This is a genomic window from Actinoplanes sp. 13 (genome assembly GCF_056134165.1).
On record NZ_JBVYOQ010000004.1, the window covers coordinates 111,369 to 473,601 of the forward strand.

302 protein-coding genes, 1 tRNA gene and 3 pseudogenes (1 of these 306 running past the window's edge) are annotated in these 362,233 nt (G+C 72.1%); 147 read left to right on the top strand and 159 right to left on the bottom strand.

Annotation, left to right across the window (positions count from 1 at the left end):
• Positions 1–864: the 5' portion of a PP2C family protein-serine/threonine phosphatase gene (locus AC0NH5_RS10975; protein WP_474402502.1), read on the bottom strand. It extends 393 nt beyond the left edge of the window; only the first 864 of its 1,257 coding nucleotides appear in the window; it begins with the start codon at positions 862–864; its stop codon lies beyond the left edge, outside the window.
• A gap of 99 nt (positions 865–963) precedes the next feature.
• Here AC0NH5_RS10975 and AC0NH5_RS10980 point away from each other — a divergent pair, with 99 nt between their 5' ends.
• The 3 genes from AC0NH5_RS10980 (at position 964) to AC0NH5_RS10990 (ending at position 3,641) form a co-directional block, all read left to right on the top strand.
• Positions 964–1,191 (top strand): hypothetical protein, encoded by a 228-nt coding sequence (locus AC0NH5_RS10980; RefSeq protein WP_474402503.1) that lies wholly within the window; start codon positions 964–966, stop codon positions 1,189–1,191.
• Between the two features lie 117 nt (positions 1,192–1,308).
• The gene (locus AC0NH5_RS10985) at positions 1,309–2,061 is read left to right on the top strand and encodes an ATP-binding protein (protein WP_474402504.1); all 753 of its coding nucleotides are present in this window, start codon (positions 1,309–1,311) and stop codon (positions 2,059–2,061) included.
• A 104-nt stretch (positions 2,062–2,165) separates the two neighbouring features.
• Positions 2,166–3,641, top strand: coding sequence for a diguanylate cyclase domain-containing protein (locus AC0NH5_RS10990; RefSeq protein WP_474402941.1), 1,476 nt, complete (start codon positions 2,166–2,168; stop codon positions 3,639–3,641).
• Positions 3,642–3,668: 27 nt separating this feature from the next.
• On the opposite strand, the gene AC0NH5_RS10995 is transcribed toward AC0NH5_RS10990, so the two are convergent.
• The 4 genes from AC0NH5_RS10995 to AC0NH5_RS11010 form a co-directional block, all read right to left on the bottom strand.
• The gene (locus AC0NH5_RS10995; RefSeq protein WP_474402505.1) at positions 3,669–3,824 is read right to left on the bottom strand and encodes a hypothetical protein; all 156 of its coding nucleotides are present in this window, start codon (positions 3,822–3,824) and stop codon (positions 3,669–3,671) included.
• Between the two features lie 19 nt (positions 3,825–3,843).
• Positions 3,844–5,100, bottom strand: a complete 1,257-nt coding sequence (locus AC0NH5_RS11000; RefSeq protein ID WP_474402943.1) for a helix-turn-helix domain-containing protein — start codon at positions 5,098–5,100, stop codon at positions 3,844–3,846.
• Between the two features lie 773 nt (positions 5,101–5,873).
• On the bottom strand, positions 5,874–6,101 hold the full coding sequence (locus AC0NH5_RS11005) for a hypothetical protein (protein ID WP_474402506.1): 228 nt from the start codon (positions 6,099–6,101) through the stop codon (positions 5,874–5,876).
• Between the two features lie 243 nt (positions 6,102–6,344).
• The gene (locus AC0NH5_RS11010) at positions 6,345–6,959 is read right to left on the bottom strand and encodes a hypothetical protein (RefSeq protein WP_474402507.1); all 615 of its coding nucleotides are present in this window, start codon (positions 6,957–6,959) and stop codon (positions 6,345–6,347) included.
• Positions 6,960–7,289: 330 nt separating this feature from the next.
• Here AC0NH5_RS11010 and AC0NH5_RS11015 point away from each other — a divergent pair, with 330 nt between their 5' ends.
• From AC0NH5_RS11015 to AC0NH5_RS11030, 4 genes are read left to right on the top strand one after another with little or no spacing between them, the layout of a single operon-like run.
• Positions 7,290–8,399: a multicopper oxidase domain-containing protein gene (locus tag AC0NH5_RS11015; RefSeq protein WP_474402508.1), complete on the top strand. Its 1,110-nt coding sequence runs from the start codon at positions 7,290–7,292 to the stop codon at positions 8,397–8,399.
• Positions 8,396–12,256 carry a ThuA domain-containing protein gene (locus AC0NH5_RS11020; RefSeq protein ID WP_474402509.1) on the top strand — a complete coding sequence of 1,287 codons (3,861 nt, stop codon included), beginning with the start codon at positions 8,396–8,398 and terminating at the stop codon, positions 12,254–12,256. The genes AC0NH5_RS11015 and AC0NH5_RS11020 overlap by 4 nt, the downstream gene beginning before the upstream one ends.
• Positions 12,253–13,680, top strand: a complete 1,428-nt coding sequence (locus tag AC0NH5_RS11025) for an OmpL47-type beta-barrel domain-containing protein (protein ID WP_474402510.1) — start codon at positions 12,253–12,255, stop codon at positions 13,678–13,680. Before AC0NH5_RS11020 ends, AC0NH5_RS11025 begins: the two co-directional genes overlap by 4 nt.
• A gap of 11 nt (positions 13,681–13,691) precedes the next feature.
• Positions 13,692–14,654 carry a hypothetical protein gene (locus AC0NH5_RS11030; RefSeq protein ID WP_474402511.1) on the top strand — a complete coding sequence of 321 codons (963 nt, stop codon included), beginning with the start codon at positions 13,692–13,694 and terminating at the stop codon, positions 14,652–14,654.
• A gap of 46 nt (positions 14,655–14,700) precedes the next feature.
• Here the strand turns inward: AC0NH5_RS11030 and AC0NH5_RS11035 are convergent, their stop codons facing one another.
• Positions 14,701–16,920 (bottom strand): putative bifunctional diguanylate cyclase/phosphodiesterase, encoded by a 2,220-nt coding sequence (locus tag AC0NH5_RS11035; RefSeq protein ID WP_474402512.1) that lies wholly within the window; start codon positions 16,918–16,920, stop codon positions 14,701–14,703.
• A gap of 205 nt (positions 16,921–17,125) precedes the next feature.
• On the opposite strand from AC0NH5_RS11035, the gene AC0NH5_RS11040 reads away from it, so the two are divergent.
• From AC0NH5_RS11040 to AC0NH5_RS11060, 5 genes are all read left to right on the top strand, one after another.
• On the top strand, positions 17,126–26,923 hold the full coding sequence (locus tag AC0NH5_RS11040; protein ID WP_474402514.1) for a LamG-like jellyroll fold domain-containing protein: 9,798 nt from the start codon (positions 17,126–17,128) through the stop codon (positions 26,921–26,923).
• A gap of 704 nt (positions 26,924–27,627) precedes the next feature.
• Entirely contained in the window at positions 27,628–29,607 is a 1,980-nt protein-coding gene (locus tag AC0NH5_RS11045) for a tachylectin-related carbohydrate-binding protein (RefSeq protein WP_474402515.1), read from the top strand.
• Positions 29,608–29,719: 112 nt separating this feature from the next.
• Positions 29,720–30,739, top strand: coding sequence for a LuxR C-terminal-related transcriptional regulator (locus AC0NH5_RS11050; RefSeq protein WP_474402516.1), 1,020 nt, complete (start codon positions 29,720–29,722; stop codon positions 30,737–30,739).
• 20 nt (positions 30,740–30,759) lie between these two features.
• Positions 30,760–31,350: a hypothetical protein gene (locus AC0NH5_RS11055; RefSeq protein ID WP_474402517.1), complete on the top strand. Its 591-nt coding sequence runs from the start codon at positions 30,760–30,762 to the stop codon at positions 31,348–31,350.
• A 148-nt stretch (positions 31,351–31,498) separates the two neighbouring features.
• Positions 31,499–34,921, top strand: coding sequence for a toll/interleukin-1 receptor domain-containing protein (locus tag AC0NH5_RS11060; RefSeq protein ID WP_474402518.1), 3,423 nt, complete (start codon positions 31,499–31,501; stop codon positions 34,919–34,921).
• 9 nt (positions 34,922–34,930) lie between these two features.
• Here the strand turns inward: AC0NH5_RS11060 and AC0NH5_RS11065 are convergent, their stop codons facing one another.
• On the bottom strand, positions 34,931–36,271 hold the full coding sequence (locus AC0NH5_RS11065; protein ID WP_474402519.1) for a hypothetical protein: 1,341 nt from the start codon (positions 36,269–36,271) through the stop codon (positions 34,931–34,933).
• A gap of 74 nt (positions 36,272–36,345) precedes the next feature.
• Here AC0NH5_RS11065 and pdxY point away from each other — a divergent pair, with 74 nt between their 5' ends.
• Entirely contained in the window at positions 36,346–37,197 is an 852-nt protein-coding gene (gene pdxY / locus AC0NH5_RS11070) for a pyridoxal kinase PdxY (protein ID WP_474402520.1), read from the top strand.
• Between the two features lie 94 nt (positions 37,198–37,291).
• Here the strand turns inward: pdxY and AC0NH5_RS11075 are convergent, their stop codons facing one another.
• Positions 37,292–39,661, bottom strand: coding sequence for a sulfatase-like hydrolase/transferase (locus AC0NH5_RS11075; RefSeq protein ID WP_474402521.1), 2,370 nt, complete (start codon positions 39,659–39,661; stop codon positions 37,292–37,294).
• A gap of 171 nt (positions 39,662–39,832) precedes the next feature.
• Here AC0NH5_RS11075 and AC0NH5_RS11080 point away from each other — a divergent pair, with 171 nt between their 5' ends.
• The 8 genes from AC0NH5_RS11080 to AC0NH5_RS11115 all read left to right on the top strand — a co-directional run bounded on the left by AC0NH5_RS11080 (position 39,833) and on the right by AC0NH5_RS11115 (position 46,773).
• Positions 39,833–40,681 carry a formylglycine-generating enzyme family protein gene (locus AC0NH5_RS11080; protein ID WP_474402523.1) on the top strand — a complete coding sequence of 283 codons (849 nt, stop codon included), beginning with the start codon at positions 39,833–39,835 and terminating at the stop codon, positions 40,679–40,681.
• Positions 40,682–40,721: 40 nt separating this feature from the next.
• Positions 40,722–41,993: a cation:proton antiporter domain-containing protein gene (locus AC0NH5_RS11085; RefSeq protein ID WP_474402524.1), complete on the top strand. Its 1,272-nt coding sequence runs from the start codon at positions 40,722–40,724 to the stop codon at positions 41,991–41,993.
• Positions 41,994–42,131: 138 nt separating this feature from the next.
• Complete coding sequence (locus tag AC0NH5_RS11090; RefSeq protein ID WP_474402525.1) at positions 42,132–43,205, top strand: sensor histidine kinase; 1,074 nt, start codon at positions 42,132–42,134, stop codon at positions 43,203–43,205.
• A gap of 12 nt (positions 43,206–43,217) precedes the next feature.
• A complete protein-coding gene (locus tag AC0NH5_RS11095) occupies positions 43,218–43,661 on the top strand; it encodes a roadblock/LC7 domain-containing protein (protein ID WP_474402526.1) in 444 nt (147 codons plus the stop codon).
• Positions 43,658–44,020 carry a DUF742 domain-containing protein gene (locus AC0NH5_RS11100; RefSeq protein WP_474402527.1) on the top strand — a complete coding sequence of 121 codons (363 nt, stop codon included), beginning with the start codon at positions 43,658–43,660 and terminating at the stop codon, positions 44,018–44,020. The genes AC0NH5_RS11095 and AC0NH5_RS11100 overlap by 4 nt, the downstream gene beginning before the upstream one ends.
• Positions 43,995–44,621 carry a GTP-binding protein gene (locus AC0NH5_RS11105; protein WP_474402528.1) on the top strand — a complete coding sequence of 209 codons (627 nt, stop codon included), beginning with the start codon at positions 43,995–43,997 and terminating at the stop codon, positions 44,619–44,621. The genes AC0NH5_RS11100 and AC0NH5_RS11105 overlap by 26 nt, the downstream gene beginning before the upstream one ends.
• A 17-nt stretch (positions 44,622–44,638) precedes the next feature.
• Positions 44,639–45,883, top strand: coding sequence for a styrene monooxygenase/indole monooxygenase family protein (locus AC0NH5_RS11110; RefSeq protein WP_474402529.1), 1,245 nt, complete (start codon positions 44,639–44,641; stop codon positions 45,881–45,883).
• A 326-nt stretch (positions 45,884–46,209) separates the two neighbouring features.
• Entirely contained in the window at positions 46,210–46,773 is a 564-nt protein-coding gene (locus AC0NH5_RS11115) for a hypothetical protein (protein ID WP_474402530.1), read from the top strand.
• Between the two features lie 69 nt (positions 46,774–46,842).
• Here the strand turns inward: AC0NH5_RS11115 and AC0NH5_RS11120 are convergent, their stop codons facing one another.
• Both AC0NH5_RS11120 and AC0NH5_RS11125 read right to left on the bottom strand, forming a co-directional pair.
• Entirely contained in the window at positions 46,843–47,625 is a 783-nt protein-coding gene (locus AC0NH5_RS11120) for a CAP domain-containing protein (protein ID WP_474402531.1), read from the bottom strand.
• A gap of 224 nt (positions 47,626–47,849) precedes the next feature.
• The gene (locus AC0NH5_RS11125) at positions 47,850–48,980 is read right to left on the bottom strand and encodes a CinY protein (protein ID WP_474402532.1); all 1,131 of its coding nucleotides are present in this window, start codon (positions 48,978–48,980) and stop codon (positions 47,850–47,852) included.
• 141 nt (positions 48,981–49,121) lie between these two features.
• Between AC0NH5_RS11125 and AC0NH5_RS11130 the strand changes: the two genes are divergently transcribed.
• Entirely contained in the window at positions 49,122–49,412 is a 291-nt protein-coding gene (locus AC0NH5_RS11130; protein ID WP_474402533.1) for a hypothetical protein, read from the top strand.
• A 1-nt stretch (position 49,413) separates the two neighbouring features.
• Here AC0NH5_RS11130 and AC0NH5_RS11135 read toward each other — a convergent pair whose 3' ends face one another.
• On the bottom strand, positions 49,414–51,354 hold the full coding sequence (locus AC0NH5_RS11135; protein ID WP_474402534.1) for a galactose oxidase-like domain-containing protein: 1,941 nt from the start codon (positions 51,352–51,354) through the stop codon (positions 49,414–49,416).
• 509 nt (positions 51,355–51,863) lie between these two features.
• Between AC0NH5_RS11135 and AC0NH5_RS11140 the strand changes: the two genes are divergently transcribed.
• The gene (locus AC0NH5_RS11140; RefSeq protein ID WP_474402535.1) at positions 51,864–53,219 is read left to right on the top strand and encodes a family 43 glycosylhydrolase; all 1,356 of its coding nucleotides are present in this window, start codon (positions 51,864–51,866) and stop codon (positions 53,217–53,219) included.
• Between the two features lie 55 nt (positions 53,220–53,274).
• Here AC0NH5_RS11140 and AC0NH5_RS11145 read toward each other — a convergent pair whose 3' ends face one another.
• On the bottom strand, positions 53,275–54,720 hold the full coding sequence (locus AC0NH5_RS11145) for a family 43 glycosylhydrolase (protein WP_474402536.1): 1,446 nt from the start codon (positions 54,718–54,720) through the stop codon (positions 53,275–53,277).
• Between the two features lie 194 nt (positions 54,721–54,914).
• Here AC0NH5_RS11145 and AC0NH5_RS11150 point away from each other — a divergent pair, with 194 nt between their 5' ends.
• From AC0NH5_RS11150 to AC0NH5_RS11170, 5 genes are all read left to right on the top strand, one after another.
• Positions 54,915–56,402, top strand: coding sequence for a family 43 glycosylhydrolase (locus tag AC0NH5_RS11150; RefSeq protein WP_474402537.1), 1,488 nt, complete (start codon positions 54,915–54,917; stop codon positions 56,400–56,402).
• A gap of 128 nt (positions 56,403–56,530) precedes the next feature.
• Complete coding sequence (locus AC0NH5_RS11155; protein WP_474402538.1) at positions 56,531–56,878, top strand: hypothetical protein; 348 nt, start codon at positions 56,531–56,533, stop codon at positions 56,876–56,878.
• Between the two features lie 495 nt (positions 56,879–57,373).
• Positions 57,374–57,859: a helix-turn-helix transcriptional regulator gene (locus AC0NH5_RS11160; protein ID WP_474402539.1), complete on the top strand. Its 486-nt coding sequence runs from the start codon at positions 57,374–57,376 to the stop codon at positions 57,857–57,859.
• Between the two features lie 69 nt (positions 57,860–57,928).
• Entirely contained in the window at positions 57,929–58,612 is a 684-nt protein-coding gene (locus AC0NH5_RS11165) for a hypothetical protein (RefSeq protein ID WP_474402540.1), read from the top strand.
• 199 nt (positions 58,613–58,811) lie between these two features.
• Positions 58,812–59,219, top strand: a complete 408-nt coding sequence (locus AC0NH5_RS11170) for an NADAR family protein (protein ID WP_474402542.1) — start codon at positions 58,812–58,814, stop codon at positions 59,217–59,219.
• Positions 59,220–59,578: 359 nt separating this feature from the next.
• On the opposite strand, the gene AC0NH5_RS11175 is transcribed toward AC0NH5_RS11170, so the two are convergent.
• Complete coding sequence (locus AC0NH5_RS11175; protein ID WP_474402543.1) at positions 59,579–60,238, bottom strand: TetR/AcrR family transcriptional regulator; 660 nt, start codon at positions 60,236–60,238, stop codon at positions 59,579–59,581.
• Positions 60,239–60,317: 79 nt separating this feature from the next.
• Between AC0NH5_RS11175 and AC0NH5_RS11180 the strand changes: the two genes are divergently transcribed.
• The 3 genes from AC0NH5_RS11180 to AC0NH5_RS11190 all read left to right on the top strand — a co-directional run bounded on the left by AC0NH5_RS11180 (position 60,318) and on the right by AC0NH5_RS11190 (position 63,115).
• Positions 60,318–61,214, top strand: a complete 897-nt coding sequence (locus tag AC0NH5_RS11180; protein WP_474402544.1) for an alpha/beta fold hydrolase — start codon at positions 60,318–60,320, stop codon at positions 61,212–61,214.
• 171 nt (positions 61,215–61,385) lie between these two features.
• Positions 61,386–62,333, top strand: coding sequence for an ABC transporter ATP-binding protein (locus AC0NH5_RS11185; RefSeq protein WP_474402545.1), 948 nt, complete (start codon positions 61,386–61,388; stop codon positions 62,331–62,333).
• Entirely contained in the window at positions 62,330–63,115 is a 786-nt protein-coding gene (locus tag AC0NH5_RS11190; RefSeq protein WP_474402546.1) for an ABC transporter permease, read from the top strand. Before AC0NH5_RS11185 ends, AC0NH5_RS11190 begins: the two co-directional genes overlap by 4 nt.
• Positions 63,116–63,606: 491 nt before the next feature.
• Here the strand turns inward: AC0NH5_RS11190 and AC0NH5_RS11195 are convergent, their stop codons facing one another.
• The 3 genes from AC0NH5_RS11195 to AC0NH5_RS11205 all read right to left on the bottom strand — a co-directional run bounded on the left by AC0NH5_RS11195 (position 63,607) and on the right by AC0NH5_RS11205 (position 67,211).
• Positions 63,607–64,410: an MBL fold metallo-hydrolase gene (locus tag AC0NH5_RS11195; RefSeq protein ID WP_474402547.1), complete on the bottom strand. Its 804-nt coding sequence runs from the start codon at positions 64,408–64,410 to the stop codon at positions 63,607–63,609.
• 186 nt (positions 64,411–64,596) lie between these two features.
• Positions 64,597–65,892 (bottom strand): epoxide hydrolase family protein, encoded by a 1,296-nt coding sequence (locus AC0NH5_RS11200; protein WP_474402946.1) that lies wholly within the window; start codon positions 65,890–65,892, stop codon positions 64,597–64,599.
• Positions 65,893–66,017: 125 nt separating this feature from the next.
• A complete protein-coding gene (locus AC0NH5_RS11205; RefSeq protein ID WP_474402948.1) occupies positions 66,018–67,211 on the bottom strand; it encodes an epoxide hydrolase family protein in 1,194 nt (397 codons plus the stop codon).
• 411 nt (positions 67,212–67,622) lie between these two features.
• Between AC0NH5_RS11205 and AC0NH5_RS11210 the strand changes: the two genes are divergently transcribed.
• The gene (locus AC0NH5_RS11210) at positions 67,623–68,462 is read left to right on the top strand and encodes an enoyl-CoA hydratase/isomerase family protein (protein ID WP_474402548.1); all 840 of its coding nucleotides are present in this window, start codon (positions 67,623–67,625) and stop codon (positions 68,460–68,462) included.
• 23 nt (positions 68,463–68,485) lie between these two features.
• Positions 68,486–69,514: an MBL fold metallo-hydrolase gene (locus AC0NH5_RS11215; RefSeq protein ID WP_474402551.1), complete on the top strand. Its 1,029-nt coding sequence runs from the start codon at positions 68,486–68,488 to the stop codon at positions 69,512–69,514.
• 126 nt (positions 69,515–69,640) lie between these two features.
• Here the strand turns inward: AC0NH5_RS11215 and AC0NH5_RS11220 are convergent, their stop codons facing one another.
• From AC0NH5_RS11220 to AC0NH5_RS11235, 4 genes are all read right to left on the bottom strand, one after another.
• A complete protein-coding gene (locus AC0NH5_RS11220) occupies positions 69,641–70,957 on the bottom strand; it encodes a dihydrolipoyl dehydrogenase family protein (RefSeq protein WP_474402553.1) in 1,317 nt (438 codons plus the stop codon).
• A gap of 195 nt (positions 70,958–71,152) precedes the next feature.
• Positions 71,153–71,845 carry an SDR family NAD(P)-dependent oxidoreductase gene (locus AC0NH5_RS11225; RefSeq protein WP_474402949.1) on the bottom strand — a complete coding sequence of 231 codons (693 nt, stop codon included), beginning with the start codon at positions 71,843–71,845 and terminating at the stop codon, positions 71,153–71,155.
• Positions 71,846–71,860: 15 nt separating this feature from the next.
• Positions 71,861–72,883, bottom strand: a complete 1,023-nt coding sequence (locus AC0NH5_RS11230; RefSeq protein WP_474402555.1) for an alcohol dehydrogenase catalytic domain-containing protein — start codon at positions 72,881–72,883, stop codon at positions 71,861–71,863.
• Positions 72,880–73,497 carry a VOC family protein gene (locus AC0NH5_RS11235; protein ID WP_474402557.1) on the bottom strand — a complete coding sequence of 206 codons (618 nt, stop codon included), beginning with the start codon at positions 73,495–73,497 and terminating at the stop codon, positions 72,880–72,882. The genes AC0NH5_RS11230 and AC0NH5_RS11235 overlap by 4 nt, the downstream gene beginning before the upstream one ends.
• A 169-nt stretch (positions 73,498–73,666) precedes the next feature.
• Between AC0NH5_RS11235 and AC0NH5_RS11240 the strand changes: the two genes are divergently transcribed.
• From AC0NH5_RS11240 to AC0NH5_RS11250, 3 genes are read left to right on the top strand one after another with little or no spacing between them, the layout of a single operon-like run.
• Positions 73,667–74,281 carry a muconolactone Delta-isomerase family protein gene (locus AC0NH5_RS11240; RefSeq protein WP_474402559.1) on the top strand — a complete coding sequence of 205 codons (615 nt, stop codon included), beginning with the start codon at positions 73,667–73,669 and terminating at the stop codon, positions 74,279–74,281.
• Positions 74,282–74,327: 46 nt separating this feature from the next.
• Positions 74,328–75,044, top strand: coding sequence for an SDR family oxidoreductase (locus AC0NH5_RS11245; protein WP_474402561.1), 717 nt, complete (start codon positions 74,328–74,330; stop codon positions 75,042–75,044).
• A gap of 18 nt (positions 75,045–75,062) precedes the next feature.
• Positions 75,063–75,194, top strand: coding sequence for a hypothetical protein (locus AC0NH5_RS11250; protein WP_474402563.1), 132 nt, complete (start codon positions 75,063–75,065; stop codon positions 75,192–75,194).
• Here AC0NH5_RS11250 and AC0NH5_RS11255 read toward each other — a convergent pair.
• From AC0NH5_RS11255 to AC0NH5_RS11275, 5 genes are all read right to left on the bottom strand, one after another.
• Complete coding sequence (locus AC0NH5_RS11255; RefSeq protein WP_474402564.1) at positions 75,191–77,905, bottom strand: ATP-binding protein; 2,715 nt, start codon at positions 77,903–77,905, stop codon at positions 75,191–75,193. The two genes, AC0NH5_RS11250 and AC0NH5_RS11255, sit on opposite strands and share 4 nt — an antisense overlap.
• Entirely contained in the window at positions 77,902–80,661 is a 2,760-nt protein-coding gene (locus tag AC0NH5_RS11260; RefSeq protein ID WP_474402565.1) for an AAA family ATPase, read from the bottom strand. Before AC0NH5_RS11260 ends, AC0NH5_RS11255 begins: the two co-directional genes overlap by 4 nt.
• A 16-nt stretch (positions 80,662–80,677) precedes the next feature.
• Entirely contained in the window at positions 80,678–83,434 is a 2,757-nt protein-coding gene (locus tag AC0NH5_RS11265; protein ID WP_474402567.1) for a helix-turn-helix transcriptional regulator, read from the bottom strand.
• A gap of 700 nt (positions 83,435–84,134) precedes the next feature.
• Positions 84,135–84,953, bottom strand: a complete 819-nt coding sequence (locus AC0NH5_RS11270; protein WP_474402569.1) for a hypothetical protein — start codon at positions 84,951–84,953, stop codon at positions 84,135–84,137.
• Positions 84,954–85,696: 743 nt separating this feature from the next.
• Complete coding sequence (locus tag AC0NH5_RS11275; RefSeq protein ID WP_474402571.1) at positions 85,697–86,101, bottom strand: RidA family protein; 405 nt, start codon at positions 86,099–86,101, stop codon at positions 85,697–85,699.
• Between the two features lie 118 nt (positions 86,102–86,219).
• Here AC0NH5_RS11275 and AC0NH5_RS11280 point away from each other — a divergent pair, with 118 nt between their 5' ends.
• Positions 86,220–87,590 (top strand): FAD-dependent oxidoreductase, encoded by a 1,371-nt coding sequence (locus AC0NH5_RS11280; RefSeq protein WP_474402572.1) that lies wholly within the window; start codon positions 86,220–86,222, stop codon positions 87,588–87,590.
• Here the strand turns inward: AC0NH5_RS11280 and AC0NH5_RS11285 are convergent.
• The 3 genes from AC0NH5_RS11285 to AC0NH5_RS11295 form a co-directional block, all read right to left on the bottom strand.
• On the bottom strand, positions 87,565–88,224 hold the full coding sequence (locus AC0NH5_RS11285) for a response regulator transcription factor (RefSeq protein ID WP_474402573.1): 660 nt from the start codon (positions 88,222–88,224) through the stop codon (positions 87,565–87,567). The genes AC0NH5_RS11280 and AC0NH5_RS11285 overlap by 26 nt on opposite strands.
• Positions 88,209–89,465, bottom strand: coding sequence for a sensor histidine kinase (locus AC0NH5_RS11290; protein ID WP_474402575.1), 1,257 nt, complete (start codon positions 89,463–89,465; stop codon positions 88,209–88,211). Before AC0NH5_RS11290 ends, AC0NH5_RS11285 begins: the two co-directional genes overlap by 16 nt.
• A gap of 140 nt (positions 89,466–89,605) precedes the next feature.
• A complete protein-coding gene (locus AC0NH5_RS11295; RefSeq protein WP_474402577.1) occupies positions 89,606–90,280 on the bottom strand; it encodes a hypothetical protein in 675 nt (224 codons plus the stop codon).
• Between the two features lie 183 nt (positions 90,281–90,463).
• On the opposite strand from AC0NH5_RS11295, the gene AC0NH5_RS11300 reads away from it, so the two are divergent.
• Positions 90,464–90,988 carry a transglycosylase SLT domain-containing protein gene (locus AC0NH5_RS11300; protein WP_474402579.1) on the top strand — a complete coding sequence of 175 codons (525 nt, stop codon included), beginning with the start codon at positions 90,464–90,466 and terminating at the stop codon, positions 90,986–90,988.
• A gap of 6 nt (positions 90,989–90,994) precedes the next feature.
• Here AC0NH5_RS11300 and AC0NH5_RS11305 read toward each other — a convergent pair whose 3' ends face one another.
• The 7 genes from AC0NH5_RS11305 to AC0NH5_RS11335 all read right to left on the bottom strand — a co-directional run bounded on the left by AC0NH5_RS11305 (position 90,995) and on the right by AC0NH5_RS11335 (position 97,539).
• A complete protein-coding gene (locus tag AC0NH5_RS11305) occupies positions 90,995–92,044 on the bottom strand; it encodes a zinc-binding dehydrogenase (RefSeq protein WP_474402580.1) in 1,050 nt (349 codons plus the stop codon).
• A 19-nt stretch (positions 92,045–92,063) separates the two neighbouring features.
• Positions 92,064–93,323, bottom strand: coding sequence for a glycosyltransferase family 39 protein (locus AC0NH5_RS11310; protein ID WP_474402581.1), 1,260 nt, complete (start codon positions 93,321–93,323; stop codon positions 92,064–92,066).
• 235 nt (positions 93,324–93,558) lie between these two features.
• On the bottom strand, positions 93,559–94,005 hold the full coding sequence (locus AC0NH5_RS11315; protein ID WP_474402582.1) for a DUF6069 family protein: 447 nt from the start codon (positions 94,003–94,005) through the stop codon (positions 93,559–93,561).
• Positions 93,998–94,456, bottom strand: coding sequence for an SRPBCC family protein (locus AC0NH5_RS11320; protein ID WP_474402584.1), 459 nt, complete (start codon positions 94,454–94,456; stop codon positions 93,998–94,000). The genes AC0NH5_RS11315 and AC0NH5_RS11320 overlap by 8 nt, the downstream gene beginning before the upstream one ends.
• Positions 94,453–94,794, bottom strand: coding sequence for an ArsR/SmtB family transcription factor (locus tag AC0NH5_RS11325; RefSeq protein WP_474402586.1), 342 nt, complete (start codon positions 94,792–94,794; stop codon positions 94,453–94,455). Before AC0NH5_RS11325 ends, AC0NH5_RS11320 begins: the two co-directional genes overlap by 4 nt.
• Before the next feature lie 142 nt (positions 94,795–94,936).
• Positions 94,937–96,760 (bottom strand): hypothetical protein, encoded by a 1,824-nt coding sequence (locus AC0NH5_RS11330; RefSeq protein ID WP_474402587.1) that lies wholly within the window; start codon positions 96,758–96,760, stop codon positions 94,937–94,939.
• A gap of 5 nt (positions 96,761–96,765) precedes the next feature.
• Positions 96,766–97,539, bottom strand: a complete 774-nt coding sequence (locus AC0NH5_RS11335; protein WP_474402589.1) for an ABC transporter ATP-binding protein — start codon at positions 97,537–97,539, stop codon at positions 96,766–96,768.
• A gap of 81 nt (positions 97,540–97,620) precedes the next feature.
• Between AC0NH5_RS11335 and AC0NH5_RS11340 the strand changes: the two genes are divergently transcribed.
• A complete protein-coding gene (locus AC0NH5_RS11340; RefSeq protein ID WP_474402591.1) occupies positions 97,621–98,439 on the top strand; it encodes an alpha/beta hydrolase in 819 nt (272 codons plus the stop codon).
• Complete coding sequence (locus tag AC0NH5_RS11345; RefSeq protein ID WP_474402592.1) at positions 98,436–99,326, top strand: RNA polymerase subunit sigma-70; 891 nt, start codon at positions 98,436–98,438, stop codon at positions 99,324–99,326. Before AC0NH5_RS11340 ends, AC0NH5_RS11345 begins: the two co-directional genes overlap by 4 nt.
• Positions 99,327–99,546: 220 nt before the next feature.
• Here AC0NH5_RS11345 and AC0NH5_RS11350 read toward each other — a convergent pair whose 3' ends face one another.
• From AC0NH5_RS11350 to AC0NH5_RS11370, 5 genes are read right to left on the bottom strand one after another with little or no spacing between them, the layout of a single operon-like run.
• On the bottom strand, positions 99,547–100,431 hold the full coding sequence (locus AC0NH5_RS11350; protein ID WP_474402594.1) for a cellulose binding domain-containing protein: 885 nt from the start codon (positions 100,429–100,431) through the stop codon (positions 99,547–99,549).
• Between the two features lie 17 nt (positions 100,432–100,448).
• Positions 100,449–100,817 carry a DUF742 domain-containing protein gene (locus tag AC0NH5_RS11355; protein WP_474402596.1) on the bottom strand — a complete coding sequence of 123 codons (369 nt, stop codon included), beginning with the start codon at positions 100,815–100,817 and terminating at the stop codon, positions 100,449–100,451.
• 27 nt (positions 100,818–100,844) lie between these two features.
• Positions 100,845–102,521, bottom strand: a complete 1,677-nt coding sequence (locus tag AC0NH5_RS11360; RefSeq protein ID WP_474402597.1) for a sensor histidine kinase — start codon at positions 102,519–102,521, stop codon at positions 100,845–100,847.
• Positions 102,499–105,216, bottom strand: coding sequence for a helix-turn-helix transcriptional regulator (locus AC0NH5_RS11365; protein ID WP_474402598.1), 2,718 nt, complete (start codon positions 105,214–105,216; stop codon positions 102,499–102,501). Before AC0NH5_RS11365 ends, AC0NH5_RS11360 begins: the two co-directional genes overlap by 23 nt.
• A complete protein-coding gene (locus AC0NH5_RS11370) occupies positions 105,213–106,301 on the bottom strand; it encodes a hypothetical protein (protein WP_474402599.1) in 1,089 nt (362 codons plus the stop codon). Before AC0NH5_RS11370 ends, AC0NH5_RS11365 begins: the two co-directional genes overlap by 4 nt.
• 221 nt (positions 106,302–106,522) lie before the next feature.
• On the opposite strand from AC0NH5_RS11370, the gene AC0NH5_RS11375 reads away from it, so the two are divergent.
• The 4 genes from AC0NH5_RS11375 to AC0NH5_RS11390 are packed head-to-tail and all read left to right on the top strand — an operon-like array spanning position 106,523 to position 111,832.
• On the top strand, positions 106,523–107,443 hold the full coding sequence (locus tag AC0NH5_RS11375; RefSeq protein ID WP_474402600.1) for an IniB N-terminal domain-containing protein: 921 nt from the start codon (positions 106,523–106,525) through the stop codon (positions 107,441–107,443).
• A 59-nt stretch (positions 107,444–107,502) separates the two neighbouring features.
• Positions 107,503–109,446 carry a dynamin family protein gene (locus tag AC0NH5_RS11380; protein WP_474402601.1) on the top strand — a complete coding sequence of 648 codons (1,944 nt, stop codon included), beginning with the start codon at positions 107,503–107,505 and terminating at the stop codon, positions 109,444–109,446.
• The gene (locus AC0NH5_RS11385) at positions 109,443–110,840 is read left to right on the top strand and encodes a hypothetical protein (RefSeq protein WP_474402603.1); all 1,398 of its coding nucleotides are present in this window, start codon (positions 109,443–109,445) and stop codon (positions 110,838–110,840) included. Before AC0NH5_RS11380 ends, AC0NH5_RS11385 begins: the two co-directional genes overlap by 4 nt.
• Before the next feature lie 38 nt (positions 110,841–110,878).
• Positions 110,879–111,832 (top strand): dipeptidase, encoded by a 954-nt coding sequence (locus AC0NH5_RS11390; protein ID WP_474402604.1) that lies wholly within the window; start codon positions 110,879–110,881, stop codon positions 111,830–111,832.
• Positions 111,833–111,891: 59 nt separating this feature from the next.
• Here the strand turns inward: AC0NH5_RS11390 and AC0NH5_RS11395 are convergent, their stop codons facing one another.
• Entirely contained in the window at positions 111,892–112,536 is a 645-nt protein-coding gene (locus AC0NH5_RS11395; protein ID WP_474402951.1) for a response regulator, read from the bottom strand.
• Complete coding sequence (locus tag AC0NH5_RS11400) at positions 112,536–114,809, bottom strand: sensor histidine kinase (protein WP_474402606.1); 2,274 nt, start codon at positions 114,807–114,809, stop codon at positions 112,536–112,538. The genes AC0NH5_RS11395 and AC0NH5_RS11400 overlap by 1 nt, the downstream gene beginning before the upstream one ends.
• Before the next feature lie 113 nt (positions 114,810–114,922).
• On the opposite strand from AC0NH5_RS11400, the gene AC0NH5_RS11405 reads away from it, so the two are divergent.
• The 3 genes from AC0NH5_RS11405 (at position 114,923) to AC0NH5_RS11415 (ending at position 117,149) form a co-directional block, all read left to right on the top strand.
• Positions 114,923–115,867 carry a lysostaphin resistance A-like protein gene (locus AC0NH5_RS11405; RefSeq protein WP_474402608.1) on the top strand — a complete coding sequence of 315 codons (945 nt, stop codon included), beginning with the start codon at positions 114,923–114,925 and terminating at the stop codon, positions 115,865–115,867.
• Between the two features lie 184 nt (positions 115,868–116,051).
• A complete protein-coding gene (locus AC0NH5_RS11410) occupies positions 116,052–116,444 on the top strand; it encodes a hypothetical protein (RefSeq protein WP_474402609.1) in 393 nt (130 codons plus the stop codon).
• Between the two features lie 441 nt (positions 116,445–116,885).
• A complete protein-coding gene (locus AC0NH5_RS11415) occupies positions 116,886–117,149 on the top strand; it encodes a hypothetical protein (RefSeq protein WP_474402610.1) in 264 nt (87 codons plus the stop codon).
• 429 nt (positions 117,150–117,578) lie between these two features.
• On the opposite strand, the gene AC0NH5_RS11420 is transcribed toward AC0NH5_RS11415, so the two are convergent.
• Both AC0NH5_RS11420 and AC0NH5_RS11425 read right to left on the bottom strand, forming a co-directional pair.
• Positions 117,579–119,201, bottom strand: a complete 1,623-nt coding sequence (locus tag AC0NH5_RS11420; RefSeq protein WP_474402612.1) for a cellulose binding domain-containing protein — start codon at positions 119,199–119,201, stop codon at positions 117,579–117,581.
• 523 nt (positions 119,202–119,724) lie between these two features.
• A complete protein-coding gene (locus AC0NH5_RS11425) occupies positions 119,725–119,892 on the bottom strand; it encodes a DUF4259 domain-containing protein (RefSeq protein WP_474402613.1) in 168 nt (55 codons plus the stop codon).
• Between the two features lie 278 nt (positions 119,893–120,170).
• On the opposite strand from AC0NH5_RS11425, the pseudogene AC0NH5_RS11430 reads away from it, so the two are divergent.
• Positions 120,171–120,608, top strand: a pseudogene (locus AC0NH5_RS11430) (NF041680 family putative transposase); the annotation flags it as partial.
• A gap of 9 nt (positions 120,609–120,617) precedes the next feature.
• Here the strand turns inward: AC0NH5_RS11430 and AC0NH5_RS11435 are convergent.
• Entirely contained in the window at positions 120,618–121,223 is a 606-nt protein-coding gene (locus AC0NH5_RS11435) for a TetR/AcrR family transcriptional regulator (protein WP_474402615.1), read from the bottom strand.
• 13 nt (positions 121,224–121,236) lie between these two features.
• Positions 121,237–122,172, bottom strand: a complete 936-nt coding sequence (locus AC0NH5_RS11440; protein WP_474402616.1) for an alpha/beta fold hydrolase — start codon at positions 122,170–122,172, stop codon at positions 121,237–121,239.
• 140 nt (positions 122,173–122,312) lie between these two features.
• On the opposite strand from AC0NH5_RS11440, the gene AC0NH5_RS11445 reads away from it, so the two are divergent.
• Positions 122,313–122,720, top strand: coding sequence for a PepSY domain-containing protein (locus tag AC0NH5_RS11445; RefSeq protein ID WP_474402618.1), 408 nt, complete (start codon positions 122,313–122,315; stop codon positions 122,718–122,720).
• A 70-nt stretch (positions 122,721–122,790) separates the two neighbouring features.
• On the opposite strand, the gene AC0NH5_RS11450 is transcribed toward AC0NH5_RS11445, so the two are convergent.
• On the bottom strand, positions 122,791–124,068 hold the full coding sequence (locus AC0NH5_RS11450; protein WP_474402620.1) for a sensor histidine kinase: 1,278 nt from the start codon (positions 124,066–124,068) through the stop codon (positions 122,791–122,793).
• A complete protein-coding gene (locus AC0NH5_RS11455; protein ID WP_474402622.1) occupies positions 124,065–124,748 on the bottom strand; it encodes a response regulator transcription factor in 684 nt (227 codons plus the stop codon). The genes AC0NH5_RS11450 and AC0NH5_RS11455 overlap by 4 nt, the downstream gene beginning before the upstream one ends.
• Positions 124,749–124,858: 110 nt before the next feature.
• On the opposite strand from AC0NH5_RS11455, the gene AC0NH5_RS11460 reads away from it, so the two are divergent.
• The 5 genes from AC0NH5_RS11460 (at position 124,859) to AC0NH5_RS11480 (ending at position 129,147) form a co-directional block, all read left to right on the top strand.
• Positions 124,859–125,287 carry a hypothetical protein gene (locus AC0NH5_RS11460; RefSeq protein WP_474402624.1) on the top strand — a complete coding sequence of 143 codons (429 nt, stop codon included), beginning with the start codon at positions 124,859–124,861 and terminating at the stop codon, positions 125,285–125,287.
• A 64-nt stretch (positions 125,288–125,351) separates the two neighbouring features.
• Positions 125,352–126,362: an ABC transporter substrate-binding protein gene (locus AC0NH5_RS11465; RefSeq protein WP_474402626.1), complete on the top strand. Its 1,011-nt coding sequence runs from the start codon at positions 125,352–125,354 to the stop codon at positions 126,360–126,362.
• 1 nt (position 126,363) lies between these two features.
• On the top strand, positions 126,364–127,338 hold the full coding sequence (locus AC0NH5_RS11470; protein ID WP_474402629.1) for a FecCD family ABC transporter permease: 975 nt from the start codon (positions 126,364–126,366) through the stop codon (positions 127,336–127,338).
• Between the two features lies 1 nt (position 127,339).
• Positions 127,340–128,371 carry a FecCD family ABC transporter permease gene (locus AC0NH5_RS11475; RefSeq protein ID WP_474402631.1) on the top strand — a complete coding sequence of 344 codons (1,032 nt, stop codon included), beginning with the start codon at positions 127,340–127,342 and terminating at the stop codon, positions 128,369–128,371.
• Positions 128,368–129,147 (top strand): ABC transporter ATP-binding protein, encoded by a 780-nt coding sequence (locus tag AC0NH5_RS11480; RefSeq protein WP_474402633.1) that lies wholly within the window; start codon positions 128,368–128,370, stop codon positions 129,145–129,147. The genes AC0NH5_RS11475 and AC0NH5_RS11480 overlap by 4 nt, the downstream gene beginning before the upstream one ends.
• Before the next feature lie 53 nt (positions 129,148–129,200).
• Here the strand turns inward: AC0NH5_RS11480 and AC0NH5_RS11485 are convergent, their stop codons facing one another.
• The gene (locus AC0NH5_RS11485) at positions 129,201–129,743 is read right to left on the bottom strand and encodes an RICIN domain-containing protein (RefSeq protein ID WP_474402634.1); all 543 of its coding nucleotides are present in this window, start codon (positions 129,741–129,743) and stop codon (positions 129,201–129,203) included.
• A 143-nt stretch (positions 129,744–129,886) separates the two neighbouring features.
• On the opposite strand from AC0NH5_RS11485, the gene AC0NH5_RS11490 reads away from it, so the two are divergent.
• Entirely contained in the window at positions 129,887–130,375 is a 489-nt protein-coding gene (locus AC0NH5_RS11490) for a hypothetical protein (RefSeq protein ID WP_474402636.1), read from the top strand.
• A gap of 49 nt (positions 130,376–130,424) precedes the next feature.
• On the opposite strand, the gene AC0NH5_RS11495 is transcribed toward AC0NH5_RS11490, so the two are convergent.
• The 6 genes from AC0NH5_RS11495 to AC0NH5_RS11520 form a co-directional block, all read right to left on the bottom strand.
• Positions 130,425–131,258 (bottom strand): ABC transporter permease, encoded by an 834-nt coding sequence (locus AC0NH5_RS11495; RefSeq protein WP_474402638.1) that lies wholly within the window; start codon positions 131,256–131,258, stop codon positions 130,425–130,427.
• Entirely contained in the window at positions 131,255–132,142 is an 888-nt protein-coding gene (locus AC0NH5_RS11500; RefSeq protein ID WP_474402640.1) for an ABC transporter permease, read from the bottom strand. Before AC0NH5_RS11500 ends, AC0NH5_RS11495 begins: the two co-directional genes overlap by 4 nt.
• The gene (locus AC0NH5_RS11505; RefSeq protein WP_474402642.1) at positions 132,139–133,185 is read right to left on the bottom strand and encodes an ABC transporter ATP-binding protein; all 1,047 of its coding nucleotides are present in this window, start codon (positions 133,183–133,185) and stop codon (positions 132,139–132,141) included. Before AC0NH5_RS11505 ends, AC0NH5_RS11500 begins: the two co-directional genes overlap by 4 nt.
• A complete protein-coding gene (locus AC0NH5_RS11510) occupies positions 133,182–134,366 on the bottom strand; it encodes an extracellular solute-binding protein (protein ID WP_474402645.1) in 1,185 nt (394 codons plus the stop codon). The genes AC0NH5_RS11505 and AC0NH5_RS11510 overlap by 4 nt, the downstream gene beginning before the upstream one ends.
• 17 nt (positions 134,367–134,383) lie before the next feature.
• Positions 134,384–135,373 carry a LacI family DNA-binding transcriptional regulator gene (locus AC0NH5_RS11515; protein ID WP_474402647.1) on the bottom strand — a complete coding sequence of 330 codons (990 nt, stop codon included), beginning with the start codon at positions 135,371–135,373 and terminating at the stop codon, positions 134,384–134,386.
• A 460-nt stretch (positions 135,374–135,833) separates the two neighbouring features.
• Complete coding sequence (locus AC0NH5_RS11520) at positions 135,834–136,229, bottom strand: nuclear transport factor 2 family protein (protein ID WP_474402649.1); 396 nt, start codon at positions 136,227–136,229, stop codon at positions 135,834–135,836.
• 72 nt (positions 136,230–136,301) lie between these two features.
• On the opposite strand from AC0NH5_RS11520, the gene AC0NH5_RS11525 reads away from it, so the two are divergent.
• On the top strand, positions 136,302–136,904 hold the full coding sequence (locus AC0NH5_RS11525) for a TetR/AcrR family transcriptional regulator (protein WP_474402651.1): 603 nt from the start codon (positions 136,302–136,304) through the stop codon (positions 136,902–136,904).
• Here the strand turns inward: AC0NH5_RS11525 and AC0NH5_RS11530 are convergent.
• Together AC0NH5_RS11530 and AC0NH5_RS11535 are read right to left on the bottom strand one after the other, a co-directional pair.
• Positions 136,874–137,644: a 2-phosphosulfolactate phosphatase gene (locus tag AC0NH5_RS11530; RefSeq protein ID WP_474402653.1), complete on the bottom strand. Its 771-nt coding sequence runs from the start codon at positions 137,642–137,644 to the stop codon at positions 136,874–136,876. The two genes, AC0NH5_RS11525 and AC0NH5_RS11530, sit on opposite strands and share 31 nt — an antisense overlap.
• A 235-nt stretch (positions 137,645–137,879) precedes the next feature.
• Complete coding sequence (locus AC0NH5_RS11535) at positions 137,880–138,869, bottom strand: helix-turn-helix transcriptional regulator (protein ID WP_474402654.1); 990 nt, start codon at positions 138,867–138,869, stop codon at positions 137,880–137,882.
• Between the two features lie 91 nt (positions 138,870–138,960).
• Between AC0NH5_RS11535 and AC0NH5_RS11540 the strand changes: the two genes are divergently transcribed.
• Positions 138,961–139,329 (top strand): VOC family protein, encoded by a 369-nt coding sequence (locus AC0NH5_RS11540; RefSeq protein WP_474402656.1) that lies wholly within the window; start codon positions 138,961–138,963, stop codon positions 139,327–139,329.
• Positions 139,330–139,389: 60 nt separating this feature from the next.
• Here AC0NH5_RS11540 and AC0NH5_RS11545 read toward each other — a convergent pair whose 3' ends face one another.
• From AC0NH5_RS11545 to AC0NH5_RS11560, 4 genes are read right to left on the bottom strand one after another with little or no spacing between them, the layout of a single operon-like run.
• Entirely contained in the window at positions 139,390–142,107 is a 2,718-nt protein-coding gene (locus AC0NH5_RS11545) for an FtsX-like permease family protein (RefSeq protein WP_474402658.1), read from the bottom strand.
• On the bottom strand, positions 142,104–145,238 hold the full coding sequence (locus AC0NH5_RS11550; protein WP_474402660.1) for an FtsX-like permease family protein: 3,135 nt from the start codon (positions 145,236–145,238) through the stop codon (positions 142,104–142,106). The genes AC0NH5_RS11545 and AC0NH5_RS11550 overlap by 4 nt, the downstream gene beginning before the upstream one ends.
• Positions 145,238–145,903: an ABC transporter ATP-binding protein gene (locus AC0NH5_RS11555; RefSeq protein WP_474402662.1), complete on the bottom strand. Its 666-nt coding sequence runs from the start codon at positions 145,901–145,903 to the stop codon at positions 145,238–145,240. Before AC0NH5_RS11555 ends, AC0NH5_RS11550 begins: the two co-directional genes overlap by 1 nt.
• Positions 145,900–146,820: an ABC transporter ATP-binding protein gene (locus tag AC0NH5_RS11560; RefSeq protein WP_474402664.1), complete on the bottom strand. Its 921-nt coding sequence runs from the start codon at positions 146,818–146,820 to the stop codon at positions 145,900–145,902. Before AC0NH5_RS11560 ends, AC0NH5_RS11555 begins: the two co-directional genes overlap by 4 nt.
• Positions 146,821–146,928: 108 nt before the next feature.
• On the opposite strand from AC0NH5_RS11560, the gene AC0NH5_RS11565 reads away from it, so the two are divergent.
• Positions 146,929–147,345, top strand: a complete 417-nt coding sequence (locus AC0NH5_RS11565; protein WP_474402665.1) for a VOC family protein — start codon at positions 146,929–146,931, stop codon at positions 147,343–147,345.
• Positions 147,346–147,365: 20 nt separating this feature from the next.
• Here the strand turns inward: AC0NH5_RS11565 and AC0NH5_RS11570 are convergent, their stop codons facing one another.
• Genes AC0NH5_RS11570 through AC0NH5_RS11585 form a run of 4 tightly spaced genes read right to left on the bottom strand, consistent with a single transcriptional unit; the run spans position 147,366 to position 149,691 of the window.
• Entirely contained in the window at positions 147,366–147,776 is a 411-nt protein-coding gene (locus AC0NH5_RS11570) for an arsenate reductase ArsC (protein ID WP_474402666.1), read from the bottom strand.
• On the bottom strand, positions 147,773–148,546 hold the full coding sequence (locus tag AC0NH5_RS11575; RefSeq protein ID WP_474402667.1) for an aquaporin: 774 nt from the start codon (positions 148,544–148,546) through the stop codon (positions 147,773–147,775). Before AC0NH5_RS11575 ends, AC0NH5_RS11570 begins: the two co-directional genes overlap by 4 nt.
• A 40-nt stretch (positions 148,547–148,586) precedes the next feature.
• Positions 148,587–149,282 (bottom strand): arsenate reductase/protein-tyrosine-phosphatase family protein, encoded by a 696-nt coding sequence (locus AC0NH5_RS11580; protein ID WP_474402668.1) that lies wholly within the window; start codon positions 149,280–149,282, stop codon positions 148,587–148,589.
• Positions 149,283–149,328: 46 nt separating this feature from the next.
• On the bottom strand, positions 149,329–149,691 hold the full coding sequence (locus tag AC0NH5_RS11585) for an ArsR/SmtB family transcription factor (protein WP_474402669.1): 363 nt from the start codon (positions 149,689–149,691) through the stop codon (positions 149,329–149,331).
• A gap of 94 nt (positions 149,692–149,785) precedes the next feature.
• On the opposite strand from AC0NH5_RS11585, the gene AC0NH5_RS11590 reads away from it, so the two are divergent.
• The 3 genes from AC0NH5_RS11590 to AC0NH5_RS11600 are packed head-to-tail and all read left to right on the top strand — an operon-like array spanning position 149,786 to position 152,703.
• Positions 149,786–149,935, top strand: coding sequence for a hypothetical protein (locus AC0NH5_RS11590; protein ID WP_474402671.1), 150 nt, complete (start codon positions 149,786–149,788; stop codon positions 149,933–149,935).
• A 49-nt stretch (positions 149,936–149,984) separates the two neighbouring features.
• Positions 149,985–151,394, top strand: coding sequence for an NAD(P)-binding domain-containing protein (locus AC0NH5_RS11595; protein ID WP_474402673.1), 1,410 nt, complete (start codon positions 149,985–149,987; stop codon positions 151,392–151,394).
• 13 nt (positions 151,395–151,407) lie between these two features.
• The gene (locus tag AC0NH5_RS11600; RefSeq protein WP_474402675.1) at positions 151,408–152,703 is read left to right on the top strand and encodes an MFS transporter; all 1,296 of its coding nucleotides are present in this window, start codon (positions 151,408–151,410) and stop codon (positions 152,701–152,703) included.
• Here the strand turns inward: AC0NH5_RS11600 and AC0NH5_RS11605 are convergent.
• From AC0NH5_RS11605 to AC0NH5_RS11615, 3 genes are read right to left on the bottom strand one after another with little or no spacing between them, the layout of a single operon-like run.
• Positions 152,700–153,539, bottom strand: coding sequence for a patatin-like phospholipase family protein (locus AC0NH5_RS11605; RefSeq protein WP_474402676.1), 840 nt, complete (start codon positions 153,537–153,539; stop codon positions 152,700–152,702). The genes AC0NH5_RS11600 and AC0NH5_RS11605 overlap by 4 nt on opposite strands.
• Before the next feature lie 29 nt (positions 153,540–153,568).
• On the bottom strand, positions 153,569–154,195 hold the full coding sequence (locus AC0NH5_RS11610; protein ID WP_474402677.1) for a hypothetical protein: 627 nt from the start codon (positions 154,193–154,195) through the stop codon (positions 153,569–153,571).
• Complete coding sequence (locus tag AC0NH5_RS11615) at positions 154,192–154,725, bottom strand: RNA polymerase sigma factor (RefSeq protein ID WP_474402679.1); 534 nt, start codon at positions 154,723–154,725, stop codon at positions 154,192–154,194. Before AC0NH5_RS11615 ends, AC0NH5_RS11610 begins: the two co-directional genes overlap by 4 nt.
• Before the next feature lie 94 nt (positions 154,726–154,819).
• On the opposite strand from AC0NH5_RS11615, the gene AC0NH5_RS11620 reads away from it, so the two are divergent.
• Positions 154,820–155,980, top strand: coding sequence for an alpha/beta hydrolase family protein (locus AC0NH5_RS11620; protein ID WP_474402682.1), 1,161 nt, complete (start codon positions 154,820–154,822; stop codon positions 155,978–155,980).
• Positions 155,981–156,078: 98 nt separating this feature from the next.
• Here the strand turns inward: AC0NH5_RS11620 and AC0NH5_RS11625 are convergent, their stop codons facing one another.
• Positions 156,079–156,417, bottom strand: a complete 339-nt coding sequence (locus AC0NH5_RS11625; RefSeq protein ID WP_474402683.1) for a YnfA family protein — start codon at positions 156,415–156,417, stop codon at positions 156,079–156,081.
• A 223-nt stretch (positions 156,418–156,640) separates the two neighbouring features.
• On the opposite strand from AC0NH5_RS11625, the gene AC0NH5_RS11630 reads away from it, so the two are divergent.
• Positions 156,641–158,230: a lysyl oxidase family protein gene (locus AC0NH5_RS11630; protein ID WP_474402684.1), complete on the top strand. Its 1,590-nt coding sequence runs from the start codon at positions 156,641–156,643 to the stop codon at positions 158,228–158,230.
• 104 nt (positions 158,231–158,334) lie between these two features.
• Here the strand turns inward: AC0NH5_RS11630 and AC0NH5_RS11635 are convergent, their stop codons facing one another.
• The 5 genes from AC0NH5_RS11635 to rfbA form a co-directional block, all read right to left on the bottom strand.
• On the bottom strand, positions 158,335–159,174 hold the full coding sequence (locus AC0NH5_RS11635; protein ID WP_474402685.1) for a GTP pyrophosphokinase: 840 nt from the start codon (positions 159,172–159,174) through the stop codon (positions 158,335–158,337).
• A gap of 446 nt (positions 159,175–159,620) precedes the next feature.
• Positions 159,621–160,943 (bottom strand): UDP-glucose dehydrogenase family protein, encoded by a 1,323-nt coding sequence (locus AC0NH5_RS11640; RefSeq protein ID WP_474402686.1) that lies wholly within the window; start codon positions 160,941–160,943, stop codon positions 159,621–159,623.
• Entirely contained in the window at positions 160,943–162,418 is a 1,476-nt protein-coding gene (locus AC0NH5_RS11645; RefSeq protein WP_474402687.1) for a sugar transferase, read from the bottom strand. The genes AC0NH5_RS11640 and AC0NH5_RS11645 overlap by 1 nt, the downstream gene beginning before the upstream one ends.
• A gap of 326 nt (positions 162,419–162,744) precedes the next feature.
• Positions 162,745–163,344, bottom strand: coding sequence for a dTDP-4-dehydrorhamnose 3,5-epimerase family protein (locus AC0NH5_RS11650; RefSeq protein ID WP_474402688.1), 600 nt, complete (start codon positions 163,342–163,344; stop codon positions 162,745–162,747).
• Complete coding sequence (gene rfbA, locus AC0NH5_RS11655; RefSeq protein ID WP_474402689.1) at positions 163,341–164,213, bottom strand: glucose-1-phosphate thymidylyltransferase RfbA; 873 nt, start codon at positions 164,211–164,213, stop codon at positions 163,341–163,343. The genes AC0NH5_RS11650 and rfbA overlap by 4 nt, the downstream gene beginning before the upstream one ends.
• A 45-nt stretch (positions 164,214–164,258) precedes the next feature.
• On the opposite strand from rfbA, the gene rfbB reads away from it, so the two are divergent.
• Both rfbB and rfbD read left to right on the top strand, forming a co-directional pair.
• A complete protein-coding gene (gene rfbB, locus AC0NH5_RS11660; RefSeq protein ID WP_474402953.1) occupies positions 164,259–165,236 on the top strand; it encodes a dTDP-glucose 4,6-dehydratase in 978 nt (325 codons plus the stop codon).
• On the top strand, positions 165,236–166,072 hold the full coding sequence (rfbD, locus tag AC0NH5_RS11665; RefSeq protein WP_474402690.1) for a dTDP-4-dehydrorhamnose reductase: 837 nt from the start codon (positions 165,236–165,238) through the stop codon (positions 166,070–166,072). Before rfbB ends, rfbD begins: the two co-directional genes overlap by 1 nt.
• A 63-nt stretch (positions 166,073–166,135) precedes the next feature.
• Here rfbD and AC0NH5_RS11670 read toward each other — a convergent pair whose 3' ends face one another.
• From AC0NH5_RS11670 to AC0NH5_RS11685, 4 genes are all read right to left on the bottom strand, one after another.
• Positions 166,136–167,098, bottom strand: coding sequence for a glycosyltransferase family 2 protein (locus tag AC0NH5_RS11670; protein ID WP_474402691.1), 963 nt, complete (start codon positions 167,096–167,098; stop codon positions 166,136–166,138).
• 94 nt (positions 167,099–167,192) lie between these two features.
• The gene (locus AC0NH5_RS11675) at positions 167,193–167,861 is read right to left on the bottom strand and encodes a polysaccharide deacetylase family protein (RefSeq protein WP_474402692.1); all 669 of its coding nucleotides are present in this window, start codon (positions 167,859–167,861) and stop codon (positions 167,193–167,195) included.
• A 6-nt stretch (positions 167,862–167,867) separates the two neighbouring features.
• Positions 167,868–168,716 carry a glycosyltransferase family 2 protein gene (locus AC0NH5_RS11680; RefSeq protein ID WP_474402693.1) on the bottom strand — a complete coding sequence of 283 codons (849 nt, stop codon included), beginning with the start codon at positions 168,714–168,716 and terminating at the stop codon, positions 167,868–167,870.
• Positions 168,713–169,990 carry a glycosyltransferase family 4 protein gene (locus AC0NH5_RS11685; protein WP_474402694.1) on the bottom strand — a complete coding sequence of 426 codons (1,278 nt, stop codon included), beginning with the start codon at positions 169,988–169,990 and terminating at the stop codon, positions 168,713–168,715. The genes AC0NH5_RS11680 and AC0NH5_RS11685 overlap by 4 nt, the downstream gene beginning before the upstream one ends.
• A 380-nt stretch (positions 169,991–170,370) precedes the next feature.
• Here AC0NH5_RS11685 and AC0NH5_RS11690 point away from each other — a divergent pair, with 380 nt between their 5' ends.
• Both AC0NH5_RS11690 and AC0NH5_RS11695 read left to right on the top strand, forming a co-directional pair.
• Positions 170,371–171,315 (top strand): hypothetical protein, encoded by a 945-nt coding sequence (locus tag AC0NH5_RS11690; protein WP_474402695.1) that lies wholly within the window; start codon positions 170,371–170,373, stop codon positions 171,313–171,315.
• Between the two features lie 23 nt (positions 171,316–171,338).
• A complete protein-coding gene (locus tag AC0NH5_RS11695; protein ID WP_474402696.1) occupies positions 171,339–172,721 on the top strand; it encodes an O-antigen ligase family protein in 1,383 nt (460 codons plus the stop codon).
• Between the two features lie 3 nt (positions 172,722–172,724).
• On the opposite strand, the gene AC0NH5_RS11700 is transcribed toward AC0NH5_RS11695, so the two are convergent.
• The gene (locus AC0NH5_RS11700; protein ID WP_474402697.1) at positions 172,725–173,900 is read right to left on the bottom strand and encodes a right-handed parallel beta-helix repeat-containing protein; all 1,176 of its coding nucleotides are present in this window, start codon (positions 173,898–173,900) and stop codon (positions 172,725–172,727) included.
• A gap of 376 nt (positions 173,901–174,276) precedes the next feature.
• Here AC0NH5_RS11700 and AC0NH5_RS11705 point away from each other — a divergent pair, with 376 nt between their 5' ends.
• From AC0NH5_RS11705 to AC0NH5_RS11745, 9 genes are all read left to right on the top strand, one after another.
• Positions 174,277–175,137 (top strand): hypothetical protein, encoded by an 861-nt coding sequence (locus AC0NH5_RS11705; protein WP_474402698.1) that lies wholly within the window; start codon positions 174,277–174,279, stop codon positions 175,135–175,137.
• Positions 175,138–175,172: 35 nt separating this feature from the next.
• Positions 175,173–176,720, top strand: a complete 1,548-nt coding sequence (locus AC0NH5_RS11710) for an acyl-CoA ligase (AMP-forming), exosortase A system-associated (RefSeq protein WP_474402699.1) — start codon at positions 175,173–175,175, stop codon at positions 176,718–176,720.
• Positions 176,717–177,943, top strand: a complete 1,227-nt coding sequence (locus AC0NH5_RS11715; protein ID WP_474402700.1) for a pyridoxal-dependent decarboxylase, exosortase A system-associated — start codon at positions 176,717–176,719, stop codon at positions 177,941–177,943. Before AC0NH5_RS11710 ends, AC0NH5_RS11715 begins: the two co-directional genes overlap by 4 nt.
• Before the next feature lie 21 nt (positions 177,944–177,964).
• Complete coding sequence (locus AC0NH5_RS11720) at positions 177,965–178,228, top strand: acyl carrier protein (RefSeq protein ID WP_474402701.1); 264 nt, start codon at positions 177,965–177,967, stop codon at positions 178,226–178,228.
• A gap of 282 nt (positions 178,229–178,510) precedes the next feature.
• Positions 178,511–182,185 carry a DUF4082 domain-containing protein gene (locus AC0NH5_RS11725; protein ID WP_474402702.1) on the top strand — a complete coding sequence of 1,225 codons (3,675 nt, stop codon included), beginning with the start codon at positions 178,511–178,513 and terminating at the stop codon, positions 182,183–182,185.
• A 127-nt stretch (positions 182,186–182,312) separates the two neighbouring features.
• Positions 182,313–183,413, top strand: coding sequence for a glycosyltransferase family 2 protein (locus tag AC0NH5_RS11730; RefSeq protein ID WP_474402703.1), 1,101 nt, complete (start codon positions 182,313–182,315; stop codon positions 183,411–183,413).
• Entirely contained in the window at positions 183,410–184,420 is a 1,011-nt protein-coding gene (locus tag AC0NH5_RS11735) for an ABC transporter ATP-binding protein (protein WP_474402704.1), read from the top strand. The genes AC0NH5_RS11730 and AC0NH5_RS11735 overlap by 4 nt, the downstream gene beginning before the upstream one ends.
• The gene (locus AC0NH5_RS11740) at positions 184,417–185,247 is read left to right on the top strand and encodes an ABC transporter permease (RefSeq protein WP_474402705.1); all 831 of its coding nucleotides are present in this window, start codon (positions 184,417–184,419) and stop codon (positions 185,245–185,247) included. The genes AC0NH5_RS11735 and AC0NH5_RS11740 overlap by 4 nt, the downstream gene beginning before the upstream one ends.
• A complete protein-coding gene (locus tag AC0NH5_RS11745; protein ID WP_474402706.1) occupies positions 185,247–186,470 on the top strand; it encodes a rhamnosyltransferase WsaF family glycosyltransferase in 1,224 nt (407 codons plus the stop codon). The genes AC0NH5_RS11740 and AC0NH5_RS11745 overlap by 1 nt, the downstream gene beginning before the upstream one ends.
• Before the next feature lie 24 nt (positions 186,471–186,494).
• Here the strand turns inward: AC0NH5_RS11745 and AC0NH5_RS11750 are convergent, their stop codons facing one another.
• The 8 genes from AC0NH5_RS11750 to AC0NH5_RS11785 are packed head-to-tail and all read right to left on the bottom strand — an operon-like array spanning position 186,495 to position 194,778.
• Positions 186,495–187,544, bottom strand: a complete 1,050-nt coding sequence (locus tag AC0NH5_RS11750; RefSeq protein WP_474402707.1) for a glycosyltransferase family 4 protein — start codon at positions 187,542–187,544, stop codon at positions 186,495–186,497.
• A gap of 16 nt (positions 187,545–187,560) precedes the next feature.
• The gene (locus AC0NH5_RS11755) at positions 187,561–188,583 is read right to left on the bottom strand and encodes a TolB family protein (protein ID WP_474402708.1); all 1,023 of its coding nucleotides are present in this window, start codon (positions 188,581–188,583) and stop codon (positions 187,561–187,563) included.
• Positions 188,580–189,827, bottom strand: coding sequence for an MFS transporter (locus AC0NH5_RS11760; protein ID WP_474402709.1), 1,248 nt, complete (start codon positions 189,825–189,827; stop codon positions 188,580–188,582). Before AC0NH5_RS11760 ends, AC0NH5_RS11755 begins: the two co-directional genes overlap by 4 nt.
• A gap of 14 nt (positions 189,828–189,841) precedes the next feature.
• Positions 189,842–190,936: a DegT/DnrJ/EryC1/StrS family aminotransferase gene (locus tag AC0NH5_RS11765; protein ID WP_474402711.1), complete on the bottom strand. Its 1,095-nt coding sequence runs from the start codon at positions 190,934–190,936 to the stop codon at positions 189,842–189,844.
• 8 nt (positions 190,937–190,944) lie between these two features.
• The gene (locus AC0NH5_RS11770) at positions 190,945–191,574 is read right to left on the bottom strand and encodes an acetyltransferase (protein WP_474402712.1); all 630 of its coding nucleotides are present in this window, start codon (positions 191,572–191,574) and stop codon (positions 190,945–190,947) included.
• Positions 191,571–192,683, bottom strand: coding sequence for a DegT/DnrJ/EryC1/StrS family aminotransferase (locus AC0NH5_RS11775; protein ID WP_474402714.1), 1,113 nt, complete (start codon positions 192,681–192,683; stop codon positions 191,571–191,573). The genes AC0NH5_RS11770 and AC0NH5_RS11775 overlap by 4 nt, the downstream gene beginning before the upstream one ends.
• An 8-nt stretch (positions 192,684–192,691) precedes the next feature.
• On the bottom strand, positions 192,692–193,657 hold the full coding sequence (locus AC0NH5_RS11780) for an NAD-dependent epimerase/dehydratase family protein (protein WP_474402715.1): 966 nt from the start codon (positions 193,655–193,657) through the stop codon (positions 192,692–192,694).
• On the bottom strand, positions 193,654–194,778 hold the full coding sequence (locus AC0NH5_RS11785; RefSeq protein ID WP_474402716.1) for a Gfo/Idh/MocA family protein: 1,125 nt from the start codon (positions 194,776–194,778) through the stop codon (positions 193,654–193,656). The genes AC0NH5_RS11780 and AC0NH5_RS11785 overlap by 4 nt, the downstream gene beginning before the upstream one ends.
• A 334-nt stretch (positions 194,779–195,112) precedes the next feature.
• Here AC0NH5_RS11785 and AC0NH5_RS11790 point away from each other — a divergent pair, with 334 nt between their 5' ends.
• Entirely contained in the window at positions 195,113–195,727 is a 615-nt protein-coding gene (locus tag AC0NH5_RS11790) for an acyltransferase (RefSeq protein WP_474402717.1), read from the top strand.
• A gap of 466 nt (positions 195,728–196,193) precedes the next feature.
• On the opposite strand, the gene AC0NH5_RS11795 is transcribed toward AC0NH5_RS11790, so the two are convergent.
• The 4 genes from AC0NH5_RS11795 to AC0NH5_RS11810 all read right to left on the bottom strand — a co-directional run bounded on the left by AC0NH5_RS11795 (position 196,194) and on the right by AC0NH5_RS11810 (position 198,814).
• Positions 196,194–196,592: a roadblock/LC7 domain-containing protein gene (locus AC0NH5_RS11795; protein WP_474402718.1), complete on the bottom strand. Its 399-nt coding sequence runs from the start codon at positions 196,590–196,592 to the stop codon at positions 196,194–196,196.
• Positions 196,589–196,930 (bottom strand): hypothetical protein, encoded by a 342-nt coding sequence (locus AC0NH5_RS11800; protein ID WP_474402955.1) that lies wholly within the window; start codon positions 196,928–196,930, stop codon positions 196,589–196,591. Before AC0NH5_RS11800 ends, AC0NH5_RS11795 begins: the two co-directional genes overlap by 4 nt.
• A 239-nt stretch (positions 196,931–197,169) precedes the next feature.
• Positions 197,170–197,859 (bottom strand): alpha/beta hydrolase, encoded by a 690-nt coding sequence (locus AC0NH5_RS11805; RefSeq protein WP_474402719.1) that lies wholly within the window; start codon positions 197,857–197,859, stop codon positions 197,170–197,172.
• Between the two features lie 31 nt (positions 197,860–197,890).
• Positions 197,891–198,814 (bottom strand): NAD(P)H-dependent flavin oxidoreductase, encoded by a 924-nt coding sequence (locus AC0NH5_RS11810; RefSeq protein ID WP_474402720.1) that lies wholly within the window; start codon positions 198,812–198,814, stop codon positions 197,891–197,893.
• A gap of 72 nt (positions 198,815–198,886) precedes the next feature.
• Here AC0NH5_RS11810 and AC0NH5_RS11815 point away from each other — a divergent pair, with 72 nt between their 5' ends.
• The 3 genes and pseudogenes from AC0NH5_RS11815 to AC0NH5_RS11825 all read left to right on the top strand — a co-directional run.
• The gene (locus tag AC0NH5_RS11815) at positions 198,887–200,698 is read left to right on the top strand and encodes a thiamine pyrophosphate-requiring protein (RefSeq protein WP_474402721.1); all 1,812 of its coding nucleotides are present in this window, start codon (positions 198,887–198,889) and stop codon (positions 200,696–200,698) included.
• 54 nt (positions 200,699–200,752) lie between these two features.
• On the top strand, positions 200,753–201,439 hold the full coding sequence (locus tag AC0NH5_RS11820; protein WP_474402722.1) for a response regulator transcription factor: 687 nt from the start codon (positions 200,753–200,755) through the stop codon (positions 201,437–201,439).
• 677 nt (positions 201,440–202,116) lie between these two features.
• Positions 202,117–203,001 (top strand): annotated as a pseudogene (locus tag AC0NH5_RS11825) (ATP-binding protein); the annotation flags it as partial.
• Here the strand turns inward: AC0NH5_RS11825 and AC0NH5_RS11830 are convergent.
• A complete protein-coding gene (locus AC0NH5_RS11830; protein ID WP_474402723.1) occupies positions 202,989–204,119 on the bottom strand; it encodes an acyltransferase family protein in 1,131 nt (376 codons plus the stop codon). The pseudogene AC0NH5_RS11825 and the gene AC0NH5_RS11830 overlap by 13 nt on opposite strands.
• A gap of 116 nt (positions 204,120–204,235) precedes the next feature.
• Between AC0NH5_RS11830 and AC0NH5_RS11835 the strand changes: the two genes are divergently transcribed.
• From AC0NH5_RS11835 to AC0NH5_RS11845, 3 genes are read left to right on the top strand one after another with little or no spacing between them, the layout of a single operon-like run.
• Positions 204,236–207,013 (top strand): AfsR/SARP family transcriptional regulator, encoded by a 2,778-nt coding sequence (locus AC0NH5_RS11835; RefSeq protein WP_474402724.1) that lies wholly within the window; start codon positions 204,236–204,238, stop codon positions 207,011–207,013.
• 23 nt (positions 207,014–207,036) lie between these two features.
• Positions 207,037–207,795 (top strand): ABC transporter ATP-binding protein, encoded by a 759-nt coding sequence (locus AC0NH5_RS11840; RefSeq protein WP_474402725.1) that lies wholly within the window; start codon positions 207,037–207,039, stop codon positions 207,793–207,795.
• Positions 207,780–209,801, top strand: coding sequence for a hypothetical protein (locus AC0NH5_RS11845; protein ID WP_474402726.1), 2,022 nt, complete (start codon positions 207,780–207,782; stop codon positions 209,799–209,801). The genes AC0NH5_RS11840 and AC0NH5_RS11845 overlap by 16 nt, the downstream gene beginning before the upstream one ends.
• 70 nt (positions 209,802–209,871) lie before the next feature.
• On the opposite strand, the gene AC0NH5_RS11850 is transcribed toward AC0NH5_RS11845, so the two are convergent.
• Positions 209,872–210,180: an AzlD domain-containing protein gene (locus AC0NH5_RS11850; protein WP_474402727.1), complete on the bottom strand. Its 309-nt coding sequence runs from the start codon at positions 210,178–210,180 to the stop codon at positions 209,872–209,874.
• Complete coding sequence (locus AC0NH5_RS11855) at positions 210,177–210,905, bottom strand: AzlC family ABC transporter permease (RefSeq protein WP_474402728.1); 729 nt, start codon at positions 210,903–210,905, stop codon at positions 210,177–210,179. The genes AC0NH5_RS11850 and AC0NH5_RS11855 overlap by 4 nt, the downstream gene beginning before the upstream one ends.
• A 443-nt stretch (positions 210,906–211,348) precedes the next feature.
• Between AC0NH5_RS11855 and AC0NH5_RS11860 the strand changes: the two genes are divergently transcribed.
• Positions 211,349–212,773 carry a Dyp-type peroxidase gene (locus AC0NH5_RS11860; protein WP_474402729.1) on the top strand — a complete coding sequence of 475 codons (1,425 nt, stop codon included), beginning with the start codon at positions 211,349–211,351 and terminating at the stop codon, positions 212,771–212,773.
• A 4-nt stretch (positions 212,774–212,777) separates the two neighbouring features.
• Here AC0NH5_RS11860 and AC0NH5_RS11865 read toward each other — a convergent pair whose 3' ends face one another.
• Positions 212,778–216,767 (bottom strand): tetratricopeptide repeat protein, encoded by a 3,990-nt coding sequence (locus AC0NH5_RS11865; protein ID WP_474402730.1) that lies wholly within the window; start codon positions 216,765–216,767, stop codon positions 212,778–212,780.
• Between the two features lie 88 nt (positions 216,768–216,855).
• On the opposite strand from AC0NH5_RS11865, the gene AC0NH5_RS11870 reads away from it, so the two are divergent.
• On the top strand, positions 216,856–217,452 hold the full coding sequence (locus AC0NH5_RS11870) for a hypothetical protein (protein ID WP_474402731.1): 597 nt from the start codon (positions 216,856–216,858) through the stop codon (positions 217,450–217,452).
• Positions 217,453–217,556: 104 nt separating this feature from the next.
• Positions 217,557–219,032, top strand: a complete 1,476-nt coding sequence (gene mptB, locus AC0NH5_RS11875; protein WP_474402732.1) for a polyprenol phosphomannose-dependent alpha 1,6 mannosyltransferase MptB — start codon at positions 217,557–217,559, stop codon at positions 219,030–219,032.
• Here the strand turns inward: mptB and AC0NH5_RS11880 are convergent.
• The 4 genes from AC0NH5_RS11880 to AC0NH5_RS11895 all read right to left on the bottom strand — a co-directional run bounded on the left by AC0NH5_RS11880 (position 219,022) and on the right by AC0NH5_RS11895 (position 223,973).
• Entirely contained in the window at positions 219,022–220,161 is a 1,140-nt protein-coding gene (locus tag AC0NH5_RS11880) for an FAD-dependent monooxygenase (protein WP_474402733.1), read from the bottom strand. The two genes, mptB and AC0NH5_RS11880, sit on opposite strands and share 11 nt — an antisense overlap.
• Positions 220,152–220,709, bottom strand: a complete 558-nt coding sequence (locus AC0NH5_RS11885) for a TetR/AcrR family transcriptional regulator (RefSeq protein WP_474402734.1) — start codon at positions 220,707–220,709, stop codon at positions 220,152–220,154. The genes AC0NH5_RS11880 and AC0NH5_RS11885 overlap by 10 nt, the downstream gene beginning before the upstream one ends.
• A 164-nt stretch (positions 220,710–220,873) precedes the next feature.
• Entirely contained in the window at positions 220,874–222,139 is a 1,266-nt protein-coding gene (locus AC0NH5_RS11890) for a hypothetical protein (protein ID WP_474402735.1), read from the bottom strand.
• Positions 222,140–222,335: 196 nt separating this feature from the next.
• Complete coding sequence (locus AC0NH5_RS11895; protein WP_474402736.1) at positions 222,336–223,973, bottom strand: glucuronyl esterase domain-containing protein; 1,638 nt, start codon at positions 223,971–223,973, stop codon at positions 222,336–222,338.
• Between the two features lie 257 nt (positions 223,974–224,230).
• Here AC0NH5_RS11895 and AC0NH5_RS11900 point away from each other — a divergent pair, with 257 nt between their 5' ends.
• From AC0NH5_RS11900 to AC0NH5_RS11925, 6 genes are all read left to right on the top strand, one after another.
• Positions 224,231–225,196, top strand: coding sequence for a S1 family peptidase (locus AC0NH5_RS11900; RefSeq protein WP_474402738.1), 966 nt, complete (start codon positions 224,231–224,233; stop codon positions 225,194–225,196).
• Between the two features lie 48 nt (positions 225,197–225,244).
• Positions 225,245–225,889: a TetR/AcrR family transcriptional regulator gene (locus tag AC0NH5_RS11905; RefSeq protein WP_474402739.1), complete on the top strand. Its 645-nt coding sequence runs from the start codon at positions 225,245–225,247 to the stop codon at positions 225,887–225,889.
• Entirely contained in the window at positions 225,886–226,332 is a 447-nt protein-coding gene (locus AC0NH5_RS11910; protein WP_474402740.1) for an acyl-CoA thioesterase, read from the top strand. Before AC0NH5_RS11905 ends, AC0NH5_RS11910 begins: the two co-directional genes overlap by 4 nt.
• Positions 226,333–226,490: 158 nt before the next feature.
• Positions 226,491–228,293, top strand: coding sequence for a DUF6055 domain-containing protein (locus AC0NH5_RS11915; protein WP_474402741.1), 1,803 nt, complete (start codon positions 226,491–226,493; stop codon positions 228,291–228,293).
• A gap of 202 nt (positions 228,294–228,495) precedes the next feature.
• Entirely contained in the window at positions 228,496–231,303 is a 2,808-nt protein-coding gene (locus AC0NH5_RS11920; RefSeq protein ID WP_474402743.1) for a PQQ-dependent sugar dehydrogenase, read from the top strand.
• Complete coding sequence (locus tag AC0NH5_RS11925; RefSeq protein WP_474402744.1) at positions 231,300–232,982, top strand: ThuA domain-containing protein; 1,683 nt, start codon at positions 231,300–231,302, stop codon at positions 232,980–232,982. Before AC0NH5_RS11920 ends, AC0NH5_RS11925 begins: the two co-directional genes overlap by 4 nt.
• 125 nt (positions 232,983–233,107) lie before the next feature.
• On the opposite strand, the gene AC0NH5_RS11930 is transcribed toward AC0NH5_RS11925, so the two are convergent.
• On the bottom strand, positions 233,108–233,431 hold the full coding sequence (locus AC0NH5_RS11930; RefSeq protein WP_474402745.1) for a winged helix-turn-helix transcriptional regulator: 324 nt from the start codon (positions 233,429–233,431) through the stop codon (positions 233,108–233,110).
• Between the two features lie 55 nt (positions 233,432–233,486).
• On the opposite strand from AC0NH5_RS11930, the gene AC0NH5_RS11935 reads away from it, so the two are divergent.
• Complete coding sequence (locus AC0NH5_RS11935) at positions 233,487–233,945, top strand: group II truncated hemoglobin (protein ID WP_474402746.1); 459 nt, start codon at positions 233,487–233,489, stop codon at positions 233,943–233,945.
• A 16-nt stretch (positions 233,946–233,961) separates the two neighbouring features.
• Here the strand turns inward: AC0NH5_RS11935 and AC0NH5_RS11940 are convergent, their stop codons facing one another.
• The 3 genes from AC0NH5_RS11940 to AC0NH5_RS11950 form a co-directional block, all read right to left on the bottom strand.
• Positions 233,962–234,762, bottom strand: coding sequence for a DUF4253 domain-containing protein (locus tag AC0NH5_RS11940; protein WP_474402747.1), 801 nt, complete (start codon positions 234,760–234,762; stop codon positions 233,962–233,964).
• A gap of 158 nt (positions 234,763–234,920) precedes the next feature.
• Positions 234,921–235,916, bottom strand: a complete 996-nt coding sequence (locus AC0NH5_RS11945) for an endonuclease/exonuclease/phosphatase family protein (RefSeq protein ID WP_474402748.1) — start codon at positions 235,914–235,916, stop codon at positions 234,921–234,923.
• Positions 235,917–235,997: 81 nt separating this feature from the next.
• A complete protein-coding gene (locus tag AC0NH5_RS11950) occupies positions 235,998–236,501 on the bottom strand; it encodes a carboxymuconolactone decarboxylase family protein (RefSeq protein WP_474402749.1) in 504 nt (167 codons plus the stop codon).
• A gap of 64 nt (positions 236,502–236,565) precedes the next feature.
• On the opposite strand from AC0NH5_RS11950, the gene AC0NH5_RS11955 reads away from it, so the two are divergent.
• Positions 236,566–237,033 carry a MarR family winged helix-turn-helix transcriptional regulator gene (locus AC0NH5_RS11955; protein ID WP_474402750.1) on the top strand — a complete coding sequence of 156 codons (468 nt, stop codon included), beginning with the start codon at positions 236,566–236,568 and terminating at the stop codon, positions 237,031–237,033.
• Positions 237,034–237,292: 259 nt separating this feature from the next.
• Here the strand turns inward: AC0NH5_RS11955 and AC0NH5_RS11960 are convergent, their stop codons facing one another.
• On the bottom strand, positions 237,293–238,657 hold the full coding sequence (locus tag AC0NH5_RS11960; protein ID WP_474402751.1) for an MFS transporter: 1,365 nt from the start codon (positions 238,655–238,657) through the stop codon (positions 237,293–237,295).
• 321 nt (positions 238,658–238,978) lie between these two features.
• Between AC0NH5_RS11960 and AC0NH5_RS11965 the strand changes: the two genes are divergently transcribed.
• Together AC0NH5_RS11965 and AC0NH5_RS11970 are read left to right on the top strand one after the other, a co-directional pair.
• Positions 238,979–243,148, top strand: coding sequence for a SpoIIE family protein phosphatase (locus tag AC0NH5_RS11965; RefSeq protein ID WP_474402752.1), 4,170 nt, complete (start codon positions 238,979–238,981; stop codon positions 243,146–243,148).
• Positions 243,145–243,441, top strand: coding sequence for an STAS domain-containing protein (locus AC0NH5_RS11970; RefSeq protein WP_474402754.1), 297 nt, complete (start codon positions 243,145–243,147; stop codon positions 243,439–243,441). The genes AC0NH5_RS11965 and AC0NH5_RS11970 overlap by 4 nt, the downstream gene beginning before the upstream one ends.
• Before the next feature lie 160 nt (positions 243,442–243,601).
• Here AC0NH5_RS11970 and selB read toward each other — a convergent pair whose 3' ends face one another.
• From selB to AC0NH5_RS11985, 3 genes are all read right to left on the bottom strand, one after another.
• A complete protein-coding gene (gene selB / locus AC0NH5_RS11975) occupies positions 243,602–245,353 on the bottom strand; it encodes a selenocysteine-specific translation elongation factor (RefSeq protein ID WP_474402755.1) in 1,752 nt (583 codons plus the stop codon).
• 1 nt (position 245,354) lies between these two features.
• Positions 245,355–246,716, bottom strand: a complete 1,362-nt coding sequence (gene selA, locus AC0NH5_RS11980) for an L-seryl-tRNA(Sec) selenium transferase (RefSeq protein ID WP_474402756.1) — start codon at positions 246,714–246,716, stop codon at positions 245,355–245,357.
• Positions 246,717–246,740: 24 nt separating this feature from the next.
• A tRNA-Sec gene (locus AC0NH5_RS11985) sits at positions 246,741–246,836 on the bottom strand.
• A 56-nt stretch (positions 246,837–246,892) separates the two neighbouring features.
• On the opposite strand from AC0NH5_RS11985, the gene AC0NH5_RS11990 reads away from it, so the two are divergent.
• Together AC0NH5_RS11990 and AC0NH5_RS11995 are read left to right on the top strand one after the other, a co-directional pair.
• Positions 246,893–247,252, top strand: coding sequence for a nuclear transport factor 2 family protein (locus AC0NH5_RS11990; RefSeq protein ID WP_474402757.1), 360 nt, complete (start codon positions 246,893–246,895; stop codon positions 247,250–247,252).
• Positions 247,207–248,229, top strand: coding sequence for a threonine ammonia-lyase (locus tag AC0NH5_RS11995; protein ID WP_474402758.1), 1,023 nt, complete (start codon positions 247,207–247,209; stop codon positions 248,227–248,229). Before AC0NH5_RS11990 ends, AC0NH5_RS11995 begins: the two co-directional genes overlap by 46 nt.
• Before the next feature lie 3 nt (positions 248,230–248,232).
• On the opposite strand, the gene AC0NH5_RS12000 is transcribed toward AC0NH5_RS11995, so the two are convergent.
• Positions 248,233–248,817 carry a GIY-YIG nuclease family protein gene (locus tag AC0NH5_RS12000; protein WP_474402759.1) on the bottom strand — a complete coding sequence of 195 codons (585 nt, stop codon included), beginning with the start codon at positions 248,815–248,817 and terminating at the stop codon, positions 248,233–248,235.
• Between the two features lie 84 nt (positions 248,818–248,901).
• Positions 248,902–249,264 (bottom strand): winged helix-turn-helix transcriptional regulator, encoded by a 363-nt coding sequence (locus AC0NH5_RS12005; RefSeq protein WP_474402761.1) that lies wholly within the window; start codon positions 249,262–249,264, stop codon positions 248,902–248,904.
• Positions 249,265–249,373: 109 nt separating this feature from the next.
• Here AC0NH5_RS12005 and AC0NH5_RS12010 point away from each other — a divergent pair, with 109 nt between their 5' ends.
• The 3 genes from AC0NH5_RS12010 (at position 249,374) to AC0NH5_RS12020 (ending at position 252,092) form a co-directional block, all read left to right on the top strand.
• On the top strand, positions 249,374–250,213 hold the full coding sequence (locus tag AC0NH5_RS12010; protein WP_474402762.1) for an NAD(P)H-binding protein: 840 nt from the start codon (positions 249,374–249,376) through the stop codon (positions 250,211–250,213).
• A 206-nt stretch (positions 250,214–250,419) separates the two neighbouring features.
• Positions 250,420–251,067, top strand: coding sequence for a HEAT repeat domain-containing protein (locus AC0NH5_RS12015; RefSeq protein WP_474402763.1), 648 nt, complete (start codon positions 250,420–250,422; stop codon positions 251,065–251,067).
• A gap of 17 nt (positions 251,068–251,084) precedes the next feature.
• Positions 251,085–252,092, top strand: coding sequence for a MerR family transcriptional regulator (locus tag AC0NH5_RS12020; protein ID WP_474402764.1), 1,008 nt, complete (start codon positions 251,085–251,087; stop codon positions 252,090–252,092).
• Here the strand turns inward: AC0NH5_RS12020 and AC0NH5_RS12025 are convergent.
• Positions 252,064–254,358 (bottom strand): SDR family NAD(P)-dependent oxidoreductase, encoded by a 2,295-nt coding sequence (locus AC0NH5_RS12025; RefSeq protein WP_474402765.1) that lies wholly within the window; start codon positions 254,356–254,358, stop codon positions 252,064–252,066. The genes AC0NH5_RS12020 and AC0NH5_RS12025 overlap by 29 nt on opposite strands.
• Positions 254,359–254,683: 325 nt before the next feature.
• Between AC0NH5_RS12025 and AC0NH5_RS12030 the strand changes: the two genes are divergently transcribed.
• Both AC0NH5_RS12030 and selD read left to right on the top strand, forming a co-directional pair.
• Positions 254,684–255,235 carry a DUF1062 domain-containing protein gene (locus AC0NH5_RS12030; protein ID WP_474402766.1) on the top strand — a complete coding sequence of 184 codons (552 nt, stop codon included), beginning with the start codon at positions 254,684–254,686 and terminating at the stop codon, positions 255,233–255,235.
• A 75-nt stretch (positions 255,236–255,310) separates the two neighbouring features.
• Positions 255,311–256,321 carry a selenide, water dikinase SelD gene (selD, locus tag AC0NH5_RS12035; protein WP_474402767.1) on the top strand — a complete coding sequence of 337 codons (1,011 nt, stop codon included), beginning with the start codon at positions 255,311–255,313 and terminating at the stop codon, positions 256,319–256,321.
• A gap of 43 nt (positions 256,322–256,364) precedes the next feature.
• On the opposite strand, the gene nrfD is transcribed toward selD, so the two are convergent.
• From nrfD to AC0NH5_RS12055, 4 genes and pseudogenes are all read right to left on the bottom strand, one after another.
• Entirely contained in the window at positions 256,365–257,429 is a 1,065-nt protein-coding gene (gene nrfD, locus AC0NH5_RS12040; protein ID WP_474402769.1) for an NrfD/PsrC family molybdoenzyme membrane anchor subunit, read from the bottom strand.
• Positions 257,426–258,508 (bottom strand): 4Fe-4S dicluster domain-containing protein, encoded by a 1,083-nt coding sequence (locus AC0NH5_RS12045; RefSeq protein WP_474402770.1) that lies wholly within the window; start codon positions 258,506–258,508, stop codon positions 257,426–257,428. The genes nrfD and AC0NH5_RS12045 overlap by 4 nt, the downstream gene beginning before the upstream one ends.
• 7 nt (positions 258,509–258,515) lie before the next feature.
• Positions 258,516–261,710, bottom strand: a pseudogene (gene fdh / locus AC0NH5_RS12050) (formate dehydrogenase); the annotation flags it as partial.
• 9 nt (positions 261,711–261,719) lie between these two features.
• Entirely contained in the window at positions 261,720–262,097 is a 378-nt protein-coding gene (locus AC0NH5_RS12055) for an STAS domain-containing protein (RefSeq protein WP_474402771.1), read from the bottom strand.
• Between the two features lie 61 nt (positions 262,098–262,158).
• On the opposite strand from AC0NH5_RS12055, the gene AC0NH5_RS12060 reads away from it, so the two are divergent.
• Complete coding sequence (locus AC0NH5_RS12060) at positions 262,159–263,130, top strand: nitronate monooxygenase (protein ID WP_474402772.1); 972 nt, start codon at positions 262,159–262,161, stop codon at positions 263,128–263,130.
• On the opposite strand, the gene AC0NH5_RS12065 is transcribed toward AC0NH5_RS12060, so the two are convergent.
• The gene (locus AC0NH5_RS12065) at positions 263,117–263,989 is read right to left on the bottom strand and encodes a hypothetical protein (protein WP_474402773.1); all 873 of its coding nucleotides are present in this window, start codon (positions 263,987–263,989) and stop codon (positions 263,117–263,119) included. The genes AC0NH5_RS12060 and AC0NH5_RS12065 overlap by 14 nt on opposite strands.
• Before the next feature lie 237 nt (positions 263,990–264,226).
• Here AC0NH5_RS12065 and AC0NH5_RS12070 point away from each other — a divergent pair, with 237 nt between their 5' ends.
• A complete protein-coding gene (locus AC0NH5_RS12070; RefSeq protein WP_474402774.1) occupies positions 264,227–265,978 on the top strand; it encodes an HEXXH motif domain-containing protein in 1,752 nt (583 codons plus the stop codon).
• A gap of 5 nt (positions 265,979–265,983) precedes the next feature.
• Here the strand turns inward: AC0NH5_RS12070 and AC0NH5_RS12075 are convergent, their stop codons facing one another.
• Entirely contained in the window at positions 265,984–267,111 is a 1,128-nt protein-coding gene (locus AC0NH5_RS12075; RefSeq protein ID WP_474402775.1) for an effector-associated domain 2-containing protein, read from the bottom strand.
• A 202-nt stretch (positions 267,112–267,313) separates the two neighbouring features.
• On the opposite strand from AC0NH5_RS12075, the gene AC0NH5_RS12080 reads away from it, so the two are divergent.
• The gene (locus tag AC0NH5_RS12080; RefSeq protein WP_474402776.1) at positions 267,314–267,493 is read left to right on the top strand and encodes a hypothetical protein; all 180 of its coding nucleotides are present in this window, start codon (positions 267,314–267,316) and stop codon (positions 267,491–267,493) included.
• A 52-nt stretch (positions 267,494–267,545) separates the two neighbouring features.
• Here AC0NH5_RS12080 and fxsT read toward each other — a convergent pair whose 3' ends face one another.
• The 7 genes from fxsT to AC0NH5_RS12115 all read right to left on the bottom strand — a co-directional run bounded on the left by fxsT (position 267,546) and on the right by AC0NH5_RS12115 (position 275,186).
• Positions 267,546–270,968: an FxSxx-COOH system tetratricopeptide repeat protein gene (gene fxsT / locus AC0NH5_RS12085; protein ID WP_474402777.1), complete on the bottom strand. Its 3,423-nt coding sequence runs from the start codon at positions 270,966–270,968 to the stop codon at positions 267,546–267,548.
• A gap of 421 nt (positions 270,969–271,389) precedes the next feature.
• On the bottom strand, positions 271,390–271,989 hold the full coding sequence (locus AC0NH5_RS12090) for an N-acetyltransferase family protein (protein WP_474402778.1): 600 nt from the start codon (positions 271,987–271,989) through the stop codon (positions 271,390–271,392).
• A 53-nt stretch (positions 271,990–272,042) separates the two neighbouring features.
• The gene (locus tag AC0NH5_RS12095; protein WP_474402779.1) at positions 272,043–273,107 is read right to left on the bottom strand and encodes a DUF2293 domain-containing protein; all 1,065 of its coding nucleotides are present in this window, start codon (positions 273,105–273,107) and stop codon (positions 272,043–272,045) included.
• Between the two features lie 125 nt (positions 273,108–273,232).
• Positions 273,233–274,105, bottom strand: coding sequence for a hypothetical protein (locus AC0NH5_RS12100; RefSeq protein ID WP_474402780.1), 873 nt, complete (start codon positions 274,103–274,105; stop codon positions 273,233–273,235).
• Positions 274,105–274,458, bottom strand: coding sequence for a PadR family transcriptional regulator (locus AC0NH5_RS12105; protein ID WP_474402781.1), 354 nt, complete (start codon positions 274,456–274,458; stop codon positions 274,105–274,107). Before AC0NH5_RS12105 ends, AC0NH5_RS12100 begins: the two co-directional genes overlap by 1 nt.
• Before the next feature lie 27 nt (positions 274,459–274,485).
• Positions 274,486–274,737 (bottom strand): DUF3817 domain-containing protein, encoded by a 252-nt coding sequence (locus AC0NH5_RS12110; RefSeq protein WP_474402782.1) that lies wholly within the window; start codon positions 274,735–274,737, stop codon positions 274,486–274,488.
• Complete coding sequence (locus tag AC0NH5_RS12115; RefSeq protein ID WP_474402783.1) at positions 274,737–275,186, bottom strand: hypothetical protein; 450 nt, start codon at positions 275,184–275,186, stop codon at positions 274,737–274,739. The genes AC0NH5_RS12110 and AC0NH5_RS12115 overlap by 1 nt, the downstream gene beginning before the upstream one ends.
• Positions 275,187–275,319: 133 nt before the next feature.
• On the opposite strand from AC0NH5_RS12115, the gene AC0NH5_RS12120 reads away from it, so the two are divergent.
• Positions 275,320–277,833 carry an Hsp70 family protein gene (locus tag AC0NH5_RS12120; RefSeq protein WP_474402784.1) on the top strand — a complete coding sequence of 838 codons (2,514 nt, stop codon included), beginning with the start codon at positions 275,320–275,322 and terminating at the stop codon, positions 277,831–277,833.
• A 99-nt stretch (positions 277,834–277,932) separates the two neighbouring features.
• Positions 277,933–278,367 carry a DUF6188 family protein gene (locus tag AC0NH5_RS12125; RefSeq protein ID WP_474402785.1) on the top strand — a complete coding sequence of 145 codons (435 nt, stop codon included), beginning with the start codon at positions 277,933–277,935 and terminating at the stop codon, positions 278,365–278,367.
• Here the strand turns inward: AC0NH5_RS12125 and AC0NH5_RS12130 are convergent.
• From AC0NH5_RS12130 to AC0NH5_RS12145, 4 genes are all read right to left on the bottom strand, one after another.
• Entirely contained in the window at positions 278,349–279,899 is a 1,551-nt protein-coding gene (locus AC0NH5_RS12130) for a diguanylate cyclase domain-containing protein (RefSeq protein WP_474402786.1), read from the bottom strand. The genes AC0NH5_RS12125 and AC0NH5_RS12130 overlap by 19 nt on opposite strands.
• 71 nt (positions 279,900–279,970) lie before the next feature.
• Positions 279,971–280,885 carry an NAD(P)/FAD-dependent oxidoreductase gene (locus AC0NH5_RS12135; protein ID WP_474402788.1) on the bottom strand — a complete coding sequence of 305 codons (915 nt, stop codon included), beginning with the start codon at positions 280,883–280,885 and terminating at the stop codon, positions 279,971–279,973.
• A gap of 23 nt (positions 280,886–280,908) precedes the next feature.
• On the bottom strand, positions 280,909–282,681 hold the full coding sequence (locus AC0NH5_RS12140; protein ID WP_474402789.1) for a serine/threonine-protein kinase: 1,773 nt from the start codon (positions 282,679–282,681) through the stop codon (positions 280,909–280,911).
• Between the two features lie 252 nt (positions 282,682–282,933).
• Positions 282,934–284,052: a carboxylate-amine ligase gene (locus AC0NH5_RS12145; RefSeq protein WP_474402790.1), complete on the bottom strand. Its 1,119-nt coding sequence runs from the start codon at positions 284,050–284,052 to the stop codon at positions 282,934–282,936.
• A gap of 173 nt (positions 284,053–284,225) precedes the next feature.
• Between AC0NH5_RS12145 and AC0NH5_RS12150 the strand changes: the two genes are divergently transcribed.
• Entirely contained in the window at positions 284,226–285,389 is a 1,164-nt protein-coding gene (locus AC0NH5_RS12150; protein WP_474402792.1) for a sigma-70 family RNA polymerase sigma factor, read from the top strand.
• Positions 285,390–285,475: 86 nt separating this feature from the next.
• Positions 285,476–286,354 (top strand): DUF1295 domain-containing protein, encoded by an 879-nt coding sequence (locus AC0NH5_RS12155; RefSeq protein WP_474402793.1) that lies wholly within the window; start codon positions 285,476–285,478, stop codon positions 286,352–286,354.
• 1 nt (position 286,355) lies between these two features.
• Here the strand turns inward: AC0NH5_RS12155 and AC0NH5_RS12160 are convergent, their stop codons facing one another.
• Together AC0NH5_RS12160 and AC0NH5_RS12165 are read right to left on the bottom strand one after the other, a co-directional pair.
• Positions 286,356–287,339, bottom strand: coding sequence for a LacI family DNA-binding transcriptional regulator (locus tag AC0NH5_RS12160; RefSeq protein ID WP_474402794.1), 984 nt, complete (start codon positions 287,337–287,339; stop codon positions 286,356–286,358).
• A 120-nt stretch (positions 287,340–287,459) separates the two neighbouring features.
• Positions 287,460–289,652: a ricin-type beta-trefoil lectin domain protein gene (locus tag AC0NH5_RS12165; RefSeq protein ID WP_474402795.1), complete on the bottom strand. Its 2,193-nt coding sequence runs from the start codon at positions 289,650–289,652 to the stop codon at positions 287,460–287,462.
• Between the two features lie 244 nt (positions 289,653–289,896).
• Here AC0NH5_RS12165 and AC0NH5_RS12170 point away from each other — a divergent pair, with 244 nt between their 5' ends.
• Positions 289,897–291,798 (top strand): ricin-type beta-trefoil lectin domain protein, encoded by a 1,902-nt coding sequence (locus tag AC0NH5_RS12170; RefSeq protein ID WP_474402796.1) that lies wholly within the window; start codon positions 289,897–289,899, stop codon positions 291,796–291,798.
• 47 nt (positions 291,799–291,845) lie between these two features.
• On the opposite strand, the gene AC0NH5_RS12175 is transcribed toward AC0NH5_RS12170, so the two are convergent.
• On the bottom strand, positions 291,846–292,838 hold the full coding sequence (locus tag AC0NH5_RS12175) for a diacylglycerol/lipid kinase family protein (RefSeq protein ID WP_474402798.1): 993 nt from the start codon (positions 292,836–292,838) through the stop codon (positions 291,846–291,848).
• Positions 292,839–293,565: 727 nt separating this feature from the next.
• On the opposite strand from AC0NH5_RS12175, the gene AC0NH5_RS12180 reads away from it, so the two are divergent.
• Complete coding sequence (locus tag AC0NH5_RS12180) at positions 293,566–293,991, top strand: DUF5994 family protein (protein ID WP_474402800.1); 426 nt, start codon at positions 293,566–293,568, stop codon at positions 293,989–293,991.
• A gap of 98 nt (positions 293,992–294,089) precedes the next feature.
• Positions 294,090–295,319 (top strand): cellulose binding domain-containing protein, encoded by a 1,230-nt coding sequence (locus AC0NH5_RS12185; protein ID WP_474402802.1) that lies wholly within the window; start codon positions 294,090–294,092, stop codon positions 295,317–295,319.
• 3 nt (positions 295,320–295,322) lie between these two features.
• Here the strand turns inward: AC0NH5_RS12185 and AC0NH5_RS12190 are convergent, their stop codons facing one another.
• From AC0NH5_RS12190 to AC0NH5_RS12205, 4 genes are all read right to left on the bottom strand, one after another.
• Positions 295,323–296,171, bottom strand: a complete 849-nt coding sequence (locus tag AC0NH5_RS12190; protein ID WP_474402805.1) for an amidohydrolase family protein — start codon at positions 296,169–296,171, stop codon at positions 295,323–295,325.
• Entirely contained in the window at positions 296,168–297,517 is a 1,350-nt protein-coding gene (locus AC0NH5_RS12195; protein WP_474402807.1) for an MFS transporter, read from the bottom strand. Before AC0NH5_RS12195 ends, AC0NH5_RS12190 begins: the two co-directional genes overlap by 4 nt.
• A 352-nt stretch (positions 297,518–297,869) precedes the next feature.
• A complete protein-coding gene (locus AC0NH5_RS12200) occupies positions 297,870–299,210 on the bottom strand; it encodes an outer membrane protein assembly factor BamB family protein (protein WP_474402809.1) in 1,341 nt (446 codons plus the stop codon).
• Between the two features lie 159 nt (positions 299,211–299,369).
• Positions 299,370–299,780 carry an SRPBCC family protein gene (locus AC0NH5_RS12205; protein WP_474402811.1) on the bottom strand — a complete coding sequence of 137 codons (411 nt, stop codon included), beginning with the start codon at positions 299,778–299,780 and terminating at the stop codon, positions 299,370–299,372.
• Here AC0NH5_RS12205 and AC0NH5_RS12210 point away from each other — a divergent pair.
• Positions 299,773–301,302 carry a GGDEF domain-containing protein gene (locus AC0NH5_RS12210; protein WP_474402813.1) on the top strand — a complete coding sequence of 510 codons (1,530 nt, stop codon included), beginning with the start codon at positions 299,773–299,775 and terminating at the stop codon, positions 301,300–301,302. The genes AC0NH5_RS12205 and AC0NH5_RS12210 overlap by 8 nt on opposite strands.
• Positions 301,303–301,353: 51 nt before the next feature.
• Here AC0NH5_RS12210 and AC0NH5_RS12215 read toward each other — a convergent pair whose 3' ends face one another.
• Positions 301,354–302,463 (bottom strand): polyprenyl synthetase family protein, encoded by a 1,110-nt coding sequence (locus tag AC0NH5_RS12215; RefSeq protein WP_474402815.1) that lies wholly within the window; start codon positions 302,461–302,463, stop codon positions 301,354–301,356.
• A gap of 176 nt (positions 302,464–302,639) precedes the next feature.
• Here AC0NH5_RS12215 and AC0NH5_RS12220 point away from each other — a divergent pair, with 176 nt between their 5' ends.
• Positions 302,640–303,155, top strand: a complete 516-nt coding sequence (locus AC0NH5_RS12220) for a MarR family winged helix-turn-helix transcriptional regulator (RefSeq protein WP_474402957.1) — start codon at positions 302,640–302,642, stop codon at positions 303,153–303,155.
• On the opposite strand, the gene AC0NH5_RS12225 is transcribed toward AC0NH5_RS12220, so the two are convergent.
• Positions 303,145–303,948: an anti-sigma factor gene (locus AC0NH5_RS12225; protein ID WP_474402816.1), complete on the bottom strand. Its 804-nt coding sequence runs from the start codon at positions 303,946–303,948 to the stop codon at positions 303,145–303,147. The genes AC0NH5_RS12220 and AC0NH5_RS12225 overlap by 11 nt on opposite strands.
• A 241-nt stretch (positions 303,949–304,189) precedes the next feature.
• On the opposite strand from AC0NH5_RS12225, the gene AC0NH5_RS12230 reads away from it, so the two are divergent.
• Together AC0NH5_RS12230 and AC0NH5_RS12235 are read left to right on the top strand one after the other, a co-directional pair.
• Positions 304,190–305,014, top strand: a complete 825-nt coding sequence (locus tag AC0NH5_RS12230) for a DUF4397 domain-containing protein (protein WP_474402818.1) — start codon at positions 304,190–304,192, stop codon at positions 305,012–305,014.
• Positions 305,011–305,691 carry a class F sortase gene (locus AC0NH5_RS12235; protein ID WP_474402820.1) on the top strand — a complete coding sequence of 227 codons (681 nt, stop codon included), beginning with the start codon at positions 305,011–305,013 and terminating at the stop codon, positions 305,689–305,691. Before AC0NH5_RS12230 ends, AC0NH5_RS12235 begins: the two co-directional genes overlap by 4 nt.
• A 41-nt stretch (positions 305,692–305,732) precedes the next feature.
• Here AC0NH5_RS12235 and AC0NH5_RS12240 read toward each other — a convergent pair whose 3' ends face one another.
• The 3 genes from AC0NH5_RS12240 to AC0NH5_RS12250 all read right to left on the bottom strand — a co-directional run bounded on the left by AC0NH5_RS12240 (position 305,733) and on the right by AC0NH5_RS12250 (position 308,199).
• On the bottom strand, positions 305,733–306,881 hold the full coding sequence (locus AC0NH5_RS12240) for a serine hydrolase domain-containing protein (RefSeq protein ID WP_474402822.1): 1,149 nt from the start codon (positions 306,879–306,881) through the stop codon (positions 305,733–305,735).
• A 118-nt stretch (positions 306,882–306,999) separates the two neighbouring features.
• A complete protein-coding gene (locus tag AC0NH5_RS12245) occupies positions 307,000–307,998 on the bottom strand; it encodes an MEDS domain-containing protein (protein WP_474402824.1) in 999 nt (332 codons plus the stop codon).
• A gap of 36 nt (positions 307,999–308,034) precedes the next feature.
• Entirely contained in the window at positions 308,035–308,199 is a 165-nt protein-coding gene (locus tag AC0NH5_RS12250; protein WP_474402826.1) for a hypothetical protein, read from the bottom strand.
• A gap of 157 nt (positions 308,200–308,356) precedes the next feature.
• Here AC0NH5_RS12250 and AC0NH5_RS12255 point away from each other — a divergent pair, with 157 nt between their 5' ends.
• From AC0NH5_RS12255 to AC0NH5_RS12275, 5 genes are all read left to right on the top strand, one after another.
• Positions 308,357–309,343, top strand: a complete 987-nt coding sequence (locus AC0NH5_RS12255; RefSeq protein ID WP_474402828.1) for a YihY/virulence factor BrkB family protein — start codon at positions 308,357–308,359, stop codon at positions 309,341–309,343.
• A gap of 107 nt (positions 309,344–309,450) precedes the next feature.
• The gene (locus AC0NH5_RS12260; RefSeq protein WP_474402959.1) at positions 309,451–310,923 is read left to right on the top strand and encodes a methyl-accepting chemotaxis protein; all 1,473 of its coding nucleotides are present in this window, start codon (positions 309,451–309,453) and stop codon (positions 310,921–310,923) included.
• 71 nt (positions 310,924–310,994) lie between these two features.
• Entirely contained in the window at positions 310,995–311,630 is a 636-nt protein-coding gene (locus AC0NH5_RS12265) for a fasciclin domain-containing protein (RefSeq protein WP_474402830.1), read from the top strand.
• Positions 311,631–311,660: 30 nt separating this feature from the next.
• Complete coding sequence (locus AC0NH5_RS12270; RefSeq protein ID WP_474402832.1) at positions 311,661–313,172, top strand: molybdopterin-dependent oxidoreductase; 1,512 nt, start codon at positions 311,661–311,663, stop codon at positions 313,170–313,172.
• Positions 313,173–313,226: 54 nt separating this feature from the next.
• Positions 313,227–315,557, top strand: coding sequence for a transketolase-like TK C-terminal-containing protein (locus AC0NH5_RS12275; RefSeq protein WP_474402833.1), 2,331 nt, complete (start codon positions 313,227–313,229; stop codon positions 315,555–315,557).
• Positions 315,558–315,938: 381 nt separating this feature from the next.
• Here AC0NH5_RS12275 and AC0NH5_RS12280 read toward each other — a convergent pair whose 3' ends face one another.
• Positions 315,939–316,142 carry a cold-shock protein gene (locus AC0NH5_RS12280; RefSeq protein WP_474402835.1) on the bottom strand — a complete coding sequence of 68 codons (204 nt, stop codon included), beginning with the start codon at positions 316,140–316,142 and terminating at the stop codon, positions 315,939–315,941.
• 316 nt (positions 316,143–316,458) lie between these two features.
• Here AC0NH5_RS12280 and AC0NH5_RS12285 point away from each other — a divergent pair, with 316 nt between their 5' ends.
• Complete coding sequence (locus AC0NH5_RS12285; protein WP_474402837.1) at positions 316,459–316,776, top strand: hypothetical protein; 318 nt, start codon at positions 316,459–316,461, stop codon at positions 316,774–316,776.
• A gap of 74 nt (positions 316,777–316,850) precedes the next feature.
• Here AC0NH5_RS12285 and AC0NH5_RS12290 read toward each other — a convergent pair whose 3' ends face one another.
• Positions 316,851–317,225, bottom strand: a complete 375-nt coding sequence (locus tag AC0NH5_RS12290; protein WP_474402839.1) for a hypothetical protein — start codon at positions 317,223–317,225, stop codon at positions 316,851–316,853.
• Between the two features lie 171 nt (positions 317,226–317,396).
• On the opposite strand from AC0NH5_RS12290, the gene AC0NH5_RS12295 reads away from it, so the two are divergent.
• From AC0NH5_RS12295 to AC0NH5_RS12315, 5 genes are all read left to right on the top strand, one after another.
• A complete protein-coding gene (locus AC0NH5_RS12295) occupies positions 317,397–318,065 on the top strand; it encodes a response regulator (protein WP_474402841.1) in 669 nt (222 codons plus the stop codon).
• Positions 318,062–319,849 carry a sensor histidine kinase gene (locus tag AC0NH5_RS12300; protein WP_474402843.1) on the top strand — a complete coding sequence of 596 codons (1,788 nt, stop codon included), beginning with the start codon at positions 318,062–318,064 and terminating at the stop codon, positions 319,847–319,849. Before AC0NH5_RS12295 ends, AC0NH5_RS12300 begins: the two co-directional genes overlap by 4 nt.
• Positions 319,850–319,931: 82 nt before the next feature.
• A complete protein-coding gene (locus AC0NH5_RS12305) occupies positions 319,932–320,759 on the top strand; it encodes a formate/nitrite transporter family protein (RefSeq protein ID WP_474402844.1) in 828 nt (275 codons plus the stop codon).
• A gap of 46 nt (positions 320,760–320,805) precedes the next feature.
• The gene (locus tag AC0NH5_RS12310) at positions 320,806–321,141 is read left to right on the top strand and encodes a hypothetical protein (protein WP_474402846.1); all 336 of its coding nucleotides are present in this window, start codon (positions 320,806–320,808) and stop codon (positions 321,139–321,141) included.
• A gap of 21 nt (positions 321,142–321,162) precedes the next feature.
• Positions 321,163–322,407: a metal-dependent hydrolase gene (locus tag AC0NH5_RS12315; protein ID WP_474402848.1), complete on the top strand. Its 1,245-nt coding sequence runs from the start codon at positions 321,163–321,165 to the stop codon at positions 322,405–322,407.
• Positions 322,408–322,424: 17 nt separating this feature from the next.
• Here the strand turns inward: AC0NH5_RS12315 and AC0NH5_RS12320 are convergent, their stop codons facing one another.
• On the bottom strand, positions 322,425–322,907 hold the full coding sequence (locus tag AC0NH5_RS12320) for a MarR family winged helix-turn-helix transcriptional regulator (protein ID WP_474402850.1): 483 nt from the start codon (positions 322,905–322,907) through the stop codon (positions 322,425–322,427).
• A 92-nt stretch (positions 322,908–322,999) separates the two neighbouring features.
• Between AC0NH5_RS12320 and AC0NH5_RS12325 the strand changes: the two genes are divergently transcribed.
• From AC0NH5_RS12325 to AC0NH5_RS12340, 4 genes are all read left to right on the top strand, one after another.
• Positions 323,000–324,211 (top strand): FAD-dependent monooxygenase, encoded by a 1,212-nt coding sequence (locus tag AC0NH5_RS12325; RefSeq protein ID WP_474402853.1) that lies wholly within the window; start codon positions 323,000–323,002, stop codon positions 324,209–324,211.
• A gap of 205 nt (positions 324,212–324,416) precedes the next feature.
• Positions 324,417–324,995, top strand: coding sequence for an RNA polymerase sigma factor (locus tag AC0NH5_RS12330; protein ID WP_474402855.1), 579 nt, complete (start codon positions 324,417–324,419; stop codon positions 324,993–324,995).
• On the top strand, positions 324,949–325,686 hold the full coding sequence (locus AC0NH5_RS12335; RefSeq protein ID WP_474402857.1) for an anti-sigma factor: 738 nt from the start codon (positions 324,949–324,951) through the stop codon (positions 325,684–325,686). Before AC0NH5_RS12330 ends, AC0NH5_RS12335 begins: the two co-directional genes overlap by 47 nt.
• Positions 325,687–325,974: 288 nt before the next feature.
• A complete protein-coding gene (locus AC0NH5_RS12340) occupies positions 325,975–326,655 on the top strand; it encodes a lytic polysaccharide monooxygenase auxiliary activity family 9 protein (protein WP_474402859.1) in 681 nt (226 codons plus the stop codon).
• Positions 326,656–326,714: 59 nt separating this feature from the next.
• Here the strand turns inward: AC0NH5_RS12340 and AC0NH5_RS12345 are convergent, their stop codons facing one another.
• Complete coding sequence (locus AC0NH5_RS12345; protein WP_474402861.1) at positions 326,715–327,320, bottom strand: LuxR C-terminal-related transcriptional regulator; 606 nt, start codon at positions 327,318–327,320, stop codon at positions 326,715–326,717.
• A gap of 127 nt (positions 327,321–327,447) precedes the next feature.
• Positions 327,448–328,578, bottom strand: a complete 1,131-nt coding sequence (locus AC0NH5_RS12350) for a hypothetical protein (RefSeq protein WP_474402863.1) — start codon at positions 328,576–328,578, stop codon at positions 327,448–327,450.
• A 216-nt stretch (positions 328,579–328,794) separates the two neighbouring features.
• Here AC0NH5_RS12350 and lanKC point away from each other — a divergent pair, with 216 nt between their 5' ends.
• The 5 genes from lanKC to AC0NH5_RS12375 all read left to right on the top strand — a co-directional run bounded on the left by lanKC (position 328,795) and on the right by AC0NH5_RS12375 (position 335,286).
• Complete coding sequence (gene lanKC, locus AC0NH5_RS12355; RefSeq protein WP_474402865.1) at positions 328,795–331,365, top strand: class III lanthionine synthetase LanKC; 2,571 nt, start codon at positions 328,795–328,797, stop codon at positions 331,363–331,365.
• 6 nt (positions 331,366–331,371) lie between these two features.
• Positions 331,372–331,491, top strand: coding sequence for a SapB/AmfS family lanthipeptide (locus AC0NH5_RS12360; RefSeq protein ID WP_360202882.1), 120 nt, complete (start codon positions 331,372–331,374; stop codon positions 331,489–331,491).
• 43 nt (positions 331,492–331,534) lie between these two features.
• Entirely contained in the window at positions 331,535–331,654 is a 120-nt protein-coding gene (locus tag AC0NH5_RS12365; protein ID WP_378029011.1) for a SapB/AmfS family lanthipeptide, read from the top strand.
• A gap of 102 nt (positions 331,655–331,756) precedes the next feature.
• Positions 331,757–333,439, top strand: a complete 1,683-nt coding sequence (locus AC0NH5_RS12370) for an ATP-binding cassette domain-containing protein (protein WP_474402868.1) — start codon at positions 331,757–331,759, stop codon at positions 333,437–333,439.
• Complete coding sequence (locus AC0NH5_RS12375) at positions 333,436–335,286, top strand: ATP-binding cassette domain-containing protein (protein WP_474402870.1); 1,851 nt, start codon at positions 333,436–333,438, stop codon at positions 335,284–335,286. Before AC0NH5_RS12370 ends, AC0NH5_RS12375 begins: the two co-directional genes overlap by 4 nt.
• Here AC0NH5_RS12375 and AC0NH5_RS12380 read toward each other — a convergent pair.
• Together AC0NH5_RS12380 and AC0NH5_RS12385 are read right to left on the bottom strand one after the other, a co-directional pair.
• Entirely contained in the window at positions 335,182–335,790 is a 609-nt protein-coding gene (locus tag AC0NH5_RS12380; protein ID WP_474402873.1) for a response regulator transcription factor, read from the bottom strand. The two genes, AC0NH5_RS12375 and AC0NH5_RS12380, sit on opposite strands and share 105 nt — an antisense overlap.
• A 123-nt stretch (positions 335,791–335,913) precedes the next feature.
• On the bottom strand, positions 335,914–336,315 hold the full coding sequence (locus AC0NH5_RS12385) for a RidA family protein (RefSeq protein WP_474402875.1): 402 nt from the start codon (positions 336,313–336,315) through the stop codon (positions 335,914–335,916).
• A gap of 261 nt (positions 336,316–336,576) precedes the next feature.
• On the opposite strand from AC0NH5_RS12385, the gene AC0NH5_RS12390 reads away from it, so the two are divergent.
• A complete protein-coding gene (locus tag AC0NH5_RS12390) occupies positions 336,577–337,605 on the top strand; it encodes a LacI family DNA-binding transcriptional regulator (protein WP_474402877.1) in 1,029 nt (342 codons plus the stop codon).
• Positions 337,606–337,658: 53 nt separating this feature from the next.
• Here AC0NH5_RS12390 and AC0NH5_RS12395 read toward each other — a convergent pair whose 3' ends face one another.
• Both AC0NH5_RS12395 and AC0NH5_RS12400 read right to left on the bottom strand, forming a co-directional pair.
• Positions 337,659–338,027, bottom strand: a complete 369-nt coding sequence (locus tag AC0NH5_RS12395; RefSeq protein WP_474402879.1) for a GntR family transcriptional regulator — start codon at positions 338,025–338,027, stop codon at positions 337,659–337,661.
• Positions 338,024–338,809 carry a hypothetical protein gene (locus AC0NH5_RS12400; protein ID WP_474402882.1) on the bottom strand — a complete coding sequence of 262 codons (786 nt, stop codon included), beginning with the start codon at positions 338,807–338,809 and terminating at the stop codon, positions 338,024–338,026. Before AC0NH5_RS12400 ends, AC0NH5_RS12395 begins: the two co-directional genes overlap by 4 nt.
• A gap of 129 nt (positions 338,810–338,938) precedes the next feature.
• Here AC0NH5_RS12400 and AC0NH5_RS12405 point away from each other — a divergent pair, with 129 nt between their 5' ends.
• Entirely contained in the window at positions 338,939–341,842 is a 2,904-nt protein-coding gene (locus AC0NH5_RS12405) for a GH92 family glycosyl hydrolase (protein WP_474402885.1), read from the top strand.
• A 57-nt stretch (positions 341,843–341,899) separates the two neighbouring features.
• Here AC0NH5_RS12405 and AC0NH5_RS12410 read toward each other — a convergent pair whose 3' ends face one another.
• The 7 genes from AC0NH5_RS12410 to AC0NH5_RS12440 form a co-directional block, all read right to left on the bottom strand.
• Positions 341,900–342,727, bottom strand: a complete 828-nt coding sequence (locus AC0NH5_RS12410) for a S1 family peptidase (RefSeq protein WP_474402888.1) — start codon at positions 342,725–342,727, stop codon at positions 341,900–341,902.
• Positions 342,728–342,947: 220 nt separating this feature from the next.
• A complete protein-coding gene (locus AC0NH5_RS12415) occupies positions 342,948–343,271 on the bottom strand; it encodes a hypothetical protein (RefSeq protein WP_474402891.1) in 324 nt (107 codons plus the stop codon).
• Positions 343,272–343,329: 58 nt separating this feature from the next.
• Entirely contained in the window at positions 343,330–345,831 is a 2,502-nt protein-coding gene (locus tag AC0NH5_RS12420) for an ABC transporter permease (protein WP_474402893.1), read from the bottom strand.
• Entirely contained in the window at positions 345,828–346,505 is a 678-nt protein-coding gene (locus AC0NH5_RS12425; protein ID WP_474402895.1) for an ABC transporter ATP-binding protein, read from the bottom strand. Before AC0NH5_RS12425 ends, AC0NH5_RS12420 begins: the two co-directional genes overlap by 4 nt.
• A complete protein-coding gene (locus AC0NH5_RS12430; RefSeq protein WP_474402897.1) occupies positions 346,505–346,930 on the bottom strand; it encodes a hypothetical protein in 426 nt (141 codons plus the stop codon). The genes AC0NH5_RS12425 and AC0NH5_RS12430 overlap by 1 nt, the downstream gene beginning before the upstream one ends.
• Before the next feature lie 93 nt (positions 346,931–347,023).
• A complete protein-coding gene (locus AC0NH5_RS12435; RefSeq protein WP_474402899.1) occupies positions 347,024–347,683 on the bottom strand; it encodes a response regulator in 660 nt (219 codons plus the stop codon).
• Positions 347,680–348,858, bottom strand: coding sequence for a sensor histidine kinase (locus AC0NH5_RS12440; RefSeq protein WP_474402900.1), 1,179 nt, complete (start codon positions 348,856–348,858; stop codon positions 347,680–347,682). Before AC0NH5_RS12440 ends, AC0NH5_RS12435 begins: the two co-directional genes overlap by 4 nt.
• Positions 348,859–349,001: 143 nt before the next feature.
• On the opposite strand from AC0NH5_RS12440, the gene AC0NH5_RS12445 reads away from it, so the two are divergent.
• From AC0NH5_RS12445 to AC0NH5_RS12460, 4 genes are all read left to right on the top strand, one after another.
• The gene (locus tag AC0NH5_RS12445) at positions 349,002–349,352 is read left to right on the top strand and encodes a YciI family protein (protein WP_474402903.1); all 351 of its coding nucleotides are present in this window, start codon (positions 349,002–349,004) and stop codon (positions 349,350–349,352) included.
• 81 nt (positions 349,353–349,433) lie between these two features.
• A complete protein-coding gene (locus AC0NH5_RS12450; RefSeq protein ID WP_474402906.1) occupies positions 349,434–350,315 on the top strand; it encodes an SCO6745 family protein in 882 nt (293 codons plus the stop codon).
• 58 nt (positions 350,316–350,373) lie between these two features.
• Positions 350,374–351,090 (top strand): VanZ family protein, encoded by a 717-nt coding sequence (locus AC0NH5_RS12455; protein WP_474402908.1) that lies wholly within the window; start codon positions 350,374–350,376, stop codon positions 351,088–351,090.
• A 27-nt stretch (positions 351,091–351,117) separates the two neighbouring features.
• Entirely contained in the window at positions 351,118–351,861 is a 744-nt protein-coding gene (locus AC0NH5_RS12460) for an SIMPL domain-containing protein (protein WP_474402911.1), read from the top strand.
• Between the two features lie 15 nt (positions 351,862–351,876).
• Here the strand turns inward: AC0NH5_RS12460 and AC0NH5_RS12465 are convergent, their stop codons facing one another.
• On the bottom strand, positions 351,877–352,458 hold the full coding sequence (locus tag AC0NH5_RS12465; protein ID WP_474402913.1) for a dihydrofolate reductase family protein: 582 nt from the start codon (positions 352,456–352,458) through the stop codon (positions 351,877–351,879).
• 153 nt (positions 352,459–352,611) lie between these two features.
• On the opposite strand from AC0NH5_RS12465, the gene AC0NH5_RS12470 reads away from it, so the two are divergent.
• The 3 genes from AC0NH5_RS12470 (at position 352,612) to AC0NH5_RS12480 (ending at position 356,738) form a co-directional block, all read left to right on the top strand.
• Positions 352,612–353,682, top strand: a complete 1,071-nt coding sequence (locus tag AC0NH5_RS12470; RefSeq protein ID WP_474402915.1) for a hypothetical protein — start codon at positions 352,612–352,614, stop codon at positions 353,680–353,682.
• Between the two features lie 54 nt (positions 353,683–353,736).
• Entirely contained in the window at positions 353,737–354,615 is an 879-nt protein-coding gene (locus AC0NH5_RS12475; protein ID WP_474402918.1) for a bile acid:sodium symporter family protein, read from the top strand.
• Positions 354,616–354,773: 158 nt separating this feature from the next.
• Positions 354,774–356,738 carry a right-handed parallel beta-helix repeat-containing protein gene (locus AC0NH5_RS12480; protein ID WP_474402920.1) on the top strand — a complete coding sequence of 655 codons (1,965 nt, stop codon included), beginning with the start codon at positions 354,774–354,776 and terminating at the stop codon, positions 356,736–356,738.
• A 15-nt stretch (positions 356,739–356,753) separates the two neighbouring features.
• On the opposite strand, the gene AC0NH5_RS12485 is transcribed toward AC0NH5_RS12480, so the two are convergent.
• Both AC0NH5_RS12485 and AC0NH5_RS12490 read right to left on the bottom strand, forming a co-directional pair.
• Complete coding sequence (locus tag AC0NH5_RS12485) at positions 356,754–357,701, bottom strand: DUF1152 domain-containing protein (RefSeq protein ID WP_474402922.1); 948 nt, start codon at positions 357,699–357,701, stop codon at positions 356,754–356,756.
• A 44-nt stretch (positions 357,702–357,745) separates the two neighbouring features.
• A complete protein-coding gene (locus tag AC0NH5_RS12490; RefSeq protein WP_474402924.1) occupies positions 357,746–358,924 on the bottom strand; it encodes a DUF1996 domain-containing protein in 1,179 nt (392 codons plus the stop codon).
• Positions 358,925–359,149: 225 nt separating this feature from the next.
• Here AC0NH5_RS12490 and AC0NH5_RS12495 point away from each other — a divergent pair, with 225 nt between their 5' ends.
• A complete protein-coding gene (locus tag AC0NH5_RS12495) occupies positions 359,150–359,926 on the top strand; it encodes an inositol monophosphatase family protein (RefSeq protein ID WP_474402926.1) in 777 nt (258 codons plus the stop codon).
• Positions 359,927–360,066: 140 nt separating this feature from the next.
• On the opposite strand, the gene AC0NH5_RS12500 is transcribed toward AC0NH5_RS12495, so the two are convergent.
• The gene (locus AC0NH5_RS12500; protein WP_474402929.1) at positions 360,067–361,716 is read right to left on the bottom strand and encodes a carbamoyltransferase family protein; all 1,650 of its coding nucleotides are present in this window, start codon (positions 361,714–361,716) and stop codon (positions 360,067–360,069) included.
• Positions 361,717–362,233: the final 517 nt, after the last annotated feature.

Below are 362,233 nucleotides of genomic sequence, written 5' to 3' on the forward strand. Positions count from 1 at the left end.
GTTGATCAGATCGCACGTCCCGCTGTGCAGGTCCAGGCGTCCGAGGATCGCGGTGACGAAGGCACCCCGTGCGGGGGAGTGCTGAGCGATGGCGGCGCCGGCCCGGTCGGCCTGCTCGGTCAGGCTGTGCCCGGCCCGGCGGGAGTTGCGCAGGCTTCCCACGCCCAGGGTGGCGATCAGCGCGCTGGTCACGCCGTGCCCCATGGCGTCGGTGATGCTGAGGTGCAGGGTGTCGCGGGCCAGACTGTAGTCGAAGGTGTCCCCGCCGATGCTCGCCGCCGGCTCGAGCCAGCCGGACAGGGTGAACGAGCCGCCCTCGCAGGTGAAGGCGGTGGGCAGCAGCCGGCGCTGGATCTCGGCGGACAGGCTGAACGGGGTGGTCCGCTGTCCCCACTCGAACAGGTCGGTGTGGCGGCGGCTGGCGATCACCACGAACGCCAGCGCATGCGCGGTCCGGGCGATCTCCGCGATCGCCTGCGGGGACGGCTCGGTGCCGAGGCCGATCTCCAGCAGGCCGATCGCCTCACCGCGTTCGGTGACCGGTGCCAGGACCGTCCATCCCTCGTCGTCGTGGACCACCTGCACTGCCTGGGTGCGCAGCGTGTCTTCCTGAGGGCCGCCGTCGAAGGGCAGCAGGGTCGCGACGTCCGTGCCGTCACGGCGGCCGTTCGCCGTCGTTGCGAGCGGGACGTGCGCCAGCCGGACCAGTGCCCGGCCGCTGAGGTCGGCGATGAGGAAGGAGACCGTCCGGGCGTGCAACGCCGCCCCGAGCTCCCGGGTGACCGCCTCGACAGCTTGCACCGGGGTGGCGTCCTCCGCAGCTGCCAGCATCCCGGACAGCGCCGCCTCGACCGACGGATCCATGAACGCAGCATACGCGGACCACACGCGGCAGCAGCGCCGGCGACAGGCCCACGCCCGACAAACGGCATAGTGATCCGTTGCGCCGGGTATGTGCCTGCAGTGACTACACACGAGGAGACGACGCACGCCGACCGTACCGCTGCGGCCATGCACCGCACTGCCCAGCAACTCGAGGTGGCGGAGGACATTCTGCACTCCAGCGCCGAGCAGGCCCCGAACACCGACACCGCCACGCGGCTGCACGCGCTCGGTGATCAGGTCACCCAGCAGGCGCACGACATCGACCGGCGCGCCGACCGGCTGACCGACAGCCGTGACCGGGCATAGGTTCCTGGACCCGGTGGCGCTGCCGGCATCAGGGCGGGATTAAGGCGGCTGAACGCGGGGATGCAGCCGAACGGAATCGAGTCACCGATGGGCGCGGCCTTACCATCGAGGCGCCCGGTGCAGGAGTTGACGCCCGTGTCCCATCCCATGACCTGGCAGGTCGAATCCCGTGCCGGCCTGACCATCGTCACGGTCAACGGCACAGTCGACACCCGCTCCGGTACCACCCTGCACCACACCCTGACGCAATGCCTGAGACACGAACCCGGCGCCGTGGTGGTCGATCTCTCGGCGGCCAGCGTGACGGACCCGACGGCAGCCGGAACACTCGCGACAATCCTCGACGAGGCACAATCCTGGCCCGGCACACCGGTGCTGCTCTGTACGCCCGAGACAGCCACTGCCGACATGATCGCCGCGGCAGCCGCCGAGCCGCCGCCGCTGTATCCCACCGTCGCCGATGCGCTGTCCGCACTGACCGAACACAGCGGCCTCGTGAGCGAACTCCTGCTCCCGGTCTCGGGCGCTGCCCGCCGGGCCCGCGACGTCGTCACCGAGGCGTGCGTGCGATGGGACCTCCCGCATCTCATCGCTCCCGCGACCCTCGTCGCGAGCGAGCTGATCTCCAACGCCGTGATGCACGCCCACACCATGATGACGGTGCAGGTCACGCTACGACCTCGCTACCTGTACCTCGCCGTGACCGACGGTTGCCCCGCCGAACCGGTACCCCGAAGCGAACCTCACACGGACGCCGCGGGCGGCCGCGGCCTGCAGCTGGTCACCATGGCCGCCGACCGATGGGGTCACCAACAGCACCGAGGTGGCAAAGTCGTCTGGGCCAGCTTCGCTCGCCTACCGAGCACGTGAGCATCCGCAAGATCCGCGCCGGGCCACCGGGTCGATGATGCCGGAAACCCTCATCAGGTCGTCGTCGGCGCCGATGGTGCTGCCGACGGCGGGAGGCGGACGTGATGGGATCGACGGCGGCACGGTGGCGTGCTTCCGTTGTCTACCTGGTCGCCGGCGTAGGCACGATAGTTCTGTTCCTCGTCGGTACGGCCAGGACGCAGACGCTCGCCCAGGCCGCGGCGGCGGGCCTCGCGATGACCGCCGCGCTGATCGGCGTCCGCCGCTGGCAGCGCGACCGCCGATTCGGGATCACCGTGGCCGCCGGCATGGGGCTGATGGCGGTGGAGATGATCCGCCGGCTCCTCGTGCAGATGAGCCACGCCAGCAATGGCGACCACGTGAGCGTGGTGTTCGTGGCCCTGACCTACGTGTGCCTTCTCGGCACCGGGATCATGATCGTTTCCCGGCACGCTCCGCACGATCGCGGGGGCATCATCGACGCCACCCTGATCGGCATCGCGGGGGCCGGCCCGGTGTGGGAGATCCTGGTGCGCCCGGTCCTGAGGCCCGGCGACGCCCCGGCCGGCGGACTCGTCTTCCTCGTGGAGGTCGTCGCGCTGCTGGCGTACGCGGGGGCACTCATGCACATATCCGCCCGGACACGGGCAGCCCGGTTTCCCCTGTGGTCCCTCTATGTCGCCCTGTGCGCGGCTCTGACCGCGTTCATCGCCTCGGTGTGCACCACCGACTCGGCGACCGGCGAGCGGGCCGGCTGGATCACGCTGGTCTGGATCCTCTGCTACCTCAGCCTCGGCGCCGCCGTCCTGCACCCGACGTCGGACCGGCTTCTCGTGCCGGAGCGTTTCCGGGAGCCGACGCTGTCGTACCGGAAGCTCACCGCGCTCGGCGCCGTGCTGACTGTCGTGCCGATCGCGGGAACCGTGCCGCAACTGCTGGGCGGCACCGCCGACGGTGTCCTGATCATCGTCGGCACCCTCGTGGCCGTACCCCTCGTGGTGCTGCGGATCGGGATGCTGGTGGCCCAGCGGGCCGCTGATCAGCGCACGCTGGCCCGGCTCGCCGCACACGACGACCTGACCGGCCTGCCCAACCGGCGCACCCTGATGGCGGAACTCGAGGCGGCGCTGGCCGACCCGTCCGCCGCGCCGGTCACCCTGCTCTACTGCGACCTGGACGGCTTCAAACCGGTCAACGACACCTTCGGCCATCACGCCGGTGACGAGGTGCTGCGCGTCGTGGCGGGGCGGCTGCAGGGTTGCGTGGCACCGGGCGACACGGTCGCGCGGCTCGGTGGCGACGAGTTCGCGATCATCTGCGCCGACCGGGGCGGCGCGGAGGTGGAAGCCCTACGGCACCGCATCGAGCATGCTGTCGCGGAGCCGATCCTCTGGGCCGGCCAGGAGATCACCGCCGGCGTCACGGTGGGATCGGCCACCGCCGCGGCCGGCACCGATCTCGCCACCCTTCTCGTCGAGGCGGACCAGCGCATGTACGCCCGTAAGCGCAGGCCGGCCATGGCTCAGACGGACGGTGCCGGCACGGAGCTGACCGCGGCCCGAGGGCGACCGGGCCGGTGATGCCGGCCTCGGGCCTCCGGTCGCCCGTCAGCGTCGCCGCGCGGCGGGCTGCAGCGACGGGCTGACCCAGCCGTTCTCCGCCGGATTGATCGTCAGGCCCGGCGGCACGATCTCGTCGATGCGGTCGAGGACGTCGCCGCTGAGGACCACGTCCGCGGCCGGCTGGGCAGCAGCAACTGCCACCCAGCGGACTGACGGAGACCTAGACCGATACCTCCATCTGTTCGGCCAACTCCGCGATGGGTGCCGGCGGTGTTCCCCGGGTGCGCCGCAGCACGTCGGAAAGGACCTCGTGGGCCAGCGGGCGGCACCGGATCTCCGACGGGGCGAGCCGGTCACCTTCCAGCAGCATCTCGCCGGCCTTCTCGACGTCACCGACCTGGGTGTGTCCGCGGGCGATGTTCAAGTAGTGGTGGGCCCGGCGCTCCGGCAGCATGGCCGCGAAGCTCTCCTGGTCGAGCCGTTCGTGGCAGTCCACGGCGGCACGCCCGTCGCCGAGCTCGACCGCTGCGGCCGCCTGGTGCAACTGCACGTTGGTCGAGCCGAAGCTGGTCCAGTAATGATTTCGACTGCCGTTCAGCTCCTGGGCGGCCTCCTCCGCCCCGGCGATCAGGTCCCGGACGGTGGTGCTGTCGCCCATCCGGGCCGCCGCCATGGCGCCGTTGACCAGGAGCATCCCGTACACGCTGAGCCGTTCCCGGCGGCGATCCTGATTGCCCGAGGCCAGCCGGTCAGCGACGTTGACGTTGACCTCTAGCGGCGGGCGCACCCGGCCGAGGGAGAGCAGCGCGCTGCCGACCCGGTAGCTGGCCAGCCCGGCCAGCAACTGGTCACCGGCGCGCTGAGAGACCGCGATCGAACGGTCTGCGGCCAGCCAGGAGAGTTCGTGCTCGCCGACCTTGCGCAGCGTCGACGAGGCGATCTGGTAAACCTGCCCGAGCAGGTGGGCGGCCGCGCCGGCCTCCTTGCCGTTGGCGTGCGCGCGGTCGGCCGCCTGGGCGTCGCGCAGCAGTTGCGGCAGCATCCGGGCCAGCACGCCGTACTTCGCGTGCTGGTAGGTCAACCACGCCCGGCTGACGGCCCTGCGAAGGTCCGGCAACGGCGGCGAGGGCGAAGACTCCTGGAAGAACGCGCTCATCTGGTCGTAGCGCTCCAGGACGGCCCGGATCTCCTCGATCTCGACCTGGTCGATGCGGTGCTGGACCTCCGGTCGCCGCTCCACGTCCTTGCCCAGGAGCAAGGTGACGTCGACCTGAAGAACGTCGGCGATGTCATAGACGATGGAGAACTTGTCGAGCTGGCGAACGCCCCGTTCCACCTTGTCGACCCAGCTCTTGGACTTGCCGAGGCGGTCGGCGAAGACCTGTTGTGACATCTTGCGCCGGCCGCGCCAGTAGGCGATGCGGCGACCGATCGGCAACTCAGTGAATCCGCCGTAGGAGCGGGTGGACCGCGTCATGGTGACGGCACCGGCGACACCTGTGCTGACGGGACGTCGTCCGGGGCCGGCCGGCGAGGCGAGATGGAGCGTGTCCAGGACAGGCCCCGGAACTCCGAGATAAGGGTCGGCCAACAGGTCGGCCAAATCCGCGGGTGGCGGCAGTGGTGGAGCCGATCTTCCCTGCGACAGGTGGGCGTACGAGTTCACCAGCCAGTGGAAGTGATCTCTACGGGTGAACAGGATGAGGCGGCGCAGCAGCGCGCTGAGCATCGAGCGGTAGGCAGCGGCCGGTGCCGTCCCTGCCGTGGCGTCAAGAGTCGTCACGGCAGCCGTCTCCTGGACACGACCGGGCGCAAGGGCCCCCTGAAGATCAGCCCACGAGCAGGTCAGATCGACCTCGGCCGCGACGCCGTGCGCGGTCATCGACAGATGGCGGCCACTCCGGCGCTGAAGCGCGATGGCGTCGGCCGCCTGCCGTGCAGCGGCAAAACCCTGTCCCGCCGTCAGCGACCTGGCGAACGTCGGCTCCGCACCAGCCGGGATCAGAAGTGTCAGCCCTGTTGGTGACGGCTGAACCGCCCCAACGCCGAAGACCGTTGTGGGAGCCATCGCGAACGGGTGCCGAGCCCAGCCGTGCAGCATGCGGTGCAGGAGGACCGCCTCGATCCACTGCTGGTCGCTGTCGGCGGCGTCCGGGATCAACCGTCTCCCGGCCTCGAGCCGCTCGATCGCGGCGAATGCCTGCTGGTACGACTCACCGGTGAAATCGCGCCGCCGACGGATGGACCGGCTCACCGCTGCCGCATCCTGCCAGTCGCACCGATCACGTCACGGCTCCACGTGCGCAGTTCGCGCACCAGTTTCAAGCTCAACTTGCCGTGCGTCGAAGGATGTACGGCCGCCATCATCCACACCGGGCTCGTGGACAGCGCGACCAACAGAATGGGAATGTGGGCGATCGCCACGATCAACGGGCGAAGCGCCGCACGGAACAGCTTTACCAGGCCGAACGAGGGCATGACCATCTCCGCTCCGCTTTACCCGGTCAGCGGCTTTGAGATCTGCCAGAAGTCGACCATCAGTGCGCCATCACACCGCGGAGGGATGTCAACCCTTCGGCTGCCATGGAGGAACCATATCCGGGAGCTCCCGACAGCCAGGCCGCCGCAACAGCCATGCGGACAGAGTACTGATGTCGTCAACCCACGCGGCGATCAGCGCCACCATCGAGGTACTCCGTGCGGCCCGGCCGGATCTGCGCCTCAGGCGAGTTCGGGTAAGGCTGCTACGACAGCGTCGAAAGCGGCAACGTCGCTTCGGCGTTTGTTAGAGGGCAGCATCCCCGCAGGTAATCCAGCAGTTGGCAGTTCCCACAGAACGGGGGCGGCGCCGACGCGATCCACGGCCTGGTACCACTCCTGCAGCGGTTCCATCAGCCGGACATGGAGGTCGAAGTTGCGACGCCGACGCCCGAGATCTGCCTCGCGGCGCCGGTGAAGCTCCTCCGCCGGAGGCACCGAGACGAGAATCAGATCGGCGAACCCGAGCCTGCCTGCCGCGACGGCAAGCCGATGAACCTCGACCTCGGCCTGCCAATGGCGCCGAGACAGCGCCCCTATGCGGGCGAGCGACCAGCTGTAGTGCAGCTTGAGCGGATCGTCGTCGCAGACGGCCAGTCCACGGAGGCGTTCGCGGTGCAACGCCTGCATCCACCGCCGCGAGTTCATGTCGCACCAGAAAACCGCTTGTTCGTCGGGATCCGGCCCAGGGACTTCTTCGTCGGCCGGAACGTGCTCGGGCACGGTGTCCGCCGGGCAGTGCCGGTTGCACCACGTCGTCTTTCCTGCCGCACTGGGTCCGGTCACCGCAACGATCACGTTTGTCTTTCTACCGATGCCGGGCCACCGTCGCTAGCGGACGACTCACAGAGTCACGGAACGTCCGCCGGTCCTCATCGATACATCGGCAGCGTCGACGTCGTTGCCAGTTGGCTGGAGCGGCTGCCTTCAGCTGGTGCGTGTTCACCTGCGTCAATGCTTCGAGGCGGAAATGGGCGCGCTCCCACGGGTGGTAGTCCATTAAGAAACCTTTACTTCCATCGATGAGGGTCATAGATTCGTCGCAACAGACCGAACTTTTGACTTAGCCGTAAAAAGTTGGTGATCTAGCCCGGCGGCCGCTGTGCCGGCCGGGCGTGGATGGGGCCGTTGCCGTGGGCCGGCTCCGCCGAAAAGCCGCATGCATTGATCTCACGACAGTTGGCGTCCCGGCATAAGCCGGGAGGCCGGAGGACGCGCATGGACGACAACGTTGTCATCGGGCACCAGCAGCAAGTTCGCAGGAGATCTCTGCTTGCCGCGACGAGTGCGCTCGGGTTGACCGGCGGCGCGGTCGCGCTCACCCGGAGCGAGCCCGCACGGGCCGCCGCGGGCGTCACCAAGAAGGTCACCGTCTATGCCGAGGCGCTGCCGGGCGGCCTGATCGGCTACGGGCTGACGCGCGGCGGCGCGACCGTTCCCGGGCCGGTGCTGGAGATGTACGAAGGGGACACGCTCGAGGTCACGCTGGTCAACACGACCACGCAGCGGCTGTCGATCCACCCGCACGGCGTCGATTACCGCACCGATTCGGACGGCTCGCCGTTCAACGACAGCTTCAACCGGCCGGGCGAGACGAGGACGTACGTCTGGCGGTCGCACGAGATGACGGCGGCCGGCGGGCGCCGGTTCATGCCGGGTAGTGCCGGCTACTGGCATTACCACGATCATGCTCTCGGGACCGAGCACGGCACGGGTGGGCTCGCGAAAGGCCTTTACGGAGCTCTGGTCGTACGGCGGCGTGGTGATCTGTTGCCGGAGAAGCAGTTCACTGTCGTGTTCAACGACATGCTGATCAATAACCGGAGCGCGCCGGATACGCCGATGTTCGAGGCGAATCTCGGCCAGCGGGTGGAATGGATCGCGATCGGGCACGGCAATCTGTTCCACACCTTTCACCTGCACGCGCACCGGTGGGCGGACAACCGCACCGGAATGCTCGAAGGGCCGTCCGACCCCAGTCAGGTGATCGACAACAAGGACCTCAATCCGGGCAGTTCGTTCGGCTTCCAGGTGCTCGCCGGGGAGGCCGTCGGGCCGGGCGCGTGGATGTACCACTGCCACGTGCAGATGCATTCGGACACCGGCATGGCCGGGATCTTCCTCGTCCGTGACGCGGACGGGAGCATGCCGGCCGGCGCCCAGGAGGCGATCGACCGGTTCCACGGCCACCAGCACCGGGCGGCACAAGCGCACACCCACGGAGGGACTGGCTCATGAGGATGCGAAGCATGGCGGCCGGGCTGGCCGCGCTCCTGATCGCAAGTATCTCAGTGCCCCGGGAAGCCACGGCGGCGCCTGCCGAAGAGAAGCCCGGCGTGCTGGTCTTCTCCGGCGCGGCCGCCGCGCAGCAGGACCCGGTCACCCGTGCCGCCGCCACCATCAAGGAACTGGCCGCCGATCGGGGCCTGGCTACCACTACCAGCACCGACCCGGCTGTCTTCGCGACGGGCACGCTCAGGTCGTACCGCGCCATCGTCTTTCTCTCGGCCGAGGGTGTCACGCTGACCGCGACCCAGGAGGCCGCGCTGAAGGCGCACGTCAACGCCGGCGGCGGCTTCCTCGGCATCGGCGACGCGGCGCGCGCCCAGCTGGACTCGAGCTGGTTCACCGGCCTGATCGGCACCCGGCCGGCCGGCGCGATCCCGGTGGCGCACCCGGTCGCGACGGTCACCGCGAGCGGCGAGAACCCGCCGAACGAGACGCGGGCCAAGCTCACCGACGGCGACGCGGCCACGAAATGGCTGGTCCGCGCGACCACCGCCTGGGTCGGGTACGAGCTGGCGGCCCCCGCGAAGATCACCGGGTACGCCCTGACGTCCGCCAACGACTCGCCCGGCCGTGACCCGAAGGATTGGACGCTGCAGGGCTCCGCGGACGGGCAGACCTGGTCGGACCTGGACCGCCGCACCGCGCAGACGTTCTCCGACCGGTTCCAGATCCGCCGTTTCGCCGTCGCGAACCCGGCGGACTTCAAGCACTACCGGTTGTCCGTCACGGCGAACGCCGGTGAGCCGCTGATCCAGCTGGCCGACCTGCGGTTGTTCACCGGCAGCATCGAGGCGCCCGCGCCGCCCGCCGTGAAGCGGGCCGTGGTCGACGTCCTCGACCGGCAGCACCCGGCCACCAAGGAGCTGCCGCTGACGGTCGCGCGCGAGGACCGCTGGTACGGCTGGGATCCGAACCCGATCGGCACCGTGCACACGCTCGCGCAGGTCGAGGGGCAGACCAGCCCGTTCCATCCGATCTCGTGGTGCCGCGACTACGACGGCGGCCGCTCCTTCTACACCGGCATGGGCCACACGGAGGCGGGTTACGCCGAGGAGGCGTTCCGCGAGCACCTGTCCGGCGCGCTCGGCTGGACCAGTGGCGTCGTGCGCGGCGACTGTCAGGCCACGATCGCCGCGAACTATCGCGTGGAGCGGCTGACCGCGGCGAACAGGACCGGCGAGCTCGACCAGATCGGCGAGCCGCACGGGCTGACGATCACACCCGACGGCACGGTCTTCTACGTCGGCAAGGCGGCCTGCCCGACCGGGCCGGTGGTCAGCTGGGACGACCCGAACGTCGGCCTCGGCTGCGGCACCATCCATGCCTGGGATCCGGGCAGCAAGCAGGTCAAGCTGCTCACCACGCTGCCGGTGATGGGCAACCGGGGCAGCGGCACCGAGCTGGTCAAGAACGAGGAGGGCCTGCTCGGCATCGTCCCGGACCCGAAGTTCGGCGACAACGGCTGGCTCTACGTCTATTGGATGCCGCACGCGTCGATCGACCGGGAGAAACGGATCGGTCAACGAACGATCTCCAGGTTCACGTACGACCGGACGACGCGCACGATCGACCAGGGCACCCGCAAGGATCTGCTGCAGTGGCCGGTGCAGATCCACAGCTGCTGCCACGCGGGCGGCGGCATGGCCTTCGACGCCAAGGGCAATCTGTACGTCGGCTCGGGGGACAGCAACTCGTCGCAGGGGTCGAGCGGCTACTCCGGCAACAACTGGACCGCCGAGTACGCCGGTCTGTCGTTCCAGGACGCGCGGCGCACCGCCGGGAACACCAACGACCTCAACGGCAAGATCATCCGCATTCACCCGGAGCCGGACGGCACGTACACCGTCCCGCCCGGCAACCTGTTCCCGCCGGGCACCGCGAAGACCCGGCCGGAGATCTACGTGATGGGTGTCCGCAACATCTCCCGCCTGCAGATCGACCCTAAGACGCAGTGGCTGACCGCGGCCTGGGTGGGCCCGGACGCGGCCGCGCCGAGCCCGGAGCTGGGGCCGGCCAAGTACGAGACCGCCACGATCATCACCGAGGCCGGTAACCACGGCTGGCCGTACTGCATGGGCAACCGGCAGCCGTACCGGGACCGCAGCAGCACCGACGCCACGGTGCTCACCGGCTGGTACGACTGCGACAACCCGAAGAACGAGTCACCGCGCAACACCGGCCTGGTGGACCTGCCGCCGATCAAGGACAACATGATCTGGTACTCGCCGGACGGCGGCGGACCGGTCTTCCCGAAACGGCCGGACAGCGACATCCCGACGTACAAGGCCGCCGACGCCACGTACACCCAGCCGTACCTGCGCGGCGGCGGGCAGGCCGTGATGTCCGGCCCGACGTACCACCGCGACCTGGTGGACCCGGCCAGCACGGTCGCCTGGCCGGCGTACTGGAACGACAAGTGGTTCCTCGGCGACCAGTCGAACGCGGCCAACCGGGTCGCGGTCACCGTCGGCCGGCCGGGCCGGCCGCCGGCCTTCGGCGAATCGCTGCGCGCGATCATCCCGGCCGGTGGCGGCGCGACGCAGCTGCAATCCTGGATGGACGCCAAGTTCGGGCCGGACGGCGCGCTCTATCTGCTCGACTACGCCGGTGGCTTCTTCAGCCTGCACGCCAACCAGAAGCTGATCCGGATCACCTATGCCGGTGGGGCGCCGACGCCCGCCCCGGCCGCGGCAGCAACCGCGGTGCAGAACAAGCCGCTCACGGTCGCCTTCACCGGGTCCCGCTCCGGCGGCGTGGCGTGGCAGTGGAACTTCGGCGACGGCGCGACGTCGACCGAGGCCGACCCGCGGCACACGTACGCGAAGGTGGGCACCTACACGGCCACGCTGACGGTGCGCTACGCCGACGGAACGACGGCCGTCACCCGCACGACGGTCACCGCCGGCTGCGTCGTGGCTGATCCGGCGACGACGGTACGCCTGGACGGCTCCGGCACCGGGGTCGCCAACCGGGTCGTAGGGCAGGGCTGCACGATCGACGACCTGATCGACGACGAGAGCACGTGGGCCTCCCACGACGCGTTCGTCCGGCACGTCGACCTCGTCGCGGGCCGGCTGCTCAAGGACGGCGTGATCAGCGGCCGGGAGGCGGGCACGCTGACCCGCGTCGCCGCGTCCTCGCCGATCGGCCGGCCCGGCCACACCGGATACGAGCCGCTGTTCAACGGCACCCCGGAGTCGCTGAGCGACTGGGTGCAGGCGCCTTCCGGGCAGTTCACCCTGCAGCCGGACGGATCGCTGCGACCCGCCGGCGGCCTGGGCATGCTCTACCACCCGAAACCCGTCAAGGACTTCTCGCTCACGCTGCAGTTCCGCGACGTCGCGCCGGGCGCCACCCGGGGCAACAGCGGGGTCTTCACCCGCTTCCCCGACCCGCGGATCCCGCTCGATCAGCGGCCCGAGGGGTGCAGCACCACCGGCTCGGCCCGCACGTCGCAGGCCTGGGTGGCGATCTACTGCGGCCACGAGATCCAGATCTACGACGGTACGACCGGAGAGCCGCAGAAGACCGGCTCCGTCTACAACTTCGACCCGGTCACCACGGCCGCCGGCACCGAGAAGAACGTCTGGAACACGTACGAGATCCGGGTGGTCGGCCAGCACTACACGATCATCCGCAACGGCACGGTGATCAACGAGTTCGACAACACCCCCGGCAAACAGTCCTCCCGGGCCGGGGATCCGCCCACCGACCTGCGGCAGTTCGCCGAGGGCCTGATCGGCCTGCAGAACCACGGCGACGCCGACCTGGTCGAGTTCCGCGACATCAGGGTGCGTGCGCTGTGAGAAGACTGCTGCTGATCCTGGCCGCCCTGCTGCTGGTGGCGCCCGCCGCGCCGGCGGCCGCGGCCCAGACCCTCACCTGGACCGCCGACAACGACGTGACCCGGTACAAGTCGGCGCCGGCCACGGCCGCTGCCGGGGCCACCACCATCGTGTTCGAGAACAGCGAGGCGACCGGCAACACCACCGGCATGCCGCACACGCTGACGTTCGACACCTCGACCCCGGGCTACAACCACGACGTCACGCTGAACATCCTGGCCAACCCCTTCGACGCCACCGGCGGCCGGCACCAGGCCACCGTCACGCTGACCCCGGGCAGGTACCGCTACTTCTGCGCGATCCCGGGGCACGGCACGATGGTCGGCGAGTTCACCGTCACCGGTGGCGGCGAAGAACCGGACACCACCCCGCCGGTGGTGAGCGCCCAGGTGAGCGGTGATGGCACCGGCACGGCGACGGTCACGGTGAGCTCCTCCGAGCCCGGCGTCATCGAGTACGCACTGGACGACGGCGCCTTCCAGCCGTACACCGCGCCGGTCGTGGTGACCGCTGTCGGCGAGCACACCGTCCGCTATCGGGCCACCGACGAGGCGGGCAACACCTCGGCGGTGGGCTCGCTGGCCTTCGAGGTGGTCGAGTCCGGTCCGCCGGAGGACACCACGCCGCCTGAGACGGGGATTCAGCTCGCGGGCGAACGGGACGAATCGGGGGCGTACGCCGGGTCGGTCACCGCGTCCGTCACCGCCACCGACAGCGGGTCCGGGGTGGCCCGGATCGAGTACCAGCTCGACGGCGGCGCCTGGAGGTCGTACACGAATCCGGTCGTGATCGATGCTCCGGGCCCGCACATGCTGCACCACCGGGCGACCGACAACGCCGGGAACACGTCCGCCGAGCAGATGTCGCACTTCACCGTGGTCGCGGCGGACACCACCCCGCCGGTCACCGCCGCCCAGGTGAGCGGCGAGGGCACCGCGACGGCGACGGTCACCGTGACCTCCTCCGAACCCGGCGTCGTCGAGTACGCCCTGGACGCCGGCGCCTGGACCCGGTACAGCGCGCCGGTCGCGGTCACCGCCCCGGGCGCGCACACCCTCCGCTACCGGGCGACCGACGCCGCCGGCAACGTCGCGCCCGAGAAGGCGGTGACCTTCACGGTGGCCGGCTCCGGCGCGGACGCCTGCCCGGGATCGGACACCCGCCCCACGGTGATCATCGACGGGTACGACACGGGCGTCCCCAACACCGACACCGGCGACGGCTGCACCGTCAACGACCTGGTCGCCGAGAACGCCGCCTATCCGAACCACGCCGCGTTCGTCCGGCACGTCGAGACCGTCACCGCCGCGCTGGTCACCCGCGGCGCGCTCACCAAACGGCAGCAGGGCGCGATCGTCCGCGCGGCCGCCCGATCCTCACTCTAGGGAGTCCCGCCATGCGCAAACGGACCGCCGTCCTGGCCGCCCTCTCCTTCGCCGGCTTCGTCGTCACCGCGCCGGCCGCCCACGCCGCGCTCGTCACCCACTGCATCGGCACCGGCGGCGCGGTGACCGTGCCCAACGACCTGCACGTGCCGGCCGGCGAGTCGTGCGCGCTCACCGGCACGACCGTCACCGGCAACGTCAGCGTCGCCGCCGGCGGCAACCTCGTGGTCACCGGCGGCACGTTCGCGGGCGATGTCCGGATTGCCGGCAACGGCTACTTCGACGCCTCCGGCACCGACGTCGCCGGGGCGGTCGTGCTCGCCGCCGGCGGATACGGCGTCTTCCTCAAGGACGCCACCAGCGGTGCGGTGACGGTACGGCCGAAGGGCACCACCACCGTCGACAGCTTCCTGTACGCCGAGGACAGCACGATCGCCGGCGCGGTGACCGTCCAGGCCGGCGAGGTGCAGGTGGACCGCACCTCGGTCGAGGGCAACCTCAGCAGCACCGGCACCTACTACACCGACGTGCACGACTCCTTCGTCGACGGCATGCTCTCGGTGCTCAACAGCGCCACCGGCAGCGTCGTCTGCGGCAGCTCGGTGCGCGGCAAGGCCACCTTCGCCGGCAACCTGGGCGGGGTGCAGCTCGGCCCGAACGGCGCGCTGGACTCCTGCGCGTCCGGCGGGTTCTGGGGCCGCGACGTCAGCGTCACCAGCACCAGCGGCGGCGTCACCGTCGACGACAACATCATCGACGGCGTGCTGACCGCCACCGGCAACACGCCGGCCGCCCGGATCGCCGACACCAACCGGGTCCGCCGGGGCGTCGTCGCCGACCCGGCCCCGGCCGCGGCCGCCGCCCGTGCGGCGGCCCGCCCGCAGGTCGCCCGCGACGACGACACCGCCAAGGCCGGCACCCGTCGCGCCGAGGCCGTGCGGGAGGCCGGGGCCGCCGGTCCCGCGGACCTCTGAGTCCGCGCCGGCCCACCGCCTGCGCGGTGGGCCGGCCTCGTCCGGGTCAGGCTGCCGCCCGCGACCGCTGCGCGGCCAGCAGGTCGTGCAGAACCCCGATCGGGGCCGGCCGGGCGAAGTGATAGCCCTGCGCGAGATGGCAGCCCAACTCACGCAGCCGCTCCGCCTGGGCCGGTGTCTCCACCGCCTCCGCCAGAGTGAGCAGGGCCAGGCTGCGTCCCAGATCCACGATCGTCCGGACGAAGGCGATCTCCTGCGGCCCGCCGTTCTCGATCTGCTGCGAGGTGAACGAGCCGTCCATCTTCAGGATGTCCACCGGCAGCTCACGCAGGTACGCCAGCGACGAATACCCCGTGCCGAAGTCGTCGATGGCGATCCGCACGCCGTGGGCCCGCAGCTCCTGCAACTGCCTGATGGTGCCGGCGGCATCGGTCACCGTGGTCATCAGCACCGTCTCGGTGATCTCGACGATCAGGGCCGCACCGGGCAGACCGGTGCGGTCCAGCAGGCTCAGCACGCGGGCGGTGAACAGCGGGTCGCGCAGCTGATGCGCCGACACGTTCACCGTGACGGGCAGCCGATGAGCGTTCCACAGCTCGTCCAGGTCGGCGCAGACCCGGGCGATCACCCAGTCACCGATGGCGGCGATCTCGCCGCTCTGCTCCGCGAGCGGGATGAACTGGCCCGGGGACACCGACGTGCCGTCGGCGCGGGTCCAGCGCAGCAGGGCCTCGGCGGCCACGACGGCGCCGGTGCCGAGGTCGACGATGGGCTGGTAGTGCACGCTGAACTCGCCGGCCGCGGCGGCCTGCTGCAGGCCGGCGACCATGTCGCGGTTGGCCTTCCACTGCGCGTAGGCGCCGGCGTCGAACAAAGCCGACCGGGTGCCCTCGCCGCGGGCGTCGTCGAGCGCCAGATCAGCGTCGCGCAGCGCGGTGGTGCCGTCGCCGTCGGCGGTGATCACCACGCCGCCGATGACGGCTCCCACCCGGCGGCTGGTCAGCCCGGTCGTCGGATAAGGCTCGGCGATCGCCTGCAGCAGCTGCTCGGCGAGGGCGCCGAAGGCCGTCTCACCGCCGTGGGTCAGCACGGCGAAGGCGTCGGCGTCGAGCCGGGCCACCACGGCATCGCTGGGTGCCGCCGCGCGCAGGCGGTGACCGGTCTCGACCAGCACGGCGTCGCCGGTCTGGTGGCCGAAGGCGGCGTTGATCTCACGGAAGCCGTCGAGGTCCACCACGACCAGCACCCGCTCGCGGGTGGCGCGGCGGTGCAGGTGGGTCTGCAGGGCGGCGCGGTTGCCCAGCCCGGTCAGCGGATCCACGTAGACGCGCCGGTTGAGGGCCCCGCCCAGGTGCGCCAGCCGGGCGGTCAACAGTACCGACGTGGTGCAGGCGATGCCCAGCATCACCGTCAGCTGCACCGCCTGATCACCCGGGCGCGCGTTCTCGAACGCGTAGACGCTCAGCCCGGCGATGAGCATGGTGAGCGAGACGTAAGCGGCCAGCCGGGTCCGCGAGATGAGGGTGGCGTTGCGCGGCATGCTTCCGGTGCTTCGAGCCATGGACGGGTGCAGTGCGGCGGCGCCGACCAGCACGTACGCCGTCAGCCAGCCCACGATCGTCAGGTGGGCGGGTCGGGGTGTGCCGCCGAACAACGCGGCGTAGTACACCGTGTCGGTCACCACCCACAGGGTCGAGGCGGCGACCATCAACCGGTACGCCACCGTCCGCACCCGCGAGATCACTGCCACCCGGACCGTGAACGCCAGGATCAGCAGGTCCAGCCCGACGTGCAGCAGATGGCCGCCCAGCCGCAACCCGGTGGCCCGGCCGTCGAACAGCAGCGGAGTCAGGACGAACACCCAGACGACCGCGCCGCCGCCGGTCAGCGCGATGGCCGCGTCGATCACCCCGCCGCGGTACCGGCCCGGCCGGATCCACCAGTAGACGCTGGCGGTCAGCAGAATCATCGACACCGTGAAGCACATATCGCCCATCGACGGGTAGCGCGGCACGCCGCGGGAGGCCGCCGCCAGCGCCCACCCGACGTTGGCGCCCATCGACACACCGACCGTGGCCATCACCAGCCACCAAGGCCGCGACCAGACCGGCCGGTGCCGGCGTATCCCCGCGATCACGGCGATCACCACCGACAGGGCGAGGATCAGGATCAGCCCCCGCTGGACCAGCGGGGGTACGGCCAGCACACCGGCCAGGAGCAGCCCGCCGAAGCCGAGGTACCACCGATACGCGGACTCGGAGCCCATGGCCCGCCCCGCTGTTCGCCTGCCCCGTTCCGTCACCGGTCAAGCGCACCAGGCCACCGGTGCGGCAACGGTGCAGACGTGGTGTCTGCGCGTTGCCGCTGCCGGCGGCCCCGTTGCGCAGATGAGCACTCCACCTGTTCCCATCGAACGATGCCGATTAGCGTCCGGCACCGACAGCGGTGCGACCGACCTGGGGGAGGTCCGGATGGCGCGCAGGGATGCATGGTCCCGGGAAATGCGGTGGCTCGCGGCCGCGGTGGCGGCCGCGGTGCTGCTCTCCGGCGGGTGTGACGCTGTCGACCGGCCACCGGCCGCGGCCCCGGGGTCAGCCGGCCAGGCCGCGCCGGGATCCGCACCGGATCAGCACTGGGGCTCGGCCGATGGCGGCAGTCACCTGTCCGGCAAGCCGGGCAACCGCACCGTCCCGATCTCGGAACGTGGCCGATATCCGCACACGAAGCTGCGCACGGCACCGCCGGCCGTCCGGAACAAGGCCAGGGTGGCGAAGCCGCCGGCCGGTGGCCGGGACGGCTCCGGCCGGGCCGGCTTCGATCGTGGGACCAGCCGTGAGCTGCCCGGCGGTCGCGCCGCGTTCGAACGGCGCTTCCAGAACACGGACGGCACCCAGACCACGGAGTTCTCCGCCACCCCGGTGAACTACCGGCGCGCCGACGGCACCTGGGCGCCGATCGACAGCACGCTGGCCGCGCGGGACGGCGGATGGCACAACCGCGCCGACGCCGTCGGCCTGCGCCTGGCGGACCGGGCGGACGCGCCCGAGCTGGCCCGCTTCACGATCGACGCGGAGCACGCGCTCGCCTACGGGCTGGCCGGTGCGGCGCCGGTGACCGGCCGGGCCGAGGGCGACGGGGTGCTCTACCCCGGTGTGCTGCCGGCAGTGGATCTGCGGCTGGAGTCCAAGCCCGGCGCGTTGAAGGAGACCCTGGTCCTGCACTCCGCCGACGCACCCACCACGTTCACGTTCCCGCTGCGGCTGACCGGTCTGTCCGCGGCCGTGGTGTCCGGTTCGGTGGTGCTGTCCGATGCGGCGGGGCGGGCACGGGCGGTGATCCCGCCCGGCTTCATGGCGGACTCCGCGGCGCAGCCGGCGACCTCCGACGGCGTCTCGTACCGGCTCGTCACCGAGGGCGACGCCACCGCGCTGCGGGTCACCGTGGACGCCGGCTGGTTGACGGACCCGGCCCGGCGCTTCCCCGTGCTGGTGGACCCGACCGTCGGCCCGCCGGTCGACGCGGCCACCGCCGACGCGATGATGACCGTCCGCGGCAACGGCTCCACCGCCGGGGGTTCGGAGCTCACCGTCGGGCGGATCGGCGGCGACAACACCGCCACCTACCTCAAGTTCGGCAACTTGGCCGACCGCCTGCGCAACCACACCGTGTACGGCGCCGCCGTCGTGGTGACCAACTTCGACGCGCCGTCCTGCCGCGCCCGGCCGGTGACCGTGCACCCGGTGACGAGTGCGTGGGCACCGGGCACCGGGCACCGCTATCCGGGACCCGCGGTGGGACCGGCGCTGGCCGGCCATCCGTTCGCCTACGGGTACGTCGGGTTCGGCCAGTCCCAGTCGGCGTGCCCGGCGGCGCCCGAGATGATCGACCTCGGTGCGGCCGGCAGCGCGCTGGTGCAGCGGTGGGCGAACGGGCAGCAGGCCAACCACGGGCTGTCGCTGCGGGCGTCCACGTCGGACTCGCTGGCGTGGAAGAAGCTGGCCGGCGCGGGCGCCAACCCGCCGAAGCTGTACGTGACGCACACCCCGTACAACGCCGGCTACGCCATCCCGAAGCCGACGCCGGAGCCCGCGGTCACCCGCACCCAGGCCGGCAAGGTGCAGGTGACGGTCACCAACCTGGGCGCCGAGGCGTGGACGCCGGCCGGGTACTACCTGGCCTACCGGGCGTACGACGCGCGGACCGGCGAAGCGGTGACCCAGCAGCGGGCGGCGAGCCTGCCCGGCACCGTCGAGCGTGGCGCGCAGGTCACCCTGGACGCGACGATCAAGGCACTGGAGCCGGGCGACTACTTCCTCGATTTCACCATGGTGGCCACCGGCGGTCAGGTGTTCACCGACCATCAGGTGCCGCCGGGCCGGATCGTGCTGCAGGTCTTCGACGTGCCGCCGGTCGTGCAGGAGATCTACCCGCCCAACGGGTACCAGACGCCGACGCTGACCCCGCTGCTGTGGGCCCGCGCGGTGGACACCGACGCACCGCCCGGCGCGACGCTGCAGTACCGGTTCGAGGTGTGCGACCGGGGCGCCGGTGGCACCACGACCGGCTGCACCGGCTCCGGGTACCAGGCGAAGCCGTCCTGGCCGGTGCCGGCCGGGCGGCTGTCCTGGAGCAAGGACTACCTGTGGCGGGCGTACGTCAAGGACGGCGCCAACGAGGTCACCTCGCCGGACCTGGCACTGCTGGCGGCCGTGCCGCAGCCGGAGGTCACCTCCCGGATCGCGAACGCCCCGTACGCCTCGCAGGACACCGAGTTCGACGCCCAGGTCGGCAACTACCGCACCGCCGCCCTGGACGCGGCCGTGGCGACCACCGGCCCGGAGCTCAACCTGACGCGCACCTACAACAGCCTGGACCCCCGCACCGACGCGGCGTTCGGTGCCGGCTGGAGCTCCCGGTACGACATGCGGGTGATGCCGGACGACGACGGCTCCGGCAACGTGGTGATCACCTATCCGGACGGGCAGGCGGTCCGGTTCGGCCGCAACCCGGACGGCAGCTTCGCCGCGCCGCCCGGCCGCACCGCCCGGCTGACCGTGGACAGCACCGGCTGGACGCTGCGCGACCGCTCCGGGTCCCGGTACCGGTTCGCGCTCGCCGCCGCGGGCCGGCCGGCCCCGCTGTCGAACATCACCGACAACGCCGGCCGGTCGGTGACGCTGACCTACACGGACGGCCGGGTCACCCGGGTCCAGGCCGGCACCGCCGGGCGGTCGCTGCGGTTCACCTGGGCCGGTAATCACATCGCCACGGTCGCCACCGACCCGGTCGACGGGACCCCACTGACCTGGAAGTACACGTACACCGGCGACCTGCTGACGAAGGTGTGCCCGCCGGCCGGCGACACCGCCTGCACGGTGTACGAATACGCCGAGGGCTCGCACTACCGCAGCACCGTGCTCGACGCGAAACCCGAGTCGTACTGGCGGCTCGGTGACAAGACCGCCACCGGTGCGGCCAGCGCCGTCGCGGTCAACCTCGGCAAGGACGCCGGGACCTACCGCGACGTGACCGTGGGCGTGCCCGGTGCGGTGGCCGGCGCCGGCGACGCGGCGGCGGCCTTCAACGGCGTCTCGTCCCGCGTCGAGCTGCCCAAGGGCACCGTGAAGAAGAGCCGGGACGCGGCCGTCGAGGTGTGGTTCAAGGTCTCCGGCACGCAGACCGGCGGGCCGCTGATCGGCTATCAGAGCAAGGAGCTCGGCGCGGCGCCCGGCGCCGGCGGCCCGGTGCTCTGGACCGGCACCGACGGGCTGCTGCGCGCTCAGTTCGCCACCGGCACGATCAACCCGATCACTTCCGGCGTACGGGTGTGGGACGACAAGTGGCACCACGCCGTGCTGTCGGTGATGGGCACGACGCAGACGCTCTACCTGGACGGGCGCAAGGTCGGCGACAGCACCGGCACCGCGATCGAGCACTCGGAGCTGACGTTCAACCAGATCGGCGCCGCGGTGGCCGCCGCACCCGGCTCCTGGCCCGGCTGGGGTGGCACCGCCCAGCGGTCCTTCCACGGCGCGATCGACGAGGTCGCGGTCTACTCGCACCCGCTGGGGCCGGCGGCGGTCGCCGCGCACCACGCCGCCGGCACCGCGCCGGCCGCACAGATCAGCAAGGTGACGCTGCCCAGCGGGCGGGTCGGTGCGGAGGTCGCCTACGACGTGGCCACCGACCGGGTCCGGGAGTACACCGACGACAACGGCGGCACCTGGAAGATCGGGACGCCGCTGGTGCACGGCAACGACGCCGACCTGCGCCGCAGCATCCAGGTGCTGGACCCGGCCAACCTGCCGCACCTGTACGAGTACGACGCGCTGGCGGGCCGCCTGCTGCGCACCGGCACCCCGCTCGGTCTGGAGGCCCGGCCCGCGCCCACGCCGTCGCCGTCACCCACACCCACGCCGACCTGCGCGCGTCCCGACCCGCAGGATCCGGCGTTCTGCACGATCATCCCGGACGACTCGGGTGGCCCGGTCTTCGTCCGGCACACCCTCGACGGGCTGGCCGTGCGCAGCTTCGAGTACGACGACAAGGGCAACCAGAAACGGATCGTCAACGAGAACGGCGACGCCGTCGAGATGACGTACGACGACCGCGGCAACGTGGTCTCCCGCAAGACCTGCCGGCTGACCGGCCAGTGTCACACCACCTGGTCCACCTACCCGGCGTCGCCGGCCGACCCGTTCGACCCGCGCAGCGACCTGGTCGTGGAGACCCGGGACGGCCGGTCGGCGAGCGCCACCGACAACACCTACCGCACCACGTTCACCTACCACCCCACCGGGCAGCTGGACGTCCAGACCAACCCGGACGGCAGCACCGTCGACCACGAGTACTCCAACGGCACCGAACCCGCGGCCGGCGGCGGGCAGATCCCGGCCGGCCTGCTGCTCAGCACCCGGGACGCGCGGAACAAGGTGACCCGGTACGCGTACCGGGCGAACGGCGACACGGCCCGGGTGACCACACCGTCCGGGCTGGTCACGGAGATGACCTACGACGCGCTCGGCCGCCGGACCGCGGAGAAGGTGATCTCCGACGCCCATCCGGACGGGCTGACCACCACCTACGTCTACGACACCAACAGCAAGATGGTCACGCTGACCCAGCCGGCCACCACGGACGCGGTCACCGGCGCCCAGCACCAGCAACAGGTCCGCACCGAGTACGACGCGGACGGCAACACCACCCGGGTCACCATCGCCGACCTGCTCGGCGGCGACCAGCCCCGGGTCACCACCACCGAGTACGACGAGCACAGCCGCCCCGCGGTGGTCACCGACCCGGAGGGCGGCGAGACGACCTACGCGTACGACCGGTTCGGCAACAAGACGTCGATGGTGGACGCCCGCGGGAACCGGTACGACTACGCGTACACCGCCCGCAACAAGACCGCCGAGATACGCCTGCGCGCCTGGCGCGGCGACCCCGCCGAGGCGCCCGGCGCCGGCGACGACCTGGTGCTGCACTCGTACTCCTACGACTACGCCGGCCGGCTGGCCAGTGACACCGACGCGATGGGCCGCCGGCTGGAGTACCAGTACTACGCCGACGACCTGCTGCGCCGGGTAGTGCTGAAGAAGTTCCGCGACCCGGACGGCGCCACCCGCGATCAGGTGATCGAGGAGAACACCTACGACGGCGCCGGTCATCTGACCAGGCGGGTCGAGGGCAACGGCTCCCGCATCACCACGCACCGGGTGGACCGGGCCGGCAAGGTCACCGAGACCGTGCAGGACCCGGGCGGCCTGAGCCGCACCAGCACGTTCGCCTTCGACGAGAACGGCAACGTCAAGCGCACCACCAGCACCGGGCGCCCCTCGAACGTGCCCGGCATCGGCACCCAGCCGGTCGACCAGGTCGACTACGACTACGACGACGCGGGCAACGTCACCAAGGAGACCGTCACCGCGGGCACCGGCACCCGCATCACCCGATACGGCTACGACCAGCGCGGGCTACGCACCTCGCTGACCGATGCGCGGGACAACACCACCACCTTCGAGTACGACCGGATCGGCCGGCTGATCAAGGTGATCGGACCGGAGGTCACCGTGGACGACGGCACGCCGTCCACGGTCCGCCCGGTCAGCACCGTCGGATACGACACGTTCGGCGCGCAGACCTCGGCCCGGGATCCGCGCGGGCAGGTCACCCGCACCGAGTACGACCGGCTGGGCCGCGCCGTGCGGGTGCACCAGCCGTCGTACGTGGCGCCGGGCACCCAGGAAGCCGTCAGCCCGGTGACCACGACCGAGTACGACGCGCTGGGCAACGTCGTCACGGTGACCACCGCCGGCGGCGCGATCACCCGGTTCGCGTACGACCAGTTGGGCCGGCTGGCCGCCCGCGACGAACCGGGCGACACCAACGATCAGCGCGCGGTCACCCGGTTCACCTACACCAGGACCGGGCAACTGCTGTCCACGACCGGGCCGACCGGGGCGCGCAGCGAGGCCACGTACGACGACCTCGACCGTCCGGTGACCACCACGCAGATCGAGCGGCACCCGCAGCCCGGCGTCCACACCGGCCGGATCGGCTACGACGACGCGGGCAACGCCCGCACGGTCAGCTCGCCCAGCGGCGCCACCACCCGCAACGAGTTCGACACGCTGGGCCGGATCATCCGGAGCACCTCACCGGCCGGGGTGGTCCAGCAGTACGGCTACGACTACGCCGGCCGGCAGGTCCGCGAGGTCGACGGCAAGGGCCGCGCCACCCGGGTCACCTTCAACCAGTTCGGTGACCGGGTCGCCGACAGCGACCTCGCGCCGGGCACCGAGACCGTGCTGCGCACCCAGACGTACGAGCACGACGCGGCCGGCAACCTGATCGCCGCCACCGACCCGGACCAGCACACCACCCGCTACGAGTACGACGCGGCGAACCGGCTCACCAAGCAGGTCGAGCCGGTCTCCGACAGCCACGCGATCACCACCTCGTTCGGCTACGACGCGGCGGGCAACCGGACCCGCTACACCGACGGGCGTGGCAACGAGACGCGGTACACGTACAACAGCCTCGGCCTGACCGAAGCGGTGATCGAGCCGGCGACGGCCGCGCACCCCGCGGCGGCCGACCGCACCTGGACGGTCGCCTACGACCGGGACAGCCGGCCGGCGAAGCTGGCCGCACCCGGCGGGGTGGAGCGCACCCGCGTTTACGACACCGCGGGCCGGCTGCGCACCGAGACCGGCGGCGGCGCGGAGGCCGCGACCGCCGAACGACAGTTGGGGTACGACCTGGCCGGGCGGCTCACCGCGGTCAGCGCACCGGCCGGGACCAGCACCTTCACGTACAACGACCGGGGCGCGATGATCGGTGCCGCCGGCGCCTCCGGCACGGCCGGGTTCACCTACGACGCCGACGGCAACCTCACCGGGCGCACCGACGCCGCGGGCAGCGCGACGTTCGGCTACGACCGGGGACGGCTGAAGACGCTCACCGACGGGCTCACCGGAACGACACAGACACTGGGGTACGACCAGGCGGGCGCCGTGCAGAGCATCGACTACGGGGGTGGGCGCGCCCGCACGTTCACCTACGACGACTACGGGCACCTGGCGACCGACACGCTGCGCGGCCCGGGCGACGCGGTGATCGCGTCGGTCGCCTACGGGTACGACCGCAACGGACACGTGACCAGTAAGAAGACCACCGGCACGGCGGGTGCCGGTGACAACAGCTACCGGTACGACTTCGCCGGGCGGCTGATCTCCTGGACCGGGCCGCAGGGAACCACCGACTACGCCTGGGACGACGCCGGCAACCGGGTGCGCAACGGGACCAAGACCGCGGCGTACGACCAGCGCAACCGGCTGCTGTCCGACGGCGACTACACCTACTCCTACACGGCGCGCGGGACGCTGCGGACGCGGACCAGCTCGGGGCTCGCCGAGCAGTACACGTTCGACGCGTTCGACCGGATGACCGGCGCGGACGGGCAGAGCTACGTCTACGACGGGCTGGACCGGGTGACCGCCCGCAACGGGGTCGGGTTCACGTACGCCGGTGCGGGCGACGACCCGGTGGCGTACGGCAGCGAGCGGTACAGCCGCGGCCCCGGCGGCGAACTGCTCGCCACCGCGGTCGGCGACGTCGAACGGCTGACCATCGCCGACGGGCACGGCGACATCGTGGCCGAGCTCGACCCGGCGGCCGGCGGGCTGGCGGGATCCACCGCGTACGACCCCTTCGGCAAGAAAACCGCCTCGTCGTCGCCGGAGCGTACGGCCGCCATCGGCTTCCAGGGCGACTGGACCGACCCGGACACCGACCAGGTCGACATGGGCGCGCGCTGGTACCAGCCGGGCACCGGCGGGTTCGTCTCCCGGGACAGCGTCAACTACAGCGGCGGCGCCTCGATCCTGGCCAACCGGTACACGTACGGCGCCGGGGCCCCGCTGGACTTCGCCGACCCGGACGGCCACTGGCCCAAGTGGGTACGCAAGGCGGCGAGCGCGGTCTCCTCGGCGGCCGGCAGGGTAGCGAGTTACGCGGTCACAGCGTGGAACTACGGCGTCTCCGCGGTGAAGGCGTTCGGCAGCGCACTGACCCGCGGCGCGGAGTGGCTCTATAACAAGTCCGGCCTGGCGACCGTGGTCAACGCCGTGAAGAACACGGTGAAGGCCGGGGTGAACTGGGCGAAACAGACGGCCGCGAAGGTGGCGGCCCAAGCCAGAGCAGCCAAAGCAGCGGTCACCGCGGCAGCCAAGAAAGCGGTGGCGACGGCGGTGAGATACACGCCGCTGCCGGTGCTGGCCGCGGTGGCGAAGCCGCTGCTGAAATCCATCGGCAAGGTGGTCTCGACGACGGCGAAGCTGGCCGCGTCGGTGGTGGCGCTGACGGCCACCGCGATCACCGACCCGAACAAGTTCGCCACCACGCTCTACCAGGCGGCGGCTGCCCAGGTGGGCGCCGTGATCGAGACCGTGTCGAAGGCGGCCGCGGCGGTCGGCGAGTTCGTGGTCGAACACAAGGACGCGATCCTCGAAGGGCTGGCGGTGGTCGGTGCCATCGCGGCCGGCATGGCCTGCATGGGCGCGAGCCTGGGCAGCGCGACGATCGCCTGCATCGCGGGCACGGCAGCACTGATCAATCTGGCGAAGGACATCGGCCAGGGCGACATCAAGAACTGGAAGGACGCGGCGAAGTCCGCGGGGATCGGCGCGGCCACCGGCCTGCTGGGAGCAGGCGCGGGCGCGGTGGGCGCGCGGGTGGCGGGCGCGGTGGCCGCCAAGGTCGGCGGCGGGCTGGGCGGGCGCGCCCTGGCCGGCGGTGCCGAGGGCGGCGTGAGCGACGCGGCCGAGCAGCTGGCCACGAGCGGCCGGGTGAACGTCGGCCAGCTCGCGATGTCGGTGGGCCTGGGCGCGGCGACACGCGGCGCCCTGGGCGGACGCGGCGGCCGGCGAGGCGGCGGGGATTGCGACAACAGCTTCACGCCCCGCACCCCTGTGCTGATGGCGGACGGCAGCCGGCGGCCGATCGAGGAGGTGCGGGTCGGCGACCGGGTGCGGGCGACCGACCCGACCACCGGGCGAACGCAGAACCGCAAGGTCACCGCGCTGATCGTCGGCGTAGGCCAGAAGAACCTGGTCGAGGTGACTGTCGCCGCGGGCGGCAAGACGTCAACGGTGACCGCCACTGACGAACACCCGTTCTGGGTGGCGAGCCTGGACCGGTGGGTCAACGCGAAGGACCTGCGACCGGGGTATCGCTTCGAGACCGCTGACCACCGTTCAGTCGAAGTAGTCGGGACGCGGGCGTGGACCCAGCATCAGCGGGTCCACAACCTGAGCGTCGACGGCATCCATACCTACTATGTGCTCGCCGGCGTGGGGTCGGCCCTCGTTCACAACTGCGACACGAACTACACGGATGTCGCCCTCGGCATCCGGGCACAGGGACTTCGTGCGGCGGCTGAGGCGAGCGGGCACACTCATTTCCTCGATGACACACTGGAAGATGCGCTGGCGAATGTGCGGGATGTTGCAAACAATCACCCGAACGCCACTATCCATGTGCGCATGGAGGGATTCAGGATGAGCGACGGGCGGGCGAACGCCTCGCCGGCCGAGCTGTTCGAGGACGCCTACCGGGCGGGCGGCAGTAGCAGCTGGTACACCACGCAACGAGAGATGAACATCATCGGCCGTGCGGTGCGGCTCGGGAACCGAGAGTGGGGAACGATCAAGTTCACGCTGGGCGGCGAGGACGTCAGCTTCCCGCGACCCGGGTTCCTCGGAGGTTAGGTATGCGGAGCATCGCGACCTGGGAACGGGAGTTCAGCATCTGGCACTACTCGGTCAGTTACTCGCGCCTGCTTCTGCGGAGCCTCCGCGATCAGGGCCCGTCGCGAGTGGACGTCCTGTTCTCCAACGTCGGGTTCATGCATATGCCGACTCACTTGCGGCGACTGCAGATAGACATGGCGTCAGACCGGCCATGTGGCATGACTGCGCTCCCAGACTCGGCTGTAGGGAATTGGTATGTGATGAACGGTGGAGAGTTCTACGTCTTCGCCACTCACTGCCAGTGGTATGAGGACGACGGGAATTTCATGTCGCGGTCCAGGTTCGGGCCTTTCAACAGGACGGAATAGTCGCTTCTCCGGGGACGCTCGGGGACTCGGCGGGCGGCCCGGCTTCGGCTTTCTCGAGGTCGGGCGGATGCCCCGTGGCTGGCGAGGAGGGCGGATGCCGCAGCAGCTGCGGTTATCCGTGCCGCAACTCGCGGCCCCCGGCGCGCGACCCCGCCCGGCCCCGGCTCGCGGTCCGGGTGGGCGTTGCGCGGTGTGGGTGCGGCTAGCGCGGTGGCTTGGGGCGGCGGAGCAGGGTGACGCCGTCGTGCCGGGTGCCGGAGCGGTGCGCAAATGCGCAGTCGTCGTTGATGGCACTGACCTGCGTCTATAGCGTCGCGCGCAGGGAGAGACACGCGCTCGCACTTCGGGGGAGAAATGCGAAAATCAATCGGAACATCGGCCGCCGCCGCCGCCGCCGTCGTCGTCGCGGCGGCGCCGCTGGTGCTCGTCGTGTCCGGCCCGGCCCGGGCCGCTGACACCTTCACCTGCACCGGCAGCGCCACCATCTTCGGCGCCGAGCCCAACGGCAACCTGCGCCGCTACTCCTACACCTCACCCGGCACCACCAACACCGCCGGCACGGCGCACGGCATCGTCGGCGCCGGCTGGCAGGGGTTCGGCCGCATCCTGGGCGGCCCGGACGGCAAGGTCTACGGCATCAACTCGACCGGCGTGCACCGGTACCGCTGGAACGGTTCCGGCTGGGACAGCATCAACGGCGCCCAGAGCGAGAAGATCAGCGAAGGCTTCACCGAGTTCGCCGGAGCCGCGAGCCGCAACAAGATCACTATCGACAGTCGCGGCGACTTCTACTCCGTGGACAGCGGCGGGAAGCTGCGCTGGTCGCGGTACGACGAAACCACCAAGACGTGGCCGGTGCTCAACCGGGTCCTGGACACCGGCTGGGACCGGTACGACCTGATCGTCGCCGGCGGCCCCGGTGTGCTGTACGGGCGGGCGGCCGGCAACGGGTACCTCTACCGGCACCGTTTCGAGGCGACCAGCCAGCGCTGGATCAGCCAGAACATGCTGATGGGCAACGGCTGGGAGATGTTCGGCAAGGGCATCTTCTCGGTCGGCGGCGACACCCTCTTCGGGATCCAGAACAACGGCGACCTCAACCACTACCGCTGGCGCCCGGAGGAGCCGACCTGGCCGGTCGGCGGCACCCGGTTCGGTGTGGGCTGGCAGGGTTTCGCCAACACATTCGCGATCACGGACACCTGCCGGGTGGCCGAGCATGACGTGCCGCCGCGCACCGGCACCTCGGTGCAGCCGTTCTCGCCGACCGCGGTGGTGCAGGGGCCGGGTACCGGTACGGCGCTCGCGCCGATCGAGTACGTCTACTCCGACAACATCGGCCGGCTGCGGCACGCGCACCAGGACGATCCCACCATCTTCCGGGTGCAGTGGTCCACGATCGGCACCGACGAGGCGTTCACCGGCAAGCCGGCGCTGATGCAGAACGGTCAGGGCAACCTTCAGGTGATGGCGCAGAGCATCGGGAACGACGTCTGGTCGTTCACCCGGCCCGCCACGGCGAACGCCGGGTGGCAGGTTGGGCAGAACCTCGCCGGGATCATGGGCGGACGGCCGGTGACGGCCCGGCTCAGCGACAACACCACGGTCGTGTTCGCCACCGACGACCAGCGTTCCCTGTGGTTCCGCAGCCAGGACGGGCCGGCCGGCGACCTGCTGCCGTGGCGCAGGCTCGTCGGGCCGGCCCTGAACGACCTGGTGGTGGTGCCGGGTGCGGACCGGTCGGCGACACTGTTCGCCAACGACGCGAGCGGGTTGCCGGTGACCGCGAGCTACCGCGACGCCGGACTGTCCAGCTGGTCGCCGTTGGGTGGCATCACGCCGGCCGGGCCGCTCGCCGCGGTCACGCTGCCCGGGCGCCTCCTGCGGGTCTTCGCCCGGACCGCCGACGGCCAGATCCACACCCAGCTGCAGAGCTCGGCCGGCGGCGCCTTCCCGGGCCGGTGGAAGCCGGTGGGCACGTTCGTCGCGGCCGGACCGCCGGCTGCCGTGCTGGACCCGGCCGAGGGCCGGCTCGCGGTGGTGGCGCGGGGCACGGACAACGAGATCTACCGGGTGTTCGAGACGGCTCAGGGCACCGCCGCCTGGGGTGACTGGGCGCGGTTGAACGACGAGGAATCGGATCCGGCCGCCACCGAGCCGACGATCGCCGAGTTCACCGGCGCAAACGTGCAGTCCTACCTGGTCGTCTACCGCAATCAGAACGACGCCACGCGGGTCTACACCCGACGGCCGCCGTCGGGCAGCCTGACGCGGGCCGGTGGCCGCGCGGCGCCGGCCTTCGTCGCGCACACCCTGCCGGCGCCGCCGCGCTAGGCATCGACGTGTCTGATTCCCGATGCTGTTGCGCAGTTGAGCAGTCAATCGCGCGACGCTCTGGCCGAGGAGGGCGCCGGGATGGTTCCCTTCCGCGAGGAGGACGGGGGTCATGGCCACGATGGAATGGGAGACGGGGGCACGTCAGCCGGCGGCCACGCCACCGGCAGGTCGCTGGGGGCTGTCACCGCTGGCTGACGTGATCTATCGGACGCTGGTGCTGCTCGGCCCGGCGGGCAGCGCGCGCCTGTCGTGCGAGCTGGGTGTCGAGCCGGGCCGGATCGGGCGCGGGGTGGACGAGCTGATCGCGCTCGGCGCGCTCCGCCGGGCCGAGCCGGCCGGTGGGGAGACCTGCTGGGCGGCTCGCGAGCACCACGAGATCACCGCGATCGTACGACGCAGGCGCGCCCCGATCGCGCAGGCCGAGCACTGCCGGCGGCACGTCGCGGCAGTGGCCGGCCTGCACCTGGACCGCCTCCCGCCGGGCCGGGTGCGGGTGCTGCTGAGCCGGCAGCAGGCCCGGGAGCGCATCGCCGAGCTGGTGGCCGGCGAACGCGTCGAGCACCTGGCCATCAACACCGAGGACGTGATCAGCGCCGAGGCGGCCAGTGCCGGCGGCCCGCTCGACCGGTCGCTGATCGAGCGTGGGGTGCGCCTGCGGGTCCTCGGGCTGCCGCCCCGTGACGGCTCGCTCGCCACTCCCACGCCCGGCTCCGAGTACCGCGAGGCCCGCTCGCTGCCGTTGAAACTGTTCGTGTTCGACCGCCGGGTCGCGCTGTTCCCACTGGACCCGGACAACTTCAACGCCGGCGCTGTCGAGGTGGCCGACCGGGACGCGGCGGCGCACCTGACCCGGTTGTTCCGCCGGATCTGGCGGACGGCCGACGATCCGACCCGCCGGGAGGTGCCCGCCGTCGTGCTGACGAACCGCGAGAGGGCCATTCTCACGCTGCTGGCGGCCGGTGCCAGCGAGGAGGCAGCCGCCGCCGAGCTCAAGCTGAGCCGGCGGACGGTGGTTTATGCGATGCGCGCCCTGATGGACCGGCTCGGTGTGGAGAACCGGTTCCAGCTGGCGTTGGTGCTCGGCGCCGCCGGTGCGGTGCCGATCCCGGATACAGGAGAGAGAAAGTGACTCATACGGGGGTAGCGAAAGTGACTCGTCCGAGATGGCGCCCGGTCGCGGTGCTGACCGCGATCATCGCCCTGGTGTTCGCGCCGGCGCCGCCAGCGGCGGCCGACCCGCCGTTCGGCGGAGACTCCACGATCCACCCGTGGTTGATGGCGCCGTGCGTCGTGCCCCGGTTCGACGCCCTGGTGATCGACAACCACTTCGACCTGGTGGTGGTGACCGGCTCGGCGACGGAGTGCCCGCCGTCGGTGAACAACGGCGGCTTCCGGCTGGCCGGATATCTGCCGGGCGAGGCGGAGGGCGTGGGCGAGGGGTACAACGTCCGGCTGTTCCCACCGAGGTCGGACGCGCCGGCCGTCGTCCGGCCGTTCGGTGCCGCCGTCGTGCCGGCTGCGCCCGGTGACTACGGGGTCTGCCTGCTCGCCGGTGCTAATGAGAGAAGACTCTGCGCCAAGGTGTCGGTCTGGATCGACGAGGCCAAACAGCGGCGCACCGAGCTCAAGCCGATATCGGTCGACGATCGTCTGGTCGCCAAGAACGTCCGGCTGAAGCCGTACACCGGAAAGGTCTCCCCGCCCAGCGACCTCGGCGGCACGTGCGGATCCTGCTACTGAGAAAAGGCGTACGCCGCGGATCACCGGTCCACCGCCGGGTGCGGCGGACCGGCCCGTCGCGGTCACTGTGGCCGATGCTCTTCTCCTGAGGGCCGTCGGCGTGGAGAATCGGTCGCCGCCGATCATTGCCGACCACGGGGGACGAACCATGCCTTTTGACGGGTTCATCTCGTACAGCCATGCCGCCGACGGGCGGCTCGCGCCCGCGGTGCAGCGTGGCCTGCACCGGCTGGCGCGACCATGGCACCGCCGCCGGGCATTGTGGATCTTCCGGGATCAGACCGGGCTGGCGGTCACGCCGGGTCTGTGGTCGTCGATCCAGACCGCGCTGGACGGCTCTCAGTACTTCGTGCTGCTGGCCTCGCCGGAGGCGGCGCGCTCGCCGTGGGTGAACAAGGAGATCGAGCACTGGGTGGCCACCAAGTCACCGCAGCGGATCCTGCCGGTGCTGACCGACGGCGAGTGGCGGTGGGATGCCGCGGCCGGTGACTTCACCGACGACTCCACGGCGGTGCCGGCCGCCCTGCGCGGCGTCTTCGCCGAGGAGCCGCTCTATCTGGACCTGCGGTGGGCCCGCGACGACCTGCACCTGAGCCTGCGGCACGCGCGTTTCCGGGACGCGATCGCGCAGCTGGGGGCGCCGATGCACGGCGTCAGCAAGGACGAGCTGGAGAGCGAGGACGTACGCCAGCATCGGCGTGCCCGCCGGTTGTGGTCGACGGCGATGGCGACGCTGGTGGTGTTGGCTCTGGTGGCCTCGCTGACCGGGGTGCTGGCGATGCGCAACGCCGGGCTGGCCCAGGCCTCGGCGGTGGAGGCCCGGCGGCAGCAGGCGCACGCCCAGCTGCAGGAGGGGCAGGCGCAGGCAGCCGCGGCGGAGACCCGCCGGCAGGAGCGGCTCGCCGGCGAGCAGCGTGCGCTGGCGGACCAGGCGGCGGCGGACGCGACCCGGCAGCAGGAGAACGCGGGGAAGCAGGAGAAGAACGCCCGGCGCCAGCAGGAGAATGCGCGGCGGCAGCAGGAGAACGCCCGGCGCGCCGAGGAGGATGCCCGCCGTGCCGAGGAGGACGCCCGCCGCGCCGACGAGGATGCGCGCCGCCAGCAGGAGGACGCCCTCCGGCAGAAGGAGAACGCCCGGCGGTACGAGGAGGACGCCCGGCGGCAGAAGGAGGACGCCCGGCTCGCCGAGCAGGACGCGCGGGAGCAGCAGGAGAACGCCCGGCGCCATGAGCGGGACGCCCGGCGGCAGCAGCAGCTCGCGGACCAGGCGGAGGCCCGGGCCCGGCATCAGGAGAAGCTGGCGAAGCAGCATCAGGAACGCGCCGAGCAGGCCACCGAGGAACGGCGGCGGCAGGAGAAGATCGCACGCGAGCAGGAGCAGCTGGCCCGGGAAGCGGCCGAAGAGGCCCGCCGGCAGCGTGCGGAGTCGGCGCTGCAGCGGCGGATCGCGATCAACCAGCGGCTGATGGAACGGGCCCGCGGGATGATCGAATACGATCCGAAGAAGGCCCTCATGCTGGGTGCGGCCGCGCAGAAGCTGCACGCCGACGAGCGGACCCGGGACCAGCTCGGCCAGCTCGTCATGTCGACGCACTACGCCGGCGCCCTCGCCGACGTCGCCGATGTCGCCACCTTGGCGAACAATGTGCTCGTCACCGCGGACGCCGGCGGAACGGTGTCGCTGTGGGACATCTCCCACCCGGCGCGGCCGGTCCGGCTCGGCCGCGTGCCGGCCGGCGGGGCGGCTGCCAAGACGCTGGCGTCCAGCCCGGACGGGCAGACTGTCGCCGTCCTCGACGGGGGAACGGCCGCGGTGCTCTGGAACGTCAGCGACCCGGCCCGCCCGGCCCGGGTGGCGGAGCTCACCGACGCCGCCGGCATCGTCACGGTGGCGTTCAGCCCGGACGGGCGCACCGTCGCCACCGGCAACCGGGACAAGAACACCACGCTGTGGGACGTGCGGGCCGAACCGGGTCCAGCCGTGCTCAGCACGTTGCCGGCGGCGCACTCGCTGACGTTCGGCCCGGCGGGGAAGACCGCGGCCACCAGCGGCGCGACCGCCACCGTATGGAATCTCGCTGATGTGGCCAAGCCCGTCCAGCTCGCCGTCCTCGACAGCCCGCTCAGCACTTTCGTCCCCGACGGAATGGTCGCGTTCAACCCGAAGCACCCCGTGGTTCTCGTCGAGAACACCTACGGGGACCTCAAGCCCTGGGATCTGCGGGACCCGGCCAATCCGACGAGGGGCGTCGAGATCGAAGCGGCGACCGGAGACTCGAAGGTCACCCGGGTCGAGTTCAGCGCGGACGGGTGGACGGTGGCCGTCAGCGACTCGAGCGGAACGACCCGGGTGCGGAACCTCACGCTCGGTTCGCAGGCATGGACGACCGGGATGCAGGGCCGCGTCGCCGAGCTGGTCGGCCGCGACGGCCCGGTGCGGTCGTCGGCCCTGAGCCGGGACGGGAAGCTGCTGATCACCGCCGGTGAACGCCGGATGGCGAAGCTCTGGCGGGTCCGGGGCGCGTTCGCGCGCGATGCGGTCGCCACGATGGTCCGGCCGGCCCCCGCTGACGTCGTCGGGGTGGCGTTCGCCCCCGACGGGCGCTCCGTGCTCGTCGCGGACTCAGATGGATCGGCCGTGTCCTGGGACCTGGCCGATCCGGCGCGCCCCGTCGAGAGCGCCCCCCGGCAGCTGAACACCGGCTGGATCCAGCTGATGGAGCTCAGCAAGGACGGGCGCACCATGGCCGTCGCCGACATCGAGGGGACGGTGACGCTGTTCGACATGACCCGGCCGGCCGAGCCGGCGCGGCTGGCCACCATCACCGACACTGCCGACGTGTACGCGATCACGTTCAGCCCGGACGGGAAGATCCTGGCCGTCGGCCGGGCGGGCGGCAAGACGACCTTGTTCGGCCTGGCCGACCGGACCCGGCCGGCCCCGCTCGGCGAGGTCACCGACCGCGGCATCCTGGGTTCGATCGCATTCAGCGCGGACGGGCGCACCATGTCCGTCAGCGCGGGATACAACGTGACGCTGTGGAACGTGACCGTTCCCTCCGCGCCGGTACGCCACGCGGAGCTCTCCATGGACACCACCTCCTTCACGGCGGCGTTCAACCCGGACGGCAGCATGCTGGCCGTCGCTGCCGGCTTCGACGGGACGGTGACGCTCTGGGACATCGCCGACCTGGACCAGCCGCACCGGCTCGGCACCCTGAAAGGAGCCGAGACCGGGGTGCGATGGGTGGGGTTCAGCCCGGACGGCCGCACGCTGGCGACGGCCGGTCTCAGCGAGGCGCGGCTGTGGGAGGTCACTGATCGCATCACCCCGGTGCGGGTCGCCACGCTGGCGAGCGCCCAGCTCCGATCACGTGATCTGGCCTTCAGCCCGGACGGCCGCACGCTGGCGGCGGCCGGCAGCCGATCCGTCACGCTGTGGGATTACTCGGTGCCGGAGGAACTCCTGACCGACCCGGGCGCACAAGCCTGCATCATCACCGGTCGCGGCCTCACCGCCGAGGAATGGGCGCGCTATGTCCCGGAGCTCGAGCACGAGCCCACCTGTTGACCGGCACCGTCAGCCGGGGAGTTCCATGCGCGGGTCGTAACGTCCGTCGGCCAGCCAGCGGAGCATGTCGCCGGCGAGCCGGCGCAGGCGGCGCGGGTCGAACCGGTCGTCCGGAGCCCCGAACGGCTGGTCCGCGACGGCGAGGACCCGTGACAGCAGGCGGGTCCCGCCCCGGTGCACCATGCCCAGCTCGCCGTCGCCGGTGAGAGCCCACGCCGCCCCCGGCGCCTTCCGGATGACGACCGCACCGAGGTACGCCGTGAGCAGCTCCACCGTCACCCGGTACCACGGCTCGAACAGCACCCGGCCGGCCCGGATGTCCGAGCCCGTCAGCGTGCCGTACCACGCCGTCGGCAGGGCGGGCGTCTCGTCCGCGAAGGCGCTCCGGAACCGGTCGGGCATGCGGCGCATCCGCTTGCACACCTCGTCGAGCGAGTGCCGGGACTCGTCCAGCGGCACGCCGGTCAGCCGCTGCAATCGCGCGGTCCGTGCCGCCACGCCCGCCTGCCAGGCCTTCAGCATCGCCTCGTCGGCGACGCTGAGCCGCGGGTTGACCCCGGTGGTCAGCGGCGGCACCCCCCACTGCTCGACGAGCCCCAGCAGGTACGGCCGCTGTTGCGGCTGGGTGCGCTCGTAGGCGTGCTGATAGACCACATGCGCCTCCGGCAGCTCGCCGCGCGCGACGAGCACCCGGCCGTGCAGCAGGGCCTCACCGCTCGGGTACGGCCGGCGGCCGTCCGCCGCGACGGAGCGGTCCTGCCGCCAGCGGTCCAGCATGGCGTCCACGGACGGCAGCGCGTCCAGCGCCGGCAGCACCCGGCCGGTGATGACCTCCGTCAGCGCCCCGCCGTCGGCCAGATCGACGCTGTGGCGGGCGACCGTGGTGGGCGTATCACCTTCCGGCAGCGCGAGGCGGACTTCGGCCGTGACGGTGGCGGTGTGCCCGCCCGGCTCCCGGCCGAACTGGTGGTCGAGAACGATGGTGTGGGCGAGGTCGGCGTCCAGCACCCGGGTCAGCCGCCGGCCGTCCCGCCGGAATCCCGGTGCGAGACCGCCGACGGTCCGGGCCGCCTGATCCATCTCGGTCATCCAGGACCGCTGCTGCCCGGCCGCCCCGTCCCACCAGCGGCGCAGCACACTGGTCAGGTCCGCACCCGGCACACCGGGCGCGGTGATCTCGACGATCTCCCGCTCGACGTGCTCCACCCCGGTGATCCCGGGCACCGACGGGAGGAACCCGACCGCCTCCGCGACGAGGTCCTCGCGTTCGCTCGCGACGACCTCGTCGAACACCAGCACGTGCGACGCCGGGCCGTTGCTCTGCTCGGCGATGTGCCAGTCCTCATCCACGGCGGTCAGTATGCCGTCCGGCGTCACCGGCCATGACCCCGTGGACGCGCGGCCGGGTCCCCTAGGCTGAGGTCATGAAGGTTCTGTCCATCCAGTCGGTGGTCGCGCACGGCCATGTCGGCAACTCCGCGGCCGTGTTCCCGCTGCAGCGCATCGGTGTCGAGGTCGTCCCGATCCCCACGGTGAACTTCTCCAACCACACGGGCTACGGCGCCTGGCGGGGGCCGCTCATCCCACCGCCGGATGTCGCCGAGATCCTGCTCGGCGTCCAGGAGCGCGGGGTGTTCCCGCAGATCGACGCCGTGCTGTCGGGATATCAGGGCGGGGCGGGCATCGCCGACGTCATCATCGACGCGGTGCGCCGGGTGAAGGCCGCGAACCCCTCGGCCGTCTACGCCTGCGACCCGGTCATGGGCAACGCCAAGTCCGGGTGCTTCGTCGCACCGGAGATCCCGGTGCTGCTGCGGGACCGGGTCGTGCCGGTGGCCGACATCATCACCCCGAACCAGTTCGAGCTGGGGTTCCTGACCGGCACCGAGCCGGCGAGCCTCGAGTCGACGCTGGCCTCGGTCGACCTGGCCCGCGCGATGGGCCCGTCGACCGTGCTGGTCACCAGCGTGGAGCGGCCCGACCGGGCGGAGGGCACCATCGAGATGCTGGTGGCCGACGATGCCGGCGCCTGGCTGGTGAGCACCCCGCACCTGCCGTTCAAGGCGAACGGGTCCGGTGACGTCACGGCCGCCCTGTTCACCGCCCACTACGTCGGGACCGGGGACGCGGCGGTGGCGCTGGAGCGGACAGCCTCCAGCGTCTTCGACCTGATCGAGACGACCTACCGGTCCGGCGAGCGTGAGCTCCAGCTGGTGCCGGCCCAGGAGTTCTACGCCACGCCGCGCATGCAGTTCAGCGCCGAGCGGGTCCGCTGAGCCCAGCCCTGTCCGGGCCGGGCGCATCGACGTACCGGCCGCCCGCCGAAGAGCAACGCGACCGGGTAGTTCTCGCCATGGCGAGGCTGCCCGGTCACTGCCGGGCCATCGCCACCCGCAGACGCTCGTCGGGGTGAACCAGGTGGTCGTGGTCGTCGTCGCCGAGGTCGATACGGACCCAGCTGATGCGGCCGGTGAATCGGCTGCTGTCGGTGGTGTAGTCGGTGGTGACGGTGGTGCCGGACTCGTACCCGATGTCGGTCGTCTCGTCGGCGGAGAAGATCATCGGCTGGGTCGCTCCGACGCGCCCCGCGCCGACGCGATTGCCGTCGTGGTAGAGGGTGACGTCGCCGCCCTTGGCGAGTCCGCCGCCGTCATAGGCGAACTCGGCACGCACCTGATGTGTGCCGGCCGGGACCGGAACGTCGGCCTGGGCAGTGAACCGGTGGATGCCGAGCACGTTGTAGGTGAACGTGAGCCGACTGTCCCGGACGTGGACGGACCACCCGCCGAACCGGCCACCCTGCGCGATGATCACACCGTCGGCGCCGCTCGCCGGCACCTCGACCTCCGCGGTGACGGTGAACGACTTGTTCTTGATGCTGACCACGCTGTTCTCCGACAGGCGTCCCATGCCGGGATAGAGGACCTGGGAGTTCCCGCGGATCAGCGTCGGCCGTCCGGCCATGCCCGCATCGAGCCGCTCGGCCGTGCGGTCGTCGATGGGGAGCACGTTGTACTTCGTCGCCTCGATGAGCCAGAGCCGTTGCAGCTTGGCGAGCATCTCCGGGTGCTTGGCGGCCAGGTTGTGCGCCTGGCTGTAGTCGCCGTCCTCGTAGAGTTCCCACACGTCGTCGTCGAAGGCCGGCAGGTCTCCACCGACCATGACCCAGGGGGTGCGGTGTTTGGTCACCGCGGTCCAGCCCCGGAAGTAGACACCCCGGTTGGCGAACATCTCGAAGTACTGCAGGTCGTGGCGCTCCGCCGCCTCCGCCTCAGCGAAGGTGTACCGCATGCTGGTGCCTTCCATCGGCGACTGCTGCACACCGTTGACGACAGTGGGCTCGGGCAGCCCGGCGGCTTCCAGGACGGTGGGCGCCACGTCGATCACGTGGGTGAACTGCGGGCGCAGACCTCCGCGCTCGGTGATGCCGGCCGGCCAGTGCACGATGGCGCCGTTGCGGGTGCCGCCCCAGTGCGACGCCACCTGCTTGGTCCACTGGAACGGCGCGTTCATCGCCCAGGCCCAGCCCACCGAATAGTGGTTGTACGAGCTCGGGGTGCCGAGCTCGGGCATCTTGCTGACCAGGAACTCCGGTGTCTCCAGCTCCGCCATGCCGTTGAAGTTCGCCATCTCGTTGAAGGCGCCGTTCATGGTGCCTTCGGCGGACGCGCCGTTGTCGCCGACGATGTAATAGATCAGCGTGTTGTCCAGCGCGCCGAGCCCGTCGATCGCGTCGATCAGCCGGCCGACCTGATGATCGGTGTGCTCCAGGAACCCGGCGTAGACCTCCATCTGCCGGGCCAGCACCGGCTTGAGCTGCTCCGGCATGTCGTCCCACGCGGTGATCTCGGCGTGCCTGTCGGTCAGCTCGGCGTCCGGCGGGATCACTCCCAGCTCCTTCTGCCGCGCGAACGTCCGCTCCCGCTGCACGTCCCACCCGTCGTCGAACCGGCCCCGATAGCGGTCGGCCCAGTCCTGCGGCACGTGGTGCGGTGCGTGTGTCGCCCCCGGCGCGAAGTACATGAAGAACGGCTTGTCCGGCATCAACGCCTTCTGCTGGCGGACCCAGTTGCACGCCCGGTCGGCCAGGTCCTCGGTCAGGTGATATCCCCGTTCGGCGGTCGCCGGCGGCTCGACCGGGGTGGTGCCCTCGTACAACGCCGGTTCCCACTGGTTGTTCTCGCCGCCGATGAAGCCGTAGAACGTCTCGAATCCGCCGCCACCCGACGGCCATCCGTCGAACGGGCCCATCGGCGACGACTGCCAGACGGGGACCTCGTGACACTTGCCGAACTGTGCGGTGGAGTACCCGTTCAACTTCAAGGTCATCGCCAGCGGCGCCTTCGTGTTCGGCCGTACCGAACTGTTGCCCGGCGCCGAGGTGGCGGTCTCGGTGATGCTGCCCATGCCCACCGAGTGATGGTTGCGCCCGGTCAGCAGCGCGGCCCGGGTGGGCGCGCAGAGCGCGGTCGTATGGAAGCGGTTGTACCTGAGCCCGCCTCCGGCCAGTCGCTCGGCTGTGGGCGTCCGGCAGGGGCCGCCGAAGACGCTCGACGCGCCGAACCCGACGTCGTCCAGGAGGACGATCAGCACGTTCGGCGCCCCCTCGGGTGGGCGCAGCGGCTCGATCGGCGGGAAGGCGGTGTCCGGGTCCTTGGCGTCATAGGTCGTCAGGCCGGGGGACGGCCGGTCCGGGATCGGCAGCATCGTGCGGGCGTGTCGATCAGGGGCGTTGGCCATCTCGTCCTCCAGCAATTCCGCGCGTCTGGGCCCGATCGTCCGGCAGCCGCCCGGAGCCGCCATCACCCGAGCGGGATGAAGACGGCCGCATTGCTCTGACCAGAGAATCGCTGGGTGCGCCCGGGTCCCGGTCCACATCGGCAAGCGACGGTCGTTGAAGAGGTGTGGCAGATGACCGAGGTGGTCATGCTCGAGGGCGGAACGTTCCGGATGGGCAGCGACGACGGGTACGCCTACCCGGAGGACGGTGAGGGACCGGTCCGGTCAGTACGGGTGGCACCGTTCCGGATCGCGGCCACCTGCGTGTCGAACGCGGAGTTCGGCGACTTCGTCACGGCGACCTCCTACGTCACGACAGCCGAGCGGCACGGGACGTCGTTCGTCTTCGCCGGGCTGCTCCCGGACGACTTTCCGCCCACACGCGCGGTGGGCGCCGCGCCGTGGTGGCGCGAGGTGCCCGGCGCGTCGTGGCGGCGTCCCGAGGGCGGCGACTCGACGGTGGACGACCGGGCCGGCCATCCGGTCGTCCACGTCAGCTGGGACGACGCCCAGGCGTACTGCCGATGGTCGGGCCTGCGACTGCCGACGGAGGCGGAGTGGGAGTACGCCGCCCGTGGCGGCCTCGACGGTATGCGCTTCCCGTGGGGAGACCAGCTGCGACCGGGCGGGGAGCATCGGATGAACGTGTGGCAGGGCGACTTCCCCGTCTGCAACACCCGGGCCGACGGGTACCTCGGCACCGCCCCGGCTGACGCCTACCCGCCGAACGGTTACGGCCTGCACAACATGACCGGCAACGTCTGGGAGTGGACCGCCGACCGGTTCAGCACCACGTGGCATGCCGACACGCAACGGAAGAATCCGGCCGGCCCGGCGACCAGCGATCGACGGGCCCTGCGCGGCGGGTCCTATCTCTGCCACTCCTCCCACTGCCGGCGCTATCGGGTCTCGGCCCGGATGGCCAACACCCCGGACAGCAGCACGGGCAACATCGGTTTCCGGTGCGCCCGCGACGCGTAGCGGCCGGTCCATCTCTGTTGAGCACCGCCAGGAGGCGAGCATGGAAGCGGCCGCGATCGCCCTGGTGATGCTGGCCGTCTTCGGCTGGGGCCTGACCTCGGCCCGGCTCGGCCGCGCCGACCTGAGCGCCCCGATCGTGTTCGTCTCGCTCGGCCTGCTGCTCGCCGAGGGCATGAAGGTGATGGAACCGGAGTTCACCCGGGAGTCGGTCAAGGTGCTCGCCGAGGTCACCCTCGTCTGGGTGCTGTTCGCCGACGCGTCCCGGGTCGGGCCGCGCGAGGTCCGCGCCGACGCGGGGCTGTACACCCGGCTGCTGGCGGTCGGTCTGCCGCTCACCATCGCCGGCGGGGCGCTGCTGGCCATGCTGCTCTTCGACGGCCTCGGCGTCTGGCTCGCGCTGCTGGTCGGCGCCGCGCTCGCGCCGACCGACGCGGCGCTGGGCGCCACGGTGATGACCGACCCGGCCGTGCCGCACCGGATCAGGCGGGTGCTGAACGTGGAGAGCGGCCTCAACGACGGCATCGCCACGCCGGTGGTGACCGTCGCCATTGCCGGCGCCGCTGCCGCGGAGGCCGTGCAGGGGGTGCCGGGTCCGGGTGCCGCCGTCGTCGACCTGGCCGTCGGCGTCGCTGTCGGCCTGCTCGCCGGCCTGCTCGGCGGCCGGGCGATGCGGGGCGCCCGCCGGCGGGGGTGGGCGTCCGGGGAGTTCGCCGGCCCGGCTGTGCTCGCGCTCGCGGCCGGCTCGTACGCCGGCACCCTGTGGCTCGACGGCAACGGCTTCGTCGCCGCGTTCGTCGCCGGCCTCGCCTACGGCCACTTCGCCGGCCGGGGCGGCGCCGCGGAGGTCTTCTACGTCGAGCAGACGGCGGGCTTCGTCTCGCTGATCACCTGGCTGCTCTTCGGTGCCGTCGCCGTGCCGATCGTCCTCGACCGGGCGGATTGGCGGACCGTCGGGTACGCCGTGCTGAGCCTCACCGTGGTCCGCATGGTTCCGGTCGGGCTGGTGCTGCTCCGCTCCGGACTGTCGCTGCCGACCATCGCGTTCGTCGGGTGGTTCGGCCCTCGTGGCCTCGCCTCGATCATTTTTGCCCTGATCGCCGTGGAGGAGCTGCACGAGGGCGCCCACAGCGTGGTGGCGGTCATCGGCATGACCGTGTTGCTCAGCGTCTTCGCCCACGGGCTCAGCGCGAAACCCCTCGCCGGCCGGTACGCGGCGACGATGACTCACGGCGCGGAATCGGCTGGCGGGAACGAAGATCACCACCTTGCGGTACGCGGATTGCACCCCCGCTCGCACGACGGGACGGAGTGAAGTTCCGTAACCCGGGACACGCGATGGCAGACATGGTGTCCGTCGCGGATGTCCGTCCGGTGTGGCGTACTACCCGTGAGGCAATCATTACGTTATGAGGGCGGAGGATTCGATGCTTCCTCCTCTGGAGGATGGATAGTGCCCCTGTTTCGCTGGGGACGGCACCGCCGTCACGAGCCGAGCATCCAGGAGGAGCAGGTCTCCGCAGCGCGGGACGAGGCACCGGAGATGCCACCGCCACCGCCACCGCCCGAACCGTGGCGGCCGGTGGCCAGCGAGTTCGCCGAACGGGTGCTGATGCTCACCTGGGCCGCGGTGTCGCAGCTGGCCGAGGTCGAGAGCACCGAGCAGGACCCCGAGCGCCTGCGCCGGCTCTATCACACCGACCACGCGCTGACCCGCATCCGGCGCATCGCCGAGAACGTCCAGGTTCTCACCGGCGTGCAGATCGAGGACCCCGGACGGCAGATCACCACGGTGCTCGACGTGATCCGGGCGGCCGCCTCCGCGGTCGAGAACTACCAGCGCATCCGGCTCGGCCGCATCGTGGATCTCGCGGTCGCGGAGGTCGCCGCCGACGACGTGATCCGGATCCTCACCGAGCTGGTCGACAACGCGATCCGCTATTCACCGCCGCACGCGCCGGTGACCGTCTCGGCGCATCTCACCGACGCCGGTCACGTGCTGGTCCGGGTCGAAGACAGCGGCATCGGCGTGAACCCGGCCGCGTTGCCGCAGCTCAACGCCATGCTCGACGCCGGAACATACCTGGCCACCGACGCGCCGCAGGCCTCGCACCTCGGGCTGCCGGTGGTGGCCCGGCTGATCCAGCGGCACAGCTCGCTGCGGGTGCAACTGACGCCGCACCAGCCGGCCGGGACGACCGCGATGCTGCTCATCGGCGGCGAGCTGGTGTGTGAGGTGCCACCGGCTGCGGCGCCTGCTCCGGTCGTACCACCGCCGGTGGTGTCTGTGCCGGAAGAGCGACCGCCGGCCGACGCTGATCCGGTTCCCACCGCCGTGCTTCCCGCGCAGCGGCCGGCCGGGACGGCAGCGCCGATGCCCCGGCGGGTGCCGGCCAGCGTCCGCAGTGCCGCGCATCAGGCGCCGTCGCCCGCCGTGCCGCCCGCCCCGCCGGGTTACCGCAGCGCGTGGCACGACGACGCCGCCGACTTCAACGCCGGGGTGGACTCCGCCTCCCCACCGGCCTGACGAGGGAACACTATGACCGACTACCGTCATCCGTCCGGTGAGCTGCCGGACGTCACCTGGTTGCTGCGCCGGCTCGCCGAGGAGGTCCCCGGCGTCACCAGCGTCGTGCTCGTCTCGGCGGACGGCCTGCAACTGGCGTCGGCCGGCACCATCGACCGGACGCTCGCCGACAGCGTCTCGGCGCTGACGTCCGGCCTGCTGGGCATCGTCAAGCAGCTCGGCCGCGAGCTGCGCGTCGGCGACCCGGAGACCTTCACGATCCGCTATCCGCACGGCCATCTCGCCTTCGTGCGCATCGGCGACTCGGCCGGGCTGTTCGCCTCCGCCTCGGTGGACACCGACCTCAAACGCCTGGGGTACGGGATGGGCCGGTTCGTCGAGGGCGTCGGGCACGCGCTGACCCCGCAGATCCGGCACGAGCTGCATCAGCGCACGCTCAGCAGGTCGGCCGGATGATGCCCTCGCCGTGGCGGATGCACTGGAAGGTGCGGCCCTATCTGCTGGCCGGCGGCCGCACCACCACCCGTGATCCGCTGCTCGTGCACACACTCGTGTCGTCCGGCGGCCGGTACGACCCCCTGTTCGCCGCCAGTCTCGCCCCCGAGACGCGCACGCTCTACGAGAAGGCGCAGGCCCGGCAGATGTGCTCGGTGGCCGAGCTGTCGGCCAGCTGCGGGATGCCGTTGGGCCTGACCCGGGTGCTGATCGGCGATCTGCTCAAGGTCGGCCATCTCGTGATCCACGACGACCGCCGGCCCGCCCACGACCCCGACCTGTTGGAGAGACTCCGTGCTGGGCTCCTCAAGCTCGCTTGACGCCGCGATACCGGCGGTCACCTCGGCCAAGATCGTCGTCGCGGGCGGGTTCGGGGTGGGCAAGACCACGGCCGTCGGCGCCATCTCCGAGATCCCGGCGATCAGGACCGAGTCGTGGATGACCGCCGCGACCGCCCAGATCGACCGGCTCGACCCCGGCATCGACAAGACCACCACGACGGTGGCCATGGACTTCGGCCGGATAACCATCGACGAATCCCTGGTGCTGTACCTGTTCGGCACCCCGGGACAACCGCGCTTCTGGCAGATGTGGGACGACCTGTCCCGAGGGGCGGTCGGCGCGCTGGTGCTCGTCGACACCAACCAGCTCGACCTGAGCTTCCCTGCGGTCAACTACTTCGAGCAGGACACCAACCTGCCCTGGGTGGTCTGCGTCAACCTGTTCCACGGCCGTCTCGGCCACGACCTCGCCGACGTCCGGGACGCGCTGACCCTGCCGCCGCACGTCCCGCTGATCTCCGCGGACGTCCGCGAGTCCCGGCACGTCGCCCAGGCCCTGCTGGCCGTGGTGGATCACGCCCGGGCGCGGGCCACGAACGGAGGCCGGCCGGCCGCCCCGTTCGCCGTCGCCGGTGGTTGAAAAGTCTGGAGGCAGAAATGCGCAAGATCCTTGTCGTCGGAGCCGGACAGTCCGGGCTGCAGCTCGCCCTGAGCCTGCTGATCGAGGGATACGAGGTGACGATCATGTCGGCCCGCACCCCGGAGGAGATCCGCGGCGGCTGGCCCACCTCGACACAGGCCATGTTCCATCTGGCGCTGGAGACCGAACGCGCCTATCAGCTCAACTTCTGGGAGCAGCACGCGCCCGCGCTGGGCGGTCTGCACGTGACGCTGTCCGCCCCGCCGGGCACCCAGGCCCTCGACATGATGGCCCCGCTCGACCACAGCGCGTGCTCCGTCGACCAGCGCCTCAAGATGGCCGGCTGGCTGGAACTGGCCGAGCAGCGCGGCGCCGACGTCATCTACAACGCGGTCACCACCGAGGACCTCGACGTGCTGACCCGGATGGGCCGGTACGACCTGACCGTCGTCGCGGCCGGCAAGGGTGAGCTGGTCGCCGCGTTCGACCGCGACCCGGAACGCTCGCTCTACACCACACCGCAACGGGGCCTCGCCGTCGCCTATGTGCACGGGCTCGACCCCGACCCCCGGTGGCCGGAACCGCACATCGGCTTCCACGCCGTCCCCGGGTTCGGCGAGCTGTTCGTCATTCCCGGCCTCACGCTGACCGGCCCGTGCGACATCCTGTTCTGGGAGGCGGTGCCCGGCGGCCCGCTGGACCGGTGGCCGGACGGGCCGACCCGGCTGCACCCCGAGGAGCACCTGCGGATCACCCTCGAGCTGATCAAGCAGTACCTGCCGTGGGTCGCCGAGCGGGCCGGCGACGTGCGCCTCACCGACGCCAAGGCCACCCTGCACGGCCGGTACACCCCGACGGTGCGCCGCCCGGTCGCGCACCTGCCCGGCGGCGGCGCCGTCCTCGGCATGGCCGACGTGGTGGTCGCCAACGACCCGATCACCGGCCAGGGCTCCAACACCGCCGCGAAGTGCGCCGACGCGTACCTCCGGGCCATCCTCGCCCGCGGCGACCGGCCGTTCGACGCGCAGTGGATGACCGAGACGTTCGAGGCCTTCTGGGCCGACCACGGGCGGGCGGTCACCGGATGGACCAACGCGATGCTCCAGCCGCTGCCGGAGCACGTGCAGCAGCTGCTCGGCACCGGCGCGGTCAACCCGGTGGTGGCGCGCCGCTTCGCCAACGGCTTCTCCGACCCCCGCGACTTCGGCGACTGGTTCATGACCCCGGACAAGGCCGCCGCGTACCTCGCTCAGGTGTCCTGAGCCGCAACCGGCCTTCAGACTTTTTGAGGCGCCGCCGGCCAGAACTGGAACAGGAACGCCTCCACCCCGCGCAGCTCTCGATGCCGGCGCGCGGGGTCGCGGCGGCGATGCGGGACCGCCCGGCGCTGTACGCCCGCAACTCGTAACGGCCGGGCGGGCCGATCCGCACCACGTGCGTGTCGGTCGGCTGAACCTCCAGATAACCGCTGTCCAGCCGAACCCGGCCCGCCTTGCCGCCCTACCACCCGCCGGGGCATCGTTCCTCCTTGCGGCGGGACCCGGCGCGTAGGGTTTGGACGGTTCGAGCAGGACGTTACGGTGGTCTGATGTCTACGAGACTGTCACCCGCGGAATGGGCCCGCCGACGCCGGGCCGACCGCGTCGACCGGCGGCTCGAGGTGGCCGGCGCGCGGGCGTTCGGACGACTCGGCCGCCTGGGGGAGAGCTGGCACATCGTCGACTGGTCGCAGACCGGTCTGTCGCGGCGGCACGACGAGCACGACCCGGTGCGCGCCCGGGCCGGGTTCCTGGCGATCGGGCCGGGCGGGGTCTATGCGGTGACCGTCGCCGACCAGGGACTTTTCCGGGTTCTGATCGTCGGCGACGTGGTGCAGATCAACGGCCGGCGGCTGCCGTACGTCGCCGAGGCACGCCGTGCCGCCGGCCGGGCCGCTGCCGCGCTGTCCGCGGCGGCGGGCGTCAACGTGCCGGTCACCCCGGTTCTCGCCTTCACCGGCGTCGGCGTGATCAGCACCCACGGCCTGTCGCCCACCTGCCTGATCACCAACGACCGGGAGCTGGACAAGCTCCTGACCGCCGGTGGCCAGCGCATCAACCCGGGCACCGCGTCCCGGCTCGCCAGGATCGCCCGGGACCGGGCCGCGGAATGATCCGGGGTACGCGTGAACGCCGGCGCCCGTGGCTCGACGAGCCACGGGCGCCGGCGGTGCGATGCGGGGTCAGGCCGGCGTCGCGAACACCTGCGTCCAGTACTGGGTGCCCGACGACGACTTCGCCAGGCCGACGCCGATCTCCTCGAAGCCGCAGTTGAGGATGTTGGCCTTGTGCCCGGGGCTGTTCATCCAGCCGTCCATGACGCTCGCCGCGCTGGTGTAACCGGCGGCGACGTTCTCACCGAGGCCCCGCCACCGGTAACCCTGGGCGGTGACCCGGTCGCCCATGCTGGCCTCGCCGGGCAGCTGGTGCGACATGCTGTTCTGCTCGGCCTGCAGGTCGGAGTGCTTCTGCGCCGCCGCGTCCAGCCGCGACTCGCTGTCCAGGGCGGAGCAGCCGGCCTTCGCCCGTTCGGCGTTGACCAGCCGGAGCACCTCGCCGGCGACCGTGGACGATCCGTTGTCGCCGCCGGACGGCGCCTGGGTGGTCCGGGTCGGCGCCGGCGACTTGGTGCGGGTCCTCGTCGTGGAGGGCCTCGGCCGGGCCTGCGAGCGAACAGTCGCCGACTTGCTCGGCGACGGTGTGGCCGACGCTGACGCCGACGGCGTGGCCGGCTGTGAGGCGCTGGGCCGCGCGGACGGTGACTCGCCCGCCGAGGTCCCCGCGAGCTCGTCCGTCGCCGGGGCGCTAGCCGCCGTGGCAGCGTCCGGAGCGGTCGCGGTCAGCCGGATCTCCCGGTCCCCGGAGGCGGTCCCCGCGACGATGGCGGCCGAACCGGCGCCGATCAACCCGAGCGCTCCGATCGCCGTCAGGGTGTAACGGATGCGCCGGTTGGGTGCGGTGGGCACGGACTTTCACCTCGTCGACTCGTGGAACAGCGGTAGCAGCCGACCTACTATTCATCGCCGTCGCGGCAAAAGATCGTTACTAAGAAAGCCTTAAGGTTGGGCTCATCGAAACGTAACGGTCCACAGGAGCCGGTGCGGGAAGTGACGTAGACGACCGATTTCATCACTGTGTGTGATGGCAGCGATGGCAGCCGTCATCGGCGCGAAATCGGTCCGCCCCCCGGTCAGCCCGCTCCCGTCGCAGCCTCATTCCGCTTCCCGCCGGCCGAGCGGCGGCGGAAACGCCGGATCAGCATGATGGCCACGGCGAGCACCGTGGCGGTGAGGACGACGATGACGGTGACGCGGAACGGAGACGAGTCCTGGCAGTCGTGTGCCGGGTCGTCGTGGGTGAGGGCGCAGACCATCCGGGCGCCGCCGGCCCGGCCGTACCGGGCAGTCAGTTCGGCCCGGAAGTCCCGCCACTGCCGGCGGGTCTCGGCGATCGCCCCGGCCACCGCGTCCGCGAAGTTGTCGGCCACCCGGCCACGTGGCGTGCCCGGATCGGTGGCCCGGCCGTCGACCGGGTCGATCAGGCCGCGGTCCTTGTTGAGCCCGGCGTGGGTGACGCGGGACTCGCAGGCGCCGACGCCGGGCACCCGGTCCTGCAGCACGTAGCAGCCGGTGGTGAAGCCGGCGGGTGGCCCGGCGATCGTCGTGCCGCGCAGGTCGAGCAGGGGGCTGGGGCCGGGCCGGTGCAGTCCGGGCGGGTTGTCGGCGCCGATGGGCCGGGACGGGTCGGCCTGGTCGGCCCAGTTGCTGTGCGCGTAGAAGTCCTGCACCCCGTGCAGCACCCGCCCGAAAGCCGCCAAGGTCGTACATCTGCCGCGGGTCTCGGTCCTTTCCCGGGGGTTGCATTCCGGGCTGACCGTGACCTCTTCCGGGATCACCTCACCCCTGTCGTCGAGCAGGTCCTCGGCGCTGTCGATGCCTTCGCGGAATCGCGTGCGCAGGTGCTCGACACAGTCCGTCAACGTGGCCGCAGCCGTCTCCCGGGTGCGCGGATAGTCGCCGGCCAGGTGGTCGGCGTTGTCGCAGTGCGCGGCCGGGTCCGTCACCTCGTCGCTGTCGGGCGCGCCGACCGCGCCGAACTCCTTGTCGTGACCGGCCAGGTAATCCAGGATCGCCGGCTCGAAACAGGCCGGTTCGCCGCCCGTGCAGGCGAGGGCGGCGCGGGTGATGCGTTCGTGCTCACGGTGCTGGCCACCGCCGTCGATCGTGCCGAACGCGGCAGCCGGCGCCGGGGCCGGGGCCGGGGCCAGCAGGAGGAGAGGCAGAGACAGAGACAGCAGGATCGCGCATCGCTGTCGTCGCACCGCCTCGTCCTCCCGCGTGGCAAACCCGAGTGTCCAGCCTGCGGTGCCGGCCGCTCGCCGTCCTCATCCGGCCGGGATGAGGCCCGTCCGCGGTCCGGCCGCCAACATCAGGGGTCGGAGTGCCTGACCAGGGAGAAGACCATGGGCTGTCTGTTCGCGCTGTTCGCGGGGATCTTCCCGCGCCTGGGCCTGTTCATCGTGTGGATCGCCCGGCCGGCGTTGGTCAACGCCGCCTTCGACACCTGGATCTGGCCGCTGCTCGGCATCTTCTTCTTTCCGTTCGCCACCCTGATGTACGTCATTCTGTACACCCCGGGCATCGGCCTGACCAGCTGGGACTGGTTCTGGGTCGTGGTCGCGGGCCTGCTGGACATGGGGCACTGGGCGGCCAGCGCGACGCAACGGCGGCAGATCCCGGGTTACCCGAGGTGAGTCACCAGGTCCACCTCTGCAGCGGGCCGGCGTCACAGGTCGCCAGCAGGAGTTGGGCGTTGTTCGCGGACGAGGCCGCGGCCAGGCACACCGCGGTGTTGCCGAGCGGCCGGATGGTCGCGTCCGCACCGAACCGCCACGTCTGCGCGGCCGTGCCGTTGCAGGTGTACGCCCAGATCCGCTGGCCCGCCGCGAAGTTCCGGTTCGGCACGTCCAGGCAGTTGCCGAGCACCCGGAGGGAGTTGTCGTTGGGCAGCCGGGTCAGCGCCTGGGCCTTGGTGCTGTTGCAGGTGTACGTCTGCAGATAGGTGCGGACCGCGAGCGTGGACGACGGCACGTCGACGCACCGTCCGGTGCTGTTCCTGACCGCGCTCATCACCGGGCTCGGGCCCTTGGCGACCTGCACGGTCCGCGCGACTGACGGGACGCCGGCGCTGTCGGTGATGAAGAGCATGTAGTGGCCGGGCGGCGCCACGCCACCGTTCGGCGGGCCGGTGACGGTCAGGGTCGTACCGGAGACCGTGAAGGCCAGCGGGATGTACCGCTGACCCTGGTCCACGCCGTGGGTGACATCGCCCAGCCCGACCAGCCCGATCTTGCGGACGGCGGCCGCCTGGGCCGAGGTGAGGGTGAATGTGGTGTTGACACTGATGCTCGCCGGCGCGGTCTCGATGACCGGCCGGTCCGCGAGCTGACCGGAGCCGTCCTTCTTGTACAGGTACGGCGGGGTGAAGTACTCGATGTTCTTCTCCAGATAGCCGGCGGTCGTGCAGACGCCGCAGATCCCGCCGCCGCCGGTCAGGACGCGCGCGTCCGGCAGGAGGGTGGCCGTGGAATGGTACTGCCGGATCCGGGCCGCGCCGGCGAGCGTCGTCCACTGGCCGGTGGCGGGATCCCAGCGTTCCGCCGTGGTGACGGCCTTGTTCAGGTCGACCAGGCTGTTGGTCGCGGTGCTCGACATGCCGCCGGTGACCAGCACCGACCCGTCGGCGAGCAGGGTCGAGTTGTGCTGGCGCCGTCCGGTCGCCATCGACCCGGTCGCGGCTACTGTCGAGGCCGATCCGGCGCCGGCGGTGACGACGACGGCGGTCTTCGTGGGAACCTTGGCGACGCCTCCTTCGGTGATGCTGCCGCCGCCGACGACGAGGGACTTCCCGATGTCATAGGTGGAGAAGCTGCCGTAGTCCCGGTTGATGGTGTCGCGTGCGGCGGTCGCCGTGATGATGCCGTTCCCGGCGGTGTTGAGGGTGTACCCGGTGGTGTACGGGCCGTAGAGCCCGAGCTGGGTGTCCGGGCGTGACCCCATGAACGGATAGGTGCGACCGCCGTACTGGGTGAACCCGGTCAGCGCACGGATGGCCCCGTTCGCCTGGTAGACCTCGGCCGTCGCCGGGCCACCGCCGATGATGACCTCCTCGCCGTTCGCCGTCTGCGCCACCGACGGGTACCAGCGCGCGGCTGCCATGTCGTTGCCGCGGGTCCACGTCTCGGCCTGCCAGTCGAAGACGTACGTCCGGACCGTGCCGTCGAGTTTCGCGCTGGCGTTTCCGCCGGCGATGAGGATGTTGCCGTTCGGCAGATGCGCGAATCCGGCACAGAAGATGTTGGTGCCCTGCAGATCGACCCGTTTATGCGTGTTGTCGACGGGATTCCACACCATTGCGCGGGTAAAACTGTGATCCGGGTACGATTCGGCCGCATTGTCGCCGACCGAGTCCCAGACGAGCACCTTGCCGTTCGGCAGAACCGCCGTGAATACTGGGACGACCGGCGTGCCGACGACCGGGCTCCACGATCCCGACTGGCCCGGATCGGCCGCGACGGCGGCCCTGGTGCGCGACGTCCCGGGGCGCAGGCCGGTCTGGCGCTGGATGCGCGTGGCGCTGGCCGCGGTCTGCTCCTCGATCACCCGCATAGGCGTTCCCACCAGGTCCTGAGCCATGTGCTCGGGGCTGTCGTCGTGTGCGTGCTCATGCGTGTGGACGTGCTCGGCGGTTGCCGTGGGTGTGGCGGCGCCGGCGGGTCGTACCGCCGCCGTGCTCGTCAGTAATAATCCCGACAATAAAATGACATGGATGAGATTGCGGCGCGTGCGCATGTATTTTATTCCCCCGATTAATTCGCACCCCGCCGGGCAATGCCGAGCGCTGGTGTCTTATGTGGCCGGTGCCAGCATCCTAAGCCGCTGTTAAGGCGCACTTCAATGTCCGGCGGCGGCACAGCACGGTGATTAAAGGTTCCGTACGGCTACCCGGCAATGGCCGAAAGGACGGTGCGGCGGCGGAATGCGAAATGCCCGTACGAAAGCTTCCGTAAGCGGAGAAGAGCCTCGATCGGCCGGCCCGACGGCGCCCGGCGCGGTGCGGCGGGTCGCTGAATAACGAACATCTCTTGACAGAAATCCAATGGAAACGACCATGATGTAACACCACCGACCTCAGTGGAGAGCTCATGATCCTGCGCCTCGCGGCTGCCGTCACCACCTCATTGGTCCTGGCCGCCGGCCTGCTCACCGCCACGGCCGGCGCGTCCGCCGCCGTCGCGTCCGGGCCGGTCATCGATCAGAACTTCGCCGACCCGGACGTGATGAAGGTCGGCCGCACCTACTACGCGTACGCCACCAACAGCGACGGCCGGAACATCAAGTGGGCCACCTCCACCGACCTGGTCACCTGGACGGTGCAGAGCAGCGACGCGCTGCCGGCGCTGGGCGCCTGGGCCGACCCGGACTGGTCGTTCCCGCCCGGCGGGCCCGGTGACCACGGCGTCTGGGCGCCGGAGGTGTTTGCCACCGGGCCGAAGAGCTACGTCATGTGGTACACGGCGCACGACCGCGCCTCCGGCAAGCAGTGCATCGGCGCCGCCACCGCCACCGCACCCGGCGGGCCGTTCGTGCCCCGGGACACCGCCCTGGTCTGCACCCCGGAGATCGGTGGCGCGATCGACGCCTCGTCGTACACCGAGAACGGCCGCCGCTACATCCTCTGGAAGAACGACGGCAACTGTTGCGCCCAGGACACCTGGCTGCGACTGCAACAGGTCAGCGCGGACGGGCTGCGCCGCACCGGCGCCGAATCCCAGCTGATCAAGCAGAGCAAGCCGTTCGAGGGCATCCTCGTCGAGGCGCCGACGCTGTGGAAGCGCGGCAGCACCTACGTGCTGTTCTACTCCGCCAACTTCTTCGGCAACGGCAGCTACCTGAGCAGCTACGCCACGTCGGCGCACCTGCGCGGGCCGTACACCAAGGCGGCCGCACCGCTGATGACCACCGACGCGTTCGCCGGCTCGGTGCGCGGCCCCGGCGGCCAGGACATCGTGGTCGGGCCGGACGGCCGGGACCGGATCGTCTTCCACGGCTGGAACGCCGACTTCACCTACCGCGCGATGTATTTGCAGCGGCTCGACTGGCAGGGGAGCCGGCCGATCGTGGCGGGCGCCAAGGTGCGGTACGAGGCCGAGGACGCCTCCTTCACCCGGGCCAACGCCCGGTACGCGCCCGGCGCCAGCAACGGCGCCGTGGTCGGCGGGATCGACTTCGACGACAGCCGGGTCACCTTCACCGTGTACGTCCCCCGGGCCGGCAGCTACCGGCTCTACACCCGGTACGCCAACGGCTCCGACGCCGGTGCGGCCGGCCACGCCCTGACCGTCAACGGCGCCGCTGCCGGCACCGTGGACTATCCGGTCACCGGCTGGGACAACTGGCAGATCACCGAACGCGACGTGACCCTCAAGGCCGGGAACAACACCATCGCGTACGGCAAGGGCGCGAACTTCGCCGAGATCGACGCGATCGACGTCGCCTGAAGTGCCACCGTGGGGCGACGGCGCCACCGTCGCCCCACGCGTCATCCGTTGACGATCAGCCCAGGCGCCACAGCTGGGCGGCACCGCCGTTGCAGGTGTAAAGGGACAGGCGCGCGCCGTTGGCGGCGTTCCACTCGTAGTTGTCCAGGCACATGTTGCCGGCGATGTTGCGCAGCGAGAACCAGCCGTTGCCGCGGTCCTGGACCGTCCACTGCTGGGCGGTCGAACCGTTGCACGGGTTCAGGCCGACGTCGGCGTTCAGTGCGGTGCTGCCGTTGAGGTTGTTCAGGCAGGTGCCGGTGTTGCGGTTGCGGATCTCGTAGTGGGTGGGCGCCTTGTAGGTGAGCTCCCACTGCTGGGCGGTGCCGCCGTTGCAGTCGTAGAGCCGGACCAGGGCGCCCGGCGTGGTGTCCCGGTTGTAGTTGTCGACGCACCGGTTGCTGTGCTGCCCCCGGATCCCAGGGTTGGTGACGGTGCTGGGGATCGGCTGGCCGAAGAACGGGTCGCCGTTCTCCCGGTAGAGCAGCTGCTGCATGCGGGTGTGCCGGTTCGGGTCGGTCAGCGCGTCCGGTGTGGGGGTGGCGTAGTCGCGGGCGTGGTACACCAGCATGTCGGTGGTGTTGTCCTCGGCGACGGTGAAGCTGCCGTGCCCGGGGCCGTAAACGCCGTTGGCGGTCTGGAAGACCGGGTTCGGGTGCTTGTACCAGGACGCCGGGTTGAGCAGGTCGACGTTGTCCCAGGAGGACAGCAGGCCCAGCTTGTAGCGGGAGTCGGTCGCCGAGGCGGAGTACGCGATGTAGACGCGGCCGTTGCGCACCAGCGGTGACGGGCCCTCCACGACGCCGGCGACGCCCTCCTTCTCCCAGTTCACGGTGGGCCGGGCGATCTCGACGGCGGAGCCGGTGATCGCGGTGGGCCCGTTCATCCGGGCGATGTACATGTGGCTGTTGAAGTTCGTCGACGGGCTGTCCTGCGCCCAGGTGAAGTACCGGACGCCGCGGTTGACGAACGACGCCGCGTCGAGCTGGAACGACTCCCAGCCGGTGTTGAACCGCTGCGGCGCGCTCCACGAGCAGGTCATCGGGTTCGCGCAGGTGTTGCGGATCCAGTACAGCCGCTGATCGAAGCGCGCGGTGTTCGGCGACGCCGAGAAGTACATGTACCAGGCGCCGTCGACGTACTGGATGTCCGGGGCCCAGATCCAGCCGCTGAGCGGCCCGCTGGACGGCGCGACGAACGCGTTGGCCGTCGCGGCGGTGCCCAGCCCCTGCAGGGTGGTCGCGCGGCGCAGCTCGACGCGCTTGTAGTCGGGCACCGAGGCGGTCATGTAGTAGTAGCCGTCGGTGTGCTTGTAGATCGCGGTGTCGGCGCGCTGGGTGACGACCGGGTTGCGCACCGAGATGAACTGGGCGGTCGCGGGGACGGCGAAACCGGTCAGCAGCACGACCACCAGGGCCAGCACGACCGCGAGACGGCGACGGATTCGAGCGGGGAGACCCATCGGAAACCTTCTTGGGTACGGGGGATGGTGTGACCGTTAACATGCCCGCCCCGTGGCTCCGCCGTCAAGAAACATCGATGAAATGAATCCGCGGTGAGTGTCCCGGGCGCTTACGTCTTGTTAAGAATCTCGATGTTTCGTAACATGCCGCTCATCTATGTGAGCGTTAACTTCACGTCGCGAGAGGACCGCTCATGCGCCTGCGGACACTGAGCCTGCTGACGGCGGTCGCCCTCGTGGTCACCGTGGGACTCGGCGCGGCCCCCAGCAGCGCCGCCCCCGGCGCGTCGTTCCAGAACCCCGTCGTCGGCGCGCCGAACAGCGCCGACCCGTGGCTGGGCTACCACAACGGCAACTACTACTACACGGCCACGACATGGACCGGCCGCATCTACATCCGGAAGTCCGCCACCCTGGCCGGACTGCGGACCGCGCCGGAGACGACCGTGTTCACGATGTCGCAGCCCAACGCTGTGTCGAACATGTGGGCGCCGAGCATGCACCTTCTCACCGGGCCCAACGGCCCACGCTGGTACCTGTACTACTCGGCCGGCCCGGCTGCCTGCTGCGGCGGGCAACGCCAGCACGTGCTGGAGAGCGCGGGCACCGACCCGATGGGCCCCTACACCTACAAGGGCCCGCTCGTGCTGATGCCGAACAACGGCTGGTCGATCGACGGCAGCGTGATGACCGTCGGCGGGGTCGACTACTTCGTCTTCTCGGCCTTCAACAACAACGTCGGCTTCGAGAACGGCGGCCTGCAGAGCCTCTACATCTCCCGCCTGACCAACCCGTGGACACCCGCGGCGCTGGGCGCCCTGATCTCGGAGCCCACCCTCGCCTGGGAACGGCAGGGCAACCCGGTCAACGAGGGCCCGTACGTGCTGCAGCGCAACGGCCGCACCTTCCTGACCTATTCGGCCAGCTACTGCGGCACACCGGACTACAAGATCGGAGCGCTCGAGTTGACCGGCACCGACCCGCTGCGCCGCGGTTCCTGGACGAAGCTCGCCAACCCGCTCTTCCAGCGCAGCGACGCCAACGGCGTGTTCGGCCCGGCCCACCACACGTTCTTCAAGTCGCCGGACGGCACCGAGGACTGGATCGTCTACCACGCCAACAGCTCGGCCTCGCAGGGATGCGGCACCACCCGGACCAGCCGCGCCCAGCGCATCTCCTGGAACCCCGACGGCACACCCGAGCTGGGCATCCCGATCTCCACCGCGACCGTGCTGGCCGGCCCGTCCGGCGAACTCGGCAACCCCGGCGCGGTCACCGTCCAGCGGCTGCAGTCCTACAACTTCCCCGACCGCTACGTACGCCACCAGAACTACGCCGTCCGTATCGACGCCGGCGTGAGCCCGGCGCTGGACGCCCGGTTCCGGGTGGTGGCCGGCCTGGCCGACAGCAGCGCCGTGTCCTTCGAGGCGGTCAACCGTCCCGGGCACTACCTGCGGCACAACAACTACGTGCTCAGGCTCGAGCCGAACAACGGGTCGGCGACGTTCCGGCAGGACGCCACCTTCCGTCAGGTGGCCGGGCTGGCGGACCCGTCCTGGTCGTCGTTCCAGTCGTACAACTTCCCGGACCGCTACGTCCGGCACAGCGACTACCAACTGCGGATCGACCCGATCACCACCGCCGCGGGCCGCGCCGACGCCACGTTCCGCCGCACGTCCTGAGCCCGGCGCTCACCCTCCCGCACCATCCCAACGGCTCCCCGGACCAGAACGCCTCATCGAGCTGAGGCGTTCTGGTGGGCGACCGACAGGTCGGCGTGGAGCCACCCGGCCGAGGCACAATGTGCGTCGTGCTGAGCCTGTTTGCGCTGATCACCGCAGTTCCGGTTTGGCTGTGCTGGTGGTGGATGTCCCGGATCCCGTCGATCCGGTGGACAGTGACCCTGCTCATGGTGGGCCTGTACGCCGGCGCGGCCGTCGTCACCCGATTCAACCGCACCAACACCTTCCCGGTCTCCCTGCTGACCGTCGCAGTGCTGGTAGGCATGGTGGTCACCGGCCGGGCGATCGAGCACCGCCGCCTCGGACCCGGGTCCACGCGGCACCAAACCGTGCCGCTGTACGTCATGGTCGGCTGGCTGCTGGCGATGGCGTGCGCATTGACCATCGTCATCAACCTGCCGGACCCGTACGAATGATCCCGGGCGGCGGTGCACAGCCGTCGGCGAGGTAACCCGTTCGGAAGACTTGAGTCTCAAGCTCACCGGAATCAACTTCCTCCCGCACCTTCCGAGCCCGTGTACCGCAACAGTCCGCACTCACACGGATCGCGGCAGATGAGTAAACTTACATGCCGTGACGGAGCTCCACTAAGTCGATTACGAATACTGGGAAAGGGAATTCGACAAATTCGACGAGTTTCGAGCACGATTAAAAGCTTGATGCTCACCGGTGTAACGGCGGGCACCTTCGCCGTCGACTGTCCTATATTGCCTCCATGCCCGTGAGGTGAACTTCGAGGACGCTTGGGCCGATCTTGTTCAAAACGGACGATTCTGGGTATCGACGTACTTTGTCGACATGAGAGGCGCAGGTCGTTGTCGACGGCTGTGCGGCCGGTCGGTGGCGACGGAGAGAGACACGCGGGGTCGGCGGTTACGCTCGGCGCGGGGTTCTGATCACTGGAGTTGTCGATGTCTGTCATGGTCACGTTACGGCGGCCGTCTTTCCGTAGGCGCCTGCTGATCGCCGCTGTGCTGGCCGGCTGTTACGTGTGGGCGATGGTCGTCGTCGGGTTGTCGTTCGCGATGGTGGAACGCGGAAGCGGACAATGGTGGGTGATCCCGCTGTTTGGTGCGTTCGTGCTGGCGATCGCGGTAGTAGCTGTCCGCGGGATCCCCGCCCTGCCGTCACGGTCCGACGCGACGCCGGTCGAGATCGCGGCGCAAGGTCAGGCGCCGGTCGCGGTGAAGCGGAAGCTCGCGGAACAGCTCAGCCCCCGTGAGTTGGAGGTACTTCACCAATTGGCGGCCGGCCGCTCGAACGCAGAAATCGCCAGAGCGCTGTACGTCGCGCCGGGCACAGTGAAGGCCCACCTCAACCACATATTCCGTAAGCTTGAAGCGGGGAGCCGTCTGCAGGCCGTGGCCCACGCCCGTCAGGCCGGGCTGCTGGACTAAACCCGGTTAAACCTCTGCTAGAACCTTCGGCAGATGCGTCGCGGGGGGCCCGTCCATAACGTCCGGGCCATGAAGCAACGTATTACCCGGCTCATGCCCTTCGCCCTCGCGGCGGTGTTCACCGTCGTGGTCCAAGGCCTGTCGCTGATGGAGTTCCTGCCCCTGCCGGTGACGCTGCTGGCCGGTGCCGGATGGGCGGTTGTCATCGGCCTCGCTGCCCGCTGGATCGCTGGTAGGCCGATCTTGAGCGCGTGGGCCGAGGACGCTCTGGTCGTACTGGGGTGCATGACCATGGCGGTGTTCGCGTTCGGCGGCGCCATCGGACTCATGATGATGAGCGCTGCATTGGACAGTTCGTCGATTACCGGGGAGACCATCGTGACGATGTTCCTGCCCAGCATCCCCATCGCCATCGCGGTGAACGTGCCCACCGAACTCGTCATCATCCCGGTGCTGCTGATCCTGGGATGGCGTACCGGAGTTCGCCGGATCCTTTTCGTCGCCGCCGCTGCCCTCTACTTCGTGCACCGTATCTGGACCTACCTCGTCTTCGCCCCAGACCGCCTGGACTTCGCCGCCGCCGAGCAGTCCACGACCGCGCTGACCGCTGCAGAGAAACAGCAATTCACTGAAGCGCTGCACCTCGACGACCCACGGTGGATCCTCAACTTGTCCATTTTCGCGATCTTTCTGCTCGCGGCTTTCTTCTCACGACTACGGGAAGTTAAGAATTCCGTAGCAGCCCACGAATGACATGGTTGACACCAGACTCAACGCACTGTCATCGGCACGACAAGGCGCCTAACCGTCACCACCAACCACTGATCGTGACGGCGCGGCCAGCTCGAGCGGGGACAGCGGCAGATCCGGATGGTCGGCAGCGAACTCGCTTGCCGCTCTGTCGATGCCTGTGACACGGTGCGGATCCCTGACCCTCGCTCCGAGGCCCAGAATGACCATCTACTTCTACGGTGCCGACGAGGTTCCGTACGGCCGCTTCTCCAACTTCTCCGGCCACGGCTTCGACCTCGACGGCCACTGGTGGGTGACCTGCGAGCACTATTTCCAGGCTCAGAGATTCCCCGGTACCCGCCACGCCGACCTCATTCGGCAGACGGTGACCCCGTTGCGGGCCGCCGAGCTGGGCCGCGACCGGTCCCGGCCGCTGCGCCGCGACTGGGATCGGGTCAAAGACGACGTGCTGCGCCGGGCCGTGACGGCCAAGTTCACCGCCCACGCCGACATCCGCGCCATCCTGTTGGACACCGGCGACGAGGAGATCGTCGAGGACACCAGCACCGACCACTACTGGGGACGCGGCCGCAGTGGCACCGGCAAGAACATGCTCGGACGATCTTGATGCGCACCCGCACCCAGCTACGCCCCGACCTCACCCAGAATGCCAGCACCCGGGGCCTCAGACAGCGGCGACAGCACTGAGCGCAACCACCGCGAACGCGCTGTCCGCGGCAGATGAGGACGTCGCCCATTCGGCCAGGTGCCTCGTGCCGCAGCCATAATCGTGGCCTTGAAAATGGCAGGATCGGCTGAGGCCGTCGGAGCGGACTGGCGGATCGTGCGAGACGACGGGCGTTTTGCACGAACTGCTGGAGGCGGCATAACTGAGCTGACCGTGGCCTGAACCCGCGCCACGCCACCGGGCCGTCTTGTCGGTGCTTTTGGCCCACGATGGCGGGCGTCCTCCGTGCCGCCGGCTGATCACTGCCCCAGCAGGCCGACGAGAACCCGCGACACCGTGTCCTCGAAGCGTGGCGCCGGCACCAGCGGACCGCCGGTCAGCGCCGCCGTCAGATGGGGGTGCCGACCCGCCGTGATCGCGTGGGCCAGGTATGCGCCCTGCCGTTGCCGGGCGCCGGAGCTCCCGTTGACCTCGTTGAGGGCGAGCGCGGCGGTGAGCGTGGTCATCACGGCGAACGCCTCCAGTTTGCGGCCCGTGTCCGCCGGGTGATCGGCGAGGACCGCGAGCACGTGCTCCAGCAGGTCGGTGCCGTGCGGACCGAGTGTCGAGCGGGTGAGCACCAGTTCCGGCAGCCAGCCGTGCCGCAGCATCAACTCATGCCCCTGCCCGCACACCTCCAGCAGTCCCGGTAGCCAAGGGCCGCCCGGGGCCGACAGCTGATACGCGGCCGCCACCTCATCGGTCATCAGGTCGAGCAGGTCGTCCCGGCTGTCGACATAGCGATAGAGCGACGCCGCCCCGGTACCCAACTCGGTGGCGACCCGGCGCATCGAGACCGCAGCCAGACCCTCCCGGTCGGCCAGCGTGATCGCCGCCGCGGTTACCTCCGCCCGGGACCGCTCGGCTGGCCGGCCCACTCCAGTGCGGCGTTCCCGAAGCCATACCGGCACTGCCTCCATGTCACTCCTCTCGTTGCACCCACCCTATCGTTTCGATTACGGTGTTCGCGAACAACGTTCTCGAAAGAGCGAGGTAGAAATGGCCCGAATTCCGCACACGGCACGCAACGGCGACGTGCACCTCGCGGTCGACGACCTCGGCGGTGCCGGCGGTGACCCGCTGCTACTGATCATGGGGCTTGGCGTCTCCCGCTTCTATTGGCCCGACGGCCTGGTCGCCGCGCTGATCGACGCCGGCTTTCACGTAGTCTCCTTCGACGGCCGCGACGCTGGCGGCTCCACCCACTTCGACGACGTCCCGGTCGGCAACCCGCTGTCGGCGTTGTTCCGCCGTCGGCCGCCCGTCTACACCGCCGAGGACATGGCCGACGACACCGTCGCCGTCCTGGACGTGCTCGGCTGGCAGCGCGCCCACCTTTTCGGCATCTCCCAGGGCGGCCTGGTCGCTCAGCGCACCGCTCTGCGCCACCCGGAACGGGTGCACACCCTGACCTCGTTCGCTGCCATACCCAGCGACGTCCGTGGCGCCGCCGTCCTGCGCTACGTTCGCCTGCCGTTCCTGGCGCGCCTGGCGCGCATGCGTCACCCCGCCGGCCGCGACGGCGACGTGGCGGCCGGCCTGGACCTGTTGCGGGCGGTCGCCTCACCCGGCTACCCGTTCGACGAAAAGGACGCCCGCCTACGCGTGGAGCGCGAACTCGACGCCGGGCTACCCAGCGGTGTCCGCGACAGCCGCGCCCAGGCCCGGCAGGTCGGCGCCACCTGGCACGGCCCGTTCCTGCGCGAGCTGCGCGTGCCCACTTTGGTGCTGCACGGGGAGCAGGACCCGCTGGGCAGCCCCGCCGCCGGGCGCCGCATCGCCGCGTCGGTGCCCGGCGCCCGCTACGTCGAGTTGCCCGGCACCGGCCACGACCTGCCCCGGGAAATCTGGCCCACCGTGGTCCGCGAGATCCGCGCCCATGCCACAGGTCGATGAACGCGTACGAGGGGGTCAGGACCGCACCGTAAGAAGACGGCCCTGCCCGGTGCGGGAACACCGGACGGGGCCGTCACCTCATCACCGACCACGAGAACGGTCCGGCATCCGAAGTGTGTCGCAGCACAAGGATATCCGGACATGGGCCCGTGGAGATCAGGAGTGATCACCATGAGTCATGCCGTGACGGCTGACGACCTGCACAAGTCCTATCCCGGCGGGGTGACCGCCCTCGACGGGCTCAGCCTCGACGTCCGGGCCGGTGAGGTATTCGGCCTGCTCGGGCCCAACGGCGCCGGCAAGTCCACCACCGTCAAGATCCTCACGACACTGGCCCGGCCGGACGCGGGCCGTGCGGTGGTCGCCGGGCACGACGTGCTGCGGCACCCCGGCCGGGTGCGGTCCGCGATCGGTGTGGTCGCCCAGCGGTCCGCGCTCGACCTGATGGCCAGCGGACGCGAGAACCTCACCCTTCAAGGGCGGCTTTACGGCGTACGCGGAAAAGCCCTTGCTCTTCGGGTTGAGGAACTGCTGGAACGCCTCGACCTCGGCGAGGCGGCCCGGCGGAACGTGCGCGCCTGGTCCGGGGGCATGCAGCGACGCCTCGACGTGGCGATGGCCTTAGTACACCGGCCGGGTGTGCTGTTCCTGGACGAGCCGACCACCGGACTCGACCCGGAAGGGCGGACCGCCATGTGGGCGGAGATCGGGCGGCTCGCCGCTGACGAGTCGCTCGCTGTCCTGCTCACCACGCACTACCTGGACGAGGCCGACCGGCTGGCATCCCGGCTCGCCATCGTCGACGGTGGACGGATTGTCGCGCAGGGAACGCCGGAGGAGCTCAAGGGGGAACTGCGCGGCGACGCCGTACACCTCGAATTGCGGCAACCACCGGACGAGCCACAAGCGCGGCAGGCGATGGAGCGGGTGACCGGCTTGCGGGAAGTCGCCCTGGACGGGCGGCGGCTCAGTGCGCGGGCCGACGACGGCGCCGCGGCTGTTCCGGCGGCCCTGGCCGCGCTGGAATCCGCCGGGATCAGCGTGGCGACCGTGACCGTGGCGCGGCCGTCACTCGACGACGTCTACCTGCGGCACGCGGGACGGAGGTTCGCGGCATGAACGGCATGGCAACGACGACCGCACACACCTTCTGGATGACCAATCGGCGTCTGAAGGTGCTGGTCAAGCAGCCGGTGTTCGTGGTGATCCTGCTCGTGCAGCCGGCGATCTGGCTGTTCCTCTTCGGGAACCTGTTCCGGCGGGTGGTCGAACTGCCGGGGTTCGGGGCCACGAACTACCTCGACTACATCGTGCCGGGCGTCGCCGTGATGACCGCGGTGTCGTCGAACATGTGGGCCGGCATGGGCGTGCTCGAGGAGATCGAGCGCGGCACCATGAACCGGCTGCTCACCACCCCCGTCACCCGCTCGGCGATCATGAACGCGATGGTCGTCGAACAGGCCTTCAGCACGGCCGTGCAGGTCGTGGCGATCATCCTGCTCGGCCTGGTCGCCGGGGCCGACTATCCGGGCGGCGTGGCAGGCCTGACCGTGCTGGTGGTGGCCTGCCTGCTGCTCGGTGTCGTGTTCAGCGCACTGTCGAACACGCTGGGCATGCTGGTACGGCAGCGAGAGACGATCATCGGGATCAACACGCTGCTGCTGTTGCCGTTGACGTTCCTGTCGTCGGCGTTCATGGCGGAATCGCTGATGCCGTCGTGGATGCGCACGATCGCGGACACCAACCCGGTGAACTGGGCGCTCGACGCCAGCCGGGCGGCGATGGCCGCCGATCCGGACTGGGGTGTCGCGGCTTCACGCTGCGGATGGCTGCTGATCCTCGCAGCGGGGATGGTCGTGCTGTCCACGAGGACTTTCCGGGCGTACCAGAAATCGGTCTGACGAGCCGGAAGGCGCGGTGAGCCGACACGGAGAGTTTCCTTCGTGTCGTTCACCGCGCATGCGGCCGTAGACAAGCATGCCGGCGCCGACGAAGACTTCGATCACCGCGTCGGCGGGCAGGTTAATGGCGAACGGACGTTCTCTGACCAGCCACCGTTTCGGGCACGGCGCTTCAACAAGCGCGACACAAATCGTGCGGTGATTGATTCGATCCTCGCCACCGGCTCTATTTCGCGACGGCCGGGGTCCTGTCGTTCATATTCAGGAGTGGCACCCTTTCATGTAACGCCGGCGATAGTGACGCACTCTCGTCGGCAATTGAGTGATGCGCCTCAGCAGTTCAGAAAGCCCAGCCGGCGATAAGGCCAGCCGCGGGCGGCAGTGGTTCAGGCAGAAGCATTCAACCCCACCAAGGTCATCGACGCGATGTGACGTGACGTCCTGGCGCCGGGATAGGCACTGAACCTGACCCCGTGGTTCCCCGGCGATGGTTACGGCTGCAGGGATATCCATGTTCCGTGGTCGTGCAGGTGGAGCAAAGAGGCCAGCCCTGCTTCGTCGAACGCCCTTTCGAGGTCCGTCGCATCTTCGGAGAAGTGCGCCCAGCCGTCGTAGTGAGCCGGGATCACGATCTTCGCGTCGAGGGCGGCCGCGGCTGCGGCGGCACGGTGGCTGTCCAGCGTCAGGGGACGGCCACGAAACTTCGACGTCACCCTGGCTGCCCCCGCGAAGAGCACGGCCACGTCCACATCGGGTACGCGCCGGGACACAGTGGCGACCACTCGCAGGGATGCGTTGTCGCCGCTCACGTAGACGACCGGTAGACCGTGGCCGGACAGCACGAACCCGGTCACCTCGCAGTTGACGTTGCCGTCGATGTCACGCTCGCCGTCCTCGGGGCCGTGTACTGCCGGCACCGCCCGTACTGTCAGGTTGCCACCGCCGTCTGCGCGTGGCACCGAATGTGTCGCCCAGGCGGGCAGCCCGACCGCGTGCGGCCCCAGCCGCCCGGCCGCCGCCGGGCCGGTCAGTACCAGTGGTGCCGCCAGTGTGAAGGCCCGGCCGCGGTCGTCCAGGTTGTCCGGGTGGTCGTCATGGCTGACCAGGACAACATCGACAGCACCGATAGCAGCTTCCGGTGCGGCCGGGCCGGCCAATTTGGTCAGGTAACCGTGCGGGCCCGGGGGATCGAACGTCGGATCCACGATGATCCGCAAACCCCCGATGTCGACGACCACGGTAGGGCCGCCAAGCACAGTGGCAGCGCAATCCCGCCGGGTCAGCACGGTTGTCATGACGAATTCTCCTCTCGGCAAAACACGAGCTACGTGGCTCCAGAGACCGCAAATGGCACTTTCGCCATCACACATTCCTTTGCCGCCGCCCGGCCGTCCGGGCTGTTCGATGGCGCGGGCCGCAACTCACAGGACTTTGCATCCTGGCCTTCGCCTCATCTGAAGCTTCTGGCGGCTCGGCCATGCTCAGCGCACGGAACGGAAGGCGGCACGGATCTCCCGGGTGAACAGCGAGGGTTCCTCCCATGCCGCGAAGTGCCCGCCGTGGGCGGGTTTGTTGTAGTAGTGGAGAGTCGGGTAGCCGATCTCGGCCCAGCTTCGTGGTGCCTGGAAGATCTCGTCCGGGAAGGCGCTGACCCCGACCGGGACGGTCATCTGGGGAGCGGCCCGGCCCGTATCGGTGACGTTCGCGTTCTCCCAGTAGATACGGGCGGCCGATTCACCCGTGCCGGTCAGCCAATAGAGCGAGATGTTGTCGAGGACGTGCTCGGGGGTGAGGTTGCCCGCTGCCGGCCCGCCGCGGAAGGCGCGGGAAATCTTCAGATAGCTATCGGTGTCGTGGTCCAGCATCCAGGCTGCCAGAGCCACCGGCGAGTCCAGCAAGGCGTAACCGATCGTCTGCGGCCGTGTCGCCTGCTCGACCCGGTAGCCGTTGCCGGTCGTCGCGAAGGTGCGCAGCGCGCCGGCCGCGGCTTTCTCCTCGTCGGTGTTCTTCGGCAGGTTGTCGGTGCCGCCCAACGCCGTCACCAGGAGGTTCAAGTGAATCGCCAGCAGTCCGGCGGGGGCCAGGCGACCGATCTTGTCGGTGACGGCGGCGCCGACGTCGCCGCCCTGGGCGACGAATCGGTGGTAGCCGAGGCGGCGCATAAGCTCGGCCCAGGCGCGCGCGGTGCGGGTGGTGTCCCAGCCGAGCTGGTCGGGTTTGCCGGAGAATCCGTAGCCGGGGATCGACGGCAGTACGAGGTGGAAGGCGTCCGCCGCGGTGCCGCCGTGTGCGGTGGGGTTGGTGAGCGGGCCGACGGTCTCGAGCAGTTCGACGATCGAGCCGGGCCAGCCGTGGGTCATGACCAGCGGCAGGGCGTCGCGATGCCGCGAGCGCACGTGGATGAAGTGGATGTCGACGCCGTCGATCTCGGTGGTGAACTGGGGCAGCGAGTTGAGTTTCGCCTCGAAACGGCGCCACTCGTAGCCGTTTGCCCAGAACCGGGCGACAGCCTGGGCGGCCGCCAACTGGACGCCCTGCGAGCGGTCGGTGACGAGTTCACGGGACGGCCAGCGGGTCGCCGTGATGCGGCGGCGCATCTCGGCCAGTTGTTCGCGCGGGATCGCGACCCGGAAGGGACGGATCGCGGTCGCACCGGTGGCCGGGGCGGCGCTTGTCGGTGTCTGGCCGAGGACGGCGGTCGCGGCGACGGTGAGGCCGGCGGCGACGCTACCCTGCAGCAGCTGCCGTCGAGTGGGTTGGAGCCCAGGCGAAGTCATTGTTGTCAATCTCCTGTTTCTGGCGCATTGATGTCGGCTTGAAACGGACTTTCGGGGACTGAGCGCCTTCGACATGACGCGCAGCACCCCGGTGTGCCGTCGGTGGTGGGGTTGGGCCCGTGCGGTTAACGCAGCGGCTGGAATGCGGCCCGGAGTTGCGCGGCGAACAGTTCTGGTTCTTCCCAGGCGGCGAAGTGACCGCCGCGCTCGGCCACGCCGAAGTAGTTCAGCGTGGGGTAGGACTTCTCGGCCCAGCTGCGCGGGGTGCGCCAGATCTCGCCGGGGAAGGTGCTGAACCCGACCGGGACCCGGGGGTCCGGCAGTGGTGCGCGGCCCGCGGTGGGCGCGTCGGCTCCGTAGGCTTCCCAGTAGGAGCGGGCGGTGGACGCGCCGGTACCGGTCAGCCAGTAGGCGGTGATGTTGTCGAGAATGTGGTCGCGGGTGAGGTTGCCCGAGGGCTGTCCGTCGACGAATGCGCGAGCGATCTTGTAGTAGGCGTCGGTGTCGTGGTCGATCATCCAGGCGGCCAGCGCGGAGGGTGAGTCCAGCAGCGCGTACCCGATCGTCTCCGGCCGGGTGGCCATCTCCACGAAGTAACCGTTGCCGCTGGTCTGGAAGACCTTGATCGCGGCGAGCGCCGCGCGTTCCTCGTCGGTGCTGCTCGGCAGCGAGGCCGGATCGTTGAGCGCAGGGACGAGAAGGTTGGTGTGGATGCCGGCCAGTCCCTTGGGCCCCAGCCGCCCGATCGCGTCGGTGACGCCGGCGCCGACGTCGCCGCCCTGGGCCACGTAGCGGTCGTAGCCGAGCCGGCTCATCAGCACCGCCCAGGCCCGGGCGATGCGCACGAGGTCCCAGCCGACCTCGGCCGGCTCGGCGGAGAAGCCGTATCCGGGCAGCGACGGCAGCACGAGGTGGAACGCGTCCGCCGCGGTGCCGCCGTGCACGGTCGGGTCGGTGAGCGGGCCGATCGAGTCGATCATCTCGATGATCGACCCGGGCCAGCCGTGGGTCATGACGAGCGGCAGGGCGTCGCGGTGCCGCGAGCGTACGTGAACGAAGTGGATGTCGACGCCGTCGATCTCGGTGGTGAACTGGGGCAGCGCGTTCAGCCGGGACTGCACCCGCTGCAGGTCGTACTCGTTCGCCCAGTACTGGCTCAGCGCCCGCATCGTGGCGAGCTGCACCCCCTGCGAGCGGTCGCCGACGAGCTCCCGGGTCGGCCAGCGCGTTGCCGTCAGCCGGCGGTGCAGGTCGTCGAGGGCTTCTGTACGGAAACGCGCGGTGAACGGTCGAATGGCATGGCCGGCTTTGCGTTCCATTGTGGTCATGGGCGTACTCCGTTTCGGTTGGCATCCGGCTTCCACCCGGAACCCGGGAACCTTTCCAGCTGCTTTCTGCAGCCGGCTGTACGACGGCCTCCCTGGTGGCGGCGTCAGGTGGGCCGCCACGTCGGCGCGGACGACCACCCGGCCGATCTGCAGCGTCGTGCGCAACTGTTCGCTCGCCGGGAAGCCCTCTCTTCCTCACCTCCACCATCAAGGCACCGGTGGCCGCGGCGCACCCTTGACACCCCCTGGTGGGGCGGGACCAGGGAGTCTCACGGGTCTGGCCCATGCCCTGATCCAGCAGGCTCGTAGCTATCGGAAACCACGACTGCAGGAGGCACGAGCCATGGACATGAAGCTGGAAGTCGTCGTGATCCCGGTGCCGGACGTCGGCCGGGCTCTGAAGTGACCGCCGCTGAACAGTTCTCCATCACCCGGGTATCGCCCTCGTACTGGCGCGTGACCTTCGACAACGGGCCCGTCAACCTCCTCGACCCGGACACCGTCGATCAATTGGCCGAGCTCCTCGCCGCCGTCGAGAACGATCCGGACCTGACGGTCGTCGTGTTCCGCAGCGACAAGCCCGGCTACTTCATGGCTCACTGGGACTTCCGGTCCGACAAAAGCAGGGTGGCCGGGATGCCGCCCGGGCCGACCGGTCTGCATCCGTATCTGGACAATTTCGTACGGCTCAGTCGGCTCCCAGTGGCCACGATCTCCGAGATCCGCGGCCGCACCCGTGGCGCGGGCAGCGAATTCGTCCTTGCCACCGACATCCGGTTCGCCTCCGAGTCGGCAGTCTTCGGTCAATTCGAGGTCGGGGTGGGCGCCGTCCCCGGTGGGGGCCCGATGGCTCGCCTGGGCCGCCTGGTCGGCCGAGGCCGCGCCTTGGAGATCCTGCTCGGCGGCGATGACATCCCCGCCGACCTGGCCGCCCGATACGGATACGTGAACCGGATCGTCCCGGACACCCGGATCGAGGATTTCACCGACGCCTTCGCGCGCCGCATCGCGGCCTTCGACAAGACCGCCGTCGCCGGGATCAAGAAGCTGGTCGATGTGGCCACGCTGCCCGGCGATGAGGAATTGGCCGCCGGGCTGCGGGCCTATTTCACCACCGCCGGCCGGCCGGAGCACCGACCGTTCGTCGAGCTGTTGTTCGACAACGGCCTCCAGCGACCCGCCGGCGTCGAGACCGACCTCGGCACCGCGATCGGCGAGCTGCGACAGAAAGACGCCTACTGACGGACAACGTCCGGACTGTACGCGTGACCAGCCCATCATCAGGAGGCATCGTGCCCACATCCATCACCGCCAACGGCGCCACTGCTTCGGCGTCCTTCACCGAACAGGCCAGGAGCCGCCGGGAGGCCCCGACCGCACCCGTCCCGGCAAACGCCAAGGGACCGCAGGTGCCGGCCTCGGGTTACGTTCTCGACGAAATCGCCGACGGCATCTTCTGGCTCTCCGACGGCAGCTACCAGTCCATGTTCGTCGTGACCGCCGACGGAGTCGTCGCCGTCGACGCACCACCGACGCTCGGGCACAACATCCTGCGCGCGATCGGCCGCGTCACGCGCGAGCCGGTCCGGCACGTGATCTACAGCCATCATCACTCGGATCACGTGGGCGCCATGTCCATCTTTTCGCAGCAGGCGGTCTACTACGCGCAGCGGGCGACCGCGCAGCGGCTGAGGCTCCTCGACGATCCGCGACGGCCTCTGCCGACCGAGCTCTACGACGACAGCCTGACACTCGAGCTCGGCGACCACAGCCTGCGGCTGGACTATCCCGGCCCGAACCATTCCGAGGGCAACAGCTTCATCTACGCCCCGAACCAGCGCGTGCTGATGCTTGTCGACGTCATCTTCCCGGGCTGGGTACCTTTCTCTAACCTGTCGCTGTCCGCCTTCGTGCCGGGCGTCCTGCGAGCCCACGAGCAGGCGCTGGACTACGAATTCGACCACTTCGTCGGCGGGCACGTCACGCGCCCGGGAACCCCCGAGGACGTACGTGTCCAGCAGGAGTACCTGACCGATCTGCGAACCACGGCCGAGGCAGCGCTGTCCAGCGTCGATCTGCCCGCCACGATGGCGGCCATCGACACCGATAATGTCTGGGCGGTCTTCCGGGCCTACCTGGACGCCGTCGCGGCCGCTACCGCCGACGAGATCGTTCCCCGCTGGACGGACCGCCTCGGCGGCGCCGACGTCTTCACCCTTCCGAACGCGTGGGCCATGGCGGAATCACTGCGCCTCGACCTCAACTCGCTGGGCCCGTTCTCGACCGTCCCGTAACCCGGGTCGGCGTGCCAACGGCACCCGCCTGAAGATCTGGGACTGCTTCACCGTCGCGAATCAGCGGTGGACGCTTTTCTGACGGCAAGCCGCCGTCCCACCCGGGCCGGGGTGGGACGGCCGCCGTCACTTGCTCAGGGCCTTGAGGGCGGCGACGTAGATCTCCGAGAACGTGGGGAACGGCTGGATGACGTCGCGCAGCACGTCGAGGGGGATCCGCGCGCGGATCGCCAGGGTCGCCTGCTGGAGCCACTCACCGGACTCCGGGCCGAGGGCGTAGGCGCCGGTGAGCACGTCACCGTCGCTGAGCAGGGTGAGGAAGCCGTTCTGCTCGGCGTACTCCCGGGTGTAGGTCGCGGTCTTGGCGACCTCGGCGATCGGGACGGTCGCGCTCAGCGGCGCCTCGGCGGCGCCCACCGCGGCAGCCTGCGGGTCGGTGAACACGACACGCGGCACCGCGGTGTAGTCGGCCTCGCGCGGCCGCCCGAGGATGTTGTCGGCCACCACGCGGGCCTGGTACTTGCCCACGTGGGTGAGCATCCACAGCCCGGTGGCGTCGCCGACCACCCAGTGGTTGTCGGCGGCGCGCAGCCGCCGGTCGACCGGGATGCCTCTGTCGTCCGCGATCACCCCGATGGTGTCCAGGCCGATGTCGTGTACGCGCGGGCGCCGCCCGGTCGCGACCAGCAGCTTGTCGCCGCGCAGCTCACGGTCGTCGTCGAGGGTGAGCACGTAGTCGTCCGCGTCGCGGCGGGCGGCGGTCGCGCGCGGCCCGAGCGCGAGTTCGACACCGTCGCGCCGCAGGACCTCGGTGAGCGCCCGGCCCAGCGGTGCGGGTTCGCGCGGCAGGACGCGGTCGCCGTGCGAGGTGAGCACCACCTCGCCGCCCAGGCGCCGGACCGCCTGGGCCATCTCGACGCCGACCGGTCCGGCGCCGAGCACGATCAGCCGGCGCGGGACCTGTTTCATGCCGGTGGCCTCACGGTTGGTCCAGATGCCGTCCAGTTCTCGCAGGCCCGGGATCGGCGGGATGATCGGCGAGGCGCCGTTGGCGATCACCACGTGCTCGGCGGTGTAGCGCTTGCCGGCCACCTCCACGGTGCCCGGCCCGGCGAGGCGGCCGGTGCCGCGCAGCAGGTCGATGCCGTTGTCGGCGAGCCACCGCTGCTGGCCGGCGTCGGAGTAGTCCGACACCATGAAGTCGCGCCAGGCCAGCGTACGCTCGACGTCGATCTCGGCCGTGGCCTGCGCCTCCCGCGCCGCCTTCACCGCCTCGCCCGGCCGCAGCAGCGTCTTCGACGGGATGCACGCGTAGTAGGAGCACTCGCCGCCGACCAACTCCCGTTCCACCACCGCGACCCGCAGGCCGCCCGCCGCCAGGGCACCGGCGCAGTGCTCGCCGGGGGAGCCACCGCCGATCACGATCACGTCGTAGTCGCTCATTCGTCCACCTCTTCCAGGAAGCCCGTTTCGTCTACCCACCCTGGCCGAACAGCAGGGTGCCGGGCACCGGTGAAACACCCTGGTGCCCCGGGCCAGTGGGTTCCGCGGGCGCGAAGAGTTTCACGTTGTGGGCGACCCGTCGGTGCTCAGCGGTGCCGGCGACGGCGTGATCGAGGTCGCCGGCTCCCATCTGCGTCAGCTCGCCGCCGAGTGGGACCGGACGAGCATCTCGTTGACGGCCACCGGGGGTTCGCGGGTGACGATGTACGCGATCGCATCCGCGACGGCCTCGGCGAGATACTCGACCCGCTCGGTGCCGGGCTGTACCACGCCGACGCGGACACCCTCCTCGACGAGTTCCAGGCGCAGCGACTCGGAGAAGCCGCTGAGCCCGAACTTGGTGAGGTGGTAGACACTGCTGCCCGGGTGGGCGACCCGCCCGGCGGTGGAGCCGACGTTCACGATGTCGGCCACCTGCCGCGCCGAGGTCACCGCCGCGTCGATCAGGTGCGGCACCGCGGCGTGGGTGACGTGCAGCAACGCCGAGACGTTGAGCGAGACCATCCGGTTCCACTCCGCGATGCCGGCGTGCAGGGCGGTGTTGAGCAGCATGACGCCCGCGCCGTTGACGAGGATGTCGAGGCGGCCGAACCGGTCGAGCGCGTCTTGCACCGACCGTTCGGCTTGCTCCGGGTCGGTGATGTCGGCGTCCATCCCCACCGCGTGGCCACCCGCGGCGGTGACGTCGTCGACGACCCGAACCAGGACATCACCGGGATGGTCGACCGCCGCCACCGCCGCGCCCTCCCCGGCGAGGCGGCGGACGGCGGCGGCGCCGATGCTGCTGGCGGCCCCCGTGACCAGGGCGACGGTGCCGTCCAGCGGCATACCGGTCACGGTCGCTCAACCCTTCGGGTCGAGGACGACACGGAACCGGGCCGTACCGGAGATCATCTGCTGGTAGGCATCGGCCGCCTCGCTGAGCGGGAAGATCTCGTTGTGTGAGCGGACGCCGTGCCGCTGGGTGAATGCCAAGTTGTCCTCGTTCTCGATCGGGGTGCCGGTCAGGCTGCCCCGGACCACGTGGCTGCCGAAGATCAGGTCGGCCGGGCGTACCTGCAGCGGTTCGGGGTCGGCGCCGACGACAACCAGTTCGCCGCGCCGGCCCAGCCCGGTCACCAGCGCCGACATCGCCGAGCCGGCGGCCGCGGTGGCGACGACGACCGCCGCACCGCCGAGCTGTCGCAGCGCGGTGCCGGGATCGGCGGCGGTGCTGTCGATGTACTCGTCGGCACCGAGTTCTGCCGCCAGGGCGGCCTTGCCGGGACCCCGGGCGATCGCGGCGACCCGGTGGCCGAGTGCCTTGGCGTACTGGATGCCCAGGTGGCCGAGCCCGCCGATGCCTTGCACCGCCACCAGCGAGCCCGGCCGGGTCCGCACGGACAGCAGGGCGTTGTACATGGTGAGCCCGGCGCACAGCAGCGGTGCGTCGTTCAGCGGGTCCGCGCCGGCCGGGATCCGGACCAGGCCGGACGCCCGGGCGTACGCCACCTCGGCGTACCCGCCGTCGACACCGGTGCCGGTCAGCGGTTGGTCGGTGCAGTTGACGAAATCACCGCGCCGGCACGCCTCGCAGGTGTTGTCCTGGCCGCCGAGGAACCCGACTCCGACCCGGTCCCCGGCCTGCCACGAGTCGTCGACGCCCGGCCCGACAGCGCTGATCACGCCGATGATCTCGTGGCCGGGCACGATCGGATTGTCCAAGCCGCGCGGGCCGTCGACGGCGAGCGCGTCGGTGTGGCAGACCCCGCAGGCCTCGACCTCGATGCGGACGTGTCCCGGGCCGGGATCGCGCCGCTCGCGTTCGACCAGTTCGAACCGGCGGCGACCGGTGACGGTCACCGCCCGGTACGTGTCGTCACTCATTGCGGCAGCTCGCTTCCGGCCTGCTCGCGGACCATGTAGTCGGCGTACCAGTCCGGCCAGTCCGGGTCCTCGGCGCCGGTGCGCGCCTCGTGCTCGCCGTGCGCCGCGGCAGCGCGGCGCAGCGCGGCGGCCAGGTCCGCGGTGGAAGAGAAGGACGTTGCCGCCGGGTCGATCCGGCCGGGCAGCCGGTTGGTGATCTCCTGCAGCAGCCAGCCGTTGCCGTCCGGGTCGCTGAACGACAGGAACGAGCCGTAGCTGTTGCGCTGCGGGTCCGGGCCCGGCACCCGGGCGTCGGTGCCGGCATGGTGGAAGATGCCGCCGGCGTCGTGGAAGACCTCGCTGGGGTCGGCGCCGAGCCGCTTGAGCTCGTCGTGCGCGGCGTCGATGTCGCTGACGATCAGGTGCAGGCCCTGCGCCGAGCCCGGTTCCTGGGCGGTGACCGAGGTGCCGAAGATGACCGAGGCCGGGGATCCGGGCGGCGTCACCTGGACCACCCGGAAGTCTTCGCTCGTGGCGATGTCGGCGTCGAGCCGCCAGCCCAGCGCCGTGTAGAAGTCCTTGGCCCGCTCGACGTCCGACACCGGGATCACGACGACTTCCAGTTTCATGTCCATGACTGGTACCTCCTGCGCTCAACTTTGTTCTCCGATGCCTCTGAGCCTGGTGGACCCGGGTACCGGGGCACACCCGTGAGACCCCCTGGTCCTGTGCCGCCAGGGAGTGCCACGGGTGTGCGACAGGCCCGCGGCGCCTGATGGTGTAAACCGGGCAGAGGGGGCTGACATGGAGTTTCTTGTCATGATGACCACGAAGGTGCCGACCGGCACCACGTCGGCCGAGGTGGCCGACATGCGGGCTCGGGAGGCGTTGAACACCCTGGCCCTGGCGGCCCGGGGACAGGTACTACGGCTGTGGCGCCCGCCGCTGGGCCCGGGGGAGTGGCGCACGGTCGGCATGTTCGCGGCCACCGACGCCGAGGAACTCGGGGCGGTACTCGCCGCGATGCCGCTGCGGGTATGGCGCCACGACGAGGTGACGCCGCTGGGGCCGTTCCCGAACGATCCGGGGCCGGGCCGAGTGCCGGTCCACGCGGGGATGCGCGAGTTCCTGGTCCGGTTCACCGTCAGGGTTCCGCAGGGGATCAGCCAGGACGACGCCGAGGAACGGTTCGCGCTGGAGGCGGTACGGGCCCGCGAGCTGGCGGCCGACGGCTGGCTGCTGCGGCTGTGGACGGTTCCCGGTGGGGCGCTGGGCCACTGGCAGGCGAGGAACCTGGATCACCTGCGCGGTCTGCTGCGCTCGCTGCCGCTGGCCGACTGGCTGACCACCGAGGTCGTGCCGGTGACCCGGCACCCCAGCGACCCGTGGACCGAGGCGCACGATGATCGCGCTGCATAGACGCCTGCGCGGTGCCGCAAGACCTCGTCAAGGAAGGAGCAATGCGATGACCACCCTGTCCGGAAACACCGTCGTCGTCATCGGCGGGACCTCGGGAATCGGGCTGGAGACGGCCCGCCAGGCGTACGCCGCCGGCGCGAAAATCGTCATCACCGGCCGCGACGAGGGCCGCCTGACCGCGGTCCGCGACGAGCTCGGTGCCGTGACCGCCACCCTCGACCTCGCGGACACCGCCGGGCTGAGCCGGTTCTTCGCCGACCTGCCAGCCCCGGTCGACCACGTGCTGCTCAGCGGCAGCGGCCCGACCTACGCACCGATCCGGGAGATGGACTTCGCGGTGGCGCGCGGTTCCCTCGACGCGCACCTGCTGGGCGCGTTGCGGGTTGCCCGGGAGTGCGCCGACCGGGTCCGCCCGGGCGGCTCGCTGACGCTGATCTCCGGCACCGGCGCCCGCCGCCCCGGCCACGGCTACATCCTGGCCGCCATCGGCACCGCAGGGCTGGCGGCGATCACCACGAACGCCGCCCTCGAACTCGCCCCGCTACGCGTCAACGCGGTCGCCGCCGGTTTCGTCGACACCCCGTTGTCGGCCCGGCTGCTCGGCGACCGGATCGAGCAGCGTCGCGAGCAGCTGCGCACCACGCTGCCGATCGGCCGGGTCGTCGGCCCGGCCGATGTGGCGGCCGTCGTCCTGCACCTGATGGGCAACGATGCCCTGACCGGCGCCACCTTCGACGTCGACGGTGGCGAGCAACTCCTCTGACCAGTGCAAGGAGTTCCCATGGGCACGAACACAAATCGGCGTACGTTTCCCGGGGCGGTCGCCGTCACCCAGCTCGAGCAGCCCGGGCAGGCGATGGCCGGCGACTCCACCACCCGGGAGCTCCGCGCCGCCGTCAAGTCCCTGCGCTAGCCGGGCAGCACATCGCGCAGCTGGCGGCGTGAGTCGATGGACAGTTTCTGAAAGATCTTCCGCAGGTGCCATTCGACGGTGCGGGGGCTGAGGAACAGCCGGGCGGCGACCTCCGGGTTGGACAGTCCGTCGCGCACCAGCAGCGCGATCTGCCGTTCCTGGGCGGTCAGCTCCCCGCCGCCGGTTTCATTGGTGGTTTGTTTTCGGACGGTCTCGCCCGTCGCGAGCAACTCGCGGCGGGCGCGTTCGGCGAACGCGTCCATGCCGATCGCGACGAACATGTCGTAAGCGGTGCGCAGCTGCTCGCGGGCCTCGCTGCGCCGGCGGCGCCGGCGCAGCCACTCTCCGTAGACGAGGTGGGCGCGGGCCAGATCGGGGCGCAGCGGGGTACGGCCCAGTCGTTCGACTGCCTCGCGGTAGAGCCTCTCGGTGTCGTCGCCGTCGCTGACCAGCGCCCGGCTTCGGGCCTCGATGCCGGCGGCGAAGTCGGTGTCGAACGGCTGGGTCGCCTCGAGGAGCCGGTCGAGTGCTTCCCGGGCCAGCTCCTGCTCGCCGGCGCGGCTGGCCGCCTCGATCAGCTCGGGCAGCAGCCAGGTGGACAGCATCGGTTCGGAGACATGTGTCGTGGATCGGGCGGCGTGCAACGCCTCCGGATAGCGGGCGAGCCCGTTGTAGAGGACAGCGGCTCCCCACTGTGCGGCCGTGACCGCCATGCCGAGACCGCTGGCGGCCGAACTCTCGATCGAGGCTGTGACCAACTCGACGGTCTCGGTCTCGCGGCCCTGCAGAGACAGCAGCCGCAACGCGGAATAGGGCGGCATCGCGCGCCCGGTCGCGGCCCCGATGGTCTCACCCTCCGCGATGAGGGTGGCCATGGTGTCGAGCTCGCCCACCCAGGAGAGCGCGTTGCAGAGCGTGGACAGGTGGTACGGGAGCTCCCCGAGGGCGCCGGTCTCGCGGACCACCTGGACCTGGCGTGCGTAGAGCGCACGCATGCCGGCGTCGTCCCAGATGGCGGCGCTCGCGGCGGTGGCGACCCAGCCCCACCGCAGGACGTCGGCGGGCGAGAGGTCGAGCAGGGCGTCCGAAGCCCGTTGCAGGGTGGCGGCCGCTGCCGCACGGCCGTCCGTGACGATCAGGGCCAGACCGGCGAGCAGCAGGTCCACCGGGTCGGGATCGGTCGGCGCCGGCAGGTCCCGGGCGGCGCGTGCCACCGCCGTCAGGGTGTCCTGGTCGGCGACGCTGATGGCCATGCCCCAACCGGTCAGGTAGGTCTCGCGGGCGAGCCTGGGCGCGACGGGTTCCAGCTTGCGGCCGGCGTCGAGCAACTGCCTGACGGCGGCCGCCCCGCCGCCGGAGACGAAACCGAGGTGACCGCGCAGCGCGCCGGCCCGCGCCTCCTGCAACGGATCGACCGGTGCGTCACCGATCACGCCCAGCAGGCGATGGACGTCGTCGAGTTCGCCGGCCCGCAGGCCGGCTTCCGCGGCCGCGAGCAGCCGGTCGACGCGTTTGGTCTCGTCGCCGGTGAGGACGACCGAGCGTTGCAGGAACGCGGCCGCCGCGGCAACGCCGCCGCGTGCCTGGGCGCGCTCGGCGCAGCGTTCGAGTTCGGCGGCGACGGCCTCGTCGGGGCCGGTGGCCGCGGCGGCCAGATGCCAGGCACGGCGGTCGGATGCGTCCAGCGGGTCGGTGACCTCGGCCAGGGCGAGGTGGGCGGTCCGGCGGTCGGCGGGCTCCGCGGCCCGGTAGACGGCAGAGCGGACGAGCGGATGCCGGAACGTCACCCGCTCGCCTAACGACAGCAGCCCACCGGCGTCGCCTGCCACGGCGAGGGCGCCGGTGAGGCCGAGCCGCTCGGCCGCGGTGAGGACCAGGTCCGGGTCGCCGACCGGCTCGGCAGCGGCGACCAGCAGAAGCAACCGGTGATCCGCGGGCAGGTCCCGGATCCGGTTCAGGTAGCTGTCCTCGATGCGGCCGGGAATCGTGTCGGCGTCGAGCCCGCCGGCCATCTGGGTCGGGGTCAGCCCGCGGCCCAGTTCTACCAGGGCGAGGGGGTTGCCGTGGGTCTCGGCGATGATCCGGTCGCGGATGTTCCGGTCGAGGCGGGCGTGCGAGATCGAGTCGAGCAGGGCGTAGGCGTCGGTGTCGCGCAGGGCGGTGACCTCCAGGCCGGGCAGCCCGCGCAGTTCCGGGCCCGGCACGCGGACACCGAAGAGCAGGCCGACGGATTCGGCGAGCAGTCGGCGGGCGACGAACCCGAGGACCTGCACGGAGGCCCGGTCCACCCAGTGCATGTCGTCGATCAGGCAGAGCAGCGGACCTTGCTCGGAGGCGGCCGACAGCAGGTCGAGCAGGGCCAGCCCGACGAGGAACTGGTCGGGGGCGGTGCCGGCGCGCATCCGGAACACCGTTTCGAGGGCTTCGCGCCGGCCGGGCGCCAGGTTCGGCAGCCGGTCGAGCAGCGGCAGGCACAGCTGGTGCAGGGTGGCGTACGCGAGCTCCATCTCGGATTCGACGCCGGCGGCGCGCAGCACGCGCATGCCGGTGGCGGCGTCGCGGGCGTACGCGAGCAGCGCGGTCTTGCCGATGCCGGCCCCGCCATGCACGACCAGCACCCGGCTCTCCCCGCTGCGGACCGCGCCGAGGGTCTGGTCTAGGCGGGTGCGTTCGGCGTCGCGGCCGAACAGTGCGTGCGGTTGCCGGCTCATCTCGTCACTTCCCCGGTGGGTGTTTCGTCGAGGATCGGGTCGGCTCCGCCGGAGGGCAGCACGTCGCGCAGCTGACGCCGGGAGCTGATGCCGAACTTGGTGAAGATGCTGCGCAGGTGCCATTCGACGGTGCGCGGGCTGAGGAACAGCCGGGCCGCGACCTCCGGGTTGGACAGGCCGTCGCGCACCAGCAGGGCGATCTGGCGTTCCTGGGCGGTCAGGTTCGTGCCACTGCCGGTCTCGGTGGTGCGCCGGGCGACGGATTCGCCGGTGGCGACCAGCTCATGGCGGGCACGTTCGGTGAAGGCCTCCATGCCGATCGACAGGAACATCTCGTAGGCGGTGCGCAGTTGCTCGCGGGCGTCGACGCGCTGCCGGCGGCGGCGCAGCCATTCGCCGTACAGCAGGTGGGCGCGGGCCAGGTCGGGACGCATCCGGGTCCGGCCGAGCCGGTCGATCGCCTCCCGGTAGAGCGCCTCGGCGTCGTCGTCGACGGCGAGCAGAGCGCGGGTGCGTGCCTCCAGGCCGGCCGGGAAGTCGCTGTCGAACGGCCCGGTGGTCTCGACGAACTCGGCCAGGGCCTGGCGGGCGACGGCGATGTCGCCGGTGCGGGTGGCCGCCTCCACCAGTTCCGGCAGCACCCAGGCGCAGCCGAACGGCTCCCAGTTCGTCGCGGCGGCGGCGACCGCCGACCGCATCGCCTCCGGGTATCGCCCGAGGCCGTTGTAGAGCAGCGCGCCGGCCCAGTTCGCGGCCGGCACCGCCGACCCGAGACCGCCCGCAGCGGCCGCCTTCAGCGCTGCCGCGATCAGCTCGGTGGTCTCGCGTTCCCGGCCTTGCGCGGCGAGCAGGCGCAACGCGGTGTAGGCCGGTACCGGGTTGCCGGTCGCGGCCGCCACCAGGTCACCCTCGGCCAGGATGGCGGCCGCCGCCTCGAAGTCGCCGGCCCAGACGAGGGTGTAACCGAACGCGGCCAGGTTGTACGGCAGGGTCTGCAGGGCCCCGGCGTCGCGCAGCAGCCGCACGTAGCGGTCGAAGACCGTACGCATGGCTTCCACGTCCCACAACCCGGCGGGAGCGAACGAGGCCATCCATCCCCACCGGACTACGTCCGGGACGGGCATGTCGCCGATGAGTTCCGCAGCTTCGCGCAGCGTGCCGGATGCCTCCCCCCACCCCTTGGTGACCAGCAGCGCTCCGCCGTCGAGCAGCAGATCCACAGCGCTGCGCGGTTCAGCCGCCGGTACGCCGTGCACCGCTTTCGCGACGTTGACCAGACTGTCCCGGTCGGCGGAGATGACCGCCGTGCCCCAGGCGTGCAGCAGCGCCTCCCGGGCCAGCTGCGGATCCGCGCGGGCGAGCCGGCCGGCGGCCTCCAGCAGCATGGGGATCGCGGCCTTGCCGGCGCCGGCCGCGGTGGCCAGCTGCCCCTCGAGCAGACCGGCGCGGCCGCGCCGGCGATCGTCGAGGGCATGCTGCAGGGTTCTGACCAGCCGGCGGGCGTCGTCGAACTCGCCGGCGCGCAGGCTGGCCTCGGCGGCGGCCAGGGCCCGGTCGGCACGCCGGGACGGGTCGCTGGTCAGCGCGACCGCCCGCTGCAGGAACGCCGCTGCCGCGGCGAGACCACCGCGGGCCTGTGCGCGTTCAGCGGACTGTTCGAGCCCGACAGCGACGGTCTCGTCGGGCCCGGCGGCGGCTGCCGCCCGGTGCCAGGCGCGCTGCTCCGGTCCGTCCCGGGCGTCGGTGACCTCGGCCAGCGCCAGGTGCACAGCGCGGCGGTCGGCGGGATCCGCAGCCCGGTAGACGGCTGAGCGGACCAGTGGATGCCGGAAGGTGACCCGTTCGGTGATGGTGAGCAGCCCGTCGACCACAATCTCCATCGGCAGACCGAGCCGGCCGGCGGCCGCGCGGACCAGGCCCGGGTCGCCGACGGGTTCCGCGGCGGCGACCAGGAGCAGCTTGCGGGTCGGCTCGGGCAGCTCGCGGATGCGGCTGAGGAAGCTCTCCTCGATGCGGCCGGGCAGTGTGTCGGCGTTGAGCAGGCCGAGGCCGCCGGCCATCTGGGTCATGCTGAGCCCGCGGGGCAGCTCGATCAGAGCGAGCGGGTTGCCGTGGGTCTCGGCCACGATCCGGTCGATGATGCGCTGGTCGAGACGGGTGTGGGTGACCGAGTGGAGCAGTACCCGGGCGTCGGCGTCGGCCAGGCCGGTGACCTCCAGGTCGGGCAGGCCACCCAGTTCCGCTCCGATCGGCTGCCGGGTGCCGAAGATCAGGCCGACGGACTCGGCGAGCAGCCGGCGGGCGACGAAGCCGAGCACCTGCGCCGAGGCCCGGTCCAGCCACTGGGTGTCGTCGACCACGCAGAGCAGGGGCTGCCGCTCGGACGCGTCGGAGAACAGGTTGAGCACGGCCAGGCCGACCAGAAACGGGTCGGGCGGGGTGCCGGCGCGCATCCGGAAGACCGTCTCGAGCGCTTCGCGCCGGGGCGCGGGCAGATGGTCCAGCCTGTCGAGCAGGGGCAGGCAGATCTGGTGCAGTGCGGCGAAGGCGAGCTCCATCTCGGACTCCACTCCGGCCGCCCGCAGCACCCGCAGATCGCCGGCGGCCCGCTCCGCGTAGTCGATCAGTGCGCTCTTGCCGACCCCGGGAGCGCCGTGCACCACCAGGACGCGGCTCTCGCCGTTGCGCAGAGCCTTGACCAGATCGTCGAAAGCGGCTCGTTCGGTCTCTCGATCGACGAACAGCTGCTGGTGCACACGATCCCCCCGGATTTCAGTTGTTCACCGCTTCGCGTGGCAGCGCGTCATGTAGTTGCCTGCGCGAGCTGACCCCGAGCTTGGCGAATATCTTTCTCAAATGCCATTCGACCGTCCGGGGACTGAGAAACAGCCGCGCGCCAACTTCCGGATTTGACAGGCCGTCACGGACGAGTACAGCGATCTGCTTCTCCTGCGGGGTGAGCTCGTCGATCGACGCGGCCCCGGTCTGCTGCTTGCGGACCGCCGTTCCGGCGCCGAGCAGACCCCGGCGGGCGCGCTCGGCGAACGCCTCCATGCCGATCGCCACGAACAGCTCGTACGCCGTCTGCAGCTGAACGCGGCCGTCGGCGGTGCGCTGCGTGTGGCACAGCCATTCGCCGTACAGCAGGTGGGCGCGGGCGAACTCGGGGCGTAGCGGGGTGCGGCCGAGCCGTTCGATCGCCTCCCGGTAGAGACGGTCCGCCGTGCCGCCCTCGGCGAGCAGAGCCCCGGCGCGGGCCAGGGTGCCCTGTGCCCAGTCGGTGTCGCACGGCTGCGCCGCGTCGGTCAGTCGCTCGAAGGCCTGCCGGGCGGCCTGCCGGTCCCCGGTGCGCACCGCGGCCTCGATGAGTTCCGGCAGAGCCCAGATCGCGACCCACAGCTCGGCGACCTCGGAGCTGGCCCGGGCCGCCGCAGCCGCCTGCTCGTACTGTCCGAGGCTGTTGTGCAGCACCGCGGCCGACCACTGGGCGACCGTGACGCCCATCAGCTGTCCGCTCGCGCCGAGCTCGGCGATCGTCGTCAGGATCAGCTTGGTGGCTTGCTCCCGCCGGCCGCGCAGCGCGGCCAGCCGCAACCGCACGTGTGGCGCCATCGGGGCGCCGACGATCGCGGCCACGGTCTCGATCTCGGCGGCGATCGAGTCGGCGACGGCGAAGTCACCGGCCCACGAGGTCCAGATGCCGAGGGAGGTGAGGCAGAAGAGCAGCTCGTTGAGCGCGCCCGCGGCACGGACCATCGCCGCTGCCCGCCGATAGCTCGCGTACACCGCCGGAAAATCCCAGAGCGCGGGGATCATTCCGTTGGCGACCCAGCCCCACTTGAGCATGTCGCGTGCGGGCAGGTCGAGCAGGCCGGGAAGGGCGCGCTGGAGTACCGGGACGGCCGCCGCGCGCCCGTCGGTGACCAGCAGGGCGCCGCCCTCGAGCAGGAGATCGAGCACATCGGCGGGCCCGGGCCTGGGCGCCAGCGTCCTGATCGCCTGCGAGATCGCCAACAGGCTGTCCGCGTCCGCGGCGACCAGCGCGGTGGTGCCCCAGGCCATCAGGTACGTCTCGCGGGCGAGCTGGACGTCGAACGGTTCCAGGCGCTGCGCGGCCGCCAGCAGCAACGGCGGCGCTTCGTGGTTCATGCCGGTGGTGAACGCGATCTCACTGCGTACGAGATGGGCCCGGACCCGGTGGAACTCGCTCTGCGCGTCGCGTTCGGCGATGCCGAGGTATCGGCGTGCGCCCTCCACTTCGCCGGCATGCAGGGTCGCGGCGGCGGCCGCGACCGCGCGCTCGGCGCGCCGGAAGGGGTCGGTGGTGAGGCTCACCGACCGTTGCAGGAAAGCGGCAGCCGCGGCCAGGCCGCCGCGCGCCTGCGCGCGCTCGGCGCACCGTTCCAGCTCGGCGGCGATCCCCTCGTCGGGGCCGCCGGCAGCGGCCGCCAGATGCCAGGCCCGGCGGTCCGGATCGGTCCCGGCATCAATGCCTTCGGCCAGAGCCAGATGTACGGCGCGGCGCTCGTCCACCGGCGCCGCCTGGTAGACGGCCGACCGCACGAGCGGATGGCGGAACGTGACGCGCTCGGCAACCGTGAGCAGCCCGTCCGTCCCGCCGGCCAGGGCGCTCGCCACGGTCACGCCGAGCCGTTCAGCGGCGCGCCACACCAGAACCGGGTCACCGACGGGCTCGGCCGCGGCGATCAGCAGCAGCCGCCGGGTCTGCTCGGGCAGCCCGTCGACCCGGGTCAGGAAACTCTCCTCGATCCGTCGGGGCAGCGCGTCGGCGCTCAGCAGGCCGAACCCGCCGGCCATCTGGGTCCGGCTCAGCCCGCGCGGCAGTTCCAGCAGGGCAAGGGGATTGCCGCGGGTCTCCGCCACGAGCCGGTTACGGATGTGCTGGTCCAGGCCGGAGTGGGTGACGGAGCTCAGCAGCGCGTGCGCGTCGGCGTCGCGCAAACCGGTGACCTCGAGGCCGGGCAGGTCGCGCAGCTCCCGGCTGCGCACACGGGCGCTGAAGACCAGCGCGACCGACTCGGCCAGCAGCCGCCTGGCGACGAACCCGAGAACCTGCGCCGACGCCTGGTCCATCCATTGCGCGTCGTCGAGCAGGCACATCAGCGGACGGTGGGCGGAGGCGTCCGACAGCAGGCTGAGGACGGCCAGGCCGACCAGGAACCGCTCCGGCGGCGGCGCGGAGCGCATCCCGAAGATGGTTTCCAGCGCCTCACGCTGCAGGTCGGGCAGATGCGGGACACGGTCGAGCAGCGGCCCGCACACCTGATGCAGGGTGGCGTAGGGCAGCTCCATCTCGGACTCGACACCCGCAGCCCGCAGCACACGGGTGTTCCCGGCGGTGCGCTGTGCGTGATCCAGCAGGGCGGACTTGCCGATCCCGGCGGCGCCGTGCAGCACCAGCACCCGGCTCTCGCCGTTACGCAACGCCTGGATCATCCGGTCCAGCGCGGCGCACTCGGCCTGTCGTCCGATCAGCCGCCCGGCTGGCGCAGACTGCGTTTGACGCACGAGGTCCCCTCTGCCCTGCGACCGGGATGACGCTCCAGTCTCGGACGCGTGACAGGGAGCCAGCTATGACCGCCGTCACACACCGGCGCGGATTCATGTGCGGCTTCGTTCGGTCGCGTGCGAGACGGGTCGCGACAGGCGGGCTTGAAGGGCCGCGGCGATCTCGCGGGCGGCGGCAAGCTGCTCCGAAGTGAACGTGTGAGCAACTTTCGGCTGAGCAGCGTGAAGCCTAGGTCAGCGAAGACCTCGGTCCACGGCGGCGGGTCGACGAAGATCCCAGGGTCAGCCCAGGAACTCGTTCCGTCCTCGGTGAAGGCAACCCACGGATGCGTGGCATGACACAGGACTCGCAGCCGAACAGCCAGCGTCGCAATCACAGCGGAGTGGATACTCGCGCTGGGCGAACTGTTCGACGGCTCCATTCGCAGCCCTCGACGCTGCATAGCATCCGGTCCTGAACAGGCGGATATCAACAGAGCAACGCTCTGACTCAGAACTGGCGAAGCCCGTTGCTCCCCGCTCAACCCGAAACGCCATGCGACGTGTCCTTTCCGTGCAACAGCACGGTATGTCATCAACGCACTCTCTTCGGCAGTTCCGAGCGCTGAAGCTCCGAGGCGGCTACAGCGTGTGATGCTCCGCCGCGGTCGACTCGCGCGCGCAGAGGCAGATCCGTGCACCTGATCAACCGGAGAATGGTTTACCAGGCCTGGGTGGTGGCCGGGTCGGCCACACGGCGTGGAGGTGTCCAGGCTCGGACTACGAGCTTTGAGCCGCGGACCGCCGCCTGGCATGCCAGAAAGTACGCCAAGCAGATTCCGGTGCCTATCAGCAATGGGACCAATGCCGGCAGGTTCTCGCGCATGAAATCGTTGGCTGAGGCGTCAAATACCAGCGACAGAGCGAGGATCAGCAGCAAAAGAAGACCGCAGAGGATCGTGACGCCCCCGGCCAAAAGAAGGATCAGGGTGATTGGGCCCGCCAGGAGAGCGCCTGCGCTGAAGAAGTCGGCATCCCTGCCGTCGGCCGCCAGCTTGTAGGAATGGAGGAGGACAACGGCGGCGAGCACGACACAGCCGCCGGACCACCAGTCAAGCGTGAGTACCTCAGCGGCTCGATCGGGGTGAAGCACAACCCAGGGGTCTTGGCGCAGTAGAGTGAGCGCCGCCATAGCCCGGGCGTCGTCGCCAAAGCCCATCGACATGTAGTTGCCGCCCAGATAGCACAACCAGAGGGTGAGCAATTGAGCGGGCGGGACAAAAAGTGTGGTGAGTAGGGCAACCACGGCTCGCGCTAAGCGCATCCGCATCAGGGCGATGCCAGCGCCCCGCGCCTTGGTACCTAGCCAGCGGGATCCCACATGGACCTGTTTGGCGGCGTCCCACCAGGACTGGATCGCGAAGGCCAGACCGACCAGCGACACGATGCCGGCGCTCACCCCGAGAGTGCTGAGGGCGCTCTTGAACCAGTCGTCGAACTGAATAAGCTCCGGCACCTGCGGGAGATCGGCGAGCGCCATCCCGTTTACCTCCCTGCCCGATCGCAACCAGCTACCATGCAACCATCTGAGCCGCGCGAGAACAGTCGCCTGTCCAGACGCGATCTTCGCCGATCATCCGATGTGCCCTGGAAAGCCGACGTGTTGGTGAAGGCTGTCGGTGATGGAGGCGATCCGCGCGGCCGAGTTCACAAGAGGGCGGCCGAGGACCCGACGAGAATGCCGTTGTCGCCCGACCTTATGCCTCCGGGTGGGCGTCTCCTTGCTCTCTCAAACGTTCGCTGCCCGCGTTACGTAGAAGTTGTAGCCCATTCAACTTTCAGACGAGACCGTCAGCAGACATGCGGATCGTCGTGAATCGTGTCCACAGCGCTGCGCACTTGCGGTTACCCCGAGTTCGGCCGACAGCCGCACGGTGGCTTTGATGAGGAAGCCGGTGAAGCGCGGCCAGAAGACCACCACCCAGCCATCTGCCGCTGGAACCACCGCCACCTCGGTGCGCTGGTCGCCCTCACCCGAATGAATCGGCTGCGCAGCAATGCGTGATCAGTGGCGACCCGGACAATCGCTTCAACGACAGCCGGGGCGTCTTGTGTTCGCAGCGCCGTCGCCCTGCGGAACAGCCCCATGAGCTGAGGGTATCCACGACAAGGCGATGTCCAGGCTGAACGGCGTAACGTCTGGGCCTGGCCGGCGAGGTTCAACCGCTGACGCCACCGTGTGTCCGGTCCGATTGAGAGACCGAAGGTGGTGGCGCGCGACGGTCATTCCGGAAGTGCTGCAGTGAGATCGATTTCGACGAGTTGCCCGCGGTAGCCGAGCGACGCCACACCCAGCAACGTGCTGGCGGTAGTAAATGCTTCGGCCAGTGGCGACGCGTTGAGTTGTCGCCACACCGACGACAGCATCGAACTGTCCGGGCTGAGCACATAGACGACCGACCGGACGACATCAGCCGGGCCGGCACCGGCGGCCTGGAGAACCGCCAGGCAATTCGTGATCACCTGCTCGGTCTGGGCGGCGTGGTCGCCGGGCTCGCCGACCACTTCGCCGGAGAGGTCGAGCGGGCACTGCCCGGCGAGATGCGCCAGCCGGCCCGCAGGGGAGATCGTCACGTGGCTGTAGCCGTCCGGCACGTGGACAGTCGGTGGGTTGAACTTGTCGATCATCGGTCAACTGTCGCGACGTTCCGGACGGAAGGAAAACGATTAATCGGCGCTGAGACTGGCCGGTGCGTCGCGGGCCGGCTCCTGGACATGCCCCGATCCGGGCTGGCACGCTCACGGTGTGCGTGACGACAGCGGGACCGGGTCGCAGGCGGTGACCGGCCAGGCCGTGGTCATCGGCGCGGGGATGGCGGGCCTGGCGGCCGCGCGGGTGCTGGCCGACCGGTTCGCCCGGGTGACGGTCGTCGACCGGGACAGCCTGCCGGCGGAGCCCGGCAGCCGCCGGGGTGTGCCGCAGGGCGCGCACCCGCACGTCCTGCTGGCGGTGGGACGCACGGCGCTGGAGAAGCTGTTCCCCGGCCTGACCGACGAGCTGGTCGCGTCGGGCGCGCGGTGGATCGACGTGGTCCGCGACGCGATCGTGTGGCAGCTCGACGGTCATCGGGCGCGCGCGGACAGCGGCATCGAGATGCTCTGCCTGAGCCGGCCCCTGCTGGAAAGCCATGTGCGGCGCCGGCTGCGGGAGCTGCCGCACGTGGAGATCCGCGCGGAGACGACCGTCGCCGGCCTGACCGGCCGGGCGGGGGAGCGGGTCACCGGGGTGGCGCTGTCCGGCGGGGACGAGCTGCCGGCCGACCTGGTCGTCGACGCCAGCGGTCGCGGCAGCCGCTCCGGCGGCTGGCTGCGCGAGCTGGGCTTCCCCGCCGCGCCCGAGTCCGTGATCACGGTCCGCATGCACTACACGACCCAGCTGGTCCATGGCCGGCCGGACCGCCTGGGCGGGCCCGGCATGCTGGTGGCGGCGGAGAGCCCGCCCGGCCATCGGCGTTACGGCGCCGCCTTCGCGGCCGAGGGTGACAAATGGTTCGTCACCCTCGGCGGATATCACGGCGAGCGCGCCCCGGCCGATCCCGAGGGGTTCCAGCGCTTCGCCGACGAGCTGCCGGAAACGTCGATCGCCGAGTTCCTGCGCGGATCCGAACCGCTGGGCGAGCCGGTCGCCTTCTCCTATCCGGCCAGCCGGCGACGGCACTTCGAACGCCTCCGCCGGCTCCCCGGCGGCTACGTCGCCGTCGGCGATGCCCTGTGCAGCTTCAACCCGGTGTACGGCCACGGCATGACCGTCGCCGCGCTGGAGGCCATCACGTTGGGGGAGTGCCTCGACCGGCGGCGGCGGGCTACCGACGCGGCGCTGGCCCGCGACTTCTACCGCCGCAGCGCCGGCCTGATCGCGGTCGCCTGGGACATGGCCGCCGCGACGGACTTCGCCTATCCCGGCACCACCGGGCCGAAGCCGCGCGGCCTCGCGGTGACGAAGTGGTACCAGCGCCGCATCGTGCGGGCCACCCACGTCTCCGCCGAGGTGGTGGCGGCGATCGTCAAGGTGCAGCACCTGCTCGAGCCGGCGACGATCCTGCTGCGCCCGGCGATGGTCGCCAAGATCATGCGGGCGGCCCGAGCCAGGCCTATGCCTGATCCTTCAGATAGGTGAGCACGGCCAGCACCCGCCGGTTCGCCGAGTCGTCGGGCGGCAGGTCCAGTTTGGCCAGGATGTTGCCGACGTGCTTGCCGACGGCTGCCTCGGACAGCACCAAGGTCCGGGCGATGGCGGCGTTGGAGTGCCCCTCGGCGATCAGCGCCAGCACCTCGCGCTCCCGGGCCGACAACCGGGCCACCGGGTCGGTGGTGCGGCCGAGCAGGCGGCGGACCACGTCCGGGTCGATGACCGTGCCGCCGGCGACCACCCGGCGCAGCGCCGTGACGAATTCGTTCACGTCCACCACACGGTCCTTGAGCAGGTAACCGACTCCCCGGCCGGCACCGGAGCCGAGCAGTTCGGCCGCGTACCCGTGCTGCACGTACTGACTGAGGGCCACCACGGCGAGCCCGGGGTGTTCCCGGCGCAGCCGGACAGCGGCACGCAGGCCCTCGTCGGTGAAGCCGGGCGGCATCCGGATGTCGGTGATCACCAGTCCCGGCCGGTGGTGGGCGACGGCACGCAGCAGCGCCTCGGCGTCACCGACGGCGGCCACCACCGGGAACCCGAAGCGCTCCAGCAGCCCGGCCAGTCCCTCGCGCAGAAGCACCCCGTCCTCGGCGAGCACCACCGTCACGTCGTCGGGCACGGCAGCTCCACCCGGACCATCGTGGGACCGCCGGCGGGGCTGGCCAGCAGCATCCGCCCGTCGGCGACGGCCACCCGGTCGGCCAACCCGGTCAGGCCGGTGCCGCGGGCCGGGTCGGCTCCGCCCCGCCCGTCGTCGGTGACCTCCACGACCAGCAGGCCGTCCTGTTCGACGGCGCTCACCGTGGCACGGGTCGCGCCGCTGTGCTTGGCGACGTTGGCGAGCAGTTCGGCGACCACGAAATAGGCCGTCACCTCCACGTGCCCGGGGAGGCGCCGCCCCAGCTCGTCGCGGACGCTCATCGGGACGGCCGCCTGGCCGGCCAGCTCACGCAACGCCGCCCCGAGCCCGAGGTCGGTCAGCAGCTGCGGGCGGATGCCGTGGATCAGCTCGCGCAGCTCGCCCATCAGCTCCTTGGCCTGCCGGTGGGCGGTGGCCACCGCGCCGGCGGCCGGTGAGTCGTCGGCCAGGTCGACCCGGGCGAGACCCAGCTGCAGTGTCAGCCCGACCAGTTTCTGCTGGGCACCGTCGTGCAGGTCGCGCTCGATGCGGCGACGTTCCTCCTCGAACGCGTCGGCCAGCCTGGCCCGGGACTGCGAGACCTCCACCAGCTCCGCGCGCAGGGCGTCGGCCGGCGCGGTGTGCAGCACGGCACGGGCTGTCGCGGCGTGCGCGGCGGCGGTCACCGCGATCAGATAGGGGAGGGCCAGAAGGGCCGGCAGAGCGCCGATCGCGTACGGCACGGCCTGCTCCGCCGTCACGATGGTGACCGTCCCGAACGAGATCGGCCCGCCCGCCACCAGCAGCGGGCTGAACGCGCAGACCGCGACCAGGATGATCGTCACGGCGAGCGCGGCGTACCCCACCGGCACCGCCGTGACCAGCACCGCCGCGTATCCCAGCCGGCGCCACGGCGAGTGCCCGGCCCGCAGCACCCGGTCGTCGACGAGCCGCAACCGGTGCCGTTCCAGCGCCGGCAGCGGCCGGGTGACCAGCGGTCCCAGCCCGGCGAGCAGTGCCCCGCCGCCCAGGAACAGCAGCAGCGAGACGACCGGGTCGGCGTCGCCGGTGTACAGCCGGCGCAGCAGCACGATCCACGGCGCGCCCAGGATTCCGAGGGGCACCGCGACGGCCACGGCCACCGGCACCGTGCTGAGCACGAACAGCAGCGACCGCCACGGCCACCCGCTGATCAGGAACCGGGGTGAACGTGTGGCGGCGAGGACACTCGGAACGGACACAGAAGGACCGTATCCACGCCCGCGGCCGTTTCCCAGGCGCCTACGCGTAGTTCCGAAGTAGGGCTGGACGTAGTGCGGCGGCTCGCCGGCCTGATCTCGCGATGAGCCGGCGAGCCCGAACGCTGCGGTGAGTGGCTGTCCTACTTGCTGCGGGAGGACTTCCCGGTCTTCTTGGTGAGGGTCTGCACCAGCTTCTCGACCAGCTCCGGCTTCTTGAGATCCGCCGTGCCCTTCACCCCGCGGCGGGCCAGCCGGGTGCGCAGCTCGTCCACCTTCATCCGAGCAATCTTGCTTTCGCTGACCTCGGGGGTGTTCGGGGTGTCGTTGTGGCTGGTCGGGTTCTTGCCGCCGGCCTTCGCGGACTTGCCACCGGCCTTCGCGGACTTCCCGCCCTTCGCCGACTTCAGCTCGGCCTTCACGAACCGCTCGACGAGCTCCGGCTTCTTCATCTCGTCCGTGCCCTTGACGCCACGCCGGGCCAGCCGGGACCGCAGGTCGGACGCCTTCATCCGGGCGATCTTGCTTTCGCTGACCTCGGGGGTGTTCGGGGTGTCGTTGTGGCTGGTCGGATTCTTCCCGCCGGCCTTGCTGGACCGCGAACCGGTGGCACCCTTCGCCGACCGCACCTCGGCCTTGACCAGCTTGTCGACCAGTTCCGGTTTCTTCAGGCCCTCGGTGCCCTTGACCCCGCGGTTCTTCAGCTCCCGGCGCAGCTCGTCGACCTTCATCCGGGCGATCTTGCTCTCGCTCACGTCCGGGGTGTTCGGGGTGTCGTTCCGGCTCGTGCGGTTCTTGTCCGTCTTGGTGGCAGCCATGACGCTTCGCCTCCATTCATCGACATTTCCGATCATCTTTGAGCTACCCGGGTTGCCCTGCCCCGACACATCCGGCCGCGAATGTCCCTCGCACGCGGTGACCATGCGCGACCTGTGATCCACAGTCGACACCTCGACCGGTACCCTTCGCCGGACCCCACGCCCCGGAAGGTATCGCCAGTAGTGCGCTCGCTCTTCGTCATCGCCGCCGCCGCCCTGGTCGGCTTCCTGCTCAGTCCGCTGCTCCGCGCCGACGCCGCCTGCACCCCCGGCCCCGCGGCCTCGGCCCCGGCACCCGCCTTGGACGGCTGGACCGGGGAACAGCTCGGCAACGCCCGCGTCATCGTCACCATCGGCACGGAGCGCGGACTTCCCGAGCAGGCCCAGGTGATCGCCGTCGCCACCGCCATGCAGGAGTCCGGCCTTCGTAACCTGCGCGGCGGCGACCGGGACTCGATCGGCCTGTTCCAGCAACGGCCCAGCCAGGGCTGGGGGACACCGAAGCAGTTGTCCGACCCGGCCTATCAGACCCGCAAGTTCTACGACAAGCTGCAGACGGTTCGCGGCTGGCGGGAGATGCGGCTGACCGAGGCTGCTCAGGCCGTACAGATATCGGCGTTTCCGGAGGCCTATGCGAAGCACACCCGGGCAGCCACCCGTCTGGTCGAGGCGTTGACCGTCCCGGAGTCGTGTGTGTCCGAGGGCTGATCGGCCTCAGGCCGCCGGGTCGATCATCGTCATGCCGGCGACCGTGGCCTGATCGAAAGTGGGCAGCAGCGCCGCAGCCTCCGCCAGCCCGATGGTGCGCTCGATCAGCCGCTGCGGCTCCAGCGTCCCCTGCCGGATCAGCTCCATCATGGCCGGATAGTCGGCCGCCGCCATCCCGTGGCTGCCGAGCACGTCGAGTTCCCACCCGATGACCCGCGCCATCGGCACCCGCGGGTGACCGCCGACCGGTGGCAGCAGCCCGACCTGGAGGTGGCGGCCCCGGCGGCGCAGGCTGAGGAGCGCGTCGGCGCAGGTCTGTTCGCTGCCGACCGCGTCCATCGCGACGTGGCTGCCTCCGCCGGTGAGGTCGGCGACCGCGGCCGGGACGTCGGTGCCGCCGGCGTGCACCGTGTGGTCCGCGCCGAGAGCGGTCGCCGCGGCGAGCGCTTCCGGGTTGCGGTCCACGGCGATCACCCGGCCGCCCAGCGCCCGGGCGATCATCACCGCGCTCAGCCCCACCCCGCCGGCGCCGACCACGGTCACCCACTCGCCCGCGGCGAGCCGGGCGCGGCCGGCGAGGGCCCGGTACGCGGTGGCGAACCGGCAGCCGAGCCCGGCCGCGGCCGCGAAGCCGACCTGGCCGGGGATGGCGATCAGGTTGGTGTCGGCGGCGTGCAGGGCGACGTACTCGGCGAAGGACCCCCAGTGCGTGAAACCGGGCTGCTGCTGATCGGGGCAGACCTGGGCCTGGCCGGACCGGCACCACTCGCACCGGCCGCAGCCGCAGACGAACGGCACGGTCACCCGGTCGCCGGCCGTCCAGCGCCGGACGTCCGCGCCGGCCTCGACCACGACGCCGGCCAGTTCGTGGCCCGGCACGTGCGGGAACACGATGTCGTCGTCGTGCCCCGCCCAGCCGTGCCAGTCGCTGCGGCACATCCCGGTCGCCATCACCCGGACCACCACCCCGCCGGCCGGGGCGGACGGCTGAGGAACGTCGAGCACCCGTGGCCGGGCCCGGACCTCGTCGACGACTACGGCACGCACAGCCGCCATCCTGTCAGAGCGCCGTGGATCAGATCGCCTGACCGGAGATGAACGGCAGCCAGCCCGCGTACCAGCCGGACAGCAGCGCGAGCGAGCCGAGCACGACGGTGAGGTCGCGGGTCCGGGTGCGGGCCAGTGCGACGGCGGGCACGAGCAGGACCGGGAAGGCGGGCAGCAGATGGCGGCCCATCATCGAGATGTGCGCGTGCGAGCCGGCCGCCAGCACCAGCGTCGCGGCGGCGAACACGGTCAGCTGCCACGGGCCGCGGCGGGCCAGCAGCACCAGCAGGACGAGGAACCCGGCCAGGATCAGCACGGACAGGATCCGGATCGGTTTGCCGGCGTTGTCGTCGCCGACCCCGATCATGATGTCCGCGACGGACTGCCAGGTGCCGCGGCCGTAATCCCACCACGCGCTGAAGTTGTCGTGGTGGATCGCGAAATACCGGGAGAGGCTGCCGAGCTCGGCGGACGCGTAGGCCAGGTAGGCGGCGAGGCCGGCCGGGGCGAGCAGCATCGCGGCGTACGGCCGCCAGCCGCCCCGCCGGGAGACGGCGGCGATCAGCGCGGCCAGGCCGACGGTGCCGATCAGTGCGGCGGCGGTGGGCCGGCTCAGGCCGCTCAGCCCGGCGAGCAGGCCGGCGAGGAGCCAGCGTTCCTTGAGCACGGCGTAGAGCGCCCAGGCCGCCAGGGCGGTGAACAGCGACTCGGTGAACGCGCCGTTCTGCGTCAGGGCCGCGGGGGCCACCGCCCACAGCGCGGCGAGCAGGACGCCGGTGCGGTGGCTGTGGACGTGCCGGCCGATCGCGTACATCCCCCAGGCGGCGGCGACGGCCGCGACGAAGGAGACGATCAGGCACGCGGTCATCGGGGTGACGAACGGCAGGTGGGTCAGCGGGCGGGCCAGCCACGGGTAGAGCGGGAAGAACATCAGGCGCAGCTCGTACGGCACACCGTCGGCGTCGACGGCTCCCACCGGACCGCCGAGGCCGCTGCCCGCGATCTTGATGTACCACCGTGCGTCCCACGACACCAGCGCGTCCAGGGAGGAGACGAAGGTCCGCCACTGGTTGTTGATCGACCCGTCCGGGTAGACCTGCCGGCCCGGCGCCCGGGTGTGCGCGTGCGCGGCCAGCACATACATGACCTCGAGGCTGAGCGTGCGCAACAGCAGGTAAAGCCCGATCGCGGGCGCCGCCGGACGTGCCGCCGCGAGGAGCCGGGACAGCCGGCCGGGGCTCGGCGGTTCCACGGTCTCCGGCGCCGGGGCGTCGTTCGCGGGGGTCACGGCGACGTGAGAGATGGCAACGCCTCCTGAGTGCGAGTGGGAGCGCTCCCAACCGTAAGCGGGATCATCGACGGAAATCGCTGTCTCAGGCTAACCCATCAGCGGAGCACAGCGCACCGGCATGCTCGCCCGGCCCGTACGGTAGGCGATGCGCCCCGACCGGCCCGCCCCGATCACCGTCCCCCGGGGCCTGAGTGCGCCGTACCCGAACTGGCTGTGGGCTCGGAGCGTGGCCTCACCGTCGACCCGGCGCGCTGCTCGCGTGTGCCGGCCCCGCTGCTGCGCTGCCGGCTCTCCGGCCCAGAGCCGGGACGGCCACCAGGATGATCGGCACGAGCGTCAGGTGGCACACCGCCAGGGCGACCTTGCTGGCGGTGTCGAAGTCGGCGGGCAGTGTCATCACGGCGATGGTGCCGACCGCCAGCACCGGGCCGGCGACGAGCGCGACCCTCGTCACCCAGGCGGCCCGCGGCGCCAGCAGCGCGACGACGGTGAGCCCGGCGACCAGCGGCAGCAGGCTGAACCCCGCCACCGTCACGGCGTCCACCTCGGCCCGGCCCTGCGGCGAGGTGAAGGCGAACGTGCCACCGGCGGCCCGCCCGGCGAGGTGGACGGCGAGGTTCACCAGCACCGCGACGGCGCCCGCCGCGGCGATCAGCGCCGCGCGCGGAAGCCTAGACATCGCGCACCGGCCGGCGGGTCAGGAAGGCCTCGATGCGGGCGAACGCGCCGGCCCACACCTCGGTGACGAAGAAGTCGCGGATCTCCGGCGCCGGGAACCCGCTCTGCACGACCGTCATCAGTGTGCCGCCGTCGCTCGCCAGGAAGGAGATCTCGATGCGGGTCGTCATGGTCATGCCGTCCGGGCTGACACCCGTCGACTCGGTGACCAGGCGGTGCGGACGGTCGATCTCCACGAACGTCTGCGTCTCCCGGAACAGCATGTCGGGGCTGGGTCCCCACACCGCGGTCTGCCGGCCACCGACCCGCAGATCGACGTCGATCTCCACGATGCCCGGCTTCTCGTCGAGGATCGTGAACCAGATCTTCTGCTGCTCGGCGTCGGTGTAGGCGTCGAACACCTCCTCGGGCGTCGCGGGCAGCTGCCGCGTCATCCGCATCTCCAGCGTCATCGTGGTCCTTCCGGGTCGGATCGCAGAGTGAAGTAGGCGTCGAGGCCGTCGAGACGGCGGGCCCAGAGCCGTTGGTAGAAGCTGATCCACGCCATCGCGTCGTCCAGCGGTGCGGTGCCGAGACGGCACTGCCGCGACCGGCCCACCTTCTCGGTGACGACGAGGCCGGCGTCCTCCAGCACCCGCACGTGCTTCTTCATGCCGGTCAGCGTCATCCCGGTGGGCCCGGCGAGCTCCCCGATGGTCGCCGGGCACTCGCCCAGACGCACCAGGATGCCGCGGCGGGTAGGATCCGCCAGGGCGGCGAAGACGCGATCGAGGACGGCTTGCTGAACCATGCGGTTCACCTTAAGACACTGAACCAACAAGTTCAACATCCGATTCTGGTACGACCTGTGCCAAGTCCCGTGGCCACACCGCGACCACGCTGCGACCTCGCGGCCGCAGCGCGGGCCGCCGGGCGGAAGCGGCCCGTCACCCTCACCCCGCGGCGGGCCCCTCGTCCGGTGTGGACGCCCGGATCGCGGCGACCAGCAGCACCGTCCCGACGGCCACCGACAGCACCGCCACCGGCCAGCGCAACGGCGCCGCCAGATGCATCACCAGGAACCACGACCGCACCTCCACACCGGCGAGCAGGAACGCCATCGGGACGAGGCCCTGCGGCACCGCCGCGATCGGCCCCAGAATCCAGCCGACGATCGCGACCGCCGTGCGGCGCCGCGAGGAACCGGCCGGGGCCGGCGGCGACACCACCACCGGCGGCGGCCGGCTCGGCCGGGTCGTTCGCATCAGCTCCAGCAACTCGGGTCCGCGCTGTCGCAGCCGCCGATGCGCGACCCGCCCCAGCCACCACGCCGTGCCCACCCCGCTGACCAGCCCGGCCGGCACCCCGCTCCAGCGCAGTACGTCGTCGTCGAGCAGCGTGCCGGCAAGCACCAGCCCAGCGGCCGGCAGCGCGGGCAGCAACCCGGCCCAGAACAGCAGGAACGCGGGCGCGGTGACGTCGGCGTGCGCCGCCTCGCCACCGGGCCGCCGGTGCCGGTCCGGGCTGGGCACCAGCGCGACCACCGACAGCCACGCGACCAGGCCGAGACCGCCGCCGAGCAGCGCCGGGGTCAGGGCCAGCACCCACGGCCACGTCCAGGTCAGAGCGCTCCCGCCGGTCAGCACGACCGCCGTGACCGCGACGAGCGGGCCGAACACCAGCAGCAACGCGAGCTGCCGCCCGCGGATCTCGGCCCGCTCCGTGCCGGTCTGCAGGGTCAGCCACAGCGCGGTGCCGCTGTCACCGAGGAAGTTCACCGCCGAGGTGGCCGCCATCAGCGCCAGCATCGGCGCCGTCCACGGCAGCAGGACGGTCGACCCGAACGTGAGCGGCAGCAGCGTGGTGCCGAACGCCCACACCACCGGTACGGTCACCGCCTGCGCCCGCCCCGGATCCCGCCGCCAGGCCCGCAGCTCCTTGAGCAGGACCGCGCCGGTACGCGTGGCGAACGGCCCCCGCCGCCGCGGCGCGACGTCGGCACTCCCGCGGACCGTGACCCGCCCGGTGCGCGGAACGTCCAGCCCGCGGCTCCACATCAGCAGCAGCACCAACAGGAACGCGGCCATGCCCGCCAGCGCGCCGAACGCCACCGCCCAGGACCCCCGCCCCGCGGCCTCCACCACGGTCAGGCCCCAACCCGACGGGACGGCCCGCAGCGCGATCGCGACCGGGTCCGGGAAACCGGCGTCCAGCACGCCGGACACCACCACGGCGACCAGCAGGATCCAGCCCGACTGCAGCAGCACCTGCAACGCCCCGAGGAACGTGCCGGTCAGCACCGCACCGGTGCGCGCGGTGGCGAGCCGGGCCAGCGCGCCGGTGCACACCCGCGCGAGCAGCACCACAGTCACCAGCTGCAGCGCGGTCGCCGGCACCGCCACCAGAGCGGCCCGGAACCCGAGCCTCGTCGCGTACGAAATGATGCTCGTCAGCGTGAGCAGAGTGACCAGCGAGGTCACGCCGACGAAAGCGGCACCCAGCAGCCCCGTCGCGAGCCGGCGGCGTGGCAGGCCCAGCAGAGCGAAATGCTCGGTGCGCAGCACCGGCGGCCCGGCCCACAGCGGGCTCGCGATCCAGCCCAGCAGCCACGTGAGATAGACGGCGGCGAGCAGGTCGGCCGCCACCTCAGGGCCGACGGCCGGGGTCAGGCTGAGCCAGATCGTAGCGCCGCCGAGCACGGTGCCGGCGACCCCGCCGAGGACCATCCAGGCGAGCTTGCCGCCGGTCGTGGCGTTCCGGAGGATGGTCAGCTTCATCCGGATCAGGACGCCAACCACGACAGCCCTCTCGCCTCACCCGCCCCGCCGGCGTCCCCGTCCGCGGCCAGCGTGACGAAGGCCTCCTCCAGCGTGCCGTCACCGCGCACCTCGCCGAGCGGGCCCGCCGCCGCCAGCCGCCCGCCGACCATCACCGCGACCGTGTCGCACAGCTGCTCGACCAGGGCCATCACGTGGCTGGACAGCACGATCGTGCCGCCCGCCGCCACGAACCCGGTCAGAATCGCCTTGAGCGCGACGGCGGACACCGGGTCGACGGCCTCGAACGGCTCGTCCAGCACCAGCAGCCGCGGGTTGTGCAGCAGCGCCACGGCCAGGCCGATCTTCTTCCGCATCCCGGTGGAGTAGTCGAGCACCAGCGTGCGCTCGGCGCCGGTCAGCTCCATCACTTCGAGCAGTCCCTGGGCCCGGTCAGCGGTCACGCCCGCGTCCAAGCCGCGCAGCAGGCCGAGGAAGGTGAGCAACTCACGGCCGGTGAGGTGCTCGGGCAGCGCCAGGTCGGCGGGCAGCACGCCCATCATCGATTTCGCCCGCGCCCCGTCCGGCCAGACCGGAACGCCGAAGACCGCCGAACCGCCCGCGTCCGGCCGCAGCAGCCCCACCGCCATCGACAGCGCGGTCGTCTTGCCCGCCCCGTTCGGCCCGACCAGCCCCAGAAAGGCGCCCCGCGGAACCACCAGGTCGAGCCCGTCCACCGCCACCTTGTCGCCGTAGACCTTGCGCAGCCCGCTCAGCTCCAGGGCGCCGTGTCCGGTCACCGCCCACCGCCTCCCGATCGACGCCTGTCACAGTATCGGCGGACCCGATTCCTTCTCGCCTCCGCCGCGGTCTGTGTCGGTATGACGACGACAACCGACCCGAACCGGCTCCTCTGGGAGGAGCGTGCGGCCGGCGACAGCAGCCGCCCCTGGGAATCCCTGGCCACCGACCCCGGCGACCTCGAGGAGAAGACGGACGACTCGGGGCTGTGGCTGCGCCCGCCGGGCGCCGTGGACGACCGCGTCGTGCTGGCGATCCACGGCGGCGGCTTCGTCAGCGGCTCGGTCGCCACCCACCGCAGGATGTTCGGCCACCTCGCCCTGGCGTCCGGGGCGACCACCCTGGTCGTCGACTACGGACTGGTTCCGGAGCAGGTCTACCCGGCACAGCTCGACCAGGTCTTCGACATCTACCGCACCCTGGCCGGTAAGCGCGTCGCGCTCGCCGGCGACTCCTGCGGCGCCACCCTCGCGCTGGGCATCGCCCTGCGCGCGCGGGACCTCGGCCGTCCCGCCCCGGCCGGTCTCCTGCTCTTCTCGCCCTGGGTCGACCTCACCGCCTCGGGCGCCGGCTACGACACCGGAACCGACCCCTTCTTCACCACCGAGCTGGTCCGCGGGCTCGCCGCGGCCTACCTGGCCGGCGCCGACCCCGCCGATCCCGTCGCTGACCCGGCCCGGGCCGACCTCACCGGCCTGCCACCCACCTATGTCCAGGTGGGCGCGGACGAAGCCCTCCTCGACGACGCACGGCTGCTGGCCCGCCGCTCACCCGGCGTCGAACTCGACGAGTTCCCCGGTCAGCTGCACTCCTTCCAGATGGCGGCCGGCCGTTCCCCGGCCGCCGACGACGCGATCGCCCGGGCCGGTTCCTGGCTGCGCCGCACACTGGCATCATGAGCGCGCCCACGGCACCCGACTTCGCCGCCGCCACCGACCATCTGCGCCGCGACCTGACCGCGCACTGCTACCGGATGCTCGGCTCCTGGGACGAGGCCGAGGACGCGGTGCAGGAGACCTACCTGCGTGCCTGGCGGGCCTGGGAGCAGTTCGAACACCGCGCTTCGGTACGCACCTGGCTGCACCGCATCGCCACCAACGTCGCCCTCTCCGCGCTGCACGGGCGCACCCGCCGGGCGCTGCCCACCGGCCTGGGCGCACCGGACCCGGCCGGAGAACCGGAGTACCTGCCGGCCGAGACCTGGATCCAGCCGTACGCCGACGACCGTGACGACCTGCGCCTCGCCCTGATCGCCGGACTGCAGACGCTCACCCCGGGCCAGCGCGCGATCCTGCTGCTCCGCGACGTGCTCGCCTACTCCGCCGACGACGTCGCGGCGATGCTCGGCCTGACCGCCGGCGCGGTCAAGAGCACCCTGCAGCGCGCCCGCGCCCGCCTCCAGCACGCCGCACCCCACCCGGACGACGTCGCCGAGCCGGACAGCCCCGTCGCGCGCCGGCAGGTGGACGCCTATCTGACCGCCTTCCGCACCGCTGACATCACCGGGCTCACCGCCATGCTGCGGCGTGACGCCACGTTGGAGCTGATCCCGGGCCGCCGCTGGTACGAGGGCCTCGCCGCCTGCCTCCCGGTGTTCGCCGAGGCGGTGGGCAGCCCCGGCGACTGGCAGATGGAACCCACCGTCGCCAACAACCAGCCGGCCGCGCGGGCACGCCTGCTGGGCCGGCCCTTCGGCATCGCGGTGCTCGACTGCCGGACCGACGGCATCGCCGCCGTGACGGTCTTCGCCGACCCCACCCTGTTCTCCCGCTTCCCACCATCCTGACAGCCGGCTCCGGCCCGCCCGGCCGTTCCAGCCGCCGGCCCGGGCCGACCCGCCGCGCTTGCCGTCGCTCTCGGCCGGCTGGTCCACAGGGCTGTCCGAGGGCCCGCCGGACCGCTTCGGGAGTCGACCGCGCGCGAGTGGCTGGTCAGCAGTGCTGTTCCCAGTGCCTCGGAACAGAACTGCTGACCCAGCCCGAGGCGCGGGGAGTGGCCGGGTGGGGTCAGTCGGGTAGGCCGGTGCACGGCTGGTCGTTGACGCTGCATGCGGTGGGTTGCGCGTCGACCAGGGTGGCGCCGCGCACGTCGAAAGTGATGACGACGGGAGCTCCGGGTGAGACCGTCCGGGTGTCCTCGACCGGGATGAACGTCCACACCGCGCCGTCCTGTTCGGCCTCCGCGCCCGAGACGTCGGCGATCCGCAGGGTGGCGCGGGGCAGGGTGACGCTGAGCCGCCAGTCCGCCGACGGGCCGGAGCCCTCGGCTTCGAGCGTGACGGCGGCCCGATAGCCGAGCAGGCCGCTCCCGTTCGCCGCCGTGTATTCGGCGGTCAGCACGCTCGTGCCGGCGGCGGCCGGCGCGCTGCGGGACGGGGTGGCGGCGGCTGCGGAGGGGCTGCGGGACACCCGCGCGGACGTCGAGGCGGAGGCCGACGGCGTGGGGGAGGACGCCGAGGTGGGCCGCGAGGACGGGGTCTGCTGGGCGGTGATCGGCGGGGCGAGGCTGGTGGCCGGCGGGGGAGCGGGCGCGGCCTTGCCGGGCAGCGGCAGGTCGGTGAGCCCGCCCGGTGTGCCCAGCAGCGCGCCGACCAGCACGACGACGCCACCGGCCGTGCCGAGCACGCCGGCGAGCAGCCAGAGCGGAACGGTCCGCCGCGCCGCGGCGGGGTCTCCGGCAGCGCCCTGCACGGCGGGGTCTCCGGCAGTGCCCTGCGCGGTGGGGTCGTCGGCGGCGCCGGCTCCGGGGGAGCTGCCGGCGGCCCGCTGCGCGAGGGCGGCGGCTTTCCGGCGGCCGGGCAGGTTGCCGGTCTGCACGGCGGTGACCACGCTGAGCATGGCGTCCAGCAGCACGACCGACGGCGAGCGCCGGGGCTGCGGGGAGTCGTTCATCGGGCGGGCCTCCGGGTTCACAGCGATCGCAGACCGCTGAGCAGCTGCTGGAGCAGCATCTGGTCGGGGCGGTCCGCGGTGTCGCGGGCGCTGGGGAGGGTGATCAGGCCGGCGTCGCGCAGGTCGCTGAGCAGCACGCGTACCGGGCCGAGCGGCAGCCCGAGCCAGGCGGCGATCTCGGACACCGACACCGGTCGTTCGGTGAGGCGCATGATGGTCGACGCCGGGGCGGACAGGTCGCCGTGCGCGGTGGCGCCGGGCGTCCGCTGGACGATGGCGCTGAGCGTGATCTCGTTCGTGGGCGGCTCGGCGCGGCCTCCGGTGATCGCGTAGAGGCGGACGACCGGCCCGGCGTCGTCGTCGTACCAGACGTCTTCAGTGATCATGACGACCTCCGTCAGCATCCCGAGCCGTCAATTGCCGGCGACAGAAAGATCTACGTACGTGGCCGCCGGATCGCTCATCGGCCCGGGTCCATCGGTCACCAGCGCGGCGGGCAGCCGCACCTCGGCGACGAGTCCGCCGGCCGCGCCGCGGGAGAGCCGGACCTCGATGTCCCGCCCGGCGGCGAAGCGGCCCACCGTGTAGAAGCCGGCCCAGAGCCCGCCGGCCGGTGGCGCCGGGTCGGCCATCACCTGCCGGGCGGTGTCCAGGTCCAGATCACTCATGCCCGGCCCCGCGTCGGTGACGGTCACGGTGTAACCGCCGTCGTCGTCCCGGCTGCCGCTGACCCGCACCCGGGTCTCGGCGGGGGAATGGGTGACCGCGTTCTCGATCAGCTCGGCCAGCAGGTGGGTGACCTCGAGGACGGCGTCGCCGGCCAGCGCGGCCGGCTCCAGCTGGGCGGTCGAGACCCGCTGGTAACCGTCGACCTCGGCGGCGGCGCCACGGGCCACCTCGCCCAGCGGCAACGGCTCGTGCCACTGCCGGCCGGGCGCGCCCCCGGCCAGGGTGATCGCCTTCTCCACATTGCGCCGCACCCGGGTGGCCAGGTGATCGGCGCGGAAGAGCTCGCCGAGGGTCTCGTCGTCGGACTGCCGGCGCTCCATGCCGTCGAGCAGGCGCAACAGCCGGTGCACCAGCCGCTGGCTGCGGACGTGCAGGTCGAGCAGGAGGTCCTGCAGGGGCGCGGCCTCCGGGCCGGAGCGGCCGGGCGAGGACACCCCGGAACCCGGGCCGGATCTGGAGCCGGGCCGGGTGCCGGACGAGCCGCCCGCCCGGCGGGCCACCACGAGCGCGGCCAGCACGGCGACCAGGCCCACGCCGGCCACCAGCCCGGCATAGGCGATCGCGCCGATCGCCCCCGGGGTCGCCGACTCCAGCGTGTCCCGGACCGCCCGTGTCTCCGCCGCGCGCAGGGCCGCGACGACCGGGTCGGCCGCCGCCGCCCAGTCGGCCGGTGCGATCCGTGGCCCCCGGCCGAGCAACAGGCGTTCCTCCACCGCCTCCAGCGACCCGGAGCCGGTCGCTTCCGGGGCGCCCGGGGCCGCGGTGAGCCAGGCGCGGCGCTCACCGGCCAGGCCGCCGACCCGGAGCAGTTCGGCGTCGCTGACCCCGGCCGGTGTGCTCAGCGCCGTCCGCAGCAGCGCGTCCTCCGCGGACAGCGCCTCCCGGGCCCGGGCCAGTGGGCCGGCGGGCAGCCACGGCATGCCGAGCCCGGCGCCGACGACCGCCTGATAGGCAGCGAGGACCTCGAGGCGGCCGCTCTCCCGGGCGTCCACCTGGGAACGGATCGTGGCGAGCGCGCCGAGGCCGGCGGTCCACTCGCCGACCGAGCGCACCGCGTCCGGGGAGTAGGTGTGCGCCCGCGTGCTGAGGTCGGCCGCGACCCGGTCGGTGTGCTGCCGTGCCGCGACCAGGGCCGTCGCCTCGCCGCCCGCCAGGTGGGCGACCGAGAGCCGGCGTTCCTCCTGCAGCGCCACCACCACGGTGTCGACGGCGCCGCCGAGCCGGTCGGCGGTGGTGCGGGCCTGCACCCGGTCGACCGCGGCGAGCACCGCCGGCACCGCCGCGGCCAGCCACAGGACGACGAGCAGAAGCAGCCCGGCGCGCACCCGGGCATCGATGTCACGCCAGCCGCGACGTCTCATGCCGGACTCCTTCCGCGATGTTCCGGGCAGCCGGTCGCGGCTCGGGGGAGGTGGGCCGCGCGGGTTGGCCGGCGGGTCGCGGCTCGGGGGAGGTGGGCCGCGCGGGTTGGCCGGCGGGTCGCGGCTCGGGCGGGGCGGTCCGTGTGGGCTGGTCGGCCAGCAGCTCGCGCAGCCGGGCCAGCAGCTCCCGCCGGTCGGTGCAGCCCAGCCGCTGCCGGATCCGGGCGACGTGGTGCTCGATGGTCTTGGCCGACAGGTAGAGCCGCTCGGCGATCTGCTTGTAGGTCAAGCCGGCGACGACCAGGGCGGCCACCTGCTGTTCCCGCTCGCTGAGCAGCGGCCCGGTCGCCTCGGTGGTGGGTGCCGGTTCGGCGGCCGGCCGGCCCTGCAACGCCCGGGCGCAGTCCAGCAGGACGGTCATCGCCTTGCGGTCGGTGGTGCGGATCGCGGCCTGCCCGGCGAGCCGGGCAGCGTCCCAGACCAGGCCGGTAGCGGCCAGCTCCCGGGCGGCGGCCTCGACCCGGTCCGGATCGATCCGGTCGGTGATCACCGCCAGCCAGCTCCGCGCGGCCCCGGCCAGCGCCGCAGCGAACGGGCGCCCGGCACCGCGTTCCGGCCCTGCGGCGGAAGAACGCCCGGCCGGGTGCCCGCCGGCGAGCCGCTCCAGGGCCGCGGCGTGCCGCTCGGCCTCGTCCGGTTGCTCGGCCAGGATCGCGGCGTGCAGCCGGCTCCAGTGCAGCGGCGCGCTCCACAGCGGGGGGTCGCCGAGGCGTTCGAGGAGGCTGTCCGCCTCGCTCAGGTGGGCGGCGACCCGGGCCTGTTCGCCGAGCCGGGCCGCGGCCACGGTCAGCTCGCCGAGCGGCAGCAGCGTGAACAGGTCGACGGGCTGGCTGATCAGGACCTGGCAGGCGTCCGGCCAGACGGCCCGCAGGCCGACCGGGTCGCTGTCGCGGCGGGCCAGGGCCACCCGCAGCGCGGTGGCGAACAGCAGGTCGCGGCCGGACAGGCCGGGCGCGGCCACGTCCCGGGCCGCGGTGGACAGCCGGTCGGCAGCGGCGAGGTGCCCGCGCAGCATCCGGCCCCAGGCCTGCAGGAGCAGGTGGCGCGGGGCCAGCAGGGGACCGCCCGGGCAGGCTTGGACCGCCCGGGCGAGCACGGTGTCGGCGGTGTCCAGGTCGGCGGTGTGCAGGGCCACGATCGCGGCCAGCGCTGCAGGGCTGTCCGGCAGCAGGGCCGCGGCGCCCGCGGGTTCCAGCAGCGTGGACGCCTGGACCAGGGTGGACAGTGCCGCGGCGGGCGAGCCGGTGATCGACTCCTGGACGCCGCGCGCCGTCAGCGTCGCGGTCGCCTGGGCCAGGGTCGGCGGGCCGTCACCGGCGGTGGCGGCCAGGGCGGCGAGCACCTCGCCGGCCTGGGCCACCCGGCCGGTGCCGGCCAGCCCGACGGCCCGGAAACCGGCGGCCGGCCCGGGTCCGGCCCAGCGCAGCAGCTCGGTGGCGCTGTCGAGCCGGCCGCGGTGGGCCATGGCGACCGCGGAGACGTACGCCGACTCGGCCCGCTGAGCCGGTGAGCCGCTGGTGACGGCGCGGTCGGCGAGCTGGGCGGCCAGGTCGAGGTCGCCGGTGAGGGCGATGGCCAGGGCTCGCCGGGCGACCGCCGGCCGGCCGGCTTCGGCGGCGGCGGCGAACAGCCGCGCGGCCAGTGCCGGGTCGGTGTCCAGCGCCTCCTCGCCGGCGGCCTCGAAGGCAAGCCCGAGCTCCGGGCTGGTCCGGGCGGCCACGTCCGGCGAGGTCGGCAGCGGCGAGGGCAGCAGTGGTGACGACAGCAGCGGCGAGGTCAGCGGCGACGGCGACGGAACGGTGCTGTCACCGCCGTCCGGGAGCAGGTGACGCACCAGCGGCAGGACCGGGCCGCCGTGGGCCATCCGCAGCACCGCGAGCCGCTGGCGCACGTCGATCCGCTGGGCGATCGGCCCGAGCGCCGCCAGCGCCTGCCGGGCCAGCGGGACCAGGGCGCCGTCGGCGCCGAGCATGCCGGTGGCCTGGCCGGCGGCGACCAGCTCGGCCACGGCACGCTGGTCACGGCCGAGGAGCTGGGCGATCAGATCGTACGAGAGACCGGCGCCGGCCTCGACCGCGAGCAGCAGCGTGCGGACGTCGGGGTCGAGCTCGTCGAGTTCCGGGGCGAAGGGCGCCAGGGCGGCGGCCGGGATCCGGGACGGTGCCTCGACGGCGAGCCCACCGGCCAGCCGCTCCACATAGCGCGGCACGCCCGCGCTCAGGGCGGCCACCGGTGCGGCCAGCGCCGGGCCGACCCGCTCCTCGATCTGCGCGAGGGTCATCGGCGGCAGCACGACCGGCGCCTGCCCGCGCCGGAGCACCTCGGTGAGCGGGGCGAGGGCGTCCGGGCGCGGCCACGGCCGGTACGCCACCACGATCCGCGCGTCCGGCCGCTCCGCCCGGTCGCGCAGCAGCCGCAGCCGTTCCTCGTCGAGCCGGTGCGCGTCGTCGACCAGCAGCACCCGGCTCTCCGGCGCGCTCCACGGCGTGCCGGCCGGGACACCGGCCTCGCGGTACGCCCGTTCCAGCTCGGCCAGCAGCGTGCTCTTCCCGGATCCGCCGGGGGCGCAGACCGCGGCGCGCACCGGGGCGCCCGGGTCGGCGCGCACCCGGTCCAGCAACTCCTCCGCGTTCATCGCCGGCCCACCGCGGGCCCGGCGACCTCCAGCGGCGGGCGCGGCGGCATCGCCGGTCCGGTGGCGCGCACCGGCGGGCGCGGCGGCATCGGTCCGCTGTCCTGAGGCGGCTGCTGGGGCATCGCCGGCCCGGTCACCCGCAGCGGGGGACGCTGCGGCATCGCCGGCGCGACGACCTGCACCGACGGGTGCGACGGCACCACCGCGGGCTCCGGGACGGTCAGCCGGGTGCCGGTCACCGGCAGCAACTCGGTGGGCGTCACCAGAATCTCGGACCTCTGCTCCGGCCGGCGTGGCGGCAGGCCCGGGTCGCGCAGCGACAGCGCGGCGCCGCGGGCCACGGTGAGCCACGGGTCGTCGTCCCGGACGACCGGCGTCGCGATGGCGCCGGCCAGCGCCTCCACCACCACCGGATGCGCGGCGCCGCCGCCGGCCGGCAGCACGGCGGCCAGGTCGTCCAGGCCGATCCGGCAGGCCCGCGCGGTGCGGCGGAGCAGACCGAGGAGCGCGGCCGTCGCGTCCCGGGCGCCGGCGGCCAGGTCGTCGCCGCCCAGCTCGTCGGTCCCGGCCACGCCGAGCACCTCCAGGCGACCCGGCTCGTACGGCACCGCGAACGTGACCTCGGTGCTCACCCGGCCGATCCGGCAGACCGCGACCGGGCGGCCCACCGGCACCGGTCGCCCGGTGGCCCGGTGGCGTTCCACCACGGCATGGGCCCGGGTGACCAGCTCGACGTCGCCCATCCCGGCGTCGTGGAGGGCAGCCCGCAGCAGCCCGGTCCGGCCGGGCCCCCACCCGGTGGGGCAGGCCACCGCGATCCGCTCCGGTCCCCCGCCCCGCCGCTGCCACACCCCGTCGGCCGCCCGGCGGACCTGCTCGACCACCAGCGCCTGCGGCGTGATGAACAGGTCGTCGTAGAAGACCGGCACGTCGTCACCGCACCGCCGCAGCAGCCCCGGCACGGCCGGCGGCGCGTCGGTGGCGACCGGCTCGGCCGGGCCCCAGCCGGCCGGCCCGGGTGCGCGGCGGCAGATCGCGGTCCAGGCGGTGCCGGATCCGGCGTCGACGCCAAGAAGGTACGGCAAGTGAAGCTCCTCATGATTCGGGACTTCATGTTCGTACCAGATCGGGCATCCGGGGTCTTCCCCCAAATTCGGCGCACTCGATCCCCTAATCCCCTAACGCGGGACGCCCGGGAAGGGGCCGGCGAAGGGGGTGCGGGAGGGGGACGAACCCCGATGGCAGGCCGGGTCCCGGCTCCTAGCGTGGTCGGCACATCACCGTCTCATGAGGAGATCGCTTTCCGATGGAATCGTCCCCGACGCTGCAGGACTTCATCCTCAACCTGATCTACGACCCGGATGCCCGGTCGGCGTTCGAGCTCGACCCGCACGGCACGCTGGACGCGGCCGGTCTCGGCGACGTCACCGCCGCCGACGTGCAGGACGTGCTGCCGCTGGTGCTCGACTACGCGCCGCTGGCGACCACGCCGGTCCTCGACGGCCTCGGCCCGGTGGACGACCTGACCACCGGGGTGGCCCACCTCGACGTGGCCGGCGCGGTGGCGCACCTGCAGGCGATCACGACTCAGGTCGGCGGGCTGCCGTCGCACGTGGCCGGCGATCTGAACCTCGCCGCGGTGAGCACCCTGACGGTGACCACCGACGTGGCGACCGGCGTGCTGAACACCGGCGGCGGCCTGCTCGGCCACAGCGAGGTGGGCGTCACCGCCGTGCCCGCCGTGCACACCGGCGCCGACCTCGGTGGTCTGGGCGTCGCCCACGACCCGGCGGCGGGCCTGGACGCCCCGATGACCACCATGGCGGACTACTCCGGCGCCGGCGTGGGACACAGCGGCGCCGAAATCGGTGGTAACGGGCACAGCGGCATGCACACCGGCGTGGACTACAGCGCCGACGCGCTGATCTCGGGTGCCGGCGTCACCGGCACCCTGGACGCGACCGTCGGCACAGTGACCGGCGTGACCGGCTCGCTCGGTGTCGGCATCGACGACCTTGACGTGTCCGGGGTGAACGAGGCAACCTCTTCGGTTGTCGGAGCGGTCGGCGCGGGCGGACTGCTGCCCGACGGCAACGTCGTGGACGACGCGACCACCGTGGTCGATGACACCGTGTCCGGTGTCACCGGGCTGGTGAGCGGGTCGGCCGAGCCGGTCCTGGACACCGGTCACGACCTGCTCGGCGGGCTCACCGGCCCGCACTTCTGATCCCCGCCCGGGACGGCGCTGCCGCACCGGGCCGCACGAGAGGCAGGACGCGCGTCCCGATGAAGAGTTGGGAGGTCGGACCCACGGCGTATGCGGGTCCGGCCTCCCCCGCCCGGCCGGACCGGACGGAACTCGACGCCCGGTCCACGGTGCCCGGACCGGCGCTGCTCTGGCTCGACGTCCTGGACGCGGCGATCCGTGCCTGCACCGACCACGGCCGCCCCGACCTGGCCACCTGGCTGTGGAAACGCCGGACACAACTGCTCGACCCGAACCTGCGGGTGCTGGTCGCCGGCGCCGCCAGACAAGGCAAGAGCCAGCTTATCAACGCCTTGATCAATGCCCCGGTCTGCGTGACCGGGGACGACCGGGGCACCGCCGTGCCGACCGTCGTCCGGCACACCGGGGAACCGGTCGCCCACCTGATCCGGCGGGACATGCCCGGCGCGGACTGGCCGGCGGACGCGGGCCCGCACGACCGCATCGCCCTGACCGTGGACCGGCTGGCCGACGTGCTCACCGAGACCCTGGCCGGCCAGCCCGCGGCAGCGGTGGAACGGATGCACGCCGAGGTGGGGCTGCCCCGCTCGCTGCTGGCCGCCGGCCTCCAGCTGATCGACACCCCGCCGCTGCCCGGGCTGCCGGGCGCTCTCCCGGCCGCGCTGGAGCAGGTCAATTCCCTGCTCACGGCCGGGCACGCCGACGTGCTGCTGCTGGTCTGCGAGGCCGGGCGGGAGCTCACCGACGCCGAGGTCGCGCTGCTGGCCGACCTGGCGGCCACCTTCCCGAGCCTGGTCGTGGCGTTCACCAAGACGGACTGGTCGCCGCACTGGCGGCGCGCGGTGGAGTCCAGCCGGATGCGGCTGGCGCAGGCCGGTGTCCCGGCCACGGTGGTGCCGACGTCGGCCGCGCTGCGGGCCGGCGCCGCCCGCACCGGAGACGCCGCGCTCAACGCCGAATCCGGCTTCCCGCAGCTGATCGGCATCCTGCAGACGCTGACCGCCGCGAAACATGATCGGCTGGCCCGGGCCACCGTCGGACTGCTCGGCCGCGCGGTCACCGAGCAGCTGGCCGCCCCGCTGCGCGACAACCTGGCCGCGCAACGTGCCGAGACCGCCGGGTCGGACGCCATGACCCGCCTGCACGAGGCGCAGCGCCGGATGGACCAGCTGCGCAAGTGCACCACCCGCTGGCAGAGCCGGCTGGCCGACGAGGTCGCCGACCTGATGTCCGACGTGGAACACGACCTGCGGGAACGCACCCGCGCGGTGATCGCCCGCTCGGACGAGTTCTTCGCCGAGTCGGACCCCTTGAAGGCGTGGGACGAGTTCGAGTCCTGGCTGCGTGCGGCGCTGCTGGAGACCGCGCAGACCAGTCTCGGCTGGCTCGGCGACCGCGCGGCGTGGCTGGCGCGGTCGGTGGCGGCCGAGTTCCCGCCGGAACTGGGCGAGGTGCTGCCGCCGTGGTCGCCGGCCGTCTCCGACGACCTGCCCAACCGGGTGAAGGACCTGGAGAGCCCACCGGCGGAACGGTTCACGATCACCCAGAAGCTGTTCACCGGCCTGCGTGGGTCGTACGGTGGCGTGCTGATGTTCGGTCTCGCGACCAGCCTCAACGGGATGTCGCTGATCAACCCGATCTCCCTCGGCGGTGGCGTCGTCTTCGGCGGCAAGAGCATCCACGAGGAGGGCAAGTCCCTGCTCAAGCGCCGTCAGGCGGCCGCCCGCGCCGCCGTGCAGCGGCACGTCGACGAGATCTTCATCGGCATGGCCAAGGACGCCAAGGATTCGGTACGACGGGTGCAGCGCGCCCTTCGCGACCACTTCACCGTGGTGACCGAGGACCTGCAGGACGCGATCGTGGAGTCGCTGCGCACCGCGAAGGTCGCCGCCGAGCAGGAGGCCGCCGAGCGGGACACCCGGGCCCGGCGCGTCGAGCAGGAACTGCTCCACCTCGCCGGCCTGCAACGGCAGTCGCTGGCCCTGCTGCAAGCGCCGGCATGAGCGGCGACACCCTGGAGCACCGGGTCCGGGGCCTGCTCGACCAGGCCGCCCAGGTGTTCCGCGGCAACCCCCGGGCCGAGACGTGGCTGCGCCGGCACCGCGAGCGCCTCGGCGAACCGTTGCGGGTGGCGCTGACCGGCCCGCCCGGATCCGGCCGTTCCACGCTGGTCAACGCCGTCATCGGCGAGGACGTGGCGCCGCCGCGGTCGGACGGTGTGCCGGTCTGGTTCCACGACGGGCCGCACCCGGTCGCGCGGGTCTTCCCGGCGGCCGGCCCGCCGTCGGTGTCCCTGCTGGACCGCGGCTCCCGGGGCGGGCCCGTCGTGGCGCCGCCGGCACCCGGGACCCGGGCGGTCGTCGTCGAGTGGCCGTGCCGGGCGCTGCGGCACACCCGGCTGCTGGAGGCGGCCGGCGACGAGGCCGGCGCCGAGGCGGACGCGATCCTGCACCTTGTCCGGCACCTCGGCGACGACGGCCTCACGTCGGTGCCGGACACCCGGACGGCGCGGTCCGGCGTCGCCTGGCCCGTACACGTCATGGTGGTCCTGTCCCGGGCCGACGAATCGGCCGGCGGCGGCGCCGACGCCCTGGCCACCGCCAAGCGGATCGCCCGCCGCAGGCGCCGGGAGCCGCACGTCGCCGCGCTCTGCCAGGACGTCCTCGCCGTGTCCGGCCGGATCGCGTACGCGGGGCGCACGTTGCGTGAGGACGAGTACGCGGCCATCGCCACGATCGCCGCCCTGCCCCGCCCCGACGCCGAGGCGCTGCTGCTCTCCGCCGACCGGTTCGCCGGCGCCGCCGTCCCGATGGCGGTCCCCGCCCAGCGACGGGCGGCGCTGCTGGAGCGGTTCGGCCTGGGCGGGATCCGGCTGGCGACCACGCTGACCCGCACCGGCGCCCGGTCCCGGGTCGCGCTCGGCGAGCAGCTGGTCCGGCACAGCGGGCTCACCGAGCTGCAGGCCTCGATCAGCGACCTGCTCACCGCCCGGCGCGCCACGCTGAAGTCCCGGACCGCGCTGCTCGCGCTGGAACAACTGCTGCGTGCCGAGGCCCACCCGGCGGCCGGGCACCTGATCGCCGAGCTGGAACGCGTGATCGCCACCGCCCACGAGTTCCGGGAGCTGCGCCTGCTCGCCGCGCTGCGCACCGGCCGGGTGGAGCTGCCCGCCGAGCTGGCGGTGGAGGCCCGCCGGCTGATCGGCGGCGACGGCGACGCGCACTGCGAACGCCTCGGCGTCGACCCGGACACCCCGGCCGAACTGCTGTGGCCCGCGGCCGAGGACGCGGCCGCGCGCTGGCACGAACAGACCACCGCGGCCACCGCCGCCGGCGGCCGGCGCGCCGCCGAGGTCGTCCTGCGCAGCTGCACCGCGATCCTCGACGATCTGGGCTGATACGTTGGCTTGATCATCCGTCCGGCCGTGGAGGCGTCGTGTCGCCGTTCCTGTGGGAGCAGCACTGCTGCCTGCCGCTCACCCGGCAGGCCGACCTCGGTGAGCTGGCCCGCTACCGGCGGCCGGGCGGCAGCTACGTCTCGGTGAACGCGGGCTATGCGCCGCACGGCTACGACGAGGTGGTCGCGCTGCTGGCGGACTGGCGGCCACGCCTCGCCGCGGACGACCGGTTCGTGCTGGTGGCGGGACTGGACGACGTGGACGAGGCCGGTGACACCGGCCGGGTGGCCGTCGCGTTCGACCTGGAGGACTCCGGGCCCCTGGACGGGCGGCTGGAGCGGGTCCGCGAGTTCTACGACCTCGGCGTGCGCACCATGCTCCCGACGTACAACCACCGCAACGCGGCCGGCGGCGGGTGCCTGGACGAGACCGACGAGGGCCTCAGCGCGTACGGCCGGGCGCTGATCCTCGAGATGAACGCCGTCGGCATGGTGGCGGACGGCTCGCACTGCGGTGCGCGGACCGCGCTGGACATCAGCGAGGTGTCCACCAAGCCGATGATTTACAGCCACTCCTGCATGCGTGCGGTGTGGGACCACCCGCGCAACATCACCGACGAGCAGGCCCGGGCGTGCGCGGCGACCGGTGGGGTCGTCGGGATCACCGGGCTCGGGATCTTCCTGGGGCCCAACGACGCGTCGCTGGACGCGTTCGTACGGCACATCGACCACGCCGTCTCGCTGGTCGGGCCGGAGCACGTCGGGCTGTCCACCGACTTCTCCTTCGACGCGGAGGACACCAACGCGGCGGTCCAGGCGAACCCGGAGCTGTTCTCGGACTGGTTCACCCGGTGGGGGCCGATCAACTTCACGCCGCCGGAAGGGCTGCCGGCCGTGGAGGGGGCGCTGCGTGACCGTGGCTATCCGGACGACGCGGTCGCGGCCATCCTGGGCGGCAACTTCCGCCGCGTCGCCGCCGCCTGCTGGACCTAGCCGCTCTGTGTGGGGATTTCGGGTGCGGAGCGCACCCGAAATCCCCACACAGGTTGCGGTTAGCGGGGGCGGGCGAGGCCGAGGTCGTACGCGACGATCGTGGCCTGGACGCGGTCGCGGGCGCCGAGTTTCGGCAGCAGGGCGTTGACGTGGGCCTTGACCGTGCCGGCGGCGATGCCGAGGGCCTGGCCGATCTCGGCGTTGGAGAGGCCGGTGGCCAGGTGGACCAGGACGTCCCGTTCGCGCGGGGTGAGCTGGGCCAGCCGGGGGTCGTCCGGGCGGGCCGACGTCACGGCGCCGGTGGCGAAGGCGTCGATCAGGCGGCGGGTGACCGCCGGGCTGAGCATCGCCTCGCCGGAGGCGACCACCCGGATCGCGTTCACCAGCTCGGCCGGGTCGGAGTCCTTCAACAGGAAGCCGGAGGCGCCGGCCCGCAGCGCCTGGAAGACGTAGACGTCCTGGTGGAACGTGGTCAGCACCAGGACGCGGGGCGGGTCCGCGCCCTCGGTGAGCCGGGCGGTCGCGGTCAGGCCGTCCATCCCGGGCATCCGGACGTCCATCAGCACGACGTCGGGCCGCACCCGGGCGGCCAGGGCGAGCGCGGCGGCGCCGTCGCCGGCCTCGCCGACCACCTCCATGTCGTCCTGCGAGCCGACGATGGCGCACAGCCCGGCCCGGATCATGAGCTGGTCGTCGACGACCATCACGCGGACTCCGATGACGGCACCTCCGGTTCACGGACGGACCCGGCCGCCCCTGCAGGAGCGCCGGAACGGGGCGGGAGCACGGTCGAGGGGAAAGCCACGGGTGGGGCGCCGGGGTGTCGTTCGGCGGTGGCAGGCGCGGGTGGGGCGTCGCGGTGTCGTTCAGCGGCGGGGGCAGGCGTGGGGGCGGCGCCAAGGTGTCGTTCAGCGGGTGCGGCGATGTTGAGGCTGTCCAGCAGGGAACGCATGGCGGCCAGCGCCTGCCGGCCGGCCTCCACGACGCCGGGAAGGTCGGCGGCCTCGGCGGCGCGGGGCACCTGGGCGGCGTGGTGCAGGACGGCGCTGTGCAGGCCGGCGGCCACCCGGGAGCGTTCGTCGCGGGCGCGCAGCTCGGCCCGGGCGGTGGCGGTGAGCACGGCGCCCTCCTCACGGTCGAGGAGTCGTTGCCGGCGGCGGCGGGCGGCGTGGCCGGCGAGCCAGGCGGCGGCGACGGGCAGGGCCAGGAGGAGGGCTACGAACACCGCCATGGCGGCGGTCAGCAGCAGGAACATGACGGGGCCGGGTACCGGCTCGGTCGAGTCCGCCGGGGTGCCGGCCGTGAGCAGCACGCCCAGGGCCAGGGAGGTGGAGGCGAGGGCGGCGAGCGGGGCGATCCAGGTGAGCCCGGGGCGGGCGCCGCGGGCCGCCACCGCGTAGACGGCGGCGAGGTCGGCGCCGGCGCTGAACAGGAACGTCCAGCTCTCCTCGGCGCGCATCGTGCCGGTGGCCACGAGCAGCGGGCCCAGCCAGGTGGTCGCGGCCACGGCGGCGAGGACGGTCCACGGGTGGCGGCGGCGCCACAGCAGGGGAGCGGCGTGGGCCAGGACGGCCAGCAGGACCAGGAGGACGGCGGCTCGGCCGGCGCCGGCCTCCTCGGCGAAGGTGACCACGCCGGCCAGCGGAAGCAGCACGGTGAGCAGGGCGAGGCCGCCGTCGAGGACGGCGTTGCTGCGCAGCAGGGCGGCACGGCGAGGGGCGGGGGCCGCGGCCGGGAGAACCGCGTGTACGCGCCAGCCGCCCCCGGCGCGGGGACCGGCCCGCAGCGTGCCGCCGAGCGCGGTGGCCCGTCCCGCCATGCCGGTCACGCCACGCCCACCGCCGAGCCCGTGGCCGGCCGCCCCGATGTGGCCGCTGTGCCCGGTGGGGGAGCTGTCGTGCGCGGTGGCGGGATCGCTCTGCGCGGCGGGTCCGTCGTTCCCGGTGGGATCGCTGTGCGCGGCACGTCCGTCGTTCCCCATGGCCGGCCCACCGGCGGGGCCGTCGTCGTCGACGACCAGCTCGGTGGCGGCGGGACCGAACGACAGCCCCACCCGGACCGTGGCGCCCGGGGCGTAGCGCAAGGTGTTGGTCAGCGCCTCGCGGGCGATACCGTGCACGGTCTCCGCGAGCGCCGGCGGAAGCGGCTCGGCGGGCTCGTCGAGGACGATCACCTGGCCGAGCTGACGGAAGTCGTCGGCCAGGTCGGCGAGGGTGGCGATCCGCTCGGGGGCGCCCTCGGCGTGCGGCAGGACGGCCACCAGCCGGCGCAGGTCGGCGAGGGCCTCGTGGCCGGTGCGGGCGGCGAAGGCGAGGGCCTCGTCGCGCAGGCCGGGCCGCTGCTCGGCGAGGAAGTGCGCCGTGGACGCCTGCACGACGACCGAGGTCAGGTGGTGCGCGGTCACGTCGTGCAGTTCCCGGGCCAGCCTGCGGCGTTCGGCCTGCGCGGCCTCCCGGTCGGCCTGTTCGGCCTCGGCGAGGCGGCGGGCGGCGGCCGCCCGGTCGGCGACCCAGCGGTGGCGGATCCGGCCGGCCGCCGCCACCAGCACGTACGTGAGCGCGCCGATCGGCACCTCGGACAGGTCGTCGCCGGTGAGCGCGGTGGTCGCGATCAGCCAGGCGGTCATCGCGGTGACGGCCAGCGCGGTGGTCCGCCGGGAGCAGAGCACGGCGACCGAGAACAGGGCGATCAGGTCGGCCACCGAGATGATCAGCAGGGTGTCGCCGGGCACCAGGAACACCTGCTCCGGCGCGATCCAGGCACCCGCCGTGACCGCGGGGGAGACCACCGCGAGGACCGCGACGGGGTGCCGCCGGCGCAGGCCGAGAGCCGCCGTGATCAGCAGGATGAGGAGGAGCAGTGCTGTGGTTCGTACCGCATGAAGGGTTTTGTCCGTCGTGATCGCGATGCCTGGCCAGAGCACCACCTGGGCCGTTGCCAGCGCGGCGGGCAGCAGCCAGACCTTCCAGCGAGCCATGATGGGCACAGCCTAGCCGCCGTGCGGCAGAGTCGATCTATGCCTCAGGGTGGGGGTCGGATCCGGCCGTGGCCGGATGTCCGCCGGTGGGGTCCGGCGGCAGACTTCCCGGCATGCTGATTCCTCCGCCGCCCTCCACCGCTTACCACCGGCTCGCCCGCACTGCCGCGCACCGCTGGTGGCGGCCGGTCGTGGGCACCCTGTTCGTCGCCGTCACCGCCGTCGTCGTGACGCTCGGCATCGTCCTGGTCTATTCGGTCGCCGGGCTGGTGGCGGGCCGGCCGGAGGTGGACGGGATGCCCAGCTTCGGCCCCCTCGCCGACCTGACGATGGGGTTCCTCAGCATCGCGGTGCTGCTGCCGGCCGGTCTGCTCGCGGCCCGGTGGATCCAGCGCCGGCCGGCCGGGACGCTCTCCTCGGTCACCGGGCGGCTGCGGTGGCGGTGGCTGCTGACCTGCCTGCCCGTCGCGTTCCTGGCGATCGTGATGTTCCTGGGCGGCGGGCTGGGCCTGGCGGCGGCCACCGGCGAGGATCTCGGGCTGGACGGCCCGCTTGCCGGGTGGCGGGCGTTCGCGACGTCGATGCTGGTGCTGGCGCTGGTGGTGCCGTGGCAGGCGGCGGCCGAGGAATACCTCACCCGGGGCTGGCTGCTGCAGGGGCTCGGGGTCTGGTTCGCCTCGCCGTGGGTGCCGATCGCGGTGCAGGCGCTGGTGTTCGCGGCGCTGCACGGCTGGGGCACGCCGTGGGGGTTCGCCGACCTGATGGTGTTCGGCGTGGTGGCCGGGTGGCTGACCGTGCGCACCGGCGGGCTGGAGGCGGCGATCGCGCTGCACGTGATGAACAACCTGGTCAGTACGGCGCTGGCGGCGGCGTACAACGATCTCGCCCTGGACGAGACGGCGGCCGACATGCCGTGGCAGATGGCCGTGGCCGACCTGCCGGTGCTGCTGGGGTACGCCGCGGTGATCGTCTGGCTGGCCCGCCGCCGGCAGCTCGCGACGGCGACGCCGGACCCGGCCCCGTTGCCGGTCACGACGCCGATGGCCGGCGTGGTCTGACGGATCAGTGCCTGTCTCGAGTCGTTCCAGCACACCGACGACGGGAGGGCCACGGCGCAGGGCATCGTGGCCCGGTCACGGTGCAGGGCATCGTGGCCCGGTTCCGCGCCGCGGCTCGTGGCCATGAGCAGGCATCCCAGGGCGGCGATGGACGTCTCCTGCCCGGTCGTCGATCCTGAACCTCATGAAGGATCAGCAGGCGCCGCAGCCGGTCGAGGGCGAGGCAAAGGTCATCACGCTCTGCGGCTCGACGAAGTTCGAGACTGAGTTCGCGGAGGTCAACCAGCGGCTCACCATGCAGGGTTGCGTCGTGATCAGCCTCGGGATGTTCAGCCTCCCCGATCTGCCTGACTACGAGTGGACCGTCGACAGCTCGGACATGAAAGGGCGGCTCGGCCGCGTGCACTTCCAGAAGATCCGCATGGCCGACGAGGTGTACGTCGTGGATCCGGGCGGCTACCTGGGTGAGTCAACCCGACGGGAGATCGCCTACGCGGAGTCGCTCGGCAAACCGGTCCGGTATTTGAGTCGCGAGCGGTCGGCACGAACGGGAGACGGCTCCCGAGAGCGAGCCTGACCAGATGGTGGGTGCGGAAGCAGGTTGTGGGACAGCCACTCAGCTTGTCGTCAACCTTCGGCCGCACCCGGCGCCACGGCGAAGCAGCAGGCTGAGTCGTCGACGGCGACTACAGCGAGTGCCGGCCGACCCGTCGGGCGGGAGCAGCGACGACGACCGAGCCCGGATCGGAGACGCCTGGGTAGCGCACCCTCGACCGGCATCTGAGGCTGCGGGCCGAAAGCAGCAGATGCTCCTCGACGTCCTCAGAGGTCTCCGGAACGGAGACCGATGCCAGAATCAGATCCTTGGTAAGGAACGTCGCCCAGTAGGGCTGAAACTCGCGGGATCGAACCCACGCAACGGTTGAAGCGCTATGCGGTCGTTCACCAGGATGATCAGCGCACCTGGTGAAGGATCCGGCTGGAGGAGGGCCAGGCCGGTGCTGGAATCTGTGGGGCGGTGGAGGAACAAAGTGGCAGCTGGGCCCGCCAGCGGTACGCGATGAATTTCCTTGCCGCTGCGTACATCGAGGGCCAGAAGCTCCTGGGCTACTCGGGCCCAAAGGACACCGTCGGCGTCGATGTGAAGGCCTGGGACGTCGTGCCCAGCAGCCTCGGTGAATCGATCCCAGCCTCCTCGCCAGCAAATCTTCCCGGTTTCATCAAGAACGGCTATCCCGTTGCCGCCACCGACGGCATTCCTGTGACCCCATGCGCCGGGTAGCTTCGGAACCAGATACTCCCGCGCGGCCCGTGCCCACTCAGTTGACCTCACGACAGCATGGTCAAGCACGCCAGCGCTCAAGGTCGGCGAACGGCAGAACCCGGCCTTCCAGGCCGCACAACGCGCTCTCTCAACACGAGCAAGCACCAGCCGGCGGCCGTGAGTCTCAACCGAGAGCGGATCGCGGCAGATCCGTGCACCGTCGGGGAGATCGCTGAGCCAATTGTGCGGCCTTCGACGCTGCCGTCCTCGATCAGGACAGCGGGATCACGGCTCCGCCTCGACCGAGCCGGCCTCGCCGTCGCCATGCTGGTCGACCTCGGCCTCGGCATGCTCGTTGGGCATCGACCATGTCGGTGCCCAACTTCGTCTTCGCTTCGGCCTTGCCTCCTCCGCCGGTGCTGCGGCGCAGGAGGCAAGGCCGCTTTGTCAGGTTGCGGTGCAGGTCAGGTTCAGCGAGGTCGGTACCGGACTGCCCGCGCCGAGGAAGCCGAAGCTGGCGCTGGCCCCGCTGCCGAGCGTGCCGTTGTAGTCGACGTTGGTAGCGGTGATCGCGGAACCGCTGCTCGCCACCCGGGCGTTCCAGGCCTGGGTGATGGTCTGCCCGTTCGGGAACGACCACGACACCTGCCAGGACGATACCGGCCGCGACCCGGCGGTCACCTTCACCTCACCCTGGAAGCCGCCGTTCCACTGGCCGGTCACCGTGTAGGTGGCCGAGCAGGCCCCCGCGGGAACCGGACCGCTGGACGAGGGTGCCGACGAGACCGGCGGGGACGACGGGGTGGCTCCGGACGGGGTGACCCGGTACAGGGCGACGCCGTGCGAGACCACCTGGGCGGAGATGTCACCGGTGGTGGTGCCGGTGGCGCCGGTCCACAGTTCCTTGTAGGTGTGGGTCCCGGACCGCAGGCCGACCTGGGCCAGGTTGGTGGTGATCTGCTGGGTGCCGGTGCCGCGATTGAGCAGCGCGACCGCGACCGAGCCGTCGGCCAGCGGCTTGGCCCAGACTTCCAGGTTGCCGTCGTCGCGGACCCGGTCGGCCTGCCGCACCAGCGGGTCCTGGTCCAGCGCGAGCACGTCGCGGTTGGTCAGGATCGCGCGGACGTCGGCGCTCATGTTGCGCAGGTCGTTGCCGGCGATCAGCGGCGCGCTGAACATCGCCCACATGCTCTGGTGGGACCGGTTCTCGGTCGCGGTGAGCGCGTTGCGGACGCCGACCATCAGCATGTCGGGGTCGTTGTACTGCCCCGGCTTGGTCCACTCGCGCATCGGCTCGATGATGTCCAGCGCCTCGGTGATGCCCACGAAGCAGTCGTTGTTCGGCGCGCAGCCGGTGGACCAGGAGGCGGACAGGTCCTCGGAGGTGCGCCACATGTCCGACACCGCACCCCAGCCGGAGTACGTCGGCGCCGTGTTGCTGTGCGCGCTGTTCGGGTTGATCGACAGCACGATGGGCCGTCCGGTGGCCTTCAACGCGTCCTGGAACTTCTTGAACACCGCGGCCTGGGTCTGCGCGTTGTCCCGCGGGTCGCACCAGTCGTGCTTGACGAAGTCGACGCCCCATGAGGCGAACAGGTTGGCGTCCCTGGTCTCGTACCCGTAGGACGACGTACCGGGAAGGTTCGAGAAGTACTGGTTGCAGGTTTTCTCCCGCGGGGCGTGATAGATGCCGAATTTCAAGCCCTTGGAATGGATGTAGTCGCCCAGGGCCTTCATGCCGGACGGGAACCGGTCGGCGCGCGCCTGCAGGTTGCCGCTGCTGTCGCGGCGGTCCTGCATCCAGCAGTCGTCGACCACCACGTACTCGTATCCGGCGGCGGCCATCCCGGAACTGACCATCGCGTCCGCGGTCTGCCGGATCATCGTCTCGTTGATGTTGCAGTAGAAGGTGTTCCAGCTGTTCCAGCCGAGCGGCGGCAGCGGCGCCGGCTCCTGGACCGTGGGCACCGGCTCGGCGGTGGCCGGAGCACCAGAAACGCCAACGAGGGCGGCACCTAACGTCGCGGTGACCGCCACCGCAGCGATGACCCACCGTCGGGGTCGGGACATAGGACACTCCTTCGCAACGGGGCCGGCGTCCGGCTCGCTGTCTGAGCCGCTGCCGACGCGATGCGATCCGACGCCGGGACGAGGTAGGTCAGAGCGAGTGGCATTGACAGCTAACGATGTTTTTAACAGTGTAAGTCGACTTGTCATCGGCGGGAAGTTTCCGCGACATCAAGAGACCACGAGCGTTTCGACCGGGCCGGCATAACAGTTTTCCGAGACTTTCTACGATGCGTGTCGGGTTGGTCGACGTCGAGTGGCGCACGGTGGTCGCTGATCACCGGCGAATCCGGGCCTTGAAGCGCTCGTACAGCTCTGTGGGCTATGCCTGGCCGTGCGGTCGGCGGCACATGAGGACGATGCTGATATTTGTGCGCGCGCTGCGAACGGCAAGCGGCAAATCGATGCGCTTCTGGGCAGGTGGTTGCGTTTACAGTAGTGCCTGCGAAGCGCTCCTTTCCCCTCTCGGGCGCAAGGCGCTCCAGGCCTTCCGGCACACTCATCGCGACCAAAGTCGCTGCTGCGATTACGTCCTTAGGCTATCCCGCAGAATTTCCTCGAGCACCTGCGCTCGCCGCCGACCCGGCTCGGCAACAACAACGACGATGAAGTCTTGGGCAGTATCGTTGCCGAACGGCCCAGGATTCCAGGTACCCAAGGACGCCGCCTTTCTTAAATGCCGACACACTCTCATCGGCAGATCCGTGCGTCCGCAGAGCCCACCTCCGCTCTGACTAGCGGTGACAGGGCGTCATCCGGTGATGATGGGGCGCATCGGGGCCTATCGACGTTCGTTGTGGCGGTGGTGACGGACAAGGCGGAACGATCGATGTGTTGGCGAGGTTCCGCGAGCAGCTCTACCGATGCATGACCAGGCGGGCGGACGCCTTGTTCGAGCTGACGGACGCCCTGTTGTGCGCGGCCGGCCGCCGTCGGGGTTGTATACCCGCGGCGCGGTCGCTCGGCGCAGCACTCGCCGGCACGGTCATTCGGCTCACCGTTGATCACCTGCCCGGCCGAGGCGGGCCGAAGCTCCTCTGGCGGTGGTCCAAGGTTGTCGCCACGCCATCCGATGTCGACCGGTGGACGTGGCTCGTGCTTGCCGCGCATCCTCAGCTGCGTCTCGGTCGGCCCCTCGCGCAAGACTTGCGCCGACCCTGGGAACGCCCGATGGCCCCTGACCGGCTTGTCCCGGCCCGAGTGCGGCGGGGGTTTCGGAACCTCCGCGCGACGCGCGGCTCACCAGCGCGTGCACCGCAACCCGGCCACGCCGGCCCCGGACGCCCGTCAGGCTCCCGCAACCGGCGGACCGCTGCCCGTCACGACGTCGGACTCATCCTGGGCACCGGCCAGGCCCATCAACGGCCGAGCCATCACAAGAAGGGCACCAAGCCCCGCCGAACTGGTTGAACGACAAGCTCAGGCGGTGCTGCGCCGCACGACGTCCACCAGGGCGTCGGCGGCTTGCGCCGCGTCGAAGGCGCTGTCCTGCAGGGATTCGGCGACGAGTGCGTCGATCGCCCCGCCGAGCAGGATCGCGAGGGTGCGGGCGTCGATGCCGGGCCGGTACGCGCCGGACTCCTTCGCCGCGTCGATCAGCGCGGCGAGGGGCTGCCAGCGAGCCGCTGAGGCCGGCCGGTCCGCGATGCCGGTGTCGTGGTCGTCGTCCAGCGCCTCGACGATGACCCGGACGTGGTCCGGGTGGGCGGCCAGGTGCCCGATGAGCCCGCGCACGTACGCCTCGACCGCCGCCGCCGGGCTCGTGGCCTCCTCCACCCGCGCCCCGACATGGGCGGTCAGCGCGCCGATGACCTCCGCGTAGGCGGCCTGGATCAGCGCGGCCTTGGAGGAGAAGTGATAGAGGACCGCGGCCTTGGTGACACCGGCCGCGTCGGCGATGCGCTGCAGTGAGCACCCGGCGTATCCGTGCTGGGCGATCAGGCCGATCGTCAGGTCGACGAACTGGGCGCGGCGCGCCCGCTCGGTGAAGGTGAGCGGGCGCTCGGCGCGCGGTGTGCTCGGCATGTCGCTCCACGAACTAGGTCAGGAAGGCCGCCACGTCGGCGGCGATCCGGTCCGGTTGTTCCCCGTTGACGGCGTGGGACGCGCCGTCGTAGGTCAGTACCGTACGGTGCCGCAGCGTCTCGTTCGCGGTGCGCGCGGCCTCCCGCGCGTCGTGCACCACCGAGTCGCCGGCCAGGATGACGAGCACCGGCACGGCGATGCCTTGCAACTGTTCGGGCGAGAACTGGTCCGGCGCCGGGCGCTGGATGGCGTAGTGCCGCATCCCGGACTCGATGAGCTGGGCCAGCGGGGTGTCCTCGACCGGGGCGCCGCCGGCGGTCCAGCTGGTGAAGCTGTCCCGCCAGCTTTTCGGCAGCCATCGCACCGAGGCGGGCAGCGACCGGACGATCAGCTCGAGGGGCAGGCCGGCGAAGGTGACGGCGGGGTCGATCAGGATCAGGCCGGCGACCTTCTCCGGGTGGTGCAGGACCAGGTTCGTCGCTGTCCAGCCGCCGAACGACATGCCGACCAGGTGCAGGCGCGGCTCGGGGAGCTGCCGCAGCGCCTGGTGCAGCCAGTCGGCCTGGTCGTGGTGGGTCTCGATCGGGCGGTCCTGGACGCTGGCGCCCGGCTCGCCGAGCAGGTCGAGCGTGTAGAGGGTGCGCAGCCGCAGCAGGGCGGGCAGGTTCTCGGCCCACATCGGCGAGGAGGCCGCCCAGCCGGGGAGCAGGACGAGAGGCTCGGTGCCGGCACCGTCGAACCGGTAGGCCCGCACGATGCCGTAGGTGGTGCGCAGATCGAGAGTGGCGGCGGGCGCGGGCAGATCGCGCATGGCCTTCTCGTACGCCGTGGCGAAGTGGTCACGGCCTTCCGCCGAGGTGAAATGGCCGACCGGGCTGGAGCCCCGGACGGTGAAGCCCGCGGCGAACAGCAACAGGGCGATGGCGGTGATCAGGAGCTTCTTCTTCATGAGCGTCTCCTTACCGGCTGGTTAGTAGTCTAACCGAACGGTAAAAGAACGCTCCTTAGCCGGGCCTTAGCGTCGCCGCAGCGTGCCGATATCCCTGCGCGAGCGATCGTGAGCTGGTCAGATCGACTGGGAGGGAAACGATGAACAAGAGGACGCGTACCGGAGTGGTGATGGCGGTCGGCGCCCTGACGGTGCTCGGCATCGGCGGCACGGCGATGGCGGTGGACACGCCCGGTCCGTCGGCCCCGGCGTCCGCCTCGGCACCCGTGTCGTCGGCACCCACGCCGTCCGGCTCCCCGTCGGCCGGGACCGCGGTCGGCGAGGCCCGGGCCAAGGAGATCGCGGCCGGTGCGGCCGGCGGCGGCCAGGTCGAGGACGTCGAGCGGGAGACCGAGGACGGTCGTGAGGTCTGGGACGTCGAGGTCCGCAACGGCACCGTCGAGCACGAGGTCGACGTGGACGTGACCAGCGGCGAGGTGCTGCGCCACGACCAGGAGGACGACGACCACGACGATGACGACCACGACGATGACAACGACGACGACTGAGGGTCGATCGGCATGAAGGGCGCACCCTGCGGGGTGCGCCCTTTGCGCGTACGACCAAGAGCGGGAACGGTCAGGGACCGGCGATCTCCAGCCGGACCACCGCCCCGCCGGCAGCCTCGGCCGAGACGTCGAAGACCGTCGCCACCTGCCGGGCGATGTCCAGGCCCAGGCCGGTCGAGCCGCCGCCGGAGGTGCCGCGGCGGGCGGCCGACGGCGCGAACCCCGGGCCCTCGTCGGCCACCTCGAGCACCGCGCCGCCGCCCGGCCGCGCGGTGAGGGTGACCGCGAACGCCGTGCCGTCGGGAGTGTGCGCGAAGACGTTGCCCAGCAGCGCGTCCAGCGCGGCGGCGAGCCGGTCGGCGGGCACCGCGACCGGCAGCGGCGTGCCGGGCACCCCGCGGGCGATCGGCCGGCCGGTGTCCTCGGCGAGCACCGCCCAGAACGCCACCCGGTCGCGGACCACCGCGGCCGCGTCGCAGGTGACCGCGGCGGGGTCGCCGGCCGCGGGGCCGCGGTCGAGAGGTGGGGTCCGGCCTCGGCGGGCTTGCTGGATCACCTCGGTCACCGCCTCGGCGACCTGATCGGTAGCGGACGAGACCCGTGCCGCCTCCTCGGGGTCGCGCAATGCCTCGGCTTCCAGGCGCAGCGCGGTGAGCGGGGTGCGCAGCCGGTGCGAGAGGTCGGCGAGCTGCTCCCGCTCGGCGGCGAGCAGTTCCTGGATACGGCCGGCGAGATGGTTCAGCGCGCCGGCCACCTCGCGCAGTTCCCGCGGGCCGGTGGGCTCGGCCCGGGCGGTCAGCTCCGCGTTGGCCAGGCGGTGGGACACCTCGGAGAGCTCGGTGATCGGCACCGTGATGGCCCGCGCCAGCCGGTCGGCGACGAGCAGGCCGAGCAGGACCAGGGCCAGCCCCAGGGCGGCGAGGGTGAGCCACGCGCGGTGCACACCCTGCGTGAGCTGGGCGTCGGTGACCAGCGTGCGCACCACCATGGTGCCGCCGCCACCGACCACCGGCACCGCCAGCTCCTGACCTTCATCGGTCACGACGGTGAGAGCGCGGTTGCTCGCGGCGGCCAGTCGGACCGCCGGGGTGGTCGCGGCCGGAGCGCCGATCACCCGGTCGCCGGGGAGGAACACGGTCACCGGTACGGGCTGCGCCGTCACCGCCAGCCGGAGCGCCGTGACGTCGCCCGCCCCGGCCACCGGCACGATCGTCTGCACCACGTCGTCGGCCCGGCTCAGCGCCCGGTCCGCGGCGACCTGCCGGACCAGCACCGCGGTGGGCACCAGGAAGGCCAGCAGCACCAGCAGCGTGGTGCCGCCCACCAGCAGGGTCAGGCGCTTCCTCATGACGGCTCGCTCAGGCGGACCCCGACACCGCGGACGGTGTGCAGATAGCGCGGCTCGCCGGCGGTCTCGCCGAGTTTGCGGCGCAGCCAGGACAGGTGCACGTCGACCGTCTTGTCAGCCCCGCCGTACGGCACCTGCCACACCTCGCTGAGCAGCTCCCGTTTCGTGACCACCTGCCCGGGCCGCTGCGCCAGGTGGTGCAGCAGGTCGAACTCGCGCGGGCTGAGATCCACCTCGGCGCCGTCCAGGCTGACCGTCCGCGCGGCCGCATCGATGCGCAGGCCGCCCACGGCCAGCTCGGTGCCGGCCCCGGCCGCGCCGGCGCCGCGCCGCAGCACCGCCCGGATCCGCGCGTCGAGCTGGGCCGCGGTGAACGGCTTGACCACGTAGTCGTCGGCGCCGGCGTCGAGCAGCCGGACCATCTCGGTCTCCTCGTCGCGTGCGGTCGCCACGATCACCGGCACCCGGCTGACCGCCCGCAGCATCCGCAGCAGCTCCCGGCCGTCCAGGTCGGGCAGGCCCAGATCGAGCACGATCAGGTCGGGGCGTTCGGCCAGGGCGGTCTGGAGTCCTTCCATCGCGGCGCCGGCCGCGGCGACCGCGTGCCCGCGGTCGCGCAGGGCCCGCAGCAGGGTGGTGCGGATGGCGGGGTCGTCCTCGATGAGCAGCAGTCGGGCCACTGCTGCAACCTATCCGGGCGGACCGGCGGGCCGGCGGGCCGGCGCGTCCTTAACCGTCCCTTATCCGGGCCGGGTGCTGCTCTTATCGCCGCCCGGCGGATAGTTGCGGGATGCGACTCCTGCAGCGGCGCCCCCTGTTGATCGTCGCCGGCTGGCTGCTGGCCGTGGTGCTCGCCGTGGGCGTGGGAGTGGTCGGGATCGGCCTGGTCGGCGCGGATCTGACGTCCCGGCAGGGCGCGCCGGTCAGCGAGGACCAGGTGGAGCGGGAGCTGCGGGCGCTGCCCTCCGCGGTCCGGGCCTCGTCGTCGGCGGCGCCTGCCGCGAATCCTGAGGGGCGGTCGTTCCCGACCCGGGCCGGGACCGTGGTTGCCGACTGCGGGCGGATCCTGTCGATGGCGCCGGCGCAGGGTTTCGCCGTGCTGGAGCAGGACGAGGACGAGGGCGAGTTCCGGTCGGTGTCCGATCCGAACGACCGGCTCGAGGTCGATGTGGAGTGCGTGAACGGGCTGCCGGAGCTGCGGGCCGGGCCCGGAGATTGAGTCTGATCAGAACTATGGTTAGCCTGTCCTAACTAAGGCTGACCTCATCTGAACGGAACCCCCTATGCGCGCTTGGCGTACGGTCCTTGCTGTCGCGGCGCTGAGCGTCGCCCTGGCCGGCTGCGGCTCCTCCGACTCCCCGGCGGCCGGCACCGCCCCCGAGCAGAGCGGGCCCTGGTCGTTCACCGACGGGTCGGGCACGGTGGTCAAGGCCGACAAGACCCCCACCCGGATCATCGCGCACGCCGGCGAGGCGGCCGCGCTGATGTCGTTCGGCATCAAACCGGTCGGCGTCTACGCCGACGAGTCGGTCAAGACCGACCCCAACCTGAAGAGCCTCGACCTCACCGGCATCGAGATCCTCGGCGAGGAATGGGGCAAGATCGATGTGGAGAAGGCCGCGGCGCTGCGGCCGGATCTCATCGTCGGCGACTGGTGGCCCGCGGAGAAGGCGCACAGCGGCCTCGAGGAGGGCGTCGACGAGAAGAGCAAGAAGCTCGCCGAGCTCGCCCCGGTCGTCGGCATCACCCAGGGCAAGTCGATCCTGCAGCTGGCCGAGGGCTACGAGAGCCTGGCGAAGAGCCTGGGCGCCAAGGTGGACGACCCGCAGATCGCGGCCGCCAAGAAGCGGTTCGAGGACGCGGTCGCCACGTTCAAGGCGGCCACCGCGGCCAAGCCGAACCTGACCGTGCTGGCCATGTCCCCGGCCGACGACAAGGTCTACGTCGCCAACCCGGAGTACGCGCCGGAGCTGCTCGACTTCCAGAGCTTCGGCCTCAAGGTGATCAACCCGGACAGCCCGGACAAGGGCTTCCCGTACTGGGAGAACCTCAGCTGGGAGAACGCCGACAAATACCAGCCGGACCTGATCCTCTGGGACAGCCGCAGCTTCACCGAGACCGGCAACGCCGAGTGGGGCAAGAAGCAGCCCACCTGGTTCAAGATCAAGGCGGCCGAGAAGAACGCGGTCGTGCCGTGGCCGGCGTACTGGCTGCACACCTACGGCGACTTCGCCACCGAACTGGACCGGCTGACCACCGCGGTGCAGTCCGCCGACGAGAACATCGGCTCCTAGTTTGCGAAGGGCCACCTGGCTGGTCGGCCTGGGGGCGGTGCTGACACTGGTCGCCGCCCTCAGCGTCACCCACGGCTCGCGGTCGATCGACCTCGCCGACGCCCTGGCCGACGGGTCGATCGGCAGCATCATCACCCTGGAGATGCGGGTGCCGCGCACCCTGCTCGGCATCCTGGCCGGCGCCGCCCTCGGTGTCGCCGGAGCGATTCTGCAGGGCGTGACCCGCAACCCCCTCGCCGACGCCGGCATCATGGGGATCAACTCCGGCGCCGCCGTCTTCGTGGTCACCGCGATCACCGTGCTCGGTGTGCGTGGCGTCGAGGCGTACATCTGGTTCGCCTTCGCCGGGGCCGCCGCGGCGCTGGTGCTGGTCCACGCGATCGCGTCGCTGGGCCGCGAAGGCGCCACCCCGGTGAAACTGGCGCTGGCCGGCGCCGCCGTCACCGCCGGGTTCGGCTCGCTGACCACCGGCATCCTGATGACCAACGTGGACGCCCTCAACGAGCTGCGGTTCTGGCAGGTCGGCTCGCTGGCCGGCCGGTACGCGCCGATCGTGACCGGCGTCGCGCCGTTCCTGATCCTCGGGCTGCTCGCCTCGCTCGCCTTCGGGCGCAGCCTCAACGGGCTGGCCCTCGGCGAGGACGTGGCCCGCGGCCTCGGCCAGCGCGTCGGGCGTACCCGGGTGGCCGCCTTCGCCGTGGTCGCCCTGCTCGCCGGCGGCGCCACCGCGGCCTGCGGGCCGATCATCTTCGTCGGGCTCGTCGTCCCGCACGTCGCCCGCTTCCTGTGCGGCCCCGACTACCGGTGGATCCTGCCCTGTTCGATGCTGCTGTCCCCGATCGTGCTGCTGCTCGCCGACGTGGCCGGGCGGGTCCTGGCCGCCCCGGACGAACTGCAGGTCGGCGTCGTGCTCGGGCTGATCGGCGCGCCGGTGTTCATCGGCATCGTCCGGTACGGCCGGATGTCGGAGGCCTGAGATGACGACCGCCGTCCTGCTCCGCACCACCCGGCGCCGTCGCACCGCACGCGCCGGGACGGTGACCGTCGCGCTGACCGGCGCGGTGGCCGTCCTGTTCGTGGTCACCATGATGGTCGGCAGCTTCCGGCTCACCGCGATCGAGGTCGTCGCCTCGGTGCTGCACCTGCGCGACGACCCGAGCGTCGACTTCGTGGTCCGCGGCCTGCGCCTGCCGACCGCCACCTCCGCGCTCGCCGTCGGCCTGGCCCTCGGCGCCTCCGGCACCATCTTCCAGCAGCTGCTGCGCAACCCGCTCGCCTCGCCCGACTTCGTCGGCGTCACCACCGGCGCCGGTCTGGCCGCCGTCTTCGGGATCGTGCTGCTCCAGGTCAGCGGCCTGCTCGTCAGCGGGATGGCCCTCGGCGGCGCACTGCTGGCCGCCCTGCTGATGTACGTGCTCGCCTGGCGGGACGGGGTCAGCGGCTACCGGTTCATCCTGATCGGCATCGGCGTCGCGGTCTTCTTCGAAGGCGTCACCGGCTATCTCCTCACCCGCGCCCAGCTCTTCGAGGCCCGCCAGGCGATGCACTGGCTCACCGGCTCGGTCGGCCAGGCCAGCGGCAGCGAGCTGCGGCTGCTGCTGATCGCCCTGGCCGTCCTGCTGCCGCTCGCGGTGCTGCTGCAACGACCACTGCGGGCCCTCGACCTCGGCGACGACACCGCACGGGCGCTCGGCACCCGCACCGAGCTCAGCCGCGCCGGCCTGCTCGCCGTCGCGGTGATCCTGGTGGCCCTCGCCGTCGCCGTGGCCGGGCCGATCATCTTCGTCGCGCTGGTCGCCGGCCCGATCGCCGACCGGCTGCTCGGCCCGGCCGCCGGCGGCGTCCTGCCGGCCGCCCTCACCGGGGCCGCGCTGCTGCTCACCGCCGACCTCGTCGCCGTGCACCTGATGCCCACCCCGCTGCCGACCGGCGTGGTGACCGGCGCGGTCGGCGCCCCCTACCTGCTGTGGCTGCTGGCCACCACGAACCGGCAAGGAGCTGGCGGATGACGCGACTGCGGGCCGAGGGACTCACCCTCGGATATGACGACCGGGCCGTCGTGCGGGACCTCGACGTCACGGTCCTCGACGGCAAGGTGACCGCCATCGTCGGCGCCAACGCCTGCGGCAAATCCACCCTGCTCCGCGGTCTGGCCCGGCTGCTGCCGGCCCGCGCCGGCACGGTCCACCTGGACGACCGGCCGATCGCCGCGATGTCCACCCTCGACGTCGCCAAGGTGCTCGGCCTGCTCCCGCAGAGCCCGATCGCCCCGGACGGCATCACCGTCGCCGACCTGGTCTCCCGCGGCCGGTACCCGCACCAGGGCTGGTTCCGCCGCTGGACCGAGCGCGACCACGCCGCGGTGACCCGGGCCCTCGACGCCACCGGCACCGCAGACCTGGTGAACCGGCCCATCCGGCAGCTGTCCGGCGGGCAGCGGCAGCGGGTCTGGGTGGCGATGGCCCTGGCCCAGGAGACCGACCTGCTGCTGCTCGACGAACCGACCACCTTCCTGGACATCGCCCACCAGGTCGAGCTGCTGCGCCTGCTGCGCAAGCTGAACGCCGAATCCGGCAAGACCGTCGTGGTGGTGCTGCACGACCTCAACCTGGCCTGCCGCTTCTGCGACCACGTCATCGCCATGGCCGACGGCGCGATCATCGCGGAGGGACCGCCGGTCGAGGTGGTCACCGCGGAACTCGTCGCCAAGGTGTTCGGCCTGGCCTGCGTCGTGGTCCCGGATCCGGTGGCCGGCACCCCCATGGTGGTACCGGCCGCCGACTGACATTTTCTGGTACGGCCTACCGAAGGCGCCGGGCCCACGGGTGCGTCACCGCGTCACACGGGGATCCAGCGGAACAGGAGATCGTTCCGCTTGGCCCAGCAGTTGTCCAGATAGACCTTGGTCGACGCGATCCCGCTCTGACCCATGCACAAGTCCTCGTCACGACCGCTCATGACCTGGATGGTGGTCGAGGTCCGCTCGACCCGGGTCCACTTCTGCTTGCCGTACCCGGCGTTCGCATCCGGCAGGCAGTACTCCGCGTACACCCGGTTGGTCTCGGTCGCGCCATAAGGGGCGGACAGACACCAGCGGAGACCGGTGCCGGGATCCCAGCGGTTGTTGACGATCCGGTACCAGCCGCCGCCGACCGGCTCCCACACCCAGTTCTGGTTGCCCTGGTTGTGGCACGGGTCCGGCCAGGCGTACACCATGATGCTGGCCGTGCCGTCGCTGTTGAAGTGCTGGTCCAAGCAGTCGCCGGATCGTTGGTTCTGCAACTTCTGCGCGCCGGCCGCGACCGCCGGCGACGCCACGGTGAGGCTGCCCGTCAGCAGCAGGACAGCCAGCGCCAGGATTGCTGTGATCTTGCGATACATCAATACCTCCCCGTGATGTGAGCCTCTGTGGTAGCAGTGGCCGGGCAGCGCGAGGGTCGTTCTGTCCTCGATCGCGCAGTACACCGCGACGCTCATCCGTGAGGCATGAAGACGGCGCCGGGAACGCCGGAGACGGTGGGGTGATGGACGCGATGCTGAAATCACTGACCGAGGCGGAACTGGCGCTGGTCCGCGAGGCGGACCCGGAACGCCTGGCGGCCATGGACGAGGACGCCATCATCGACCTGCACACCCGGGTGCGGCGGGCGCGCAACAAGAAGGTCAAGAACTATCGCCGCCGGGCCGCCACACGGGTCGGCGAGACCGGTGGGCGGGGAAAGGCGTACGCCCGCAACGCCCGCCGCCGCGAGAAGGCCGAGGTGTTCGAGGAACTGCTCGCGGCGGTGAGCGGGCGGCTCGCGGTGGTGGCACACGACAGCGCGGAGATGCTGAAGGGCGAACGCCTGGCGGAACGGTCCGCGCCGCCCCCGCCGCCGCCGCCCTCGCTGCCGGCCAAGAAGCTCAAGGCGCAGAAGGCCGACCGGCGGCCGGACACCCCGGACCGGCGCAAGCGGCACGCATCGACGCGGGCCGCGGGGGCCAGGCGCCAGGCCCGCCGCGACAGCCGCTGACCGGTTTCGGCCGGCCTTCGCACCGGCCGGGCCATGGCTGCCGGGTGGCTCAGTCCGGGTCCTCCTTGACGCGGGCCACCAACTGGGTCGGATTCACGAAGCGCAGCGCCACCACCAGCAGGGTCAGCATCATCACGCAGTAGATGACGGCCATCGCGTCGACCGACTGCTGGGCCCGGATGCCGGCCGCCGACATCGAGTAGAACAGGGCCACGACCAGGGTCTGCGAGTCGGGGCCGGCGGTCAGGAACGTCAGCTCGAACATGCCGACGGTGCGGACCACCACGAGGATCGAAGAGGCCAGGATGCCGGGGATCAGCAGCGGGGCCAGGATGCGGGCGAAGACGTGCCGGGTGCGGGCGCCGTGCACGCGGGCGGCCCGTTCGACGGCCGGGTCGATCTGTTCGATGAACGGGGTCATCGTGAGGATCACGAACGGGATCGACGGCACCAGGTTGGCGAGCACGACGCCGGAGAGGTGACCGGCCAGGCCGTACTTGTAGAGCACCGTGGCCAGCGGAATGCCGTACGTGATCGGCGGCATCAGGATCGGCAGCAGGAACAGCAGATAGAGCAGCCGGCTGCCGGGGAAGGCCCGGCGCGCCAGGACGTAGGCGGCGGGCACCCCGACCAGCACCGAGATCCCGGCCACGAGCAGGCAGACGATCAGCGTGACGGTGAGGACCGGCAGCAGCGTGAACTCGTCCCACGCCTGGCCGTACCACCGGGTCGTGTACGCCTCCGGCAGCCACGAGTCGAACCAGCGCAGCCCGACCGAGTTGACCACGACCGACCCGATGACCCCGGCCAGCCCGATGAAGAAGATGGTCACGGCGCCCCAGACCAGCCAGGCGGCGGGGGAGGCGACGATGGCGCGTCTCATCCTTTGCCTCCGGCGGTCGATCCCGTGTAGAGCAGGCTGCGCAGCCCCAGCACGACACTGATCACGATCAGCTCGACCAGGCCCATGATGATCGCGGCGGCGGACGCGCCGGCGTAGTCGTACCGGACGTACGCGGCCTCGTAGGCGGCGATCGAGATGACCCGGGTAGTGCCGGTCGGGTCGCCGACCAGGATCGCCGACGGGAAGACGCTGAACGCGAGCACGAACGTCAGGCAGAACGTGGTTGCCAGCCCGGGCGCCAGCAGCGGCAGGGTGATCCGGAAGAACCGCTGCCGCCAGCCCGCCCCGAGCGTCGCGGCAGCCCGTTCCAGGCTGGGGTCGATGCCGGACAGGTACGACAGGACCAGCAGGAACGCGAACGGGAACCCGGTGATGACCAGCGAGAAGAACACACCCCAGTAGTTGTTGGTCAGGCGCACCGGCGCGTCGGCGAGCCCGGTGGCGAGCAGCGACCGGTTCAGCCACCCGGCCGGGCCGAGGAAGTTGAGCAGGCCCTCCGCGGTGAGCACGGTGCCCAGCGTGATCGGCACGACCAGCACCGTGGTCAGCAGCCGCTTGCCCCGGAACCGGCCCCGCAGCCGGTAGGCGACCGGCACCGCGGCGAGCACGTTGAGCAGCGCGGCGGGCAGCGCGATCATCAGCGTGGTCATGATCGTGTCGCGCTGGTACGCGTCGGTGAAGAACGTCTGGTACGCGGCGAGCATCCCGCCCTCGCGCGGCTGCAGCGAGACCGCGAGGCCGTACCCGAACGGGTAGATGAACAGCGCCACGATGAAGACGGTGGCCGGGACGAGCAGCAGCATCTGCGTGTCGACACCGCGTTCGGCCAGCCGGTGCCGCAGCGCGACCGGGGCGGCGGTCATCCGGGATCACCGCCGGGGAAGATCAGCAGCCGGTCCGGCGGAAAGCCGATCTTCACCTTCTCGCCGGGGGTGAGCCGCTGCCCGGTGCGCAGGTGGACGACCAGCCCGGCGACGGTGCGGACCTCCGCGGTGAACTCACGGCCCTGGTACTCGACCACCTCGACGTCCGCCTCCAGATCCCCGGCGAGCGTGACGTCCTCGGGGCGGATGCCGGCCACGACCGGGTCGCCGTCGCCGAAGGAACCCACGGGAGTGCCGTTCACGCGTACATCAGAGTCGTTGATCGTGATCGAAGGCCCCGCCGCACGGCCCGGCAGCAGATTGCGGAAGCCCAGAAAATCGGCGACGTGCCGGTTGACCGGCCGGGTGTGCACCTCCTCCGGGCTGCCGATCTGCTGCACCCGCCCGGCGCGCAGCAGCACCACCCGGTCCGAAAGTGATAACGCCTCCTCCTGATCGTGGGTCACATAGACCGTGGTCAGCCCGAGCGTCTGGTGCAGCCGCCGGATCTCGGTGCGCATCTCCAGCCGCAGCTTCGCGTCGAGGTTGGACAGCGGCTCGTCCATCAGCACCAGGGACGGCTCCACCACGATCGCGCGGGCGATCGCGACCCGCTGCTGCTGCCCACCGGAAAGCTGGCCGGGCAGCTTCGCCGCATGCTCCTCCAGATGCACCAGGCGGATCGCCTCGGTGGTCCGGCGGCGTGCCTCGGCGCGCGGCACACCGCGCATCTGAAGACCGAAAGAAACATTTTTCTGTACGGACATGTGGGGGAACAGCGCGTAGTTCTGGAACACCATCCCGAAGCCGCGTCGCTCGGGTGGCAGCGTGTCCAGCCGGGTGTCGTCGCGCCAGATGCTGCCCTCGGTCAGCGGCAGCAGCCCGGCCAGACAGTTCAGCGCCGTGGACTTGCCGCAGCCGGACGGGCCCAGCAGGGCGATGAACTCGCCCCGCCGGATCTCCAGGCTCAGGTCCGTCAGGGCGTCGGCCCCGGCGAACCGGCGGGTCACCCCGTCCAGGCGCAGCCGCTCGAAGCGTGTCACTTCTTCACCTTCGCGCCGCCGATCTCCCGGTCCCACCTGTCGAACGCGGCGACCAGTGCCTTCGCGTCGAGCGGGACCTCGAGCGGGTGGTCCGCGATGAGCTGCTCGTACTCCGGGCGGCCGAACTCGCTGATCGCCTGCTGGCTGTCGGCGGGCGCCATGCTCAGCGGGACGTCCCTGATCGCCGGTCCGGGATAGAAATAGCCCTTGTCGTACGCCTTGGCCTGCTGCTCCGGGGTGAGCATCCAGTTCAGCAGCGAGAGAACCGCGTCCTGCTTGCCGGCCGGGACGCCGCGCGGAACGACGCCGTAATGGGCGTCGGTGACCCAGTGGAAGCCCTCCAGCGTGCCGACCCGCGCCTCCTTCGGCACCGTGCCGAGCACCCGCGGGTTGATGTCCCAGCCGGTCGTCGACGCGATGATCCTCGCTGAGCCGTTGGCCAGGTTCTTCATCGTCTCGCTCGTGCTGGACGGATAGAGGGTGACGGCGCCGTCCAGCTCCTTGAGGTACGCCCAGGTCTTGTCCCAGCCGCCGACCGGGTCCTTCGGGTCGGTGTCACCGAGCAGGTAGGGCAGGCCCATCAGCAGGGTGCGACCGGGGCCCGAGTTGGAGGGCCGGGCGTACTGCACCGTGCCGGGATTGGCCTTGGCGTAGGCGAGCAGTTCCGCCGCTGTCCTCGGCGGAGTCGGCACCTTCGCCGGCAGATATTCGATCAGCGGGCCGGACGGATAGTAGGTGACGGTCACCCCGAAATTGCCGGCCAGCTTCTGCATCGCGGCCGCGCCGGGCAGATAGTTCTGCATGCCGGCGAGCCTGCTCGCGTTGGCCGGCAGCAGCTCCTCCCACAGGCCCTGGTCGATGCCGGCGGCCAGGCCGTCCACGCCGGTCAGCACCAGATCGATGTCGACGCGGCCGGCGTCCTGCTGCGCCTTCACCTTGCCGACCAGCTCCGGAGCGGTCGCCTTGGTGTAGGTGACCCGCTCGATCAGGTTGCCGTTCTTCGCGGCGAAGTCGTCGATCATGCCCTGGGTGAGCTGCAGGTTGCCGGCCACGTCCAGGACGTTGAGGGTGACCGGGCCGCCCTCCTCGCCGCCGGCGTCCGGCGGGCTGCACGCGGCGATCAGGGGAGCGGTGACGGTCACGGCGCCGAGGGTGAGGAGATGACGTCTGGTGGGTGGCATGAGGCACTCCTGGTTCGTCAGCGCGGACCGGTGGAACCGCGCACGATGAGCTGGGTGGGGACGATCCGGCTCGCCCCCGGGGTGTCGCCGGTCAGCAGATCCAGGCCGAAGCGCCCGATCTTCTCCTTGTCGATGGCGACGGTGGTGAGGCCCGGACTGACCAGGCCGGCCAGCAGGATGTCGTCGAAACCGATCACGCTGATCCGCTCGGGGACCGCGATGCCCCGCCTCTCGAACTGGTTCAGCAGGCCCAGCGCGACCAGGTCGTTGTAGGCCAGCACGGCGGTCGCCGCGGAGGCGATGACCAGGTCGGCGGCGGCGGCGCCACCCTCGACCGTCGGGGCCACGTTGCCCACCTCGACGAGCTGCATGCCGTCGCCCGCAGCGTGTTCGCCGGTGGTCGCTCTGCCGGTGGCGGCTCGCAGGCCGTGGAGTCGCTCCCGGTTCGACCAGGAGGCGCGCGGCCCCGCCACATAGGCCACCCGGCGGTGGCCCAGCGCGTACAGGTGGGCGACCGCCTGCCGCATCCCGTCGGCATTGTCCGCGGTCACCGACGGGAACGGCGCCACCCGCCGGTTCAGCACCACGATCGGTGTCTGCCCGGCGAACGCCCGCAACTCGTCGTCCGCGGCCCGCGGCGAACAGAGCAGAAACCCGTCGACCTGCTTCGCGAGCGCCCGGATGAGCGGCGCCTCGAGCGCTGGATCCTCGTCGGTGTCGCTGAGGAAGACCGCGTAGTCCCACCGCCGGGCCTGCGTCTGAATGGCCTTGACCACGCTCGGGAAGAACGGATTGGCCAGATCCGGGAGAATCACACCGACATTCCCGGTACGACCGGTGATCAGGCCGCGGGCCGCCCGGTTCGGGTAGTAACCCAGATCCCGGGCGGCCGTCTCCACCCGCTCCCGTGTCTCCGGCCGCACCTGGCCCGGATCAGCCAGCGCCCGGCAGACCGACGAGGGTGAGACCCCGGCCCGCCGCGCCACATCCTTGATCGTCGCCGCCATCCGCGGGCTCCTGATCTTCCATGGATGCTGATCGATGTCGCGGCCCAGTCTGAAATCGTTTCCGGAATATTGTCAAGCGATCCCGATCAATACGCCGCTCCTGCCCCGCCTCCCGGGGCCACCCGTCCCGCGCCACGCGGCCCCTGCGCCACGCGCCCCCTGCGCCCCGTCGCCCCGGTGCCGCGCCTCGCCCGCCGCACCATCCCGCGCCGACACATGCGCCGCCGCCGGCCGGAGTGGCCCGGCTGGCGACGGCGCTTGATCCTCGGCGGTTTACTGCGTGGTTGCCGGCCGAGGTGCCGGGCCGGCGGCGGCGCATGATCTTTGGCCGTTTTGCCTGCGTGGTTGCCGGCGCACCGGGACGTCGAGGAGCGCACCCACGCCGAGCGACCCCGGCGGCCATCGTCAAAGGCCGCCCCCACACCCGGCTGCTCGCAGATCGGCGTGCGGCGAACGGCTGCTACGGGGTGCTGTCGGGAAGCGTGCGGGTGAGCATGTGCGCCCGGCGCATCCGCCCGTCCGGCATGAACTGCCCGAAGAAGTAGACCTCGACGGCAAAGGTTCTTCTGCGGTCCTCGACGTGCAATGTGTACCGAGCGGCGACCCGGTCGTCGTCGGCCACCGCTTCGTGCACCTCCATGCGGCTGCGGGGCTGCCTCTTGCGCAGCGGACGGCTGTGCGAGATCAGCTGTGCCCGGTCCATCCGCTGTCCGTCGGCGATCTGGACGACGTCCGGGGTGTGGTAACGGTCGACGACCACTGCGGCGTCCTCGTCGCCTCGCAGCAGGTCGCGCCCGTAGGACGCGAAGAAGTCGGCGATGAACTGCTTCGGGTCCGCGCTGTTGAGCTGTCCCACACCGGCCCCCGTTCCGCTATTTCTTACACTGTGTAAGATATCGACTGTCGTGCCTCTTGGCAAGGAGCAGAAATGGCATCCGGGAACCGTCGTGCCGACGCTCGCCGCAGCAGGGAAGCCATCCTGGATGCGGCTGTCGAGCTGCTGAGTGCCGATCCGGAATGCCCGGTGGAGGCCATCGCCGCGGCCGCCGGCGTCACCAGGCAGACCGTTTACGCCCATTTCGCCGCGCGGGAGCACCTGCTGACGGCCGTCCTCCAGCGGATCACGGAGACCGCCGTGGCGACGTTGGACGCCCTCGAGCTCGACGAAGGGCCGGCGACCGACGCGCTGCTCCGCCTGCTGGACGCAAGCGCGCGTCTCACGGCGAAGCACCGTCTTTTGTTCCGGACGATCCGTGCGTCGTCGGCCCAGGCGGACGGCGGGCGGCGAAGTGCGCCCGCCGTCGAGCGGCTACGGCCGATCATCGTCCGTGGGCAGCGGACCGGCGAGTTCGACAGCCGGCTCGCACCGGGCTGGCTGGCCGCGGTGGTTGTGCAGCTGGGCCACACCGCGGCCGACGAGGTCGACGCCGGCACCATGACACCCGACGAGGCGGTCGTGGCATTGCGGACGAGCGTGCTGCGCCTGCTGGCCGGGCCGGGTCAGCAGGGCACTCCGGTCAGCGCGACGTGATCCCCGCGGACCTCGCCGACCATCGCGAAGCCGGACCTGTCGACGTCGCAGCAGAACGGGAGGTCCTCGGTGAGGTCGACGTGTTCGGCGGTCGGCCGCTTCGCGTAGGCGCGGGCATGTTCGGCGGCACCCGCCATGATGCCGGCGACCAGGTCCGCCCGGCGCGGCTCCGATCCGTGCGGCAGGTCACCGCGGTCCAGCAGGTCACCGCGGTCCAGCAGGTCACCGCGGTCCAGCAGGTCACTTCGGTCAGGCAGGACACTGAGGGCCAGCAGGTCTCGGAGATGGTTGGCGCAGGCGCGGTCCTCGGCGGTGCGGCCGGTGCACACCAGGGTGCGGGGCGTGCCGGGGTGGTGCTCGTTGATCCAGCGGGCGGTGGCGCCGACGTTCCGCGCGGACATCGCGAGCAGTGCCGCCGGGGCCGGGTGGCGGGTCAGGCCGCGTGTGCCGTTCGAGGTCGCCTGGATCAGGTGGCGGCCGTCGAGGTGGGCGGCTGACATCTCGCGGGGCGAGTTGCCGAGGTCGAAGTCGGCGGGTTTGAGTCCGCCGTGCTCGCCCACCAGGAGATGGTCCGGGTGCCGGCGGCGCAGTGTTCTGCCGGACTCGGCCGACGGCGCGCAGAGGATCCCGGTCGCGCCGCGTTCGAAGGCGACCGCGGCCGTGGTGAAGGCCCGGATGACGTCGATGACGACCACGACGGTGCCGGCCGGGACCTCGGCGTCCATATCCACGATCGGCACGGGAGGGTCCACGATCGGCACGAGGGGGATTCTTCTGGGGCGGGGTGTGGCCGGCAAGGAGGTTCCGCCGGCGGGAGCGGGGCAGGTCGGCCCGGCGGTCGCGGCGGAGTCGTGCGCCGTCGGCGGGGAGCGCGGTGCGTGAGTGGGCAGGTCAGCCCGGCGGTCGCGGCAGAGCCGTGCGCTGCCGGTGAGGTCGCGCCGACGCTGCGGGACCGGGCATGGGGCGTACTAAATGTTATGAATTTTCTTGGTAGAGGGCGGCCATCCCCGTCGCGCTGGTTCTCATCAGGTCGCGCAGCTCCGGCGGGGCGAGGACCTCGACGTCGGCGCCGAGGCGCAGGAATTCGGCGTGGGCGTGCCGGACCGACTCGATGGGCAGGGTGAGTGTGGTCCAGCCGTCGGCGCCGGGCGGGGCGAGGTTGTCGCGGACGTTGCGGTTCATGGCGCGCGACATCAGGTACGGGATGCGGTCGAGGGCGGCCGGGGCGAGCCGGACGGTGGCCTGGTCGCGGTGGAGGCGGCGTTCGAAGTCGGCGGCCCAGGCCGACCAGGTGGCCGCCAGGTCGAAGCCGGCCGGGCGGTCGAACGTCTCGTCGAGCACGGTCAGGTCGAGGATCGTGGCGACGCGATAGGTGCGCAGGGCGGCGTCGGGGGACGGGACGCGGGCCACGAAATACCAGACGCCGGCCTTGAGCACGATGCCCAGCGGGTCGATCAGCCGGTCCACCTCGCGGGGTTCCCGCCAGCGGCGGTACCGCATCCGGCAGCGGTGGCGGTTCCAGACGGCGGCGGCGAGGGCGGCCAGGTGGGGATGGGTCTCGGTCTCGCGGAACCAGCCGGCGGCGTCGAGGTGGAAGCGGTCGCGGATCTCGCCGACGTGGCGGTTGAGGCGGGCCGGCAGGGCGGCCCGGAGTTTGAGCTCGGCGGTGGTGAGGACGGCGCCCAGGCCGAGTTCGGCGGCGGCGCCGGGCACCCCGGCCAGGAAGATCGAGCCGGCTTCCTGGGGGGTGAGGCCGGTCAGCCGGGTGCGGTAGCCGTCGAGCAGCTGGTAACCGCCGCCGGCACCCAGCTCGGCGTAGACCGGGACGCCGGCAGCGCTCAGCGCCTCGACGTCGCGGTAGACGGTGCGGACGGAGACCTCCAGCTCGTCGGCGAGCTGCCGGGCGGTGAGCCGGCCGCGGTCCTGCAGGAGCAGCACCAGAGAGAGGAGTCGGCTGGCACGCATGTCCCGAAGACTGCCACAGATGACCGACAGGAGATGTCAGCCATGGCGGGCAGGGTGGGCACCCGGAATCACTGCGACGAGGAGCATCGACATGACGGCACTGGCCCGCTTCGGCGGCATCTCCCTGGACTGCGACGACCCGGCGGCGCTGGCCGGGTTCTACAGGAGGCTGCTGGGGGTGGAGATCACCTACAGCAGCGACGACTTCGTCTTCGTCGGCGAGCCGGGGTCCACCGCGATGGGGTTCGTGAAAGTTGCCGAGTACGTGCCGCCGACCTGGCCGGACCCGGACGTGCCGAAGCAGGCGCACCTGGAGTTCGGGGTGGACGACCTGGACGCGGGGGAGGCGGCGGTGATCGGGATCGGGGCGACCAAACCGGAGTTCCAGCCGCAGCCGGACAGGTGGCGGGTGCTGCTGGACCCCGCCGGGCACCCGTTCTGCCTGAGCACGGCGGTGTAGCGGATCTGCCTGAGCGCGGCGGTGCAGCAGATTCGCTTGAGCGCGGCGGTGTAGCAGACCTCAGTCGCCGACCCGGAGCGTCTCGCTCAGCTGCCGGCGGCGGCGCAGGGCCGCCTCGATCGGGACGACGGCGGTGACCGCGATCAGCAGGGCCGCGGTCACCGCGCCGAGCAGGAGCCACGACGGGGCCGGCGCCGGCTCGCCCACCTGGAGCGTGAGCCGGCTCAGCGCGAGCGGCCCGAGCGTCAGCCGGGCGAGCAGGACGCCGAGCAGCGGCCCGGCCACCGCGGCGACCGCGACCAGCGGGACGATCTCGCCGGCGGCGACCCGTCGGGCGTCCCGCGGGCGCAGGCCCAGGGTGCGCAGGCGGGTCAGGGTCTGCCAGCGGCCGGGGGCGCCGGCCGCGGCGCCGAGGGCCAGCGCGAGCAGGCCGAGTGCGAGCAGGACGGCTGCGGCGGCCAGGGCCAAGGTGAGCAGGCCGGCGACGAGCGGGGCGTCCCGGCGGTCGGTGAGCACGCCGGTTCGCAGCACCCGGTCGCCGGTGGCCTCGGCCGTGGTGACGGCGGCGGCGGCGCCGGGACCGGTGACCCAGACGGTGTTGGGTGTGGTCGCGAAGCCGGCGGCGGCGAGGGTGGCCGCGTCGACCAGGACGACGTCGGGGACGCCGCCGATCGGCGGGGCGGCGCCGACGGCGGTCAGCGGGATCGGCCGGTCGCCGTCGCGGAGCAGTTCGAGGCCCATGCCGGGCCGCAGGCTGCCGTCGCCGGACCGGACCAGCGCGGGGACGGGCCCACCGGCGGTCAGCGCGGCCAGGCCGGGCTCGGCCGGCAGCGGGGTGTCGGCGAGCAGCGCGGCGAACGCGGCCGAGTCGACGGCCACCAGGATCGGGGCGACCGTCGTCTCGGCGGTGCCGAAGCGTTCGGCGTCGGTCACCCGGCCGGCGACCGCGTGCCGCACCCCGGGCTCGGCGGCGAGCCGGGCGGCGACCTCGGTGAACGACTCCTCCGCGTCAGGGGCGGCGTCGAGGCGGGCGTCGGCGCCGACGGCACGCCAGGCGCCCTCGGCGAGGCCGGTGGCGACGGTGCCGTGCACGGTCAGTGCGAACGAGGCGAGCGTGGCGCACGCGACCAGCGCCAGCAGGGGCAGGGCACGGCGCGAGGTGGCGGCGGCGCGGGCGGCGCCGAACACGGCCAGCGGGCGGCTGGAGCGCAGGGCGGCGCGCAGGGCGAGTCCGGCGCCGAACGGGAACAGCCGCAGCAGGACGAGCGCGCCGGTCAGCGCGCCCAGCATGGGTGCGGCGGCCGGGAGGCCGGCGCTGCTCTCCGGCCGTCCGGAGATGGCCGGCAGGACGCCGCGCTGGTGCAGGGCGACGAAGGCGGCGGCCGTGACGGCCAGCACGGCGATCTCGGCGGCGGCGCGGCGCAGCAGGACGGTGTCGCGGGCCCGGCGGCGGGCGGCGCGGTTGGCCGGGGCGCGCCGGTCGCGGGTGGCGCGGGCGGCGGCGAGGACGCCGAGGGCCGGTGCGGCGACGGCTGCGGCGAGCGCCACCGGCAGGACCCACGACCAGGAGACGGACCCCACGGCGGTACGCGCCAGAGCAACGCCCGTCAGCGCACCCACCGCCGCGACCACCGTGGACTCGAGCAGCAGCTCCACGCCGAGGGCGGGCAGTCCGGCGCCGCGCTGCCGGGCCACGGCCAGCGCCGGGGTGCGCCGCCGCACGAGCAGGTCGGCGGCGAGCAGCAGCACCAGCACGGCGCCCGCGAGCACGGTGGTGAGCAGCACCGACGCCTGCGCGGAGGCGGCGTCGACCTGCCGGGTGACGTCGCGCAGCACGGCGTCCAGCTGGGTGTTCCACGCCGGGGTGGTGTCCAGCTCGCCGGAGGTGGCCGAGCCGGCCTTCAACGTGACCGCGCTGGCCGCGATCGCCTGGGCGGACTCCATGGTGAGCACGTCCGGGTCGGCGGTGAAGTGCACGGCCCGCCGGAACGTGTCGTCGTCGAAGGCGAGCCGGGCGTCGGGCAGCGACGCGGCGGAGAGCAGCCCACCGAACCGGGTGGTGCCCCGGCCGTCCTCGCCGCCCACCGGACCGAGCAGCCAGGGGGCGAGCCGCCAGGCCGGCGCGGCCGGGTCGACGGGGCGGAAGACGCCGCTGACCCGGACGTCCTTGGGGTTCTTCAGCTCGTCCTTGAGCGGCAGCCGGTCGCCGGGCCGCACGCCCAGGCCGGCCGCCACCGGCTCGGACACCCCCACCCACACGGTCCAGGGCGGGCCGCCCTCGGGCATCTCGGCGAAGTCGTCGGTGACCGCCGGCCCGGGCGCCGTCCCGGCGATCCAGGTCACCGCCGGGCCACCGCCGGAGTCCAGGTAGGCCACCCGGAAGGTGCGCTGCACGCTGCCGTCGTAGACGTTGAGCGTCGGGCCGGTGGCCGTGATGATCGGGGCTTCGAGCACCGTCTCCAGGTCGCCGGCGAGATCCTCCAGGGTCCGGTCCCGGACCGCCGTCAGGTCCTCGTGCAGGTAGGGCTGGCGGGCCCGGCCGGTCTGGGTCCAGTCCGGCGCCCAGCGGGCCTGCGCGACGACGGCTGCCCGGTCACCGGCGTCCCGCACGGCCTTCCGGACGGCCTGGTCGGCGGTGGCCCGGAGCAGGCCGGGCACCGCGGCGGCGAGGACACTCACCAGGGCGACCACGGCCGCGCAGAGCAGCAGGGGCCAGGCGTCGGCGCGGGCCCGGCCGAGCACGCTGGGCCAGTGCGGCCGGGCCGCCGGCCGCCTCACGAGTCGACCCGCAGGTGAGCGGCGTCGGCGCGCCGGGACTGGACGATCACCACGAGACCGGCGGCCAGCGTGCAGACGGCGGCCAGCGCGGCGATCAGGGCGGCCTCGGCGCCCCACGGCCACAGCGGCACGACCGGCGGGGCGGGTTCGGCGCCGGTGGCCGAGCGCACCAGCAGCGGGGCGACCAGCCGGGTGCCGAGCGCGCCGACCAGGGCGCCGGCCAGCACCATCGGGAGCAGCACCAGGGCGTGCTGGCCGAGCAGGGCCCGGCGCACCTCCCGCCGGGTCATCCCCAGCCCGCGCAGCCGGGCCACCTCGACGGCGCGCGCCCGCAGGTCGTGTGTGACGTGCAGGACGATGCCGGCGAGCAGCAGCAGCACGGCCGCCGGGACGAGCAGGCGCAGCACCCCGGGCAGCACGGACGGCACCGGCCCGGAGCTGAGCCGCACGATCTCGCCGGCCCGGGTGGTCACCGGCCCCAGGTGCAGGTCCGCGGCCCGCGCCCCGGCGTCGGGCCGTGCGGTGGCGGCCCACCAGGCGTCCACCGGGAAGTCCGGCTCACTGCGGACGATCAGGGCCCGGGACAGCGTGTCCAGGTCGGCGAGGACGGCCGGCGCGTCGGGCGCGGACGGGACCGCGGGCACCACGGTGGCGACGACGACCGGGATGGCGGCGGTGTTCACGGCGATGTCCAGCTCATCGCCGGGCCGGGCGCCGATCTGGCCGGCGAAGGCCTCGGAGACGGCGACCGGCACCGGCCCGGGGACCGGGAACGCGGTGGCGATCAGCTCCCGGGCCGCCTCCATCGGGCCGCCGAGCTCCACCGTGGCGGTCATCCGCAGCCGTGTCGCGGTATCGCCGGCGTCCGCGGTGACGGCCGGCTGGCGCAGCTGCTCCGGCCAGGGCTGGCCGGAGGTGGCCGTCCAGGCGCCGGCGCCGGAACCGGGAACGGTCAGGGTGGCCTCGATCCGGCTCGTCCCGGCGCCGTCCCAGGTGATCGAGTCCCCGGCGACCGGCATCGTCACGGCCACCAGGCGCAGGCCGTCGACCCGTGCGCAGTCCGGCAGCCGGTGCGGGCGGCCGTCGAGCCGGACCGGCAGTCCGGTGCAGGCGGTCCGCAGCCCGGTGACGTCCTCCAGCACCAGCCGCGGGGTCACTGTCAGCGCGGGCCCGCCGCTCGCCGTCCCGGTCAGCGTGACCGTGGCGCCGGCCGAAACCGCGATGCCCTCGGCACGGTCCTTGGGCGCCAGCATCGCGCCCACGTCGTCCCAGGTGCGCCCGCCGTCGAGTCGTCCGCGCAGCACCTCGCCGGCCCGGCGGGCGTCGATACCGACCAGCCGCGGCGGCTCGCCGTCGCCGCCCAGCCACTGGCCGACCGACATGCCCCGGTCGGCGGCCGGGCGCACCGTCCCGCCGGTGGCCGCGGCGATCGCCGCGCCCTGGCCGGCCACCGGCGGAGCGGCCAGGGCCAGCACAACGTCGGCGCCGGTCGCCAGGTCCGCCTGGTCGCGTTGTGAGCGGGCCCAGGTGGCGTCGAACGCGATCCCGAACGTGGCCGCCGCGCAGGCCAGGGTGATCAGCAGCCCGGCGGCGGTGGCCTGCGGGCGGCGGGCGGCCTCGGCGACGGCGAGCGGCAGGGCCAGTCCGCCGGCCCGGCGGGCGAGCCGGTCGGCGGCGGCCAGCGCGGGCGGCACCAGCCGCAGGGCCAGGGCCGCCCCGGCGGTGAGCAGCAGGGCCGGGGCCAGCACGCGGACCGTGTCGACGCGCGGGTCGGAGCCGCCCGGCTGGGAGTTCAGCTGCCACCAGCCGCCCGCCGCGAGCGCGACGAGGAGCAGGTCGGCGCCGGAGCGGGCGAGCAGGTCGCGCCGGGTCCGGGCGCCGGCCGCCGGCGCCGGCCGGATCGCCCGGACCACCAGCAGGACGGCGAGGGCCACCGCGCCGGCCAGCACCGCGCCGATCTGGGCGGGGGAGACCGCGGGACTGGTGGCGAGCCCGGCGCCGGCGAGCGGCGGCAGGTGCGTCAGGGCCGAGTGCGCCAGCGCGGAGCCGGGCACGGCGAGCGCGGCGGCCAGCAGGGCCAGTGACCCGGCCTCGGCGGTGGCGACCAGCGCCAGCCGGCCGGGGCCGGTGCCCATCGCCGAGAGCAGGGCGGTCTCCGGGGAGCGCAGCTCGGCGGTGAGCCGGCCGGCCAGCGCCAGCGCGGTCCCGGTCAGCACCAGCCCGAGCACGGCGACGGCGAGCACCGCGCCGTTGGTGACCTGCTGCTGGGCGCGGGTGGCGAACAGGGTGACCGGCCAGTCCGAGGCGACCCGCTCGATCTCGACCCGGTCGCCGAGGATCCGGGCCAGCTTCGGGTCCGCGTCGCCGATCGCCCGGGTCACGGCGGTCAGGTCGGCCAGGTCCGGCGCGGACAGGTCGGGCCGCGCGGTGATCTCCAGGCGGGCGATCGCCGAGCCGCCGTTCAGCAGGTCGTCGAGGCCGACCAGGAACGGCCCGTACGCCGGGCCCTTCTCCAGCGCGGTGCCGTCGTTGAAGGCGAGGTCGTAGCCGGCCCCGGCCAGCGGGTCACGGTCCCAGCCGGTGCCGGGCAGGGTGCGTACGACCCCGACGACGGTGACCGTGACGGCCGGCGCGGACTCGCGGGCCATCTCCTCGCCCAGGCGCACCCGGCTGCCCGGCCGCAGCCCCAGCAGCCGCGCGGTCGATTCCAGCACCACCGACTCGCCCCGGGCCCGCGGCCACCGCCCGGCGGTCAGCGCGGCCCGCCGTGGCAGGTCGTCGACCGCGCTGAGATAGGCCGCCGCCCGGGCGGGGCCGGGAAGCTCGCGCATCACCGAGGAGGCGCGCGCCGCCGTGCTCGCGGTGAACGGCCGCAGCGTGCCGGTGAGCAGCTCCCGGGTGTCGGCAGCCACCGCGGCGGCGTCCTCGCCGGTCATCGCCACCGTGTACGCGGTGACCTCCATCTGCTCCGGCGTGGCCCGGGCCGCCGCCTGCTCCAGCGCCTGGTCCGCCGTCCGCGTCACCAGCAGCGTGCAGACGCCGAGCAGCGTGGCCCCGATCGTCACCACGGCGAGCAGCGAGGCGAGCAGCTGCCACTGGGCGCGGGCCCGCCGGGCGAGCAGAACCAGCATCAGGTCTCGTCGACCCGGCCGTCGCTGATCCGGATCACCCGGTCGGCGAGCGCCATCATCACCGGGTCGTGGGTGGCCACCAGCGCGGTGACCCCCTCCGACTCGACCACCCCGCGCAGCAGCGCCATCACCGAGCGGCCGGTCTCCGCGTCCAGCTGACCGGTCGGCTCGTCGGCGATCAGCAGGCGCGGCGAACCGGCCAGCGCGCGGGCGATCGCCACCCGCTGCTGCTGGCCGCCGGACATCTCGCCGGGCCGCTGTGCGGCGTGCTCGCCGAGACCGACCAGGTCGAGCAGCAGCGCCACCCGGCGTTCCCGGTCCGCGGCCGGCGTCCGGGCCAGCCGCAGCGGGGCGCCCACGTTCTCCGCCGCCGACAGGACCGGGATCAGGCCGAACGTCTGGAAGACGTACGACACCTTCTCGCGCCGCAGCCGGGACAGGTCGTCCTCGTCCATCGCGGTGACGTCGGCGCCGTCGACCACGACCGTGCCGGCGTCCGGGCGGTCCAGGCCGCCGATCACGTTGAGCAGCGTGGTCTTGCCCGACCCGGAGCGACCGACCAGGGCGACCATGGTGCCGGGGGCGACGTCGAACGAGACGTCCCGGACCGCGTGCACGTCGCCGAAGCTGCGGCTCACCCCGCGCACGCTCAACAGCGCGCTCATGCGTCCGGCCGGATCGTCACGTGGTCCGCCTCCAGCGCCAGCCGCACCCGGCGGGTCAGGTCGAGTGTCTCCCGGTATTCGCGCGGGATCTGAACGCGACCGGCCCGGTCCATCACCGCGTACTCCTCCGCGATCACGTGGGTGTTGCCGTCCTCGGCGGTGGCGGTGCGGCGCAGCACCTCGCTGCTGGTCCGGCCGTCCCGGATGGCGACGGTCCGCTCCACCTGCCCGCTCACCTCGGGGTCGTGGGTGACCACCACGACGGTCACCCCGAACTCCCGGTTGACGTGCCGCAGCGCCTCGAAGACCTGCGCCGAGGTGGCGGTATCCAGCTCACCGGTCGGTTCGTCGGCGAACAGCACCCGCGGCTGGTTGGCGAGGGCCACCGCGATCGCCACCCGCTGCTGCTGGCCGCCGGACATCTCGGCCGGGCGCCGGTTCGCGCAGTCGCCCACCCCGAGGGTGTCCAGCAGCTCCCGGCTGCGGGCCCGGCGGGCGCGCCGCGGTGCGCCGGCCGCGGCCATCGGCAGGTCCACCACCTGCTCGGCGGTCAGGTAGGGGACCAGGTTGGTGGCGGTCTGCTGGCGGACGAAGCCGACCATGCCGCGGCGGTAGCGGACCCGGTCGGCGCGGGACATGCCGAGCAGGTCCCACTCGCCGACCCGGGCCCGCCCGGCGGTCGGCGCGTCGATCCCGGCCAGGATCGACAGCAGCGTGGATTTCCCGGAACCGGAGGCGCCGACCACGGCGACCATCTCGCCGCCGTCCACCAGCAGGTCGAGGCCCTGCAGCGCCTGCACCTCGATCGAGCCGGTCTGATAGATGCGGACCAGGCTCTCGCACACGATCAGCGAGTCGTGGCCGAACTCGGGCGCCTTCGGCGGCGGCTGCGGCAACGACAGCGGCTGCTTGGTCATCGCGCTCCCCGGTCCGGCCCGCTGATCATCGCCGTGACGATAGCCCCTCCCGGCCAGCCCCGCGGATAGCGGTCATCCGATGGCCGCTATCCCGGGCACGCTCGGATCATGACTCTTGACCGCTCGGGATCCCGGATCGACCACCTCAACGTCGCCGTGCCCGACCTGAACGCCGCCGTCGCCTTCTACGAGCCGGTGCTGGCCGCCATCGGCATCACGAAGATGCTGCAGATCCCGCCGAACGCGACGCCGAACCAGCCGACGGCGATGACCGGTTTCGGGCTGGCCGACGTCAAACCGTATTTCTGGCTCATCGACGGCGGGACCGTCGGTACGAACATGCACCTGGCCTTCACCGTCGACACCCGCGCCGACGTGGCGACCTTCTATGACGCCGCCTTGGCGGCCGGCGCCACCGCCGTGCTGCCGCCCGCCGTGCACCCCGAATATCACGGGGACTACTACGGAGCCTTCGTGCTGGACCCGCACGGCATCAACCTGGAGGCGGTCTGTCACCGCCCCTGACGGCACCGGCGGTCCGTCAGTCAGGCGACCGGGAGCAGGTCCGCGAGCAGCACCTCGATGCGGGCCTTGATCTCGTCGCGGATCGGGCGGACCGCGTCGACGCCCCGGCCGGCCGGGTCCTCGAGCTTCCAGTCCTCGTACCGCTTGCCCGGGAAGACCGGGCAGGCGTCGCCGCAGCCCATCGTGATGATGACGTCGGACTCCTGGGCGGCGTCCCAGGTGAGCTTGGTGGGTGTCTGGTCGGTGATGTCGATGCCGACCTCCCGCATCGCCTCCACCGCGGCCGGATTGATCGTCTCGGCGGGCTCGGAGCCGGCCGAGCGGACCTCGACCTTGTCGCCGGCGAGGTGGCGCAGCCAGCCGGCGGCCATCTGCGAGCGGCCGGCGTTGTGGACGCAGACGAACAGCACGGTGGGCCTGGTGTCGCTCATGGGTGGGGCTCCTGTCGGTGGGTGGTGAGCGGGGTCCGGATGTCGGAGCCGGCGTCGTCGTGCGGGACGACGGCGTCGGCGTGGTCGCCGGCGTGCGGGTACAGCGCCACCACCAGGCCCACTCCGGCGAGGAGGCCGGCGAGTTGCGCCAGCACGAACCCGGGCACCGAGGCCGGGGCGATGCCGGCGAAGGTGTCGGTGAACGCGCGGCCGGCGGTGACCGCCGGGTTGGCGAAGCTGGTGCTGCTGGTGAACCAGTACGCGGCGCCGATGTACGCGCCGACCGCGGCCGGGGCGACCGAGGCGCGACCGGACCGGACCAGCGCGAAGATCAGTAGCAGCAGGCCGGCGACGGCGACGACCTCGCCCAGCCACAGGTGAGCGGCGGCGCGGTCTTTCGTCGACATCGTGACCGGGGCCAGGTCGAACATCAGGTTCGCCAGGATCGAGCCGGCGATCGCTCCCAGGGTCTGCGCCAGCGCGTACCCCCCGAGGTCTTTGATCGTCAGACCGGTGCCGCCGCGGCGGCCGAGGAACCAGTCGGCGGCCGAGACGACCGGGTTGAAGTGGGCGCCGGAGACCGGGCCGAACGTCAGGATGAGCGCGCCCAGGGCGAACGCGGTGGCGATCGAGTTCTGCAGCAGCTGCAGGCCCACGTCGCCGGGCGAGAGCGCGGTGGCCATGATGCCGGAGCCGACGACGGCGGTGACCAGCAGCGCGGTGCCGAGGAACTCGGCGAGCAGCCGCCGCCACAGGGTGATCGGGCGCATGAGAGTGGGATGACTCCGGGTCGTGTCGGTGGACGTGGGTTCAGCCGGTGCCACGGTCGGCTCCCGGGTCGAGGGCGGGCGCGATCCGGTCGATGCGGTCGGCCAGGTCGGTGTAGGTGGCCTCGAACGCCTCGTCGGTGTCGACGCGGGCCGGGTCGGGCACGGACCAGTGCAGCCGCGGCCGGATCGGGCCGGTGAGGTTCTCGTGGGCGCTGTCGCAGACGGCGATGATCAGGTCGCCGTCGTGGACCACGTCGTCGACGTGGCTGGTGCCGGCCGGGTCCAGGGCCAGACCGTGCTCGTGGGCGACCCGGACCGCCCGGGGGTGGACCCGCTGCGCCGGGAGCGTGCCGGCCGACGCGACGTCGCCGCCGATGCGGTGCCGCCAGAGGGCCGCGGCGAGCTGGGAGCGGGCGGAGTTGCGGGTGCAGACGAACACCACCCGGTCGGCACTGTCCAGCCGTGGCGCGGTCAGCGACGACAGCACGCCCGGCACCAGCCGCAGGTAGGTGCGGCGGCGGTCGCCCTCGGACCGGGTCCGGACGAGCAGCCCGGCCTCCTCCAGGACCTTGACGTGGTGGGCGACGAGGTTGGTGGGCATGTCGAGGTCGGCGGCGATCTCACCGGGGGAGGCGTCGCCGAGGGTGAGCGCGTCGACGATCGCGAGGCGGGCGGGTTCGCCGAGGGCGGCGTGCACCCGGGCCCGCGCTGCCAGCGACGACGTCTCAGCCTTCATTGACTCAATGATTGCTGAGCTTTCCTGTCCGCGCAACCCCGGCGCGTCAGCCCACCGTGAGCAGGGCGGCGAGCTGGCGCATGATGCCGGGCCGCGGCCGGTAATAGACCCAGGTGCCGCGGCGTTCGGCGTCGACCAGGCCGGCTTCGCGCAGCGTCTTGAGGTGGTGCGAGATGGTCGGCCCGGACAGCTCGAACGCCGGCGTCAGGTCACAGACGCACGCCTCACCCTCGGGGGCGGACGCGATCATCGACATCAGCCGCAGCCGCACCGGGTCGCCGAGCGCCTTGAACGCCGGCGCCAGCAGGGCGGCGGTCTCCGCGGGAACCGCCTGCTGCGCGAGGGGAGGGCAGCACGGCGTCTCGGCGTCGAGGTCGAGCAGGGTGAGCGACCCGGCTTGTTTTGTCATGCGTCTAGGTTGACATCCATCAAAACAACGTGCAACTCTCTGTTTCGAGAAACGTCTACTTCAACGGACGTCGAGACAACATGAAGGAGTTGCCATGTTCCGGTTCCTCACCCGCCGCACCCGTGCCGCCGAGGGCGTCCGCTTCTGCGACGGCTGCGCCGAGGTCACCACCGCCGCCCAGCGCGCCGAGCGCCACTACGAGCAGTCCCGCACCCACTGGCAGCCGCTCGGCCTGCCGCGCTGACATTCCCCGGCAGACCCGCACGCCCCTTCCCCGACAGGAGTCATCTCTCGTGACCAGCAACTTCCCCGAACTGCCCGTCGTGGTCATCGGCGCCGGGCCGGTCGGCCTCGCCGCCGCCGCGCAGCTGACCGAACGCGGCCTGCCGTTCCTGGTTCTCGAAGCGGGCGACGAACCCGCCGCCGCGGTCCGGGCGTGGGGGCACGTGCGGCTGTTCTCGCCGTGGCGGTTCAACATCGACCCGGCCGCAGCCCGGCTGCTGGCCGACGCCGGCTGGGTGCGTCCCGACGACGACAAGCTGCCCACCGGCGCCCAGCTCGCCGCCGACTACCTGCAGCCGCTGGCCGACCTTCCCACGATCAAACCCCATGTCCGGTACGGCGCCCGGGTCGCCGCCGTGACCCGGCTCGGCCTCGACCGGGTGCGCAGCCTCGGCCGTGAGCAGACCCCCTACCTGGTCCGCCTCGCCGACGGCGCGGACGTCCTCGCCCAGGCCGTCATCGACGCCTCCGGCACCTGGGGGCGGCCGAACTGGCTCGGCGCGTCCGGGATCCCCGCACACGGCGAGGTCGCCGCGGCCCGGTTCGTCGAGTCGGCGCTGCCGGACGTGCTCGGCCGTGACCGAAACCGGTTCGCCGGAAAACACGCCCTGGTCGTCGGCGCCGGGCACTCCGCCGCCAACACGCTGCTGGCCCTGGCCGAGCTGGCCGAGCAGGCCCCCGGCACCATCGTGAGCTGGGCGATCCGGGCGACCAGCCCGGCCCGCACCTATGGCGGCGAGGCGGCTGACGCGTTGCCGGCCCGCGGGGCACTCGGGTCCCGGCTGCGCGAACACGTCGAGAACGGCACCATCACGCTGCTCACCGGTTTCCCGGTGGAGAGCGTCGTCGTCGACGGCGAGCGGGTGGCCGTGTCCGACGGCGAGCGGACGGTCGTGGTCGACCGGATCGTGTCGGCGACCGGGTTCCGGCCGGACCACGCGATCACCGGTGAGCTGCGCCTGGACCTGGACCCGATCCTGGGCTCCACCCGGGCCCTCGCCCCGCTGATCGACCCCAACGAGCACTCCTGCGGCACGGTTCCGCCGCACGGCATCGACGAGCTCACCCACCCGGAGCCCGGCTACTTCGCCATCGGCGTCAAGAGCTACGGCCGCGCGCCGACGTTCCTGCTGGCCACCGGTTACGAGCAGGCCCGCTCGGTGGTCGCGGCCCTGGCCGGGGACTGGGACGCGGCGCGGGACGTGCGGCTGGACCTGCCGGAGACCGGGGTGTGCAACAGCAACCCGGTCGCCGGCGATGACATCATCGCCGCCGGCGGCGGCTGCTGCGGCGCCCCCGCCGCGGAACCGGCCGGGCGCGGGCTCGCCACCGGCATCTCGGGTGGGCTGCTCACTGCCCCGCTGAACCTGATCACCCTCGGCGAGAAGCCCGTCGAGGGCCAGGCCGGCTCCTGTTGCTGACCCGGTGGGCACCATGGATCCGCCGGCTGCCGGCCGCGGCCGGCGGGTGTTCCACGGCTGGTGGATCGTCGCCGCCTTCGCCGTCACGCAGACCATCGGGTACGGCAGCCTCTACTACGCCTTCGCCGTCCTGCTCCACCCGGTCGCCGCCGATCTGCGCACGTCGCCGGCGGTGGTGACCGGGGCGTTCACCACAGCGATCCTCGCCCAGGCCACGGCTGCCGTCCCGGTCGGCAAGTGGCTCGACCAGCATGGCGGCCGCGCCCTGATGGCCACCGGCACGATCCTCGGCGCCGCCATGCTGGTGGCCTGGTCGCAGGTCCGTACGACCTGGCAGCTGTACCTGATCTTCGCCGGGCTCGGTGTGGCGATGGCGATGGCGCTCTACGAGGCCGCCACCGCGGTGCTCGTCTCCTGGTTCGACGCCACCCGGCGGCCGCGGGCGATCCTCGGCATGATCGTCGTCGCCGGTTTCGCCAGCACCATCTTTCTGCCCCTGACCGGCGGGCTGACCGACCGGTACGGCTGGCGCACCACCCTGGTGCTGCTCGCGACGCTGTACGCGACCGTTGCCGTACCGCTGCACCTGCTCGTCGTCCGCCGCCCACCGGCGCCCTCCCGGAGGACCCGGCGTGGGGATTCCGCGCTGCGCCGGACGCTGATCCGGGCGGCGATCCGCGACAGCCGGTTCTGGTGGCTGGCCACCGGATTCGTCGCGCACGCCGCCGCGATGACCGCCATGACCGTCCACCTGGTCGGCTACCTGGTCAGCCGCGGCCACCCGGCCACCTTCGCCGCGACCATCGCCGGCCTGCTCGGCGTCCTGTCCGTGACCGGCCGGCTCCTGCTCACCGCCACCGGACGCCGGCTCCGCCTGCACCGCGTGGTCGCCGCCGTCTTCGCCCTGCAGGCCGCCGCCGCACTCGGCCTGCCCCTGGTCGCGGGCAGCCGCCCCGGGGCGATCCTCGCCGTCACCGCGTTCGGGCTCGGCTTCGGCATCTCCAGCCTCGCCACCCCGCAGCTGCTGGCCGACCGCTACGGCACCACCGCTTACGCCGGCATCGCCGGCGCCCTGGCCACCCCGGTCACCCTCGCCAAGGCGGGCGCTCCCCTCGCCGCCGCGGCACTGCTCACCGCCACCGGCGACTACACCCTGGTCCTGATCCTGATCGGCGCCGCGAGCCTGATGGCCGCCGTCGGCATCCTCACCCGCGCCACCGCACCGGCACCGGCGGCAGCGCAGCTGTCCGTCCAGCCGCACGCCACGGCCGGCAGCGCGGAGCCGGCCGGCGGCCCCGCGCAAACCTAGGCCTCCCAGACGGCCCGGACCGCCTCGGCCAGCTCCTCACCCTGGCGCAGACCGGCCCGCACCGACGGCGCCCGCCGTGACGGATCCATGAAGTTCAGGCCGATCGCCTCGGCAGCCGCCTCATCCGGCTCGATCAACAGGCTCCGGCCCGCCCCGGTGGCGGCCATCTCCCCGCGGACCCGGTCCCGGTTCAGCGCCGCCATCGGGGCGATCACCACGAGCCGCTCGGCGCCGACGGCCAGATCCGCCCCGGCGCCCAGGCGGACCCCACCGTCCATGTACCGCCGATCCCCGATGGTCACCGGCGGCATGAGGCCGGGAACGGCGCAGCTGGCGGCCACTGCCCGCTCCAGCGGAGCCCCGGAGGCCGCGTCGAGCACCACGTCCGCACCGTCGGCGGTGTCCACCACGACGATGCGCAGGTCGCGTTCGGGCCAGTCGCGGACCGGCAGCAGAGCGCCCATCCGGCTGACGTAGCGGTCCTCGCCGGTGGTGGTCGCGCCGAGTGCGTAGGCGCCGACCCTGCGGCGTGCCTCCCGCGGGGGCACGGACCGGTCGGCGAGCACCGCGAACGCCTGCATCGCGCGGCTGACGTTGTCGCCGCTGCTCGCGCCGCCCGCCCGGGGTGGGTCGGCCTGCTGTTCCTGGAAGGCGACCGCCGCGCCGAGGTCGTGGCCGGCGGCCACGATGGTGCCCACCACCGAGCCGGCCGACGTGCCGATGACCACGTCGGCGTCCCGCAGCGGGATCCCGGCCTTCTCGAGGCCGCGGAGCACACCCAACTCCCACGCGATGCCGGTGACGCCGCCGCCACCCAGAACCAGAGCTCTCGTCACGTACCGGACGGTAACAAGGTGCCGCCCGCTCAGAAAGCCCGCTCATAGAGCTCGATCAGTTGCGGTGTGTCGGCCGCCCCGGTGTATCCGCAGATCAGCACTTCTCCGTCGGCGGAGGCGATCAGATAGTTCGCGCCGTCGCGGAACCGTGTCGCGCCCAGCAGTCGCTCGGTGGCCTCGTCGGTCTGGGTGACGGTGACGCGACTCGCCGGGGCGCCCCGGTACACCCGGGTCACGGTCAGCGTGACCGTGTCGCCGGCGATCCCGGTGACCGTGCCGGCGAAGGCGAAGTCGGTACCGGTCCGCAGTCGCTCCGGTTCGGGATCGGCGCATTTGGCGTCGGCGCCACCGGCGACGGTCAGGTCGACCGTGCGGCCCTGCGCGGTCGCCAACGGCGGGACCGCCGGCGGGGTCAACGGCGGGGAGGAAGGCGCGGACGGCCGGGTCAGCGCCCAGCCGAGCCCGGCGGCGATGAAGACGACGACGGCGGCGAGGGCGAGCGCCGGCCGCCGGGCAGTGGTGGTTCCCGCGCGGGGTGCGGCGGTGTCGGTCATGGCATGCTCCATCAAGGTCTCGGCCCGGTCCTCAGGGAGTGCGGGAAGCGATCTGGCCGGATCCGTGCGGCGCAGACGGGCGCGCAGGTCGTCGTCGGTCACGGTCGGCCCCCTTCTCTCGACTTCTCATGTCCTGCCGGCGCGCCGGTCTTTCGCAGCTGCTCGCGGAGCCGCTGCTTGGCCCGGTGCAGCCGGAGGTGGGCGGCGTTGGCGGAGATGCCGAGCGCCACCGCGATCCGCCCGGGCGCGAGGTCCTCCCACGCCCAGAGGCGCAGCAGTTCGGCGTCCTCCGGTCGCAGCGCCGCGAGGGCGGCGCCGAGTTCGTCGTCGGGCAGGGCGGGACCCTCAGTCACCGCGGGTGGCGGGTCGAGCAGGCCGATCCGGGTGATCAGCCGGGCTCGGCGACGGCGGCCACGGTCGGCGTTGGCCAGGCAGAGACGGGCGATGCCGTACGCCCACGGCAGGTGATCGCCGGGCATCTCGTCGATGCGCCGCCAGCAGACGAGGAGGGTCTCCGAGAGCACGTCGTCGGCAGTCGCCGGATCCGTCCGCCGGGCGAGGAACCGGCGGACGGCATCGATCACCGACGGCGCCGCGGCCTCGAACCGCGCCCGGCGGTCGTCCAGGTTCACAAGGTCCACCCTTACCCATGTCCGGCACCGGTCGCTGTCTTTCCGGTCAATATGGGGGCTGGCGCCAAACTGTTTGTGGTGGAAACCTGTTGGCATGACAATCAATACTGCTCTCCACCGCCGGACCCTCCTGACCGCCGTCCTGGCTGCCGGAGCCGCGGCGCCCCTGGTCGGCGCCGGCCAGGGGCGGGCGGCTCCCACAGCCTCCCGTCCGGTACGGATCAGGCTGCCCCGGCCGACCGGACCGCACCGGGTCGGCATCGTTCCGCTGCATCTGATCGACGAGGCGCGCGACGGGCGCGAGCTGATGGCCGACGTCTGGTACCCCGCCGCCGGGGGCAGCTCGCGTCACCCGGTGGCGCCGTGGCTGCCTGCCGCACCGCTGCGGGAACTGCTCCTGGCCAGCGATCTCGACCTCGTGGCGCCGCCCGCCACGTCCGGCCGGGTGGGCGCTCCGGTACGGCGCGGGCTCGGTCGGGTGCCGGTGATCCTCTATTCGCACGGCAACAACGGTTGCCGCCGCGAAGCGACCATCGTGGTCCAGGAGCTCGTCAGCCACGGATACGTGGTGGTCACGGTGGATCACACCGACGACGGATACAGCCAGTTCCCGGACGGGCGGCTGAGCCTGCCCACCGAGGATCCGTTCACGCCGTGGGACGCGGCGGCCGACGACCGGTTCGTTCTCGACCGGATCGAGGACCTGGCCGCCGGGCGCAACCCGGATGCCGGGCGGCGCCGGCTGCCGGACGATCTGGGCGCGGTGCTGGACCTGCGGCGGGTGGGGATGTTCGGCTGGTCCAAGGGCGCCACGTCCACCGCGCTGGTGATGAACCAGGACCGGCGGGTGCGGGCGGGGCTCAGCCTGGACGGGCCCCTCGAGTGCGATCCGCCGATCGTGGCGGTGGACCGGCCGTTCATGCTGATGACGTCGGAGCACAGCCGGGCCGCGTCGCCGAGCGTCGCAGACGTCTGGGCGTACCACCTGACCGGGTGGCGGCTCAATGTGCACGTCGACGCGGCGGTGCACAGGTCGTACATCGATCATCAGTGGCTTATCCCGCAACTGGCGAAGGCCACCGGGATGAGCGACGAGGAGCTGGCCGGCTGGGTGGGGACCTTCGATCCGGTGCGCGCGGTGCGGGTCCAGCAGGCCTATCCGCTGGCTTTCTTCGATCGGCACCTGCGGCGGAGGCGGAGCCGGCTGCTCGACGGGCCGAACCCGGCCTTCCCCGAGGTCCGCTACCTCCCCTGACCCGGCTGCTCGGCCGGCTCCCGGAGCTGTTCCAGGGCTCATGCGGCAGCTCGGGGGCCGGCCGGGAGCGGCCGGCTGTCTCGTGGAGGCGATGAGGGTCAGGCGGGGGAGCGGGGGGCGTACATGATGATCGCCACGCCGGCGAGGCAGACGGCGGCGCCGATCAGGTCCCAGCGGTCCGGGCGGAAACGGTCCACCACCATGCCCCAGGCCAGCGAGCCGGCGACGAAGACACCACCGTAGGCGGCCAGGATGCGGCCGAAGTTCGGGTCCGGCTGAAAGGTGGCGACGAAGCCGTAGGCGCCGAGCGCCAGCACGCCGCCGGCGATCCACCACAGGCCGCGGTTCTCCCGCCAGCCCTGCCAGATCAGCCAGGCGCCGCCGATCTCGGCGAGCGCGGCCAGGGCGAACAGCAGCAGGGAGCGCAGCACAGTCACGGTGCGTCACGCTACCGGGAGGGCGGGGCGGGTGCTCAGGTCGTACCCCCGAGGTCTGGTGGTGACCGCTCCGGGCCGCACCCGGCGTGCCCTTCATCGGCCCTTCTTGATCTCCCCGATTCGTGCCATCGCGCGCCGCCTTCACAGGATCTTCACAGGCGTCCTATTTGGATGACTCCGGCATCGGCCGGACCCCCGCCGGCCGCCCGACCGGAAGGAACACATGACTGACCCGACGAACCGTCGTCGCACCCGGCTGCTCACCGCGGGCGCGGTGACCGGCGCGCTGGTGCTCACCGCGGTAGGGGTGGGTGTGGCCCAGGCGGCCGCGACCCCGCCGCCGCTCTCGTTCGTGGCCGCGACCAACGCGGTCACCGCGGAACGGTACGAGTACGACGGCGAAGTGTGGCTCTCCTTCGACCTCGGCCTGCACGTCATCGCCGGCAAGGACCCGTTCGAGATCTGGGCGAAGCGCGCCGGCTACGACAAGCCGATCGTCGCGGAGCGGACGGTCGTCAAGAACGGCAAGAAGACGAAGGTGGCCCTGCCGGCCGGCATGGTCGCCGACTTCTACGGCCTCAAGGACTTCGTCACGATCACCATCGCCGACGGGGCGGGCAAGACGGTCAAGGAGTACTCGACCGCGTTCTGCGGCAACAGCTACTCCTCGGCGCGGACCCGGCCGGACGCTCCGGCGACCAGCCCGTACCCGACCGGGTGCGGCGGCTACAACCCGTTCACGCTCGGTGCGGTGTGGGGCATCCAGGCCGGGTGGAACGCCCAGGTGCCGGACCAGCCCGCCTATGACGAGAAGAACCCGTCGTTCGACCTGCCGAACGGCGAGTACACGGCCAGGGCCACGGTGAACCCGGCCTACCGGTCGATGTTCGGCATCCCGGAGGCGAACGCGTCGGCGACCGTCGGCCTGACCGTGGTCGACGGTGAGACCGGCGAGAAGGGCCTGGCCCGCGCGCTGAAGGCGGACGCGGTCGAGGACCGGGCGGCGGTGCCGCCGCTGCCGGACGAGCATGCCCTGCACGCCGGTCAGGGCGACGCGAGCCGTCAGGTGTCGTCGCGCCTGCCCGAGTTCCGCGCCCCGGCCAAGCGGCCCACCACCGTGAAGGCGGTCCCGGCCGGACCGAAGCCCGACCTCAAGTCGCTGCCCGCGTGGGGGATCTCGCTCTCGGAGGAGGACGGCAAGCAGTACGTGAACTTCGGCGCCACGGTGTGGAACGCCGGCACGTCCCCGCTGCTCGTCGACGGCTTCCGCCGCACCGGCACCGAGCTGATGGACGCCTACCAGTACTTCTTCGACGCCAAGGGCAACCAGGTCGGGTCGAAGCAGGCGGGCACCATGGAGTGGGACCCGCGGGAGGGCCACTTCCACTGGCACTTCACCGACTTCGCGCAGTACAACCTGCTGACGTCGGACCAGAAACTCGCCGTGCGCAGCGGCAAGGAGTCGTTCTGCCTGGCCAACACGGACGCGGTGGACTTCACGATCCCCGGCGCGAAGTGGCGCCCGGAGAACACCAGCCTGGAGACCTCGTGCGGCGCGAACACCACGGTGGCGGTGCGTGAGGTGCTCGACATCGGCAACGGCGACACGTACAGCCAGGACCGTCCCGGCCAGTCGTTCGAGATCACCGATCTGCCGAACGGCACGTACTACATCCAGACGCTGGCGAACCCGGACAAGAAGCTCGCCGAGCTGGACACCAAGAACAACTCGTCGTTGCGCGAGATCATCCTGGGCGGCACGGCGGCCGAACGCACCTTGACGGTCCCGCCGGTGCACGGCATCGAGGGTTGATCCGTCTTAACCAGGTGAGACGCTTTCTCGTTGAGACGTGTTTCGGCGGCATCGCGGGCTGATGCCGAGGCCGTCCCGGTCCGTGGGGGACCGGGGCGGCCGTCTCAGCGCCGGGGCCCGTGGATCTCCCGGTGCAGGCGCTCCATCTTCTGGTCCAGCCGCGCGGCGTCCTCCGCGGCCTCGACCAGCTCCCGTCGCAGCGCCGCCGGAACCTCGGGATCGTGCTTGTAATAGATCTTGTGCTCCAGGCTGGCCCAGAAATCCATCGCCACCGTGCGCAGCTGCACCTCGACCGGCACCGCCACGACCCGGTCCGACATGAAGACCGGGATCTCCACGATCAGGTGCAGGCTGCGGTAGCCGTTCATCTTCGGCCGCGTGATGTAGTCCTTGGTCGCGACGAGGTTGACGTCCGGCTGGCGGGTGAGCATCTCCGCCACCGTGTAGACGTCGGAGACGAAACTGCACACGATCCGGATGCCGGCGATGTCCCGGATCCGCGCCCGCAGATCGTCGAAGGTCAGCGGGCAGCCCAGCCGCCGTGCCTTGGCCGTCAGACTCGCCGGTGTCTTCAGGCGCGGGCTGACGTGCTCGATCGGGTTGCCGCGCCCGCGGTGCGTCAACTCCTCGGCCAGGATGGTGATCTTCGTGTTGATCTCCGCGAGCCCGAAGCGGTAGACCATCATGAAGTTGTTCAGGTCCTCCATCAGCTCGTGCAGGACCTCCGGATCCTGCTGGGCGGCACCGAGCGCCGCGGCCAGGCGGCCGTCGGAGGCGGCCTTGCCGTTGCGCCGGACGAGTTCCTTGCGGCCGGCCCGCACCCACTCGCCGTGCTCGGGGAGCTCGCGGTGCGGTGGCTGCTCGCGGCCGGCGTGCACGCGGTCGCCGTGCTGGGGCATCGCGTCGGGCGGGCCCGGTGCGGCCTCGGGCGGTTCGGTGGTCACGGTGCTCACTTCCGCGGCTCTCCTGCTGCTCCGGTGATCATCATCGCCGTCCCGGGGCGCGCTCGGGCGGCAATCACGGGGATGGGCGCGCCGGTCGAGTGTTCGGGCCGGCCGTCATGCATGATCCCAGGCCGTTTTTGTTGCGTGACTGCCGGCCGGGGTCGGCGGGCCGGGGTTGCGCATGATCCCGGGCCGTTCTGGCGGCGTCAGTGCCGGCTGAGTGGCTTGGTGGCGGCACCTCAGGTGGGTGAGTGGGCAGCTCAGCCCGGCGGTCGCGGCAAAGCCGTGCCCAGGCAGCCGGTCGCGGGGAGCAGGCGGCACCCCGTGGCCGTGGCGGGGACGCGGGTGACGCGTACAAGAAAGGTGCTGTCGTCCTGTGTGTGAAGTTGGGGTGCGTATCGAGCCGCAACTTCACACGCTGAGGGTGGGTGGGGAGGGGAGCGGCGTCAGGGGCGGCCGAGGGCGCGGTATTCCCAGCCGGCGGCGCGCCAGTGGGCCGGGACCAGGGCGTGCCGGCCGTCGACGATCTTGCGGTCGGTGACCACCGCGGCCATCGCGGAGGGTTCGATGTCGCGGAATTCGTTCCACTCGGTGAGCAGGACGACGACGTCAGCGCCGCGGGCGGCGTCGAGGGCGCCGGTGGCGTATTCGAGCTGCGGGTGGACGCGGCGGGCGTTGTCCATGGCGGCGGGGTCGTAGACGACGACGTCGGCGCCCATGGCGCGCAGGGTGGCGGCCACGTCGAGAGCGGGGGCGTCGCGGATGTCGTCGGAGTTGGGTTTGAAGGCGGCGCCGAGGGCGGCGATGCGCTTGCCGGCGACATCGCCGCCGCAGAGTTCGACGACCAGGTCGACGGTGCGGGCGCGGCGGCGGCGGTTGATGCCGTCGATCTCGCGGAGGAAGCCGACCGCCTGGCCGACGCCGAGCTCCTCGGCGCGGTGGGCGAAGGCGCGGATGTCCTTGGGCAGGCAGCCGCCGCCGAAGCCGAGGCCGGGGCGCAGGAACTTGCCGCCGATCCGCTCGTCGTAGGCGAGGGCCTCGGCCAGGTCGTGCACGTCGGCGCCGGTGGCCTCGCAGATCTCGGCCATCGCGTTGATGTAGGAGATCTTGGTGGCCAGGAACGAGTTGGCGGCGACCTTGACCAGCTCGGCGGTCTGCAGGTCGGTGACCTTGACGGGCACGCCCTGCTCGAGCACCGGGCGGAACGCGGCGCGCAGCTGTTCCTCGGCCCAGCCGGAGGTGACGCCGAAGACCATCCGGTCCGGTTTCATGGTGTCGTCGACGGCGAAGCCCTCGCGGAGGAACTCCGGGTTCCAGGCGAGTTCGATCTGGTCACCGGCGGGCGCCAGCTCGCGCAGCACACCCGCGAGCCGGGCGGCGGTGCCGACCGGGACGGTGGACTTGCCGACGACCAGGGCGCGGCGGCGCAGGTGGGCGGCGAGTGAGGTGATGGCGGCGTCCACATATCTCAGGTCGGCGGCTTCCGACCCCTCCTGCTGGGGGGTGCCGACGCAGACGAAGTGGACGTCGCCGAACTCGCCCGCCTCGGCGAAGTCGGTGGTGAACCGCAGCCGGCCGGACTCGAGCGCCTTGGTGAGCAGCTCGGGCAGGCCGGGCTCGAAGAACGGCACCTCGCCGGCGTTCAGCTTGCGGATCTTGACCGGGTCGACGTCGACGCCGATCACCTCGTAGCCCATCACGGCCATGCAGATCGCGTGGGTGGCGCCGAGATAGCCGGTGCCGATCACGGTGAGGCGGGGAAGGGTCATCAGTAGGCTCCCGAGCTGCGGACGACCGCGCTGACGGTACGGAACAGGATCGCGACGTCCATGGCGAGCGACCAGTTCTCGACGTAGGTGAGGTCGAGCCGGATCGACTCCTCCCAGGACAGGTCGGAGCGGCCGGACACCTGCCACAGGCCGGTGAGGCCGGGCTTGACGACGAGCCGGCGGAGCATGTCGGACGGGTAACCGGCCACCTCGCGGGCCAGCGGCGGGCGCGGGCCGACCAGCGACATGTCGCCCTTGAGAACGTTGACCAGCTGGGGCAGCTCGTCGAGGGAGAACCGGCGCAGCCACTTGCCGATCGGCGTGATCCGCGGATCTTTACGGATCTTGAACAGGCCGTCGTTCTCGTTGTGCTGCTCCAGCTCCTGGAGGCGGGCCTCGGCGTCGACCACCATGGTGCGGAACTTGTAGAGCATGAACGGCCGGCCGTCCTTGCCGACCCGTTCCTGACTGAAGATCGCCGGGCCGCGGCCGCCGGGCCCGAACATCACCAGGCCGGCGAGGACGAGCAGCAGCGGAGCGGTGAGGATGAGCAGGAACAGCGCGCCGAGCCGGTCGAAGACGGTCTTGATGATCCGGGCGCTGCCCTTGAGCTTGGGGTGCTCGACGTGCAGCATCGGCAGGCCGTCGACCGGGCGGATGGTGGTGCGGTCGCCGGCCACGTCGACGAGCGTGCTCGCCACGATCAGGTCGATCTCGTCGCGTTCCAGTTGCCAGGCCAGGCGGCGCAGGGCCGCGCCGTCGATCTCCGGGCAGGCCAGCACGACGACGGTGTCCGCGTCGGACCGGGTGACGGCGGAGGCGACCCCGTCGAAGGTGCCGTAGACCGGCGGCAGGCCCGGGGTGAGCCGGGTCCGGGTGACGCCGGGCGGCAGGCAGGCGCCGATCACGCCGAGACCGTGGTACCGCTCGTTGCGCAGCCGCCGGGTCATGTCGATGACCGCGCGTTCGTGACCGACCAGGATCACCCGGTGCAGCCGGTCGCCGTGCGCCCACGAGCGGTGCAGGCTCTGCCGGTACACGTACCGCGCGGCCAGATCCACGATGATCGCCAGGGGCATGGCGATCAGCACGTACCCCCGGGCCAAACGCAGATCGAACGCGAAGGAAACAATTGCCACTCCGGCGGTGAGCGCCAATCCTGATCGGAATACCCGGGCGTACTCGTCGCTGCCGACGAACAGGTGACGCGGCTCATAAGCCCGGTTGACCGCCAGGCACGCCATCCAGGCGACCGGGAATAACAAAGTCAACAATAAGTACTCGCGCATATGGGGCTGGCCGCTGGCCGGGCCGAAGCGCAGGATCAGGCCGGCCGACGCCGCCGCGAGGCCCACCGCGAAGTCGAGGAGGTACAGGTTCCTCGCGTATCGGCCCTGCCACCCGGCGCGGGCCTCACTGGCCCGCGTCCTGGTCTTGAGCTGCAGCGCTGCCTCGCTGAGGTCCAGGGTCGCCACTTGTTCGGTTGTCTGCACGCCTCGCCCCCGTCATCGACCGCGGCCACCCAGGTCCGGATGCCGGACCGACTGAAACTCTGCTCCGGAAAATCTGTCCCGCGCTGGCACCCACGGGACACTCAGGACAGACTGCTGAACTGTGCCCCTCCAGCGCTACACCTTTACGTTCCCTCCGTTTGCCGTTTCGGCTGATGCCCGGAACTAAAAGGTGCAGAGCATGCAGATCGGACCAACCAGATTCGCGCAGGTCAACTGCGATGCGTGACCGGGCGCCTACTACACGAAATGGGGGCGCGTCAATGTCCATTAGAAAGTGTCTATTGTAATCATCGCGACTGAAGCGATTTCGCCCACGTCCGGCACTCGTCGTGACGGGGCAGCAGCCCCGCCGCGCGCGCCTCGGCCAGGGTCGGCGCCACGCCGTCCTTGCCGGAGAGCAGCGGTGCGGCGACCGGCCAGTCGATGCCGAGCTCCGGGTCCAGCGGGTGGATGCCGTGCTCGTGGCCGGGACGGTAGGTGGACGAGCAGAGGTAGGCCACCGTGGCGCCCTCGGTGAGCGCGCAGAAGCCGTGCCCGAGGCCCTCGGCGAGGTAGACCGCCCGCCGGTCGGTGTCGTCGAGCCGGACCGCCTCCCAGGCGCCGAACGTCGGCGAGCCGACCCGGATGTCCACGATCACGTCGAGCACCGCACCGGACACGCAGGTCACATATTTCGCCTGGCCGGGAGGCACGTCGGCGAAGTGGACGCCCCGCACCACGTCCCGCGCCGAGGTGGAGAGGTTCGCCTGGGCCAGGTTGAGCGGGTGGCCGACGGCGTCCGCCAGGGCGTCGAACCTGTACCACTCGAGGAAGGCGCCGCGGGCGTCGCCGTGCTGCACCGGGGTGACCTCGAACGCGCCCTCGATGGTCAGCGGCCGGATCTTCACCGGGCCTCCTCGTCCAGCAACTGGACCAGGTACTGCCCGTACCCGCTCTTCAGCAGTGGAACGGCCAGCTCACGCAACTGCTCGTCGGAGATGAAGCCGAGCCGCCACGCCGCCTCCTCCACGCATCCGATCTTCAAACCCTGACGCTCCTCGATCACGCGCACGTATTCCGAAGCCTGCACCATCGACTGGAAGGTCCCGGTGTCGAGCCACACCGTCCCGCGATCCAGGACGGTCACGTCCAGCCGGCCCTGCCGCAGATACTCCTCGTTGACCGCGGTGATCTCCAACTCGCCGCGCGCGCTGGGCTGCAGCTTGTCGGCGATCTGGACCACATCGGCGTCGTAGAAGTAGAGGCCCGGCACGACATAGCGGGATTTGGGCTCTTCCGGCTTCTCCTCGATGGACCGCACCTTGCCGGATTTGTCGAACTCGACCACGCCGTACCGCTCCGGGTCCGCCACCGGGTAGGCGAAAACCCGCCCGCCGCCGGGCGAGGCGAACCGCGCGAGCTGCCGGCCCAGGCCGACGCCGTGGAAGATGTTGTCGCCGAGGATCAGCGCGACCGGCTCGTCGCCGATGAAGTCGGCGCCGATCCGGAACGCCTGGGCGATGCCCTCCGGCCGGGGCTGCGCCGCGTACGACAGGGCCAGCCCGAACCGGCTCCCATCACCGAGAAGCCGCTGGAAGTGCGGCTGGTCCTCGGGCGTGGTGATCACCAGGATCTCCCGGATCCCGGCCGACACCAGGGTGGTGAGCGGGTAGTAGACCATAGGCTTGTCGAAGATCGGCATGAGCTGTTTGGACATGGCCATGGTGATCGGCCAGAGCCTCGAGCCGGTCCCACCGGCCAAAAGAATTCCGCGCACCGGGCGACCCTAATCTTGGGCGGCAAGCCTCTACACTCGCCACTCGTGCAGATTTTAGTGACCGGCGGTGCCGGTTTCATCGGGTCCACCTACGTCAGAGCCCTGCTCCAGGACGATTACGCGGGTGCGGTCGGTGCCTCGGTGACCGTTCTGGATCTGTTGTCCTATTCGGGAAATCGGGAGAATCTTCCGGTGTCGGATCCTCGACTCCGATTCGTGCAGGGCGACATTTCCGATTCGGACCTGTTGCGGGAACTGCTTCCCGGACATGACGCCGTGGTGCATTTCGCCGCCGAGTCCCACGTGGATCGCTCCATTTCCGGCGCCATGCCGTTCGTCACCACGAATGTGCTCGGCACCCAGGCGCTGCTCGACGCGTCCCGGGCCGCGGGAGTCGGGCGATTCGTCCACGTCTCCACCGACGAGGTCTACGGCTCGATCGCCGAAGGCTCGTGGACCGAGGAGTGGCCGCTGTCGCCCAACTCGCCGTACGCCGCCTCCAAGGCCGGCTCCGACCTGCTGGCCCTGGCCGCCCACCGCACGCACGGTATGGACGTTGTGGTCACGCGCTGTTCCAACAACTACGGCCCGTACCAGTTCCCGGAGAAGGTGATCCCGCTCTTCGTGACGAACCTGCTCGACGGCAAGCCGGTCCCGCTCTATGGCGACGGCGGTAACGTGCGGGACTGGCTGCACGTCGCCGACCACTGCCGGGGCATCCAGATGGTGCTGGAAAAGGGCAGGTCAGGCGAGGTGTACAACATCGGCGGCGGCACCGAGCTGACCAACAAGGAGCTCACCGGGCGGCTGCTCGAGGCGTGCGGCGCCGGCTGGGACATGGTGCGGCCGGTCGCCGACCGCAAGGGCCACGATCGTCGTTACTCTCTGGACATCACGAAGATCGGCGAGGAGCTCGGTTACGCTCCGCAGATCACTCTGGATGCCGGGCTGGCGTCGACCGTCGCGTGGTACCGCGACAACCGCGCGTGGTGGGAGCCGCTCAAGAGCCGGGCCGGCCTCTGATGCGCTGGCTGGTCACCGGGGCCGGCGGGATGCTCGGCCGCGATCTCCAGGCGGTGCTCGCGGGGGCGGACGTCACCGCCCTGACCCGCGCCGGCCTGGACATCACGGACCCGCTCGCGGTGGCTGACGCCGTCGCCGGCGCGGATATCGTGATCAATGCCGCGGCCTGGACGAATGTGGACGGCGCCGAGTCCGACGAGGAGGCCGCGACCGCGGTCAACGGCCACGCCGTGCGCCACCTCGCCGCCGCCGCGGGCAAGCGATTGATCCACATCTCGACCGATTACGTCTTCGACGGCACTGCGACCACGCCCTACCCGGAGGATGCGCCGCACGCGCCGATCAACGCCTACGGCCGGGGAAAGGCGCTGGGAGAGACGGCTGTGCTGTCGTCCGGGGGATCGGTGGTGCGGACCGCGTGGCTCTATGGCGAGCACGGGCCGAACTTCGTGCGGACGATGCTGCGACTGGCGTCCGAGCGGGACACCCTCGACGTGGTGGACGACCAGCAGGGACCGCCGACGTGGTCGTTCGCGCTTGCGCGGCAGCTGGTGGCGCTGGGTGAGGCGGTCAGTGCGGGGCGGGCCGCTCCGGGGGCCTATCACGGGACGTCGGCCGGTTCGACGACGTGGTTCGGCCTGGCTCGCGCTGTGTTCGCAGAGGCAGGGCTCGACCCCGCGCGGGTACGACCCACGACCAGCGACCGCTTCGTGCGGCCGGCTCGGCGCCCCGCGTACAGCGTGCTCGGCCACGAGCGGTGGGCCACGGCCGGTGTCGCTCCCCTCGGGGCGTGGCGCCCCATGCTGGCCGAGGCGATGCCCGCGTTGCTGCGCTGACCGCCCCGGGTGGGCGCGAAGGATGCGTTCGATGCGCCCACCCGGTGGGCCGCGTACCGGCGATCAGGCCCTTGCCGCGTCGCGCTGGACGGTGTGCGGGCCCGGAGTCTCCCGGAGGCGGGCCGGGCTGAGCAGGGCGCGCGTGGCCAGCCGGCTGGGAACCTTGCCGATCGCGGCGCGGCTCGCCTCCCGGAGCAGCAGGGCCGCCCAGAACGCGGTGCCCAGCACCGCGTTGTGCCGGCGCCGGTACAGGCGCACCTTGTTCAACGTGAGCAGGGTCCACAGCGCCGGTGACACCTTGGAGTCGCCCTCCAGGTGTACGGCGCGGGCCGCCGGGGTGAATCGGGTGGCCAGGCCGGCGTCCCGGGCGCGCAGGGCGAAATCGGTCTCCTCGGAGTAGAGGAAGAACGACTCGTCCCACGGCGCCAAGCGGTTCCAGCAGTCGGCGCTGATCAGAACCGTGGAGCCCTCCGCCCAGTCGGTCACGGTCTCGGTGCTGTAGAGAGCCTCGTCGGTCACCATCTCGCCGAGCGCGGAGTACCGGCCGGCGCGGACCGCGCCGAGCACAGCGTCGCCGAGGACGCGGCGGACCGCGGGCTCGCGGCGCATCGTGTGGATGAGCGCGCCGTCCCCATCGGTGAGCAGGGGCACGGCGATGCCGGTGCCGTCGGTGCGCAGGACGCCGAGCAGCGCGCGCACGCAGCCGGGCGTGAGGCGGACGTCCGGGTTCAGGACCAGGACGGCGGTGAACGGGCCGGCCTTCTCCACAGCGGCGTTGATGCCCGCCGCATATCCGGCATTGCGTCCCATTTCGACGACCGTGGCGTCGGGTGCCAGTCGCCGCACCACCCCCACCGAATCGTCGGCAGAGGCGTTGTCGGCGGCGGTCAGGTGCCAGTTGACGCCTTCCAGCCCCGGTGCGAGCGACGCGAGGAAGTCCGCCATCAATGGCTCGCTGTTGTACATCACGGTGACGACTGCGACAGTCTCGGTCGCGCTGTCCACCTTGTCCTCCTCAAATTTCACCGCATCATCCTGCCGTCCGCGGTGAATGGCCGGAACGGCCGGTCGGTCGACCGGATGTCGGAACATGTCAGGCGATGCCGGAACGGCAACGCGGTCAGCGAAGGCGCTTGGCCATGCCGACCGCCTCGAGTTTGAGGCGCGTCAGCACGCCCGGACCGATCAGGGCCTCGGTCTTGAGCGACCCGACCGTGTCGTCGCAGCGGACGCTGTAGCGCGGCTGCAACCACGCGTCGGCGCGGGCGCGGCGGCGGTCGCTGGTGAAGACCCGGGTGTAATTCAGCTTGCGCATCCGGCTGAGCAGCTCACGGTCGTACCTGCCGAGCGGGCACGCGGCTTGGTCGACCGGCACGCCGGCGACCGCGGAGAGCCGGTCGCGGGCGACGACCAGCTCATCGCGCGCGGTGGCGTCGTCCATGCCGCGCCAGGGGCGGTGCCACATGCCGTGGGTGCCGATGCGCATGCCGTTGCGGTGCAGTTCCCGGACCGCGTCGGCGTCGAGGCTGCCGTCGGTCTCGAGGCGCTGGGAGAGCACGAAGAAGTCGGCGGTCAGCCCGCGATCGAGGAGCGCGGGCATGCCGATCTCGATGTCCGAGTTGTTGCCGTCGTCGAAGCTGATCCGGACCGACGGCCAGGTGCGGATCTCGTCGAGGACGGCGTGGAACAGGTCCTCGGTGATCCAGTACCGGTCCTCACCGAGCTCGAGGTCGCGCTGCGGCTTCCCGATGCCGTGGAAGCAGATGTTGATGATGTCGCCGTTCTGCATGGCTTCCTATCGGCTCGCCGGGACTCGGGAGGATTCGTCGCGTCCCCACGCGGCGCCGCCGTCGCCGGCGCGGCGGGCCTGCACCGCGGCCAGCACGGTGATGCCGACGTAGCAGACCGCGGCCGGGTAGAGCCACGGCCGGGGCAGCACCACGTCGCGCAGCCACGAGGATCGTGCGGCCGGGCGGACCGGGACGGTGATCTCCCCGCGGGCGGCCGCGGCGCGCATGGCGGCGTTGCCGCCACGCACCCGGATCAGGCGGCGGACCAGGTCGCGGGTGCGGCGCGGGGTGGCGACCTCGGCCGCGTACGCGGTGACGTGCGCCTTCTCCGCGGCGTCGAACTGGGAGTCGAGGAACAGGTCGTCGGCGACCAGCTCGGGGAAGCGGCCGAACCGGGACCGGCCTTCCTCGGAGAGCGCGACCACGCCGCGGCCGAACAGCCCGTCGCGGAAGACGGGCAGTCGGCCGTGCACGGCGAAGTAGGCCTTGACCAGCAGGGGACGCCCGGAGAGGTCCAGCCGGCGGCCGACCGTGGCGGCGGGCGAGCCGCCGGCCAGAACCTCGGTCAGGGAGCGGACAGCCGCGGTGGTCAGCACGATGTCGGCGTCCAGATAGATCCTGGGAAAGCCGGCCGCGACCGCGTCACCGGCGTTGAGGGCGTTCGACTTGCCGGGTTCGCGCAGGTCCAGGACGCGGACCGGATAGGTCTGCGCGATGCGAGCGGTTTCGTCCGTGCAGCCGTTGGCCACGACGGTGACGTCCAGCTCGCCCGGCTCGGCGTCGGCGAGCAGGGCGTCCAGGCAGCGGCTGATGACCGCGGCCTCGTTGTGCGCCGCGATGACGATGCTTGTCACTGCTGGTCCGCCGGGGTGGTCTCGTGTGCGCCGGTGCGCTGGCGCGGGATGAACGGGGTGGCCGGCTGCTGGGGGAGACGCCTGGCGAGCAGGCGCTGGAAGACCGAGGCGTACGGCCCGGCCTGGTGTTCCCAGGAGAGCAGGCTGAGGAACCGGTCACGGCCCAGCTTGCGCATCTGCCGGCGCCGGTCCGGGTCGTCGAGCAGCTCGTTGATCGCCGCCGCGTATTCATCCGGCGTGCCGGTCGGCACGTAGGCGCCGGCGTCACCGAGCGTGCGGCGGGTCTCGATGCCGTCGGCGGCAACGACCGGCAGGCCACGGCCGACGTACTCCACCGTCTTCGCCATGGTGGAGAGCTGGTTCATCCGGGTCGGCAGGTCGGGCTGGATCGCCACGGTGGCCGAGCGCAGCACGGCGTCGACGGACGGCCCGTCGAGCCATCCGGTCAGTTCCACCACGTCCTCGACCTCGCGCTCGGCGATCAGGCGGCGCACCGACGGCATGCTCTCCCCATCACCGGCCAGCACCACCTTCCACCCCTGCCGGCCGCGCAGCCGGATGAGCTGCTCGGCGGCGAGCACCACGCCCTCGACGTTGTCCTGCGGGCCGAAGACACCCAGGTAGACGATCCGGTGCCGGCCGTCGGGGTTGACCGGCTCCTCCGGCTCGCCGTCGACCGCGATCTCCTTCAGCGACGGCCCGTTGCGGACCACGGTCACCTTGTCCGGGTGCACGCCCTTGCGCACCGCGTTGTCCTTGAACGACTGGTTGGTGGCGACCACCTCGGTGGCGGTGCGCAGGGTCAGCCACTCGAACACGTTGAGCGCCTTGAGGACCCACTTGTTCGGCTCGCCGTCGCCGCGGGAGATGTAGACCTCCGGGCACAGGTCGTGGTGGTCGAAGACCCACGGCCGGCCGATCGCACGCAGCAGCAGGGCGAGCGGCCAGTAGACGTCCGGCGGGTTGCAGACCTGCACGGCGTGCGCCCGGCCGGCCAGCACCTCGCCGATCAGGCGGACCGCGATGCAGAGGAACGACCAGCCGAACTCGACCGCGAAGGTGAGCAGGCCACTGCCGTAGACCTTCACCGGGTACGGCTTGAGCCGGGTGTTACGGCTGCCGGGCAGGATTTTCAGGCTTCTGTCGCCGCGCGGTGCGATGACTGTCACCTCGAAGCCCTGCTCCTCGAGAGTCAGACATTCCCGGATTACCCGGCGATCCCGCTCCGCCGGCAAATTGGCGATGAGAATCGTGACGTGCGGTTTTCCGGCCATGGTGTCGTCCGTCTCCTTTGTTCCAGCACCGGACTCGTCGAAGACATTGCTCGATCGGGCACGCCAGGAGCAACCGGCTGACCGGGCGGCGATCAGTCATCCGTTCCATCAAGAGCGTCTTGTTCCTGGGCAAGTCGGATCTGTCCAGTTCATGTCCATGATCACTATTGCCCAGCTTCGTTAATGTGAGAATGTCTCTTTTGTTCAACAATCAGATGAATATTGACGGTCGTAAAAGGACCTGTCGTTTTTCGGACATGTAGCTGAGCGGTCGCCGATACGGTCCGGTCGGCCGGATGCCTAAGATCGGTGGTGGATGGACGGCGCACCGGAGAATCGGGCAGGGTCGTCACCGCAACTCCGTTGATGAGAGGGAAACCGTGGACCTCTGGGACCTCACCAGACTGCTGCTACGCCGGTGGTACTTCGCCGTGCCGATGCTGCTGCTCACGGTTGGCGCGGTGGTGCTGGCCGCCAGGTCCGTGGCGCCCGACTACAAGGCCATGGGTTACATGCAGTTGATCCCGGCGCCCAGCGCCGGCAAGGTGCCGGACCCGAAGGCCAAGCCCAAGCCGGCGAACCCGTGGCTGGACCTCGGTTACGCCGCGCTGGGCAACGCCGCGGCCCTCACCGTGACCAACCCCACGACGCTGGAGCGGCTCGCCGACGAGGGTTACTCGGACAGCATCACCGTGCTCCTCAGCGACCGCACGCCCATGTTCGAGATCGAGGTCGTGGGCGACACCAGGGACCAGGCTTCCGGGACCGTGCAGCGGATCATCAAGTTGCTGCAGGACGACATCGCCGCCAAGCAGAAGCAGTACGGGACCCTGCCCGAGGACACCATCTCCACGCTGGTGATCAACGACGGCAGCGTGCCCGAGCGGGACAGTGGCACGCGTAAGCGGGTGCTGATCGTCGCCGCCGGTCTCGGCCTGCTGCTGACCACCGCTTCGACGATCGCCTTGGACTACTGGCTGCGCCGGCGTGCCGCGGGCGCCGCGGACGACGACAAGCCCGCAGCGGGCAGCGGCACCGGTGCCGGCACACCCGGCGGCGGTGCGGGCGGCGGCGGTGGGCAGAACGACCCGAGGCCGCCCAAGCCGCTCGACTCGGCCGAGCAGACCCAGGTCATCCGCCCGCCGCAGGTGACGGCGGGTGACCGCGCCGGTTACTCCGGCGATCGCCGGGCCGACGACCGGCGCGTCCCCGACGTTCGTAAGCCGCCTGCGGCGCCGCGCCGGCGCAACGGGAACGCGCAGGCGGAAGCCGGCCTGGATGCCACGGTCGTGCTGCCGGCATCGCACCAGACCCGCCGCACCTAGATCTATCCGCGGATGGAGCATCCATGACAGCGTCGACCGTTCACCACCCGGTCGATCTCGAGCCCTCGCTGCTCGCACCGGGGATGTACACCTCCCGGCGCCTGCGGGTGCGTCTCGACGTGGCCGGCGTCATCTGCCTGCTGATCTGCCTGCTGTACATGCTGCCGGCAACGCTGATCGTCCCTTCGCTGACCTACGCCGGCCGGCCCGCACTGCTGCTGGCGCTCGCGCTGTTCGCCTGGTGGCTGCTCGCCCGGCTCAGCCCGCAACTGCTGATGGTCGGCCCGCAGCCGTTGCGCTGGGCCAGCCTGTTCTATCTGTCCTCACTGCTGCTGTCGTCCATCGCGGGGCTGTTGCGCGGTCTGCCGACGCTGGAGGCCAACGGCCAGACGTTCAACGTGCTGATCGCCTTTCAGTTCATCGGGCTGATCCTGATGGCGGCCGACGGCATCGCGAACTGGGCGCGACTGCGCAAGGTGATCCAGGTGTTCGTCTGGGCGGCCGCCTTCATGGCCGCCGTCGGGCTGATCCAGTCGGTCCTCGAGTACGACATCGCTCAGCACCTGGTGATACCCGGCCTCGAGCTGAAGTCCGATCTCGCCGACTTCCAGCAGCGCGGCGACGGCCTGTTCCGGGTCGCCGGCACCGCCACGCACTACATCGAGTTCAGCACCGTCCTGGCCATGGCCGTCCCGTTCGGCCTGCATCTCGCCCGTTTCGCGCAGAGCCGGGGCAGCCGCACCCTCTTCGCCGGCCTCACGCTGGTCATCGCCGTCGCCATCCCGGTCGCCATCTCACGGACCGGCGTGGTGGCGCTCGGCGTCGCCTTCCTGCTGATGTTCATCCTCGCCTGGAACTGGCGGGTCCGTTACAACCTGCTGATCATCAGCGTGGCGGTGATGGGCGCGATGAGCGTGGTCCGGCCGGGCCTGCTCGGCACGCTGAAGTCCATGTTCCTCTGGGTGGACGCCGATCCCAGCATCGAGGGCCGGACCAAGGACTACGAGTACATCGAACTCTGGTTCTCCCAGCGCCCGTGGCTCGGCAGAGGGCCCGGCACGCTGATCCCGGATCTTTACATCATTCTGGACAACCAGTGGCTCTACACCCTGGTCACCGGCGGGATGATCGGGGTGGCCGCGTTGGCCGCTCTGCACATCACCTGCATCGTCTGCGCGTCGATCGCGCTGCGCCGGTCCCGGACCGAGGAGGACCGCCACCTGTGCGCGGCGCTGATCGCCACGCAGGTACTGGCGATCGTGGTCGGTGGCACCTTCGACTCGCTCGGGTTCACCACCTTCGCCTTCACCCTCGCGGCCCTCTCCGGGCTGTGCGGGGCGGTGTGGCGGTTCACGCATCCGCGGCGCACCGTCCGTACCTCGACGGTGCACCGCCTCATGCGCTGAGGATCAGCCGCACTCCGTGATCTTCTTGGTCTCCTTCCGCACCGTCCCGGTCTCCCAGTCGTACGTGACGACCGCGTTGTCGGCGAAGGTGTCGATCCGCGAGCAGGTGACCTCCACCGGTCCGTAACCCGGGGTGTCCTGAACGATCTTGTTGCCGCTCACCGACGACCACTCACCGCCGGTGAGCCGCAGCGAGTACCCACCGCCGGCGAGCAGGTTGTCGTCGACCACTCCGCCCGCGTTGCCCTGGTCGTCGGGGACGAAGATCGGCGCGGTGGGACAGTCGTCGCGGGTCTGGTCGATCGTGTTGTGCCGGATGGTGATCGTCGGACTGCCGTAGCCCTGGATGCCGTCACCGTGCGGATCCTCACTGGCGCACATCCCCGGCGCCACGGCCAGCTGCACGAAGGAGTCCTCGATCACGATCGGCCCGGAGCCCGCGAAGTTGCCGGCGCCGGCCCGGAACCCCTCGATCTTGTTGATGATCTTGCAACGGCTGCAGGTGAAGTTGGCCACCCCGATGGCGGCCTCGCCGCTGGTGGTGAACTCCTGCCCCGGCGGGTTGACGACCTCGACGCCGGTCATGGCCAGCGGGCCGTAGATGGTGTCGCCGACGAAATTGTTGATGCCACCGTAGACCCGGGTGTTGCGGATCGTGACGTTCTTCGCCTTGACCGTGATGGAGCCCGTGACGAGGTAGTTCTCGATGGTCGCACCCGACTTGGTGACGGTCAGTGACTCCACTGTCTTCTTCGGTGACCATCCGGCCGGCACGCCCGTGCACTGCTCCGTGGGATAGGCCGGCAGAGCGCATGCTCCACTGCCGCGCGGGCGGGGGCGGGTGGATGTCCGCTGTGGTGCGGCCGACGACCGCGACGGCGACGGGCTCGCCGAAGCCGAGGGTGAAAGGGTGGAGGTGGACGGGCTGGGCTGCACAGATGGCGGCGGCGCCGACGTGCCGGTGGTGGCGGTGATGTCCGGGATGTCCTCGGCGACCGTGGTGGCCGGCGGGTCCTGGTTGCGCTGGTGGACGAAAGCGCCCGCGGCGGCCCCGACGGCGAGAACCGCGGCGGCGGCGGCGACCAGCGGCCACGGGCTGCGCCGGCGATGCCCGCCGGCTCCCGGCTGCGGCCCGCCCGGCGTCGGTTCCTGCCCCGGCGTAGGGTGCTGCTGCTTCACGACGGTATATCCCTCCGATGGATTGTCCGGAATGGTGAATTCGGATGGTGATCCGGACCGGTCGTCCGCGCTGCGGGACAAGAGTAAGCGCATCACGTCACCGGATGGGGGCGTGTCATCGGGTCCGACGTGTGCAAATAGGACGAGGCACTCGGCTCTTTTTCCGGACCGTTCAGCGGATTTTCCGGTGGAAGCATCCGGTGCGAGAGTCTGCACGCCCGACGTTCCTGTTTGATCGTGACGGAAATCCGGCACCGCCCGATGCCGCCGCGCGTCGGCGCGATACGGTCCTCGTGGCACCGGACGCGAAAGGAATATCGCTTTGACCCCCACCCTGAGTCGCTCCGCCGGTCATCGCAGCGGGTCGAGGGCCTAGATGGGCGTCCGGGTCGCACCCATCACCACCGGGGACGTCCGGCGCGTCGCGGAGTTCCTGCACACTCACCTCAACAGCCGGGTTCCGGTCGAGGCCTGGGCCCGGGCCGGGGAGGTCCCGTGGAAGGTCGACGCGCCCAACCACGGGGTCATGCTGACCGACGACACCGGCGCGATCGCCGGCGCGCTGCTGGCCTTCTACTCCGAGCGTGAGGTCGCCGGGCGCACCGAGCGGTTCTGCAACCTCGGCGCCTGGTGCGTGCTGCCGGAACAGCGCTTCCACAGCCTGAAACTGCTCAAGGCCCTGTTGGCGCAGCCCGGCTACCACTTCACCGACCTGTCGCCCAGCGGCAATGTGGTGGGGATCAACACCCGGCTGGGCTTCCGGTTCCTGGAGACCGACACCGCGCTGATCCCGAATCTGCCGTGGCCGGCGTTCCCCGGCCGGCGCCGGGTCAGTTCGCAGCCCGGGCGGATCCGCCGCACCCTCACCGGCGCGGACCTGGCGGTCTACCTCGACCACGCGGACGCGGCGGCCGCCCAGCACGTCGTCCTGGCCGACGGCCCCGAGTCCTGCCTGGTGGTGTTCCGCCGGGACCGCCGCAAGGGCCTGCCGCTGTTTGCCACCATTCTGCACGTCAGCAACCCGGCCCTGTTCCGCCGGATGCGCCGGCGGCTGCTCAGCCATCTGCTGCTACGGCACGGGGTGCTGCTGACCCTGGCCGAGACGCGCGTCGCCGGTGACCGTCCACTGCTGTCGGTGCGGCTGACCGCCCATCGCCGGAAGATGTTCCGCAGCGAGAACCTCGGCCCCGGCGACATCGACTATCTCTACAGCGAGCTGGTCTGCCTCAACTGGTGATCCCGCCGGATCCGACGATAGGAAGAAACCGCACCATGCGTACCAGACTGCACGAGGTCGTCGCCGCGGCGGCCGGCCTGCGGGGCGACGCACCCGCGCTGACCTACGGCGACGACACCCGTGACTACGCCGGTCTCTGGCGGGGCGTGCTCCAGGTCGCCACCGGCCTGCGCCGGCTGGGCCTGCAGCGCGGCGACCGGGTGGCGGTGTGGGCCGAGAAGCGGATCGAGACGGTCGAGGCCGTCTTCGGCGTCTCCGCGGCCGACGGCGTGTTTGTGCCGGTCAACCCGCTGTTGCGGGCGAAGCAGGTGGGCTACATCCTGGCCGACTGCACGGTGCGGTTCCTGATCACCACGCCGGAACGGTACGCGTTGCTCCGCGGGGAGCTCGAACAGTTGAAATCGGTCGAGGTCGTGGTCCTGATCGGTGGCTCGCCCGCGGACGCGACGGTCACCTGGGACGAACTCGTCGCCGGTGAGCCGGCAGCGGCGGTCATCGGCGCCGCCGACGTCGACATCGCGGCGATCCTCTACACCTCGGGCAGCACGGGCCGCCCCAAGGGCGTGGTGCTCTCTCACCGCAACCTGCTCATCGGTGGCGAGAGCGTCAGCCAGTACCTCGGCAATCAGAGCGACGACGTCGTCCTGGCCGCGCTGCCGCTCAGCTTCGACGCCGGATTCAGCCAGCTCACGACCGCCTTCACGGTCGGTGCGCACGTCATCCTGATGAACTACCTGCTGGCTCGCGACGTGGTGCGGCTCTGCGCCAAGCACCGGGTCACCGGCCTGACCTGCGTGGCGCCGCTCTGGCTGCAGTTGGCCGAGCAGAAGTGGACCGAGGAGGCCACCGGGCACCTGCGGTACTTCGCCAATACCGGCGGCCGGATGCCCAAGGCCACCCTGGAGAAGCTCCGCGGGCACTTCCCGCAGGCCCGGCCCTTCCTGATGTACGGGCTGACCGAGGCGTTCCGCTCCACCTACCTCGATCCGGCCGAGGTGGACCGCCGTCCGGACTCGATCGGCAAAGCCATCCCCAACGCGGAGATCCTCGTGCTCCGCCCGGACGGCACGCCCACCGAGCCCGGTGAGGAGGGCGAGCTGGTGCACCGCGGCGCGCTGGTGGCCCTCGGCTACTGGAACGACCCCGAACGCACCGCGGAGCGGTTCCGTCCGCTGCCCGGGCGGGCGGGTGGCCTCGTCCCGGAGATCGCGGTGTTCTCCGGCGACACTGTCGTCCGCGACGAGGAGGGTTTCCTCTACTTCGTCGGCCGCGCCGACGACATGATCAAAACCTCCGGGTACCGGGTCAGCCCGACCGAGATCGAGGAGGTCGCGTACGACAGCGGCCTCGTCCGCGACGCTGTCGCGCTCGGCCTGCCCGACGACACTCTCGGTCAGCAGGTCGTGCTGGTGGCCAGCCCGCCGGACTCGGGCGAGGTGGACACCGCCGCCCTGATCGCCGCGTTCAAGCGCGACCTGCCGCTGTACATGGTGCCCCGCCGCATCGTGGTGCGGCCGACGCTGCCGCGCTCACCGAACGGCAAGTTCGACCGCAATCTGATCCGTCAGGAGCTGACCCAGTGACGAACCACTCGACGGCGGCCGCGTTCGGCCGGGACGGCGGCAGACTCAGCGTCGGCGGTGTCCCCGTGGACCGGCTGGCCGAGCGGGTCGGCAGCACGCCGTTCTTCGCGTACGACCGGCGGCTGATCACCGAGCGGGTCGCGTTGCTGCGGGCGACTCTCCCGGCCGCGGTGAAGTTGAGCTACGCGGTCAAGGCCAACCCGATGCCGGCGGTCGTGCAACACCTCAGCGGCCTGCTGGACGGCCTGGACGTCGCCTCGGCACTGGAGATGCGCACCGCGCTGGACACCCCGCTGCCGCCCGACCGGGTCAGCTTCGCCGGCCCGGGCAAGACCGACGCCGAGCTGCGCCAGGCGATCGCGGCCGGGGTGACCATCGAGATGGAGTCGGAGAACGAGGCCGAGCGGATCGCCGCGCTGGGGCGCGCGCTCGACATCCGGCCCCGGGTGGCCGTGCGCGTCAATCCGGACTTCGCCGTCAAGGGGTCCGGGATGCGTCTCGGTGGCGGCCCGCAGCAGTTCGGGATCGACTGCGAGCGGGTGCCCGCGCTGCTCAAGGACCTCGTCCACGCCGACGTGGAGTTCCTCGGCTTCCACATCTTCGCCGGCTCGCAGAACCTGCACGCCGAGAGTCTGTGCGAGGCGCAGCGGCGCACCGTCGACCTGGCGGTCCGGCTGGCCGGGGAGTCGCCGCTGCCGGTGCGCTACCTGAACCTCGGTGGTGGTTTCGGCATCCCGTACCACGACAAGGACAGCCCGCTCGACCTGGCGGCGATCGGGGCGAACCTCACCGAGCTGGTGAACGGCCCGGTGGCCGCCGGCCTGCCGCAGGCCCGGGTCGCCCTGGAGCTCGGCCGGTACCTCGTCGGTGAAGCCGGTGTGTACGTGACCCGGGTGGTCGACCGCAAGGAGTCCCGCGGCAAGACCTATCTGGTCGTCGACGGTGGCCTGCACCATCAGCTCGCCGCTTCCGGCAACTTCGGCCAGGTGATCCGGCGCAACTACCCGCTCGCGGTGGCGGAGCGGATCGACGAGGAGCCGGTCGAGACGGTGTCCGTGGTGGGCTGCCTGTGCACGCCGCTGGACATGCTCGGCAACGACGTGTCGTTGCCCCCGGCCGGCGTTGGTGACCTGGTCGTACTGTTCCAAGCCGGCGCGTACGGCCTCACCGCGAGCCCGACGGCCTTCCTCGGGCATCCGGCTCCGGCCGAGATCTTGCTCTGAACCGACCCTGAAGGAGATTTCGTGGACACCACCCACTCGGACAAGCTCGGCGAGGTCCGCTCGCTGCTGGTCTCGATCCTCGGCATCGAGGACCGCGCGGCCTCACTGGACGCTTCCACCCCGCTGCTGGGCAGCCTGCCGGAGCTCGACTCGATGGCGGTGCTGGAGATCGTGGCGGGGCTCGAGGAGCGGTTCGGCATCACAGTGGACGACGAAGAGGTGACCGCGGAGCTGTTCGAGACGCTCGGTAGTCTCACCGCGTTCGTCGAGTCCAAACAGTCCTGACGAACGTAACTGTCCGATCCGCTGCACGCCCTGACAGTTCGCATGATCATCGGTGCCTGAATGGGGGATCCGGCACCGACCGACGGCGTTCCAATGCGGATGGACGTGCGTTGTTGTGCTTCCGCCCGCCCATTATTGTCTGGCCGATAACAATGGGCGGGTGTTTCTTTTGTGGGGGGTAATCGTGGGGGAGTTAACGCGGTGAATGGGAAATTTGACCCATCGGGCTGGCGGGCCCGTTGGTCGTCTGCGACAGCGGTGTGGCCGCTGTCGTCCCGCCCGATGAGAAATGTGGTCAAGGTCGCCGTGGCGGCGGCGAGTTGTGCGGCGGTGATGGTGTCGACCGGTGCGGTCGGCGGTGTTCCGGCCTATGCGGCCGACCCGTGCGCCAACCCGGTCAACCCGATCGTGTGCGAGAACAGCAAGGACGGCACCTCCCCTGAGGAGTGGGACGAGATCTGGGGTGCCGGCGACGACACCATCCAGGGCTTCACCACCGAGTCCAGCGTCAACGTCGGCCAGCCGGTCAAGTTCAAGATCAAGGCTGCTGCCGCGTACCGGATCGACATCTACCGCCTGGGTTGGTACAAGGGCGACGGCGCGCGCAAGATCGACACGCTGAATCCCACTCTGGGCGACCCCCAGCCGGAGTGCATCAGGAACTCCTCCACCGAGATCTTCGACTGCGGCAACTGGACGGTCTCGGCGACCTGGCAGATGCCGGCCGGTACCGTCTCCGGCATCTTCATCGCCAAGCTGACCATCAAGCCGGCCGAGAACGGCAGCGAGATCCCCGAGGCCGGCGACACCAGTCAGATCCCGTTCGTGGTCCGCAACGACGCCGGCACCTCGAAGATGTACTTCAAGACGTCCGACGCGACCTGGCAGGCGTACAACACCTACGGCGGCTCGAACTTCTACTGGGGCGGCCCGCTGGGGCGGGCGCTCAAGGTGAGCTACAACCGGCCGTACGAGACGCGGGGCCTGGCCGCCGGCCGGGACTACCTGTTCAGCAACGAGTACCCGATGCTGCGGTTCCTGGAGCGCAACGGCTACGACGTCAGCTACGCCACCGACCTCGACGCGGACATCCGCGGTCATCTGATCAAGAAGCACAAGGTGTTCCTGTCGGTGGGGCACGACGAGTACTGGTCCGGCCCGGAGCGCACGAACGTCGAGGCGGCCCGGGACGCGGGCGTCCACCTCGCCTTCTTCAGCGGCAACGAGGTCTACTGGAAGACCCGCTGGGAGCCGAGCGTCGACGGGTCCAACACCGCCAACCGCACCTTGGTCTGCTACAAGGAGACCTGGGCCGGCGCCAAGATCGACCCGTCGTCGGAGTGGACCGGCACCTGGCGTGACCCGCGCTTCAGCCCGCCGTCCGACGGCGGGCGGCCGGAGAACGCGCTGACCGGCACCATGTACATGTCCAACAACACCGACCTGGCCATGAAGGTCCCCGCCGACCAGGGGAAGAACCGGTTCTGGCGGCACACCGACGCGGCCGAGCAGGACGCCGGCGAGACCTTCACCCTCGCCCCGCACACGGTCGGTTACGAATCCGACGAGGACGTGGACAACGGCTACCGGCCGCCGGGCCTCTTCCGGCTGTCCACCACCACCGGCGCGGCGCCGGAGTACCTGCAGGACTTCGGCCTGCAGACCAAGCCCGGCACCACCACCCACCACATGACCATGTACAAAGCCCCGAGCGGTGCGCTGGTGTTCGGCGCCGGCACCATCCAGTGGGCCTGGGGCCTGGACGAGAAGCACGACGGCGACCAGAGCCCGGCCGACCCGGTGATGCAGCAGGCGACGGTCAACCTGTTCGCCGACATGGGCGTGCAGCCGGCCACCCTGATGTCGACCCTGGTCGCGGCGAGCGCGTCCACCGACACCGTGGCGCCCACCACGGCCTTCACCTCACCCGCAACCGGCTCCTCGGTGACCAACGGGTCGAAGGTGACGGTCAAGGGCACCGCCACCGACCTCGGCGGTGGCCGGGTCGCCGGTGTCGAGGTCTCCACCGACGACGGCGCGACCTGGCATCCTGCCACGGGCGGTTCGGCCTGGAGCTACAGCTTCTACGCCACCGGCGCCACCGTGCAGGTGGTCCGGGCCCGCGCGATCGACGACAGCGGCAACATCGGCACCAGCCCGGCCGTGCTCGCGCTGGGCCTGGACGGTCCGGCCACGCTGTTCGGCCAGCGGGTGCCGAACGTACCGGTTGCCGACGACGGCTCCGGAGTCACCCTCGGCACCAAGTTCATCCCCGCCAGCAACGGCACGATCACCGGCGTGCGCTTCTACAAGGGCACCGGCAACACCGGCAACCACACCGGCACGGTGTGGTCGTCGGACGGCAACCAGCTGCGCACCGGCACCTTCGTCAACGAGACGGCGACCGGGTGGCAGCGGCTGAAGTTCAGCCAGCCGCTCAAGGTCACCAAGAACACCACCTACATCGTGGGCTACTACGCTCCCAACGGCCGGTACGCGGCGGACGACCGCTTCTTCAGCAGCACGGACTGGAAGTCCGGACCGCTGACCGCGCCGCGCGGCGTGACCTCGCAGGGCAACGGGCTCTACCGGGGCGGCTCCGGCTTCCCGGTGAACGCCTCGTCGACCGACGCCAACTACTACGTCGACGTCACCTTCGTCGACGGCGAGACGGCGGCGCCGACGGTGCTGACCACCGCTCCCGAGGAGGGCGAGACCGGCGTCAGCCTGGCCGCCCAGCCGATGGCGGTGTTCTCCAAGCCGCTCAACGCCTCGTCGGTGCAGTTCACGCTGCGCAAGGCCGACGGCACCGGGGTCCCGGGTTCCACGGTCTACGACGCCGACAGCCAGTCGGTGACGTTCCGGCCGTCCGCGGCGCTGAGCACCGCGGTCGCCTACACCGCCCGGGTCGTCGCCCAGGATCAGCAGGGCACCGCCAGCGCGCCGGTCGAGTGGACCTTCACCACGACGCCGTACGCCAAGGTGTCCACGCTGTTCGCGCCGGACGCCACCCCGGCGAGCCCGTCGGCCGGCGACTCCGACGCGCTCACGCTGGGGGTGCGCTTCAAGCCGACGGTGGGCGGAAAAGTCATCGGCGTGCGCTTCTACAAGGGCGCCGGTAACAACGGCGTCCACACCGGCACGTTGTACGGGCCGGACGGCGGGGAGATGGCCAAGGCCACCTTCGGCTCGGAGAGCGCCTCCGGCTGGCAGTCGGTGCACTTCGCCACGCCGGCGACCGTGACCGCCGGGACGACGTACACGGTCGCGTACTGGGCGCCGCAGGGCAACTACGCCGCCACCTCGGGTTACTTCAACGAGGCGCGCACGGCTCCGGACCGGACCATGGTGGCGGCGACCGGCGCCAACGGGGTCTACGCGTACGGCAGTGACCGGTTGCCGGAGAACTCGTACGGCGCCTCCAACTACTGGGTGGACCCGCTCTTCGTCCCGGACGGCCCGCCGCCGCCGGCCGAGCAGCCGGCCCCGCCCGCGGGCGCGCAGACGATCCTCGGCTCGACCACCCCGGCCGTGGAGAACTTCGACGACAACTCGGGCATCGAGGTCGGCGTCAAGTTCCGGTCCGACGTGGCCGGCAAGGTGCACGGCATCCGCTTCTGGAAGGGCACCCAGAACACCGGGACCCACCGGGGCACGCTGTGGACCGCGGGTGGCCAGGAGATCGCCTCCGGAACGTTCGAGTACGAGACCGGCTCGGGCTGGCAGACGATGCTGTTCGAGAAGCCGGTCAGCATCTCGGCGGACACGAACTTCGTGGTGTCCTACCGGACGACGAAGGGTTACTACGCGGCGAATCTGAACCAGTTCGCCCCCGGGTACGAGAACGGGCCTCTGCGGGTGCCGCCGGCGGGTGGCGTCTACACGTACGACGGCGGGTTCCCGAACAACGCGTCGAACCACAACTTCTGGGTCGACGTCTACTTCATCCCGAACTGATGCCACGGGGCCGGCGCGTTCGAGCGCCGGCCCCGTCCACAACGGACGGTCGGCAATCCGACGACAGGAAAGTGATCATGCCTGGCGAACCTAGGATCACCGAGAGCCGAGCGGAAAGGGCTGACCGGTGCGCAAGGTAACCCCACAGGTGCTGGCTGACCGGCCCCGTGTCACCGTCGTCATCCCCTGCTACAACTACGGGCACTTCCTGGCGGAGTGCCTGGCGACGGTCTTCGCCGACGCGGACCAGGTCGACGTCGACGCCCTCATCGTGGACGACGCCTCACCGGACGGCAGCGCGGAGGTCGCCCGGCGGATCGCCGCGGAGGACCCTCGGGTGCGCGTCATCGCCCACGAGAAGAACATGCGGCACATCGCCACCTACAACGAGGGGCTGGCGGCCGCCGAGGGTGAGTTCGTCGTCCTGCTCTCCGCCGACGACCTGCTCGCCAAGGGCTCACTCGCCCGCTCGGCAGCCCTGCTGCGGGCCCACCCCGAGGTGGGCCTGGTCTACGGCTTCTCCCGCCGGTTCATCGGCGAACCCCCGGAGCCGCGCACCACGCTGCGCTCCTGGTCGATCTGGGACGGGCCGGAGTGGGTCGCTGAAGTGACGCGCACCGCCACCAACCCGATCTACACCCCCGAGGTGATGATGCGTTCGAGCGTCATGCGCGACCTCGTGGGGTACGACTCCCGGCTGCCGCACGCGGCCGACTACCACCTGTGGCTGCGTGCCGGCACCCGTGCCGCCATCGGCCGCGTCAACGGCGTCGACCAGGCCTTCTACCGGGTGCACGGCGCGAACATGCACACCGGCGAGTACTCCGGCGACGTCCTCGACATCGAGCAGCGTTTCCTCACCCTGCGGATCCTGTTCGACGAGGACGGCGACCGCCTGCCCGGCGCCGAGGCGTTGCGCGCCGGCGCCTACCGGGCGCTGGCGCGGGAGGCGCTGATCCTCGCCTGCCGCCCGTACGAGCGGGGCCGCCCCGCCGAGCCGGAGGCGAAGCAGCTGGCCCGGCTCGCCGAGCTGGCCACCGAGATCTGGCCGGCCGCCGCCGGCAGCGCCCTGATGCGTTCCTACGAGCGGTACGTCGCCAGGGCCAGCGTGGGCCGTGGACCGGTAGTGCCGCCTCCTGTCACCGCACTGCGCGACCGCGCGGTGCTCCACCTCGGATGGCGCCGCTGGCGCCGCTCCGGCATCTCCCCGGCGGTACGGTCACTGTGACGAGCCTTTCCCCTCCGGACGCCGACGACGTGATCGTCCTGTCCGGCCTGACGAAGCTGTACGAGCCCACCCCGGGCTGGATGCGGATCTTCGCCCGGTCCCACCTCACCCAGCCCGTCAAGGCCCTGGACGGCGTCGACCTGACGGTCCGGGCCGGCGAGATCTGCGCCATCGTCGGCCCCAACGGCGCCGGCAAGACCACCATGTTCCGCATCCTGGTCGGCCTGACCACGTCCACCGGCGGCAGCGCCACCGTGCTGGGCCTGGACGCCGGCCGTGACTCCGAGCAAATCCGGCAGGTCGTCGGCTGGATGCCGTCGGAGGACCGCAGCCTGCTCATGCGCGCCACCTGCAAGGAGAACCTCCAGCTGCACGGGCGGCTGCAGGGCATGCCCCGCAAGGAACTGGCCGAGCGGATCCCGTACGTGCTGGAGACGGTGAACCTGACCGCACAGACCGAGTCCGTCGTGGCCGGCCTCTCGGCCGGCATGCGGGCTCGCCTGCGGCTGGCCCGCGCCATGCTCCCAGGCCCGCGCGCGCTGATCCTCGACGAGCCCACCGGCGCTGTCGACCCGATCGCCGCGCACGGCCTGCTGACCCTGATCATGGATCTGGTCAAGCAGGAACGCCTGGCCGTCCTGATCTCCTCGCACCGTCTGGAGGAGATCGAGGCTCTGCAGTCGCACGCGCTGCTGATGGACCGCGGCCGGGTGAAGTACTCCGGCGACCTGGACAGCCTGCGCCGCGAGTGGGATCGCCCGGTGGTCGAGTTCGTCCTGGACACACCGGCCGCGGCGCACGAGGTCGCGGACAACCTGACTGCGCAGGGCCTGGCGGCCTCCGTCGACGACACCTCGGTGCGGTACGGGCACTCCGGCGCCGAGCCGGTGGGTGCGGTGCTCACCCGGCTCGGCCCGCTGGCCGCGTCCATCCGGCACGTGCGGGAACACCCGATGCCGCTGCGTGACCTCATCGCTCGGGTGTACGAACGGGGAGCCAAGGCATGAGTTCCGTCTATCCGGCTGCGATCAACAAGCGGAGCCGGTACTCCAAGGTCGTCGACACGCTCGAGGCGTACATCCGTATCGATCTCGTCGAGGAACGGATGTTCCCGGCCTCGACGATCATGCGCTACCTCGCCGTGGTGTTCCCGGTGCTGCTGTACTACTTCCAGAGCACCTTCCTGACCATCTCCGACGAGCTGTTCATGACCATGCTCATCGGCGCCGCGGTGATCGCCGGTCTGCAGGACGCCCTGACCGGCCTCACCGGCCGGCTCAACTTCGCGATGGAACGCGGCACCCTCGAGACGTACCTGGTCGAGCCGGTGCCGTGGGCGCTCATCCCGGTGGCGATGAACGTCTGGCGCAGCGTCACCGGCGCCCTGCTGGCGGTCGTGATGGTCGCTCTGGGCTGGTTGCTGGGCGGCCCGGTCGACCCCTCGGGCATCCCGGCCGGCCTGCTGGTGCTCTTCCTCGGCATCCTCGCCTGCAACGCGCTGGGTTCTTTCGCGGCGAGCTTCATCCTGCTGTTCAAGCGGGGTGAGCCGGTCGTCATGCTCTACAGCCTGGCGGCCTCGGTGCTCGGTGGCGCGCTGTTCCCGATCGAAGTGCTGCCGGTCTGGATCCGCTGGGCCAGCTACCTCGTGCCGCACTCGTACGTCATCGCCGCCGAGCGCCAGCTGCTGCTGCCGGGCATGCCGGCCGAGGGGCTGTCGCCGCTGGCGGCGACGCTGATCCTGGCCGTGTTCTGCCTGGTGACGTTCACCGCCGGTATGTTCGTCTTCGACCGTTCGCTGCGTCTCGCACGCCGACTGGGGATCCTGAGCATCTGATGACTCCTGACCTGCGCCGCATGAACGCCCGTCGCCGGGAGGCCCTCCGTCTCCTGCGGGACGCCGGGGTGCGCGGGGTCGCGCAGCGCGCGGCTCGCGTGGCCTACCGGCGGCTGGGAGCCTCCGAGCTGGAGACCCAGATCGATCTGGACTACCTGGCCGACTCGCGGGGCCTTCGGCCGGCCGTGCCCCCGCGCCGCCCGGAGCGGGGCTCGGCGCTCACCGTCGGCTGGATCTGCTCGCCGCCGGGCGGCGGGTCGGGCGGGCACACCACCTTCTTCCGCATGATCGAGGGCATGGAGGCGGCCGGGCACACCTGTGTCCTGTACCTCTACGACCCGTTCAAGGGCGACCTGGACCGGCACGAACGGGTCATCCGGCAGTACTGGCCCGGGATGAAGGCGGAGATCCGGTCGGTGGCGGACGGCCTCGAACCGCTGGACGCCTATGTCGCCTCGGCCTGGGAGACCGCACACGTGCTGGCGTCCCGGGCCGACCTGCCGACCCGGCGGCTCTACTTCATCCAGGACTTCGAGCCGTTCTTCTACCCGCAGGGCTCGCACTACGTGCTCGCCGAGGACACCTACCGCTTCGGGTTCCGGTCGATCACGGTGGGACCGATGCTGGCGAATCTGCTGCAGGACCGGTTCGGGGTGACGGCCGCGGTGGCCAACTTCGGCATCGACACCTCGGTGTACGGGCTGACGAACGCCGAGCCGCGTACCGGTGTGGTCTTCTACGCCAAACGGGACGTGCCGCGACGCGGCTTCCTGATCGGGATGCTTGCCTTGAGCGAGTTCCACCGCCGTTACCCGGACCAGCCGATCCACCTGTTCGGCGACCCCACCGTCGAGGTGCCGTTCCCGGCGATCAACCACGGGGTGCTCAGCCCGGCCGGTCTGGCCGAGCTCTACAACCGGTGCGCGGCCGGCATCGCGATGTCCTTCACCAACCTGTCGCTGGTGCCGGACGAGATGCTGGCCTGCGGTGTGGTGCCGGTGATGGCCGACTCCGATTACGCCAAGGTCACCCTGGACAATCCGCACGTCCGGTGGGCGCACCCGACCGCGCACGGCATCGCCGAGGCGCTCGGCGAGACGGTTCGCGGCGACGGCCCCGCACCGGCCACCGTCGCCGCGAGCGTCCGCGTCACGCCATGGGACGACGCGAAGCGGGTCACCCGCGAGACGATCGAGGACGAGGTCTACGGCCCGCAGTCCTGACCGGCCCGCTGCCGTACGGACCGGTCAGCGGACCAGGCCGGCGAGCCGGCCGGCCTGGATCGCGGTGGTGAAGCGCTGCTCCACGTCACGCCGGCCCGCCGCGCCCATCTCGGCGGCACGCTGCGGGTCGGCCAGCAGCTCGGCCACGGCGGCGGCGAGGGCGTCCGGGTCACCGGGCGGCACCAGCAGGCCGGTCACGCCGTGCTGGACGAAATCACGCATGCCCGGGGTGTGGGTGACCACCACCGGACGGCCGCAGGCCATCGCTTCGAGGATCACCGTGAGGCCGCTGATGTGCAGGTTGGGGTGCAGGGCCACGGCTGTCACGGAGCACTGGCGGTAGAGGTCGCGCAGCTGGCCGTGGGTCAGTTCCTCGTGCCGGACGCCGAGGTCGGCCGGCACGTCGATCGGCTGGGCGGTGGCCAGCTCGAGGCGGGTGCCCGGTCGCGTACGCCGCACCTGCTGCAGTGCCCGGACCAGGGTGACATGGTCCCGGTGCCGGTCGTTGCCGGCGCCGATCACCAGACCGGGCCTGGGCTCGGCGCCCGGGTCCGGGGTGAAGAAGTCGCTGTCGACCCCCATCGGCACGTGCGTGAGGCGCTGTTCCGGGATGCCGAACTCATCGCGCAGGACCGGGATCTGGGCCGACGACAACGTCCACACCCGGTCGGCGCGGCGCAGGCCGGCGACACCGAGCCGGCGGTGGGCCCCGGCGGAGCGCGGTTGGTCGGTCAGCCAGATCACGCCGCTGATCACCAACGGACGTTTCGCCCGGCGGGCATACCACGCGGTGGGCACACCGACCCGTTCGTCCCAGCAGAGCACCGCGTCGGGATTCCCGGTCGTGGTGCGGGATTCCAGCCACTCGTACCGGCCCACGCCGCGAGCGGCCCGGGCGAGCCGGGCGTCACCGGTGTAGACCGGGGCCGACGTGACCCGGACACCGTGGTCGGCCATCCGGTTCAGCCCGTACGGCCAGGCGTCCGGCACCTCGCCGCGCGCGTGCCTGCGCTGCCACGCGGCCACGTCGAGCCGGCCACTGAACCGGAACATCACCTCGGGTTGATCCGTCACAAGTCGCCCTTCTGATTCACGGAGTGCGCACCACCGCGGGGGACCAGGCGTCCCGCACGAGGATCTGGGGGGTGCCCGAGCCGTCGGCGGGCACCTGCCACACGTCGCTCGACGCGGTACCGGCGGCCTCCCGGGCCAGGCCGTAGACGACCGTGCGGTCGTCGAGCCACTCGACCTGGTCGTCGACGCTGCGGGTCTCGGCCAGCACGGTCTCGGCGCCGGTACGCAGGTCGTACACCGCCAGTCGCCACCTGCCGGGAGGCAGGTCGCCGTGCTTCTTGAACGCCACCCGGGTCCCGTCCGGTGACAGCGACGGGCACTCCACGTCGCTGTGCAGCGCGGTGACCGCCCGCGCCGACAGGCTGCCCCGGACCAGCCAGGTCTTGCCGCCCGAGGCCGCCGTGGCGTAGAACTCGTCGTCGTCGCGGAAGGTCACACCCCACAGGTTCTTGTCCGCGGCGGTGATCACCTTGCCGTCGACCGTCAGCGTGAACTTCTCGATGTCCCCGACCACTTCGCCGTCGGTACGGGTGACGACGGTACGGGTCGAGAACTGACCGGGGTTGGCGTACGAGTCCCCGAAGACGAACGTCGTGGTGGCGGCCAGCGAACCGTCCCGGGACAGCCGGGCGCGGCTGGGGATCCCGGTGAGCGGCAGCTCACGCGCCGGTGCCCAGGAGGCGTCCAGGAGCCGAGCCTGGTACGTGGTGACCAGCCCCCGCTTCGCGGTCAGGCAGATCGCGTCCACCGCTGTCGCATAGACCCGTTCGCACGTGGCCGGTGTGAACGTGCGCGCGCCGCCCGGCGCCGTCAGTGGCACCACCGCCACCCGGCCGTACTCCGGGCCCAGCGCCGTGCTGCGGAAGACCACGTGGGGCTGGTTGCGCAGGCTTGCGAGGTCCCCGCCCTGAGCGACGGTGGGCGCCTTGGCGAGCGTCTCGGCCTGACTCTGCCGGATGTTCCACACATAGCCGCCCGCGCCGAGCACCGCGATCATCAGCACGACGGTCAGCAGGGTGATGCGCAGCCGGGTGCTCACGCCGTCTCCTCGACCCGGTCGATGCCGCGCAGCAGCACGGCCGAGGCCGGGATCGCGACGGCCAGCAAGCCCGCGAACAGCCACAGTGACCAGGCCGGACCCTGCAGGCTCCACAGCAGGCCGAAGCTGAGCGAGGAGGCGAACCGGGCCAGCGCCACCACGGTCTGGGCGGCCGCGATGCCGCTGCCCCGCGCCTCGGCCGGGATCAGCCGGCTGACCAGCGCGGGCAGCACGCCGTCCGTGGCGGCGTAGAAGACACCGAGCAGGAGCAGCACGGCGAGCGTCAGCCCGATGCCACCGGACGGCAGCGCCGCGAGCAGGTAGCAGGCGAGCAGCGCGCAGTGCCCGGCCACCAGCACGCGGGCCCGGCCCACCCGGTCGGCCAGCCGGCCCATCGGCACGGCCAGCGCCAGGTACGCGACGTTCGTACCGACGTAGAGGAGGGGGAAATAGACGGCGGCGAAGTCGTCGCGTTCCTGAAGGGTCAGGTAGAGGAAGCCGTCGCCGACGGTGAGCAGTCCGAGCAGGCCGGCGACGAGCAGCGGGCGGCGCAGGTTGCGGCCGGCGACCGCGCGGAAGGTGCGGCGCAGGCCGATCCGGGCGGTCCCGGCGGCGGTGCGCAGGTTCGGCACGAAAAGCACCAGCACGGCGACGCCGACGATGGCGAACGCGAACGACACCACCCAGATCGAGTCGTAGCTGCCGGGCACGCTCGCCAGGAGGGCGAAGGCCACCAACGGGCCGAGCGCGGCGCCGATGGTGTCCAAGGTCCGGTGCACGCCGAACGCCCGGCCCAGCATCTTCGGATCGGACGCCTCGGCGATCAGCGCGTCACGCGGTGCCGTCCGCAGGCCCTTGCCGAGGCGGTCGACCGTCACCACCGCGGTGATCGCGGCGAACCCGGTGGCGATCAGCATGGCGATCCGGCTGACCGCGGAGGCGCCGTAGCCGAGCACCGCCACCCACTTGGGCTGGCCCCCGCGGTCGCCGGCATAGCCGCCGGCGATCCGCAGGAAGGCGCTGACACCCTGGTACATGCCGTCCAGGAAGCCGTACGCGACCGGGCTCAGCCCGACCGCCGCGGTCAGGTAGAGCGGCAGAACCGAGGCCACCATCTCCGACGACACGTCGGTCAGCAGGCTGACCACGCCGAGGAGCACCACGGTCGAGGAGACCCGTTTGACGGTGCGCCCGGTCGCTGACTCCTCGCCGGAGCCGGGCCGGTCGCGCAACGAGACGTACACGATGTGTTTCCTAACTAGCTGTGCAGGGCCTTGGTCAGTTCCTCGGCCACCCGGGCCTGCTGGTCCGGGGTGATCTGCGGGTAGATCGGCAGGGACAGGATCTCCGGGGCGAGGGCCTCGGCGTTCGGGAAGGACCCGCCGAGCGACGCGAACGCGCCGGTCCGGTGCACCGGGATGGGGTAGTGGATGGCGGCGCCGACGCCCGCGGCGTTCAACGTCGCGAGCACCTCGTCGCGGCGGGCCACCCGGACGCAGTAGATGTGCCAGACGTGCTCGTTGCCGTCGAGGGTCTCCGGCAGCACGACGTCGAGGCCGGCCAGCAGTTCGTGGTAGCGGGCGGCGGCGGCCCGGCGGCGCTCGTTCCAGTCGGCGAGCCGGGCCAGCTTGGCCCGCAGCACGACCGCCTGCAGGCCGTCGAGCCGGCTGTTCACCCCGACCAGGTCGTGGTGGTACTTGCGCAGGCCGCCGTGGCTGCCGAGGGTGCGCACGGTGGTGGCCCACTCCGCGGAGGAGGTGGTGACCGCGCCCGCGTCGCCGTACGCCCCCAGGTTCTTGCCGGGGTAGAAGCTCGTCGCGGCGATGCCGTCGGCGCCGGAGCCGGCGCCGTGCCGGGTGGCGCCCTGGGACTGGGCGGCGTCCTCGACGATCGCCACGTCCCGCCCGCCGAGACCGGCGCGCAGCCGCTCGACCGGGGCGAGCTGGCCGTAGAGGTGGACCGGCACGATCGCCCGGGTGGCCGGGGTGACCGCGGCCAGCGCCGCCTCGACGTCGATCAGATAGGTGCGCGGGTCGCAGTCGACCAGCACCACCTTCGCGCCGGTGCGGGCGACCGCCTCGGCGGTGGCGATGAACGTGTTCGCCGGCAGGATCACCTCGGCGCCCGGCCCGGTGCCGACCGCCCGCAACGCCAGTTCGAGCGCGTCGGTGCCGTTGGCCACGCCCACGCAGTGCGGCAGGCCGGAGAACGTGGCGTACTCCTGCTCGAAGGCGGCCACCTCGGCGCCGCCGATGAAGGCGGTCTCCGCGATGACGCGCTTGAAGCCTGCCTCGACCTCCTCGGCCACCTCCGCGTGGGCGGCGGCCAGGTCGACGAGCGGGATGCGGGACATGGTGCTCCTCAAAGTTGACGCAGGAAACGGGCGGGGTTGCCGGCCCAGACCTCGGACGGGGGCACGTCGCGCAGCACCACCGAGCCCATGCCGATCAGGGCCCAGTCGCCCACGGTCACACCCTCGCGGACCAGGGCGCCGGCGCCGACGTACGCGCCGGTCGAAAGATTCGCCCCGCCGCCCAGCCGGACCCCGGAGGCGATCGTGACGTAGTCGTGGATCTCGTCGTCGTGGGTGAGCACGGCCTGCGGCATGACCGCCACGTGCGAACCCACCGTCACGTCCGCGGTCAGCACCGCTCCGGCGAGCAGCACGCTGCCCGCGCCGACAGTGCTGCCGGCGCCCACCACGGCGGACGGGTGCTTCACCGTGGCCCAGCGGCCGGCCGGCAGGCCGAGCCGTTCGACGATGCGCCGCCGAGCGGTGAAGTTGCGCGGGTTGCCCACGCACACCACGACGGCGGCGTCCATCTTCAGCACGCTGTCGACCGGGCCGAGGATCGGCAGGCCGGAGCGGGCGGTGCCGTGCAGGGCCGGGTCGTCGTCGACGAAACCCAGCACCTGCCAGCCCGCGTCGAGAGCGGCCGAGGCCGTCTCCCGGGCGAAGCCGCCCGCACCGACGATGACGAGCTCTCTCACCGGCCGGCCAGGCCGCGCAGCACGCCGACGATGTGCTGCTGATCCTCTTCGGTCAGCTTGTGGTGCAGCGGCAGGATCAGCGACTCCCGGGTGATCCGCTCGGTCACCGGCAGCGGCGCCGTCTCGACGCCGGCGTACGCGGGTTCGAGGTGCGCGGCCATGATGCCCCGGCGCGCCGAGACGCCCTTCGCCGCGAGCTCGGTGAGCACGTCGTCCCGCGAAGCCGCGAAGCCGTCCAGCAGCACCCAGAACGACTGGTAGTTGGTCGTCCCGTAGGCCGGGTCACGCACCGGCACCAGGCCGTCGACGTCGGCCAGCAGCTCCTGGTAGCGGGCTGCCAGCTCTCGGCGCTGGGCGACCAGGCCGGCCAGGCGGCCCAGCTGGACCAGGCCCACCGCGGCCTGGATGTCGGTCATCCGGTAGTTGAACGCGGTCTCCAGGTAGGCCTCCAGCACCGGCTGCTTGCTGGCGTGCCGGTCGGCGGCGGAGACGTTCATGCCGTGCTCGCGCAGCCGCTTGAGCCGGGCCGCGTCTTCCGGCGCGTCGACGGTGACCATGCCGCCCTCGCCGGTGGTGATCAGCTTCCGCGGGTGGAACGACCACGCGGCGACCCGGGCCCCGGTGCCGGCCGCCTGGCCGTACGCCGTGGAACCCGCCGCGCAGGCGGCGTCCTCCACCAGGCCCACGCCCCAGTCGCCGGCGGCCTTGCGCAGCGCGGCCGTGTCGAACGGCACGCCGCCCTGGTGCACCGCGATGACTGCCCGGGTGCGCGGGGTGCGCACCGCGTCGACCGTCTCCACCGTCAGGTTGCCGGTGGCCAGCTCGACGTCGGCGAAGACCGGGGTGGCCCCGACGTAGCGGACCGCGTTCGCGGTGGCGATGAACGACAGCGACGGCACGATCACCTCGTCGCCGGGCTTGATGTCGAGCAGGACCAGGGCCAGGTGCAGGCCGGTGGTGCAGGACGACACCGCGACGCCGTGCCCGGCGCCGACGGTGGCCGCGAACTCCTGCTCGAAGCGCGCGACGCGCGGCCCCTGTGCGACCCAGCCGGAGCGGATCGCCTCGGCGGCGGCCTGCGCCTCCTCCTCGCCGAGCTGGGGGATCATCACCGGGATCATCGGGAGGACCGCCACCAGTCGACGAGGCCCCGCAGGCCCTCTTCCAGGCTGAGTTCGGCCTTGAACCCGAGCCTCTCCCCGGCAAGAGAGGTACTCGCCAGGCGCCGGGTGACACCGTTGACCGCGCGGGCCGGGCCGTGCTCCGGCGCCAGGTCGGACTTCATCACGGCGCTGAGCGCCGCGGCCAGATCCTTGAGGCTGGTCTCCTCGCCGCTGGCGATGTTGAACACCTCGTCGGTGACGTCCGCGCGGGCGGCCAGGATGTTGGCCCGGGCGATGTCCGCCACGTGCACGAAGTCCATGGTCTGCAGGCCGTCGCCGAGGATCAGCGGGGGAGTGCCCGACTCGATCCGCTCCATCCAGCGGATCAGCACCTCGGTGTAGAGGCCGTGGATGTCCATCCGCGGGCCGTACACGTTGAAGTAGCGCAGGGCGACGTAGTCCAGGTCCTTCATCGCCTTGAAGCTGCGCAGCATCGCCTCGTTGAAGGCCTTCGCCGCGCCGTAGAAGGTGTCGTTGTTGTACGGGTGGTGGCGCTCCGTGGTCGGGAACTGTTCGGCCAGCCCGTACACCGAGGCCGACGACGACGCGATCAGCTTCTTGACGCCCGCCTCGGCCGCCGCCTCGACCACGTTGAACGTGCCGTCCACCAGCACCTCGTTGGCCAGCCGGGGCTCCTCCGCGCACTGCGTGATGCGGATCGCCGCCAGGTGGAAGACCAGGTCCTGGCCGGCGGTGAGGTCCCGCACCAGCGCCTGGTCGCGGATGTCGCCCTCGACCAGCCGCACCGGCCCGTTCGCCAGGGCCCAGGTGAGGTTGTGCCGCCCGCCGCGGACGAGGTTGTCGAGAACGACGATGTCGGCGGCACCGCCACGGATGAGCTCGTCGACGACGTGCGAGCCGATCGTGCCCGCCCCGCCGGTGACAAGGGCGCGCGCGCCCTCGATCTGTACCCCAGTCACGCCATGTGCCCTTCGTCCAGCTTGATCATGGTTCCGCCTTCGGTCAGGCTGCGCGAGGCGGCCTGGAGGATCGCCAGCACCCGCAGCCCGGACCGTCCGTCGGTGAGCGCGGGCGTGCCGGTGGTGATGGCGCGCGCGAACTCGTCGACCATGGTCCGCAACGCCTCGCGCTCGGTGAGAGCCGGGGCCACCATGTCGCCGGACCGGTACGAGATCAGGATGTCCCGCCGCTGCTCGTCCTCCAGTTCGGCCTCCGACGCCACGTCCACCCCCCGGTCATAGAGGGAAAGCCGCTGGCTGGGGTTCAGGTCGTCCCACACCAGGGTCCGCTTGGAACCGCCGATGATCGTGGTGCGCACCTTCACCGGGGACAGCCAGTTGACGTGCACGTGGGCGATCGCGCCGTTGCTCAGCTGCAGCGTGAGATAGGCCACGCAGGCCCGCCCGGCGCCGATGCCGTCCGCGCCGTGCGCCGCCACCGCGACCGGGCGGACCGCCGGCGGCAGCACGAAGTCCAGGATCGACAGGTCGTGCGGCGCGAGGTCCCACACCACGTCGATGTCGCGCTGCACCAGGCCCAGGTTGATCCGGACCGAGTCGAGGAAGTGCAGCTCACCCAGGTCGCCGGCGTGCAGCAGCTCACGGATGCGCAGCACCGCCGGGGTGTAGCAGTAGGTGTGGTCGCACATCAGCGTCAGCCCGCGGCGGTCGGCCTCCTCGACGAGGCGCCGGCCCTCCTCGTGGGTGGCCGCGAGCGGCTTCTCCACCAGCACGTGCTTGCCCGCCTCCAGCGCCGCCATGGCGACCGGGAGATGGGTGCCGGCCGGCGTGGCGATGGCCACGGCGTCGACCTCGGGGTCGGCGAGGACCTCGTCGAGGGAGGCCGAGACCTTGACGGTCGAGTAACCGCCGAGGACCCGGCGGGCGCGATCGACGTCCAGGTCGCACAGCCACTGCAGCCGGAACGCCGGGCTGCCCTGGAAGTTGCGGACCAGGTTGGGGCCCCAGTAACCGGCCCCGACGACGGCGATGCCGATCGGCTTGTCGGTTCCGGTCGGCTTGTGGCTTCCGTTCGGCTTGTCGGTTCCGTTCGGCTTGTCGGGCTGAGGGGTCACAGACATCCGTTTCGTTCTGGAAGCCGCGGCTTCGTCGGGAGCGGGCCGCGCCGGTGCGGGTTGTGCCGGTGCAGGAGTGGATCGTGCACGGTGGAGGGATGCGGGCGCGGCTCCGCCGGAACGCTATCGATACGTCGCCGCTGCCCGCCAGATCAGTGACGGAATTCCGGCGAAGCCGGGAGGGTCACCCGATACCTTCGGTCAACGCCGATGCCCCGCTCGGTCAGCGGACACGCCGCCCAACGGACCGACTTGGCGCGGCCGGTCGGCTTCCTGACATCGGGACGACCATGATCACGACTACCCTGAGCCGATTCCCGACCGGCCCGAGAGGACCAGCATGACCGAGGCAACGCCCGCCCGTGAGGACGTCACCGTCGCGCCGACAGCCGATGTGGACCCCCGGGCGCACATCGGTGCCGGCACGCGAATCTGGCATCTCGCCCAGATCCGCGAGGGCGCCGTCCTCGGCCGCAACTGCACCATCGGCCGCGGCGCGTACGTCGGCCCGGGCGTCGCCACCGGCGACAACGTCAAGCTGCAGAACCACGCCCTGGTCTACGAACCCGCGCGCCTCGGCGACGGCGTCTTCATCGGACCCGCCGCCGTGCTCACCAACGACGAATACCCCCGGGCCGTCACCCCGGACGGCCGCCTCAAGACCGGCGACGACTGGACCGCGGTCGGCGTCACCATCGGTGACGGCGCCTCGATCGGCGCCCGGGCGGTCTGCATCGCCCCGGTCACCGTCGGACGCTGGGCCCTGGTCGCCGCCGGGGCTGTCGTCGCCAAGGACGTGCCCGACTTCGCCCTGGTCGTCGGCGTCCCGGCGCGCCGGATCGGCTGGGTCGGCAAGGCCGGCCACCCGCTGACGGCCAAGGGCGACGACATCTGGGTCTGCCCGGAGACCGGCGCGGAATACCGCGAATCGGACGGGACGCTCACCGAAAGCTGACGCAGCGTCGTGGCCCTTCGCCAATAACACCGATGTTGTACGCCCAGCACCGGTCCCGGGGCCACACCGCGGCCGATTGCCCACTCCGGGCCGCAGCGCGACCGCCGGGCTGAAGCGGTCGGCCACCCCGGCCCGCACCTCCCCTCACGCCCCTTCACCCGCACCCAAGCGTGGGGATCTCGGGTTCTGTGCGCACCGCAAGTCCCCACGCAGGGCGTTGCGCCTGCGTGCGTGGGGATTTCGGGTTCCGTGCGCACCACAAGTCCCCACGCAGGGCGTTGCGCCTGCGTGCGTGGGGATTTCGGGTTCCGTGCGCACCGCAAGTCCCCACGCAAGCTTGGCTGTGGAACGGCCGGGACCCACCACGGGGCGGTAGTGCGCCGTGGCGGGTCCTGGGGGAGTCGCATGGTGGAACCGGGCATCGCGGGCGAGTGCCCGCGACGGCTCGGTGCGTCGAACGGAAGGTCTAACGGTGGTGCGCGGACCGCAGCTGGAGCAGGGCGGCGAGGCGGGCGGTGACCGGGCGCGCCTCCAGGTGCAGGCGGGCGATGTTGAGGCCGCCGTCGCCGATCACGACCAGCAGCGCGAGGTCGCCGATGGCGTACACCGCCAGGTAGCCGTCCTGGTTGTGGATGGTGACCTCGGCGAAGCCGCCCTGGCCGAGGACCGCCCCGGTGGTGCGGCTGATGCCGTGCGCGCCGGCCGCCAGCGCCGCGACGTCATGGGGCTCGGTGTTCGACGTGGTGTCGTAGAGGACCAGCAGGCCGTCCACGCCGGCCACCACGCAGCCCAGCACACCCGGCACCCGTTGGCGCAGGGCGGCAAGTTCGGCATGCGCCGACTGGGTGTCGCCGGGGCCTGTCATACGTCGAGGTCCGCCTCGATCTTGCGTAGCTGGTGACGGGCCAGGCCGAGGTTGGCGCGGTCCTTGGCGAGCGACAGGTAGAGGAAGAACGACTCGCCGTGCCGCTTGTTCTGCAGCAGGCGGATCAGGTGGTACTGGGTGTCGAGGGTGATCAGGATGTCCTCGATGCCGTCCTGCATGCCGAGCAGTTCCAGGGTGCGGACCTTGGCGCGGATCACGTCGGTGTTGCCGGCGGCGGCGACGTTCATGTCCATGATCTGGCCACCGCCGAGGATGCCCAGGGTCAGGCCGCTGGTGTAGTCGACGAGCGCGACGCCGATCGCACCCTCGATGTTCATCGCTTCCTTGAGGGCCGTCTCGATATTCACTGCCTGTTACTCCGTTCCGCGGTTTGCGGCCGTATGCCCCGCCGGTCATGATCAGCCGACTGTCAGCGCCAACCATGGCACGCCTTATTTACTCCGGCACTGAGCCAATGCCAGGTGGAACCGAAGGACGACGATCGACGTTCGGACGAACCAGGCCGGGGTCGCCCGAACGTCGTGATCTGCGACGTATCAACGGATGGACACGGTCTTCAGGGCCGCCACTTCCGGACCATCGCGAGGATGCCGTGTGTCACCGCACCCGGGTCGACCAGCTGATGAAGATGCCGGCCGGGGATCCGGTCGACGATCCAGCCGCGCTGCCGGGCGTCCTCGGCCACCGGCTCGTAGGGCGGCCCGAAGAGCAGATAGCCGCACGGCCGCTCGTCCCAGCCGGACGGCGCGGGCACCTCCTGCTCGTAGTAGCTCAGCGGCAGCCGCGGCTGCTCCGCGGTGACCGCCGCACGGGTCCGGGCGTCCGGGAACATCGGGGCGACCTCGGACTCGTCGAACCACGTCGTCCACTGCGGCAGCCGCCCGTCGGTGGCCATCGGCCGCAGCAGGTCCAGCTGTTCGGGCGTGACGACCGGGGTGGCGCCGGTGGGTGCCGGCAGCTTGGCGTCGACGAACACGCAGCCGGCGACGCCGCGTGGGGACGCGTCGATGATCGCCGGCACGAACAGGCCGGCATTGCTGTGCGCGACGAGCACGACCGGCTGCCCGGCCGGCAGCCGGTCGATCGTCTCGGCGACCGTCGAGGCGACCGCGGGCCAGAACGGCGGCCCGGCGTCGGAGATCCCGGTGAGCCGGGGGACGATCGCGCCGTCCAGCCGCTGAGCTATCGGCGCCCAGGTCAGCGGGCCGACCGACGGGCTGTGCACGAGAACGAAGGCGACATCCATATCCGGACGTTACGCCTGCGGGGTAGTCGGCTCAGACGGAGGTCAGCAGCCGGCGGGCGGTCTCGTACTCCGCTCTGAGGCGGGCGATCAGCTGGGCCGCCGGCTGCACCCGGTCCAGCACGCCGATGCCCTGGCCGGCGCCCCAGATGTCGCGCCAGGCCTTGGCCGCGCCGGTGCCGAAGTCCATCGCGGACGGGTCGGAGAGGGGCAGGTCGTCCGGGTCCAGTCCGGCCGCCTCGATGCTGCCGCGCAGATAGTTGCCGTGCACCCCGGTGAACAGGTTGCTGTAGACGATGTCCTTCGCACTGCTCTCGACGATCATCCGGCGGTAGGCGGGGTCCGCGTTCGCCTCGGTGGTGGCCAGGAACGCGCTGCCGACGTAGGCGAGGTCGGCGCCGGCGGCCCGCGCGGCCAGGATCGAGCGGCCGTGCGCGATCGCGCCGGAGAGCACCAGCGGCCCGTCGAACCAGGCGCGGATCTCCTGCACCAGGGCGAACGGCGACTGGGTGCCCGCGTGACCACCGGCGCCGGCGGCCACCGCGATGATCCCGTCGGCGCCCTTGTCGATCGCCTTGTGCGCGAACTCGTTGCTGATCACGTCGTGCAGGACCAGCCCGCCGTACGAGTGGACCGCGTCGTTGACCTCCGGCCGCGCCCCGAGGGAGGTGATGACGATGGGCACCCGGTGCTCGACGATCACCGCCATGTCCTCCTCCAGGCGCCGGTTGGAGCGGTGCACGATCTGGTTCACCGCGAAGGGCGCGCCGCCGGTCTCGCTCCTGATCCGGTCCAGCCATTCGCCGAGCAGGCTCGCCGGCCGCGCGTTGAGGGCCGGGAACGACCCGACGATCCCGGCGCGGCACTGCGCGATCACCAGGTCGGGTCCCGAGCACAGGAACATCGGCGAGGCGATCACCGGAAGCGACAGGCCGGCCAGCAGCGGGGGGAGTGACATGAACGGATGGTAAGGCTATATGCAACTAGTTGCATAGGGTTTGCGGCCGGGTGAGACGGGCACGCCTGAGCCATGAGCGGACGCACGGTTGCCGACCTGCTGGTGGAGCGCCTGTCGCAATGGGGGGTCGAGCGCGTGTTCGGCTACTCCGGCGACGGGATCGACGGCGTGATGGGCGCGCTGCGGCGGGCCGGCCGGCCCACGTTCGTGCAGGCCCGGCACGAGGAGACGGCCGCGTTCATGGCTGTCGGCCACGCCAAGTACACCGGTGGGCCCGGGGTCTGCGTCTCGACCCAGGGCCCGGGCGCGGTGCACCTGCTCAACGGGCTGTACGACGCGAAGCTGGACTCCAAGCCGGTGGTCGCCATCGTCGGGCAGCAGGTGTCCACGGTGCTGGGTAGCGCGTACCAGCAGGAGATCGATCTGGTCCGGCTCTTCGGTGACGTGTGCGCGCAGTTCGTCCAGCAGGCACACACCCCCGAGCAGGTGCCGATGCTGATCGACCGGGCGTTCCGCACCGCGCTGTCGACCCGCGGGCCGACCTGCGTGATCCTGCCGCACGACGTGCAGAACGCCCCGGCGCCCGACCCGGGCGCGCAGGAACACGGGGTGATGGTGACCAGTCCCGGGCTGCGGCGGGCCCGCGTCGTCCCGTACGACGAGGACCTGCGCGCCGCCGCCGACGTGCTCCGGGCCGGGGAACGGGTCGCGATCATGATCGGTCAGGGGGCGTACGGCGCTCGGCGCGAGATCGTGGCGCTGGCCGACCGGCTCGGCGCCGGGGTCACCGCCTCGCTGCTCGGCAAGCCCGTGCTCGACGAGACCCTGCCGTTCCACACCGGGGTGATGGGCCACCTGGGCACCACCGCCAGCGCCGAGCTGATGCGCGAGTGCGACACGCTGCTGCTCGTCGGCACCAACGACCCGTGGACCGAGTTCTACCCGGCGCCCGGCCAGGCGCGGGCCGTACAGATCGACATCGACGGCCGGCAGATCGGCATGCGCTACCCGATCGAGGTGCCGCTGGTCGGGGACGCCGCGGAGACATTACGCGCGCTGCTGGCCCTGATCGAGCCGGCCGGCGACCGGAAGTGGCGGGCCACGGTCGAGGACTCCGTGCGCCGCTGGCACGACCTCGCCGGGACGCGTGCCGCCGCCGCGGCCGAGCCGATGAACCCGCAGCACGTGGTCCGCTCGCTCAACGACCACCTGCCGGAGTCGGCGCGTGTCGCCGTCGACGTCGGGTCGGTCGTCTACTGGTACGCCCGCCATCTGCGCCTGCCGCCGGACGTCCCGGCCCACCTGTCGAGCACGCTGGCCTCGATGGGCTGCGGCCTGCCGTACGGCCTGGCCGCGAAACTGGACGAGCCGGGCAAGCCGGTGGTCGTGCTGACCGGTGACGGCGCCATGCAGATGACCGGGCTCGCCGAGCTGGTCACCGTCGCCGCCCGCTGGCAGCAGTGGCGCGACCCCCGCTTCGTGATCTGCGTGCTGAACAACCGGGATCTCGCCGAGGTGAGCTGGGAGCAACGGGAGACCGAGGGGGAGCCCCGGTTCGGCGATTCGCAGCAGCTGCCCGAGGTGCCCTACGCCGGGTACGCGGAACTGCTCGGGCTGCGCGGCCTGCGGGTCACGTCGCCCGGCGAGATGGCCTCCGCCTGGCAGACGGCGCTGGCCGCGGACCGGCCGGTGGTCATCGACGCCGTGGTGGACCCGGCCGTCCCGTTGCTGCCGCCCGGGCAGCCCTCCGACAAGATCGCCCCGATGTACGCCGGGCTGGCGGCCGAGGACACCCCGATGGCCCGCCGCGCGGAGGCGTACCTGCGCCGCGAGCGCGCGGACGAAGGCTACGAGGACGGGACCTCGTCGTCTCGTACCGCATAGGGATCGTCGTGATCACTCACGGTGAGATTTGCGGGGTTTTGGTTGGATCGCGGCATGCCCACCGAGATCCTGGTCGCCGAGGACAACCCGAAGCAGGCTGAGCTGGCCGGCGCCTATCTGCGCCGCGAGGGCCACCGGGTGACCTGCGTGGGCGACGGCGGCGCGGTGCTCGAGCTGTGCCGGCGGCAGACGCCGGACCTGGTCGTGCTGGACGTGATGATGCCGCTGCTGGACGGGGTGACCGTCTGCCGGGTGCTGCGCGCCGAGTCCGACGTGCCGATCCTGATGCTGACCGCGCGGACCGCGGAGGACGACATCCTGCGCGGGCTGGACGCCGGCGCGGACGACTACCTGACCAAGCCCTACAGCCCGCGGGAACTGGCCGCCCGGGTGCGTGCGCTGCTGCGGCGGTCCGGGGCGTTGCGGGCGCAGGACCAGCCGGTGCTGCGCGTCGGCGACCTGGAGGTGGACACCGGGCGGTTCGAGGTGCGTGTCGCCGGCCGGCCGGTCGCGGTGACCGCCAAGGAGTTCGGCATCCTCGAGGTGCTGGCCCAGGCGCCCGGGCGCGCGTTCACCCGCGGGCAGATCATCGAGAAGGCCTTCGGATTCGATCGGTACGTCCTGGAGCGCACCGTGGACGCGCATGTGATGAACCTGCGCCGCAAGCTGGGCGACGACCCGGCCGAGCCGCGACACGTGCAGACGGTGTACGGCCGCGGTTACCGGCTGGCCGACGAGTGAGCTTCCGGGTCCGGGTGTTCCTGCTGGTCGCGTTCGTGGCTTTCGGCGCGACCGCGACCACCGCGTTCTTCACCCTGCGGCAGGCCGGCGACCAGGTGCGCGAGGCGGCCTCCGCGTCGTGGGACACCGTCGACCTGATGCGCGAGCGGCTGCGCGCCTACGCCTGGAACCACGGCACGTGGGAGGGCGTGGCCGACGACGTCCGGTGGCTGCACGAGCAGACCGGCCAGCGGATCCGCCTGGTCGACGCCGGCGGCCAGGTGGTCGTGGACACCGACCACTTCGACGGGCGTGCCAGCCGGCCGCCCGGGCCGGACGCGGTCTTCATCGACCCGCTGCCCACGTTGCGGCTCACCACGACCGATCCCGATCCGCGGCGGACCACGCTTGCCGCGATCGCGCGGTACCGCGCCGAGACTGTGCGGGCCGCCTGCCTCACCCGGCTGGGATGGGAGCAGACCGCGGTGGCCGACGACGCCGGGGTGCCGCGGTACAAGCCGCTGGAAGCGGTCGACGAGGGGGACATGCGGAGCTGCCGGCCGCTGCCGAGCCCCGAGCATCTGAAACGGGGCGACGCCGCCGAGGTGGCCCAGTGCGTGGACGACGGCACCGAGCCGCTGGCGTCCTGCCTGGACTGGGTGTTCCGGCGGCAGCTCGCGGCCGACGAGATAGCGCCGATGCCGCTGCTGCTCACGGTGGGCGTGGCCGACGAGCCGGTCACCGTGCTGCGGTCCGGGCCGCTGCTGACCACGGCGGGCGTCGTGGCGGCGCTGGTGACCGCCGGCGCCCTGCTGATCAGCCGCCGGGTGCTCAGCCCGATCGGCTCGCTCACCGCCGCAGCGCGCCGGCTGGGCCGCGGCGACCGGGACAGCCGGGTGCCCGACGACGGCCGCGACGAACTGGCCGAGCTGGCCCGCGCCTTCAACCAGATGACCGCTTCGGTCCGCGCCGCCGAGGAGAACCAGCGCCGGCTGATCGCGGACGTCGCCCACGAGCTGCGCACCCCGCTGGCCAACCTGCGCGGCTATCTGGAGGCCATGCAGGACGGCGTGTTCGAGCCCTCACCGGAGCTGTTCGCGTCACTGCACGACGAGGTCATCCTCTATCAGCGGATCGTCGACGACCTCCAGGAGCTGGCTCTGGCCGAGGCCGGCGCGCTGGTCTACCACCGGATGCCGGTGGATCTCGCGGAGCTGATGGAGACCGCGCGGACCGCGCACGCCGCGGCGGCCGAGGCCGCCGGGGTGCGGCTGACCGTCGACACCGACGGGCCGGTGGTGGCCGAGGTGGACGCGGACCGCATCCGGCAGGCGGTGGGCAACCTGGTGGGCAACGCACTGCGGGCCACCCCGGCCGGCGGTTCGATCCGGCTGTACGCCCGGAGTGCCGCCGACCGTGCGGTGCTCCGGGTGACCGACACCGGCGAGGGCATCGCCCCGGACCATCTGCCGCTGGTCTTCGACCGACTGTGGCGTGCCGACCCGGCCCGCGGGCGCGGCACCGGCGGCAGCGGCCTGGGCCTGGCGATCGTCCGGCAGATCGTCCGCGATCACGACGGCGAGGTGTCGGTGCGCAGCAGCCTCGGCGCCGGCGCCACCTTCGAACTGACCCTGCCTTTGCCCGCCACCAGCGATTTGAGCAGCGGGGCGAGCGGTCGTTCGACGAAGCGGTGCACCGACCAGGCCACCGCCAGCAGCACCACCACCGCGCCGGAGAGCAGCACCCAGGCAGGCCACCCGGTGTAGTCGTGCGCGGTCCGCATCAACGCGTACCCGATCCGCTGGTGCAGCAGGTAGAACGGATAGGTCAGCGCGCCCGCGGTGGCCAGCCAGCGCACGTCCAGGCGATCAGTGCCGCCCAGCGCGATCACGGTCAGCAGCGCCATCGCCAGCGTGACGATCACCAGGGCCGGCGCCACCGGAACGGCGAAGCCGGGGCGCAGCTCCTGCACCCGGTCGATCACCCGGGGCACGGCGAGCAGCCAGCCGCCGCCGACCAGCGCCCACAGCCAGGGTGCCGGCCCGAACTGCCGCATCAGGCAGAGCGCCATGCCGATCGCGAAGTACGGGGCGTACCGCGGCATCACGATCGGATGTGACCAGAGCGGCAGCAGCGGCTCGGCGGCGGACAGCAGCAGCCAGATCGTCGCGAAACCGGCCATCCGCCGATAGCTGAGACCCCAGATCACCAGCAGCGCGAACAGCAGATAGAAGCGCAGCTCCGCCCAGAGGGTCCAGTACACGGTGTCGACCAGCGGCACGCCGGCCGGCTCGGCGAGCATGGTCAGATTGACCGCGATCGCGGTCGGCGTCGGCGTTCCGGCGACCGGGACGCCGCCGCTGACCGGCAGCAGCGTGACCACGGTGGCGGTGATCAGCACACAGACCCAGAACGCCGGGTACAACCGGGCGATCCGGGCGGCGGTGAACTGGCGCGGGGTTCGCCCCCAGGCGCTCACGCCGATCACGAACCCACTGACCAGGAAGAACACCTCGACGCCGAGGAAACCGTAGATCAGCACGTGACTGCCGACCGGCATGTGGTGCGCGGGCGGGTGCACCCCGTCCAGCCGCCACGAGGCCGAGAGGTGGTAACCGGCCACCGCGAGCGCGCACAGCAGGCGCAGGCCGTCCAGGGCATGCAGGCGGGGCGCCGGTCGCCGGGGCTTCGTCTCCGTCATGGCGGACAGGATCGGAAGCACCTGTGCGGAACCGATGAAGGCGGGATGCGGAACCTGAGTGACAGTCATCTTGATCCGTCGCGGTACCCCGCGGGCCCGTCTCGTAGTCTTCCGCTGTGGAGGTCCGCATCCTTGGCCCGCTGGAAGCCCTGGTCGGCGGGCGTCCGGTGGACCTCGGCGGCCCGCGCCAGCAGACCGTCCTCGCGGTGCTCGCCCTGGAGGCCGGCCGGGTGGTGCCGGTCCGGCGGCTGATCGAGGCGCTGTACGGCGACGACCCGCCCGGCAGCGCCCGGTCCCAGGTGCAGATCTGCGTGTCGGCGCTCCGGCGGCTGTTCCCCGACGCGATCCGCACCCGGCCGCAGGGCTACCTGCTCCGGGTCGCCGCCGCGGACCTCGATCGGTTCACCGAGCTGGCGGCGGCCGGGCGGCACCGCGACGCGCTCGCGCTGTGGCGCGACGCCGCCCTGTCCGGCCTGGACAGCCGGGTGGTTCGGGCCGCCGCCGAGCGGCTCGACGAACGGAGGATCAGCCTGCACGAGGAGTGCCTCGACCGCGAACTGGCGGCGGGCCGGCACCACGAGCTCGTCGCCGAGATCGCCGGGCTGGCCGACCAGCACCCGCTACGCGAACGGCTCCGCGGCCAGCTGATGCTCGCGCTGCACCGGTCCGGGCGGCGGGCCGAGGCCCTGGAGGTCTACCGGCAGACCCGCCGCACCCTGGTCGAGGAACTCGGCCTGGAGCCCGGCGACGCGCTGCGCCGGCTGCACCGGGCGATCCTGAGCGCGTCCCCCGGTGCGGTGCCGGCGGTGCCGCGGCTGCTGCCGGCCGGCACCGCCGACTTCACCGGGCGGTCCGCGCCGCTCGCGGCGATCGCCCGGGCCGCCGGCACGGCCGGGCTCGCGGTGCCGGTGGTCGTGGTCACCGGCCGGGCCGGCATCGGCAAGACCACGCTGGCCGTACACGCGGCGCACCGGATCGCGGACCGTTTCCCGGACGGCCAGCTCTTCGCCGACCTGCACGGGCTCGGGCCCCGGCCGGTCGGGCCGGCGCAGATCCTCGAACGCTTCCTGCGCGCCCTCGGCGTGCCCGGGACGGCCGTGCCCGCGGACCTGGACGAACGCGCCGAGAAATACCGCGACCTGCTCGCCGGCCGCCGCACGCTGGTCGTGCTCGACAACGTCGCGGGCGAGGGCGACGTGCTGCCGTTGCTGCCCGGCACCCCGGCCGCGGCCGTGCTGGTCACCAGCCGCAGCCGCCTGGCCGGCCTGCCCGGCGCCGTCCACGTCGAACTGGACGTCTTCGACCGGGATGACTCGCTGCGGCTGCTGGCCCGGATCGCCGGGCCGGAGCGGATCCGGCCGGACTCCGGGACACGGCTCGCGCAGCTGTGCGGACACCTGCCGCTCGCCCTGCGGATCGCGGGCGCGCGACTCTCGGCCCGGCAGCACTGGACCGCCGAGCACCTCGTCGAACGGCTCGCCGACGAGACCCGGCGACTGGACGAGCTGAACCACAGCGGGATGGGCATCCGGGCGGGACTCACCCTCACCTACGACACCCTGGCGGAGCCGGCCCGGATGCTGTTCCGGCGGCTCGCGCTGCTGGAGACGCCGTCGTTCTCCGGCTGGGCCGGCGCGGCCCTGCTCGGCCGGCCACTGCCCGACGCCCAGGACCTGCTGGACGACCTCGTGGAGGCGCGACTCGTCGAGGCCACCGGGTCGCAGTTCCGGATCCACGACCTGATCCGGGTCTTCGCCCGGGAACGGCTCGCCGCGGAGGAGACGGCCGCCGAGCGGGACGCCGCGCTGCGCCGGTTCCTCGGTGGCCTGCTGCACCTGGCCGAGACCGCGCACCGGCGCGTCTACGGCAGCCCGCTGATCGATGACGACGCCGTGCGGTGGCCGCTGCCGGAGAGCCTGGTCGCCCGGCCGAGGGCCTGGCTCGACCTCGAACGGCACACCCTGACCGCGGGCGTCCGGCAGGCGGCACAAGCGGGCCACACCGCCCTGTGCTGGGCCCTCGCGCTGAACGCCGTCAGCCTGTTCGAGGCACGGTTCCTCCTGACCGACTGGCGGGAGACGCATCAGGTCGCGCTGGCCGAGGCACGGCGAGCCGGCGACCGGCGCGGCGAGGCCGCGATGCTGTGGTCGCTCGGCTCCCTGGGCGTCGTCGAGCAACGCTTCGACGAGGCACGAGGGGACCTGGGCCGGGCCGAGGAGCTGTTCCGCGCGGCGGGCGAGGAGAAAGGACTGGCTCTGGCCGTCCGCAACGTCGCCTTCACCGAGATGGTCCGCGGCGACCTGCCGTCCGCGGCCGCCCGGTACGAACAGGCGCTGGCCACCTTCCGCCGCCGCGGCGACCTCTCCGAAGCGGCGTACGTGCTGCACAACCTGGCACAGGTCAGGGTCGAGGCCGGTGATCCGGCCGCCGGACTGCGCCTGCTGCCGGAGGCGCTCGCGATGAGCCGCACCGCCGGCAGCCGCCGGGTCGAGGCGCAGGTGCTCTACCGGATCGGCGACGTCCACCTGCACCTGGGCGATCCGCACGCCGCGGCGGCCGCGTTCGGCGACACGCTCGCCGTGACCCGGGACATCGGCGACCGGGCGGGCGAGGCCTACGCGCTGCACGGACTGGGCGCGGCGCACCAGGAGGCGGGAGACCTCCCCGCCGCGCGCACGGCGCTGCGCACCGCCCTGAACCTGGCGACCAGCATCGAGGACCGGCTGCTCGAGGCGCGGGCGTCGCTGCGGCTCGGTGAACTGGAACTGGCGAACGGCGGGCCGGCGGAGCCGTACCTGGCGCGCGCGGTGGAGCTCTTCGCGTTCATCCGCGCGCCGCGATATGAGCAGCGTGCCCGCGAACTGCTCGGCCGGGCGGCGATAGCGAGCCGATAGCGACGGCTGCCAGAATCCGGCGCGTGAACTCCACAGTGGCGCTACGGCTCATCGGGCTGTCCAAGACGTTCGGCGGTCACCGCGCCGTCGACGGTGTCGATCTGGAGGTGCCGGCCGGCTCGTTCTTCGGGCTGGTCGGGCCGAACGGCGCCGGCAAGACCACCTCCCTGTCGATGGCGGTCGGGCTGCTGCGACCGGACGCCGGGCGCGCCGAGATCTTCGGGGTGGACGTCTGGTCCGACCCGGTGCGCGCCAAAGAGCTGATCGGGGTGCTGCCCGACGGGCTCGGCATGCCGGAACGGCTCACCGGACGGGAAGTCCTCACCTATCTGGGCCTGCTGCGGGGACTCGCACCCGAGGCCGTCGCCGCGCGTACCCGGGAACTTCTCGAGATCCTCGAGCTGGACCGGGCCGAGCGGACCCTGGTCCTGGAGTACTCGACCGGCATGCGCAAGAAGATCGGCCTGGCCACCGCGCTGCTGCACGCACCGAAACTGCTGGTGCTCGACGAGCCGCTGGAGGCCGTCGACCCGGTCTCCGCCGCGACCATCAAGCTGCTCCTGCGGCGGTTCGTCGCGGCCGGCGGCTCGGTCGTCTTCTCCAGCCACGTCATGCCGGTCGTCGAGCAGCTCTGCGACCACGTCGCCGTCGTCGCCGGCGGCCGGGTGGTGGCCGCCGGCCCGCTCGACGAGGTCCGCGCCGGTGGCACCCTGGAGGACCGGTTCGTGGATCTGGTCGGGGGCCGGGCCGGCGCGGGGGAGCTGACGTGGCTGGCGTCCTGATCCGGATGAAACTGGCCGTCCTGCGGCACTCGATCACCGGCCGCCGCGCCGCCGACATGATCGGGGGCGGGCTCCTCGGCCTGATCCTCGCCGGCGGCACGATCTGGCTGGCCGGCCGCGACTGGCCGGTGGCCGGCCTGCCACTCGACCTGGTCGCCGCGGCGTTCGCGATCTGGACCGTGGGCTGGCTGTTCGGCCCGGTGCTGTTCGGCGGCGGCGACGAGACGCTGCGCCCGGAACACCTCGCGCTGCTGCCGATCCCCCCGCGCCGGCTCGCCGTGGGCCTGCTCGCCACCGCGTTCGTCGGCGTCACCCCGGTGGTCAGCCTGGTCGCCTTCACCGCGCTGATCGTGGCCGCCGCTCCCGCAGGCGGCGCGGCGGTGCTGGTCGCGGTGCCCGCGGTGCTGCTCCAACTGCTGTTCGTGGTGCTCGCCTCCCGGTTCGTCACCGCCGCGCTCAGCACGCTGATGCGCGCCAAGGCCGGCGCGGTGCTGGCCGCCGTGATCAGCGGCGGCATCCTGGCGCTCACCCACACCGGCTGGGTCCTCAAACCGACCGTCACGCTCGCGCTGACCGCCGGCTTCCCGGCCTCCTTCGCCGACTGGGTGCGCCGCCTGCCGTCCGGCTGGAGCGTCACCGCCGTCGAGGCCGCCGCCCGCGGCGACTGGCTGCTCGTGCTCGCCGCGCTGGGCGGGCTCGCGGCCCTGGCGGCGCTCGCCGTCGCCGGCTGGTCGGCCCTGCTGGTGCGGCGCCTGTCCAACCGCGCCGCTCCCGGCCGTCCGGCCCGGCGTTCCGACCGCGACCATCGGGTACGCGCCGGAGCTGTCCGTGCGGTCGCCGGCCGCGACCTGCGAACCGCCTCCCGGGACCTGATGCGCTTCCACTACCTGGTGTTCTCGCTCGTCTACGCGCTGGCGTTCTGCCTGCTGCCGTTGCTGGTGAACCTGCCGATCTTCGTGCCGTTCATCGGGGTGGCGTTCGCGGTCTGGGCCGCCGCGGTCTGCGCCAACCTCTACGGCGAGGACGGCACGGTGATCTGGCAGACCGTGCTCACCCCCGGCGCCGCCCGCAGCGACGTCCGGGGCCGGCAACTCGCCTGGCTGCTGCTCACCACCCCGGTAACCGTCCTGCTCAGCGTCGTGCCCACTGTGCTCAGCGGCCAGCACTGGGCCTGGTCGTGGCTGGCCGCCCTGGTCCCGGCCCTGCTCGGCGGCGGGGCCGGCGTCATCGTGCTGATCTCGGTGCTGCGCCCGGTGCCGATGACCGACCCGCACCGGCGCGGCGGGAACCTGCTGGAGAACGGCACCGACTTCACCCAGGTGCTGCTCATGCTGGTGCTGGTGGCCGGCACCGCGGCGCCGGCGTTCCTGACCGTCCGCCACGGCCCGCCGTGGGCGGGCGCGGTGGTCGGGCTGGTCACGGGGGTGGCACTGGCCTGGTCCCTGGGCGGCGTGGCGGCCCGGCGTCTGGAGGCGTCCGGCACCGAGATGCTCGCCGTCATGCGCGGCACGGCGTCCCGGTCCGCGGGGCCGCCGGGTTCCTTCGGCGCCGCCGGTGATGTCGACTGGCAGGCGATCGGGGTGCAACTGGGGGATCGGCGGCTGGGCATCGGGCGGGCTCCGGTGGGGCGGCAGGTGGCGGTCTATGCGTGCTTCACGCTGTGCTGGGTGCCGCTGGTCGCGCAAGGAGTGGTGCCGGCGCTGCTGGGGCCGGCCGGTCCGGGGGAGCGGTCGTGGTTGCCGGCCCGGCACGTCCCGGATGCGTGGCACTGGCCGGTCATCGCGGTGATGGTCCTGCTCGGGGTCGCCCTGCTCGCAGCGGGGTGGTGGCAGTTGCGCCTCGCCCGCGCGACCGCTTCCCGCGCCGAGCCCACCGCCACTTCCGAGTCCGCCACTTCGCGCCCCGAGCCCGCTACCACCGCCCACGCAACTTCCCTTGCCGAGTCGAGCGCCGCACTCGGATCCGAGAATCCGAGCGCCGAGGGTGCCCGTGCGCCGCGGAGCTGACGCCCGCCGGGTGCACTTCTCGTGTGTTCATTTCGGGTTCGTATCGAGCCCGAAATTCACACACTGATGGTCAGGTGAGGGCTCGGAGGGCGGCGGCGGTGAGGACGCCGATCAGGACGGCCAGGAGCAGGGGAGCGCGGAGCAGGCGGGCGGCGACGACGGCGAGCAGGGCGGCCGGGACTGTCCAGTCCACGTCGGCCCAGCGGCGGCCGAGGACCTCGACCACCACCAGGGCGGCGAGCAGGGTGGGGGCGAGGAGGGCGATCACTCCGGTGCTCCAGCGGGGGAGTTCGCGGTCGCCGAGCAGGGCGGGACCGGCCGCCTTGATGAGGAAGCTGCCGGCTGCCACAGCCAGGATCCCCAGCCACAGTGTCGTCATCGCCGCACCCCGTCCTGATCGTCGGTGACCGACTCGTCGGCCAGAGCTGGGGCGGGGCCGCGGCTGCGCAGGCCGATCAGCGCGCCGACGGTGGCGCCGACCAGGGCCACCCCGGCCGGCACCCACCAGAGCAGGCCCGCCGCCACGCCGGCGCCGAGGAGGGCGGCCACGACCGCGGTACGCGCCTGGCGGAGCTCGTCGAGCAGCAGCGCCAGGAAGAAGGCGGGGAAGACGACGTCCAGGCCCAGGGTCTCGACGAGGTGCTCGGACGGGGCGCCGAGGACACCCACGACGGTGCCGGCCACCCAGGCGGGCCATTGGACGACGGTGGCCCCGAACATCTTCCAGCGGTCGAAACGGCCGCCGCCGAGGTGCGCCGCCACCCAGGAGCCGTCCACCACGGCCTGACCCTGCAGCGCCCGCCGGAAGCGGCCACCGGACAGGCTCGGGCCGACGGCCAGGCCCATCGGCAGGAAACGTGCGTTGATCAGCATGGCGGCGGTGATCGCCGGTGCCAGGCCACCGCCTGCGGCCAGCCCGGTGAGAAGGGCGAACTGCGCCGAACCGGAGAAGATGACTACGGAGGCCAGGATCGCGGCGACCGGTGCCCAGCCCTGCTCGCGGGCGGTCGCCCCGAACGTGATGGCCAGGACGAACCCGGCCGCGGCCAGCCCGGCACCGACCCGCATGCCGCCGAGGAAACTCGCGCGCTTCGTCTCGTGCACGCGTTCCCTGTACCCCACGCGCCCCGATCCGACGCCGCCCGCCGCCCGCCGCCCGCCGCCCGCCGTCCCCGGCCGCGGCTTGCTGGTCACGCAAGCGGTCACTTTGTGTGGGGACTTCGGGTGCGGAGCGCACCTCAAGTCCCCACGCGGAAGTTCGGACGGCTGGTTCGAGCGGGACGGGGCAGCCGTGGGAGGGGCTGGAGGGTGAGCGGCGGGAAGGCGGGACGGGGTGGGGCTGGACCACTGATTCAGCCCGGCGGCCGCGCATCGGCCCGGACCGGCAGCCGGTCGCGCTGACTCTCGGGTACGCGTAGTTCGGCGGGGCGCGGGTCACGCGTACCAAAAAGGATTGAAGAAGGACGGATTCGCGACAGGAGGGATGCCGCGGGGTTGTTTGTTCGGCATCGTCCGGGGGACGCGCTGATCCGAACCGGGGGACGAGCATGCCCAGAGCAATCGCCGAGCTACAGCAGATCCAGGGCAACATCGTGCGGGCGTTCCGGGGCGAGCACCAAGCGTTCCTGTTCCTCTCGTTCAGCTGCGACCGGGCCGGCGCCCGGAAATGGCTGGCCGGGCTGGCGGACCGGGTGGCCGGCACCGACCAGATCGCGCAGACCCGCGCCGAGCACCGGCAGAAGCCGAACAAAGCGCAGCTCAACGTCGGGCTCACCGCGTCCGGGCTGGTTCTGCTGCACCCGGAGACGGCCGGTGACCTGGTCGCGCACGAAGCCTTCTGGCAGGGGCCGCTGGGCACCCGGGTGGACGACGCGGGGCTGCTCACCACGGCGCCGGCGCTGCTCGGCGACGTCGGCGACAGCAAGCCGGAGTCGTGGACCGTCGGCGGCCCGGGCATCCCCGTCGACGCGCTGCTGACACTCGCCGCGGACGACGCGGAGACGCTGCGGGCAGCGGTGGACGAGGAGGAGCACGCGGCCGCGCGCAACGGCGTGAAAGTGCTGACGACGCAGGTGGGCGAGGCGCTGCGCAACGAGCAGGGACACCGCGTCGAACACTTCGGGTTCGCCGACGGCATCTCGCAGCCCGGGATCCGCGGCTTCGCCGACGGCGAACGGGCCCGGCCGGGATCGCCGGTCATCGCCGCGGGCGAATTCCTCCTGGGGTACGCGGGAGAGCGGCGCCCGCCGTCCTGGAAGCCCCGCCCGACGCCGGCGCCGTGGATGCGCGACGGCTCGTTCCAGGTGTTCCGGCGGCTGCGGCAGGACGTGGCCGGCTGGTGGGAGCGGATGGCCGAACTCAGCGCCGACGGCGGCACACCGGAGGAGGCGGCGGCCCGCGCCCTCGGACGGCACCTCGACGGCCGTCCCCTGGCCGGCCTGGAGACGGACGGCGAGCTCAACGCGTTCAGCTACCGGGGAGACGACGACGGGGCGCGGACACCGACGTACGCCCACATCCGCAAGGTGAACCCGCGCGAGGACGGTGTGTTCCGCGACCGCGGCCACAAGATGCTGCGCCGGGGCATCACGTTCGGCCCCCCACTGCGGCGCGGGATGCCGGACGACGGGCGGGAGCGGGGGATGTTCTTCAACGCGTACATGGCGAGCATCGAGGACCAGTTCGAGTTCGTGCAGCGAAAATGGGCGCAGGACCCGGGCTTCCCGGCGAACACGCTGGCCCGTCATGGCCGGTGCCCGCAGGGGCGGGTGGACGGTCTGGACCCGGTGCTCGGCGACAGCGCCCGGCGGGCGGGGGAGCGGCTGGGGCCGGAGACGGCGCGAGGGATTCCGGCGGCGGCCTTCGGTGGGTTCGTGACCACGACGGGGTCGGTCTACGCGTTCGCGCCGTCGCGGCGGGCGTTGCGGCTGCTGGCGGGGGAGAGGCCGCTGGACGAGTTGGTGGGGCGCTGACGGGTCAGGCCGAGCGGTCGATCCGGTCGAGCAGCTCCTCGAGGTCGGCGCCGCCCTCCGCGGCGATCCACCCGGGCAGCTCGGGAAGGGGCGGTCCGGGTGGCAGCGTCACACCGGTGAGGCGGCGGTAGGCGCGGCGGTACTCGACGCTGGGTGCCCGCTCGTACAGGCTCTGGTAGATGCCGGCGGCTGTGGTGCGGGCGTCCTCGTCGCGTGGGTCGATGCGGCGGACGGTGTCGAGGAGGGTCGCCACCTCGTGCGGTTTGTCCCACTCGACGGCGGCCTCGCGCAGCAGTTTGGTCGCGGCAGACACTTCGAGGCGGCCCGTGGTCACGGCCAGGCGAATGGAGAGGGCGTACGCGCTGACGCGTACGTCGCGTTCATCGTGCTCCTCGGCGATGTGCAGCGCTTCGGTGTTCAGCCGGTCGGCATGCTCGAGTCGGTCCGCGGTGAAATGCAATCGCGCCAGGCGGTGCAGGCAATCGCAGACGTAATAAGGCGCGTGCAGCCGGCGAGCCAGTCTGATGGCGCGTTCCAGCAGACGTTCGGCATCGTCGGGCCGTCCCTCACCGGCCGCGATAGCGCCCAGATTAGCCAGCTGATCCGCGACGCTGAGCCAATCGCCGAGTTCGACGCCGACGCGGAGCGCGTGCATGGCGCTGATCCGTGCCTGCTCGAACTCGCCCTCGTCGCGGTAGATCTCGCTCATGTTGCCGACGACCACGTTGGCAGCCTGTCGGGCCCCGATGTCCCGGGCCACATCCAGAGCATGCTTGTACGAAGAGATGGCCTGCGCGTGGTCGGCGTGGCGCAACGAGGCCCAGCCGAGATTGCCGGCCGTATTCAGCATGCGCTGGCGATCACCAGCACGTTCAGCGGTGACGAGGGCACGGCGCAGGTGATCGAGCGCCGCTTCCAAACGGCCGGTGTTCAGGTAGACGAGACCGGTGTGTTCTAGCGCGACGCTCATGGCGGAGTCGTCGCCGGCTGCTTCCGCCATGGTCAGATGTTGTTGAGCCATGGCCAGCGCCTCGGCGTAGGAACCCTGTCGGTACAGGGCGAAAGTCATGCGGTCCATGGTGCTCGCCTGGCCGGCGGTGTCGCCGAGAAGTTCGAATCCGACGAGGGCGCGCCGCAGCCAGGTGACTGATTCGGCATCCGAGTGGGTGTAGATCAACAGGTCGCCGAGCTGGCGTTGGGCGGCGGCCAGGATCTCCCGGCGCCCGGTTGCCTCGGCCAGCCGCATCGCCTGCTGGTAGTGATCCTCGGCCTCGGCCCACTGCCCGGTGTGCTGATGCACACTGCCGATCGCGATGTGCAGCTCCGCGCGTTCCGCCACGTCGAGCAGCGGTAACAGCAGGCCGTAGTAGTAGGTGGCCGCCTCGTTGGCGAACATCTCCCGGGCGCGGTCGCCGGCCGCCCGGTACCAGTCGCGCTGCTTGTCGGTTCGTTCGGTGCGGGCGTAGTGGTGAGCCAGCACGTCGACGTACTGCGGGAGCCGGTCCGGGTAGGTCTCCTCGATGAGCCGGCCGACCCGCTCGTGCAGCGCGGCCCTGGTGTCGTAGGTGATGCTCTGGTACGCCGCCTCCTGGGTGACCGGGTGCTTGAACTCGTACTCGGGGCCGGCCTCGCCGGAGACCCGGGGCGTGAGGTCCAGTGTGTCGAGGCGGCTCAGGTGATCGCTCACCTGTGCGACCGTGCCGGCGGCCGGATAGACCGACGTGATCCACGGCGCTTGGAACCGCCTGCCGATCACGCTGGCCACCTTGATGGTTGCCTTCTCATCGTCGGAGAGCTGGTCGATACGGGCCATCACCAGGCGTTGCAGACTGTCCGGCACGGTCACGCCGGCAAGCGCGCGCGGGTCACCGGGGTCGATGCTCCGGCCGTGCAGATAGCTGACCAGCTCCTCGATGTAGAACGCGTTGCCGCCGGCCTGGTCCCCGATGTGCCGCAGCAACTCGGGCGCCACGGGGACGCTGTCACCGTATCGATCATGCAGCCGCAGTGTCGCCAGATCGTCAGCTTCGGCGCGCGTCATCTGAGCCAGTCGGAGGTCCGCCACATGTACATGGCCGGACAACTTCTCCGGCATCCGTTCTCGGGAAGTAGCCACCACCAGGACCGGCAACTCGACGATCTGTTGGACGAGGTGTTCGAGCAGCCCTTGCGAGGCTGGGTCGATCCAGTGGCAGTCCTCCAGGAGGAGCATGATCGGACCGGCTGCGGCCCGTTCCCGGAGTGCCGCGAGCAGGGTGGAGCGGAGCAGTTCCTCACGGCCGACGGGTTCGAGTTGTGCGGTGAGCTCACTGTCCGGCATCGGCAGGTTGATCACTGCGGCGACCAGCGGAGCCCGCTGCCCGGACCCGTCGTAGCGGGCGATCCGCTCGGTCAGCGCGGACCGCTGCTCGGAGATCGGAAGCCCGGTGTCGATCCCGAGCAGGTTGCGCCAGATCGATCGCCAGACCAGGTAGCTGGCGGAGGTGCCGTGCGACCGACCGGCTCCGCCGAACTCGATGAAGCCCCGGCTTCGCAGGGTCCGGCAGGCTTCCTGAGCCAGCCGGGTCTTGCCGATGCCGGCCTCGCCGTGCAGCCAGATCAACTGGCCGTGGCCCGCTTCCGCCTGCCGGGCCAGACTGTCCAGCAGGTGCAGCTCACCGGCGCGGCCGACGAGCGGCTCGGGCTCGGCCGTGGTCCGGATGATCGGCGGCGCGGCCTCCTGCGCCTCACGCACGATCCACACCGGTACAGGTGCCGCTTTGCCCTTGGCGGAGATCGCAGCGGGCCGGCTGCCAGAGACGATGTCGCGTACCTGCTCGTAGGTGTCCCGGTCGAGGAGCAGATGCCCGGCCGGCGCCTTCTCCATGAGCCGCGCCGCCAGGTTGACCGCGTCGCCGACCACGGCGTACTCCCGCCGGACGTCCGAGCCGACCTCGCCGCAGTAGACGTGCCCGGTGCTGACACCGCCGCGGTACGGTCCGCCGGGTAACGCCAGCAGATCCAGGCAGCAGCGCAGGGCGCGTTCCGCGTCGTTCTCGTGGCTGACCGGGGTGCCGAAGACGGCCACCAGAACAGTGCCCTTGTCGTCGGCCATGAGATGCCGTAGATGCCCACCGTAGCGGTCGATGATCGCGACACCAGTCCGCAGGTAGCGCTGCAACGCCTCGACCGTTCGTGAATCGTGGAAGGACAGGTCCGGCAGCCGGACGAAGGCTGTGGTCACTTTGCGATGCTCGTTCACCAGCTCCAACCGGCCGGACCGGAGCCGGGCGCGGATCGCCGGGTGCAGGAAAGGCGTCAGCAGCCGTTCCAACTCGGCGATCGGCGTCACGGCGCTGGGGTCGGGTGCCGGGCCTGGTGCGCTCGATGACGCGACGCTGCGCAGATCGTCGTCAACGACGATGTCTCCGCGCTCGGCCCGGTGGAGTGCTGCGACCGCCCGGTCCAGTGCCGGACCGGCGATCAGATGCTGCAGTCGGATCGCCGGGTCACCGAGCACCATGATCTGCAGCGGGCCGGCTGCCATGCCGACTCGGATGGCCAGGGACCGGCGGCCGTCCGGAGTGGGCACCGGATCGACCGAGGCGGTCGCCTCCCGGATCAGCTCGGCGCACTGGACCGCTCGACGGCCCACCGAGCCCGCTGACTCGGGCGTGTAGCGGAACATCCCGACCAGGGCGTCACCGGCGAAGTCGACCACGCTGCCGCCCGCGGTGGTGATCGCCTCCGCGGTGACCGCGAACCAGCGGTTGATGACTGAGGTCAGTCGCTCGGTGCCGTAACTGCCGGAGCCGGTGAGACTTTCGGCCATGGCAGTGAAGCCGGCGACATCCGCGAACAGCACCACCGCCTCGGTCTGCTCGGTCAGCGGCAGATTGCTGACACTTCCGCTGCTCCTGAGAAGACCGATGGCATGCTCAGGCAGGTATGAACGCCAGGTCGCGGCCAATTCGCCGGTGATCTGTGTCGGAGGGCGAGAGGGGTTGTCGGTCACGCCTCGTGCGACCCCCTTCGGGTCTCTCCGTCCGAATCAACCATTGTCATCCATAAATGGGTGTGTCAGCCAGGGGGAATACAGCGACATGGGTGTAGCGCTCAGTGACGCCGCGGTCGACATCGTCGGCGCCTGCGTCCACGCTTTGCGGTTCGCCGTCGGGACCCCTCTCGGCTATCCGTACGCCGCCGCCGGCATCGCGACGACCGATCCGCCGCCGGCGCTTTACCGGCGGGTGCAGGTCGCGTCGCCGCCGCCGGCTCGTGAGGGCAAGCCTTGGCAGACGGGTATGACCCTCGACGACAAGCCGTTCCAGCCGGATGCCTTCGCTGACCGGCTCGCCGAGGTTCGGCTGGATGAGGGGATCGCCTCGCTCGACGTGCCGGATCCGGACAGGATCGTACTCGATCGATGGTTCAGCATTCCGCGCCGGAGCGGGGAGATGGTGTTTCCGAGCCCGAACATCAACCGGTGTCTGCTGTCCGTGCACTACTGGAACCCGGCCGAGGGCGACCCGGAGCCGGTGACCAAGCAGGTGGAGTACTACGGCACCTATCGGATGGAGTTCGACCGCACGCCGGCCGGGAACTGGATCGCGGTCAGCATGGACAACTTCTGGCCGCCCGAGCGGGACACCGCCGATCTGCTGGTGCCGCTGGGTGAGTGCGACGCGGACTGCCCTTGACCTGGCGTTGACCGTCCGGTGAACAGACGGCTGGCTTCCTGCCGGTCGCCTGCCGTCCACCGGTTCCCGGTTCGCTGCTCATCCCCTCCGGTGAGCATTTCGCGGTGTCTTCCGCTCTTCTGCGCCTCACCGGATTCGCCGGGTCGGTCCTGCTCGTCACCGCCGGCCATCTCGGCGGCGCGCTTCCGGGCGCCGACCTCGCCGCCGACCCGGTCAGCATCGCGGTGGGCCGGTTCGGTCCGCTGATCCTGGGTTTCTGGCTGGCCGGGACGGGGTTGCAGGCGTACGCCTGGTGGGCCGGACGGGACCGGCTCCCGTCGGCGCGCTGGGTGGTGGTGACCGCGGTGCTGTGGCTGCTGCCGTTCCTGGTCGCGCCGCCGATGGGGAGCCGGGATTTCTATTCGTACGCGTGTCAGGGTGAGATGTTCCGGCACGGGATCAGCCCTTACGTCCACGGCGTCGACGCGTTGCCGTGCGGCTGGCTGGAGACCGTGTCGCCGATCTGGCGGGACACCGTCACGCCGTACGGCCCGCTTTTCATCATGCTCGCGGCCGTGGCCGTCGCGGTGGGTGGTGGTCTCGCCGGGGCCCTCGTGGTGTTCCGGCTGTTCGCGCTCGCCGGCGTCGTCGCCGTCGCGGTCTGCCTGCCGGTGCTGGCCCGGCGGTGCGGTGTGCCGCCGGCGCGGGCGCTGTGGGTGGGGCTGGCCGGGCCGCTCGTCGGGGCGCATCTGGTGGCGGCGCCGCACAACGACGCGGTCATGCTCGGGTTGGCGGTGGGCGGACTGGCGGTCGTGGTCCGGTGGCCACGCAGTGTGGTCGCCTTGCTGGGGTCCGGTGCGCTGCTCGGGCTGGCGGTCGCGGTCAAGGCGATCGCGGTGGTGGTCATCCCCTTCGCGATCTTGATCGCGGGGGCGGCGGTGCGGCGCGCCTCCGGCGGGATGCCGGTGCGGAAGACCCTGCTGGGGTACGCGAGGACGAGCGCCGTCATCAGCGGATCCACGGTGGGGGCGCTCGGCGCGGTGACAGCCGTCAGTGGGCTGGGGTTCGGCTGGGTCGGCGCGATGCGGGTGGGGGAGTCGCTGATCCAGTTCACCTCGCCGCCCACCGCTGTCGGGATGACGCTGACCTATCTCGGCCGGACGGTCGTTCCCGGTTTCGACGCGGTGCCGGCTGTGCGGGCGGCCGCGATGGTGCTGCTCGCCGCCGTGCTGGTCCTGCTGTGGGTCCGGGCGTTGGGGGACCGTGAGCCGGTGCGTGCCGCCCTGCACGGGGCCGCGCTCGCGCTGGCCGCCACGGTGCTGCTCGCGCCGGTCTTCCACCCGTGGTACGCCCTGTGGCCGCTGACCCTGCTCGCCGCCACGACCGTCCACACCCGCGTCATCATGCTGGTGAACGTCGCGGCCGCCTTCTCGGTGCTGCCGGACGGCAGCGGGCTGACCCGGTTCGTGAAGTTCCCCGGCGCTCCCCTGGTCACGGTGCTGCTGATCGTGTGGGGGGTGAGGTGGTGGAAGGCGCGGCCGATCCGCACCGCCCCGGCTGATCGGGCCGCGCCGCTCCCGCGCCGCCTGATCACTCGGTGAGCAGGGCGGCCTGCTTGCCGACCAGGGACGTCGTCACCAGCCGGTCCGCGAACGGCAGCGCCGCCGCCCGCAACGCCGTCCGCCGCATCCACCGCTGCGCCGGGGTCCGCGGCACGAACCACCGGGCGGCGCCACGGGCACGCTCCTGCTTCTCCTCGACGATCGGGCGCAGGGTCCGTTCGTACACCCGTAGAGCCTCGTCGATGGACCCGCACCGCCGGAGCGACCCGGCCAGCACCCGGGCGCCCGCGACCGCGAGGGACGCGCCCTGCCCGGCCAGCAGCGAGACGGCGTGAGCGGCGTCGCCCAGCAGGACCACCCGCCCGCCGGCCCACCGCGGCGCGACCGTCTGCGCCACCTGGTCGTAGTAGAACCGTGGCGGGCACGCGGCCAGCGCCCGCGGCGCGATCCAGCCGAGCGGGCCGTACTCCCTGCGGAGCGCGGCCCGCGGGTCGGCGGGCAGCGCCGGATCGGTGGTGGGGTGCACCGCGAAGACCGCCACCCGCCCGTCCCGCAGGCCGTAGAAGCCCATCGTCCGGTGCAGGCTGTCGGTCAGGCAGAACCGTCCGGCCACCTCGGCGTGCGCCCGCGGGTCGTCGAAGATGTAGGCGGCGGTGTGGAAACCCAGGTGGCGTACGTACCGGTCCTCCGGCCCGAAGGCGAGCGCGCGCACCCGGGAGTGGATGCCGTCGCTGCCCACCAGCAGGTCGGCGTCGAGGGTCTCGCCGTTGTCGAGGGTCACGGTCACGCCGTCGGCGCGGTTGTCGAGCGCGACGATGGTGCGGCCGTACAGCACGTCGACGCCGGCGCCGAATGCGCGCGCCAGGTCGGGGCGCATGATGCTGACGACCCGGCCGCCGGCCGCCCGGGCGAAGGCGGCGAACCGCAGCCCGGCCCGGCGCCGGCCCGCCTCGTCGCAGTAGGCCAGCTCGTCGACCTGATAGCCCAGCTCGCGGATGCGCGGCAGCACGCCCATCGCCTCGGCGGCGTCGTATCCCGGCCCGAAGAAGTCGATCATGTAGCCGCCGGCCGGTGGCGCGGGCGCCTTCTCCAGGACGACGGCGCCGGTGCCGAGCGCCCGCGCGAGGGCCAGCCCGGCGATCCCGGCACCGCAGATGATCACTCGCATCGGGTCACCAGCCGGCGCAGGACGGGGGCCGCGTCGCCGGCACCCGACAGGGAGCGGTGCAGCAGCACACCGTCGAGGGCGGCGAGCAGCACGGCGGCGGTGGCGGCGGGATCCGTGACCCCGTGTGCCGCGAGATGCCCGGCCAGCTCGTCGCGGAGGGTGCTGATCTCGGCGGCGAGCGCGTGCCGGAGCTGCTCGTCGCGGGTCGCCGCCAGATAGGCCTCGATCAGCAACACCGAAACGGGGTCGGCGCCGTCGTATTCATCGAGCGCGCCCAGCAGCAGCGTGACCGTGTCGCCGGCATCGGCGGCCCCGGCCAGCAGCGGAGTCAACTGACCGGTCAGCTCCCTGGCTTGCCGCAGCACCGCCTCGATCAGCAGCCCCTGGACCGACGAGAAGTGGTAGTGCACCAGCCCGGGCGCCACGCCGGCCCGCTCGGCCACCACGCGGGTGGTCGCAGCGGTCCAGCCCCGCTCGGCGATCACCTCGGCCGCAGCGGTCAGCAACCGCTGCCGTACTTCCTCTCCGCGTTCCTTCGCCGTCCGCATTGGGCGATCGTATTGGGCAATCGCCCAAAAACAAAACACGCCAGTCGTCGGGGCACCGTGCGTGTGAAGTTGCGGTTCGTTGCGCACCCGAACTTCACACGCGTCGTACCGCCTGCTGGTGTGTGAAGTTGCGGTTCGTTGCGCACCCGAACTTCACACGCAGGTCAGTCTTTGAAGATCTTCAGGGAGCCGAGGCCGGCGGCGGCGTCGATGTCCAGACCGGGGTTCTCGCGCACGTTGCCGGAGCGGATGGTCTCGCCCTCGCCCACGCCGCCGCTGGACCGGCCGTAGACGTCCACGTCGCCGGCGCCGTTGCCGACGTTGACTTTGACCGGCACCTCCTCGGCCGTCTCGATGCGCCACTTGTTGACGCCGCCGGTCATCCGGATCGGCAGCGTGCTGAAGAGCCTGCCGAGCGAGATGTCGAAGCGCTCGGCGCCGCCGTCCAGGTCGATCCGGCTCACCGTGCCGCTGTCCAGGTCGAATGCGCCGATCCGGACCCCGGCGTTCAGCTGTACATGCCAGATGATCTTCCGGTTGAGCCGGACCTCGAGTCTGCCGGTGCCGTCGCCGTCGGAGTCGGTCTCGACGCGGAGCAGGCCGTCGTCGAACGACGTGTCGACGTCGAGCCCGGAGTCCGGTGCGGTGCTGACCCGGAAGGGGTCGTCGCCGAGGTCGGCGGTGCGGACCGAGAGTTCGGTGACGCCGTCGGCCAGCACGAAGTGGACCCGGTCGGGGAGGGGTTTCTTCGGCGGCGGGGCGGCCGGTGCCGGTGAGGTGCGCTCGGCGGTCGGGGAAGGCTTGGTGCTGGTGGCGGCCGGGGGTGGCGGTGCCACGTTGGCCGGTCCGGTCGGTGCCGGGGCGGACGACACGGTGGGAGCCGGTGGTGGAACGGCTTGCTGGCGGTCGTCGTTGTCGTTGGCGGTACGCACGAGCAGCACTGTGCCGCTGCCGATCACCAGTGCGAGGAGGCCGGCGAGGAGGACCGGGCGACGCCACCGCGGGTGGCTGCCGGTGTCGCCGTTCGTGGTCCAGTCCGCGACCCGGGCTCGGAGGCCGTCGCCTCGGCCGGTCCGGCCGGGGACCGTCGGCCGCGGCGTCGTCGGCAGCAGCACCTGCCAGGCCGGCGGGTCACCGGGCATCTCCCCGGCACCGGGGCGGGCGGCGGCACCGAGCCGTTCGGTGGTGGGCTGTGCGGGGGCGAGCCGTTCGGTCGCGGGCTGTGCGGGGGCGAGTCGTTCGGTGGCGGGCTGTGCAGCGGCGGACCGGCGGTGTGGCGCGTCCGGCCAGTAGTCGGAGATGTTGGGCAGGGTGACCCCGTCGGCCTGTCGTGCGATCTCCTCGTCGGCGCTGTGCTCAGCGTGGCCGGTCACATATCCCGCAACGCGCAGCGACGGCGGAGTGTCCCTGCCGTGATCTTCTGAGCCCACCCGCTCCACTGCGTCTCCTCGCGGCACATCGATCATTCCCCGTGGAGGGTACGGCTACGGACGGTGCCCGGTTCGACGCTGATCCCGCGAATAGCAAGGAATTTGTGGCCGCCCGTGGTGCCCACCGTCGCGGAGGGCGACCGACGGGGGAAAGGGCTGCGGGGAGGCCCGGTCCAGTCAGGCCTCCCCGCAGCGTCTAGGTGGCGGCGCAGGTGGGGCTGAGCGCGCCCGCCGAGCCGGTCGCCTGGAAGCCGAACTCGGTGCTGCCGCCGGCCGCGAGCCGGCCGTTGTAGGCGACGTTGGTGAACTGGACGGCCCCGGTGGTGGCGGACCGGTTCGAGTTCCAGGAGCTGGTGACGGTGGCGCCGGCCGGGAGGGGCACCGACACCGTCCAGCCGTCGACCGGCGCCGAGCCGGCGGTGACCTTGACCGTCGCCACGAAGCCGCCGTTCCAGGAGTTCAGCGCGACCGAGGCGGTGCAGCCACCGGGTTGGGGGCCGGGCGACGACGGCGACGGCGACGGCGATGACGGCGACGGGGAGGACGGGGAGGACGGCGAGGAGGAGGGGGAGGACGGCGAGGGGGAGGGCGGCGACGAGCCGAGGATCGGGGTGGTCCAGTCACGCCACTCGGCCAGGTTGCCGGCGGCCCGGCTGGAGATGCGGACGGCCCCGGGGTCGTTGCCGGTGCGCAGCAGGTGCTTGCGGATGTTCTGCTGGAGCGGCACGGTCCACTCCGGGCGGTTCGCGCAGTGGCTGCCGTTCTGGACGTCGGACCAGTACGTGATGTTGCCGCCCGCGCCGAGCGCCTTGTAGACCTCGGCGCCGCCGAGTGCGGCGACACTCGCCGAGCGGGGGCCCAGGTTGGTGATGTGCGGGTTGTCCATCACGAACAGGCCGCGCGGCGCGATCATGGCGACGATCGAGTGGGTGTCGATCGGCAGCCGGTTCGGGTTGCCGGTGAACGAGCCGAAGGCGTCGCCGAGCCAGGGCTGCTCACCGTACGCGCTGCTCAGGCTCTGTGCGCCCTCGCCGGGGATGCCGCGGTAGATGGGCACACCGGCGCTGCCCGACTCGATCGGCATGGTCAGCGCGATCCGCTGGTCGAAGGCGCCGGCGGCGAACGCGCCCTTGCCGAACCGGGAGCAGCCGGTGACGCCTGTCGCGTCGGCCCGCAGGATCGAGCCGCCGGACTGCTCGAGGACGTCGATGATCCGGCTGACTCCCCACGACCAGGCGGCGAGCAGGCCGGTCGGGCTGGTGTTGCCGTAGATGCTGTAGAACGCGCCCTGCTTGTTGGTCCGCGGTGTGCCCTCGCGGCCCACCGCGTACGGGTCGTAGCTGATCACGGCCGCGCCCGCGGAGCGGATCGTCGCGGTGTCGGCGCCGAACCCGCCGAGCACGACGACGGCGGGGAAGGGGCCGGTGCCGCTGGGCAGGCTCACCGAGGCGGAGAAGCTGGAGCCGCGGCCGTTGTGTGCCACGTTCACCGTGATGGAGCTGCTGGTGACGGTGCCGGTGACGGTCTGCGGCCTCGCCGGCTTCTCGCCGTAGACGAACTTCTCGGCCAGCTTCTTGATCTCGTTGCGCCGGCAGGTCCAGTCGCCGGTCGTGGTGATCCGGGTGCCGTCGAGCCTGCGGAACGGGTCGGGGAGGCGGGCGTCGGTGGGCAGGGCGCCGGCGTCGGGCAGGGCGGGTGCGGGGCAGCCGGCCCCTTCGTCCTCGACGGCCGCGGCGGCCTGGGCGGGAGTGGCTCGGGGGAGGGAGACGGCCACGCCGCCGGCGATGAGGGCCGCGGCGGTGACGGCGAGGACCGTGGAACGAACGGTGATCACTGGAACTCTCCTTTCCGGAGAGGCGGGGAAAGCGATCGCGGTCGATGTTCAGCTTCGAGGCGCGCCCGGTACATGTCAACGCCCGGCGGAACTTTCGCTTTGGTCGTACCCCCAGGGGGGTTTTGGAAGTGGTTTGCCGGGCCGAAACTTTCGAGAAGGGCGGAACCCAGGGGGAAATGCAACCGTTTCGGCGGGGTGGCCGTCAGGGAGGCGTGACCGGCACTACCCTTGCCCGCGGCATCTACGCTGCACGACCGGTGGGCACGAAGCGGAAGATCGTCGCGGCGTTCGCCGCTCTCCAGGTGGGGGCGGCGCTGTTCGGCGCACCCGCGCACGCCATCGCGAACGGGGACCGGGTGCCGGACGGCCGGTACCCGTTCGCTGTCAAGATCAACGAGTGGGGCATCCCGACCGCGGACGGCGGCACCCGGGACAGTTCCTGCTCGGGCGGCCTCGTCTCGCCGCGCTGGGTGCTGACCGCGGCGCACTGCTTCCGCGATCCGGACGGCAACCGGGTGTCGCGGACGGTGGCCGAGAAGACCACCGCCACGGTGGGCCGGGCCGATCTGACCGGCCGGGCGGGCTTCACCGCGACTGTGGTGGAGGTGCGCCAGCACGGCCGGGCGGACGTCGCGCTCGTCCGGCTGGACCGGCCGATCACCGGCATCACCCCGCTGCGGCTGCATCGCAAGAAGCCGGCCACCGGCCTGTCGGCCCGCCTCGTCGGGTACGGGTTCACGAGTCCCGGCGCCAAGCGGACGCCGGACCGGCTGCGCACCGGAGAGTTCGAGGTCACCTCGGTCAGCAGGTCGGAGATGGGGCTGTCCGGCGTCGCGCCCCGGCAGAGCACCAGCCCGTGCGAACGCGACTCGGGCGGCCCGTACTTCACCGAGACCAAGAGCGGTCCGGTCGTGGTCGGCGTGGTCAGCCGGGGCCCGGACTGCCCGCACACCGGCCCGGACATCGCGACGCGGGTCGACTTCGTGGCGCCGTGGATCCTCTCGGTGATCAAGTCGGACCTGAAGTCGCCGGCGCCCTCGAAGTCACCGTCCCGTGTGCCGGCCGCCCCCGCCCCGGTCGCGGCGCCGCCGCCCGCGCCGGTCTCCTCGTTCGCGCTGCCGCCGATCGCGCTGCTGCTCATCCCGGTGGCGGTGGCCGGCCTGGTCGCGCTGCTGCTCGCCGGCCACCGGCGAAGCCGCCGGGGAGGTCATCGGCGACGGTGAGCCGAATTATATTTACGACCGGTCGGTCTTATTTATAGGCTGACCCCCATGACGTACGACGGCAGGCTGGCCCGTGGTGAGCGGACCCGCACGGCGGTCCTCGACCAGGCCCTGGTGCTGGCCACCTCGGCGGGGCTCGACGGCCTGTCGCTGAGCCAGGTGGCCGAGGCCCTCGGGGTCAGCAAGTCCGGTCTCTTCGCGCACTGGCGCTCCAAGGAGGCGCTGCAGCTCGCGGTGATCGACCATGCCCGCGCGCAATGGACCGACCGCGTCGTGCGGCCCGCGCTCGCCGAGCCGTCCGGGCTGCGCCGGCTGTGGGCCGTGCACGACCGCCGGATGGGGTTCTACGAGGCCCGGGTCCTGCCCGGCGGGTGCTTCTTCGCCAACGCCCACTTCGAGTTCAACGCGCGGCCCGGCGTGATCCGCGACCGGCTGGCGGCCGAGATGGCCGACTGGATGACCTTCCTGACCCGGGTGGCCGCCGAGGCGGTCGCAGCCGGTGAGGTGCGGGCCGGCGTGGACCCGGCGGCGCTGGCCTATCAGACCGAGGCGCTCGGTGTCTGCGCCGTCATGCAGGCGCCGGTGCTCGGGCCGGACGCCACCTATCGGCAGGCCCGCCAGGGTCTGCTCGACCACCTCAGATCCCTCGCCGCCGACCCGGCGATCCTTCCTTCGAGCTCGGAGAAGTCATGACCGTTGTCACCGCGACCGTCGCCTATGGCGACGTGATGCGCATGCCCGTGCACTTCGACGACCTGGATGCCATGGGCGTGCTGCACAACTCCCGCTACGCCGTGCTGGTGGAGCGGGCGATGACGCTCTGGTGGGCGGAGCGCGGCGTCTCGTTCACCGGTGGCCGGCCGACCACGCCGGACGCGTTCACCGTGGTCCGGGAGTACGCGGTCACGTTCCACCGGCCGGTCCGCGGCACCGGCGAGGTGGTCGTGCACTTCTGGCTGGAGCGGCTCGGCAGCACCAGCGCGGAGTACCTGTTCCGGGTGGTCTCCACCGACGGCGACACGGTGTTCGCGGAGGGCCGCCGGGTCAACGTGCGGCTGGACCCGGCCACCATGCGCCCGACGCCGTGGACGGCGAGCGCTCGGGAGATCGCCGCCCCGCTGGTGCGCCGGCAGTAGTCGTGGAATCGCTCCCACGACGCTTGCCGAAAACGTTTTCGTAGACCAGAGTGGCCCCGACATAGAGGCCTGGCCATCGACGACCCCCCAGTCGCCGGTGGCCCGGTATCCCCACCGCGATCCGTCGCGGCCTCATTGATCGGATGGTGTCACCAGCCATGCAGCTACCCCCTGCCCGATCGCGACGGCGGCGCCTGCTGCTCGTCGCCGCGGTCGCCCTGACGCTGCTCGCCGGCGTCTCGCTCGTACCGCAGGTGATGTCCCGCGCGTCGGCCGCCGCCAAGACCGTCTACATCCCGGCCCGGTGGACCCAGACCGGCGAGGTGCCGTGGGCCGCCGAGCGCACCCGGGAGTCCGACAACTTCATCCTGCTCTGGGGGGAGAAGTCCGGCAGCAACCCGCAGTCGGCCCCGTCGCCCTACACCTTCGACCCGGCGAACATCATCACGCAGCTGGAGAACCTCTACAGCTTCTACGTGGACACCATGAAGTTCACGCCGGAGACCGGGCTCCTCGCCGAGCACAAGATCATCGTGATCATCACGAACACCTGGAACCGGACCGAGCTGAACGCGTGGGCCACCGGCGGCTCGGTGGACGGCCGGGTCGGCGTCATCAACGTGGCGCCCGGCGCGGCGCTGCCCGGCTCGTGGGGGCTGGCGCACGAGCTGGCCCACGTGTTCCAGAACTACACGTTCCTCGGCCGCCCGGGATTCGGGTTCACCGCCGCCTGGGCCGGCACGTTCTGGGAGGCCGGCGCCGAGTTCATGGCCATGCAGGCGCTGCCCACCACCGCGGCCGGGGACCTGACCCGGTGGCTGCGCTCGGAGAACCTCTACTACAGCTCCAGCCGCCACCACTACGGCGCCTGGATGCTGGCGCAGTACATCAAGGACCGTGACGGCCTGGCGATGTTCAACCGGATCTGGAACGAGGCCCGGAACACCGAACACCCGCTGGAGACCTACCGCCGGATCACCGGCATCAGCCAGACCGAGCTCAACCGCCGGGTCGGTGAGTACGCGACCCGCACCGTCACCTACGACTTCGGCAACCGGTCGACGCTGATGCCGTTCATCAACAACGTGTACGGGCGGGGGTTCCTCACCGCGTACAACGGCGGCAACGTCGAGGCGGTCGACCAGAGCCAGAGCCACTACCGGATCAGCGCCCGGCAGGCGCCCTCCGACTACGGCTTCAACAAGATCAAGCTGGTGCCGTCGAGCGACGGCGGGCTGGTCCGGCTCCGGCTCAAGGGGCACGCCGAGACCGGCGCCACCGGCTGGACGTTCGGCCTGGTCGCGGTCCGGGGCGGCACCCCGCGCTACTCGCCGCTGCAGACCGGCACGGACGGGCAGATCGACTTCCAGCTCCAGTCCGGTGAGAGCGAGGTCTGGCTGGTCGTCACCGGTACGCCCAGCGCGGTGCCGCACTACGCCTTCCTCGACGGCTACCCCAAGGCGCGCCGCTTCCCCTACGAGTTCCGGCTCTCCGGGGCGACGCCGTCCGGGTTCGAGCCCGGTCACGTGAAGCCCGCGCCGGCGAACGGCGGGCGCTGGCACACCAACGGCGGCGGCTGGGTCGCCCGCAACGCGACCGTGGCGTCCACCGCGTACGTCGGGCCGAAGGCCGCCGTGATGGCCGGCACCGTCACCGGCAACGCCCGGATCGAGGGCCTGGGCTGGGTCAACGGCGGCACCGTCGGCGGCAACGCGGTGGTCAGGGACAACGCGCTGATCCAGAGCGGCGCCAACCTGTCCGGCACCGTGGTGGTCGGCGGGGACGCCGAGATCGCGTTCGCCTGCAGCAGCGGCACCTACCTGATGTTCAACCCGGACCGGCGCTGCGACGGCGGCGCCGGTGAGAGCGACATCAACCCGTCGTTCAGCCCCTTCCCCAGCTCGGAGCTGGCGATCAGCGGCACTCCGCCGGTCCCGGGCCCGACTCCGTCCAGGTCGTAGCGCGGGCGGGGCGCCGCCGGCCGGCGGCGCCCCGGTTCCGGACTTTCGCCGATCTCGATGAAAGTATGGACAGGATCATCGAAAGTGCTTAATGTCCGAGGAACCAGGCGAGACTCCCCCTCGGTCCCGCTTCCCCTCTGCCAGGGTCGGTGTGTCGGCGCAGGTCCCCGCACCTGGCGTCCATCAGAAATGTGGACCTGCCATGCACCTCAGACGCGGTCTCTCCGTCCTCGGATCGCTGCTCCTGCTTCCATCACTGATCCTGGCCGCGCCACCGCCGGCCTCCGCCCACCCCGTCAACCCAGCCGACTTCCAGCAGGTCACCCTCGCCAAGGGGGTCGCCGAGGTCGGCGAGCCGATGGCCATCGCGGTGCTGCCGGACCGCTCCGTGCTGCACACCGCCCGCAACGGCACGCTGCGGCGCACCGACGCCGGCGGCGCCACCACCGTGATCGGCACGCTGCCGGTCTACACCCATGACGAGGAAGGCCTGCAGGGCGTCGGCGTCGACCCGGGCTTCGCCACCAACCGGCAGATCTACCTCTACTACGCGCCGCCGCTGTCCACGCCCGCCGGGGACGCGCCCATCACCGGCACCGACTTCTCCGCGTGGAACGGCGTCAACCGGCTGGCCCGCTTCACCCTCAACGCCGACTGGACGCTGAACACCGCGAGCGCGGTCACCGTGCTCGACGTGCCGGCCACCCGGGGGATCTGCTGCCACGTCGGCGGGGACATCGACTTCGACGCGGCCGGCAACCTGTACCTGTCCACCGGCGACGACAGCAACCCGTTCGACTCGGCCGGGTACTCACCGCTGGACGAGCGCACCAACCGCAACCCCGCCTACGACGCGCAGCGCACCGCCGGCAACACCAACGACCTGCGCGGCAAGGTGCTGCGGATCAAGGTGAACGCGAACGGCTCGTACACGATCCCCAGCGGCAACCTGTTCCCGTCCGGGACGGCCAACACCCGCCCGGAGATCTACGCGATGGGCTTCCGCAACCCGTTCCGGATGAGCGTGGACAAGGCCACCGGCGTGGTCTACCTCGGCGACTACGGCCCGGACGCGGGCTCCACCAACGCCGGCCGGGGGCCCAGCGGTCAGGTCGAGTTCAACCGGATCACCAGCGCCGGCAACTACGGCTGGCCGTACTGCACCGGCACGAACACCACCACCGAGACCTACAACGAGTGGAACTTCGCCACCGGGACGACCGGGCCGAAGTACAACTGTGCGGGCGGGGCCACCAACAACTCGTTCCGCAACACCGGCCAGACCACGCTGCCGCCGGCCCGCCCGGCCTGGATCCGCTACGCCGGGGACGCGGGCAGCCCGGCGGCGTTCGGCGGTGGCTCCGAGTCGCCGATGGCCGGCCCGGTCTACCGCTACGACGCCGCCAACCCGTCGGCCACCAAGTTCCCGCAGACGCTGGACGGCCACTTCTTCGCCGGCGAGCTCGGCCGGGGCTGGATCAAGCCGATCCATGTCGGCGTGGACGGCGCGGTCGGCGAGATCGCCGACTTCGCGTGGGGCGGCAAACAGGTGATGGACATGGCGTTCGGCCCGGACGGCTCGCTCTACGTGCTGGACTACGGCACCGGCTACTTCAACGGCGACGCCAACTCCGCGCTCTACCGGTACGACTACGTGGGTGGCGGCAACCGGGCGCCGACCGCGGTGGCCACCGCCGACAAGACCTCCGGCCAGGCGCCGCTCACCGTCGCCTTCTCCTCGGCCGGCTCCGCCGACCCGGAGGGCGGTGCGCTGACCCACTCCTGGAGCTTCGGTGACGGCACCACGTCCACCGCGGCCAACCCCACCAAGACGTACGCGTCGAACGGCACCTACAACGTGACGCTGACGGTCCGGGACCCGCAGGGGGCGACCGGCACGGCGAGTGTGCAGATCGGGGTGGGCAACACCGCGCCGTCGATCACGATCAGCACGCCGGGCGACGGGCAGCTCTTCGCGTACGGCGACACGGTGCCCTTCTCGTTCACGCCCAGCGACCCGGAGGACGGCACGATCAATTGCAGCCGGGCGAAGATGACCTACGTCCTCGGGCACGACAGCCACGGTCACCAGATCACCTCCGCGAACGGCTGCACCGGTGTGATCACCATTCCGGTCGACGGCGAGCACGACGAGGCGGCGAACATCTTCGCGGTCTTCGACGCGGAATACACCGACGCGTCCGGGCTCACCACGCACAAGCAGCACATCCTGCAGCCTCGGCACCGGCAGGCCGAGCACTTCAAGACCTCGTCGGGGGTGAGCACGTTCACCAAGACCCCGGCCGAGGGCGGCCGCACCGTCGGTGACATCCAGAACGGGGACTGGATCGCCTTCGACCCGTACCAGCTCGGCACCGTCACGTCCTTCACCGCCCGGGTCTCGTCCGGCGGGACCGGCGGCACCCTGCAGATACGGGCCGGCTCGCCGACCGGGACCGTGCTCGGCTCGGCCACCGTGCCGGTGACCGGCGGCTGGGAGACCTTCACCAATGTCACCGGCACCGTGACCGGGGCGCCGGCCGGCACCACCACCCTGTACCTCACCTTCGCCGGCGGCACCGGCGCGCTCTTCGACGTGGACGCCTTCACACTGAACAGCGCCACCGCCACCGCCGGGCCGATCCGGGGCCTGGCCGGCAAGTGCCTCGACGTCAACGGGGCGGCCACCGCCGACGGCACCAAGATCCAGCTCTGGACGTGCAACGGTTCCGCCGCGCAGAACTGGTCCCGGACCGGCCAGACCTTCCGCGCGCTGGGCAAGTGCCTCGACGTGGCCGGTGGCGCCACCGTCAACGGCACCAAGGTGCAGCTCTACACCTGCAACGGCTCGACGGCGCAGAACTGGGCGCCGCAGGCCGACGGCACGATCCGCAACCCCCAGTCCGGCCGCTGCCTCGACGTCAGCCAGAACAGCTCCGCCGACGGTCAACAGATCCACATCTGGGACTGCATCAGCGGGGCGGCCAACCAGAAGTGGGTGCTGTCATGAGAAGAACCCTGCTGCTCCTCGCCATGATCGCGGCGACGCTGGGGGTGCCGGTCGCCGCGCACGCCGACACCCCGTACGACGTGCTGGTCTTCTCCCGGACGGCCGGGTTCCGGCACGACTCGATCGCGGCCGGCACCCAGGCGGTCCGCGAACTGGGCGCCGCGAACGGCTTCACGGTGACCGCCACCGAGGACCCGGCCGTGTTCAGCGCGGCGGGCCTGTCCTCGTACGAGGCCGTGATCTTCCTGAACACCACGGGTGACGTGCTGAACGCCGCCCAGCAGAGCGCGTTCGAGACCTGGATCCGCTCCGGGCGTGGCTATGTCGGGGTGCACTCCGCCGCCGACACCGAATACGACTGGCCGTTCTACGGCGAGCTCGTCGGCGCCTGGTTCGCCTCGCACCCGGCGATCCAACCCGCGAACGTCAAGGTCGAGGACCGGGCGCACGCGGCCACCGCGCACCTGCCGCAGGTCTGGAACCGCACCGACGAGTGGTACGACTACCGCACCAACGCCCGCTCCACCGCGCACGTGCTGGCCACTCTGGACGAGTCGTCGTACTCCGGCGGCAGGATGGGCGCCGACCACCCGCACGCGTGGTGCAAGCCGTACCAGGGTGGCCGCTCCTTCTACACCGGTGGCGGGCACACCGTGGCGTCGTACGCCGACAGCGCCTTCCGCGCCCACCTCCTCGGCGGCATCCGGTACGCGGCCGGCCAGGCCAAGGCGGACTGCCGGCCGGAGACCGGCTACACGCCGCTTTACAACGGCTCGACCACCGGCTGGTCGCAGGCCGGTCCCGGCGCGTTCACCAGCGCCGACGCCACACTCACCTCGACCGGCGGGATGGGCCTCTACTGGTACAGCGCGAAGCAGTTCACCAGTTACTCCCTCAAGCTGGACTGGCGGCTCGCCGGCGACGACAACACCGGCGTCTTCCTGGGCTTCCCGCCGTCGAGCGACCCGTGGTCCGCGGTGAACAACGGATACGAGGTGCAGATCGACGCCACCGACGCCGCCGACCGCACCACCGGCGCGGTCTACACGTTCAAATCGGCGGACCTGGCGGCCCGCGACGCCGCACTGAACCCGGCCGGCGCCTGGAACACCTATGAGCTGCTCGTCGAAGGGGAACGGCTGCGGGTGTTCCTCAACGGCGTACAGATCAACGATTTCACCAACACCGACCCGGTGCGCTCGCTCGCCGGCCACATCGGCATCCAGAACCACGGCGACGGCGACGAGGCCTCGTTCCGCAACATCCGGATCAAGGAGCTGGGCGGCCCGCCGCCGGTGACCTCGACGCCGATCAAGGGCCTGGCCGGCAAGTGCCTCGATGTCGCCGGGGGCGCCACCGCCGACGGTACGAAGATCCAGCTCTGGACCTGCAACAGCAGCACGGCGCAGAACTGGACCCGGCAGGGCACCACCCTGCGGGCGCTGGGCAAGTGCCTCGACGTGGCCGGCGGCGCGACCGCCAACGGCACCAAGGTCCAGCTGTGGACCTGCAACGGTTCCGGTGCGCAGAGCTGGACCGCGCAGGCCGACGGCAGTGTCCGCAACCCGCAGTCCGGGCGCTGCCTGGATGTCAGCCAGAACAGCTCCGCCGACGGCCAGCAGATCCACATCTGGGACTGCCACGGCGGCGCCAACCAGAAGTGGACCCTGCCCGCCTGACCCCTCCACCCCTCGGCTGTGTGAACTTCGGGCTCGATACGAACCCGAAGTTCACACACCCGCCCGGCAATCGGAGTGTGTGAACTTCGGGCTCGATATGGACCCGAAGTTCACACACAGAGGGCTCAGCTGTCTGCGGTGCGGGCGGTGCGGGCCACGCCCCAGTCGTACATGGCCTGCAGGACCGGGATCAGGCTGCGGCCCTCGTCGGTCAGTTCGTACTCCACGTGCGGCGGGACAGTGCCGAGGTCGCGGCGGGACACCAGGCCGTCGGCCTCCAGCTCGCGCAGCCGCTGGGTGAGCATCTTCTCGCTGATGCCGGGCACCTTGCGGCGCAGCTCACCGTAACGACTCACACCCTCCTTCAACCGGGCCAGGATCACCGTGCGCCATCGGCCGCCGATCACGTCGACGGTCACCTCCACCGGACAGCTGTCTCGCTCGAGCACGCACCATTATGTTCGTACTTGCGGATTGATCGATGCCCCTGATGGGCTGTCCGGCATGACGGAGACGACGCTGTACGAGTGGGCCGGGGGCACCGAGGCGTTCGTGCGACTCACCGACGCGTTCTACGCCCGCGTGGTGAAGGACGATCTGCTCGCGCCCCTGTTCGAACGGATGCCACCGGAACACGCCCGCGCCGTGGCGGTCTGGCTGGCCGAGGTGTTCGGCGGCCCGGCGGCCTACACCGCCGAGCACGGGGGTTACCCGCACATGGTGGCCATGCACGTGGGCATGGCGATCAGCGAGCCCCAGCGGCGGCGCTGGGTGAACCTCATCCAGGACGCCGCAGACGAGGTCGGCCTGCCCGAGGACCCGGAGTTCCGCGCCGCGTTCCTCGGGTACATCGAATGGGGCACCCGGCTGGCCAAACTCAACTCCCAGCCCGGCGCGGACGTGGTGCGCGACGCCCCGGTGCCGAAGTGGGGATGGGGGGTCGCACCGCCGTACCAGCCGTGAGCGGGCGGTTGTGTGGTCAGTCCCACCAGAAGTCCCACTGCTCGGCTCCGGCCAACTCAGCCGCGTAGTCCTCCAGGGACGCGGTGCCCTGAGTGATGTTGTCCGGGCAGAAGGCCAGATGCTCGGCGGCGACCAGCCGGGCGTGGGCGAGGTCTCGCGGTGGGGCCGCCACGCTCAGCGTCATCGTGTCGAAGCCGAGAACGATCAGCCGGGCGCCGAACCGGTCCTCCCAGCTTCGCAGCACCGCGGAGATCTTGGCGGTGTCACCCTCATGGTTCACCATGCCGGCCCAGCCGACCAGCGCCGGGACGTCGGCGCCGCGCGTGCACCGGACCAGGCCGAGCCGGGCGCCGGTGACCCGGTCGAAGTCGACCAGCAGCTCGGCGATGTCGGCGGCGTGCTCGTCCGGGTCCGGCCCGGTGCCGGGTGGCGCCATGCCCGGCCAGCCGTCGAGAAAGGGCGCGACGATCTCGCGCGCCTCGTCGAGCTCGTCGTCGGGCGGGACCTGGCCCGCGAACCAGTCGCGGAGCAGCACGGCGGGGTCGTGGTCGCTGGGATCGCTGGTGACCTGGCGCCGATCGAGCTCGCCGCTCTCCCAGGGCCGCAGCGGCGCGCCGGGGTCCAGGCTGTTCAAGAACAGCGGCCACCAGCCGGTCCGTGCGTGCTGTTGGTGCACCGCGCTCCACCAGCCTGCCTCGACCGGGGACCGGCTCATCCACAGCAGGCCCTGCGCGGACACCCACTGCCCGCTGGTCGGGTCCGTCTCGAGTGCCGGCAGGTCCCGCTCGGACGACCTGCGCTTTCTCCCGAACAGCATGCGCGGAAGGCTAGCGAGACGGTACGACAGGTTTCACTCGGGCGGATTCAGGCGCGGCGAGGCGGTTCGCCGGCGTGGCCATCGTGCAGGTGCCGATTCCCAGACCACCTGGCGAACGCGACCGCCCCCGGCGGGTGCTCCGGGGGCCGTCGCGGGTGTCAGCCGATGGAGACGGTGGCGGTGCCGATGACGATGCGGTGGTCGGAGCAGGAGCCGGCCGGGTAGGCGGAGGTCGCCGGGATGCCGGAACAGGCCGTCGAGATGCTCAGCGAGTCGCTGCTGTAGGAGCCGACCAGCCGGCTCTGCCGGGCGAAGATCAGATCGATCTTGGAGAGCCCGCCGCAGGGCGGGGTGGCGCCGGGCGTCCCGGCCGCGGTCCACTCGCCGTAACCCGGGCAGTTGCCCGAGTCGTTGTCGTCGAGCTCCCGGTAGGCGCCGGTGTTGCCGCCGTTGTTGGCCACGTTCAGCGTGGGCGAATACCAGTTGTTGAGACGCCCGTAATGCGGCTGGCCGTTGAAGTCGCCACCGATGACGGCCGTGTCGCCCGCGCTGTTGAAGGCTTCCATCTTGCCGAGCACGAAGTCGAGCTGGTTCTCGTTGTACTGCTTGCCGTTCGGCGCGGTCTCGTTGTTCGTGGTGATGTGTGTGGTGCAGAAGTGCATCTTGGGCTGCGCGGTCGGCGCCACACAGGTCAGGTTGCGCTGCTCGGGCCTGGTGTCCGAGGGCAGCGTCCAGCGCTGGGCACCGTTCAGCGGGAACCGGCTGAAGACGGCGTTGCCGCCGGGCTGGGTCTTGCCCGCACCCGGCACGCAGCCTTCCACCGCGTCGTTGGTGGGCGAGAACCGCGCGAAGTTGCTGTCGTCGGCCGGGTAGTTGAGTTCCCGCAGCCGGCTGATCAGCGCGTGGTACTGACCTTCACAGATCTCGTTGAGCGCCACGAAGTCGGCGTCCCGGTTCACGATCGAGTTCGCGGCCGCGGTGATCAGGCCGTCGGTGGTGCTGCCGCCGTGCATGCTCGAGCCGGCGATGTTCCAGATCCAGATGTTGTACGTGGCGTTCACCGCCGCCGAGGCCGGAGCGCCGGGCGTGACGGCGGCGCCCACCGAGAGCAGCGTCGTGGCGGCAGCGACCGCGAAACGTTTGAACAGATGCATGCGAAATCCCCCGTAATCAAGATCGTCGAAGCATCATGCCATTGTGGATGGTCGAAATCAGCCCTGGATCTTGAAAGCGGTTCAGGCGCGGACGAGGCGGTTCGCCAGCGTGGACATCGTGTACGTGCCGATGCCCAGCACCACCTCCAGTGCGTTGCGGGTGGTGAAGCCGGCGTCCAGGAACTCGGCCACCTCGTCCTGCGGCACCTCGCCGGCGGTGGCGAGCACGCGCAGGGTGAACTGCCGCAGCGCCTCCAGTCGCGGATCGTCCAACGGCTGCCCGGTCCGCAGCGCGGCGATCTGTGCCGGGTCGGCGTCCAGGTCGCGCAGGCGCCCGGTGTGCATGGCGACGCAGACCCGGCAGTCGTTGCGGGTGGCGATCGTCATGACCACCACCTCCCGGCCGAGCGGGTCGAGGGTGCTGGTCTCGAACAGGCCGCTGGCCTGCAGGAACCCGCCGAGCATCTCGGGTGACTCGGCGAGCCGGGCCACGGCCGGGGGCAGGTGGCCGAGGTGCTCGACGGTCGACTGCATCAACCGCCGGGAGCCGGCGGGGGCGGATTCGACGGTGTGCTGAGGGAACATGCGAACTCCGTTAGAATCGTCAACATGGTTGTCGAAACAGTAAACCAGGTTGTCGGGTTTACCAATGGCTGACGATGAGCCGGCGGGCTTCGAGCTGCCCCTGCTGTTGCTGGCCGCGTTCCGGTCACTGATCGACCAGTTGCACGCCGAGCTGGCCGAGCAGGGGCACCCGCAGGTGCGCCCGGCCTACGGGTTCGCGATGCAGGCGATCGGCGTGCACGGCGCGACCGCCAGTGAGATCGGGCGCCGCCTCGGCGTCTCCAAACAGGCCGCCGGCAAGACCGTCGACCGGCTCGCCGAACTCGGCTACGTCGACCGCGTGGACGACCCGCGCGACGCTCGGCGCAAGCTGATCCGGCTCACCCCGCGCGGCCTCGACTCGCTGACCAGGTCGGCGGAGATCTTCGACGACCTGCGGGCGCGCTGGATCCGGCAACTCGGCTCCGAGCAGGTCGCGGCGCTGGAGTCGTCGCTGCGGCGGGTCGTGCCGGACGGGGGATTACGGGTCGACGTGCCGGGCTGGTTCGGCTGACCGCCCGAGGTCGTACCGTAAGGAGGTCTAAGAAGGTGGTTTCCGCAGGTTGACAGCCGCGGTGCCGGTGCTGCTGATCGCGTCCGGCAACTCACTCGCTGACCGTCGCCTGCGGGACCGTTTCCGGCTTCCCCAGAACGGCGCTGCGGTGCTCCGTGCTCCTTCGCGGCGAACCGCTCGAATCCGTCCGGCAGGCCGGTGCCCGTCCCGACGACCGGTTTGGTGCGTGCTGGCGTACCGCGCGAAACGTGCGGCGCGCTCAGCGGGTGGTCATCGTGCGGCGTACGGTGTGCCGGCGGGTGTGGTCGTCATGGCCGGCAATCCGCGCCGGTGGCGGCACCGACGTGGTGATCCGGCGTTCCGGCGCCGGCCGGCGCTGCGCGGGCACCCGGACCGCGGGCGCCTCCGTCCCGGCCGCCGCCACCGCCGCGGGGGAGCGGCTGCTGATCCGCCGGGCCGGATAGAGGACGGCCACCAGATAGGCGGCCCCGCAGATCCCGAGCGCCGCGGGCAGTCCCGCGCCGGTCAGCAGCGCCGCCCCGACCAGCCCGCCGAGCGGTATCCCGGCCCACGCGAGGGCGTTGATCAGGGTCAGCACCCGGCCGCGCAACGCCGCCGGGACGGACTCGATCTGCAGCGTCTCCAGCAGCGGGTTGAACAGGCCGGACCCGAGCCCGGCGAGCACCCAGACCGCGATCACCGCCTCCGGCGGCCAGCCGAGGGCGAGCACGACGAGACGGGTCGGCCCGCTGATCACCACCGCGACCACATAGGTCGCCCGGCGTGGCAGGCGGGCGCCGATCCACGCGGTGACCAGCGCCGAGCAGACCGAGGCGGCCCCGGCCGCGCTGAGCGCCAGCCCGATCACCGCCGGGCCGTGCCCGCCGGTGCGGGCCCAGACCGGCAGCAGCACGCTGATCAGCGCCTGGTCCAGCAGGTTCGTCACGGTGAACATCACGGCCAGCGACCGCAGGAAGTGGTGCCGGCGCAGATAGGCGGCGCCCTCGCGCAGCCGGGTCCCGTACCCCTCGGGCTCCGGGTCGGCCGGTGGGTCGGTGAACGTGACCGCGGCGATCGGCGCCGCGGCCCCCAGCAGCGCCGCGGTGACCCACAGGGCCGGCGCCCCACCGGCCAGGGCCACCAGCCATCCGGCGAGGGCCGGCCCGAAGGCCGTGGCCGCGCGTTCCAGGGCGATGGCCAGCCCGGCGCCGCGGGTCAGTGGCTGCCCGGCGGCGGTGGTGGCGACCGGCACGAGCAGCCGCTTCGCCGCGGTGGCCGGGCCGTCCGCGGCGCCCACCCCGGCCAGCACCACGGCGATCAGCCACACCGGCGCCTGCGGGGTGAGGGCCAGCAGCGCCAGCAGGGCGGCGGAGACCAGGTCGCCGGCGACGCTGATCCGGCGTGGCCCCCAGCGGTCGAGCAGCGGGCCGGCCAGCGCCTGGGTCAGCGCGTAGGGAGCGGTCTGGAAGAAGACCACCACGCCGGCGTGCAGGGCGGCGCGGCCCGGGTCGTCGGTGCCGGTCAGCAGCAGCCAGGGCACGGCCAGCGCCAGGATCCGGCTGGCGGACAGCGTGCAGGCCTGCGCGACGAGCACCCCGGCGAGCGGGCGTCGCGAGACGGTCAACACAGCGCCGTCCGATGTGTCCGAAAACTACTCGTGCGTGTCCCCATATCGAGAGTCAACGATCGAGGGCCGCCTCACGTTTCGCGTTTCCCGCAATGTAGTTCAGGCGGCGGCGACGTCCACCCCGTCGAAGGCCCCGGCCGCAGACGACCGGCATCCCCGCGTCGATCGTCGCCGCACCGGCCTCGCGCCGAATCCCCTGCTCCAGGACAAGGATCACATCGCCGGCCGGAAATGCGCCGGTGGAGTGACCCGGTTCCCGGTTGGGGTACAAGAGCGGTTACCTTCGGGACGGCTGCTGATAAGGAGACGACGACAGCGATGAGCGGGAGCGGACGCCGGCCGTCACCAGGAAGCGGGATCGAGGTCTTCGCCGTGGACCAGCAGGTCGGCGCCGACCTCGCGGCGGTCGACTGGGCGGCGACCCCGCTCGGCCCACCGGACGACTGGCCGCAGAGCCTGCAGACCGCGGTCAGCATCCTGCTGTCGTCGCGGTTCTCGATGTGGATGGCGTGGGGGCCGGAGCTGACGTTCTTCTGCAACGCGGCGTACCGCCGGGACACCCTGGGCGACAAGTACCCGTGGGCGCTGGGCCGGCCGGCCGGCGAGGTGTGGGCGGAGATCTGGGACGACATCGGCCCCCGCATCGACACCGTGCTGACCACCGGCGAGGCGACCTGGGACGAGGCGCTGCTGCTGTTCGTGGAGCGCTCCGGATATCCGGAGGAGTCGTACCACACGTTCTCCTACAGCCCGCTGCGCGACGACGACGGCGCCCTGGTCGGCATGCTGTGCGTGGTCAGCGAGGAGACCGAGCGGGTGATCGGCGAGCGCCGGATGGCCACCCTGCGCGACCTCGGCTCCGACCCCAGCGTGGTCCGCACCGAGCAGGAGATGCTGGCCTTCGCCGGCCACCAGCTCGGCCGCAACCTGCGGGATCTGCCGTTCACCCTGACCTATCTGTTCGCCGAGGACGGCGACGCGTACCTGGCGGCCGCCACCGGCATCTCCGCCGGGCACCCGATGGCCCCCGCGGAGCTCCCGGCCGGCGACAAGGACGCGGTCTGGCCGGCGGCGGCGCTGGCCGACGGCGAACCGGTCCTGGTCACCCTGGAGCAGGACGGCCTGCCCGGTGGCGACTGGCCGGAACCGCCGCAGCGGGCGCTCGTGGTGCCGCTGCTGCGCCAGGGCGGCGTGCCGTACGGGTTCCTGGCGGCCGGGCTGAACCGGTACCGGCCGCTCGACGACGGTTACCGCGGGTTCGTCGAGCTGACCGCCGGTCACGTGGCGGCGGGCATCGCCAGCGCCCGCAGTTATCAGGCCCAGCAGCGCCGGGCCGAGGAGCTGGCCGAACTGGACCGGGCCAAGACCGCCTTCTTCTCCAACATCAGCCACGAGTTCCGTACCCCGCTGACCCTGATTCTTGGCCCGCTGGACGAGCTGCGCACCGGGCTGGCCGACGCCGAGCCGTGGGTCGGTGAGGAACTGGAGGTCATCCACCGCAACGGGCTGCGCCTGGGCCGGTTGGTCAACGCGCTGCTCGACTTCTCCCGGATCGAGGCGGGCCGGATGCAGGCGCGGTTCGAGCCGGTCGACCTGGCCGCGGCCACCGCCGAGCTGGCCAGCGTCTTCCGCTCGGCGATCGAGCGCGCCGGGCTGTCGTTCGAGGTGGACTGCCCGACCCTGCCCGAGCCGGTCCTCCTGGACCGCGGCATGTGGGAGAAGGTCGTCCTCAACCTGCTCAGCAACGCGCTCAAGTTCACCTTCGAGGGCGGGGTCCGGGTCACCCTGCGCGCGATGGGCAGCAGTGCCGTCCTCACCGTCGCCGACACCGGGATCGGCGTCGCCGCGGACGAGATCCCCCGGCTGTTCGAGCGTTTCCACCGGATCGAGAACGCCCGGTCCCGGTCCAACGAGGGCAGCGGGATCGGCCTGGCTCTGGTGCAGGAGCTGGTCGGGCTGCACGGCGGGACGATCGGCGCGCAGAGCACCGTCGGGCGGGGCACGACCTTCACCGTCCAGGTTCCGTTCGGCAAGGCGCACCTGCCCGCGGAGGCCCTGGTCTCGGCGGGCGACGGCGCCGGGTTCGCCACCAACGCCGACCCGTTCCTGCAGGAGGCGCTGCGCTGGCTGCCGGAGGACGCGGGCCCGGAGCTGCAGGACGACGGGTCGGCGCTGTCACCGGCGAGCGACGGCGTCACGATCGACGGCGCCGCGCAGCCGGGCGGCGGCGCGGCCGTGCTGGTCGCCGACGACAACGCCGACATGCGCGACTACCTGACCCGGCTGCTGCGCTCGGCCGGCCACCGGGTGACGGCGGTCAGCGACGGGCGGGCCGCCCTGGAGACGGCCCGCGCCGACGTGCCCGAGCTGGTGGTCAGCGACGTGATGATGCCCCGGATGGACGGTCTGCAGCTGGTCGCGGCGCTGCGCTCGGATCCGCGGACGGCGGGCACACCGGTGCTGCTGCTCTCGGCGCGGGCCGGTCAGGAGGCGTCGATCGAGGGCTTCGAGGCCGGCGCGGACGACTACCTGTTCAAGCCGTTCTCCGCGGCCGAGCTGCTCGCCCGGGTGCGGGGCAACGTGCAGCTGGCCCGGCTGCGCAACCACCACGCGCGCTGGCGCACGGCGTTGATCGACTCGCTGCAGGAGGCGTTCTTCGTCTGCGACGAGAACGGCGCGGTCATCGAGATCAACGCGGCCTTCGCCGACATCCTGGGGTACGGGCCGGAGGGCCTGCCGTACCCGCCGGTGCCGCCGTGGTGGCCGGACGCCACAGCGGACGGCGACGCGCACGTGCAGGTGGCCGACGCGTTCACCATGCTGCTGGCCGAGCAGCAGGGGACGTACACCATCCCGGTCCGGCACAAGGACGGCCGCCGGCTGTGGGTGGCGGCCGCGTTCAACCAGGTGCACGACCCGGACACCGGCCAGCGCGTCATCGTCGGCACGTTCCGGGACGTCACCGCCGAGCACTACGCGGTGCAGCGGGACAGCGCACTGGCGGCGCTGGGCATGCGCCTGTCCCAGGCGGAGAACCTCCAGGAGGCGCTCACCCTGGTGCTGCGCGAGCTGCAGGGACTGTGGCAGGCGAAGTACGTGCTGACGGCCGTCTACAACGGCGACGCCGCGCCCGCGGTGACCGCCACCGACCCGGCCCTGCGCTGGACCGGCCTGCCGGAGGAGCGCCGCCGCACCATCATGGCGCTGCGTGACCGGCCGGTGCTGACGCCGGTCGCCGAGCCCGGGTCCAGCACCGGCATCGCCCTCGAACACCCGGACGGCGCGATGGGCCTGTGGATCGAGCTGGCCGACGGTCGCCCGTTCACCCCGCAGGACCAGACGCTGCTGGCGCTGCTGGCCGGCCACATCAGCCAGGGCCTGCACCGGATCCACCAGATCGACGAGCAGCGGGAGACCGCCCTCGCCCTGCAACGCGCCATCCTCGGGCCGGCCCAGCTGCCGGCCGGCTTCGCGGTGCGGTACGAGCCGGCGACCCGCCCGCTCAAGGTCGGCGGCGACTGGTACGACACGATTGTGCTGGCCGACGGCCGGATCGGCATCGTCGTCGGCGACTGCGTCGGGCACGGCCTGCAGGCGGCCACCGTCATGGGCCAGCTCCGCAGCGCCTGCCGGGCCCTGCTGCTGCAGGACTCCAGCCCGTCGCGCACGCTGATGGCCCTGGACCGGTTCGCCGCGCTGCTGCCCGGCGCCGCCTGCGCCACCGTCTTCTGCGGCGTGCTCGACCCGGAGACCGGCCGGCTGGCGTACTCCAGCGCCGGTCACCCGCCGGCCATCGTCGGGCTGCCGGACGGCACCACCCACCTGCTGGCCGACGGCCGGTCCTGCCCGGTGGCGGTACGCCGTACGCGCGACCGCCGCGAGGCGGAGTACACGGTGCCCGCCCGCGCCACCCTGCTGCTCTACACCGACGGCCTGGTCGAGCGCCGCCGCCGTCCGCTGAGCGCCGGCATCGAGGAGGCCACCGTCGCCGTCCGGCACGGCCTGCAGAGCCCGATCGAGGACCTGGCCACCGAGATCATGGACCGGCTCACCCCGGACAGCGGGTACGACGACGACGTCGCCCTGCTGCTCTACCGTCACCCCGGCCCGCTGGAACTGGAGTTCCCGGCCGAGGCGGGCCGGCTCGCGCCGGTGCGCTCAGCCCTGCGCGGCTGGCTCGAACGGTGCGGCATCGACCCGGCCACCAGCCAGAACGTGCTGGTCGCGGTCGGCGAGGCGTGCGCCAACGCGATCGAACACGGTCACCGGCAGCGGCCCGGCGGCCGGATCCGGCTGCGCGCCGCGGCCACCGCCGGCAACCTGCGCCTGCGCATCTCGGACAGCGGCGAGTGGAAGATTCCCGACCCGGCCACGAACCCGTACCGGGGACGTGGGATCAAACTCATGCAGGCGTTCATGCAGGGGGTCACCATCACTTCCGGAACGTCCGGAACCATCGTCGACATGCAGGCAAGGATCGCCCAATGACCACCGCGCTCACCCTCACCACCGGTTCCGGGCCCGACGGCGCGGCGGTGCTCACCGCCGTCGGCGAGATCGACATGAGCAACGCGGAGACGTTCGCGGAAGCGCTGAACGCGGCGACGGCCGCCAGCGATCGGCTGCTCGTCGACCTCACCGCGGTGCAATACCTGGACAGCGCCGGGCTGGCCGCGCTCTTCGCCCAGGCCGAGCGGATCCAGGTGCTGACCGGGCCGCTGCTGGCCCCGCTGCTGGAGATCTCCGGCCTGGCCGAGTTGACCTCCGTCCGCCAGGCCTGACCCCTCCACCGCGTGTTGCCGCGGTCGCGGTGGCCTGACCAGCCATGATCGCCCGAATCACGCGATCGGGCGAGCCGCGAACGCGCCGTGTGTGAAGTTCGGGTGCGTATCGGGCCGCAACTTCACACGCAAGTAGTCGCACCGCCGGCGCCACGCCGGGTCAGGTCAGGGTGCGGCGGTCGTCGGGGAGGCGGCGGGTCACGCCGGTCTGGTCGAGCAGCTCCAGCAGTGGCACCGCGACCCGCCGGGTGGTGCCGAGCGCCTGCCGGGCCTCGCTCAAGGTGAACGGCTGGGGGAGCCCGGCCAGCACCTCCGCGGCCCGGCCCGGCGCGCCGGCCGGCAGCAGCACGTTGCCGGTGAGCCGGACGACCAGGCCGGCCCGGACCGCCGCGCCGATCTGGCGCACCCCCAGGCCCAGCTCGGCGAGCCGGTTCGCCTCGGGCGCGGCGAACGGCCGCTCGTCCGGGTCGTCGAAGGCCCGCCGCACTGCCGCGACCAGGTCCGCCGGGGCTGCCGGCGGACCGGCTGCGACCCGCCCGTTCGCGATCCGCAGCGGCGGCCGGAGCAGCGCCTCGACCAGGGCCCGGTCGGGCAGGCCGAGCCGGCGTCGCAGGTCCTCGAGGGGCGTGCCCTCCTCGAGCGGGTTCTCGGCGGCGTGCCGGGCGACCTCGGTGGTGAGGCGGTCGCCCAGGTCCGCCCAGTGCTCCGGGTCCGCGAACCAGGGACCGGCGACCGGAGCCGCCCCCGCCGGCGGCACCCCCATCCGGACCAGGTCCTCCCGCCGGGCCAGCCGCCGCCGGCGCAGCTCCCCGGCCAGCTCCGGGACGCCGCTCATCGCCGCCAGGTCCGCCGCGCGCCGCGCGGCTGCGCCACGCCGGTTCAACGCGGGTGGCGCCACGTCCAGCACCACCACGCCGCCGGCCACCCGGTGCGCGCCGGGGTCCCGCAGCAGCGCCCGGTCGCCGATCCGCAGCGGCAGCGGCCGGGCCAGCCGCAGCCGGGCGGTGTCCGCGCCCAGCGGCCGCACCCGCACCGGGACCGCCGCCGACCCGGCATGCAGCGTGATCGTGGCCGGCAGCTCGGCCACCGGGTCGCCATGCACCCGCACGTCGATCACCTCGGTGAGCCGGAACCGTCCCGGCGTGAGCAGCGCGGCCCCGCGAGCCACCTGATCCTTGTCGACGCCGCGCAGGTTGACCGCCACCCGGGCCACCGCGCCGGCCGACGGCACCGGCGACCCGAGGACCTGCAGCCCGCGCACCCGCACCGGCCGGGACAGGCCGGTCAGCTCCAGCTCGTCACCGGTGTGCAGGGTGCCCGCGCCGAGCGTGCCGGTCACCACCGTCCCGGCGCCCCGGATCGTGAACGACCGGTCCACCCAGAGCCTCACCGGCGCCTCACCGTCCGGTGCCGGCAGCGCGCCGACCAGGCGTTCCAGGGCCGCCCGCAGCTCGTCCAGCCCCGCACCGGTGCGCCCGCTGACGGCCACCGCCTCGACCGTGCCGAGCGACGTCGCCGCGATCTCCGACGTGGCCTGCGCCAGGGCGGGTGCCGGCGGGGCCAGGTCGGAGCGGGTGACCACGAGCAGGCCGTGCCGCACCCCGAGCGCGTCCAGCGCCACCAGGTGCTCGGCCGACTGCGGCATCCACCCCTCGTCGGCGGCCACCACGATCATCGCCGCCGGCGCCGGACCCACCCCGGCCAGCATGTTCGGTACGAACTTCTCGTGCCCCGGCACGTCCACGAAGGCCACTGTCGTCCCCGCGCCCAGGGTGGTCCACGCGAAGCCCAGGTCGATGGTCATGCCGCGGCGGCGTTCCTCGGCCCAGCGGTCCGGTTCCATCCCGGTCAGCGCCCGGACCAGCGTGGACTTCCCGTGGTCGACGTGCCCGGCGGTGGCGACGACGTGCACGTCAGCGCTCCGCGGCGGCTCGGGCCACCGCCTCGTCCATCGACGCGGCGGCGTCGGCGGCTCGGGCCACCGCCTCGTCCAGCTGCGCGGCGGCGTCAACGGCCCGGGCAACCGCCTCGTCCAGCTCCGCCGGCACGCACCGCAGATCCAGGAGCAGCCGGCCGCGCTCGACCCGGCCCACCACGGGCGGAGTCCCGAGACGCAGGCTCCGGGCGTACCCCTCCGGCAATGACAAGGACCACGACGGCAGCGTGAGCTCGGGTGCGCCGCCGCCGCCCACCACCGCGACCGACTCGACCACCTCGGCCGGCACGCTGATCCGGCGGCGAAGCCGGTCGGTGCGCTCGCGCAGCGCGGCGGGATCGGCGCGCAGCGCGTGCCACGTCGGGGTGACCGGACCGGTGAGGGTGGCGGCCAGCGCGGCAAGGGTCAGTTTGTCCACCCGCAACGCCCGGGCGAGGGGGTGCCGGCGCAGCCGCTCGATCAGGTCCGCGTCGCCGAGCAGCAGACCCGCCTGCGGGCCGCCGAGCAGCTTGTCGCCGCTGGCCACCACCAGGTCCGCACCGTCGCGCAGGGTGCCGGCCGCGTCCGGCTCGTCCGGCAGCAGCGGGTCCGGTCGCAGCAGGCCGGAGCCGATGTCGGCGACGACCGGCACGCCGAGCCCGGTCAGCTCGGCGATGCGGGCCTCGCTGGTGAAGCCGCGGACCACGAAGTTCGACGGGTGCACCTTGAGCACGAACCCGGTCTGCGGGCCGATCACAGCGGCATAGTCGGCGGCCGACGTGCGGTTCGTCGTGCCCACCTCCCGCAGCCGTGCGCCGGTGGAGGCCAGCAGGTCGGGCAGGCGGAAGCCGTCACCGATCTCCACCATCTCGCCCCGGCTGACCACGATCTCCCGGCCGGCGGCGAGGGCGGTGGCGATCAGCACCAGGGCCGCCGCGCCGTTGTTGACCACGTGGACGCCGCCGGCGTCCGGGACCGCAGCCGCCAGCGCCGCCAGCGCGTCGCGCCCGCGCCGCGCCCGCCGCCCGGTGCCCAGGTCGAGCTCGACGTCTGTGTAGCCACTGGCCGCGACGACCGCCTCGGCCGCCGCTGGGGACAGGGCGGCCCGGCCGAGGTTGGTGTGCAGCACGACGCCGGTGGCGTTGAGGACGGTCCGCAGGCCGCCCGCGGTCGCCGGGAGCCCCGCCACCGCCACCTCCACGACCTGCTCGGGCGCGATCTCACCGGCGCGGGCCCGCTGCTGCGCGGCGACGACCGCGGCCTTGACGGCGGTCCGGCCCAGACGGTCGGCCGCGGCGCGGAGCCGGGCGTCAGCCAGAACCACATCGGTACGCGGTACGCGTCGCCGATGATCGTCCACGCTCGTCCCCTTCGGTGGTGTGGTTGGCGGAGGCGGACGGGAATCGAACCCGCCCGGCCCGGGTACCGGGCCGCAACAGTTTTGAAGACTGCGAGGGGCACCAGCCACCTGAACGCCTCCGCCGATCACCGTAACCGGCGGGCCCGCGGCGCGCTCATCCGGCGTACCGTCGGGGGATGGAGCGTGACGCCGCGCTCGCGGCCCTGCGGCAGAATCTGGACACCAACGACCACTCCGTCTATCACCCTGACGCGGTGCTGGAGTTCCCGCAGTCCGGTGAGCGTTTCGAGGGGGTGGCCAACTTCGAGCCCTGGCGCAACGGCTACCCGTCGGGCGTCGAGTTCCGGGTCGACCGGTTCCGCGGGGCGGCCGACCTGTGGACCGCCGAGCTGCGCCTGCGTTACGACGAGGGCCGGTGGAAGTTCGGCGTCGACATCCTGGAGTTCCGCGACGAGCGGATCGCCCGCGAGACCATCTACTTCGGTGAGCCGTGGGACGCACCGCAGTGGCGGGCGAAATGGCGCGCCGCCCGGTGACGGCGGACGTCCGGCTGAACCTCGACCGGATCCGGCACGCGGCCGCGGTCATCGATCCCGTCTTCCTCGACACGCCCGCGCTGCCGGCCACGTCCCTCGGCGAACTGCTCGGCTGTTCGCTGACGCTCAAGGTGGAGACCGTCAACCCGGTGCGCTGCTTCAAGGGCCGTGGCACGGAGACCGTTGCGGCCCGGGCACTGGAGGCCGGTGTCTCCCGGATGGTCTGTGCGAGCGCCGGCAACCTGGGGCAGGCCCTGGCATACAGCGGATCCCGCCACGGCATCGCCGTCACCGTGGTGGCGAGCCACACCGCGAACCCGCTCAAGCTGCGCCAGATCGCCGCCCTCGGCGCGTCCGTCGAGCTCGCCGGCGCCGACATCGAGGACGCCCGGGTCCGGGCCCGGCAGCTGGCCGCCGAGCAGGGGGCGTACCTCGTCGAGGACAGTCTCGACCTGGCCACCTGCGAGGGCGCGGCCACCATCGGCCTCGAACTGCTGCGCGACGTCGCCGGGCTGGACGTCGTGCTGGTCGCGCTCGGCGGCGGAGCGCTGGCGAGCGGCGTCGGCTACGTGGCGCGCGCCCTCGGCACCGACGTCGAGGTGATCGGCGTGCAGCCGCTGGGCGCACCCGCGATGGCGCGGTCCTGGCAGCAGCGCCGGGTGATCGAGACCGACTCCCTCGACACCATCGCGGACGGCGTGGCGGGCCGCTGCCCGATCCCGGAGGTCCTCGACGACCTGCTGGTGGTGCTCGACGACGTCACGCTGGTCACCGAGGAGTCGATCAAGGAGGGTATGCGGCTGCTCTACCAGCACGCCGGCCTCGTCGTGGAGCCGTCGGCCGCCCTGGGCATCGCCGCACTGCTGGCGGATCGGGGGCGCTTCGCCGGGCGCCGCGTCGCCACGGTCATCTGCGGCAGCAACGTGGAGCCGGCCGATCACGCACGCTGGGTCCTCGAACCGCTGGCCGCCCGCTGAGATTCACGGCGCCGGCTCCCCGGCCGGCCGGCACGAGGCGTTGTACGCGTTCTTCGCGGCGACCACGGCCGCCTGGACGTGGGCGGGATCGACGCCGCTGACGTTCAGCGGCGGGTGCAGGCGGCGGACCAGCTCGGCCTCGACGCTCACCGGCTCGACGTCCTCGGCCCACGTCAGGCGCAGGTGCGTGGACATCCACGCGGTGAGCCGCGCCTCGTCCCCCGGCACCAGGACGACACGATCGGTCCAGGTGGTCCGGTAATCCTCGGACGTCAGAAGCCCGGCCAGCGTACGGCGCAGGGTCGAGCTGCCGGACCGCCTCAGGTGGTTGCGCAGGATCCGGCCTCGCAGGCTGGTCGCCCGGCCGAGATAGAGCAGTCGCAGGGAGGGGTCGGTTACGTTCGCGGGCCCGGGCAGGTCGGGAAGGACCGCGGGGGGAGCCCACCACGCGTAGACACCGCCGCCCCGGGGGAGCCGCTTGGCAGCGGCGTCGAGCTGGATCGGCGGGCCGGACAGCAGCCGCAGGGCCTCCTCCGCCCGGGCTAGAGCCGGAGGGAGATCGTCGGGTCGCGTTCCAGGGGCGCTCATCGGGAGCATGGTAGGCGGTCCGGGTCTCGCCCGCGCCGGCTCAGCGGCGGGCGTAGCAGGCGGTACGGTCTCGCCCGCGCCGGCTCAGCGGCGGGCGTCGTAGGCATGGCGGGCGCGTTCCACCTCCGGGAGGCCGGTGTCGGCCCAGGTGGCCAGGTGGGCGAAGAGGGGGCCCAGGCTGGCGCCCAGCTCGGTGATCTCGTACTCGACGCGGGGTGGCACCTCGGCGTAGTAGGTGCGTGCGACCAGCCCGTCGCGTTCGAGCTGGCGCAGCCGCTGGGTGAGCACCTTCGGTGTGATGGTGGTGAGGCGGCGCGCAAGCTCCACGAACCGTTGCCGGCCGTGTTCGTGGAGGGTCCACAGGATGGGTGTCGTCCAGCGGCTGAACACGATGTCCACGACTGGCGCGACCGGACACGCCAGCTCGGGGATCGCCGATCGTTGCATGTGCCCTCCGTCACAATCCCATTACTATCCTCTGGGTACCTACTATATCGACGCTACTAGCGTCTCCGTCGGGCCGCGCGAACGACGTGGCCCGGACGGGGAGACAGACATGATCGTGGTGACAGGTGCGACCGGGAACGTGGGCCGGACACTGGTGCCGGTGCTGGCCGCGGCGGGTGCGGAGGTGACCGCGGTGTCCCGGGGCCGTCGTCCGGTCGCGGTGCCGGACGGGGTCCGCCATCATCGCGCGGACCTGGAGCGGCCGGAAAGCCTGCGCCCGGTGCTCGCCGGTGCGGAAGCGATGTTCCTGCTCGTGGAGGGCGCGGGGGCGAGCCTAGACATGCCGGAGCTCCTGCGGGTCGCCGCGGCCGCCGGGGTGCGGCGCATCGTACTGCAGTCCTCGCAGGCGGCCGGCACCCGGCCGGAGGCGGTGTCGCACGCGCCGCTGCGCGCGATCGAGGATCTGGTGCGACGGTCCGGTCTCGGCTGGACGATTCTGCGGCCGGGCGGGTTCGCCTCGAACGCCTTCGCATGGGCCGCGTCGGTGCGGGCCGGGCGCGGGGTGGCCGCTCCGTTCGGCGACGTCGGGCTGCCGGTGGTGGATCCGGACGACATCGCCGAGGTGACCGCTGCCGTGCTGACCGAGGGCGGGCACGACGGCCGCACCTACGAGCTGACCGGTCCGGCGTTGAGCACGCCGCGCCAACGGGCCGCCGATCTCGCCGCCGTGTTGGGCGAGGCGGTCCACTTCGCCGAGCAGACGCCGGCGGAGGCCCACGAGCAGATGCTGGGGTTCATGCCGCCCGCGGTGGTCGAGGGCACGCTGGCGATCCTCGGCACGCCGACCGCGCGGGAGCAGCGGATCAGCCCGGACGTGGCGGAGATCCTGGGCAGGCCACCCCGGCCGTTCGCCGCGTGGGCCGCGCGGAACGTCGACGCCTTCCGCTGACACCTCGGCGACCGAGGCCGACAGCTTGGCCGGGTGAGGCCGACAACTTGGCCGGCTGAGGCTGACAGCTTGGCCGGCCGAGGCCGGCAGCTTGGCCGGCTGAGGGACGGCCTGGTGCGGGGGGACAGCTTTGCGCGTACCCGAAGAAGGACCTTGACCTTGACACTGTGGCAAGGTCTTCACTGGGGTGCGAGGAGGTGGTTGCGGTGACCACGACGCAAGCCCTGCGGGGGTTGGAGAGCGACAGCCCGTCGGTGCGGTTGCAGGCGGCGCTGGCGGTCGGTTCGAGTCCGGACCCGGAGGTGGTCGGCGTGCTCGTCGAGCGGTGCGCGGTCGAGACCGACTTCTTCGTCCGGGACATGCTTACCTGGGCGCTCACCCGGCATCCGGCGGCGGTGACGGTGCCCCGGCTGGTCGAGCAGGTGCGGTCGGCACGTCCGCAGGCGCGGAGCCAGGCGTTGCACACGCTGTCCAAGATCGGGGACAGGCGGGCGTGGCCGGCGATCACCCGGCCGGTGCTGACCGACGCCGACGACGAGGTGGCGCGCAGCGCGTGGCGGGCGGCGGTGGTGCTGGTTCCGCCGGGCGAGGAGCCGGAGCTTGCCGCGCTGTTGGTGGGCCAGCTCGGGCGCGGCGGCCGGGAGACGCAGATGAGTCTCAGCCGGGCGCTGACCGGGCTCGGCGAGGTGATCGCGCCGGCCCTGCGCGTGGCGGCGGCGAGTGACGAGCCGGTGGTGCGCCGGCACGCGATCGCCACGGAACGGCTGTTGCGGGACCCGGACGCCGGGTTCGAACTCGCCGTCGCGGAGGCGACGCGCGTCATGGCCCGGGGAGCGCCCGGCTTCGAGGGGTGAAGGGGGGTGAGACGGCAGTGTTGATCGGCGAGGTGGCGCGGCGTTCCGGGGTGAGCGCCCGCATGCTGCGGCATTACGAGTCGCTGGGCCTGGTCCGGCCGACCGGGCGCAGCGATGCCGGCTACCGGGAGTACTCCACCGAGGACATCCGGCGGATCTTCCACATCGAGAGCCTGCGGTCGCTGGGGCTGTCGCTGCGGGAGGTCGGGCGGGCGCTTGAGGATCCCGCGTTCACGCCCGCGGGCCTTGTCGACGACCTGATCCGCCGAACCCGGGAGCGCATCGCGGCCGAGACCGAGCTGCTCACGTCTCTGCGCCGGGTCGGCGCCGCGGAGCCCGCGGACTGGGCGGACGTCCTGCGGACCGTCGCCTTGCTGCACGCGCTCGGCTCGGAGAGCGCCGGGAAGCGGCAGCGTGCCGCCCTGTCCGCGGGCCCGGTGCCGGTGGAGGCCCTGGTCGAGGCGGCACTGACCGAGTCGGACCCGAACGTCGCCGGTGCGCTGCGCTGGGCGCTGACGCAGGCCGGCGACGACAGCCTGGCCCTGCTGGCGCGGGGTCTCGACGCGCCGGTGGCCGCGGTGCGCAAGCGGGCCGTCCAGTCGATCGCGGAGATCCCGGGCGATCAGGCCGCCGGGCTGCTGCGGGCGGCCCTGGCCGGCTCCGACGTCGAGGTCCGCAGGTGCGCGGCCCTGGCGCTCGGGGCGCGGGGCGGCGCGCAGGCGGTGCCGACGCTCCTCGACATGATCGTCCACGAGGTCAACGACGTGGACGCCGCCGACGCGCTGAGCGCGCTGGCCGCCGACCCCGCGGTGACCGACCGCATCGTCACCGGCCTGGTCACCCGTCTGGCCGCCGACGCCGCCGACTCGTCCGCCCGCCGGCGGCTGACCCAGGCGCTCGCGGACATCCCGGGGGAGGGGGCGTCCCGTGCCCTGCGGGAGCTGTCCGGTGACCAGGACCGCGGCGTCGCGCTCACCGCCGCCTACATTCTCGAGCTCAGGAAGAGCGGACCGGCTTCCCGGTAGCGGTCCGGGGCAGCTCCGCGACGATCGTGATGTCGCGGGGCCGTTCGGCGGGGGAGAGCCGCGGCCGCAGCCACTCCCGCAGCTGGCCGGCGGTCAGCGAACGCCCCGGGCGGACCTCCACGGTGGCCCGCAACCGCCGCCCGAACTCGGCGTCGGCGACCGGCTCCAGCACCGCGTCGGCGACGTCGGGGTGGCTGGTCAGGACGGCGGCGACCGGGCCGGGGAAGACGTTCTCCCCGCCCGAGACGATCATGTCGTCGAGTCGGCCGTCGACGAACAGCCGGCCGGCCGGGTCGGCGTGGCCGAGGTCGCCGGTGCCCAGCCAGCGCCCGTCCGGGTGCCAGCCGCGGACCTGGATCTCGCCGATCCGCCCCGGCGGCAGCGGCGTGCCGTCCGGTTCGGCGATCCGCACCCGCACCCCGCGCGGCGCCCGGCCGACCGTGCCGGGGGCGGCCCGCAGGTCCGCCGGGGTGGCCATCGCCGCCCAGCCGGCCTCCGTGGTGGCGTACATGTTGAAGACCCGGTCCCCGAACTGCTCGCGCAGCCGCTCGCACAGGGCAGCGGTCAGCGGGGCGGCGCCGCTGACCACACCGCGCAGCGAGTCGACGGCGGGCCACCGGCCGGCGGGCAGGTCGCAGATCCGGCTCAGCTGCAGCGGCAGCGCGAACAGCAGGCCGGCGCGGTGCTCGGCAACCGCGTCGAGGATCCGCTCCGGCGCGTCCGCGGGCGTCAGGACCACCGGGGCGCCCAGGATCAGGCCGGCGCAGAGATAGGTCAGGCCGTACCCGTGGTGCGGCGGGGTAGCCACCACGATCGGCTCGCCGCGGCGCACCGGCGTCAGCCTCAGGTGGGTGGTCACCGGGCCGAGCAGCATGCCCAGTGGCAGCGGTCGGGACACGCTGCGCGGCACCCCGGTGGTGCCGGAGGTCAGCACGTACATCCGGCCGGGGCGGGGCGGCCGCGCCGGTGCGGGCGCCGCCGCGGGCCCGGCGAGCAGGTCCGGCCAGGTCATCGCGGGAAGGTCGGTAGTGGTCGCGCCCGGCTCGTGCACCAGCGCGGTGGCCTCTTCCCGGCGCAGCACCTCGGCGAGACGCCCGGCCGGCAGGTCCGGCGGGAGCAGCACCACGTCGGCGCCCAGCCGGGCCAGCCCGGCCGCCGCCGCCACGAAGCCCCGGTGGCCGGCGCAGGCCACGCCGACCCGGTCGCCGGGCCGCACACCGAGCCTGGCGGCCGCGTTCGCCGCGCACACCCCGGCCAGCGCGTCCAGCTCCGGGAAGGTGACCGGCCCGTCCGCGTCCACCAGCGCGAGCCCGGCGGGCGGCCCGGCGGCGAGTGCGGTGGCCAGGCTGCGCCCATGCCGTCGGCCCGCGCGCAGCAGCCGCATCAGCCGGCCGGGGCGCCACAGGCCGGTCGCTGCCAGCACCCGCAGCGGCTCGACCGCGTCGACGGCTCGGACCCCGGCCGCCAGCACCCGCTCCACCGTGCGCGGCATCGCCGCCGAGACGACCACGCCGATCCGGGCCCACCACGGCCACCACGACCGCCGGTGCGCCACCGCGCGGCACACGATCTCCGCCGCCTCGGCCGCCGACATCGCCGGGGCCCGGCGGTAGTGCGGCGTCGGCGCGCTCATCCGGGTGCGGACCAGATTGAGGTACGCCGTACTGACGGTGACCCGGTCGCGCCGCAACTCCACGGCCGCGCTGCCCAGCCACGTGTCGAAGGCCGCCTTCGAGGCCAGATATGCCGACCAGTTCGGCGAGCGCAGGGACAGCCCGGCGGTGGAGACGTTGACGACGTGCCCGCCGCCGGTCGCCCGCATCGCCGGCAGCAGCACCAGCAGCAACTGGACCGGCCCCAGATGGTTCAGGCTCATCGTGCGCTGGTTGTCGTGGAACCGGTCGGCGGTGTCGGCGACCGAGCGCCGGATCGACCGGCCCGCGTTGCTCACCACGACGTCGATCCGGCGATAGCGCGCCACCAGGTCCGCGGCCAGCGCGGCCGCCGCGTCCGGGGAAGACAGATCAGCCTGGTGTACGACGGCACGCCCGCCCGCCGCCTCGATCTCCGCGCGGACCTGCTCCAGCCGTTCGACAGTGCGCGCCACCAGCAGCACGGTGGCCCCGGCCCTGGCGAGGCGGCGGGCGGTCGCCGCGCCGATGCCCTCGGAGGCGCCGGTGACCAGCACGGTCCGGCCGGCGACGGCCGCCCGTAGCCGGCGTTCCCGGGGGCGCGCCCGGTGATCCCGGCCGCGATCCGTACCCACCGCCTGATCCGATTCACCGCGTCATTGTGTGGCACCGGGGCACGCCGCTCCAGACCTGCCGAGCGCCCGCACCGGTGTGTGAAGTTGTGGTCGGATCCGCACCTCAACTTCACACACTGGTTGCGGTCGTGGGGGGCGTGGGCCGCGGAAATCCGGTGGCGCCGCGACGCGGGGCGCCCTTACCGTGCCAGCGACCGTGTTGTCCGGACAAGGACGTGCCGTTGTACACCCTGTGAGACCTCCCGAGCGCTGATCTGTCGCGCGTCGCGTTTTGCGCGCCGCGCTCCTTCCTGCTGCGGATTTCTCACAGAATCGGTGTACTTCTGTGCTCGAGAACTGGGTTGTCATACCCACCTGCCTGCCCCTCGTTCGCCGCCGGTGCCACGGCTGCGCGTCCGGCCGCTTCCGGGCGAGCGGCAAATTCCGTGTCAACGCCAACCACAAGCTTCTCGACGCCTGGCTCCTGGTGCTCTGCACCGGATGCGGGGAGACGGCGAAGCTGACCATTCTGGAGCGTACGAACGTGCGCTCCATCCGGCCGGAGCTGCTGGACCGGCTGCACGCCAACGATCCCGGCCTGACCGCGGCGCTGCTGCAGGACCCGGTCCTGCAACGCCGCAACCGCATCACCCTGGACTGGGACGGTGCCTGGCGTCTCGACACCGGCAGTTCGGAGCCTTCGGGCTCCGTGGAGGTGCTCGACGTCTCGGTCCGGTTCGCGGCGCGGATCCCGGTCCGGCCGCTGCGGCTGATCGCTGACGGATGTGGCCTTCCGCGGGCCGAGGTCGAGAGGCTGCTCACCGAAGGGAGGCTCGTGTCGACGGTCCGGCTGAGCGGCACGCTCTCCGGCGACTTCACCTTCACGCTCAAACGCTGACCCGCGGGTCGCCGTCCTGGGCCTCGCCGCCGGCGCGGCGGGGCCCGGGATCTCCGCCGGGCGAGGTGGCCCGGGGTGTGCGAAAGTGCGAGGGTGACGAGGCTGACCCAATACGCCCACGGTGGCGGATGTGCCTGCAAGATCCCGCCCGGTGAGCTGGAGTCGGTGGTGGCCGGCCTGGTCGGGGCAACCCCGCCGCAGGGACCGGGCGAGCTCCTGGTCGGCCTGGACGACGGTGACGACGCCGCGGTCGTCCGGATCGCCGCGGGCACCGCGATCGTGGCCACCGCGGACTTCTTCACGCCGGTGGTCGACGACGCCTACGACTGGGGGCGGATCGCGGCGGCGAACGCACTGTCCGACGTCTACGCGATGGGTGGCGTCCCGGTCGTCGCGGTCAACCTGCTGGGCTGGCCCCGCGAGGTGCTGCCGATGGAGCTGGCGGCCGAGGTGCTGCGCGGCGGCCTGGACGTGGCCCGGGAAGCCGGCTGCCACGTGGCCGGGGGGCACAGCGTCGACGACCCGGAGCCGAAGTACGGGATGGCTGTCACCGGCGTCGCCGATCCGGCCCGGCTGATGCGCAACGACGCCGGGGCGGCCGGGATCCCGCTGACTTTGACGAAGCCGCTCGGTGTCGGCGTGCTGAACAGCCGGCACAAGCAGACCGGTGAGGTGTTCCCGCAGGCTGTCGCGGCGATGACCATGCTGAACCGGGACGCCGCGGAGGCGGCGCTGAAGGCCGGCGCGGTCTGCGCGACCGATGTGACCGGGTTCGGGCTGCTCGGCCACCTGCACAAGCTGGCCCGGGCGAGCGGGGTGACCGCGCGTGTGGACGCCGCCGCGGTGCCCTATCTGGACGGGGCGCGGCAGGCTCTCGCGGACGGGTACGTCAGTGGCGGCACCCGCCGCAACCTGGACTGGGTCCGCCCGCACCTGGACGGCGGCGGCACCGCAGAGGACGAGTTGCTGCTGCTCGCCGACGCGCAGACCTCCGGCGGCCTGCTCGTGGCCGGTGAGGTCCCCGGTTACCCGGTGATCGGCGAGCTGCTCCCGGCCCGCGATGGCATCACCGTGATCGTCGGCTGAGCCGGCCCGCTCGCAGCCGACCGTGCCGCATCCGCCCGTGCTGTCACATATGTCCGTCGTGCGAAATCGGCAGGCCCGCATCGGCGGCTGATGGGGGACGGGACTGTTCGGGGGCGGCCGGGGCCTGCCGGTTCGCCAGTCGCTCGCGCTGCGGCACGACTGTGTATTTCGGGTCCTTCGCCGACGCCATCCCGCCCTCGAAGATGCCGAAGCGGGTGGCGAGCGACGCGGTGAGCAGCGACAGCCCGCTCAGCGCCGACACCACCCGGCTGCGCCGGCCCAGCACCGCTCCCGCGACGCCCAGCGCGGTCAGCGCGCGTCCGGCCTTCAGATATTTTCCGGCGCGGCCGGTGGTGTACGGCTCGCTGAGGAGGCCCTTGGTGGTTTCCACCCGGTGCGCGCCCCAGAGTTCGAGGCCGGCGCCGAGGACGGCCATCCGCCGGGCCGGGCCGGCCTGGGCGCGGGGTGCGGCGATCAGGCCGACGCCGGCGCCGCTGGCCAGGGCGCTGCCGGCGAAGACGAACGGCAGTTCGGGGTACGCCTCGTGCCAGCTGGGCACCGCGGTGTCCGCCAGCAGCACCGCGGTGTAGGTGGCCAGTGCCGGGGCGAGGGCGGCCGCGCCGTACTGCCCGGCGGTGCCCACCGGCGGCAGCACCCGGCGGGCCAGGCCGAGCACGCCGCGTTCGGGCAGCAGCGGGGCGGCCTCGGCGACCGCCGCGACGCCGGCGGCGCCCCCGAAGGCGCTCAGGATCCAGGTGCCCACCGACATCGGCGAGGTCGGTTTCGCGACCCGCAGCATGTGGTGGAAGCGCGCCGGCCGGCCCAGGTCGTTGATCAGGAAGTAGGTGCTGGCGACCAGGGCGCCGAGCGCGGTGGTGCGGCCGGCGCGGCGCAGCGCGGGCCGGCCGGTGGCGGCGCCCCCCGCGGCGAGCAGCGCCGAGCCGGCGGCCAGACCGCCGGTGAACAGGTACGCCGCGATGTCGTGATGCCAGGCCGGCGGCCGGATGATCGGCCGGCCGTAGTAGGAGCGGAAGTCGGCGGGCGGCACCACGGCCCGGTCGCCGCCACGGCCACCACCGCGGCCGCCTCCACCATGACGCGGGCTCATGAACGTCCTCCCAGGAACGAGACCACCACGGCGGCGGCCATCGTCAGGCCGGCCAGACCGGCCCGTTTCCACATGGCCGGCAGGTCACGGGTGGTCACGATCGGGTCCGGGGGCAGGCCGTACACCTCGGGCTCGTCGAGCAGAAGGAAGAACGCGCCGTCGCCGCCGACGCCGTCCTCCGGGTCGTGGCCGTAGAGCCGGGCCTCGGTGACGCCCTGCTCGTGCAGCTTCTCCACCCGGTGCGCGGCGCGGGCGCGCAGCTCGTCCAGCTCGCCGTACTGGATGGACTGGGTGGGGCAGGCCTTGGCGCAGGCGGGGGTGAGCCCGTCGCCGATCCGGTCGTAGCACATCGTGCACTTCCACGCCCGGCCGTCGTCCTTGCGCTGGTCGATGACGCCGTAGGGGCAGGCCGGGATGCAGTAACCGCAGCCGTTGCAGATGTCCTCCTGCACCACGACGGTGCCGAACTCGGTGCGGAACAGCGCGCCGGTGGGGCAGACGTCGAGGCAGCCGGCGTGGGTGCAGTGCTTGCAGACGTTGGACATCATCAGCCAGCGGAAGTCGCTGCGCGGGGCGTCCATGGTGCGGCCGGGGAGGTCGCTGCCGGGCATGCCGAGGAACTGCGGCCCCGCCTTCGCCGGTGCGGCGGGCGACGGCGCAACGATGGTCGCGGCGGCCGCCAGAGCATCAACAGCCGGGGGTACGCCCGGAGCGGTGCCGGTGTCCGGTGCGGTCTGCGAGGCCGTCACCGCCGTCTGCGCGCTCACCGAGGGTCCGGTGGGCAGACCGGCGAACGCCCCCGGCGTGTCGGTGCCGCCGCCGGAGCGGGCCGCCGGCTGCTCGATGAAGGCGACGTGCCGCCACGAGTTCGCGGACAGCCCGCCGGTGTTGTCGTAGGACGTGCCGAGCAGGGTGAACCCGTCGTCCGGGACCGCGTTCCACTCCTTGCACGCCACCTCGCAGGCCTTGCAGCCGATGCACACGCTGGTGTCGGTGAAGAACCCCATCCGCGGCGGCGCGTCGGTCCAGCCCGCGTCCGGCGCGGGTTCGAGGGGGCCGTACAGGCTGTTGTTACCCATGACCCTCCGCACGTTTCCGGTATCCCTCGACATAGTCCAGCAGCGCCGGTCCGGTCGGGCGGCGCCCGGGCTGGATGTCGCAGGTGCCCACTTTGCTCTCCTGGATCAGCACGTTCGGGTCCAGGGTGATGCCGATCAGGTCGTTCGCCGAGTCGCCGGTGATCAGGCCCTCGTTGCCCCAGTGGTACGGCATCCAGATCTGGTGCACCGTCCGGCCGTCGATGCGCAGCGGGGTGAGCCGGTCGGTGACCAGCACCCGGGCCTCGATCGCGGCCCGCTCGGTCACCATGTGCGCCCAGCCGAGGTGCTCCAGCCCGCGTTCCGCGGCCAGTTCGGGGGAGACCTCGACGAACATCTCCGGCTGCAGCTCGGAGAGGTATGCCAGCTGACGGCTCATGCCGCCGGCGGTGTGGTGCTCGGTGAGCCGGCTGGTGCTGAAGACGTACGGGAACACGTCCGACCGCGGATTGACCGGGTTGTCCTCCCGGTCGTACACCTTGCGGGTCGGGTTCGCCTGCTGGCTGTAGAGCGGGTTGCGCACCGGTGACTCGACCGGCTCGTAGTGGGTCGGCAGCGGGCCGTCGATCAGGCCGGCCGGGGCGTACAGCCAGCCCTTCCCGTCGCCCTGCATGATGAACGGGTCGTCGCCGGAGATCGCCGCGACACCGGTGGCCCCGTCCGGCGGCCGGTACGACGGTGGCTTGGTCTTCTCGAAGTCGGGCACGTCGTACCCGGTCCACTCGCCGGCGTCGGGGTCCCACCAGACGTACTTCTTCCGTTCCGACCAGGGCCGGCCCTCCGGGTCCGCGGAGGCGCGGTTGTAGAGGGTGCGCCGGTCGGCCGGCCACACCCAGCCCCACTCGCGGGCCACCCAGTCCTGTTCGCTGCCGGGCTTGCGGCGGGCGGCCTGGTTGACCCCGCCGGAGTAGACCCCGGAGTAGATCCAGCAGCCGCACGAGGTGCTGCCGTCGGCCTTGAGCCCCGTGAAGCCGGGTAGCAGCTCGCCGGTGCTCAGGTCGTACCCATTGATCTCTTTGAGGATGTGCTCGGCGTCCGGCTCGTCGCCGCGCTCGCCGTGCACGGGGTAATCCCAGGTCAGGTTCAGCAGGCCCTGGTCGCGCCCGCGGGACGAACCGGCCAGCCGGTCCCGGACGATGCGGCCGAGGTGATAGAAGAACCAGAGGTCGGAGCGGCAGTCGCCGGGCGGCTCGGCGGCCTTCTCCCGCCACTGCAGCATCCGCTGGGTCTGGGTGAACGTGCCCTCCTTCTCGGCGTGCGAGGCGGCCGGCATGAAGAACACCTCGGTCCGGCACTGCTCGGGCACGATCTCACCGGTGGCGACCTCGGGGCCGTCCTTCCAGAAGGTGGCGCTCTCGATCATGAAGAGGTCGCGGACCACCAGCCAGTCGAGGTTGGCCATGCCGAGCCGCTGGGCCTTGCCGTGCGCCGAACCGACCGCGGGGTTCTGGCCGAGCAGGAAGTAGCCCTTCACCTTGCCGTCGATCATGTTCAGCACCTGCTGGTAGGTGCCGTGGTCGCCGGTGAGCCGGGGCAGCCAGTCGTAACCCCAGTCGTTGTCCGCGGTCGCGGCGTCGCCGAAGTACGCCTTGAGCAGACTGACCGCGTAGGCCTCGGCGTTCGCCCAGAAGCCCGCCTGCTCGGGGTGCCGGATGCCGGCGATCCACTTCTGGAACGTCTCGTGCTGCTCGTGGTGAGGCATCGGCAGATAACCCGGCAGCAGGTTGAACAGCGTCGGGATGTCGGTGGAGCCCTGGATGCTGGCGTGCCCGCGCAGCGCCATCACGCCGCCACCGGGCCGGCCCATGTTGCCCAGCAGCAGCTGGATGATCGCGCCGGTGCGGATGTATTGCACACCGACGCTGTGCTGGGTCCAGCCGACCGAGTAGACCAGCGCGGTGGTGCGCTCGCGCCCGGAGTTGGCCGTCCACGCCTCGCAGACCTCGAGGAACTTGTCCTGCGGCACGCCGCAGACGCGCTCCACCATCTCCGGCGTGTAGCGGGCGTAGTGCCGCTTGAGCACCTGGTAGACGCAGCGCGGGTCCTGCAGCGTCGGGTCACGCGGGACGTCCGGTGGGATCGGCGGGCCGTGCGACTCCTGCTCCAGGCCGGAGGCGGTCTCCCGGTCGTCGTGCGCCTCTTGCTCGTCCTGCCCCTGACCTGCTTGCTGCCCCGCGTACTGCCAGCTCTTCTGGTCGTAGACCTTGAGCTCGGGGTCGAACCCGGAGAACAGGCCGTCGAGGTCCTCGGTGTCCTGGAAATCCTCGCTGACGATCATGGACGCGTTGGTGTACGCGACCACGTACTCCCGGAAGTCCTTCTCGTTGCTGAGGATGTAGTTGATCACCCCGCCCAGGAACGCGATGTCGGCCCCGGCGCGCACCGGCACGTACGAGTGCGCGAGCGCGCTGGTCCGGGTGAACCGCGGGTCGACGTGGATGACCTTGGCGCCGCGGTTCTTCGCCTCCACCACGTATTGGAAGCCCACCGGGTGGGCCTCCGCCATGTTGGAGCCCTGGATGATGATGCAGTCGGCGTTAGCCAGATCCTGGAGGAATCCGGTGGCCCCGCCACGGCCGAAGCTGGTTCCCAGACCGGGAACGGTGGCGGAGTGTCAAATCCGCGCCTGGTTCTCGATCTGAATGGCGCCCATCGCGGTGAAGAGCTTCTTGATCAGATAGTTCTCTTCGTTGTCCAGCGTGGCGCCGCCGAGGCTGGAGATGCCGAGCGTCCGGTTCAGCGGCCGGCCCTCGTCGTCGGCGTCCTCCCAGGTCTCCTCGCGTGCGGCGAGAACCCGGTCGGCGATCATCTCCATCGCCGTGTCGAGGTCGAGCTCTTCCCAGTCGGTCGCGAACGGCCGGCGGTAGAGCACCGTGCGCACCCGGCGCGGGCTGGTGACCAGGCTCTTGCTGGCCGAACCCTTCGGGCACAGCCGGCCCTTGGAGATCGGGCTGTCCGGGTCACCCTCGATCTGGACGATCTCGCCGTCCTTCACGAAGATCCGCTGACCGCAGCCGACCGCGCAGTACGGACAGACGGAACGGGCCATCGAGTCGGCGGTCTCGGTGCGCGCGGTCAGGTCCCGCGAGCGCTGCGACTGCGCGGCGGCTCCCCGGCCCAGCGGGTCGGTGCCCGTGAGCTGCCGGTAGACCGGCCAGCCCTCGATCCACGTACGGACGCCCATGAATCAACCCTAAGCCTGCGGGCCCGGTCCCGCATCGTGGGGCGCGTCCCCGGCGGGCCGTTCTTTTCCCAGACCGAAGACGTCCGACAGGCCGGTCACCTCGACCGCCTTGCGGACGGGATAGGAGGGGTTGGCGAGCCGCAGGGTGACGCCGGCGCCGGCCGCCGTGTTGCGCGCGCTGACCAGGGCGCCCAGTGCGTACGAGTCGAGGAACGTCACCTCGGCGACGTCGACCAGCAGGAGCGAGCCGGACATCTCCGCGGCCTTGGCCGCCAGACTGTCCCGGATCAGGTCCGCCTCGGCCAGGTCGAGTTCGCCGGCGATCGTCGCGTGGACCGTGTCGCCGTCGGGATCGGTTCGGTAGGAGACTGCCGCCATCATCGACATCTCGGCAAGTCTACCCGCCTCATGATCGACCAAACCGGACGCGACGGAGTAGGGAGAAGTAATGAGCCTGCGAACGCCCTTCACCGAGCTGCTCGGGATCACCCATCCGATCGCCCTCGCACCGATGGGCGGCGCGTCGGGCGGCGCGCTCGCCGCGGCCGTCACCCGCGGTGGCGGGCTGGGCATCCTGGGCGCGGGATATGGCGACCGCGCCTGGCTGGACCGTGAGTTGCCGATCGTCGCCTCGGCCGGTGGGCCCTGGGGCGCGGGTTTCCTGAGCTGGGCGGCCGAGGTGGAACCGGTGGAGCGGGTGCTGGCCGCGGGCGCCCGGGCGGTGATGCTGTCGTTCGGCGATCCGGGACCGTTCGCCGGGCGGGTCCGGGCCGCCGGCGCGCTGCTGATCATCCAGGTGACCGATCTGGAGGAGGCACGGCGGGCCGTCGACCTGGGCGCCGACATCGTCGTGGCGCAGGGGACCGAGGCCGGTGGCCACGGCGCCCGGCGTGGACGGTCGACGCTGCCGTTCGTACCCGTCGTGGTGGATCTCGCCGCGCCGGCGCCGGTTCTCGCCGCCGGTGGCATCGCCGACGGCCGTGGGGTGGCCGCGGCCCTCGCGCTCGGCGCGGCCGGGGCGCTGATCGGCACCCGCTTCCAGGCCACCGTCGAGTCCCTCGCCGAACCGCGGGTGGTCGAGGCCATCGTCGGCGGGCGCACCGAGGACACCGACCGCAACCGGGTCCTCGACATCGCCCGCGGCTCGGCGTGGCCGCCGCGGTACACGGCGCGCACGCTCGGGCATCCGTACCTGGACCGCTGGCGGGACCGCGAGGCGGAGCTGGCCGCCGACCCGCGGGCCCGGCAGGACTATCAGGACGACGTGCGGCGCGGCGTGATCCCGCCACTGCCGGTCTGGGCGGGCGAGGGCGTCGACCTGATCACCGACGTGCCCTCCGCCGCGGATCTCACCGCCGCTCTGGCCGCCGGGGCCGCGGCCACGCTGGCCGGACTCGCGGGACCGGTCAGCAGGCCTTGACCCGCACCACCGGGGTGGACACGTCGGTGTCGTCGGTGGCGCCGTTGAAGACGACCGCCGCGGCCCCGTTGCCGGGGCGCAGCTGCCAGCGGAACGCGCCGCCCGAACGGGAGATCAACGGCTTGACGCCGGTCAACTCGGCCCAGCCCCACTGCGAGCCGGTCGACCGGTACGCCAGGTCGTCCTCGATCATGAACTCGGCGCCCAGGCCACCGGTCTCCTCGCCCTGATAGCCGGTGCCGGCGTCACCGTCGGCGTCGATGAAGACATGGTGCCAGGAGAACGTGCCGGTGAAGGTCGCCCGGAGGGTGATCGCGCCCTTCGCCGAACAGGCCGAATACGCGGTGATCCGGCCGGCCTTCGCCCCGCTGCGGCTCTTCGACGCCCCCGGCGTGGCGGTGCGGACCGCCTGGTGCGGGGTCCGGGCCGCCCGCGGCGGCCCGGACGACCCGGACGGCGCGGCGGACGGGACGTTGGCCCGGATCGCGGACTGCAGGCCGGCGAGCGCCGGCGTCGAGGACGGCGCGAACGACGGTGGTGCGACGACCGGGAAGCCCTCCGGTGCCGGGCCACTGACCGGGACGGACGGCCCGGCGCTCACCACCCGGAACGCGGCGGCCGAACCGCCGGCGATCAGCGCCACCAGCAGGCCGGTGAACACCAGGCCCCAGCGCCGGGGCTTGCGCTCGGGCGCCGCCGGCACCGCGGTGACCGCGGCCGGCTCCGGCCTGATCGGCCCGGGCGCCGCGATCCGGGCCGGCGGCCGGTTCGGGAACATCCGCCGCAACGAGGCGGCCCGCTGACCAGCGAAGTCAGCGTCACCCTCGTCCGGGCGCCCATGCGCAGCCTCACCACCCACGCCACACTCCCAATTGTCTTAAATGGTGGTCCGTGTCCGCGGGGCACGGTACACGCACAACGTGAGGATGTGACGGATGGCCTCACTATCGAGACATTGACGTGCTCTGTCGCGACTTCCCGCGTGCCGCTGCGCGAGGAGTTGCCGAGCATCGATCCGCATCAGGCGCCGGCCGGCATCGCATGCCTATTGTGGAGGAGGTCGGCACGCCGTGTAATCACGACACTGGGGGCGTCCATGCCGCTGTCGAACCACCGTATCAAGGAGCCCTACCTCGAGCTCTTGTGCCGAGGGCACGGCAGCGCCGAGCTGACCGGGGAACTCTGGCGGACCGAGTTCAGCCGCCGGCTCCTGCTGATCGACGCGATCCTGGAGGCCGCAGCCCGGCGTCCGGAGCTGATGGGCCCGCTGCCCGCGCCCCTCGCGGCCGTGGATCTGCTGAAAGAGGTCGACGACGCCGATCGGAACCTGTTCCGGCAGATCCTTCTGCACCCTGGCGTCGGCAGCTGGGCGTCCTACGTCCTGCGCCGGTTGCACGGCTTCGTCGGCGCCCCGGCACCGCTGTGGGTGGACCTGGGGATGCTGCACGCGCTGGCATTCGTGACCGCCGTGCGTGACGGCCGGGAGTGGGCGACTGCCGTACCGGCCCGCAACGGCGCCGTCATGCTGCCCACGCTGGGGATGGCGGTCCTCCCCGGAGCAGCGGCGTGGGACGTGGTCCGTGCCGAGACGCGCGACGGTGCCGTGACGTTGCGCTACCACGAGCACGAGCTGCATCTGTCCGCCGACGGCACCGCCGCGCCCGGCGACGCCACGTGGTGGGAGTTGCGCCGGATCAGTGCCGGGACCGATCCGGTCCTGAACGTGACGCTCGACGACATCGATCCGTACCGCGATCTGGGTGATCCGACCGAGCCGCGACGCCTCTCCGCCGCGGAGGCCGGACGATGGGAGCCGCTCCTGGCCGGCGCCTGGCACATCCTCTGCACAGCGCACCCGGCAACCGCGCGGGCGATGGCCGGCGGAGTCGTCGACGTCGTGCCTCTGCCCGGCAACGACTCCGGCGAGACCCGGAGCGCGTCCACGGGGGAAGCGTTCGGCAGAGTCCTGGTCTCCGAGCCGGCCGACGCGCTGTCCCTGGCGGTGGCCCTGGTGCACGAGTTCGCCCACATCCAGCTGGGTGGTCTGCTGCATCTGTTGCCGGTGACCTCCGGCGGGCAGGAGGAGGTGTACTACGCGCCGTGGCGGGATGATCCGCGGCCGCTGCCCGGACTCGTCCAGGGCATCTACGCGTTCGCCGGCATCGCGTCCTTCTGGCGGACCCAGGCCCGGCTCACCCACGACAGTTACGCGGCTTTCGAATATTTGTACGCCCGGGCCCAGGTGGAGCAGGCCCTGGCCGTCGCCGATGGCTCCGGCGCCCTCACCGCGCTCGGTGAGCGCCTGATCGCCGGGCTGACCGAGCGTGTGCGGGGTTGGGGCGAGGACTCGTTCGCCACGGCGGCACACCGGTCAGCGCGGTTGGCCGCCGCCGCGCACCGCACGGGCTGGCGCCTTCGTCATCTCCAGCCGTCCGGATCGGCCGTCGAACAGCTGCTCACCGCCTGGTCGCGAGGCGCGGACGCGCCTGTGCCGGACCCCGGATATCGCGTCGTGGCCGGGGAGAAGCGCTGGTCGCAGGCCAGGCTGCTGATGATTCGCCGGTGGCTCGCGAAGGGCCGGACGGGTGCCGCCGGAGGCGGTGACGCCGCCCTGGTGCGTGGTGACTCCGCGACGGCGGCCGCCTGCTTCCTGCAGCGGATCGAAGCCGATCCCGCCGATCTGGATGCGTGGACCGGCCTCGGCCTGGCGATCGACGCGCCGGCCGGCCTGGTCCTTCGTGACCATCCGTCCCTCGTCCGTGCGGTCCACCTCGCCCTGCGCGACCAGGACGCCCGGCCCACCGCACTCGTGGAGTGGCTGGCCCGGACCTGGGGGAGTGGTTCATGACCACGTCACCCGCGCCGCCAGTTCTCCCGGATCACGTGCACCAGCTGCTGGAACTCCGGTGAGGCGCTGCCCAGGAACAGTTCCAGCGCGCTGATCAAGGCGTCCTCGCCCTCGGGGAAGCTGTCACACGTGCGGACCATGGCGATGACATGGGTCCGTGGTGTCGGGCTGTACGGGACCGCGGACCGGATGTGAGCCGGCAGTTCGTCCAGCAGGCGCTGCCGTTCGTGCTCGTCCCTCATCCCGCGCACGGCGAGCATGCCGTCGACCAGGCGGGACATCGCAGCCACTGTCCCCGGGCCGGTCCGCCGCGCGGAGGTGGGGTTCGGGGCGATCGGTGCCGTCGCCTGGAGCAGGGCCTGCAGATAGGCCGCGGCGACCGCCGCGGCGTAGCCGTGCCACCCGTCGTCCTTCGCCGCATCGGCCAGATCGGACACGCCACGAACCATGAACCACTCGAGGCCGTGCAACCCGGCGGCGGTCGCCAGCCCGGACGCCTCCATCTCGAAACCGACGACCCCGTGTTCGCGGGCCAGCTCGTCCCGCAGCGCCGCGTCTCTGAGCAGGACGTCCGCGCTGCCCACGGCGCCACGGTGGACGACGGGCTGCCCGGGTTCCCGAGGCGGTGCGAACGCGGCGCTGCCCGTGAGCGCGGCCAGGGCCGGCTCCCAGCCCCGCTGCCCGCGTATCTCCCGCTCCGCCAGGTGGTTGTCGGCGCGCCGGATCGCCGCGGAGACCACCCCCGGCGGGCGGCGCAGAATCCGGGTTCCGTTCGCTGCACGCACGTGCCCGTAATCGACGATGCCCTCGGTGGCGCTGATGATGTCTCCCGGACGGACGCCGGCCTGCGGCGCGCCGGCGGCGATCCCGCACAGAAGAATTATTCGGGCCGAAGGAAACGACCGTGTCAGATTGGTGACAGTGGCAGCCGCGTCGCGTGTCCCGTCCCGCGTCTGCAAGGTGGCGGCGACGCGGTGCGAGACCGCGGGTTCGGCGCTGGGAATGTCGCCGACCAGGTAACCAGCCGGGTCGCCGGGCACGCGGAGTTCCCGGACGTCATTCATGACCAGCCGTACGGCGGCGAACTCCCGGGGTAACGCCGTAACGATTCCCGCAGTCACTTCTCGTGGCATCTTCGCCGCTCCTGCCTCGTCACGACATTCGCCCGGATTCGTTGCCGCGAGGGTTACGGTATAGGCCGGTTCCGGTGGGCGTAGAGATGATTGTTCCTTACCCCCGCTCGCCGTGTGAGACACTGACGTGGCTGAATGCGCGATGCGGGCCGGTGGGCCGTACGCCGGCTCCGCGGGCCGGCGCGAGAAGGGAATCAGCGCTGTGGATCTCGATCATTCGGAGATCGAAACGGAATTGGTTGATCTTTCGGTGACGTCCCTCGGTGAGTTGCGGGAGACTGATCGGAAGCTGCTGGCGCAGTCGCAGGCAGCGATGCTCGACCAGCTCGAGCACGCCCGCGCGAACATAGGTTCCGGTCCCCCGGGGCTGCGCGTGGACTGACGTGACGGATGACGCCGGGTCATGACCCGGCGTCATCCGTTCCGGACCGTCCTCACAGGGGCATCGGGTCGACGTCGCAGTCCGCTCGAAGGTTCTGCAGAGCGTTCAGGGTGGCGGGGTGACGCTCACCGAGCACTTCCCGCAGCCGTGCCAAAGTGTCCGACAGGACGCGATCCGCCTCGGCCACCCGTCCGGCGGCCCGCAGGTCGAGCGCCACGTTGACGCTGCAGGCCAGGGTCGACGGGTGGTCCGCTCCGAGGGCTCGTTCGGATCGGGCCAGAGTGTCGGTGTCCTGCTCGAACGCCTTCTGGACGTCACCGGTGGCGTACAGGTCACTGCCGTAGTTGGTGGCGCAGATCAGGGTGATCGGGTGGGCGTCGCCGAGTGTCTCGCGCAGGATGGCGAGGGATTCCCGGTCGTGTCGCAGCGCTTCGGTCGCGTCGCCGCAGAGGCGGAGAACCACTGCCAGATTGGTACGAGCCGACAGCGTGTACGCGTGCCTGGCGCCGAACAGCCGCAGGTACCGCTCCAGCGTGTCCTCGCCCAGCTTCCGTGCGCCCTCCAGGTCCCCGTCGTGACGAAGGTCGACCGCGAGGTTCTGCGCCGTGGCGATGGTGTCCGGGTAGTCGTCGCCGTACCGGCGCTGATAGCGGTCGAAGGTCGCGCTCGACAGCTGGAGGGCGCCGGGGTGGTCGCCGGCCTTGCGGCGCGCCACCGCGAGAGCCCGGGCCACCCGCAGCGTTGCGGGAGCGTCCTTGCCGAAGATGCCGATGCTGCGCAGGTACGCCTCTTCCACGTCCTTGCGCGCGCTTTCGTAGTCGCCCGATTCCCGCTTGTCGATGAGCAGGTTGTAAAGGGACAGCTGCGTGGCGTCGTTCTCGGTCCCGAGAACCGTCGTGCGGTGCCGATAGGTCTGCCGATCGAGATTCTCCGCCTCCTGGAACCTGCCCAGCAGCCGCAACCCCACCCCGACGTTGTTCGCACACTGCAACGTGACCGGGTCGTCGTCGCCGAAGGCTCGCGCGCAGGCTTCGAAAGCCTGCTTGTCGAGTTCGTACGCGGCGCGGAAGTCACCGCTCACCCGCTGGTCCAACGCGACGGTCAGCATCGCGTTCAGCGTTCCTTCGTCGTCGTTGCCGAAGGCCTCCCGGTACAGCTCCAGCGTCTTCCTGTTGAGATCGCGCGCCTTCGCGTACCGGCCGTTGACGAAATACATCCAGCCCAGCCACTTGGCCAGAAGCAACGTGTGCGCGTCACTGGGGCCCCGGTCGCGGACACGCGCTTCATGGGCCTGGACGGCGAGGGTCTCGCTGCCTTTGTGATCGCCGAAGTAGTAGAGGTACTGCACGACGTCGAAGACCAGGAGATGAACCCGCGGATCGTCCGAGTTGACGGCGTCCGAGGCGTCGACGTGGGCACGCAGGGCGCCGTACCGGTCCCAGTAGTCGCGGCGGCCCGGGTCGCTCGGGTTGGCGTTGGCCAGCAGGGTGTGCGCGCCGCGGCGCATCCGCTCCTGTTGAGCCTCGTCCATGCTGTCGGTCAGCACGAGCCGGATGAGGCGGTGGATCTGCAGCGTGTTGGCCCGGTGATCGTATTTGGCGAGAGCCAGTCGCGTGATGTCGCGGATGGCGCGCCCGATGCTGTAGGTGTCGCGCAGCATCGCGTCCAGCTCGGTGGTGATGTCGGCCGCGCTGGACCAGGTGAACAGCGCCCGGGAGATCGGTTCCGGCGCGAGGAAGGAACAGACCTGCAGCAGTTGCAGGGCGGCCGGATTGCTCTCGGCGAGTTTGCCCAGCGACATGCTCCACGCGGCCCGGACGGTGAGCCGGTAGTCCGGCGGCGGGTCCACGTCGAAGAGCTCGAGCCGTTTGTCCTTCAGAAGCTTCAGGTATTCGTCGACGGCCATGCCGGTCGTCGCGCGCCAGGCCGAGGCGGCCTCGATCGCCAGCGGCAGATCACCGAGCGCCTGGCCCAGGCGGTCGGCGTCGTCGTCGGTGAGGTCGGGATTGCGGTTGCGCAGGAAGGTGACGCTCTCCTCCCGGGTGAAGACGTCCACCTCCAGGGCGCGTGTGCCTCTCTCCCACTCGAGGTTGCGGGAGGTGACGATGATGCGCCCGGCGCCGCCGGTCGGGAAATATCGTCGCACCTCTTTGGGATCCTCGGCGTTGTCGAAGACCAGAAGCCAGTCACGATAGCCCGTGGATCCCGTGCTCAATGCTTCCTGAACAGCCGGAACCGCGATGTTCGCCTCCGGGCTGACATCCAGCTTGAGGCGCCGCGCGAGGTTGGTCAAAGAGGTGAGGATCTGGCCGACATCCTCGGCCGGAACCCACCAGACGAGGTCGAACTCCTGACTGTGGCGATGAACGTACTCAATGGCGATCTGAGATTTCCCGACACCGCCCATGCCGTGAATTGCTTGAGGCAGAACTGCCGTCTGCATTCGGATACTGAGTTCTTCGTGGAGCAATTCGAGGAATTCTTCACGACCCGTGAAGTCGGGATTCCTCTGCGGTACATCGCCCCAGACTTGCGGAAGCTTCTCCATGGCGAGCTTCCGGCTGGCGACGGGAGCCATATCATCTCCAATCTCAGTGCTCGTGTCGCCCTGGTTCGCCGATGCGGCATCGGCATCGGCCTCCACGGAGGCTCCGTCGGAAACTTCGGAAGAAATAAGCGATTCTCGCGTTTTCAGTGGATCGACCATAACAGTATTTTGGTCAGTAAACGGACGAACCCGCGCATTGGGGGTATCCTGCTCCTGGGTTCGTTGCTTCGTGTCGATCGCGGCCGGTTGGTGCGGTGACTCTGCCGGCGGTGCGTCGTCGCTGCTGGTCGCAGGTGTGGGCGCCGGCAGCACGTCCTCGACGAGGTCGAGTCGCTCCGCCACCCGCTCGACCCACGAGGTCAACTCGGCCCGTAGCGGCCCCTCCACCTCGGTGGAGATGTGGTGGACGAAGGTCAGGGCGGCGACCGCGCTCCGGGGCCCGTTGCCGCGCGCCGCCAGCGACTCGAACGTCTGGGCGATGTCGGTGGAAGGCTGCGTGAGCTCGGGGTCCGCGGCCCGGGCGGCCCGCTGCCACCTCGCGGGGTCGGCCATCTCGCCGGCGGCGCGGCGCAGCAGCTCCTGAGCCTGCTGACTCTCACCCTGCACGAGCAGGCTCGACAGGGACGCGCTGTCGATGAGCGAGCCGGCCAGCCGGGTGCCGGGCGCCTCCGGCGCCATGACGACGAGGGCCTCCTTGAGCGCGCGGAGTCCGTTCCGGGTGCTGATGCAGGCCAGGATGATCTCGATGATGTGAGTGCGGGCCTGGTCGCGCTCGGGGACGTCGGGAAAAGTGCGCACGTCACGCCTGACCAGGTTGATCAGAAGCCGGCGGTCGGCGAGGCTGGCGGTGACGGGCACGTCGACCAGTGCGGCGACGAGAGTCCTGCGAAACTCTCCCGCCGGGTCTTTCCTGGTGGCGTGCGTCAATGCGGGACCCCCCTATGCTCCGACGACACACTTCGATGGACCCATGTTCTACCCCCGGCGCCGTCCAGGCCAGGGTCCGTGGCAAATAGGCCAGCAGCGTAGCGGGTGCGCAAACTGCCGCTGAAGGCCCGATCGGCATCAGTTCGGTCATCCGGGTGATGAAATGTGCGTGCAAGTTGCATGGAAGGCGCGAAATGCCCTGCTTTCGTGGCGGCAACGATCGAGATCCACTTAGGTGGATCTTCGAACGACGTGCTCGAGAATGCGCCGGAAAATCGGATTTCCGCTGGCACTGCCGGGGTTCGGCCGGCCGCGTAGCGGTTCCGTGCGGCCGCATCGTCGCAGCTCGCCGGTTCCGGGCTGACGAGTCACCGGACCGTGTGATGACGGGTACTCGACACTGCGAGCTCCCGGGTGACACCTACCCGGCCGGGCGGCTGCTGTCGCCGTCGTGGCCGCCGAACCGAAGTCGGCCCGATGTGCCGCCGGCGCGCACCGAAAGGTCGCGGCGCATGCGCAGGCTGCGGATGTGGTCGTCGACGCGGGAGAGGGCGGCCCGCACCGTGTCCATCGGCTGGAACCCGCGCGCCCGGTAGAAGCCGATCCCGGCGCTGTCGCCCAGGAAGACCGACACCCACATCTCGGTGCCGCCCGCCGCGTGGATCTGCCCGGTGACCCGTTCCAGCAGCAGCGAGCCCAGGCCCCGGCCGCGCGACCCGGCCTCCAGATAGATCAGCGACAGCTCACCGGAGGTCGCGCCGGTCATCCCGCCACCGGCCGCGCCGAGCACCCGCCCGGCCTCCTCGACCACCTGATAGCCGAACCAGTCCGGCGGCGCCGGCGCCGCGTCCGCGGCCACCCGCGGCTCGTCGTAGAAAGCCTCGACGCTGCGCTCGATGTAGCCCGCGGGGAGCAGGTCGCGGTACGCGTCCCGGTACGCCGTGGAACAGATCCGGGCAATGGCGGGCACATCGGAGGCGACGGCCGGGCGAACTACGGCGGTCAGCGAAGATCCAGGCACGCGGGCAAGGATAAGGGCTGGCCCCGAGGGGCCGGGGCGGTGCTGGCAGGCCGTCAAGAGGCCGGCGGGCGCCGCCACTCGTTCAGGACCCGGTCGATGTCCGCGCGGATCCGCTCCCGGGCCTGCTCGCGCGGCACACCGTTCATCAGCAGCTCGTCGTAATCGGTGTCCTCGTGCCGGACCGAGGCCACCACCGCGCGGGTCACCGCCTCGGGGTCCAGCGCGCGGCCGGCAGCGCTGCGGCCCACCCGGCCACTGCCGCGCTCGCCGGTGTGCAGGCTGATCGCCGCGGCCCGGGCCGGCGGGCAGCCGGGGAACCACCGGCCGATGTGGTCGGCCAGCTCCTGCCGGAACGACTCGTCCGCGACCTCGCGCCGCTGCCGGTCGCGTTCCCGGCGGCGGGCGCGGGCGTCCTCGTCGGAGAGGCACTGCTGCTCGGCCTGCTCGATCGCGGCCCGCTCCACCAGCAGGCCCCGCCGGTCGTAGCGCCTGCGGGACCGGTTGAACCGGACCACCACCGCCGACAGCCGGCTCGCCTGTCTCGCCCGGCGGGTCATCGCCGCGTCGCCGGCCGGCAGGAACACCAGATGATCGAGGTCGGCGCAGGTCAGGCAGATCGGCCCGGCGTCCTCCATCATCAGCAGGTCGCCGTCGGCCCGTCCGCAGCCGGCGCAGGTGAAATCCCGCGCCGGCTGCACGACGACCAGGTCCGGTGGCCTGCTCTGCTTGGCGGTCAGCCGTTCCCGTTGCTGCTCCGGCAGGTCCGGCGGCGTCCAGTGGGTGCGGTAGGCCAGCTCCAGCGCGGGATCGCCGGTCGCGGTGAAGCGCAACGGCCGCCGGTCGCGGGTGGCGGCCGGGTATGCGACCTCACCGGGGCGCAGGCCGCGGCTGTCCACCCAGCGGTGGAAGACCTCCAGCGCGTCGGCGAGCCGGTCGGGGGTCACCGCCGCGATCGCCTCCAGGTGCGGCACGCGGCCCTGCTGCCAGTCCGTCACCCGGCCGGGCGGCACCCAGCCCAGCCCGGTGAGCACGTCGAGCGGGCTGACATGACGCCGGCGTGCCAGGGCCTCCTCGGCGGCGGCCGTCACCCGGCGTTCCAGCTTGGTGGCGGGCTGCATGCCCGGCAGGTTACCGGCTCGCCCCGAGGCACCGCGGCACTCCCCGCACGCCGCTCCCGCCCCGCGTCGCTCGCGCACCGTGCAGCTTCAGTGTGTGAAGTTCGGGTCCGAATCGGACCCGAACTTCACACACTGTTGTGGGGGTTTGCGTCGTGGGCGGGGGAGTGGCGGCGGGTGAAGGCTCGGGGCAGGCGGTGCTCGTAGGCGACCGCGAAGACGGCACCGCCCACCAGCAGAAGCAGATGGGCCAGCAGCGTGGGTCCCGGCGACAGCAGCCGATCGCCACCGCGGAGTTCGGCGAGCATGTTGACCACCACCAGCAGGAAGCTGCTCAGGACGCAGGCGAGGAAGACGGCCAGGCTCAGGCCGTACCGCTGCTTGCGGTGTTCGAACTGCGCGGCGTAGTCCTCGGCCTTTCCGAACTCGGCCTGCGGCGCCGTTCCGCACGCCGACGACAGCTCGTGCACCTCTTCCAGGATGCGCTCGACCTCGGGCTCGGGCAGGTGCCGGAGCCGGAGGTTGAACGCCAGAGCACGGTAGTAGCCGATCGGCCCGGCCGTCTCCGGCGCCTCCTGGGCGGGGGCATGGCCGGCCCCGGAAGCGGGGCCCGGAACGGCGCCTGTGGTGAAGGCGCGCGGCAGCCGGTGGTCCAGCGCGAAGCGCAGGGCGTCGCCGGCGAAGAGCGTCACCAGCCACACCGCCAGCACGGCCCACCAGGGCAGCAGCATCTGCCCGCCCTGCCGGCGCAGCTCGATGTTGAGGATGGTGAAGGCGCCGCCCGCCAGCCAGAAGGCCCAGTTGATCCAGCGCCTGGACGGCCGGCGGCCGGTGGCCCGCCCGAAGGTCGCCGCGTAGTCGTCAGCGGGACCGAACTCGTCCCGCGGCGCCTTCCCGGTCGATGTGGACAGGTCCCTGACCTCGCTGAGGATCGCGACGACCTCGGTCTCCGGGACGCGTCGTTGTCGAAGCTGGTAGGCGAGCCGGCGGTAGTAGCTCATCACTGTCCCTTCGCGACGGCGACTGCAGCGGATGCGGCGGACGTGACGACCTGGTTCAGCTCGGACCACTGCTGACTGAGCAGGGCCAGGTCGCGGCGCCCGGTTCCGGTGATGGAGAAGACCTTGCGAGGCGGGCCGCCGCTGTCCGGCTCCCACCGGTGCTCCACCCGCCCGAGCTCCTCCTGCCGGGCGAGCAGTGGATAGAGGGTGCTGCCCCGCAGGGAGCCCAGCCCCAGCTCGCGCAGACTCTGCAGCAGCACGTAACCGTGGGCGGGGCCGCGGTGCAGGACGGAGAGGACCACCACGGGAAGCGCGGCACGGATCCAGTCACTGGGCCACCGCTCACCGTCCATTACTAGAACGTAACACGGACTAGTACGTCAGGCGACCCAGTTGCGGGCCTTGTCGATCCGCCGGACTGCCACCGGCCCGCCCACCGCCGGCAGTGCCGCCAGCAGCCGCGTCCGCAGGTCACCCGTCTCCCGCACGACCGCCCCCAGCACCACCAGATAGGCGCATCCGTGCACCGGCCCCATCAGCGACGCGACGGCCGGCAGGTGCACCGTGGCCAGGTTGACCAGCAGCACGGCCAGTGACACCACCTCGGTCCACGCCGCGATCCGCAGCACCATCACGCCCCCGTGGTGGAGCCGGGCCGGACGATCATCAGCACCACGACGACCGCCCACAGCAGGTTGAACACCCCGGTGACCATGCCGAGCCGCGCCGCCGACCGCTGATCCACCGCGCCCGCGAGCACCGCCGACTGTCCCGGCAGGATCCGGAACACCAGCACGACCGCGGCCACTGCGGTCAGCGCCATCGACACGATCAGCCACCCGTCGGTGAGCACGCCGAGGCTGCTCGCGGTGGCCAGCCCGAAGACCGGCACGGTGATCCCGATCCCGGCGTAGACCCGGCAGATCCGGTGCAGCGTCCGCAGCACGGTGGTCCCGTGGTCGTCCGGGCCCGACGCCACCAGCCGCCGGACCGCCGGGGGATACATGCTCGCCGCCACGGTGACCGGGCCGATCGCGATGATCGCGGCGAGGACGTGCAGAGAGAGGAGCACTTTCGTCACGATCACCGAAGGTAGGAGCCGGGCCGGCGCCGGCACAGTGGCGAAAATGCCACGGGTCAACGGATTCACGCCAGCGCACGCCGACCCAGTCGGAGGATTCGATGTGTGCGGCCAACCCCTAAGGTCGGAGGGCGTGACGACGGACTACGGCCTGGGCATCGATCTCGGCACCACACACACCGCGGCCGCGGTCCGCACCGGTGGGCGGATCGAGTCGGCCCGCCTGGGCGCCCGGCGCATGGAGATCCCGTCGGCGGTCTTCGTGAAGGAGGACGGCTCGCTGCTGGTCGGCGAGGCGGCGGAGCGGCGCGGCCGGCACGAGCCGGACCGGCTGGCCCGCGAGTTCAAGCGGCGGATGGGCGACCCGCGACCGATCCTGGTCGGTGGCCTGCCGTTCTCCGCCCACGCGCTCACCGCCAAACTGCTGCGCTACGTGCTCGACGCGGTGCCGCAGCGGCCGGCCCGGGTGGCGCTGACCTACCCCGCCCACTGGGGGCCGTACAAACGGGAGCAACTTGATCAGGCGATCCGGCTCGCCGACGCCGGGCCGGTGCACCTGCTCAGCGAGCCCGAGGCGGTGGCGCGGCAGCACGCGCAGACCGAACAGATCAAGCCCGGCCAGACCTTCGCCGTGTACGACCTCGGCGGCGGCACGTTCGAGGCCGCCGTGCTGCGCCGCGAGGACGACGGGTTCGTGCTGCTGGGCACCCCCGAGGGCATCGACCAGCTGGGCGGGGCCGACTTCGACGAGGCGCTGCTCGCACACGTGCTGGGCACCCTCGACGGCGACCTGGACCGCGACGACCCGGAAACCGCGCCCGCGCTGGCCCAGCTGCGGCGGGACTGCGTCGAGGCCAAGGAGTCGCTCTCCTTCGACACCGAGACGACGGTCCCGGTGGCGCTGCCCGGCCGGCACACCCGGGTCCGGCTGAGCCGGGCCGATCTGGAAGCCCTGATCCGGCACTCGGTGCGCGAGACCGTCGACGCCACCCGGCGCGCCCTGCGGTCGGCCGACGTCCAGCCGGACGAGCTGAGCGCGATCCTCCTCGCCGGCGGCTCCTCCCGGATCCCTCTGGTCGGGCGCGCTCTGGCCGACGAGTTCGGCCGCCCGGTCGTGGCCGATTCGCACCCTGAGCACAGCGGCGCCCTGGGCGCCGCCTCCGCAACCGCCCCCGCCGGAACCACCGCTCCTGCCGGAACCATCGCTCGAGCCGGAACCACCGCTCCAGCCGAAACCATCGCCCCTGCCGGGACCACCGCCCCCGCCTCCGCGGCCACCGCCGGCGGCGCTGTCACGGTCGAAGCCGCCGACAGTGGACCGGCCCACACCGCCGCGGCCGCCGGTGCCCCGGTAGCCACTACGCCCTCGCCGGTCTACACACCCGCGCCGCGGCAGCACCAGGACTTCACCGACCTGCGCACACCCGCCGACCCCTGGGCCGCCGTCGAGGCCGCCGAGGCCGCCGCCGCCCTGGCCGCCGCCGCCGAGGCCGAACAGATCACCCGGTCCGCGACCACCACCCGGATCCCCGGCCCGCGCACGCCCGACCCGATCCCGGACGGCGAGCCGAGCACCCAGTTCATCGCGGCCACCGACACCGCGCCGTACTCCCCGCACCCTGTCCACCAGCCCGGATCCGGCCCGGACCAGGTCCCGGCCGCGACCCGGCGCCGTCGCCCCCTGGTGATCGCCGGCGTCACCGTTGTCGCCCTCGCCGCGACCGCCACCGGCATCGCGCTGAACAACGCCCGCAAGGACAAGCCCCGCACCACCCCCGGCGCGGCAGTCACCGCCTCCGCCTCCGCCCCCGGACCGGCTTCGCTGCCCACCGACACCATGCTGATCCGGGCCGACACCGGCGGTGACATGAACGGACCCGGGTGGGAGCCCCGCATCCAGTACTTCGACCCGGTCGCCGGCGCCCGCAAGGACCTGCCCGGCACCGAGGCCGGCGACACCCTCCCGCGCTGGTCGCACGACCGCCGCCAGATCGCGGTGACGCACCGCAAGGGCCGCAACAGCACGATCTTCGTGATGGGCAGCGACGGCGCCGGCCGCCGCCCGCTGATCGACGGCGTCTCCAGCGGCCGGGTCGCCTGGTCCGCCGACGACACCAGGCTGGCCTTCGTCAAGAAGGCCGGCACGTTCAACCAGATCTTCGTCATTCCGGTCGACGGCGGCACGCCGAAGCAGCTGACCCGCTCCAAGACTCTCAAGGACGACCCGGTCTGGTCGGCCGACGGCAGGTCGATCCTCTACTGGGCCGAGCGGAACGGGACCCGGTCCATCTTCGCGCTGTCCGTCGACGACCCGGACGAGCCCGGCCGCCCGGTCACCACCGCGGCGCACGGCAACGCGGTCGACCCCGCCGTCTCCCCGGACGGCACGAAGGTGCTGTTCACCAGGGAGATCGACGAGGACAACACCGACGTCATGCTGATCGACACCGCCGGCGGGCAGGCGCGCCCGGTCGCGGACAGCCCGGCCCGCGAGATGGATCCGACGTGGTCACCGGCGGGCGACTGGGTCGGTTACGTGCGCGGCGACTACAACCGCCCGCAGGTCGTGGTGGAGCGCCTGGACGGCTCCGAGGAGAAGAAACTGACCACCGGCGCGGCCCGGGAGGGTCACCCGTGCTGGTTCTGACGGCTTTCTCGCCGCTTTAAGGCCCTCTTATGGAAGTCCGGAATACGGTCCTGCCATCCGTAGTCCGACGAGCCATACGAGGTGCTCATGGTGACAGTCATGGTCGCCGACAGGGACGCCGACCGGCGTCCCGGGCGAGGCCGGCCGCTCGACCTGCTGGTCGGGCGGAAACTGGAGTACGTGCTGCTGGGCCACGCCGTCGTGCTGGGGTTCACCGGCGGGCGCCAGGTCCTCATCGAAGCCGTCGCCCACCTGGACGGCCCGTACGGCCGGGCCGATGTGGAGCCCGGCGACGACCCCTCGGACGCGCTCGCCACTCTGCTCGGTGACGTGGTCCGTGCGGCCGGGACGACCGACGCGGGCGAGCTGAGGATCACCTTCGGCGGTGGCGCCGAGGTCCTGGTCGACGTCGACGCCGAGGCCGAGTCGTGGGCGGTCACCGGCCCGGACGGTTTCCTGATCGTGTGCCTGGCCCGCGGCGAGCTGGCCGTCTGGGGCGACCTGCCGGTGGACGGTCAGGGCGCCGGCGCGTAGGAGCCCTTGCCGGCGCGCTTGACCGCGTACATCGCGTGGTCCGCCTCGCGGATCAGGGCATCGCCGTCCCGGGCCGCTTCGGTGGCCACGGCGATGCCCACGCTGGCGCCCACCCGGGCCGGGGCGGCGCCGGAGATCGCCACCGGCTGCTCGACCGCCGCGACGATCCGGGCGGCGATGCCGTGCGGGTCGTCGCCCGAGCTGATCAGGACGGCGAACTCGTCGCCGCCGAGCCGGGCAACGGTGTCGGTGGGGCGTACGCAAGCTGTCAGTCGCTTGGCGATCTCGCGGAGCAGGGCGTCACCCGCCGCGTGGCCGTGCTCGTCGTTGACCTGCTTGAAGTCGTCCAGGTCGATGAGCATGGCGGCCACCGGGCCGCCGGTGGCCAGCGCCGCGTCCAGGCGTTCGGCGTAGAGCGACCGGTTCGGCAGGCCGGTGAGGCCGTCGTGGAAGGCGTGGTGGCGCAGCCGGGCCGCCAAGGCGTCGCGTTCGGCCAGCAGGACGCGCAGCCCCTCCTGGGACTCGTGCAGCTCCCGCACCTTGGAGTCGAGCTCGCCGAGCAGGCGCGCGTTGTCCCGGAACGCGGTGAGCTGCCGCAGCACCACGAGCAGCGTGCTGACCGCGGTGCCGGCCAGCGCGACGGGCACCGTCGACGGGTCCGGGCGCACGACGGCGACAGTGAGCAGCAGGTACGTGACCGCGATCGCCCCGTACGGCAGAAAGCTGTAGGGCCGGCGCCGCCACGGCCCGGACGTGCTCGCCCGGCCGGCCGCCCGGGTCTGGTTGACCCGCAACGCGATCACCAGCAGCGCGTGCGCGGCGACGGTGCAGGCGAGATACCAGTGCAGCCGGTCGCCGTCGAGCCCGTCGCGGGCGACCGCGTCGGCGGCCGACTTGAGCACCGCCCCGCCGGTGGCGATCAGGCCGCACGCCCGGGTGAACGGCGCGGTGCCGGACATCACGAGCTTGGCGACCACGAAGACGCAGAGGAGCAGGATCACCGGCCCGGCCAGCACCGGCGCCGCCATGTCGAGCAGGGCGCCGGGCCGGTCCGGCACGACGAGATGCCAGCCGACGACGACCGCGGCCACCATGACCGTGGCCAGGTCCAGCCAGAAGCGGGTGCGTTCCCGGCGCGAGCCGAAGCCGAGCGGCACGGTGAGCAGGGTGAGCATCAGCCCCGCGCTGCCCAGCGAGAGGGTGGCCAGGTGCACCGGCCCGCCGGTGGCCGCGATGCCGGCGGCGGGGTCGGCGACGGCGATGGCCACCTGTGTCAGGTCGCCGGCCAGATAGATCGCGCCGGCTGCCGTGACCGACCACCAGAATCGGCGGAGGGCGGCCGGGAGCCCGGGCGTCCGTGCGGTCGACCGCGCCACCCCGATCAGGCACACGTGGAAGGCGGCGACCGCGAGCCAGGCGGCCACCACCGGCAGCAGACCGGCGGCGAAGAGCGTGACCAGGCCGGCGGCGCCGGCCACCAGGCCGAGGAGCAGGCGGTCCGCGCGGGCCTGGCGCCACCGATGCACTGTCACGTGGGGCTCATCGGCAGCGCGCCGCCCCGGTTCAGGAGGACGGCGCGGAGTATTTCAGCCGGTTCCCGTTCTCAGGCGGGGCCGACCAGTTCCGTGATGCGGGCGGCGTCGCCCCAGGAGAGGGTGTAGCCCGCGCCGCCGTGGCCGTAACACGCGAACACCGGCCGCGGGTGCCCGGCGACGGCCTCGCTCCGGACGCTGGACCGGGCCGGCCGCAGCCCCACGGCGCGGGTCAGGATCGGCTGCCCGGCCAGGGCGGGCACCAGCTCCCGGACCCGGCTCAGGATGCCGGTCTCGATCTCCGGGTCCACCCGCTCGTCCCAGGAGCCCACCTCGCCGGTGCCGCCGCAGACGACGTCGTGGGCGCGCGGCACGACATAGGTCAGGCCGGCGGGGTTGTCGTCGTCGATGACCCACTCGGTCAGTCCCGGGTTGGCCAGCCGCACCACCTGCCCGCGGATCGGGAAGGCCTCGGTGTCGTCGCCGAGCAGCTCGGCCGAGCGCAGGCCGGCCGCGACCACCAGCGCGTCACCCGTCACCTCCGCCAGCGACCGCACCCGCCCGGTGCGGATCCGGACGCCCAGGCCGAGCACCGACGAGCGGAGCCAGTCCAGATAGGCGTCGGTCTGGACCAGCGGCACCGTGCAGCGCACCCCGGACGGGACGACCTCGTGGTGGGGCACGGCGCGGGTCCAGGAGGTGTCCGGGTCGGACCGCCGGATCAGCACCGTGCCGGTGCGCATCCGCACCCCCGTGCGGTCGTCCCGCGCCAGCTGCTCCAGGCGCTGATAGGTGACCCGGGACGAATCGACCACCGGGCCGGAGACCCGCACGTCGTGCGGGAACCAGATCGCCGCGGCCACCGCCGAGACGCTTGCCGACGCGTCCCGCTCGGCCACGATCAGCACCTGGTGCCCGGCCGTCGCCAGCTCGTGGGCGATGGTCAGCCCGATCACCCCGGCGCCTATCACTGTCACGTCGGCCACGGCGTCGACTGTAGCCGCCTTGATCAGCCCGTCGCGGCGGGCCGCCAGGTGAACTCCGGGCCCCGGGTGGTGCCGCGGGGCAGCAGCGGCCGCGCGGTGTACTCCCAGGTCTGCACGACCACGTAGGTGCCGGCGCGGGGCACGGTCAGCTCGGCCGGCCCGCAGCTGTGCTTGATCGCGAAGTCGGTGAACATCAGGCCGGGGCACCGGTGCGGGCCGGCCACGATCTCGTCGGTCGCGGCGTCGTGCACCGCCACCGAGATGTCGGCCTGGACGCCGGGCGCCGCCTCCATGTCACCCATCACCTTGATCGAGGGCCCGAGGGCGTGGCACGGCTGAGCCAGCACCGGATGCCCGAGCGCCCAGGAATACTGCTCGCCGCACGTCCAGGGGCCGAACTCGACCGAGCCGCCCGCCCGGCCCGGCCCGGCGGTGACCCCGATCCGGCCCGGCCCGGCGGTGACCCCGGCCTTGCCGGGGTCGGGCGCCGTCTCGGGCCGCACGTCGGGACGTGCCGCACCCGAAGGCGCCACGGTGCTGCCGGCGGCGCTGCGGCCCCCGGCGGCGAAGGCCGGTGGCGTGGACAGGCGGTTCGCCGCCGCGGACGGGACGGGCTGCGGGGCCACGCTCGCCGCGCCCTCGCCGCCCGGCGCCGGCAGGGCCTGGGCGGTGACCGGGGCCGGCGTGTCCCGGTCATCACGCAGCTGCCACGCGTGGTAGCCGCCCCACCCGGTCACGGCCAGCGAGCCGGAGACCAGCGCCAGCACCAGGCCGTGCCGGCCCCACAACCAGCTCCGCGGACCGTTGGCGGGGCGCTGCCGGCGGGCCGGTGGGCGCGGCTGCGGCCGGGGCAGGCCGGTGGAGAGCCCGCGGGGCTCGGTGGGCACCGCGTCGGCCGGCACCGGCAACGCCGGCACGCCGGTGGTGCGGCGGGCCAGTTTCCGCAGCCGGTCCGGCAGCTCCTCGGCGGCCGGGCGGCGCTCCGGATCCTTGTCGAGGCACTCCACGATCAGGGCCCACACCTCGGCGGGCACGCCGGCCGGCTCCGGGGGCGGGTCACCGAGGTGACCCTGCAACACCGCGAACGGCTCCCCGACGTACGGCGTACGCCCGCAGACCAGCTCGTACAGCGTGACGCCGAGCGCGTAGACGTCGGCCGCCGGAGTGGCGTCCCCGCCGCTGATGGTCTCGGGCGCCATGTAGTGCGGGGTGCCGATGATCGCGTGCGGGGTGGTGAGCCCGGCCGTGTCCAGGACGCGGGCGATGCCGAAGTCGGTCAGCCGTACGCCGGGGTCGTCCCCCGCACCGCTCAGCAGGATGTTGTCCGGCTTGATGTCGCGGTGCACCACGCCGAGCGCGTGCGTCTCGGTGAGCGCCTCCGCGACCTGCGCCAGCAGGCGCGCGGCGTCCGCGGCCGGCAGCGTGCCGGCGGCGCGCAGCCGGTCCCGCAGGCTGCCGCCGGCCACGAAGTCCATCACCAGGCCGATCGACTCGCCCACGCTGAACAGGTCGCGGACCCCGACGATGTTCTCGTGCCGCACCATCATCAGGATGGTCCGCTCCTGCACGAAGCGGGTGACCAGCTTGGGCTGGCGCAGCAGCCCCTCGTGCAGGAGTTTCACCGCGACCTGCTCGCCGGTGGTGCGGTCGACGCCACGCCACACCGTTCCGGTGGCGCCCTGCCCCACCGGGCAGACCAGGACGTACGAGTTGCCGACGCACCGGTCGGTGAGGTCGACGGTGCCGGGCACCGCGGAGCCGGGGACGGACCCGTTGTGGAATAGGGGTGACTGCACGTGTTCGCCGAGTCCTTTCTGCGCCCGGGACGGACCCGGGAGGAGGGGGATCGAAGCGACGACGATCGTCGCGGCGCCCGGGACCGGTGGCAACGATCAGCCGCCCGAATAGCCAGGAAATGTCATGCTCGGTAACGGGTCGTCACCCGGCCGGTCACAGCTCGTTAGATCTCCCACTCGGCTCGCGGACTTGCCGCACGCAGCGTGGGGATTTCGGGCGTGGAGCGCACCTGAAATCACCATGTACTGCTTTCAGGCGGCGCTGGTCCATGCCGCGAGGCTGGCCAGCACCGCGCGCAGGTCGCCGGTGCCCTGGTGGATCCGGCGCTGCCGGGCGGCGCCGTCACCGGTGTGCCGCAGCCGGGCCAGGCCGTCGACGGTCAGGGTGAGGTCGCCGGAGGCGAGCAGCGCGGGGCTGACCGTGGCGAAGAACTCGTCGACCAGGTCCCACGCCGGGCGGGCGTGGCCGAGGCGCAGATCGATGAGCGAGCCGCCGAGTCCCTCGTGGGCGGCCCGCCAGTGCGCGGCGGCGACCACGGAGTCGCGCAGGTGCGGGGCGGGGTGGCCGTCCAGGACGTCGGTGACGGCGGTGGCCACGGCGGCCCGGATCAGCGCGGTGACCAGAACGGCGTCGGTGACGTCTGTGCAGACGTCACCGACGCGGATCTCCACGGTCGGGTAGGTCGGTGACAGCCGGGCGTACGAGTAGACGGTGGCCTCGTCGAGCAGCACGCCGGCGTCGAGCAGCTCCGCCACCGTGTGGTCGTGGTCGGCCACGCCGGGCCGGCGCCGCAGCTGCAGGGACCGCCAGCTGGCGTGCCCGGTGTCGGACCCCTCGAAGAACGGCGAGTTGGCGGTCATCGCCTGGATCACCGGCAGCCAGACCCGGATGTGGTTGCGGACCTGGACCGCCAGTTCGCGGTCGGGCACGCCGACGTGCACGTGCATGCCGCAGACCGCCGGGTCGAGCGCCACCGGGCCGTACCGGTCGACCAGGTTCTGGTGCTGCTCGCCGGCCGGGACGTCGCGGTCCGGTTCGCCGATGGGGGTGGCGCCGATCGCCACCAGGCGCGCGCCGGCCGCTTCGGCCGCGGCCGAGGCGGTGGCCCGCAGCGCGGTCAGCTGCCGTCGCACGTCGCGCAGGTCGGTGCAGACGCCGGTGACCAGTTTGATCATGCTGCGCCGCATCTCCGGGCGACTCTGCCCGCGCAGCCGCTCCGGCAGCAGGCCGCGCACCTCCTCGGCGACCGGGACGTTGCGGCCGGTGAGCGGGTCGAGCAGCAGGAATTCCTCCTCGACCCCGACGGTGAAGACCTCCGGCACCGGGCTGCCGTCGATGATCGCGCTCCCGGTGGTGATCGTGGAAGTCATCGCGAACCGTCCTCTCGACATGCGCCGGGGTCCGGCGCGGCGGGGTGGCTACCCCGGCCTCACGACCGCAAACGGCTCATGATCCGGCCCCGGGGGGCCGATCGGCGGGCGTCGTTTGAACTGATCTGTCACGGGCACTCCGGTGCCGGGTTCCGCGGACCAGGGGGTGAAGCATGTCGTTCGGGCAGACTGCCGACGTGGTGGTTCAGTGCGCCGGCGATGCCGGCGCTGTGCGGGAGGACCTTGACGAGATCGCCGAGCGTTACGCCCGCGAGCGGGACGCGGCCGACGACGTCCGGGCACGCCGGCTGCGCGACGAGATGATCCGCGTGGGCCTGCCGATGGCCGGGCGCCTGGCCCGCAGGTACCGGGGCCGCACGGAGCCGCTGGCGGACCTGGAGCAGGTGGCCCGGCTGGGCCTGGTGAAGGCGGTCGACCGCTACGACCCGCAGCGGGGCTCCTTCACCGCGTACGCGATGCAGACGGTCGTCGGCGAGCTGAAGCGGCACCTGCGGGACCGGAGCTGGGCGGTGCACGTGCCCCGCCGGATGCAGGAGCTCGCGATGGCGGTGACGCACCACGAGGTCGAGCTGACCCGGGAGCTGGGCCGGCCGCCCACCGACGCGGAGACGGCGCAGCGGGCCGGCCTGGCGGCCGACGAGCTGGACCAGGCGCGGGTGGGTGCCGGCGGTTACCGCGCGTTCTCGTTGAACATGCCGATCGGGGACGGCAGCGCCCAGTTCGGCGACCTGTTCGGGGCGCCGGACCCGTCGATGGAGAAGATCGCCGACCGGCTGTCGGTCACCGAGCTGATCAACTGTCTCCCCGGCCGGGAGCGGCTCGTGGTGATCTCGATCTACTACGGCGGCCGCACCCAGGCCGACATCGCGGCCGAGCTCGGCATCTCCCAGATGCAGGTCTCCCGGATCCTGTCGCGGGTACTGGCGTGGATGCGCGAGGGCCTGCTGACCGACCGGGTGCCCCGCTGGGCGGCGGGTCCCGAGCGGTGGGAGGCGTCGTTCGAGGTGCGGGCGGCGCTGGCGCCGGGCGGCGAGCTGGCGGTGACCGTCACCGGCGAGGTGGACCGCGACAACGCGGGGCGGCTGCAGACCGCGCTGCTGGAGCTGGTCTGCCGACAGCCCGCCGGTCATCGGGTCGTCCTGCAGTTGGGCGGGGTGCCGCTGCTGGACGCGGCCGGGGTGCGGGTGCTGCTGAAGGTGTACGAGGCGGCGGGCGCCCGGGACGTCACGGTGACGGCGGCCGGGCTGAGTCCACTCGTCCGCCAGATCGCCGCCGTGTCGGGGCTGACGCCGATGCTGGCGCCGCAGGACGACTGACGACCGCGCCGGTGAACTTCGCACCGGCCGAGAAGCCGCCGTCCGTATGATATCGATGAAACGCGATGCGGGCCTACGCTCCTGCTGTGCCCGCAGCCCGTCACACCTCGCGCCCGGTGGGGTTCGCTGTCGTCGCGTTGACCTACGGGCTGGCCGGTCTCGCGGCGTGGGCAGCGGTCCTCGCGCTCCCGGGCCGGCACCCGTTGCCGGTCACGTTCGTGGCCGATGTCGCGGCCACCGTGGTCGTCTTCGCGGCCAGCACGGTGGTGGCGAACGCGAGCCTCTACGACGCGTACTGGAGCGTCGCCCCGGCGGTGATCGTGGTGGCGTGGGCGTGGCCGGTCACCACCGGGCGGCAGGCGGCGGTGGTGGCGCTGGTGCTCGCCTGGTCGATCCGGCTGACCGCGAACTGGGCCTGGTCGTGGCAGGGCCTGAGCCACGAGGACTGGCGTTACGTGCGCCTGCGCGAGCAGCGGGCCGGGTGGTTGCCGTGGTGGCTGGTCAACCTCGCGGGCATCCAGATGATGCCGACGCTGGTGGTCTTCACCGGTCTGCTCGCCGTCTGGCCGGCGGTCACCGTGACCGGCCGGCCGTTCGGAGCGCTCGACGTCGCCGCGGTGCTGGTCACCGGTGGGGCGATCGTGATGGAGGCGACCGCGGACCGGCAGTTGCACCGGTTCGCCGGTGATCCGGCCAACCGGGGACGGGTCATCGACCGGGGGCTGTGGCGCTGGTCCCGGCACCCGAACTACCTGGGCGAGATCACGTTCTGGTGGGGTCTGTGGCTGTTCGGGCTGGCGGCCGCGCCGAGCTGGTGGTGGACGGTCGCCGGGCCGGTCACGATGGTGCTGCTGTTCACGTTCGTCAGCGTGCCGATGATGGAACGCCGCTCGCTGGAACGCCGCCCGGACTATGCGGAACACATGCGCCGCGTCCCGGTGCTGCTGCCCTGGCCGCGCCCGTAGTTCAGCGCCGGGGGACAGGGCCGGTGGACTCGCGGACCACGAGTTCGGTGGCCAGCTCGACGTGCAGGGCGTCGAGCTCGTGCCGCTCCAGCAGGCGCGACAGCAGGTTGACGGCCATCCGGCCCATCTCGGCCAGGGGCTGGCGGACCGTGGTGAGCCGGGGATGCGTGGCGCGGCTGACGTCGATGTCGTCGAAGCCGGCGATCGACACGTCGCCGGGCACCCGCAAGCCGCGCTCGGCGGCGGCGCGGGCGGCGCCGACGGCCATCTTGTCGTTGAACGCGACGATCGCGGTCGGGTGGTCCGGGACGTCGAGCAGTTCGCAGGCGGCCCGGTAACCGTGGTCCTCGCTGGGTTCGGGGACGAAGCGCATGAGTTCCGGCGCCGGCAGCACGCCCATCTCGGCGAGCGGGGCGACATAGCCGGCCAGCCGGTTGTCGTTGACGAGCCATTCGCGCGGGCCGCCGATGATCGCCACCCGCCGGTGCCCGAGCTGGACGAGGTGGGACATCAGGCTGCGGGCGCCGGCGAAGTGGGCGGCGGAGACGGCGACGACGTCGCGGGGCGGGGGTAACCGGGGGTCGACGACGACGAACGGGAACTGCCGGTCGCGGAGCGCGGCCAGTGCGGCCTCGTCCTCGGGCGGCAGGATCAGCACGGCGCCGGCGATGCCGGGCTGGTCGGGGAGGCCGCTGAGCACGTCCTTGTCCTTGGCGGCCCGCCCGGCGTTGAGGACGATGCTCAGGCCGTGCAGGTCGGCGGTCTCGGCGATCGAGGAGACGATCAGACCGAAATAATCGGTGAGGACGTACGGGCAGCGCAGGTACACGGCGCCGGTGGCCTCCTCACCGGTGCCCTTGCGGCCGAGCCGGTCGGCCGCGTCGAGGACCCGGCGTCGGGTGTGCTCGGCGACGTTCGCCTGGCCGTTGAGGGCGCGGGAGATGGTCGCGATGGACAGGCCGGTCTGGGCCGCGAGGTCCCGCACCGTCGCACCTCGCGTCACAACGCTCCCTGTCCTCGTCAGCGCCTCTCTCTGCTGTTCCGCAGCATAACGGCCGCGGGGCCGCACCGCCGTCACGGCGGTGCGGCCCCGGGCGCCGCTACCTCACGGGCCGCTGGTCAGGTGCGTGACCTGACGCGCGCTGTTGACCGTCAGGCCGCTGTTGTTGATGACGCGGCTGATCGTGCCGGTGCCGCCCAGCGAGACGGTCACCATGTTGCGGAACTGCACCCCCGGCTTGACCGGCACCTCGAACGCGCGGGCGTTCACCACCGACGGGTTGACGTTGAAGTAGGCGTAGGAGCCGAGGCCCCAGGCCTGGTGGTTGGTGACCGAGTCGGCCACCTTGTACGCCGCCCATCCCTGGGTCGAGCCGTTCATGTAGGCGGCCTGGTTCGGCGGGTCGTACGGCATCTCGTTCTGATAGAAGTAGGTCCGGCCGTTCTCGCCGTTCCAGATGGTCTGGTATTTCTGGTAGTGCTCGACGAACAGGCCGTAGAACGTCACGTCGTCACCGTTGACGGTCAGCCCGTTGTCCGCGGTGTTGATGTTCCAGCCGACGGTGCCGCTGTTGCCGTGGTCGGCACGCCAGATCCAGGTGTGGTCGCCGATCACGTCGTCGCTGTTGATCTGCAGGCTGATCGAGGCCTTGCCGGCGATCGAGCCGCCGATCCGGAAGAACACGTCGTGCAGCGAGGTCGGGTTGGCCGAGTGGTCCGCGGACGACCCGTTCGGGCCGACCTCCATGAGCATCGGCGAGTTGGTGGTTCCGGCGTCGAACATGATGCCGGCGACCTTGACGCCGTCGACGTCGGCGACGCGCATCGGCACGATGCCGTTCTGCGGGACGAACGTGGCCAGGCCGAGGCCGAGCACCACGGTGTTCGGCCGGGTGATGGTCAGGGTCTGGTCGAGGTTGTAGGTGCCCGGCGTGACCAGCAGGTGGCGGCCGGCCGCCAGCGCGGCGTTGATGGTCGCGGCGTTGTCGCCCGGGCGGACGATGTGGAACTGGCTCAGCGAGATCGACTCCCCGGCCGGGGTGCCGTTGGCCCAGGTGGTGCCACTGGCGTTGCGGCGCAGTGCGGGAACGAACACGTGGTACGCGCCGGCGCCGTCCACGTAGAGATAAGGCTTCTCCCGGACGACCGGCGCCTGCCCGATCGTGGTGTACGGCGGGTTCGGGAAGCTGTTGCCGGGTGCGCCCTGGACGCCGACGAAGACCTGGTTCCAGTTGGAGCCGGTCCAGCTGCCGATCTGCGAGTTCCGGGTGATCCACTGCTGCTGCGAGCCGGAGTCGATCTGCCCGTCGATCTTGGAGTCGGAGATCCAGCCGCCGGACGACCAGCCGCCGTCCGAGAGCGCGAGGTTGCCGCGCAGGTGCATCCGCCGGTACGGCGCGGCCTGCGACACCGACCAGCGGTCCTGGCCGCCGGTCGGGTTGACGGCGAGGCCCTCGGCGGCGCGCCAGAAGTTCTGGGTGGCGTTCTGCGAGCCGTCCGGCCACCAGTCCGCCTCGACGTGCACCCGGCCGTTGATGGTGGTCTGGCCGGGGACGAGGCCGAGGCCGGCGACCTGGGTGAAGAAGCCGACGTTGGCGTCGACGTTGTAGGCGCCCGGCTTGAACAGCATGGCGAACCGCTGCGGGCCGAACTGGTTGGTGACCTGCTGGTTGAAGACCTGGTTGAGCCGGTTCTGGATGGTCGACGCGGACATCGACGGGTCGAAGACCGAGACGTTCGGGCCCAGGTCGGGGTTGGTGACCGGGGTGCCGGGCGGGGTGGTCGGCGGTGTGGCAGGCGGAGTTCCGGTGCCGTTCTGGGTCCACCGCTGGTTGGCCGAGCCGGTGCAGGACCAGATCTGCAGCCGGGCGCCGTCGGCGGTGCTGTTGTTCTGGACGTCGAGGCACTTGCCGTTGGCCTGGTTGACCAGGGCGCCGGCCGCGTTCCGCGTCCACTTCTGGGTGGCCACCGCGTCGTAGCAGGTCCACAGGTGGGTCAGCGCGCCGTCAGCGCTCGCGTTGTTCGCGACGTCCAGGCACTTGCCCTGGCTCTGCACCTGCCCGTTGTCGGCCAGTGTCCACTGCTGACTGGCCACCGTGCTGTAACAGGTCCATTGGTGGATGACGGCGCCGTCAGCGGTGGAGTTGTTCGCGACGTCCAGACATTTGCCGCTGGAGGCGCTGACCAGCGAGCCGACCGAGGCGGCGAACGCGCTCGTCATGCCGGCGACGCCGAGCCCCGCGACCACGACGCCGGAGACGGTGAGGGCGAGCAGGGGACGCAACTTCGGAGGGGACATGGGGTGACTCCCGGGGTCGAGGGGCGGTCTTCGACCCCGTCGCCATGGGGGAACTGCCGGTCGGCGGAGTCTCCTCAGCACGAAACAGGCAAGTAACTTTAAAGTCAAGAGCGTTACAGTTCCGGAACTCGGACTGGCGCGGGAAGACGGTTCCGGAACTGCTTCTACGGCGGAAAGCGTTGACAGGCGGCGATGTAACGCTGTTTCGTTCCTGTAACTTACTGCCGACCTGAGGAGTTACGTAGTGGGGTCGTCCCGTTCACGTGCCGCAACGCTCGCCGCGGTTGCGCTGGCCGTGCCCGTCGCGCTGGCCGGTGTGGTCGGCCCGGCCGGCCCGGCCGTGGCAGCCACGTCGGTGCAGGTCTACTGGAGCTCAGAGTCGCGGACCGCCGGCTTCGAACCGGTCAACGGCAACTGGTACACGAACCCGGCCGCCGGTCTGGCAGGCACGCCGTACAAGCTGTCCCGGCAGGCGGACGTCCCGCTGGTCGCCGCGGCCGGCACCGCGACCATCACGGCCGACACCGCCCGGCAGCACCAGAGCATCCTCGGCTTCGGCTCCTCCCTTGAGGAGTCCACCATCTTCAACCTGTCCCGGATGAGCGCCACCGCCCGGGAGCGGACCCTGCGCTCGCTGCTCGACCCGGGCACCGGCGCCGGCTTCAACGTCGCCCGGATCGCGTTCGGCGCCAGCGACTTCACCAGCCGGACGTTCTACACGTACGACGACGGGGCCGCCGACCCCACGCTGTCCCGGTTCTCCATCCAGAAGGACATCGACTACAACATCATCAGCGTGCTCAAGCAGGCCCGGGCGATCAACCCGAACCTGCTGATCTTCGCCAGCGTGTGGAGCCCGCCCGCCTGGATGAAGTCCAACAACAGCCTGATCGGCGGCAGCCTGCTCGACCAGCACGTGCCGACCCTGGCGGCGTACTACCGCAAGTCGGTGCAGGCGTACGCCGCGCAGGGCTTGCCGATCCACGCCGTCACGCTGCAGAACGAGCCGCTGTACGAGCCGCCGGACTACCCCGGCACGCTGATCTCCGCCGACCAGGAACGGCGCCTGGCCGTCGCGATGCGCGCCGAGTTCACCGGCAACGGCCTGGGCGCGACCAAGATCTGGGCGTTCGACCACAACTTCGCGCAGGGCCAGTCCTACATCGCCGGAGTCGTCGGCGCACCCGGCAGCCCGAACGACGCGTTCAACGCCGTCGACGGTTTCGCCTTCCACGACTACGCCGGCGAGCCGAGCGTGATGGGCCAGGTGAAGGCCGGTTACCCGAGCAAGGACGTGGCGATGACGGAGCGGGCGGTCTGGGGGACGACCGGCGCCAACCGCATCGTCGACTATCTGCGCAACGACTCCGTCATGTATCAGAACTGGGTCACCATGCTCGACCAGAACCGGGCCCCGGAGAAGTGGACCGGCGCACCCGACCCCACCATGCTGGTGCAGAACCCGTCCGCCCCGGACACCGTGTGGGCGCTGCCGGAGTACTACCTGACCGCCCAGTTCTCGAAGTTCATCCAGCGCGGCGCCCGGCGGGTGGCCACGAACAACGGCACGGCGAGCACGGTCACCAACGTGGCGTTCCGCAACCCGGACGGCAGCCTGGCCACCGTCGTGGTCAACCGCACCGGCACCGACCAGCAGTTCACCCTGCGGGCCGGCAACCAGCAGTTCACCAGCACCCTGCCGGCCAAGACCGTCGGCACGTACGTCTGGGCCGGCGTCGACACCGGCACTCCGCCGCCGTCCGGCACCGGGGTGCTGCGCTCCGCCCTCAGCGGCCGCTGCGTCGACATCCCCGCCGCCAACCCGGCCGACGGCGCCCGCCTGCAGATCTACGACTGCAACGGCACGGCCGCCCAGCAGTGGGCTCTCGCCGCCGACGGCACCGTGCGGGCCCTCGGCAAGTGCATGGACGCGGCAGCCGCCGGCACCGCGAACGGCACCGCGATCCAGCTCTACACCTGCAACGGCACCGCCGCCCAGCGCTTCACCCTCACCGCCGCCGGCGACCTGGTCAACACCGCGGCCGACCGCTGCGTCGACGTGGTCGGCAACGGCTCCGCCAACGGCGCGCAGCTCCAGCTCTGGGACTGCGGGGGCACCGCCAACCAGAAGTGGGCGCGCGCCTGACTCGTACGACCTGTTCAGCCCCGGCCGTCACCGGCCGGGGCCGAGCTCTATCCGGCCTGGTTCAGCAGGTCGGCCTGGCGGTCGGTGGCGGCGTCGGCGTCGACGGCGAGGTCCGGGTCGGCGGCCGGCTGCGGCACACACAACCAGAGCGCCTGCGGTACGACCTCGACGAGCAGCCGGGCACCGGGCTCGACCAGATCGCCGTCGAGTTGACGCGGCTGCGCCCGGTTGCTGGTCACCTCGATCCGCCGCCCCCGTAGCACCTCCATCGACGGGATCCGGTCGCTGCGCCGCAGCAGCGCCCAGCCGAGGGCCACCCACCGCCGCAGGGTCCGGGGCGTGAGGATCGCGATGTCCAGGACGCCGTCGTCGGGTTCCGCGTCACCCAGCAGCCGCAGGCCGCCCTGGAGCCGGCCCACGTTGGCGATCAGCACCGAGCGGGCCCGCCGCCGCATCGGCGCTCCGCCGTCGATGCGGACGGTCACCCGCATCGGCCGGTCCTTGAGATGCTTCATCGCGCCCAGGACGTACGCCGGCCAGCCGATGTGCTTCTTCGCCGTGTCGGAGGTGGCGTCGAGCATGTGTGCGTCGAAGCCCATGCCGGCCATCACGGCGAAGTGCCGGCCGTCGAGGGAGCCGACGTCCAGCCGCCGCATGCCACCCTCCAGCGCGACGGCGAGACCGGTGGCCAGATCGGTCGACAGCCCCAGGTTCGCGGCCAGCAGATTGCCGGTGCCGGCCGGTAGCACGGCCATCGACACGTCGGTGCCGACGAGCGCCGACACGGCGGACATCACGGTCCCGTCGCCGCCGCAGACGAAGACCACCTCGGCGCCCGACTCGACGGCCGTCCGCGTCTGGCCGAGGCCGGGATCGCTCGCGGTCGTCTCGAACCACCGGGGCGCGGGCCAGCCGGCGCCCGCCAGCGTGTCGTCGACGGTCCGGCGGAGGGCGTCGAGATCGTCGATCTTCGCGGGGTTGACGACGACCGCTGATCGCGGCGCCTTCGCGGTGCGGCTGTGACCGGTCGTGACCGTCATCGGGGGGTGCTCGCTTCCAGCTGGGGTGTTTCGTGACCGGCGCAGGGCAGAATGCCGACGACATCGAACGTCGTCCTCCTGGCGGTACCCCGGTGAGGAGGCCGCAAACTGTCACACCGTTTTTCTCGCCGTCGACAATGAAGTATCCGGGTCGTTGCGAATGTATTAACCGATCAGTGCGACGTTTGACGTCGGAAGATTATGTACGCCCAGCTCTCCTTATCAGTCTTCAGACCTGCTCGTATGCCCCTGGCGCCGGCGCCGGACAGTGGGCTGGCCCACACTTCGGCCGGTGAAAGTCGACGATCGCGAACAGTGAGCAGGTAATCGGTTTCGATCAGCAATTCCATGCTAGATTGGGCGACAGGAAATTAATTTTCCATGCACGCTTGCCGTGCCGGTGCACATTCGCCGGCGGGCGGATTTCTCTCATCCGGCGATGTTCGCCGATGTGATGCAACCTTGCTCGTGACGGCCCGACTGGTTCAGCGGGCCGTCACGAGCAAGGCGAGAGATCGCGTGCCTCCCGCAACGGCCCGCCGTTCCTCCGCGGTCGCTCCTGACGATGTTCCGGCCGGTGGATCCGGGCCGGTGCGGACGGCGGCGACGCGATCGGCGACCGCGCGACCATCGCTGGTGACCGTGGCGAGCATGCCGACCGGCTCGCCGGCCAGCTTTCCCGCCTCGCCGAGCTGGTCGCCTCGCCGCCAGAAGGATGCGATTCGCCATGACGACCACCGTTGCAGACTCTCCGCGACTCCGGATGAAGCCCGGCTCGGCACCGTCCACCGTGCTCGACGGCGGTTGGTGGCCGCGCACCACCGACCTCGCGGCGGAGCTCCCCGCCCTGATCACCGCTCTGGGCGGGAGCCGCGGCGTCGTCACCCACGTCCTGCTCAGCTCGGCGGCCTGGGACATGCCGCACCCCGCCCGGATGCCGGCCGGGGACCTGTCGCTGCGGCTGAGCTGGTTCACCTCCCAGCCGGCCGGTCTGCTGACCATGATCTGTGACTTCGGCCGTGGCCGGTACGACGTGCTGGTGATCCCGCCCCGCACCGGCGCCGGGCCGGCCGGCGAGGCGCTGACCGCGGCCGGCGACCGCGACGACACGCGTAACGCCCAGGCCCTGCTGCCGCCGGACGGGCCGAGCTGAGCGTCCCGGTTGCGGTAGTTCCCGTACTTGGTCGAGGAGACGCCATCAAGTTATAGTCCTCGATGTTTGGGAGCGCTCCCAAAACTGAAGGGGCCATGATGCGACGACTGATCCCGACGACGGTGGCGGCAACCGTGCTGATGGGTGCCGGGCTGGTGATGGCCGGTGCACCGACCGCGACGGCGGCGCAGGCCTGCACCGTCGACTGGGTCCCGAACCAGTGGTCGACCGGGTTCACCGCCGAGGTCCAGGTGACCAACGGCGGCACCCCGGTCACCTCGTGGACGTTGAGCTGGACCTTCGCCGGGGACCAGCGCGTAACCAGCGGCTGGAACGCCACCGTCACCCAGACCAGCAGGTCGGTCACCGCGTCGAACGTCAGCTGGAACGGCACCCTCGCCACCGGCGCGTCCGCCCGGTTCGGGTTCCAGGCCACATATTCGGGCGCCAACACCCGGCCCGCCGACTTCGCCTTCAACGGAGTCCCGTGCAGCGGCGACGTGCCTACGCCCGGGCCGTCCGGCAGCGTGACCTCCGCGCCCGTACCGTCATCGTCTGTTTCGACCCCGCCCGGGCCGTCGCCGTCCACCTCGACGCCGCCCGGGCCGTCGCCGTCCGCCTCGACCCCGCCCGGACCGTCCGGATGCGTGCCCGCCGCCGTCTGCGACGGCTTCGAGACGCAGGCAGGAGCGGTGCCCGGCGGCGACTGGACCGTCGCGTACCCGGACTGCTCCGGCGCCGGCACCGCGGCGATCGACCGGACGGTGGCGCACAGCGGGTCCACGTCGCTGCGCATCAACGGCGCGGCCGGTTACTGCAACCACGTCTTCGCCGCCAACACCCGGATCCTCGGCACCGCCGGACCGGTCTGGTTCGTGCGGTACTGGGTGCGGCACACCACCCCGCTGCCCACCGCGCACATCACCACCGTGGCGATGCGCGACGCCGCCGACGGCAACCGCGACCTGCGCTTCGGCGGGCAGAACGGCGCCCTGCAGTTCAACCGGGCCTCCGACGACGCAACCCTGCCCGAGCAGAGCCCGGCCGGCGTCGCCCTGTCCGCCCCGCTGCCGGTGAACGTGTGGAACTGCGTCGAGTTCAAGGTCGACGGTCGCGACGGCACCATCGAGACCTGGCTGAACGGCACCTCGGTCCCCGGCCTGCGACAGGACGGCGTGCCCACCCACGACATCGACAGTCAGTGGCTCAACCGCACCTGGCGGCCGTCGCTGACCGACTTGCGCCTCGGCTGGGAGAGCTACGGCGAGGGCGCGGACACCCTTTGGTACGACGACGTGGCCGTGAGCAGCGCGCGCAACGGGTGCTGAGGTTCAGCGGAGGGTGTAGACGCGTGCCGCGTTGTCGTGGAACACGGCGTCCTTCTCCGCGGGCCGCAGTCCTTCGGTGAGGCGGTCGGCGATCTCCACGACCCTCTGGTAGTCCGCTTCCAGAGTGCACACCGGCCAGTCCGATCCGAACAGCAGCCGCCCGGGGCCGAAGGCGTCCAAGGCGGTGTCGGCCGCGGGCCGGAGATCCTCGATCCGGCGGCTCCCCGCCTCGGTCACCAGGCCGGACAGCTTGGCGACCGTGTTGGGCAGCGCGGCGAAGCGGTGCAGGGAGGCGGCCCAGGTGGCGAGGTCACCGCCGGCGAGCGGCGGCTTGCCGAGATGGTCGAGCACGAAGGTCAGGCCGGGAAGCAGGCGAGCGGCGCCGGTGGCGGCGTCGATCTGGTGCGGTGTGACGACGAGGTCGTAGACCAGCCCGGCCGCGGCGACGGCGGTCAGGCCGCGCAGCACGTCCGGCCGTAGCAACCAGCGCGGGTCCGGTTCCTCCTGGACCTGGTGCCGGACGCCGGCCAGCCGATCCCCGCCGGGCAGCGCCCGCAGCGCGGCGATCGCGTCGCCGACGTCCGGGGCGGTGAGGTCGGTCCAGCCGACGACCCCGGCGACCAGGTCGTCACCGCCGGCGAGAGCCAGCAGTTCGGGCGTCTCCCCGGGCACACAGGCGGTCTGCACGACCACGGTGCCGGCCACTCCCGCGGCGCGGGCTTCGGCGGCGAGGTCTGCCACCGAGAACGAGCGCGCGAGCGGGGCGAGGTACGCACCGGTGATCCAGGGTTGCGGCCGGACCGTGAGGTCCCAGACGTGGTGATGCGCGTCGATGATCCGCCGGTTGCTCATCGGCCTTCCTTGACAGTCGCGGGTTGCCCGCCGGCGTGCTGGGCGGCTGTGGGAGCAGTGTCCGGCTGGGTGGCTGTGGGAGCAGCGTCCGGCTGGGCGGCTGTGGGTGTGGTGTCCGGCTGGTCGTCCTGGGCGGCGATCGCGGCGGGCTCGGCTGCGACCGGCACGAGGACCGCGGCGATCAGCGGGAACACGGCCACCACGGCGAAACTCGGTGCGAAGCCCGCGGCGCCGATCGTCACGGCCAGCGCCGGCGGTGTGGCAGCCGTCAGCGCGTTCTGGCCGGTGGTCTGGATGCCGAGCGCCCGGCCGGCCCAGGCCGGTCCGGCATATTCGGCGACGGCGGTGAAGGACAGGCCGTTGCTGCTCGCCGCCACCACCCCGAGGAACAGCAGGGCGGGCACCGCCAGACCGGAGCCGGCCGCCGCGGCGGCGGCCAGCACCAGCATCGCCATGCCGGTGGTGACCGCGATGATCCGCATGGGCCGCAACCGGCTGCCGGTGCGGTCCGACCAGTAGCCCGCCCCGAGCCGGCTGAGCGCGCCGCACACCTGCGCCCCGGCCAGCAGATGGCCGGCGGCGAGGGCGCTCCACCCGCGGGCGTCGGTGAGGAACACCAGCGCGAACGTGGTGGTCGTGAACTGCGGGATGACCAGGAGCGCGCTGGCGGCGTGGACCCGCCACAGGCCGGAGGAACGATAGGGCGAACGCGGACGTGCGTCCTCGGCTGTCCCGTGGTCCGGGGCCGGCCGGTAGCCCGAGGCCCTCGGGGCGGTGGGCGACGGCCGGGGTGCCGGATCGCGGACGAACACGAAAGCCGCTGTCGCAGCGGCCAGGAGCAACGTCGCCAGGAACGACAACGGCACGGTGGTGCCGCCCGCGGCCAGGGCGGGCAGAACGGCGGCGGCCAGCGCGAGCCCCATCGGTCCGGCGCTCTGCCGGATGCCCATCGCCAGCGCGCGCTCGTGCCGCGCGAACCAGCCCAGGATCAGCCGGCCACTGGCCAGCACGGAACCGGTGGCCGCACCGGCGAGGGTGAGGCAGGCGGCGAGACTCGGCGTGTCCGGTGCCCAGCGGGAGCCGAACAGGATCAGGCCGGCCAGGCCGAGACCGGTGGAGAGCACGACCCGTTCGCCCCACCGGTCGGCCGCGGCGCCCCAGGCGATGAGCGTGAGCATCACGCCGGCGGTGGGGCAGGCCACCAGCAGGCCGGTCTGTTCCAGGGACAGGCCCTCGTCGCGGAAGGCGGGGATCAGGTAGGCGAGGCCGTACTGGAAGGTGCTGCCGGCGATCATCGCCAGCATCCCGACGACCAGCATCAGCCAGCGCCCGCGCTCCTGCGGCATCCCGCGGTTTCCGTCCCGTCCTCGCCGGCGCCGTCCGGCGCGGCCCGTCGATTGCATCGTGCGGCGTCAATGTAGCGGGCCGGCGCACCGCCCGGGGCCCGGCGACGGGCCGCGTGCGGGGCGGGGGGGTACGGCACGCGGACGGTGGGTGGCAGGCGGGGGGTGGGGCGCGGCGGTGGTGGTACGGCCTCGGCGAGGGCGTCCAGGACGCCCATGGCGACGATGTCCGCGCCGGCGAAGACGCCGGCGAAGACGGCGGTCGGGCGGCGGCTCGACCTGCGGGCATCGGATCTCCTCGCTTGAGAAACGTTGCCCCCTGTACGGATGCGCCCAGGTGTTCTGTCCGGAGAGATCAGGAACGCGGCAGGCGCCAGACCGAGAGACGGCCACCGGCCACCACACAGGCCACGACGGCGCCGTCGGCGGAGCACCGGGGGCTGCCGAACCAGTCGCCGGAGCGCCCGTGGACGGTGATCCGCCCGGTCCGCGGGTCGAGCTCGCCGAGCACGGCGGTCCGGCTGCCGGCGGGCCGCCACAGCAGCGGCCGTCCGCCGGTGCCGCGGCCCAGCAGGTGCCAGCCGGCCAGGTCGGTGACGAGGGCGCCGGTGCGGCCGTCGACGAGCGCGATGTTCTCCGGTTCGACGGCGGACTCGTCACGGAGGGCGCCGACCAGCAGACGGTCGCCGTGGAAGGCGAGGACCGTGTCCCGTCCCGCGAGGTGCCACCGGCTCTGCCCGGTGACGCTGTCGACGGCCTCCATGCCGTCGTCGCCGGGGGAGCAGAACAGGGTCTCGGTGCACTGCTGGGACAGGCCGCCGTCGCCGACGTCGAGGGGCCGGCGGAACAGCGACCGGCCGCTGCGCGTGTCGAAGACGACGGCTTCGTACGACCTGGCCGGATAGACCACGACCTGGGCGGCGGGCCGGCCGGTGTCGTCGATCGAACCGGCGTAGAGCTCGGCGACCGGGCCGGACCAGTCGAGCTGGTGGGTCTGCACGACCCGGCCGGTCGCGGTGTCGCGCCGGGTCAGCCGGCCGCTGGGGTCCAGCACGTCGAACCGGGCCGCGGCGTCGTTCCGGCGGTCGATGCTGATGGCCGAGCCCGCCGGGATCGTGACGTCCCACACCGGCGCGCCGGTCCGGTAGGAGAGGGCCTGGAACCGCGGCTCTTCCCGTTGCCACGGCGGCACTCCGTCCGGTGCCGGCTCGGCAACGATGAGGGCGCCGGCCGCGGCGCCGTAGAAGGCGACCCGCGGCCGCGACCACAGCTCCACGCCTGTCGTGGCGTCCACGCCGGTGAGGACGGGGGCGGCGCGGCCGCCCGGCCGGGGTTCGCTGACCAGGATCACCACCCCGTCGCCGGTGGTGAGCAACTGCTGATCGGCCTCGGCGGGACGCTCCCAGAGCAGCCGGCCGTCGGACAGCCGGCGGGTCTCGAACATCGAGCCGGGCGCGTTCGCCACGTACCGGGTGAGGTGCAGCCGCCCATCGGCGGCCTGGACCTGGAGCACCTGGTTGTCGACGGCATAGAGCAGTTTCGCGCCGGTGGGTGGCCCGCTCGCGGCGAGCGTCCCGAGGACCAGGGCCAGGACGGCGGGCACGGCGACGGCGGCCGGCAGGCGGACGCGGCCCGCCCGGGGCGGCGGCGGTTCCCACGGTGTGCCGGCATCGAGTTCGATCACGGTCTCCGCCACGGGGCCCAGCGTGCCATGGTGGACCGCCCCGGCCTACCCCGGCGGTGACCCGGACCCGGCCGCGGCCGGGCCTTCCGGGTGGGTGGTACGGAAGTGAGCTGCCGTCGATCCGTTGCCCGGACGTCCGCGTGGGCCGCCCGGGCACCGGCCGGTCCGGCGTCACGGGCGGACCAGCCGGTGCAGCGCCACCCGCGCGACCGGGGCGTAGAGGAGCACCACCGGCCCGAAACCGCGCATCGTCAGGACGGTCCGGGTGCCTCCGCCGGCCGCCTCCACGACATGCCGCAGACGCAGCACGACGCCGGCCGCCGAGACGCGCCAGGACCAGGCGCGGACCGGGCCGGCGGCGTCGACGTCCAGGATGCGGAAGCCGATCCGCAGGCCGGCCGGGCCGTGGACGACGCCGCCGGTGCCCGGTGTCAGCGTCTCGGCGGGATAGCTGACCGCCCGGATCTGGGGTGACCACTGCGGCCAGCGGCGCGGGCGGACGTAGCGGTCCCACACCTCGTCCGGCGGGCAGGTCCCGCACACCGTCACGCTCCGCTCCAGCACCAGCCGGTCAGTGTCCACCACGCCAGTCTCCGGCAGCCGGCCCCGGGCCGTGACCGGGCACGCGGAGCGGGACCCTGCCGTAGTCCTCACCCGGTGCCCCCGGCTGCCGATGGAGGACGTCGTGAAGGCCTGGCCGTTCCGCGTCTACCTGTCGACCTGCGTGGTCCTGGCGCTGCTCTACCCGCTGGCCGGCCCGGTGCTGCAGGCCGTGGTCTACGGGGTGATCGGCGCCAGTGTCTCGGTGGCGATGCTCCTGGGCCTGCGCCGGCACCGTCCCCGGCCGGCCGTGGCGTGGTGGCTGGTGTGGGGCGCGCTGCAGGTCAGCCTGACCGGCGATGTCGTGATGGGCCTGCGGACCTGGCTCCTCGCGGACTCGCCGGCGCTGCTCCTCGTGGAGAGCGGGATCTATCTGCTGTCCTATCCGACCCTGGCGGCCGGCCTCGCGATGATCGTCCGGAACCGCTCGGCGGGCCGGGACCGGGGCGTGGTCATCGACTCGGCGATCGTGGCCTGCGCGCTGGCACTGCCGATCTGGCTGGTGGCGGTCGCCCCGGCGCTCGCCGGGCCGGACCAGCCGGTCGCGATCCTGCTGATGCGGCTGGCGCTGCCGCTCGGTGATGTGGCGTTGCTGGTCGTGCTGGCCCGCCTGCTGGCCGGCGGCGGCACCCGCAACACCTCGCTCTACCTGCTGCTGATCGCCGTCTGCGGCTGGCTCGCCGGCGACGTGGTGAACGCGGCGCTGGCGGAGCAGGGAACGGTGGAGACCTACTGGGGCGGCGCGCTGTACTGCCTCAGTTACACCGCCTTCGGAGCGGCGGCCCTGCACCCGTCGATGCCCCGGCTCACCGCGGACGCCGGGGCGCCGGCCCCACGGCTGACCACCCGGCGGCTCGCGGTGCTCGCTGGGCTCGCGCTGTTCGGCCCGGTGCTGCTGCTCGCGCAGGCGATGTCCGGGCGGACGGTCGACGCCGTACCGATCGGGGTGGCCTGTGTCGTGGTGTTCCTGCTGGTCGTCGGCCGGATGGCAGGATTGACCAGGCAGGTGGAGCGGCAGGCGCGGGAGCTGTCGGACCTGGCGGCCCGGGACGGGCTCACCGGGGTCGGCAATCGCCGCTCGTGGGACGCGCGGCTGCATGACGCCGTCGGCGTGCGGCAGCCCCTGGCGGTCGCGTTGCTCGACCTGGATCATTTCAAGCGGTTCAACGACACGTACGGCCACCAGGCGGGTGACCAGCTGCTCCGGGACGCCGCGGCGGCGTGGCAGGCCGTGACGGGCCGCGACGACGTGCTCTACCGCTACGGCGGCGAGGAGTTCGGCGTCATCCTGCCGGGCGCCTCGGCGGACGCCGCGCTGAGCCTGATCGGCCGCCTGCGGGAGGTGGTGCCGTCCGGTCAGACGTTCTCCGCCGGCATCGCCGTGCTGGACGGCACGGAAGGTCCCGAGGAGCTGGTGGCGCGCGCCGACGCGGCGCTGTACCGGGCGAAGACCGACGGGCGGGCCCGCGCCCGGGTGGCGGAGGCGGCCCCGGTGGGCGCCTGACGATCCGCTGGACCGGGACATCGCCGTCGGCGCCTCGGGCGGACGTGGTGGTCAGGATGTGCGGTTCGTGGCGGCGCGGGCGAGGGCGAGCAGCACCGAACAGCTCAGGCTGTCGATCGGCAGGGTGTCGAGGGCGGCCATGGAGCGTTCCAGCAGGCCGGCGATCATGTCTTCGACCGCGGTCAGCGCCCCGGTGTCCACGATGATCTCGCGGAGCGTGTCGATGCCGGCGGCGTCCAGGGCGGGGTCGCCGAGCAGGGTGTCGATCGCTGTTCGCTGGGTCGCGCCGGCGTTCTGCAGCGCGAGTGCGAGCAGCACCGTGCGCTTGCCCTCGCGCAGGTCGTCGCCGGCGGGCTTGCCGGTCCGGGCGGTGTCGCCGAACACGCCCAGAACGTCGTCGCGCAGCTGGAACGCCTCACCGAGCGGCAGGCCGAAGGCGGAGAACCCGGCCAGCAGCTCCTCGCTCGCACCGGCCAGCTCCCCGCCGAGCAGCAGCGGATGCTCCACGGTGTACCGGGCGCTCTTGTACTGCACGACCCGGCGGGCCCGCTGCAGGGCGCCGTCCGCCCGGCGGCCCCCGATCGCCTGCTCCAGCAGGTCCAGGTACTGCCCGCCCATCAGCTGGGTCCGCATGCTGTTGAAGACGGCGCGCCCACGGGTGAGGGCGGCCATCGGCAGGCCGCTGCCGGTGTAGAGCTCGTCGCTCCAGGTCAGGCACAGGTCACCGGCCAGCACGGCGGCGGAGACCCCGAAGTGCTCGGCGTCGCCGGTCCAGTCGTTGCCGCGATGCAGGGCCGCGAACCGGCGGTGCATCGCCGGTGCGCCGCGACGGGTGTCGGAGGCGTCCATGATGTCGTCGTGGATGAGCGCGGCGGCCTGGAAGAACTCCAGGGCCGCGGCCGCCGCCACGACGGTCGGCTCGTCGGGGGCGCCGGCCGCCCGCCACGCCCAGTAACAGAACGCGGCCCGCAGCCGCTTGCCGCCCGTCATCAGGTCGCCGACATAGCCCACCAGCGGGGCACAGTCGGGGTCGACGGCGGCCAGCGCCCGGGCCTGCGTGGAGAGGAACCTCTCGATCTCCTTGTGGACCCGGTTGCGGAGGTCCTCCACCTCCAGCGGTGAGCTCGGGCCGGGTGCGGCTGCACGGGGTTGTGAGGGCATGAGGACAGGTGCCTTCCGGTGTCGACGTCAGCTCCGGTACGCCGGTAGGGCGCCATGACGCCGGAGAGGTGTCTCTGCCGTCATGATTCTCGTTATACAAGTAATAAGGTAATCTTGCTACCTGGCGGGCTTATGATTTCGTGGTGACCAGGCGGCAGGCACGGCAGCACAGTGAGATGGCTCTCGCGATCAGGGAGCTCCTCCTGGCCAACGGCGAGGCGACTCAGGGACTGGCCCGCCGCCTCGGCGTGGGGGTCACCGACGCGCTGGCCCTCGACCACCTGCTGAGCAGCGCGGACGGCCTCGGGCCGACCGAGCTGGCGCAGCGGCTCAGCATCCGGTCGGCCTCCGCCACCACCCTCGTCGACCGCCTGGGCGCCACCGGGCACGCGCGCCGGGTGCCGCACCCCTCCGACCGGCGCAGGCAGACCATCGTCGCCACCGACAAGGCGTACCAGGAGGTGATCGACGCCCTGTCGCCGCTGTTCCACGGCGTCGAGCAGGCGGCGGCCCGGCTGGCACCCGAGCACGCCGCCGCCACCGTCGACTTCCTGCGTGAGGTCGCCGCCGTGCTCCGGGCGTACGCCGGGGACCAGGCGGTGAAGGGCCACGGCGCCGCTCATCCGGGGTCACCACCGCGGCCGGGCCCGATCGAGCCCGACCCGATCGAGTCGGGTCCGCTCAAGAGGTGAGCGTTCCGCGCAGCAGGCTGCGGCCGGAGTGCGCGGAGTTCCCGTCGTTCGGCTCGTCGCTCACGTCGACCAGGCGGTACCGGTTGAGGTCGGTGCCGGGGGGCACCGGCAGCAAGACGTCCGGCTCGCCGGACAGGCTGCCGACCGCCACCATCTTCGTCAGATCGTCCGGGTCGATCAGCCACACCTGATGGAAGCCGGTGGTCAGCGGCAGGTTGCGCACGTCGACGCGGAGCCGGCTGCCGGCCAGCACCCGCACGTCGCCGCCCGCGGCCGGCGGGACCGTCGCCAGCGGCGCGAGGGTCGCCCGGGCGGTGACCTGTTCGGCCGCGGGCCGCTCGGTCAGCCGCTCGACGGCCATCGTGCCGGCCACCGCGATCCCCGCCGCCACGGCCGCGGCGATCACCGTCGCCGGCCACCGGGACCGGCGAGGGCGGGGTCGTTCGCGCCGGTGCGCCAGCACGGTAACCGGCTCCCTCGGCGTCTCCGGTGCATGCGGTGCTCGCGGGGTATGCAGCGCTTGCGGTGCCGCAGATGTCTGCGAGCGGGCGATGGCGGCTTCGACGCCCCGCCACACGTGATCCGGTGGCGGAGGCAGATCCCGCATGTCGTGCGCCTGCGAACCGATGTCGGCGACGTCGCGCAGGACGGCCATCTCGTGCCGGCAGGCGCCGCAGTGCGCCAGATGATCCGCCTCGCTGCACTCCTCAGGATCCGCAGAGAGCGCGAGAAGGACCAGCCGATCGGGATCCAGGTGCTGCACCGTCCACCTCCCATCGACGTCGCGGGTCATCCGGTTCCAGTGTGCGTCGCTGCCCGCCGGGCAGCCGGCCCGGCTCGTCGTCCGCGCCCATCGCCCTGCCTCCCGCTCATCGTCTCTACTGACGATTCGTTCCGCGGGCCCTTGGCGGTTGCACCGATCGTCGCCTGATCCGGGTGCCAGGTCTTTTTCTTCGTCCGGTGCATCCAGCCGCGGTCGCGGGGGCGAAGGACCGGGTGTACCGAATCCACGGACGATCTACTCAGGAGATCCGATGCGCATTGTGCCCCTCCACCGCGTGGCTGCCGTCAGCGCGGTGACCCTGCTCACCCTCGGCACCGCCGGCGCGCTCACCACCTCGCCGGCTTACGCCCGGGCCAACTCACAGGTGACCGTCGTGCACGGCATTCCCGGACAGGCGGTGGACGTCTACGTCAACGGCGAGAAGACCGTGCCGGACTTCCAGCCCGGCAAGATCGCCGGCCCGCTGAGCCTGCCCGCCGGCCAGTACGACATCGCGCTGACCAAGCCGGGCGACGCCATCGGCGAGGCCCTGCTGACCGTCAACGACGCCGAGGTCCCCGGCGACGCGAACATCAGCCTGGTCGCCCACCTCAACGAGGCCGGCGAGCCGACCCTGACGCCGTTCGCCAACGACACCGCCAAGCTCGCGGCCGGCAAGACCCGGCTGATCGTGCGGCACACCGCCGCCGCCCCCGCCGTCGACGTCCGGGCCGGTGGCGAACCGGTCTTCGAAGGTCTGACCAACCCGAACGAGGAGAAGGCCGACCTCGACGCCGGCACCGTCTCCGCCGACGTGGTGCTGGCCGGCACCGACGACCGGGTGCTCGGCCCGGCGGACCTCGACCTGAAGGAGGGCACGGCCACCATCGTGTACGCCGTGGGCTCCGCCGAGAACGACACCCTCGACATCGTGTCGCAGACCATCGAGGGCCTGCACTCCGCGCCCGGCGGCGTCCCCAGCGGCGACGGCGGCCGCGCCGACGGCAACACCTCGCTGCCCTGGTACGGCCTCGGCGCCATCGGCATCCTGCTGGCCGTCTTCGGCCTCTCCCGGCTGGCTCTCGCCCGTCGATGAGCACCTCCCGGCACCACAGCACGCCCCGGCACTCGCCGGGGCGTGCCCTGCTGATCGTGGCGCTCGGCGTGTCCCTGGCCACCGTGGCCGGCGTCGCCGCGTGCCAGTCGCAGCCGGCCGACGACTTCGGAACGCCCGTGGTCACTGTGTCGGCCACCTCCGCGCCGGCCTCCGCCCCGGCCCGGGTGCCGGTCCAGGACGGTGTGCTGCCGACCGGCGCCGCCGAGGTCGCACCCGCCCGGCTGCGGATTCCCGCCCTGGACCTGGACGCGACCGTCGACGCCGTCGGCATCGAAGCCTCCACCGGTGACTTCGCCGTCCCGCCGAGCGTCGACCGGGTCGGCTGGTACCGGTACGGGCCCGGCTTCGGCGCGGACGCCGGCTCGATCGTCGTGGCCGGGCACGTGGACAGCGCCGCGGAGGGCGAGGGCGCGTTCTTCCGGCTCGGCGACCTGCGGTCCGGGGACACGGTGACGCTGACCGGGCCGGGGGAGCGGGCGCGGATGTTCGAGGTGATCGCCCGGGAGCGGTACCGCAAGACGGCCATCCCGCTGCAGGAGTACTTCGCCCGGGACGGTGAGGTGCGGCTGACTCTGATCACGTGCGGTGGACCGTTCGACCCGAAGACGCGGCACTACCGCGACAACGTGGTGATCACCGCGGCGCCTCGCCCGTGATCCGGGCCGGGCGCCGGCTCCGGGTGGGCCCGGCCGGGCGGTCAGCGGCAGAGAGCCGTGTCCAGCGCCTGGTCCAGGTGCTCGGCGGCGGATTCCTCGGCCACCATCGAGTTGACCGCGATCGACGCCGCCTTCCCGGACGCCGCCACCCCGACATAGGTCACATAACCGGGAGCGATCCCGCCGTGCGTCCACGCGAAGCCGCCGCAGCTGAGCGCGAACGTGGCGATCCCGAGGCCGTATCGCGACCCGCCGACCGTGTCGAAACCGGGCGCGTCGACGGTCTTCTTCATCTCGGCGAGCTGGGCCGGCTTCAGCAGCTCACCGCCGAGCAGGCCGGTCAGGAAGCGGTTGATGTCGCCGGGCGTGCCGACGAGCGCGCCCGCGGCCCAGCCGCCCGACGGGTCCGACTCGGTGATGTCGGCCGGGGTGTCACCGTCGGCGGCGGGCAGGTAGCCGCGCGGGTGCGGGCCGCGGATCGTCATCTCGCCCTCGGCCGGCCAGTACGTGTGCCGGAGCCGGAGCGGTCCGATGACGCGTTCGGTGATCTGCTCGCCGACAGGACGGCCGGTGACCTTCTGGATGATCAGGCCGGCCAGGATGTAGTTGGTGTTGGAGTACCCGAACTTCTCGCCGGGCCGCGACTCCGGCGCCTTCGCGAAGGCGATCCGCAGCAGGTCGTGCGGCTCGTGGTGGGTGCGCACCGCGGTGGCGAGGTCGGCGAACACCTCGTCGTCGTAGTCGGGCAGCCCGCTGGTGTGCTGGAGCAGCTGCCGCACGGTGATCTGCCGCCCGTCGATGCCGCCGGCGCCGCGGACCAGGCCCGGCAGGTACGTCTCGACCGGCTCGTCCAGGTCGATCCGGCCCTCGCCGACGAGCTGCAGGACCACCGTGGCGGTGAACATCTTGGTGTTGCTGGCGATCCGGACCCGGCCGTCGGCCGGCATCCGCTCCCTGGTCCGCACGTTCGCCACCCCGGCGGCGTACTTCCGCACGCGGCCGTCCGCCTGCCGGACCGAGGCCGTCGCACCGGGGAACCCGTCGTCGCGGACCAGGCTGTCGAGGCTTTTCCGCACGGCGTCGCCGGAGCCGCGGGAGGCCTGTGAGGCAGGCGGGGCGACCACCCCGCCGACGGCCAGGCCGGCGAGGGCCAGCAAGGAGGTGAGGGCGGTCGTACGAGTCTTCGGCATCGGTTTTTCTCCCTGCGCTGCGGTCTCGGTCTGACTCCTCGAAGCCTTCCGTCCCGGCGCGCGTTGATCGATACCGCTGCTGGTAGACCTGGCGTACAGCCTGCTGTACCCGTGGGTGTCAGGGGTGGTGGGTCACGGCGTACGGGAAGTACAACCGCACCCGGGTGCGGCCCGGCACCGACTCGACCTGGACCACGTCGGCGAGCTGGCGTGCCAGCCACAACCCGCGGCCCCCCGGGACCGCGGCGGCCGGGCTGGGCCGGTGGTAACCCGCCGCCACCGGCACGGGCATCCCGCCGGAGTCGTCACACTGCACGATCAGCACGTCGCCGTGGCGCCACGCGCGCACCCGCACCGGGCTCGTCGCGTGGTGCAGGCCGTTGGTGGCCACCTCCACGGCCGAGACGACCAGGTCGTCCGCGGCCTCCCGGGCGAAACCGTGCCGGGTGCTCCAGGTGGTGAGCGTGGCCCGCAGGCCGCCCAGCTCGCGGGCGCCGGTCAGGAACAGGTCGTGGTCGACGTGCGGGGGAGGGGCGGGCATCGGGTCGCGGTGCCGGGCGAGGAACTGCTCCGGCGGCAGGTAGTCACGGCTGGGAGCCAGGCCGTCGGGCGTCAGCTGGTAGGCGTGCGTGGCCCGTACCCCGTCGATGATCGAAGGCGCGTGGCGGCGGCTGTCCCAGACGCACGTGACCGCGAGCCCGTACGGTGCGAAGGTGTCATTGCAGACCGCTTCGTAGGCGAGGTACGCGGCGGCGCGGTCGGTCGGCAGATCGCTGCCCACCGCGCTGGTCAGGTCCGGCTCCGCGACGACGTGCAGGCGGCGGTCGCCGGGGCGCCGGTCCGCGAGGATCCGCCGGAACCCCTCGTAGGCGAAACCCAGACGCTGGTAGAACGCCCCCGGCGGGGCCCATCGCACACCGTCCGCCAGGTCGGTGAGTTCGCCGCTCATCTCGGCGCGGGTCTGGTCGCCGACGACCAGCAGCACGTCCTCGCCGCGGGCGAGGCAGCGCCGGACCTGGGGGATCAGGACCCGGTGCAGGTCGTGGCCGCCGCCGATGATCGCCGCGGTGTGCGCGAACCCGGCGGGGCAGTCGGTGACGGCAGCTTTGACCGTCATGGCCGGGCGGCGACGCGTGAGGTATGCATCCGGGCCTCAGACAGCGGCCTTGCCCGCGTCCGCGGTCTCGGCCGAGGCGTCGGGCTGGAACGGGAACCGCAGCCGATGCATCACGTCGGGACTGCGGTCCGGCGGGGTCGCGGCGGAGGCGGCCTCCTCGTCGGTGCGGGAGACGAAGACGGGAACGGCTACTGCGGTCATCTCTGGGTCCTTCATGCAGAACGACACTTCGGTTACTGCCGTACCCCCGGGCCGCGGGGCTAATCCGTTAGAGGTGATGTTGGCCCGGAATCGGTGATTCGTCCACCTCGGGACGACAGTGAGGAATAGGTGCCGGCCGGCTGGGCATGAACGAGCCATGAGCGGCGTCGACGACCTGCCCGGGCAACCGCCGCGCGGCCCGTCCGGACTGTCCGGTGCGGCGTGGTGGGCCACCACGAAACGCACCGTCAAGGAGTTCGACGACGACGGGCTGATGGACTGGGCCGCGGCGCTGACGTACTACGGCGTCCTCTCGCTGTTCCCCGGCATGATCCTGCTCGCCTCCGTGCTGGGCCTGATCGGTCCCACCGTGATCAACCCGATGCTCGACAGTCTCGGTCAGGTGGCGCCGGGCCCGGTCCGCGACATCCTCACCGGCAGCCTGCAGAACCTGGGACAGAACCAGCAGAAGGCCGGCTGGCTGGCCCTGGCCGGCCTGGCCGGGTCGCTGTGGACCGCCTCCGGTTACGTGGGCGCCTTCATGCGCGCCTCGAACGCCATCTATGACGTTCCCGAGGGCCGGCCGGTCTGGAAGACGCTGCCGATCCGGGTGGCGGTCACCGTGGTGGTCGGCGCCATGCTGGCGGTCAGCGCCGTGATCGTGGTGTTCACCGGCGAGCTGGCCGAGTGGTTGGGCCGGCTGATCGGCGCCGGGCCGACCGCGGTCACGGTGTGGTCGATCGCGAAGTGGCCGGTGCTGCTGATGCTGATCGGCATCGTGCTCGGCCTGCTCTACTGGGCCGCGCCCAACGCCCGGCAGGCCGGGCTGCGCTGGATCAGCCCCGGCGGTGTGCTCGCCGTCCTGTTGTGGGTCGGTGCCTCGGTAGGTTTCGGCATCTACACCGCCCACTTCGGGTCTTACGACAAGACGTACGGCACGCTCGGCGCGGTCGCTGTCTTCCTGGTCTGGATGTGGATCTCCAACATCGCCATCCTGCTCGGCGCCGAGCTGGACGCCGAACTGCACCGCAGCCGGGCCATCGCCGCCGGGATGCCGCCCGCCGAGGAGCCGTACCTGCCGTTGCGCGACACCGCCGCCCTGCCCGACGGGGCGCGCGAAGCCGGGCGCAGCAAAGCGGTCTGACCGTTCCGGGGCCGGGCAGCCGCGGATCCGGCTAGGGTCTTTTTCGACAAGACGCACCATCGCGACCTCGGCCCGCACGGCATCTCCCTGTGGGAGCGACAGTGAAAATGGTCAGGAACAGCACGTTCAGCACCAGACTGATCGGCGGCTTCGCGCTCACCGTCGGCCTGACCGTGCTGATGGGCTTGGCCTGCGTCGGCGCGCTGGCCACGGTGACCACGAACAAGGACGCGGTGATCGCTTCGGCCGACCGCCTGCTGTCCCACAGCCAGCAGCTGAGCACGCACGCCGAGCAGCGGATCGGCACGTACCGGGCCTATCTGCTGACCGGCTCGGCGGACAATCTCAGCGCCCTCGCCCGGGACCGCGAGCAGTTCCTGGCCGAGGCCGCCGACCTGCGCACCTTGATCCGCGAGCCGGTGACCCAGGAACGGCTGAACCGGGTGCTCGAGGCCGAGAACGCGTACACAGCGGTGCTGGACCCGACCGTGCAGCGGCGCCGGACGATCACCGACCTGCGCGACATCTCCCAGCTCAACGCATCCCGGGTCGCGCCGGCCCGACGGGCGCTGCAGGACGCCATCGCCGCCCTCGTCGTCCAGGTGCGCGCCGACCTGGACGACGCCCGGAAGGCGTCCTCGCGGACTGCGTCCCGGGCCATCATCGTGGTGTGCGTGCTGTGCGGCCTGGTCGTCGTCTCAGCGGCGGTGATCGCGGTGCGGCTGAACCGGGGACTGCGCCGGGAGGTGGGCACCGCGATCGGGCAGATCCGGAGCGCGTCGGCGCAGCTGGAGGCGACCGCTGAGCAGCAGGCCAACGGCGGCCGAGACCAGGCCGGCGCGATGAGCGAGATCACCACGACGATCAGCGAACTGCTCATCACGTCCCGGCAGATCGCCGAGAACGCCCACCGGGTGTCGAAGATCGCCGAGGACACCGCCACGGCGGCGCGCACCGGCGACGCCACGATCGACGAGAGCCGGCAGTCGATCGCCGCGATCCGCGCCCAGGTCGACCAGATCGTCCGGCACATGATGGCCCTGGACGATCGGTCGCAGCAGATCGGCGGCGTGGCCGGCCTGGTGTCCGAGCTTGCCGAGCAGACGAACATCCTGGCCATCAACGCGACGATCGAGGCCTCCGGCGCCGGCGAGTGGGGCCGGCGGTTCGCGGTGGTGGCCGACGAGATCCGCAAGCTGGCCGATCGGACCGCAGACTCGGCCAAGGAGATCCGGGCGTTGATCGAGGACGTGCGCGGCGCGGTCAGCACCACGGTGCGGGCCACCGAGGCAGGGGCCGACGCGGTCGACACCGGTGTCCGGCGCTTCGACGACGCGACCACCTCGTTCCAGCGGATCGCCCAGCTGGTGCTCACCGCGACCGACGCCACCCGGGAGATCGAGCTCTCCACCAAGCAGCAGACCAGCGCGGTCGAGCAGGTGTCGGTGGCCGCCTCGGACACCAGCCGGGTGACCCGGGAGAGCGAGGTCAGCGCGGTGCAGACCAGGCAGACCGCGGCCCACCTGACCTCGCTCTCCGGCGACCTGCAGCGACTGGTCGGCGTCGGCGAGAAAGTTTGACACGGCACCCATCCGGCCCCGGGTTCGTTCCGAATCGACGGTGAAAACCCGATAACGGAGGAACGAACCAAATGCGTGCTATCAAGCTTTCCGCCCTGACCGCCGCGACCCTGTTGACCGCCTCGCTGGCCGCCTGCGGTGACAACGCCGAGGACAGCGCCGCGGGTTCCGCCGCGCCGGCCATGACCACCGCGGCGCCGAGCGCCGGCCCGTCGATGGCCATGGACATGACCAACTTCGGGCCGGGCTGCGCCGCCGTGCCGGCCGACCCGGCCGACAAGGGCAGCTTCCAGGCCATGGCGCAGGTCCCGGTCGCCACCGCCGCCTCCGGCAACCCGCTGTTGTCCACCCTTGTCACCGCGGTCAAGAAGGCCGGCCTCGTCGACTCGCTGAACACCGCCGAGGCGGTCACCGTCTTCGCGCCCACCAACGACGCCTTCGGCAAGATTCCGGAGGCCGACCTGAACAAGGTCCTCGCCGACAAGAAGACGCTGACCGACGTCCTGACCTACCACGTCGTGCCCGGCAAGCTCACCCCCGCCGACCTCGCAGGGATGCACAAGACCCTGCAGGGCGCCGACGTCACCGTCAGCGGCGGCGGCACGGACTTCACGGTCGACGGCGGGTCCGCGGTGATCTGCGGCAATGTGCAGACCGCCAACGCCGTCGTCTACATCGTCGACACCGTCCTGATGCCGCAGAGCTGACCCGGCGCCGATCGCTCGGAGGTCGTTTCGATGCGACACACCATGGTGGGCGCGGCCGCCGGGATCCTCGCCGCCGGCTTCGGCGTCGCAGCCGCGGAACTGCTCGCGGCCGCGACCCGGCCCGGCGCGGGACCGCTGGCCGCCGTCGGGGGCGCGGTGATCGACGGGACCCCGGCTGCGATCAAGACCTGGGCGGTACGCGAGCTCGGCACCGCCGACAAGCCGGTGCTGCTGGCCACCATCGTGCTGGTGGTGCTCGTGACGACAGCTGTCACCGGTGTGCTGGGCCGGCGGCGCCCGCTCCTCGTCGCGGCCGGTGCCGGCCTGTTCGGCGCCGCCGGTGCCGTCGCCGCTCTCTCCCGTCCCGCCGCGACACCCTTCGACGCCGTCCCGTCGCTGGCCGGCGCTGCTACCGCCGGGCTCGCCCTGTGGTGGCTGCTGCGCCGCGCCACCGCGGCACCGGACGGCGGCGCCGGCCCGGTGCGCGATTTCGACCGGCGCGCGTTCCTGCGCTCGGCCGCGCTGGTCGCCGGCGGCGCGGTCGTCGCCGGTGCCGGCGCGCAGGGGGTGCGCCGCAACCGGGCCGGCACGGCGGCGCGGGACCGGGCGGCACTGCGCCTCCCGGCCGCCGCCGACCCCGGCCCGCCGCTGCCCGCCGGCGCCGGGCCCGGCTTCCTCACCGGAGCCGGGAACTTCTACCGGGTCGACACCGCCCTCACCGTCCCCCGCCTGGACATCGGCACGTGGCGGCTGCGGGTGCACGGCATGGTCGACCGGGAGCTGCGGCTGAGCTTCGCCGACCTGCTCGACCGGCCGCTGATGGAACGCGTCATCACCCTCAACTGCGTCTCCAACGAGGTCGGCGGACCCTACGCCGGAACCGGGCGCTGGCTCGGCGTACCCCTGGCGCCTCTGCTGCGCGAGGCCGGCCTGCGAGCCGGCGCCGACCAGTTGCTCGCCCGCTCCGCCGACGGCATGACCATCGGAACCCCGCTCGACCTGCTGCTCGACGGCCGGGACGCGATGCTGGCCGTGGGTCTCGACGGCGAACCGCTGCCGCCTGCCAACGGCTTCCCGGTCCGGATGCTCACCCCCGGCCTCTACGGCTACGCCGGCGCCTGCAAGTGGCTCACCGAGCTGCGGGTCACCACCTTCGCCGACGTCGACGCCTACTGGGTGGAACGCGGCTGGGCCGCCCGCGGCGTCATCAAGACGGCTTCCCGCATCGACCGGCCGAAACCGTTCGCCCGGATCGGTGCCGGTCCGGTCACCGTCGCCGGGGTGGCCTGGGCGCAGGGCCGGGGCATCGGTGCGGTCGAGGTCAGCGTCGACGGCGGCGCGTGGACCGAGGCCGAGCTGTTGCCGGTGCCCTCCGTGGACACGTGGGTGCAGTGGCGGCACACCTGGACGGCGGCGCCGGGGCCACACTCCCTCGCCGTCCGCGCCACCGACCGCACCGGCGCCGTGCAGACCGAGCGGCGCGCCACCCCCTACCCGGACGGCGCCAGCGGCCTGCACACCATCACTGTCACGGTCTCCTGAGCACCCGTTAAGCTCGGGCGGCCACCACCGCACCGCCGCGACCGGGAGACCTTCATGACCACACCGTCCCCTGACGTCGAGGTGCTCCGCGAGATCGCCCGCCGGGTGCTGTGGCTGTCGGCGTCGATCGTCGACGCCGCCAACGCCGGCCGGCCCAACGACTCCGGGGTGAAGGTCGGCGGTCACCAGGCCTCCAGCGCGTCGATGGTCGACATCATGGTCGCCCTCTGGTTCGCCGAGCTGACCGCCCGGGACCGGGTGTCGGTGAAGCCGCACGCCTCACCGGTGCTGCACGCCGTCAACTACCTGCTCGGCGACCTCGACGAGGCGTACCTGCCGATGCTGCGCGCCAAGGGTGGCCTGCAGTCCTACCCGTCGCGCCTGAAGGACCCCGGCACCGTCGACTTCTCCACCGGGTCGGTCGGCATCGGCGCGACGGCCGCGCTGTGGGCGGCGATGGCGCACCGCTATCTGGTCTCGCAGTTTCCCGGCACACCCGCCGGTGGCCGTTTCGTCAGCCTGCTCGGCGACGCCGAACTCGACGAGGGCGCCATCTGGGAGGCGGTGATGGACCCGGCCGTCGCCGGGATGGGCGAGCTGCTCTGGGTCGTCGACCTGAACCGGCAGTCCCTGGACCGGGTCGTTCCGGACATCCAGATCGCCAAGCTGCAGGGCATGTTCGCCGCCGCCGGCTGGCAGGTCGTCGTCCTCAAATGGGGGCGGATCATCTCGCGGCTGTTCGACCGGCCCGGCGGGCAGACGCTGCGGGCCCGGCTCGAGGCGATGCCGAACGAGGAGTACCAGCGGATGCTCCGGGCCGGCCCGGCACAGACCGCCGAGCGCATCCTGGCCGGCAGCGAGACCCTGCCGGGCGCCGCCGACCTCAAGGCGCTGCTCGACGAGATCGACCCCGCCGAGCTGGCCGCCGCCGTGCGCGACCTGGGCGGCCACGACCTCGGCCTTCTCGTCGACACGTTCCGCACCGTCGACCCGCACCGCCCGACCGTGGTGTTCGCCTACACCGTCAAGGGCCGCGGCCTGCCGACCGAGGGACACCCCAACAACCACTCCGCCCTGCTGTCCGCGGCGCAGATGGACGCCCTGGCGGAGTCCTCCGGAACGGACCGCGGCGCGCCGTGGCAACGGTTCGCCGCCGACAGCGCGGCCGGGCGGCTGTGCGCCGACCGCGGGCGCGCGCTGCGCCGTGCCCCGGTCGCGCCGACGTCAGCGGTCCCGGTGCCGGCCCAGCTCGGCCACGCCTACCGCAAGCCGATCAGCACCCAGGCCGCCCTCGGCCGGCTGCTGGCCGACCTGCCCCGGGACGCCCCGGCCGCGGCCGCGCGGGTGGTCACCTGCTCGCCGGACGTCGCGTCCTCCACCAACCTGGGCGGCTGGATCAACAAGACCGGCGTCTGGTCGGCGCGGGACCGGCGCGACTGGTTCGCCGACGACACCGAACGGGTGCTGCGCTGGCAGGAGAACAGCAGCGGCCAGCACATCGAGCTGGGCATCGCCGAGGTCAACCTGGTGTCGCTGCTCGGTGAGCTGGGCGCGACCTGGTCGCGGTGGGGCGAGCGGCTGATCCCCATCGCGACGCTGTACGACCCGTTCGTCTCCCGCGCCCTGGAGCCCTGGTCGTACGGCATCTACGCGGGCGGCCAGTCGATCCTGGTCGGCACCCCGTCCGGCGTGACCCTGGCGCCCGAGGGCGGCGCCCACCAGTCGATCACGACGCCGTCGATCGGGCTGGAACAACCGGGATGTGTCGCCTGGGAGCCGGCGTTCCCGCAGGATCTGGAGTGGTGTTTCCTGCACGCGATGAGCCGGGTCGGGGTCGAGGGCGGCACGTCGGCGTACTTCCGGCTCTCCACCCGGCCGATCGACCCGCAACTCGCGGGGGTGCCCGACGACCCGGCACTGCGGGAGCGCCGGCGCCGGCAGGCGGTGGCCGGCGGGTACCGGCTGCCCGCCGCCCACGCGCCGGGGGAGGAGGACGTCACGCTGGTCGGGGCCGGCGCGATCATGCCGGAGGTGATCGCCGCCGCCCGGTCTCTGGCCGCGCACGGCGTCAACGCCGGTGTCGTTTGCCTGACCAGCCCCGACCTGGTGTTCCGGTCGTTCCAGCAACGCGGCAGCCGGGACGCCGGTGCGGGCGGCGACATCCTCGCCGAGCTGTTCCCCGCCGGGCACGCCGCGCCGCTGGTCACCGTCCACGACGGTCATCCGCACACTCTGGCGTTCCTGGCCGCGGCCCGCGGCGACCGGATCCGCTGCCTCGGGGTGACCGCGTTCGGCCAGTCGTCGAGCCTGGCCGACGCCTACCGGCTGCACGGCATCGACACGGCGTCGATCGTGGACGCGGCGCTGACCATGACAGGCCGCTGACGCCGCACCGGGCGCGTCGCATCGGTCGTGTGTGAAGTTTGGGCGCGGTACGCGCCCGAACTTCACACACACGCCCGCGGGCGGGAGAGGCGGATGATGCCGGACGACCTCGAGGCCGCCCAGCCGGCGGTGACGGGGCCGGCCGCCGGACCGCGGCGCCGGCCGGTCCGGCGGACCACCCGGACGGCGTACCGTCCGGGGCCGGCGCGGGGCTGACCCGCGGTTCAGACAGTGAACGACGGCCCGCCAGGCGGAAAGCCGGACGGGCCGTCGAGGCCGGGCAGTGCCCGGAAACGCCGAACGGCGGCCCGCTGAATCAGTCGGACCGCCGTCTTGCGAAGCTGCTCATCGAGCTAAAAGCCGCTCACCGAGCTGAGAAGATCAGAGCGGGCGGATGTTCTCCGCCTGCAGGCCCTTCTGGCCCTGGGTGATGTCGAACTCCACCCGCTGGTTCTCCTCGAGGCTGCGGAAGCCGCTCGACGCGATGGCCGAGAAGTGGGCGAAGACGTCGGCGCCGCCGTCGTCCTGGCTGATGAAGCCGAAGCCCTTGTCCGCGTTGAACCACTTCACGGTGCCTGTAACCATGTGTCTGCTCCTTGCGAGCTGTTTCGAGACCGCACTGTGCGGACTCTGACGCCGCCGCGTTGATGACCCGCGCCGGAACCGACACGACAAACGAAAAGCGCCTGAATGGTTGTGATGACCCATCAGGCGCCAAAAACGTCTACGGAAATCAAAACTGCAACGAGGGCAACACTACCACGACTGCGGCGGCGCGCCACCCCACGACCGGCCGGGCGAAAGGTGATCAACGCGACACTGTGGAGCCCGATGTGTCGAGAACCGGGGCGCCGGGCATGTCGACAGAGCACACATGATCGTGACAACGAGGAGGCCTTCGATGACCACCTATGACAGCACGGTCGGCGCCCGGCCCAACATCGCCGCAGGCCCGGACACCCTGCGCGCCGACGTGGAAGCCACCCAGGACAACCTGAACGGCTCCCGGGTCAAGCAGGCGTTCCACCGGACCCGGGCGACGGCCGCCTCGGCGACCACGCAGGCGGGCCGCACGGTGCGCAACCGCCCGGTCGTCTCGTCGGCCGCCGCGCTCGCCTTCGCGGCCGTCACCGCCACCGGCGTGATCGGCGGCCGCAAGCTCGCCGAGGCCCGCCGTCCGCGCAGCCGCTGGCAGCGTCTGCTGGACCGGGCCCGCTGACCGGCCGCACCGGCACCAGCTGAAACCGTCCGTCACCCGGGGCTCTCCGGGTGGCGGACGGTTCGCTGTGCGGTTCAGTCGCTGACCGCGACCGGTTGACGCGACGGGGTCAGCATCATCGCCACGCACGCGATGGTGACGACCACGAACACGGCGACCGTCACCTGCAGGGCCGCGGGCACGTCGACGAAGAAGGCCGGCAACGCGGTGATCATGGAGACGATGCGGGCTCCGGCGGCGATGCGGACGGCGCCGCGCCGGCCGGTACGCCAGGCGAGCACGACGGCCACGACGGTGATCAGCCCGAGCACGGCGTCGATCAGCAGGATCGCGAACGGCGGACCGTCCTGGCCGTTCTCGGACACGAGCGTGAACGGGCCGCTCACGTCGATCACGCCGAGCACGAACGCGATGACCAGTCCCGCCTTGTTGAGCTTGGTGAGCTGCATGGTTGCCCCCGGATCGATGGGGCGCCGCTTGCCCGGCGCCGGTACCTCGAGCCTGCGGCCCGCACACCCCGGAGCGGATCGGTCGGCCTGCCCACGGTCCCGGGAGAGTTCCCGGTCCCACCCGGGAAGGTATTCCTGGCCCGGCGACGGGGACAGCCCCATCATGGACGGATGACGCCGCCCGACCGGCCGATCACGGTCGTCCTCGTCGACGACCACCCGGTGGTTCGTGGTGGCCTGCGCGCGCTGATCGAGTCGTTCGGGGGCTTCGCCGTGATCGGTGAGGCGGCCGACGGTGCGCAGGCGGTGCGCGAGGTCCAGCTCAACCGGCCGGACGTCGTCGTGATGGACGTGATGATGCCGCACGTCGACGGCGTCGAAGCCACCCGCCGGATCGTCCGGGCCTGCCCCGGCACCGCCGTGCTGGTGCTGTCGATGGCCGAGGAGGACGACGTCGTGTTCGGCGCCATGCAGGCCGGCGCCCGCGGCTATCTGCTCAAGGGCGCCGCCCAGGAGGAGATCGAACGCGCGCTGCGCGCCGTGGTGGCCGGCGAGGCGATCTTCGGGCCCGGCATCGCCGCCCGCGTGCTGGGCGTCTTCGCCCGCGACATGACCGGGCGCACCGACCCGTTCCCCGGGCTCACCCCGCGCGAACGCGACGTGCTGGAGCTGGTGGCGCGGGGTCGGCGGAACGCCGCGATCGCCGACGCGCTCGGCATGGCACCCAAGACGGTCGCCAACCATCTGTCGTCGATCTTCACCAAGCTGCAGGTCACCGACCGGTCGGCGGCGATCGTGCGGGCCCGCGACGGCGGCCTGGGGCGGGGACCGGCCGGATGACCCGGCACCTGTGGACCACCTGGATCACCTTCGGCGCCGCTGCCGTCCTGCTGGCCGGCGCGGCGCTGACCTTGCTCGTCCGGCGCCGGCAGCCCGTACGCCTGCTGGGGTTGTCCCTTGCTGCCGCGACCGCCGGACTGCTGGCGCTGACGCTGCGCCTGGCGACCGGTCCCGGCGGCGCTCCGGACCGGCTGTGGGCGCTGAGCGTGCTGGTGCTGTTCCCGGTCGCGCTGGTGCTCTATCCCGACGACCGGCCGCCGGCCGGGCTCGGCTGGGCGGCGCCAGCCGTGGTGGCCGTGGCCGGCGGCCTCGCCGTGCTCGACCCGGCCCGGTACGTGGCCGGCGACCTCGGCGTGCTGGTGGCCTATCTGCTGGTGCTGGCCGTGCAGTGGTGGCGGTACGAGCACGGCGGCGCCGTCGAGCGGCGGGCGCTGCAGTGGCTCGCGCTCGGGGCGGTGCCCGGCCCGGTGCTGGCCGCGCTGGCGAGCTTCGTCCTCCCGCCGGGGCCCGCCGCCGCCCTGTCCCTCGCCGTCTGGGCCGTGCTGGTGATCTGTGTCTGCGTCGGGCTGACCACGCCGGAGGTCCGCGACGTGCGGGCGATGGCCTTGTCGATCGGTGTCCACGCGATCACCGCGCTGCTGGTGGTCAGCGTCTTCGCCGGGGTGGTGGCGGTCATCGAGGTGATCGCCGGCCGGCCGGTCGTGTTCTCGCCCGGTGCGCTCGGGCTCGTGGCGGCGGCCTGCGCGATCGGCTACGCCCCGTTCGCCCGGTTGTTCCGCCGGGTCCTCGAGCTGCTGCTGTTCGGGGCACGCAGCGACCCGATCCAGGCCGCCTCGCGGGTGGGGGAGCAGCTGGGCGACGACCCGGTGCCGGCGTTGCGGGCGCTGCGCGAGTCGCTGGCGCTGCCGTACGCAGCCCTGCTGGATGAGGCGGGCCGTCCGGTAGCGGTCAGCGGGCAGCCGGCCGAGCCGGTGGTCCGGCGGGCGCTCGCCGCGGTACCGCAGGTCGAGGGCGGCCAGGCGCCCTCCGGGCATCTGGAGATCGGGCTACGGCCCGGTCAGCTCACCCTGTTGCGCACCGACGAACAGGTGGTGGCGGTGCTGGCTCCCGCGCTGGCCCAGCTGTTGCAGGCCCGGCGGCTGCGGGCCGAGCTGCGGGCCTCGCGCGCGGCCGTGGTCGCGGCGATCGAGGAGGAACGGCGGCGGCTGCGCCGTGACCTGCACGACGGGCTGGGGCCCCGGCTGACCGGTCTCGCCTATGCCTCGGACGCCGCCCGCAACATCCTCGGCCGGGACCCGGAGCGGGCCGCCGACCTGCTGACCGGTGTGCGGGCCGAGGCCGGTGAGGCGATCGTCGAGGTGCGCCGCCTCGTCGAGGGCCTGCGACCGCCGAGCCTGGACCAGGTCGGCCTGGAGCAGACCCTCCGCCAGCACGCCCGGCACGTGATCGGCGCCGACGGCCGGCCGATGACCGTCGAGGTCGAGGTCACCGGCCCGCTGCCGGACCTGGGCGCCGCGGTCGAGGTGACCGCGTACCGGATCGTGGTGGAGGCCCTGACCAACGCCGCCCGGCATTCGCGCGGCCGGCACGCCGCCGTGACACTGCGCCTCGAGGACCCGGCCGCACTGCTGATCGAGGTGCGCGACGACGGTGGGCCGGGCGAGCCGTGGGTGCCGGGGTACGGCCTGACGTCGATGCGCGAGCGCGCGGAGATGCTCGGCGGCACCCTGGCCGCGGACGCCGGCGTGGTGCTCGCCCGCCTGCCGCTGGCCGCGCCCGCCTGAGCGTGCGAAAACGGACCGGAATATGCGCCCGGTTGCCGGGTATCGCCCGGCAACAGTGCCGTCCGCAGGCTGGGAGTAGTTCATGGCTGCGAAGGAGCCGCCGGAGATCGCCCGCACCGCCGTGGCGACCGGCGTCAAGAAGGCCCAGCTGAGCTGGGACAAGACGCTGGTGGGGTCGTTCCTCGCCGGCGCTTACATCGCCTTCGGCGGCCTGGTCGCCATCACCGTGTCGGCCGGGCTCGACCCGGAGATCTGGGGCACCCTGCCGACGCTGTTCACCGGGGCGGCGTTCACGCTCGGCCTGGTGCTCGTGCTGATCGCCGGATCCCACCTGCTCACCGGCAACATGCTGCTGGTGCCGATCAGCGCCATGCGGGGCCGGCTGTCCTGGGGCGACGTGCTCCGCAACTTCTCGCTGGTGCTCGTCGGCAACCTGGCCGGTGCGGTGTTCGTCGCCTTCTTCCTCGCGGTGCAGACCGGCGTCGTCGGCGGCCTCGGCAGCGAGGCGGGCAGCCCGGGCGCCCTCGCCTACGAACGGCTGGCCGTCATCGCCGAGGCCAAGGCCCTGCACGAGACCGACTGGCAGATCTTCCTGCGCGCGGTCGGCTGCAACTGGCTGGTGTGCCTGGCGGTGTGGATCTCGATGGCCTCGGACCAGATCTCCGGCAAGATCCTCGGCATCTTTTTCCCGATCATGGCGTTCGTCGCGATGGGCTTCGACCACCTGATCGCGAACATGTTCTTCCTGCCGGCCGCGATCTTCGCCGGCGTGCCGGAGATCGGCTGGGACGACACCGTGCGGAACTGGCTCCTGGCGTTCGCCGGCAACCTGGTCGGGGCGGTCGTGTTCGTCGCCACCTCCTACTGGTATCTGTACCTGCGGGACGAGCCGGCCCAGGAATCGACCTAGCCAAGCCTCCTCGACCCCGACGCCGTCCGGGTGCACAGTTGAAGCCATGACCGACGACGCCCGGACCGCCGCAGACCAGCAGGGTGAGATCGACGCCGAGATGGCGGCATCGGCGCGGGCGCAGCGCCGGTGGAACGACGATCGCGATGACCGCCTGCAGCGCCGTGAGGACGCCGCCGGCCGGCGCACCGATGATCTGGACCGGCGCGCGGAAGCCGCCGACGAGCGTGACGAGTACGCCGCCCGGCGGCAGGCCGGGGGTGACGAGCGGGACCGCCTGCTCGACCGGCGCTCGACGGAGCTGGACAACCGGGAACGGGTCGCCGACCAGCGGGAGATCGATCGGGAAATCGCAGGCTGGGACGACGCGCCCGCCGGGTGAGGCCCCCTAAGATCACCGGATATGGACAATGTGACGCACACCCTGATCAGCATTCTGGTCGGTGAAGCCGTCCACCGGTCCATCCCGCCGTCGGCGGTCCTCAGCGACCGGGCCCGCCGCACCGTCGCCATCACCGTGATGGCGGTCGGCGGGAACCTTCCGGACGCCGACGTGATCTACACCGGCTGGGCCGGCACGACGGTCGACTACCTGCTGCACCATCGCGGCCACACCCACACCGTCATCGGTGCGCTGGGCCTGTCGCTGGTGCTGTTCCTGGCCGTACGACTGTGGTGGCGACACCGGAAGATCCGGCCCGGACCGGCGGACCTGGGGTTCCTCGCCGGGGTGTCGGTGCTGGCGCCGCTGCTGCACATCGGCCTCGACTTCACCAACAGCTACGGCGTGCACCCGTTCTGGCCGGTCGACAACCGCTGGTACTACGGCGACGCCGTCTTCATCGTCGAACCGCTGCTCTGGGCCTGCGCGGCGGCCCTGCTGTTCGTGCTGCCCGGCCGCATCGGACCGATCCTGATCGCGGTGGTGCTCGCGGCCGGGCTCGGCCTGAGCTGGTTCACCGGCTTCGTGCCGCTGTCCTTCGCGGCGCTGCTGACGGTGCTCACCGTCGGCCTCGCCGCGGTCAGCCGGTTCGCGTCGGCCCGGGTGGCGCTCGGCAGCGGCATCGCCGTCTGGCTGGCGCTCACCGCGACGTTCGCGGTCACGTCCCGGACCGCGGAGAGCCGCTTCGAAGCGCTGCTGGCAGACCGCTTCCCGGCGGCACGCACCCTCGACACGGTGCTGACCCCGATGCCGGCCAATCCGGTCTGCCGCGAGGTCCTGGCCGTGCAGCGGACGGCGGACGGCTACGTCGTCCGCCGGGCGTTCCACTCGCTGGCACCCGGCTGGATCGCGGCCGACCGGTGCGCGGGACTCTCACCGTCCGGCGGCGCCGGCATCACCGCCCCGCTCGTGCCGGTCGCGCAGGCGCCGACCGCGGAGGTCGCCTGGAACGGCGAACTGGCGATGGCCGCCGACGTCCTGCCGGCCCTCGCCGCGGAGTACTGCGCCGTCGAGGCGCTGCTCCAGTTCGCCCGGGCGCCGTGGGCCGTGCCGAAGGGCGACGGGTGGGTGGTCGGCGACCTGCGGTACGACCAGGAGCCGGGACTCGGCCTCGCCGAGGTCGAGGCCGGCCCGTCCCGGGACGAGTGCCCGCGTCTGCCGGCGCCGTGGACACCGCCCCGCGAGGACCTGCTGACCGGCGGATAGCGGCGGCGGAAGGGTCTTCAGGGGCTGGAGAGGTCCTCGATGTAGCCGTTCATCGTCGCGACGTAATCGGTGATGAAGCGCTCGGCGTGGGCCAGGGCCTCGGGCGGGTATGCCGCCATCATCGCGTCCAGGCGGGCGACGAGGGGGTCGAAGAAGTCGCCCAGCAGCGCGTCGACGCCCTCGGTCGCGCGCAGGGTGACCAGGCGGCGGTCGGCGCTGTCCCGGACCCGGGTCACGTGTCCGGCCTTCTCCAGCCGGTTCAGCAGTGAGGACGTCGCGCCGGCGGTCAGGCCGATGCGGTGGGCGAGGGCGGCCTGGGTGAGCGGGGCGCCGCGTTCCTCGGCGGAGAGGATCTCCACCAGGGCGCTGGCGTCGGTGGTGTGCAGGTTCATCCGCGTCCCGAAGTGACGGCCGAGTTCGGCGAAGGCGATGCCGTGGCCGCGGAGTCCTGCGAGCAGCCGGTCGCGCTGTGCCGTGATGTCGCCTGGTGTGCCGGCCACGCCGTCCCCTCCGTGTCGCGCCGCTGTCCGCCAAGACCTTACCAGCATCAAATAGTTTGACGATGTAATGATTGCACGGTAGAACTGTCTCCATGACCTCGCCCCGCGTACTCGTCTCCGGAGCCGGCGTCGCCGGTCTCAGCGCCGCCTTCTGGCTCGATCGCGCCGGCTGGGAGGTCGAGGTCGTGGAACGCCACAGCGCGTTCCGCGACGGCGGGCAGAACGTCGACGTGCGCGGCGCGGCACGGGAGGTTCTCAGCCGGATGGGGATCGAGGACGAGGTCCGCCGGCGGAGCACCACCGAGGAGGGCACGTCGGTGCTCGACGGCCGGGGCCGGGTGATCGCCCGGTTCCCGGTGGAGGATCCGGACGGCCCGACCGCGGAGCTGGAGATCCTGCGCGGCGACCTGGCCCGGATCATCCTGGAGCGGCTCTCCGATCGCGTCACCGTGCGTTACGGCGACCAGATCGAGCGGGTCACCGATCACCCCTCGCGCGTGCGGGTCGAGCTGGGCTCCGGCGCCGCGGGCGACCACGACCTGCTGATTCTCGCCGAAGGTGTCCGGTCCCGGACCCGCGACCAGGTCTTCGGATCCGGTGTCGCCCGGCGCGAGCTGGGCGTGACCATGGCTTACGGGACCATCGCCCGCACACCGGACGACGATCGCTGGTGGCGGTGGTACTCGGCGCCCGGCGGCCGGCAGATCACGCTGCGGCCGGACGACCGGGGCACGGTCCGGGCGACGCTGGCGTTCACCGCGCGGGAGCGCGATCTGCTCGATCTGCCGCTCGACGAGGCCCGCGCCGAGCTGGGCCGGGTCTTCGGCGACGCGGGCTGGCAGGCCCAGCGGGTGCTGGCCGGCTTCGGTTCCTCCCCGGACGTCTACCTCGACCGCCTCACCCAGATCATGATGCCGTCGTGGTCTCGGGGCCGGGTCTGCGTCACCGGTGACGCGGCCTGGTGCGTGACGCCGCTGGGCGGCGGCGGAACCTCGCTGGCCCTGCTCGGCGGCTACGTCCTGGCCGCCTTCGCCGGTCAGGCCGGGCCCGGCGGCCTGACCACCGCGCTGTCCGGTTATGAGCAGTGGATGCGCCCGGTCGTCCGGGACGCGCAGAAATTGCCGCCGGGCACGCCCGGTCTCTTCTATCCCCGGACCGGGCTCGGCGTGCGGGCCCTGCGCCTGGCGGCACGTGTCGGCAGCTCCGGCCCACTGCGCGGGCTGACGTCGCGGATCGGCCACGTCGCGCGGACCAGCCGGGCCCTGCCGGAGCCGGCCGCGGCGCCGGACGCCGGGCGGGGCTGACGGTTCGGTCCGGGTCGCTGCACCGGCGGCGGCTCCAACCTTTTTGCCGGTACGCTCTACGCGCTCCCACCCGAGGAAAGCGACGGCGGCCGTCACCGGACGCCGTCGTCGTCCACCCGTTCCGGCCGCCACCGCGCCGGGCGGCGAAGTCGTCCACCCGTCCCGGCCGTCGCGTCACCGGATCACACGGGTGGGAAGGAGGTCGATGAGCTCCGACGACGAGCTCGCCGAGCGATTGCGCGCCGGCGACGAGACAGCCCTGCGCACGGCCTATGACCGGCACGGCGGCGCCGTGCTCTATCTGGCCCAGCGTCTGCTGGGCAACCGGGCGGACGCCGAGGACGTCACCCAGATGACCTTCGTGGCGGCGTGGGCCGGCCGCGACACGTTCGACCCGCAGCGCGGCACGATGCTGGGCTGGCTGCTGGGGATCGCGCGGCGCAAGGCCGTCGACCGCCTGCGGTCGGCGGCACGCGACGACCGGGCGACCGAGACGGTTCGCGCGCAGCCCGCCCCCGCCGACGAGCGGGAGACCCCGGAACGGGTCGTGGACCGGCTGGTCGTGGCCGACGAGCTGGCCCGGCTGCCCGAGGAACAGCGGCGCACCCTGGAGCTGGCGTTCTTCGACGACCTCACGCATCCCCAGATAGCGGCCGCCACCGGGCTGCCCCTGGGCACGGTCAAGAGCCATATCCGGCGTGGAATGGCGAGCCTGCGACGTCGTTGGGAGGTGGACGGTGCAGCATCTGGAACCCGATCGGCTGGTACTGCTCGCGCTCTCTGAGGAACCGGAGGGCCCGGCCGAGTCGACTCATCTGACGACGTGCGCCGGCTGCCGGCACGACCTCGAGTCACTGCGGACCGTTGCCGGCCTCGGCAGTGCGGGAAGCGACCTGCGTGACCTGCCGCCACCGCCGGAACACCTCTGGCAGGCCATCGAGGCGGACATCGCCCGGCCCGCGCCGGTCGCCGACCTCGCCGTCCACCGGGAGGCGGCATCGGCGTCGCAGCGTCCCCGCGACGCTGTCCGCAACCGGCGGCGGCGCCTGCTGACCCCGTTGGTGGCGGCTGCGGCGGCCGCGGTGCTGGCGGTGGCGGGCACCGTGGCGGTCAGCCGGTTCACCGGGAGATCGCCGGCGGAGCAGGTGACGGCCCGGGCGACGCTCGCGCCGTTGCCCACGGTGCCGGCGGACGCCGGGGGCAGCGCCCGGGTGCTGTCCGACGGCCGGATCCGGATCGAGGTGCGGAACCTGCCGTCGACCGGCGGCTTCCACGAGGTGTGGCTGATCGATCCGGACGACACGTCCAAGATGGTCGCCGTCGGCAGCCTGCCCGGCGCCGCGGTGGTGACGTTGCCGGTGCCGCCCGGCACCGAGCTGAGCCGGTACCGGCTGGTCGACGTGAGCGACGAACCGCACGACGGGGACGCCACCCACTCCGGCCGCAGCCTGCTCCGGGGAACCCTCATTACCTAGGCCTCGCCCGCCGTTGCGCTCAGCCCCTGTGTGTGAAGTTCAGGTTCGGAACGAACCCCAACTTCACACACAGGGGCTGAGTTTTTGGTGGATGGACGATTCGCCACCAGCTGCCAGAAACAGTGGTCAACCGGCCAAGACGCGCGGCAGGCTTGAAGTCCGGCCCGGCCGCCGGTTTTTGTCATACTCCGGTAATCATCGATAAACATTGATATGTAGACGGTTCAGTGCGATGCTGGCACTGGGAGCGCTCCCATCTGATCCCCGACGTCAGAGAACGGAGGCACAGTGCTTACACGACAGACCGGCCCCTCCGGCCGGCGGTTGGACTCAGCCGCCCGCCGGCCCGTCCGAGCGCTGGTCCTGGTGCTCACCATGATGGTCGGCCTGCTGGCCTGGCCCGGCACCGCTCAGGCACACGGCACCATCATCAACCCGGCGAGCCGCGCCTATCAGTGCTGGCAGACCTGGGGCAGCAAGCACATGGATCCGTCCATGCAGCAGCAGGACCCGATGTGCTACCAGGCATGGCAGGCCAACACCGACACCATGTGGAACTGGATGAGCGCGCTGCGGGACGGTCTCGGCCAGCAGTACCAGGCACGGACGCCCGACGGGCAGCTGTGCAGCAACGGTCTGGCCCGCAACAACAGCCTGAACACACCCGGGCAGTGGAAGACGACGAACATCAGTCGCAACTTCACCGTCCAGCTGTACGACCAGGCGAGTCACGGCGCTGACTTCTTCCGCATCTACGTGAGCAAGCAGGGGTTCAACCCGGCCACCCAGCGACTCGGCTGGGGCAACCTCGACTTCATCACGCAGACCGGACGGTACGCGCCGGCGCAGAACATCTCGATGAACATCTCGACGTCCGGCTACACCGGGCACCACATCGTGTTCGTGATCTGGCAGGCTTCACACACCGACCAGGCGTACATGTGGTGCAGCGACGTGAACTTCGTCTGATCCACCGCACCACCACTCCGGCCCGGGACTCTCGTCCCGGGCCGGAGTGCGTCCGCGGCTCACAACCAGTTCGCCTCGGTGGCGATCCGGATGGCGTCCAGCCGGCTGCGCGCGTTCAGTTTCTGCGTGATGGTCGACAGATAGGTCCGGACCGTCCCGTCGGTCAGGAACAGCGCGGCCGCGATGTCCCGTCCGGACAGTCCCTCGGCGGCGAGCCGCAACACGTCCCGCTCCCGCGGGGTCAGCGGGCTGGGCCGCCCGGTGAGCATCGACGCGGCGATCGCCGGCTCGATGAAGCTCTCCCCGGCCGCCACCCGCCGTACCGCGTCGACCAGGTCGTCGAAGTGGCAGTCCTTCCGCACGTACGCGCGGACCCGGCAGCCCAGCGCGTGCCGCAGGGCCGCCGAGGCGGCGACCGTGGTGAGCACCAGGATCGGCCGGTCCGGGTGCTGCCCGGCAAGCATGTCGACGGCGTCGCTCACCGAGCCGTTCAGGGTGTCCAGGTCGACCACGAAGACGTCCGCGTCGACGGTGCCGGCCAGTTCCGGGGTCACTTGCGCGCCGGTGTGCCCGGCGACGACCTCCAGGTCGTGCTCGTGTGACAGGGCACTGCTGAGGGCGGTCCTCAGCAGGCAGTCGTCGGCGATCAGCATGATGCGGATCACGGTGGTTTCCTTCCCGGGTGCGTGCGCTCCGCCTGGCCCGCCCGGAGTGGTCACGGTGACGGTCCGGCAGCTGACAAGGGCACGGAGCCCCGCCGACGCGCTGCGGCGCCGGAGGGGACGGGAAGGATCAGCCGGGCGGTGCCGCGCCGGCCGGGCAGCGCCCGTGGTGGTTCGTGGCATCGTCGTCCGCGGTGCCGGCCGCGGCCGGAGCGGGAAGCCACGCGGCGGTGGTGATCGCCCAGGTCTGCGGCGCGGTGTCCGCACCGGTGGAGACCCAGGGGGTACGAAGTCCGAGATGTGCCGGGGCGGGCGCCGGCGAGGCCGGGCTCACCGGCGTGACGACAGTCGCGCTCGAATGCCGGGTCGTCGATGTGTGCCGCACGCAGGGCGGGCGCAGGGTCTCGTGCCGGGCCGACAGGTCGGCGACAGCTGGGCCGGGCAGGGCGGCGACCCGCGGTGGAGCGGCCTTGGGAACGGCGACCGGCGGTGGAGCGGCCTTGGGAACGGCGACCGGCGGTGAAGCGGCCTCAGGAGCGGCGAACGGTTGCGGAGCGGCGGCTCGGGGCGGAGCGACCACCGGGCGGGACGAGGAACCGGCGGCAGGTGGCGGGAGTACCGCCTGGCTCGCCGGGGGAGTGGTGACGACCAGTCGCCCGGCCGGTGTGCGGACGATCGGCTGGACGGCCCGGGCCACCGGCTCGCGCAGTGCCGGCGTGACCGTGCCGGCGACCGGCTTCACGACGGACCTCACCGGCGCGGTGACCCGCTCCAGCGCCGCACGCGCCGGCTTCGTGACAGGCTCCACGGTCGCACGGACCGGCTCGGTGACGTGTTCGACGGTCTTGCGGACCGGTTCGGTGGTGCGTTCGACGGTCTTGCGGACCGGTTCGGTGGCGCGTTCGACAGTTTCGCGGACCGGCTTGGTCGTGCGCTCGACCGTCTTACGGACCGGTTCGGTGGTGCGTTCCAGCGTCCGGCCGAGCGGCTCGGTGACCCGCTCGGGGCGTGCCGGCTTTCCGGGGCGGGATTCCGCTGTCCTCGGCCGATCCGCCGCCGGCTTCTCGGCGCGGTCCGGCGTCACCGCGTCGGTGACGTCCTCGACGCCCGGCAGCACGTCGCCCGGGACCACGTCGTCAGCGCGCGCCGCGCCCGCGCTCAGCAGCAGATAGGCCACCACGGCGAAGCCGGCCAGCACGACGAGGCGGAGAAAGGTGGCCAGGCGGCGTCCCGGTGAATCGGGCCCCGCCGCCGTCGTCACGGAACTCTCCGTCCAGTCGGTCCTGTTCGCCGACCGTAGCGCCGCCGTTCCGAGATCGCACATCGGGCCGCGCGCTTTCCCCCGCCGGTGCGGAGCCAAACGCTGCGTTTGTCAGCAATGCGCGGTGAACGGTGTGGCGCAGCCTCTGACATCGGCGACTGTCGTTGCCCGCCCGCCCGGCGGCAGGATCGGTACAGACCGATGAGGGAGGCCGGAGTGGACCGCCGTTACGACGCGTACTGTGCCGCTGACCCGCTCTTCTACGACTCGCTGGCGATCGTCCAGCGCTCGGCCGGTGACTTCCCGGCCGCCCGCCGGCAGCTGCCGGACGGATGGGCGATCCGGGCACACGAGGACTGGCTGATCGCCGGTCCGGACGGCGTGGCGCTGCCCCGGCAAGGGTGGAAGATCCATTCTTCGGGCCGTCCGGGAAACGCGGCGGCGATCGTCGACACGATCTGGCACTACTGCGTTCCCCGCGGCATCCCGTTCAAATTCCTGCGCTCGCCGCAGGTGCTGTTCATGCGGAACGCGAAATACGCCCCGCGCGCCTCCAGCGGCAAACTCGCCACCGTTTACCCGGCCGACGACACCGCCGCCGAACAGATCCTGACCGAGCTCGGCGCGCTGCTGACCGGCGAGTCCGGACCGTACATCCTGAGTGATCTGCGCTGGGGCGAAGGCCCGCTGTACGTGCGCTACGGCGCGTTCGCCCACCTGTACTGCGTCGCCGGCGACGGCGACCTGGTGCCGGCCCTGGCCGGGCCGGACGGCACGCTGGAACCCGACCGGCGCCAGGCCGTCTTCAGCCTGCCGCCGTGGCTGGAACTGCCCGCCTTCCTGCGGCCGCACCTCGACGCCCGCAACGCGGTGACCACGAACGACGTCCCGTACCGGGTGACCCAGGTGCTGCACTACTCCAACGCGGGCGGGCTCTACGCGGCCGAGGACGAGCGCACCGGCGAGCGGGTGGTGCTGAAGGAGGCCAGGCCGTACGCCGGGCTGGACGGTCGCGGCGACGACGCGGTGACCCGGCTGCGCCGGGAGGGCGACATGCTCGACCGGGTCGCCGACGCGGGTTTCACGCCGAAGGTGCGCGACCGGTTCCCGCTGGGCGAGCACGAGTTCCTGGCCCTGGAGTTCGTCGACGGCGAACCGCTGAACCGGCTGATCGTGCGGAAGTACCCGCTCACCGATCCGGGCGCCGGTGACGCCGAGCTGCGCGACTACACGCAGTGGGCGCTGTCCGTGCACCACCGGGTCGAGCAGGCGGTGCGGGCGTTGCACGAGCGCGGAGTGGTTTACGGCGACCTGCACATGTTCAACATCATGGTGCGGCCGGACGGGCGGATCGCGCTGCTGGACTTCGAGGTGGCCGCGCCGATCACCGAGCAGCGCCGGCCGGGCCTGCGCAACCAGGGTTTCGCCGCCCCCCGCGACCGGGTCGGCGGGGCGGTGGACGAATACGCGCTGGCCTGCCTCGCGATCGCGCTGTTCCTGCCGCTCACCCCGCTGCTGCGGCTCGACCGCGCCAAGGTGCGGCACCTCGCCGACGTCATCGCCGAGCACTTTCCGGTGCCACGTGACCTGCTGGATCGTACGACCGCGGTGATCGAGGGCCGGTCCGCCGCCCGGCTGGCAGCGGTCGGCACCCGGGACTGGTCGGTCTTCGACCCCACGCCGGAGGCCTGGCCCGCGGCCCGGGACGCGCTGGTGCGCGCCATCGTGGGCAGCGCCACGCCGGACCGCACCGACCGGCTCTATCCGGGCGACATCGAGCAGTTCCGGATCGGCGGGCTCGGCCTGGCCCACGGCGCCGCGGGCGTGCTTCACGCGCTGGCCGAGTCGGGCGCGGACATCCCCGCCGAGCACCGCGACTGGCTGCTCAAACGCGCCGCCGACCCGGGCTTCGACCCGCGGCACGGTTTCCTCGACGGGCTGCACGGTGTCGCGTACACGCTGGATCGTCTCGGCGAACGCCGCGCCGCGCTGGACCTGGTCGACCGCTGCCTGACCGCGGGGTGGGAGGGCCTCGGCCCGGACCTCTTCGCCGGCGTCGCCGGCATCGGCCTCAACCTGCTGCACCTGGCCGGGCGCACCGGGGAGACCGGGCTGCGGGACGCCGCGACGCGCGCCGCGGACCTGGCGGCCGGCCGGCTGGGCGACGTGACCTCGGTGCCGGAGATCAGCGGCGGGCGGCACCCACATGCCGGGCTGACCCGCGGATCCAGCGGGGTGGCGCTGTTCTTCCTGCGGATGTACGAGACCACGCGCGACCGTGGATATCTGGACCTGGCCGCCACCGCCCTGCGGCAGGACCTGCGCCGCTGCGTCACCCGGCCGGACGGCGCGCTCGAGGTGAACGAGGGCTGGCGGACCATGCCGTACCTCGCGGAGGGCAGCATCGGCATCGGTGTCGTCCTCGACGAGTACCTGCGGCACCGCCCCGACGAGGAGTTCCGTGACGCGTCCGCGGCGATCGCCCGGGCTGCCCGCTCCCCGCTGTACGTGCAGTCCGGCCTGTTCGCCGGCCGCGCCGGCATCGTGGCGTACCTGGCCCGGCGCGGCGACGACGAAGCGGCTGCCCAGGCACGCCGCCTGGCCTGGCACGCCCTGCCGTACGGCGGCGGGCTGGCCTTCCCCGGCGAGCAGCTGCTGCGGCTGTCCATGGACCTGGCCACCGGAACCGCCGGCGTGCTCCTGGCGCTGGCCATGACCCACAGCGAGCGGCCGGTGTCCCTGCCGTTCCTGTCCACCATCGACTCCACCGACGAGGGAAGGAGGTGAACGACCATGGCGCTCCTGGACCTGCAAGGCATGGAACTGACGACCGAGCAGCGCGGAGGCGGCGGCAGCCAGGCCTCGCTGCTGCTGTGCGGCGACAGCTCGCTCAGCGTGACCACCTGTAACTGACCGGACGTGTACCCGATCGCTCAGATGACGAAGGAGAACTCTGATGGCACTGCTGGACCTCCAGGGCATGGAAATGACCACCGAGCAGCGCGGCGGTGGCGGCAGCCAGGCGTCGCTGCTCCTCTGCGGTGACAGCTCGCTGAGCGTCACGACCTGCAACTGACGTCGATCGGCCCCCCATCGACGTTCGCGGCCCCGGAGCCCGGCCCCCAGCCGGCTCCGGGGCCGCCGTGGAAATTTCGGGCCGCCGTGGGAAGGAGGCGCCGTGACCGGCCACCGAACCCTGCTCGCGCCGCTCGCCGTTGCCGCCGTGCTGTCGGCCGCCGCGGAGCTGGCCCTGCCCCTGACGATCGGCCGCACGGTGGACGCGATCGTCACCGGCGGCGACACCGGCCGCCCGCTGACCGCGGTTCTCGTCCTCGTCGGTGTGCTGGCGGTCGCCGACCCGGCCCGTGACCTGCTTGCCGGGCTGGCGCCCGCGGACCGGACCGCGCGGCTGCGCGGCCGGCTGATCCGGCACACGCTCCGGCTGGGCGCGCGCCGTCCGGAGGCGCCCGGCGACGTGGTGAGCCGGATGCTCACCGGCGCGGCCGAGGCCGGCCAGGGCGGCGTCGCCGTGGTCCTCGCCGTGGTCAGCACGGTCCCGGTGATCGGCGCGGTCGCCATGCTCGCCCACCTCGACGCCTGGCTGATCACCGGCTACCTGGCCGGCGCGGTGGCGATCACCGCGCTGCTGCGGCGGCACGTCCGGGACACCTCCGACGTCGTGGTCCGCTATCAAAGCGCCCAGGCCGACATCGCCGCCCGGCTCGCCGGCGCGCTCGCCGGCCGCCGCACCATCGCCGCCGCCGGGACCGTGCCCGCCGAGACCGAGCGCTGCCTGCGGCCCTTACCCGATCTGTCGGCGGCCGGCCACGCCACGTGGCGCGTGCTGTCCCGTTCCGCCGGGCAGAGCGCGTTCGCCGGCCCGCTGCTGCAGCTGTCCGTGGTGGCCGTCGCCGGCTGGCTGCTGGCGCGGGGCCGGCTCACCCCGGGCGAGCTGCTCGCCGCGGTCCAGTACGGCGCGCTCGGCGCCGGGATCGGCGGCCTGGTCGCCGGGTTCAACCGGGTGGCACGGGCCTGGGCCGGGGCTCACCGCCTCGCCGAGGTGCTGCGGCGGCCGGTGCCGGTGTCCGGGAGCCGGGCACTGCCGCCCGGGCCGGGCGTTCTGGAGTTCCACGACGTCACCGTCGGGCCGGTGCTGGACCGGGTGGACGTGACGTTGCCAGGCGGCCGGCCGATCGCTGTGGTGGGCCGGTCCGGCGCCGGCAAGTCGACGTTCGCGGCGCTCGCCGCGCGCCTCGTCGACCCGGATCAGGGCGTGGTCCGGCTGGACGGGGTGCCGCTGAGCGAGCTGTCCGCGGAGACGTTGCGGCGGGAGGTCGGTGTGGCGTTCGAGCGGCCGCAGCTGGTCGGCGCGACCGTGGCCGACGCGGTGGGGCTGGCCCATGACCGGCCGCAGCCGGCCGATGCTGGGGGGCCTGCCCATGACGGGCCGCAGCTTGCCGATGCTGGGGGGCCGGCCCTTGACCGGCCGCGCGACTTCCTGCGGGCCGCGCGTGCCGACGCCTTCGTCGCGCGTCTGCCGCTCGGGGCGGACACCCCGCTCGCCGAGGCGCCCTTCTCCGGCGGCGAGACGCAGCGGCTCGGACTCGCCCGCGCCTGGCACGCCGGGCGCCTGTTCGTCCTCGACGACGCGACGTCCAGCCTGGACACGGCGACCGAGGCGGAGATCCTCGCGCTGATCACGGGCGACACGCGGCGTACCCACCTGATCGTGGCGCACCGGGCCGGCACCGCCGCGCAGTGCGCGACAGTGGTCTGGCTGGACGGCGGGCGGGTACGGGCGGTGGCGCCGCACCGGCAGTTGTGGGCGGACCCGGCGTACCGCGCGGTGTTCGGGTCATGAGCGCCGGACGGGAGACTGCCGCGGCGCTGCGCCGGCGCCGCCGCGACGTGCTGCGGCTGCTGGCGTGGTCGGTGCCGGAGGCGGCGCCCGCGCTGCTCTCCGGCCTGATCGTGGCCCGCGCCGTGGACCGGGGATTCCTGCCCGGCCGCCCGGCGACCGGCTTCGCGTGGCTGAGCCTGCTGCTGGTCGCGGCCGTGGCCGGCGCGGCCGGCGCTCGGCAGGCGAACCGGGCGGTGGCCGGTGTCGTCGAGCCGTTCCGCGACGACCTGGTCACCCGGGTGGTCACCGCGTCGCTGCACGCCGCGACCCGGCCCGGCCCGGCGGGCGCACCGGCCGGTGCGGTGGCCCGGCTGACCCAGCAGGTGGAGACGGTCCGCGACGCGTTCGCAGGCCTCGTCCTGGTGTCCCGCGGCTTCGTGGTGACCGTGCTCGCCGCCCTGCTCGGCACCGCGACCCTGGCTGCCCCGCTGCTGCCGCTGCTCGCACCGCCGCTGCTCGCCGGGCTGGCACTGTTCGCGGTGGGGCTGCGGCTCGGCGTCCGGTGGCAGCGTGCCCACCTCGCCGCCGGTGAGCACCTCGCCGACCGGGTGGCCGTGGCGGCGGCCGCCGCCCGCGACGTGGCGGCCTGCCGGGCGGAGGAACGGGCCGCCGGCTTCGTCGACGAGGCGATCGCCGCGCAGGCCCGGGCGGAACGGGCGCTGGCACGGCTGGCCGCGGTCCGGTCGTCGACAGTGGTGATAGCCGGGTGGGTGCCGCTCGTGGTGGTGCTGGCCGGGGCCGGGCGGCTCACCGGGCAGGGGATCAGCACCGGGGCGCTGATCGGGGTGCTCACCTATCTGACGCAGGTGCTGGTGCCGGCCCTGGACCTGTTCGTCGCGACCGTCGGCAACGCCGGCCTGCGGTTCGTGGTCACGCTGGGCCGGCTGCTGCGCCTGTCGCCTCCGGCGGCCGGGACGGGGCTGCGGTCGGCCGGGCCCGCGCGCCTCGAACTCTCCGGGGTCACGTTCCGGTACGGCGTCGCGGCCCGCCCGGTGCTGCGCGACTTCGATCTGACCGTCGGGCCGGGCGACCACCTGGCCGTGGTGGGACCCAGCGGCGCCGGGAAGTCCACCCTCGCCGGGCTGCTCTGCGGGACACTGCCGCCGGACCGGGGCACGGTCCGGTACGGCGGGGTGCCGGCGACCGCCCTGGATCCGGCCGCTCGTGCCGGGAGCCGGGTGCTGATCCCGCAGGAGGCGTACGTCTTCCCCGGCAGCGTCGCGGACAACCTGCGCTACCTGAACCCGGCGGCCTCCGACGCGCAGATGCTCACGGCAGCCGACCGGCTCGGCGCGGGCCGGCTGCTGGCCCGGCTGGGTGGGCTCTCGGCGCCGGTGCCGATCGGGGACCTGTCGGCCGGTGAACGCCAGCTGATCACGCTGGTCCGCGCCTTTCTGGCGCCGGCGCCGGTGGCGGTGCTGGACGAGGCCACCTGCCACCTCGATCCGGCGGCCGAGGAGCGGGTGGAGCGCGCGTTCGCGCGCCGGGGCCCGCTGGTGGTGATCGCACATCGGATCAGCTCCGCGGAGCGCGCCTCCCGGGTGTTGTTCTTCGACCCGGACGGGCCGATGCTCGGCGACCACGAGAGCCTGCGCGTGGGCAGCCGGCGGTATCGGGAGATGACCGCGCACTGGACGGGAGGCGCTACCGCACCGGCCGCCTCGGAGCCGGCCGTTCCAGGGCCGGCGGCTTCGCCGGGCGGTTCAGAGCCAGCCGGCGCGGCGGGCCCGCTCGACGGCCTCGGCCCGGCTCCGTGCGCCGACCTTGGCGGTGATCCGGCTGAGGCGGTTGCGGACCGTGCCCGGTGACAGGCCCAGTTTGCCGGCGATCTCGGCCGCGCCGACGCCCTGTGCGGCCAGGGCCAGCACCTCGCGTTCCCGGGCGGTCAGCGGGTTCGGCGGCTGTCCCAGCCGGGCGGCGACCAACGTCGGGTCGATGACCGCGTTCCCGTCGGCCAGGTTGCGCACGGCCGACAGCAGATGCTCCAGCGACGCCCGCCGGGTCACGAAACCGACCCGCTCCCAGTCGTCGTCGGCGACCCGGGTGAGCAGGTCGTGCCGGTCCGCGTCGATCAGGATCAGCACCCGGGTCCGCGGCACGGCGGTGCAGATCGCCGCGGCCGCCTGCAGCGGATCGTCCGCACCGTCGATGTCCAGCACCGTGAGGTCCGGCGGCGCGGGCAGCGCGGTGGCCTCCCGCCAGGCGGCCAGCTCGGCGACCACCTCCAGGTCGGCCTCGGTGCGCATCGCGGCGGCCAGCGCACCACGGTAGAGGGGCGAGTCCTGCACGACCGCGACGCGGATGAGGGGCACGCCCCACACCATGACACGAGCCGAACACCGAGCGCGACCGTCTCCTCCGGACGGAAGACTGCCGCCGAACCCGCCGCTGCTTGTGCCGTTCCGGCCCGGCGCGAGCAGCGGTGGTTCGTCGGATCACGCCACGGCGGTCGCCTCGAGCTCGACCATCTGGCCGGGGATCGCCAAGCGGGTCACGCCGAGCATCGTGGTGGCCGGCGCGACCCCCGCGGCGCCCAGCCGGGACGCCAGCACCCCGTAGTGCGGGAACAGTGAGTCGACGTCAGTGGTGTAGACGGTGAGCCGAACCAGGTTCGCGAGCGACATGCCGGCCTCGCGGAGCACCGCCTCCACGTTGTCGAGGCTCAATGCCAGCTGTGCCGCCATGTCACCGTCGTGCTGAGGCTTGCCGTCGGCGTCCATCGCGGTCTGCCCCGAGCAGTACAGGGTGCGGGTCTGGCCGGAGACCACCTCGCCCTGGTTGAAGCCCATCCCCACCGACCACGGCACCGGGTTGACCGCCGTTCGTTGCAATGTCACTGCAGCTCCATTCGCGTCGTTTCGACGAGCCTCGCAACCAATCACGACACCCTCTGTCATGTATTCCGAACGAAGTCCCCGGCCCGGCCGGCATCCAGGCAGGTTCCCGGGCCGAGGATCATCCGCCAGTGCCGGCCGGACGCTCCGGCGACCTGGTTCCGGCGAGGTGGCGGACTGCGCGGCCGGGACGGGTCACGGCAGCGGTGACCGGTCGCGTCGATGTCATACTGAGGGGCGTTCCCGCCGACATCTGGGAGTTCCATGGCAGCGCCTCCGCCCGGCGGCTCGGTGGCCCGCCGTCGGCCGACCCTCACCCAGGTGGCCGCGCTGGCCGGGGTCAGCGTGAAGACCGCGTCGCGGGTGCTCAACGGCGAGCCCAACGTCGCCCAGTCCACCGGCGCCCGGGTGCGCGAGGCCGCCGACAGGCTCGGCTTCCGGCTCAACGGGATCGCCCGGGAGCTGCGCCGCGGCGCCACCTCCACGCTGGTCGGGCTGATCAGCGGCGACCTGGCGAACCCGTTCTACTCGGCGGTGGCCAGCGGCGTCGAGCGGGAGCTGCGCCGGCACGGCCTGCAGCTGATCACGGCCAACAGCGACGAGGACGCGGAACTGGAGCGGCGCCTGGTGGACGCGCTGCTGGAGCGCCGCATCCGGGCCCTGCTGGTGGTGCCCAGCGGTGACGGCCACGAATATCTGAGCACCGAGGGCGGCCACGGCGTGCCGTTCGTGTTCCTGGACCGCCCGCCGGTCGGCTTCTCGGCGGACATGGTGCTGATCGACAACGTCGGCGGCGGCCGGTCGGCCGCCGAGCATCTGCTGGCCCACGGTCACCGGCGCATCGCGCTGCTCGGTGACCTGGAGCGGCTGCACACCCAGCGCGGCCGGATCGACGGCTTCCTGGACGCCTTGCGGCAGGCCGGGAGCACGGTCTGGGAGCCGTACCTGCGCACCGGCGTCCACGACGTCGAGCCGGCCGAGAGCGCGGTGCGGGAGCTGCTGGCCCTGCCGGAGCCGCCGACCGCGCTGTTCACCACCAACAACCGGCTCACGACCGCAGCACTGCGCGTCCTGAAAGGGCGCCCGCATCCGCCGGCGCTGATCGGTTTCGACGACTTCGACCATGCCGATGTCATGGACGTGAGCGTCGTCGCGCACGACGCGGTCGCCCTGGGGCGAGCGGGCGCCCAGCTCGCCGAGGAGCGGATCAACGGGTACGAGGGTCCGTCGCGTTCGGTCGTCATGCCCACCACGGTGATCGCTCGCGGTTCGGGGGAGCGGCCGGCCGGCTGAGGGCCCGCCCCGAGCGCGGCCCCCCGGGTGCGGCTTCGGCTGAGGGGCCGTTCTCAGGGCGACACGGCGACGCTCCCCAGTGCCGCCCGGACGATGCGGATCGCCTCGTCGGCGTCGATGCCGGTGGCGGCCACGACGGCGGCGTACTCGGCGGCGGCCCGGTGGGCCCGTTCGCGTCCCTGTTCGCCGGCCGCGGTGACGAACGAGCCGGCTGATCCGCGGGTTTCGATCAGCCCGGCCTCCTCCAGCTCCCGGTAGGCCCGGCCGACGGTGTTGTTGGCCAGCCCGAGGTCGGCGGCCAGCCGGCGGATGGTCGGCAGCCGGGTGCCCACGGCCAGCGCGCGGTCCTGGATCTGCCGGGCCAGCTGGGCCCGGAGCTGCTCGAACGGCGGCACCGGGGAGGTCGAGTCGATGACGATCACGCGGGTCCCCGGGCGTTCGTGGCCCACGGCGCCAGGCCCTTCCGGGCGTCCCGCACGGTGATCAGGACGACCGTGACCATGCCGAGGACCACGACCGCGAGCCAGGCGGTGTGCCACCGGCCCAGCTCGATGCCGAACACGGACACGATCGGCAGCATCCAGAGCGCCGTCGGCATGGTGGCGTCACGGGCGTCCTCGACGCGCAGGATGTCGTCGGCGGTCAGCGCGGCCTCGTCGTCGGCCACCACCGGGTACGTCAGGATGTGCCGCAGCTGGACGATCATGCCGGCCGCGACCCCGGCCAGCGCGATGAGCAGGACCACCGCCGCGTACCTCGCTGCCGGGTCCGGCACGGTCAGGGCCTTGACCGCCAGCGCCGCGGCGGCCGCGAACGTGGCGATGGTGAGCGTGGCACGCGGCCGGCCGACCACGGTGCGCCAGCCGGGACGGACGGTGTGGGCCGCCCGCCGCGGCAACGTCGCGGCGGCCCGCTGGTCGGCCCGCCGCACCCGCCGGTCCAGCAGCGACAGGACCACCACGATCGCGACGACCGCCGCTGTCAGCGCCGGCAGCGACCAGGGCTGCTCGCCGACGTGGATGAGAATCGCCACGCAGATGAACACGGCCAGCAGGAGGGCGGCGCCCAGCCGCGCACCACGCCGGGCTGCCAGCCGTCCGGCCAGCAACGGTGTCGGCTCGGCGCCGGTCAGCCGGTGCCCGGCCAGCCACATCCGGGCCGCTTCGAGGTCCGCCGGTCGTACCGGCGGATCGCCTGGTGTCATGACCCCCCCTTGTCTCAAGCCTTGTCTCAACAGGGTGCGCCAAACCTTGAGACAAGTCAACGCATTGACGTAAGTCACTGCTTATGTCAACGTTGTCAGCCTCTGCACCCGGGCTCGAAGGAGCATGCGATGGCGGCTGCCCATTTCCGGATTCCTCTGTCGGCGGCGACCCTGCTGGCGGCCACCCTGCTGGTCCCGGCCGCGCCGGCCGCCGCCGCGGAGGCGCCGGTCGACCTGGTCCGGCCGTTCGTCGGCACGCAGAACTTCGGCAACACCTTCCCCGGCGCCGCCGCGCCGTTCGGGATGGTCCAGGTCAGCCCGGACACCGGCGGCCAGGGTGGCTACGACTACCTGCAGAACACGATCTACGGCTTCAGTCAGACGCACCTGTCCGGGGTCGGCTGCGAGGTGGCCGGCGAGCTGCCGATCATGCCGACCACCGGGGCGGTGACCAGCGTCGACCCGGCCGTCTACCGGTCCGGTTACGCGCACACCGACGAGGAGGCCAGCCCCGGCTACTACCGGGTCGGGCTCGCGAAATACGGGGTGCGGGCCGAGCTGACCGCCACCGGTCGCACCGGATGGCAGCGCTACACGTTCCCGTCGACCACGGCTGCCAACGTGCTGTTCAACACCGGCGAGGCGAACCAGACGGTGCTGGACTCGGAGATCCACGTGGTCGGCGACCGCACGCTCGAGGGCCGGGTCCGGGCCGGCAACTTCTGCGCCGGCCGCGACGACCACACCGTCTGGTTCACGGCCAGCTTCGACCGGCCGTTCACCGGGTACGGCACCTGGCGCGGCGCCACCCGCAGCCCGGGCACCCGCGACGCGGCCGGCACCGGCGGCAACGGCGCCTGGGTCACCTTCGACACCACCGGCGACCGGGACGTGGTGGCCAAGGTGGCGCTCTCCTACACCGGCCCGGACGGCGCCCGGCGCAACCTGACGGCGGAGACCGGCAGCTCGTACGACTTCGACGCGACCCGGGCGGCGCTGCGCGCGACGTGGGCGCAACAGCTGGACGCGGTCCGGATCACCGGCGGCAGCAGCGAACGGCAGAGCGCGTTCTACACCGCGCTGTACCACTCGCTGATGCACCCCAACCTGGCCGGCGACGTGGACGGCCGCTACATGGGCTTCGACGACCGGGTGCACACCGCCGACGGGTACACGCCGTACCAGAACTTCTCGCTGTGGGACACCTACCGCCCGCAGAACCAGCTCCTGGAGATGCTCGTGCCGCAGGTCGCCCGGGACGTCGCCCGATCGGTGGTGGCGGTCGGCCGGGACGGCGGCTGGCTGCCGCGCTGGGCGCTGGCGAACAGCGAGACCAACATCATGACCGGTGACCCGGTGACGCCGTTCCTGGTGGAGGCGTTCTCCAAGGGGCTGCTCGCGGGGCAGGAGCAGGAGGCGTACGCGCTGCTGCGCGCGAACGCGGTCAGCCAGCCGCCGGCCGGCTCGCCCTACAACGGCCGCACCGGGGTGGAGCACTACGTGGACCGCGGGTACATCCCGTCGGGGCTGGTGCTGGGCACCGGCTGCCGGCACAAGGGCGGCGACAACGACTGCGCGCACCCGGCCTCGGCGACCCTGGAGTACGCGGCGGCGGACGCGTCGCTCGCGCTGATGGCCGCCGCCCTCGGGCACACCGCGGACGCCCGGATGTTCGCGGCACGCGGTCAGTCGTACCGCAGCCTCTGGGATTCTTCGATCAAGCACTTCCGGCCGCGCACCGCCGCCGGCGCCTGGGTCTCGCCGTACAACCCGGTGGATGCCGGCAAGCAGTTCCACGAGGGTGGCGCCTATCAGTACCAGTGGCTCGTGCCGCAGGACCCGGCCGGGCTGGTCGCTCTGATGGGCGGCCGGGCCGCGACCCAGCAACGACTGGACGACTTCTTCGTGTACGACCGGCTGCTCACCGATCCGGCCGGGACCGCCCGCAAGGACTGGATCAGCGCGCCCTACGACTACTACGGCAAGCCCACTTACAACCCGAACAACGAGCCCGACCTGCACGCGCCGTACATGTACCACTGGGCGGGCGCGCCGGCGAAGACGGCCACCGTGGTGCGGGCGGCGATGACCCTGTTCACCACCGGCCCGGACGGGATGACCGGCAACGACGACCTGGGCACGATGAGCGCGTGGTACGTGCTGTCGTCGCTCGGCCTCTATCCGACGATGAGCGGAGCGGGCTTCCTGGCGCTGTCCAGCCCGCAGTTCCCGTCGGCGACCGTGCGCATCGGCGGGTACGCCGACCGGCAGGGCGGCACCCTGACCGTGCTCGCGCCGGGGGCCGGCGACGCCAACCGCTATGTGCAGCAGCTCAAGGTCAACGGGGTGGAGCACACCCGCAACTGGCTGGACTGGTCGGCGATCGCCCGGGGCGGCACCATCGAGCACACCCTCGGCACCGCGCCGTCGGCGTGGGGCACGGCGGTGGCGGACCAGCCGCCGTCGGTGAACACACCGGCCCCGCTGCCGTGCGCGGCAGTCACCGGTGGGCAGTGCGCCGTGGACCTCGGCGCGCACCGCACCACCGACGGCACTGCCACCACTGCCTCGACCGCTGCCGGCAACTTCGACGGCGGTGGCTGGAGCTACGACGCGGCGCTGCTGCCGCCGGCCGGGGTGGTGTCGTGGGGCGGTGTGTCCTACAGCGCGCCGGGGGACGCGGGGCTCACCTTCGTGCGGGCACGGGGGCAGGAGATCCGGGTGCCGGCCGGGCGCCGGGAGGCGGTGCGGCTGGTGGCCGCCGCCCACCACGGGCCGGTGCCGGCGACCGTCACCGTCACGTACACCGACGGCAGCACCTCCTCGGCGTCCCTCACGGTGGCCGACTGGTGCTCGTCCTCCGGGCCCGCCGTGCTGAGCATGCCGCACCGGATCAAGGCGGGTAAGGGCGTCGACGAGCCAGGAGTCAGCCTCTTCGGGTACGCCGTGGGCGCCGACCGCACCAAGGAGATCCGGTCGGTGGTCCTGCCGAACGACTCGCGCATCCTTCTTTACGCGCTCACCCTGCTGTAGCCGCCCGGCGCCGGCCCGCCCGCCTTCTCGTGCGTGCGGGCGGCGCCGGCATCCGGCTCAGCCCCGCGCGCCGAGGTGCCGGCTGATGAAGAACCGCCAGGCATCGCTGCGCAGGTCGACCCGGTTGAGCACCCCGGTCCAACCGCCCGCCCGGCCCCGGCACGGCTGCTTCGCGTACGACCCGGCGTTGACGTTGAACAGCGTCGGCACGCCGTTCTCCCACTCGAGCATCGGGCCACCGCTGTCGCCCCGCACGGTGAAGCCGCGCACCGACTTCACGTACGTCAGCGAGGAGCGCGGCAGGCAGGACGGCCGGTCCACCACCTGGAACTCACCCAGCCGCGGCATCGTGGTCGGATTGCGGGTTGCCCCGCCGATCGGATGCCGCAGCCGGTCCCAGAACCCGGACCGGCCGGTCGGCCCGAAGCCGTAGGTGTACCCGTTCGTGCCGGCCAGGATCGGCGCGTGCGCGAGCCGGATCGGGGCGACGTCGGTGATCGCCGATTCCAGCTCGAGCAGCGCCAGGTCGTTGACCAGGGTGGAGTCGTCGTATCCCCGCATCGTCTCGATGGCGGCCACCTTCACGCTGCGCGCCCTGTTGGTGGCCGACTTGTTCACCTTGACGGTGAGCTCGCGGGGCACGTGCGAGGTCGTGCAGTGCTGCGCGGTCAGGACCCACCGGGCAGCGATCAGCGTGCCGCTGCAGGTTCCGCCCGGCCGGGTGCCGTCGATGCGCACGACGGCCGGCACCAGGGAACGGTCGCCGGTGAACGCGTTCATCCCGCTGGTGACAGCCTGGGCGGGGGAGGCGGCGGTGAGCGTGCCGATCGTCGCCACCGCGGCGGCCGATGCCCATAGTCGATAGTTCTTCACTTTGATTCCCATCGGTATGCCCTTTCCGGTATATGTCCGGACTGGTGCATACGCTAGGGATGGAACGGCATGGTCATAATCCGCTGGATCGCGCGGATCGCCCCATAGATCAGTCACGGAAAGCGGGTCCCGCGACCGAACCCGTTCGTGGAGCCCGCTGCGGGGATGCGGCTGGGCCCGCGACAACCGAGCTTGACGGCCGGAGCGCCGGCGGGCGGTCCGGCCGTATGTCTCAGCTGGCGGCCCGGTGCAGCTCGGCGCGGGTCACCCGCAGCCGCACGGCACCGGGCTCACCGGCGACGGTGTCCGCGATCTGGTCGGCGCCCGCGTACGTGTCGTTGGACAGGGCGCCGGTGCCGTCGATCCGGAGATATCCGATGCCCATCAGGGCTTCCGCTGTCCCGGCCACCGTGTCGGGGCGCACGTCCGTCCCGGGCAGCTGCACGGCGCTCACGGTGCCCGCCTCCGCGCCGGCCGAGTCGATGACGACCATGCCGGCGCCGATCCGGGTGAGGGACGGGGTGTCGGTGCTCCTGAACTGCTCAGAGGGCTGCATGATCGACTGATTACCCGTCCGGACCGTACCAAAACGGCTGGTGCACCCCGATGGCTTCTCACTCGACGGTCAGGGCAGCCACCGGGCTGACCCTGGCGGCCCGCCGGGCGGGTAGCAGCCCGGCGAGCACGGTGATCCCGGCGACGGCGACCAGGATCGTCGCCAGCCGTCCGGCCGGGAAGACCATCGGCAGGTCGAGCCGCAGCGCGGCCAGGGTGAGCCAGGCCATCGGCACGCCCAGCACGATGCCCAGCACCGCACCGACCAGGCCGTAGAGTCCGGCCTCCAGGCCGATCATCGCGCGCAGCCGGGGCCGGGACAGTCCGAGCGCGCGCAGCAGTCCGAATTCGCCGGTCCGTTCCAGCACCGACAGCCCGGTCGTCGTCGCCACGCCGACCACCGCGATCAGCACGGTGAGGCCGAGCAGGCCGAGCGCGGCCAGGAACAGTGTCGCCACCTCGCCGTCGGCCTTGTCCCGCTCGTCGGCGAGCACCGCGACCTCGGCGCCGGCCGGGGCGCCGAGGCGCCGGAACGTGGCCAGGGCGTCCTCCCGGGTTCCGCCGGCGATGTCGGCGAGGATGCCCGCGCCGGGGTCGCCGAGCCGGTCCAGGTCCGCGGCGGTCAGCACCGCGCCCGTCCGCAGCGGGCCGTCACCGGTCAGAACCGCCACGACCTCGACCTGAACGTTTCCGCCGGAGCGCAGGGTGACCACGTCGCCGACCCGGGCGCCGAAGTCGGACGCGGCGGTGGAGGAGAGGACCACCTTGCCGGGACCGAGGGCGGTGATCGACCCGCCGGCCGCCTCCAGGGTGCGCAGCTCGGGCATCGCCGTCAGGTCGATCTCGACGGCCCCGTGCGAGAAACCTCCGGAGGCGCCGCCGGTGAAGTCACCGAGCCGGAACGGGGTGACGTCGCGGAACCGCGGGTCGGCGCGCAGAGCGGCTGCCGCCTCGTCGAGGCCGTCCGGTGACTCGCTGAACATCGCCAGGTCGGCGGGGGTGCGGGCGGCCATCGTCCGGTCCGTCCACAGCTGGAGGCTGGAGATCCCGACGACGGTGCCGGCCAGCATCGTCACGCCGAGCGCGACCACCACCGAGACCGCTGCCGCGCGCCGTGGCATCCCGCCGATGCCGCTGACCGCGAGGCGGCCGGTGGGGCCGAGCCGGCGCAGCGGCCAGCCGGCGACTGCCAGCACCGGCCGGATCAGCACCGGGCCGAGCAGGACCAGCACGCCGAAGCCCAGCGCGCCGATCCCGACCAGGTAGAGCAGCACGTCGGGGGAGGACTCGGCGTCGTCCATCCGGTCCGCGGTCAGCCACCCGAGGGCACCGGCGGCCGCGGTCAGCAGCAGGCCCAGCAGCAGCCGGGGCGCGGCGACGCCCCGTCTCCCGGCGACCGTGGCGGCGCTGCCCAGCGCGCGCAGCGGGGAGACGCCGGCCGCGGCGAACGCGGGGGCGAGCACCGCGCCGACAGTCAGCAGACCGGCGCCGGCCACCACGGCGACGGCCGCGCCGAGCGGAACGCCCGGGCCGCTCAAGGTGTGCCCGGTGGCCGCCGCCGCGGCCTGGGCGGCCAGCGCCGCGGCCTGGGCGAGCAGCACCCCGACGGCGCCGGTGACCAGCCCGACCACCGCGCCCTCGACGGCCAGCGCGGCCACCAGCTGGCCGCGCTGGGCGCCGATCGTCCGCAGCAGCGCGAGCTGCCGCAGGCGTTGCGCGAAGACGATCCGGAAGGTCGAGGTGGCGACCAGGGCCGCGGCCACCACCGCGATCGCCACGAACATCGCCACCAGCGAGAAGAGCTGATCGAGCTGGCGTACGGCGTCCCGCGCCTCCTTCAGCCGCATGGCGTCGCCGGTGGTCACCGAGACGTAGGCGGCCGGGTCCCGCAGCAGCCGCTCGGAGAGCCCGCTCATCAGCGCCGGCACGTCCGTCCCCGGCTCCACCAGCACGTCGACCCGGGGGAAGCCGGGCTCACCGCTGAGCCCGGTGACCACCGCATCCGGCGCGTACGCCCGCTCGCTCGCGTCCTGCGGACCGTCGACGACCCCCGTCACCGTCACCGTCGCCGGTCTGCCGCTGCGATCGCCGGTGTGCAGCCGCAGCCTGCTGCCCGCGGTCACCCCGAGCCGGGCGGCGGCCCGCCGGTCCACGGCGATCTGCCGCGCACCGGCCGGATAGGTCCCGGACACCGGCGTCACCCGCGACAGCGGACCGGCCCCCGGGTCGGCGATGAGTTCCAGATCGGTGCCGGACGAGGCGTCGCCGACCGAGAACGTCGCCGTCACCCGCCCGGCCGCCTGACCGACCCCGGCCGTACGCCGGATCCCGATCACCTGCTGGGGGCTCAACGGCCGGCCGCCGGTCGTGTGCACCACCACCGCGGCGGCCGCCGGGGTCTCGCTGAACGTGTCCAGCGTGGTGCGCGTGACGATCTCGTACGCGAGCACGGCGCCGTACACCACCAGGGCCGCGACCAGCACCGACAGGCCGGTGCTCAGCAGCCGCCCGGGCCGGCGCAGCATCCCGCTGAGCTGCGTGCGCAGCACACTCGTGGTCATCGCTGGTGGTCCTCGACGATCCGGCCGTCGGCGAGCACCAGCACCCGGTCGGCGTACCCGGCGGCGGCCAGGTCGTGCGTGACCATCACGACGGTCTGGCCGAGCCGGTACACCGAGTCGCGCAGGAAGCCGAGCACCTCGGCGCCGGACCGGGAGTCCAGGTTGCCGGTGGGCTCGTCGGCGAACACCACGTCCGGCCGGGTGCTCAGCGCCCGGGCCAGGGCGACCCGCTGCTGCTGGCCGCCGGAGAGCTCGGACGGGCGGTGCCCGAGCCGGTCGCCGATGCCGAGGATGCCTACCACGTGGTCGAACAGGTCCTCGTCGACCGCCCGGCCGGCCAGCTCGGCCGGGAGCATGATGTTCTGCCGGGCGGTGAGCTGGGGCAGCAGGTTGAACGCCTGGAAGACGAAGCCGATGCGGTCGCGGCGCACCGCGGTCAGCGCCCGGTCGCCGAGGCCGGTCAGCTCGGTGTCGCCGATCGCGATCCGGCCGCTGGTCACGGTGTCGAGACCGGCGAGGCAGTGCAGGAACGTCGACTTGCCGGAGCCGGACGGCCCCATGATCGCGGTGAACCGTCCCCGGGCGAACGACGCCGAGACCCCGTCCAGGGCGCGGACGGCGCGGTCGCCCGTCCCGTACGTCTTGACCAGGTCGGTGGCGGTGAGCGCGGCCATCAGAAGGCGATCTTCGGCAGGCGCAGGTCGACGCCGCTGTCGTCGCAGTGGCCGATCGCGAGCTCGGTGATCTCGTCCAGCGTGCCGGCGTCCGGCCGGTCGCTTTCGCCGGTGGCCTTCACCCGCGACCAGTGGACGTACCGGCCGACCTGGGTGCTGATCCCGTCGTTGGAGAAGCGCGTGTAGCGGACCTGGCGGATCTGCTGCTCCCACTTCTCCGCCTCGGCGACGTCGGTGGGCGGCGTCTGCGCCTGGTCGATGAGCTGCTGGGCGAGGGCGCAGTCGGCGGCCGACGCGGCGGTCGGGCCGAACCGCTTGTCCCACAGGTAGTTGACGCCGAACGCGACGCCCGCCAGCACGATCACGGTGAGGAAGCCGAAGGTGACGAGTTTGCCCACGTCGGGACGGTTGCGAGAGCTGTTCACGAGGGCAATTCTTCGGTGCGGGACGCCACCGGCGCATCGGCACCGGAAATGATCCGCGGGGCGGCTATGTACGACCTGGGTCGTACCCGGCCCCTAGGAGGCGGGCCTGACCAGGCCGATCTCGTACGCGAAGACCACCGCCTGCACCCGGTCCCGCAGTTCGAGCTTGGCCAGGATCCGCCCGAAATGGGTCTTCACGGTGGCCTCGGCGACGAACAGCCGCCCGGCGATCTCCGAATTCGACAGCCCGGCCGCGACCAGCTCGAGGACCTCGCGCTCCCGGTCGGTCAGGGCGGCCAGCCGCTGGTCGGCGCTGCCGGTGAGGGTCAGCTGGCCGGCGAAGCGGTCCAGCAGCGCCCGGGTGACCCGCGGCGCCACCACCGACTCGCCCGCCGCCACCACCCGGATCGCCGCGAGCAGCTCCTCCGGCGGCGCGTTCTTCAGCAGGAAACCGCTCGCCCCGGCCTGCAGCGCCGCGAAGGCGTCCTCGTCGGTGTCGAACGTGGTGAGCACCAGCACCCGCGGCCCGGCCGGCCCGGCGCAGATCCGCCGCGTCGCCTCCACCCCGTCCATCACCGGCATCCGGATGTCCATCACCACCACGTCGGCCGGCGTCCGGGCGAGTGCGGCGAGGGCCTCGGCGCCGTCGCCCGCCTCACCGACCACCTCCATGTCGGGCTGCGCGGACAACACCATGACGAACCCGGCCCGCACCAGGGCCTGGTCGTCGACGAGCAGGACTCGAATGCTCACACCGCCTCCTTGCGCGGGATCATGGCACGGACCTGCCAGCCGCCGCCCGGCAGCGGCCCGGCAGAGAGCTCGCCGCCGTGCACCGCGACCCGCTCGCGCATCCCGAGCAGACCGTTGCCGCCTCCGCCACCGTCCGTGCCCGGCCGGCCGCCGCCGTCGTCGCTGACCTCCAGCACCGCGCGGCCGCCCTCGACGGTCAGCGTCACCGCGACCTTCGCGCCCGCGCCGGCGTGCCGCAGCGCGTTGGTCAGCGACTCCTGCACGAGCCGGAAGACGGTCAGCTCGTGCGCCGCGGACAGCCGCCCGACCTCCCCCGTGAGACGCAGGTCCACGGCGAGGCCGGCTGCCCGGGCCCGGTCCACCAGCGTCGCCAGCTGCTCGAGGCCCATCCGCCGCCGGTCGGCGGCCTCGCCGGGCTCCTCGCCACCCGTCCCGCGGAGCACCGCCACGATCCGGTGCATGTCATCGAGGGCGTCCCGCCCGGTGCCGGCGACCGTGCGCATCGCCGCCCGGGCGCGCTCCGCGTCGGTGTCGATCGCGTAGCTCGCCCCGTCCGCCTGCGCGATCATCACCGCCAGGCTGTGCGCCACCACGTCGTGCAGCTCCCGGGCGATGAACGCCCGCTCGTCGGCCGCCGCCAGCCGGGCCAGCTGCGCCTGCTCGCGCTCCGCGGTCGCGGCCCGCTCGGCGAGCACGGCGCCGCGTTCCCGGTTCGTCCGCAACACGTACGCGATCAGCCACAACGCGCCGCAGCCGGCCAGCAGCATCGCGTACTCCGCCAGGTACGGGTAGTCGAGGACGGCTCCGCTCCAGCCGCCCTCGATGCGCACCAGAGCGGCGATCACCGCGCCCAGCACCACCACGGCGCCGGCCAGATAACCGGCTGCCATCGAACGGGCGTGCGTCACCACCGCTACCATCGCCACGAGCACCGCGAGGTCGTACCCCGCAGGAATCGCCGAAGCGACCGCGACCTGCACCAGTGCCAGCGCCGCGACCACCGCGAAGACCGGCTCCGGCGCATGGCGCCGGGCGATCAGCGCGACCGCCATGCCGCAGCCGATCGCCACGTCCCACCCGGAGACCTGGCGGTACTGCACAGCGGCGGACGCCACCGCCGTCGCGATCATCAGATCCCACAGGATCCGCAGCTGCGGGGCCCACTGAGCGATCACCCGCCCACCATAGAGGGGCGCGCCGCGCTGCCCGCCGCTTCCGGCATCGCGACATCCGTTTACTTCGGTGCGGAAATCTGGTCGAATTCGCGGGGTTCGTCCTGTCCGGACATGCATCGACCGAGGACCTGGAGGGGCCCGTCATGGCCTGGTACGCGGTGCTGATCTACGCCGGCGACTCCGCCCACGCGCCCGACGCGACGCCGCGGGAGCCGGCGGAGTGCGACGGCCACGCGGACGATCTGGCGAACACCGGAACGATGGTGGCGGCGTACGCGCTGACCCCGCGGGACATGGCGGTATCCGTCCGCGGCAACGCCGTCAGCGACGGGCCGTTCCTGGACGCCGAGGAGGTCGTGGTCGGGTTCTATGTGCTCGAGGCGCCCGATCTCGACGCGGCGCTGGCGCAGGCGCGGACCAACCCGGTCGTGCACGGAGGCGGTGGCGTCGAGGTCCGGCCGGTGCACAGCGGCGGTCCCGTTTTTCCGGGCTGATCCCCCCCGGCCGGCTTCGCGGGGGCCGCGGGCCGGTGATTGGCTGTTCCCCGCCGGGCCGGGCCGCGCTTGGATCGACGCATGTCCACCGAGGTCTCCGCCCGGCGCCTGTGGCAGCTGTTCGAGCCGCTGCACGCGGTCACCTATTTCGCGCCCCGGTCCCGTGCCGCCTACGAGGCCGCCGGCCTGCGCGGGTACTGGCGCGGCTATTTCGCCGGCCGGGCTGCCCCGCTCGGCGCGGTGACGGCCGGCCCGGTCACCGCGCTGTTCTTCTCCTTCGCGCCCGGCATGGTCGCCCGCGCCGTGCCGGACGTGTGGCGGCGCGCGTCGCCGGAGCAAGCTCTCGCGGCCCGCCTCGACGGTGCTGTGGCCGCCCTGCGCGAACTGTTGCCGGCCGATCCGGCGGGCCGGTTGCCGTCCGCCGACCGGGAGCGGGGCGCAGACCTGGAAGAGGCCGCTGAACTTCTGGAGACCGCGGCCGGCGCGGCGGCGACCGACGGCCGGGCGCTGGGCGCGGCCAACGCCGCCCTGCCCCGCCCGGCCGAGCCGCTGGCCCGGCTGTGGCAGGCCGCGACGGTGCTGCGCGAGCATCGGGGCGACGGCCACATCGCCGCCCTGGTCACCGCCGGCCTCACCGGTTGCGAGGCGCTCGTTCTGCGCGACGCGCTGCACGGTGGCCGGGAGCAGCTCCAGCCGAACCGCGGATGGAGCGATACCGCATGGGACGCGGCCGCGGCGGCGCTGACCGATCGGGGCCTGCTGCGGGACGGCCGGGCCACCACGGCGGGGGAGGCCCTGCATCGTACGATCGAAAGCCGCACCGATGAGCTCGCCGGGCAACCGTGGGCCGCGCTGTCGGTGGCCGGCCGATCCCGCCTGGCCGCCCTGCTCACCCCGCTGGCCGTCGCTGCGAGCGCCGTGGTGCCGTACCCCAACCCGATGGGCCTGTCCCGCCCGGCGTAAGGCCCCCGTATCGCCGACGCTTACGCCACCGCGACGGTGCTTTCGCTTCGATGGCGGCATGAAGCAGAGCGCAAACCTGTCGACACCACCCGGCCGTACGCGCAATCTCGTGCTGATCGGCATGGTGATCCTGGGCCTGGCGACCGTGGTCCTCGCCCTGCGGCGGCCCCTCTTGATGGCCGCCCCGGCGTGCCTGACCGGGCAGTGGCGCGGCTGCCTCGGCACCGAGAACGGTGTGCTTCTGATGACGCTGGTGGGGCTGCCGGCGGCCGTGCTCGTGGCGGCGATCCTGGCGCTCCGCCGGCAGGCCCCGGGCGCCCCGCCGCCGTGGCGGACGTCGCTGGCCGAGGTGGGCATGGTCTACGGGACGGTGCCGTTCCTGTGGCTGACCTTGATGCCGGGCCCGGGCGCCGGTGTCGTGCCCGGCCGGGTCAGCCTCGAACCGCTGCGCGACCTGGCGACGATGGGGCCGATCGGCATCACCGGCAACCTGCTGATCTTCGCGGCTCTGGGGTTCTTCGCCCCGATCCGCTTCGCGGCGCTGGCCTCCGTGCCGCGGCTCCTGGCGCTCGGCGCGGGATGTTCGGTGCTGGTCGAGACCGCCCAGTACGTGTTGCTGCTGGACCGGGTGTCGTCCGTGGACGACGTCCTGGTCAACGCCGCCGGGGCCGCCCTGGCCGCGCTGGCGTCCCGCCCCTGGTGGCGACATTCGCGCCGGGATCGGACCGAGTTCGGCCGGAATGCGGGATGGCCGGCCGCCCACCAGCTTAGATAGGGGAACAATCGGCTAAAAGGTAGGAAAATGAAACGATCGCGCATCACCGGACCGGCGCTCGGTGCCCTGACCGCCCTTGCGGTGCTCTCGTCCTGGCTCGTCAGCGGGCCGGTCGCCGCCGCCCCGGCCGTCCCGGCTGCCGACCCGGCCGCCGACAGCGTCGTGGTCACCGGCACCGGCGAGGTGGCCGCCGAGCCGGACACGCTGACCGCTGACCTCGCCGTGGAAGCCACCGCCGCCACCGTCCGCGAAGCCCTGGACCGCGCGAGTGCGGCGGCCACCCGGATGCGGGACGCGCTGGCCGGCGCCGGGGTGGCCGCAGCCGACCTGCAGACCGCGGGCCTCGGCATCACCCCGAGCCGCGACGACGACGAGAAGATCACCGGCTACACCGCGAGTCAGGGGCTCACCGCCAAGATCCGGGACCTGCCGAAGGCCGGGGCGCTGATGTCCGCGGCCGTCGCCGCCGGCGGCGACGCGGCCCGGCTGAACGGTGTCTCGTTCGCGATCGAGGAGGGCGCGGCGGAGCTGCTCAGCCAGGCGCGCAGGAAGGCCTTCGCGGACGCCCGGGCCAAGGCCGACCTGTACGCCCGCGAGGCGGGCCGGTCGCTGGGCCGGGTCGTCAAGGTGAGCGAGGGGACTCCCGGCCACGAGGGGCCGTACGACCAGAAGTACGCCTTCGCGGACGCGTCGGTGCCGGTCGAGCCGGGCCGGCAGCGACTGACGGTGACCGTCACCGTGGAATGGGCCTTCCAGCCGGCACCGGCCTGATCGAAGCCCGGTGCTTCAGTGCAGGGTGGGCCGGTAGATCAGCTCCTGGATGTGCCCGTCGAACGTCCGGCTCTCCAGCAGCTCCAGGTCGAAGTCGGCCGCGCCCCGGAAGATCGGGGCATCCCCGGTCCGGCCGCTGATCACCGGGAAGACGGTGACCTGGACGCGGTCGATCAGGCCGGCGGCCATCAGGGCCCGGTTCATCGACAGGCTGCCGTGCGAGCGCAACGGCACCTGCGACTCCTTCTTGAGGCGGGCGACCACGTCGACGGCGTCACCGCTGACCAGGGTCGCGTTCGGCCAGGCGAGCGGTCCTTCGAGCGTCGTCGACACCACCGTCGTCGGCATGCTGCGCATCCGGTTGTTCACCGGGTCGTTCACCGTGGACTCCTCGACGCTCGGGCCCAGCAGCTCCAGGAAGTCGCGGAAGGTGGTGGCGCCCAGCACCATCCTCTGGTCGGGGTTCAGCACGGCGAGGCGGTGGTCGAGGAACTCGGGCCCCTGCTTGCCCCAGTACCCACCCCAGTCGCCGTCGCCGGTGTAGGAGCCGTAACCGTCGAGGGTCATGAAGACGTCGAAGGTGTAGGTCGCGGTCATGGTGTTCTCCTCGGCTGGTGGTCGTTCCGGCGGTCCGCCGGTTCCTGACCCTGCTACGAACGGGGGCCGGCGATTCCGACAGGTTGCGCCGAAAGATTTCGGCCGGCCGGCGGAATGACCGCGTCGTTGCCCGGTTGCGCTAGCGTGCCCGTCATGTCGCTCGCTTCGCCGCCGGTGCTGGACGAGGGCGAGACCCCGAACCCGGTCAAGCTGTTCGACATGCGGGACGGGTTCGCTCCGGTGCGGAACCTGCTGGGCATCGGCGATCCGGATGTCCACCGGATCGACGGACGCTGGACGATGTTCGTCGGCGGCTTCCAGACCTCGTTCCGGAACAACCTGTTCACCGCGACGCTCCCGCCGGGCGCGACCCTCGCGAGCCGACAGTGGCGGTTCACGACGGCGCCGGGCAGCCCGCGGCGCGCGGAGCCGCTGGTGCGCCAGCCGGCGAAGGGCAGCTGGGACGCGTTCGGACTGCATTCGCCCAGTTACGTCGAGGGCGCCGGCGTCCGCCGGGTGTACTACGCGGGCCGGGGCGGCAGGACCGTCACCGACAACAAGGTCCCGTACGCGATCGGCGCGCTGGAGTGGTCGGCCGGCGGCTGGCAGCATCGGCCCGAGCCGGTGCTGCGGGGCACGGCGGACTTCCCCAACGTCCTGGAGCCGAAGGTGCGCCACCTCAACGGCAGGTGGCGCATGTGGTACGCGGCGACGCCGGTCGAGGCGGGCCGGCGGACGATCCCGGAATACCAGATCAGGTACGCGGAGAGCGCCGACGGTCTGGTGTGGAGCGATCCCCGGGTGCTGTTCTCCATCGGCGAGGGCTTCTACGACGCGGTGGTGTGGCCGGTGGCCGGCGACCGGTACGAGATGCTGACCTGCCGCAGCACCAACCTCTACGGCCGCTCCGACTTCCCGCGGCAGGGCCTGTGGTGGCTGACGTCGCCGGCGCCCTCCGGGGAACGGGCGGACTGGACCGCCGCCCCGGTGCTGCTGCTCGACGCCGACGCGGGCCCGGAGTGGTACGGCAACGGCATCTTCGCGCCCTCCGTCGCCTACAGCGACGATCCCGGCGAGCCCGGCGCGATGTACGTCTTCTTCGCCGGCGTGACGAGGCAGCGCGACTGGTGGCGGACCACCCTGCGACGGGCCCGGTCGCTGCGGCGGCCACCCGTGCCGGCGCCGTACTTCTTCACCGTCGGGCGGGCCCGCTTCCGTCGCTGATCCGGCTGAACCGAGGATTCCTCGCGTCCGGTTGCTGGGGCAGAATCCGGCCCCATGGACTCGCCATTGACGACTGCCGGCCTGCCGATCGCGCTCGGCATCATCATGCTCGGCCTCGGTCTCGGCCTGACCCTGGCGGACTTCCGCCGCGTCGTGGCGTTTCCCCGGCCGGCCCTGATCGCACTCGGCTGTCAGGTGCTGGTGCTGCCCGCGCTCTGCTTCGGCCTGGTCGTGGCACTGGACCTGCCGCCCGCGCTCGCGGTCGGCATGATGCTGCTGGCAGCGTCGCCCGGCGGCACCACCGCCAACCTGTACAGCCACCTCTTCGGCGGGCACGTGGCGCTCAACGTGACCCTCACCGCGGTCAACTCGGTGCTCGCAGTGGTCACGCTGCCGGTGGTGGTGAACCTCTCGGCCGGGTACTTCCTCGACGGCACCGGGTCCATCGGCCTGCAGTTCGACAAGGTGGTGCAGGTCTTCGCGATCGTCCTGCTGCCGGTCGCCGCCGGCATGGCACTGCGCGCCCGGTTCGCGGGGCTCGCCGACCGCCTGGCCCGGCCGGTGAAGGTGCTGTCGGTGATCGTGCTGGTCGCGGTGATCGTCGGCACCGTGGTCAAGGAGCGCGAGAACGTCGCGGACTACGTCGTCGCCGTCGGTGTCGCGGTCCTGCTCTTCAACGTGGCCAGCCTCGCCATCGGGTACGGGGCGCCGCGGCTGGCCGGGGTCGGCCGGCGCGAGTCGATCGCCGCCGGCATGGAGATCGGCATCCACAACAGCACCCTGGCGATCACGATCGCGGTCAGCCCCGCGCTGCTGGACAGCACCGAGATGGCGATTCCGGCCGCGGTGTACGGCATCGTCATGTTCTTCACCGCCGCGGCCTTCGGCTTCCTCGTCACCCGCCGGCCGGACCGGGCGGACATCTCGGCGTGACCCGGCCGGGAAGCGCCGTGCGCCGTAAGATCGACCGGGTCCGGTGAGCGCGGGACACGCTCCGCGATCGGCCGGCGCCGGCCGCCCGGCGACCTCACCGCCGCAGCGGCACATGAGCCGCCGCGGCGGCACGTGACCAGAGAAGGGCGCACAACGACATGACCGCGCTGCACGTGGCGACCACCGGATCCGACGACGCCGACGGCTCGGAGCAGCAGCCGTTGCGCACGATCAACCGGGCGGCAGCGCTCGCCCGCCCCGGCGACACCGTGGTCGTGCACGCCGGGGAGTACCGGGAGTGGGTGACCCCACCGCGCGGCGGGCTCAGCGACACCCGCCGGATCACCTACACCGCGGCCGACGGCGAACACGTGGTGATCAAAGGTTCGGAGCGGGTCACCGGATGGACGCCGGACGGTGGGACGGTCTGGCGGGCGACGGTGCCGAACACACTGTTCGGCGACTTCAACCCGTACGCCGAGGAGGTCGCCGGTGACTGGATCGTCTATCCCGCGGGCGCGCCCGGCAAGCACCTCGGCGACGTCTACCTGAACGGCCTCAGCTTCTACGAGGCGGCGAGCCGCGCGGGGCTGGACGACCCGCGGCCGCGGACCGAGGTGGTCGACAACTGGACCGGCGTCACCGACCGCGTTCGCAACCCGGAGCAGACGCAGCTGGTGTGGTACGCGGATGTCGGCGCCGACGACACCACGATCTGGGCCAACTTCCAGGGCGCCGACCCGAACACCGAGCTGGTCGAGATCAACGTGCGCCGGTCGGTGTTCTACCCGCTCGTGCCGCACCTGAACTACATCACCGTGCGCGGGTTCGAGCTCGCCCACGCGGCCTGCCCGTGGACGCCGCCCACCGCCGACCAGCCCGGCCTGATCGGGCCGAACTGGGCCAAGGGCTGGATCATCGAGGACAACGTCATCCACGACGCGAAGTGCTCGGCGATCGCGATCGGCAAGGAGGCGTCGACCGGGCACAACCACGCGACCGAGCGCGGCGACAAGCCCGGTTACCAATACCAGCTGGAGTCGGTCTTCTCGGCGCGGCAGATCGGCTGGGACGCAGAGCACATCGGCTCGCACGTGATCCGGCGCAACACCATCTACGACTGCGGGCAGAACGGCATCGTCGGCCACCTCGGCTGCGTGTTCTCGACGATCGAGGACAACCACATCTACAACATCGCGCTGAAGCGGGAGTTCTACGGCTACGAGATCGGCGGCATCAAGCTGCACGCGGCCGTCGACGTGGAGATCCGGCACAACCGCATCCACGACTGCTCACTCGGCATCTGGCTGGACTGGCAGACGCAGGGCACCCGGGTCGCGCGCAACGTCTTCCACGCCAACAACCGTGACCTGTTCATCGAGGTGAGCCATGGGCCGTACCTCGTGGAGCACAACGTCCTCGGCTCGCCGGCGTCGTTCGAATCGTTCAGCCAGGGCGGGGCGTTCGTCAACAACCTGGTGCTCGGCACGGTGCGCCTGGAGCCGGTGATGGACCGCGCCACGCCGTACCACCGGCCGCACAGCACCCAGGTCGCCGGCTACGCGGTGATCTTCGGCGGCGACGACCGCTGGGTCGGCAACCTCTTCGTGGGCGGCGACCCGGCCGGCGCGTACGCCCCGGAGGCGGAGGGCGTCGCCCCGGCGTTCGCCGGCACGGCCGGTTACGACGGCCATCCGGCCTCGTTCGAGGAGTACCTCGCGCGCATCGACGAACAGCCGCCCGGCGATCACCAGCGCTTCCTCACGGTCAAACAGCCGGTGTACGCGCGGAGCAACGTCTACGCCGCCGGGGCGAAGCCGTTCGCCGGCGAGGACGGCCCGCTGCTGCTCGAGAGCGCGTCCGCATCCGTCCTCGACGAGGGCGACGAGGTCTACCTGGTCACCGAGCTGCCCGAGGCGTTCGGGCAGGCGCAGCTCGGCCCGGTCACCGGCCGCGACCTGGCCCGGGTGCGGCTGGCCGACGCCGACTTCGAGGAGCGCGACGGCAGCCCGGCGGTCCTCGACGTGGACCTGACCGGCCAGGTCAAGGAGGCGGGCGCCACCTACGCCGCCGGTCCGGTCGCCGCACTCCGGCCGGGCAGCAGCCGGGTGCGCATCTGGTGACGGCGCGGCGGCGGGTCAGTGCGGAAACGCGACCCGCGGCCGCGGCTCGATCTCGTCGCGGAACCGCTCGATGATCCCGCTGACCTCCAGCATGTCGTCGGTGCCGCGGAGGCGGTCCAGGTACAACGACTGGGCCGCCAGCCCGGCCAGCTCGAACGTGAAGTACATCGCCATCAACGGATTGACGAACAACGACATCTTCTCGGTACGCTCGTCCAGCGTCACGTTCCCGGCGGCGCCGGTCAGGGCCGCCGCGATCTGCCCGTTGACGATGCTGGCCCGGCCCGGCGTGTTCGCCCGCGCGTGCGCGACCGCGTCGCGATAGAGCGCCGCCTCCCGGCCGTGCGACGCGACGGTGAACGCCCCGAGATAGGCGCCGCACCGGTCGAGAGCCGCGATGTTCTCCAGGACCTGCACATGGTTGATCCCGTGATAGGCGTCGACGCCGAACCCGATGCACGCCACCAGCCTGGTCGCCACCGGTGTGCCGGCCACCGCGGCCAGGCTCGTCGCGTCCTCGACCGGGGTGCCCAGCGCGGCCTCGTCACCACGCATCAGGATGTCGGTGCCACCGTCGACGAGAACGATCGCGTCGAGGTCGAGCCGCTTTGCCAGCTTGCGATAAGCGCTGCGCAGCGGCCGCACCCCGGTGCGGGGAAACGCGTGGACGGTCGCGGGCAGGCCGTGCAGCGCGAGCCAGCGGGCGAGCGTCCGCTCCGGGAAGTAGTCCTCGTGGGCGGCCGTGTCCGCGGTGACCGCCGCGACGCCGGGTTCGCACCAGACGCCCTTGTCCAGCCCGTACAGGTTGACCAGCGACAGGTTCGCGAACGACACCGTCCGGCCGGCGGCCAGCAGGGACAGCCCGAGCGGCAGCCCGGCGTAGACGTCGAATCCGCCACCGGCCCCGGCGATCAGCACCCGCTGCGCGTCACCCAGCGCTTCGAAGAACGGCAGTCGCCACATCAGGGCATGATTGACGCCAACGCCCCGCCACGCATCCGATTTAATCAGTAGGAGAACGGGTCGTACCCCGTGTTGTTGCAGGTCCGCCGTTGGGCGATGCAATTGCGGACGCGCTGGTTCATCGCGTCGGCGTCCCACATCAGGAACGCGTCGCCGTGCATCGACGAGGCGCTCCGGCCGGCCGGATCCGACGACAGGTAATAGCCGGCTTTCGACCCCGTCGCGCCGTACGCGATGTCGAACGTGAGGGCCGGGATCCGCACCGGGTGTGCGGCCGGGCAGCCTTCGTTCGTACCGAATGCCAGATGGTCCTTGTGGTTGGGGCTGTCCAGGTGCTTGCCGTCCCAGCAGTCCGGGAACTGCAGCATGAAATGCAGGCTCGCCGGTTTCCCGCAGATCGGCCAGTTGCCGTTGTCGCTGCGGGCGTAACCGTCGATGTCGCCGGGGCCGTAGAAGGCGCAGTAGAACTGGCCCTGCGCGCCGCGCGGGGTGGGCACCTTCTTCTTGGCATCGCCGGCGATCATGCGCAGACCGTTGGGCGCCGGCATGATGCCGGCCGAACTGGTGCGCAGAGAACGGTAGTAGACCCGGAAACCCGTCGTCTCCACCGGCCGCCGGGAATCGGCCTCGTAAAGGGTCGGCACCCAATAGGCGGAATGGTCGACCGTCGGCTTGCAGGTGGTGGCGGTGAACTTCATCAGATCGCCGGCCGTCGTGCCGGCGCCGACGGCCCGGTTGCCGACGAACGAATGCATGTGCGACGCGCCCGGCAGGCCCGGCGCGACGATCGGGTCGTCCGGTTTGCGATGGCTGTATTCGCAGTCGGCCCGGAATTCCGGCAGGTTCCCCGCATTGCCCGGGGGGTCGGCCTTCGTCGCCTCGTACCCGGCCACCTGCGCCTCCCAGGCGGCTTTGTCGATGGGCATCCAGCCGCCCGGGGCGGCGGCGGCCGCGGGCTTCTTCGTCCTCCGCACCGTCCTCGCCGGTGACGACGGCGCCGCGACGGTCGGCGTCGCACGCAGGGACGTCCTGCTCGGCGAGGGCAGGGACTGGACCGCGCCCGCACCCTGCGCTTGCTGCCCGGCGGGCTCGTCGGCCCGGCTCGCCCACACGGCCACTCCGGTGATCAGGACGACGGCCACGCCGGCGGCGGCGACCGCCGGGCCCCGCGAGCGCCGGGCGTGGCGGCCGCCGACGGGCTCGCGAACTGCTGAAGACGGCACGACTCACTCCCTGGGCGGCACACGACGACACGGCCGCCGGAATGGTAGGCACGCCTTCCGTGCATCGGAAAGCCACTTAAACCAAAGAAAAGAAAGTCCGCCCTTTGGTACGCCATTCGTGCGCACCGCACAGAAAAGTGTTATCCGCCGCCCCGAATTCCGTCCCGCAATTGTCGGCGGGCGGCGGCCCGCGCCGGTCCGGCCGATCCGATAGCCTGGGCGGTGATGGATCGAGACCTCATCGCGGCCCGTGACCTCGCCGCCGGCCTGGCGGTTCGCGCCGGCCGGCTGCAGGTGGACCGGCGCGACACCCTGAAGATGGGCGCCCCCAAGGCGCACGCCAACGATGTCGTCTCCGACGTCGACATCGCCAGTGAACGCCTCATCGTCGACGAGATCCTCGCCGCCTGGGCCGATGACGCGGTGCAGGCCGAGGAGGGGCACGGCCGGCCGGGCACGAGCGGCTGGAGCTGGGTCGTCGATCCGCTGGACGGCACCCGCAACTACATCAGCCGGACCGGCCCGTGGTCGGTGTGCATCGCGCTCTACCAGGGCGACCAGGCCCGGGTCGCGGTCGTGCACGATCCCGCCGCCGGCGAGACGTTCAGCGCGGTCGACGGCGGCGGCGCCTTCCTCAACGGCGAGCCGATCTCGGTGTCCGGCGGTCCGCCGCTGGCGGAGGCGCTGGTGGGCGTCAGCTTCCAGCCCAACCCGCGGACCAAGGACCGCGCGGGCCGGGTGATCCGCGAGGTGCTGCCGCTGGCCGGCGACATCCGGCGGCTGCCCGCCGCGCTGAACCTGGTCTACCAGGCGGCCGGCCGGCTGGACGGCGGCCTGGCCCTCGACACGAACCTGTGGGACATCGCGGCCGGCGCGCTGATCGCCCGGGAGGCCGGCGTGACCCTCGGCGGTCACGGCCCGGACTTCACCACCGAGCTGACCATCGGCGCCGCCCCGTCCCTGTGGCCCACCCTCGCCGACCACGTCCGCGCCGTCGCCTGACTCACTCCCACCCGAGTACCGGATCAGCCCCGAACCTCACCCACTCACCGCGCAGCCGCTCGACTCCGCGGTCTCCGTGGTCCGGGCGGCGATCCCAGGTGCGACGCAGGTCATGGATCGTCGAAGCGCCGCCGGCCTGATCATCCGGCAGCCGCTTTACGCGATGGCCGGCGGACCAGAAGGGGGCCGATCGCCAAGGCGTCGATGGGTGCGGAGCCGAACGCCTCCAGCGCGTCGCGGGGATCGTCGACCATCGGCCTGCCGGCCGTGTTGAAGCTGGTGTTGATGAGGACGGGGATCCCGGTCCGCTTCTCGAACTCGACTAGCAGGCGGGCGACCAGCGGCTCGTCCGCCGCCGACACGGTCTGCACACGTGCGGACCCGTCGACGTGGACGACTGCGGGAATCCGGTCCCGCCATGGCTGTCGCACCTCGTGGGTGAAGAGCATGTACGGGCTGGGAAGCGGGCCGGTGAACATCTCAGGCGCCCGGTGGTCCAGGACCATCGGGGCGACCGGCCGGAACTGTTCGCGGCCTTTCACGTCGTTCATCCGGCTCAGGTTGGCCGCGTAGCGCGGATTGCCGAGCAGGCTGCGGTGCCCGAGCGCCCGCGGACCGAACTCGCTACGGCCCTGGAACCACGCGACGATGCCGTCGCCGGCCAGGATCTCCGCCACCTCGGCGGCGATGTCCACCGGCTCCTCGTAGTCGAGTTGCGCCTCGTCGAGCCGGCTACGGAGGTCGTCGTCGGACCAGCCGCGGCCCAGTGCGACGGTGGACATGGGGCGTACCGTGTCGCCGAGCTCATGGGCCACATGCATCGCCGCGCCCAGCGCGGTGCCCGCATCACCAGCGGCCGGCTGCACGTAGATCCGGTCGAACGGACCCTCGCGAGCCAGGACCGAGTTCGCTACGCAGTTGAGTGCGACGCCGCCTGCCATGGCCAACGTGGAACTGCCGGTGCGGGCGTGCAACCACCGGGCGAGGTCGAGCAGGATCTCCTGCAGCAGCTCCTGAACGGTCGCGGCCAGATCGAAATGCGCCTGGACGATCGGCTCATCCGCACAGCGCCGCGGTGCGTAGCGCTCCCAGGTGACGGGATCGACCACGAAGCCGCCGTCGCCCGTCGATCTGACCAGCCGCCGCAGGCTCTCGCGGAAGCGTGGCCGGCCATACGAGGCCATGGCCATGACCTTGTACTCGTCGGAGGAGCGCCGGAATCCCACATGGTCGGTCAGGTCCTCGTACAGCAGGCCCAGCGAATGGGGGAGCCGCTGAGCGTGCAGGACCTCCAGCCGGCCGCCGGACCAGACACCGGCCAGATGTGACGTCTGCTCACCGGCGCCGTCGAGCACCAGGACAGCGCCATCGGGATCCGGGCTGGCGTGATAGGCCGATGCCGCGTGGGCGACATGATGGCGTACGAATCGGACCTTGGCGGGGTCCAGACCGGGAAGGGTGGCGGTCAGGAAACGTGGAGCGAAGTTCGCGTACAGAACTCGCAGCGCCTCCCAGTTGTCCGCGGTGACGTTGCCGGTGAAGGGCTTCGCCAGAGCAGGGTCGTAGGAGTAGGCCACAGCGTCGAGGTCGTGGGCGGTCAGACCGGCATGGCGAAGACACCAGGCGGCGGCCTGTTCCGGCAACTCCCAAGCGGCGAACGGCAGGGCCGTCTTGCCGTGTTTGCGCCGGCTGAACCGTTCCTCCTCGGCGGCGCAGACGGTCCGGCCATCGATCACCAAGGCGGCGGCCGGGTCGTGGAACACCGCGTTGATCCCCAGGACGTTCGCCATCGAGGTGCCCTCCCGACTTGTTCACCGGCCGGCGCCGTGGACGGGTATCACGCTGGCAGCTCACCCGTGCGTTGTCATCCGTCACCCGATGGTCTTCTCGACTCGTCCTGAGGTACGAGAAAGGGGCATCGGCTCATCGCAGGGCGGAGGTGACGATGCCGGCCGGCGCGCCACTCTGCCGGCCACCGCGCCACGATTGGCCCGGACCGGCAGCGGATGCCCGGGAGCGGACGTCGTGGCGTGACCGGAAGCGGCCATCGTCGATATCGAGGCTCATCAGTCGCCTAGCGTCTGTGCCACCCGATTCAAGGAGTTGGTACTCATGGTCCACAGCCGAGTCTGGTCAGGCATTCGGACGGCTCTCGCCGCAACGTTACTGGCCGGCGGGATGATGCTCGCGACCGCGGGGCCAGCCCCCCCCCCGCCCCCCCCCCCCCCAATTCCTTCGCGAGATCCACCCCCCCCCTTCCTTGTATTCTTTTCCCACCATCCGTTGGGCGACCTTCCTCCCCCCATG

Bases quoted from the DNA above. Each gene is read 5' to 3' on its own strand.
- AC0NH5_RS10990 (WP_474402941.1), top strand. From the start codon at position 2,166: ATGGGATCGACGGCGGCACGGTGGCGTGCTTCCGTTGTCTACCTGGTC.
- AC0NH5_RS11000 (WP_474402943.1), bottom strand. From the start codon at position 5,100: ATGACGCGGTCCACCCGCTCCTACGGCGGATTCACTGAGTTGCCGATC.
- AC0NH5_RS11005 (WP_474402506.1), bottom strand. From the start codon at position 6,101: ATGCCCTCGTTCGGCCTGGTAAAGCTGTTCCGTGCGGCGCTTCGCCCG.
- AC0NH5_RS11020 (WP_474402509.1), top strand. From the start codon at position 8,396: ATGAGGATGCGAAGCATGGCGGCCGGGCTGGCCGCGCTCCTGATCGCA.
- AC0NH5_RS11030 (WP_474402511.1), top strand. From the start codon at position 13,692: ATGCGCAAACGGACCGCCGTCCTGGCCGCCCTCTCCTTCGCCGGCTTC.
- AC0NH5_RS11035 (WP_474402512.1), bottom strand. From the start codon at position 16,920: ATGGGCTCCGAGTCCGCGTATCGGTGGTACCTCGGCTTCGGCGGGCTG.
- AC0NH5_RS11040 (WP_474402514.1), top strand. From the start codon at position 17,126: ATGGCGCGCAGGGATGCATGGTCCCGGGAAATGCGGTGGCTCGCGGCC.
- AC0NH5_RS11045 (WP_474402515.1), top strand. From the start codon at position 27,628: ATGCGAAAATCAATCGGAACATCGGCCGCCGCCGCCGCCGCCGTCGTC.
- AC0NH5_RS11050 (WP_474402516.1), top strand. From the start codon at position 29,720: ATGGCCACGATGGAATGGGAGACGGGGGCACGTCAGCCGGCGGCCACG.
- AC0NH5_RS11060 (WP_474402518.1), top strand. From the start codon at position 31,499: ATGCCTTTTGACGGGTTCATCTCGTACAGCCATGCCGCCGACGGGCGG.
- pdxY (WP_474402520.1), top strand. From the start codon at position 36,346: ATGAAGGTTCTGTCCATCCAGTCGGTGGTCGCGCACGGCCATGTCGGC.
- AC0NH5_RS11075 (WP_474402521.1), bottom strand. From the start codon at position 39,661: ATGGCCAACGCCCCTGATCGACACGCCCGCACGATGCTGCCGATCCCG.
- AC0NH5_RS11080 (WP_474402523.1), top strand. From the start codon at position 39,833: ATGACCGAGGTGGTCATGCTCGAGGGCGGAACGTTCCGGATGGGCAGC.
- AC0NH5_RS11085 (WP_474402524.1), top strand. From the start codon at position 40,722: ATGGAAGCGGCCGCGATCGCCCTGGTGATGCTGGCCGTCTTCGGCTGG.
- AC0NH5_RS11095 (WP_474402526.1), top strand. From the start codon at position 43,218: ATGACCGACTACCGTCATCCGTCCGGTGAGCTGCCGGACGTCACCTGG.
- AC0NH5_RS11100 (WP_474402527.1), top strand. From the start codon at position 43,658: ATGATGCCCTCGCCGTGGCGGATGCACTGGAAGGTGCGGCCCTATCTG.
- AC0NH5_RS11110 (WP_474402529.1), top strand. From the start codon at position 44,639: ATGCGCAAGATCCTTGTCGTCGGAGCCGGACAGTCCGGGCTGCAGCTC.
- AC0NH5_RS11115 (WP_474402530.1), top strand. From the start codon at position 46,210: ATGTCTACGAGACTGTCACCCGCGGAATGGGCCCGCCGACGCCGGGCC.
- AC0NH5_RS11130 (WP_474402533.1), top strand. From the start codon at position 49,122: ATGGGCTGTCTGTTCGCGCTGTTCGCGGGGATCTTCCCGCGCCTGGGC.
- AC0NH5_RS11135 (WP_474402534.1), bottom strand. From the start codon at position 51,354: ATGGCTCAGGACCTGGTGGGAACGCCTATGCGGGTGATCGAGGAGCAG.
- AC0NH5_RS11140 (WP_474402535.1), top strand. From the start codon at position 51,864: ATGATCCTGCGCCTCGCGGCTGCCGTCACCACCTCATTGGTCCTGGCC.
- AC0NH5_RS11145 (WP_474402536.1), bottom strand. From the start codon at position 54,720: ATGGGTCTCCCCGCTCGAATCCGTCGCCGTCTCGCGGTCGTGCTGGCC.
- AC0NH5_RS11150 (WP_474402537.1), top strand. From the start codon at position 54,915: ATGCGCCTGCGGACACTGAGCCTGCTGACGGCGGTCGCCCTCGTGGTC.
- AC0NH5_RS11160 (WP_474402539.1), top strand. From the start codon at position 57,374: ATGTCTGTCATGGTCACGTTACGGCGGCCGTCTTTCCGTAGGCGCCTG.
- AC0NH5_RS11165 (WP_474402540.1), top strand. From the start codon at position 57,929: ATGAAGCAACGTATTACCCGGCTCATGCCCTTCGCCCTCGCGGCGGTG.
- AC0NH5_RS11170 (WP_474402542.1), top strand. From the start codon at position 58,812: ATGACCATCTACTTCTACGGTGCCGACGAGGTTCCGTACGGCCGCTTC.
- AC0NH5_RS11175 (WP_474402543.1), bottom strand. From the start codon at position 60,238: ATGGAGGCAGTGCCGGTATGGCTTCGGGAACGCCGCACTGGAGTGGGC.
- AC0NH5_RS11180 (WP_474402544.1), top strand. From the start codon at position 60,318: ATGGCCCGAATTCCGCACACGGCACGCAACGGCGACGTGCACCTCGCG.
- AC0NH5_RS11185 (WP_474402545.1), top strand. From the start codon at position 61,386: ATGAGTCATGCCGTGACGGCTGACGACCTGCACAAGTCCTATCCCGGC.
- AC0NH5_RS11190 (WP_474402546.1), top strand. From the start codon at position 62,330: ATGAACGGCATGGCAACGACGACCGCACACACCTTCTGGATGACCAAT.
- AC0NH5_RS11195 (WP_474402547.1), bottom strand. From the start codon at position 64,410: ATGACAACCGTGCTGACCCGGCGGGATTGCGCTGCCACTGTGCTTGGC.
- AC0NH5_RS11200 (WP_474402946.1), bottom strand. From the start codon at position 65,892: ATGACTTCGCCTGGGCTCCAACCCACTCGACGGCAGCTGCTGCAGGGT.
- AC0NH5_RS11205 (WP_474402948.1), bottom strand. From the start codon at position 67,211: ATGGAACGCAAAGCCGGCCATGCCATTCGACCGTTCACCGCGCGTTTC.
- AC0NH5_RS11220 (WP_474402553.1), bottom strand. From the start codon at position 70,957: ATGAGCGACTACGACGTGATCGTGATCGGCGGTGGCTCCCCCGGCGAG.
- AC0NH5_RS11225 (WP_474402949.1), bottom strand. From the start codon at position 71,845: ATGCCGCTGGACGGCACCGTCGCCCTGGTCACGGGGGCCGCCAGCAGC.
- AC0NH5_RS11230 (WP_474402555.1), bottom strand. From the start codon at position 72,883: ATGAGTGACGACACGTACCGGGCGGTGACCGTCACCGGTCGCCGCCGG.
- AC0NH5_RS11235 (WP_474402557.1), bottom strand. From the start codon at position 73,497: ATGGACATGAAACTGGAAGTCGTCGTGATCCCGGTGTCGGACGTCGAG.
- AC0NH5_RS11240 (WP_474402559.1), top strand. From the start codon at position 73,667: ATGGAGTTTCTTGTCATGATGACCACGAAGGTGCCGACCGGCACCACG.
- AC0NH5_RS11245 (WP_474402561.1), top strand. From the start codon at position 74,328: ATGACCACCCTGTCCGGAAACACCGTCGTCGTCATCGGCGGGACCTCG.
- AC0NH5_RS11250 (WP_474402563.1), top strand. From the start codon at position 75,063: ATGGGCACGAACACAAATCGGCGTACGTTTCCCGGGGCGGTCGCCGTC.
- AC0NH5_RS11255 (WP_474402564.1), bottom strand. From the start codon at position 77,905: ATGAGCCGGCAACCGCACGCACTGTTCGGCCGCGACGCCGAACGCACC.
- AC0NH5_RS11270 (WP_474402569.1), bottom strand. From the start codon at position 84,953: ATGGCGCTCGCCGATCTCCCGCAGGTGCCGGAGCTTATTCAGTTCGAC.
- AC0NH5_RS11275 (WP_474402571.1), bottom strand. From the start codon at position 86,101: ATGATCGACAAGTTCAACCCACCGACTGTCCACGTGCCGGACGGCTAC.
- AC0NH5_RS11295 (WP_474402577.1), bottom strand. From the start codon at position 90,280: ATGGCTGCCACCAAGACGGACAAGAACCGCACGAGCCGGAACGACACC.
- AC0NH5_RS11305 (WP_474402580.1), bottom strand. From the start codon at position 92,044: ATGGCGGCTGTGCGTGCCGTAGTCGTCGACGAGGTCCGGGCCCGGCCA.
- AC0NH5_RS11315 (WP_474402582.1), bottom strand. From the start codon at position 94,005: ATGTCTAGGCTTCCGCGCGCGGCGCTGATCGCCGCGGCGGGCGCCGTC.
- AC0NH5_RS11320 (WP_474402584.1), bottom strand. From the start codon at position 94,456: ATGACGCTGGAGATGCGGATGACGCGGCAGCTGCCCGCGACGCCCGAG.
- AC0NH5_RS11325 (WP_474402586.1), bottom strand. From the start codon at position 94,794: ATGGTTCAGCAAGCCGTCCTCGATCGCGTCTTCGCCGCCCTGGCGGAT.
- AC0NH5_RS11330 (WP_474402587.1), bottom strand. From the start codon at position 96,760: ATGAAGCTGACCATCCTCCGGAACGCCACGACCGGCGGCAAGCTCGCC.
- AC0NH5_RS11340 (WP_474402591.1), top strand. From the start codon at position 97,621: ATGACGACGACAACCGACCCGAACCGGCTCCTCTGGGAGGAGCGTGCG.
- AC0NH5_RS11345 (WP_474402592.1), top strand. From the start codon at position 98,436: ATGAGCGCGCCCACGGCACCCGACTTCGCCGCCGCCACCGACCATCTG.
- AC0NH5_RS11350 (WP_474402594.1), bottom strand. From the start codon at position 100,431: ATGAACGACTCCCCGCAGCCCCGGCGCTCGCCGTCGGTCGTGCTGCTG.
- AC0NH5_RS11355 (WP_474402596.1), bottom strand. From the start codon at position 100,817: ATGATCACTGAAGACGTCTGGTACGACGACGACGCCGGGCCGGTCGTC.
- AC0NH5_RS11360 (WP_474402597.1), bottom strand. From the start codon at position 102,521: ATGAGACGTCGCGGCTGGCGTGACATCGATGCCCGGGTGCGCGCCGGG.
- AC0NH5_RS11365 (WP_474402598.1), bottom strand. From the start codon at position 105,216: ATGAACGCGGAGGAGTTGCTGGACCGGGTGCGCGCCGACCCGGGCGCC.
- AC0NH5_RS11375 (WP_474402600.1), top strand. From the start codon at position 106,523: ATGGAATCGTCCCCGACGCTGCAGGACTTCATCCTCAACCTGATCTAC.
- AC0NH5_RS11380 (WP_474402601.1), top strand. From the start codon at position 107,503: ATGAAGAGTTGGGAGGTCGGACCCACGGCGTATGCGGGTCCGGCCTCC.
- AC0NH5_RS11385 (WP_474402603.1), top strand. From the start codon at position 109,443: ATGAGCGGCGACACCCTGGAGCACCGGGTCCGGGGCCTGCTCGACCAG.
- AC0NH5_RS11395 (WP_474402951.1), bottom strand. From the start codon at position 112,536: ATGGTCGTCGACGACCAGCTCATGATCCGGGCCGGGCTGTGCGCCATC.
- AC0NH5_RS11400 (WP_474402606.1), bottom strand. From the start codon at position 114,809: ATGGCTCGCTGGAAGGTCTGGCTGCTGCCCGCCGCGCTGGCAACGGCC.
- AC0NH5_RS11405 (WP_474402608.1), top strand. From the start codon at position 114,923: ATGCTGATTCCTCCGCCGCCCTCCACCGCTTACCACCGGCTCGCCCGC.
- AC0NH5_RS11410 (WP_474402609.1), top strand. From the start codon at position 116,052: ATGAAGGATCAGCAGGCGCCGCAGCCGGTCGAGGGCGAGGCAAAGGTC.
- AC0NH5_RS11420 (WP_474402612.1), bottom strand. From the start codon at position 119,201: ATGTCCCGACCCCGACGGTGGGTCATCGCTGCGGTGGCGGTCACCGCG.
- AC0NH5_RS11425 (WP_474402613.1), bottom strand. From the start codon at position 119,892: ATGAGAGTGTGTCGGCATTTAAGAAAGGCGGCGTCCTTGGGTACCTGG.
- AC0NH5_RS11435 (WP_474402615.1), bottom strand. From the start codon at position 121,223: ATGCCGAGCACACCGCGCGCCGAGCGCCCGCTCACCTTCACCGAGCGG.
- AC0NH5_RS11440 (WP_474402616.1), bottom strand. From the start codon at position 122,172: ATGAAGAAGAAGCTCCTGATCACCGCCATCGCCCTGTTGCTGTTCGCC.
- AC0NH5_RS11445 (WP_474402618.1), top strand. From the start codon at position 122,313: ATGAACAAGAGGACGCGTACCGGAGTGGTGATGGCGGTCGGCGCCCTG.
- AC0NH5_RS11450 (WP_474402620.1), bottom strand. From the start codon at position 124,068: ATGAGGAAGCGCCTGACCCTGCTGGTGGGCGGCACCACGCTGCTGGTG.
- AC0NH5_RS11460 (WP_474402624.1), top strand. From the start codon at position 124,859: ATGCGACTCCTGCAGCGGCGCCCCCTGTTGATCGTCGCCGGCTGGCTG.
- AC0NH5_RS11465 (WP_474402626.1), top strand. From the start codon at position 125,352: ATGCGCGCTTGGCGTACGGTCCTTGCTGTCGCGGCGCTGAGCGTCGCC.
- AC0NH5_RS11475 (WP_474402631.1), top strand. From the start codon at position 127,340: ATGACGACCGCCGTCCTGCTCCGCACCACCCGGCGCCGTCGCACCGCA.
- AC0NH5_RS11480 (WP_474402633.1), top strand. From the start codon at position 128,368: ATGACGCGACTGCGGGCCGAGGGACTCACCCTCGGATATGACGACCGG.
- AC0NH5_RS11485 (WP_474402634.1), bottom strand. From the start codon at position 129,743: ATGTATCGCAAGATCACAGCAATCCTGGCGCTGGCTGTCCTGCTGCTG.
- AC0NH5_RS11490 (WP_474402636.1), top strand. From the start codon at position 129,887: ATGGACGCGATGCTGAAATCACTGACCGAGGCGGAACTGGCGCTGGTC.
- AC0NH5_RS11495 (WP_474402638.1), bottom strand. From the start codon at position 131,258: ATGAGACGCGCCATCGTCGCCTCCCCCGCCGCCTGGCTGGTCTGGGGC.
- AC0NH5_RS11500 (WP_474402640.1), bottom strand. From the start codon at position 132,142: ATGACCGCCGCCCCGGTCGCGCTGCGGCACCGGCTGGCCGAACGCGGT.
- AC0NH5_RS11510 (WP_474402645.1), bottom strand. From the start codon at position 134,366: ATGCCACCCACCAGACGTCATCTCCTCACCCTCGGCGCCGTGACCGTC.
- AC0NH5_RS11515 (WP_474402647.1), bottom strand. From the start codon at position 135,373: ATGGCGGCGACGATCAAGGATGTGGCGCGGCGGGCCGGGGTCTCACCC.
- AC0NH5_RS11525 (WP_474402651.1), top strand. From the start codon at position 136,302: ATGGCATCCGGGAACCGTCGTGCCGACGCTCGCCGCAGCAGGGAAGCC.
- AC0NH5_RS11535 (WP_474402654.1), bottom strand. From the start codon at position 138,869: ATGCGTGCCAGCCGACTCCTCTCTCTGGTGCTGCTCCTGCAGGACCGC.
- AC0NH5_RS11540 (WP_474402656.1), top strand. From the start codon at position 138,961: ATGACGGCACTGGCCCGCTTCGGCGGCATCTCCCTGGACTGCGACGAC.
- AC0NH5_RS11550 (WP_474402660.1), bottom strand. From the start codon at position 145,238: ATGCTGGTTCTGCTCGCCCGGCGGGCCCGCGCCCAGTGGCAGCTGCTC.
- AC0NH5_RS11555 (WP_474402662.1), bottom strand. From the start codon at position 145,903: ATGAGCGCGCTGTTGAGCGTGCGCGGGGTGAGCCGCAGCTTCGGCGAC.
- AC0NH5_RS11560 (WP_474402664.1), bottom strand. From the start codon at position 146,820: ATGACCAAGCAGCCGCTGTCGTTGCCGCAGCCGCCGCCGAAGGCGCCC.
- AC0NH5_RS11565 (WP_474402665.1), top strand. From the start codon at position 146,929: ATGACTCTTGACCGCTCGGGATCCCGGATCGACCACCTCAACGTCGCC.
- AC0NH5_RS11570 (WP_474402666.1), bottom strand. From the start codon at position 147,776: ATGAGCGACACCAGGCCCACCGTGCTGTTCGTCTGCGTCCACAACGCC.
- AC0NH5_RS11575 (WP_474402667.1), bottom strand. From the start codon at position 148,546: ATGCGCCCGATCACCCTGTGGCGGCGGCTGCTCGCCGAGTTCCTCGGC.
- AC0NH5_RS11580 (WP_474402668.1), bottom strand. From the start codon at position 149,282: ATGAAGGCTGAGACGTCGTCGCTGGCAGCGCGGGCCCGGGTGCACGCC.
- AC0NH5_RS11585 (WP_474402669.1), bottom strand. From the start codon at position 149,691: ATGACAAAACAAGCCGGGTCGCTCACCCTGCTCGACCTCGACGCCGAG.
- AC0NH5_RS11590 (WP_474402671.1), top strand. From the start codon at position 149,786: ATGTTCCGGTTCCTCACCCGCCGCACCCGTGCCGCCGAGGGCGTCCGC.
- AC0NH5_RS11600 (WP_474402675.1), top strand. From the start codon at position 151,408: ATGGATCCGCCGGCTGCCGGCCGCGGCCGGCGGGTGTTCCACGGCTGG.
- AC0NH5_RS11620 (WP_474402682.1), top strand. From the start codon at position 154,820: ATGACAATCAATACTGCTCTCCACCGCCGGACCCTCCTGACCGCCGTC.
- AC0NH5_RS11630 (WP_474402684.1), top strand. From the start codon at position 156,641: ATGACTGACCCGACGAACCGTCGTCGCACCCGGCTGCTCACCGCGGGC.
- AC0NH5_RS11640 (WP_474402686.1), bottom strand. From the start codon at position 160,943: ATGACCCTTCCCCGCCTCACCGTGATCGGCACCGGCTATCTCGGCGCC.
- rfbD (WP_474402690.1), top strand. From the start codon at position 165,236: ATGCGCTGGCTGGTCACCGGGGCCGGCGGGATGCTCGGCCGCGATCTC.
- AC0NH5_RS11675 (WP_474402692.1), bottom strand. From the start codon at position 167,861: ATGCAGAACGGCGACATCATCAACATCTGCTTCCACGGCATCGGGAAG.
- AC0NH5_RS11685 (WP_474402694.1), bottom strand. From the start codon at position 169,990: ATGGCCGGAAAACCGCACGTCACGATTCTCATCGCCAATTTGCCGGCG.
- AC0NH5_RS11695 (WP_474402696.1), top strand. From the start codon at position 171,339: ATGACAGCGTCGACCGTTCACCACCCGGTCGATCTCGAGCCCTCGCTG.
- AC0NH5_RS11705 (WP_474402698.1), top strand. From the start codon at position 174,277: ATGGGCGTCCGGGTCGCACCCATCACCACCGGGGACGTCCGGCGCGTC.
- AC0NH5_RS11710 (WP_474402699.1), top strand. From the start codon at position 175,173: ATGCGTACCAGACTGCACGAGGTCGTCGCCGCGGCGGCCGGCCTGCGG.
- AC0NH5_RS11725 (WP_474402702.1), top strand. From the start codon at position 178,511: ATGAGAAATGTGGTCAAGGTCGCCGTGGCGGCGGCGAGTTGTGCGGCG.
- AC0NH5_RS11740 (WP_474402705.1), top strand. From the start codon at position 184,417: ATGAGTTCCGTCTATCCGGCTGCGATCAACAAGCGGAGCCGGTACTCC.
- AC0NH5_RS11745 (WP_474402706.1), top strand. From the start codon at position 185,247: ATGACTCCTGACCTGCGCCGCATGAACGCCCGTCGCCGGGAGGCCCTC.
- AC0NH5_RS11765 (WP_474402711.1), bottom strand. From the start codon at position 190,936: ATGTCCCGCATCCCGCTCGTCGACCTGGCCGCCGCCCACGCGGAGGTG.
- AC0NH5_RS11775 (WP_474402714.1), bottom strand. From the start codon at position 192,683: ATGATCCCCCAGCTCGGCGAGGAGGAGGCGCAGGCCGCCGCCGAGGCG.
- AC0NH5_RS11785 (WP_474402716.1), bottom strand. From the start codon at position 194,778: ATGTCTGTGACCCCTCAGCCCGACAAGCCGAACGGAACCGACAAGCCG.
- AC0NH5_RS11790 (WP_474402717.1), top strand. From the start codon at position 195,113: ATGACCGAGGCAACGCCCGCCCGTGAGGACGTCACCGTCGCGCCGACA.
- AC0NH5_RS11795 (WP_474402718.1), bottom strand. From the start codon at position 196,592: ATGACAGGCCCCGGCGACACCCAGTCGGCGCATGCCGAACTTGCCGCC.
- AC0NH5_RS11800 (WP_474402955.1), bottom strand. From the start codon at position 196,930: ATGAACATCGAGGGTGCGATCGGCGTCGCGCTCGTCGACTACACCAGC.
- AC0NH5_RS11805 (WP_474402719.1), bottom strand. From the start codon at position 197,859: ATGGATGTCGCCTTCGTTCTCGTGCACAGCCCGTCGGTCGGCCCGCTG.
- AC0NH5_RS11810 (WP_474402720.1), bottom strand. From the start codon at position 198,814: ATGTCACTCCCCCCGCTGCTGGCCGGCCTGTCGCTTCCGGTGATCGCC.
- AC0NH5_RS11815 (WP_474402721.1), top strand. From the start codon at position 198,887: ATGAGCGGACGCACGGTTGCCGACCTGCTGGTGGAGCGCCTGTCGCAA.
- AC0NH5_RS11820 (WP_474402722.1), top strand. From the start codon at position 200,753: ATGCCCACCGAGATCCTGGTCGCCGAGGACAACCCGAAGCAGGCTGAG.
- AC0NH5_RS11830 (WP_474402723.1), bottom strand. From the start codon at position 204,119: ATGACGGAGACGAAGCCCCGGCGACCGGCGCCCCGCCTGCATGCCCTG.
- AC0NH5_RS11850 (WP_474402727.1), bottom strand. From the start codon at position 210,180: ATGACGACACTGTGGCTGGGGATCCTGGCTGTGGCAGCCGGCAGCTTC.
- AC0NH5_RS11860 (WP_474402729.1), top strand. From the start codon at position 211,349: ATGCCCAGAGCAATCGCCGAGCTACAGCAGATCCAGGGCAACATCGTG.
- AC0NH5_RS11870 (WP_474402731.1), top strand. From the start codon at position 216,856: ATGGGTGTAGCGCTCAGTGACGCCGCGGTCGACATCGTCGGCGCCTGC.
- AC0NH5_RS11880 (WP_474402733.1), bottom strand. From the start codon at position 220,161: ATGCGAGTGATCATCTGCGGTGCCGGGATCGCCGGGCTGGCCCTCGCG.
- AC0NH5_RS11885 (WP_474402734.1), bottom strand. From the start codon at position 220,709: ATGCGGACGGCGAAGGAACGCGGAGAGGAAGTACGGCAGCGGTTGCTG.
- AC0NH5_RS11905 (WP_474402739.1), top strand. From the start codon at position 225,245: ATGACGTACGACGGCAGGCTGGCCCGTGGTGAGCGGACCCGCACGGCG.
- AC0NH5_RS11910 (WP_474402740.1), top strand. From the start codon at position 225,886: ATGACCGTTGTCACCGCGACCGTCGCCTATGGCGACGTGATGCGCATG.
- AC0NH5_RS11915 (WP_474402741.1), top strand. From the start codon at position 226,491: ATGCAGCTACCCCCTGCCCGATCGCGACGGCGGCGCCTGCTGCTCGTC.
- AC0NH5_RS11920 (WP_474402743.1), top strand. From the start codon at position 228,496: ATGCACCTCAGACGCGGTCTCTCCGTCCTCGGATCGCTGCTCCTGCTT.
- AC0NH5_RS11925 (WP_474402744.1), top strand. From the start codon at position 231,300: ATGAGAAGAACCCTGCTGCTCCTCGCCATGATCGCGGCGACGCTGGGG.
- AC0NH5_RS11935 (WP_474402746.1), top strand. From the start codon at position 233,487: ATGACGGAGACGACGCTGTACGAGTGGGCCGGGGGCACCGAGGCGTTC.
- AC0NH5_RS11940 (WP_474402747.1), bottom strand. From the start codon at position 234,762: ATGCTGTTCGGGAGAAAGCGCAGGTCGTCCGAGCGGGACCTGCCGGCA.
- AC0NH5_RS11945 (WP_474402748.1), bottom strand. From the start codon at position 235,916: ATGCATCTGTTCAAACGTTTCGCGGTCGCTGCCGCCACGACGCTGCTC.
- AC0NH5_RS11950 (WP_474402749.1), bottom strand. From the start codon at position 236,501: ATGTTCCCTCAGCACACCGTCGAATCCGCCCCCGCCGGCTCCCGGCGG.
- AC0NH5_RS11955 (WP_474402750.1), top strand. From the start codon at position 236,566: ATGGCTGACGATGAGCCGGCGGGCTTCGAGCTGCCCCTGCTGTTGCTG.
- AC0NH5_RS11965 (WP_474402752.1), top strand. From the start codon at position 238,979: ATGAGCGGGAGCGGACGCCGGCCGTCACCAGGAAGCGGGATCGAGGTC.
- AC0NH5_RS11970 (WP_474402754.1), top strand. From the start codon at position 243,145: ATGACCACCGCGCTCACCCTCACCACCGGTTCCGGGCCCGACGGCGCG.
- AC0NH5_RS11990 (WP_474402757.1), top strand. From the start codon at position 246,893: ATGGAGCGTGACGCCGCGCTCGCGGCCCTGCGGCAGAATCTGGACACC.
- AC0NH5_RS12000 (WP_474402759.1), bottom strand. From the start codon at position 248,817: ATGAGCGCCCCTGGAACGCGACCCGACGATCTCCCTCCGGCTCTAGCC.
- AC0NH5_RS12005 (WP_474402761.1), bottom strand. From the start codon at position 249,264: ATGCAACGATCGGCGATCCCCGAGCTGGCGTGTCCGGTCGCGCCAGTC.
- AC0NH5_RS12010 (WP_474402762.1), top strand. From the start codon at position 249,374: ATGATCGTGGTGACAGGTGCGACCGGGAACGTGGGCCGGACACTGGTG.
- nrfD (WP_474402769.1), bottom strand. From the start codon at position 257,429: ATGAGCCCGCGTCATGGTGGAGGCGGCCGCGGTGGTGGCCGTGGCGGC.
- AC0NH5_RS12045 (WP_474402770.1), bottom strand. From the start codon at position 258,508: ATGGGTAACAACAGCCTGTACGGCCCCCTCGAACCCGCGCCGGACGCG.
- AC0NH5_RS12055 (WP_474402771.1), bottom strand. From the start codon at position 262,097: ATGTCGATGATGGCGGCAGTCTCCTACCGAACCGATCCCGACGGCGAC.
- AC0NH5_RS12060 (WP_474402772.1), top strand. From the start codon at position 262,159: ATGAGCCTGCGAACGCCCTTCACCGAGCTGCTCGGGATCACCCATCCG.
- AC0NH5_RS12070 (WP_474402774.1), top strand. From the start codon at position 264,227: ATGCCGCTGTCGAACCACCGTATCAAGGAGCCCTACCTCGAGCTCTTG.
- AC0NH5_RS12075 (WP_474402775.1), bottom strand. From the start codon at position 267,111: ATGCCACGAGAAGTGACTGCGGGAATCGTTACGGCGTTACCCCGGGAG.
- AC0NH5_RS12095 (WP_474402779.1), bottom strand. From the start codon at position 273,107: ATGCAGCCCGCCACCAAGCTGGAACGCCGGGTGACGGCCGCCGCCGAG.
- AC0NH5_RS12100 (WP_474402780.1), bottom strand. From the start codon at position 274,105: ATGAGCTACTACCGCCGGCTCGCCTACCAGCTTCGACAACGACGCGTC.
- AC0NH5_RS12105 (WP_474402781.1), bottom strand. From the start codon at position 274,458: ATGGACGGTGAGCGGTGGCCCAGTGACTGGATCCGTGCCGCGCTTCCC.
- AC0NH5_RS12110 (WP_474402782.1), bottom strand. From the start codon at position 274,737: ATGGTGCTGCGGATCGCGGCGTGGACCGAGGTGGTGTCACTGGCCGTG.
- AC0NH5_RS12125 (WP_474402785.1), top strand. From the start codon at position 277,933: ATGGTCGCCGACAGGGACGCCGACCGGCGTCCCGGGCGAGGCCGGCCG.
- AC0NH5_RS12145 (WP_474402790.1), bottom strand. From the start codon at position 284,052: ATGACTTCCACGATCACCACCGGGAGCGCGATCATCGACGGCAGCCCG.
- AC0NH5_RS12150 (WP_474402792.1), top strand. From the start codon at position 284,226: ATGTCGTTCGGGCAGACTGCCGACGTGGTGGTTCAGTGCGCCGGCGAT.
- AC0NH5_RS12165 (WP_474402795.1), bottom strand. From the start codon at position 289,652: ATGTCCCCTCCGAAGTTGCGTCCCCTGCTCGCCCTCACCGTCTCCGGC.
- AC0NH5_RS12175 (WP_474402798.1), bottom strand. From the start codon at position 292,838: ATGACGGTCACGACCGGTCACAGCCGCACCGCGAAGGCGCCGCGATCA.
- AC0NH5_RS12180 (WP_474402800.1), top strand. From the start codon at position 293,566: ATGACGACCACCGTTGCAGACTCTCCGCGACTCCGGATGAAGCCCGGC.
- AC0NH5_RS12185 (WP_474402802.1), top strand. From the start codon at position 294,090: ATGCGACGACTGATCCCGACGACGGTGGCGGCAACCGTGCTGATGGGT.
- AC0NH5_RS12190 (WP_474402805.1), bottom strand. From the start codon at position 296,171: ATGAGCAACCGGCGGATCATCGACGCGCATCACCACGTCTGGGACCTC.
- AC0NH5_RS12195 (WP_474402807.1), bottom strand. From the start codon at position 297,517: ATGCCGCAGGAGCGCGGGCGCTGGCTGATGCTGGTCGTCGGGATGCTG.
- AC0NH5_RS12215 (WP_474402815.1), bottom strand. From the start codon at position 302,463: ATGCCCTCACAACCCCGTGCAGCCGCACCCGGCCCGAGCTCACCGCTG.
- AC0NH5_RS12220 (WP_474402957.1), top strand. From the start codon at position 302,640: ATGGCTCTCGCGATCAGGGAGCTCCTCCTGGCCAACGGCGAGGCGACT.
- AC0NH5_RS12225 (WP_474402816.1), bottom strand. From the start codon at position 303,948: ATGACCCGCGACGTCGATGGGAGGTGGACGGTGCAGCACCTGGATCCC.
- AC0NH5_RS12230 (WP_474402818.1), top strand. From the start codon at position 304,190: ATGCGCATTGTGCCCCTCCACCGCGTGGCTGCCGTCAGCGCGGTGACC.
- AC0NH5_RS12235 (WP_474402820.1), top strand. From the start codon at position 305,011: ATGAGCACCTCCCGGCACCACAGCACGCCCCGGCACTCGCCGGGGCGT.
- AC0NH5_RS12240 (WP_474402822.1), bottom strand. From the start codon at position 306,881: ATGCCGAAGACTCGTACGACCGCCCTCACCTCCTTGCTGGCCCTCGCC.
- AC0NH5_RS12245 (WP_474402824.1), bottom strand. From the start codon at position 307,998: ATGACGGTCAAAGCTGCCGTCACCGACTGCCCCGCCGGGTTCGCGCAC.
- AC0NH5_RS12250 (WP_474402826.1), bottom strand. From the start codon at position 308,199: ATGACCGCAGTAGCCGTTCCCGTCTTCGTCTCCCGCACCGACGAGGAG.
- AC0NH5_RS12255 (WP_474402828.1), top strand. From the start codon at position 308,357: ATGAGCGGCGTCGACGACCTGCCCGGGCAACCGCCGCGCGGCCCGTCC.
- AC0NH5_RS12260 (WP_474402959.1), top strand. From the start codon at position 309,451: ATGGTCAGGAACAGCACGTTCAGCACCAGACTGATCGGCGGCTTCGCG.
- AC0NH5_RS12265 (WP_474402830.1), top strand. From the start codon at position 310,995: ATGCGTGCTATCAAGCTTTCCGCCCTGACCGCCGCGACCCTGTTGACC.
- AC0NH5_RS12270 (WP_474402832.1), top strand. From the start codon at position 311,661: ATGCGACACACCATGGTGGGCGCGGCCGCCGGGATCCTCGCCGCCGGC.
- AC0NH5_RS12275 (WP_474402833.1), top strand. From the start codon at position 313,227: ATGACCACACCGTCCCCTGACGTCGAGGTGCTCCGCGAGATCGCCCGC.
- AC0NH5_RS12280 (WP_474402835.1), bottom strand. From the start codon at position 316,142: ATGGTTACAGGCACCGTGAAGTGGTTCAACGCGGACAAGGGCTTCGGC.
- AC0NH5_RS12285 (WP_474402837.1), top strand. From the start codon at position 316,459: ATGACCACCTATGACAGCACGGTCGGCGCCCGGCCCAACATCGCCGCA.
- AC0NH5_RS12290 (WP_474402839.1), bottom strand. From the start codon at position 317,225: ATGCAGCTCACCAAGCTCAACAAGGCGGGACTGGTCATCGCGTTCGTG.
- AC0NH5_RS12295 (WP_474402841.1), top strand. From the start codon at position 317,397: ATGACGCCGCCCGACCGGCCGATCACGGTCGTCCTCGTCGACGACCAC.
- AC0NH5_RS12300 (WP_474402843.1), top strand. From the start codon at position 318,062: ATGACCCGGCACCTGTGGACCACCTGGATCACCTTCGGCGCCGCTGCC.
- AC0NH5_RS12305 (WP_474402844.1), top strand. From the start codon at position 319,932: ATGGCTGCGAAGGAGCCGCCGGAGATCGCCCGCACCGCCGTGGCGACC.
- AC0NH5_RS12310 (WP_474402846.1), top strand. From the start codon at position 320,806: ATGACCGACGACGCCCGGACCGCCGCAGACCAGCAGGGTGAGATCGAC.
- AC0NH5_RS12315 (WP_474402848.1), top strand. From the start codon at position 321,163: ATGGACAATGTGACGCACACCCTGATCAGCATTCTGGTCGGTGAAGCC.
- AC0NH5_RS12325 (WP_474402853.1), top strand. From the start codon at position 323,000: ATGACCTCGCCCCGCGTACTCGTCTCCGGAGCCGGCGTCGCCGGTCTC.
- AC0NH5_RS12330 (WP_474402855.1), top strand. From the start codon at position 324,417: ATGAGCTCCGACGACGAGCTCGCCGAGCGATTGCGCGCCGGCGACGAG.
- AC0NH5_RS12360 (WP_360202882.1), top strand. From the start codon at position 331,372: ATGGCGCTCCTGGACCTGCAAGGCATGGAACTGACGACCGAGCAGCGC.
- AC0NH5_RS12365 (WP_378029011.1), top strand. From the start codon at position 331,535: ATGGCACTGCTGGACCTCCAGGGCATGGAAATGACCACCGAGCAGCGC.
- AC0NH5_RS12375 (WP_474402870.1), top strand. From the start codon at position 333,436: ATGAGCGCCGGACGGGAGACTGCCGCGGCGCTGCGCCGGCGCCGCCGC.
- AC0NH5_RS12390 (WP_474402877.1), top strand. From the start codon at position 336,577: ATGGCAGCGCCTCCGCCCGGCGGCTCGGTGGCCCGCCGTCGGCCGACC.
- AC0NH5_RS12400 (WP_474402882.1), bottom strand. From the start codon at position 338,809: ATGACACCAGGCGATCCGCCGGTACGACCGGCGGACCTCGAAGCGGCC.
- AC0NH5_RS12405 (WP_474402885.1), top strand. From the start codon at position 338,939: ATGGCGGCTGCCCATTTCCGGATTCCTCTGTCGGCGGCGACCCTGCTG.
- AC0NH5_RS12410 (WP_474402888.1), bottom strand. From the start codon at position 342,727: ATGGGAATCAAAGTGAAGAACTATCGACTATGGGCATCGGCCGCCGCG.
- AC0NH5_RS12415 (WP_474402891.1), bottom strand. From the start codon at position 343,271: ATGCAGCCCTCTGAGCAGTTCAGGAGCACCGACACCCCGTCCCTCACC.
- AC0NH5_RS12420 (WP_474402893.1), bottom strand. From the start codon at position 345,831: ATGACCACGAGTGTGCTGCGCACGCAGCTCAGCGGGATGCTGCGCCGG.
- AC0NH5_RS12425 (WP_474402895.1), bottom strand. From the start codon at position 346,505: ATGGCCGCGCTCACCGCCACCGACCTGGTCAAGACGTACGGGACGGGC.
- AC0NH5_RS12445 (WP_474402903.1), top strand. From the start codon at position 349,002: ATGGCCTGGTACGCGGTGCTGATCTACGCCGGCGACTCCGCCCACGCG.
- AC0NH5_RS12450 (WP_474402906.1), top strand. From the start codon at position 349,434: ATGTCCACCGAGGTCTCCGCCCGGCGCCTGTGGCAGCTGTTCGAGCCG.
- AC0NH5_RS12455 (WP_474402908.1), top strand. From the start codon at position 350,374: ATGAAGCAGAGCGCAAACCTGTCGACACCACCCGGCCGTACGCGCAAT.
- AC0NH5_RS12460 (WP_474402911.1), top strand. From the start codon at position 351,118: ATGAAACGATCGCGCATCACCGGACCGGCGCTCGGTGCCCTGACCGCC.
- AC0NH5_RS12465 (WP_474402913.1), bottom strand. From the start codon at position 352,458: ATGACCGCGACCTACACCTTCGACGTCTTCATGACCCTCGACGGTTAC.
- AC0NH5_RS12470 (WP_474402915.1), top strand. From the start codon at position 352,612: ATGTCGCTCGCTTCGCCGCCGGTGCTGGACGAGGGCGAGACCCCGAAC.
- AC0NH5_RS12475 (WP_474402918.1), top strand. From the start codon at position 353,737: ATGGACTCGCCATTGACGACTGCCGGCCTGCCGATCGCGCTCGGCATC.
- AC0NH5_RS12480 (WP_474402920.1), top strand. From the start codon at position 354,774: ATGACCGCGCTGCACGTGGCGACCACCGGATCCGACGACGCCGACGGC.
- AC0NH5_RS12485 (WP_474402922.1), bottom strand. From the start codon at position 357,701: ATGTGGCGACTGCCGTTCTTCGAAGCGCTGGGTGACGCGCAGCGGGTG.
- AC0NH5_RS12495 (WP_474402926.1), top strand. From the start codon at position 359,150: ATGGATCGAGACCTCATCGCGGCCCGTGACCTCGCCGCCGGCCTGGCG.
- AC0NH5_RS12500 (WP_474402929.1), bottom strand. From the start codon at position 361,716: ATGGCGAACGTCCTGGGGATCAACGCGGTGTTCCACGACCCGGCCGCC.